This window comes from Xanthomonas sp. NCPPB 3761 (assembly GCF_041475705.2).
In the GTDB taxonomy this organism is placed as follows: Bacteria; Pseudomonadota; Gammaproteobacteria; order Xanthomonadales; family Xanthomonadaceae; genus Xanthomonas; species Xanthomonas phaseoli.
The window spans coordinates 3,220,121-3,681,493 of the sequence record NZ_CM191262.1 but is presented as its reverse complement, the minus strand read 5'-3'; the positions used below and the strand labels follow the sequence as shown (position 1 = coordinate 3,681,493).

Below are 461,373 nucleotides of genomic sequence, written 5' to 3'. Positions count from 1 at the left end.
CATGTAAAGGTTATCCATCGACCCGACCAGCCCCAACCACATCAGCGGCAGAGTCAACTGGTCCGGCAGTAGCTTGTGACGCAGGTCGATGCCCGACATCGCCACCAGGAAGCAACTCAACACGATCGCGCCGAAGCCCTGCCAGCCGAAGCCGAAGCGCCACACGCTGGCGACGCACAGGATGGAGGTGAGCAACTCGACCAACGGATACTGAATCGAGATCGGCTTGCCGCTGTAGCGCGACTTGCCGCGCAGCATCGCCCAGCTCAGGACCGGAATGTTTTCCCACCACTTGAGCTTGTCGCCTGTCACCGGGTCGTGCGAGGGCTCCACCACGATCCCCGGCGGCGGCGGCTCGTAGATATCGGGCAGCTCCAAAATCTCGCGCGCATCCCGCCGCCACTGCCATTCCATGCGCTTGGGTAAGCGCAGGATCACCACGTTCAGGAAGCTGCCGATCAGCAGTCCCAGTCCGGCCGCGGCGGGAAAGCCGAGGCCGGGATGCTGGTCGAGAAATGCCATTACGTCTTATCCAACCACCGAGGCGAGCTTGAAGATGGGCAGGTACATGCCGATGACCATGCCGCCGACGATGGTACCAATGAACACCATGATCAGGGGTTCGATCAGGCTGCTGAGCGCATCGACCGCGTTGTTGACTTCCTGCTCGAAATACTCAGCCACCTTGAACAACATGGCATCCAGCGCGCCCGCTTCTTCGCCGATGGCGGTCATCTGCACCACCATGTGCGGAAACAGGTTGACCTGTTTCATCGCTACGTTGACCGGGTAGCCCACCGAGACGTCTTCGCGCATGCGCAGTACTGCTTTTTCGTAGACCGAGTTGCCTGTAGCACCGGCCACGATGCCCAGCGCCTCGACTAGCGGTACGCCGGCCTTGAATGTAACCGCCGTTGTCCGGGCGAATCTTGCAATTGAGCTGTTATGCATGATCTGGCCAATGATTGGCGCTTTTAGCACTAAACGGTCCATGCCATGTTGCATTGCTGGTGAACGTTTGTACGCGAAAACAGAACCGATTGCAGCGCCAATAAGTGCGAACAGCATCAGCCACCACCAAGACACCATAAAGCGAGACAGGTTGACGATCATCTGTGTGAAAGCAGGCAGCTCAGCGCCAAAGCCTTTGAAGACATCTTCAAATTGGGGGACCACCCAAACAAGCAGGATTGCACTGACCAACATCGCCACCGCCATTACCATGGCAGGGTAGAACAGGGCCTTCTTGATCTTGCCTTTTAGGGCTTCAAGGTTCTCTTTGTAAGTGGCGACGGTGTCGAGCACAGTTTCCAGTACGCCTGCGCCTTCGCCTGCTTTGACCAAATTCCGATAGAGCTCATCAAATTGCACCGGGTGCTTGCTTACGGCTTCGTAAAGCGATGCCCCGCCTTCGATATCTGTCCTGATCTGGCCAACCATTGTGCGCATGCGCGGATTTTTCTGGCCGCTACCAATGATCTCTAGCGCGCCGACAATCGGCACGCCCGATTTCATCATGGTTGCCATCTGTCGGCTGAAAAATGAAATGTCTTTTGCGGAGACCTTCTTTCCTGCAGCGCCGAATAGTGGCTTCGGCTTAACTTTCACAACGAGGGGGGTAATGCCCTGGCGTCGCAGCTCGGCACGCAGCAGATTTGCATTGCGGGCCGTTTGTTCGCCTTTCATCTTGACGCCGCGCTTGTCTGTTCCCTCCCAGATAAACGGGCTCATCTGCTCCGCCGGTGCGGCGGTCTTCGTCTTGACTGCGTTACGTACTGCTGACATGTGAATTCCCCATCCACCATCCCCAGGCGGATACCTGAAGGATGGTAACCCGTTACTGGATCGCTGGCACCTAATTTTCAGGTAGCAGATAGCTCCCCAACCGCCAGCCTGGACCTGACGTTCTGCGTCACCTAGTGACCCGCGAGGGCTCGGCAAGAAGTGGGTCGCAGTTCGCGTTTCTGCCTCTGTGCACCGCTGCGGTACTGCTGCATCATCTGATCCGGGAGCACTTTGACGGCGTGCAGAAAACTGGCACGCTTTCTGCTACAGGTACTCTGCACGTGGCACCTCGCTACGCGGCGCCCAAAGGGAGTGCTCCGTGGGCGAAGACATTAATTACTCTAGGGGATATTTATGAAGAAGCAACACGGTTTCACTCTGATCGAACTCATGATCGTCATCGCGATCATTGCAATCTTGGCCGCCATTGCACTGCCGCAGTACCAGAACTATGTCGCAAAGTCGCAGGTCACTGCTGGTCTGGCCGAGCTGAGCCCGGGCAAGACGCAGTACGAAACTCTTTTGAACGAAGGCAAGGGCTCGACGCTGACGACTGCTGATGCAGTTGGTCTGCAGGCCTCGTCGACCACCAATCGCTGTTCGACGATTACGGTGTTGGCTCCGGATGCTACAACCGGTGCGCAGACTAACGCTTTGAGCTGCACGCTGGCCGGTAGCCCGCGTATTGTTGGTAAGAAGATCACTTGGGCTCGTGATACCAACGGTGTTTGGACCTGCTCGACTGATATCGCGACTGGTGATAAGGCAAAGTTCGCTCCAGCTACCTGTCAGTAATATTTGAACCTCTCATTAAAAACCCCGACTTAGGTCGGGGTTTTTTTTGATCATTTCGCCGACTTTATCGTAACGGGTCCTAGTGAATTCGCAGCTGAGGGGAGCTGATATGCGGATTGAGTTCTTCGCCAATAAGGAGATTAAAGGCTTCACACTGATCGAATTGATGATTGTAATCGCTATAATCGCCCTGCTTGCTTCCATAGCGATCCCGCAATATCAGACCTACGTTGCCAAATCGCAGGTGGCAGCCGGCTTGGCCGAAGTCAGCCCCGGGAAGACGCGCTACGAGATTTTGGTCAATGACAGCGAGGGCAGCACACTAACTTCAGCCTCCGCAATTGGTTTGACTGCGACTGCTACCAGTCGATGCAGTGGCATTAGTGTGCTTGCACCTGATGCTAGTGGTGCTCAAGCACACGCTATAGATTGCACGTTGCGCGGCAATCCACGTGTCAATGGCGCCAAGCTCACGTGGGCCCGGGATGCAAATGGTATTTGGACATGCAGCACGGATTTGCCCCCGGTAGACAAAGATCGCTTCGCTCCTGCATCATGCCGCTAGTTTGTCTCGTGTTAGAGCTTGGTGGCTGTATTTTTGGTCTGACATGGGCCACTCGGAAACAATGATGAATAGCGCCGTGACCGCAAATTTGGTGGGAATTACGGGCATCGCGCGCCGTCTGGTACAGGACGGCGCTGTCGAAGAGGCAGTTGCGCGATCTGCGATGGATCAGGCATCTGCGGCAAAAGTTCCTCTGCCGCAATGGTTTGCTGAGAAGAAGTTGGTCACTGCTTCCCAGCTCGCCGCTGCTAATGCGGTCGAGTTCGGTATGCCGCTGCTGGATGTGTCGGCGTTCGACGCCAGCCAAAACGCGGTCAAGCTGGTGAGTGAGGAACTACTCCAGAAGCACCAAGTCCTGCCGCTGTTCAAGCGCGGCAACCGGCTGTTCGTGGGGGTGAGCAATCCGACCCAGACCCGGGCGCTGGATGACATCAAGTTCCACACGAACTTGGTAGTTGAGCCCATCCTTGTGGATGAAGATCAGATCCGTCGCACCCTGGAGCAATGGCAGGCCAGCAATGCTGCACTGGGCTCCGCGCTCGGTGACGACGAGGAGGGCATGGGGGATCTCGACGTCTCGGCCGGCGACGAGGACATGGGCGCCGGCGGGGATTCCGGGGTCGATGCCAAGGGCGACGACACGCCGGTGGTGAAGTTCGTCAACAAGGTGCTGGTGGATGCGATCAGGCGGGGAGCCTCGGACATCCATTTCGAGCCGTATGAAGACGATTACCGGGTGCGCTTGCGCATCGACGGCTTGCTCAAGAACGTGGCCAAGGCGCCGGTGAAGCTGAATCAGCGCATCGCAGCGCGCCTGAAGGTGATGTCGCAGCTGGATATCGCCGAGAAGCGGGTGCCGCAGGATGGGCGCATCAAGCTCAACCTGTCCAAGACCAAGCAGATCGACTTCCGTGTCAGTACCTTGCCGACCCTGTTCGGTGAGAAGGTGGTGCTACGTATCCTGGACGGCAGCGCGGCCAAGCTGGGTATCGACAAGCTGGGCTATGAGGCGGACCAGCAGAAGTTGTTCCTGGAAGCGATCCACAAGCCGTACGGGATGGTACTGGTGACCGGGCCGACTGGCTCGGGCAAGACGGTCTCGCTGTACACGGCGCTGGGTATCCTCAATGACGAGACGCGCAATATCTCCACTGCGGAAGACCCGGTCGAAATCCGCTTGCCTGGTGTCAACCAGGTGCAGCAGAACAACAAGCGTGGCATGACCTTCGCCGCAGCCTTGCGCTCGTTCCTGCGACAGGATCCGGACATCATCATGGTCGGCGAAATCCGCGACCTGGAGACCGCCGAGATCGCGATCAAGGCGGCCCAGACCGGTCACATGGTGCTGTCGACGTTGCACACCAACGATGCGCCACAGACCATTGCGCGTCTGATGAACATGGGCATCGCGCCGTACAACATCACCTCGTCGGTGACCCTGGTCATCGCGCAGCGGCTGGCGCGGCGCTTGTGCAACAACTGCAAGCGCAAGTCGACGCTGCCTGATAACGCATTGCTGGCCGAAGGATTCACGCCTGCCCAGCTTGCCGCCGGGATCGAGCTGTATGAGGCGGTTGGCTGCGACGAGTGCACCGAAGGCTACAAGGGGCGGACCGGTATCTACCAGGTGATGCCGATGACCGACGAGATCAGTGCGATCGTGCTGGAAGGCGGCAATGCAATGCAGATCGCCGAGGCCGCGCAGGCGATCGGTATCCGAGATTTGCGTCAATCGGCGCTGATGAAGGCTGCGAATGGGGTCACCAGCCTGGCAGAGATCAACCGGGTCACCAAGGACTAAAAGGCCCTCATCCGCCCTCCGGGCATCTTCTCCCGCAAGCGGGAGAAGAGGGCTGCACTGCGATGCAGATCGCCGATGCAGCGCAGAAGATCGGTATCGGCGATTTGCGCCAGTCGGCGTTTGATGAGGGCTGCGCATTGGGTCACCAGCCTTGCCGAGATCAATCGTGTGACGAAGGACTAAGCGCCCTCATCCGCCCTCCGGGCACCTTCTCCCGCAAGCGGGAGAAGAGGGCTGCACTGCGATGCAGGTCGCCGATGCAGCACAGAAGATCGGTATCGGCGATTTGCGGCAGTGGGCGTTGATGACGGCTGCGCATTGGGTGACCAGCCTGGCCGAGATCAATCGTGTGACGAAAGACTAAGCGCCCTCATCCGCCCTTCGGGCACCTTCTCCCGTAAGCGGGAGAAGAGGTCTGTACTGCGATGCAGATCGCCGATGTAGCGCATAAGATCGGTATCGGCGATTTGCGCCAGTCGGCGTTGATGAGGGCTGCGCATTGGGCGACCGGCCTGGCGCAAATCAATCGAGTAACCAAGGACGAAGGGCTGGGAATCGGGATTAGGGATTAGGGATGAGGGAATTGGAACAGCTGGCGGACCCGTACGGTCCAGGCTGTTTTGTCTGGACAACAGCGTCGAGCATTGCAGCCGACGACCGGGAGCTGACGCATGAGCCGGTCCATCGCAGTGTCTCCCACACAGGCCATCGAGGCCGGCAACTGCGCTTTTACGATTCCCGATTCCCCACTCCCGATTCCCTGCTCTGCTACTCCATCCCCAGCTTCTTCAGCTTGTAACGCAGCGCCCGAAACGTGATGCCCAACTGCGCAGCAGTCTTGGTCTTGTTCCAGCGGTTTTCTTCCAGCGCCTTCTGGATCGCGGCGCGTTCCAGTTGCTCGATGTAGGACGGCAGCGCGGCCGAGGCGGGGTCGATGTCGACCACGGCTTCGCGCGGTTCGGCCGCGGCGCCTCCTGGGGGGGCGGCCAAACGGTGGCCGCCGTGCGCGGGCAGGCGCAGGTCGGTAGCGCTGATCTGGTCGTCTTCGGCCAGGGCCAGGGCGCGTTCGAGGATGTTTTCCAGTTCGCGCACGTTGCCGGGGAAGCCGTAGTGATTCAATGCGTCGAGCGCCGATTGGGTCAGCAGCGGAATGGGGCGGCCGTGGCTGTGTGCCAGCCGCGCGATGATGGCCGCGGCCAGCTGCGGCAGGTCGCCACCGCGTTCGCGCAGCGGCGGCACACGCAACTCGATCACGTTGATGCGGTAGTACAGGTCATGCCGAAAGCGGCCGTCGGAGACCAGGTCGCCCAGATCCTTGTGGGTGGCCGAGAGGATGCGCACATCCACCAGCGATTCGCTGGATGCGCCGACCGGTCGCACCGACTTTTCCTGGATGGCGCGCAGCAGCTTGACCTGCATTTGCAACGGCAATTCGGCCACTTCGTCCAGGAACAAGGTGCCGCCGTGCGCGGCCTGGAACAGCCCGGGCTTGTCGGCATGCGCGCCGGTGAAGCTGCCTTTCTTGTGGCCGAAGAATTCGCTTTCCATCAGCTCGGCGGGAATGGCGCCGCAGTTGACCGGCACGAACGGGCCGGCGGCGCGTGCGCCTTGTTCGTGGATGGTACGTGCGACCAGCTCCTTGCCCACGCCCGATTCGCCGACGATGTAGACCGGCGCCTGGCTGCGCGCCACCTTGCCGATGGTGGCGCGCAGGCTTTCCATGGCGCTGGAGTCGCCAAGCAGGCGGCTGGCCTGTTCCGGTGGCGGCGGTGGCGGAGCGGGGCGGTCGCGGTTGTTCAATTCCAGCGCGTGCTTGACCAGGCCGCGCAGCACGCCGATGTCGACCGGCTTGCTGACGAAATCGAAGGCGCCGGCTTTCAGCGCTTCCACGGCCAGGTCCATGCTGCCGAAGGCGGTGATCATCGCCACCGGCGTCTGCGGATAGTGTTTTGCGATTTCGGTGACCAGTTCGATGCCGTTGCCGTCTGGCAACCGCATGTCGGTCAGGCACAAATCGTAGGGATTGTTGGCCAGCAACTCGCGCGCCTCGGCCAGGTTGGCAGCGGTGCTGATGCGCAGGCCCATGCGGCCCAGGGTGAGAACAAGCAACTCGCGGATATCACGCTCGTCATCGACAACCAGGGCGCTTTTGGGTTCGTTCATGGGACGCACGATAGCCCAGCGTGATGATGGTCGACAATTGTCGAGCGGGTCGCCGCCCAACCGTTCACCTGCTGCGCGGGCGCATCGTTGCGGTTTTCAGCACGTTTGCAAGGCGCCGATGCCAGTCGGCGATGCGGGGCTGTAGATGTGCTGCGTCGCCAAACGCGTCTGCATACGAAAGCCTTGCTTGCGCAGGCCCGCAAGCCCTGCAAGCCAACTACCGCATGGCGTTTGCGTCTTCGCCAATTGCAACGGTCTGCTATCGATCACGCTGCTCGCTCTGCTCGTTATTGTCACATCAGGCATCCCGCTCGACCGATCGCCAGGTCCTTACTTGCCGAGCAATCCGTTGGGTCCTTGCAACGAAATCCGGAAGCACGCGCCGCCGCCGGGGACCGAGACGTAGTCCAGTTGCGCCTGGTTGGCGCGGCAGAGTTCCTGGGCGATGTACAGGCCCAGGCCGGTGCCATGCTCGGAGGTGGTATAGAACGGGCGGAACAGTTGTGCCGCCACCGCTTCCGGAATGCCTGGACCGCGGTCGATCACATCGATCACTGCCATGCGCTCGAGGCGCTCGACGTGCAGCTTGACCCGTGCCGGTTCGTCCATCACCCGGCCGTACTTGAGTGCGTTGTGCACCAGCGCGGTGAGGATCTGATGCAGGTGCTTGGGGTCGACCAACGCATGCACGGAGCTGCCCTGGATGCTGGCCTCCAGGATGTCGGTTTCCATCGACAAGGTCTGGCGGTATTCGACCACGAAGCGGCGTACAAATGCGGCCAGGTCTAGATTGTCCGGGGTGGCCCGTTCCCGGCGCGCCAGTGCGAGCACGCTCTCGACGATGCCGTTGGTGCGCTGGCATTGCTGGTGGATGATCTGCAGCAGGCGGCGGTCGGCATCGCCGATGTCCGGCGACTCCTCCAGCAACTGCGAGGCGTAGCTGATGGCGGCCAGCGGGTTGCGGATCTCGTGCGCCAGGCTGGCCGAGAAACGCCCCATGGCCGACAGGGTCAGCGACTCGGCGCGGCGCGATACCACGGTGGCATCGTCCAGAAACACCAGCACCAGATCGCTGTCGGCGAGCAGGCGCACGAAGCGCGGCTGCACTTCCGGGCGGTCGGCGCCGAGTTGCAGCGGGGCTTCTTCCTGGCGCCAGCCGCTACGCCAGCGCTGCAGCCGGCGCGCCAGTTCCGGGGTGAGCGCCACCAGCGACAGGTCGGTGGACGGGGGCCGTTGGTCGCCATCGCCCAGCAAGCTCAGCGCCGCTTCGTTGGCCAACGAGATGTGGTTGTGGGTATCCACCACCAGCACGCCGGTGCGCATGCGCCGGATGATCAGTTCGTTGATCTCGTACAGATTGGCGACCTGGGCGCCGCGTTCTTCGGCCAGCATCTGGTTGCGACGGGCGCGGGCGGCGATTTGTTCGCAGATGAAGGCCACCGCGACGTAGCTGGTGGCAAACATCGCAAGCTCGGCCACCGGCCGGGTGGCGCCGCCGCCTTCGAGCAGGGTCCACAGGTATTCCAGCAGGATGGCGGCGCTGGCGAGCACCGCGATGCTCATGCCGTAGCGCAGCCGCAGCAGGATCGAGGCGGCCGCCACGTTGAACAGCAGCATCATCGCGATCCCGGCGCTGGCACCGGGCAGGGCGTGCGTGGCCAGGGTAGCGGCAAGGATATCGGCCACTACCGCGCACAGCACGGTGGGGGTGAGGCGACGTTCGCCGCGGCCCCAGAACAGCAGCGGGATCGCCATGCTCAGGTAGCCGATCGCCACGCCGGCGGCCAGGCGCGGGTAGCGCGGCTCGGGGATGGCGTCGGACAAGGGGCTGAACACCAGTGCGGCGATCAGGCCGGCCACCAGCACCCGGTACAGCGAGAAAAAGTACAGCTCGCGCTGCGGCGCGGACTGGATCCGGGCGATGAGCGATGCGATGGATGCCAAGCCGATTCCCCGCTGGAGCGAGCCGCGAGTATAGGCAGGTGCGCGGTCTGCGCAGCGCTTGCGCACAGAGTCGGCCGGCGCGCAAGCGCTGCGATCGGGCGGCCAATCCCGTCGAATTTTGCGCCGCACGGCGTGGTCGGCCACAATAGGCGGCCCGTTCGCGTCCCATGACGTGCCGCCCCGGCGGTCTGCGTTGCACGCAGCGGTCGTTTCCTTTTCCCACGGTGACGCATGAATTTCCACGAATACCAGTCAAAACAGCTGCTTGCCGAGTACGGCATCCCCGTTCCGGCCGGCAAGGTCGCGGCGACCCCGGACGAAGCGGTTGAAGTCGCCAATTCCCTGGGCCAAGGCCCCTGGATGGTGAAGGCGCAGATCCACGCGGGCGGCCGCGGCAAGGCTGGCGGCGTCAAGTTCTGCAAGACCACCGACGACGTGAAGGCCGCAGCCGCCAAGATGCTCGGCACCAAGATGTCGACCTACCAGACCGCCGGCGTCGAGCTGCCAATCAACCTGGTGCTGGTGACCACCGCCGGCGAGATCGTCAAGGAGCTGTACCTGTCGATCCTGGTCGACCGCGGCACCAAGACCATCACATACATCGCCTCCAGCGAGGGCGGCGTGGAGATCGAGCAGGTCGCGGCCGAAACCCCTGAGCTGATCCACGCGCTCAATGTGGATTTCGTCGAAGGCGTGCAGGGCTACCACGGCCGCGATTTCGGCTTCAAGCTCGGCCTGAACGCCAAGCAGGCCGGCCAGTTCGCCAGCATCATGGTGAACCTGTATCGCCTGTTCAACGAAAAGGATCTGGCGCTGGTTGAAATCAACCCGCTGGCGATCCTGGACGACGGCAACCTGTACGCGCTGGACGGCAAGTTCGACAGCGACGACAACGCCGCGTTCCGTCAGAAGCAGCTGGTCGCCATGCGCGACAAGACGCAGGAAGACGAAACCGAAGTGACCGCGTCGGAGCTGGACATCAACTACGTCACCATGGACGGCAACATCGGTTGCATGGTCAATGGCGCAGGCCTGGCCATGGCCACCATGGACGTGATCAAGCTCAATGGCGGCGAGCCGGCGAACTTCCTGGACGTGGGCGGCGGTGCGAACAAGCAGCGCGTCATCGAGGCGTTCAAGCTGATCCTGTCCTCGGACAAGGTCGAAGGCATCTTCGTCAACATCTTCGGCGGCATCGTCCGCTGCGACATGATCGCCGAAGGCATCATCGCCGCGGTCAAGGAAGTGGGCGTCAAGGTTCCGGTCGTGGTGCGCCTGGAAGGCACCAACGTGGAAGAAGGCAAGCAGCTGCTGCGCGACAGCGGCATGGCCATCATCCCGGCCGACAACATCAACGACGGTGCCAAGAAAGTCGTTGAAGCTGTCAAGAACGCCGCCTGATCCACGACACCGAAGGAATTATCCATGTCCGTTTTGATTAACAAGAACACCAAGGTGATCGTGCAGGGCTTTACCGGCCAGCAGGGCACCTTCCACGCCACCCAGATGGTCGAGTACGGCACCCAGGTCGTCGGCGGCGTGACGCCCGGCAAGGGCGGCACCACCCATATCAACCTGCCGGTGTTCAACACCGTCGCCGATGCGGTCGAGGCCACCGGCGCCGACGCCTCGGTGATCTACGTGCCGCCGCCGTACGCGGCCGATGCGATCCTGGAAGCGGCTGCGGCCGGCATCAAGGTCATCGTCTGCATCACCGAAGGCATCCCGGTGCTGGACATGCTGCGCGTCAAGAACGTGCTAACCCGCTCGCATCCGGACACCGTGCTGATCGGGCCGAACTGCCCCGGCGTGATCACCCCGGGCGAATGCAAGATCGGCATCATGCCGGGCCACATCCACAAGCCGGGCAAGATCGGCATCGTGTCGCGCTCGGGCACGCTGACCTATGAAGCGGTCAAGCAGACCACCGAGGTCGGCCTGGGCCAGTCCACTTGCATCGGCATCGGCGGCGACCCGATCAACGGCCTGAACTTCGTCGACTGCCTCAAGCTGTTCAACGAAGACCCGCAGACCGAAGGCATCATCATGGTCGGCGAGATCGGCGGCGACGCCGAGGAGGCCGGTGCCGAGTACATCAAGAACCACGTCAAGAAGCCGGTCGTCGGCTTCATCGCCGGTGCCTCGGCGCCAGCCGGCAAGCGCATGGGCCACGCCGGTGCGATCGCGTCCGGTGGCAAGGGCACGGCCGAAGGCAAGTTCGCGGCGATGGAAGCCGCTGGCGTCAAGACCGTCCGTTCGCCGGGCGATCTGGGTGCGGCGATCGCAGCGCTGGTGAAGTAAGCACGCCCCGCGCGCAAGCGTGTGAGCGTCAGAGAGGCCGCCTTCGGGCGGCCTTTTTTGTTGTTGGTGCGCGGGAGCTTGCCCTCATCCGCCCTTCGGGCACCTTCTCCCGCAGGCGGGAGAAGGGAGTGACGAGCGCAGGTGTGAGCGTTGGGGCAATAAGAGCTGCAGCTTTGCAGTATCGGCACCGGCACCGGCACCGGCACAAACACCAGCAACACCACCACCACCACCACCACCACCAACACCAACACCAACACCAACACCAGCAGCATCAACACCAGCAGCATCAACACCAGCAGCATCAACACCAACACCAGCAGCATCACCAGCAGCATCACCAGCAGCATCACCAGCAGCATCACCAGCAGCATCACCAGCATCACCAGGGCCACCAGGGCCACCAGGGCCACCAGCAGCGCCACCAGCACTAGCACCACCAGCACTAGCACCACCAACACCAGCACCAGCAGCACCAGCAGCAGCAGCAGAAGCAGCAGAAGCAGCAGAAGCAGAAGCAGAAGCAGAAGCAGAAGCAGACCGATCCACCGCCTGCCTTTCGTCTTGGATTTCCCCTCTCCCGCTTGCGGGAGAGGGGCAGGGGTGAGGGCGGCTTTCCCCACACTCCCCGACGGCCGCAGCCGATAGCGATCCGTGGCGCTCCACACCAAGCTGTGAGCTCCCCAGACCTGGGAGCTTCTGATGCGCACCGGTGAGAAGATCCGCTTTGCAAAAACCTTGCGGCGCGAGATGACCGCTGCCGAGCATTTGCTTTGGTACCGCCTGCGCGATCGGCGGCTGTTGGGATTCAAGTTCCGCAGGCAGTGTCCGGTCGGCCCGTATGTCGCCGATTTCGCTTGCCTGGAACGGGCGCTGATCGTCGAACTTGACGGCAGCCAACACCTGGATGCGTCCTGCGATGCCGCGCGCGAGGCCTTCCTGCACCGAAAAGGCTTCCAGCTGCTGCGCTTCTGGAATAATGAAGTGCTGGTGCGCACCGACGCTGTCTGCGACGCGATTGCGCGACGGCTATGTGTTGCCCGCTTCTCTCTTCCTCCTTCCGGCGTTCGGTAGGAATCTGCAAAAGGCTGCCGATATGTCCCAGACCCTCCGCATCGCCATGGCCCAGTTCGACTTCCCGGTCGGCGGCGTGACGCAGAATACCGATCGCATCATCGAATACATCGCAGCGGCGCGCGACGAGTTCGAGGCCGACATCGTGCTGTTTCCCGAATTGGCGATCAGCGGGTATCCGCCGGAAGACTTGCTGTTACGGCCGGGATTCCTCGCTCATTGCGAACAGGCGTTGGCACGGATTGCGGCGGCCACGCGCGGCATCGTGGCGGTGGTCGGCTGGCCGCAAAGCGCCGGCAGCGTGGTCTACAACGCCGCCAGCGTGTTGCGCGACGGGCGGATCGAAGCCACCTACCGCAAGCGCGAACTGCCCAACTATGCGGTGTTCGACGAGCGTCGGTATTTCGACGTGGACCCGGATGGCGAGAACTGCGTGGTCACGGTCAAGGGCGTGCAGGTGGGCGTGGTGATCTGCGAAGACCTCTGGTTCGCCGAGCCGTTGGCCAACACGGTGCGGGCAGGCGCGGAGTTGGTGTTGGTGCCCAATGCCTCGCCCTACGAGCGTGGCAAGCATGCGCAACGCGATGCCTTGCTGGCCGAACGCACCCGCGAGAGCGGGGCCGCGATTGCCTATCTCAACGTCGTGGGTGGGCAGGATGCACTGGTGTTCGATGGCGCCTCGGTGGTTGCCGATGGCGACGGCACCGTGCATCCCGCCGCGGCAGCGTTCGTGGACCAGTGGCTGGTGGTGGACTACGCGGCCGGCGAGCGCAGCTTCACGCCGGTGGTATGGGTGGATGACGGCGACGAGAGCATGGACGCGCTGGCCTGGCGCGCGGTGGTGCGCGGGCTGCAGGACTATTGCCGCAAGAACGGCTTCAGCAAGGTCTGGCTGGGCCTGTCCGGCGGAATCGATTCGGCATTGGTGTTGGCGATGGCGGTGGATGCGCTGGGCGGCGACAACGTGACCGCCGTGCGGCTGCCGTCGCGCTATACCGCCAATCTGTCCAACGACCTGGCCGACGAGCAATGCCGTGCGCTGGGCGTGAAGCTGGAGACCATCGCGATCGAGCCGGCGTTCGAAGGCCTGCTCGGCGCGCTGGGGCCGATGTTCGAAGGTACCCAGCCGGACATCACCGAAGAAAACCTGCAGTCGCGCAGCCGTGGCGTGATCCTGATGGCGCTGTCGAACAAGTTCGGCGGGCTGGTGCTGACCACCGGCAACAAGAGCGAATACGCAGTGGGCTACGCCACCATCTATGGCGATATGTGCGGTGGCTATGCGCCGCTCAAGGACCTGTACAAGACGGAGGTGTTCGGCCTGGCGAAATGGCGCAACACCGTCGGCGGCGCACCGGTGATTCCGCCGGCGGTGATCGCGCGCCCGCCGTCGGCTGAGTTGCGCGACAACCAGACCGACCAGGATTCGCTGCCGCCGTACGATGTGCTCGACGGCATCCTGTATCGCTACGTCGATCAGGAGCAGTCGCGCGACGACATCGTTGCGGCCGGCTACGCGGCCGATACCGTCGAGCATGTGCTGCGCCTGGTGCGGCTCAATGAGTGGAAGCGCCATCAGTCCGCGCCCGGGCCCAAAGTGTCGCGGCGTGCATTCGGTCGCGAACGGCGCTATCCGATCACCAACGGGTATCGCGGGCAGTAATTCGAACGGCGAATCCGGTCACTCGGCTGACGCAGTGGTTGCCGCTGCGCTGGCTGGCGGCTGGGCGAACCGCGTGAGCAGATCCAGGGGCGGTTTTGGTCGGGCCAGGTCGTACATCAGGCCAAAGTGGCCTTCAGGCCCCTGGATGGTGGCCTGGTCCAGTAATTCGTAGACATTCACCTCGGCCACCACGTCGGCATAGTTGTCACGCACATTGCGCAACAGCTGCGCCAGGCTGTCGTAACAGCCACGGTCACCTGCGCTGCCGCCAGTGGTGCTGCCTGTATAGATCTCCGCACAGTTCAGCTCGTTGAAGAACACCGGGGTGTTGTAGGTGCGCGCGGCAGTGCGCAGCTGGCCCAGATACAGGTCCGTCCAATAGCCGGCATCCTGGTAGAAAGCGTAGTAGTGGAAGCTGATGTGGTCGAAGTTGAAGCCGGCCGCTTTGGCCTTTGCCAAAAACCACAGGGAGCCGTTGCGATCGCCCGGGCAGCGCGCGTTGGCGCTGCGATCGTCGCTATTGCAGGCGGTGATGTTGATGGTGAAGCGCAGGCCGGCGCCCAGTTCGTCGGACGCCTGGCGCATGCCCAGATACATCGTGGTCATTGCGGCGATGCGGGTATCGGCTTCGGCGCGCACCAGATCCTGTTCGTTGCCGATTTCCCAGACCTTGATGTCTGCCGCATAGTGGCGTGCCAGCTGGTAACCGATCTCGCGCGACATCGGGTAGACCATCGGGCGCAGGGTGATGCCGTACTTGCGCGCCAAGGGAACGAGCGCATCCAGCGTTGCGTAATCGCGCGGATCGATATCGAACCGGTAGCTGCGCAGGTTGCGCGCTGCCAGCAGTTTGAAGCGTGCCTCGGCCTGGGTCATGGCATAGCCGGGGCGGCTGTCGTGGGCGTTGACGCCATAGACGATGGGGGCTGCGGTGGCGCTGGCGGTCACGGCCGTCAGCCAGAGCATGAGCAGCAAAGCGATGAGGGCACGAGACATGCGGCTTCCTTGGCTGGCGCTCGCAGGCAGTCGGAACTGGTTCGGGATGAGTATAGACAGCAGGCCCGGGGGCATTAGGTGACCTGGGGCCGGTTCCAGGCAGATGCCGGCTCCGGCAAGGTTCCAGGATGCGCGCACAGGCTCCGGCAATGCGTTTGCGCGCAGGGCAAGCGACTGCACGCCGCAGGTGCGTTAGCGGCGGCAATCGCCGCCGTGTCGTCGTCGGTGTTGCACGTGCGGTGCTGCCGTCAGCATCGCCGCAACAAAAAAGAGGCCTTTCGGCCTCTTTTCGGTCATTCGCTGCGCCTGATATCTCAGTCGCGATTCATCTGCGAATTTTTTTGCCCGGTCGCGGCGGACTTTTCGCCGGCAAACGGGTTGAGCTTGCGGATGGCCCACGGGTATTTCGGCCAGTTGCCGGTCAGCCACGGGTGCTGCGGGTCGTTGAGCTCCAGCACGCGGCGTGCGTCGGCTGCCAAGGTCTTGTTGCCCAGGTGTGTGTAGGCCTCGGCCAGCACCGCGACCGCGTCGTACTGGAAGGCGCTCTGCGGATAGGTTTCGAGCAGGTAGTTGGCACGGCCGGCGGCCGACACCCAGGCATCGCGGCGCAGGTAGTACAGCGCGTTGTCCAATTCATGCTGGGCGAAGATGTCGCGCAGCTCGATCATCCGCTTGCGTGCGTCGGCGGCGTAACGGCTGTTCGGGTAGCGATCGGTGACGGTATTGAAATCGTTGTAGGCCTGCTGCGGCGAAGACAGGTCGCGGCGGCTCGGGTCCAGCGACCACACGCGGCGCAGGAACACCGTGTCGCGGTTGCTGTTGGCCAGCCCGCGCAGGTAGTACAGATACGAGATGTTGCGGTGCGTCGGGTAGGTCCGGATGAAGCGGTCGACGCTGGAGACGGCGTCGTCATGCTTACCGGCCTTGTATTGGGCGTAGGCGGTTTCGATCATCGCCTGCTCGGTGTACGGGCCATACGGGTACTGGGCGATCAGCCGCTTGTAGCTGGCTTCGGCGCCGGCCCAGTTGCCTTTCTCCATCAGGTTATGACCCTTGCCGTAGAGCTGCTCGACCGGCATGCCCTCGTCGGGATTCTTGTCCTTGGCGCCGCGGTGGCAGCCGGTGACGACGAACGCCATGACCAGCATGAGGGCAATCAGGCGCGCAGGCGCGGAAAACGTGGACCGTCGGATCATGGGTCTGGGCAGGACGCATCAGGAAAACGAAAGGGCGATGATAGCCTAGTGGCCTGTCCGGCGACTGACTCCTGCTGCCCGGACCCTCAAATTCCCGTTTTTGCCCGAGTACCCGTGTCCATGTCCGACCCTTCTGCCGACCCCGCCGACCCGTCCATTCGTCAGGCCGTCGTGCCCGACAGCGCCGCAGGACGGCGTTTCGACGCGGTGCTGGCCGAACTGTTCCCCGAATTCTCGCGCTCGCGGTTGTCGGAGTGGATCAAGTCCGGCGACGCGCTGCTGGACGGCGAAATGGCGCGCCCGCGCGACACCTTGCGCGGCGGCGAGAACGTGCAGCTGCAGGTGGTGCTGGAAACCCAGACCCACGCCGCGCCGCAGGACATCCCGCTGAGCGTGCTGTACGAAGACGAGCAGGTACTGGTGATCGACAAGCCGGCCGGCCTGGTGGTGCATCCGGGCGCCGGCAACCCGGACGGCACCCTGGTCAATGCGCTGCTGTTCCGCGACCCGGCGCTAGCCTCGGTGCCGCGCGCCGGGGTGGTGCATCGCCTGGACAAGGACACCAGCGGCGTCATGGTGGTGGCGCGCACCGTGCAGGCGCAGACCGCGCTGGTGGAGCAGCTGTCCGCGCGCGAGGTGCATCGCCAGTATCTGGCCGTGGTGGTGGGCGCGCTGGTCTCCGGCGGCACCGCCAATGCCCCGATCGACCGCCACCCGCGCGACCGGCTGAAGATGGCGGTGCGCGACGACGGCCGCGATGCGGTCACCCATTACCGCCTGCGCGAGCGCTTCCGTGCGCACACCGCGCTGGAATGCCGGCTCGAAACCGGGCGTACCCACCAGATCCGCGTGCACATGGCGCACCTGAAATCGCCGATCGTCGGCGATCCGCTGTACGGCGGCGCGCTCAAGCTGCCCAAGGGCGCCACCGATGAGCTGGTGCATGAACTGCGCACCTTCAAGCGCCAGGCGCTGCACGCCGAAACCCTGGAATTCCTGCATCCGGTCAGCGGCGAGCCGGTCCGCGCCAGCGCGCCGGTGCCGGCCGATCTGCAGCGCCTGATGACCGTGCTGCGCGAAGACAGCGCACGCGCCGCCCAGCTGGCACGCCGCTGAGATGTCCCAGGCTGCGCCTTTCATCCTGCCGGCCGACTGGCCGGCGCCACCGCGCATCCGTGCGCTGACCACGCTGTGTCACGGCCTGGGCGGCTCGCTGGCGCCGTTCGACACGCTCAACCTTGGCAACCGCAACAGCGCCGAAGGCGATGTGCCCGAGCAGGTGGAGCGCAACCGGGCACTGCTGGCCGCGGCACTGCAGCTGCCGAGCTCGCCGCAGTGGTTGCGGCAGGTGCACGGCGTGGACGTGGTGCGGCTGGATGCACCGCCCACGGCACCCGATTCCACCGACCGCGCGGCGGATCTGCCGCCAGGGGCGCACGAACCGGTTGCCGATGCTGCTGTGACTTCGGTGCCTGGCGTGGTACTGGCAATCCTCACGGCCGATTGCCTGCCGGTCGTGTTCGCTGCCGTCGATGGCAGCGAGGTCGCTGCTGCGCATGCCGGTTGGCGCGGGCTGGCCGACGGTGTGCTGGAGCGCAGCGTGGCGGCGATGCGGACGCCACCGCAACGTCTGGTGGCCTGGCTGGGTCCAGCCGCGGGGCCTCAGGCGTATGAAATCGGCGAGGACGTGTTCGGCGCCTTCGTTGCGCACGATGCACAGGCGCAACACGCGTTTGTCGCCACGCGTCCGGGGCACTGGCGGGTGGATCTGTATGCGTTGGCACGTCAGCGGCTGCAGCGGGCCGGTGTGCCGGCCGATGCGGTCCATGGCGGCGGGTTGTGCACCATTTCCGAGCCGCAGCGGTTCTTCTCGCATCGCCGCGATCGCCGCGATCGCCGCAGCGGACGCATGGCCACGTTGGCCTGGATCGCGCCCTGAGCGTGCCGTTGTTCGCACAGGTGCTGGGGCAGGCCGCGTTCGCGCAACTGCCTGCGCCGGTGCGCGCGCTGCATTCGGTGCAGCAGCGGCAGACCTTCGCCGGCCGGGCGAGGATTGAACGCGGCGCGCATGCGCTGGTCCCGCTACTGGCGTTGCTGAGCCGTTTGCCGCGCAGTGGCGAGGTGGCGGTGGAAGTGGATTTTCTGACCGACGCGCACGGCGAGCGCTGGCATCGGCGTTTTGACGGCATGCCGATGCATTCGCGGCTATGGCGCCATGGCGACCGCTTGCGCGAACACCTGGGCGCGGTGCGCTTTGAATTTTCGCTGCAGGCCGATGCGCAATCGTTGTATTGGCAAGCCACCGGCGTGTGGGCGTTCGGGATGATTCGGTTGCCTGCCCGCTGGTTCCGGCAGGTGCGCTGCCGCGAGCATGCCGACGGCGGCCGTTACGGGTTTCTGGTGGACGTGCAGTTGCCGCTGGTAGGACCGTTCATTCGTTATGAGGGCTGGCTTGAACCGCGCTGATCAATCGCCTGTCGCGCCGCCTGCGGCGCAGGCCACCATCGTCTTCGATGGCGTGTGCCTGCTCTGCAATGGCTGGGTCAAATTCCTGCTGCGCCACGATCGGCGTGGGCGCTATCGCTTTGCCGCCATGCAGGGGCAAGCCGGGCGCGCACTGTTGCAGCAGCACGGCCTGGACCCGGACGACCCTTTGTCGTTTCTCCTGGTGGACGCCACCGGTGCCTGGACCGATAGCGACGCGATCGTGCGCGTGCTTGCGGGATTGGGCGGGCTCTGGCGGCTGAGTGGGGCGCTGCGCCTGGTCCCGCGTCGCGTGCGCGATCTCGGCTACCGGCTGATCGCACGCAATCGTTACCGCTGGTTCGGTCGCAGCGATCACTGCCTGCTGCCCACGCCCGAGCAGCACGCGCGGTTTCTGGACTGACGCAGTGCGCCCGGCATCGGGGCACTGGCCTGAGGTGCGCTGCATCGCATTGCGATGCAATTCAATGCGAACCTACGCCGGGACGAGGCGATGCGGCGCATCGCTCGGCTGCCCTCAGCAGCGCAGCTGTTGATGGATGGCATTTCCGCCCAAACCCGGTCGCGCCCGGGTGCGCTCCTACGAATCGCTGCGCATGCCGGGCTTATGCCGCGTTGTGGAAGCTGGCGCGCGCGAGGTTGGAGGTGCCCGGGCGGGTGTCGGATTGCAGGCGGAAGATCGAGACCGCATCGGCCAGTTCCACCGCCTGTTCTTCCAGGCTGCGCGCGGCGGCGGTGGCTTCTTCCACCAGCGCGGCGTTGCGTTGGGTGACCTCGTCCAACTGCGCGACCGTGCGGTTGACCTGCTCGATGCCACTGGACTGCTCGGCGCTGGCCGAGGTGATCTCGCTCATGATGTCGGTGACGTGTTTGACCGAGCCGACGATCTCGCGCATGGTCGCGCCGGCGCGGTGCACCAGGCCCGAACCCAGCTCCACCTTGTCGGTGGAGTCGGCGATCAGCGTCTTGATTTCCTTGGCTGCATCGGCCGAGCGCCGCGCCAGGGCACGCACTTCCGAGGCGACCACCGCAAAACCGCGGCCCTGTTCGCCGGCACGTGCGGCTTCCACTGCGGCATTGAGTGCCAGGATGTTGGTCTGGAACGCGATGCCGTCGATCACCCCGATGATCTCGCCGATCTTGCGCGAGGCGGTGCTGATCTGGCCCATGGTGGCGACCACCTCGTCCATCACCTGGCCGCCGCTCTGCGCCACGTCGCCGGTGCCGACGACCAGGCGATTGGCCTGCAGCGCGCTCTCGGCGTTCTGCTTCACGGTGGAGGTGAGTTCTTCCATCGAGCTGGCGGTTTCTTCCAGATTGGCCGCCTGTTGCTCGGTGCGCTCGGAAAGATCCATGTTGCCGGCGGCGATTTCCACCGCGGCCTGGCGGATGGTGTCCGACGCGGTCTGGATGCCGCCGATGATCTCGGTCAGGCGGGTGACGGTCTGGTTGGTGTCGTCGCGCAAGCGCGCGAAGATACCGTGCGCATCGCCATCCACACGCTGGGTGAAGTCGCCCTCGGCCAGCGCACCGATCACGCGCGCCAGTGCGGCCAGGTGGGTTTCCACCGAGTCGTAGATGCGGTTGATGCCCTGTGCCAGGGTCAGCAGCACACCGTCCATGCCGTCGATCTGCATGCGGCGGCTGAAATCGCCGGCGGAGGCGGCGTCGATGATCTGGATCAGTCCCTGCTCGGCATTGACCTGCGCGGTGACGTCCATCCACTGCGCGATGGTGCCGAGCTTGGTGCCGTCGGCGGCGATGATCGGGCTGTACACGAAGTCGATCTGGCGGCCGAAGAACGGCGCACGCACGGCCTTGGAGGCATTCAACGCGCGCATGCGGTCGATCGCGGCCTGGCTGTCGGGATAGATGTCGCCGATGCTGCCGCCGACGAAGCCTTCGGCATGGAAGCTGGGACGGAAGCTCTGTACATCCGGCTCGATCAGCTTGAGCATGGCGAGCAGTTTGCGGTTGGCAAACAGCACCTGGCCATCGTCGTCGGCGATGCGGATCATGGTGTCCAGATCGTCCAGCGCCTTGATCACGAACTGGCCATGGCGCAGGCCTTGCTCCATCACGTCGATGCGGATGGCGAGCTTGTCCTGGGCATCCTGCAACGCATGCAGCAACGGCGCGAGGTCGCCGGAGGCGTTGCGCAGGTCCAGCCGCTGGGTGCGTCCTTCGCCGATCGCCACCGCCGCGCGCATTGCCTGCTGCAACTGGCCGTCGTGACGCCGGCGCGACCACCACCAGAGCCCGGCGCTTGCCGCGCCCAACACCAGCAGGGCGGGCAGCACGCGTCCGAGTCCGCTCAGGAAGCCGCCGGGTACCAGCGTGGCGGCATAGCAGGCCAGCAACGCCAGCAGCGCGATATGTGCAGCGGCGGGCAGCCATGCGGTCCAGGGGTAATCCCCCCGCCCATTAGCAGACGCCAGAAGTGGAATTTTCTCGTATCCTTTCTCGAGGAGGTTCCATGAAGAAGTCCCGCTTTACCGACAGCCAGATCATCGCCGTGCTCAAGCAGGCCCAGGCCGGTGCGCCCGTGCCGGAGCTGTGCCGCGAGCACGGCATCAGCTCGGCCACGTTCTACAAGTGGCGCAGCAAGTTCGGCGGCATGGACGTGTCCATGGTCGCGCGCATGAAGGAGCTGGAGGAGGAGAACCGCCGGCTCAAGAAGATGTACGCCGAGGCGCAGCTCAGTACCGACCTGCTGAAGGAAGCGCTCGCAAAAAAATGGTGAGGCCATCTCAGCGACGCGAGATGGCCCAATCGGCGGTCACGAGCGGGCGCACGAACATCCGCCACGCCTGCCAGGCCTTCGCGGTGAGCCAGACCTGCTTCCGCTACCAGGCCAAGGCCAGCGAGCAGAACGCCCGGATCGCCGACTGGCTGATCCGGTTGACGACCGCCCATCGCGACTGGGGCTTTGGCCTGTGCTACCTGTACCTGCGCAACGTGAAGGGCTTTGGCTGGAATCACAAGCGGGTCTACCGGATCTACCGCGAGCTGGAGTTGAACCTGCGGATCAAGCCGAGGAAGCGGCTGGTGCGTGAGCGGCCCGAGCCTCTGGCGGTGCCGGAGGCTATCAACCAGGTCTGGTCGATGGACTTCATGCACGACCAGTTGGCCGACGGCCGCAGCTTCCGGCTGTTCAATGTGCTCGACGACTTCAATCGCGAGGGGCCGGGGATCGAGGTGGATCTGTCGCTGCCGTCAGCCCGTGTGATCCGATCGCTGGAGCAGATCATCGAGTGGCGCGGCAAGCCCGCCGTGATCCGCTGCGACAACGGCCCTGAATACATCAGTGGCGCGTTGCTGTCCTGGGCGCAGCGGCATGGTATCCGGGTCGAGCACATCCAGCCGGGCAAGCCACAGCAGAACGCCTACGTTGAACGCTACAACCGCACCATCCGCTACGCCTGGCTCGCCCAAACCCTGTTCGACACCATCGACCAGGTGCAGGACAAAGCCACCCGCTGGCTATGGACGTACAACCACGAGCGTCCGAATATGGCGCTCGGCGGCATCACGCCTGCCATGAAGTTGGCGATGGCCGCTTAGCTCCACTTCTGGCGACCGCTAGAAGTGGGGGGATTACCCAGGTAGCGCGCGCAACGTGCCGACCGGCAGGCGGTTGGGCAACGGGGGCGGCATCGTGTGCAAGCGACATAGGCTGAGTCCAGCTGGGTGATCTGAGAAGGGGGAGCGGTATCGGCAGTCCATGGCCCGCAATGGTGGTATCGGCGGCTGAGTCCGAATCATGATGATGTGAAGGCGCCGTTCGTCGGAATGTGGCAACCAAGTCCCGAAATGGCGGGATATCATTGATATGGAAGCGATTTCAGTTCGCCAGGGTATGTGCGTCGGGTGCGATCAAATGCGCCCACGCGTCAATTTGATTGTAAATTCCGCGTGAAAAATCCCTGTGCGTGCCGAATGCCCGGCAATGTCGGCGAGCTGCGATTTGGGGTGGACAAACCCCTCCTGGGAATGGTGCTGGTTGGCTTGTCGACCTGCGCGGGCTCTGGATTGGCACCCACACAGGCCTTTGGCTGCTGCATGGGGGCGCCGGCCTCGGAGGTTGGCGTGGATCCGGACGTCCGCGACGCAGGTTTGACAGCCAACGCACGTCGGTCGCGCGTCTTGCGCTGGGCCGACAGCCTCGGCTTGGCCCCCACAAGCCTTGGCCGCACCTGGATGCGCGCGCACAAAAAAACCGGCCGCCTCGCGACGACCGGTTTGATTGATGCGTCCGTCGGCCCTGGGCCGACGGCAGGTTGCCTATGCGCCAGCACGCAGCCAGGCGGGTGAGGCGCAGCGGCCGATGCAGTGCAGACTGCATGCGCTGATGCGCCTCAGCGCACTGCCTGGCCGCATGGTGCGTGGAGCGCGGCCGTCACTTGGCAGGCGCGGCCTGCGCATCGTCCGGCAGGGCCCAGGCAATGACGCTGTCGCCCGACTTGGTTTCCATGCGGTCGTGTCCACCGACGGCAGCCACGATGTACTGCTTGCCGTTGATGGTGTAGCTCATCGGCGCTGCCTGCGTGCCGGCGGGGACGCGGGTCTCCCAGACCTGCTTGCCGGTGCGGGTGTCGAAGCCGCGCATAAAGTCGTCCAGGGTCGCGCCGATGAAGGTCACCCCGCCGGCGGTGGCCAGCGAGCCGCTGTTGTTGGGCGTGCCGATCTCGAACTTGGTCTTGGACGGGATGCCCATCGGGCCCTGGTCGTAGCCGGTGCCCAGCGGACGGCGCCAGATCACCTGCTGCGTACGCAGGTCCACGCCGGCGATGTAGCCCCACGGCGGGGCGACGCACGGGGTGTTGAGCGGCGACATCCACGGCTCCTTGCGGGCACCGTAGGCCAGACCCTTCTGCGCCATGTAGCCGGGGGTCTTGCTCTTGCCGTCGAACACCGACACCACGCCCAGCTCGTTCATCTTTTCGCGGGTATAGACCTGCAAGGTGTAGGGCAGGCGATTGCTGTTCATCACCATGATGCCGCGCTGCAGGTCCACCGAAACGCCACCCCAGTTGATGCCGCCGTGGTTGCCGGTGAAAGCCAGCGACCCCTGCAGGGTGGGTGGGGTGAACATGCCTTCGTAGCGCAGCTGCTTGAACTGGATACGGCACACCAATTGGTCGAACGGGGTCATGCCCCAGGCATCGGATTCGATGATTTTTTCGAACTCGCGGCTCGGCGCGCCCACGGTGTTGGGCATGCCCGGCGAGATCGGCTGCGTGGCAGCGGTCCAGTCACCGTGGTCGGTTCCCTGCGGTACCGGGATCTGCTTGACCGGCATGATCGGCTCGCCGGTGGCGCGGTCCAGCACGAACACCTGGCCGGACTTGGTCGCCTGGATCACCGCAGCACGCGTGCCGCCGCCAGCGACCGGCCAATCGACCAGGTTCGGCTGCGGGCCGATGTCGTAATCCCACAGGTCGTGATTGACGGTACGGAAATGCCAACGCTCCTTGCCGGTGGCGGCATCCACCGCAACCAGCGAGGCGGTGTATTCCTCGTCCTGCGGGGTGCGGCCCTTGCCGAAGAAGTCGCCGGACGCATTGCCGGTGGGCAGATAGACCAGACCCAGCTCATCGTCGGCGGCCATCAGCGACCACACGTTCGGGGTGGAGCGGGTATAGGTCTGGCCGGCCGGCGGCTCGGCGGTGATCGCCGGGTTGCCCAGGTCCCAGGCCCAGCGCAGCTGGCCGGTGAGCGCATCGAAGCCACGCACCACGCCGGACGGCGCATCGCCTTCCTGACCATCGCGGACCTGGCCGGTCGGCTGGATCACCACGCCGCGCATCACCACCGGCGGCGAGGTCGGGCCGACGAAGCCCGGCTTGGTGTTGCCGGTGCCCGCATTCAGATCGACATAACCGTTGTTGCCGAAGCTGGTGCACAGCTTGCCGGTCTGCGCGTCCAGCGCGCCGAGGCGGCCATCGACCATCGGCCAGAAGATCCGGGTCGGGCACTCGGCGGTGCCTTCGGGTGCCTGGTAATACGACACGCCACGGCAGGTGGTGGCAGCCACACCCGCCATCGCCTTCGGGTTGGTCTGCGGATCGAAGCGCCAGCGCTCCTTGCCGTTGGCTGCTTCCACCGCGATCACCTTCTGGGTGGGGGTGCAGATGTAGAGCAGGTCGCCGACCTTGAGCGGGGTGTTCTGGAAGGCGTAGCCCAGCTTGGAATCCTTGGGCTTGAGATCGCCGGTGTGGAATTCCCAGGCCACCTTGAGGTTCTTCACGTTGTCCGGGGTGATCTGCGCGCCGGGGGTGTAGTGGTTGGACAGGTTGGAGCCGGCATAGGAGGTCCAGTTGCTGGCGTCGTGGTTGGCCGCGACGTTGCCGTCGGGGCTGGGCACGGTGCCGCGGCTGAAGGCCGTTGCGTTGTCGGCCGGCAGCGTGGAGGCATCGGCCAGCTCGACATTGCGCGGCATCAGCAGCGGCCACAGGATCAGCGCCGCCCCCAGGATCGGCAGCACGCCAGTCACCAGCGCATAGCCCGGCCCGGATAGTGGCTGCATGCGACGACGCGCCACACCCCAGAACGGCAGCAGCACCAGGCCGAGCACCGACATCATGGCCAGGCGCGGCACCAAGCCCCAGCCATCCAGGCCCACTTCCCACAGCGCCCAGGCAATGGTGCCGGCCAGCGTGGCGCCAAACAGCCAAAGCCCGGCGCGCTTGCCCAGCGCGAGCAGGACGCCCGCCAGGAACAGGGCGATACCCGCGATCAGGTAATACCAGGAGCCGCCCACGGCCACCAGGCGGCCGCCTTGATAGGCGAGCACCGTGCCGAGCACGGCGATCACCACGGCATAGGCCACCAGCAACCAGGTGCCTAGCCCACGTTTTGAGGATTGATCAGTCATTTTGAGATGTCAGGAAGGACTCAGGCACCAGCGCGCGGTGGCGAGTCGTGGAGGGAGAGCGATCGCAGGCGCCAACACGCGGCCCCGGATCTAGATACGAACGTCGAACGCTATGAACGCGCAGCCCCTCCCAGGGTCCTCAGCGCTAATCATGCAAATATTTTAGACCCCCGAACGCCCTTTGTCCGTGACGGAATAGGAACCAGCGTTCCAACCTGCACGTTTGGCACCGGAAACATGCGGATCTTGAACGCCTTGCGAAGTGCGTGCGGTACTTGCACAGCCGTCGGCGACATGCGCTGCTGCTGAGCGCGACCACGATTGAAGAGCCGGGTGCAGGGGCGCACGTGGCGTTGCGTGTGACTGCCGCGTCGATCGCAGCTGCAGACTGTCGACGTGCGAGGTATTCACCCCTTGCGCGTCGGGGCAGCTTGGCCAGACGCCGCAGCCGCTCAATATGGCTGCGTCACGCATTGGCCAAACGCCGCAACTGCTCAATATGGCTGCGTCACGCAGCGCGTCTCTGGAAAATCAGAACTTCACTCTGATTGCGGTCGCACCCACGTCCGCATTTCGGGCACCGTCTCCTTTATCGAGGAGAACAATGGCTGGTGGGAAAAGGTTTGCCCTACACCTCAGACAGCGCTTGCAGATAGCGCTGGCGCCAGTGGTTGATATTGTTCTTGCGCAGGTGGTCCATCATTGCGTGCCAGCGTTCGATGCGGCTTGCCAGCGGCATGCTTGCCGCTGTGGCGATCGCGTCGGCCACGCCATCCAGATCGTGCGGGTTGACCAGCAGCGCTTCCTTCATTTCATCGGCTGCACCTGCAAACAGCGACAACACCAGCACGCCCGGATCTGCCGGGTCCTGCGCGGCCACGAATTCCTTGGCAACCAGATTCATGCCATCGCGCAGTGGCGTGACCAGGCATACCGACGCCGCGCGATAGAAGCCCGTCAGCGTGGCATGGCTGAAGTTCTGGTTGACGTAGCGCAGCGGCGTCCAGTCCGGCTCAGCATGTCCGCCATTGATGTGGCCGGCGATCTGTTCGAGCTGGCTGCGCAATTGACGGTATTCGGTGACATCGCCGCGCGAGACCGGCGCGATCTGCAGATAGGTCAGGCTGCCGGATTGATCCGGGTACCGCTCCAGGTAGCGCTCGAAACCCTGAAAGCGCTCCGGCAAGCCCTTGGAATAATCCAGGCGGTCCACACCGATGGCCAACTGACGGCCACGCAGGCTTTCGCGCAGATCGCGTACCGCCTGCTTGCCGGCAGACGCCTTGGCCTGGTGGGCAATCAGGTCGGTATCGATCCCGATCGGGAACGAAGAAGCGGTGAAGCGGCGCCCGCCCGGGCCTTCCACCAGATCGCCTTCCAGAATGCGGCCGCCGCCGAACAGGCGTACATAGGCCTTGAAACGTTCGGCATCGCGCTGGGTCTGGAAGCCGACCAGGTCGTATGCGTAGAAGGTACTGAACAGGCGCGCGTGATCGGGCATGGCCTGCACCAGATCGGCCGATGGCATCGGTACGTGCAGGAAGAAGCCCATCTTGCAGCCCACGCCCAGCTCGCGCAGCATCGCGCCGAGCGGGATCATGTGGTAATCGTGGATCCACAGCGTGTCGCTGTCTTTCAGCAGTGGCGCGAGTTTTTCGGCAAATAGCCGATTGACGCGCAGATAGCCTTCGCGGGTGGCGCGGTCGTAATCGACCAGGTCCAGGCGGAAGTGCAACAACGGCCACAGCGTGCGGTTGGCGAAGCCGTTGTAGTACGAATCGATGTCACGCTTGTTGAGGTCCATGGTGACGAAGGTGATGTCGCCTTCGGTCTGCTCGTGCATGCCACCGCTGTCGCCGCGCACGGTCTTGCCGCTCCAGCCAAACCACATGCCACCGCGCTCCTTGAGCGCTGCCAACAAGCCAACCGCCAGGCCGCCGGCGCGGTTTTCGCCAGGCACTGCAACACGGTTGGATACCACCACCAAACGACTCATGACGCCTCCTGCCAGCTCCGCGACAAGCGCATCGCTGCGATGATCAAGCCAACATGCGAATAGGTCTGAGGGAAGTTGCCCCAGGCTTCGCCGTCCTCGAACGATAGATCTTCCGACAGCAAGCCAAGGTGATTGCGGCGCGAAAGGATGCGCTCGAACAATTCACGCGCCTCGTCCTTGCGCCCGATCGCGGCCAGTGCGTCGATGTACCAGAAGGTGCAGATGGTGAAGCTGGTTTCCGGCTCACCGAAGTCATCCGGTGCGATGTAGCGGTATAGCGCATCGCCGTGCTTGAGCACGCGGCCGACCGCCTCGACCGTGCGCACGAAGCGAGTGTCGTCATTGGCCACGATCCCGATATCGGCCAGCAGCAACAGCGAGGCATCGAGCCGATGGCCGCCGAGGGTATCGGTGAAATGGCCGCGTTCCTCGCTCCAGGCCTCGTTCAATACGCGCTCGCGGATGCTGTCGGCACGTTCGCGCCAGTAGGTGCTGCGCTCGGGCAGCGCCAGCCGGTCGGCAATCTTGGACAGGCGATCGCATGCCGCCCAGCACATCGCGGCGGTGTAGGTATGCACTTCGGCGCGGCCGCGAAATTCCCACAGGCCGGCGTCGGGCACGTTATGCAATGCATAGGCGCGCTCGCCCAGCGGTTCAAGCCGGCGGAAGGTGTCCGCATCGCCTTGATCCTTCAGGCGCAGGTCGAAGAACAGCTGGGTGGACGCCAGCACCACGCTGCCATAGACATCGTGCTGCTGCTGGATCCATGCCAGGTTGCCGCGCCGCACCGGACCCATGCCGCGGTAACCGGCCATGGTGTCAACTTCGTGTTCTTCCAGCTGCGATTCGAAGCCGATGCCGTACAGCGGCTGCATGGTGCCGTCGGTGGTGGCGATATTGAAGATGTAGCCGATGAACTGCTCCATCGTGCGGGTTGCGCCAAGCCGGTTGAGCGCGCGCACCACGAAGGCGGCATCGCGCAGCCAGCAATAGCGGTAATCCCAGTTGCGCGGCGTATTGGGCGCTTCCGGAATCGAAGTGGTCATTGCCGCGATGATCGCGCCGCTGTCTTCGTACTGGCACAACTTGAGCGTGATCGCGCTACGAATCACCGCTTCCTGCCAGTCCAGCGGAATGGACAGGTAACGCACCCATTCGCGCCAGTATTCTTCGGTGCGTTCCTGCGCTTCCTGCACGTAACCGGTGAGCGAGCGGGTCAGCGATTCGTCCACGCCCAGCACCAGGCTCACCGGATGGCTGAGCACGAACGGCAGGCCGTCGCGTACGAAGCGCACCGGCACATCGGTGGTCAGGCGCAGGGTGAATTCCGGCAACACCCAACGGATGTGATTGCTGCCCCAGGTGGTGTCCGGCGTGCGGCCGCCCCAATCGGCCAGCGGGCGGGCGCGCACGATGATGCGCGGGTTGCCGCTCAGCGGACGGATCTGGCGAATGATGCTGACAGGCCGATAGAAGCGCCCGTTGTTGCGCCAGCGCGGCGCAAAATCAATGACTTCCACCTCGCCGCCCTTGCTGTCGCGCAACACTGTGCGCAGCACGGCGGTATTAGGCAGGTAGTGCTGCTCGCTGCTGGCGAAATCTTCCAGTTCCACGGCGAAGTCGCCGCCTTCGGTCTTGGGCGAGAGCAGCGTGCAAAAGGCCGGGTCGCCGTCGAATGCCGGCAGGCAGCTCCACACCACACGTGCCTGCCGATCGACCAGTGCACCGAAACTGCAGTTGCCGATGACGCCCAGATCCAGGTTTGGCTCGGTCATGGAGTGCAAACGATCCTGTTGAAGTGAAGGAGAGAAGGTGCGTTGTGCTCAGCGATTGCGTGCATTGCGCTGCAGCCACGCGTGGACTTCGGCGGTGCCATCGACGCGGAAGCGCGCGCTGGTCTGGGCGCGATCGCCCACCAGCACGCTCCAGCCGCCGAGCCGGTTGGCGGCGTCGAAGCCGAATTCGTCGGTGAGGTCGTCGCCGACGAACACCGGCGTGCGGCCGGCGAAGGTGCCGTGCTGCATCAGCTGTTCGACCGCCAGGCCCTTGTTGCTGCCCTCGGGAACGAATTCCACCACGTGGTCGCCGGGCTGCAGGCGATAGCCGGAAAGCCGTGCGATTTCCTGCTGCGCGAAGGCGAGCACCTCGGGGCCGGCCTGCGGCCGGGCGCGCCAATGCAGCGCCACGCTGGCGCCCTTGTCCTCGACCAGCACGCCCGGGTGTTGGTGGGTCAGCGCCGCGGCGCGTTGATGCAGGCCGTGCAGCCACTCGGAGCTGTCTTGCGGCATTGCCGCGCGTGCCGCCAGATCGCTGCGCAGTTCGTGCCCGTGCAGACCGGCGGCCGGCAGCAGCAAGGGGGCGAACAGGGCATCCAGCTGGGCAAGTGGCCGGCCGCTGACCAGCGCAACGGCGCCCTTGAGGCGCTTGCTCAGCAGGCCGATGGCCTCACGCACTTCGGGCAATAGCTGCACCGCCTCGGGGCGGTCGGCAAAGTCGATGAGGGTGCCGTCCACGTCCAGGAACAATGCACAGGCATCGTCCAGCAATGGCGGCGACGGTAGGGGGGAATGCGCGTCTGCCATCAGGGCAGTGTGCGCAAAGCGGTGTGAGATTCAGGTTATGGAACGGCGGGGATTGGGAAGTCGGGATTGGGGATTCGTGCAAAGCAGGGCGCGCCAATCCCGATCCCGAACCGCCTTTGATGGCGTGCGCCATGGCCCTGCCAGTCAGTTCCGCTACCGTCTTGGGCACCGGGTATGCATGGCAGGGCCACGCCTGCCAATCCCGAGTCTCCAATGCCAACGATTGCCGATTGCCTGGACGGTGTCGTAGTGGAGGCTAGGCCAATCTGGATTAGGGATTCGCAGCAATGCTGTTCTTGCCAATCCCGAATCCCGAATCCCGCATCAGAAGCTGTACCGCACCCGCCCATACCAGTACGCGCCGTTGCTGCCGATCGGCGAGAGCACGTCGTAAGGCAGGTTGCCGAAGTAAGCGATGTCGTCGATGGACCGGTCCGAGTAGTTGTCCAGGATGTTCTGCCCGCCGATGGCCAGCGTCCACTGCGTGCCCAGGTGGTATTCGGCTTCCAGGTCCAGTTGCCACTCGGCGCCGTAAGTCTGGCGCGGTACGAAGCCGCCGCCGAAATCGAACACGCGGGTGGCGCTGCCGTAGCGGTTGACGCGCGTCTGCAGGTTCCAGCGCTCGTTGCTCCAGTTCGCGGCAAGCGAGGCGCGGGTGCGCGGTGCGGCGTCGGTAAGCGTATTGCTTTCTTCCACGCCGAACAGCACGTACTCCGGGTTCAGTGCGAGCAGCTGGGCCGGGGTGGCGATGATGTTTTCCAACTCGGTCTTGGCGTAGCTGTAGGTGCCGGTCAGCAGCAGGTCGCCGCCAAAGGCGTACTGACGCCAGTTGGCAACCAGCTCGGCGCCGCGGGTGCGGGTGTCGGCGGCATTGAGGAAATAGCTGGCGCTCTGCACGCCGGTGACGCCGTAGTTCTGCTGCACGAAGCTGGTCAGCGCATCGCCGGTGATGTCTTCGGACAGCGCAATGCGGTCGTCGATATCGATCTGGAAAAAGTCCAGCGACACGTCGAAGTGATCGCCCAGCTTGCTGGTGAAGCCCAGGCTGTAATTGACCGACTTTTCCGGCTTCAGATCGGTGGCGCCCAGTCCGCGCGCGATGGGGTTGTTGACCGACAGCAGGCGCCCCTGGGTCAGGCGGCCGGCGGCGTCGTAACCGGTGGAGGTGGCTTCATACCCGATCTGGCTGAGCGAAGGCGCGCGCACGTTGTTGGAGATGGCACCACGCAGCGCAAAGGCCGGTGCGAACGCGTAGCGTGCGGCCAGCTTGCCGGTCCATTGGCTGCCGAAATCCTGGTAATGCTCGTAGCGGCCGGCCAGGTCGGTGGAAAACTTGTCGCCGAACTGGCTGGAGACGTTGGCGTAGGCGCTGGCCACGTTGCGCGACAGGTCGGCCTCGTCCTGCGGGGTGAGCCCGCCGCCGGCCTGCGAGCCGGTGGGACGATCGGTGAACGGGCCGGCCGCGTAGCTGGCGGGGTCGCCGGCGTGGGTGCGGTATTGCTCGCGGCGGAACTCGGCGCCGGTGCCGAAGGTATGGGTGGCGCCGGCGGCGTCGAACACGCGGGTCAGGTCGAGGTTGCCCACGGTCTGCGCGAAGGCGAAATCGCCGGTCTTGAAGCGTGTGGGACTGCCGGGCCCCAGCGATGCATTGAGCGAGTTGCGTAGCCGGTAGGTGAAGTCGTTGCGGCCGTAGTTGACGCTGGCGTCGTAATCCCAGTTGCCCCATTGCCCGCGCGCACCGGCCACGAGTTGCAGGTCGCGATTCTCGCCTTCGGAAATCGGGCGGTAGCCGTTGGGGTAGATCTCGCGCCAGTTGGCGCTGCTGTCCGGGTAACGGAAGTAATTGGCGCCTTCGGTATCGCGCTGGTTGTAGGTGCCGAAGGCGTAGAACTCGCCGCTGGCGCTGAACGGAACCTTGGTGTTGAGCCAGGCATTGAGGCCCTTGGTGGCGCCATCGCCGAGCACGTAATTGCGCTCGCCCCGCAGCGCCAGATTGGCCGGGGTCTGTTCTTCGAACGAGGGAATCTGGTCGAAGCCGGCGCGGTTGGTCGCCTCGCGGTTCTTCAGTTCCAGGCCGACCTTGAAGAAGCCGCCATCGTCGCCCAGCAGCGAGCCGACCTTGGCGCTGACGTAGCTGGTCTGGCCATCGGTGACACGACGGTCGATCGGCTTCACATCGGTGTTGTAGGCGCCGAAGCTGGCTTCCAGTTCGCCGCGCTCGGGGTTGTCGTCCAGGATCACGTTGATGACCCCGGCAATCGCATCCGAGCCGTATTGCGCCCCGGCCCCGTCGCGCAGCACTTCGATGCGCTTGATCGCGTTGATCGGGATCGAATTGAAATCCACCGGCGTGGTGCCCTTGCCGATCTTGCTGTCGGTGTTGACCAGCGCAGAGGTGTGGCGGCGTTTGCCGTTGACCAGCACCAGCACCTGGTCGGGTGAGAGCCCGCGCAGCTGCGCGGCGCGGATATGGTCGGCGCCGCCGGAGTTGGACTGACGCGGGAAGTTGAACGAGGGCAGCAGCGCCTGCAGTGCGCTGCCCAGCTCGCCGTTGACCACGCCGGCCTTGCGGATGTCTTCGGCGGTGAGCACGTCCACCGGCACGGTCGATTCCAGCACGGTGCGGTCGCTGGCACGGGTGCCGGTGACGATTACGGTGTCCAGGGTGGTGGCGCCGGCATCGGCCTGCTGGGCTTGCGCGTTGGCGCTGAGCACGGCGGCGATGGCCAGGCCAATCACCGAAAGGGTGGGGCGGGTCATGCTGTTCTCTCTCCTGCAACTGCAACGCGCCGCGCGGTCGGCATCCGGCCGGGCTGGGCGCAAAGGGGGGCGGATTGTCCACATTCATCCGGATGGAGAGATATTATCGCGTTGTTCAGGCCGGCGCGAGATGGCACAGTGCGTGCGCGCCGGCATGAGCTGATATCGGCCTTGCATGAGCCTGCCCCAAATCCTGCCCCCCGATCTGTTGTGGAGAAGTCGATGAAGTTGCTGCCGTCTTGCCTGCTTGCCGCCATGTTGGCGCTGACCGCATGCGCCACCACGCCCGGCACCGCGCCGACCGCGACCACTGCCAGCCTGCAGGGCGATGCAGCGCGGCCGGCGGCGGCACGGGGTTGGGTGCGCAGCGAGCTGTATTTCGGCGTCGGCGAGGAATCCGGCCCGGCCGACCGCCCGCAGACCCGCACCATCGACGAAACCCAATGGCGCGCGTTTCTGGACAAGGAAGTGACTCCGCGCTTCCCCGATGGTCTGACCGTGTTCGACGCCTACGGCCAATGGTTGTTCCGCGGCGCCAAGGAGCCGAACCGGCTGGGGACCAAGGTGCTGGTGATCCTGCACGAAGACACCCCGCAACGGCGCAGCGACATCGAGGCGATCCGGCTGGCCTGGAAGCAGGCCACCGGACACCAGTCGGTGCTGTGGTCGCGGCAGCCGGTCGAGGTCTCGTTCTGAGTCGGCGGCCTGGCTTGCGCACTGACAGGTCCGTACAGGTGCCGGCCGCCATGCTCGCCGGCGTTGGTGGTCGTATGCCGCGCGTCCTCCGGGGCTGGCGGGTATTGCATGCGCCGTCGGGGAGCGCGTATCTGCGCACCGTTTCTGGCCAGCTGCGCATGCGCCTTGGCGCGTTGCAGTTGCCGTCCATGCGCACCGCGTGCGCACTGTTGGTTGCGATGGCAGGCGGGCTGGCGTTCGGCGCTGCGGCAGACGACACAAGTCTTCGTTTAACGCTGGATGCGCACACCCATGCGACCGCCACCTTGGTCGGCCAGCGCCTGCATGTGGTGCTGTCTCCCGGCGATGCCGAACAATGGTTCGACGCGAATGTGGACGATGGCGAGGGCGGCGCGCAGCTGCGCAGCGACGACTACAACTTCGATGGGCGCCCGGATCTTGCGGTGTCGGCAATGCTGGGTCAGGTCAACGAGGCGGTGTGGGTCTTTGTGTTCGATCCTGCAAAGCGCCGCTTTCATGCGCTCGCTGCACCGACGCGGCCGACGGTGCAGTGCGAAGGATTCTTCAATCTGGTTGCGGATCAACAGCAACGCAGCCTGACCAGTTCCTGCCGCAGTGGGCCGATGTGGTACGCGGATGTCTACCGCTACGACGCTGGCGGGCGGTTGTACGTCTGGCGGACGCAGCAGCGGATCGAGTCGCCGCAGATCCAGACCTTGCTGGATTCGGGAAGCGAGGATGGCATGCCGTTATCGGTGTGGCCGATGTACGACCCGCGCGGCACCAAGGTGGCAAGCGAAATCGGCACCACGCTCGAAGAACCGATGCCGGTGCAACTGCACGTACAGGTGGCGCGTTTGCCGCTGTACGCCACGCCGACGGCCACCGCCACCAAGCGCTATCTGGTGCGCGGCGATCAGGCCGATGCGCTGGACGTCAGCGCCGATGGTAGGCGACTGCAGGTGCGTTATCGCAGTGCCGGCCGCAGCGACAGCGTGGGCTGGATCGATGTGGATGCAGCGATGCAGTAGCGGGCGATGGCGCCGGGCTGCCTGCTCACGGACAGCCCGATGGCCCCATGGCCGCGACACGCTCTGATCCACCGCGCCGCTGTCGCCCTTGCAATGCAGCGGCTACCATCGGCCGACCCCCACGCTTGTTTGGTTCTCATGTCGGCTCCCTCTTCGCGTCCTGCGGCTGCGCCGCGCTGGTTCGTCGCTGGCGATCTCAATGGCTTCTTCGGCCTGGTGGTCGACAACCTGTCCATCCTTGGCTTCATTGCGATGGCCTTGGTCGGTATTTTCCAGTTCCCGGCCGACGTCGTGTTCCAGCGCATGTTCCCCGGCACCGCATTCGGCGTGCTGGTGGGCAACCTGCTGTACACCTTGATGGCGCGGCGGCTGGCCGCACGCACCGGGCGCGACGACGTCACCGCCATGCCGCTGGGCCTGGATGCGCCCACCAGCATCGGCATGGCGCTGTTGGTGCTCGGCCCGGCGTTTGCCGGTTTCAAGGCGCAGGGGCTGGACCCGCAGGCCGCCGCGATCGCCACCTGGAAACTGGGCATGGCCGCGTTGGTGGTGATGGGGCTGCTCAAGCTGGTGCTGTCGTTCGCAGGCGAAGCGGTGACGCGCGCGCTGCCGCGGGCGGCCTTGCTCGGGTCCATCGCCGGGATCGCGCTGGTGCTGATGGGCTTGTTGCCATTGCTGGAAACGCTACGTTCGCCGGTGGCCGGCTTCGTCACCTTGGGCCTGCTGCTGTATGTGCTGCTCGCCAAGGGCCGCCTGCCGACCAAATTGCCCGGCGTGCTGGTGGCGTTCGTGATCGGCACCGCGTTGTATTACGGGCTTGGCCTGGCGGGATTGGGTGCCCCCGGCTTCGCCTTGCCGGCGTGGAATCCGCCGCAGATCGTGCTGCCGCTGCCGACGCTGGGCTTTATCGACGGCCTGCCGGCTACGGTGGCGTACCTGCCGTTGCTGTTGCCGTTCGGCTTGTTGATGGTGGTGGGCGGCATCAACGTCAGCGAGAGCGCACGCGCGGCCGGCGACGATTACCGCACCCGCGACATCCTGCTGGTGGAAGCCTTGGCCACGCTGGTGGCCGGCGTCTGCGGCGGCGTCGCGCAGACCACGCCCTACATCGGCCAGCCTGCGTACAAGCACATGGGCGCGCGCTGCGGCTACACGCTGCTGACCGGTGTGTTCATCGGGATCGGCGGCATGCTTGGCGTGATCAGCGGCCTGGTGCAGTGGCTGCCGCTGGCGGTACTGGCCCCGATCATCGTGTATGTCTCCATCGACATCACCACGCAAGCCTTCCAGGCCACGCCCAAGCAGCACGCTGGTGCGATGGTGCTGGGCTTTCTACCGTCGGTTGCGTACCTGCTGACCATCAAGGCGCCGGGCTGGATTGCACCGGAGCAGCTGGTCGCGCTGACCACCAAGGTCGATGGCCACGGGTTGCCTGAGCTGGCAGTGATCTTCGCCTTAGGCAATGGCTTCATCATCACCGCGATGCTGTGGATCGCCACGGTGGCGGCGATGATCGACGGCCGCTTGCGACGCGGCGCGGTGTTCCTGCTGGTGGCTGCCGGGCTGACCCTGTTCGGCCTGATCCACTCGGTGGACCCGCGCGGCGGCATCTATCTGCCGTGGTCGCTGCAAGGCCTGGCGCGGCTGATCAGCTGGCAGTTCGTCGGTGCCTATGTGGCGCTGGCGGCGACGCTGCTGTTGCTGTCGCTGCTGCCGGCGCGCAAGCAGGCGTTGCAGTGATGTATCGGATGCGGGTCGTGCAGGGCATCGTGGCTGGTGTGCTAATGCTGAGCGCCGGCGCCGCATGGACGGCGTCGTTCGACTGCAAGCAGGCGGGCACGCCGGTGGAAAAGCGGCTATGCGCGGTACCGGCGCTCGGTCAACTGGACGATCAACTGGATGAGGCGTACCGCGGCGTGCTGGACACCGCGCCGCGTACCTCGCTCACCGCGGTACGCGATCAGCAACGCGCCTGGTTGCGCCAGCGCAATGCCTGCGCGCAGGACGCCAAGATGGATGACTGCCTGCAACGTAGTTTGAAGGCCAGGGTCGATGCGCTGGGCAAGACGCGCGACGCCCAGCAGCAAGCGCTGGACCGCATCATCGCCAGCATCCCCAAAACGCCAGCAGACGCTGCACGCCAGTTGCAGGGCTACGACGCGCCGCTGGCCTCGGCGTGGCTGGCGTATCTGCATGACTTCGCGCCTGCCGCAGGCGTGGATGCCGCCCTGGCGCGCGCGCGTTTTGAAAGCGCACGCAAGGCGCTACGCAAGAGCGACGATTTCGCAGCGTCCTTGCTCGACGATGTGGAAGGCGCGCCTTCCATGCAACAGCAGCAGCGTGTGCTGACCCTGCTGCGCATGTGGATCGAGCGCGAAGATCGTGCGGAGCGGCCGTATGTGCATTGCTTCATCTTCGCTGCAGTGGGCGAGCCGGCGTATGAGGCGTTCGGTCCGCTCTATGGCTCGACACGCGACAGTTTCGCGCCGATCTGCGAGCTGCCCGGCGGGCTGTTCGCGCGGCCGAGCTGGAAACAGCTGGATGCCGGGTTCGCCGGGCTGATCGAGGCCTTGAGCAAGGACGCGGGTACCATCCGCTATGCCAGCTACGCCGAGTGGCAAATCATCGCGCTACGCGCTGCCGTGTCGCCGGCACTGTATCTGCAGCCGGAGTTGCGCAAGCGCTACGGCAACGATCCGGATCAGGCGATTGCAGCGTGGTCCGGCGACGACAGCGACTGGCCGGCAGCCGAGCGCAACGCCGTGCGCGCGCTGTTGCCAAAAGTGCGCGCAGAGACGGCCGCTTGGCTGGTGAGCGAAAAACGCATGCCGGCCAGGCAGGCCGAACAGGTTGCCGCTGCCATTGTCGCGGCCTGGGTGAATGCGCGATTGGATTTCGCCGGCTAAGTGACGTGGATCGCGCAGCGCAAGGCTCTGCCGGCTCGCGCAGGGTCCTTGCCCGCCGACCATCGCAGGACCAGCTGCGTAGGTCCCTGTAGCTCCTCGGTGGCATCCATGCGGCATCCGTTGCCGCGATAGCGGGTGGGCAAGGACCAGTTGAACTGCTTGATCGGTAGGACGTCCCACACACAGCCGGCGAGCTGGCCGCTAGCTTTTTCCGGGAGCCGCGAGCTATCGCGCTACGCCTCACTTCAAGCGGCTAAACGCGCGACACCGTCAATCGATGGAACCACCGCAGCATCCCACGGTCACACACTGGACGTTGTCGATGTCAGGAGTTCCACGATGCAAAACAAATCCTCGCGCTGGCCGTGGTTGTTGGCGGTCCCTTTGATCGCTGGCGCCGCGTGGTGGTTGTTCAGCGGCCCGCCCGACCCGCAGGGCACCTTGCCTGCACCCATCAGCCGCACCGCCAGTGCTGTGGCCGCCGCGGTCAGCCCACAGCCGACACCTGCCAGTAGCGAACCACGTCATCCGGTGCCGGCAGCGTCGGCCGACGCTGCCGATGCGGCGATTCCTGCGTTGGCGCAAAGCGACGATGCCGCGTGGCAAGCGCTGCGGGCGTTGGTGCAGGACGATGACGCATTGTCGATCGTGTTGCGCAAGCACCTGATCGAACGCGTGGTGCTCATGATCGACAACCTCACCCAACCCAGCATCAGCCGCCGCGCCTTGGTACTGCAGCCGGTGCCTGGCGAATTGCAGGTGGCAGGGGCGGGCGATCATCAGGTGCTCGATGAGCCCAATGCGGCGCGTTACGCACCGTACGTGGCCGCATTCACCCGTGTGGATGCGCAGGCCATGGCGCGCAGCTATGTGCGCTTCTATCCACTGTTTCAGCAGGCGTACGCGGACCTGGGCGCGCCGGATCGTTACTTCAATGACCGCCTCATCGACGTGATCGACCACTTGCTGCGCACGCCCGAGCCGAAGCAGCCGATCGGCGTGCAACGCGACGAGCGTGGCCGCTACCGCTTCGTCGAGCCATCGCTGGAATCGCTGTCGGTGGGGCAGAAGGCGCTGCTGCGGCTGGGGCCGACGCACGCGGCTGCAGTCAAAGCGCAACTGCAGCGGATTCGCGCGACCCTGCTGCAGGGGCGCTGAGGCCGCTGGTTTCCCACCCCGGGGTGAAGGCCGCATGCCGGGCGAGCGTGCGGCGTTCGCACCCGGGTGAGTGCGGATGTACATGACGTAACGCTGCACACCTCAGTCAGGATCAGGTGGCTTGGCTGGGTGATCGAGAGCAGCAATCAACGGCCTGCGCCGCGCCCGCATGCGGGTCAGTTTGTTGCGACTGGCCGCACCGACCCGTCGCCGCTGCCTATGCCGCGTCCAGCTCCGGGTAATGGCGGAAGATGCCATTGGTGTTGAAGGCCACCCGTCGTTCGGACGCCAGATAGCTCGCAACACGCGGCCGCCGTGCCACGTGCTGCTGCAGCGCCTTCAGCCCGCGCAAGTTATTTGCCAGCGTCGCCATTCGCCTGGGGAACATGTACTCCAGGCCGCTAACCAGCTGGAACAACGACAGGTCCACATACGAATGCGTGCCGAGCACATGCGTGCCGCCAGCCTGTTGCAGCACGTGTTCGAAATAGCCCAGGAACTTGGGCAGGCGGTTTTCACGCAAGTCCTGCCCACGCTTGGCCGCTTCGGCTTGCTGATCTTCGTAATACAGTCCGGTTGCGATCGGGTGGTGCGTGTCGTGCACCTCGGCCACCAGATCGGCGATGGTCAGCTGCAATTGCAGCGCCTGCAGGCGCTGTGGTTCCGAATCAGGCACCAATTGCAGCTGTGGCCCGATGAAGTGCAGGATCGCCGCGACCTGCGCGACCACGACGTCGCCGGCTTTGAGAAAGGGTGGTGCGAACGGCTGCGCGCCGACCTGCTCGCCTTGCAAAAACGCCGTCATGGCCTCGTCGCCCTGGATGCGGGCGACATCGGTATACGCCGCGCCAGCGTCTTCCAGTGCCAGTCGCACGAACTCGCCGCGGCCTTGCAGGCCGGTCCAGTAGTAGAGCTGATAATGCATGGTCGGCTTCGCCTGTAGGGCGCTGCAGCGTAGGAAAACGATGGCTAGATGGGCGTGATCGATGCGTCAGCAGGTCGTGACTCCGCATCGTTCGGTTGCGCCTGCAGCCAGGCGAGCTTGCGCGCACGTGGCTGGCGCTTGAGCGCGCATTCGGCGCGCGAAGCGCTGGCGCGGTCGGGATAACGGTGGCTGGCGAGCAGCTGCACGGGCGGGTTGGCGCGCGTGTAACGCGCACCGGTGCCACGCAGATGGGCCTGGAAGCGCCGCTCCAGATCGTTGGTAATGCCGGCGTAATAGCTGCCGTTGCGACAGAGCAGCAGGTAGAGGTGCCAGGGCTTGGGAGCGTCCATCGGCGCATTATCGCCACTCATGCGCGGTTGCGCAGCGCGTTCCAGGCGCGGGCGCTGTGGTGTCGGCTGATGGCGGCGCAAGTGCCGGAGCTGGGGGTGCTTGCAGGCCGGTGCGCGTGGATCCCGGCCTGTTGGGCGACCGTCCACGCGTCAGTCGCGGGCCATGCATCGCCGGACGTAGCCGGGCTATGCCCGGAGCGGCTGCCACTCGCTGCGGCGCTGCTGCACGCTACGCAGTTGCAACGCAAGTCCGCCTGCCCAGAAGCCTTCGCCCAGCCCGCCTGGGGCGGCAGCGGTCTGCCAGTGTCCATCTCCAGCACCGGCAAACCTTGAAACCTCGCTCGCCAACCGCATCTGCACGGTATCGCCGGCGCTGCCGGCCACCTGTTCAGAGGATCACCCCATGCGGATGGACAAGCTCACCTCGCGGTTCCAGCAGGCGCTGGCCGACGCGCAGTCGCTGGCCGTGGGCCGCGACCACAACATCATCGAGCCGGTGCATGTGCTGGCCGCGCTGCTCGACCAGAGCGGCGGCAGCACGCGCCCGCTGCTGTCGCAGGCCGGCGTCAACGTGCCGCTGCTGCGCGAGCGCCTGGGCGAGGCGCTGGACACGCTGCCCAAGGTGTCCGGGCAGGAAGGCAATCTGTCGATCGGCAACGATCTCAATCGCCTGCTCAACCAGACCGACAAGCTCGCCCAGCAACATGGCGACGCGTTCATCGCCAGCGAATGGTTCGTGTTGGCCGCTGCCGACGATGCCAGCCCGCTGGGCGTGGCGTTGCGCGCGGCCGGTGGCGACAAGAAGAAGATCGAAGCGGCCATCGACAAGCTGCGTGGCGGCGAAACCGTGCAGTCTGAAAACGCTGAGGAACAGCGCCAGGCGCTGGAGAAATACACCATCGACCTGACCGCGCGCGCCGAGAGCGGCAAGCTCGACCCGGTGATCGGCCGCGACGAAGAAATCCGCCGCACCATCCAGGTGCTGCAGCGGCGCACCAAGAACAACCCGGTGCTGATCGGCGAACCCGGCGTGGGCAAGACCGCCATTGTCGAAGGCCTGGCCCAGCGCATCATCAACGGCGAAGTGCCCGAAGGCCTGCGCGGCAAGCGCGTGCTGTCGCTGGACATGGGCGCGCTGATCGCCGGCGCCAAGTTCCGCGGCGAGTTCGAAGAGCGCCTGAAGGCGGTGCTCAGCGACCTGTCGAAAAATGAAGGCCAGATCATCCTGTTCATCGATGAGCTGCACACCATGGTCGGCGCGGGCAAGGCCGACGGCGCGATGGATGCCGGCAACATGCTCAAGCCCGCGCTGGCACGCGGCGAATTGCATTGCATCGGCGCCACCACGCTGGACGAATATCGCAAGTACATCGAAAAGGACGCCGCGCTGGAGCGGCGTTTCCAGAAGGTGTTCGTGGGCGAGCCGACGGTGGAAGACACCATCGCGATCCTGCGCGGTTTGAAGGAGCGCTATGCGGTGCATCATGGCGTGGAGATCACCGACCCGGCGATCGTTGCGGCGGCCACGCTGTCCAACCGCTACATCACCGATCGCCAGCTGCCGGATAAAGCCATCGACCTGATGGACGAAGCCGCCTCGCGCATCCGCATGGAGATCGACTCCAAGCCGGAGGAACTCGATCGCCTGGAGCGCCGCCTGATCCAGCTCAAGATCCAGCGCGAGATGCTCAAGAAGGAAAAGGACGAGGCCTCGCGGCAGCGCCTGGCCGATCTGGAAAGCGATATCGACAAGCTCGAACGCGAGTTCTCCGACCTCAACGAAGTATGGAAGTCCGAGAAGGCCGCGTTGCAGGGCACCACCAAGATCAAGGAGCAGATCGAGCACGCCAAGCTGGAACTGGAGGCCGCGCAGCGCCGCCAGGACTACGCCAAGATGAGCGAGATCCAGTACGGCGTGCTGCCGCAGCTGGAAAAGCAGATGCTGCTGGCCAACGAAGTGGAGCACCACGACTTCAAGCTGGTGCAGGACCGCGTGACCGCCGAGGAGATCGCCGAAGTGGTGTCGCGCTGGACCGGCATTCCGGTCAACAAGATGCTCGAAGGCGAGCGCGACAAGTTGTTGCGCATGGAAGAGGAGCTGCATCATCGCGTGGTCGGGCAGAACGAGGCGATCAAGGTCGTCTCCGACGCGGTGCGGCGTTCGCGCGCCGGGCTGTCCGATCCCAATCGTCCCAGCGGCTCGTTCCTGTTCCTGGGTCCCACCGGCGTGGGCAAGACCGAGCTGTGCAAGGCGCTGGCCGATTTCCTGTTCGACAGCACCGAGGCGATGATTCGCATCGACATGAGCGAGTTCATGGAGAAGCACTCGGTCGCGCGCCTGATCGGTGCGCCTCCGGGCTATGTGGGCTATGAAGAGGGCGGTTATCTCACCGAGGCCGTGCGTCGTCGTCCGTATTCGCTGATCCTGCTGGACGAAGTGGAAAAGGCGCATCCGGATGTGTTCAACATCCTGCTGCAGGTGCTCGACGATGGCCGCCTGACCGATGGCCAGGGCCGCACCGTGGACTTCCGCAACACCGTCATCGTGATGACCTCCAACCTGGGCTCGCACCAGATCCAGGAGCTGTCCGGCGACGATAGTGCCGAGGCCTATACGCAAATGAAGGCCGCGGTGATGGGCGTCGTGCAGGCGCATTTCCGCCCGGAGTTCATCAACCGGCTGGACGACATCGTGGTGTTCCATCCGCTGGACAAGGCGCAGATCAAGTCGATTGCGCGCATCCAGTTGCAAGGCCTGGAAAAACGCCTGGGCGAGCGTGGCCTCAAGCTGGACCTGGACGATGCCGCGCTGGAGGTGCTGGGCAGTGTCGGCTTCGACCCGGTGTACGGCGCGCGCCCACTCAAACGCGCGATCCAGTCGCAGGTGGAGAACCCGCTGGCGCAGCAGATCCTGTCCGGCCAGTATCTCAGCGGCGATAGCGTGCGTGTGCGTGCAGACGGCGGGCGGCTGGTGTTTACCAAGGACTGAGTACGCATGAGTGCAGATCGTTCCGCGGCATGTGGGGCGATCTGCGAGATGTCATGCAGTGCGGGTGACACCACGAGCGAAGTCATGACGACATCTGTTCCAACGCGACAAATTCGTGCGGTCTACGAAGACAAGACGATTCGGGTCTACCAGGCGTATTCGGACGTCATTGCCGATAGCGCGCTGAAGCATCAAAGGTTCGTCAGTCCGCCATTCAAGATGGAGCGGATGACGTGGGTCAAGCCGTCGTTCCTTTGGATGATGTACCGCGCCGGCTGGGGCTATAAGGACGAAGGCCAGAGGCGCATTCTCGCCATCGACATGACGCGCGAAGGCTTCGAGTGGGCGTTGGCGCACAGCTGCCCAAGCCATCCCGATCCCGGTATGCGTCATGAAGAATGGGAGCTACGCAAGAGCCGTTCCCCGGTGCGGATTCAGTGGGATCCTGAGCGCGATCTGTCGCTGCGGCCGCTGCCGCGTCGCGCCATCCAGATCGGACTCGGCCAGGAGGCCGTCCAGTTGTATGTGAGCGAGTGGATTTGGCGGATCACCGATGTGACGTCGCTGGCGCATCGCATTCACGCGCTTGTGTGTGCCGACGATTTTTCCGCAGCAAGCGCGTTGCTGCCGGACGAAGCGGTTTACGCAGTCGCGCTTCCGGCATAAGTGCGATGAGGGGCGCCGTGCCCGTTGCTGCCCGTCCCTTGCGCTACCGGAGCAGGCAGCGCGCATTTGCTACGCCCTTGCACGCATCCGCCGCTGCGCGCCAGCTTCTCTCCATGAAGGGGGCAATGTCCCGGTAGGAGAAAGCCAGTAGACGATGCGTCGCCGCTGAGGGCGCGTGGCGACGCGCCGGGTTTGGCCGGTTGTCGCAGACCTGGGAGGCGCCTGCTACCATGCGCGCCCCTGAGGTGACTGCCGGTTGGCCGGTGGTTTAAACGGGAATCCGGTGCGCGCGTCGCCTTGGGCCAGGCGCAATTCCGGAGCTGCCCCCGCAACGGTGGGCGAGGTCAGATGCCGCAATACGCCACTGTGCATTCGCATGGGAAGGCGCGGCATCGGAAGCGCCAGCTTCCACTCGCGAGCCCGGAGACCGGCCTGAGGGATTGACCCGGCACGCGGTGGGCGTGGCCTTGCTCGTCTGACGCTGCGCGCCGGACGCCTGGCCCGTTGCTGCCTGCCGCCCGATTGCCCACGCGCGGGTTGGCGCGGTTCCAGGAGCAGCAGTTGATGTCCCTTTCTTCCGTTTCGCCGCGTGGTGCCGTGCTCGCCGTGGGGCTGTCGTTGTGCGTTGCCAGTGCGGCCCAGGCCGAGGCCGCCATCGATCTGGACCAAGTCGTGGTCACCGCCTCGCGGACCGCCCAGACCCAGGACCAGACCCTGGCACCGGTCACGGTGATCGACCGCGCGCAGATCGAGCGTCGTCAGGTCAATTCGCTGCAGGACCTGTTGCGCGGCGAAGCGGGCGTGTCGCTGGCCAACAACGGCGGACCCGGCAAGGCGACCTCGCTGTTCCTGCGCGGTACCGAGGCCGACCAGGTGGTGGTGCTGATCGATGGCGTGCGCATCGGCTCGGCCACCGCTGGCGGTGCGGCGCTGCAGGATGTGCCGATCGAGCAGATCGAACGCATCGAAATCGTGCGTGGCCCGTTTTCCAGCCTGTATGGTTCCGAAGCGCTGGGCGGCGTGATCCAGATCTTCACCCGACGCCCGCAAGGCAGTTTCGTGCCGAGCTTGAGCGTGGCGGCTGGCAGCGACAACGCGCGTCGCTACGGCGCGGGCATTGCCGGGCGCAGCCCGGGCGATCTGAGCGATGCCGGCGGTTGGTATTCGGTGAACGCCGTGCACGACGAAACCGACGGGATCAACGCCTATCTGGATACCGGCTCCAGCGCCTATGACCCGGACCGCGACGGCTATCGCAACGATTCGTTGAGTGCGCAGGGCGGCTGGCGATTCAATCGCCAATGGGATGCCGATGTGAATGCAGTGCGCGCGCAGAGCCGCAACGAATACGACGGCTCGGCCTTCGGCGGCAATCTGAGCAAGGGCGTGCAGCAGGCCATCGGAGGCCGCGTGCGTTACGTGCCGAGCGAGGCGCTCAAGCTCACTGCCAGCGTGGGCAGCAGCGCCGATCTGAGCGATGCGTATTACCAAGGCGCCTACCTGTCGACCTACGACACCCGCCGCAAGCAGGGTGCGTTGCAGGCCGATCTCGATACCGGCGCCGGTCTGCTCACGGTCGGCTTCGATTGGCAGCGCGACGCCATCGCCAGCAGCGACAATTACGATGCCGACAGCCGCATCGACCGCGCCGCATTTGCGCAATGGCAGCAGACGTTTGGCCGCCAATCGCTGCAAGCCAGCCTGCGCCGCAACGACAACAGCCAGTTCGGCGGCAAGACCACTGGCAGCCTGCTGTGGAGATGGGATTTTGCCGAGCATCTGCGCCTGACGGCCAGCTACGGCACCGCGTTCAAGGCACCCACCTTCAACGAGTTGTATTACCCCGATTACGGAAACCCGCTGCTCGGGCCGGAAACCTCCAAGAGTGCCGAGCTCGGTCTGCGCGGTCGCTACGACTGGGGCACCTGGACGCTCAGCGCGTTCCAGACCCGTATCGACGACCTCATCGCCTACGACGCCTCGTTGGTGGATGCAACGCATCCGTTCGGGCAGCCGAACAATATCGATCGGGCGCGCATCCGTGGCGTGGAAGCGGGCTACGACACCGAACTGGCCGGCTGGACCGTGCGCAGCGCGTTGACCTGGCTTGCCCCGCAGGCCGATGGCGAGATCAATCATGGCAACTGGCTGCCGCGGCGTGCGCGCCAGAGCGGACGGATCGATGCCGACCGCAGCATCGGTGCATTCGGTATCGGCGCAAGCCTGTTCGGATCGGGTGCGCGCTACGACGATCTGGCCAATACCGATCGCCTGGCCGGCTACGGCTTGCTGGATCTGCGCGTGAGTTATGCAGTGAACGCGGACTGGAAGGTGCAATTTGCCGCCAACAATGTGTTCGACCGCCAATACGAAACCGCACGCTGGTACGCCCAGCCAGGCCGCAACTATCTGCTGACCTTCCGCTACCAACCGGCGCACTGAGGGCAGCCGACAATACGGCCGCGCAGCCACCGGTTGGTCGTGGGCGGTACCCGGGATCTGCATGGGCCAGGCGGAGACCGCATTTGCTCCCGCTGTCCGCATTTAGCTGGCGATTGCACGCACCATGTTGTTAGCCGGTCCAAGCGCGCCGCCGACCCCGGCGACGCGCAGCTTGGGCCGGGCAGTCGGCGCTTGCCGCTGAATGCAAGGATCGCTACGGTTTGCAGGGGCGATCATTTGCCAGATGTCTGTTGCGCCATCCGGGTGGCGATCGAAAATCTGAAGGAGACCATCGATGCCGCCGTTGTCCCGCTCTTCCGAACGCCTGGTGTTCATCGCTTTAATGCTGCTGATGACCGCGACCCGCTTCCATCATGTCAGTGACTGGCTGCACCTGCCGGATGCATCCATGGCCGTCTTCTTTCTCGGCGGCCTGGCATTGCGGCGGCACGGCTACTTCGTTGCCTTGCTGGGGTTGTCGGTGGCGATCGATTGGGCTGCGGTGCGCCTGGCCGGCGTCAGCGACTTCTGCATCACCGCGGCCTACGCGGCCTTGCCGGTGGCCTATGGCGTGCTGTGGTACGCCGGGCGCGCGTATCACGCACGTGCGCGCGCAAGTGCCGCGTCGCTGAGCATCGCCTGGGGTCTGGGCACCTTGGCCGCCGTGCTGTCGTTCTTGATCTCCAATGGCGCGTTCTACTGGTGGGGCGGGCGCTACACCGACCCGCACTGGGCGCAGTATCTGCAGCGCGCCTGGCAGTGGGGGCCGCTGTTCGTGCGCACGACAGCGCTGTATCTGGCGGTGGTGCTGGCAGCTGCATGGTGCGTGCTGCGCTGGCGTCATCTGCACGCCGCAACGCCGTTCGCCACGCCATCGGAAGTGTCGTGATGATGGCGCGGCGCGCTGCAGCGACACCGTTGCCGTTGCAAGGCGGTGCGGCCAGAGCATGCGGCATCGCACTTGCCGGCTTGATGGTCTGTGCGCGCGGCGAGCATTTTGCGCATGCGGATGCGTTGCCCACGGCCTCATGGGCGGTATTTTTTCTGGCCGGTGCACTGCTACGCCCGCTGTGGATGTTGCCCCTGCTGTTCGGGATCGTATCGCTGCTGGATCTGATCGGCCTGGCCTCGGGCAGCAGCAGCGACTGGTGCCTGTCGCCGGCGTACTGGGCTTTGGCGTTGGCGTACGCCGTGTTGTGGTGGGGCGGGCTACTGTTTGCATCGCAACTGCAGCGCCAGGCCTGGCGTCGTGTCACCCGGCCGCTGTTGGCGTTGCTGATCAGCGGCAGCGCCGCCTATCTGCTGTCCAAGGCCGGTTTCTATTTCCTGTCTGGTCGCTACCCGCATGCCACGCTGAGCGGGTTCATTGCGCACATGCCGGCGGACTATCCACACGCCCTCGCAACACTGGCCGGCTATGTCGGCCTGGCCTTCGCCCTGTTGGCTGCACACCGCGCCGCTGGTGCACGTCCACCCATGGGAGCACGCGCATGACCACCCCCGAGCATGATCAAGCGCATTACCGCGAACGTGCGCAGCGCAAGAAGGAACTGGTCGACCGGCGCATCGCACGTGCAGTGATCGACCGCGGTGTGCTGCTGGTCAATACCGGCAATGGCAAGGGCAAGAGCTCGTCCGGCTTCGGCATGCTGGCGCGCTCGCTTGGGCATGGCCTGTATTGCGGCGTGGTGCAATTCATCAAGGGCACGTTTTCGACCGGCGAAGAAGCGTTTTTCCGTCGCTTTCCGGATCTGATCGATTACCACGTCATGGGCGAAGGCTTCACCTGGGAAACCCAGGACCGCGCACGCGACATCGCCGCCGCGCAGGCGGCCTGGCAGCTCGCACGCAGCATGCTGGCCGATGCGCGCTACGACTTCGTGCTGCTGGACGAACTCAACATCGCCCTGGTGAAGGACTACATCGCGCTGGATGAGGTGCTCGCTGCGGTGGCCGCGCGGCCGCCCGGCCAGCATGTGGTGATCACCGGGCGCGGTGCGCCGGCCGGGTTGATCGAGGTCGCCGACACCGTGACCGAGATGCGCCTGGTCAAGCACGCCTTCAATGCCGGCATCAAGGCGCAACTCGGCATCGAGCTGTAGCCGTGAGCGAATGCGTGCAACGTCTTGTTTGGCTCGGCATGTGTGCTGGCATGCGCCGGGACTGCACGCCATGCTGCTGGTGACGGCCACTGCTGCGGTGCTCCTGGATTTGCTGCTTGGCGAGCCGCGGCGCGGCCATCCGCTGGTGCTGTTTGGCACCTGGGCGCAACGTGTCGAAGCGCGCTTGCACCGCGACCGTCGCAGCGCCGGCGTCCTGGCGTGGTGCGTGAGCGTGTTGCCGTTGACCTGCGTCGCTGCAGTGGTGCAATGGGGGCTGTGGTGCGTGTCGCCCTGGGCGGCTGCAGGGTTTGCCGCGATCGTGCTGTATCTGGCGCTGGGCCTGCGTAGCCTGGGCGAACACGCGCAAGCGGTGATCGATGCGCTGCGAGCGACCGATCTGTCTGCCGCCCGCGCTGCAGTGGGCCGTATCGTCAGCCGCGATACGGCCGCACTGGACGCGACACAGGTCGCCGCCGCAGCGACCGAGTCGGTCTTGGAAAACGGCAGCGATGCCGTGTTCGCCGCGCTGTTCTGGGGCATCGCGCTGGGCGCACCGGGAGCGGTGTTGTACCGGCTGTCCAATACGCTGGATGCCATGTGGGGCTATCGCACACCGCACTACGTCAACTTCGGCTGGGCTGCGGCGCGCATCGACGATGCATTGAACTGGCTGCCGGCGCGGCTGACCGCAGCGACCTACGCGGTGCTGGGTCGCACCCGCGCGGGCATGCGCTGCGCGTGGCGGCAGGGACGCGGCTGGAAGAGCCCCAATGCCGGGCCCGTGATGGCGGCGGGCGCAGGCGCGCTGCATGTCCAATTGGGCGGGCCTGCGCCGTACCACGGCCAGTGGCAGGCCCGCCCCGTACTGGGCGAGGGCACGGCAGCAAGCGCAAACAGCGTGCAACGCGCATTGCGGCTGGTGCGTGCCGGTGTCGCGTTCTGGCTGCTGCTGGGCGTGCTGGCCACCGCGCTGGCGATGCGATGATCGGCATGCGGATGGCCTGGCGCTTGACCAACACGCACCGGCGCGCCGTCTACGCCGGCGCAGATCGCGCCAATCCATCACCGGGGGCGCGTCATGCTTGAACATGGCGGGCGCCTGCGCCGCGCTGCGCAGGCTTACGACATTCCGCTCGCGCACTGGCTGGACCTGTCCACCGGCGTGAGCCCGTTCGCATGGCCGGTGCCCGCCATTCCGGAGCACGTGTGGCAGCGCTTGCCGGAAGACGACGATGGCCTGGCAGCGTGCGCGGCTGCCTATTACCGCGCGCCGCAGGCACTGCCGGTAGCCGGTTCGCAGGCGGCGATTCAGGCCTTGCCGCTGCTGCGTGCGCCCGGCCGCGTCGGCGTGCTCACGCCTGGCTACGCCGAGCATGCGCAGGCATGGCAGCGTGCCGGACATCAGGTCGTGCCGATGAGCGCCGCGCAATTGCTGCACGCAGGTGAGACGCTGGATGTGGCCGTGCTGATTCATCCCAATAATCCATGCGCCGACCGCTTCGATCCCGACACGCTGCTGCAGCTGCATGCGCGGCTTGCAGCACGCGGCGGGTGGCTGGTGATCGACGAGGCCTTCATGGACGCGACCCCGCAACACAGCGTCTGCGCCTTCACCCGGCGGCCCGGTCTGGTGGTGTTGCGCTCGGTGGGCAAGTTCTTCGGCATGGCAGGCGCACGTGCGGGCTTTGTCTGCGCAGATCGCACACTGCTGGAGGCCCTGCGCGAACGCCTGGGGCCATGGACGCTGAGCGGCCCGGCGCGGTGGGCCGTGCAGCAGGCATTGGCCGATACGCCATGGCAGGTGCAGGCACGTGCGCGCCTGCACGCGGCATCGCAGCGGCTTGCGCAGCTGTTGCATGCGCATTCGATCGTACCTACCGCAGGCACGGCGTTCTTTCAGTGGTGCCGGCGCGACGACGCAGCTGCACTGCACGTCGCGCTGGCGCAACGCGGCATCTTGACGCGGCTATTCGACACACCGTCCAGTCTGCGCTTCGGCCTTCCACCCGATGCCGCGGGCGAAGCGCGCCTGGATGTGGCACTGCGCCAGGTGCTAGCATGAGCGCGCGCGTGCTGATGGTGCAGGGCTGCACCTCCGATGCAGGCAAGAGCACGCTGGTGGCCGCGCTGTGCCGGTGGCTGCATCGTCAGGGCATTGCGGTGGCGCCATTCAAGCCGCAGAACATGGCGTTGAATTCGGCGGTGACGGTGGACGGTGGCGAAATCGGCCGCGCGCAGGCATTGCAGGCACAGGCATGCGGGCTGGAGCCGCAGACCGATTTCAACCCGGTGTTGCTCAAGCCCAACAGCGATACCGGTGCGCAGGTGATCGTGCATGGGCATCCGGTCGCCACGCTGGATGCGGTGGGGTATCACGCCTACAAGGCGACTGCATTCAACGCGGTGCTGACCTCGCACGCGCGCCTGGTCGAGCGCTTCGATGTGGTGCTGGTGGAAGGTGCCGGCAGCCCGGCCGAGATCAATCTGCGCGCCAACGACATCGCCAACATGGGCTACGCCGAAGCGGTGGACTGCGCCGTCATTCTGGTGGCCGACATCGACCGCGGCGGCGTGTTCGCCCATCTGGTCGGCACGTTGGCGTTGCTCTCGGCCAGCGAGCGCGCACGCGTTGCCGGTTTTGTGATCAACCGGTTTCGCGGCGATCTGGCGCTGCTGCAGCCCGGCCTGGCGTGGCTGGAGCGCGAAACGGGCAAGCCGGTGCTCGGCGTCCTTCCGTATCTGCACGGCCTGCAGCTGGATGCCGAAGATGCGGTGCCACGCAACGCGCCGCAGAAACCACAGTCGCAATTGCGCGTGGTGGTGCCGGTGCTGCCGCGCATCAGCAATCACACCGACATCCACGCCTTGCTGGCGCATCCGCAGGTGGATGTGCGCTTGATCGGTCCTGGGCAGATGCCGCCACCGTGCGATCTGATACTGCTGCCGGGCAGCAAATCCACCCGGCACGATCTGCAGTGGCTGCGCACGCACGGGTGGGACACCGCCATTGCCCGTCACCTGCGCTACGGCGGAAAACTGCTTGGCATCTGCGGTGGACTGCAGATGCTGGGCACCCATCTCCACGACCCGGATGGGATCGAGGGCGCAGCGGGCAGCAGTACCGGCCTTGGATGGCTGTCGCTGCAAACCACGCTGCAACCGTACAAGCAACTGCATCGCGTGCACGGGCGCCTGCTGCTGGGCGATGCCAGTGTCAGCGGTTACGAAATCCACTGCGGCATCAGCAGCGGCGCTGCGCTGGCTCGGCCATTGCTGCAGCTGGACGATGGGCGTACCGATGGCGCCATCTCCGACGATGGCCAGGTGCTGGGTACCTATGTGCATGGTGTGTTCGACCACCCGCAGGCGCTGGCTGCATTGCTGGCGTGGGCCGGTCTGGCGCAGGCTGCGCCACTGGATCTTGCCGCGCTGCGCGAAGCCAGCCTGGAGCGTCTGGCCGATGCGGTGCACACGCATCTGGATACCGTGGCACTGACACGCCTCATCAGCAGGGAACCGGCATGCGGCAACTGATTCTTGGTGGCGCCCGCTCGGGCAAGAGCGCGTTGGCCGAGCGCCTCGCGGTAGCGTCCGGGCGCGCAGTGACCTACCTGGCCACAGCGCAAGCCTTCGATGACGAAATGCATCGGCGCATTGCCCATCACCGCAGCCAACGCCCAGCGCATTGGCAGTGCGTGGAAGAGCCCATCGCGCTGGCGGCAAGCCTGCAGGCGCATGCCGCGCCGGATCGCTGCGTGCTGGTGGATTGCCTGACCCTGTGGCTGAGCAACCTGCTGGGTCACCCGGAGACGGGCGTGTTCGCGCGCGAGCGCGACGCGCTGCTGGCAACGCTGCCGCAGTTGCCGGGGCAGATCCTGCTGGTCAGCAACGAAGTGGGGCAGGGCATCGTGCCGATGGGCGAACTCACGCGTCGGTTTGTGGACGAGGCTGGCTGGCTGCATCAGGCATTGGCGCTACAGTGCGAGCGTGTGGTGTGGGTGGTGGCAGGGTTGCCGATGGTGTTGAAGGAGAGCGCGTGTGAGTAGCGATTGGATCTTTGGTGCCTGTGCAGTGCCGGATGCGCGCATGCGCTCCGCCGCGCTCGCCCGGCAGGAACAGCTGACCAAGCCGCCTGGCGCATTGGGCCGGCTGGAACACCTGGCAGTGCAGCTGGCGGCCTGGCAACGCACCGAACGGCCCGGCGCGCAGCGGGTCTGGATCGCGGTGTATGCCGCCGACCATGGCGTTGCGGCCGAAGGGGTGTCGGCGTTTCCGCAAGCGGTCACCGGCGAGATGGTGCGCAATTTCGCACGCGGTGGCGCCGCCATTGCGGTACTGGCGCGCGAGCTGGGCGCGCGGCTGGAAGTGGTGAATCTGGGCGTGGTCAACGACCCCGGCGACCTGCCGCGGGTGCGGCGTGCCTGGATCGCACCCAGCAGCGCCAATATCTGCGAGCAGCCGGCGATGACGGCCACCCAGCTGCGCGATGCGCTCGCCGCCGGTGCCGACAGCATCGCGCAGGCCAAGAGTTGCGATACCCAGCTGTTTGTCGGCGGCGAGATGGGCATCGGCAACACCACCGCCGCCGCGGCGCTGGGCTGCGCCTTGCTGTCGCAGTTCCCGCAGGCGATGGCCGGCGCAGGCACCGGCCTGGATGCCGAAGGCATCGCGCACAAGGCCACCGTGATCACGCGTGCGCTGGCCCTGCATGCCGATGCATCGAGCCCGCTGGAGCGTCTGCGCCGGCTGGGCGGATTCGAAATCGCTGCGCTGGTCGGCGCCTATATCGCCGCCGCGCAGGCCGGCATCCCGGTGCTGGTGGATGGCTTCATCACCACGGCGGCGGCACTGGTGGCCACTCGCCTGAATCCCGGCGTGCGCGAGTGGTTGTTGTTCGGGCATCGCTCGCAAGAGCGTGGACATGCAGCGCTGTTACGCGCAATGGATGCCGAGCCCCTGCTGCAACTGGACCTGCGTCTGGGCGAAGCCAGCGGCGCGGCGGTGGCGATTCCGCTGCTGCGCAGCGCCTGCGCCCTGCACAACGGCATGGCGACCTTCGCCGAAGCCGGGGTGTCGGACGCATGAGTGCGCAGATCACCTTGCTGCGGCATGGCGACACGGGGCAACGCAGCTATCGCGGCCAGCTCGACGACCCGCTCACCGAACTGGGCTGGCAGCAATTGCGTGCGGCCACAGCCGACGGCGCGTGGCATGCAGTCGTCGCCTCCACGCTGCAACGTTGCGCGTTGTTCGCTACCGAACTGGCCCAAGCGCGTGCCATTCCGCTGCAGCTGGAGCCGCGCCTGCGCGAATATCACTTCGGCCGCTGGCAGGGCGTGCCGGTGGCCGATATCGACCGCGACGAAGGACAAGCGCTGGGCCGCTTCTGGGCCGACCCGCTGCGCCACCCGCCACCGCAGGCCGAGCCGTTTGCCGATTTCTGCGCGCGCCTGTCGTCCGCGCTCGATGCCATCGTCGTCCGCTACCCGGCACAGCGCGTGCTGGTGGTCACCCACGGCGGCGCCATCCGCGCCTTGCAGTGCCTGGTCGCCGGGAGTGGTTTCGGTCGGATGACCGAACTGGCAGTGCCGCATGCGTCGCTGCATCCGCTGGCCTGGCCGCCGACCGACGCGGCTGGCGCCGTGGGGTCGCCGTTCTCATCCACCGCAGTGCCGCCGGCGCACGACACCGAATGATCGATGGGTTGCTGGCGGCGATTGGGTTCCTGACCCGCATCCCGGTGCCCGCCCGGGTGTTCACGCGCGCAGGCGCGCAGGCGCGCTCGCTGTGCTGGTACCCGCTGGTGGGCGTGTTGCTCGGTGGGGTGGTGTGCGGCTTGGCCTGGTGCCTGCGCGAGGTTGCGCCATTGCTCGGCGCAGCGCTGCTGTTGAGCGCCTGGGTGTGGCTGACTGGCGCGTTGCATCTGGATGGCCTGGCCGACACGACCGATGCCTGGGTTGGCGGCATGGGCGAGCGCGCACGCACACTGGCGATCATGAAGGACCCCACCAGCGGCCCTATGGCAGTCACCGCAGTGGTGCTGGTGTTGCTGCTCAAATGCGCCGCCTTGGCCAGCCTGCTGGCGCAGGCGCCGACCACGCTATGGCTGGCGCCGCTACTGGCGCGCAGCGCGCTGGTTGCCGCGTTCCTGAGCATGCCGTATGTGCGGGCAGGCGGGCTTGGAAGCGCGCTGTTGGGCGCCCCACGGGCAGGCCTGTGGCTGGCGCTGAGCGCCGGCACCGCGGTGTGCAGCGTTGCCGGGCTGGCGACCGCGGCGTTGTGCGTCGGCATCGCCGCACTGGTGTTCGCACTCTGGCGCCGCGCCTGCCTGCAGCGCCTGGGCGGCATGACCGGCGATACCTGCGGTGCATTGGTGGAACTGACCGAAACGGCCGTGCTGGTGACGCTGGCGCTGTGGTCGGCTTGACCAGGCAGGCGCTGCAGCTGACGCAATCGTCCTCCCGACTGATGACCCCAGCCCGCGCATCGTCTGCGTCTGCGTAGCGGCCGTGGGCGCTGCGACCAACCGCATCCGTCAGCGCGCGTCATCTGCTGACGTTATCTGCTGAGTTCCCCGGCGCAGGTGCAACGCCAGCGTCGCTCGTGGCTTCCCGGCACTCAGAGAAGCCCCTCGCTTGGTCTACAAGCCTAACGAGGGCGTTCCGCAACAAGGCTTAGCATTTCTGACCTCGCTGCAGCACAATCGACCTGGAAGCGGCTGGTTACGGCAGAAGCTTCAAAATTGCGTACTCAAATTTTGAGAACGTCTTGATATCAGTAACATACGTGCGCGGTAGAACGCGAGTTTGTAAAACGGGTAAGGAACGCTCATGACACGAAAAATCACAAAACTCGTAATCGGTGCGGGCATGATGGTCATCGCAACGCAAGTCGGGGCCAGCAAGTTTCTGATCGATATGCAAGGTGCAGCCGGAAATCGTGTCAACGTCTACGCCAGTGATGCAATTATGGACCACACGCCGATCGGTGATGATCTCGCAAATCCCGACTCAAGCCGGTTCATTCAGATTGATTTGACGATGGTCTATGAAGCGGTCGACCAGCCCCTATGGTTGGAATATCAACTTCAGTTCAAATGCCCCAAGTCGCTTCGGCGCGGCCGTGACGCATCCAAGCACAAGGCTGATTCGACCGGCATATTGGACACGCCAGATTCCGTGGAATTCCGGGTGGCCAGCGGCGCGAAGACCATGAAACAGGATCCGGCGATCATTGATCTCCAGCCCACCGATTGGCAAAGCACGACCAGCTACACGATGCGACAGGCATGGAATGTAGCCTGCAACAGTGCCAGCATTGGCGATGCCGAACGAGCTGCGGCGGTCGATCATGTGGTTAAGTCCGATACATTGCGAGCGAAACTGGTAGCCGTTGGCTTGAATGGACTGGAACCGGTCCCCGACGGACTGTCGATGAGTTCGCTTGCCGATTTTACCTGGGAAACGCTGTGGTCTGACGTGCCGAAGCCCGCGATCAATCGCGGCCGCAAGCTGACGCCAGCAGAATCGGCAGCGCTCACGGCAAAATTGACCCAAATGCAGCAACAAGTAACCGAAGCGCAGGGGAAGGTGCAGGGCGAGCTGGCGACGATGGACGCCAATCTGGATTTTATTCGGGCTGCCGCTGAATACCGTGGGAAAAGGCGTTTATCGCGTAGTGAATCGCTCCTGATCCAGGTGTGGCTGGGTAAGACTGAGCAAGAGGTCGTCGCCGCGAATGGCAACCCCGCTGTCCGTCAGGCCGGGATCGCGCGGACGCTCTCTTATGGGCAGGCCTTTGACAATCGCGTCATGTGGCAGAATCTTGTAACCGGCGCGACTTACACTGGCGGCGGTTATAAAAGTTGCAACGTCCGCTATGTGCTGATCCCGGACAGCGCCGGGATGCTGAGGGTTGCCGATGTGAATATCTTCGTTGACACAAGTGGCGACACAGGAGGGATGGGTCGCGCCTGCACCGACATCTTGAACGTGCCAAACGGCTGACATCATGGTCTATTTTCGAGCCGCGCTCATGCAAGCCGAAAGCTGGCGATACGCCAGCTGCAACTGGACAACTTTTGACCGGAACACCTCTTTCCCCTGAAGCTGGATGGCGAGCTCATTACTGTCCGGCTTTTCCTCCACCGATTTCTGCACGTCGATGGTCAGCAACAACGCTCCACTGCTCTGGCCAGGCATGCTCACATGGGCGGCCTGAACATTCTGCGTAGGGTGGTTGGTAGATGACAACGTGATCGGAGCGATCTCGGGCTTTGTTGTCGGGGGGATTGCCTTGCTGATGAACCAAAGACTGCCATGACCCTTTCTCGCCATCTCAGCGTCGGCGGGACCGCGAAACGACAAGGTGGAATCTGGCGTGATGAAATTAACCGAGCAGTGGTAACCGGTGTTGACGGGTTCGCGTACCAGCACCCAATTGCCCTCAGTCCCTTTGTAGAAGGATTCGCTAAACATCGGCTTGTCTGGATCCGCGCCCCCGAGCAACTCAGGGGCGATTTGAGCAACGCAGGGACTAGTCCATGCCATGGTGACGACTAAGCCGATCAGCCAATTCTTCATCTGAAATCGTTCTCCATTCGTTGGTCATTGACATACGGTTTCGTGCAATTCTCGTCGTGACCCTATGCAAGCGGCTACGGGCCATAGCTTAGCCTTCCAGGATTGCAGTGGAGGTTCTACCCGGTTTTCACGGACACTGACAAGAAGGCCGATCCAGACCATGATGCGTAGACATGTCAAAGCCTAGGGGATTCCGTGCCGAGTTCAAGCGCGGTGCGGTTGAGCAACGGTTCCGAGCGTGCAGCTTCCAGCATCCGCTGCCATTCCCTGCGCTTGGCAGGCGGTGAGCGACGGCCTGGCCAAATCTTCCGGGAGCAGCTCGCGGCCTTCCGGGAGTGATCAGGCGATCGCCGAGGAATTAGGACCGGACCGAGCGCCGGCCAGATCTCGAGTCGAACTCAATCATGCCGCGATCTCATCCTTGGCCGGGGTCTGAGGGCGCAGGCAAGAGCCGAGCCAGAAGCCAACTGATGGATGGTGCGCCGGCAATCGCTGCCGGCCGAGGGGGAATGCTGCCTGGCGGCAGCCAAAACCGCTAGAAATTTGCAGAAGTCGCACCAAACGCGGCATGTTGCTCGTCATTGGACATGTCTGGCGGGTCATTCAGACCATCCGCAGGAGAATTGCCACTGGGCAACGATCCGCTTGGCTAACTTCCACGAAATTTATGCACAGCTACTTCGAGTCAACGCAGGAAATTGCGGCAACAGCACATCTGCCTGTGAGCCTGCTGACGTAGGCCCAAGCGTTGTTCGTCCGCAATCGGTAAGTCAATGCCCCTCCGTTAGAAACACCTTCTGCGGCGGCGGGTGCATCAGGAACTGCTGGTGCGAAATATTCCACGCATACGCGCCCGCCAGCGGAAAGGCCAGGCAATCGCCGGGCGCCAGCGCGGCGACCTGCTGATCGCGTGCCAGCACATCCTTGGGCGTGCACAACTGGCCGACCAGGGTCACCCGGGTATCGCGCAACACGGGCGCGCGCTCACCGCGCACCACACGGAACGGATGATCGTGGCCTTGCGCGGCCGGGGTACGAAAGTGATGCGTGCCACCCCGGGCGATCGCAAACCAGGCGCCGTGACTGCGTTTGAGATCGAGCACCTCCATCAGGTACCAGCCGCAGCTGGCGCTGACGTAACGGCCCGGCTCCAGGCGCAGGTGCAGGTCTGTCCCGTGTTCCCGCAGCAGGGCAGGCAGCCCGGCACAGAAGCCGGCCCAGTCGAACGACGCTTCCGGTGCCAGGTAGTCCACACCGAAGCCACCACCGGCGTTGACCCGCAGTGGCCCAAGCGCATAGGTCTGCCGCCATTGCTGCACGGTGCGCAGGTAGGCGGCCACCAGATGCAACTGCGCGGTGGCGTTGCGTTGATGCGACATCAGATGGAAATGGAAGCCTTCCAGGCGCAGCGACGGGCTCGCCCGCAGCCGCTGCATTGCTGCATCCAGATCGCACGGATCCAGACCGAACGGCGAGGGTTGCCCGCCCATCATCAAGCGCGTGCTTTGCGCGCCGGGCACGGCGATATTCATGCGCAGGAACACCGGCACGCAGCGGCCGCCGTGCGTCGCGATCGCCGCCAGCCGTTCGAGTTCGCGCAGGCTTTCCACATGCACGGTGCAGTCGGGCAGGGCGGCTGCCTGGGCGAGCTCGGCGTCGAGTTTTCCCGGCCCGCCAAACAGCAACGGTGCCCGTGGTTGCTGCGCGTGCAGCCAGGCCAGCTCGCCACCGGAGGCGGCCTCGAAGCCGTCCACATGCGCTGCCAGCGTGCGCAGGACCGGTGGCTCTGCATTGGCCTTGGCCGCGTAGAACAGTTCGCACTGCGCCGGCAACTGCGCACGCATCCAGGCCGCATGCGTGTGCAGTGCCGCCAGATCGTAGACATACGCACAGACCGGGCCCTCGCAGCGTTCGCGCAGCTGCGGCAAGGCAGCAAGCATTGCGGCGGTATCGATCTGTAGACTCACGCCGCCACCTGCCGCTGCGCCGTGATGCGGGGGATGGGATTCGGCAGTGCGGTGTAGTCGGACTGGCGGTCGGCACGCTGCCAGAGACGGGTCCCCAGATTGTTCTTGCCCGGCAGTGCTACGCCGTCGACCAGACCCTGCAACGCCGCTTGTGCGCCATGGCGTTGCTGCCAGCGCAGCGCGATCTCGCCCACGCATTGCCACAGCTGCGCTTCGAGTGCGGCATCGCCTTGGCTGAGATGAAAGATCGCCTCGGCCAGGTTGTTGACCAGCGCGCAATACGCCACCCGGTTCCAGCCCTGCTCTGGCGTGTAGTACAGCGATTGGCGTGCGCGTTCGCCGACGCCGCGCAGGCGTGTTTCCGGCCAGTGGTGGGCGAGCAGCTTGGTGCCTTCCAAATCGCGGATCCATACCCGCGTCGGCCAGCCGTCGGCAAAACCGATCACGGTGTTTTGCAGGTGCGGCTCCAGGGCGATGCCGTGCTGGAACAGCGCGCTCCAAACTCCATCCAGCAACAGCCCGGCATAAGCGCCGAACCATTGCACGGTGCAACTGTGCCGATCCCTGCGTGCACTGGTCAGCGCCTGCAGGCGTGCGGCACAGACGCTGTTGCCCTGCGCATCGCAGGTGAACAGGGCGGCCGCGACCTGCGGCTGCCAGCGCGCGCGCTGCGCGGCGGGAATGGTCTTGCGGTACAGGATGCCGAAGCTCTCGGACAGTGCACGCGCCGCCAGCGGGTTGGCGTCATGCAGGGCGCGATCCACCTGCGCCACCTCCAGCGAGGTGGCTGCCGGTTCCAGCATCACATCGAACCCCGGCACCTGCGCCGCCAGCGTGCGCCAGCTCGGCGCCAGCAGCTCGGTCAGGGCGACTGCACTTTCCAGCTCGTACCAAGCGTTCTTGCGCACGCAGTTGGTCAGCCGTACATGCACAGAGCATTTGAGGAAATATTCCAGCTGCGGGTGATACAGCGTGCGCACCGAGGAGGTGGGCCAGAGCACTTCGCCGCGTGGCCCCACCGGCTCGATCAGCCCACGCGATTGAAGCGTGCGCAACAGCGGGTCGCCGAGCAGACGCTGCGCTTCCCACGGGTGGCAGGGATAGAGCGCGTCGCTGCCACTGAGCTGCCGCAGGCTGGCGCGGACGTCGGCACCCTGGGTCCGCAGCAGGCGCGGGTCGATGCGGAACCAGAACAGCTGGAACGACGCGCGCGCCTCCGGTGCGCAGGCCAGCACCTGATCCAGATCCACACCTTCGCGGCTCTTGGGCGTCGGGTGCAGTGCATGCCCCCACAGCATCGATTGTTCGGCGTCGATCATTGCCTCGCCGGTGGCGGCGGTGAGCTGCGCCTGGCGCAACAACGCAGCGGTGACGGCCACGCTATTGGCGCTTTGCGCCAACAGCTCGGGGTTGATGGCCTGCGTGCTGGCCAAGGCTTGTAGCAGGCAGCGTGCCAGCGCTTGCGCATCCAGGCTATGCCACGGTTTGCCTGCGCTCTTGAGAAACGGCGCGGAGGCGAAGCGGCAGCGGCCCAAGCGGTCGGCATAGGCAATGCGCACGCACAGTGCACCGCTCTGGCCCAGATCGATGCGCAGCCAGCGGTGTTCGGCCACGCGCGGGCCGGGGCGATCCAGCCCGCGATAGTCGAACTGCACTGCACGCTGCGGAATTGCGAATTCGCGCAGATAGCAGTTCAACCAGCAGCTGCAGGCCTGCGCGTCGGCCATGCTGTCGTACCAGGGGTCATGCATCGTGTGCGGCGACATCGGCAGTTCTCCTCGAAGGAAAGCGCACCACAACGGTGAGCGCAGCAGCGGCCGCGGCCAGCGCGGCAGCCAGGAAAGGGGTGGCGGGGCCGGACGCCTGTGCCAACGCGCCGGCAGCGGCACCGGCGAAAACGCCGGCCCATTTGCCGCATGCATCGAAGCGGCCGAACAGGCGCCCGGCGCCATGCCCGCTGGCAATGTGCGCCAGGCTGCGGTTGAGCCCACGCAGCGCGAACAACATGCCCAGGCCGAACAACAGCCGCGCCACCGCCAGTGCGAGGGCATCGTGCAATAGCGCCTGCCACACGCAGGCCACCGCGAACAACGCCAGGCCAGGTAGCAGCCATGCCTGGCCATCGCCGCGTCGCCACCACGGCAGCACCACCAGATACACCAGGTGCGGCAGGCTGTAGAGCAGGCCGGCGAGCGCATCGTGGCCGGCACCGCGCGCGAGCGCATACGGAATGAAATACGGAAACGTCACCACCATCGCGAAGCAGAACAAGAACTGTGCGAGCAGCAGCGCCGGCCACGACGGCGCGGCAGTGGTGCGCGGCGATGCGGCAGATGAAGCAGCGTGCCTGGAAGACGTGACCGCTTTGCCGGTAGGGTGGTCTCGCGCAGCCGGCTGGTCGGCCGGCAGTCGCCACGTCAACGCAAAGGCAATCAATGGCAGCAACGCCAGTGCGCGATACAGCGATTGCGCAGGACCCAGCGCCAGTGCCAGCCCCAGCAGTGCCGGTGCACTCACCATGGCAAGGCGGGCCGAATACTGTGTCCAGTCCAGCGCACGCGCCAACGGGCCGGCCTGCGGCTGGCTGGCCAGATACGCATTTGCCGCTGCCAGCGAACCGCCACAGGTGCCTTGGACGACCAGGCCGATCACCAGCCAGCTCAGCGACGGCGCGAAGCCGGCAATCGCAAAGCCCAGCGCCAGGCCCAGTTGTGCGCGCAGCAGCGAACGCTTGCGTCCATGACGGTCTGCCCAGCGCCCCCAGCTGCTTGCCGTCAGTGCGGTGCAGAGCGTGGGCAACACATACAGCACGCCGCTCCAGCCCACGGCGGCCGCCGGCGCAAGTTCGGCCAAGACCTGCGGCAGAAACAGCGGCATGCCCAACGCCGTGAATGCCGCCAGATAATGCGCAGCCAGCACCGGACCCAGGATGCGCCTCATCGCGGCACGCCCGCTTGCCTGCGCGGCGATTGGTGCGCATCGGCGAACGCGTCGCCGAATGGATTGGGCGCGCTGTCGCCGTAGAACTTGTTGATGTCGCTGGCGCCGGTGAGGTGCCTGCTGAGCAGGCTGCCGGCGCTGAGCAAGTATTTCACCGGCAGCCGTGGCGCGGCCAACAGGCGGCGTGCGGGGCCGATATCGATGCCATCGCCCTCCAGTTGCGCCAGCGTTGCAGCGAGCTGTGCCTGCAATTGCGCATACAGCGGCGCGCGGAGTGCGGGTTGCCATTCGGCCAGGCCTTCCAGCACCGCCTGCAGATCCAGCTGCAGCACGATCGTGCAGAACATCTGCGTCAACGCCTGCGGGTGGTCTACCGCAATCCGCGCATCCTGCAGCGGGCCCAATGCATCCACCTCCGGCAGCGCCGCGCGCAATTGCGGCAGCGCAATCCGCGCAGCGTCGTTGTCCTTCATCAACAGGCGCGTGGCTTGGCCATCGGCATACACCAGCACGCTGTTCTGCTGATTGGCTTCCAGCGCGATGCCGTAACCAAGCCACAGGCGCAGATGCACGGCAAGCAGCAGTTCGGTGTAGTCGCGCCACCAGCGCAGCACATCGCCATGCGCAAAACGCTCGGCAAGATGGATCGCCATCGGGCGGCCATCGGGCATGGGCGCACACAGCGCAGCGACCGGGACAAGCGTGGCATCGTCCAGCGCTGGGTAACGCCGCACCAGATAGGCCAGATGCCGCGTCTGGCCGACATGCCCGCCGTGCGACTCGTCGACGAACACGCAGCGGCCTTGCAGCGCAGGATCCAGCGCATCGATGCGCCGCAACGCGCGCTCCATCCAGTGCCCGTCGTACAGCGTGGAGGGTTTGATCAACCGCAGGTTGAGGGCGCCCAGGGTGCGCATCGGAATGGGCAGTTTGAGATGCAGCTGTGGGTGCTGCAGCGGCACCAGCGTGCGCACCGACAGCGACGGACGCACGTCCAGCCAGGCGTTCGGTGCTCGCAGCACGTCCTCGGGCAGCGCGAAGCCCTCCTGCTCCAAGCGCTCCCACACCAGCGGATGTACCGGCCAGGGCAGATGCGTGGCGGCCAACTCGGGTGGCAGTCCCAGGCTGGCGAAATCCGGCCATAGCTCGGCCGGCGCGGCGCTGGTGCATTGCGCCAACGCCTGCGGAATCGCCAGCCAGCGCAGCGCAAAGGTCGGCGCGAATTCCGGCGCGTAGTGGCGCAGCTCGGCCGCGTCCAGCCCGGCCTTGGCGCGCGCGGTGGGATAGAACGGATGGTCGCGGTAGCTGGCCAGCTGATCGCAGCGGTAGGCACGCTCGGCGGCATCGGGGTGATGCAGCGCAGTGCGCAACGCCGGCGCCTGCGCGTGGTAGGCCTGCCGCGCCAGCCTGCGGTGCGCGGCGGCGCAGTCGGCTTCGTCGGCGTAGGCGCGATGCAGCTGTTGCGTTTGGGTATCGAGTTCTGCGCTGATGCGGTGCAGCCAGGCGTGTGCGCCACGTTCGACATGCACGCCGTCGTCGCTGCGCACAATCCAGCTGTCGCCGCAGGCACCGATGTCCTGCAGCACGCCTTGACGATGGATCGGCAGCCACAGCGTGCCGCCGGGCAGGTGGGCGATGCACCACCAGCCATGCACCGGGCTGGGGTCGGTCCACTGCGCCAGCACCTGCGCATCCGGTACCGCCGCACTGCCGCGGGTCGCAATCCCGCGCACGTCTTCGCGCAGGCAGGCATCGATGATGCGGGTGGCGATGTAGCGTTGGTCGGCCGTGCTGCTCATGCGCGCAGTTCCGTGCCATCGATGCGCCACTGCAGGCCCGCTTCGGCCTGCACCACTGCCTGTTGCAGTGTCTGCGCATCGCGTGCCAATGCGCTCAGCACGCCCAGGTAATCCTTGTTGGAATGGCTCAGGCGGATGCGCTCGCCGGGTGCGCGCATCCGCCGGTACTGCACGTCGCTGTGCGCATCGCGCTGGCGGCGGTCTTCGCTGGCGGCGACCAATTCGCCGTCGTGTTCGGCCACGTAGTAGCGCAGCAAGGCATGTGCATGGGCACCGCGGAGCGGTGGCAACGGCAGGCCCAGATGCGGTGCCAGCGCCGCGTTGAACCATTGCTTGCCAAACATCTCGTCGAGCAGGAATTCGCGCCGATCGCCGATGCTGCGGTAATTGATCTCCACCAGCACCGGGCCATCGGCGGTGAGGATGAATTCGCTATGGCACAGCCCGAAGCCGACACCGAACGCGCGCAGCTGATGCAGCGCCTGCGCGATCACCGGCGTGTCCACGTCGGCATCCCATTGCGCTTCGCATTCGACGAAATGCGGCGGCGGCGACAAACGCACCTTGAAGCCGCCGAGGGCTTGCAGGTGCTTGCCATCGCCCAGCGTTTCCAGCGTAAACAACGCGCCTTCCAGCATGCCTTCCAACAGCACGGTGCGCTGCGGATGGCGCTCCCATCCATCGTCCAGATAGGCCTGCAATTGCGCTGCATCGGCGCAGCAGCGTACATCCAGGCTGGCCACGCCCTCGCGAGGCTTGGCCACCACCGGCCATGGGATCTGTGCAGGTAACCCGGCGCCCGGGCTCAGCGTGCAAAACCACGGGCAGGGTAGCCCCTGCGCACGCAAGCGTTGGCGCATCGCCGCCTTGTTCTTGGCGGCGTAGCACACCTGCCAGTCCTTGCCCGGCAGGCCGAGCGCTGCGGCGACCAGCGCGGTGCTGGTCTGCAGGTGGTCGCTATTGCTGAACACCGCGCGTGGGGCGATGTCTGCATCGTGCAATACATCGAGGACGCCGAGCGGATTGAACACATCGCATTCGATCACCCGCTGCGGTGCATGGGCGGGGTGCTCGCGGAAATAGGCCAGGTGATCGAGCCGGTGGTCGGTCAGCAACCACACCGGCAAGCCCAGCGCGTGCGCGGCGGGCAGGAATCCTTCGGTGATGGCCGGATGGCAGACATGGGTGAGGATCACCAACGGTGCAGCGGATGTCGCAGTCATGGCAGCTCTCGTTCGACAGGACGGTGGGGAAAACCGGTACTGAAACGGGGCTGCCTAGCGCCATGGCGGCGTTGGGTGGCCTGCGATACGTCGATCGCATGCCGCGTGCTGCGGCAATGATGCGTGCCTCATGCACGCCGTTGTCTTGGCGGCGGTCAGTACGACCGCCGTTGCTTCACGCGCACCCTACGCCGTGTGCGTCGGTCGTGTGCAGCGCTTGCCAGGTGATGCAGGTTTAGAACGTGTACTCCAGTCCGGCAGTGACGGTGCGCGCAGGCGCGGCCTGGCGCCCCCAGGGACTGGTGTCCACGCCACGGAACCAGTATTGCCGGTCGAACAGGTTGTTGATCGCCAACGATGCACTGAACTTCTGTCCATCGCGTTCGAACAAGGTATGGCTCACTTGCGTGTTCCACACCATGTAGGCCGGCAATTGGCCCACCGAAGCGATGGCATTTTCCTGCACGGTGTTGGCGGCGTCGCTGAAGGCCTTGCTGAAGTAATAGCCCGAAAGCGCGACAGTGGTGTGACCGAGCGCGTAAGTGCCGCCCAGCGTGAGTTGGTTGCGCGAGGTGTAAGGCACGCGCAAGCCGCGGAATGCGCCCGATTCCTGGCTGGCATCCAGATAGGCGTAACTGGCATTGAGGGTGAGCGCACGCAGTTGCGCAGGGCTCCACTGCAGTTCCAGCTCGCCACCTTGATGGCGGGTCTTGCCCAGGTTGCGGAACACGCGGGTGGTGTTGTCGAGTTGAATCTGTTGATCGAAATCGATGAGGTAGCCTCCCAGCTGGATCCGTGTCCGCTCGTTGGGCTGATAGCGCGCACCCGCCTCGTAATTCCATGCCAGCTCGGCATCCAGGTTGTTGCCGAAGATGATCTGGGTGACCTGCGGCGCACGCATCGAGCGCTGCCCGTCTGCATAGAAGAACCACTGCGCATTTGCCTGGAAGCCCAATGTCAGCCCGGGCAGGACATCGCGGGTCTGGTTGAGCGTGCTGACGCCAGTGGCGCGATTGAAATAGCGCGAATCCAGGCGCTCGTAGCGCAGGCCCGGCGTAATCGTCACGCGCTCGTCCGGCAGCGTGATGGCGTTGCTGATGTACGCGGCCAACGCGCGGTCTTCGAACTGCCAGTCGCGCACGGTGGTGAACAGCCCATCGCTCAGGCGCAGGTTGCCCACCAGAAAATCGATGTCCTCGTGCACTGCACGTACCCCGGCAGTCCACTGGTGACGCACGCCACCGCTATCGCCCATGCTCCAGCGCAAACGCGGCTCGCTGCCGAAGATGCGGAAGTCGCGCGGCGCGGTCTGACGCAGCTGCGGCGGCAAGTCCGAGCGCCAGGTTTCGGTGGAAGCCTGGCGCATGCCGACAATGAAATTGCGACTGCTGCGCGCGCTGAAGTTGCTCCAATCCAGGCGTACGTCCTGCATCGGGCCCCAATCGCCCAGCAGCTGTTCGTAGCTCAGCGACGCACGTGTGGTGCGGCCGTTGAAGCTGTCCAGCGGGCGTGTGGACTGGCGCGGGTCGCGCCGGTAATCGTCCGGACTGAGGGCGCCGGCCAGATCCATGTCGACCAGATAACGCTGCACGCTGGCCTTGAGCAGCTTGGTGTCGTCCAGCCACCATTCGGCACGTACGCGCAGATTGCTGATGTCGGTGTCGCTATGTGCGCGCCAGTACTCGCCATAGGTGCGATTGGCATCCACCTGCATGCCGAAATGGTCGGTGAGGTACCCACCGCTGCTGAGCGCACTGTCCTGCAGGAACTGGCCCTGGCCGCCGGCGGTGATTTTGTGCGCCAGCGTCGTGCTCCATGCGCTCGGGATCTCCTTGCTGACCAGGTTGATCACCCCGCCCACGTTGTTCGGCCCGTACTGCACCGCCGCGCCGCCGCGCACGATGTCGATGCGGTCGATCTGGTTCAACCCCACCGGGAACAATGACAGGCTGGTCTGCCCATACGGCGCCAATGCCAATGGAATGCCGTCTTCGAGTACCTGTACGCGACCGCTGCGGCTTTCGTACAGGCCACGCAGCATCAGCTGTGGCAGCGCGCCGGTGCCGGTTTCATCGAAGATCTTGATACCGGGCACGCGCTGCAATGCATCGTCCAACGAACGATTGCCGCCATTGCGCAACTGCTCACGGTCGATGACCTGGCGGCTGCCGGCGTAGCGCTGCACATCGTCGGGCTTGGAGCGCCCGAGCAGGCTGCCTTGCACCTGGATCGCGTCCAGCGCACGAATCGGTGTGCCGCCCACGGTGGCGTCAGGCGCCTCGGCCGCTGGCGTATCGCTTGCGCGCGCCAGTTGCGGCAGCGTCAGCGTGCTCGCCGCGATCGCGATGGCCAAGGCGTGGAAACGGAACGTCGACATCTACGGCGTGCTCCTGCAGGCGGGAAGTGATTGGGGAACGGCAAGGCCGGCCAAATGGCCGCGCAAGGCGCGCTGGATCAGCGCGCGGTCTTCGCCGGCCAGCAGCCAGCGCAGCTCCGGCTGCTGCAGCCAGTGCGCACGTTGCGCGTCAGTACGCGGGTTGGGGCAGAACGGGACGTTTGCAGCACGGCACTGCGCATGCAATTGCAGCAGCAATTCCCACACCTGCGGGTGGGTGGGCTGCGGACCCAGACCCAGATCCAGCGCAAGATCCAGCGCGCCTTCCATCACCAGGGCCACGCCGGGGATGGCAAGAATCTCCGGCAGGGCAGCCACGCCGGCGGCGCTTTCGATCATCGGCACGATACGGATGTTCGCATTGGCCTGCGCGACGTAGGTGGGCAGATCGACATTGCCGAAACCGGTCACACGGCCGCCGGTAAGACCGCGCCGGCCCAGCGGCGGGAAGCGTGCCGCGGCGATGGCATCGCCGATCTGCGTGGCAGACTCGGTACGCGGAATCACGACCCCGCGCGCACCGGCATCCAGCACCCGGCCGATCAGCTTTTCGTCTACTTCGGGCACGCGCACCCAGGCCTCGCAGCCGGACAACTCGCAGGCGCGGATGGCATGCTCCAGCGCGTCCGGCCCACGCAACACATGCTCCAGATCGAGTACCACAAAGCCATAGCCGATGCGGCCCAGCAACTCGCAGAGCTGCACGCTTGGCAATGCATTGAGGATGCCGACTGCAACCGCCATGGAAGAGGCCGCCGAAGAAACGGGCGCTCATCCTGCACTTGATGGGAATGATTATCAAGTGTGTTTTCTGGTCTTTTTGAGTAGCCAGGGAACTTGGCCCTGTTCGTTTCGACCAGGATGTGGAGAGACTCATTCCGGTACGGTCGGTGTCCTGCAGCCCGTACTCGGTTCGATCAGCAGCACCGGCCGCGCGCCAGGGCAATGTTGTCGTTGCCCCGGAAAGGACTTAGCCTCGCGGAAACAAGGCGTTATCGGCCAACTTAACCATGTATCGCACTTCAGCCACATTGCTATGCATCTCCCTGGCGACCTTGCTGTGCGCTTGCGGAGCAAAGGAGACCACCATGCAATCCAAGGACGTGCAGGCCCGCGACGCCGATGGCGATCCGATCTACCAGAAGAACCCGCATCCCAAGCAGGCTTATCGCGTCACCATGACCATCGAGGATGCGCCAGGACCGTTTGGGGTTGTGTCAGGTACGGCGTTTTATGACATGACAAATCGCGATGAATGTGCGCCTTTCGACCCTGCGTTGGGGATGTCCACAAAGCCGAAGGAAGACGCAATACCTGTTGCTTTTCATAGGGTCGACGATACAGCTTACATGGCGATGATTTATACGGATGGCATGATCGATGCTGACTACTATGGCAAGGGGATCTGCCACTGGGAATTTGGAGGTATTGGCGTTTCCCTAATGGCGACAGGTAGTAGTGGGGAAACAGCTTTTGCGCCTAGTCTAGAAAGGAAGTATTTTGATGGGCTCAGTCAAAAAACAACTTTTTTTTGGTTGGGCGGGTATCCAAAAAGTAAGCTTGAGGGGTACGTCGACTTCGGTGAGGAACTTGCTGAGAAATACGCAGAGCCGAACCGAAGTAACTTATTTCGTATAACTCTCAGTGCGGAGAGGGTTGCCCCATGAGTCTCACCAGCCAGCAGTATGCCGCGCTGACTCGCGATGGCTACGACAGACCCGAAGATACTGGAGAGCGAAGCGCCATTGTAGACATTGGCGGTTTGCCTGTCCGACGTTTGCGATATGTGGACAGGCCGTCAGGCTACCAAGGCGTGATATACGAGAGGGTTGATACCAGGGAAATAGTGGTTGTCCACCGAGGAAGCGAGTTCGATCGTCAGCCCATCCTGGACGGCGCACTGGCCGACGGTGGAATGGTTGCAACCCGCCACAACGCACAGGTAGCGGACGCCATCGCGTTTACGCAGGGTGCCTTGAAATATGCAGAGCAGAAGCATCTCGCTACCGGGCTGGAAATACCCGATGTGACGGTTGCAGGCCACTCGCTTGGTGGTAACTTGGCGCAAGTTACTGCACATCACTTCAAGCTCAAGGGACAGACCTTCGACGCCTACGGCGCGGTCAGTCTGGATCGGCGGATCCCGGAGGGCGGAGGCGACGTAATCAATCACGTCATGGCCGGCGATGCAGTCAGTGCCGCGAGCCGGCATTACGGACAAGTCAAGGTCTATGCCACACCGCACGAGATTGCTGTCTTAAAGGCCGCTGATTACGCCAACGACCCCGATGCCTTGGATGCGCGTGATCCGGTGTCTGCGGCTGTCAGGCTGAGTGAGTCGCATCGCATGCATAACTTCTTGCCAGTCGATGGAGCCGGCAAACTGGATACCTCCGTCTTGGAAGATCCTTCAACGCAGCAGCTCGCTAGGCAGTACGCGCCGATGATCGAGAAGTATCGCGATGACGTGGAAACGCTGCGGGCGGGCGTGACGCTGTATTCGCGCGGAATTCCCGGGCTGGCCCGTGACGGGATCGATCAGCTGCGTGGTCCGGTGGAGCCGGGGACCGGGCGTCGGGAAATGGATGCGCCCAGCTGGCAGCAGCAGATGCAGCAACTTCAGCAGGACCGCGAGCGCAGCCATGCGCCACAGACCTGGCAGGTGCCGCTCAAGCAGGATGCGCAGGAAGTGCGTGCGGCGTCGCCGACACACGGCGGCAAGCCGTCCTCACTGCAGGAGGACCCCAGCGCATTTCTGGACCGCATGTTGGCCGCCGCGCAGAACGGCGATCGTGATCAGTTCCGTCAGATGACACAGGCCCTGGCCAACGAGCCGCCTGGCCGCGCCTTGCGCGCCGAGGCTGTCGAGGCGGTAAACCATCAGGAACAACAGGTGGCTCAGCAGGCGATGCAAGCGCAGCGGCAACAGGCCGAGCTGCAACAGCAAGAAACCATGCGCGTCGGTGCGCGCAGTCTGTAGTGTTATCACAAGGAAGGCAGGACGCACGATGAACACACAAGACCCGATGGAACTGGTCAGCAAGACCGCTGCCTTGATGGAGCAGTTCGAGCGTCGCTGCGCCGAACTGGAACAACTGCAACGCCGGCTTGCACAGCAGTTGGAGCACGTGGCCCAGTCGCTGCCAACCGTGGTCACCCGTTCGGCCGAGCAGACACTCCAGCGCGTGCCCGACACCTTGATTCGAAGCATCCAGCAGGGAATGGACCAACCCGTCGCCGGCTTCGAGAAGCGGCTACAGCAAGCGGGCGGTTTGATCGGCGAGGGCGCGCAGTCGCTGGCTGATCAACTCAAGCGTATCGAACGTGGGCAGCGCCTGCTGCTATGGAAAGGCGCTGCGGTTGTCCTGGGAAGCTTGCTGCTGTTGCTGGGCGGTGGTGGATGGTTGTTGGGCCAGTACCGCCAGCAGATCCGCGACACTCAGTTGCGTGCGGAGTTGCTGCGCGCCTACAACGCTGCGGACGTGACGTTGTGTGGCGGGCAGTTATGCGCCAATGTGGACACCAAGGGCGCGGCCTTTGGCGACCGTCGGCAGTATCGGCTCGTCAAGCCACGCTGAGGTCGGCGGCAACTCGGTATGCATCGCCGCGGCAACCATGATGCGGCTACGACCCGGGGGAAATCACCCTGAAATGCGTAGAGCGGCATGCGTATGCGTCTTGCCACCGGGTGGTGGTGGCGTGGACGGTCACCGGCATCACGACGCCGGCACGTTCAACGCGCGGTACGGCGGAGTGGACATCACCATTTCGGCCAGCGAATAGGCCAGTTCGCGCTCGGCCAGAACCGCGCCGTCGGCGCCATGTTCGAGCAGGTGTTTGACCTCCGCGTCGCTGTGGGCGCGCGCCAGCAGTGTCAGCGAGGGATTGATGACGCGCAGCTTGGCCAGCGCTTCGCCGGCTTCCAGCGGCTGCGGAATGGCCAGGATGGCGATCTTGGCGTGCTCCGGACGCGCTTCGGCCAGCACACGATCGGCCGCTGCGCTGCCCCGGATGCCGGGAATACCAGCGGCATGCGCCTTGGCGACGTGGTCGCCGTTGTCGTCGATCACCAGTACCGGCACGCCGCGGCTGCGCAGCAATTGCGCCAGCGAACTGCCCACGCGGCCGTAGCCGATCACGATGGCATGCCCATCGGCCGGCAGCGGCGGGCCGGGCGGTAGTTCCGGTTCCACGGCGGCGGGCGCATCCTGCGCCTGCTTGGCCTGCCAGCGGTCCAGCCACGAGAACAGGAACGGGTTGGCCACGATCGACAGCAGCGCACCGGCCAGGATCAGGTCGCGCCCGGTTTCCGGCAGGATCGCCAGTTGCACGCCCAGGCCGGCCAGGATGAAGGAGAATTCGCCAATCTGCGCCAGGCTGGTGGAAATGGTGAGCGCCGTGCCGGTGGGGTGGCCGAACGCGCGCACGATCAAAAATGCCGCCAGCGACTTGCCCACGGTAATGGTCAGGAAGGTCGCCAGAACCTGCCACGGGTGCGCGATCATGATCATCGGGTCGAACAACATGCCCACCGAGACGAAGAACAACACCGCAAATGCGTCGCGCAGCGGCAGCGAATCGTTGGCGGCCTTATGGCTGAGTTCCGATTCCTTGAGCAGCATGCCGGCGAAGAACGCGCCGAGCGCGAAGGACACACCAAACAATGTGGCCGACACGAATGCCACGCCCAGCGCGATGCCGAGCACGGCCAGGGTGAACAATTCGCGCGATCCGGTGGCCGCCACTTTTTCCAACGACCAGGGAATCACGCGCCGGCCGATGACCAACATCGCCGCGACGAACGCCACCATCTTGAGCAATGTCACGCCAAGCGCGGCCAGCAGCGAGGGCGATTGCGCATCGTGCGCTGCAGCTGGCGTTCCGGTACCGAGCACATCCGCCAGTGCCGGGAGCAACACCAATGCCAGCACCATCACCAGGTCTTCGACAATCAGCCAGCCCACCGCGATGCGGCCGCGCTGGGTGTCCAGCAAACGGCGTTCTTCCAAGGCGCGCAACAGCACCACCGTACTGGCCACCGACAGCGCCAGGCCGAACACCAGGCCGTGAATCAGCGACCAGCCCATGCTCCACGCCAGCGCCCAGCCGAGCAGGGTGGCCACCACGATCTGCGCCAATGCGCCAGGCACCGCGATCCACTTCACTTCCATCAAATCGTCGAGCGAAAAATGCAGGCCCACGCCGAACATCAGCAACATCACACCGAGCTCGGACAGCTGATTGGCGATGGTCTGGTCGGCCACGAATCCCGGCGTAAACGGCCCCACGCACACGCCGGCCAGCAGATAGCCGACCAGCGGGGAGAGCTTCACCTTCTGCGCGAGCGTGCCAAGGATGAAGGCGACCGCGAGGCCGACGGCGATGATGTCGATGAGGCTGGTGTCGTGATGCATTCCAATCCGTTGTGAGAGTGTCCGGGAGATCGTCGAGGTCGACCAGCCAACGGCACTGCGCCGGGCGTCGCCTGCGGGCATTGCGTGGTCATGGCTGGAGTCCGGCAGGGGGAACTGGACCGCAAGACAGGTCCGGTTGGCCGGACGCCCATAGTACACAGCGCATGATTAACGCGATGCGACACGCGGCGCATGCGTGCAGACGGAGACATGCGTCAGGTGCCGCGCGTAAACCGCTGTGGCCTGTGCCTACTTCTGCGAGCTGAGACGAACGGCACAAGTCCGGCACACCGACTCGACATTGACGACACTGCTTCGCGCTTGCGCAAGGACGGCGCGCGGCACGTGCAGATAATCCTGGCATCCAGTGGAGCACCTGCGTCTCTTGGCAGGCGCACGCATGCATCGCCCCTGTTTCGGGGGTGATGCCAAACGAGCCAGGCCATGCATCTCCGCGATTTGACAACACCCCAGTTCCGCCATGATCCCTATCCGACCTACGCACGCCTGCGTGAGGAAGGCCCATTGGTGCAGGTGGCAGACGGGCGGCTGATGTCGGGCCGCTACGCCGTGGTCGATCGCCTGCTAGGCGACCGACGGGTCGGTCGCGACTATCTGCAAAGCATTCGTCTGCGCTACGGCGAGGCGGCGGTGCACATGCCGCTGTTTCAGGGCATGAGCCGTATGTTCCTGCTGCTCAATCCGCCGCTGCACACGCAGTTGCGCGCACTGATGACCCAGGCCTTCGGTGCGCGGCAGATGGAGTCCATGCGTGAGGTCGCCCGCGATACCGCCGCCGGCTTGATCGATGATTTCCAGGCCAACGGCCACTGCGATCTGCTGACCGAGTTCGCGTTCCCGCTGCCGATCGCCATCATCTGCCGGATGCTGGATATCGATGCAGCCGATGTCACCGCGCTGAGTCACGCGACCAGCGCGCTGGCAAACGTCTTCGATCCGATGATGACGGCGGAAGAACTGCAGGCCACCAGCGTTGCCTACGACCAGCTGGCACGGTATTTCCACGGCGTGATCGCGCAACGTCGCAGCGATGGCGGCGACGATCTGATTGCGCGCTTCATCCAGGCCGAGGACAACGGCCGCCGCTTGAACGATGAGGAGATCGTCTCCAACGTGATCCTGCTGTTCTTTGCCGGCCACGAAACCACCTCCAACATGATCTGCAATGCGCTGGTCGCGCTGCATCGGCATCCGCAGCATTGCGCCTGCTGCAGGAAACCCCGGGCATGCTGCCCAACGCGGTACTCGAATGCATGCGCTACGACAGCTCGGTGCAGATGGCCACGCGCACCGCCTTGCAGGAGTTCCAGATCGAGGGCGTTGCGGTTCCCCAGGGCGTCCTGCTGTATCTGATGCTGGGCGCGGCCAATCACGACACCCTGCAATTCACCGACCCGCAGGTGCTGGATATCCGCCGCCAGCAGGGCCGCGCGCTGTCGTTCGGTGGCGGCATCCACCACTGCCTGGGTAACCGGCTGGCACTGATCGAAATGGAAGCCGCGCTGGCCTGCCTGCTGGCGCGTCTGCCGACGCTTCGGCTGGAGCAGCTGTACACGCTGAGCTGGAACGATCGCGTCAACCTGCGCGGTGTCGACGCGCTGCTCGCCTCCTGGTGAGCGGCGGCCAGGCGGTGAAGTGATGTGCCGGGACGGCATCGCAGCGGCAATCACGGCGCTGGCAATCGCCGCGGCAGATGCATGGCCGCGGCACACGCATCGAGAGATCCACAACGACAGACACCGCCGATCACTCGGCGGTGTTTGCGTGTGCGCGTGCGTGGATCGGCAGGTTTGCTCGAGCCGGCCGATCAGAAGCGGTAGGTCACCCGGCCGTACCAGTAGCGGCCGTTGAAGCCGAACGGAGACAACGAGGAGTACTGCAGGCCGCTGGCGCGATCATCGTAGCCGGTGGTCAGCTGTGCCTTGGTCGGATACTGGTTGGTGACATTGTCCGCGCCCACGGTGAAGGTCAGCGCCTGCCAGGTGTAGTTGGCCGCCAGATTGAGGATCCAGCGCGCCGCATAGGTCTGGTCCTGGCTGCCGTCGGCCGGATCGCCGATGCGCTTGATCGCGCCATAGCGGGTGGCATTTCCGTTGAGCGAGAAGCCGCCCAAGGTCCAGTCCGCTGCCAGCATGTACTTGGTGCGTGGCGTGGATTCGGTCAACAAGCCCTGGCTGGCGCGTCCGAAGTTCGGATTGGACAGCTCCAGGATCTTGGTCTTGTTGTAGTTGGCGCTGGCGCTCAGGTTGAGGCTGCCGCCGGCACCGAGCTCGGCCCTGTAGCTGTTGACCCAGTCCACGCCGCGCGTGCGGCTGGTAGCGCCATTGACGAAGAATTGCACCGCACCCACCTGGCCGATCGGTTGGGCGAGCTGGATCTGGTCCGAATACAGGATCTGGTCCCAAATGCGGATCTGGTACACGTCCAGCGTCGAGGTGAAGTTGGCGGTCGGCTGCCAGACGCTGCCGATCCCGTAGTTGGTGGACTTTTCCGGACTCAGCGGACGCGCGCCCAGCTGCACGGCGATCGGGTCGGAAGTGCGATAGGTGCCGACCTGGATCAGCTGCCCGTCCTGCGGCAAGGTCACCACCGAGGCGTAGTTTTGCTGTGCCAGCGAGGGCGCACGGAAGCCGTTGGAGACCGTTGCGCGCATGGAGAACGTGTCGGTGAACGCATAGCGCGCCGACAGCTTGCCCGAGCGGGTGGAACCGGCATCGCTGTAGTTCTCGTAACGCCCGGCGATACCGCCGGACAGCTTGTCGGTCAGGTCCGCTTCCAGCGCTGCATAGGCCGCGTTGCTATGGCGCCCGAACTTGCCGGCCACCGAGGGCTCCAGGCCGGAGAACACCTGCGCACCGCCAGGGTAGGGGGCTCCGGTCTCCGGGTTGATGGTGTCGGGGTCGAAGAAATACGACGCCGGCGAGCCGGCGACGATCTCGTAGCGGTCCTGGCGGTGTTCCAGGCCGAAGGCCAGATTGACCGGATAGGCCAGGCCCCAATCGAAGGACTTGTTGAAGTCGGCGTTGAGCGTGCCTTGTTCGGTTTCGAAACCGCCGGAATTGAAGTCCGTCGGCGAGCTGCCCGTGCTCCAGTACAGATTGGTGTTGATGCTGTTGAGGATGTTGAAGGTCATGTCGTTCTTGCCGTAGGTGGCCGACACGTCCCAATGCCAGTCGCTGGCCGTGGTGCCCTTGACGCCGAGCACCGCCGAGCGGTCGTTGATCGGGTTGTAGATCTGCGGCAGGAAGCCGTTGGGATACACCGCCTGCACATTGCGGTCGCTGTTGTCGTAGGCGCGGTAGTAGCCGTTGGACGTCACTTCGCGGCGGCTCACGCTCAGATGGCCATACAGCTCGACGTTGGGCGTGAAGTCATAGCCGAACGCGACCAGGCCCTGGTAGAACCTTGCATCCGGATCGCCATGACGCTGGTAGGGCACGCCGCTGGGATTGGCGGCGCCGGCAAGCGTGGTGGCGCGATTGGTGTTTTCGCTGCGGTTGGTGTCCATCGAATTCTGGTAATTCCACGACAGCCGCACCCAGCCAGGCGCGGTATCGCCGCTGGTGGCGCCGAACGCCAGGCCGACCGAGCCGTCGACGCCGTTCTGTGCGCCGTCGCCCTTGTCCATGATGCCGCCATTGACCGAAATGCTGTTGCTGCCGGCCGCGGCGCCGTGCTTGAGCACGATGTTGACCACGCCTGCGATCGCATCGGAGCCGTATTGCGCCGATGCGCCATCGCGCAGCACCTCGATGCGGGCGATCGCCGACATCGGTAGCGAGTTGAGATCGGCCGGCGCCGAACCACGACCGACATAGGGGTTGTAGTTCACCAGCGAGGAGGTGTGATAGCGCTTGCCGTCGACCAGCACCAGCACGTTGTCCGGTGACAGCCCGCGCAACGTGGCCGGACGCGCGGCGTCGTTGCCGTCGGCGATGGCCGGGCGCGGGAAGTTCAGCGACGGCAACAGCTTGCCGAGCGCGGTGGCGACGTCGGTGGCGCCGGTGGCCTGCAGCGACTCCTCGGAGATGATGTCGATCGGCGATTCGGATTCGGCCACGGTCCGGTCGCTGACGCGCGTACCGGTGACGATCAGGGTGTCGAGGGTTTTCTGCGGCTGGGTCGATTGCGACTGCGCACTGGCAGCGAAGGAACAGACGGTGAGTGTGACTGAAATCGCCAGCGAAAGTGCGTTGGAGTTGTGCATGGGCGTCAAGGCTCAAGAGGGGTGATGGACGTAGCGACGAAGCGCGGTAATACCGGGGGAATGCAACTGCGTACGGGTAATCGGCCATGCCTGCGCGCTGCATGCGTCCGCAGTGCGGAGCAGTGCGCGCGAGATGGCAGCAACCGGCAACGCGCGGTGTGGCGCCTTGCGCGCTTGCTGCGTGCATCCTTGCTGAAGCGGTGTAGCGTGCAGCGAAGAGCGTCTAACCTGGCCGCCTCACGCGTGCGAGGGCGGCCAGGGACGGTGACGTCGGCGACACGTCAAACGTGCAGTGTCGCGCGACTCAAATGCCGGTCGTGACCGACCGGCATTTGGGGGTTACCACTTGTAGTTCACGTTCGCATAGACCAGCGCGCCGTTGAAACCGAACGGCGAGGCGCTGCTGTAGGGCAGGTAGGTGCGCGTGCCCAAACCGGCTTGCTGGCGGTCCGGATATTCGTTGAGCACGTTGTCGCCACCAACGGTGAAGTTCCAGGCACCCAACTTGTAGGACGCGGCCAGATCCAGCGTCCACTTGGCCGAGTAGGTCTGGTCGCTGCCGGCGTTGGTGCCGAACGTGCTGAACTCGCCCCAGCGCGTGGCGGTGCCGGTGAACGACCAATTGCCGGGCGACCAGGTACCGCCGAGGAAGAACTTGTCGCGCGGCGTACCTTCGGTGATACGGCCGATTTCGGCGCGCCCGATGCGCACCGCACTCGGGTCGATCGCCATCAGCGCTGCGGGGTTGTCGGCGATGCGTTTGATTTCGGTCTTGTTGTAGTTGTAGCCGGAGGTCAGCTCTACGCTGCCGCCATCCAGGTTCCAGCGATAGGTGCCGACCGCATCGACGCCTTGCGTCTTGGTATCGACCGCATTGGTGAAGTAGCGCCCGCCACCGATGCCCGGGAAGCCATTGGCCTGCAGGTAGTTGCGGACCGCATTGGAGGTGAGGTTTTCAGACAGCACGATGCGGTCGTCGATATCGATGCGATACGCATCCACCGTGATGTACAGATTCTCCACCGGCTGCAATACCACGCCCAGGCCGTAATTCTTCGACTCTTCGGCCTTGAGCGGTTCGGCACCGAGCGCGATCGCGGCAGGGTTATCGGTACGGAAGGTGCCGATCTCGAACGGGATCGCGGTCACTGAGCCGTCGGGTTGTGCCACGTTGAGGAACTGGGTGGCGATCGACTGGAAGTTCTGCTGCTGCAGCGACGGTGCGCGGAAGCCGGTGGATGCCGTCGCACGCACCGCCACCTTGTCGGTAAAGGCATAGCGCAGCGACAGCTTGCCGGTGGCGGTGTCGCCGAAGTCGCTGTATTTCTCGTAGCGCCCGGCCAGCCCGGCCGAGAACTTCTCGGTCAGATCGGTTTCCAGGTCGGCGTAGAACGAATGACTGTTGCGGTTGTAGTAACCGGCATCGGAGGGCTTGAAGCCCGGAAACACCTGCGCGCCGGGAATCAACGATCCGTTGGCCGAGGGAATACCGCCGTTGGCCGAGGAGGCCGCATCGCCAGGCGATTCGTTGAATTTCTCGCCGCGCCATTCGGCACCAAAGGCCAGCGTCACCGGGTAGGCCAGGCCCCAATCCAGCGTCTTGGTAAAGTCGGCATTGAGCACGTTCTGCGTCACTTCCAGCGTACCGGCGTGGAAGTCGGTCGGGCTGGCCAGCCCCAGGCTGTTGTTCAAGCTGTTGCGCACATCGAAGGTGAGATTGTTCTGGCCGTAGTTGTAGCTCAGGTCGATGTTCAAGCCGCCTTCGGTGGATGTCTTCAAGCCGCCCACCCACGAGACATCCTTGCTGACGTTGTAGATCTGCGGCAGGAAGCCGTCCGGATAGATTTCCGGGCGGTTGCGATTATCGCCGGCAAAGCGGAAATAGCCGTTGGACAGCACTTCGCGCCGACTGACCATGCCGAACGAATAGAAGGTGAGGTAATCGGTGGGGCTGTATTCGCCATTGAACGAGCGCGCGCCCTGGTCGATGTCGGGGTCGCCGTAACGCTGCTCCACACGGCCGCCGAACGGCAACGCGCGGTTGGTCTGATCCGAGTGCCCGGCCTGTGCGGCCAGGTGCACCTTGCCCGTGCCGGCGAAGCTGAAACCGGCGTCGCCGGACAACTGATACTGCTCGCCGTCGCCAGCACTGTACTTGCCATAGCGGCCATTGATGCTGCCGCCTTCGCCGCTGCCCTTGAGCACGACATTGATCACGCCGGCGATGGCGTCCGAGCCGTATTGCGCAGACGCGCCATCGCGCAGTACTTCGATGCGCTCCACCGCGGCGATCGGAATGGTGTTGAGGTCTGCCGGCGAAGAGCCACGCCCCTGCGTATCGTTGAGATTGATCAACGCCGTGCTGTGATAGCGCTTGCCGTTGACCAGCACCAGCACCTGATCGGGCGACAGGCCGCGCAGCTGTGCCGGGCGCACTGCGTCGGAGCCGTCGGAGATGGCCGGACGCGGAAAATTGAGCGAGGGAATCGCGCGTGAGAGCGCGGTCGCCAATTCCGTGGTGCCGGTCGATTCCAGTGCCTGCGGCGAGATGATGTCGATCGGCGATGCCGATTCGGCGACCGTGCGATCGGCCACGCGCGTGCCGGTCACGATCAGGGTGTCCAATGTTTTCTGGGTCGGCGCCTGCGACTGTGCAGATGCGGTTGAAGCGGAAAACGACAGTGCAAGAACAACGGCGACTGCGAGTGGACTGGTCTTGCAATTCATGCGGTGACAACTCCGAGTGGGGAACGGATGCATCGCAGGGGCCCCCTCCCGGGCCGCGTCCATCGCGGCAGCTGCGGTGCGTTCTCAACCATTAACCACGTGTAACCACATGTCAAATTTTGGTTACGTTGCGCAAGCAACTGTCATCTGTGATGTGCTACTGGCAACGTTGTCATCGTGCACCAAAGTGATGCGGCGCTTGCACCACAGCTGCTGGGGCAGGCGCTTGCTTGCACCATAGTGGACGGCAATACCAGTTATGAAACTTGTGCATCAGAATGTGATCTGCACCGCATCCGCACTGCGCTGCGCAGCACCATGGAAGACGGCTTCGATGTTGTTGCCGTCCGGATCGAGCACAAACGCGGCGTAGTAATGCGGGTGATAGGGGCGCAGGCCGGGCAGACCATTGTCGCGACCACCATGGGCGAGCGCGGCCTGATGGAAGGCATGCACCATTGCCACATCGCGTGCCTGGAATGCCAGGTGATGGCGGCCGGTCAGCACACCTTGTGCCACCGTGTTGCGGTCGGAGACGAACAGTTCGTCGGCCCAGAAAAAGCCATCGCCTTCGCCGCCGACCGGAATGCCCAGGACGTCCAGCACAGCCTGGTAGAAGCGCCGGCTTGCCGGCAGGTCCTGCACCACCAGGTGCAGATGGTCGATCAAGCGTCCGCGTGACAGCTGCGATGTTTCCATGGAGCGTGTTCCGGCGATGATGGGAGCACAGTTGATACCACCGCAGCTGCCGGCAGTTCTTCACCTCGCAGAGATGCGGTGCGCAACGTGGCGACCAATGCGTAGCGTGCAGTGGTCAGGCGCGCGCAGGCGGCGCACACCAACCGCGGTGCACGCATGGTCGAGCCCGCGTCCGCCTGGTGCCGGCAGCGCGTTGTGTGCTGTTCCACAGAAGACCGCAGGCAACGCCTGGCCCAAACGCACACGCCCCGGGCTGGCCGGGGCGCGTAGTCGACTCTCGGTGTCGAATTGCAATGGCGGCATGCCATGCCTGGGCAATGACGCCGCATGAGCCGATCACGGCAAATGCGGCGGATGCCTCGTGCTGATCGCGAGATGGCCGATCGCAGCGCCCAGCTCACGATCACCAAGACCACCTTGGCTGATCAAGCGCGGTGCTTACCAGCGGTAGTTGATGCGCCCATACACGTACGCACCATTGAAGCCGAACGGCGACAGGTTGCTATACGGGAATTGCCCGCTGGTGGAATTGGCGAAGTTGTTTTCGTCCGGATATTCGTCAAGCACATTGTCTGCGCCCAGCGTCAGCGTCCAGCGATCGACCTTGTAGCTGGCCGATGCATCCACCACCCACTTGGCGCCGAAGGTCTGGTCGTTGCTCGCGTCCGCCGGGCGGGTGCTGTACTTGCCGTAACGCGTGGCCCCCAGGGCCAGCGTCCAGTGCTCGGAGTTCCAGCTGCCGTTGATCAGGAACTTGTCGCGTGGAAAGCCTTCTTCGATGCGGCCACGCTCGGTGCGGTCGATGCGCTCCAGGCTCAGCCCGTTGGCCGACAACGCGGCCGGGTTGGCGGCCACGCTGCGCACTTCGGTTTCCGAGTAGTTGTAGCCGGCGGTCAGGTCCACGCTGCTGGCAGCCAGCTGCCAGCGGTAGCTGCCCACTACGTCCACGCCGCGCGTGCGCGTATCCACCGCATTGGTGAAGTAACGCCCGCCGTTGATGCCGAAGATGCCCTGCGACTCCAACAGGCTGCGCACGCCCGCGCCGGTCAGGTTGGACGACAGCACGATGCGGTCGTCCACATCGATCTGGTACGCATCCACGGTGAGGTAGAGCGCATCGGTGGGCTGCAGCACTAGGCCCAGGCTGTAGGACAGCGAGGTTTCCGCATCCAGCGGTTCGGCGCCGAGCGCGCGCGCCACGGTGCTGTCGGCGGGGAAGGTGCGGATCTCGAACGGGTTCGGGTTGCCGGCCAGGAAGGTGGTGCTGGTGGACTGGAAATACTGCTGCGCCAGCGATGGCGCGCGGAAGCCCGAGGCCACCGTGCCGCGCAACGCGATCTTGTCGGTGAACGCATAGCGCGCCGACACCTTGCCCGAGGCCTGGCTGCCGAAATCGCTGTAGTCCTCGTAACGCCCGGCCAGGCCAGCAGAGAACTTGTCGGTAAAGTCCGCTTCCAGATCTGCATACAGCGCATAACTATCGCGCGAGTACTGGCCCGACACGCTCGGAGCGAAGCCGCCAAATCCCTGCGCGCCACCAGACAGCGTGCCGGCCTGGAAATACGAGCCCACTTCGCCCGGCGACTGGTTCCACTTTTCGTTGCGGTATTCGGCGCCGAAGGCCACCGTCACCGGATAGGCCAGGCCCCAATCGAAACCGCGCTTGACGTCCAGGTTGACGATGTTCTGCGTGGTCTCCAGCGCGCCGTCGTAGAACGAGGTGGGCGAGGTCGGCCCCAGGCTGACGTTGAGCGTGTTGCGGGTGTGGAAATCGATGCGGTTGTAGCCGTAGTTGTAGCTGGCGTCCCAGTCCCAACCGCTGGCAGTGGAGCCGCGCACGCCGGTTACCAGCGAGCGGTCCTTGGCGTAGGTCTGGATTTCCGGCAGGAAGCCCTGCGGATACACCGACAGGATGTTCTGGCTGCTGCCTGGCGCGCGGAAAAACGCGAACGAGGTGATGTCGCGGTTGCTGGCGGTGGCAAACGCATAGCCGGTGATGCTGTCGCTGAAGGCGAACTCGGTATTGGCGGAGACCGCCTGGGCATTGACGTCCGGGTCACCGATCTTGAACGACTTCTGGCCCACGGCCGGCTGCGAGACGCTCGGCGCGCCGGCATAGCCGCGTGCGCGGTCGGTGGGGTCCTGCTGGTTGAGCTGGGCGGCCACGTGCAGCCAGCCGCGATCGCCGCCGTAGGCCACGCCGGTGTCGCCGGAGAGCTCGTAGTTGTTGCCGTCGCCAGCCGAATACTGGCCGAAGCCGGCTTGCAGGCTGCCGCCCTTTTCTGCGCCCTTGAGCACGATGTTGACCACGCCGGCAATGGCATCGGAGCCGTACTGCGCCGAGGCACCGTCGCGCAGTACTTCCACCCGTGCGATGGCCGCGACCGGGATGGTGTTCAGATCCACCGCCGCCGCACCGCGACCGATGGTGCCGTTGAGGTTGAGCAGCGAGGAGGTGTGGCGGCGCTTGCCGTTGACCAGCACCAGCACCTGGTCGGGCGAGAGGCCGCGCAGCTGCGCGGGGCGGATCGCGCTGGTGCCGTCGCTCAGCGCCGGGCGCGGGAAGTTCAGCGAGGGCAGGGCGCGCGCCAGCGCGGTGGCCAGTTCCGGGGTGCCGGTGGCCTGCAGCGATTCGGCGCTGATGATGTCGATCGGCGACTGCGATTCGGCCACGGTGCGGTCGGAGACGCGAGTACCGGTGACGATCACCGTATCCAGGGTGTTGGCCGGGGCGGTCGCCGGCGCGGCGGTCTGGGCCAGGGCGGGGGAGGCAAGCAGTGCAGCGACCACGGCGGTCGCAAGCGCGGAAACGGGGGCGTTCATGACAACTCCGAAAACGTGGGTCCAGGCAGGACCAGGCAAGGCTAGGCAGGCGGCGGTCGCGGAAGGGCGAAGAAGACGGCGGCCACGCTGAAGGCGCTAATTATTCGTTAACGCTAGAATGGCGTCGCAGGAATGCTGCTCATCTGCTCATTCCTTTTCGTTCTATCGGACTGTCCATCAATGATTTCCCTGCGTAACTTCTCCATGCGACGCGGCGAGCGTCTGCTGCTCTCCAACGTCGACCTGACCATGCACGCCGGCTACCGCGTCGGTGTGGTGGGCCGTAACGGCACCGGCAAGTCGAGCCTGTTCGCTGCGGTGAAGGGCGAGCTGGAGGCCGACAAGGGAGACGTCGATCTGCCCGGCAAGGTGCGCACGGCCAGCGTTTCGCAGGAAACTCCCTCGCTGCCGGACCCGGCACTGTCGTTCGTGCTCGGCGGGGACATCGAAGTCTCCGCGGTGCTGCAGGAAGAGGCCGATGCCACTGCCCGCGAAGACTGGGAGGCGGTCGCCAACGCGCACCAGAAAATGGCCGAGATCGGCGCCTACGACGCCGAAGCGCGCGCCGGCAAGTTGCTGCACGGCCTGGGCTTCCCGGCCGATACGCACCATCGCGCGGTGTCGTCGTTCTCCGGCGGCTGGCGGGTGCGGCTGAATCTGGCGCGCGCGCTGATGATGCCCAGCGACCTGCTGCTGCTCGACGAACCGACCAACCACCTGGACATGGACGCGGTGCTGTGGCTGGAGCAGTGGTTGCTCAAGTACCCGGGTACCTTGCTGCTGATTTCGCACGACCGCGAATTTCTCGACAACGTGGCCACCCACACCCTGCACCTGCACGGCGGTACCGCCAAGCTGTATGTCGGTGGCTATACCGATTTCGAACGCCAGCGCATCGAGCATTTGCGTCAACAGCAGATCGCGCACGACAAGGAACAGGCCGAGCGCGCGCATCTGCAGAGCTTCATCGACCGTTTCAAGGCGCAGGCCAGCAAGGCGACCCAGGCGCAGAGCCGCATGAAGCGGCTGGCCAAGATGGCCGGCACCGAGGCGGTGCGCGCCGAGCGCGAATTCCGCATCCAGTTCGCCCAGCCCAACCGGCTGCCGTTTTCGTTGATCCGCTTGAATCATGTACAGGCCGGCTATCCGGCTCCGACCTCCCTTCCCCCGCGTGCGGGGGAAGGTGCCCGAAGGGCGGATGGGGGAGACGCTGCCACGGTCATCCTGCACGATGTCGGTTTCGGCCTGGAAGCAGGCGACCGCATCGGGTTGTTGGGTCCCAATGGCGCGGGTAAGTCCACCCTGGTCAAGACCCTGGTGGGCGAGCTGGCGCCATTGGCGGGCGAGCGCAGTGCGCATCCGGATTTGCGCATCGGCTACTTCGCCCAGCACACGGTGGAGTCCCTGCACGAAGGCCAATCGCCGATGGACCATTTCCGCGAGTTGTCGCCGGACGGGTCCAACCAGGCGTTCCGCGATTTCCTGGGTAAATGGAATTTCGCCGGCGACCGCGCCTTCGAAGTGGTGGATGGTTTCTCCGGCGGCGAGCGCGCGCGCCTTGCACTGGCGCTGATCGCCTGGCAGCAGCCGAACGTGTTGCTGCTGGACGAACCGACCAACCACTTGGACCTGGAAATGCGCGAGGCGCTGGCCGAGGCGCTGAGCGATTTCGAGGGTGCCATCGTGATGGTCTCGCACGATCGCCACCTGATCGGCCTGGTCTGCGACAGTTTCTGGCGCGTGGCCGATGGCGTGGTCGAGCCGTTCGCTGGCGACCTGGACGAATATGCCGCCTGGTTGCGGAGCCGCCCGGCGGCGCAGGGCACCAAGCAGAAGATGGCCGAAGTGGCGCCGACCCCGCCGTCGCCAACCAAGCCGCTGCCGCCGAAAAAAGCCGTCAACCCGCACAAGCTGGCCAGCGCCGAAAAGCGCGTCGGCGAGCTGGAAGCGGCGCTTGCTGCGCTGGATCGCGAGCTGGCCAATCCCGGCAACTACGCCGACAGCGAAAAGATGGCCGTGCTCGGACGCGACCGAGAAGCAACCGCGCAGCAGCTGGCCGAAGCTGAGACGGCGTGGATGGAGTTGATCGACGGTGCGTAAGGGCGACTGACAAAAGCGCCTGCGCAACCGTCGGATGGCGGGTCGGATGGTCGTTGCCGGATGTAGAAGGCGCACATTGCGGTTCACGCGCCTTGTCTACACCTAGCTGCTGCTTTCGCGCTGCGGAGTGTTGTCCAGGATGAAAGCGCGTGGGTTACGCTGCGCGTTGAACCACACACGGATGTCGCCCGCATGATCAGCGTCACCATCAGTCTGGAAGACCATCTGGCCGCCCAGCGCTTGCATGCGCGTCACGATGCGAAACGCCTGCTCGTGTTTCTGGCAGTGCTGCTGTTGATCGGAGCGGGGCTGCTGCATCTGAGCGGCGCGCGCGCGATCATCGGCCCGGTGCTGATCGGCGGCGGTGGCGGCGGGTTGATCGGCCTGGCGCTATTGCACGTGTGGGGCCTGCCACGGCGGATCAAACGCCTGCACGCGCAGCAGGCCTCGCTGCGGCACACCTACACCTATGCATGGGACGAGAACGGACTGGAAATCACCTGGGCGGACGGCCATCTGCGTCGCCCCTGGTCCGATCACATGCGCATCCGCGAAAACGACCGGGTGTTGTTGCTGTACCACAACGACCGGCTGTTCGAGCTGTTCTGCCCGCACTGGTTTGCCGACAGGGCGCAGTTCGAGGCATTTCGCCAGTTGGCCTTGCGGGTGGGAAAGACGTCCAAGGCGCTCTAAGCGCGGCAGCGCTGCTCAGCTGCCGATGTGCTGTTGTGCCAGTAGCCAATCGCGCAACCGGCGCCCGGCATCGCTTTGCGGCCGCGACCGTAGCCGGGTCAGCCAGTAGCGCCCGGCATCGATGGCGATCGGGAACGGGCAGACCAGGCGCCCGGCATCCAGGTCCTGGCGAAACATCGGCAACGGCAGCAATGCCACCCCTGCGCCGGCTGCCGCTGCGCTGGCCAGGGTGAGCGACGAATCGAACATGGTGCCGCGTGCCGGCACCTCGGTCACACGTGCCGCGCGAAACCACTGCGGCCACTCATCCAGACGATACGAACGCAATAACGGCACGCGCGCCAGATCTTCCGGCACGCGCAAGCCGCGCGCCATTGCCGGCGCGCACACCGGCGCGAAGGGCGCTTCCATCACCGCTTCGGCAACCTGGCCCTGCCAATCGCCATCGCCGAAGCGGATGGCCAGATCTAGGCCTTCTCCGGCCAGATCGACGCGATTGTTGTGGGTGGACAGGCGCAGCTCGATATCCGCATGCGCCGCATGGAACGCTGCCAGCCGTGGCAACAGCCAGCCAGTGGCGAAGGTGCCGACCACGCCCACGCTGAGCACTTCGCGATAACGGCCATCGGCAAAGCGTTCCAAGGTGGCGGCGATGCGGTCGAAGGCCTCGCCGAGCACCGGTGCCAGCGCGGCGCCTTCGTCGGTCAGTGCCACCCCGCGCGGCAGGCGGTGGAACAGGCTGGTGCCCAGTTGCTGCTCCAGCGCCTTGATCTGGTGGCTCAGCGCGGCCTGGCTGACGCACAGCTCGTTGGCCGCACGGGTCAGATTCTGATGGCGCGCGGCGGCTTCGAACGCGCGCAGGGCATTGAGCGGCAGGCGGGGGCGGGGCATGGGCAGAGATTAGTTCAATTCATGGCTGAGATCGAAACATCGCTATGGTCGGCTGCGTCGTGCGCATCGATACTGCGGGCTCTCTCAAGGGGGCAACCGCATGTTGAATCGGCGACAGTTCCTGCACGCAACCGGCGCGGGCGTGCTGCTTGCAGCGTCCAGACCCGCATGGGCGCTCACCCCTGCGGTGAACGTGGACGCCATGCTGCGGGCGCAGTGGGCGCAGATCGAACGTGGCACCGGTGGCCGACTGGGCGTCTGCCTGCTCGACAGCGCCACCGGCAAGCGCCTCGGGCAGCGCGAGGACGAGCGCTTTCCGATGTGCAGCACCTTCAAATTTGTATTGGCTGCCGCGGTGCTGCAGCGAGTGGATCAGGGCAAGCTGACGCTGGCGCAGCAGGTCAGGATCCGTGCCTCCGACATGCTTGAGCATGCCCCGGTGACCGAACGCCATGTCGGCGGTTCGCTGAGTGTTGGCGAACTGTGTCGGGCCACGATGATTTATAGCGACAACCCGGCCGCCAATCTGCTGTTCCCGCTGGTCGGCGAACCAGCCGGCGTGACTGCGTTCCTGCGCGGCATCGGCGATGCCCAGACCCGCACCGACCGCTACGAGCCGCAGATGAACCGGTTCGCCGACGGCGACCCCCGCGACACCACCACGCCTGCGGCAATGGCCGCCACGCTGCGCACGCTGCTGCTTGGCGACGCGCTGCAGCCAGCCTCGCGCAAGCAGCTGACCCGCTGGATGATCGACAACCGCACCGGCGACGATTGTCTGCGTGCGGGGCTCGCGGCCGACTGGAAGATCGGCGACAAGACCGGCAGCAACGGTACCGACACGCGCAACGACATCGCCATCCTCTGGCCACCGAAGGGAAGGGCGCCCCTGTTGCTGACCACGTACTTGAATGGCGCCAAGGTCGACGACGCTGCACGCGATGCGGCGTTGAAAGCGGTGGCGGTTGCGGTGCGCGAGAGCAGTGCGGGTTGAGTGCAAGGTGTCGTACGCGTTTCATCCGCGCATGAGTTCACGACGTGCTTTCTGTTTCGCTCACCCCTTCGAGGTCCGATAGTGCAGATCAGGCTGAGTCATTGCTGGATGGCAGTTGCGCTGCTGCTTGTGCATGGGCTCGCACTGGCGCGTGCGTGGCAACCCGCGCCTGGTCAGGTGGAAATGCCGCTTTGGCTGCGCGCGGTGCCTGATGCGGTGCGTCACCCGAAGCCCGAATCGGTGGGCACCGGTGAGGGGCGCTACCCATGGACCAAGGTCAGCGATGTCAGTCGCCCGACGATGACAGTCTATGCCCCCAAAGGTCACAACACCGGTGCGGCCGTGCTGGTGTTCCCCGGCGGTGGCTATCAAGTCCTGGCGATGGATCTGGAAGGGACCGAAATCTGCGATTGGCTGACCGCACGCGGTATCACCTGCGTGCTGTTGAAGTACCGCGTACCGAATTCGGGGCCGACCTGGGTCAACGACCGCCGCTATTATCCGAAGGTGCAAACAGCCCTGCAGGATGCCCAACGTGCGTTGGGGATGGTGCGCGCGCAGGCGGACCGGTTGGCCGTGGACCCGCACAAGATCGGTGTGCTCGGCTTTTCTGCCGGTGGCCACCTGGTGGCCGCGATCAGTACGCATTTTGCAACGCGCACGTATCTGCCGGTGGATGCCGCCGATCGCGTGAGCTGTCGCCCGGATTTCGCCATCGCCGTGTATCCAGGCCATTTGTGGGCGCACGAAGACGAGGATGACGCCACCCGCGATCCCACCCATCTGAACCTGCGACCGGATATTCGCGTCGTCGCCGATACCCCGCCGACCTTCCTGTTGCAGGCGCAGGACGATCACGTGGACGGCGTTTCGCAGGTGCTGGCGTACTACGTCGCGCTCAACCATGCCGACGTGCCGGTGGAAATGCATGTGTACGCCCAGGGTGGCCATGCCTTCGGCCTGCGCGCCAAGGGGCTGCCGATCGCCCAATGGCCACAGTTGGTGGAGATCTGGTTGCACACGATCGGCGTGCTGCAGTGAGGGGCGACATCCCGCTGGCGTGACCGCTTGCTGCGCGTAAGCGGCGAGTGCGCCAGCGCTGCTGAAGCGACGACAGGTCGATCATTGCGGGTGATGCCGGGCTCGCACTTGTGGCGGCGCTGCTGGATCGGCCTATGCGGCACGTTCCTGGCGGCTGCCAGTGCCGCCGACGGCTTGCACTCGCTGCCCGCAGAACCGACACTGCGCGCCCGGCCGCCTTGCGCCTGATGGCCGGCGCCCACAGGAGCGCGACGCGTGACCCAGCAACCGACCCCCGACCGTGGCCTGTTACCGGCCCGGATCCTGCTGTGCTATTCGGCCATCGCGCTGTTGATCATGCTGGTCTTCAGCTGGTCGATGCCGCCCATCGATGCGTCCGGCTTCCGGCAGACGCAGACCGCCCTCTCGATCGACTGGATGTTGCGCGGCGGGCCTTTCCTGTCCTATCTCACGCCGGTGCTCGGCGCGCCGTGGTCGATCCCGTTCGAGCTGCCGCTGTTCCATTGGCTGGCTGCGTCGTTGTCCAAGGTCACCGGCATGAGTGCCGACAATAGCGGTCGTTTGCTGTCCACCCTGTTCCACGTGGGCTGCATCTGGATGAGCTATCGCATCACCCTGGCGCTGCGCCCGGACCGCGTGCTGGCGCTGTGCATTGCCGGTGCGTTCGCGGTGTCGCCGCTGGCCCAATTGTGGGGGCGCTCGGTGATGATGGAATCCACCGCGGTGTTCTTCGGCCTGGTGTTTGTCTGGGCGATGGCACGGCTGTACGTGCAGCCGCGGGCCTGGCACGGCGGTCTCGCCGTTGTCGCCGCGGTACTGGCAGCCCTGATCAAGATCACCACCTTTTTCGGTTTTGCGGTCTTCACCGTCCTGGCCCTGGCCTGGGTGGCGTTGCATGAGCATGGCTGGCGTCCACGGTGGCTGGTCGGTCACTGGAAGCTGCTGGGCTGGGGCGCGGTGGCGGCCGTGTCGGCGCTGGTGGCGCTGCTGCTCTGGCTGCAACATGCCGATGCCCTGAAGGCACAGTCGCTCCTGGGCCAGCAGGTCACATCCGCCAGCCTGTCGGGCTTCAATTACGGCACCCTGCAGCAGCGCCTGGATCCGGCCATCTGGTGGGGGACCATCTTCAAGAAGCGCTTCGCCGGACCGGTCGGTTCGAACTGGGTGTTCCTGATCATCCTCATCGCCGGTTTGTCGATCCGCCAGATCCGTGCGGCGGTGGTCTTGCTGTTGCTCGCCTACCTGGCGCCGATGCTGGCCTTCACCAATCTGCAGGTGGTGCATCCCTACTACCAGTTCGCGCAGGTGGTGTTCGCCACGTCGATCGTCGGCCTGGTGCTGTGGTGGGTGGTGCAGCGTGGCCAGGCGGTCGGTAAACCCGGCCGCGGCGTGGCATTGGCCGTGTTCCTGTGCCTGTTGTCACTGGGCTCTGGCCTGGTGAGTTCGCTGAAGAACATGAAGGAAGCGCGCGAGCCGACGCCGATCTCGCAGATCGCCGAACAGATCCGTGCCGCGACCCCCGAGCAGGGCGTGGTGGTGGCCTTCGGCGATGACTGGTCTTCCGAAATGCCCTATCGGTCCGGCCGCCGCGCGGTGATGATTGCCGACTGGGCGTCCGACCAGGCGTTGCAGTCGCTGGCCACCACCGACACTGCGCTGGGTGGCCTACCGCTGGCAGCGATGGTCGATTGCCCCAACAAGGTGGGCAGCACGCCGCAACGGGCGCAGTGGCATGCCGAGATCGTGCAGCGTTATTCCGCCGGCGCGCAGCCGCAGACGATCGGCGACTGCCGGTACTGGCTGCACCGGTAGTGCAAGCCGGCCGGCGACGCGGGGTGCGCGTCGGCTAGTGACCGTTGGAGTAGGCGCGTCGATGGCCGTTCTCGTCTGGCGGCCGCTGCTGCTAGGCATGGTGCGCGAGCGAGGCCGCAGACGGTGTTGCTGCCCGCTCTGAACAAGGCCGCTGTCGCCGCCGATCCGCACGGCATGGTGCCAATGTAGTGGGCCGATGACGGTGCGCGCCGGCCCGGTCGTTGCCGAATCTCCACGTCCCAATCCCGCGCGTCTCACCCAGGTCCTGGGCCGTCGATGCGTGGCGGATCGTCCTGATACAGCCGTGCCGGTCCGCCGAGTGCCGGATCGCTGATCCCGGGCTTGCCGGTTTCCACGCGTCCGGCCAGGCGTTGGCGCGCCCCGTCGTGGATTAGCCACAGGTCGTACCAGCCGCCGGTCGGCGTCGCGCTCCAGCGCTCACGGTGCTCGCCGCCGGCCGCGACGGTGATGCGCTTGCGCGGTTGCGCTTGCGGGTAGGCGCCAGGTTCCAGCGCGACTTGCAGTGGGCGGTTGCCGGGATTGCGCAACGTCAGGCACAGCGCCTTCGCATCGTCCGCGTCCTTGACGATTTCGGCCAACAGCAGCGCGGTATCGAGATCGCCGCGGTAATGGCGATGGAAGCCGTTGGGGCCGAGCAGCCACAGATCGTAGCGCCCGTCGTAGGTCGTCCACGTGCCGTCCACACCGGCGCCCTTTCCCACTGTGTAGCGGCGTGGAATCGCAGCCAGATCGAAGCGGTCGTAGACATGCAGCACCGCCGCCGCGCCCGCATTGGCCATGTGCAGTTTCACTTCGCCGCGCTCGGGCAGGTAGGCCAGCTCCACGCTGGGACGATACGGAAGCGCCCGCGAGCGGCGCACGCCGAACGCTTGTTCGGGCGGCTGCAACGTGGCCGGCAACGGCGGCAGTGCGTGCTCGCGCAAGGCGGCCGCGCGCGCAGCGGTTGCGCTGACATCCGGCAGCGCCGTGGCGAAGGGGCGCGTATCGGCAGCGCCGAAATCGAAGGCGTTGGTCAAGTCGCCGCACACTGCACGCCGCCAGGGCGTGATCTCCGGTGCGGGCACGCCGAAGCGGCGTTCGAGCAGACGCAGCACCGAGGTGTGGTCGTATACCTGCGAATCCACCCAGCCGCCACGGCTCCATGGCGAGACCACATACATCGGCACGCGCGGGCCAAGCCCATAGGGCCGCCCGCGGAGCTCGGGAAGATCCACTTTCTGTTCGCCCGGCGCCGGGTGGCGGTGATAGTCGTCGTCGCTGGTTATCGTCGATGCGCCGGCAAACCCGCCGGTTGCGCATGCATCCGGCGACGGTGGTGCCGGCGGCGGCATATGGTCGAAGAAGCCATCGTTCTCGTCGAACATCACCAGCAAGGCGGTGCGACTCCACACCGCCGGATCGGCAGTGAGTGCATCCAGCACGCGTGCGGTGTAGGCCGCGCCCTGGGCGGGGCTGGACGGATCGGGATGCTCGCTGCCGGCCGCATCGGCAATGATGTAGCTCACCGCAGGCAGGCGCCCGCCCAGTACGTCCTCGCGCAACTGCGCCAGGCCGCGCGTGCTCACGCCACGCGCGCGCAGTTGCGGATCATGTCCGGGCGCGGCGCTGTACGCCTGTCGAAATTCCGCAAAGCCGGCCAGCGGGTTGTCGGTGAAGTTGTCTGCCATGTCCTGATAGATCTGCCAGGACACACCGGCGTCCTGCAGCGCTTGGACGTAGGTGCCCCAACGATACGGCTCGGCAAAGCCGCCCAATTCCGCAAAGTTGTCGTGCGAATTGCCGATGACCGGGCCGCCTGCGCGCGCCTGCGGATCGTTGCCGCCGGTCCACAGGAACACGCGGTTGGAATTGGTGCCGGTCTGGATCGCGGCGTGGTACGCATCGCAGATGGTGAAGGCATCGGCCAGCGCGTACTGAAACGGAATGTCCGCGCGCGCGTAATAGCCCAGTGCATGATTGTGCTTGGCAGCTGCCCAGTGCCCGAGCCGGCCATGGTCCCAGGCCTGTTGTGCATCCGGCCAGCTATGCGGGGTGCCCTTGACGCGCATGAAGCCGAACTGCGCGGCGGTGTCCAGCGCGAATGGCGTCAGCCACTGTCGGCCGTCCTCGCTGGGTTGCAGCCACACCGTGCGCGCTGGCGCGCCCGGCAAGGGCGGCGCAGGGATCGGGAAGCGGTCGCCGAACCCGCGCACCCCAGGCAGCGCGCCGAAGTAATGATCGAACGCGCGGTTTTCCTGCATCAGGATCACCACATGCTGCAGGTCCTCCAGCGTGCCGTTGCGGCGGTCCGGCGCGATGGCTGCGGCGCGCGCGATGCTGGGCAGCAACGCGGCCGTGCCGCTGGTGAGGCCGGCTTGCAGCAGGCGACGTCGGGGCAGATCGATCATGTGGGCTCATCGCATCGGAAGGACTGCCCGCACCGGTGCCTGGTGCGGGCATCCCATAGCATGGCAGCTTGCCGTTACAGGTCCAGCGTCAGGGTCAGGCCCACGGTGCGCGGTGCGGCAATAAAGGCACTGTCGCTGCCGTCCACACCTTCCAGATAGCGCTTGTCGGTGAGGTTGCTGACGTTGAGCGCCAGCTGCAGGCCGTCGAGCTGCGAGGTCAGTTGCGAAAGTTCCACACCCAGATTGGCATCGAAGGTAGTCACGCCATCGAGTGCGGCGCGGTTGGATGCGTCCAGGTAGCGCTTGCCCAGGTAGCGTCCGGAAACACCGAAGCGCCATGCCTGACCGCGCCAATCGGCCGACACCACCAGCGTATTGCGCGGTTGGCCGATCACCTGCGCACCGGGTGTGATCTCCAAAGCGGTATCGCGCGCGGCATCGCCGCTGCCGAGATAATCGGCCTTGTTGTAGGTGTAGGCGCCATTGATGCGCCAGCCGTTGTCCCAGCCGTAGCCCAGCGCTGCTTCCACGCCGCGCGCATGCACACCGCCGAAGTTTTCGTACACGCCATCGGTCTCGCCCAGGTAGTCGATACCGCTGACGAAGTTGGCCGGCACATACACGATGCGGTTGTCGAAGCGGATGTCGTAGAGCGTGACGCTGCCGGTCAACGGCCAGCGGCTGACACGCAGGCCAAGTTCGATGTTGTCGGCGGTTTCCGGTTTCACCCGGCTCAGCGCCACCGGGTCGGTTTCGCCCAACACGCCGGAAGGAATCGCGGCGAAGTTCTGCGAGTAACCGGCAAAGGCTTCCAGGCCCTGCACCGGTGTGGTCCATGTCAGGCCGGCCGACAGCAGCGGATCGGAATGCGAATCCGATTCCACGTGCTGCGCCTGGCCAATACGGCGGTCGCGGGTCTGGTCGACGAAGAATTGCTTGACGCCCACGCGCCAGGCGAAGGCGCCATAGCGCATCACGTCTTCGAGGTAATACATCTGCTCGTCGGTCTGATAGTTATCCTTGAACTGCACCCAGTAGGGCTGATGATCGAAACTGATGTTGGTGCCAACGTTGAGCAGGCGGTGCCAATCGCGGGTGACGCTGCGCTCAACGCGCTCCAGCCAGGCACCGGCGCGCACGGTGTTGTCGATGGCGCCCAGATCGGTACGCCATTCCACATCGGCCATCGCGCCGGCACGATGATTGTCGTAGTGGCTATGTCGATACGATTGCACCGGCACCGAACCGGCCGGATAGCAGGCCGGATTGGATTCGGCCGGCACTGCGTCGCTGCCGACGCAACCGGCCAGCATGCTGGCCGCTGCGCCGCCGGGGGTGAGGTAATACAGCTTGCCCAGATCGCTGCCGCCGTACACGGTGTTGCCGCCACGCGCTTCGGATTCGGGTGCGCCGGCGCCGTCGTTTGTGACGTCCACCAGATACGGCGGAATCCAGTCGCCGCGCCCCTGCATGCGGTGCGCATAGCCGGTCAGCGTGGTCTTGACGCCGTTGCCGCCATCGAATTCACCACGCAAATAGCCAAACGTATTCTTGCGCAAGGCACGCGAGCCGGAGCGGTAATTCTGGTCCAGATACGGAATGCCGGTGAGCGTGCCGGTCAACAGGTCGTGCTCGGGGTCGCGCGCGAATTGCTCCGGGGTCACGCTGGTGTATTCGGATTCGTCGGCATCGTCGTAGGAGGCGTAGCCGCTGAGCGTCCACTGATTCAACACGCTGACGAACTTGCCGGCCAGGTGATCGCGGCTGGTGTGGCCACTGCCGTCGATCCAGTCGTCGTTGCGTGCCGACGAACCACTGACCCAGGCATGCGTATTGCCGCCGATCAGGCCGGTGTCGTAGCGCGCGTAGTACTTGCGCGCCTGGTTGTCGCCAATGCCGCCGATCACGCGGACACGTTGCGTTTCCAGCGGGTCGTTGGTGAGGTAATTCAAGGTGCCGCCCAGGGCCTCGTTGGAGCGCGAGGCGATGTCGGCGGTGCCCTGGCTCACTTCCACGGTTTCCAGATCCGGCATGTCGATAAAGCGGTTGGCCTTGGAGCCACCGCCATATGCCGAGCCACCATTGGGCACGCCGTCGATGGTGGTGCCGATCTGCTGGGTATCGCGATTGCTGACGAAGCCGCGCATGCTGATCTGCGTGCCCCAGTCCGACGAGCCGAAGGCATCGGCTTCGGTCACCACCACGCCGGGCAGTTCGTTGAGCGCATCGTTGACGCTGCCGAGCACAAACTGGCGGTCCAGCATCTCCTTGCTGACGGTGGTCTTGGAATAGGTCGTTGCCTGGCCGACCACCTGCACCTGATCCAGCGTCGATACCTGCTCGTCAGTGCTGGCCGCTACGGTTGCGGCCGGGTCGGGGGTTGCACCGTCGGGAACCTGCTGTGCGTAAGCCGGCAGGGAGAGCGGAACCAGCAGTAGCGCGAGCGTGGCAGGATGGCGCACGCGCAAGGAGGACATCGAATCCATTGAAATCCACAGCGGGGAAGGGGGTCCGGGAAGACTGCCGCGCTTGCGTTGCGTGCTCATGACCGCGCGACCGGTGTCGCCGGGATCACCGGATGTATCCACAGGTTCCTGGCGCCACGACGATTGCGATTTACCGCTGTTTGGATATCGCGAGTCGTTATGGACGGATGCCCACGCGGACCGATGACGTCAAGGCATGAGGGAGCCATGCCGTCGCGTCGCAACTCCGCTCCGATGCGCTTGAAAGCCTGGCGAGTCGAGTGCGCGGTGCCCTCACTACTTGCGGACACGCCGTGCATCCGTCCATGGAGGCTCCTTGGCGGCATCCATGCCGCCAGCGGTTCCGCAACCGGTAAGCACACCGCACCGGACAGTGAGGCGGTGGCCGCGTGGAAAGCCGCTTGTCGCACGTGTGTCGGGTTCGAGCGGCATACCAGTATCGCGCAGCGCGCATCATGCACTGCTTTTCACCATGCACACCGATCATCTCGACTGGTCATTGTCCACCCCCTGGCGCGAGTCCTTGCGCGGCATGGATGCCGCGTAAGGGCCTAGAAGGACGCACTTGCGGCGCCTCCGCGACGACCGGCGGGCAAGGGGGTCCTGCAGCAGCGCCGCAGATCACATGTACAGCAGCGCAGCGACTGACGACAGCCACATAGCTGCATCAGCCGCCCTTGGCGTGCGGCGGTGCTTCGGCCTGCTGGGTTTCCGGCATCAACTCCAGCGCCGACGGCGTGGTACGCAGCATCGGACGGAAGGCAATCGGATGGGTGCGGCGGCGGCTGAAGCGCAGCAGCCGCGACAACGTGAAGCCCGCCAGGGCCAACAACATCACCGCGAAGTACACCGGCAACGCGGCCGGGCCGAATTTCTGCATTGCGCCGCCGGCCAGTGCAGGGCCGACCGCTGCACCCACGCCATGCAGCAGCAACAAGCTGCTGCTGCCGGACAGCAGGTCTTCGCGCGGCAGGTAATCGAGCATGTGCGCCACCGCGAACGGGTACAGCGAAAACGCCAACCCGCCATAGACGAAGAACAGCACGAACAGCATGGTTGTCTGCGTCTGCACCATCGGCAATGCGGCAGCGATCGCGATGCCGGCGGCCAGCACGCTCACGGTCACCAGGCCGATGCGGCGGTCATGCCCGTCGCTGATACGCCCGATCGGCCACTGCAGCACCGCACCGCCCACGATGGCGGTGAGCATGAACATCGCCACGCCGTCGGAATCCAGCCCGATCCGGTTGGCATACACCGGCAGCAAGCCCCAGAATGCACCCATCGCCAGGCCGGAAAGGCCGGCGCCAATCGTGGCCACCGGCGCCAGGGCATACAGCGTGACCAACCGCAGTCGCGATACATGCGGCACCTCGGGCGGGATCAGTCGCGTGGTCATTACCGGCATCACCGCCGCACAGAACAGGATCGCCGTCAGCGTAAACATCGCCGGTGCGCCCGCATCGCCGATGGTGAGCAAAACCTGGCCCAGTGCCAGCGCCGATAGATTGATCGCCATGTAGACCGAAAACACCCGGCTGCGCCGGCGCGCGTCGGGCTCGGCGTTGAGCCAACTTTCGATCACCGTATACAGGCCGACCAGCGCCGCGCCGGTCACCAGGCGCAACACGCCCCAGCCCCAGGCGTTCAACCAGATCGGATGCAGCAACACCGCAATGGCTGCCAGCGCCGCATAAAAGGCAAACGCGCGGATATGTCCGATGCGCCGAATCAGCGGCGGTGCGAAGAAGGTGCCCAGAAAGAAGCCGGCGAAGTAGCCGGACATGATCAACCCCAACGCCCGCGCATCGAAGCCGGCCTGATCGCCACGCACGGCGAGCAGCGTGCCGAGCAACCCGCTACCGGTCAGTAGCAGGGCAACGCCAAGCAGTAAGGCAGTCAACCGCAACACGGATGCGGCCCTCGTGGGGGGAAAGGCGCGTCGATCACCTGCGCGAGTGTAACAGCCTGGTCGATGCGGCTCGATCGGCCCCGTTGGCGCATGCGCGTTTTTAGCGATGCGCGGGAGGATGTGATGCCGCAGCCTGCGGATTTTTGTGGTTGCCTGCGCGTCGCATTGCTCGGGTATGCAACCCTGCATGCGTGGCTCGTACGGCGCACGCAGGAGCGTCGTGCGCTGCGCTCGCCCCACGCTGCCGCCAGCCATGCCTGTGCAGGGAGTGCGGCATGGCGTCCACACGCGCAGCCCATCGGCATGGGTGGCTGTCGAAGCAGCCATCGCGCATTGCCGCTCTCGCCCGGCACCGGCCATGCGGGCGCATCGCCGGCAACCTGCTGCCCGTCGCGAGCGATGCGCTGCCCTTGCGAGCCCGCATGCGTCTAGAATTTGCGCCCCTTGCAACGTCTTCAGCTGATCCCTGCCATGCCCATCTACGGTTTTCAGTGCACTACCTGCGGCCACGCATTCGACCGTCTGCAGAAAATGGCCGACCCCGATCCGCAAACCTGCCCGGCCTGCGCCGCGGCCACGATCAAGCGCCAGGTCACCGCGCCGTCGTTCCGCCTGTCCGGCAGCGGCTGGTACGAGACCGACTTCAAATCGGCCGGCGAGAAAAAGAAGAACCTCACCGAAAGCAGCAGCGCCGGTGGCGATGCCAAACCAGCGGCAACCGCGGAGAGCAAGCCGGCCGCCAAGCCCGCGTCAGATCCGGCATGAGTGGCCGCGGCGCGCAGATTGCGCCGCCCCGCGCGGTGTTGCGCGCCGCAACGACTCCACGTCGAGCACCGTGCTGCCGGCTGTGTCAGGGCGCATCGCGTGGGTGCCTGCCGCCAGCCAGACGGCCGCGCCATGCCATCAGCGTCCGCCGCGGTCAGGACGACGTTCTCCGGTAGCGCGCGCCATGCGCGCTGAGCGGGCGCGGTGGACGATCTCGCTGGCCGGGCCGGTGTCGATACGCCCGCATGAGCCGGGCCCGGCGCAGTCCCGGCAAAACCTGTGGCGATGCTGGGCGCGTTGCCGCAAGGCTCCGACGCACGCGTCGCGCGTGCCGTTAGCCGCACTTCCGGGGATCGCCATGACTGCATCCGACGGCCGCGTCCGCCTGGAGGCGTGCCGTCGTCTAGAGCGCTGGCGCCGGTGTCTCGCCGAGGCGCGCCGGCCAGTCCTACGCAGCCAGCCTGCGCGGCCGGTGCATCAACGCGCCTCGAAACGCGCCCGGCAGCCATCGTTGACCCACACCGTGGCGCGACGATCGTCGTAGCCCCAGGTGCGGCCTTCCGCACAGCGCGTGTCCGATAACTGGCGGGTCAGCACCGGGCGGCCATAGCGGCCATCCCAGGCGCAGGTGCGCAGGCGCCGGTCGTCGCTGGCGCAGGTGATGGCGTAGCCGTTGCCGGGGCGGTCGTCGCGGCCGCCATAGCCGCCGTCCCAGCCACCGCCACCGCGGGCCTGCGCGAATTCGCCCCGGCAGCCGTCGTCCACCCAGATCCGGCCGCCTTCCTGGCGCCAGTTGCGGCCTTCCACGCAAGGCGTGTTGGAGAGTTGGCGCACCAACATGGCGCGACGCCAGCCGGTATCGCAGATTTTCTGGCGCTGGTCGTTGCTCTCGCAGCGCACCGTTCCAGCGACCCCGCCAACGCCGCCGGGGCCATTGCCGCCGCCCCAGCCGCCGCCGTTGCGGGCTTCGACGAAACGGCCGCGACAGCCGTTGTCCACCCAGATCCGGCCGCGCTCGCTGCCCCAATTGCGGCCTTCGATGCAGCGCGTGCCAGAGATGTTTTCCACCAGCACCGCGCGGCCGCGGAATGGCGTATCGCAGTCGCGGCGGCGGTTGTCGTTGCTGGAGCAGGTGATGCTGGGGCCATTCCAGCCACGCTCCTGGGCGCTGGCGGTGACGCTGGCAAATGCGCCGGTCAGGGTGATCAGGCCGAAGCCGGAGAGCAGCAGGGCAGTGCGCAGCATCGTGTCGTCCTTGGTGCAGGAGGGGCGTGGCGCCTATTCAGCCGGGCACTGACTTAAGCGCCCATGAGCGCCCGCGCATTTGCTCCTGTCGCCCGGCGGCCCCAGAATATCCGGCTTTCCGGCGCTGTCCTGCGTCGGTTTTTCAGCGGAGCTTTCGATGCGTACCCACTTCTGCGGCCTGGTCGACGAGACCTTGATCGGCCAAACCGTCACTCTCGCCGGCTGGACCGACGTGGCCCGCAACCTGGGCGGGGTGTGCTTCATCGACCTGCGCGACCACGAAGGCATCGTGCAGGTGACGGTGGAACCGGTGACCGGCGACGACGCCAGCGCAGAGCTGTTCAAGGTGGCCGCCAGCCTGGGCTACGAGGACGTGTTGCAGGTGGAAGGTGTGGTGCGCGCGCGTCATGCGGTCAACGACAAGCTGCGCAGCGGCAAGGTGGAAGTGATCGCCACGCGCATCAGCATCCTCAACAAGGCCGCGCCGCTGCCGTTCCACGCGCATGAGAATCCGGGCGAAGAAACCCGCCTGAAGTACCGCTATCTCGACCTGCGTCGCCCGGAAATGCAGCGCATGCAGCGCACCCGCATCAAGCTGGTGCAGGCGCTGCGCCGGCATCTGGATGCGCGCGACTTCCAGGACATCGAAACCCCGATTTTGACCAAGGCCACCCCGGAAGGCGCGCGCGACTTCCTGGTGCCGGCGCGCATGCATCCGGGCGAGTTCTACGCGTTGCCGCAGAGCCCGCAGCTGTTCAAGCAGATCCTGATGGTGGCCGGCTTCGACCGCTACTACCAGATCGCGCGCTGCTTCCGCGACGAAGCGCTGCGCGCCGACCGCCAGCTGGAATTCACCCAGCTCGACATGGAATTCGCCTTCGTGCGCGAGCGCGACGTGCAGGATTTCGTCGAAGACATGATCCGCGCCATCTTCAAGGAAGTGGTGGATGTGGAGCTGGCTGCGCAGTTCCCGCGCATGACCTGGGCCGAGGCGATGCGCCGCTTTGGGTCGGACAAGCCGGACCTGCGTATCGCGCTGGAACTGGTCGACGTGGCCGAGCTGGTCAAGGCCAGCGAATTCCCGGTGTTCACCGCCGCCGCCAACGATGCCGACGGCCGCGTCGCCGCGCTGCGCATCCCCGGCGGTGCCACGCTGTCGCGCAAGCAGATCGACGAATACGCAGCGCACGCCGCCAAGTACGGCGCCAAGGGCCTGGCCTACATCAAGCTGTCGGAGACCGGCGAGGTCAGCTCGCCGATCGCCAAGTTCTTCAGTGAAGAATCCTTCGCTGCGCTGCTCAAGCACGTCGGCGCCGGCAATGGCGACATCGTGTTCTTCGGTGCCGGCGGCTACACCAAGGTGTCCGACTTCATGGGCGCGCTGCGCCTGAAGGCCGGCAAGGACTTCAACCTGATTGCCGACGGCTGGGCGCCGCTGTGGGTCACCGACTTTCCGATGTTCGAATGGGACGATGAGGCGCAGCGTTACGTCGCATTGCATCACCCCTTCACCGCACCGGCGGTGGACGATATTGCCGACCTGCGCGCCAACGCGCGTACCGCGGTCTCGCGCGGCTACGACATGGTGCTCAACGGCAATGAAATCGGCGGCGGCTCGATCCGTATCCATCGCCCGGACATGCAGAGCGCAGTGTTCGAACTGCTGGGCATCGGCGCCGAAGAAGCGCGCGCCAAGTTCGGCTTCCTGCTGGATGCCTTGAACTACGGCGCACCGCCGCACGGCGGCATCGCCTTCGGTATCGACCGCATCGCCGCACTGATGGCCGGTACAGAGTCGATTCGCGACGTCATCCCGTTCCCCAAGACCACCGGTGCGCAGGATCTGATGACCGACGCCCCGTCGCCGATTGCTGCCGACCAGCTCGCCGAAGTGCACGTACAGGTGCGCCCGAAGCAGGTCTGACCTGGCATGAACACACGGCCACGCCATGGCGCGGCCGTGTGTCCATGCGCAGCGCGCAGCTTGCGCGCAAGGCGTTGTTGACCGATCCGCGCTGCACTCAAGGCGCGGATCGAACAGCTGCACGCGCAGGGGGGCGTGCGCAAGTAACTGCCAGGCAATCGCGCACCGCGACTTTCCGAAATCCTGAGTGCTTGCCCAGCAACTGCGCCCAAGCTCTAGCAGGTGACGCAGCGCGTTTTTTGCGTGCCGCTCCGATACGCGCGGCAATTCCAACGCACGCGGCAACCAGGCCTCTGGGTGCTAAGACCACCAGCCGGGCAGACGCATCTGATGCCCGACCGGCAGGGGCGCTCGAACGATTCCCGATTCCCCATTCCCGATTCCCCACTTGCAGCAACGCCGCAGCATGCGAGAAGCTGCCGCGTCGACTTGCCAGAGGGGCCCGCATGACCCGCATTCGCCGCGCCACGCCGGACGATGCCGAAGCGCTGTCGCTTCTGGCCGCGCAGACCTTTACCGAAACCTTCGGGCATCTGTATCCGGAAGAGGACTTGCGCGGTTTTCTGGAAGAGACCTATGCCGTGGAGCGCGCGCGCACCGTGCTGGCGCACCCGGATTACGCGATCTGGCTGCTGGAGATGGACAACCTGCTGGTCGGCCACGCGGCCGCCGGCCCCTGCGGGTTGCCGCATGATCAGGTGCGTCCCGGCGACGGAGAGCTGAAGCGGTTGTACCTGCTGAAGGACTATCAGAACAGCGGCTGGGGCAGCCGATTGTTCGAAACTGCGCTGCAATGGTTGGAGCGCGACGGCCCACGCACCTTGTGGATTGGCGTGTGGTCGGAAAATTTCGGCGCACAACGCTTTTACGCCCGCTACGGTTTCGAAAAGGTGGGCGAATACGACTTTCCGGTGGGCAAGATCGTCGACCGCGAATACATCCTGCGGCGCAGCCCGGTGCTGGCAGCGGACTAGTCGCACCAGTGCTGCCGCCCGTTGCCCTTGCACGTTCGCTCTGGCGTCCAGCGCGCAACGCACACGCCTCTGACGCCCTCTGCCGGTAACCATTTCAGTGTCCAGCGCATCACCCATCAGCCCGGCCGCGCCGCGGCGCAGTCAGCGCGAGGGAGCGCGCGCCGCGACTGCCGACGTGCTGCTGGTGCACGGCATCTGGAACACCGCGCACTGGCTGCTGCCCTTGGCGCGGCGGATGCGTGCCAACGGGCTGGCGCCTGCGCTGTTCGGGTACGCCAGCGTGCTCGGCGGCCCCGCGCATGCGGTGCCGCGTCTGATCGAACGCCTGCGCGCCAGCCGCGCGCAGCTGGTGGTCTGTCACAGCCTGGGAGGGCTGATGACCCTGCAGGCACTGCAGGATGCCCCCGACCTGGCGGTGCGTCGCGTGGTCTGCCTGGGCTCGCCGTTGTGCGGCAGTGCCGCTGCGCGCGGGTTGGCGCAACGTGGCGGGCTGTGGGCGATGGGCCGCAGCGCCGCGATCTTGCAACAGGGCTTTGTGCGCTGGGACGGCCAGGCCGAGATCGGCCAGGTGGCCGGCAACGTGGCGCGCGGGATCGGTCGCTGGCTCGCCCCCCTTGAAGGTGACTCGGACGGCACCGTGACGCTGGCCGAAACCCGCCTGCCCGGGCTGCGCGACCATTGCGTAGTGCGGGCAAGCCACAGCGGGCTGTTGCGCTCGCCCGAAGCCGCCGCACAGGCGCTGGCCTTTCTGCGCACCGGCCGCTTCCAGCCGTGAACATGCGCCGGCGGATGGCGCTGCCCCGGTGAAGGCAGGCAATCAGGTAAAATCCGCGCCCTGTCATTGAAGCCAGTCTGGAACCACCCATGGGTAGAGGTCCCTCGATCGAAGGCCGCAAGAACGCCTCCGACGCCAAACGCGGCAAGATGTTTACCAAGATCATCCGCGAGATCAGCGTGGCCGCCCGCGCCGGTGGCGGCGACCCGTCCAACAATCCGCGTCTGCGCACCGCCATGGACAAGGGCCTGTCGTCGAACATGTCCAAGGACGTGATGGAGCGCGCCATCAAGAAGTCCACCGGCGAGCTGGAAGGGGTGGAATACGAAGAAGTGCGCTACGAGGGCTACGCGCCCGGCGGCGTGGCGGTGATCGTGGACTGCCTGACCGACAACCGCGTGCGCACCGTGGCCGATGTGCGCCATGCCTTCAGCAAATGCGGCGGCAACATGGGCACCGAGGGCTCGGTGGCCTTCATGTTCAAGCGCCTGGGCGTGCTGAGCTTCGCTGCCGGCATCAATGAAGACACCCTCACCGATGCCGCCATCGAAGCCGGCGCCGACGATGTGGTGGTGTACCCGGAAGACGGAGCCATCGACGTGCTGACCGCCCCGGACGCCTTCGCCCAGGTCAGGGACGCCCTGGTCGCTGCAGGGCTGGAACCGGCACACGCCGAAATCACCTTCCGCGCCGACAACGACATCGCCGTGGACGGCGATACCGCCGTGCAGGTCCGCAAGCTACTGGACATGCTCGAAGACCTGGACGACGTGCAGGACGTGTATTCGAACGTCGATCAAGCGGCGCTTGGCGCCTAAGGCGCTGGGAATCGGGAATGGAGAATCGGGAATCGAAACGGCAGCATCCTGCATCGCTCGGCAATGTCGAGCACGCCAGTCGGCCGCTTTACCCATTCTCGATTCCCGACTCCCAATTCCCGGCTTCTAGATGACCCGCATCCTGGGCATCGATCCCGGTTCGCAGCGCACCGGCATCGGCATCATCGATATCGACGAGGGCGGTCGCAGCCGGCATGTGCACCACGCGCCGTTGATGCTGCTGGGCGAGGGCGACTTCTCCCAGCGGCTCAAGCGGCTGCTGCAGGGGCTGGGCGAGCTGATCGAGACCTACCGGCCGGATGAGGTGGCGATCGAAAAGGTGTTCATGGGCAAGAGCGCCGCTTCTGCGCTCAAGCTCGGCCACGCGCGCGGCGCGGCAATCTGCGCGGTGGTCATGCGCGACCTGCCGGTGCACGAGTACGCCGCCACCGAAGTCAAGCTGGCGCTGGTCGGCAAGGGCGGCGCGGACAAGGTGCAGGTGCAGCACATGGTCGGCATCATGCTCAACCTGAAAGGCAAGCTGCAGCCCGACGCCGCCGACGCATTGGCGGTTGCCATCACCCACGCCCACGTCCGCGCCACCGCGCAACGTCTGGGCGTCAATACCCAACAGGCCTGGAGCCGCAAAAGATGAGAATCGGGAATCGGGAATCGGGAATCGGGAATTGCAAGAGCAGGGTCCAGAGCAGCGCACGCTGTTTCGATTCCCCATTCCCGATTCCCCATTCCCGGCACCGCCAAGGCGGTGCCCAATGATCGGCCGTCTGCGCGGGATCCTGGCCTACAAGCAGCCGCCGTGGCTGGTGATCGACGTGGGCGGGGTGGGGTACGAGCTGGAGGCGCCGATGAGCACCTTCTACGACCTGCCCGATGTCGGTCGCGACGTGATCCTGTTTACCCATTACGCGCAGAAGGAAGACAGCGTGTCGCTGTACGGTTTCCTGCGCGAAGGCGAGCGGCGGTTGTTCCGCGATGTGCAGAAGGTCACCGGTATCGGCGCCAAGATCGCGCTGGCGGTGTTGTCAGGGGTCAGTGTCGACGAGTTTGCCCGCCTGATCACCAGTGGTGACATCACCGCGCTCACGCGCATTCCTGGCATCGGCAAGAAGACTGCTGAGCGCATGGTGGTGGAACTGCGCGACCGCGCGGCCGATTTCAGCAGTGGCGCACCGATCACCGGCCAACTGGGGCCCGACGCCGTTTCCGAGGCCACCGTGGCCTTGCAACAGCTGGGCTACAAGCCGGCCGAGGCCGCCCGCATGGCGCGCGACGCCGGTGCAGAAGGCGACGAGGTCGCGACGGTCATTCGCAAGGCGCTGCAAGCCGCGCTGCGCTAGGCGCGAGCGCGAACTATTGCCAGGCCGCAAAGCGGGCGCGGCCGGCACTCGGCATCGACAGGGGCGGCCCGTACACTGCGCATCCTTGCCCGCGGCCAGCCCGTATCTTGGGTGCCTGTGACCTCGGTGCAGGCACCTTCGACAGGTGCTGTCTCCCTCATCATCTTCACGCTGTCTGGCGAAAACTGCCCACCTCATGTCCCACACCCCCAAATCAGCAGGCTCCAGCCACGCGCCCGCCAATAGCCAGACCGCCCTGGTCATCGGCGCGATCGGCGTCGTCTTCGGCGATATCGGTACCAGCCCGCTGTATACGCTCAAGGAAGCGTTTTCGCCGCACTACGGGCTGAGCCCGGACCACGACACCGTGCTGGGCATCCTGTCGCTGGTGTTCTGGGCGCTGATGCTGGTGGTCACGCTCAAATATGTCACCGTGATCATGCGTGCCGACAACGACGGCGAGGGCGGCATCATGGCGCTGACCGCGCTGGCGCAACGCACGCTGCCGGGCGGTTCGCGCTCGATGTATGTGGTCGGCATCCTCGGGATCTTCGGTGCCTCGCTGTTCTTTGGCGACGGCGTCATCACCCCGGCGATTTCGGTGCTGTCGGCAGTGGAAGGCCTGGAGGTGGCCGCGCCCAAGCTGGAGCCGTTCGTGGTGCCGATTACCCTGGTGGTGCTGGGCATGCTGTTCCTGGCGCAGCGCTTCGGCACCGAACGTGTCGGCAAGGCATTCGGGCCGATCACCCTGCTCTGGTTCTTCGCGTTGGGCGCGATCGGCGTCTACAACATGGCCCGCGCACCGGAAGTGCTGCATGCGCTGAATCCGTGGTGGGGCGTGCGCTTCTTCGCGCAACACAACTGGCATGCGGTGTTCGTGCTGGGCGCGGTGGTGCTGGCGGTGACCGGTGGCGAAGCGCTGTACGCGGACATGGGCCATTTCGGCGCCAAGGCGATCCGTCGCTCGTGGCAGTTCGTGGTGTTGCCGATGCTGACCTTGACCTACCTGGGGCAGGGCGCGCTGGTGCTGCGCAATCCGGCCGCGGTCAGCAACCCGTTCTACGAGGCGGTGCCGGAGTGGGCGCTGTACCCGATGATCGTGCTGGCCACCGCCGCCACGGTGATCGCCTCCCAGGCGCTGATCACCGGCGCCTATTCGGTGGCCAGCCAGGCCATGCAGCTCGGCTACATCCCGCGCATGCACATTCGCCATACCTCGCACTCCACCATCGGACAAATCTATGTGCCGGCGGTGAATTGGTGCCTGCTGGCGCTGGTGGCGGTGGCAGTGATCGGTTTCGGCGACTCGGCCTCGCTGGCCACCGCCTACGGCGTCTCGGTGACCGGCACCATGCTGATCACCACCGTGTTGATGATCATCTACGCGCGCGCCAACCCACGCGTGCCGGCGCCGCTGCTGTGGTTGTTCGCGCTGGTGTTCCTGGCGGTGGATTGCGCGTTCTTCTACGCCAACATCATCAAGTTCCTGGACGGCGCCTGGTTCCCGTTGTTGCTGGGCCTGATCCTGTTCACCCTGATGCGCACCTGGCGCCGCGGCCGCAAGTTGCTGCACGACGAGATCCGCAAGGACGGTATCAAGCTGGACACCTTCCTGCCCGGGTTGATGCTGGCGCCGCCGGTGCGCGTGCCCGGCACGGCCGTGTTCCTGACCGCCGACCCGATGGTGGTGCCGCACGCGCTGATGCATAACCTCAAGCACAACAAGGTGCTGCACGAGCGCAATGTATTCCTGACCGTGGAGACCCTGCAGGTGCCGTACGCAGCCGCCGGGAAACGGCTGAAGATCGACGCGATCGGCGACGAGTTCTACCGCGTGCATGTGCGCTTCGGTTTCATGGAGACCCCAGACGTGCCGCTGGCGCTGATGCGCTCCTGCGACCAGGGCGGGATCTATTTCGACCCGATGGACACCACCTATTTCGCCAGCCGCGAGACCATCGTGGCCAGCGCCAACCGCGGCATGCCGATCTGGCGCGACAAGCTGTTCGCGCTGATGCATCGCAATGCCGCCCCGGCCACCGGATTCTTCCGCATCCCCGGCAACCGCCTGGTGGAGCTGGGCGCACAAGTCGAGATCTAGGCATGGCAGCGCTCAAGTGGATGATCTACGGGCGCTCCCCCAGCCTGGACACCTTCTGGGACGAACCACTCAACCTCGGGCGCATGCCGGCGACCGAGGCTGCGATCGCAGCGGCCCAGGCGCGGCTCGGCATCCGCCTGCCGGGCTGGCTGCTGGAGTTATACGCGCGCTATGACGGTGGCGCGGTGCAGATGGCATGCGGCCAGTCCCTTGAGGAGCCGGACAACTGGCTCAAGGCCGAGTGGCTGATCCCGCGTGCGCGCCTGCTCGGCTGTGCAGACCTGTTCTCCTTTGCCGAGGTGCGCGCCGGCCAGGACTATCGTGACGATGCCTATGACGGTTTGGCGGAAGGTGGCGACGACCGCCGCCTGATCGCCATCGCAGCCGATGATCGTTCGCCCAGCCGCGCGCTGTGCCTGGATTACTCCGCATCCGGCGTTGAGCCCGCCCTGGTCTATGTCGATGCGGGTAACAAGCGCCGTCTGGCCGTGTTCGCCAATGTGGACGATCTGCTGGCGCAACTGGTCGATGTCGTGTACTGGTCACCCGCTTTGCAGGCCAGGCACGATGGAGACGCTGTGCACTGGCAGCCGCAGCCACCGGCAGTGACCACGTTCTGGAGCGGCCCCGGCCACTGGAACGCACAGGCAGCCGCTGCGGACGACGAGGCCTTCGCCGCGGCCGAGGCACGGCTGGGCGTGCGACTGCCGGCGCTGCTCAAGCGGCTGTACGCCGTGCAGGACGGCGGCGACACCGGCTGGTGCTGGGTGCCGCGAACCCGCTTTCCGTCCGATCGCTACGTGGATTGGGAATGCGTGCTGGTGGATCGCGATCTGCCGCCGCTGGCGTACATCCGCAGCGTGTTGGATTTTGCCGATGCCTTCGAAGACCGGACTGACTTCAGTGCCGCAGCCTGCCTGCACGCCGGCCTGGATCGGGTGCTGGTGCTGGCCTGCCACAACGTCAATAGCCTGCTGTGCCTGGACTATCGTGCGCGCGGGCCGCAGCACGAGCCGGAGATTGTCTATTTCCAGACCTGGGATGGTCTGGTGCCGACCTGGCGCGCCGCGAGCTTCGATGCGTTCTTCGGCGTACTACGGCAAGCCGAGCTTGAGCTGTAGAGGTTGGGCCATCCGCGCGCGGCATGAGAAGATGGTCGGATGACCGAGCAGCGCATCATCGCCAGCAGCTCCACCCGCGAAGACGACGACGCCGATGCGAGCATTCGTCCCAAGCGCCTTGCCGATTATCTCGGCCAGCAGCCGGTGCGCGAGCAGATGGAGATTTACATCCAGGCGGCCAAGGCGCGTGGCGAGGCGATGGATCATGTGCTGATCTTCGGCCCGCCCGGGCTCGGCAAGACCACGCTGAGTCACGTCATCGCCAACGAGCTGGGCGTGAGCCTGCGCGTGACCTCCGGCCCGGTGATCGAAAAGGCTGGCGATCTGGCCGCGCTGCTGACCAACCTGCAGCCACACGATGTGTTGTTCATCGACGAAATCCATCGCCTCTCGCCGGTGGTGGAAGAAGTGCTGTATCCGGCGATGGAAGATTTCCAGATCGACATCATGATCGGCGACGGCCCGGCTGCGCGTTCGATCAAGATCGACCTGCCGCCGTTCACCCTGATCGGCGCCACCACGCGTGCCGGGTTGCTGACTGCACCGCTGCGCGACCGCTTCGGCATCGTGCAACGGCTGGAGTTCTATTCCCCGCAGGAACTGACCCGCATCGTGATCCGCTCGGCGGCGATCCTCGGCATCGACTGCACGCCCGAAGGCGCGGCGGAAATCGCACGCCGCGCGCGCGGTACCCCGCGTATCGCCAATCGCTTGCTGCGTCGCGTACGCGACTACGCACAGGTCAAGGCGGCCGGGCATATCGATCTGCCGGTGGCGCAGGCGGCCATGCAGATGCTCAAGGTCGACCCGGAAGGCTTTGACGAGCTCGACCGCCGCATGTTGCGCACCATCGTCGAGCACTTCGACGGCGGCCCGGTCGGCGTGGAATCGTTGGCCGCCTCGCTGTCGGAAGAGCGCGGCACGCTGGAAGATGTCATCGAGCCGTACCTGATCCAGCAGGGCTTTCTGGTCCGCACCGCGCGCGGCCGCATGGTCACGCCCAAGGCCTATCTGCATCTGGGCCTGAAACCGCCGCGCGACCGCGCCCCGGGCATCGGCGAACCGGGAGACCTGTTTTGAGAACGCTCTGTTGGTCGCCAACCTGGGCCGTCCCGAACGAAGCTCCGTGCCCATGACCATCGAATCACGATTCCCGAATCCCCAATCCCCGCCGGTATTCAGTTGGCCGACACGCGTCTACTGGGAAGATACCGACGCCGGCGGGGTGGTCTACCACGCGCGCTACGTTGCCTTCATGGAACGCGCGCGCACGGAGTGGATGCGCGCGCTCGGCTACGGGCAGGAGCGTATGCGCCAGGAGCACGACCTGGTGTTTGCGGTTCGCTCGATGCAACTGGATTTCCTCAAGCCGGCCCGGCTCGACGACGCGCTGTCAGTGTCGGCGGTGTTGCTGCGATGCAGACGGGCCAGCCTGCTGTTCGCGCAATCGGTCCGTCGCGAAGGCGAAGTGCTGCTGACCGCCGAGGTGCGCATTGCCGCGCTCGGTGCCAGCGACTTCCGTCCGCGTGGCATGGACGATGCGCTGTATGACGTGTTGAAAGCTCTAGAAACCCCAGAATCCGATTACTGAGGAACGAACGGATGTCGATTGCATTGCTCCTGGCCCTGCAGGACACGGTAGTGGAAGCACTACCGCAGGACGTCGCCGCTGCCGCGGCGCAGACCGCCAGCGTGGCGCACAACAGCAGCATCAACTATGTGGACCTGATCCTGCGCGCCAGTATCCCGGTCAAGATCATCGTGCTGCTGCTGCTGATCGGCTCGTTCATCAGCTGGGTGATCATTTTCCGCAAGGCGCGTGCGTTCAAGCTGGCCAATCGCGAGGCCGACGAGTTCGAGAACCGCTTCTGGTCCGGTGCGGACCTGGCCAAGCTGTATGCCTCGGCAACCGACCGCAACCGGACCGTCGGCGGTCTGGAGTCGATGTTCGAAAGCGGCTTCCGCGAGTTCTCGCGCCTGCGCGATCGGCGCCGTCTGGACGCGCGCGTGCAGTTGGAAGGCGCGCAGCGTGCCATGCGCACTGCCTTTACCCGTGAGGTCGACCAGCTCGAGCGCAATCTCGAATTGCTGGCCAACATCGGCTCCACCGCGCCGTACGTCGGCCTGGTCGGTACCGTGTTCGGCATCATGGTGACCATGCACGACATGGTCAGCAGCGGCGAGCAGGCCGGTATCGCGGCCGTGGCGCCGGGTATCTCCGAAGCGCTGTTCGCCACCGCCATCGGCCTGTTCGTGGCGATTCCGGCGGTGTGGGCCTACAACCGCTTCACCACCCGCGTGGAACGGCTGTCGGTGCGCTACGAGACCTTCGCCGACGAGTTCAGCTCCATCCTGCAGCGCCAGGCTGGCGCGGACGAGTGATGCGCGCTCCCGGCATGCACCCGCACGGTTTGATCGGGACGTGGCCGGGCGAGCCAGTCGCGTCGATGCACAGCGTGATGCGCGGCTGTCCCTCACCCGGGCGCCGCGCGACTCCGCTGCCGCCCGGCGCCGAGGATTAATTAGGAACGTTTCGCGATGATCTCCGGTATTTCCCGTCGTAAGAAGCGCAAGCTCAAATCCGACATCAACGTCGTGCCGTATATCGACGTGATGCTGGTGCTGCTGATCATCTTCATGGTCACTGCGCCGCTGCTGACCCTGAGCACCGATGTCAGTCTGCCCAGCTCGCGCGCCAAGGCGCTGGAGAGCAAGCAGGACCCGGTGGTGGTGGTGGTCGCTGCCGATGGCAAATTGGCGCTGCAACTGCCCAAGGGCAAGCCGCAGGCGATGGACGTGGCCGCGCTGCAGGCACAGTTGGCTGCCATCGTGGCGCAGGACAAGGACGCACGTGTGGTGGTGGCCGGCGATCGCGCCGCGCCGTACCAGAAGATCATGGACGCCATCGACGTGCTCAAGCAGGCCAAGGTCGAGAAGGTGGGCCTGATTTCCGACTCCGGCGGCAGCGCAGGCAGCGATGCACGCTGACGCGCTCCCCACGCAGACGGCGCGCGATGACGGCTGGTTTCGACCGGTCGTCCTGGCATTGGTCGTGCACGTCCTGGTCGCGCTGGTGTTCATCGCCGGCTGGCTGTGGTCGCCGGAACGCTCGGTGGAACCGGCGGCCGGCGACCCCAGCATGGAGGCCTCGCTGGACGTGTCGGCTGCCGAGGCGCGGGTTGCGCGCCAGGCATTGAAGGCCACGCCGGTCGAAACGCCGCCCCCGCCTGCGCCGTTGCCCGAACCCGCGCCGGAAGACAGCGTGCCACCGCCGCAGCCGATCCCCGAGCCGCACCCGCAGGATGCACCCACGCCGCAGCAGGCGCAGGCACAGGAGCGCGTCGCCCAGCCCGACAAGGTCGACCAGGAGCGCGTGGATGCATTGGCCATTTCCGCCGAAAAGGCCAAGCAGGAACAGGAAGCCAAGCGTCGCCAGGAGCAGATCGACCTGACCGAGCGCAAGCGCCAGGAAGAGGCCGAGCAGAAATTGCGCCTAGCCAAGCAGCAGGAAGAGGCCGACGCCAAGAAGAAACAGGCGGCCGCACAGCAGGCGGCGGAAGAAGCCGAACGCCAGAAGAAGATCGCCGAGATCCGTCGTCAGCGCGCGCAAGCCGATAAGGAAATGGCGCTGGCCGAGCAGAAGTTGCGCCAGGTCGCGGCCGCGCGTGCGCAGCAGGCCTCCGCGGCCGCGGCGACCAGCGCGCAGCCGACCGCAGGGCAGGGCGGTACCAGTACCGACCTGTCGGCCAAGTACGCTGCGGCGATCCAGCAGAAAGTGCTGGCGCAATGGGTGCGTCCGCCGTCGGTGCCGCCAGGCCAGAAATGCACCATCAACATCCGCCAGTTGCCGGGCGGCAGCGTGATGGAGGCCAAGGTGGCACCCGGCTGCCCCTACGACGAGGCTGGCCAGCGTTCGATCGAAGCCGCCGTGTTGAGCGCCCAGCCGTTGCCCTACCGCGGGTTCGAATCGGTGTTCCAGCGCAACCTGACCTTTGTGTTCACGGCGCAGGATCAGTGACCCTGGTCAGGCTGCGGCGACCACTGTCGCCGCAGCCTGATGCCACCCCGCGTTATCGTCCATGAGCTGTCCATGTCGCTACACCATCGCTCGCTCTGTTTTCACGTCACCTCATTCACGATTGCGAGTATGTTCACTCGTTGATTGCTATCCCTTGCACACTTTTCCTGCCCGATCCGAGCCGTCCATGAAAAAACCGCTGCGTTGGCTAGCCGCCTTGACCGCCCTGTTGTTGCCGCTGAGCGCACTCGCGCAGCAGCAAGGCCTCACCATCGATATCGTCGGCGGTAGCGCGTCTGCCACGCCGATCGCCGTCATTCCGATGCCCTATCAGGGCTCGGGCACCGCGCCGCAGACCGACGTATCCGCCGTGGTCGGCGCCGACCTGGATCGTTCCGGCCAGTTCCGCACGTTGCCGGCTGCGCAGATCGTCGAAAAGCCGACCCGTGGCACCGAGGTGCAGTTCCAGACCTGGCGCACCCTCAAGCAGAACTACATCGTGGTCGGCCGCATCATGGACGCCGGCGAAGGCGCATACCGGGTCGAATACGAGTTGTTCGACGTGGCCAAGGGCGAGCGCATGCTGGGCCTGGCGATGACCGCGCGTGCCAATGCAATGCGCGATGTTTCGCACCAGATGGCCGATGCCATCTACGAAAAAATCACTGGCGTGCGTGGTGCCTTCTGGACCCGCATTGCCTACGTGACCGCCAGCGGCAAGGGCGGCGCCATGCGTTATGCGCTGATGGTGGCCGACTCGGACGGCTACAACCCGCAGACCATCGTGCGTTCGGCCGAGCCGCTGCTGTCGCCGAACTGGAGCCCGGACGGCAAAAAGCTGGCGTATGTGAGCTTCGAGCGCGGCAACTCGTCGATCTATCTGCAGGACATCGCCACCGGCGCACGCGAGCTGGTCTCCAGCTTCCGCGGCATCAACGGCGCGCCGTCCTTCTCGCCGGACGGGCGTCGCCTGGCGCTGGCGCTGTCGCGCAGCGGTAACCCGGAAATCTATGTGATGGACCTGGGAAGCAAGCAGCTCACCCAGCTCACCAACCACTTCGGCATCGACACCGAGCCGACCTGGGCGCCGGATGGCGGCAGCATCTACTTCACCTCCGATCGTGGCGGTCGTCCGCAGATCTACCAGGTGGCAGCCAGCGGCGGCAGCGCCAACCGCGTGACCTTCCAGGGCAACTACAACGCCACCGCCAGCGTGTCGTTCGACGGCAAGAAGATTGCCGTGGCACAGGGCAGCGGCAACACCTACCGCATCGCGATGATGGACCGCAGCCTGGGTTCGCCCAGCTGGAGCACGCTGTCGCCGGGTTCGCTGGACGAATCGCCGAGCTTTGCGCCTAACGCCAGCATGGTGTTGTACGCCGCGCGCGAAGGTGGCCGTGGCGTGCTGTACGCGGTCTCTTCCGACGCTCGGGTCCGCCAGCGCCTGGTGCTGGCCGACGGCGATGTGAGAGAACCCGCATGGGGGCCTTACCGAACCGCGCATTAATGTTAATATTTCGCTGCGTTAAACCACTCATTGGCCCAGAGCCTCCATAGGTACCCCATGAACAAGTCCACCCGCGTCTTGCTTGTCTCCCTGCTGTCCGTTGCTGTGCTGGCTGGTTGCTCGAAGAAGGTGAAGGAAACTCCGCCTCCTGCGACCGATACCACCGCTGGTTCCTCGGTTCCCACCGGCCCGTCCACCTCTGGCCTGTACGGCCCGGGCGACCTGGATACCGATGCCTGCCTGCGTCAGCGCGTTGTTTACTTCGATCTGGATCAGGACTCCCTGAAGCCGGAATTCCAGGCCATCATGGCTTGCCACGCCAAGTACCTGCGTGACCGTCCTTCCTCGCGCATCACCCTGCAGGGCAATGCGGACGAGCGCGGTTCGCGTGAGTACAACATGGGTCTGGGCGAGCGTCGCGGCAATGCCGTGTCGTCCTCGCTGCAGGCTGCCGGCGGTTCGGCCAGCCAGCTGACCGTCGTCAGCTACGGCGAAGAGCGTCCGGTCTGCACCGAGTCGAACGAGTCCTGCTGGTCGCAGAACCGCCGCGTCGAAATCGTGTACACGGCTCAGTAAGAAGCGATGCGCTTTCGAGTGACATCCCTGTTCGTCGCGGCGGCCCTTGTGGTCGCCGCGCCGGCATACGCCCAGCGAGCCAGTCTCGCTGATCGTGTGGCCGTGCTCGAGCAGCAGCAGGCCAATAGCCAGGCCAACAACGATCTCCTCAATCAGCTGCAGCAGGCGCGTTCGGACCTGCAGGCGTTGCGGTCGACCGTCGAACAGCTGCAGCACGACAATGAGCAACTCAAGCAGCAATCCAAGGACCAGTACCTGGACCTGGATGGACGCTTGAACCGGTTGGAAGGCGCAGGTGGCGCAACACCGCCATTGCCCCCAGCGACCGGCAGCGTAACCCCGGCCCCGGCACCTGCCGCGCGGCCCGCCGTGGCGGCAACTTCCGAGAAGCCGCCCACCGTCCATGGCGACCCGGGCACCCTGGCCGTCAGCAACGACGAACGTACTGCCTACAATGTGGCGTTCGATGCGTTGAAGAACGGCAAGTACGACGATGCATCGCAGCTGTTCCTGAGCTTTCTGGAGCTCTATCCCAACGGCGTCTATACACCCAATGCCTTGTATTGGCTGGGCGAAAGCTATTACGCCACCCGCAATTTCCAGCTTGCCGAGACGCAGTTCCGCGATCTCGTCAGCCGTTATCCCACGCATGACAAGGCCGCCGGCGGCTTGTTGAAGCTTGGCCTGTCGCAATACGGCGAAGGCAAGAACAACGAGGCCCAGCAGACCTTGCAGCAGGTCGCTACGCAGTACCCTGGCTCCGACGCGGCACGCGTTGCGCAGGAGCGCCTGCAGTCCATCCGTCTCGGCCAGCAACTGCGCTGAGCCTGCGCGTCTGTGCCGGTCGGCACGGCGCATACTTTGCCCATGAACGCCGCCGTCCCTAGCGAGATCGTCCAGTCGCCATTGCCGCGATTGAAGATCACCGAAATCTTTTTGTCCCTGCAAGGCGAGGCCGATGCCGCCGGCTGGCCGACGGTGTTCGTGCGCCTGACCGGCTGCCCGTTGCGCTGCCTGTATTGCGACACTGCCTACGCGTTCCATGGCGGACAGTGGCATGACATCGACGCCATCGTTGCCGAAGTCGCCAGTCATGGCGTGCGCCATGTCTGCGTGACAGGCGGCGAGCCGTTGGCACAGAAGCGTTGTCTGGTACTGCTGGAGAAGCTTTGCGACGCCGGTTACGACGTCTCGTTGGAAACTTCCGGTGCGCTGGACGTGTCTGCCGTCGATCCGCGCGTCTCGCGCGTGGTCGACATCAAGACGCCCGCATCCGGCGAGCAGGCGCGCAATCGCTGGGAAAACCTGCCGCTACTGACCGCACGCGACCAGATCAAGTTCGTGATTTGCAGCCGCGCCGACTACGAATGGTCGCGCGAGATCGTTGCCGCGCATGCATTGGATCGGCGCTGCACGGTGTGGTTTTCGCCGAGCAAAAGCGAGGTAAGCGCGCGCCAGCTGGCCGACTGGATCGTGGCAGATCGCTTGCCGGTGCGCTTCCAGATGCAGCTGCACAAGCTGCTGTGGAACGACGAGCCTGGGCGCTGAGGATCAGGCAGGTAACGCAGCGCCTCGGGAGCCCGCCTTGCGCTGGCAAAAAGATCTGGGCGGTGAGTCGTCGGTCTGCTCCGGCAGCGGGCGATCCCACAAGGTGGCAAAGACCCGTTAGACGCATGGCGATGACGTCGCGGTGCACCGGTACCTGCAGGCTTGCAGGACGACCGAAGCTTGCAGGACGACCGAAGATTGCGGAATGGCGGATTGGGTGCCTTCTTGCGCAGCGATGAAGTTCGCTGAAGGCTTTGCTGGAGATGGTGGGCCGTGATGGATTCGAACCATCGACCAAAAGATTAAAAGTCTTCTGCTCTACCGACTGAGCTAACGGCCCACTGACCCCGACATTGCGTCGGGGTGCGCATTCTACCCTACGCGGGCGTCAAGACAAAATGGCGTAGTGCGTGGGGTCGGGAACGCCGGCATCGGCGAAGCCGGCTGCGCGCAGGCGGCAGGCGTCGCAGTGGCCGCAGGCGCGCCCATCCGCATCGGCGCGGTAGCAGGAGACGGTGAGGCCGAAGTCCACACCCAGGCGCACGCCTTCACGGACGATGTCGGCCTTGCTGAGGAACTGCAGCGGTGCGTGCACCCGCAGCCCTGCACCTTCCACGCCTGCCTTGGTGGCCAGGTTGGCCAGCACCTCGAAAGCGCGCACGAACTCGGGACGGCAATCGGGGTAGCCAGAGTAGTCCACCGCATTGACGCCACAAAACAGGTCGTTGGCGCCGATGACCTCGGCCCAGCCGAGCGCCAGCGACAGCATGATGGTGTTGCGTGCAGGGACGTACGTGACCGGGATGCCGTCGCCGCCAGCGTCGGGGACGTCGATGTCGTCGGTCAATGCCGAGCCGCCGATGCTGCGCAGGTCCACGTCGACCACCTTGTGCGCAATGACGCCCTGCGCGGCAGCAACGCGCGCTGCGGCGTCCAGTTCCGACGTATGGCGTTGGCCATAGCGCACGCTCAGCGCGTAGACGGCAAAGCCCTGCTCCTGCGCGAGTGCGATGACGGCGGCGGAATCCATGCCACCGGACAACAGAACAACGGCTTTTTTCATGACGAATCGGCGATTACTGCGGAATAAGCCCGAAGGCTATCAGGGACGGTGGTGCAGGGCGACCAGGAACCGGTCATCACTACGGCTTTGGCTGGCGCAGGGTTGGCCGGCGCAAATAGAAACAGTGGAATGCAGTTGCGTTATCGGTCGATTGCAACCGGTCTCTTCGGTGACGGCGCGCGTTTCCTGCGCTGGAATCGACGTCAAATACGCATGATCAGGCGTTCACGTAAGTGCATTTATCGTTCGCATCAATTTTGGAAGCATACGCAATGGCCGAGCATCAGGAAGAGGCAGCGAAATCGCGCATTTACGAGGCCCTGCTGCAGGCAACACCGGATCTTTTGTATGTGTTCGATATCCAGCATCGCTTCGTCTACGCCAATCAGGCGTTGTTGACGATGTGGGGCATGCGCTGGGAAGACGCCTGCGGCAAGACCTGCCTGGAACTGGGCTACGAGCCCTGGCATGCGGCCATGCACGATGAAGAGATCGAACAGGTGATTGCAACAGGCCAGCCGGTGCGCGGCGAGGTGCCATTCCCGCATACGACCAAGGGCCTGCGCATCTACGACTACATTTTTACCCCGGTGTTCGGACCCGATGGCAAGGTCGAGGCGATCGCTGGCGCCACGCGCGACATCACCGAGCACAAGCAGCACGAGCAGCATCTGCAGCTGTTGATCAACGAGCTCAACCACCGCGTCAAGAATTCGTTGGTAATGGTGCAATCGTTGGCGCGGCAGTCGTTCACCAATGCCGGCGGCCTGGCAGACGCACAGGAAAAGCTCGACGCGCGCCTGCTGGCGCTCTCGCGGGCACACGACACGCTGACGCGCGAAAACTGGGTCAGTGCCGACGTTCTGGAACTGACCCGCGACGCTGCCGCGCTGTATGAGTCGCACGACAGCCAGCGCTTCACGCTGCAGGGCGATTCTTGTCGGCTGGATCCGCGGCGGGCATTGGCGCTGTCGATGGCGCTGCATGAGCTGTGCACGAACGCGCTCAAGCACGGCGCATTATCCTTGCCAGCCGGGAATGTGCTTGTCTCGTGGGAGCGCAGCACACGCGGCGAGCAGGAGCGACTCGAATTGATCTGGCGCGAAAGCGGGGGGCCGCCCGTGCAGCCACCCACACGCAAGGGGTTCGGTACGCGTCTTCTGGAGCGTGGCTTGAAGCACGACCTCAAGGGCGAGGTTGAGCTGTCCTTCGACCCGGTTGGCGTGTGTTTCCGCGTTTCCATCCCGTTGCCGCCCGAGCATGCCGAGGTGCGGCCATGACCATGCGCGTGCTCCTGGTCGAAGACGAGTCGTTGGTGGCGATGCTCCTGGAGGATTGCCTGGCGGAACTGGGCTACGAGGTGGCGGCAACCGTGGCCGACGTGGACGCAGCGCTGCAAGCGGTACAGGAAGGCAACCTCGACCTGGCACTGCTGGACATCAATCTCGGCGGCACCTTGTCGTTTCCGATTGCAGAAGAACTGGACGCGCGCGGTGTTCCGTATATCTTCGTGACCGGCTATGCGCAGGGCGGGATTCCCGAGAAGTACCGGCACCGGCACGGTCTGCAGAAGCCTTTCCATTTTCGCGATCTAAAACATGCGCTCTCGCTGTTGCAGCAGCGCAGCGCCGAGTGATCGAGCGCGTGTCTTGCCGAAGTTGAACGACACGGGTAGCCGGCGAGAAGTGCGATAGCCCTGTCTGCCACAGTGCGCTGGCGCGCATGCCCCGCAAGCCGATGCATGGCAGCCCGGCGATGGGCAGGCAGTGAGAACGGTGGCTGTGGTGTCTATCTGCTGCCACGCAAGCTGGTGGCAGCGGCCTCGCGCAGTGCCTGGCTGAGTTGCTGCAAGGCGCTCGAGCGCACAGCGGCGTATTGCCAGTACAGCGGGACATCGAGCCAGCGGGTGGGGTCGATGATGACGACCTGCTGGTTGCGCACCGCAGGCAGCACCATCGCTTCGGGCGCCAGGCACCAGCCGAGTCCGCGTGCAGCGGCTTCGACGAAACCGGTGGAGGTGGGCAGGTAATGCGTGGGCGGGGCCAGCCGGGTGCGCGTGATGCGCCTGACGAAGCGCGCCTGCAACGTGTCCTTGCGATTGAATACCATCATCGGCGCCTGGTCCAGCGCGCTGGCCGTAAAGCCACCCTTGAAGTGCGCCGCGACGAACGCTGCCGATGCGACTGCGTGGTACCGCATCACGCCCAATGCGTGGACATTGCAGCCCTGCAGTGGCGCGCGCTCGGAGGTAACCGCGCCCAGTACGCTGCCAGTGCGCAACAATTCCAGGGTGTGATCCTGGTCGTCCACCTGCACATCGAACAGGAAGTTGTGCGTCTGGTGCAGCGACGACAACGCCTGCAGGAACCAGGTTTGTAGCGAGTCGTCATTGACCGCGATGGCGAGTGTACGCGGATGGCCGGCGACGCCATCGCCAGGCAGGAAGTCGGCAATCGCTTCGGCTTCGAGTACCTGCATGGGCTTAAGTCGGCGCAACAGCCGTTCGCCTGCCGGTGTTGGCCGGCAAGGCGCCTTACGCATGACCAATACCTGGCCCAGTCGATCTTCGAGCGCCTTGATGCGTTGCGAGATTGCCGAGGGCGTCACCGCCAGCCGCTGTGCAGCAGCGTCGAAGCTGCCTTCGTCCAATACGGCTGCGAATGCGGCCAGTTGAGGATGTAGGAGATCCATACTTTGAGCGCATTAGAAGATCTAAGCAGCATACAGATTATTTAGTTTTTCTAATGATCTGCAATGGCAGACGATGCACTCCTTACCCGGAGACAACACCGTGATCGCTCAAGCAATAATGGCCGGCTTCCTCGCCGGTGTCGGCCTCATCGTTGCGATCGGCGCGCAGAATGCGTTCGTGCTGCGGCAAGGACTCAAGCGCCAGCACGTGGGGCTAGTGGTGACGATCTGCGTACTAGGGGATATCGCGCTGATATTGCTCGGTGTCGCCGGAATCGGCGTATTGGCGCAGCAGTGGTCGGGCCTGCTGCAGCTGCTGCGTTACGCAGGTGGCGCATTTCTTGCAGTCTATGGCTGGATGGCCGCGCGACGTGCCTGGCGCGGCGAAGGCACAATGACCCCGGCGGAACAGGGCGAAGAACACTGGCAACGCGCAGTGCTCACCTGCCTGGCGTTTACCTTCCTCAATCCGCACGTCTATCTCGATACGATGCTCTTGCTCGGCAGCCTGGCCACGCATTATCCCGGTGCGTTGCGCTGGGCATTCGCGCTCGGTGCGTGTATCGCCAGCGTCAGTTGGTTCTCTGGCCTGGGCTATGGGGCCCGCTTGTTGCAGCCGGTGTTCCGGCATCCGCGTGCGTGGCGGATACTGGATGGGCTGATCGCGGTCTTCATGCTGCTGCTGTGTGTGCTGTTGCTGCTACCCGAGCACGTGGCGCTGCGCTAATCCCTCTGTCTGCAGCGTTATGCAGTCATTGCGCAGGTGTCGGAGCCGGAATTTCTGCTGGTCCATGGTGATCTATTGCAGTCCACCCGCCAGGCCGGGCCGTCGGATCGCCGCCGGTGCAGGGATTGCTCGACAATTCGATATGTTCGGCAGTTTATTTGACAGCGAACAGGCGGCGTTGGCGCAGATGGTGTCCCTGCAAGGTAGCTGCGCCGTTGCAACAGCCAAGCGCGCTCTCAGGGCGCGCTTGGGAGAACGTGAGTGGCTTGTTGCGATCGCCGCCGGCAAGCGCTGCGGTGCGCTCACGCCAGCTGCCCCTTTGAAAGGCAGCCGGCGGCAACGCCACTGCTCAGGCGTGGCGTACCTTGTCCAACAGATGCGCGACCGGTGCGGTAGCGCGCGCGTCTGCGCGGCGTGCCTGCCGTGCATCGATCTTGAAGATGGCGACCGCGTCGGTGAGTTGCACGGCTTGTTCTTCCATGGAGCGGGCGGCGGCAGTGGCCTCTTCCACAAGCGCCGCATTCTGTTGCGTGGTTTCGTCCATGTGCGTGATGGTTTGATTGACCTGTTCGATGCCGGCAGATTGCTCCTGCGAGGCCGCCGAAATTTCGCCCATGATGTCGGTGACGCGCTGGACGCTGGCCACGACCTCGCCCATGGTCTTGCCGGCGCTGTGCACCAGTGCCGAGCCTTCGGCCACGCGTTGGACGGAATCGTCGATCAGGTCCTTGATCTCCTTCGCTGCGCCGGAGGAGCGTTGCGCCAGCGTGCGCACTTCCGAGGCAACAACCGCAAAGCCACGACCCTGTTCGCCTGCCCGGGCAGCTTCCACCGCGGCGTTCAGCGCCAGGATGTTGGTCTGGAAGGCAATGCCGTCGATGACGGAGATGATGTCGGCGATCTTCTTGGACGAGACTTCGATACCACTCATGGTGTCCACGACCTTGCCGACCACACTGCCCCCTTCCGAGGCCACGCGTGCGGCACCGATCGCCAATTGATTGGCCTGGCGCGCACTCTCGGCATTCTGCTTGACGGTGGAGGTCAGCTCTTCCATTGAGGCGGCGGTCTCTTCCAGGTTGGCAGCCTGCTGCTCGGTCCGCTGCGACAGATCCTGGTTGCCGGCGGCGATCTCGCTGGCAGCCGCGTTGATCGACACCGCCGACTGCTGGATGTTGCCGACGATCTGCGCCAGCTGGCTTGCTGTTGCATTGGCGTCATCGCGCATCTGTGCGAATACGCCGCGGAAGTCGCCGCTCATGCGTGCGGTGAGGTCGCCCGCTGCGATCGACTGCAGCAGTGCCGATAGCGATTGCAGATTGCCGTCCGCGGTGGACATCAACTGGTTCAGGCTCTCCACCATGATGCGGAAGTCGAACTGGAAGCGTTCGACATCGCCACGGGCGCTGAAGTCGCCATTGGCGGCGGCCTGCGCAAGGTGCTTGATTTGGTGATTCATCGCAGACAGGTTGAGCTTGACCTGCGACATGGTGTCGCTGAAGGCAGCTTTTTCGCCCGGCAGGGGCTGCATGTCTTCGGAGAGTTCGCCGATGGCATAACGCCCCATGATGCGCGCCAGATCGTTTTGCACGGTCACGTGCGAGGCCACCAATGCGTTGGTGTCGTTGGCCATGCGGCCGTAGTCGCCCGGGAAAACGGTTGCGTCGATGCGGAAGCTGATCTGGCCGTTATCGTGATGCTTGGCCATGTCGGTCTGCGCCGCGATGAGGTTGCGCAGCTGCAGTTGCATCTTGTCCATGGCCTGCAACAGGCGGCCGGTTTCATCCGTTGCGGTGGTGTGCACATCGTTGCGCAGATTGCCTGCGGCAATGGCTTCGGCAGTGCGCGTGGCCTGGCTCAACGGCCTGGTCAGGCTGCGCGTAATCAACCATGCGAGCAGCGCGCTGATCACCAGCGCAGCGATGCCGCCGCTGGCCAGGATGATCTTGCCGTTATGCATCGATGCAACCGCTGCGGCGTACGCATCTTTGCTGAGGCGGCGCTCCAAGGCGGCATTTGCAGCAATCGCGGCTTGTTGCTGGTCCATCGCCGCAGCGGCAGCGCCTTGCAGCAAGGCCTGTGCCTGCTGATTCTGGTCGCGCATGCCGTAGTCGAGAATCTGGTTGTTGAACTTGACCGAAATGTCGCGCTTTTCCTGCACCAGTGCGAGCGCCTTTTTTTCGAGCTCGCTGCTTGGCATCGCAGCCAGGGCATCGTGGGCTTGCTTGTAGCGCGCACGACTCCTTTCGATGATGTCCAGTGCGCGCCGGTTGGCCGCATCGCCTGACACCATCACCACGTCGCGCAAGCCGATCGCCACATTGGTGTTGGCGTCGAGCATTTCGGAGGACAGCCGGATCCTTTCCATGTTGTTGTTGACGATGGTGTCCAGCTCGTAACGCGCATTGGCCATGGTGATCAGGCCGGTCGCCACCAGCAGGCCCGACAGTAGAATCAGAATACCGAAGGCCATTCCGAGGCGACGGCCGACATTGAGGCGTTGCAAATAGTCATTCATGACCGCTTCCAGGTAGTACAGCTGAGCAGCTCGGCGGATGCGGGGTGCATCGACTCAAGCGCCTTGGTAATCCCCCCACTTCTAGCGGTCGCCAGAAGTGGAGCTAAGCGGCCATCGCCAACTTCATGGCAGGCGTGATGCCGCCGAGCGCCATATTCGGACGCTCGTGGTTGTACGTCCATAGCCAGCGGGTGGCTTTGTCCTGCACCTGGTCGATGGTGTCGAACAGGGTTTGGGCGAGCCAGGCGTAGCGGATGGTGCGGTTGTAGCGTTCAACGTAGGCGTTCTGCTGTGGCTTGCCCGGCTGGATGTGCTCGACCCGGATGCCATGCCGCTGCGCCCAGGACAGCAACGCGCCACTGATGTATTCAGGGCCGTTGTCGCAGCGGATCACGGCGGGCTTGCCGCGCCACTCGATGATCTGCTCCAGCGATCGGATCACACGGGCTGACGGCAGCGACAGATCCACCTCGATCCCCAGCCCCTCGCGATTGAAGTCGTCGAGCACATTGAACAGCCGGAAGCTGCGGCCGTCGGCCAACTGGTCGTGCATGAAGTCCATCGACCAGACCTGGTTGATAGCCTCCGGCACCGCCAGAGGCTCGGGCCGCTCACGCACCAGCCGCTTCCTCGGCTTGATCCGCAGGTTCAACTCCAGCTCGCGGTAGATCCGGTAGACCCGCTTGTGATTCCAGCCAAAGCCCTTCACGTTGCGCAGGTACAGGTAGCACAGGCCAAAGCCCCAGTCGCGATGGGCGGTCGTCAGGCGGACCAGCCAGTCGGCGATCCGGGCGTTCTGCTCGCTGGCCTTGGCCTGGTAGCGGAAGCAGGTCTGGCTCACCGCGAAGGCCTGGCAGGCGTGGCGGATGTTCGTACGCCCGCTCGTGACTGCCGATTGGGCCATCTCGCGTCGCTGAGATGGCCTCACCATTTTTTTGCGAGCGCTTCCTTCAGCAGGTCGGTACTGAGCTGCGCCTCGGCGTACATCTTCTTGAGCCGGCGGTTCTCCTCCTCCAGCTCCTTCATGCGCGCGACCATGGACACGTCCATGCCGCCGAACTTGCTGCGCCACTTGTAGAACGTGGCCGAGCTGATGCCGTGCTCGCGGCACAGCTCCGGCACGGGCGCACCGGCCTGGGCCTGCTTGAGCACGGCGATGATCTGGCTGTCGGTAAAGAGGGACTTCTTCATGGAACCTCCTCGAGAAAGGATACGAGAAAATTCCACTTCTGGCGTCTGCTAATGGGCGGGGGGATTACCCCTTGCCCAGCTAGCGGCAGGATTTCAGGGAGCTAAAGACCGTCGATCGAAAATACTTACCGCTGATTCATTACAGATCGGAAGTTTCCTGACACTCGCTTCCGCTGTCCTGACATAGGTGCCCCAGCGCGCAGATTCAGATGCATTTGGCCGGATCGAAGTGTGCTGGTGATGCAGCGATTTTCCGACGTTTTGCCGACATTGGCGCGTGGCCGACAGACGCGTATGACTGGCTATTGGATGCATGCAGGCCAGTTCTGCATCGGGCGCCTGACAAGACAGACGCGAGCCCGGTAACGCATAGGCTGTGCGAGGTGTTCAGTGGAACGGGCCGCACGCTGCGTCGCGCGAATTTCCGCGCCGCAGCATGCACGCCAGGAACATCATGTGCTGCAGTTGGGGCCATCGCGTGCGCACCCAGCGCGCCGCGATGGCGATCACTCTTTGCTCAGGCTTCCAGCGCAGCGAGCACGTCTGCGTGCAGTTGCTTGGCGCCACTCTCGCTGTTGAAGCGCGCAAAGACTTCTTCGCCGGAGATCAGCCCGACCCGAACCGAGTGGCAGTACGACCCGAAGCTTTCGCCAGCGTTGAAGGGGTCGCTGATGACAGAGATATGGTTGAGGCGGACCCGGGCGGTGCCGAACTGGATAAACATCTGCGATCTCCTGTATGAGCTTCGAGTTTCCCACGTTGTCGTGCGGCGCAGAAGCGTTTGCCGGTGTCTGGGTGCACACGGAGTTTGCCATTGCGTCGATAGCGGGCAGTGCCGGCCTGCGCAGGCGCACCGTCCAATGCGTTGGGCCGCGACTCACGCGGGCAAGCAGCCAGCACGTACACTGCCGTCCCCTGATGCTGAGCTCGCCCGATGTCCGATCCGATCCGTCTCGATAAATGTGTGGCTGCTGCGTTCGGCTGCTCGCGTGGCGAGGCCCAGCACTACATCGAGGGCGGGTGGGTCAGCGTGGACGGCGTGGTGGTCGAAGAACCGCAGGCGCTAGCGACCGCGGCTCAGGTCACCCTGGCCGAAAATGCGGTGCCGGTGCCTGCCGAGCCCGCCACCTTGTTGCTGCACAAGCCGGCAGGCGTCTGCGTCGATGCCGCGCTGGCGCTTGCCACGCCGGCAACGCGCAGCGCGCTGGATCAGTCCGACGTACGTGTGCTGAAGCGGCACTTCCTACGCTTGCATGCACCGCTGCCGCTGGAAGAGGTGGCCAGCGGCCTGTTGATCCTGAGCCAGGATGGCCGTGTGCTGCGCCGGCTGAGCGCTGACGCCGGCACGATCGAGCAGGAATTCCTGGTGGAAGTGCGGGGTGAGTTGCGCCCTTACGGAATGGCGCGGCTGGCGCATGGCTTGGTCTACCAACAGCGCAGTCTCCCGCCTTGCAAGGTGAGCTGGCAGAGCGAAGATCGTCTGCGGTTTGCAATCAAGCACGTGCAGCCCGGCCAACTGCGCGACATGTGCGGCCAAGTGGGCCTGGAGGTCGTGAGCATTCGCCGCTTGCGCGTGGGCCGGGTGCCGCTGGGCAAGCTGGCGATCGGCGAATGGCGCTACCTGCCGGCAGGCGAGCGGTTCTGACTGCAGCACGGAGTGAGCGGCTGCAGCCGCTGGAAACACGTAGCGCTGGGTGCGCGTGTGCTCAGTCACGGCCAGCAGCGCATGCAGCGATTATTTCTTGTTGCGCTTTTTCTTGGCACGGGTGACCAGAAACAGCACCACGGCAATCACACCAATGACCAGGATGATGAAGGCCGGAGATAAAAACGAATTGTCGCCCATGCGGAACTCCTGACAGTCTTGCGCAGCACAGCGCTGCGATGACGTTAGCCTAGCGAGCAGCCTGCTTGATCGCGTGAAATGCATGGTGTGCTGCAGAAGCAGGCGGATGTTTCCGGCGCATCGATGACCCAGCGCATCTACGTGCGCGGCGCGGAGGCGGACGTTGCCTTGCATCGATCGCAGCAATAGTCACGTTGCACGGGTCGGAGTGTGCCTGTGCAGGTGATTCGGGAAGCATGGCCCCGTGCATCAGCGGGCGGCCAAGCAGGCGCTTGCACAGTGATGCGCGCATATCGGCATGGTGCGCGGAGTAAGTGCCGGGGAGCCGATGGGCGATTGCAATGACGGTTGCACTGCGGTCAATTGCAGGACGCGACTGGCCTTCCATGCATGGAACCGGGCGGCAATCGTTTCCTGCTAAACGACTGCACGGACGAACGCACGTGCAGATCGCGGGGGAAAGCGCGACCATTCTGTCGCGCCTTCGCGCCTTCGCGCCTTCGCGCCTCCGTGTTCCGGCAGGGGCGTGCTCTGCGCCCCGCGAGTTGAGCGGCCCAACAGGCCTCGCGTCCGGTAGCTGCAGTTTAAATGCGACATCTGTCGCGTAAATCGGGCGAGAGCCGACAAGCTGTCGGGACGTTTCCGACAGCCGTCGCGACGACTTTTGCATGACCGTGGCCCGTGCCCACAACTCACCGCTCACCGCATCACTGAAACGTGGAAGTGCAGCGGAAACCGGAACAATCGATCTGCACCGTGGTGCCGCTGCTGCAGACCGCGCTGAAGCGCGTGGCGCTGGTGGCCTGCACGGTGCCGCATTGCAGGCCATTGCTGATGCCCTGGGCGCGGCTGGCCGCCGAGTCGGTCGACATGGCTGGGCCTGCAGGCCCAGCGTTGCCTGCGGCAGCCGCAGGCATTGCCGTAACGGCTGCCCGTTCGGAGGCTACCGATTCGCTCGGCAATGGCAGGGTGACCGCCGACGCGTGCGTGGGGCTGCCGGAACTGGGATTGCGTGTCGCCACCACACCGTGCGCGTTCTCACCCTGCAGCGGCTGGCCCCGGTCTTCACGATGGCGGTCGAAGCTCAGTGTCTGCCCGAACACCAACTGGATCCAGCTCGGGTAGGTATAACCGGTGCCCTTGCTGTGATCGACGATGGCGCCGATCGCCCCGCCGATCAGAATGTTGCCCCAAATGCCCATGTTGGCGCGCGAGATGGAACGGCCCGCGGCATCACTTTGGCCGGGTAGCACGCAGGTCACCTCCAGATCGCGCGCGGAACGACGCACTTGTGCGGTCTGGCCGGACTTCACCGTGACCCGGCCCTTGTCGTTGCTGATGGCGCAGTCGGCGCCGGAAAGCAATTGCCCGTCGGCCGTCTTGGTGTCGATGCGAATTGGCTGGGTCGCGTCGTTCATGACCGTGGCGCAACCGCTTAGCGCAGCCATGGCAATGGCTGCGGTCACTAGATGTCTCATGTTTTCCCCTGGCGTTAAGACACGGTATTGCCAACCGGGCGGTGCGCCGCGTCTGTGGTACTACCGTGTCGTGGTCAATCCCCGTTGCCGCCGCATCGCGCGAGGGCCGGCATTTAATACCGGGATTGTGGGCAGCCGTCCAGTCGCGGCCGCTCGTGTTACGCGACCGGCGTGGCCAGCACGCGGTGCTTGGCCATCACGCTGCGGATCGCACTCAGCAGTTGCTCAGGGGTATAGGGCTTTTCCAGGAAGGCCACGCCGTCGGGCAGGATCTCTTCCACATATTCGACCGCCAGGCCGGAAGTCAGCAGCACCGGCAGGTTGTACGGCGCATGCGCGGTCTTGAGCGCCAGGTCCACACCGGTCAAGCCGCCGGGGAAATGGATATCGGAAAACAGCACATCCACGCGCGGGTCGCTTTCGATCAAGGCCAAGGCTTCTTCGACCGAGCCGGCGCTACGGCAAGTAAAACCATAGCTCTCCAGCACAAGGCAGCTGAGCTGTCGGGTTCCGTCGCCGTCTTCGACAACGAAGACAACCGGCCGTTCCTTGTTCTGTGGCATGAGCTGGTCTCGTAAGGCAGGCCACATTCTCAGCGATGCGGCAGTGAACCCTCTGTCAACGCACACCTTGCCGTATGGTTACCAGCCGAACGGGCCCGGACCATAGCCGCCAGGTGCATAGCGCGGGCCAAAAATGGAGCCTTCACCACGTCCGACACTGATGCTGACACCAATCTGGTGCGCCTTCCCGTCGTCGTCGTAATAGGTCTTGCACGAATTCAAATTCACCGCCTGCCAGTTGCTGTTGCCGCCGCGACTGGAATAGCCCAGGCCGGTCTCGACAGCACCATGCAGCTTGCCCTGGCATTGCTCGGCACGCTCGGCAGCGATGGAAGCGGCACTTGGCCGGGCCAGCGCCGGCTTGGGTCCGCTCTTGTCGCCGTAGAAGGTGCCCGGTGGGTCGTTGCTGTATTCCGGGTCGGAGCGGAGCTGCACCGGGGCTTGCGGAATGCTCAGGTCCAGCGAACGTGCGGTCGCCGTTTCGGGGCTGCCGTCGCTGGCTTGAGCCAACGCACTTCCAGCGGCGACGCTGCCGGCGGCAAACAGAGTGACCAGGACAAGCAGGCTGCGTTTCATCGGTTGGACTCTACGAAGAGGGGCTGGCAGCGCGTGCCAGCTCGCTCTGTGAAACTAGCAACGGCTGATTGAATGCGCGCTGTCGATCTTGCGGATTTTTGTGCCGTGCGCGGTGTTGTGTTGACACACGCTGCTGCATCAGCCCTGGTCGCGCACGATCTCGATCAATTGCGCGCCGTAGCGCGCCAGCTTGCCCCCGCCGATGCCGCCCACCCGCGACAGCGCATCGATGCTGGTTGGCCGTTGCTCGGCGATGTTGCGCAAGGTGCTGTCGTGGAAGATCACGAAGGCCGGCACGTTCTGTTCCTTGGCCAGATCCGCGCGCAAGCCACGCAAGGCGTTGAACAGCGCCAGATCCTGCGGCTGCACCGGCAGGCCGGTGCGCTGCGCGCTACGCTCGCGCCCGGCAGCCGGATTTTCGCGGCGCATCATGACCTGGCGCTCACCCTTGAGTACCTGACGGCTGGCATCGGTGAGGCGCAGGCCGCCGTGACCTTCGCTATCGACTTCCAGCAGGCTGGCGGCCACCAGCTGGCGAAACACGCCGCGCCAGGTGCGTTCGTCCAGATCGCGGCCGATGCCGTAGGTGCTCAACTGGTCGTGGCCCAGCTGTTTGATGCGCTCGTTTTCGCTGCCGCGCAGGATGTCGATCAAATGGCCCACGCCGAAACGCTGCCAGCTGCGGTAGACGCAACTGAGCGCTTTCTGCGAGGCCACCGTGGCGTCCCACGCGGCGGCCGGGGTCAGGCAGTTGTCGCAGTTGCCGCAGGGTTTGGGATAGGTCTCGCCGAAGCCTGCCAGCAGCACCTGGCGGCGGCATTGCATGGATTCGCAATAGCCAAGCAGGTGGTCGAGCTTGGCGCGCTCCAGGCGCTTGCGCTCTTCGGCCGCTTCGCCTTGTTCGATCATCTGCTTGAGCAGCACTACATCGCCCAAGCCGTAGCACAGCCAGGCCTCGGCCGGGTCGCCGTCGCGGCCGGCGCGGCCGGTTTCCTGGTAGTAGCCCTCCAGCGATTTGGGCAGATCCACGTGCGCCACAAAGCGCACGTCCGGCTTGTCGATGCCCATGCCGAAAGCGATCGTGGCGGCCATGATGATGCCGTCCTCGCGCAGGAAGCGGCGCTGGTTTTCTGCACGCACCTCTGCCGGCAGGCCGGCGTGATAGGGCAGTGCATTGAAGCCTTGCGCGCACAGTTGCTGTGCGGTTTCTTCCACCTTGCGCCGCGACATCGCATACACGATGCCGGCCGCGCCACGATGACGGCCCAGGAATTCCTGCAGCTGCTTGCGCGCGTTGTCCTTCTGCACCACCGTGTAGCGAATGTTGGGGCGGTCGAAGGAACTGACGAAGTGGCGCGCGTCCACCAGATCCAGGCGCTCTGCTATTTCGCGCTGGGTCGGCGGGTCGGCGGTGGCCGTCAGCGCCATGCGCGGAATATGCGGCCAGCGCTCGGGCAGTACGGTGAGCTGGCGGTATTCCGGACGGAAATCGTGGCCCCATTGCGAGACGCAATGGGCTTCGTCGATGGCGAACAGCGCAATGCGGCTGCGTTCCAGCAACGAGAGGAAGCGCTGGGTCAGCAAGCGCTCGGGCGCAACATAGAGCAGGTCCAGGTCGCCGGACAGCAGGGCGCGTTCCACGCGCTGGGCGTTTTCTGCATCCAGCGTGGAATTGAGGAATTCGGCGCGCACGCCTAGCTGGCGCAGGGCCTCTACCTGGTCCTGCATGAGCGCGATCAGCGGCGAGATCACGATGCCGATGCCGTCGCGTAGCAGCGCCGGCACTTGGTAGCACAGCGACTTGCCGCCACCGGTGGGCATGAGGACCAGGGCATCGTTGCCGGCAGCAACGTGTTCGACGATGGCCTGCTGCGGGCCGCGGAAGTCGTCGTAGCCGAAGACGCGGCTGAGCAGTTCGTGGGCGGGGGAAGACATCCGCCTAGGATACCGTGCGGGTCAAGCCCTGGCCGGGCGGATGCTGGGTGGGACGACGCGAAGAGGCATCAGGGATTGCCGTGATGCGGCTGGCGGATGGCCGGCAGTGTGTGAAGTCTTGTGCGCAGTCAGCGCCATGAGACTTCGCCCCGTACCCTCACCCCAACGCTTTCCCGATGGGATAGGGGCTTAATTTCCGGCAATCGATGCAGACGATCGTCGTGAACCTAACCACCCATAGCCCCCTGAGTCAGGGGGCGCGCCAAAGGCGCGGGGTGTGGAGATGCGTAGCGGGGCCCAACGTTTGCACTGCAAATGTTGGGGGACATGTCCGCGAAGCGGAGATGGCTGCGCCCCCTGAGTCAGGGGGCGCGCCGAAGGCGCGGGGTGTGGCAGGCGATTGAGCCGGGGCCCAAGGTTTCGCAACTGCAAAACCTTGGGCAAACCCGCAGGGGGCGAAGCCCAGAGGGTTTACTGCAGCAGCGAGCGCAGCATCCAGGCGTACTTTTCGTGGGTCTGCAGACGCTGGGTCAGCAGGTCCACGGTCGGATCGTCGCCGGCATCGTCGGCGGTGCCCAGCACCTTGCGGGCGGTGCGGCAGACCGCTTCATTGCCGCTGACCAGCTGGCGCACCATTTCGCGCCAGTCGGCGCTGTCGCTCAGGCCCGGCTCTTCCGGGATCGAGGTCAGCGCGACGAATTCGCGATACGAGCCCGGCGCGTTGTAGCCCAGGGCACGGATGCGCTCGGCCACTTCGTCCAGCGCCGCCCATTGTTCGGTGTACTGGGTTTCGAACATGGTGTGCAGCGAGTTGAACATCGACCCGGTGACATTCCAGTGGAAGTTGTGGGTCTTCAGATACAGGGTGAAGGCGTCAGCCATGTAGCGGGCCAGACCGTCGGAGATCTGCTTGCGATCGGCGTCCTTGATCCCGATATCGATATGCGGCGCCGAGGCGGCTGCAACCGGCAGGGCATCGTTGACGATGACGGGCTTGTTGGCGTTCTTTTTCTTGGACATGGAAGGGTCCTTCTGAGGGTTGATGTCTGACAGAACAGTTATGGCGTCACAATAGACAGGCTAAAGGATCAAACGTCATTCAATTTTTCACATTTTTCCATCAATGAGCGCTATCGACTCCACCCTTGCCGAGACCTTGCGTGAGCGCCGCCGTGCCGTGGATGGCGCGATGAGCCGCGACCGTGGCCGCTTGCTGGGCCTATGGTCGCGCTGGCAGGGCAAGCCGGGCAACCCGCAGGTGCGCGATGCGTTCGAGCAGGCGCTGGCGGCATCGCAGGCACAACGCCAGGCGCGGGCCGAGCAGCAGCCGGCGATCACGCTGGACCACCAGTTGCCCATCGCGCGCGAGGCCGAGCGCATCATCGCGCTGATCCGCGACCATCAGGTGGTGGTCATCGCCGGCGAAACCGGTTCGGGCAAGACCACCCAGCTGCCCAAACTGTGCCTGGCAGCCGGGCGCGGAGCCGCCGGGATGATCGGCTGTACCCAACCACGCCGGATCGCCGCGCGTGCAGTGGCCGCGCGCGTGGCCGACGAGCTGAAGACGCCATTGGGCACGACGGTGGGCTTCCAGGTGCGCTTCACCGATCGCGTCAGCGATCAGTCGCGCATCAAGTTCATGACCGACGGCATCCTGCTGGCGGAAATCGCCAGCGACCGTTGGCTGTCGTCCTACGACACCATCATCGTGGACGAGGCGCACGAGCGCAGCCTCAACATCGATTTCTTGCTCGGCTATCTCAAGCAGTTGCTGCACAAGCGCTCCGATCTGAAGTTGATCGTCACCTCGGCCACCATCGATACCGAGCGCTTTGCACAGCACTTCGACAATGCGCCGGTGATCAGCGTGGAAGGCCGCACCTTCCCGGTCGAGGTGCGTTATCGCCCGCTTGAAGGCGAGACGGGCGACAGCGACGACGGCGAACACGGCAGCGGCCGCGACGGCGAGCGCAGTGTCAACGATGCGATCGTGGCGGCCATCGACGAAATCACCCGCATCGACCCGCGCGGCGACGTGTTGATGTTCCTGCCGGGCGAGCGCGAGATTCGCGATGCGCACCAGTCGCTGGAACGGCGCAAATACCGCGAAACCGAAGTGGTGCCGCTGTACGCGCGGCTGTCGGCAGCCGATCAGGATCGCGTGTTCAATCCGGGCCCGCGGCGGCGCCTGGTACTGGCCACCAACGTGGCCGAAACCTCGCTGACGGTACCGCGCATCCGGTATGTGGTTGACCCGGGGCTTGCCCGCGTCAAGCGCTACAGCCCGCGCCAGAAGCTGGACCGTCTGCATATCGAGCCGATCTCGCAGGCCAGCGCCAACCAGCGCATGGGCCGTTGCGGGCGCATTGCCGAGGGCATCTGCTACCGGCTGTATGCCGAAGCGGACTTTGCCGCGCGCCCGGCGTTCACCGATCCGGAAATCCGACGCTCCTCGTTGTCCGGGGTGATCTTGCGCATGCTGCAGTTGGGGCTGGGCAGGATCGAAGACTTCCCGTTCCTGGAAGCGCCCGACGAACGTGCGGTGGCCGATGGCTGGCAGCAGCTGCTGGAGCTGGGTGCGATCGACGCGCAGCGGCGTCTGACCGCCACTGGGCGACAGATGGCGCGCCTGCCGGTGGACGTCAAGCTGGCGCGCATGCTGGTGGCCGCGCAGCAACATGGGTGCCTGCGCGAAATGATCATCATCGCCGCATTCCTGGGCATCCAGGATCCGCGCGAGCGCCCGCCGGAAGCGCGCGAGGCCGCCGATAACGCACACGCGCTGTTTGCCGATGCGCGCTCTGAATTCGTTGGCATCCTGCGCTTGTGGGATGCGTACCGGCAGGTGCATGAAGATCTGACCCAGTCCAAGCTGCGCGACTGGTGCAGCCGGCATTTCCTCGGTTTCTTGCGCATGCGCGAGTGGCGCGAGCTGCATCGGCAACTGCGCTTGCTGTGCGAAGAACTGGGTTGGAGCGAAGAGCCGGCCAATGTGATGCTGGCGCCGCTGCTGGCCGGTGCCGGCGCGCCCGTCCGCGAGGACGGCCACAACGCCAACCGGCCCACGCGTGGTCAGCTGCACCGTGCTGCGCGACTGGCGCGCGAAGGCAAGCCCGATCCCAACGCAGCGCCTGCAACACCCGCGCCGGCGGCGGCGAACAAGCAGGCCGAGCCCGCCGAAGCGTCGGCGCGCAGCAGCGAGCGCGAACGTGCGGCGGCGTATCAGGCGCTGCATCGCGCACTGTTGGCGGGGCTGCCGACGCAGATCGGCCATCGCACGGAAAAGGGCGACTACCTGGCCGCGCGGCAACGCCGTTTCGTGCCGTTCCCGGGTTCGGCGCTGGCGCGCAAACCGCCGCCGTGGATTCTGGCGGCCACGCTGCTGGACACGCAGAAAGTCTGGGGCATGACCAATGCCGCGATCGAGCCGGACTGGGCCATCGCCGAGCTGCCGCATCTGCTGGCGCGCAAGCATTTCGATGCGCATTGGTCGCGTGCGCAGGGGCAGGTGGTCGCTTCGGAACAGATCAGCCTGTTCGGGCTGGTGCTGGCGCCGAAAAAGCCCGTGCATTTCGGCAAGGTCGACCCGGCCGCAGCGCATGACCTGTTCGTGCGCCAAGGCTTGGTGACGGGCGAAATCAATACGCGCGCCGCATTCGTGGCCGACAATCTCAAGGTGCTCGAACAGGCGCGCGAAGAAGAGGCCAAGTTGCGTCGCGCCGGTATCGTTGCCGACGAAGGCTGGCAGGCGCGCTGGTATCTGGATCGCATTCCGGCCGAGTTGCATTCGGCCAGCGGTCTGGATGCGTGGTGGAAGACCTTGCCGCCGGACAAGCGCCGCAGCCTGCATTGGTCGTTGAACGACCTGCTGCCGGGCGAAGGCAGCGAAGCCGATCGCTTTCCGAAGTATTTCCCGCTCGGCGATGCGCGCCTGCCGTTGCATTACCGTTTCGAGCCGGGTGCCGTCGATGACGGCGTGACGCTGGAGGTGCCGCTGCACCTGCTCAATGCGCTGGATCCAGCGCGACTATCGTGGCTGGCCCCGGGCTTCGTTGCCGACAAGGCGTCTGCGTTGATTCGTAGCCTGCCGAAGGCGCAACGCCGCAACTACGTGCCGGCACCGGATTTCGGGCGCGCGTTCTACGAGGCCTATAGCGTGGCCTCGGCCGACGATCTGCGTGGCGAGCTGGCGCGCTTTCTGGCCAAGGCTACCGGGACGCAGGTGACGGCGCTGGATTTCGATGAGCAGGCGCTGGACACGCACCTGCTGATGAACCTGCGCCTGCGCGACGACGACGGCCGGGTGCTGGCCGAGTCGCGCGATCTGGACGGGCTGCGCGCGCGCTTCGGCGAACGTGCCGGGCAGGCGTTTGCCGCACGGGCCGGGCGCGCGCTGGCCGCCGAAGGATTGCGCGATTTTCCGGCTGCGCCGATTCCCGAACAGGTGGCCGGCGAGGCCGGCGTGCCGGCGTATCCGGCGCTGGTGGACCAGGGCGAAACTGCGGCGCTACGCATCTTCGCCGACCGTAACGAAGCGGTGCGGGCGCATCCGCGCGGCGTGCGGCGGATGCTGGAAATCGCCCTGGCCGACAAGATCAAGCAGGCACGCAAGCAATTGCCAGTGTCGCCCAAGACCGGGCTGCTGTATGCGGCGATCGAATCGCAGGAACGCCTGCGTGGCGATCTGGTCGATGCGGCGCTCAATGCCGTGCTGGCCGATGGCCTGGGCGCCATTCGCGACCCTGGCGCATTTGCGCAGCGTCGCGACGATGCGAGCAAGCGGCTGTTCGGCGAAGCGATGGAGCGCTTGAAGTTGGCCGAAAGCATCCTGGGCGCGGCGGCCGAACTCAAGCCACTGCTGGAAGCACCGTTGATGGGCTGGGCGCGCGGCAATCTGGATGACATGGAGCAGCAACTGCGCGCGCTGGTCCATGCAGGCTTCCTGCGCGACACGCCGGCCGACGCATTGGCCAATTATCCGCGCTACCTCAGGGCGATGATCCTGCGCACCGAGCGCGCAAAGCGCGATCCTGCGCGCGATCAGACGCGCATGCTCGAGCTCAAACCGTTCGTGGATGCAGTGGCAGAGGCCGCCGCGCGCGGTTTGCAAAACCGCCAAGAGTGGCAGGCGCTGCGCTGGGATCTGGAAGAACTGCGCGTGTCGGTGTTTGCGCAGGAGCTCGGTGCAAGATCCGGGGTCTCGGCGAAGAAACTGTCGCAACGGGTGGCTGCATTGCGCAGTTGAGCCTTCCTGTAGGGCATGCATCCGGACAAGGCCGCGTGCGCTTCTACAACGCACGCGGCGGCTGTCTTCGAGGCTGAAGGCGGCCAGCAAACCGTAGTGAGCAGTGGTCAGGTCGGCGGATGGCGCACTCATCGCCGGACGTACGCGTGGTATGCCCCGGCGATGAGTGCCGACCGCGCCCGCCTGGCGGTGAGCGCAGTCGGTGCTGGCTGCGCTAGAACTTCACGTGCAGGCTGGCCATGTAGCGGCGTCCGCTCTTGTAGCGGCCGGCCAGATGGTCCTTGTCGCCCAGATACTGCAGGTATTCCTCGTCCAGCAGGTTCTGCGCATCGACCTGCAGCGACCAGTTCGGGCTGAACGCATAGCCGATGCTGGCGCCGAGTTCGGCGTAATCGTCCACGCTGGCCGGTGCCGCACCGGCCACATAACCGCCGGCCAGGTAGCTGTCGCGCCAGTTGTAGGTCAGCCGCGCATTGAGCGGGCCTTTTTCGTAGTAAGGGCTGAAGGCAAGGCTGTTGCGCGACTGGTAGGGCAGTGCATCGCCAGTGTTGTTTTCGCCAGCGGCATAGGTGTAGTTGGCGGTCAGGCCGAAGCCGCTGTCGCCGAACGGTTGCTGGAAGGAGATGTTGAAGCCCTTGACCTTGCCATCGCCGGCATTGCGCGGCCGCTGAATGCTGTAGTCGCAATAGCCATCGGCGGTACAGCCGTTGCTGCCCACCAGCTGCGCCCAGCTCTGCGGTGCGGTATCGCGCAGTGCGTTGTACTGGCGCTCGACGCTGGCGCTGGTGTCGATATAGTTGTCGATCTTCTTGTAGAACACCGACCACGCCACCACTGCTTGCTGCGCGAAATAATATTCGGCAGAGAGATTGAAGTTCCAGGATTCGTACGGCGAAAGCTCAGCATTGCCGCCGCTGCCGGTCAACGTGGTGTCGTTGAGGAAGGTGTTGTTGACCATCTGGTTGTACGGTGCCCAGGCGATGACCTTGGCCGCGGCGAAGCGGAACACCCAGTCGTCGCTGGTGTCGTACGACAGCGTCAGCGAAGGCAGCAGAAAGTCTTCCTTGCGGGTGCGGGTCTGCCACAGGCTGCCGGCATCGGCAAGGGAGGGCGTGCCGCTGTAGACGAAGCCGCTGCCTTCTGTATTGGAATCCACGTAGCGCACGCCAAGATTGCCGCGCAGACCTCCGCTGGAAAAATTCAGCTGCGCATAGGCCGCCTTGTTGGTCTGCTCGAGCGCCCAGCTGTTATTGAGGTAGCTGGCCGGATCCGGCGCGCTGTAATCGACCGGGCTGTTGCGGATCCAGTTCAGCACGTTGTTGCGACCTGCCTGTAGATGTTGGCCATGATCGGGATAGAACCCCTGCAGATCGGTGAGTCCGATCGTGCCTACGTCGGCCAGGGTGCCCGGCGTGACACCGCCATAGACATTGAGCTCGAAGCGTTCGTCATGCTTGCCGTGGCGCACGCCCAGCAGCAATTGATTGAACACGCTGTCGAATTGCAGGTTGAGATCCAGCTGGCCGTACGTGTCCTTGCTTTCGGTAGAGAAGATGCCGTTGTTGCCGAACCAGCCGCCGGCCGAGCCCCAGTTGGCCGGGTCACGTGCCGCTGCCGAATCGTCGAAGCGGATGCCGCGGCGGGTGTCCCAGCTGAAGCCGCCGTTGTAGAACGGCTCGATGAAGTATTGCGACAGGTCGGTGTTCTCGGACTTGCTCTGGCCCACTTGTCCGTTCACGCCGGGCGTGTCCTAGATTTTGTGTAACCGGGCCACAGGCAGGAGACTGCCACCTAACCCGGAGACACCATGAGCCCACGCACACATGAGGTACCCGACGAGCTGCTTAGCAGCCTGTTGGTCAACTACACCAAACCCGAGGATCTGATCGGCGAGAACGGCCTGCTCAAGCAGCTGACCAAGCGGTTGGTGGAGCGGGCGCTGGACGCGGAGATGACCGAACACCTCGGTCATGACAAGCATGAGCCGGTCGCCAACGCGGCCGGCAACACGCGCAACGGACGCAGCCGCAAGACGCTCAAGGGCGAGTTCGGCGAGCTGCCGATCGAGATTCCGCGTGATCGCCACGGCAGCTTCGCGCCACAGCTGATCCCCAAGCACCAGACCCGCTGGGCCGGCTTCGATGACAAGATCTTGTCGTTGTACGCGCGCGGCATGACCGTGCGCGAGATCCAGTCGCACCTGGAGGAGATGTACGGCACCGAGGTGTCGCCGAGTCTGATTTCCTCAGTCACCGATGCGGTCGTCGAGGAGGTCAAGGCGTGGCAGGCGCGGCCACTGGATCCGGTCTATCCGATCGTCTATCTGGACTGCATCCACGTCAAAGTGCGCGAGGGCGCGGTGCGGGTCAAGGCGGTGTACCTGGCCATCGGCATCACCATGGGCGGCGAGAAGGAAGTGCTGGGCCTATGGCTGGCGCAGGCCGAGGGTGCCAAGTTTTGGCTGCAAGTCGTGACGGAGCTACGCAACCGCGGGGTGCAGGACATCTTCATTGCCTGCGTCGATGGCCTGAAGGGGTTTCCCGAGGCGATCGAGGCGGTGTTCCCGCAGACCACCGTGCAGCTGTGCATCGTGCACATGGTGCGGCACAGCCTGAACTACGTCTCGTGGAAACGCCGCGCCGAGGTTGCCGCCGATCTCAAGCGCATTTACGCCTGCGCCACCGTCGAGGAGGCCGAGCAGGCACTGACCGAGTTCGAGGCCAAGTGGGACGCCCAGTACCCGCCCATCAGCCAGTCATGGCGGCGCAATTGGTCACGACTGATCCCGTTCTTCGACTACCCACCGGAGATCCGCAAGGTGATCTATACGACCAACGCCATCGAGTCGGTCAACATGAGCCTGCGCAAGCTGACCAAGAACCGCGGCGCGTTCCCCAGCGACGAAGCCTTGATGAAACTGTTCTACCTGGCTCTGCGCAACATCACCAAGAAATGGACGCTGCCGATCCGCGACTGGAAGGCTGCGCTGAACCGCTTTACGATCCAGTTCGAGGGGCGACTTCCTCAGCGGTAACCCAAACCACGGTTACACAAAATTCTGCACACGCTCTTCACGCCCCAACCCTCGCCGCGGAAGGCGCCGCGCAGGTCCAGTCCTTTGGTCGTCACCTCCGATTCGCGCACGTTGTTGTCGTAGATCACCGTGCCGCCGAGCGGGATGGCATTGGTGCTGGAGTGGCCACTGTTGATCACGCCGTTACGGACGTCGCCAAGCTGGTCCACCGCCGCCACCGTGCCGGCATTCCAGGTCAAGAAGCTGTACATCGACTGGTTGTAGTTGTCGAAGTTCTCCTTGATGTACAGGCCGCTCAGATTGAACTCCAGCGCCTCGCTGGGCTTGAGTTGCAGGTTGACCACCGCGCTGTCGCGCTCGCGATCCTGCTGGAACCAGGCAGCGTTGATCGAGTTGGGCACATCCGCATCGGCAGGCACGTCCCCTGCGGCATTGGCGAAGGTGCTGGCCGGTACGTAGCCGAATACTTCCATGCCGCGGCGGTCCACGCGCTCTTCGTAATGCTGCGCCGACACCGCAATGCCGAAAGTCTGCGCCGCGTTCTTCCAGCTGTAGAGCAGTGCGGCGTTGGGTTTGCCCTGGCTGGCCTGGTCGCTGTAGCTGTAGCCGATGGACGCAGCCACTTCGTTGACCTTCAGGTCCAGCGGCTGCCGCGTGTGCATCAGCACCGTGCCGCCCAGGCTGCCTTCGGTCAGGCGCGCTTCGGAGGATTTGAGGATTTCCGCACGGCCCAGGATCTGCGGGGCCAGCAGGGTGTAATCGAACCCGCGGCTGGGCTGTTCGCCGTAGAGCCAGATCGCCTGCGCGACCGGATGCCCGTCCAGGAACGACAGATTGAGGCTGGGGTCGGTGCCGTCGATACTCACGCGCTCGCCTTGCCCGAAGCGTCTGTCCAACGTCACGCCAGGGATCTGCGAAAGCGCTTCGGCCACGTTGGTGCTTGGGAATTTGCCGATGTCTTCGGCAGTGATCGCCTCGGAGATGCCGGTGTTGTTGCGTTTGGTGTCGAGCGATTTTTCCAGGCTGGCGCGGATGCCGACCACCTGGACGGCATCCAGGTCGGTGGCTTGCGTGCCAACGCTGTCCTGGGCTTGCGCAGCGAATGCCAGCGACATTGCGATGGCGCTGGACAGCAGGGTGGTGCTGTATTTCATGATGTCTCTCCTCATCACGCACAGGGATGGACGGCGGGCTGCTGCTCGCCGGATGCGGGGTCTTGCAGACGCGCGCTCGGGGTAGAACGCGTGGTAGATCGCTTACGACAGGTCGGTGTGGTGCTGCAGATACCAGTTGGCCGCGCCGAGCACGCCCAGTTGCCCGTGCTCGACCAATTTGACCGGGATGCGTTCGAGCACCGCGCGCATGTTGCCCTTGTCCAGGAAGCGCTCGGCAAAGGTGCTGCCAGCCAGGAACTGGCCGATCGTCGGCAGGAAGCCCCCGGCCAGATAGATGCCGCCGGCAGCGCCATAGGCCAGCGCCATGTCGCCGACCGCGCTTCCCAGCAGGCCGCAAAACATCTGCAGGCACTCGCGCGCAAGCGCATCGTCTTCGTGCAGCGCTGCGTGTGTCACCGCAGCGGGCAGGCGATGACGCGGCGTTGCGTCATGCAGCTCGCACACCGCAGCGTAGAGATGCAGTAATCCCGGGCCGGAGAGCACGTGCTCCAGTGGCAGATAGTGCCGGTCACGCAACAGGCGTTGCAGCAAGGCATATTCGTGCGGGTGGGTGCTGGCCAGCGCGACCTGGCCGGCTTCGGTGGCCAGCACGATCGCGCGTGGCTTGGCATCGATCCACAGCGCTGCACCCAGGCCGGTGCCGGGGCCCACCACCAGAATCGGCCCGTTGGCACGCGCATGGCGCGGCGTCGGCCCGCTCAGTTGCAGCACGGCGCGTTGTTCCATCTGTGGCGCTGCGTAGGCCACCGCCTCGAAGTCGTTGACCAGGTGCACGTTGCGCACTGCCAGTGCGGCACCGATGCGGCTGGGCGAGATCGTCCAGGGCAGGTTGTTGCTGATGAAGCTGCCATCGTCCAGCGCCACGCCGGCACTGGCGATGACCACCGCATCGACGCCGCGCCGTTGTTGCAGGAAGTCCTCGAGGATGGCCTGGAGACTGGCGTATTCGGCGCAGCGATAGGTGCGGTAAAGCGACAGTTCGATGGCTGCATCGCGCGCCTGCAGCATGTGCCCGACACGCACATGCGTGCCACCGACATCGGCAGCGACGAAGCTGGTGGCAACGGGGACATCGGGCGAGGCAGAGGCGTAATCAGAACGCGAAATCGCAGCCACATTCAGTCCTTTGGTCCGTCTGAGCGGCCGATGCCGTCAGCGAGTAGGGGCCTGTGTAGGAGTTGGTGACAACGATGTCAATGGATCAGTCGGGTTGGATCGATCTTGGTGGCGTACTCAAGTGCCAAAATGTGCCGTTAGGCATTGTCTGTGCGGACTTCGTTGCGCAAAGTGGACAAATGCGTCCAACCGGGCGCAGTGGTTGCCGAAAAGCGGACTCGGCAAGCCGGCGCATGGCACCCAGCTGCCCACCAGGGGCTTCAGTCGGCTATTGCCCCATCCACCCTGCTTCAAGGCCTGCGTCAGCGCACGGCGGCACCGGCGATCGCGCCAGGCAACGTGCTGCAGGCCGCATGATCGGTGGGCGGTGCCTGGGTCGGGTAGCGCTGCTTGCCGAGCACATAGGTCTGGCTGGTGGCAACGAACCCGTCCGCGTAAGTGGCTTCGATGAAATATGCGCTCCAGCCGTCGTCCGGAATCTGCACCGGAACCGGGACCATGCCGCGGCCGGCAAGCGCAATGGGCGTGGCGCTGTAGCGTATGCCGCAGGCGTAGCGGAAATCGCGCGCCTGTGGATTATGTGCACTCCACAGCTGCAGCTGCGTGGGCCGCTCGGAGGAGCGGAAGCGAATCTGCGGCGCTTCGCCCATACGCAACACATCGCTTACCTGCGGTAGCGGGCGCTGCTGCTGCAGGCGCGTGATAAACGGCGCCAGGGTATCGACGACGGAGGCGCGGATGTTGTGCGCACTGTTGGGCAGGACGCGCAGCGCCTTTGCGCCGGGCAGCGCGTTGTAGAAGAACTGGGTGTTGTCCGGCATGAAGAAGTCGTCGCCGCTGGCATTGACGATGTACTTGGGCACCGTCAGCCGCGTGCGGTACGGCGTGTGCAAATAACTCAGCGGATCTTGCAGTTGCACCAACTGCGCGAAGGCCGGGGTCTGCAGTTGTGAGGTGATGCCCTGCTTTGCATAGGCATTGAAGGCGATCGGCCAGTTGCCGCCATAGGTGCGGAACATATGCTCCAGCACTGCCGGCATGTTGAGGATGTCGATCACCAATGGCGCCACCGCCTCTACGCGCCGGTCTGCGATGGTGGCGTGCCAGCTGGCCCATCCGCGTTTGGAGGCGCCGGCGAGGACGAAGCGATGGATGCGCAGCGGGGCCAGTTCACGCTCGGCCAGGCTCATGGTGCGCGCAATCGCGGCCGCCATCGGCACGTGCAGCGGCAGTGTCTTGCGCTGCTGCGATGCCTTGAGAAACAGCGACCAGCTATAGGCCACGCTGTCGTCTTCGCGGCGCGGGGTGGCATCGCCCTGGTAGGTCAGTGCCTGGTTGGGGATGTCGCTGAGCGCGATCACCACCGTGCGGGTGCGTTGCGCCAAGGCGGCCAGCGCCTCGGGCGCCAACTCGCTGGCCGGCTGCGCCGTACCGCCATCCACTGGATGACGCGTGCCGTTGGTTGAGATCAACACTGCGCGCGTGGGCAAGGCCTCTTTCGGCACGTAGATCGCCACGTCGTGCTGCCAGCGCGCTGGCGTGACCAGTCCCTCGGGCGACCAGTCCTGCGAGGTCAGCAGGTAGTCGCGCCGCTCGACACCGGCAACGCTGCTGGTGCCAACGCGCGTATAAGTCAGCGGTTGTTGTTCGATGGCATCGTGGTAACACACCAGGGCTTGCCCGAAGCCAACTTCCGGCGCATTGGCGCAGTGCTCCGCCGGCGACGCAGCAGCCGCGGCGGGGGCAGCGGGCGCGACGCCTGCAAAGAGTGTCAGGGACGATAACAGGGCGAGGCTGCAAGAGGTCTTCGAGCGCATGCGGGTTCTCCAGAAACCGTGCGTGGGGCCAGCAATTGCTACGACCAATCGCGTGGGAAAACGCAGTCAGCGGTCGCGTCAGCGGCGGGGGTGGCGCGGTGTGCACGAGTGTACGCGTGGTCCCTGACGGTAAGGACCACGGCACCTGTCGCGACCGGCAATGGGCTGCATCTGCACGATGCCGAGTTGCGATGATTCGGCGCGCCGCGTTGGCTGCGCCTGGGCGTGGCGGGTACGCACTGACGCTTGCGCTGCGTCTGCCGTCACCCACGCCGCCTTGCGCATGCGCTGTTCTGCAGCGAGCGACCTAAAGCGGCTGCGATTGATCTCGCATGCGCAACGCCCAGCGGCGGGATACGCGCCGCGCGTGCCGATGCCAGGCGCGGCGACCGTCTTCGGTAGCCGCGCAGGCTTGGCCGGTGCCTTTACTTGATCCGCCGCACCTTGGCCGGGGTGTTGTAACCCTCGATCTGCAGATACCACACGCCGACCAGACCCGGCTTGATCTTGACCTTGGGTGCGTCCTTGCGCACGCCGGACAGGCTGGCGGCGTCGGTCTGTTCCCACTCCTGACCGTTGGCCAGCGTGTAGACGCGACCCTTTGCAAAGCCCTTGAAGTCGCCCACCATCGTGCTCTCGATCGGCTCCTTGCTGCCGAAGTCGAAGAAGCCGCGGTTCTTGACGATCACTTCCTGGCGGCCGGCTTCCTTGGCCTGTTCGACCACCACGGCAGCCTCCTTGGCGACCTTGCCCTGCAGCCAATCGTTGAGCGCGGCCAATTCACTGGCATCGAGCTTGTCCAGGCCGGCGGCCTTGAACTGTTCGGCACTCATCTGCGACTGCAGGTCGCCTTGCACCGCGCGTTGCGCCAGGGCGGGGGCGGCATGCAGCGCCACGGTCAGGCAAACCAGCAAGGGAATGCGGCGCGCAAGCGACATGGAAGCCATCCAAAGAAGAAGAGGGGCCTAGTGTAGACGCTGTTGGCGCCGGCCGACGCGGCTTACTCCAGCGTGTCGGCGGTGGATGGTGCCGGGCGTTCTGGGCGGCGGTAGACGAAGGCAGGCGCCGGCGATGCCGACTCCAGCTCGGCGGTTGCGCGCACCTGCGCATGCATGGGCGAGCGTTCGCAGACCGGGTCCAGCGTGGCGGCATCGCCGCTGAGCGCCAGCGCTTGGCAGCGACAGCCACCCCAGTCGATCTCGCGCTTGGGGCAGCCCTGGCACACCTCCGGCATCCATGCGGTGCCGCGAAAGCGCACGAATGCCTCGCCGTTGTTCCAGATATCGGCCAGCGAGCGCTCGCGCAGATTGTCGAAGCGCATGCCCTCGATGGTTTCGGCGGCATGGCAGGGCAGCACGTCGCCGCGCGGGGAAATATTGACGAAGCGCTGGCCCCAGCCGCCCATGCAGGGTTTGGGCTGGCGCGCGTAGTAATCGGGCGTGACGAAATCGATCGCCAGGCGGTCGCCGAGCTGGCGACGCGCGGTTTCCACCGCGTCGATGGTGGCCAGCAGTTGCGCGCGGCTGGGCATCAACGCAGCGCGGTTGCGCAGGCCCCAGCCGTAGTACTGGGTGTGCGCCACTTCGATGCGCTCGGCCTGCCATTCCAGCGCCAGCGCGATCATGCCGGGCACACGTTCGGCGTTATGGCGGTGCAGTACCGCATTGATCGTCAGCGGCAGGCCGCGGGCGCGGACCGCGGCGGCGAATTCGCGCTTCTTGGACAAGCTATTGCGGTAGCCGGCGATGCGGTCGGCACCGGCCGCATCGACGTCCTGCACGCTCAACTGCACATGTTCCAGCCCGGCCGCCTGCAGTTGGTCCAGCATCGGCTCGCCGCCAGCGACGCCGGAGGTGATCAGGTTGCTGTACAGCCCGAGCCCGCGCGCATGGGCGACCAGCTCGGGCAGGTCTTTGCGCAGCATCGGTTCGCCGCCGGAAAAATGCGCCTGCAGCACGCCCATGTCGGCGGCCTGCTGCAACAGCGAGCGCCAGCCTGCGGTGTCCATCTCTTCGCGCAGCGCCGCCAGCGCGATCGGGTTGGAGCAATACGGGCACGCCAACGGGCAGCGGTGGGTCAATTCCAATAACACCGACAGCGGTGGCGGCGCGATGCTCATAGCCGCAGCAGGCGCTTCTGATGCAGGGTATCGGTGAGTTCGATCACGTCCGCTTCGATTTGCGCCGCGTCCGCATCGAATTGTGCAGCCAGCTCCTGCGCGATCTGCGCCAGCGAACGCGTGCCGTCATAACGTTGCGCGATCACCAAGGCAATGTCGTCCAGTTCGACCACGCGTTCGGGTGCCAGCAGCACCCATTGATCACGCGCGCGGTCGTGCTGCAAGCGCACGCCTGCACGCAAGGCTGGCTGGCTGTCGCGGGTAATGCCGCTCATGCCGCAACCCGGCCGGCGTCGCGGTCCGGCACGAAGGCATCCGGCCAGACGATGCCAGGCGCCACGTAGGCCACGTGCAGTGCATCCAGTTGTGCCCACAGCACCGAGCACTTGAAATGCAGCGCGGCCTTGACCAGCGCCTGCTTTTCCACCGTATCGGCATGCTGCCTGACGTAGTCCAGCGCAAAATCCGAATCGCGGGGCGCCTCGGTCAGGCGATGCTCGAAATAGGCCAGCGCTTCGGACGAGACGAAGTCGTAATGCTTGAGCATGCCGGCCACGCGCTGGCCGATGATGTTGGGCGCGAACAATTCGGTCAGCGACGAGGCGATTGCTTCGAGCAGGCTCTTTTCGCGCACGAACTGCAGGTACGCCTGCACCGCAAAGCGCGTGCCGGGCAGCAGCGCGCGTCCGGACTCCACCAGCGTGCGCTCCAGGCCCAGCGCATCGGTCAGGTGCAGCCAGCGCGCGATGCCGCCGTCGCTGGCGCTATTGCCGTCGTGGTCGAGGATGCGTTGCCGCCAGATCCGCCGCAGCGCCGGATCTTCCATGCGCGCCAGGATCGCCGCGTCCTTCAGCGGAATGCAGCGCTGGTATTCGAAGCGATTCAACGCCCAGGCCTGCACCTGGCCTCGGTCGAGCTTGCCGTGGTGCAACAGCGCATGGAACGGATGCTGGTCGTGATACAGGCGCGCGCCGATGGCACGCAGGTCCGCTTCCAGTTGGTCGGGGCTGAGCAGGGCGGTCACAGGGCGATCTCCAGGCCGTCATGTGCAACCTCCCAACCACTGGCGCGCGCGCTGGCGAACTCGGGCGAGAGGCTGTTGAGTACGGGGTTGGTGGTGTTGAGATGGATGAAGATCTTGCGCGCCACGTTCAACGGTGCGAATGCGGCGAAGGTGCCGTCGGGTCCGTCGATGCTCATGTGGCCCATGCGTTGGCCGGTCTTCTGGCTGATGCCCAGCTGCACCATCTCGTCATCGCGCCACAACGTGCCGTCGAAGAACACCAGTTCGGCCCCCTGCAGGCGCGCACGCAAGGCGTCGGTCATCGCAGCGCAGCCGGGAATGTAATGCATGCGGTGGCGGCCATCGTCGATGGTGAGTCCGAGGGTTTCTTCATCTGATCCAGCCAGGTCGCCGCCGCTGCGCGATTCCATGAACAAGGGCACCTTGCCGGGCACCGAAAACGGCGTGAGCGCTAATCCGCACAGCGCCAACGGTGTGTCCAGCGCAAAAGGTTGCCGGCTCACGTAGTGCGGATTGACGGCGTCGAAAATCGGATTCTGCGCGAGCAAGTCCAGCACGCGGCGGCTGGCATGCAACGAAAACCGCTGGCTTTCGCGCATCGAGAGCAGCCCGGCGATGTGGTCGATCTCGCCGCTGGTCAGCAGCACCGCCTCAATCGGCGAATGGCGCAGCCCTTGCTGCGGCCACAACGCCGGTGTTGCAAGAATCTGTTGGCGGAAATCGGGAGAGGCGTTGATCAGCACCCAGCGCTCGCCATCGGCGCTGACCGCGATACTGGCCTGGGTACGACGTTGGGCACCGTCTGTCTGCTGCCACGCCCGCAGGCTTGCGGGGGTATGGCAATTCCACTGCGGGTGCCCACCGCCGGCCGCCGATCCCAAAACAATGATGCGCATGGAGAACGGGACCTAATCTGCCGGCAATTGCCGGTCATGCATCAAAAGGAAGGGCGGCAAGGTAAGCGTGAAACGTGCAGGATCAAAACTCGCCGGACACGTAGCAGTTGATTTCGGCGCCACAATTGACTTCACGAACGAAAGGCTTCTTCCAGGTCTTCATACGGCTACCTCGCAGTTGGGAAAAACGTCGCTGGCTGCTGGATGCAACGCACGACGTGCCCCGAGCATAGGCAGGCGGTCTGGCGCAGTTGTAAAGGGCACGTAAAAAGGCGCAGAGGTTCCGATTTCCGTTTGCCGCGCCGTGCCGCTTTTCGCGGCAGCCGTTGACGAATCAAGACGTTGCGGGGTGAACCTGGCATAAGCACGCGCGTCGTCCTGCGCAGTGGGGGCCCCGGTAAAACGCGTTGTGGAGAAGGTGACGCGCACGTTACCGTAGTCATCAGCTCCCCGTTGTTGCCCGCCGCCGTGCCCACCGCTGTGACCAGTTCCTCATTTGATCGCCTGCAGGCGTTGCTGCAGCGTCCGGCCGTGGCCTCGATCGCACCGGCAGTACGCGACGCGCTGGCGCGGGCCTGGCAGGACCTGCCGCCCGCACAGACCGATAGCGTGCCGTGGGCATTGCTCGGCGACACCCTGGATGCCTTGGCGCTGCTGGCCGCCGACGAAGCCACCCTGATTGCAGCGCTGCTGTTCGATTTGCCTGCCTTGCGTGACGCGATCGCGAGCCTGCCGTGGCAGCCGGCGGAGCGACGGGTGGCGGTGGAAGGCCTGCTGGACGGCCTGGATGCGGCCGATCAGGTCTGGGCGCTGCACGCCGGACGCGAGGCCGGGCGCAACAGCGAAGGATTGCGGCGGTTGCTGCTTTCCATCATCCACGACCTGCGCGTGGTGCCGATCTTGCTGGCACGTCAGCTGGCACGCATGCGCGTTGCCGACCGCCTGAGCGAAGATGAGCGCCGCGCGCTGGCCCAGCTCACGCGCGACATCCACGCGCCGCTGGCGAACCGGCTGGGCATCTGGCAGGTGAAGTGGGAGTTGGAAGACCTGGCGTTCCGGCATCTGGAGCCGGAGACCTATCGCCGCATCGCCCGCGAAGTGGACGAAACCCGCGTGGCGCGCGAGCGCTACCTGGAAGCGGTCAAGCGCACCTTGTCGGCAGCGCTTGCCCAGCAGGGCCTGCGCGCAGAGGTGAGCGGGCGGCCGAAACACATCTACAGCATCTGGCGAAAGATGCAGAAGAAGCGGCTGTCGTTCGACCAGTTGTACGACATCCGCGCGGTGCGGGTCATGGTCGAGGACGTGGCGGCGTGTTATGCCGCGTTGGGCGCGGTGCATTCGCTGTGGGCGCCGGTGCCGAGCGAGTTCGACGATTACATCGCCCGGCCCAAGGCCAACGACTACCGCTCGTTGCATACCGCAGTGGTGGGCCCGGAAGGGCGCACGATCGAAATCCAGATTCGTACCTTCGAAATGCACGCCCAGGCCGAACTCGGCGTGGCCGCGCACTGGAAATACAAGGAAGGCGGCAAGGGCGGCGAAAAGGCGTTCGACCGCAAGATTTTGTGGATGCGCCAACTGCTGGAGCAGGTGCAGGAAGGCGAGCATGGCGAACTGGCCGGCGCGCTGGATGCCGAGCTGATCGAAGACCGCGTGTATGCGCTCACTCCCAAGGGCGAGGTGATCGATCTGCCGCAAGGTGCCACGCCGCTGGATTTTGCGTATCACGTGCACACCATGGTCGGGCATCGCTGCCGTGGCGCGCGCGTCAACGACCGCATCGTGCCGCTCACCTATCGGCTGCGCAGCGGCGACCGGGTGGAGATCATGACCGCCAAGGAAGCCGATCCGCGCCGCGATTGGCTGCTGGCCTCCAACGGCTTTCTGGCCAGCGGGCGCTCGCGCGACAAGGTGCGCGCCTGGTTCCACAAGCTGGACCGCGCACGCAACGTGCAGGCGGGCAAGGACTTGCTCGATCGCGAGCTCAAGCGCCTGGGCCTGCAGCATGCGGATCTGAGCGTGGCCGCGCGCAAGTTCCACGCCGAAAATATAGATGAGCTGTATATCCAGGTCGCCCTGGGCGATACCGGTCCGAACCAGGTCAGCCGTGCATTGCTGGAAGCCGAGCGTGCCGCGTCCCAGCCGGCAGTACCGGCGCCCCCGCGGCCGACCGCGCGGCGCGATGGATTGGGGAAATCCAAATTCACCGTCGAGGGGGTGGGCAATTTGCTGGTGCAGCTGGCGCGTTGCTGCCAGCCGGTGGCCGGCGAACCGATTGCCGGCTATCTCACCCGCGGTCGCGGCATCACCGTGCACCGCACCGACTGCGCGGCACTGGCGCGCCTGGCCGCCGCCCACCCGCAGCGGGTGTTGCCAGTGGAGTGGGGCAAGGCCGGCAGCGGCTACGAAGTGGATGTGCAGGTGCGGGCGGTGGACCGCCGCTGGCTGCTCAAGGACATCACCAACCTGATCGCCCAGGAAGACGCGCACGTGCTGGAAATCAACAGCGACAACGTGCGCGATACCGGCAGGGCGCAACTGCGGCTGCGCTTGAAGGTCAGCGACTATGACCAGCTGTCCGGTCTGCTCGGCAAGCTGGATGCGTTGCCCGGGGTGAGCGAGGTGCGGCGGCTGGGCTGAATGCTGAAGATCTTGCCAGCGCCTACCGATCCGAACACAGCACATAAGGGGGAGGGCGCCGTGCTTGCCTGACGATTCCCGATTCCCGATTCCCGATTCCCGATTCCCGAATCCCGAATCCCGAAGAGCCCACACCGCCTTCGCAACCTCCACCGCTACCATAAGGCGGTGAACGCGTCCCCGTCAGGTCGCGCCAAGGATGGACGCCACCGTATGTCTCCGCTCCCGCGCTGGGCCAGATCGCCCCGCCTCTGGGCGCCACTGCGCAGCCGTGCGCTTTGGCGCATGGTGTTGGCGCTGTGCGCCTGCCTCCTGCTCACTGTGGTCGTGCTGCGCAAGCCGCTGGCCGATTGGCTGTGGCCGGACACGCGCATCCAGCAATTGTTGCAGCGGGGCGATGCGGCCCTGGCGCGCGGTCAGCTCAGCGCCGCCAACGGCAGCGGTGCGCGGGAACTGTTCGCCGCCGCACTTGCACTGGACAGCGACCGTGGCGAAGCCCGGACCGGGCTGGCGCGCACCGGCGCTGCTGCGGTAGCGCAGGCACGGGCAGCGGTTGCAGCAGGCGATGTCGAAGCAGCGCAGCGTGCGCTGGCGCTGGCAGGCGCCCTGGAGGTGCCGCAGGCGCAGATCGCCCCGGTCGCGGCGCGGCTGCGCGCGCTGCAGGCGCGTCGGGTCGGGCTGGATGTCTTGCTGGCGCAGGCCGCGCTTGCCCAGCAGCAGGGCCGCCTGGACGGCACGCCGGAGAGTGCGTTGCCGCTCTATCAACGCATACTGACCCTGGCGCCCGACCGCACCGACGCACTGGAAGGCCGCGAAGACGCCTTGACCGACCTGTTGGCGCAGGCACGACACGCACTGGCGCGCGACGCGCTCGGCGAGGCGTCGGCGTTGCTGGCCGCGGCCAAGCGGTACGACGCCGGGCATGTCGACATGCCGCTGACCGAAGGCCAGTACCACCGCGTGCTGGAACAGCGGCGCCAGCGGGCGCAGGCCTTGCTGCGACGGGGTCGCCTGGCTCCGGCTGCGCGCGATTTCAACGCGGTGCTGGCTGCCGAACCTGGCGATGCAAGTGCCCAGCGGGGCCGCGACCAGGTGGCGGACGAGTACGCCGCACAGGCCGGCCGGCAGGCGGCGGATTTCCACTTCGACGATGCGTTGCAATCCTTGCGTCAGGCGCAGCTTCTGGTGCCCGGCGCCGCATCGATCGTGCAGGCCGAGCAAGCGATTGCGCGCGCGCGCGACGCCCAGCGCGGCCCGGACGCGAGCCTGTCGCGGAGCACGCGCGAGCGCCGTCTGCGGGCATTGCTGCAGCGCGTTGCCGATGCCGAAGCGCAGCAACACTGGATGACGCCGCCCGGCGCCAGCGCCTACGACGCCGTGCGTGCCGCGCAGGCGCTGGCACCGCGCGATCCGCGCGTGCTGCAGGCAGCGGCGCGCGTGGTACCGGCCAGCCAGCGTTGTTTCGAGGACGAACTGCGCAACAACCGCCTGCGTGCCGCGCGCGGGTGCCTGGATGCCTGGCAGGCGCTGACACCCATTGCCGATGCCTTGGCCGGTGCGCGCCGCCGCCTTGCACAACGCTGGGTGGCGGTCGGGAGCGAACGGCTGGGCCAGGAAGACGCAGCCTTCGCCCGCCGTGCACAGGATGAGGCACATCAGCTGGATCCGGGCTTGCCGGAACTGGCCGAATTCACGCGGCGGGTCAAGGCGGTGGCCGAGCAGCGGTGAGCGGTTGCCGGCGATACGGGCAACTTCTGAGCCAGCCGGGCGTGCGCAGTCCCACGGTCTAGGACCTGCGTTGCATCAAATGCAGGCACCGTCTCACGCTCCAAACCCCCCGCGTTTTGCATCAGATGCAACGCGTACTGCAGACGCATGGGAACCATGCGGTGCAGCCCCGCAACAAGCACGCCATGCGCGTTGCCACGCACACTCCCTTCTCCCACCAGGAGAAGATGTCCCGAAGGGGCGGATAAGGCTAAATGCGAAGCCTTCCGGTGCGGCGCAGGCGGATCAATCGCCAATCACGCTGCGGACTGCGGCGTTTGGCGATGCAGACGATCCAAGCAGTCGTTCCGAAACATCTGCTTACTCGGCAATAAACAACGCGCGCACCGTGTCACGCGCCGCCTCCAGCGAAAAATGTTCGGCCACGTTGCGCAAGCCGTTGTCGGCCAGACGTTGCCACAGTGCCGCATCCTGATACAGCCGCACGATCGCCGCGGCGAAGGCGTCGGCATCGTCGGCGACGCAGACATCCTCGCCGTCGCGCAGGTGCATGCCTTCCACCGCGCAGGTGGTGCCGACCACCGGCTGGCCGTGCGCCATGCTCAGATTGATCTTGCCTTTCACGCCAGCGCCAAAACGCAGCGGTGCCACCGCGATACGCGCACTGTCCATGAACGGCACCAGGTCCGGAACATGGCCATGCAGCTGCACGCCGGGGCATTCGTCGGCCAACAATGTCAGGGCGTCAGGCAGGTCGGCACCGATGCAGTGGAAGACCACGTCGGGCAGCTGCGCACGGACCTGCGGGAAGATGGCACTGATGAACCACTGCACCGCATCCACATTCGGCGGATGACGAAAGCCGCCGACAAAGACCAGGTCGCGGCGTTGCGCGAAGCGATGCCCGCTGCCGGCAACTTCATGCAGGTTGGACAGCAGGGCGGTGCGGATGTGTGGCGCATCGGCGCGCAGTTGCGCCTGTTCCGCGGCAGACACCAGCACGGTGACATCGGTGGCCGCCATGATCTCCAGCTCGCGCAGGCGGGTGCGTTCTGCGCTGCGCAGCAGGTTGGCATCGCCGGCCAGCTCGGCACCGCGGCGTTCGCGCAGGTAATGCAGGTCGACGGTGTCGAACAAGCTGCGCGCCTGAGGCGCGTATTGCCTGAGCAACGGCAGGCAGGCATGCGCCACGTGGTGGCGTACCAGCAGCACCACTGCAAATCGCGCGCCATGGCTGCGCAGCCAGCTGCCGATGCCTTCGAGAAACGGCGCGTACCAGACTTCGACACCGAGCTGCTGCAATGCCTGGGTGTGGCGCCCGGCGTGTTCGCGGCGTGTCGGCACGAAGACGACATGCGCGCCTTCCTCGCGCAGCAGGCGGATCAGGTTGAACTGCCGCAGCGAGCCTGAGTCGCGGTCCGGCTGCGGCACGCACTCGTCCAGGATCAACACCTGTCGCTGGTGGCGGTGCAGCAGTGCAGGTCCGGGCAGCACCGGTTGCTGAATTTGTTCGCTGAGTTGCAGTGACCATTTTTCGGCGAATTGCCTTTGATGCTCCGCAACCACTGATTCTGTCTTCGTATCATGGGTTTGATCATGCACCACTACGCTGGCCGGCTGCACCAGCACCTGATAGCCGGCCGCGCGGACTGCAAACGCCAGATCGGTGTCTTCGTAATACGCCGGCATGTAGCGCCGGTCCAGCCCGCCCAGTGTCTGCAACAGCGCACGCGGCAGCGCGATGGCCGCGCCCGAGCAGTAGTCCATCGCGCGGACATACGCATAGCGCGGGTCCTCGGACGATTCGAAGCGGCCGTAGCTCCAGGCGCTGCCATCGGCGAACACCACGCCGCCGGATTCCTGCAGGCGCCCGTCCGGGTACACCAGTTGCGCGCCGACCAGGCCGGCGGCCGGATACCGGGCAAAGGTGTCGATCAGCCGGTCCAGCCAGCCGGGCTGCGGAATGGTGTCGTTGTTGAGCAGCACCACGAACTCGCCGCGCGCCAGCGCGATGCCGTCGTTGCAGGCTGCGATGAAACCGCCATTGCTCGCACGCACGTGGTAATGCAGGCCGGCGATCTGCGGCAGCTGTTCAGCGGTGGCGTCGCTGCTGCCGTCGTCCACGACGATGATTTCCACGCTCAGCAGCGGCGGATGCGCCGCCAATGCGCGCAGGCAGGCCAAGGTGTGCGCGATGTGGTTGTAGACCGGGATCACCACCGTCACCCGCGGGGTAGCGCTGTGCGGCAGCGCGAACGCCGCAAACGGGGCGGCCTGCGGCAGCCACAGCGGCGTGCCCAGGGTGACTGGAGGCGCCTGCGTGTGCACGCGAATGCGTTGCCAGGTCGCGCGCCAGCCGCGCGTGCGCATGCTGGCCACGCTGCGGTGGATCAGGCCGAGGACGCGATTGAACAGATAGCGCGCATCGGCCAAAGACATCGACATTGCGTTGGAACTCCAGCGTGGTATGGCAGTGAACGGTGCGAGCAGCGCGCGGGTCGAGGCAATCGTTGCATCTGCCAGCGCAGTGTACGAACCATGCCTGCTGCCGCCGAGGACACGTCGTGCCCAGCGAAGCAGTATCGGTCGTTTTGTTAGCCGCTCTTAACGGCCGACGGGCTCGGCAGGTCACAGCCATGACAGCGCTGCTAGACTCGCCGGACTCTACATTCTCGCATTCCTGTGCCCCGACGCCACGACAACGACGCTCCCGACGATTTCGAGGACGACACCAACGCGCAAGGCTCCCGCTGGCAACGCAGACTCATCGTCTGGGGATTTGCCGCGTTCGCGCTGGCGCTCGGTTTCCTGATTCCCTACACGATGTATCTGAACAAGCAGGTCACCCAGCGCTTCGGCGAACTGCGTTGGCAGATCCCGACCCGCGTGTACGGCCGGCCGCTGGTGCTCGTGCCGGGCAACGCACTGGATGCGGCCACCCTGAAGACCGAACTGGACGCGGCGTCGTACCGCGACGACGGTCAGGCGACGCTGGCCGGCACCTACCAGCAGGACGGTAGCCGCTTCACCATCGCCAGCCGCGGCTACATCGATGTGGATGGACGCGTGCCGGCGCGCCGTATCGAAGTCAGCCTGGCCGGTGGGCGCGTGGCCAGCCTGCGCGACGCCGGCGACCGCAAGGCGCTCAAAAGCGCACGCCTGGACCCGGCGCGCATCGCCACCCTGTACGGCCAGAAGCAGGAAGAGCGCCGCCTGGTGCGCATGGAAGAGGTGCCCGAACTGCTGGTCACCGGCCTGCAGGCGGTGGAAGACCGCGACTTCAATAGCCACCACGGCATCGATCTCAGCGGCATGGTGCGTGCGGCCTGGATCATGGCGCGCTCCGGCGGCCAGGTCCGCCAGGGCGCCAGTACCCTGACCCAGCAGTTGGCCCGCAGCGGCCTGCTCGGCATCGGCAAGGAACAGACGCTCACGCGCAAGTTCAACGAGATTCTGTACGCGGTGATCATGGAGGCGCGCTACGACAAGCGCACCATCCTGGAGGCCTATCTCAACCAGGTGTATCTGGGCCAGCGCGGCGGCCAGGCGATCCACGGCGTGTCCTCGGGCGCAGAGCTGTGGTTCGGCCGCGACCTCAATTCGATGACCACCGAGCAGATCGCATTGTTGATCGGGCTGGTCAAGGGGCCGTCGTACTACGACCCGCGGCGCAACCCGGAACGCGCGCTGGACCGGCGCAATTTCGTGCTCGGCAAGTTGCACGAAAACAATCTGATCAACGACGCCGAATACAAGCGCGCGCTGGCTGCGCCGTTGGGCGTGCCGACCGAGCCCGGCCTGGTCGCCGCCAACCGCTTCCCGGCCTATGTGGACCTGGTGCGGCGCCAGCTGGCGCACGACTATCCGGAAGGCGTGCTGCAGGGCGCCGGCATGAGCGTGCTCACCGGCATGTCGCCGTCGGCGCAGGCGTATGCCGAAGGCGCAGTGACCGGCACCATCAAGCGGCTGGACAACAAGAAGCGTCCGCCGCTGCAGGCGGGATTGGTGCTCACCGACGTGCATAACGGCGATGTGCTGGCCGTGGTCGGCAGCCGCGATGTCGCCAAGCCGGGCTTCAATCGTGCGGTGGAAGCGCAGCGGCAGGTGGGCTCGTTGCTCAAGCCGTTCGTTTACATGCTGGCCTTGGCCTCGCCGGACCGCTGGGCGCTGTCCAGCTGGGTCGACGACTCGCCGGTCACGGTGCAGCTCAGCCGCGGCAAGACCTGGTCGCCGGGCAATTCGGACAGCCGCAGCCATGGCACGGTGCGGCTGGTGGATGCGCTGGCGCATTCCTACAACCAGGCCACGGTGCGGGTGGGCATGCAGGTCGGCGCCGATCGTATCGCCCAGTTGATCCAGGTGCTGGCCGGCATCAAGGCCGACTCGAATCCGTCGCTGATCCTGGGCGCGACCGACCAGAGCCCGTACGGCATGGCGCAGCTCTACCAGTTCCTGGCGGCCGGCGGCGAGATCCAGCCACTGCATGCGGTGCGCGGCGTGCTCGATCCGCAGGGCAAGCTGCTCAAGCGTTACGACAAGACCCCGGCACCGGCGCAGGAGGGCGATTCGGTGGCCGCCAACCTCATCAGCATCGGTCTGCAGCAGGTAGTCAGCAACGGCACCGCGCGACAGCTGCTGGGCGATGGCCTGGGTCGCCTGTCGCCGGCCGGCAAGACCGGTACCTCCAACGACGGTCGCGACAGCTGGTATGCCGGCTACACCGGCGACCATCTGGCGGTGATCTGGATGGGAAACGACCAGAACGCCGAAACCGGCCTGTATGGCGCCACCGGCGCGATGCGGGTGTGGTCGAGCATCTTCGCCCGCTTGCCGAGTGCGCCATTGAAGGTCAGCGGCAAAGGCCTGGATTGGCAGTGGGTGGACGCCAGCGGCACCGGCGTGACCGACCCGGGGTGCCCGGGCGCGCGCCAGTTCCCGTTCGTGGTCGGCTTCACGCCGGCCTACGCACCGTGCGCGGGCAACGCGCTGTCGATCGAGGCCGCGCCCGGCGAAGCGGCCGCACCTGCCGAACAATCCAGCGGCGGTGGCTGGCGCCGCTTCTTCGGTCTGGAAAAGAAGCCCGAAGACCCTGCCGCCGCACCTGCCGCGGCCCCACCCACGCGTTGATTGGAACGACCCCATGAACCGAATGCACCGTTTGCTCGCCCCGATCGGCGTCCTGGCCGCACTCACCGCCTGCGTCAGCGCACCACCCGCGCCGCCGCCGACCCCGGTGGACCCGACCACCCCGACCCAGCGGCTGTTGATGATCGAACGCGAAGCCGGCGCGGACGACACCGAACTGTCGGTGCAGCCGCTGCGCGACCCGCAGGTGGATGATTTGCGCGAGACCGCCAAGGGCAAACGCCAGGCCGGCGATCTGGCCGGCGCCGCTGCGGCACTGGATCAGGCGCTGGGCCTGGTGTCGGGCGACCCGGCGATTCTGCAGGAACGCGCGGAAGTGTCCGTGCTGCAGGCCGACTGGCCGGCGGCCGAACGCTTCGCCAAGCAGGCGATCGACCTGGGGTCCAAGACCGGGCCGTTGTGCCGTCGGCATTGGGCGACCATCGAGCAGTCGCGTCTGGCGCGTGGCGAAAAGGAAAACGCCGCCTCTGCCAAGGCGCAGATTGCCGGTTGCACCGTGCCGGGCGTGAAGCGGTACTGAGGCCGGCGATCGGAGCGACTGCGCACACCGCAAGGCAGGCGCGCTCGATGCCTGGTGTGGCCGTGTCCGTTGCGCGCTTTAGGATGCCTGAGCACGTCGCGGCCAAGCTGGCGAGGTGCGCCCAGATGTGTAGTGCGGCTTCAGCAAGCAGGGGCAGTGCACCCGACGGTTGCCGGTGCAGCAGCGGGGATATGCGCGATCCATCAAGCCCACCCCAGGCAGCGTCATCGCGCACGCGCTAGGCTGTCGTGCTTCCTGCCCGCTTTTCGTTCGGTCCCATGTCCCAACTTGCCACTGCCAGCATCCAAGCGCTCAGCGAGGGCGGGGCGCTTGCGCGCCAGCTCGACGCGTTCGCGCCACGCGCTGCGCAATTGCGGCTGACTGAAGCCATCGCCGAAGCGTTCGAGCAGCGCGATGTGCTGCTGGCAGAGGCCGGCACCGGCACCGGCAAGACCTACGCCTACCTGGTGCCGGCGTTGCTGTCCGGGCTCAAGACCATCGTCTCCACCGGCACACGCGCGCTGCAGGATCAGCTGTTCCATCGCGACCTGCCACGCGTGCGCGCAGCGCTGGGCGTGGGGCTGCGCAGTGCGTTGTTGAAGGGGCGCGCCAACTACCTGTGCAAGTACCGCACCCAGCAGGCGCGTGGCGAACCGCGCTTTGCCTCGCCCGAACAGGTCTCGCAGTTCCAGCGCATCGTGGCCTGGAGCGGGCGTACCCAGTTCGGCGACATGGCCGAGCTGGACGCCTTGCCGGACGACTCGCCGCTGCTGCCGATGGTGACCTCCACCGTCGACAACTGCCTGGGCACCGACTGCCCGTTCTACGGCGAATGCTTCGTGGTGCAGGCGCGCCAGCGCGCGCAGGCGGCCGATCTGGTGGTGGTCAACCATCACCTGCTGCTGGCCGACCTGGCGCTCAAGCAGGAAGGTTTCGGCGAAATCCTGCCCGGTGCGCAGGCCTTCGTCATCGATGAGGCGCATCAATTGCCGGAACTGGCGGCCAATTTCTTCGGCGAAAGTTTCGGCATGCGGCCGTGGCAGGAGCTGGCACGCGATTGCATGGTCGAAGCGCGCCTGGTTGCCGGCGCGCAGGCCAGTTTGCAGGCACCGATCCTGGAGCTGGATGAGGCCTTGCGCAGCCTGCGTGCCGGCATGGAAGGGCTGCCGCCGCGCGGCACGCAATGGCGTGCGCTGGCCAAGCCGCAGGTGCGCGAAGGGTTCGACGCCGTGCTGTCGTCGCTGGCACGGTTGGGCGAATCCCTGCTGCCGCTGCGTGAGGCCTCACCGGGTTTCGACGGCTGCACGGCACGTGCGCAGGAAGCATTGAACCGCCTGTCGCGCTGGCTGGGCGAAGACCTGCCGGTGGCCGATTTCGCGCTGGATCCGCCGGAACCGGTGGTCGACAACGATGTGCTCTGGTACGAACTGAGCCCGCGCGGCTTCCGTTGCCAGCGCACGCCGCTGGATGTCTCCGGCCCGCTACGCGAACACCGCGAAAAATCGCACGCGGCCTGGGTATTCACCTCGGCCACACTGGCGGTGGGGGGCGAGTTCGACCACATCGCGCAGCGGCTGGGCCTGAGCGATCCGGTGACCTTACTGCAACCCAGCCCCTTCGATTGGGCGCGCCAGGCCTTGTGCTACCTGCCGCCGAACCTGCCCGATCCGGCCGCACGCGGCTTCGGCACTGCCTTGATCGGCGCGCTGACGCCGGTGCTGGAAGCCTCCAACGGTCGTGCGTTCTTGCTGTTCGCCTCGCACCGCGCGCTGCGCGAAGCGGCCGAAGCCTTGCGCGGCGCGCCGTGGCCGTTGTTCGTGCAGGGCGAGGCGCCGCGCGCGACCTTGCTGCAGCGGTTCCGCGATTCCGGCAATGGCGTGCTGCTGGGCTCGGCCAGTTTCCGCGAGGGCGTGGACGTGGTGGGCGACGCCTTGAGCGTGGTCGTGATCGACAAGCTGCCCTTCGCCGCACCCGACGACCCGGTGTTCGAAGCGCGCCTGGATGCGATCCGCCGCGACGGTGGCAACCCGTTCCGCGACGAACAACTGCCGCAGGCGGTGATCGCGCTCAAGCAGGGGGTGGGTCGGTTGATTCGCAGCGAAACCGACCGTGGCGTGCTGGTGTTGTGCGACCCGCGGCTGGTGAACAAGAGCTACGGGCGCACCTTCATGACGTCGCTGCCGCCGTTCGCGCGCACGCGGGACCTCGCCGACGTGCAGGCGTTTTTTGAGGAGCCGGGACTGGGTGGCATGGACCAGAGAGCCGGGTAAGGGCGGGGCCGAGTGCTCAGGGCGCTCGTGTGTCGCGCTCGCATGCAATGGCAACGTTGCCGGTCGCACTGCCCTTCGGCCCGCACCAGCGCGTGCACGCAAGCACCCGCGTGCGCCGGGTGGCATATCCGGATGCCGCCTAGGCTCCTCGAATCGATCCGTTGAACGGCGCCTTCCCGGCTCCACCCAGTCCTGGGTACCCGGTCCCGTCCATCTGCCTTTCGGTCCGCACCAGCGCCTGCACCCAGGTACCCGCGTGCACCGGGTGGCACATCCCGGATGCCGCCTCGGCGGCTCGAATCGATCAGTTAAACTTTGCACCTTCCCGGCCAGTTCCGGGTCCTGGTCCCGGCTTTCTCCCATGAACATCCTCGCCTTCGAAACCTCCACCGAAGCCTGCTCCGTTGCGCTGCACGTGGATGGACGCGTGATCGAGCGCTTCGAGCTGGCACCGCGTCGCCACGCCGAACTGGCCTTGCCGTGGGCCGACGCGCTGCTGGCCGACGCCGGCATCACCCGGCGTCAGCTCGATGCGATCGCGGTCGGCCGCGGGCCTGGCGCCTTCACCGGCGTGCGGCTGGCGATCGGCATTGCGCAGGGCATCGCGCTGGCGCTGGATCTGCCGGTGCTGGCGGTGTCCACGCTGCAGGTGCTGGCCTTGCGCGCGCCGGTCGAGGCGAGCCAGGTGCTGGCCTGCATCGATGCGCGCATGGGCGAAGTCTATGCCGGGGTATTCGCGCGCAACGAGGAAGGGCTGCTGGAACTTGTCCCGGAGCGCGTGTGCACGCCCGACGCGGTGCTCATGCCCGAGACGGCGCAGCGCGTGGCCGGCGTGGGAACCGGATTTGCGGCCGCCGACGGACTGCTGCAGCAGCGCCTTGCCGCGCAGCTGAGCAGCGTCGATGCCAGTGCCTTGCCGCATGCCGCGGATCTGCTCTCGCTGGCGGTGCCCGCGCTGCAGCGGGGCGAGGGGCTGGCGCCGGAGCGCGTGGAGCCAGCGTACCTGCGCGACAACGTTGCACTGACACTGGTCGAGCAACAGGCCGCACGCGCAGCGAAGGCCGCCACCGCCGCGCCATGACACACGGCGATCTCGAACGCGCGCGGTTTCGCGGCTGCCTGCTCGGCCTGGCGGTCGGCGATGCGCTGGGTACCACGCTGGAATTCCAGGCGCCCGGCAGCTTCACGCCGATCGACGACATGCACGGCGGTGGTCCGTTCGCCCTGCGTGCAGGGCAGTGGACCGACGACACCTCGATGGCGCTGTGCCTGGCGCACAGCCTGCTGCACCGGCAAGGCTTCGATCCCGCCGACCAGATGAATCGCTATTGCAACTGGTATCAGCACGGCTACCTCAGCAGCACCGGCCGCTGTTTCGATATCGGCAACACCGTGCGCCAGGCGCTGGAGCGCTATCTCGATGGCGGCCCCGCCTTCAGCGGCAGCGCCGATCCGCGCGCGGCCGGCAATGGATCCCTGATGCGGTTGGCGCCGGTGGCGATGTACTACGCGCATCGCCCCGACGAGCTGGGCGAGCGTGCCGCCGACAGCTCGCGCACCACCCATGCCGCCGCCGAAGCGCTGGACGCCTGCCGGTTGTTCGCGGCCCAGGTGCGGGCCGCCTTGCTCGGCGCAACGCGCGAGCAGGTGCTGCGTACGTCGTGCGAAGGAATGGTCTCCCCGGCGGTGCATGCCCTGGCCGCGCGCGACCACGCCGCGGTGCCGGCAGCGCAGGTTCGCGGCACCGGCTACGTGGTCGACGCGCTGTCGGCCGCACTGTGGTGCTTCGCCACCACCGACACATTCGCCGATGCAGTGCTGCGCGCGGCCAACCTGGGCGACGATGCCGACACCACCGCGGCGATCTGCGGCCAGCTCGCTGGCGCGTTCTACGGTGTCCAGGGCATTCCCGCCGCCTGGCGCGAACGCGTGCAGGAGGCAGCCGAGATCATGGCCCTGTCCGACCGGTTGCACGCCGCGGCGCAGGTGGCCTGAGACACCGGTCACCGCGGAGCTGCCACGCCATCTGCTGCATGCGGCAAATGACGCAATCGGCCATGCGGTTGCGCGGTCTAGGTGGGTGTGCAAGCCGATCGCAGGTCTTGATCGCCGGCCTGCTGCTGCACGTCCGCGCCGCTATGGCACCTTGGCGCTGTGCAGGCGTACAAGGCGGTGAGCAGGCCGCGCAGGGCCGCCGGCCTGGCGTCCACCCTCAGGCCGGCGGCGTCACGGTACGAGGAGGGTGCGCCGCAGCGGCGCTGATCCTGCGCGTGTGTCTTCTGTCAGGCCGGTGCCGCTCGGCTGTGGTGCCTTGCATCGGGCGGTGAACGCCCGCGGGTGTCAGCGGTCGTCGTGCAGCTCGCCACCGGGCAGGAACAGCCAGGTGCGCGTGACCTGCAGGATGTCCACATCGTCCTTGGTCTTGGGCAGGGGCGGAAACGGCTGCGCCAGTTGCACCACGCGCAACGCGGCATCGTCCAGCAACGGAACCCCGCTGGAAACCAGCACGCGGCTGCTTTCCACGCTGCCGTCGCGGCGCACGCCCACGCTGATGACCACCTTGCCGCCCAGCCGGCGGCGGCGGGCATCGTCCGGGTAGTTCAGGTTGCCGACGCGCTCGGCGCGATCCACCCAGGCGCGCAGGTAGTTCGCGTATGCATATTCGCGGGTACTGGCCGAGACGAACTTGCGGTTCGGGCGCTTGGCGTATTGCTCCGAGCGCAGATGCACTTCGGCGGCGAGCCGGGCCATTTCGGCATCGCGCTGGATGCGCTGCGCCTCGGCCGGGGTGAGCGGATCGGTCTGCGGATTCGGCTGCGGCGTCGGCACGGCCTGTTCGCCACGCCGGCTGGTCACCACGCGGGTCTGGGTGGGCTCGGGCGCGTTCACGCTGGTGGCGCGTTGCGCCTGTGGCGCCAGCCCGGTGCGGTCCTGCGGCACCACGCCTGGCTGGCTGTCCCGGGGGCGCTGTGCGGTGTCGTGATCGCCGCCGCCCTGCTGGTTCGCCTGGGCCAGGAAGTCGGCCTGCTTGGGCGTCAACGGCGTGCTGGTCTGGCTGAAGATCACATCCAGCGTCGGCACCAGTGGCGCGTCCTCGCTGACCGCAAAGCCCACCCCCAGGATCAGCACGCCATGCAGCAGCAGCGAGATCACCAGCGTCATCATCAGCCGGCGACCGTCGTCCATCGGTGCCGGCAGGGCCGCGGCCGTGCTCATTGCGCGGCGCCGGCCTCGATTGCGTCGAACAGCAGCCCGGCGATGTTCAGGCCGAACTGCGCATCCAGCTCGCGCACGCAGGTGGGGCTGGTGACGTTGACCTCGGTCAGGTAATCGCCGATCACATCCAGGCCGACGAAGCGCATGCCGCGGCGGCGCATTTCCGGGCCCACCTGCGCGGCGATCCAGTGGTCGCGTTCGGACAATGGCCGGCCTTCGCCACGCCCGCCGGCGGCCAGGTTGCCGCGGAATTCATCGCCCTGCGGAATCCGCGCCAGGCAGTAATCGACCGGCTCGCCGTCCACCAACAGGATGCGCTTGTCGCCGGCAGTGATGTCGGGGATAAAGCGCTGCGCCAGGGTCAGCTTGCGGTTGCCGTCGGTCAGCGTTTCCAGGATCACGTTGAGGTTGGGGTCGCCGCTGCCGCTGCGGAAGATCGAGCGTCCGCCCATGCCGTCCAGCGGCTTGAGCACCGCCTGGCCATGTTCCAGCACGAAGGCCTTGAGCGCGGCCGCATCGCGGCTGACCAGGGTCGGCGGGCAGCATTGCGGGAACAGCAGTGCGGCCAGCTTCTCGTTGTAGTCGCGCAGGCCCTGCGGGTCGTTGACGATCTGCGCGCCGGCGCGTTGCGCCACGCTCAGCACCTGGGTGTCGTAGACGAACTCCGCATCCACCGGCGGGTCCTTGCGCATCAGCACCACCTGGCCGGGCCCGAACGCCAGGTCGGCGAACTCGCCCAGCGTGAACCAGCCGGTCTTGTCCTCTCGCACGCTCAGCGGCGCCACCTGCGCCACCGCGCGCCCTTCGCGCAGGCTGAGCCCGCCGGGGCGCACGTAGTGCAGGCGGTGACCACGGCGCTGGGCTTCCAGCAACATGGCAAACGTAGTGTCTTTGGCGATCTTGATGGAGGCGATGGCATCCATCACCACAACGACGTCGAGCGACATGGGGCTAAACCTTTCGAACAAGCTGCCGATGGTAACTTCAAGCGATGGGCGATGGCGCGCCCGGTGGGTCGTAGTGCGCGACTTGCCGGCCGGGACGCACCCAGACGTGGTCGGAACGTCCGCCTGGCGGGGCCCCGGCAATGCGCCCTTGACAGTCGATGCGGGTCTTGGGATATACATGCAGTTTCGTAGCGACGTCGGAAGGGATGAAGCGTCGCGCGCCCGGGGATATTTGCATGAGTGAAAACATTGCTGCGGGTGGGGAACTCGCAGGACTGAAGGTGATGGTGATCGATGATTCGAAAACCATTCGCCGCACCGCCGAAACGCTGCTGAAGCGGGAAGGTTGTGAAGTAGTGACAGCAACGGATGGTTTCGAGGCACTGGCCAAAATTGCGGACCAGCAACCTCAGATCATTTTCGTCGACATCATGATGCCGCGCCTGGATGGGTACCAGACGTGCGCGTTGATCAAGGGCAACCAGCTCTTCAAATCGACGCCGGTGATCATGTTGTCGTCCAAGGATGGCCTGTTCGACAAGGCACGCGGCCGCATCGTCGGTTCCGAGCAATATCTGACCAAGCCGTTCACCCGTGAAGAACTACTGAGCGCGATCCGCACGTACGTCCACGCCTGACCAGGGGGAAAGGCAACATGGCTCGAATTATATTGATCGAGGACTCGCCCACCGACAGGGCAGTCTTCAGTCAATGGCTGGAAAAAGCAGGCCATACGGTCGTCGCCACCGATAATGCAGAAGAGGGGCTTGAGCTGGTTCGCAGCCAGGCGCCCGATCTTGTGCTGATGGATGTGGTGTTGCCCGGCATGAGCGGCTTCCAGGCAACCCGTGCTCTCGCACGCGACCAGGCAACCAAGGACATTCCCGTGCTGCTGGTCAGCACCAAGGGCATGGAAACCGACAGGGCCTGGGGTCTGCGACAAGGTGCCAGCGACTACATCGTCAAGCCGCCGCGCGAAGACGATCTGATCGCGCGCATCAGACAATTGGTGCGTTGATGCGCTCTCCATTCGACATTCTCGAAGACTACGAGCGCCGTAGTCTTGCGCACGCCACGCCACTGCCGGAACGCCAGTTCTCGGCCGATATCTGGCGCGGCGTGGGGTATCGCGTCGGGACCCGGCGACTGGTCTCGGACTTCCGCGAAGTGGCGGAAATCGTGCCGATGCCGCCGGTCACTCCGGTGCCGGGCGCGCAGTCCTGGCTGCTGGGCGTGGGCAACCTGCGCGGCAATCTGTTCCCGGTGATCGACCTGAAGCAGTTCCTGGAGGGCCGTCGCACGGTGCTGCAGGAAGGCCAGCGCGTGCTGATCATGCGTCAGGCCGGCGGCGACGTCGCGCTGACCATCGATGAGCTGTACGGCCAACGCAGCTTCGAGCAGGTCCAGGCGGTGGAACCGGGCGAGTTGGCGCAAGGCCGCTACGCCCACTTCATCGACCGTGCCTTCCGCAACGAGACGCAGGACTGGGGTGTGTTTTCCCTGGCGTTGCTGTCGCGCACTCCTGAATTCCGGCAGGCCGCGGCCTAAGCCGCGACCCCGCCACGTCATACAGATCGAGGTCGAACCATGAGTACCGCCCCGGACGCCCGCAAGACCAACAAGCTCGGCAGCGTCAGCACCAGCTTCTGGCTTGGCTTGCTGGTGTTGTCGATGATCGTGTTTGGCGCCAACACCGGCGTTGCGACCTGGCAGGGCAGTCGTCTTGCCGGTGCCGGCACCGGTGCGGCCGACTTGCAGGTGCTCTCGCAGCAGCTGGCCAACCAGGGCCGCGAAGCGGTGTCCGGCGACGCCAAGGCCTTTGCCGCCTTCAAGGAAACCAAGGGCCGCATCGACAGCACGGTCAGCGAACTGGATGGCCGTTATGGCCAGGAAAGCTCGATCGCCAGCTCGATGGCGCAGCTCAAGGCGACCTGGGTGCCGCTGAGCAAAAACGCCGATCAGGTCATCGCCAGCGAGCCGGCGGTGCTGGGTCTGGCCGGCAACGCCGAACGCTTCTCCGGCAGCGTGCCGCAGTTGCAGGCGCAGTTGAACGAAGTGGTGCGCGCGATGACGGTCAGCGGCGCGCCCGCCTCGCAGATCTACAACACGCTGCAGCAGGTGGTTGTCGCCGGCACCATGGCACGCCGGGTCACTGAAATGCGCGCCGGTGGTGCCAATGCGGCCGCCTCGGGCGACGCGCTGGCACGCGACTCGGTGGTGTTCACGCAGATGCTCGAAGGCCTGCGCACGGGCAACGAAGAACTCGGCATCGCCGCGGTGCGCAACCCGGCCGCGTTGTCGGCGCTGGAGCAGTCGCAGGCGCAGTGGACGACGATGAAGAAAGACGTCGACGCCATCCTCGCCAGCTCGCGTAACCTGTTCGCCGCACAGTCCTCGGCCGCCGCACTGACGGCTGGCTCGGGCAAGATGCTCGACGACAGCAAGAAGCTGTTCGATGCCTTCTCGGCGTTCGGTTCGGTGCGCGACACGCGCCTGTTCCCGAACTTCTGGCTGGGTGTGGTGTCCGGCCTGGTCGCGCTGCTGGCGATCATCGGCTTCGTGTGGAGCTCGGTGCGCGTGCGGACCCGCGAGCAGGACGTGCGCTACCAGTCGCAGGTGGAATTCAACAGCCGCAACCAGCAGGCGATCATGCGGTTGCTGGACGAAATCAGCTCGCTCGGTGAGGGCGACCTGACCGTGAAAGCCTCGGTGACCGAGGACATGACCGGCGCGATCGCGGACGCGATCAACTACGCCGTGGACGAACTGCGCCACCTGGTGACCACGATCAACGACACCTCGGCCAAGGTCGCCGTGTCGACCCAGGAGACCCAGGCCACCGCGATGCAGCTGGCCGACGCCGCCGGCCAGCAGGCCAACCAGATCACCACCGCCTCCGAGCGCATCAGCGAAATCGCCGCCAGCATCGAACAGGTGTCGCGCAACTCCACCGAGTCGGCCGAAGTGGCGCAGCGCTCGGTGGTGATCGCCGCCGAAGGTGCCGGCGTGGTGCGCGAGACCATCCAGGGCATGGACCAGATCCGCGACCAGATCCAGGAAACCTCCAAGCGCATCAAGCGCCTGGGCGAATCCTCGCAGGAGATCGGCTCGATCGTGGAACTGATCAACGACATTTCCGAGCAGACCAACATCCTGGCGCTCAACGCCGCGGTGCAGGCCGCCTCGGCGGGCGAGGCCGGTCGCGGTTTCGCGGTGGTGGCCGACGAAGTGCAGCGCCTGGCCGAACGCACCTCCGGCGCGACCCGGCGGATCGAAGGCCTGGTGCAGACCATTCAGGCCGATACCAACGAGGCGGTCAGCTCGATGGAGCAGACCACCTCCGAAGTGGTGTCCGGTGCGCGCCTGGCCGAAGACGCCGGCACCGCGCTGACCGAAATCGAGCGCGTGTCCAACGCCTTGAACAACCTGATCAAGAACATCTCCATCGCCGCGCACCAGCAGTCGGCCGCAGCGACGGATATCACACAGACCATGGGCGTGATCCGTCAGATCACCAGCCAGACATCGCAGGGTGCGGAGCAGACGGCCGAGTCGATCGGCAACCTGGCTCAGCTCGCTGCCGATCTGCGCCGTTCGGTCGCCGACTTCAAGCTGCCGGCGTGACCACGACGCGGAACGGGAAAGGATCAGCAGATGGCGCGTAGTAGCGTTACGTCGATGCAGGAAGTGACCGGTTGCCGCGCTGGCGGCGAGTCGGTCGTAGTCAGGGGGCTGCAATGAGCGCGCTTCGCGATGCGATGAGTCACGCCGCACTGGGCTGGGTCAAGCCAGAGCTGGACGAGACGTTGCGCCAGGCGCGCAACGAGATCGAATACTTTGCCGAAGAACCGTCCGACACCAGTCGGATGCGGTTCTGCGCCGGCTACCTGCACCAGGTGCAGGGCACGCTGCGCATGGTCGAGTTGTATGCGCCGGCGATGGTGGCCGAAGAGCTCGAGCTGCTGGCCCAGGCCGTGCAGGCGGGCGAGGTCGCCGACCACGACGAAGCCTGCGCGATGCTGATGCGCGGCACCGTGCTGCTGCCCGATTACCTGGAGCGCTTGCAGAACGGTCACCGCGACATTCCGATCGTGCTGTTGCCGCTGCTCAATGAAATCCGTGCCACCCGTGGCCAGCCGGGTCTGAGCGAAAGCGTGCTGTTCGCGTTCGACCCGCAGGCCGGTGTTGCCACCGAGGCCGAGCTGGATCATGCGCGCGGCAGTCTGAGCGGGCGCAATCGCGAGTTGCTCGACACCGTCGGCAACGCGGTCAAGGAAGAATTGCTGCGCGTCAAAGACGCGCTGGACCTGCATTTGCGCACCGGCGGGGAGATCGGCGAGCTGCAGACCCAGGTCAACGACCTGGGCAGCGTTGCCGACACCCTCGGCATGATGGGCTTGGGCGTGGCGCGCAGCGTCGTCGTGCAGCAGCGCGATGCGTTGGCACGCGTGGTCGATGGTCAGACCCAGATGGACGAAAGCGTGCTGCTGGATATTGCCGGCGCGCTGCTGTACGTGGATGCGTCGCTGGACGATCAGGTCGCCAGCCTCGGCGCCGACCCGGGCGACGGCACCGAAGTCAGCAACAGTGCCAACTCCTCGGAAGTCCGCCGCACGGTGGATGTGCTGGCGCAAGAGGCGATCGCCAACTTCGGTGCGGCGCGCGAACATTTCGTCGCCTTCATCGAAACCAACTGGGACCACGCACGTCTGGCCGAGGTGCCGCACCTGCTCGGCGAAGTCGGCGGTGCGTTGCGCATTCTCGAGCTGCCGCAGGCTGCCGATTATCTGGAAGGCGTGCGTCGCTACGTCGATCTGGAATTGATCGGCAAGCAGCGCGTGCCTAGCGGACGCCAGCTCGATACCCTGGCCGATGCGATGGCCAGCCTGGAGTACTACCTGGAAGCCCTGCGCGAGCGCCGTCCCGGCCGCGAAGAGATTCTGGATATCACCCGCAACAGCCTGGAAACGCTGCGTTACTGGCCGCTGCCGTCGGGCCAGCCGTCCGATTTGCCGGTCGGCGCGGACCAGCCCGGCAGCGCGGCCGAGCCGCAGCCGGTGGCCGCCCCGCCGTTGCAGCACGCCGAGACGCCGCAGGCCGCCAACGATGCGGCGGCCTTGCCGTCGCTGGAATGGGCGAACGAAACCGTCGTCGAGACGCCGTTCGCTGCCAGCCTGGTGCACGACACCGGCGCTGCCGCGACCGATACGGTGTTCTCGTTCGACCCGGTCGCCGCCGAAGAAACCGTCTCCGGCCAGTCGCACGTGCCGTTCACCGTGGCGCCGCTGGATCTTTCGGGCGACGGCGCGCAGGCGCCCGGCGACTGGCATCTGGAAACCACGGAGCAGGCCGCGCCGATCGCCACCTCTGCGTTCGACCCGGTGTCGGCCGAGCAGGATGGCAACGAGGCCACGCAGGTCAGCTACACGGTGGATCTGAGCGCGCTGGAGCAGGCACACGCCGTCGAGCCGCAGGTTGCCGAGGACGCGCCGCTGCAGATCGAGCAGATCGACCTGCCGGGCGACGCCGATCAGACCGACGCACCGTTGGATTTCATCGCCGAGAACGCAACACAACGCGCGCAGACCAGCATCGAAGATGCTTTCTCGCCGCCGCCGAGCCCGCCGCAGGAATTGGACGACCCGTTCGTCGAGCCGGCACAGGAGCCGCAGAACGTTCCGTCCGAAGCAGCATCCGAGCCGGTCGCCCCGCGCGTGCAACAGGCGGTGGTCAGCGAGTTCGAGCTGGACGACGCCTCCGCTGCGTTCCTGGCCCAGCTCGATGCAGCGGCCGCGCAGTTCGACGTGGAGCGTCCGCAGGCACCGACAGTGGCAGCCGATGCGCAGATTGCGCAGGCAGGCTCTGAACCGGTGTCCAGCGAACCTGCGCAGGAAGCTGCCGACGCCGGCATTTTCGGCGGCTTCGGCGACAGCGATATCGACGACGATATCCGCGACGTGTTCCTGGAAGAATTCGACGAAGAGCTGGTCAACCTTGGGCAGCTGCTGCCGGTGTGGCGCGCCGCGCCCACCAACCCGGAAACCCTGCGCCCGATCCGCCGCGTCTTCCACACCTTGAAGGGCAGTGGGCGTCTGGTCGGCGCCAGCGTGCTCGGCGAGTTCAGCTGGAAGATCGAGAGCATGCTCAACCGCGTGCTCGATAATTCGCGGCCGGCCAGCCCGGCGGTCGTGTCAATGGTCGAACTGGCCTACGAGGTGTTGCCGCAATTCAACGCCGCGCTGCGCGACCAGGGCCGCATCAGCGCCGATCTGCCTGAAATCCAGGGCATTGCCGAGCGCGTCGCTGCCGGCGAAGAGGTCTACTACGTGCCCGCAGCCGCGGCGCCGGTGGCCGAGGCCGTGGCGACTCCGGCGGCAGCCGCAGGCGTGTTCGCCGCCAGCGGCGGAACCCCGGCTTCGGTGGACAGCGTGCTGCGCGAGATCCTGGAAGCCGAGGTCGCCACGCATCTGGACACGGTGAACGGGTGGCTGCAGGCCAGCCAGGCCGAGCCGCAGTTGGCGACCGAAGAAGTACTGCGCGCCGTGCACACGATGAGTGGCGCATTCGCGATGACCGACGTGCCGGAAATCACCTTGGTGACGACGCCGGCCGAAAGCTACGTCAAGCGCTTGCTGGCCGCCTCGGTCACGCCGTCGGCGGAGGGGCTCGAAGCACTCACCGCCACCGCTGCTGCGATTGCCGCCACGGTGACCGCGCTGCGTGCCGATGCGCCGTTGATTCCGTCGTTCGCACCGTTGACCGAGCGCTTGCGCGCGCTGGTGGACAGCTTGCCGGAAGCGCAGTGGCCGCCGCAGGTGTTCCTGGACGAGTTGGACGATGTCGATGCGCCGAGCGCCACGGTAGACGGCAGCGCTGCCCCGGTCGAACTGACCGGTGCGCAGGATCTGTCGCAGTACCTGGATGCCGGCGCACTACCGTCCGACACCCTTGTATCGGCGCACGATGCCGAAGACGCGCAGCTGCAGCCGGACGATGCGCCGATTGCCGTGGACGAGCTGGCCGAGGCCGAAGCCGAGCATGATTCGGCACTCGCACTGGATGCGCCTGCACCGCATGCGCTCGACGATGCCGGCCATGCCGCCGTGCACGAAGATGCCCACGCCGCTGCCGAGTCTGTGCCTGCATCGAGCGACGACGCGCTGGTACCGGTTGCCGAATCCGAGCAGCTTGCCGATGCGCTGCACGGCGATGCTGCGCCAGACGACGCGGCAGACCGGGCCGCATCGCAGGACATCGACGCACACGACCTGCCGGCCGACGAGCCGCTGGTCGAAGCCGAGGCCTGGGATGCCACCGAACTGCAGCATGCGCAGACCGCACCGCACGATCACGTACCGGGCGAGCACGCGGCAGAGGTGCCCAGTGAGGCATCTGCTGAGGTTGTGTCGGGCGAGCACGACGCCGATGCGACCAGCACGCACGCCGACAACATTGCGGTAGACGAGCTGGCCGATGCGGAAGCTGCCTTGGGCGATGCGCAAACGCTGGCTGCAGCCGATGCCGAGCAGGCAGTGGACGCGCACGCACAGCAGGTGCCTGTGCACGACGATCAGGTTGCAGCAGACGCTGACGAGGCGGTCGAGAGCATCGAAGCGTTAGAGGCCGTGCACGCCGACGCTGCGTTGGCTGATGACGCCAATGCAACGACCGCGGAAGACTGGACCCCGGAAACCGCAGCGCTGGACAGCGTGGCGTCCGATCAGCCTGGCCACGAACACGCCGACACGCAGGAACAGGCGGGCGAGCAGCTAGCAGACCAGGCGGCGCAGCACAGCGATGCAGCATTGCCGCATGCAGGCGAGCCGTACGCGGGCGAGCAGCAAGCGCTGGAAGACGCCGCGCAGATGGGCGAGCACGCAGAGGTGGAAGCGCACGCATATTCGAATCAGCAAATGGATTCGGGCGATGATGCGTCCGCCGATGCGCAGCAGCACGTCCATGAGCAGGTGCCGTCTGACCAGGACGTCAAGGCCGGCGAGCAGCAAACGCATGCGCATTCCGACGAACACGCGGGCGTTGTCGAGCACGCGACGGACCGCCAGGACGCCGAAACCGCGCATTCCGAAGCCGAGCACCTGGCAGCCGAGCAGAACGAAGCCGCGCATTCCGATGCAGAGTACGCAGGCGCCGACCATGTTGACGCCGCGCAGGCCGATGCGGATGTGCTGCCCGATCACACTGTCGAATCGGTGCAGGCATTCGAAATGGCGCATGCGGCCGATCAGGTGGAAGAGGCCGGCGATCGGCAATCGGACACTGCGCCGGCGCTATACGACACGCAGGCTGTCACCGCCGACGACGCGGCGCAGGCCGATGCTCAGGCCGCGGTTGGTGTTTCTGCCGGGGGCGATCACGCCGAGCGCGAAGAGCAGTTCGACGGCGCAGGACACGCAGCGCACGCCGAACCAACTGAAGCCAGCGACCACGCCGGTGCCGATCAGCAGCATGCCGACGACTCCGCAGATCAGCACGCAACCGACCGCAGCGCCGACGAGCCGGAAGACACCACCACCGCTGCGTTCAGCGCCCCGGTCGAAGATGCGGCGCGTGCCGGTGCGGCCAGCAACGATATCGGCGCGGCATTCGATGCCGGCCCGCTGAACTTCGATCAACTCGACGGCGAGCTGGTCGACATCTTCGTCGAAGAAGGTCGCGACCTGCTGGACCATTGCGATGGCCTGATCGCGCGCATGCGCGAAGTGCCGGGAGACCGCGATGTCCTCAACGGACTGCAGCGCGATCTGCACACGCTCAAGGGCGGTGCGCGCATGGCCGGCATCAACGCCATCGGCGATCTCGGTCACGCGATCGAATCGCTGCTCGAAGCCGTGGCGGCCAACCGCACCGACATCGATCGCGACGACGTGCGTCTGTTCGAGCGTGGTTTCGACCGCCTGCATCAATTGCTGACCCGCACCGGCATGCACCGTGCGGTGACGATGCCGACCGATTTGGTGGAAGCCTTCGAAACCCGTACCCGTGGCCGCAATGCCGCACCGCCCAGCGACGCCGATGTCCGCGCGATCGCCAAGGCGTCGGTGGAACCGGCGCCGCTGTCCGCCCCGGTTCCGGTGGAAGGCCAGGCCGAAGAAGACTTCCTGCCGCGCGTGCAGCAGGAACAGGTGCGCGTGCGCGCGGACCTGCTCGACCGCCTGGTCAACCACGCCGGCGAAGTGGCGATCTACCGCTCGCGCCTGGAGCAGCAGCTGGGCGCGTTCCGTGGCGCCATGGGCGAACTGGATCGCACCAACGCCCGTCTGCGCGATCAGTTGCGACGTCTGGATCTGGAAACCGAAGCGCAGATCGTGGCGCGTTATCAGCGTGAACAGGACCAGGGCGATCGCACCTTCGATCCGCTGGAACTGGACCGCTTCTCCACCCTGCAGCAGCTCAGCCGCGCGCTGAACGAATCGGCAGCCGACTTGGGCGGCTTGCAGGGTGTGCTGGAAGACCTCTCGCGCCAGTACGACGGCCTGCTGCAACAGCAGTCGCGCGTCAGTTCGGAGTTGCAGGACGGCTTGATGCGTGCGCGCATGGTGCCGTTCGATGGCCTGGTGCCACGTTTGCGTCGTGTGGTGCGTCAGGCGGCCAGCGACACGGGCAAGCAGGTGCACCTGGTGCTGGAAGGCACCCAGGGCGAACTGGATCGCAACGTGCTCGATCGCATGGTCGCGCCGCTGGAACACATGCTGCGCAACTCGGTGGCGCACGGGCTGGAAACCCCCGAGCAACGCCGCGACGCCGGCAAGCCGGAAGAAGGCAACATTGCGATCCGTCTGCGCCGCGAAGGCTCGGAAATCGTGCTGGAAGTGGCCGACGACGGCGCCGGGCTGGACCGCGAGGCGATCCGTCGCCGCGGCGAGGAGCGCGGCCTGATCGAACCGGGCCAGGAGCTGAGCGAGGCCGAACTCGACAACCTGATTTTCGCCTCCGGTTTCAGCACCTCCGAGCAGGTCAGCCAGTTGGCCGGCCGCGGCGTAGGCATGGACGTGGTGCGCAACGAAGTGCGTCAGCTCGGCGGCTCGGTGGATATCCACTCGGCACGCGGGCAGGGCGCCACCTTCACCTTGCGTCTGCCGCAAACGCTTGCGGTCACCCAGGCGGTATTTGTCCGCATCGGCGAAACGACGTTCGCGGTGCCGGTGGGTTCGGTCAGCGGTATCGGCCGCATCTCGCGCACCCGTTACGAGTCGGGCGAGGGCGGATATCACTACGCCGGCGAAGAGTACGTGTTGCACGACCTCGGTTCGTTGGTCGGCCAGGCCGCCGCGCGTGCCGATGGCCAGGCGCAGGTGCCGTTGCTGTTGGTGCGTGCGGGCGACCTGCGCGCGGCGGTGGCCATCGACCAGGTGCTGGGCAACCGCGAAGTCGTGGTCAAGCCGGTGGGCCTGCAGATCGCCTCGGTGCCAGGCATCTACGGCGCGACCATCACCGGCGATGGCCGCGTGGTGGTGATCCTGGACGTCGCCCCGCTGGTCCGTCGTTTCCTGGCCCAGCCGGCGCGTCCGTCGCTGGAAACACAGGCCGAAGCGCAGCGCCAGGTGCCGTTGGTGATGGTGGTCGACGATTCGCTGACCATGCGCAAGGTCACCAGCCGCGTGCTGGAACGCCACAACCTGGACGTCACGACCGCACGCGACGGTGTCGAGGCGCTGGAGCTGCTCGAAGAGCGCGTGCCCGACCTGATGCTGCTGGATATCGAAATGCCGCGCATGGACGGTTACGAGCTGGCGACCGCGATGCGGGCCGACCCGCGCTTCAAGGCGGTGCCGATCGTGATGATCACCTCGCGCAGTGGCGAGAAGCATCGCCAGCGTGCCTTCGAGATCGGCGTGCAGCGTTACCTGGGCAAGCCTTACCAAGAGTTGGATCTGATGCGAAACGTGTATGACCTGCTGGGGATCGCCCGTGTCCGAGACTAATGGCGCAATGGGAACTCCGGTTGCTTTGCTGGGTCGTCCCGGCCAGGCGCGCGAGCGCCTGCGCGAAGCGCTTGGCCTGGCCGGCGCGCAGGTGGTGCTGGAAGACGAGCCAGCGGCGGTCGACGTGCAGATGCTGCGCGACGCCGAGCCGGTGGCAGTGCTGGTCGCACTGGAACCGTCGATCGAAGACGCGCTCGAAGCGCTGGAGCCGGCCTTCAACATGCCGGGCGTCACCGTGATCTTCGACGAGGCCGAACTGACGGTGCGTCGCGAGGGCTGGGAAGCGCAGCGTTGGGTGCGCCATTTGGCCGCCAAACTGCATGGCCATGCCGATGTGCTGCCGCCGGGCACCGAAAGCGAGCCCTCGCTGCAGCCCGAGCCCGGCCTGACGCTGGCACCGCAGCAGCATTCGGACCTGCAACTGGATCAACACCTGGAAGCGGCCGCGCATGCGTTCGACAGCGTGCCTGGCGATGCCTTGTTCGCGCATGCCTCCGTGCAGGAGGCGGCACCGGTCGCTGTGGAAAAACCGGGCCTGACGCTGGGCGATTCCAGCACCTGGGGCCTGGTGGACGAGGTGGCCGTGGTGGTGCGCCCGCGCGCCGAACCCGATGTAGCGGCCTTGTCCACCGGCGGCTTGTCACTGGTGGATCTGGAGCACAGCGGCAGCGTCACCGGCGCTGTGCTGGTCGTCGCTGGCATTGGTGGGCCGGATGCGATCCGCCGCTTGCTGGCCGCATTGCCGCCGGAATTCCCGCGCGCGGTGCTGGTGCGCATGACCCTGGATGGCGGCCAGTACGGCAACCTGGTGCGGCAGATGGGACGCGTGTCTGCGTTGCCGGTCGAATTGGGCGAAGCGGGGCAGGTGGTCGCACCGGGCAAGGTGTATGTGCTCTCCGACGAGGTCGGCGTGCACCAGCATGCCGGCGCGCTGGCGTTCGTGGCACCGGCCGATCCGGCCGGGCTGATCGCCGCGCTGCCGCCAGCCGACAGTGCGGTGCTGATGCTCAGCGGTGCCAACGAGGCACTGGTGGAGGCATCGCTGGCACTGGCCGAGCAAGGTGGCTGGTTGGCCGGGCAATCCACCGACGGCTGTTACGACCCCGCCGCCGCCGCGCGTCTGGCGCGGCAAGGCATCCTGACCGGCGACCCTGCGCAGTTGGCGCAGGCGCTGGCGCAGCGTTGGCCGGCATAAGCCGGGCGCTCCTTTTCGAATCGGAATCATGCGATGAGCTACGCCAATAACGACGAAATCCGCGGCGTCCTGATCCAGGCCGGTAGCGAGCGCGTGCTGCTGCCGAACGCAACGGTGGCCGAGGTGATGTCGCGCGTGGCGGTCGAGCCGCTGCCCGACATGCCGCGCTGGGTGGTCGGACGCATCGACTGGTACGGCTGGAAGGTGCCGCTGCTGTCGTTCGCGCGCCTCAGTGGCATGGGCGATGAACCCACCGCAGTCAACAACAAGGTCATCGTGTTGAAGGCCCTGGGGGGCAACCCGGCGTTGCCGTATTTCGCGCTGCTGACTGCCTCGTTCCCGCAGCTGATTTCGGTGCCGCGCGATGGCCTGCTGGCCGATGCCTCGGAAGATGCGCTGCCGGACGGTGTGCACATGCGCGTGCTGCTGGGCGAGCAAAGCGCGCTGTTGCCGAACCTGGACGCCATTGAAGCGCAGGTCGGCCAGGCGCTTGCGGTCGCTGCCGCCTGAGAGCGGCGAATGCCTGCTGTGCTCGCCGTCGGGCGGGCGCAGTGGCGCCGTGCAGCGGAGACTGCCGGGCATTGAGTGATGCGCGGTTGAGGGTGTGGCTGACTGTTGGGCGTTCCATCTTACGCACTGGATGACGCCCTGCTTTGGAGACGGCTTGCGGAGCATGATCGGTATGTATCAGCCGGATGCACCTCGCAGCAAGCTGACACGCGGGGTTGAGGCGTGGACGTCATGAGCCATCCGCTCTTTGCGCCGATCCGCCGCGTCGACGGTGTGGTGCTGTGCGATCTGGCCGTGGTCGATCCGGCTGCAATGGCCGACTATCACACGCGTAACCGCGCTCATCTGGCCGATGCGATGCCGTTGCGGCCGCCCGCGTTCTACACCGTCGAAGGCTGGCGCCGCCTGTGCATGGCATACCGCGGCGCGATGCCTGGCGAGCGCGAGCTGCAACTGGTCTTGTTGCAGGGCGAGCACGTGATCGGCACCACCGGGTTCACCCAGATCCAGCGCGGCGCGTTTCAGGCGTGCCATATGGGCTACGGCGTGGACGCGGCGCAGCAGGGACGCGGCTTGATCCAGTGGGCAGCTACGCAAGGCATCGCTTTTGCCTTCGGCCAGCTCGGCCTGCACCGGGTGATGGCGCAATACGTGCCGGAGAATCTGCGCAGCGCGCGCGTGCTGCGGCGGCTGGGTTTCCAGATCGAAGGCTATGCGCGGCGCTATCTGCAGTTGAATGGCCACTGGCGCGATCATGTGCTGACCAGCAGATTGCGCGAGGACGGCATGCCTGGCGAAGGCGCTGTGGATGATGAGCCGGGTTAGGGCAAAGCGCCCGAGAGCTCCAGCCGTCATTCATCGGCGGCTAGCGGATTGCCTTGCGCAAGCTCGATCTGCGTTGGCCAGCCACGTCGTTTGAGGCGATTGCGCAACTGCGCCGCCCAGGCCTGCACCGACGCTGCATCCGGCGTGGCCGCCTTGATGCCGATCGTTATCGTGTCTGCGTGTTCCAGGAAGCACCACGGTCCGCCAGCCGATCGCTCGGTGATGCGGAAAGTTTCAGAAACACCGTGCGGTGCATCTGCTCGCGCGTGCCTGTCTTGCGCTGTTGCTGTGCCTGCTGTGTGGCAGTGCGGGTGGCCGAAGGTGGCGACCACATGTTGCGAGATGCTCCGGGCTGCGGCTTGCCGACCGGTAGTTCCCGTTTTCGTGCAGGTGCAGCTGGTGGCGCGGCATGCGAGGCGTTTGGCGATATCGCGATCTGGGTGGTCACAGGTGCGTTGGCCGTCCCGCGTTCGATACGCAACGATGGATCCTGCAACGGTGCCGGCAACATCGGTAGTGCCGGCGCGCCGCCGCAGGCGCTGGCTGACTGCGGGGGAGGTGCGCTGTTATCCGTGCCTGCCACGGGCGCGCCACCGGCCTGTAGAGCGTCGTTGTGCGCGCTGACGGGGGGCAGGCGGTGGGGGCGGCGTCATCGCCGCGTGCGCATCGTCTTGCGTCGACTCCTGCCCTGTTGATGGTTGGGTAAGCGCCCTTGCGGCCGCTGCGCGTTGCATCGCCCGTCGCTTGCCGCCAGCCAGATCCATGCATCGGACGCGCAGCGGCTGAGGCAGGGTTGGCCCAGCCATGCAACGGTTGTGCACGGATCCGCATGCGACAACGCCGCAAGAAGGTTTATCCGCACATCGTGCTGTCGCATGATGGAAGGCTGGTGCCGCACTGCGCGGCCGCTCGTTTCCGCCATGGAGTCATCCGCATGCTTCAACGTCGTCACTTCCTCAAGAGCGCCACGCTGGGCGCGATCGCGTCCGGGTTGGCCGGCTGGGGCGCCCGCGCGCACGCTGCGGCAGGCGCCACGCCAGGCGTGCGGCCGACGGCGCTGCCGCGTGGTGCGGCGCGGGTGATTTCCACCTGGGATTTCGGCGTCGCCGCCAATCAGGAAGCCTGGAAGATTCTCAGCAGCGGTGGTATTGCGCTGGATGCGGTAGAGGCCGGTGTGCGTGTGCCGGAGGCGGACCCGAGCAATCCCACCGTCGGCCTGGGCGGTTATCCGGACCGCGATGGCCGGGTCACGCTGGACGCCTGCATCATGGACCACCTGGGCAACTGCGGCGCGGTGGCATCGCTGGAAGACGTGGTGCACGCCATTTCGGTGGCGCGTGCGGTGATGGAGAAGACGCCGCACGTGATGTTGGTGGGCGATGGTGCGCGTCAATTCGCCTTCGAACAGGGGTTTCCGAAAACCAAGCTGCTGACCCCAAGCTCGGAAGCGGCCTGGAAAGAGTGGTTGAAGACCTCGAAGTATTCGCCCGAAGCCAATGTCGAAAATCGCGCCTGGCGCGATGCCAAGTTGCCCGGCGGCAAGGACAATCACGACACCATCGGGATGCTGGCGCTGGATACGCACGGCAATCTATCCGGTGCATGCACCACCAGCGGCATGGCGTGGAAAATGCATGGCCGCGTGGGCGATAGCCCGATCATCGGTGCGGGCCTGTACGTGGACAACGAAGTGGGCGGTGCGACCTCGACCGGTGTGGGCGAAGAGGTGATCCGGAACGTCGGCAGTTTTGCGGTGGTGGAAATGATGCGGCAGGGCAAGTCGCCGGCCGACGCCTGCCGCGAGGTGGTGATGCGGCTGATCCGCCGCAAGCCGGAATTGACGCGCACATTGCAGGTCGGCTTTCTGGCAATGAACAAGCGCGGCGAAGTGGGCGCGTTCGCGATCCAGAAAGGCTTCAGTTACGCGGTGTGCGACGCGCAGCGGCAGGATCTGCTGGTGCCTGGCGAGAGCCATTACACCCGCGAGCCGACGGCATGAGCGCGTCAGGGTTGGAAGTGGCTGCCGATTCGGTGGCCTCGGCGTTGGCCGCACAAGCAGGCGGTGCGATGCGCGTGGAGCTGTGCGGCGGGCTGGATGGCGGCGGGCTGACCCCGTCGTTCGGCACGTTGGCGGTGGTGCGCGAGCGCTTGCGGATTCCGCTGTATGTGCTGATTCGTCCGCGCGTGGGCGACTTCGTTTTCGATGCCTCGGAAGTGGAGGTGATGCGCCGCGATGTGGAGCAGTGCGTGCGGCTTGGATGCGATGGCGTGGTCCTCGGCGCGCTGGACCGGCATGGGCAGGTCGATCTGGCGACGATGCGCGTGTTGATGCAGGCAGCAGGGCCGTTGGGGGTGACGTTCCATCGTGCGATCGATGTCAGTGCCGATCCGTCGCGCGTGCTGGAAGATGCGATCGGGCTGGGCTGCGAGCGGGTGCTGACCTCGGGCGCGCGTGCGAGTGCGCTGGAGGGCATCGACACCATCGCCGCGTTGGTGCGCCAGGCAGCCGGGCGCATCGGCATCATGCCCGGTGCCGGGCTTTCCGAGCACAACATCCGCACCCTACGGCAGCACACCGGCGCCCACGAATTCCATGCGTCGGCGCGTGGCGTGATCGCCGCCCAGGTGCCGTCGCCGCACCCGTATGTCCACGATCTGGGCGGAGACTACCAGCGGACCGATACCGCGCGGGTACGCCGGATGGTGGGCGCGTTGCAGCAGGCGTGAAACGCGCACAACGGTGGCTTCGGCCAGCATAGGCGCGGCCTTGAGTTGCGCACGCACGCTGAGGGTGATGCTCGATGGGCTGCTACGCCTGTCGCGTTCGCCATCTACTGCTGGCCTGAAGCTTCCGGGCTTGCTTGCCGCTCGTCCTCAGCGTCGTCGCCGACCTGCTCGGGAATGTGCAACGTGAAAGCCGGAAAGCGCGCGCGGTCTTGCGGGTGTGCGTTGACGATCAGCTCCCGGGTCTTCCACATCTGGACCGCCTTGGCCAATGTCGCTGCGTCGAGCTGGCTGCCTGCGTGATAAACGAACTGCCCGAGATGATCGACGATGCCCAGGTGCGCGCTCTTCTGCGCCTTCCAGTTGCTGACATTGGTGTAGTGGCGGGCGAGGCCTTCCTCGCTCGGGTCTTCGACTCTGGGGGAAGGGCCTGCCATGTCGCTCACCCGCCTCAGGAAATGGGAATCCCTGCTTTCTTCCAGCATTTTCTGCAAGGCCGGAATCTGGCCGAAGGTGGTGGGAGCGCCGGGCAGGCGCTTTTCTGGAAGGTAGGAGGGGGCACCTTCCAGAAAGGGATTTCTTTCCTCATCAATGACCGTGCTCAGCATGGTCTGTGCGGTGTCTTCGATGCGTTCGAGCGCAACCGTGCGAGGCGGTTCGGTGGTGGCCGCCGAAGAGGTTGCCCTGGCTCGATTGCCGGGAACAGGGGGCGAGGGAACTGGGGCGGTTGGGCCAGCCCGCTCTGGTTGGGCGGGGCGCGCAACCGGGCGATGCTGGTCGAGTTGCGCCTGCAAATGCGGCGGCACCCGGATGATGCAGTTGGCAGGTAATCGGGCGATCAACGAGGGCAGTCTGGACAGACTGACGCAGCCTCGCAGATCGAGTTTTTCCAGCTGCGTCAGGCGGTGAATGTCCAGTGGCAGCGTGAGCAGGTTGCTGCAGTCTTTCAGAATCAGTCGCTTCAATGGCGCACTACCGCCGAAAATCGGCGGATAGTCGCGCAGCGCGGTGCAGCCCCGCAAATCAAGCTCCTCCAACTTTGGCAGTTGATGGATGGCCGGGCCAAGGGCGGACAGCGGCGAGTTGCGTATCTTTAGGCTTTTCAGATTTTGCAGGTTGGCGATGGACGCCGGAAGCGATCTGATCCCGGTCCGTTCCAGCCGTAGGCTCTGCAGGTTGACCAAGCCCTCGTGCTCGCCGGATGCATTGGTGCTTGCCAGGTGTTCGGGAAGTTCCGTCAGTTCCGGGCAGACGCGGATGGAGAGTTCGCGTAATTGGGTGAGGCTTGCAATGGATGCAGGCAGCGAGCGAAGCGGATTGTGTGCAAGCGTCAGTGTTTCCAGGCCCGCAAATTGCTGCATGGCGTCCGGAAGCTCCATCAACCCCGCCGCATCGATCGTCATGTGCTGCAGATGAGATAGACGGAATGCCTGGTCGGGAAATTGCGGAAGGGGAACCGAGCGCAGTTCCAGCGTTACCCGACCCGTTTGGCTTGCGTCTTCCAGCAAGTCGGCGGTCGCCTTCAGTGCCCGGTCTGTGCGTGTCTCGACCTGCGGGTTGTTGCGATTGGCATGGCGCCATGCGCTGTGCCAGCGATCGCGGTCTGCGTTGTAGTGTCGTTGCCATTGCGACAGCACGTCGCGATAAGGGCGAATCGCTGGGGAGCGCCGTAATGGTGACGCGCCCACGGTCGGTGGCATACGGGGGCGCACCGGCCGCAAGCGTTGCGAATCGGTGGTGACAGTGTGGAAGCGAGCGCGTTCTATGTCGCTGAGCTGTGGCAATTGCGGGCTCCGCAAAGAATGTCCAGCCGCCTCGTTCATCCGCGCGGCGCTGCCGGATCCGCGGTCGGGAAGAGTGCGAGCGGATGGGGTTGGCCGGCGAGAGGTCTCGGCAGCGGCAGGCGTTGCTGGCGGACGCCCGGAACGGTCGCCAGGCACATATCTGGTCAGGCCGCTAAGCATGCCGGTAGGGCGCTCGGGCGCGGGGTGTGCGGGTGGGACAGTGCGCGCGGGCGCATCTGCATCGGATGCATTCTGCTCCCGCAGTCCTACCGGCATGCCCGGCGGGCGGGGTTGATCGACGCGTCGCATCGCATTCCTCGTCTTGGCTGTCGCTCGATGACGATGATCGGCATGCAACGCGATGGGCGAATTCCGAGGGGCGAAGCCATCGTCATCATGACGAAGGATCAGCGGCGTGGCCGCATGCCGTTGTGCAGCGCTCAGACAGCGCTGCGGGAGCGGGCGCCTGGCAGGGACCGCACTTGCCGAACCGCGTGGGATCGAGCACCACATGCTTGATCCGTCGGCGCTTCCAGGTGTAGCTGACATGCACCAAGCCATCGCGGCTCTGGATCACGGCCGGATACGAAAATTCATCATGGGCGCTGTCTTCCAGCGTCAGCACGCGTTGCCAGTGCACGCCATCGTTGGAGACGGCAACGGCCAGGGTGCCGCGGCCGTCCCACCAGTCCTTGCCGGCGATGGCCGGGTTGTAGACCAGTAACGCACGACCGTCGCGCAGCACCACCGCGTCGGTGCCGGAGTTCGGGTTTTCCACCTCCAGCAAGTGCATGGGCTGCCAATGCAGGCCGCCATCGAGTGAGAACGTGCTGAAAAGCTTGTTTTGCTGGCTGCGGCCCAATGCCTGCAGTCGGCCATCCGGATACAGCAGCAGGCTGGGCTGGATCGCGCCGATCGCCTTCGCATCGTTGAGCGGCATGCCGCGTTGCCAGTGCACGCCGTCGTCGTCGCTCCATTCCAGATGCGCGCGCCAGCCGCGGTCTTCGCTGCTGCTGGGCGCCAGGATGCGACCGTTCGGTAATTGCACCGGCTTGTTTTTGATCGGCCCCAGAATGCCGTCGGCCAACCGCTGCGGTGGCGACCAGTGCGCGCCATCGTCAGTGGAGAGCAGACGCAGCCCCCACCATTGGCGCGGATTGGGTCCGAGCTTGTAGTACAGCTGCACCGGCCCGGTGGCCGATTGGAACAACACCGGATTCCATGCCGGCACTGCAGTGCCATCGACGCCTGCGTGCGCGCCATCGGCAAGACGGCGTGGTGGCTGCCATTGCTGCGGGCCGCGCTGAGCGAGCCAGATGCCGACATCGGCCGCACCTTCGTGCTCGCCGCCGAACCAGGCGGCCAGCAGGCGACCATCGCGCGTTTCCAGCAAGGTGGAGGCATGCGCTTGCGGCGTGGAGCCGGGTCGGCGATGAACTCGCTCAGCACGATCGGCGAGGGCGGCGACGCGGGCGATTGCGCCTGCGCGACGATCGCAGCCAGGCTTGCAGCAAGGCTCACGACGAGGCGGCTCAGCAGGCGTGGCGAATGCATCGTGGTCCAGTCCTGTGCGAGATTTAAAAGACCTCTTTATTATCTCTTAAATACCACGTGTTCCGTTCGTTGGGCGGATTGGTCGAACTGCATCGCCAGATGTACAGCAAGGGGCGCTCTGCTCCGGCTTCTACTCGTTGGTGTCAACTCGCCCGACCTGGGGGCGACGTGCACGCGGCCATCGTGCAGCTGCCCGCGGCACAGCCCTCACTGCAGCAGACTGCCCAGCAGCCTTGCACCCGCGTGCACGATCACACTGATGCTGCGACGTGCGCCGAAACCTGGCATTGCGAGGGTCGAGTTGCGCGCGCGCCGGCCGCTATCGGGATGGCACGGCGAGCGTGATGTGGCGGTTTGTCGGCGGTATTGCGGGGACATGACCGCGTTGCGGTCTTCGCCGATGGGCCGGCACGACGCAGACCGCCGTGCATCCCTTCACTCAGGAGTGCGTTGATGGCTTTTCCAACCGCAGTCAATCCGCAGATCACCGATGCCGTCACCCAGGCCAACGTCAAGGTCGTTGGCGAAGCCCCAGCGTTTGCGATCGGTTCGATTTACCAGAGCCTGGCCCATTCGGGCGGCATCCTGTTCCAGAATGCGGTCGCTGCACAACAGCAGCAAAACACCCTGGCACAGGCGGCCAACAACCAGGGCGTGATGCAGACCTACGGTGTCGATACCAGCGCTTGCACTGCAGAGGTCGAGAACGTTGCCCAAGGCGGTGCCGCAGACACTCTGAACAGTCTGCTCACCGCGCTCAACGCGTTCGACACTGCGGAGTAATCGTCGCTGGCGGCAGCGTCACGTCTGTCGCCATGCTTGCCCGCGAAAACGGCCCGCTCAGGCCGCGTTGTCGTCGCGCACTTGCGGCGGCAGCAGCGTTTGCGGCTTCTTGGCCGATTCGGTCTGGCACAGGAACGTCATCAGGTGTGCGGCTTCGGCACTGCCCATGGGCTTGCTGTGGATCTGCTCGGCGAAGGCGTTCTGGGTGTGCTCGGCAACGGCGGGGACGGACTCTTGTGCAACGGTAGACGACGACATGCAACGCTCCTGGAACCTGCAATCAAGCCGTCTACGTCGCAAGCAAGCGCATCCGTAACGGAGTCAGCCGGTGATATTGCCTGGAATCTGTGCCGTCCGATACCTCGACGGTATGCGGGCGGCGCAGCGGCACCGGACGTTCTGATAACGGCGGCTGCGGCCAGGTCTAAAGCGCCATCGGCAGAAATCTGCTCCGGCGGTGGTCTCTGATTGCGCAACAGGGCCCGAGGCGATGGGGGCCTCTTGCAGGACGCGGCGGCTGGGCAGCCGGGTCGCCATCTCGGCGCTTTGCGGCGCAGTGTTGGCTCCGCCAGGCCATCGGTACGGGGTCTTGCATCTTGCCGATCCTCCATGCAGGTCTCCCGCGGCCGGCTCTCTCGGGGATAAACCGCGCGGCGGGCGGTTGCGCCGGAGAGTTCGTTTACGCAATCGCGTGTTCGTCGCAGCAAGGCTAGCTGGAGAAGACAGGCGCACCATCGCTGCTTTGCACCGGTTGGAGTTTGCTCATGCGTGTCCAGCGATCCACTGCACCGCATCTTGTCTCACGCGATTGTGCAGACGTTGAAACGCCGCCCACAGCGGAATTGCCGCAAGATGGACAGGGTTGGCCAATGGGGTTGAAAGTGCTGCGGACGCGGCCAGTGCCCAAACGCACACACCGCGATGAGAGCGAGCGACAAGCGCACCACGGGGACGCCAACGCGCGAGTTGCCGAAGTGGAGACAGCCTACGACGTGCTCGTGGTCGCCAAGTACGTGGCCGACCCCTTGCACGGAACCGCGGACAAAACGGCCGAGTTGATCAACGACATTCCCCGCCGCGGCGAACCCGGGCAGTCCGCGGACGCTGGGGAGTCGGCGCATCCACCCGAGCACCCACCGGCCGACCATGCAGCGGCACCGGACGGCCACCACCCGCCGCATCCAGCGCAGGCCGCGCATCCCGTACAGCCGCACGCTGCAGATGCCCCGCATGCGCCGACGCCGGAGGGGCCGCACGCACCGGATGCCGGCGTCGGGCATCCGGCGGATCCGCAAGCGCTTGGGGATACGGCGAAGGACGGCGTCCTGCACGCTCTTGCCGAGGAAGGCGCGCCGGCAGGCGCATTCGATCTGGCGATGAGCCTGGGCATCAGCGGGACGATGCTGCCGTTGTCGAGTCTTGCGATCTATGCCGCGTACAAGGAAACCCGCGAAGTTGCCGAGCAGCGCACGCACTTGCGGCAGCAGGAGCGCCGCCTGCGCTTGGAGCAAGCGGCACTGCAATCTTCCTTGGGCACGGCAGCGCCCGCAGGCGCTGCAAATGCGCACGCGCATGCACTGAGCGAGGCGATCGAGACCAATGCCTACCTGCAGCGGCGAAATGCGCGGGACGGCGCCATTGCCGCGACCTCCATGGCCTCGGCCGGGGTGATCTTCACCAAGGCGGCGAGCGAACTCGGCATCCAGGGCGGGCTGGCCATCGCCAGCAAGAGCGCAAATGCGGCGGGCCTGGTGGGCCACAGCGCCGCTGCCGCAGGTGCTGCGTCCGCGGCGGGTATCGCCGGCAGCTTCGTGCTCGCGCCGTTGGCGAGCGTGGCGGCCACCGCATTGGGGGGTACCTTCCTGCACCAGTCGCGTCGGGAAAGAACGCGTGTTGCCGTGGATGTGGGCAGGGTTCAGCGCTTCCTGCACGACCTCGAACCTGGCGAACTCAGTCCTGGCGCACAGCGCTACCAGTACTTTGTGAGCACCAAGTTGGGCAAGTACGACCGCTTTGCGCATCGGTTCAACCAGTGGAACAAGGGCTTTGTCGTGGGTGGAATCACATACACCGCCAGTACGTTGACCAAGGTCGGCGTCAGCGCGGCCGTCGTTGCCGGCGCCACGGTGGCCGCACCGGTGGGCACCGGCCTGATCATCGGCGCAGGTCTGCTCGGTGCGGCCACGATGGGGGTCGGCAGCCATCAGTTCCTGCTGGCGCACGGCAAGCAGAAGCGCTATCGCAGGTACCAGACCGAGGACATGCCCGGCGTCGACCGCGCGCTACTGGCGGTGGCGGATCTATTGCCTGCACGCGAGGCGGAGAGTGCCGCAGCCCAGCAAGCGCCCAACTTCGCCGACCCGTTGCAGCCAACCGCGGTGGACGTTGCACTGACGTCAGTGGCGGAGGAAGCGGTGGGAAGCGATGAAGACGCGATCGTTGCAGACGCCGATCCCGGCCTGGAGCCGACGCATCGCCAAGGCGCCTCTGCTGCACGTGATGGGCAACCGGCACTGCCGGAACCCGCCGTTTCCACTGCCGACACCTCGAGCGTAAGCGCGGCAGAGAACGCGGTGCCCCACCATGGATTCGAGTTGCGCAGTGCGCTCTACGCCTGCATCGACGGGCAGGAAAACGCACTGGACGCGTTTGTGCAGAGCGGTGCCGACGACCTGCAGAAATTGCATCCGGCCAAGCCGCGCTCGACAGACCAGGGCAAGGGCTCGGGTCGAGCAGCAGCTGGGGCGCCGCTGGGTCGGCGCGTCAATGCAGCCCTGCGCGCAGCAGCCAATTACGGGCGCGCGGTCTTGACCGGTAAGCCGCAGCAGGCGCGCGGCAAGGCGATGCGCAGCCATGCCAAGCACAGCGCGGTGATGACCGAAACCGCGTTTGCGCAGTGGCTGCAAACGCCCGGCTCGGTGAAGTCGCAGATCGCCTACATGCAATGCTGCCTCGAACTGCAGAAGAAATATCTCGACGCCAAGCTCAGCGCGCAGGCGGACCTTCCGCAGCCCGACGTGCACGATGATCCGCATTCTCATGGCCAAACGCCGGCTGCGACGGTCGATCGGGCGCCGGAACGCTTACTGGCGCAATTGCACCAAGCGCGCATGCGCGACGACACCCAGCAGCGCACTATCAGCCTGATGCTGCAGGAACTGCAGATGGCCGAGCAGGAGCTGGCAAGCGCAGATGCGCGAAGCCAGGCGCGCGCCGCCGCCAGGATGCCCGGTTTGCAGCAACGCCTGATGCGGGTGCTGACCTCGAACGCGATCGTGCCGCAAGAAGGCGTTGCAGGCTTTGCCCGGTTCTGCATGAAACAGGCCCGTCAGCACACGACACATGTGCGCGGCACGCTGCTGGCCACCGAAATACAGGCAGCACGCATCCGCGAACAGGCGGCAGCCGCAGCGCCGGCGTCCACGACCTGATCGCGGCCGTGCGAGCGAACACGCGTCTGCAGCCGCCGCCGCGTAAGCCTCACTCCTTCGGCGTGAGCCAGACCTGCTGCTTCAGGCCGCGCACGCTGGGGGTGGCGACATCGTCCAGGTCGAAGACCACCACCGTGTTGTCACCCTTGCGCTGGAATGGCACAGGGAAATACAGCGCGGTCTGCGGGCCTATGTTCCAGTGGCGGCCCAGGTTGACGCCGTTGGCCCAGGCAAAGCCCTTGCCGAAGGCGCGCATGTCCAGATAGGTGTCGGTCGGCGTGCCGATGCGCAGGGTGCCGCGGTGGAACGCCGGGCCTTGCACGGCCTTGCCGGTCCAGCCGCGGATGCTGTCGGGCGTGCGCATCGGCAGCGGGAAGGCCTGCCAGCCGGTGAGCTGCTGGCTGTCCAGTAGCACCGGGTCGACCAGGCCGGCGCGGCCGTCGGCCATGCGCGTGCCGTAATTGATGCGGCCGCTGTTTTCGACCAGCACATCCAGGGTGTGCTGGCCTGCAGGAATCTCCACCTCCAGCGACACCTGCTGCAAGCGCCGCTCAACGCTACCGACCGGTCGTTGATCCACGTACACGCGCGCCACATCGCGCACATCGCCCAGATACAGCGGGCCCTTGCGCGGGCCGGTGATGGTGGTGCGGTAGAGGATGTAGCCGTAGTTCTGGCCGAAGTGTTCCATCGGCAGCGGGGTGTCGATGGCGATTGGTGCGGGCAGGTTGTCCCACAACGATGCCGATTCGCGCAGTTGGGTGTCCGGCAGTGCGGCCATCGCAATCGGCGCCGGCAATGCGGGCGGTTGCACGCCGGTCACGCGGGCGATGGCATCGCGCATCAACGCGAATTTGGGCGTGGGGTGGCCGGCTTCGTCGAGGATGGCGTCGTAGTCGTAACTGGTGGTCTGCGGCGCGTAGTGGTCGCTGGGATTGTTCTGGAAATTGGCACCATTCATGAAGCCGAAACTGGTGCCGCCGATGAACATGTAGAGATTGGCCGAGTGGCCCTGGCGCAGGATCCACTCGAACTCTTCGGCCTGTTGCCTGGCATCGGTGGCGGCATGCGGCTTGCCCCAATGGTCGAACCACCCGGCCCAGTATTCGCCGACCATGCGCGGTTGATCGGGGCGAAACTTGATCAGCTTGTCGAATGCGCTCTTGGCCTCGCCGGGCGCGAAGTTCACCACCGCCAGGGTGTCGGGCAAGGTGCCGTTGGCGAGCATGTCGGCGCCATCGGAGGTGAACAGCAAGGCCTTGTCGAAGCCAGCCTTGACGTACATGGCGCGGTTGTCGGCCATGTAGGCGTGATCGTCGGCGTAGGAGCCGTATTCGTTCTCGACCTGCACGGCGATGATCGGACCGCCATTGTGGTTGAGCAGCGGTTGCACCTGTTTGGCCAACGCATCCAGATACGCCTGGCTGGCGGCAAGAAAGCGCGGGTCGCGGCTACGGACGCGGATATTGCCCTTGCCGAACAACCAGGCCGGGTAGCCGCCGGCTTCCCATTCGGCGCAGGCGTAGGGGCCGGGGCGCAGTATCACGTTGAGGCCTTGCGCGGCGGCTTCCTTGACGAAGGCGGCGACGTCGTTGTTGCCGGAGAAATCGAACTGGCCTTGCTGCGGTTCCACCAGGTTCCAGAACACGTAGGTTTCTACGGTGTTCAAGCCCAGGGCGCGCGCTTTTTGCAGGCGGTCTTTCCAGTAGGCGCGTGGAATGCGCTGGAAATGGATGGCGCCGGACAGCAGCTGGTACGGCTTGCCGTCGCGCACGAATTGCGTGCCCTGGGTGCCGAAGGTGGGCCAGGACTCGGGCGTCGCGGCAGCGGCGGGCAGCGCGAGCGCCAGGGCCAGGACCAGGGGAGCAAGAGTGGTACGCAGCATGGAAGTCTCGAGGTAGGTGGGGCCGGTGGTGCGGGTGGATGGCAGGGGCCGGTGTTTGGGTGTTGCCCTCATCCGCCCTTCGGGCACCTTCTCCCGCTTGCGGGAGAAGGGAGGGGCAATCCCCCGCTTGCGGGAGAAGGGAAAGGCAATCCCCCGCTTGCGGGAGAAGGAGTAGCAATCCCCGCTTGCGGAAAAGAGAAAGCAAGTTCCACTGGCAAATGAAAAGCGATCCCTGTTTGCGTGAGCGGGGAAGGGCGTTCCCCATTTGGGCAGCAAGAACCGAACGCGCCGCTCGCGCAGGCGACGGACCGGCATTACGCGAACGACGGTGGCAGATCCTCCTTGTCTGCGCCGAAGGCCGGGTTCGGCTTGGGCCCCATCGCAAATTCCAGCGTGCCACCGGCAGCCAGCTCGGTGTGGCGGAGCCAGGCGCGGGTGAGCGATTTACCGTTGAAAGTCAGTGACTGCACATAGACGTTTTGCGCACTGTTGTCCTTGGCCACGATGTGCAGCGTGCGGCCGTTGCCCACCTCCAGCGTGGCGCGCTTGAACAAGGGGCTGCCCACGATGTAGTTGCCGCTGACCGGATCCACCGCATACAGCCCCAGTGCGCTGAGCACGAACCACGCACTCATCTGCCCGCAGTCTTCGTTGCCGGACAGGCCGTTGCGCGCGTCGTGATACTGCTCGCGCAGCAACCGGCGCACCATCGCCTGGGTCTTGTACGGCTGGCCGGCATAGGCGAACAGATACGCCACATGGTGGCTGGGCTCGTTGCCATGCGCGTACTGGCCGACCATGCCGTCGATATCCGGCGGTGCATCGGCGGGCAGTTCGGAGCTGGTGGAAAACAGCTCGTCCAGCTTGGCGACGAAACCCGCGCGGCCACCGTACAAGTCCATGTACCCGTACAGATCGTGCTGGTTGAGGAAGGTGGCTTGCCAGGCGTTGGATTCGGTGAAATCACGCCATTTGGCAATGTGGCCCATGCCGCGCGGGTCGAACGGTGTGGCCCAGCTGCCGTCGGCAAGCCGCGCCTGCACGAAGCCGCTATCGCGATTGAACACGTTGCGGTAATTGCGCGAGCGTTCGCGCAATGCGCGTGCATCGTCGCTGGCGCCGGCGGCCTGTGCCAGGTGTGCGCAGGCCCAGTCGTCGTAGGCATATTCGAGCGTGCGGCTGACCGCTTCGTCCACTTTGTCGGCGGGGATGTAACCGAGCTTGCGGTACTCGCCCAGGCCGTGGGTGGTGTCGTCCATTGCACGTTTGCGGTACGCCGGCCACGCGGCGGTGTAGTCGATCCCGGTGAAGCCCTTGGCATGCGCCTCGGCCAGCACCACGGCCGAGTGATAGCCGATCATGCAGCCGGTCTCCACGCCTTGCAGCGGCCAGATGCCCACGCCGTCCGGGCATTCGTTGGCGCCGCGCACCAGGCATTGCACCAGGTCGGGCACGCGTTCGGGCTGTACCAGCGTGAGCAGTGGATGCGCGGCGCGGTAGGTGTCCCACAACGAGTAGGTGCTGTAGTTGTTGTAGCCCTTCGGCGCAGTGTGGATCTGCAGGTCCATGCCGCGGTAGCGGCCATCCACGTCGGAGAACAGCGTGGGTGCCAGCAGGCTGTGATACAGGCCGGTGTAGAAGATGCGCCGTTGCGCGTCGTCATCGCTGTCGATGCGCACGCGGGCCAGTTCCTTTTCCCAGGCGGCCACCGCTTGCGCATGCACGCGCGCGAAGTCGAAGTCCGGCAATTCGGCGTCCAGGTTGGCCAGTGCGTTGTCGGCGCTGACGGCCGAGATGCCGACCTTGATCAGCAGCGGGGCGTCGGCAGCGTCGGGGTAATGCAACGCGGCCTTGAGGTGGGTGCCGTCGATGCTGCGCGTGCCGGCGGCCAGTGCTTGGTCCGCGTTGTACAACTGCACGTGCTTGAAGGGGCGCGAGAGGCGCATGGCGAAATAGATGTAGCGGCCCTTGGCCCATTGGTACACGCGGCGCCCACCGGTAAGCGTGCGTTCGTCGACCACGCGTAGCTGCGCATCGCTGACGCGGGTGGGAATGCCTGGCTTGTCCTGCATGCCGTGGCACAGGTCCAGCAACACATGTGCCGGCTTGCCCTTGGGGAAGTGATAGCGGTGCAGGCCAGCCCGCGCGGTGGCGGTGAGTTCGGCATGCACGCCGCTGTCCTTGAGCCGCACGCGGTAGTAACCCGGCGATGCGGCTTCATCGGCATGGTCGTAGCGCGAGCGGTAGCCGGCGTCCGGGTTGTCGAGCGGACCGGGCACCAGTTTGACCTCGCCGGTGGCCGGCACCAGCAGGAAATCCAGCATGTCGCCGATGCCGGTGCCTGAGAGATGCGTGTGCGAGAAGCCCATGATCGAGCCGTCGGACTCGTGGTATCCCGAGCACGAATCCCACACGGCGTTGTAGGTGTCGGGGCTGAGCTGCACCATGCCGAACGGCAACGTGGCGCCGGGGAAGGTGTGGCCATGGCCGCCGGTGCCGATGAACACATCCACATGCCGGGTGAGGTCGGCGCGGGCACGCGCATCGGCCGGTAGCGCGTAATTGCCGGCACGCGCGCGGGCCAGACCGGGCAGGCCGACGCTGCCGAACAGGGCTGCGGCGATGGCGCCTTGGAGAAAACCGCGTCGTGTTGTCATGTGTGTTTGCTCTCGTAAATCATGGGCCGGTGCGGGAGCGCCCTCATCCGCCCTTCGGGCACCTTCTCCCGCGTGCGGGAGAAGGGCTGAGAACAGGCGCTGCGCATGGATCAGGCGCTACGCAGCAGCTGGGGTTTGCGTTGATGCAGGTCGATGATCAGTTCGCCGAACAAGGTGTTGGCCCAGGCGAACCAGTCGCGGGTGAAGGTGTTCGGGTTGTCCTTGTGGAAAGCCTCGTGCATGAAGCCGGTGCCGGCATGCGTGGTTTTCAACCATTGCAGGCATTGGCGCAGTTGCGCGTCGTCGTCGCTGACCAGCGCGTATTGAATGATCGACATCGGCCAGATCGTGCCCATGCCGCTGTGTGGGCTGCCGACGCCTTCGGCGGCGGTGCCGCGCGAGAAATACGGGTTGCGCTCGCTCCAGGCCAGCTGGCGCGTGCGCAGGAACACCGGGTCGGTGCGATCACAGCAGCCCAGGTAGGCCAGGCTGAGCAGGCCGGGCGCGTTGGCGTCGTCGATGAACAGCTGGTTGCCGAAGCCGTCTACTTCGAACGCCCAGTACGCCTGCCCGTCGGCATCGCGTTGCTGGCCGAACTGGCGGGTGGCGGTTTCCACTTCGTCGGCCAGCGCGGTGCACTCGGCGGCGAAGGCAGCGTCGCGATGCAACGCGGTGCTCATCGTGGCCAGCTGCCGCAGCGAGGTCACCGCAAACAGGTTGGCCGGCACGAACAACGGAAACACGCAGGCATCGTCGGAGGGGCGGAACATCGAGTGGATCATGCCGTTGGGCTTGGTCGGCTGGCCGTAGCCTTCCAGCACCAGGGTTTCGGTGGCTAGCGGCGAGGGGCGCTGGAACACGTACGGGCCGCGGTTGTCCTTGCGCTGCTGCTCGCGGAAGGTCTTGACCACCACATGCATCGCCGCGCGCCAGTCGTCGTCGAACGGTGCGGCATCGCCGGTGGCGCGCCAGTATTCGTGCGCAATGCGGATGGGGTAGCACAGCGAATCGATTTCCCACTTGCGCTCGCCCACGCCGTGCTTCATGTCGGTGATGTCGTTGAGCGACCACTTCAGGCGCTGGGTCTGGCCATCGGGCAGGAACGCGTTGGCGTACGGGTCGAGCGTGATGCATGCGGCCTGGCGCTGGATCAGGCCATGGAACATGCGCCGCAACGCCGGGTCGTGCTTGGCCAGCGGCACGTACGGGTGCACCTGCGCGGAGGAATCGCGCAGCCACATCGCGTGGATGTCGCCGGTGATGACGAAGGTGTCCGGCTTGCCATTACGGGTGCCGGTTTCCACCGTGGTATCGAGGGTGTTGGGGTAGCAGTTCTCGAACAGCCAGGCCAGTTCGGGGTCGGCGATGCGCGCCTTGACCTGCGCGATTTGCTGCTCGACTGCCTTGCTGACAAAGCGGCGCTGCGCTTTGGGTGGACGCTTGCTGACAAAGCGGCCGGTTGTGCTAGACGTGCCGGCAGCGGGCGCGGCCGCAAGCGCGGGCAGGGCACCGGCGAGCAGGCCGGCACCGGCACTGGCGCCCAGCAGCTGAAGGATGTCGCGGCGGGTGTGCATGACCTGGAACTCCTTGGATTTCGACAGCGGGCCTGCACGCCAGTGCCGCTCCAGCGCCGCGCTACCTGCCGGCGAAGGATGAGACCTATGCATGACCAATTCCCGATGACCATACAACGTGTGCGCCGAACGTGCATAGTGCGGTCGCACAATTCTCCGCCTTATGCGTGGGAGTGCGCTGCGCGTCGAGCCTCGGTGCCGGCGGCGCGAAAGACCGCTAGCGCCAGCCTGCCGCCGCCGGGTGCGCGAGGCTCGCTCGGACCCTCGCCCCCCCAGCTTGTTGGCTGAAAGGACAGGCGGCGGATGGCGCTAAGCCGGTGCCACGCTGGCGCCCTCAATGGCAACACCAGCAGCACCTGCATCGGCATCGGCACACCGCATGCCCCTTCCATTGCGCTGGCCCCGTCAGTGACCAGCGGGCGCCGTTGCGAATTCCAGACAGGTGCGAGCGGGTGCTCAGATCAACGTGTGGCTACGCACCGGCGTGGCCTTCATCACGCGTCGACGCAACGGGCGCCGGCCCAGACAGCCGGCGCCTTTGTACCTCTCGCAATCAGAGAGTACGTCACGCAATCAGGGACATTACTTGGGCAACGGCGAACGTCCCTGGATCGAAAACGACGCCGCATTGCCAACGGCGCCGGTGCCCGGCTGCCCACCGCCGACGAACAACGTGTAGCTGCCGGCTTCCACCGCGCGCTGTCCGCTGCGGTCCACGTCGCTCAAGGCGCGCGCATCCAGCTCGAAGGTCAGCGTGCGTTGCTCGCCCGCCGCAAGATGCACGCGCTGAAAACCGACCAGGCTGCGCAACGGCGACTGCGGGCGGTCCGGATATTGCAGATACACCTGCGCCACTTCGTCGCCGGCACGTGCACCGGTGTTGCGCACGGTCGTGGTCACCTGCAACGTGTTGCCGGCTTGCAGCGTGGTGGTGGACAGCTGCGGCGCGTCGTAGGCAAAGCGGGTGTAGCTCAGGCCATAGCCAAACGAAAACAGCGGCTCGCCCTTGAAGTAGCGATAGGTGCGGCCCTTCATGTCGTAACTGACGTAGGCCGGCAGGTCCTTGGTGGAGCGGTAGAAGGTCACCGGCAGGCGGCCGCCGGGATTGTCGTCGCCGGCCAGCATGCGCGCGATCGCGGTGCCGCCGGACTGGCCCGGGTACCACGCGGCCACGATCGCATCGGCATGCGTCTTGGCCCAGTTCAAGGCCACCGCGCTGCCGCTCATCAGTACCACCACCAGCGGTTTGCCCGAGGCCTTTGCCCGCTCGAGCAACGCTTGCTGCGGGGCGGGCAGGGCGATGTCGTTGCGGTCGCCGCCGTCGAAGCCGGGGACATCGATCCGCAACTCTTCGCCTTCCACATCCGGCGACAGGCCAACGAAGGCGACCACCGCGTCTGCCTGTGCCACGGCCTGTTCGGCCTCGGCCAGTTGCGCGGCGGCAGGAGCCAGCCATTCCAGGCGCACGCCCTGATCCTGGCCGCGGTGCTCCATTTCCAGGCGAATCTTGCGTGGGCGGGTGTCGTCGAAATGCAGCACGGTTTCCACGCTGCGGCCGTCGGCGTTGTGCATGCCGGCCGGCACGTGCTTGTCTTCGGCGTTGCCGGCAACCACCAGCTTGTCGTCGATATACAGGCGCACCGGGTCGTGTCCGCTGCAATCGAAGCAACGCGCCACGCGCACTGCCAGGGTGTAATCGCCAGCGCTGGGCGGCAGCAGTTCGCCGCTCCAGCGCACCGCATACCGGTCGGCCGGCACGCCCTTGACCGGGGCGACCTGATCCCAGTTGAAGCTCACCGTGCGGTCCTGCCGCACCACGCGTGCAGCACCGCGCATGTCGACGTTGTCGAAATATTCGCCACGCAGCCCCGGCTTGCCATCGCTGCGCAGTGCGGTCTCCGGGATCATGCCGGGCACGCCGGCAGCCAGCGGTGCGCCTTGTGCGTAGCTCACCTGCTGCGCGCCGAAGCGCTGACGCAGGCCCAGCAATGGCGTTACCGGCGCAGACGAGGTGCCCTGGTAATTGGCCTCAAATGCAGCCAGTGCGTCGGCATTCGGGCCGATCACTGCCACACGTGTGCCGGCTTTGAGCGGCAAGGTGTCGGCATCGTTCTTCAGCAGCACGATCGACTCGGCGGCCGCCTGCAAGGCCAGCGCACGATGCGCTGCGTTGTCCACGTCCTTCGCGCCGAGCCGCGCGTACGGATCCTTGCGCGGAGCCTCCAGCTCGCCCAGGCGGTAGCGCGCTGCAAACAGGCGCACCAACGATTGGTCGAGCAAGGCTTCGTCCACTTCGCCGCGCGCGATCGCCGTGCCGAGTTCGCGATAGGCATGCCCGCAATTGAGATCATGCCCGGCCTTCAGTGCGGCGGCCGACGAGCCGGCGTTGTCCGGGCGGAAGTAATGGAACTGGGTCATGTCGTCTACGGCATCGCAGTCGGACACCACAAAGCCCTTGAAGCCCCAGTCGCCGCGCACGCGGCCGTTGAGCAGCCAGTCCGCTGCGCAGACCGGGGTGCCGTGCAACGAGTTGTAGGCGCACATCACCGAGCCGGCCTGGCCTTCGACCAGCGCGGCGCGAAACGCAGGCGTATAGGTCGCTTCCACATCGTGCGGCGACACATCCACATCGAAGCCATGCCGTCCCGGCTCGGGGCCGCTGTGCACCGCGATGTGCTTGGGCGTGGCGATCGTGCGTGGATGGTCGAGATCCTCGCCCTGCAGGCCGCGGATGAAGCCCACCGCCATTTGCCCGGTGAGAAACGGATCTTCGCCGTAGGTTTCCATGCCACGGCCCCAGCGCGGGTCGCGGAAGATGTTGATGTTGGGCGACCAGATGGTCAGGCCCGCGTAGCGTTTATGGTCCTTGCCCGGACCACCGGCCTGGTTGAACTTGGCGCGCGCTTCGGTGGACACCACCGTGCCCACTTGTTGCATCAGGCGGGTATTCCAGCTCGCCGCCAGGCCGATCGACTGCGGAAACACCGTGGCGTAGCCGTTGCGCGCGATGCCGTGCAGGCCTTCGCTCCACCACTCATAGGCGGGGATGCCCAGGCGCGGAATCGCCGGTGCATCGTTCATGGCCTGCGCCACTTTTTCTTCGCGGCTCATTTGCGCGACCAGGGCGGCGGCGCGCTGTTCGGGCGATCCGCCCCGTTCGGCAGGGGCGGCAAGGGCGAGGCAGGGCAGTGTCAGGCCAAGGCCCACTGCCATGGCAAGGCGCGATACAAACACGGACGACATGGATTTACTCCTGGGCGGCGGCCAAGGCCGCTGGGCATTGTTCTGGTAGTGCCGCAATGGCTGCGGCGAGGTGAAGGGTGAGGCGCGGCGGTGGCATGCGTGCCGTGGGTGACGGCTGGTGCTGGTCTTGCGGTGGGCCCTCATCCGCCCCTGCGGGGCACCTTCTCCCGCCAGCGGGAGAAGGGCATTCATGCGCGAAGGAAGATGTGCATCGCAAGAGATCGAGTCTCTCATCGCAAGAAATCAAGTCCTTCATTGCTAGAAACCAAGTCCTTCATTGCGAGAAATCCAGTCTTTCATTGCGAGAAATCCAGTCTCTCATTGCAATAAATCCAGTCCTTCATTGCAAGAAATCCAGTCTCTCATTGCAAGAAATCCAGTCTCTCATTGCAAGAAATCCAATCCTTCTCCCGCGTTGCGGGAGAAGGTGCCCGAAGGGCGGATGAGGGCCGCCCTGCTTCTTATTTCGCAGCCGCTGCCTCCTGCGGCTCGGCCGGTGCGCCAGCCAGGGTCGAGGCCAGATCGCGCACCTGCAGCGCCGCCTGCACCTGCGCGAGCGGAAGCTTGCTGGAGACATGCACGATCAGCGGCTCGCCCGGCAGCAGGTCGAAGGCATTGTCCGACAGCGTGGCATCCACATCGCCGAACGACAGCCAGACCTCGCGCGCCAGCGTGTTGCTGGTCAGTGTGAGTGCGTAGCCATCACCATCGGCACGCCACTGGCCGTCGATCTTCGCGGCCGGCAAGGCAAGCTGCTTGGCCGGCGCGAAGAACATCACCTCACGCGAGAGCAGCCTGTCGCCGTCCAACAGCTCGAACACTGCATAGGTGCGCTTGGGATCGGCGCTGCCCAGCAATTGCTTGTCGCTGAAGTTGCCCACCTGCAGGCTGCTCAGCGGTTTGACCGTGGCTTTTTCTTCGCGCTTGCTCAGCACCTTGCCATCCATGCCCATCACCCGCATGCGCCAGCGTGCTGCCAGCGGGGTGGTGCGGTCGGACACCAGCGACACCTCGGTCTGGCCCTTGTCGTTGCGCAACGCGGCAATCATTTCCGGCGCGTAGAATCGGCGTGCGTGGTAATGCAGCGCCTTCCAGCGGCCGTAGTAATCCACGCTGGACCACGACGCGCCCGGCCACACATCGTTGAGCTGCCAGTACAGCGACCCCATCGACTGCGGACGCGAGGCGCGCAGATGCGAAGCGGCGATGTTGATGCCTTCGGCCTGCATCAGCTGACTCAGGTAGACGAAGCTTTCGAAATCCTTGGGCTCGCCGAATTCGCGGCGGATGTACAGCATCAGCCGCTTGTTGCCGTTGCCCTTGTCGAACTTCTGATGCACGCGCATCACCGGCGATTCCGGATCCATGTCGCCGGGCTCGGCAAATGCACGCACGGTGCGCATGTCGGGGAACGACTGCAGGCCGTATTCGGACATGAAGCGTGGGGTGACGTTGAGGTATTCGGTGACCGGCAGGGCAGGGCCGCCCCACACCTTCCAGTAATGCATGTCGCCATCGTTGGTCTGGTCGGCCGCGCCATCGAAATCGGTGCCCGGCGAGGTAGCCCAGTACGGCACGTCGCTATCGTAGGTGGCCACCACTTCGCGGAACACGGTGCCGAACAGGGTCGTCATGCCGCGTTCGATGCGGGCGCGTTCTTCCGGGTCCACCGACTGCTTGAACTTGACCCGGTCGCCCCAGTTTTCCCAGCCGGTCTGCACCTCGTTGTTGCCGCACCACAACACGATGCTGGGGTGGTCGCGCAGCCGCTTGACCTGTTCGATCGCCTCCTGCCGGGTGTTCTCGCGGAACTCCACGTCGTACGGCGGTACCGCGCCGCCGAACATGAAGTCCTGCCAGATCATGATGCCCAGTTCGTCGGCGACCTCGTAAAAATAGTCGTCCTGGTAATGCCCGCCGCCCCACATGCGCAGCATGTTCATGTTGGCATCGCGCGCATCCTGCAAGGTGCTGCGCATGCGCTCGTGCGTGACACGTGCCGGGAAGGCATCCAGTGGAATCAGGTTGGCCCCCTTGGCGAAGATCGGGATGCCGTTGATCACGATCTCCATGCTCTTGCCGAACTGGTCTTTTTCGCGGCGCAGCTCCACCGAACGCAGGCCGGTGACGCGCTTGATCTGCTGGCTGTCGCCATCGGCATCGCGCACGTTGGCCACGAAGGTGTAGCGGTCCTGCGCGCCGTAACCGGCCGGAAACCAGCGCTTGGGATGGGCGATGCGCACCGCCAGATCGATGCGGTTCCGGCCGGGATCGACCACTGCGTCCTGGGTGAACTGGCCGACTTTCTGCCCATCCGGGCCCAGTACATCCAGCGTCACCTGCACCGGCCCGCTGCGGCCGGCCTGCAGGTCCAGCTGCGCCTGCAATTGCGCGCTATCGGCATCCACCCGTTGCTGGGCGATATGCAGCCCATCCACACGCACGGCGTCCCACGCTTCCACGCGCACATCCTTCCAGATGCCGGCGTTGACCATGCGCGGGCCCCAATCCCAACCGAAGTTGTACGGCGCCTTGCGCACATAGGTCGAGCTGTGGCGTGCTTCGGGCTCGTCGCCGAACGCCGAATCGTAGGCGCCCGGCAGCGCATACGGCTGCTTGGCCAGCCACGGCTGGATCTTCTTGATCGGCGAATACAGCTTGACCTCGAGCACGTTGTCGCCGCGCTTGAGCAGGGATTTTGCATCCACGCGCCACTGCCGGAACATGTTGTCGGCGCTGAGCAGCGTCTTGCCATTGAGGGTGACCTCGGCAAACGTGTCCAGGCCGTCGAACACCAGCTCGACATGTTCGCGCTTGAGCGTGGCCGCATCGACATTGAAGCGGGTCTGGTACTGCCAATCGCTTAAGCCCGCCCACTGGATCTTGCCTTCGTTGTCGCGATAGAACGGGTCGGGCACGATCTTGGCGGCGATCAGGTCGGTCTGCACCGCACCGGGCACCTGCGCCGGTAGCCACGCCGCTGCCTTCGGATACGTCTTGCCCTGCTCCTGACCCGGCACCAGCCGCACCTGCCAGCCGCTGTCCAGCGTCACTGCCGAAGGCGGCGCTGCCCAGGCCTGCGAGAGGGCCAAGGCCAGGGCAAGCCCGAGACGGGCGGGGGCGGGAACAAAACGATGACGGGACAGGGGCATGCGTGACTCTCCTAGGGTGGCTCAGCGCGTGGCGGCGGGGGGCGCCTGCGCAGTGGTTTCAATCAATTGGACGGCGCCGACGGCATACAGGGGGCCGCGGATCGGCGCGGTGAAGCGCAGGCACAGATCGTGGATGCCGGTGCGTGCAGGCAGTGCGGTTTCCAGGGTGAATTGTTCGCCCAGGGTGTCGCTGCGCGGCAGTTGCACGCTGGCGATCAGCTCGCCGTCGCAGCCCAGGCGCACTTCCAGCTCACCGCCGCGGGTCTTGGCCGGGTATTGCACGACCTTGGATTGCTCGTGCGCCAGGCCGAAGTTGTTGGGCAGGCGTGCCGCTTCGATGCGGATGGCGCCGATACCGTCCAGCCGTGCCTGCGGATACAGGCGGCAGGCATGGAACAGGTCGACGTTGTACACCGGCGTGTCGGCGCCGGTCATCTCCGGCAACAGCGGCAGGCGCAAGCCGAGCGCGCCGGTGTCGACGCAGTGCTGCAATCCCTGCGTATCCACCCGCAACAAGCTCGCGCGATCGAAGATACGGCTGCGCGTGGCCGCTAGCGGCGTGCCGCTCGCATCGAACGTGGCGGCCTTGACCGTGGTCGGCAATTGAATCGCGAACGGCGCGCTGTAGCGCGGCGATGCCGGCGTGGGCGCGCTGCCGTCGATGGTGTAGTGCAGCATGCCCGCGCCGGCTTGCGTGCTCAGCGCCACCTTGGCCGGCCCGCCGGCGAGCACCGGATTAGATCCGCCTTCCAACGCGATATCGGCAGCGAAGGCGCCGTCGCTATAGTCGATGCCCAGCGCCTTGTAGCGCTGCAGCTGCGCCGGCATGCGCGCCAGAAAGCTGTCCCAGTTGCGCGCTGCCGGCGGCGACCAGGTCACTTCCGCTACCGCAGCCAGCCGCGGAAACAGGGCGTGATCCACATGCCAGCGTGAGGGGATGTATTCGGACCACAGCGCGCCTTGTGCGCCCAGTACATGCCTGGCCTGTTCGGCGCCGAGCTTGGCCGGCACCGGATCGAATGCGTAGACCTTGGACAGCGGCAATACGGTCATGCGACCGTTCGGTTCATCGCTGCGCGTGGTCTGCAGGTTGTCCAGATAAAGCCAGTCGCCCGGCGCCAGCACCACATCGTGGCCCTGCTTTGCTGCGGTCACTGCACCTTCGATGCCGCGCCACGACATCACCGACGCACTGGCCGGCACGCCGCCTTCCAGAATTTCATCCCAGCCGATCATGCGGCGGCCGTGCTGGGTGAGGTAGGCCGCCAGCTGTTCGTTGAACCAGCCTTGCATCGCATGCGCGTCCTTGACCCCGAGCTTGCGCATCTGCGCGCGCACCGCCGGCGAGGCTTCCCACTGATCCTTCACCGCCTCATCGCCACCGATGTGGATGTAGGTCGACGGGAACAAGGTCAGCACTTCGTCCAGCACGTTGGTGATGAAGGTCAGGCTGCGTTCGCTGGTATTGAACAGGTAGGGGTTGACGCCCCAGTCCACGCCCACCTGCGTGCGTGCGCCGGGTACGCCCACTTCCTCGGGATAGGCAGCAACGGCCGCCTGCGCATGGCCGGGCATGTCCAGTTCGGGCAGCACGGTGATATGCAGGCGCGCCGCATAGGCGACGATCTCGCTGATCTGTTCCTGTGTGTAGAAGCCGCCATAACGCTGCGGCGTGCCATGCTGGCCGGCGCCGGGCGGTGTACGCCATGCGCCCACCTCGGTGAGCTTGGGATAGCGCTTGATCTCGATGCGCCAGCCCTGGTCATCGGTGAGATGCCAATGCAGCACGTTGAGCTTGTGCAGGGCCATCGTATCGAGCACATGCTTGACCGTGTCCACATCATGGAAATGCCGGGCCACATCCAGATGCTGGCCGCGCCAGCTGAAACGCGGCCAGTCGCGGATCGCCACCGCCGGTACCTGGACCTCGCCCTTGCGTGCATCCGGTGTCATCAATTGCCAGGCGCTGATTGCGCCATACAACAAGCCGGCACCATCGCGCGCGGTGATACGCACGCCCTCGGCATCTGCCTCCAGGCTGTAGCCTTCCTTGTGCGCCACCGGTGCCTGCGCGCTGCGCTCCAGGCGGATGCTGCCAGGCGATGCGCTGGTTTCGGCGCGCACTTCCAAGCGCAGCCCACGCGTGCGTTGCAGCAGGTCGGCCAGATGTTCGGCACTGCGCCGTGCATCGGCGTCGCCGGGCACGATCGAGATCACCGTGCCGGCGCCCACCGTGAAGCTGCCGCTACCGCGTTTGACCTCGACTGCTGCGGGAATCAGTGGCAACGGAGTACCCGCCGTGCTTGCGGTTGCCGCAGCAGAGGTGCCCGCCGTGGCAGCGGCCGGCGAGGTGCCTGGCGCACGTTGACCGCAGCCGGCCAGCGACATGGCTGCGAACGCAAGCGCAAGCAGGCGCGAGGAGAACGGCGCGACGGCTGTCGGGCGTGCGGTGGGTGCGGAGTTCGACATCATGCAATCACATCCCGGTATGGCGGCGGTACACGGCAGCCACGCACAGTAGCAAAGCCGTGTCGGAAGACGCAGTGACTGGCGCACGCTTCGTCCCGTTGCGCAGCGACGTACTGCGTGACCATGCGATCACGTCAGGGGGAGCGGTCGCTGCAAAGCGGGCGCGGGCAACGCTGGAACCGGACTGCAGCCACGCAGTCCAATTCCTTGCACCAACCGCGCCCGCCTGATCACTATGCCGTCGTCGCGCCGTCGCGTGGGCTGCGCTTAGCGCTGCGCAGTCGGTAGCTCGTCCCACACCTTCGGGTCTTCGGCGCCCAGCACCCAGCAGCTGAATCCTTCCAGGCCGTATTGCTTGGTCAGCTCGTAACGTGCCTTGAAGCTACGTGCGTCCGGGCGGAATACCCACTCGCGCATGTCGTCGCGATAGAAGTAGAACCACGATTCCTGCTCGACCGGATCCCACTGCACGGTGGCGTTCTGTTCCTGCGCCAGCGGGAACGACTCGTCCGCATCGATATACGTTGCGGAAATATTCGATGCCTCGGTGCCGTCTTCCTTCACCGGGTTGCCGGTGTACCAGCGGTAGCCGTAGGTGGCGATGCCCAGCGACAGCTTGTCTTTCGGTACCTGGGTGATGGCGTAATCCAGGTGCTTCTTCATCCACACCATGCCATCGACCGGGCCGGGCGTGGTCCAGCGCGTGTGCTGGTCGTAGGTCATCAGGCTGACCAGATCCACCGCCTGGCCCAGCGCCTTGAGGTCGTACGCACCGCGCCAGTATTCCCACATCCACTTGGAGAACTGGCCGCCTTCGGCATAACCCGGTGCATTCGGCACCACGGCGACCGACATCTTGAACCCGGCCTTGTGCAGCGCATCTGCGGTCTGCTTGACCATCAGCGTGTAGGCGTCGCGGTCGGTCCAGGCGATGTTTTCGAAATCGAACTGGAAGCCGTAGTACTTGTGCTGCTTGCCGTGGATGAGCAGCGACTCGATCATGCGCTTCTTGGCGGCTTCGTCGTGCATCAGCTTGTGGAAGCCTTCGCGACCGGTGGTCATCGACAGGATCGGCATGACCCGCAGCTTATGCTGCTTGGCGATGTCGTACAGATACATGTTGGGGGTGCCGTCGACCAGGCCGTTCTGGTCCACGCCATACCAGGTAGGCACCACCACATCGATCTTGTCGACGTTGGCGATGAAGGAGTTGGTCGATTTCTGCGTGTTCATCAGATAGAACAACGCCGTGGGGTTTTTGGCCAAGGCCGGAGCGCAGGTCAGTGCCAGCGCGAGCAACATCCAGGTCAATCGCTTACTCATGAAAGACAACATCCGTCAGGGAGTGGGGGAGGAAAGGTCGATGCGGAAGACGTAGGCACTCTCGCCAACCGGCTTGAGCGGCAGGCGCAGATGCAGGCCGTCGGCGCGTTGTTCGAACGGGATCTTCTTGCCGTTTGCCAGCAAGGTCACGGCGCGTACGCCGTCGGCGGCCTTGAGCGAGCCGATCACCGCTTCGTCATTGCTGGGCCAGCCGAGTTCGATCGCATACAGCGCGCCATCGCGCGTGGTGAAGCGGAAATCCTCGGCCGTGTACGGCTTGGTCTTGATGTCCTGGAAGGTGCCGCCCACCACTTCCGTGGGGCCTTCGCCATACACGCGCCACGGCTTGCTGTCGTAGATCGCGCCGCCGTTGGTCTTGAGCCACTTGCCGATCGCCAGCAGGATGCCGCGCTCGGTGTCCGGGATCGAACCATCGGCGCGCGGCCCGATGTTGAGCATCAGGTTGCCGTTCTTGGCCACCACGTCGGCCAGCATGTGGATGATGAAGGTGGGCGACTTGTAGGTGTCGTTTTCGATGTAGCCCCACGAGGCGTTGCTGACCGAGGTGTCGGTCTGCCAATGCGTGGGGTGGATGCCGGTGAGCTGGCCGCGCTCGATATCCAGCGTGCCTGCGCCTTCGGGGAAGGCGCCGAGCTTGTAGTTCACCACCACGCCGCGGTCGGCTTCGGTACGCGCCGCGCCCTGGTTGTAGTAATACGCCAGCATCGTGGGCAGGCTGCGGCGGAAGGTGGGGTGGGCAATCCACCAATCGAAATAGATCAGGTCCGGTTGATAGGTGTCGATCAACTCGGTGGTGCGCGCCAGCCAATCGTCCAGCCAGGCCTGCGAGACCGGCGTCCAGTCGTTGGCCACATCGGCATCGTCCTTGCCCGGCAGGCGCACCTGCGCCGGACCATACAGCGCCGCGTAACGCGGGTCGTTGACGTCCGAATCGAACTTTCGCCCGCCATCGAAGAACCAGTTGTGTTCGGCGCGGTGCGATGACAGCCCGAAATGTAGCCCCTGTGCGCGGATGGCCCTGGACAGTTCGCCCAGCAGGTCGCGCTTGGGCCCCATCTTCATCGCGGTCCAGTCGGACAACTTGGAATCGTACAGCGCAAAACCGTCGTGGTGTTCGGCCACCGGCACCACATAGCGCGCGCCGGATTGCCGGAACAGCTTGGCCCAGCCAGTCGGGTCGAACTTGGGGGCGGTGAACTTGGGAATCAGATCCTTGTAGCCGGAACGCGCCTGCGGCCCGTAGGTCGCCACATGATGGGCGAATTCCTTGGAGCCTTGCAGATACATGTTGCGCGAATACCACTCGCTGCCGAACGCCGGCACCGAGAACACACCCCAGTGGATGAAGATGCCGAACTTGGCGTTGTCGTACCACGCCGGCGATTGATAGGCCTTCAGTGCGGCCCAATCGGGACGGAACGGACCCTTGCGTGCGCCGGCTTCTGCTTCGCGCACCAGGCGCTCGCGCTCGGGCGCATAAGCGGCGGTGGCATCGAGCCACTGCTGGTCGATCGCGTCGGGGCTGAGCGTGGCGGCGGTGGCGGCAGTCGGCGATTGCGCCGCATTGACGTGCAGCGCGGGCAGCGCGAGCAAGAGAGCGAACGCGAGCATTCGGCTTCTGGGTGCAGCTCCGGCGTGGCGGCGGGATGGAGCCGCGAACTGGCGGCTATCGGTCATCATGGGAACTGCACTCCTGTAAGCGAAACGCGTCGGTCATGCCGCGGCCGCGCGTGGATGGCGAAAGCGGGCCTGGCCACGCCCCCTCGGCTGCGAAGGGGCGTGGCCAGTACCACTCCTTGGTGCGACATCGACCTGCCGCTGCGGACAGCGACAGGTCCAAAAAAAAGCGCGCCACCGTGGAGGGGCGGTGGCGCGCCGGGACTACGTCAGAACTTGAAGTTCAGCTGGGCCTGGTAGCCGCGTCCGTTCTTGTACATGCCGATCGGTGCGTACTTCACCTCGTTGTACCAGTAGTACGTCGAATCCAGCAGGTTGGTCGCGCTGAAGCTGATACCCATCCAGTCGTTGATCTGATAAGACGCGGTCAGGTCCAGCTGCTTGTATTCGTCGGTGAAGACCTTCGAATCCAGCCGGCCGATCTGGGTGAAGTACTTGGAGCGGTAGCTGTAGTTCACGCGCACCGTCCACGGGCCCTGTTCCCAGTAAGGAATGATGTTGTAGGTATTGCGCGACAGGTAGGGCAGGTTCAAGCCTTCACTGGCATCCGCTTCGGCATAGGTGTAGTTCGTCTGCAAGCCAAAACCGTAACCGAAGGCTTGCTGGTAATTGATCGATGCGCCCTTGACCTTTGCATTGGACACGTTGATCGGCGAACTGACCGTGTACAGCCCGGTGACCCCGCTGACCGGATCGGTCAGTTGTTGCTCGCTGGTGTCGGTCACGATGTAGGAGCCGATATCGCGGTAGAAGACTTCACCGGACAGCATGCTCGACGGAGCGAAATACCACTCCGCCGCGAGGTCGTAGTTGGTCGACTCGTAGGGCTTCAGATTGGGGTTGCCGCCGCTGGCGGTCAGGTTCTGGCTGTTGGTGCTGTTGAAGGTGAAGGCGCCGGCCAGATCACCATAGCGCGGACGTGCAATGACCTTGGCTGCCGAGAAGCGCAGCACGGAATCGTCGGTCATGTCATAGGCGATGTTGAAGCTCGGCAACGGCTTGAAGTAGTCGGTGTTCTGCGCGACACGGCTGTAGTTGTTGCCACCGCTGTTCTGCCAGTACAGCGACTTGTCCTTGGTGTCGACCAAGCGAACGCCAAGGTTGCCGCGCCACTTGCCGGACTCGAAGTTCAGCTGGGTGTAGAAGTTATGGGTGATTTCCTTGACATCGAACGATGAGCCGTAATGGTAATCCCCCCGCCCATTAGCAGACGCCAGAAGTGGAATTTTCTCGTCCCCTTTCCCGAGGAGGTTCCATGAAGAAGTCCCGCTTTACCGACAGCCAGATCATCGCCGTGCTCAAGCAGGCCCAGGCCGGTGCGCCCGTGCCGGAGCTGTGCCGCGAGCACGGCATCAGCTCGGCCACGTTCTACAAGTGGCGCAGCAAGTTCGGCGGCATGGACGTGTCCATGGTCGCGCGCATGAAGGAGCTGGAGGAGGAGAACCGCCGGCTCAAGAAGATGTACGCCGAGGCGCAGCTCAGTACCGACCTGCTGAAGGAAGCGCTCGCAAAAAAATGGTGAGGCCATCTCAGCGACGCGAGATGGCCCAATCGGCAGTCACGAGCGGGCGTACGAACATCCGCCACGCCTGCCAGGCCTTCGCGGTGAGCCAGACCTGCTTCCGCTACCAGGCCAAGGCCAGCGAGCAGAACGCCCGGATCGCCGACTGGCTGATCCGCCTGACGACCGCCCATCGCGACTGGGGCTTTGGCCTGTGCTACCTGTACCTGCGCAACGTGAAGGGCTTTGGCTGGAATCACAAGCGGGTCTACCGGATCTACCGCGAGCTGGAGTTGAACCTGCGGATCAAGCCGAGGAAGCGGCTGGTGCGTGAGCGGCCCGAGCCTCTGGCGGTGCCGGAGGCTATCAACCAGGTCTGGTCGATGGACTTCATGCACGACCAGTTGGCCGACGGCCGCAGCTTCCGGCTGTTCAATGTGCTCGACGACTTCAATCGCGAGGGGCTGGGGATCGAGGTGGATCTGTCGCTGCCGTCAGCCCGTGTGATCCGATCGCTGGAGCAGATCATCGAGTGGCGCGGCAAGCCCGCCGTGATCCGCTGCGACAACGGCCCTGAATACATCAGTGGCGCGTTGCTGTCCTGGGCGCAGCGGCATGGTATCCGGGTCGAGCACATCCAGCCGGGCAAGCCACAGCAGAACGCCTACGTTGAACGCTACAACCGCACCATCCGCTACGCCTGGCTCGCCCAAACCCTGTTCGACACCATCGACCAGGTGCAGGACAAAGCCACCCGCTGGCTATGGACGTACAACCACGAGCGTCCGAATATGGCGCTCGGCGGCATCACGCCTGCCATGAAGTTGGCGATGGCCGCTTAGCTCCACTTCTGGCGACCGCTAAAAGTGGGGGGATTACCTAATCGATGCTGTAGGGGCCTTGCGGCTGGCTGCGTAGGTAGCTGATCACCGAGTTCAGGTTGGCGGTGGACCAGTTGGTCAGGTCGCCGCTGGCGCCCAGACCGTCGTACAGGCCGCTCGGAGTCGTGCCGGGGCTGAACTGGGTCAGCGACACCGCATCGGTGGTATTGATGCGATTGCCGCGGGCATCGACGCCGTTATCGTGGTTGATGTACTTGTAGCCGAACTGCAGCTTGTTGAACGGGCCCCAGCTCAAGTCGCGCGCGGCATCCCACTGGAAGTACTTTTCCTGGTCCTCGCTCTTGGCGTAGTAGATGCCACCAGCCTGCATGGCGCCAGTGGCGGTCGAACCTGCCGGCAATCCTGCCGGGCTGCCCGGCAGGCCCCAGTTGGACGCAGCGCCGTTCTGGTAGTTCACGTCGGTATGGCTGCCGTCGTAGGCGAAGTCGTAGCCGCCGTCCTGCAGCAGGAACTTCATCAGATACTCGGGGTTCTTGCCGCCGGTGGCCTTGGTGTTGCCGACCTGGGTGGTGAACACCCAATTCTCGCCGTAGAAATCGTGGCGCAGGTTCAGGCTCTTGGTGGTGACGGTGCTTTCGCGATAGTTGGTGTCCAGCTGCGCATAGGGCTGGTTGCCATTGCCGGCGCCATCGGTGACCGTGGCCTGGGTGACATAGCCGTTCTGAACGGTCGCGCTGGTGATCTTGTCCTGGTCGCCGCAGCCTGGGCAAACGTAACGCGATTCGCTGAAGTTGTTGTACTTGCCCTTGATGTAGATGCCGGTCAGATTGAATTCGTTCTGCTCGTTCGGCTTCCACTGCAGCGCGCCCTGCAGGCCGTTGCGCTCGCGGGTCTGCTGGAAGAAGGCGCTGTTGATGCCGACCGGAATCTTGGCGGTCGCGACGCTGCCACCGTCGCCGGAAATGTTTGCGGTCGCCGGGATGCCTGCGCCGGTGTTGTAGCCGAAGAACTCGATACCAGCGCGCGCCAGGTCCTGCTTGTCGTGCGTGGCCGAAATCAACGCGCCGAAGGTCTCGTCGTCGTTTTTCCAGCTCCACAGCGCCGAACCGCGCGGATTGCCTTCTTCCGAACGATCGTTGTAGTTGTAGCCGACCGAGCCGCGGATGGTGTTCTTGGGCAGGTCCAGCGGCTTGCGGGTGTGCACGATCACGGTGCCGCCGATCGAGCCTTCGTCGATGCGCGCTTCAGGGGTCTTGTAGACCTCCATCAGGCCGATGATTTCCGGCGACAGCAGCGTGTAGTTGAAGGTACGGCCGCTGGTGTCGGTCGGGTTGCCGCCCCAATCGCCCGAGGCGATGGTCTGGCCATTGAGCAGCACGCGGTTCAACGCCGGGTCGGTGCCGTTGATGCTGACCTTTTCGCCTTCGCCGAACTGACGGTCGACGCTGATGCCGGGAAGATGTGCCAGCGATTCGGCCGCATTGGTGTCCGGGAACTTGCCGATGTCTTCGGCGCTGATCGCATCGACGATGGAATTTGCCGAGCGCTTGACCGCCTGGCTCTTTTCCAGCGACGCGCGGTAGCCGGTGACGGTGATGGTATCCAGCTCGGTGGTGCTCGACGGCGTGCTGGCCTGGGCTGGTTGTTCTTGTCCGGCAGCCATTGCAGAGCCGGAGCAGTACAGAGCGGCGGTGATACAGAGTGCTAACGTCGTGGTGCGGCTGTGCATGGCTAAACCTCATTGGTTAGTGCTGTGAGCGCGCTGCCCTGCAATAGGACGCAACGCGCTCGGCGTGGCCGGCAAAACAACACGCCCTGACCGATCGCGGTGATTGCGCTGGCACGCTTCTCTCGAAGCAGAGGGCAGGCGATTCGCGTGGTGAAGGAGGTGTCCCCCGTGTGGTGAAGCGGTGGAGCTAAACGCACATCAGCGAGCGGGAACGTCTGGCGACGCACGACTCGCGAATCTGGAATGCCAGGCGAGGGAATGCCCGTTCTTCAGTACCGAACAGTCCATGGCCCCTCCTGCCAGAACCCCGATTTGAATCGAGTCTCGCGTAGCGCTGACAGCGTTGTCAACACGTCGTCACAGATCTCTGATGTAGCTGCGATTGCGCTGCAATGCAGCATTTTCGGGCCGAGGCGGACGCTGCGCCGCAACATCTTGCGCAATGCGCTTTGCGAACGCGACTGCTACCATCGGCGCGTACGATCGTAAACACGGTAACGGCCACGGTGCGCTCGGGAGTTGTGCAGGAATCGCCGGCGCGGCTGCAGATTTTTGGCGAATGATGCGCGCCGTCCCATTTGGGCGGTGTCGCGGGTGCCACGGTTGCGTTACAAGACGATTGCTGACAACGTTGTCTACCCGTGTGCCGTTCGTCGGACAACGGGCGACGACGCCAGCCGCCGGCACTGATCAGGAGAATGCGTGAGCGCAAGCAGTCCAATGGAAGCGGTGGCCTTTCCGCGCCCCGAAACCTTCGTTGCCGCCGATGTGGGCGGGACGCACGTGCGCCTGGCGCTGGTATGCGAAAGCGATGACGCAGGCAAGCCGGTCACGATGCTGGACTACCGCAAATACCGCTGCGCCGACTATCCGGGTCTTGCCGACATCATGGCCACATTTTTTGCGGAACTGGGACGTGCACCGGTACGCCGGGGCGTGATTGCCAGCGCCGGCTATGCGCTGGAAGACGGCAGCGTGATCACCACCAATCTTCCCTGGGTGCTGGCGCCGGAGCAGATTCGCCGCCAGCTCGGCATGCAGGCCCTGCATCTGGTCAACGATTTCGAAGCGGTCGCCTACGCTGCCAATTACATGATCGGCAACCAGGTCATGCAATTGTCTGGCCCGGCGCAAGGTGCCGCAGGCCCGGCCTTGGTGCTTGGTCCGGGCACGGGCCTGGGCGCGGCGCTGTGGATCCCCAACGGTGCCCATCCGGTGGTGCTGCCCACCGAAGCCGGCCACGCTGCATTGGCGCCGGCCAGCGATCTGGAAATGGCGCTGCTGCAGGAACTGCGGCGCACGCGCACCCACGTGGGTACCGAAACGCTGTTGTCCGGCCCAGGCCTGTTGAATCTCTACACCGCGCTGGCTGCCTTGCGCGGCGACCCCGTGGTGCACGCCAGCCCGGCCGATATCACCGCGGCCGCAATGGCCGGCAACGATGGATTGGCGCACGACGCTCTGCAGGCGTTTTGCGGGTTTATGGGTAGCGTGGTTGGCGATCTGATGCTGCTGTATGGCGTGCGCAGTGGCGTCTATCTGGCCGGCGGGTTCCTGCCGCAAATCGCTACCTTCATTGCCGCTAGCGATTTTGTCGCGCGCCTGCTCGACAAGGGCGCCTTGCGTCCCGCGCTGGAACAGGTGCCGGTGAGCATCGTCGAGCACGGCCAGCTTGGCGTCATCGGCGCGGCCAACTGGTTCCTGCAGCACGGCCGCTGAGCGCTCGCACATCGGCAGGTGCAGCAATCCGGCTGGATCACCTCCGCATCCCGTAGGAGCGCACCCGGGCGCGATGAGGCCTTACCGATAAAAGCCCTGTCGCGCCCAGGTGCGCTCCTACGAGACAGCGCGGGTGTCAGGTCGGGACGCGGTGGACGGAGCCGTCAGCATGCAAGGGACGACGCCATGCCGAGCAAATCCCCGCATCCCCATAGAGCGCATCTGGGCCCGTAGGGGCGCACCCGGGCGCGATGCGGTCTTACCGATAAACGCCCGGCCGCGCCCCGGTGCGCTCCTACAGTGTCATGGCGCTACAGGTCGCCGAACCGCGACTGCAGCGCCGCAATCGCCGCCAGTCCTGCCGTTTCGGTGCGCAGAATGCGTGGCCCCAGCTGCAGGCCGCTGAAGCCCGCCTCGGCAAGCAGCGCGCGATCGCGCGGCGACCAGCCGCCTTCCGGCCCGATCGCCACGACGATGTGTTGCTGGACGCTCGATGCCAACGTGCCCAGACGATGCTCGCCCTGTGGGTCCAGCGTCAGCCGTAGCGCATGCGCATCGCTGGCCTGCGCCGCGTCCTGCAAGCCCTGCGGCGCGGCAACGCTAGGAAGACGTGCACGGCCGGATTGCTCGCAGGCCGACACCACCACGCTGCGCCAGTGCGCCACGCGTTTTTCGGTGCGCGCCGCATCGAGCTTGACCTCGGTGCGCTCGGCGATCACCGGCACGATCGCCGCAACGCCCAGCTCGGTGGCCTTCTGCAAAATCAGATCCATCTTCTCGCCGCGCGCGATGCCTTGCATCAAGGTGATGCGCAGCGGCGATTCGTTGGAGAGTGGCTCGACGCGTTCCACCAGCGCACGTGCATCGCGCTTGCCCGCCACGGTGATGCGTGCGTGGTAGTCGCTGCCGTCGCCGTTGAACAGGATGCAGGCATCGCCCTCGCGCAGCCGCAGCACCCGCAGCAGGTGATTGGCCGACTCTTCCGGCAATGCCACTTCCTGGTCGCAGTGCAGCGGCAGCGCGACATGCGAACGGGTCAGGCGCATGCCACCGCCTCGGTGATGGCATGCCGGGTGGTGTCGGCCAGCAACGCAAGCTGCGCCTCGTCCACGCAATACGGCGGCATCCAGTACAGCACGTCGCCGAGCGGGCGCAGCACCACGCCTTTTTCGAGCGCCGCGCGATACGCCTTCAGGCCGACGCGTGCGGCAGGCGCAAATGGCGTGCGCTTGTCGCCGCCCTGGGTCAGCTCGAACGCCACGATCATGCCGGCCTGGCGCACGTCCGCCACGGCCGGGTGTGCGCCGATCTGCGCAGCAAGCTCGCGCATGCGCGCGGCGATGGGTTGGTTGCGCGCAATCACGTCGTCGTCTGCGAAGATCTTCAAGGTCGCCAGCGCCGCCGCACATGCCAGCGGGTTGCCGGTGTAGCTGTGCGAATGCAGGAACGCACGCTCGCGCGAATCGTCCAGAAATCCGTCGTACAGCTGCTGCGTGGCCAGCACCGCCGACAGCGGCATGAAGCCGCCGGTCAGCCCCTTCGAGAGGCATAGCAGGTCGGGCATCACGCCGGCCTGTTCGCAGGCGAACAAGGTGCCGGTACGGCCGAAACCGGTGGCGATCTCGTCGGCGATCAAGAAGGCGCCATGGGCATCGCACAATTCGCGCGCGCGGCGCAGATACGCCGGGTGGTACATGCGCATCCCGCCCGCGCATTGCACGCGCGGCTCCAGGATCAGCGCGCAGATTTCGCCGGGCGAGCGTTCGAACATGGCCTGCAACGCATCGGCTGCCTGCAGCGCATGGTCTTCGGCGCTTTGCCCCGGCTCGGCCAGGTAGGCATCGGGCGAGGGTGTGAACATCGCCTCCAGCAACAGCGGCGCATACACGCGCCGGTACAGCGGAATATCGCCAACCGACAGCGCGCCGATGGTCTCGCCGTGGTAACCATTCTCCAGTGCGATGAACCGCGTCCGCCGGTGGTCGCCGCGATTGTGGAAGTAATGGAAGGCCATCTTCAGCGCCACCTCCACGCCCGCCGATCCGTTGTCGGCGTAGAACACCTTGGACAACGGTGCACGCCCGGCCTGGCGCGGCGCGATCGCCAGCAACTGCTCGGCCAGTTGCACGGCCGGCGGATGCGTGAAGCCGGCCAGCATCACCTGTTCCAGTTCACCGGCCTGGCGCGCGATGGCCGCGCCGATGCGCGGTTCGGTATGACCGAACAGGTTTGTCCACCAGCTGCTCACCGCGTCCAGGTAGCGGCGGCCGTCATGGCCGACCAGCCATGCGCCTTCGCCACGCGCGATCGGCACCAGCGGCAGCGTGTGCGGGTGCTCACGCATCTGCGTGCAGGGGTGCCACACCACCGCAAGATCGCGTTGCCGCCAATGTTCGGCAGTTTGCGCGGCTGCAGGGTCTGCTAGGATTTCGGGTTCATGGACATGTCGATGCATCCGCCTATTCTATCGGCCCGCGTTGCGGCTGCGTGCGACGCATGAGCTCGCGTCTGCCGATCATCCACAAGATCACCGATCTGGGCGACGGGCCGTTCCGTCGGCAGCAGCTGGATCTGGAATTTTCCAACGGGCAGCGCCGCATCTACGAACGCCAACTCAGCCAGGGCCACGGCGCCGTGGTGGTGGTGCCCATGCTCGATGCGCAAACCGTGCTGCTGGTGCGCGAATATGCCGCCGGCGTGCATCGCTACGAACTCGGTCTGGTCAAGGGCCGCATCGACGCCGGCGAAACGCCCGAGCAGGCCGCCGACCGCGAGCTCAAGGAAGAAGCCGGCTATGGCGCACGCCAGGTACAGGTGCTGCGCGCGATGACGCTCGCTCCTACTTATATGAGTCACCAATCCTGGTTGGTGCTGGCACGCGACCTCTACCCCGAGCGCCTGGTTGGCGACGAGCCGGAAGAGATGGACGTGGTGCCGTGGCCGATCGCACGTCTGGACGAATTGATGCTGCGCGAAGATTTCTCCGAAGGCCGCTCGCTGGCCGCCTTGTTCATTGCGCGCGAATGGCTGGAGCGCAATCCATGATCCGCATCCCGATGGAGCTGCGCGAAACCGTGATCGCCATCGCGCGCGATGCCGGCGCGGCCATCATGGAGGTCTATGCCCAGAACTTTTCGGTGGAGATCAAGGACGACGCCAGCCCGCTGACCCAAGCCGACCTGGCGGCCAACCGCGTCATCGTCGAAGGCTTGCGCCGTGTCACCCCGGATGTGCCGGTGCTGTCGGAAGAGTCTGCGCACGTGGCCTGGGAACAGCGCCAGTACTGGACCAGTTACTGGTTGGTCGATCCGCTCGATGGCACCCGCGAATTCGTCAAGCGCAATGGCGAGTTCAGCGTCAACATCGCACTCATCCATATGGGCGCACCGGTGCTGGGAGTGGTGCAGGCGCCGGTCGACGGGCGGGTCTGGTACGCCGCGCGCGGCGAGAACGCCTTCCGCCGTGATGGCGACCGCGATGAGATGCTGCACACGCGCACCCCGGCCGCCACGCCGTTGCGGGTGGCGGCCAGCCGCTCGCATCGCGACGCGCGTACCGCCGCCGCGCTGGAGCGGATGGGCGAGATCGACGTGGTCGCGCAAGGGTCGTCGTTGAAGTTCTGCCGCATCGCCGAGGGCGATCTGGACGTGTATCCGCGCTTCGGTCCCACTTCCGAGTGGGACACCGCCGCCGGCCAGTGCGTGTTGCATGCGGCCGGTGGCGTGTTGCTGGCCGGCGCCAGCGGCAAACCGTTCCGCTACAACCGCCGCGACACCTTGCTCAACGGCGACTTCATCGCACTGGGCGACCCCAATCTGCCCTGGCGCGATTGGCTGGCCTGAGCGGCATGCGCGCCGTCCTGGCGACGGCATGGCTGCGCAAAGCCCTGACGCACTGAAAGGTACACTCCGGTATCCCCGCACGCGCTTGCGTGCGGCGCGTTGTTGCGGTGTGCAACGGCCGCGTACATCGCTTGCGTCGTGGCACATGCGCAGGCGGCGCACTCACTCAGGTTCCAGGAAGACACGATGTCTCAGACCCCATCCACCGGCGATATCCAGCAGCTGTTGCACTTGATGGCGCGCCTGCGCGATCGCGAAAATGGCTGTCCCTGGGATGTGCAGCAGACCTTCGCCAGCATCGCGCCGTACACCATCGAAGAAGCCTACGAGGTGGCCGATGCGATCGACCGCAACGACCTGGCTGGCCTGCGCGACGAGTTGGGCGACCTGTTGCTGCAGGTGGTCTTCCATTCGCAAATGGCGGCCGAGCAGGGGGCGTTTACATTCGCCGACGTGCTCGCCACGCTCAGCGACAAGCTCATACGTCGCCATCCGCATGTGTTCGCCGCGCAACCGGCGCCCGATGCGCAGGCGTTAAGCGCCAGCTGGGAGCAGATCAAGCGCGACGAGCGCCACGCCGCAGGCAATCAGGACGGCTCCGCACTCGCCGGCATCGCGCGCGGGCTGCCGGAATGGCAGCGCTCCACCAAGCTGCAGGCGCGTGCGGCGCGGGTGGGTTTCGATTGGCCCGGCCCGATGCCGGTGCTGGAAAAACTGCAGGAAGAAATCCAAGAGCTGCGCGTGGAATTCGCCCGCGGCCCGGTGGCCGACAATCAAACCCGGCTGGAAGACGAATTGGGCGATGTGTTGTTCGTCTGCGCCAATCTGGCGCGCCATGCCAAGGTGGATGTCGGCGCCGCGTTGCGGCACGCCAACCTGAAATTCGAACGTCGCTTTCGTGCAATGGAGGCGCAGGCGCGTACTGCCGGCACGTCGTTGGACGCGTTGTCGCTGGACGCGCAGGAAGCGTTATGGCAACAGGTCAAGCGGGAGGAGCGCCGCGGCGATGTGCCGGCCGTCGACAGTTCCGCAGGCGACGCATCGGCCTCGCGCGCCCCGCTTTCCCACGCCCCGCCTGTGGACAGCCCTGCCAGCCGTCACCCGTCCGTCGGCGGTGAGGCTTCCCGCAGTGCAGTGCGGTATCAAACCGGCCACGATGCCACCGCCACCGCCACCGCCACCGCCACCGCCACCGATACCGATACCGATACCGATACCGATACCGATACCGATACGCCGCGCCCCGTATGACGATCCCGCCGACCACGCTGCTGCTGTTCGCCGCGACGGCGCTCGCCGAGTTGGTCGGTTGCTACCTTCCTTATCTCTGGCTGCGCAAAGGGGGCAGCGCGTGGTTGCTGCTGCCCACTGCGCTGAGCCTTGCCGTCTTCGTCTGGCTGTTGAGCTTGCATCCGGAAGCGAGCGGTCGCGTGTACGCGGCCTATGGCGGGGTCTATATCGCCAGCGCGCTGCTATGGTTGTGGTGGGTGGACGGCGTGACGCCGACGCGCTGGGATCTGCTCGGCGCCGCCTGTTGCCTGCTCGGCATGGCGGTCATCATGTTCTCGCCGCGTAGCGCCTGACTGCGTTTGCATGCACGCGCGTACGTTGCCTGTCGTGCGGCAGCGGCCGGCTGCAGCGGTTGTGCCCGGGCCCGCCCTGCACGTGGCCGGCATTGGTCGCCGGGAGCGCTGAGGCATACTCACGCAAGGATAGATCCACGACTTGCAAGGGGCTGCACATGTTTCCGACTTCGTTTCTCGCCATCGCCGTGTTGGTTGCCGGCGTCGTTGTCCTGTTCAAAACCGTGCGCATGGTGCCGCAGGGCTACCAATGGACGGTGGAGCGCTTCGGCCGCTACACCCACACCATGAGCCCTGGGCTGCACTTCCTGGTGCCGGTGGTCTACGGCGTGGGGCGCAAGATCAACATGATGGAGCAGGTGCTGGATGTCCCCAGCCAGGACGTCATCACCAAGGACAACGCGGTGGTGCGTGTGGACGGAGTGGTGTTCTTCCAGGTGCTGGATGCGGCCAAGGCCGCATACGAAGTGTCCAATCTGGAGATCGCCTCGATCGCGCTGGTGCAAACCAATATCCGCACCGTGATCGGATCGATGGATCTGGACGAGTCGCTCAGCCAGCGCGAAACCATCAATGCGCAACTGCTCAGCGTGGTCGACCAGGCCACCAATCCATGGGGCATCAAGGTCACCCGCATCGAGATTCGCGACATCCAGCCGCCGCGCGACCTGATCGATTCGATGGCGCGGCAGATGAAAGCCGAGCGCGAAAAGCGTGCCCAGATCCTCGAAGCCGAAGGCTCGCGTCAATCGGAAATCCTGCGCGCCGATGGCGAGAAGCAGGCCGCCGTGCTCGAGGCCGAAGGCCGCAAGGAAGCCGCCTTCCGCGATGCCGAAGCGCGCGAACGCCTGGCCGAGGCCGAGGCACGCGCGACGCAGATGGTGTCCGACGCCATCGCCAACGGCAGCGTGCAGGCGATCAACTATTTCGTCGCACAGAAGTATGTGGAAGCGTTCAAGGCGCTGGCCACCGCACCCAACCAGAAATTCGTGCTGATGCCGATGGAATGCAGCGGCATCATCGGCTCCATCGCCGGTATCGCCGAGCTGGCCAAGGAGGCGGCCGGCAAGAATGACGCGCCCGTGCGCGTACCGCCGATGCCGCCGCGCGCGGGAGCCTGAGCCATGCGCTGGGACGTGGCGGTCTGGGCAGTGCTGGCGCTGCTGCTGATTGCGGCCGAGACCCTGGTGCCGGGTGCCTTCCTGTTGTGGATGGGGATCGCCGCCGCAGCGGTGTGCTTATTGGTGCTGGTGTTGCCGGACATCGCGTTGCTGTGGCAGATCGTGGCATTCGTGCTGCTCAGCTTCGTCTCGGTGCAGGTGTATCGCACCTGGTTCCGCGGCAAGGGCCGACAGAGCGATCGCCCGCTGCTCAATCGGCGTGCCGAGCAGTTGATCGGCCGTTGCGTGCCGCTCGATCAGGCCATCCACGATGGTCGCGGCCGGGCCAAGGTCGATGATGCGTTCTGGGTGGTGGCCGGCCCGGATCTGCCGGCCGGCACGCCGGTGCGCATCGTCGGCGTCGATGGCATGACCTTGCTGGTGCAGCCGGCCGGTTGATGTACGCGGGCAGGGCTTGGCACTGCGGTGCCGACCTCGGCCTTGTTGCAGCGCGGCGTAGCATCGCGTTGCTTCAGCGCTTGCAGGCAGCGCAACCACGCAGGGGCGTGTACGCCGTTCCCCAAGCGTGACAGGACGGCGATAATGGCCGTCTTTCCCTTGGAACGGCGCACATGACCCAGAAGACCATCCTCAACGACACCCATCGTGCGCTTGGCGCCAAGATGGTCGACTTCGGCGGCTGGGACATGCCGATCCATTACGGCTCGCAACTGGACGAGCACCACCAGGTGCGCCGCGACGCCGGCATGTTCGATGTCAGCCACATGACGGTGATCGATCTGCACGGCGCGCGCGTGCGTGAGTTCCTGCGCTACCTGCTCGCCAACTCGGTGGACAAGCTCAAGGTCTCGGGCAAGGCGCTGTACACCTGCATGCTCAATCCGCAGGGTGGGGTGATCGACGACCTCATCGTCTACTACATGACGGAAGACTTCTTCCGTCTGGTGGTCAACGCCGCCACCCGCGAAAAGGACCTGCAGTGGATCGGCGAGCAGGCTGCACGCTTCGACGTGCGGGTGGAAGAGCGCAGCGACTTCGCGATGATTGCCGTGCAAGGTCCCAGCGCGCGCACCAAGGTCATCGACCTGCTCGACCCGGCCGACACCGCAGCGGCGAGCAAGCTCGGCCGTTTCGCCGCGCTGCAGACGCGTTCGCGCGATGGCATTGATTTGTTCCTCGCGCGCACCGGCTACACCGGCGAAGACGGTTTCGAGATCGTGTTGCCGCAGCAGGCCGCCGTCGCATTCTGGAATGCGTTGCTCGCGCAGGGCGTCAAGCCCGCAGGCCTGGGTGCACGCGACACCCTGCGTCTGGAAGCAGGCATGAATCTCTATGGGCAGGACATGGACGATGGCGTCACCCCTTACGAGGCCGGGCTGGCCTGGACGATCGCCCTGGACGAAGGACGCGACTTCATCGGTCGCAGCGTGCTCGAATCGCAAAAGGCGCAGGGCGCACCGCGTCAGCTGATCGGTGTGGTGATGGACGAGAAGGGCGTGTTGCGGCATGGCCAGACCGTGCTCACCGCCAGTGGCGAAGGCGAGATCCTGTCCGGCACGTTCTCGCCCACGCTGGGCAAGGCGATCGCCTTCGCGCGCGTGCCGGCCGGCAGCATCGAGCAGCTGCGGGTGGACATCCGCGGCAAGCAGGTGCCGCTGCGCGCAGTGAAGTTTCCGTTCGTGCGCGATGGCCAGGCACAGCCCGGCGTGCTCGGCGACTGACTCGTGCAGCGCCGCGTATTGCGCGCGGCGCTGCGTCCGGGTCCGTATCCGTATCGCCATCGCCACACCGCCGTGCGTGCACCTGTCTTGTCGCGCGGTCTAAACTAGCCACCTGTCCCCAACCATCATCTTTCCCGGAGCACACCCATGAGCGAGATCCCTGGCGACCTCAAGTTCCTCAAATCCCACGAGTGGGCCCGCGTCGAAAGCAACGGTCGCGTGACCGTCGGCATTTCCGACCACGCGCAGGGCTTGCTGGGTGACCTGGTTTACGTCGAACTGCCGGGCGTCGGCGACACCGTGCAGGTCGGCAACGGCGCTGCGGTGGTGGAATCGGTCAAGGCCGCCTCCGACGTCTACAGCCCGGTCAGCGGCACCGTTGTCGAGGTCAACAGCGCGTTGAGCGACAAGCCGGAAACCATCAACGAGGACGCCTATGGCGAAGGCTGGATCTTCGTCGTCGAGATCGACGACAAGGAACAGCTCAACGACCTGCTGGACCCGGACGACTATGCCGAGCTGCTCGAAGACGACGATCACTGATCAGGTATCGTTGCCGCCGGTATCCGATGGCCGCTCCTGGAGCGGCCATTTTTTTTGCGCGGCTGCGTCGGTGATGCGTGCCTCGGTGCAGCGATGCGGCGCGAGCCGGCGCGCAATCGGCGAGAGGGACGCGTCGGCCGCCCCCGACCGCGATGCCGTTGGTGGCATGTCGATGCGTTGGATCGGCAGCAACGATCCAACGTGCATCCACTGCTCGCCCGCCTGCACTGCGCCGGATTTCTGACGTGAGTCGTTCGTGAGGGTTTGGCGTGCGCCCGGTGAAAAAAATTTGCGCCATGCCGCCTCGCTCGATCATCGGTCGGTGCACGCGATGGATGCGGTAGTCGGTGCGCGCGGGTGCGTGCATGACGCTCTAGGCACTCGATAAGTTTGCGCATTTCTGCTCATGCGACGTCGGAAGTGCAGCCGTTGGATAAAAAATTTTCAGCTGGCGGACAGGCGGCAAGCAATGCCGCGGCATCGGCTTCGCCACCGCGTCGTCCAAGCGCCCAGGCAGCCACGCAAGCACACGGCATAAAAAAAACAGCGGAAAAGAAGTGCTTTTTTGAAAACGCTGTTGGGCCAACGCGCTTTTGGCTTGGACGAGGATGTGCACGCGCGGGGTGATTCGATGGCGTGGCCGTGGCGCGCAGCGATGGTGGGTAAAAAAAAATTGCAAAAGAGTGTTGACAGTAAAAAAAAGCGTGATTAGGTTTCGCCCAGCAGACATTGCTGCAGAAGAGAGTGAGCAGAATCGACATCGCGCCGACAAGCTTGTTCCGGATGTCCACCGAAGCGCTAACCACGGTGGAGTCGGGTCCGCTTCTCTCCAAGAAAGCAGTTGTCGTTCCGACTACGCACCCGTGTCGCTGTTCGATGCGGGTGTTTCTGTATCCGTTCCGTCGCGCATCATCTGCGGACGGTTCCCGACGACGGCATGCCGTCGCGGGGTTTGGTTCAACTGGGCGTTTCACCTCCATAGTTCACTGACGAGGAGCCAATTACATGGCCACTGCAAAAGCTGCGAAAAAGAAACCCACTGCCAAAAAGGCAGTGAAGAAGACTGCCGCCAAGAAGGCAGTCAAGAAGGTCGCCAAAAAGGCAACCGCCAAGAAGGCAGTGAAGAAGACTGCTGCCAAGAAGGCCGTCAAGAAGACTGCAAAGAAGGCAACCGCCAAGAAGGCGGTGAAGAAGACTGCGAAGAAGGCAACCAAGAAGACTGCCGCCAAGAAGGCAGTGAAGAAGACCGCAAAGAAGGCGACCAAGAAGACCGCCGCCAAGAAGACCGCCAAGAAGACCGCCAAGAAGGCAGTAGCGAAGAAGGCGACCAAGAAGTCCGCCACCAAGAAGACCGCTGCCAAGAAGCCCGCCGTGAAGAAGGTCGCCAAGAAGAAGCCGGCCGTTCGCAAGAAGAAGGCCGCTCCGGTCGCGCTGCCCGCAACCCCGGCACCGCTGATCTGATCTTGTAATACCCGATCGCCGTAAACATCGAGCTCTCTCCCCGACGCCCAGCGGGGAGGGAGCTTTTTTATGCCTGGCACTGGCGTGCTGGGTGTGAGGTTGGGTAATCCCCCCACTTCTAGCGGTCGCCAGAAGTGGAGCTAAGCGGCCATCGCCAACTTCATGGCAGGCGTGATGCCGCCGAGCGCCATATTCGGACGCTCGTGGTTGTACGTCCATAGCCAGCGGGTGGCTTTGTCCTGCACCTGGTCGATGGTGTCGAACAGGGTTTGGGCGAGCCAGGCGTAGCGGATGGTGCGGTTGTAGCGTTCAACGTAGGCGTTCTGCTGTGGCTTGCCCGGCTGGATGTGCTCGACCCGGATACCATGCCGCTGCGCCCAGGACAGCAACGCGCCACTGATGTATTCAGGGCCGTTGTCGCAGCGGATCACGGCGGGCTTGCCGCGCCACTCGATGATCTGCTCCAGCGATCGGATCACACGGGCTGACGGCAGCGACAGATCCACCTCGATCCCCAGCCCCTCGCGATTGAAGTCGTCGAGCACATTGAACAGCCGGAAGCTGCGGCCGTCGGCCAACTGGTCGTGCATGAAGTCCATCGACCAGACCTGGTTGATAGCCTCCGGCACCGCCAGAGGCTCGGGCCGCTCACGCACCAGCCGCTTCCTCGGCTTGATCCGCAGGTTCAACTCCAGCTCGCGGTAGATCCGGTAGACCCGCTTGTGATTCCAGCCAAAGCCCTTCACGTTGCGCAGGTACAGGTAGCACAGGCCAAAGCCCCAGTCGCGATGGGCGGTCGTCAGGCGGACCAGCCAGTCGGCGATCCGGGCGTTGAGCGTGTGCAGAATTTTGTGTAACCGTGGTTTGGGTTACCGCTGAGGAAGTCGCCCCTCGAACTGGATCGTAAAGCGGTTCAGCGCAGCCTTCCAGTCGCGGATCGGCAGCGTCCATTTCTTGGTGATGTTGCGCAGAGCCAGGTAGAACAGTTTCATCAAGGCTTCGTCGCTGGGGAACGCGCCGCGGTTCTTGGTCAGCTTGCGCAGGCTCATGTTGACCGACTCGATGGCGTTGGTCGTATAGATCACCTTGCGGATCTCCGGTGGGTAGTCGAAGAACGGGATCAGTCGTGACCAATTGCGCCGCCATGACTGGCTGATGGGCGGGTACTGGGCGTCCCACTTGGCCTCGAACTCGGTCAGTGCCTGCTCGGCCTCCTCGACGGTGGCGCAGGCGTAAATGCGCTTGAGATCGGCGGCAACCTCGGCGCGGCGTTTCCACGAGACGTAGTTCAGGCTGTGCCGCACCATGTGCACGATGCACAGCTGCACGGTGGTCTGCGGGAACACCGCCTCGATCGCCTCGGGAAACCCCTTCAGGCCATCGACGCAGGCAATGAAGATGTCCTGCACCCCGCGGTTGCGTAGCTCCGTCACGACTTGCAGCCAAAACTTGGCACCCTCGGCCTGCGCCAGCCATAGGCCCAGCACTTCCTTCTCGCCGCCCATGGTGATGCCGATGGCCAGGTACACCGCCTTGACCCGCACCGCGCCCTCGCGCACTTTGACGTGGATGCAGTCCAGATAGACGATCGGATAGACCGGATCCAGTGGCCGCGCCTGCCACGCCTTGACCTCCTCGACGACCGCATCGGTGACTGAGGAAATCAGACTCGGCGACACCTCGGTGCCGTACATCTCCTCCAGGTGCGACTGGATCTCGCGCACGGTCATGCCGCGCGCGTACAACGACAAGATCTTGTCATCGAAGCCGGCCCAGCGGGTCTGGTGCTTGGGGATCAGCTGTGGCGCGAAGCTGCCGTGGCGATCACGCGGAATCTCGATCGGCAGCTCGCCGAACTCGCCCTTGAGCGTCTTGCGGCTGCGTCCGTTGCGCGTGTTGCCGGCCGCGTTGGCGACCGGCTCATGCTTGTCATGACCGAGGTGTTCGGTCATCTCCGCGTCCAGCGCCCGCTCCACCAACCGCTTGGTCAGCTGCTTGAGCAGGCCGTTCTCGCCGATCAGATCCTCGGGTTTGGTGTAGTTGACCAACAGGCTGCTAAGCAGCTCGTCGGGTACCTCATGTGTGCGTGGGCTCATGGTGTCTCCGGGTTAGGTGGCAGTCTCCTGCCTGTGGCCCGGTTACACAAAATCTAGGACACGCCCCGGGCGTTCTGCTCGCTGGCCTTGGCCTGGTAGCGGAAGCAGGTCTCGCTCACCGCGAAGGCCTGGCAGGCGTGGCGGATGTTCGTACGCCCGCTCGTGACTGCCGATTGGGCCATCTCGCGTCGCTGAGATGGCCTCACCATTTTTTTGCGAGCGCTTCCTTCAGCAGGTCGGTACTGAGCTGCGCCTCGGCGTACATCTTCTTGAGCCGGCGGTTCTCCTCCTCCAGCTCCTTCATGCGCGCGACCATGGACACGTCCATGCCGCCGAACTTGCTGCGCCACTTGTAGAACGTGGCCGAGCTGATGCCGTGCTCGCGGCACAGCTCCGGCACGGGCGCACCGGCCTGGGCCTGCTTGAGCACGGCGATGATCTGGCTGTCGGTAAAGCGGGACTTCTTCATGGAACCTCCTCGAGAAAGGATACGAGAAAATTCCACTTCTGGCGTCTGCTAATGGGCGGGGGGATTACCGAGGGATCGAGGGATCGAGGGCTCGAGGGGTCGAGGGCACGACAGCACGCGGCCGCTGCCTGATTTGATGGCGTGCCGGCAATGCAGCAGGTCGCAGAGCAAGATCATGCGGTGGACCACGCCGTGAGATTCCAGAGCCAACCGTTCGGGCGCGCCACGTCGGTCCGCGAACAGACCGGCTCAGTCTCGGCGTTGGGGGCAATGAGTGTTAGCGGCAGCCAAGGATGTTAGTCGCATCGCACATCCACGGCTTTGCTCCTGCGCGCCCGGCAGGCATGCCATCGGCGAGCCGCCCAACGCGCAATGAAGACACAGAAACAACAAAGGCGGCCGAAGCCGCCTTTGCCTACGCTACCGACACCAGGTCAGTGCACGAGGTCCACTTAGCGTGGCGACGCCACCGACTTGCCGGAAGACACGCCCTTGCCAGCCGGGTCGGGCTTCTCTGCCAGCATATTCTCGCTGCCGAAGTCGCCGTCCACGTCGATGTCCAGCCAGCGTTTGGCCGGCAGGCCGAGCGCGCGGTCCAGGATGGTCGGCAGCATGCCCGAGGGCAGGCCGCTTTCGCCGTTCCACAGGATCGCAACACCCAGGTCGCGCTCTGGCAGCAGTGCGACCAAGCCGCGATACCCCTGCACCGCGCCCGCATGGAACACCACTTGATGGCCGGCGTAATCGAAGACGCGCCAGCCCAGCGCATAGCTGGCTGCATCCACACGCTCATGGCGCCAGCCCGAACGCATTTCGCCCGGCGTGGAGATCAGCGGCGCGTGCAGCGTCGCCAGCAGCGGCGCAGGCAGCACGTCGGTGCGATGGCCGGTGTGCGCGAGCAGCCACTGCGCCATGTCGCTGGCGCTGGCGTTGACGCCCGCAGCGGGCGCCAGGCGGTAGTAGGTGGGCTTGGGCGTCAGCGACACCCAGCCATTGCGGCTGCGCACATGCGGGCGCGCCCAGTGCGGGCTGGCCTGGATACCGGCCAGACCCATGCTGGCGTCGTTCATGCCCAGCGGCTTGAAGATGCGGCGCTCTACCGATTGCTCGTAGAAGCTGCCCGATGCGGCGAACACCACATCGCCAACCAGGCTGAAGGCGACGTTCTGATACGCGTAGCAATCGCCTGGTGCGCAACGCAGCGGCGCAGCGGCCAGCTTATGGCTGAGCGAGTAGTAGTCGACGTTGGATTCGATATCGCGGTCGTAGGCGTTGCGGGTCAGGCCCACGCGATGGCTGAGTACTTCGGCCACGGTGAGTTGACGGGTGGCCGCGTTGTCGCTGAGCTGGAAGCCCGGCACATAGTCGACCACCTTGCTGTCCCAGCGCAGCACGCCATCGTTGACCAGTAGCCCGGCCATGGTGCCGGCGAAGGCTTTGGACAGCGAGGCCAGGCGAAACACGGTGTGGCCATCGACCGGCTGCGGATGATTGACATCGGTGACGCCATAGCCGCGCGCGCTGAGCACCTTGCCGCCCTGCACGATGGCCATCGCCATGCCGGGCACCCGGTTGCCGTAGGTCAGCTGGTCCGCCATCGATTCGAATGCCGCCACATCGAAACCGGCAGCCGGTGCCAACACCTGATTGGCCGGCAGCGCGCTGCGATAGGGCAGCGGTGCGGTGGGCGACTGCGCCACAGTGGCCGCCTGCAATGCAGCGGCGGTGGGCGCGGGTGTCTGCGCGGTGGAGGAGAGGGCCAGAGGCAATAACGCCCCGAACAGCCCGATGGCCAACGGTCGGAACCGTCGGCGCGTGCGCATTTCTGTCATGGTGGTCCCGCCTGTTCCGCTGCCTCCGGCGATTCTAGCGCCGCGCTTTGCAATAGCACAAACTGCCGGAAGATGAATGGACATCGCATTGATCCTATTGATGATTTTAGATTCAGGAATCGAGGATTCTGGGGCCGCCGAGGCGTTGCCACGCGCTGGTGCACTAGGCGCTGCAAGCAGCGTGCCGGCACGAAGCGCAGCCCCGGCCGCAGTGTCCTGCGACTGTCGCTGGTGGCGCTGCCTCGCATCGGCTAACTTGCGCGCTTCTTTCGCAGGTGCTGCCGTTGCCATGTTTTTTCTGTCGGGCCCGCCTGTGCGAGCGGCCGTGACCCCATGACCAGCCCTTCTGCGCCGCGATCTGCGGCTGGCCGTTTGAGCGCGGCACTGCGTAGCTCGCCATCACTGGCATGGTCGTTCCTCTACTTCTTTTGTCTGCTCAGCGGTTACTACGTGTTGCGTCCGGTGCGCGAGGCGATGGGCGCCTCGGCCGATGTAGAGGCACTTTTTCCCACCGGCATGATCGCGTTCTTCGCCGCGCACGGTGTGCCGCTGAAGGACTTCACGCTGCAGGTGCTGTTTACCTGCACCTTCCTGATCATGGTGCTGCTGCAACCGGTCTACGGCGCCCTGGTCAGCCGCTATCCGCGGCGGGTGTTCCTGCCGGGGGTGTATGGCTTCTTCATCGCCACGCTGCTGCTGTTCTACGTGTTGTTCGACAGCGGCGTGCCGGGCCGTGGCATGGCGTTCTTTTTGTGGGTGACCGTCTTCAACCTCTTCGCGGTAGCGGTGTTCTGGAGTTTCATGGCCGATGTCTTCAGCAATGCCCAAGCGCGCAGCTACTACGGCTATATCGGCGCGGCAGGCACGCTGGGTGCGTTTCTCGGCCCGGTCCTGACCCGCGTCCTGGTCGAGCGTATCGGCATCGCGCATCTGATGCTGGTGTCGGCCGGGTTTCTGGCGGTCTGCGTGGTCTGCGTGCTGCGCCTGCGGCTGTGGGCCGTTGCGCGCGAACAGGAGGGCCAGCTGAGCTCCGGGGAAGTGCCGATGGGCGGCGATGTGCTCGGCGGCCTCAAGCTGATCGTGCGCGAACCGCTGTTGCGCTGGCTGGCCTTCATGGTGTTGTTCGGCGTGGGCGTGGGGACCTTGCTCTACAACGAGCAGGCGGCGCTGGTGCGGCGGCTTTACACCGATGCAGCGGCGGCCACCGCCTATTACTCCAGCATCGACCTGGCGATCAATGCGCTGGCGCTGGTGCTGCAGCTGCTGGTGACGCGCGCCTTGCTGTCGCGCTTCGGCATCGCGCCGGCGTTGTTGATCCCTGGCGTGGCAATCATGCTGGGCTATGCGGCTTTGGCGGCTTTGGCGGCTTTGCCGTTGCCGATGATGATTGCGATTGTGCAGGTGATTACCCGCTCCAGCGAATTCGCACTGGCCAAGCCCGCGCGCGAAACGCTGTACACGCGGGTGAATCGCGAGTGGCGCTACAAGGCGGGCGCCGCAATCGACACGGTGGTCTATCGCGGTGGCGATCTCACCTTCGTTTGGGTGCACAAGCTGGTCTCTGCGTTCGGCTCCAGCGCGGTGTTCGGCGTCGGCCTGGCCGTGGCGACCGGCATGACGGTCGGCGCGTTCGGCCTGTTGCGCCAAGCGCGCAAGCTACCTGCCGAGCGCGACGTGGAGACGGACAAGCGCGTTTCCGAGTAAGCACGGTCACAGCACATTCGGCACAGAGGTGCACATACGCCACTTGTCGCCTCGGCATCGACCACGCCAACGGTTTGCTTCTCACACCGGCCGCGCCAGAAGCGCACGCACCAGCTCGGCAGTGCAGGTGTGCCGAACGGCGCGACCGTAATCGCGGCTATGCTGGCGGCACCATTTGCCGAGGCGGTCTGCCATGTCCCTGTTCGCCATCATTGCCGGCCTGTGCATCGCACTGTTGCACGTCTACATCCTGGTATTGGAAATGGTGCTGTGGACGCACCCGCTGGGCTTGAAGACCTTCCGCAATAGCCTCGAGAAGGCGCAGGCCACCCGCGTGCTCGCGGCCAACCAGGGGCTCTACAACGGCTTCCTGGCCGCTGGCCTGTTGTGGGGCGCAGTGGCCGCCCGCGCCGACGTGCTGAGCTTCTTCCTGGTCTGCGTGGTTGTGGCAGGTTGCTACGGCGCCTACAGCGTCAACCGCCGCATCTTCTTCGTACAGGCGCTGCCGGCGTTGATCGCCTTGGCGCTGGTATGGCTGCCGTTCTGATCCAGCTGCAGTAGTTGTTCGCAGTGTGCATGGCTGCGAAGAGCGCTCGTCCTTAGCCTCAACGCCAGGCTGCTTGCAGCGTGTGAGGTGCGCGACTCTGGCAAGCGTCCGGCCGCTATGCGCGCTCATTCGATCGTCGGGCAAGTGCGTCGCGTCGCCGACGGATGCGGTCTGTCGCGAGCCTGCAGCCGATGGGGGCCGCAGCCGCGTGGTGGTGACAAGACCCATCTGCACAAACAACGACGGCGGGCCGAAGCCCGCCGTCGTCTATTCTCGCCCCAGTTTTACGCCTTACGCAGCTTCGCGTGGCTGTTGCACCTGCGGCTTGTCGTAGAAGCTGGCCGCACGCAACTCATGCGGATCGAAGTCGTCCACGGTGATGGTGTCCATCATGATCTCCCGCAGCTCCTCCAGCAGCTTGCGCTCTTCCATGCTGATCACGCCTTCGGCCACGGCTTCGTCCAGCTGCGCCGGGAAATCCAGCGCTTCGATGCCCTTGGTCTTGAGCGCCTTCAGGAACTTGCGCTCCACCGGCTCGGCCATCACCGCCTTGGTCAGGTAGCTGGCGATACGGCCGCCCGGATTGTTGGCGCACGGTGTCAGGAACACGCCGTTGGCCAGACGGTCGCGCGCCTCGTTGGGCGTCATCAACAGCGACGCCACACGATGGCCCAGGCGGTCACCCGGCGCTTCGGCGCGACGGCCCAGCGGGAAGATCAGCACCCACATCAACCAGCCCACCGGGCGGATCGGGAAGTTGCGCAGCGCCGCCGACAGCGCGGTTTCGATCTTGTGCACGCTGTCGTGGAAGGCCCAGGCCAGCAGCGGCTGGTCGCTCGCCGGTGCGCCCTCGTCGTGATAACGCTTGAGGATCGCGCTGGTCATGTAGATATGGCTCAGCACATCGCCCAGGCGACCGGACAGCGACTCCTTGAACTTCAGCTTGCCGCCCAGCATCAGCATCGACACGTCGGCCATCAAGGCCAGGTTGGCCGAATAGCGATCCAGCTTGCGGAAGAACCGACGGGTATATGCATCGCCCGGCGCCGCGCCGATGCGCGCACCGGTCAGGCCGAACCAGAACGAGCGCACCGCATTGGAAATACCGAAGCGGATATGACCGAACAGGCTCTGGTCGAATTGCTCCAGACCGCGACGAGTATCGGCATCCTGTGCGGCCTGCATCTCCTTCAACACCCACGGATGGCACAGGATGGCGCCCTGGCCGAAGATCAGCAGGCTGCGGGTCATGATGTTGGCGCCTTCGACGGTCACGCCGATCGGCGCGGCCTGCCAGGCACGGCCGGCAAAGTTGCGCGGCCCCAGAATGATGCCCTTGCCGCCGATCACGTCCATCATGTCGCTGACGACTTCGCGGCCCATGGTGGTGCAGTGGTACTTGGCGATCGCCGACGGCACCGACGGCACATCGCCGCGATCCACCGCTGCAGCCGTGGCCTGCGACAGCGCACTGATCGCATAGGCCTTGCCGCCGATACGGGCCAGCGCTTCTTCCACGCCCTCGAAACGGCCCACAGACAGGCCGAACTGCTTGCGGATGCGCGCATACGCACCGGTCACCACCGCGGCGGCCTTGCTGCCGCCACTGGCGGTGGAGGGCAGGGTGATCGAACGGCCGACCGCCAGGCACTCGTTGAGCATGTTCCAGCCCTTGCCGACCATCTCCACGCCACCGATCAGCTGGCTCAGCGGAATGAACACCTCTTCGCCATGGATCGGGCCGTTCTGGAACGGCGAATTCAACGGGAAGTGGCGGCGGCCGATTTCCACCCCAGGGGTGTCGCGCGGCAACAGCGCCAGGGTGATACCGATGTCCTTCTTGTCGCCGATCAGGCCGTCCGGGTCGTAGGCGCGGAACGCCAGGCCGATCAGCGAGGCGACCGGTGCCAGGGTGATGTAGCGCTTGTCGAAGGTCAGCTTGACGCCCAGCACATTGGCGCCATTCCACTCGCCCTTGCAGACGATGCCGTAGTCCGGAATCGAGGTGGCATCGGAGCCGGCGAACGGACCGGTCAGGCCGAAGCATGGTACTTCCGCACCGACCGCCAGCCGCGGCAGATAGTAGTCCTTCTGTTCCGGGGTACCGTAGTGCAGCAGCAGCTCACCGGGGCCGAGCGAATTGGGCACGCCCACGGTGGAGCTGACCACGCTGGAGATCGAGGACAGCTTCTGGATCACCTTGTGGTGTGCCAGCGCGCTGAAACCCAGGCCGCCGTACTGCTTGGGAATGATCATGCCGAAGAACTTGTTCTTCTTGATGAAGTCCCATAGCTCCGGCGGCAGGTCGGCGTGGACGTGGGTGATTTCCCAGTCGTTGATCATCTTGCACAGCTCTTCCACCGGGCCATCCAGGAAGGCCTGTTCTTCGGCGGTGAGTTGCGGCTTGGGATAGTTCAGCAGCTTCTGCCAATCCGGATCACCGGTGAACAGTTCGCCTTCGAAACCGACCGAGCCGGTCTCCAATGCGATGCGCTCGGTCTGCGACAGCGGCGGCAGCACCTTGCGGAAGAAGCCCATCAGCGGCGTGGTCAGCAGCGGCTTGCGCAGGAACGGCAGCAGCACCGGTGCGGAGACCAGCACCACCAGCGCGGCGGCCACGATGGTGGCGGTGAGATTGGCACCCAGCAGCCAGCACGCCACCAGCACACAGGCGCTGATCGCAACCCACGTGGCAAGGCGCATCCGGTGATAGGCAGCGATACCCGCCGCCAGGATGACGAGGAGGAACGGTGCAATGATGCTCATGGTCTTGCTCCAGTGACATGCTCGGTAGTGTTGGACGCTGCGATGGTGCAAGCCGCCGGCAGTGCGTCCAGATAATGCAACACGGTGGCGGTAAACGTGGTGTTGTCGTCGCCTGCCAGCATGTGCGTGGCATCGGGTAGATGCACATGCTGCGCATGCGGCGCGATGGAGAGGAATTCGGCGATGTTGGCTGGCGTCACCAGGTCGCTGCGCCCGCCGCTGATGAGCAGCATTGGGCAACGTACCTGTGCTGCCGCCTCCAGCAACGCATGCTGCTGGAGCTGGGCATCCTGGCCGGCCAGCTCGTCGACCAGGCGTGGATCCCAGTGCCAGTGCCAGCGCCCATCGGCACGCTGCCGCAGCAATGCCTGCAGTTGGCCCGGCGTCTTGCGCGGCCGATGCGGCAGGTAGGCAGCAATCGCATCGGCAGCCGCATCCAGCGATGCAAAACCGTCCGGATGCGCGGTCATGAAGCGCAGGATGCGCTCCACGCCCGTGGTGTCCCAGCGTGGTGTGATGTCGACCAGCACGATGGCACGAAACAGGCCCGGCCACCGCGCTTCGGCCAGCAGCCCGAACAAGCCCCCCATCGATGCAGCAACCAGCACCGGTGGCTCGGGCTGCTCGCCGGCCAGCACGATCAGGTCGTCGGTGAACTGCGTTGCCGAGTAGGGCTGGTCTGCCGCATTGGAGCTGGAATCGCCATGCCCACGCGCGTCGTACGCCAGGGTGCGGTAGCCCTTGTTTGCCAGCGTCATGGCGGTGGCTTCCCACGCATGTCGGGTTTGTCCAAAGCCATGCGCGAACAACACCGTCGGCGCATGTTCTGCACCCCGCATCGACACCGCGAGCACTGCATCGCCAGCGTTGACGCTGGACAAGCGTGCAGTGGAGGCGAGGCTAGAGGGTGAGATGACCATACTTAATGGTATGGATGGGCGATGGCGACTGTCAATACTCAATCGTATGGACGGTTAAGCCACTGAATCATGGCGCTGATATGTCAATTTCGTGATGCATACTGCAACTGACACAAGCGTATGGTTAAATCGCGGCATGAACGACACCATCGACTCCAGCCTCACCACGCCCCGCGCCAGTTCCGGTCGCGGCAATCGCCTCAGCGCGGACGATTGGGCACAGGCCGCGCTCGACCTGATCGCCGAACAAGGGGTGGGCGCGGTTGCAGTCGAGCCGCTGGCGCGCCGGCTTGGCGTGACCAAGGGCAGCTTCTACTGGCACTTCCCCTCGCGCGACGCGCTGCTGCAGGCGGCCCTTGAGCGCTGGGAAATCTTCGAGCAAAAAGAAGTGTTCGGCAGCCTGGAAGACGTGCCCGACCCGAGCGCCCGCCTGCGCGCGCTGTTTCAGCTGGTTGCCCACGAAGTCAAACCGCACGTCATCTATAGCGAACTGCTCAAGGCACTCGACCACCCGGCCGTGCGCCCGGTCATCGACCGCGTCTCGCAACGTCGCCTCGATTACCTCATCGCCTCGTTCCGCCAGGCCGGCCTGTCCCGCACCGACGCCCAGCACCGCGCCCGCCTGGCCTACGCCGCCTACGTCGGCTTCCTGCAACTCTCACTGCAATTGCAACAGCCCAAGCCGGCCCGCGAAGATTTCGAAGCCTACGTCGAGCATGTGATCCAGACGTTGATTCCGGGGTGAGCTATTCGCCGTGCGTCACAGCGCCGGCGGGATATCTGAGAATGAGAACAACGAAAAGGCCGCGATTCTTTCGAATCGCGGCCTTTTGATTACTGACTTTTCTAAACCGATTATCAGAACTTCTGGGTATAGCGCATGTAATAGAAGCGACCCGGAATTTCGTACTGCGGATCGAAGCTATTTGCAAAAGCCGTAGCAGATTGCCGCGGATCCCGATCGAACGCGTTGTTGACGCCGACCGTTACACGCGCATTCCATGGCGCCTTCCAGTACGCACTGATATCGGTATAGGTAACGCTCGGGATGTGGTTGCGAGGTGCTGCACCTGCACTGGTGACGCGATTCGGATCCGAGCAGAGCAGGCCAATGTTCACCGGGTTGCTGAAGTTGGCGCCGATGCAGTTCTCGACCTGAGAGCTGTAGTAACGCATCGCCACAGAGCTGCCGATGTCGCCCAATTCCCAGTTTGCCATCAGGTTGGAGCGGATGCGCCAGTTGTTGTCCTGAGCCGAGCCGCCCCGATACAGGCCAACGCGGGTTTCCGGATCCTGAAGCGGCTTCTCAACCACGAACTTGCTGAGGTAGGTCGAATCCCACACGAAGCTGAAATTGCCCCAGGCCGTATCGGGCAGGCGGTAGCCAATCGTCAGGTCATAGCCTTCTGCTTCGATCCTGGCGATGTTGTTCGGGACCGCCAGCAGATTCGAAATTTCGCCGGTGGGTTCGCGCTGGATGAGAGAGCAGGCGTTCGCCACGCCAGCCAAGTAGCAGCTGTTGAGCGTTTCCTGCACGGTCTGAGTATCGATCGCATCTTCGATCTGAATGTTCCACCAATCGAGCGAAACATCCAGACCGGTCACCCAGCCCGGGCTGAAAACAAAGCCCAACGTCTTGGAGGTGGACGTTTCAGGCTTCAAACGCTGATTGCCACCCGTCGCGGTACGGACCTGCGGGTTCGCCTGCGCGTAGGCCGGCACCGAACCGCAAGAGCCAGGACGCGAGGTATTCGCTACGCCAGTATCGTACGAGCCTGCGCAAGGATCGCGGACGTCCTCGAACGTATCGCTGACACCCTGGAACAATTCGCTGATCGAAGGTGCACGGAAGCCTTGCGACCAGTTACCGCGAATCATCAAGTCAGTAATCGGCTTCCAGCGGAAACCGAACTTGCTGTTGGTGGTGTCGCCGAAGTTGCTGTAGTCCGAATAACGGGTAGCCAAGCTGAAGTCGAGCAACTGAGCGCCCGGCAGATCGGCAAGCAGCGGCACGGCCAATTCCAGATAGGCTTCGTCAAGCTTGTAGCCACCACTGGTGGCGGTGCGCGCGTTGCCGGTGGTATCGCCGGAATTGATCAGCGCATCCGGATCGTCGAAACCGGATTCTTCACGGTGCTCGACACCCAGCGAGAAAGCGAACGCGCCTCCCTGCATATCGAAGAGTTCGCCGCCGACGTTGCCGTAGTAGGTCTTCTGCTCATAGCCATAAAGGTCATGGGCGTTGAAACCGGCATACCGCAGCATTTCCGGAGTAAGCGACCCGGGCCCATGGAGCATGTCCATCGGAACGCAGCCATCGATGGTGTTTGCTGCAGTGCCGCAGCGCGCCGTACCGGAGGCGTCAACGAACGACGGACCGAGGGCGTTACGCAGCGCAGAAATGTTGAACAGGCCGGTGGTGCGCTCGGTCTGGTCGTTCTTGCCGTAGAACATGCCTGCTTCCCAACTGAAGAAGCGCTGGCCAACTTCGAAGTCACCTTCAAATGCACCGTTGAAGCCGAACGTTTTCACGTTCTGGGTGAAAATACGGCCGCCGGTTTCCTCAGCGCGATACTGGATGTAGTCGATATCGCGGCCCGTGTTGTTGTAGATGTTTGCAGCGGAAATGACGATATCAGCACCGTTGGTGCCGGGCGCCGAACGACCGAGGACGATCGGCATCGGTGCAAGCACCTGCGTCGATTCGCGTTCGTTATAAGTGACCGTCGTCTTAAAGCGAACGTTGTCGGTGATCGACAGGCCAGCATCAGCAAATACCGACTTGCGCTCCTGCGGCGTCACCAAGTAGTTCGCGGGTGCGAAGTTGTAGCTGTCGGCAGCGGTGTAATTGCGCGAGGTGGTGCCGCCGTCGTTGGTGATCGAGAAGCCGGGCGTGCCATTGAAGCGGGTTGCGCCGAACGTCTGTGCACCCGTGGTCGCATTGGTAGCGGTCACTCCGTAGATGCCGAAGCGTCCACCCGGAATGGTGGTGCTATTGCCAGTGCCGGGAACTGCGCCAAACACTGGGACGGAGGAGATCTCGCGATCGCCTGCCCAGACCGGCTCTTCCTTGACGTAACCCACGCCCAGGGTGGCGTGCCAGCGGTCGCCGGTCGAGCCGATCGTGAAGTCGTAGGATTCGCGGCTGCCATCGCCCTTGTCGTACTGACCAAAGTAGGCGTTTGCTTCTGCGCCATCGAAATTCTGGCGCAGGATGATGTTGACGACGCCGGCGATGGCATCCGAACCATAAATGGTGGAGGCGCCGTCCTTCAGGACTTCGATGCGCTCGACGGCAGCAGTCGGAATCGTGTTGAGGTCGACTGCGCCGCCCAGGCCCGTGCCACCAACCCAGCGGCGACCATTGACCAGCACCAGGGTGCGGTTGGAGCCGAGGTTACGCAGGTTGACGCGGGTTTCGCCGTTGCCACCGTTGTTGACGTTAGTGTTGAGCGCGGAACCATTGGTTGAGATGTTCTGGATCACATCGCCGATCGAGGTCAAGCCCTGCGACTCGATCTGCTGACGGCTCATGCTGAAGACCGGCTGCGATGTTTCGACGTCGGCGCGCTTAATACGCGAACCGGTCACTTCGATCTTGTCGAGGTTGGTGGTGCCGGCTTCCTGGGCCATGGCGGTGCCGGTACCGCCCACACTCACGACGAGCGCGAGGACAACTGCATCGCGCAGTTTGTTGGACTTGCAATTCATTAGCTCTCTCTCCAAGTGATCTTGGGTACTGCCAAGGGTTGTTTTGCCTGCCGGGGGTTCCGAAAAAGCGGATCCAAAACGTCAGGGTGAACCGATGGTATATGCGTTGCGAGAGAAATTAAAGTCCCGTTAACGAAAAAGAAGAAGGTTGTGAAAGTGGCCGCCTGGCGTTCGATCCGCAACGAAAAACGCCACCGGCTGCGGGCCGATGGCGTCTTGAGAAATGCTTCGGAATCAGTGGGTTACAGGTCTTGCTCGTATCTGACGTACGGAACCGTCCCGTCGCTGTTGCTCTCGTTACTTGGCGCGAACGGGTTCTTGCCGCGGGAGATGACGTTCTCGGCGCCCACGGTGAGCTGGCCGCTCCAGGGAGTGCGCCAGGTCAGGCCCACGCCCAGGCCTTCCCACTTTTCGGGTTGGCCGGGGACGTCGACGACGCGACCAATGACATTTGCGCTGAAGGCTCCGTAGCCGCCGCCAACGCTCAAGGTCTTGCTGTCCCACTGGTCGGCAATGGCCGGAGACACATCGGCCAGCGGTACCAGACGTGCCCGAGCATAGGTGCCGCCAATCGAAACAAAACCTTCGCGGCCGATGTTCTTCTGTCCGAACACCGTCAGGTCGTTTTGCTCGACACGCGTCAACGGGGCCTTGCCTGCACCGATCAGCCAGGCAGGCAGGGTGTCGCGGCCAGCGCCGGCAGTGACGCCGACCCGGGCGCTACCGCGATTGAAACCCAGCGTGCCGGACACACGGCGCGAGGCAGCCGCGCTGTCTTCTTCATCATCGCCGATGCCTGCAAGCAGGCAGTGACTGGCAAGACCACTGATATTGGTGCCACGGCTGCTGTTGCAGAGCAGGCCAAGCGAGTCGCCGGAGCTCAGACCAAACGCGGCATCGAGCGAGTTGCGACCGAAATGCCAGCGCGCGCCGGCTTTCTGCTCGCCGGTCGGCTCCAGGTACAGAAAGGCTTCCACCTTGCCGCTGCCCTTGTTCCACACCGGCAGGATCGTACTTTCGCGCAACTGCTGCGCCGACTGCGCGTGCACGCCTGTGGCCGCCGCAAGGGCAACCATCAAAGCTAGCGGGAGGCGCAGTAGGTATCGCATACCAGAGGTCAGACCCAGGGGCAGTTGTTAAGTTCCCGAGAGCGGGCAAGTAGGATGCTAGGGTGTTTATGATTATTTAACAAGTGGTCGCGTCCCCCCAGAACACCACCGTCATCCTATCTATTGCAACCTTTCTGGCGCTTCCTGCGAGGGCTGCGCCGCGTTGAAAATTACGTCCAGCGCGGTCAACGGAAAGTGATACTCACGGCCGCAGAATTCGCAACGCACCTCGACTTCGCCCGTTGCCTCGGCGGCCGCGCGCGCCTCCTCCTCGCCTAGCGATTGCAGCATCGAGGCGACTCGCTCGCGCGAACAGGAGCAGCCGAAGCTGAGCGGCTTGCTGCCGAGCAACTGCGGCTCTTCCTCGTGGAACAGACGGTGCAGCAGGTCCTGGCCGGCAACCGAGAGCAGCTCCGGTGCGCCCAGAGTGTCGAACAGGGCGCCAATCCGGGTCCAGCCATCGGTGTCGCCCTCGTCGCCGGGGAGCTTCTGCAACAGCAGGCCGGCGGCCTGATCCGGGCCAGCGGCCAGCAGCAAGCGCGTCGGCAACTGTTCGGACTGCTGAAAATAGGTTTCGAAGGCTTCAGCCAGGTCCGGTGCCTGCATGCCGACCAGACTCTGGTAGCGCTGCGGCTCGCGCGGGTCCAGGCCGGGGTTCTCGATGGTGATCGCCAGCAGCGCGGCCTCGCCCAGTTCGCGCAGGTCGGTCGGCGCATCCGCGCCCTCGGCCAACTGCACGATGCCGCGCAAGGTGCCGGCGGCGGTGCATTCGGCAAACAGGGTGCGCAAGATGTCGTTGCCGCGCAGTTGCACCGACAGGCGCCCGTCGACCTTGGTGTGGCCGGTGAACAGTGCAGCGGCCACCGCAGCTTCGCCGAGCAGTTGGCGCGCGGCGGGCGGATACTCGGCGGCCCCCTGGATGTCGTGCCAGGCCTTGGTCAGGCGCACATGGACGCCGCGCACGCCAGCGGCTGGCAGCAGGAAACGGGAAAGCTGATCGTGATCGGTCATGGAAACATCGGGCGTAAGGGACGCTGGTTGCCGGATAATGCGGCAGGCATCGGGATTGAAGGTCGTATCGAACAATGGGGACGGATGCATGGGATGGCAAGCAGGCGGCGCCACCGCGGCGCGCGCGGCGGTGGGTGGGCTGGCTGATGGCGGCCCCGCTCCTGTTTGCAGCGGCGAGCGTGCTGCAGGTGCTGGTCTTGCGGGTGGTCGATCCGCCGATCAGCAGCATGATGGTGGGGCGTTACCTGGAAGCATGGGGCGAAGGCGACTGGCGTTTTTCGCTGCATCAGCAGTGGCGTGATTACGACAAGATCGCCGCAAGCCTGCCGATTTCGGTAGTGGCTGCCGAAGATCAGCAGTTTCCGATGCACCACGGGTTTGATTTGCAGGCGATCGAGAAGGCGCGTGATCACAATGCCCGCGGTGGACGCGTGCGCGGCGCCAGCACCATCAGTCAGCAGGTCGCCAAGAATGTGTTCCTGTGGCAGGGCCGCAGCTGGGTGCGCAAGGGCCTGGAAGCCTGGTACACGGTGTTGATCGAGCTGTTCTGGCCGAAGCAACGCATCCTGGAGATGTATCTCAACGTGGCCGAGTTCGGCGACGGGGTGTACGGCGCGCAAGCGGCTGCGCAGCAGTTCTGGAGCAAGGATGCGGCAGGCCTGTCGCCAAGTGAATCGGCACGCCTGGCAGCGGTGTTGCCATCGCCACGGCGCTATGACGCGCGTCGTCCGGGTGCATTCGTGCAGCGGCGTGCGACGTGGATCCAGCGGCAGACGCGCCAGTTGGGCGGCCCTGCCTATCTGCAGGCGCCATCGCGGTGAACATGATCGAGACTGCCCAACCGCCGTCCGCACCCGAACGCCTGACGGTACTCATCGCGGCCTTCAATGAAGAAACCAGCATCCCCCTGCTGCATCCGCGCCTGTGCGCGGTGTTGGCGCAATTGCCCGGCCTGCAGACGCACGTGCTGTATGTCGACGACGGCAGCACCGATGGCACCTGGGAGGTGTTGCACGCGCTGACCGAAACCGATGCGCAGGTGAGTGCGGTGCGGTTGTCGCGCAATTTCGGCAAGGAAGTGGCGATTTCTGCCGGACTGGACCACGTGCTGCCGGGTGCGGTGGTGTTGCTCGATGCCGATGGCCAGGATCCGCCGGAGTTGATCCCGGAATTCGTTGCGCTGTGGCGGGGTGGCTACGACAACATTTTCGGTACGCGGGTTATTCGCGAGGGCGAGAGTTGGCTCAAGCGTAGCGCTGCGCACGCGTTTTATCGGGTGATTCGGCGCTTGTCGCGCACCCCGATTCCTGCCGATACCGGCGATTTCCGCTTGTTGTCGCCACGCGTGGTGCAGGCCTTGCAGCAGCTGCGCGAGCGCCACCGTTTCATGAAGGGGCTCTTCGGCTGGGTCGGGTTTCGCCAGGTGGCACTGCCGTATCGGCGTGAGCCGCGGCTTTCCGGGCACAGCAAGTTCACGGTATGGCGGCTGTGGAATTTCGCAATCGATGGAATCACCAGTTTTTCCACGGTGCCGCTGCGTGCGGCCACGTATCTGGGCCTGCTGACTGCGGCGCTGGCGTTCCTGTTCGGCGCCTGGGTCGTCATCAAGGCCGCGCTGATGGGCGACCCAGTGGCTGGGTGGCCGACGCTGATGTCGGTGATCCTGTTTCTGGGGGGCGTTCAGCTGATTGCCCTGGGCCTGATTGGCGAATACCTGGGTCGCTTGTACGACGAGGCCAAGCAGCGCCCCCTGTATCTGGTTGATACCCGGCGCGGCGCGGTGGGAGTAGGCTGCGATCACCAGACCAAGCGCGGAGCGGGCCATGCAGACCGTACGACAGCTGTTGGGGACCAAGCAGGTTGAGGTATTTGCGGTTGCCGCCGATGCCGCGGTGATCGAGGCGATTCGCCTGATGGCCGAGAAGGCCATCGGCGCGGTCCTGGTGATGGACGGGTCGCGCTTGGTCGGCATCGTTTCCGAGCGCGATTACGCGCGCAAGGTGGTACTGCGCGATCGCTCCTCTTCCACGACCAGTGTCGCCGAGATCATGAGCGCGCAGGTCGTGACAGTGTCGCCATCGGACACGGTGGAGCGCTGCATGCAACTGATGACCGATCGACGCTTTCGCCATCTGCCGGTGGTCGAAAACGGCCGCGTGCAAGGCGTGATTTCGATCGGCGACCTGGTCAAGGCGGTGATCGAAGCGCAGCGGCAGGATATCGATCAGCTGCAGCGCTACATCGCCAGTTGACGCTGCGCTGCCTTACTGCGCGTACTTGCCGCCGCAATTGCTGTCCTTGCCCGGGCCTGGTTCGAAGGTCGCAAGCAGGGCGGCCGGCGGTGCGATGCTGCCGAGCGCAACCGCGATCGCGCCGCGCACGCCGAGCGCCTTGAAGTCGGGGCGGAAGCTTGGGTCCTTGAAGGTGCCGCCTATCCGCAGCGGCGAGCGCAGGCTGAGGATGCTGCGATCTTTCGGGCGCGGGCGCAGCAGCAGATCGAGCGTTTCGTTCTTGAGGCTGATGTTGCCTTCGCCGACGATGATGGTGTCGGTGCTATCGAAGGCCAGTGCCCGCGACTGCATCAGCCCATCCTGCACGCCGAAGTCGCCGAAAATGCAGCGCACGGGAATCTGCCGGTCCTTGGTGAGCAGGTATTTCAGCGATTCGGCGATGTCCAGGCCGGCCAGCTCCATGATCAGGTTGCCGACATGGCCGCGGCCCATGCCGACGCCGATGCTGCCATCGGCGCTGCCGAGCATTGCGGCGATGGAGTTGCCGCGGCCACGCAGATCCAGCTCGCCGCCGATCGCACCCGAGGCCTGCTTGGCGAGCGCGGCATCGGGGAACAGCTGATCCAGACGAATGCCGCGAATGCTGGCCTTCAGTTGGGTGGTGATGACTGCACTGCGCGCATCCATGCCGATGGTGGAGCGGATGTCGCCGCCGGCGACGCCGAAGTTCAATGGATCCAGCCGCAGCAGGCCGTCCTTCAACGTCAGCGAGGCGTCCATATCGTCCAGGGGCCACGACGGTGCATTGATGCGCTGTGCGCGCCAACGTACCTGCGCGTCCATTGCACGCAATTTGGATAGGTCGTACGGCGTGGTCGGCAGAACGCGCGCGCTGGCGGCGAGCTGCGCGGCCTGTTTCTTATGCTCGGCGTTTGCCGATTCGTTGGCTCCGGTTTTGGGCGGCGCGCCGACGAAGCCGGCCAGGTCGTCGAAATCCAGCCGTTTGGAAGCCAGGTCTGCGCGCAGGAACGGCCGCTTGTTGCGCAGGTCGATCTCTGCAGTACCGGAAAGATCGCTGTCGCCGGCAGTGCCGGCGAACTTTTCATAGCGCCAGACACCGCCATCACGGCGCAGGCGGCCGTCCAGCGTGTAAGGCGGCGTGGAGGGCATCGCGACACCGATCAGCGGGTACAGGTCTTCCATATCCTGGCCGCTCAGTGCCATCTGCAGGTCGAACACCCGGAACTGGAAAGGATTGGTCAAGGTGCCGCGCACATGCGTCCGCGTGGCGCCGGCGCTGCCGCGCAGATCGATGCGAAAGGGGTGTTCGCTTTGGCTCAATTCCAGCGGCGAAGCGGTATTGCCCTTGAGCGAGAATGGGTAGCCTTTCCAGCGACCCTTGCCGTCGATTCCGATCGGCGCAGCGCGCTGGTCGCTGCTGGGCGGTGCCAGGCTGTTGATCGCCACATCCACGTCAGAGCGGCTGGCATCGTCGATATATTGCAGCCGCCCGTCATTCACCAACAGGCGCCCCAAGCGCGGCATGCTGCCGTCGCCATCGCTCTGGTCGAAAACCCAGTTACCCGGATGACTGTCGTTGCCAGCTTCCAGCAACAGGGTGGGGTGCTCAAGCCGGATCTCCGGCAACCGCAGGCTGCCGCGCAGCAATGGCCAGAATTCGACATCGATCTCGGCCGCGTTCATTTCTGCCATGGCGCCGCGCTTGGACCACGCGGCATTGCCCAGGCTCAATCGCTCGCCGCGTACGGTGGTAATGCGGCCCAGATCGACATCCAGATGACCCAGATGAACTGCGCGCCCGGTCTTCGCACTGACCGCGCGTTCGACCGGCCCGCGCAACCAGTTCCAGTCGAACAGCAGGACGAAGATCGCCACGAGGACAGCAACGATGCCGAGCCACATCCACCAACGGCGACGTCGCGATAGGCGGGCGGGCGAATGAGCGGGCGAGGAGGGCACGTTGTTCACGTGCGCAATGGTTGGCAATGGCTCGTGCACGGCGCGCGAACGCGCTGTGGGTCACAGATCACATCACCTGCGCAATCACCGCAACGAAGTGGCAAGCGCTACCGGCGAGCACGAACAGATGCCAGATGGCGTGGAAGTAACGCTGGGTGTCGCGTTGATAGAAATACGTGCCCAAGGTGTAGAAGAGCCCGCCAGCCAACAGCCAGCACAGCGACCAGGTGTCGACAGAGCGCAGCAGCGGCTCGATGGCCACGATGATCAGCCAGCCCATCGCCAGATACAGCACCGTCGAGAGCAATCGAAAGCGACCGGTAAAGAACAGCTTGAAAATCACCCCGGCGGCGGCAATCGTCCAGATGGCGGCGAACAATCCCCAGCCCCACGGGCCGCGCAGATTGATCAACGTAAACGGTGTGTAGGTGCCGGCGATCAGCAGATAGATCGCGCAATGATCGAGCACCTGCAGGCGCGCCTTGGCGCCCGGATGCGGAATGGCATGGAACAGCGTGGAGGCGACGTAGAGCAATACCAGCGTGGCACTGAACACGATGGCGGTGGCCAGTTGCCAGCCATCGCCATAGATGGCGGCCAGCGTAATCAGCACCGAACCACCGGCCAGTGCGGCAATCGCACCCAGGCCGTGTGTGACGGCACTGGCGATTTCGTCGCGCAGGTCGGTCGAGGGGGAGGCGTCTGCGTTCATGCCAAAAAGGTACCGCAATTGCGAGCAATTCGCATCGCCAGCGGTACCGCACGCTTGCTCCAGGTCATGCGCAGGTCAATCGATCGCCCTGGCATGCGCATGTTCGCGGGTGGCCGAGAAGCGCACATCCGGCGCGCGTTCCTGTGCCAGCTGCAGATTCACGCGGGTCGGTGCCAGGTAAACCAGTTCGCCGGCCGCGTCGATGCCCAGGTTGCCGGCATTTTTCTCGCGAAATTCCTCCAGCTTCTTGGGATTGTCGCAGTGCACCCAGCGTGCGGTGGTGACGCTCACCGGCTCGAAGATCGCATCCACGCCGTATTCGTCCTTGAGCCGGTACGCGACCACGTCGAACTGCAGTACGCCGACCGCGCCCAGGATCAGGTCGTTGCTCATCAACGGGCGGAAGAATTGCGTGGCGCCTTCTTCGGACAGCTGCGCCAGACCCTTCTGCAATTGCTTGAGCTTGAGCGGATCGCGCAGGCGCGCGCGGCGGAACAGTTCCGGGGCGAAGTTGGGAATGCCGGTGAACGACAGCGATTCGCCCTCGGTGAAGGTATCGCCGATGGAAATGGTGCCGTGGTTATGGATGCCGATCACATCGCCCGGCCACGCTTCGGCGGCGATCTCGCGATCGGACGCCATGAAGGTCAGCGCGTTGGCCAATTTGACGTCCTTGCCGCTGCGCACATGCAGCGTCTTCATGCCGGCAGTGAACTTGCCAGAGCACACGCGCATGAAGGCCACGCGGTCGCGATGCTGCGGATCCATGTTGGCCTGGATCTTGAACACGAAGCCGCTCAGCTTGGCTTCGGTCGGCTCCACGCGGCGGCCGGTTGTCTCGCGCGTCTGCGGCGGCGGTGCGTGTTCGACGAAGAAATCCAGCAACGGCTGCACGCCGAAATTGTTGACGCCCGAACCGAAGAACACCGGTGTCTGCTGGCCGGCGCGGTACGCGTCAAGATCGAACGGGTTGCTTGCGCCTTGCACCAGCTCCAGCTCCTCGCGCAGCTCGGCCAGCATTTGCTCGCCGATCTTTTCGACCAGGCCGGGAGCCTCCAGCGAGGGGAAGATGGTGGAATCCTGACGGGTGAAATTGCGTCCCTGTTCGTACAGATGCACTTCGCCGGAGATCAGGTGCACCACGCCCTTGAGGCGCTGCCCCATGCCGATCGGCCAGGTGACCGGTGCACACTGGATGCCGAGCACGGTTTCCACTTCATCCAGCAGATCGATCGGGTTCCTGCCTTCGCGATCGAGCTTGTTGATGAAGGTCATGATGGGCGTGTCGCGCAGCCGGCAGACTTCCATCAGCTTGATGGTGCGTTCTTCCACGCCCTTGGCCACGTCGATGACCATCAGTGCCGAGTCCACCGCGGTGAGCACGCGATAGGTGTCCTCGCCGAAGTCGGCGTGGCCGGGCGTGTCCAGCAGGTTGACGATCTTGCCCTCGTACGGGAACTGCATCACCGAGGAGGTCACCGAGATGCCGCGCTCTTTTTCCAGGGCCATCCAGTCCGAGGTGGCATGGCGAGCGGCCTTGCGGCCCTTCACCGAGCCGGCCATCTGGATCGCCCCACCGAACAGCAACAGCTTTTCGGTCAGCGTGGTCTTGCCGGCGTCGGGGTGGGAAATGATGGCGAAGGTGCGGCGGCGCGCGGCTTCGTTGGAGACTTCGGACATGGGCGGGGCGCGCCCGGTTGGACGCCTGCGGAAACTGAGGAAGCCGACGATTATAGCGGCTTCGCTGCGGCACGCTTTTGCGGCAGGGGTGGGGCTCGGCGATCTGGGCGCCGGACCTCGGTCGGGCCGGCGGCGGTCAGGGCGCCGGCGAGGGAAACTGCAGCTCGCCCTGCGGGCCGAGCATGCGGAACGGTAGCGAGAGCAACTGCATGTCGGCATTGCGCTGGATTGCAAAGTGCAGGTGCGGCGCGGTGCTGAAGCCGGTATTGCCTGAGGCGCCAAGCCGCTCGCCGGTGCGCACCGCCTGGCCAGGTCGCACGGCCACGCCGTCGGGCGCCAAGTGGGCGTACAGGGCCATGCTGCCGTCGGCATGCAGGACGCGCACCAGGTTGCCGCCGCCAGCGGCAGGGTTGGTCGGGGCGCTGTCGAGGACATCGCGCTGCACTTCCATGACCACGCCCTCGCGCGCTGCCAGCACCGGCGTGCCCTGCGGCATGGCGAAGTCCACCGCATACCAGTTGGGCGGATCGGCGTGGCTGAATTGCCCGCCAAAGCCCTGCGCCACCTGCACCGGCACGTTGTGGAATGGCAATTGATAGCGCACTGGCTGCGGGGTGGCGCTTGGATCGCCCGGCACCACCTCGAGCGTGAGCCCGAAACCGCCCAGGGTGCGCTGGTTGCTGGCCGGATACAGCCGGGTGACAAGGCGGCGCTCGTGTGCGGCCAACTCGAGCGTCAGCGGTAATTGCGGCACGGCGCGGTAATCCTCGCTAGGCGGTGCGCTCAGGCGCAGTTGCGCAGGCCCGGCCAGCGGATTGGCGACCCAGGCCAGATACACCGGCGCCTGCCATTCCAGCTGCAGCGAGGCGCCAGTGCCTGTGACCGCAGTCGCGGGTTGTGCGTTGCGTGCCTGGGGCGAGTGCTGCGCAGCGCCTGGCCAATGCCAAGGCGGTTGTGCGCATGCCGCGGGTGCCCAGGCCGGCAGCAAGACGCATGCCGCGATCAAGGCGGGCAGGGCAGTGCGAGACACGTGATAGGGCACGCCATCGACTCGAGCAAGGGGGCGCAAGTATGCGGCCCAGCGTCGAGAGGAGTGGTATCGGATGAAAATATATCTTTCCATCCGCATGAAAAGATTGACATCGTAAAATTCCGGTGGCATCTTAGCCTCACCATCGAGACCGGCGGAGGGACAGGCCCTTTGATGCCGGGGCAGCCAGCGGAACGCGCAAGCGTCCGCGTTTGGTGCCAAATCCTGCGGGGACCTCCGCGTCCGCCGAAAGATGGTTCGAATCGTGCCTTGCGCACGTCGAACGCGAGCTCCGCGAAGCTCGATGGCCGATCCACCCTGGATACCGCCATGAGCCTCGTGAATACAGCATCGCCGTCTACCAACGATTTCGTCGAAACCCCCGCCAGCAGCGACGACGGCTTCACTGCCGTGCGCGGCGAACTCGTCATCGCCCTGCCGATGCGCCATGCCGGCATGCGCGAGCTGCGGCTGCGCTATGAGCTGATCGGCGCGGCCACTGCGCCGGTGGTGTTCGTGGCCGGTGGCATCTCCGCACACCGCCATCTGGCCGCCAGCAACATGTTCCCCGAAAAGGGCTGGGTGGATGGGCTGGTCGGCAGTGGCCGCGCGCTGGATCCTGCCGCGCGCCGCCTGCTGGCATTCGATTTTCTCGGTGCCGACGGCAACCTGGACGCGCCCATCGATACCGCCGACCAGGCCGATGCGATTGCCGCCTTGCTGGACGCGCTGGGCATCGGGCGCTTGCACGGCTTTGTCGGCTATTCCTACGGTGCGCTGGTGGGCTTGCAATTCGCAATTAGCCACGCGGCCCGTGTTGGCACCCTGGTCGCGGTGAGCGGCGCGCACCGCGCGCACCCATACGCCGCGGCCTGGCGTGCCCTGCAACGCCGCGCGGTGGCGCTGGGCCAGCTGCAGTGCGCAGAGCAGCATGGCCTGGCGTTGGCGCGGCAGTTCGCCATGCTCAGCTACCGCACGCCGGAAGAATTCAGCGAGCGCTTCGATGCGCCGCCGGAAGTGATCAATGGCCGCGTGCGGGTGGCGGCCGAGGACTATCTGGACGCCGCCGGGGCGCAGTACGTGGCGCGCACGCCGGTAAATGCGTATCTGCGCCTGTCCGAATCCATCGACCTGCATCGCATCGACCCCGCGCATGTGCGCGTGCCTACCGTCGTGGTGGCGGTGGAGGGCGACCGCCTGGTGCCGCTGGCCGACATGGTCAGCCTGGTCGAAGGCCTTGGCCCGCGCGGCAGCCTGCGCGTGTTGCGCTCGCCGTACGGGCACGACGCCTTCCTGAAAGAAATCGATCGCATCGACGCCATCCTCACTACCGCCCTTCGCAGCACCGGAGAAACCGCATGAGCTTTCGTGACCCCACCGACGCCCCCTGTACTGCCGCCACCGCCGCCGTGCGTGCCGGTATCGATCGCGACACCGCCTACGGCGCAGTGACCCCGCCGATCGTGCTGTCGTCGAACTTTTCTTTCGATGGTTTCGGCAACAAGCGCCAGTACGACTACACCCGCAGCGGTAATCCGACCCGCGACCTGTTGGGCGAAGCACTGGCCGAACTGGAAGGCGGCGCGGGCGGGGTGATCACCTCCACCGGCATGGGCGCGATCAATCTGGTGCTCAACGCGGTGCTGCAACCCGGCGATACGCTGGTGGTGCCGCACGATGCGTACGGCGGCAGCTGGCGCCTGTTCAATGCGTTGGCCAAGAAGGGCCACTTCGCGCTGATCACCGCTGATCTGACCGATCCGCGTTCGCTGGCCGATGCCTTGGCGCAGTCGCCCAAGCTGGTGTTGATCGAAACCCCGTCCAACCCGCTGCTGCGCATCACCGATCTGCGCTTCGTCATCGAAGCGGCAAAGAAGGTCGGTGCATTGACCGTGGTGGACAACACCTTCCTGTCGCCGGCGCTGCAGAAGCCGCTGGATTTCGGCGCCGATCTGGTGCTGCATTCCACCACCAAGTACATCAACGGCCATAGCGATGTGGTGGGCGGTGCAGTGGTAGCGCGTGATGCCCAGCTGCATCAGCAATTGGTGTGGTGGGCCAATGCATTGGGCCTGACCGGCTCGCCATTCGATGCCTTCCTCACTTTGCGCGGTCTGCGCACGCTGGATGCGCGGCTGCGCGTGCATCAGGAAAACGCCGACGCCATCGCCGCGCTGCTGGACGGGCATGCGGCGGTGAATCGGGTGTATTTCCCGGGGCTAGCGGCGCATCCGGGCCATGCACTGGCCGCGCGCCAGCAGAAGGGCTTCGGGGCGATGATGAGTTTCGAACTGGAAGGCGGCGAAGCGGCCGTGCGTGCGTTCGTCGATGGCTTGCGTTACTTCACCCTGGCCGAGTCGTTGGGCGGTGTGGAAAGCCTGATCGCGCATCCGGCCTCGATGACGCACGCGGCAATGACCGCCGAAGCGCGTGCGGCAGCCGGCATTTCCGATGGCTTGCTGCGCTTGTCGATCGGGATCGAATCGGCCGACGATCTGCTGATCGATCTGCGTGCCGGTCTGGCCCGTGCCGAAGCGACCCTGACCACCACCAGCCGCAAACAGGTCGACGCGTGAGCAATGTCCTGCCCGTTTCGCGCCGTGCGCAGGTCGCTGCAGTGACGCCTACGCCGCGGCTGGCGTTGCTGGGGACCGGCACCGTGGGGCGCGCTTTCGTGACGCGCTACACCGCGCTGCAGCAACGCCAACTGCGCTTGCCGCGCTTCGATTGGCTGGCCAATTCGCGTGTTGCGCAGGATTGTGGCGTCAGCGCCGAGCAGGCCCTGCAGCACGCCAATGCGGTGCCGCGCGGGCAGGCGGTTTTGCAGCCGTGGGCAGAAACCACCGCACTGCGTGCCGGCGATGTACTGGTGGATGCCACTGCCAGCGATATCGTGGCCGATTGGCATGCCGAATGGTTGCAGCGCGGTGTGCATGTGGTCACCGCCAACAAACTGGGCCAGGGCACCGCGTTGTCGCGTGCGCAGGCGCTGCATGCGGCTCGTCATGCCAGCGGCGCGTCTTATGGCGACAGCGCCACTGTGGGCGCCGGGCTACCGGTGCTGAGCAGCGTGCGTGCGCTGGTGGCCGGCGGCGACCAGATTCATTCGATCGAAGGCGTGTTGTCCGGATCGTTGGCCTGGCTGTTTCATCGCTACGACGGCAGCGGCGCGTTTTCCGCCTGCGTGCGCGAGGCAGTGGCGGCTGGCTATACCGAGCCGGATCCACGCATCGATCTGTCCGGCGAGGATGTGCGGCGCAAGCTGCTGATCCTGGCGCGTGCCGCCGGATGGCAGCTGGAGGCCGAGCAGGTACATGTGGAATCGCTGGTGCCAGCAGGCATTGCGCGGTTGCCGCTTGACGCCTTGGATGCGCAGCTTGGCGCGCTGGATGCGGTGATTGTGGCGCGCTGGCAACAGGCGCGTGCTGCAGGGCGTTGCCTGCGCTTTGTCGGTCGCGTGGACGCGCATGGAGCGAGCGTGGGTTTGCGCGAACTGGCGCTCGATCACCCGTTGGCGGGCGGTGCCGGGACCGATAACCGGGTGGCGATCAGCAGTGACCGCTATCGCGCGCAGCCGCTGTTGATCCAGGGACCGGGTGCAGGCGCCGAGGTGACCGCGGCCGCGTTGCTGGATGACGTGCTGCGGATTGTGGCCGGCTGATGACGGCGCAGTGGCGCCACCTTCACGGTTGCGACACGGGCTAGCGATTGACAGGCTGCAGTGCGTGCAGTGAAGTCGATGCCGGCGCATGGCCGGCATCGTGATGCTCGCAGGGGCGGTTCGGGCCAGCGGCGATTGCGTTACTTCAGACCCTTGCCAATGGTCCGCAGCAACTCGCCCTGATAGTCGCCGCTGAACTCCCAGAAGAAGGCGCCGCCAAGGCCGCGTTCCTTGACGTAGCGCATCTTCTCGCCCACCAGTGCCGGGGTGTCGTAGCTCCAGAAGGTGGCACCGTCGTAGAGCCAGTGCGCACGCGCCAAGGGATCGACAGCGTGGGTGCCGGGCAGGCCGCGCAGCACCTTGTAGTCCTCCACGCCGTTCTCGTACGTTCCCGGCGCAGGACTGCCGCTCTGGTACAGGCCGCCGTTGGCGTTGCCGACCTTGGTCCAGCCGCGGCCGTAGAAGCCTAGTCCGAGATTGAGCTTGGCGGCCGGTACGCCACGATCGAGCAGGGCCTGCATGGCGTCGTTGCTGTTGTAGCGGCGTTGGTCGCCGGTAGACGGATCTGCGGGCGAACCGAACAGCGCAGAATGGTGATTGGTGCGCGACTCCCAGGCGCCGTGGAAGTCGTAGGTCATCACGTTGATGTAGTCCACGAAACGGGCGTACTGGCCGGGGTCGGTGACGCGGATCTTGTCGATGCTGGCGCCGACGGCCACGGTCAGCAGCAGCCCGGGACGCACGTGGTCGAGCTGACGGCGGAACTCGGCCAGCAACGCGGTGAAGTTCTCCCGGTCCTCCGGGCTGCCGCAGGTCAGCCCGCAGGCCACCGGATATTCCCAGTCGATGTCGATGCCATCGAATACGCCTGCCGCCGCGGCGGTGCCGCCGGCGCCGTCGGTGACTGGCAGATTCCCGCTCAGGTAGGCGTCGATGCAGGAGGCGACGAAGGCCTTGCGGTTCTCGGGGCGGGCGGCACTGGAGAAGCCGCCCGACCAGCTCCAGCCGCCCAGCGAGATCAGGACCTTGAGCCTGGGATTGGCGGCCTTGAGCTTCTTCAACTGGTTCCAGTTGCCACGCAAGGGCTGGTTCCAGGTGTCGGCCACGCCGTCTACGCTTTGTTCGGCGGAAAACGCCTTGGTGTAGTCCGCATACGCGTCGCCGCCGGCTCCGGTATTCGGGTCGGACGGGGCGATGACGCCGACCTCGCAGCGATTGTTGCGCACGTTGCCGAAGGCGTAGTTGATGTGGGTCAGATAGCCGGCTGCGCCACTGGCCTGGATGTCCTTGACGACATAATTGCGGCCGTAGATGCCCCATTGGGTGAAGTAGCCGATCACGCGCTTGTCGGCGGACCGTGGCCGGTGGCGGGTGTCGGTTGACGCATTGCTCGCATCGGCGGACGGGGGACTGGGCAATGCCATCGCATGACCCGGCAGCACGACGGACAGAACGGTGAGGCAGCACGACAACGCCCCCGATACAGCGCAGTTCACTTTCATGGTGAATCCCCCGATTGTGTGTCGCGATTTCGGAACTGGCTGATGGCCGGCGTGTCGTTGTTAACGAAGCGCCGACCTGGATCGTCGATGAACAGGCAAACGGGCAGTGGCGCGATTTGCGCGGTCATTTGCCGATTTGCGAACCTTCGGTCCGGTGCGTGCGGGCGTTCGCTCCCGCCTGGCGAGAATGCCGAGACACGTCACAGATCGCCATGGCGGCAGGTGTTCAGCAGGTGTCGTCGTTACGCTGCCGCGAGACTGCCGACGCCGTGGTCAGTGCCGCGGGGGCGTGCGTGGCGTCATAAGCGCTGCTCAGCATTCGATGACGTTCACCGCCAGCCCGCCGCGGCTGGTTTCCTTGTACTTGTCCTGCATGTCGCGGCCGGTGTCGCGCATGGTCTTGATGACCTTGTCCAGCGACACCTTGTGCTTGCCGTCGCCGCGCATCGCCATGCGGCTGGCGTTGATGGCCTTCACCGCGCCCATGGCGTTGCGTTCGATGCACGGAATCTGCACCAGCCCGCCGATCGGATCGCAGGTCAGGCCCAGGTTGTGTTCCATGCCGATTTCCGCGGCGTTTTCGATCTGCCCCGGGTTGCCGCCAAGCGCGGCGACCAGGCCGCCGGCGGCCATCGAGCAGGCCACCCCCACTTCGCCCTGGCAGCCGACTTCTGCACCGGAAATCGAGGCGTTTTCCTTATAGAGAATGCCGATGGCCGCTGCGGTGAGCAGGAAGTCGAAGATGCGTTGTTCGCAGGCACCCGCGCAGAACCGGTCGAAATAATGCAGCACCGCCGGAATGATGCCGGCCGCGCCGTTGGTGGGCGCGGTGACCACGCGGCCGCCGGCGGCGTTTTCTTCGTTGACTGCCAGCGCATACAGGTTGACCCAGTCCAGCGTGGTCAACGGGTCGCGCATGGCCGCTTCCGGCTTGGAGGACAATTCGCGGTACAGCGCTGGCGCGCGGCGCGAGACATTCAGGCCGCCCGGTAGCGTGCCTTCTTCGCGGATGCCGCGCGTTACGCAGGACTGCATCGCATTCCACAGTTCGCGCAGGCCAGCACGGATCTCGTCTTCGCTGCGCCAGCTCTTCTCGTTTTCGAACATCAGCGCGGCAATGCTCAAACCACTGCGCGCGCATTGCGCCAGCAGTTCGTCTCCACTGAGGAACGGGTAGGGCAGCGGCGTTTCGTCGGCCACGATGCGATCGTCGGCAGCGTCGTCCTGGTTGACGACAAAGCCACCGCCGACCGAATAGTAATCGCGTGTGGCGATGACGGCTTCGTCGGCGTCGTAGGCCGTAAAGCGCATGCCGTTGGTGTGGTAGGGCAGCTTCTGCCGCTTGTTCATCGGCAAGTCGCGCTTTTCGTCGAAGACGATGGCGTGCTGGCCCATCAAGGTGATGCGCTTGCTGGTGCGAATGCGCTCCAGCGTGGCAGGGATGATGTCCGGGTCGATCAGGTTCGGGCGATGGCCCTCCAGCCCCAGCAACACCGCCTTGTCGGTGCCATGGCCGCGGCCGGTCAGGGCGAGCGAACCGAACACTTCGGCGCGGATGCGCACCACGTCCTGCAGGCGCCCGGCATCGAGCAGCCAGCGATGCACAAAGCGCTCGGCGGCGCGCATCGGCCCCACGGTGTGGGAAGAACTGGGACCGATACCGATCTTGAACAGGTCGAACGTGCTGACAGCCATGCGTGCCGGAGAGGTGAGCGTAAAGGCGGCTATTCTAGTCGTTCGGCGCTTGCGGCACGGCTGCAGCGCAGCATGAGAGCCCGGCCGATGCCCCTGACCCTGTACCAGCGCGACGATTGCCATCTGTGCGACCAGGCCGTGGAAGTGCTGGCGCGGGCGCGTGCAGGCGATTTCGAGAGCGTGTTCATCGACGACGACGCGACGCTTGAGGCCGTTTATGGCGCGCGTGTGCCGGTGCTGCGCGATGCGCGTGGACGCGAGCTGGATTGGCCGTTCGATCGCGTGCGCTTGCGCGCATGGCTGGACGAAAATGGCGCCGAGAGATAGTCGCGGCGCGACAACGTGCCGAGGCCGCAATCCGTGTCGCAGCCGGTGAGCATCGGCTGGCTGTCCCACCCCGTGCGGGCATAAAAAAGCGGCGGACCCGACGAGTAGTCCGCCGCTCAGTGGCTGCGTCCGGTGCGGCCTGTGGCGTTACTTCGCCTTCAACACGACCTTGGTGCTGATCGCGGTTTCGTTGGGAATGGTCTTGGTGTCGGCCCAGTCGCCACCGCCCACGCCAAAGTCCAGTCGCTTGACGACAGCCTTGCCCGCCAGCACCGGCTGCGCGCCGGGTGTCCAGGTAAAGGTCAGCGTGACCGGCTTGCTGACGCCGCGTAGTTCCAGGGTGCCATCGGCGGCGTATTGGTTGCCGCCCAGGGCGCGGAACTTGTCGGCGCGGTAGCGCGCGGTGGCGAACTTGGCGACGTTGAAGAAATCCGGGCCCTGCAGGGTGGAATCGCGGTCGTTGTTGCCGCTGACCGCGCTGGCCAGCGGGATGCGCACGTCGAGTTTGGCCCCGGCCAGGTTGGCCGGATCGAAGCTCAGCGTTGTGTCGAAGCCGGGGAACTTGCCGGTGAACACCTCGCCGTCGTACTTGCTGGCAAAAACCAGGCTGGAGCCCGGCGCCTGCACGTAGTCGGCGGCCAGCACCGGTGCGGCGGCGAACGTGGCAACCAGCGAGGCTGCGACCAGCATCGGAGAGACAAACAACTTGGACGACATGGGAAATCCTTATGGTTTGGGAGCCAGCCAGCCACGCGGCAACATCCGCGCCAGGGTGGCGTCGCGCTGGAACAGGTGGTGGTAAAACGCAGCGCCGGCATGCGCCAGTACCACGGCAATCAGCAGCCAGAAACCCCATTCGTGGATGAAGTGCGCAATGGCGCGCAATTGTTCGTCCGGGGGGCTGAGCTTGGGCACATTGAACAGGCCGAACCAACGGAACGGCCGCAGTCCGCTGGTGGAGTCGTACAGCCAGCCCGACAGCGGCATGGCGAAGATCATGGCGTACAACAGCCAGTGGGTGAACCCGGCAATGCGCTCCTGCCAGCGCGGCGTACCGGCCACCGGCGGCGGTGCACCGGCGTAGATGCGCCAGCCAAGCCGCACGATCACCAAGGCCAGGACAGTCAGCCCCACCGACTTGTGTGCGGTGTATACCCAGAAGTATTTCGGGGTCTTGGGCAGTTCGCCCATGGTCAGGCCGACGATGCCCAACACCAGGATCAGCAGGGCGATCAGCCAGTGCAGGGTCTGGCTGACGCCGCCCCAGCGTTCGACGTTCTTCAGGCTCATGTTCCCGATTCCTGGTTGGCGGCGGTGTCCGGCGTGGTGGGTGCGGCCTGCGGCTCGGGCGTCTCGTCGTCGGCGCGCCCTTCGCGCACGGCTTCGGCTTCGATGCGCAACTCCACGCTGTCGCCGATCATCGATTTCCACGCATCAATCCCGAACGCGGAACGGCTCAGCGTGGCGGTGGCGGAGAAACCGGCGGTGCGGCGGAACGGCGGCAGCGGGTGACGCTTGAGCGCGTTGAGGGTGACGTCCAGGGTGACCGGGCGGGTGACCCCGTGCAGGGTCAGGTTACCGGTGACCTTGGCATGGTTTTCGCCGCTGGCCTCGACGTGCGTGGAGACGAAATGCGCGTCGGGAAAGCGCTCGGCGTCGAGTAGGTTGCGTGCCAGGGTGGCCTGGTTCCACTTGGCATCGCCCAGGTCGGCGCGGTGCAGCGGCACGGTGACATCCAGACGGGCGGCGGCCCAGTCGTCCGGGTCGAAGACCAGGGTGCCGCTACTTCCGGAAACGGTGCCCAATGCCTTGGAAAAGCCGGCATGTTCCACCGCGAACAGCACCCGGGTATGCACCGGATCCAGCGCATACCGCGCTGGCGCAGCGGTGGCGGCGAGACTGGTTGCGACCAGGGCAGAGGACACCACTAAGCGGGCGAGGATTGTCATGGGCGGATTCTAGACATATCCCGGCAACGCGCGCTTGGCTTGCGCTCGCAACGATCCGTTGCGAGCATGCCGGCTGGACGAGGAAAGGATTCCCCCATGCGTGTACTCATCGTGGTGCTGGCCGTGTTGTTGGCCATCTGGCCGTGCGCGGCAAAGATTCCGGAAGTGCCACGCTTTCGGATCGTGGGACCCAGCGAAGGATTGCCTTCGACGATGGTGGTCGCCATCAGCCAGGATCGCGCCGGCTATTTATGGCTTGGAACGCTCGACGGTCTGGTGCGTTACGACGGCGCCGGCTTCAGGACCTGGCGTCACGATCCGGCCGACCCTGGCTCGTTGCCCTGCAACGCGGTGCAGGCATTGCATATCGATGCGCTGGACCGGGTCTGGGTGGGGTGCGGCAAGACGCTGAGCGTGCTGGATGCCGGCCGTAGGCGCTTTGTTCACTATCGCGCTGCAGACTATCCATTGTTGAAGGACGGCGAGATCTTCAGCATCGCCGCGTTCGATGGCGGCATCTGGGCCGGCACCACCACCGGTGCGCTGGTGCGCATCGATGCCAGCGGAGGGATGTCGTCGGTGAATCTGGGCGGGATCGAAGGCGCGCTGGATCACGCCATGGTCATGAACCTGGCGGTGGACAACCAGCACCGCCTGTGGATCGGCACCAGCAATGGCCTGGCCTATTACGACGGCAAGCAACTGCACCGCCAGTACATCGCGGACGAGCCGAACCGGGAAGCGGCCGTCTTCGGTTTGCAGTGGACCGGGGACCGTTTGTGGCTGGGAAGCGAATCGGGATTGCATGTGCTGCGCGCCGACGGTCGCTGGCAGCCGCTTGCCTGGTCAACGATGTTCGGCAATGGCAATGAATTCTGGGGCGCAGTCGCAACGCCGGATGGCGAATTCTGGCTGGGCAGCGGGCGTGGGTTGTGGCGCACGCGCGGAGAGCGTCCACCGGTGCCCGCCTTGAGCGGGGAGGGGCCGTTGTCGCGGCGTAACGTGATCGGCTTGATGGGGGCGGCCGATGGCGGCCTGTGGGTGCCCATGCATGGCACCGGGCTTGGGTATCTGCCGGCCGACTGGAAGCGCAGTGCCGTGCTCAAGCCCGCGGTGCCGATGGGCGATGCGATTTATTGCAACCTGGCGCCTGCCAAGCGCTCAGGCGGCTTGTGGCAGGTCGATGCGCAGGGGCGTCTGTTGCGCGTGGATCCGAGCACCGGCGATTCGTTCCAGACAGGCCTGCAGTCGCCGCAGCTCAAAGGGATGGAGTTGGTGTCGGCATTGGAAGATCGCCTGCAACGGGTGTGGCTGGGGAATCTGACCTTTGGCCTTTCGCGGATGGACCTGCGTACCGGTGACTTCGTGCACTGGCCGTCCGATGGGCCCGAACCGTCATCGGCGTTGTCGGCGCCGGAATGGATCATGGAGCATGGCGACACCGTCTGGATGGCCTTCATCGACATGGTGCAGCAGCGCGACCTGCGCACCGGCAAGGTCTTGCAGCGGATGACCCAACAAGACCTGCGTGGCCTACGCGCGATCGACATCCAACAGCTGGATCAGGGACCCGACGGGCGCGTCTGGGTGGCCGGCGAGGGCGGCATGTTCGCATGGGACGAGGCGACAGGCCGCTTCGTGCCGGTGGCAGGGCTCGAGGGGACGCCGATCCAGGCATTTGCCAGCCAGTCTGCGGACACGCTTTGGGTGTATCGCGCCTCCGGTGCAGAGCAGTGGCAAAAGCGCGCAGCCGGCTGGAAGCGCGTCCGTCAGGTCGGCGAAGCGGATGGACTGAACGGGTTCGATGCCTCTGCCATGCAGATCGACCCGCGTGGCCGTGTCTGGATTTCCAGTCTGCGCGGGCTTTGGCGGATCGATCCCTCGGTGCATCCGGCGCGGGTGCGCAATATCGGCACGCGCGATGGCCTCACCAGTCAGGAGTTCATCCAGCATTGCCTGTTGACCTCGGGCGATACCTTGATCGGCGCAACCAGCGATGGCTCAACCGTGCTGCTGGATACCGCGATGCCGGATGTTGCACCGTTCGTGCCGGCACTGCAGCTGGAACATGTCAGCGTGCTGCGCAATGGCGCACGCATCGCCTTGCCCATGGACCGCCCGTTCCAGCTGGGCCCCGAGGACCGTCAGCTGCAGATCGTCAGCCGCCTGCTGTCGTACAGCGACCCGCTGTCCAATCGGTATCGCAGCTTCCTGAAAGGCTTCGATACGGACTGGCAGACCATAGGCAACACCGGCATCCGCGAATTCGCCAGCCTGCCTGCCGGCAACTATGAGCTTGCGCTGCAGGGCATCGACCCGCTGGGCAATCGCTCGCAGGTGCGTTCGCTGCAATTTTCGGTGAGGCCGCCCTGGTGGCGTAGCGAGATCGGGATTGCGCTGATTGGTTTTTCCGGATTGCTGTTGAGCGCCTTGCTGGCCGCCGCATATCGGCGACGTATCCGCATGCGCGCGCAGTGGCAGCTGGCGCAGCACAAACGTGAGTTGGCCCAGCAGGCATCGCTGGCCAAGACGCGCTTTCTGGCAACGTTGGGTCACGAGGTACGTACGCCGATGACCGGTGTGCTGGGCATGAGCGAGTTGCTGCTGCAGACCCCATTGGATGGCCGCCAGCAAGGCTATGCAAGCGCGATCCAGCTGGCCGGCAAGCACTTGCTGCGTCTGGTCAACGATGCACTGGATCTGGCCCGGATCGAAGCGGGCAAATTGCCGCTGGATTATCGCGATTTCGACCTGCGTCAGTTGGTCGGGCACGTGGTGGAACTGGTACGCCCGAGTGCCGAGCAGAAGCAGCTGGCCTTCCATTGCGAGCTCGACGATGCATTGCCGCCGGCATTGCACGGTGATGCCAGCCGCGTGCAGCAGATCCTGTTGAATCTGCTGTTCAATGCGGTGAAGTTCACCGAGCGCGGGAGCGTGCACCTGCGCGTCACCACGTTGCCGCTGCATACCGGGCAGGGTCTGCGCGTGGAAGTGCGCGACACCGGGCCGGGTATGAGCGCCGAGCAGCGCGGACGCCTATTTCAGCGCTTTGAACAGGCCGAAGGCGCGGTCACGCTGGCACGGCACGGTGGCAGTGGGCTGGGGCTGGCGATCTGCCGCGAACTTGCGGCGGCGATGGGCGGGGCGGTGACGGTCACCAGTGCGCTGGGGCAGGGCGCGTGTTTTGTGGTCGAGCTGCCGTTGCACTGGGTGTCCACGTTACCTGCGGTCATGGCGCCTGCGGTGCGCGCCCCGTCGCTGCGTGAGCAAGCGCCGTTGCAGTTGCTCCTGGTCGAGGACGATGCGACCGTGGCGCAGGTGATCGTGGGCCTGCTGCAGACGCGCGGGCATCACGTCACGCATGTACTGCATGGTCTTGCCGCGCTGGCAGAGGTAAGTACGCGCAGTTTCGATGCTGGATTGTGCGATCTGGATCTGCCCGGCCTCGACGGCGCGGCGCTGGTGGCGCAGCTGCGCGCGCGCGGGGTGCGCTTCCCGATCGTGGCGGTGACCGCACGTGCCGACACCGATGCCGAACCGCAGGCGATGGCCGCCGGCTGCAATGGCTTCCTGCGCAAACCGGTCACGGGCGACTTGCTGGCACAGGCATTGGCGCGGGTGCTTGCCGATGCCGATGATGGCCAGCGCGATCGCGAGGCCGGCGACGCGTAGGTCCAGGGGCAAGCCCGCCGAGGACGCGACAGCAGCCTGGCGCTGTCTTGGTTCCGCATGGCAGACGGCAAACCGGCACTGCGTACCCCGCAATCAGTGGCGTGCACGCAGGTAGCTGCCGCATTGGCCGGCCAGGCCGTGGTCGCATGCCGGCCCGGTCGTAGCGATCAGCAGACCGGCAACTTCGCCAAGGGGCGAGCCACTTTGCGCAACCAAGAACTGCCGCGTAGCGGGTAAAGTGCAGTCCCAACAAGGAGCGCCTGGGTGCACACGCGGCGATGGGGGCAGGGATGACGATGAAGGACGTGCTGTTGTCGATGCTGGCCGTGCTCTTGCTGTTGAGCAGCGTGGATGCGGCGGCGGTGAATCAGATCGAGACTCCGCGCATGCGCCGCTTCGGTGGTGCCGAAGGCCTGCCTTCGCGCATGGTGCTGGCCTTGGCCCAGGATCGGCAAGGCTATGTCTGGGCGGCGACCAGCGATGGCCTGGCGCGCTATGACGGCATCGGTTTGCAGGTATGGCAGCACGATCCGCATGTCGCCAGTTCGATCCCGGGCAACGAAGTGGAAACGCTGTTGGTCGATGATCGCGACCGGATATGGGTTGGCATCAACGGCTCGCCACCGAGCATGCTGGATGCGGCGCGCTCGGCATTTAGGACATTTCCCGATGTTGGCACCGCATGCGATGGACAGGTCTGGGCGCTGGCCCAGGCCCAGGATGCGATCTGGATAGGAACCAGCAGCGCCGGGCTCTGCCGGCGCGAAGAGAATGGTCGGGTGACGGCGTTCCGTGCCACGCCGGATGCGGCGGACGGACTGCCCAGCAACACCATCATGAGCCTGGTGACCGATGCGCGCGGCCGGCTATGGATCGGCACCGATAGCGGGTTGGTGATGCGCGACGGCGAGCGCTTCGTGCGCATCGCGCCAGACCGACTAAGCGCGACGGTTTTCAAGCTCAGCAAGGATACCGACGGTACGGTGTGGGTCGGGACCAGCAAGGGCGTGTACAGGGTGACGCCTGCCGGTGCGCTGGAACGCGCGCCCTGGAGCGGGGCCGATGCCCTACGTGCCGCTACCGTGGTACACGATGTGCACGGCGGCTACTGGGTTGGTGCGGCCGACGGATTTTTCCGGGTGGCGCCGGGAGACACCGCGCTGCGCCTGATGGAAGGCGATCGCGGCAGCGGCTTCCTCACCGCGCATAGCGGTGTACTCGATGCGATGCAGGATCGCCAGGGCGGGCTATGGCTCGGACTGATTTCGCAGGGCGTGGCGTATTCGCCGCCGGATTGGCGGCGGTTTTCCACCATTTTCCAGACCCAGGGCAAGCCGCTGGAGAGCTTGTACCTGGTCAACGCTGCGGCCGATGGCGACAGCTTTCTGGTGACGACCGGCGAAGGCGTCTACCGGCTCGGCAATGACGGTGAACTGGTGCCGGTCCTGCACAGCGATGCCTTGGGCGGCGGCACCGTGCAGTCGGTGCTGCCGGCCGGGGGCGGCAGTTTGTGGATCGCGCTGCGCGATGGCGTGACGCGCTATGACCCGGCGACCGGCCAGCAGCAGAAGCTCGCGATGCAGATCGGTGTTTCCGCAACGCATCGGGTGGAACTGATGACACCCGGCATCGATGGCGAGTTCTGGGTGTCGATCGTGGAAGGTGGCGTGCAACGACGTGCCGCCGATGGGCGGCTGCTGGGCACGTTCCGCTTCGGCACCGATCTCAGTGAGGTCGGTGGCATGGTGCAGCAACTGACGGTGCGGCCGGATGGCACGGCCTGGGTCGCAGCCGGTGACGGTGTGTGGGTCTGGCAGGGCGAACGATTTCGCGCAGTGGTCAAGGACGCCAATCATGAAGCCTACGCGCTGGCCTTCGTTTCGCCGCGCGAGTTCTGGGTAGGGCGTTCCGGTGCGCTGGAGCGCTACGGCTGGGACGGGCAGCAGGCGCGCCTGCTGGAGCGGGTCGGGCAGGAACATGGCCTGCCTTCTACCGAGATACGCGGCCTGGCGCTGGGCGGCGACGACACGGTCTGGGCCACCACCTCGCGGGGCCTGTTCGCCTACAAGCGCGGCCAGCCGCAGGTACGTCGGTTCGGTCCACGCGACGGCCTGCCAGACAGCGAGTTCTCGATGCGTCCGCCGGCCATTGGCCCCAACGGGCAGGTGCTGGCGCTGACGACCAGCGGCATCGTGTTGTTCGATCCGTCACGGCCTTTTGCGCCTGCGCCGCTGGCCCGCCTGGTGATCGAATCGGTGCAGGTGCGGCGCAACGATGCGGAGCGCCCGCAGACGGTTGCCCACAACGCGCCGGTGGTCTTGCAAGCGCGCGATCGCGATCTGCGCATCAGTGCACGGCTGTTGTCGTTTGTCGATCCGGCCTCTGCGCACTATCGCTACCGTGTCAATGGCTACGACGAACGTTGGGTGGAGCAGGGTGCCAGCGGCGAGCGCGTGATCTCGCGATTGCCGCCTGGCGACTACCGCATCGAGGTCCAGGCGCGTGCAGGCGATGGCGACTGGGTCACCGCACCGGTGTTGCAACTGAAGGTACGGCCGCCGTGGTGGTTGAGCACGGCCGCGCAATTGGTGGCGGCAGCGCTCTGCATGCTGCTGCTGTACCTGGGTATGTGGGCCTGGCGAAAGCGCGTGCGGCGGCAGCAGGCGTGGGTGCTGGCACGGCAACGGCAACAGCTCGCCGAGCAGGCATCGATCGCCAAATCGCATTTCCTGTCGACGCTTGGCCACGAAGTGCGTACACCCATGACCGGCGTGCTGGGCATGAGCGAGTTGCTGCTGGCCACGCCGCTCAATGCCACGCAGCGCAGGTATGTCGATGCGATCCGCAAGGCCGGCACGCATCTGCTGCGCTTGGTCAACGATGCGCTGGATCTGGCACGCATCGAAGCCGGCAAGCTGGAGCTGGTACAGCAGCCCTTCGATCCCGCGCAGCTCGCCCAGGAACTGGCTGATTTCATGCATCCCATCGCTGAGGCACGCGGCCTGTGCTTCAAGTACCGCAATCGGCTTTCCACGCATGTGATGGTCGTGGGCGATGCGACGCGCGTGCATCAGATCCTGATCAACCTGCTGGGCAATGCCATCAAGTTTGCCGAACGCGGCGAGGTGTCGCTCACCGTCAGCCAGCACGGCGACGCCCTGCGCTTCAAGGTGCGCGATACGGGTCCTGGCATCGGGTCGGAACAGCAGAAGCGATTGTTCCAGCGCTTCGAACAGGGCGAGGGTGCGCGCACCAGTTCGCGCTACGGCGGCAGCGGGCTCGGGCTGGCGATCTGCCAGGAACTCACCGTGGCGATGAAGGGCCGAATCCGCGTGCGCAGCCGGCTTGGCGTCGGCACCCAGTTCACCGTGGATCTGCCCTTGCCGCTCGACCGCTCCGGCACGCGCATCGCTGCCGGTCAGGTCCAGCCGCTTGCAGGCGAGCCGCTGCGCATCCTGCTGGTGGAAGACGACCCCACCGTGGCGGAGGTGATCAGCGGCTTGCTGACCAACCGAGGCCACCGCGTCGTGCATGCCGCACATGGGCTGGCTGCATTGTCGGAAACGGTGGATGGCGGGTTCGACATCGCGCTGCTGGATCTGGATCTTCCCGGGCTGGACGGCTTTGCCCTGGCATCGCAGCTGCGCCAGCTTGGCCACCGCTTCCCGCTGCTGGCAGTCACGGCACGGGCCGACAGCGCCGCGCAGACCCAGGCGAAGGCCGCAGGCTTCGACGGATTTCTGCGCAAACCGGTCACTGCCGATCTGCTGGTGGAAGCGATGACGGCTGCGCGCGCGGGCGTCGGCATGCAGGCGACGGCCTAGCGTGCATGTAAGGGTCCGATGCGTTGACGATCCCGATGCTCGTTCGCATCGAATCATTTAAAGTCCCCCGTACCCGCCTAGCTGCTGCAACCGATCACCATTGGCGCGCCTATGTGTGTTGCCAGTATCAGGCAAGGTCCGCACTATGCGTGCAAAGGACACCGAGCGCATGCTGCTATCACCACAACACCCCAGTCGTCGCATGCCGCTGCAAGCCTTGATTACGCGGGTTCTATTCCTGCTTTGCCTGGCCGTCGTGTCAGGCTGGCCGAGCCTTGCGCTGGCCGGCGTGCCGGTCTTGCCGCAGCCGCGGCAGCTGACCGTGGCCGACGGACTGCCATCCAACGTGGTGTATGGCTTCGATGAGGATGCCAATGGGTATTTGTGGCTGGCCAGCAGCGATGGGTTAGCGCGTTACGACGGGCGAAACTTCCGTATCTGGCGCATCGAAGACGGTTTGCGCGACAACCAGATCTGGGCGGTTCACGTCGACAAGCGCAACCGGGTCTGGATCGGAACCGGCATGGCAGGCCTTGCGATGCTGGACCCCGCACGCCATCAGTTCACCTTCTATGATGGTGCGCGCTATCCGGAACTTCGCGGCGCTGCGATCTGGAACATCAAGTCCACCGACGACGGCAGCATATGGTTCGGCACTGAAATGAGTGGGCTATACCGGCTGCGGTCGGATGGTTCGCTCGACCATTTCGTACATCGGACCGACGACCCGCGCAGCCTGCCCGACAATGCGATCTATCGGCTCGATGTCGATACCCGCGGCACACTTTGGATCGGTACCGCCGATGGTGCTGCGCATTGGACGGGCAAGGATTTCGAGCGACAGGCATTTCCGGATGGCACCGCACAGATCATCACCCGGCTAACTGCCGATGCCGATGGCAGCATCTGGATCGGCACCAGCGACGACAAGCTGTTTCGACGCGATCCAACTGGTCATCTCAGTCCGCACCGTTGGCAGGCGCCTGCAGAATATCCGGTGTTGGGCGTGTTGTTGCGCGACCAGGATGGCAGCTATTGGCTGGATACCCTGGCCGGCCTAGGTCATACGACTGGTGCGGAGGTGCGCAACGTCCCCCTGTACAGTCTGTCTGCGCACGGGCGCATTCGTCCCAACTGGGAATCGGCATATCAGGATCGCGAGGGCGGTGTATGGTTTGCCAGCCCCAACGGCGGGCTCTGGCATCTCCCCTCGAACTGGCGTCGTTTCGCGGTAGTTTTCAACTACATGGACGACGGCGGCCAAGGTGGCAACCTGGCGATCCAGGGCACCGCAAAATCGTACGATGGCCGGATGTGGTTGGTGGGGACCTCCGGCGTGCTCGAACGCGTAGATCCTGCCACTGGCAAAATCGAGCGTGTATTGCCCACCCTGGGGTCCGCTAGCTGGTCCAATAGCGTGCTGGAGGATCGCAAGGGGAACGTCTGGATCGGGCAGTTTGCCGAGCTGGTGCGCTTTGATTCCGCCACTGGCCAGGTGCAGCGCTGGAAGGCTGCCGCAAGCGGCTCGGGCGCCGCTGCACAGGACGCGGCATTGGACGCTTCCCTGGAATCGCTCCAGCAGACCGCCGATGGTCACATCTGGGTCCATGCCACGCTGGGGCTACAAGAGCGGGACGAACAAGGTCGCTTGCTGCGCACCATGCTGCGCGGAACGCATGGCCTTGCAGCAGATCTGGTGGCGTACGACCTGCAGGCTGGGCCGGACGGAACGCTTTGGCTGGCGAGTAATCGTGGTCTGCAGCGCTGGAACGCGTCGGTTGCGCGCTTCGAGCGCATCGCCGGCGCGCCCGACGAATCGATTTTCGCGTTTCGCTTCAGCGACAATGAGATCGCCTGGTTCGCCGGGCTAGGGAAGCTACATCGCTATTTGTGGAAGAACGGCACCCTCCAACATCTAGATACAGTGGGGCCCGAGCAGAACTTCCCTGCGCTTGCGCCACAGGGACTGGTGGTCGACCACGACGGTGTTGCCTGGTTGTCCAGTATGCGTGGCCTGATTCGCGTTGACCCGGCCACGCGGGGCGTGCGTGTGTTCGGGGTTCATGACGGCCTGCCCAATCCGCAATTCGTTGCGCGTTCTTTGGTGCAATCGTCCAAGGGCATGATCGTCGGCGCGACGCCGGATGGGCTGGTGATCTTCGATCCTGCCGAACTCAAGCCGAATGATCATCGGGTGCCGTTGGTGATCGAACGTGTGGGGCTACGCCGCGGCGAGAGTGGGCTGGATCTGAGTCATCTCACGCCTTTGGTCATGCAGGACGGCGACCGCGACTTGCATATCGTCGCCCGCCTGCTCAGCTTCGCCGACTCCGAATCCAACAGCTACCGCTTCCGCCTGAGCGGCTACGACCCGGACTGGATCGATGTCGGGCCCAGTGGCGAGCGCCTGTTTTCGCGTCTGCCTTCGGGCCGTTACACGCTGGAAGTGCAGGGGCGCACCGCAGACGGTATCTGGTCGGCGAGCCAGACATTACGTTTTCAGGTGTTGCCGCCATGGTGGCTGTCGCCGTGGGGTTTAAGCCTGCTGGCCTTGCTGACGGTGTGCGTGATCGCCGCCGCCATCTTGTTGTACCGCCGTCGGTTGCGTCGCTTGAATGCGTGGCAGCTCGCGATGCACAAGCAGGAAGTGGCCGAGCAGGCGTCTCTGGCCAAGACGCGTTTTCTGGCGACCCTGGGCCACGAAGTGCGTACGCCGATGACGGGGGTCTTGGGCATGAGTGAGCTGCTGCTCAAGACCTCGCTGGATATCAAGCAGCGCAGTTACACCGAGTCCATCCGCCGTGCGGGCGCGCATTTGTTGCGGCTGGTCAACGATGCGCTGGATCTTGCGCGCATCGAATCCGGACGGCTGGAGCTGGATGTGGAGCCGTTTTCGGTGCGTCAGCTCGTGGCCGAGGTCGAGGCGTTGATGGCGCCATTGGCGCAGGAGCGTGGCCTGCGCTTCAGCCTGGAAATCGGGCTGCTCGGCGACATCACTGCCAGCGGCGATTGCACCCGTATCCGGCAGATCCTGCTCAATCTGCTCAATAACGCGATCAAATTCACCGAGCGCGGCGTGGTCGGTTTGAAGTTGACCACGCTCGGTTCCTATCAAGGCCTGCGCTTCGAAGTGGCCGACACCGGGCCCGGCATCAACGCCGAGCAGAAAGCGCGCCTGTTCCAACGCTTCGAGCAAGGCGATGGTGCCAGGACCACTTCGCGCTACGGCGGCAGCGGCTTAGGTCTGGCGATCTGCCAGGAGCTGGCGATCGCCATGGGCGGGCAGATCGAGGTGATCAGCCGGCTGGGTGCGGGGACGCGCTTTGTGGTGGAGTTGCCGCTGCGCTGGGTGGCTTCCAACGCCGCACTCGGTGGCCAGACCGCGCATGCCGAGACGGCTGTCGAACCGCAGCGCATCCTGCTGGTGGAAGACGACCCGACCATCGCCGAGGTCATCGTCGGCCTGCTGCAAGCGCAGGGACACTCGGTCGTGCATGCCCCGCATGGCCTGGCGGCGTTGACCGAAGCGGCCGACAACACGTTTGATCTGGCGCTACTGGACCTGGATCTGCCCGGGCTGGATGGCTTTGCGTTGGCACGGCAACTGCGGGTATTCGGCTACGACATGCCGTTGATCGCCGTGACTGCACGCGCCGATGAGGTCGCCGAACCAAGTGCGCAGGAAGCGGGCTTCGACGCCTTCCTGCGCAAGCCGCTCACTGGCGACATGCTGGCCGACAGCATTGCCGAAGCGTTACGTCGCAAACGCTAACAAGCCGTGCGGATGTGCTGTCACCGGAGCAAACGCTCAGGTGTCATGCGGCGCGTTCGCCCGCATTGGGCTGCTCGAACAGCGATGCGGGTCGCGATGGTCTCGGCAGGCGAAAGGGCGTTGCAGGTGTCCTGCCAACCAGAGCGCGGCGGGCGGTCGTATCGCATGCAGGCTTCGGCGGATGCATTGTTGGGTCCGCTTCCCGCAAACCCTGTAGCGTGCAGTGGACTGACCAATGACCCTGCCGCACATGCGTCTTGCGGCCTGAGCGCACGCGCAGAACGCGCGCAGCGTGCTTGCCCGCATCGCGCGTGGCCCGCACTATGCGCCGACTTGTCGTGAAGTTGATCCGGTGCGCTTTCTATCCTGCTTGCCCCATCGGCTGCTCGCTGTGCTCTGGGTGTGCCTGTGTCTGGCAGTGCTTCCGGTGCAGGCGCGTACGCCCGCAACACCGGTGCCCATCCAGCTGACGATCGCCGACGGGCTGCCGTCGGACACGATCAATCAGTTGGCCGAGGACAAACAGGGATATCTGTGGCTTGCCAGCGATGACGGCTTGGCCAGATTCGATGGCCGCAACTACCGGATCTGGCGGATGGAAGATGGCCTGACCAGCAACGTGGTCTGGACCATCTGTGTCGATGCCGACGATCGGGTGTGGATGGGTTTCGAGGACGGCGGCGTCGGCTATCTGGAAGCGAACACACGCACGTTCAAACGACTGGAAGATCCGCAGTTCCCGGAATTGCGCGACGCCACCCTGTGGTCATTGGCGCAAACGCCCAACGGCGATATCTGGATCGGCACCGCCAAGCAAGGCCTCTATCGTTACCGGCCCGACGGTCGCATGCAGCACTTTTCTGCAAAGGCCGGCGATGCCGCCAGCTTGCCGTCCGACAATATCGTTGGTCTGGAAGTTGCGCCCGACGGCGGCCTGTGGATCGGCACCTGGGGCGGGCTTGTGCACTGGGATGGTCGACGCCTGGAGCGCGTGCCGCTTCCGGGCCCGTCCCAGTCGGTCAACAGAATGTACAAGGAGCCCGATGGCAAGGTGCTCTGGATTGCCGATTTCGACGGCAACCCCGTCCGGTTCAACACCGTCGGGCGGCCCACGGCCCGCCCCTGGCAAGGCGGAAAGGACACCGCGCAGGTCAGGGGTGTCCTGCTGCGGGACCGGCTCGGGCGCTACTGGCTGGATACCGCCACCGGCCTGGGGATGAGTACCGGCGATGGTGGCGTCGAACGCGTGCCGGTCTACAGTTTTTCAGCGCACGGTCTTGTCAACCGGAACTGGATCACCGCCTACCAGGACCGCGAAGGGGGTCTGTGGTTTGCCAGCCTGGAGGGCGGGCTGTGGCACCTGCCTCCGCGCTGGGATACCTTCGCGCTGTTTTCGCATCGCGCAGACGATCCGCAATCGCTCGCCAACCCCTCGGTCGTTGCGACGGCGCCCTCGGTCACGGGCGGGATCTGGCTGGTCGGCACCCGTGGAACCCTTGAGCATTTCGATCCCGTCACCGGCCGCGTCGAGTCACGCCTGGCCTCGGTCGATCCAGAACGCATTCCCGATACCGTCATCGAAAGCAGGCGGGGAACGGTCTGGATTGGCGTGCAGGAAAGGCTGGTTCGATATAACCCGCAGACAGGCGAGGTCAGGCGTTGGCCACTGCTCGGGCACAAGGAGTCCGCAGCCGATTTCGAAGATGTCGGCAGGCCTGGCAGGATGGCCGAAGATGCGCAAGGCCGCATCTGGGTGGCGCTGCTCACGCACGGGGTGCAGCTGTGGAGCAGCGAGGGCCAGCTGCTCAGGACGCTCGACTATGGAAGCCATGGGCTGAAGGCGTTGACTGTTCTGGACATGCGGATCGGGCCGGATGGGCAGATCTGGCTGAGCAACAATGCCGGGCTGTGGCGATGGGATCCGCATGCCGACCAGTTCGTTCCGGTCCGCGGCGCGCCTTCCCTGCCGACCTATGTGTTTCGCCAGGGAGATGGCGGCATCGTCTGGATCGGATTGGCCGGACAATTGCGGCGCTATCTCTGGGACGGCAAGCAGCTCACGCATCTGGATACGGTGGGAAAGGAGCAGGAGTTCCCGATGGTCTCGCCGACCGGCCTGGTGATCGATGCCGGTGGCGTGGCCTGGGTCTCCAGTCATCGTGGGCTGATTCGGGTCGACCCCGGCAGCAAGCTGGTGCGTGTGTACGACGTGCACGACGGACTTCCCAGTTCGCCCCTGCAGGTGGCCACGCTGGTGCAGGCAAGCACGGGGCAGATCCTGGGCGGCACATCCGACGGCATCGTGGTGTTCGATCCGGCCACGATGCGTCCGAATCTGCGCCGACCGCAGCTGTTGATCGAACGTGTCAGCCTGCGACGCGGCGAGCGCGAACTGGATGTCACCGGCAAGGCGCCGCTGCAAGTGCAGGACGGCGATCGCGACCTGCATATCGTGGCGCGGATGCCCACGTTTACCAATCCCGAATCCACCAGTTACCGCTTCCGCCTCAGTGGCTACGATCCGGACTGGATCGACGTGGGCTCCACCGGCGAACGGTTGTTTTCGCGCCTGCCCTCCGGGCATTACACGCTGGAAGTGCAGGGGCGTACCGCAGATGGCATCTGGTCGGCCAGCCAGACATTACGTTTTCAGGTGTTGCCGCCATGGTGGCTGTCGCCGTGGGGTTTAAGCCTGCTGGCCCTGCTGACGGTGTGCGTGATCGCCGCCGCCATCTTGTTGTACCGCCGTCGGTTGCGTCGCCTGAATGCCTGGCAGCTGGCCGTGCACAAACAGGAGCTGGCCGAACAGGCGTCTTTGGCCAAAACGCGTTTTCTGGCGACGCTGGGTCATGAGGTGCGTACGCCGATGACTGGTGTGTTGGGCATGAGCGAATTGCTGCTCAAGACCACGCAGGACCCCACGCAGCGCAGCTACACCGAGTCGATCCGTCGTGCGGGGGCGCATCTGTTGCGGCTGGTCAACGATGCGCTGGATCTGGCGCGCATCGAATCGGGCCGGCTGGAACTGGATTTCCAGCCATTTTCGGTGCGTCAACTCGTGGCCGAGGTCGAAGCGCTGATGGCGCCGTTGGCGCAGGAGCGCGGGCTGCGTTTCAGCCTGGAAATCGGGCTGCTCGGCGATATCACCGCCAGCGGCGATTCCACCCGCATTCGGCAGATCCTGCTCAACCTGCTCAATAACGCGATCAAATTCACCGAGCGCGGGGTGGTCGCGCTGAAGCTGACCACGCTCGGTTCCTATCAAGGCCTGCGCTTCGAAGTTGCCGACACAGGCCCGGGCATCAATGCCGAACAGAAGGCGCGATTGTTCCAGCGCTTCGAGCAGGGCGACGGTGCCAAGACCACTTCACGCTATGGGGGCAGTGGTCTGGGCCTGGCGATCTGTCAGGAGCTGGCGATGGCGATGGGCGGGCATATCGAGGTGATCAGCCGGCTCGGCGCCGGGACGCGCTTTGTGGTGGATCTGCCGCTGCGCTGGGTGGCGTCGAATGCGACGCTGGACGGCGAGGTGGCGCATGCCGCCAGCCCTGTCGATCCGCAGCGCATCCTGCTGGTGGAAGACGACCCGACCATCGCCGAGGTCATCATCGGCCTGCTGCGCGCGCAGGGGCATTCGGTGGTGCATGCGCCGCATGGTTTGGCAGCGCTGACCGAAGCGGCCGACAACACGTTCGATCTGGCATTGCTGGATCTGGATCTGCCCGGGCTGGATGGCTTTGCGTTGGCGCGGCAGTTGCGCGTCTTCGGCTACGAGATGCCGTTGATCGCGGTGACCGCACGCTCCGATGAAGCCGCCGAACCGAACGCGCAGGAAGCGGGCTTCGACCGTTTCCTGCGCAAGCCGCTCACCGGCGAGATGTTGGCCAACACCATTGCCGAGGCGTTGCGGCATGCCCGCGCACGTGATGGGGCGTAGCCGCGGCGGAAGTGACAGCGCGCCAGCGCAGCACCTACTCGGCAACCGCTTCCACTTCCTTGGGGTGCGGCCGCGTCTCGGCCAGCTGCCAGAAGATCAACGTCGACGACAAGGTGATGCCGCCCACGCACAGGAAGGTGGCATGCAAGGCGGCGGTAGCCCCATGCGTATCGCCCAGATGCGTATTGAATGCAGCCAACAGACTGCCCGCTGCCGCAGCGCCGAAACCGGTGGCCAGCATCATCACCATCGACAGCAGACTGTTGCCGGGGCTGGCCTGGTCGCGGTCCAGATCGCGCAGGGTCACGGTGTTCATGACCGTAAATTGCAGTGAATTGACCGCTCCAAAGCAGGCCAGTTGCACCAGGCGCAGCCACAGCGGCTGGCCGATATCGATCAGCGCAAAGCTGGCCATGGCCACGCCCACCAACACGGTGTTGAGCATCAGCACACGCCGATAGCCGAAGCGTCCCACCAGCTTGACCGCCGCGCGTTTGGCGGCCATGCCCGCCAGCGCCACCGGCACCATCATCAGCCCGGCATTCATCGGGCTCATGCCCAGGCCCACCTGCAACAGCAACGGAATCAAGAACGGCATCGAGCCGCTGCCCACGCGTGCGAACAGGTTGCCCAGAATGCCGATGCGGTAGCTCGCTACTTTGAACAGCGCCAGGGGAAACAGCGCGTTGGGGGTGTTGCCCGCATGCAGCCAGTAGCCGGCCAGTGCAGCCAGTCCGCCGATGGCCAGCAACATCACGAACGCATGGCGCAGGCCGAGTTCCGAGATGCCATCCAGCGCCAGCGACAAGGCCACCATGCCGAACGCCAGCATCAGGTAGCCGACCAGGTCGAAGCGCTTGCGTGCATCGCCATAGTGGTCGGGCATGATCTTCAGCGCGGCAATAAACCCGAGTACCCCGATCGGCAGGTTGATCAGGAACACCCAGTGCCACGAGGCGACTTCGACCAGCCAGCCGCCCAGGGTCGGGCCGATCAGCGGGCCGATCAAGGCAGGAATCGCGATGAAGCTCATCGCGCGCAGGAAGTCTGCGCGCGCTACCGTCTTGAGCACCGCCAGTCGCCCGACCGGCAGCAGCATCGCGCCGCCGATGCCTTGCACCACGCGTGCGGCCACCAATTGCGGCAGGTGCTGCGCGGCTGCGCACAGCAGCGAGCCCAAGGTGAACACGATGATCGCGGCGAGGAAGGTGCGCCGGGTCCCGAAGCGGTCCGCGATCCAGCCGGAGGCGGGGATGAACATCGCCACCGCCAGCGCATAACTGAAGACCACCGACTGCATCTGCAGCGGGCTTTCGCGCAGGCTGCGCGCCATCGACGGCAACGCCGTGTTGACGATGGTCGCATCCAGCATCTGCATGAAGATCGCCAGCGACACCAGCCACAGCAGCGGCTTGATGCTGGCGTAGGCGCGCAAGGCGGGGACGGGCTGAGACATGGGGGCTTGGCCGGGGGAACGCTGCATTATCGCTTCCCTGCTGTGCACGGCGCGGAACGCTGTGTGCGACGCCCTGCATGCGTGTGTTGCCGGCGAGCGCTGTGATGAAGCCGGGCCCGCCGCGCGCGCTCAACGAGGTCGCGTTATCGCACTGGCTGCTTGGGCGCAGGTGTGAAGCGCGCGACGCGCTTCATGGCCCAGCGCCTCCAGCACCGGTAATCCGGCAGGCGAAGTGAATCTGCAGATCCGGCGGATCGATTCAGTAGCGCAGGACAGGACGCAGCAATGCCAAGGTGCGCACAGGCACAGGCGCGAGCACAGGCCGGGTCTGTGTAACCCGGCTCGCTCGACGCGGCGGCTTAGCGCTTGCTCAGGCTCTGCACCGCGTCCACCAACACGCCCACATGCTCTGGATTCATATCCGGCGACATGCCATGGCCGAGGTTGAAGACGTGGCCTTCGCGTGAGCCACCGTTGCCTTGCGCGTAGCTGTCCAGGGTCTTGGCGACCTCGCTCCGGATCGCTTCGGGCGAGCCGTACAGGGTGGCCGGGTCGAGATTGCCCTGCAGGGCTACGCGGCCGCCCGCCCGTTGGGCGGCGTCAGCCAGCGAGATGGTCCAGTCCACGCCCACGGCTTCGGCGCCGCTGGCGGCGAGATCCGCCACGTAGGCGCCGTTGCCCTTGCCGAACAGCACCAGCGGGGTGCGCTCGGCCCCGGTGCCGCGTTCCAGTTCACGCGCGATGCGGGTGAGGTAGGGCAGCGAGAATTCGCGGTACATCGCCGGCGAGAGCACACCGCCCCAGGTATCGAACACTTGCAGCGCCTGTGCGCCTGCAGCGCGTTGTGCCGCCAGGTAGGCGATCACCGCGTCGGTGACGGTGCCAAGCAGGTGATGCAGCAGCTCTGGCGCATTGAAGGCCATGGCCTTGATGCGCGCGTATTCCTTGCTGCCGCCGCCTTCGATCATGTAGCAGGCCAGCGTCCACGGGCTGCCGGAGAAGCCGATCAAGGGCACGGAACCATCCAGTTCGCGGCGAATCACCCGCACCGCATCCATCACGTAGCGCAGCTCGGTCTCCATGTCCGGCACGCCCAGGCGGTGGATTGCCGCGGCATCGCGCACCGGGTGGCGGAACTTGGGGCCTTCGCCTTCGACGAAATACAGCTCCAGGCCCATCGCATCGGGAATGGTCAGGATGTCGGAGAACAGGATGGCGGCATCCAGCGGAAAGCGCTGCAGCGGCTGCAGGGTCACTTCGCAGGCGATGTCCGGATTCTTGGCCATGCCGAGGAAGCTGCCGGCGCGTGCGCGGGTAGCGCGGTATTCCGGCAAATAGCGGCCGGCCTGGCGCATCAACCACACAGGGGTGCGGTCCACGGGCTGACGGTTGAGCGCGCGCAGCAGGCGATCGTTCTTGAGCATGGGAAAGTGTGTCCTCAGCGCGGCGCGTCGTCGGCGCCGCCGGTGATGAGTTGGAAACCGCGTTTGAGTTGGGTGTCGCGCGCCTTGTCGAAGGCGCGGTCCGCTTCATCCTGTTGCAGGTACTGGTCACGTCGCAGCTGCGTGCGTCCGCCGATCTCGCCGGTTTCGCGCAGCAATTCCCAGCCACCGAACAGATCCGGTTGCAGGGTCAGCTGGACGTAGCGGAGCGGCGCGTTACCGCCGGGATCGTGTTGTAGAAGGATGCGCATGCGGCCGATTGTAGCCGGGCGCTGCTGAAGGCTGAGAGCAGTGGCGCGTCCGGGTGTTCTGGTTGCGAAGGGAGCCTCGTTGGGCATCCACGCTTGCCGGTGCGCTTCCGAGCGAGTTTTCGACCGCTGGAGCAGACGGTGGCAGGCAGTGCGTAGGAGCGCACCTGGGCGCGATAGGGATTTATCGGGAAGGCCCCATCGCGTCCGGGGCGCTCCCACAAAATAGTGAGCGTCGTGGCGATCGACGGCAGCTGGGTGCGGGCGTCCAGCGTGCCGTGCCTTATCGGCCGGGTGGCCTTATCCCGCCAGGATCTCCAGCACCGCGGCCTCTTCCACATCCGGAACCACCTCGGCCTTGCCGATACCGCGCCACAACACCAGGCGCAGGCGGCCGGCGATGTTCTTCTTGTCCAGGCGCATGCGTGCGAGCAGGGCCTGAGGGGCCAGGCCGGGCGGGATCTCGGTGGGCAGGTCGAAGTCGTGCAGCAGCGCGCGCAAGGCCTCGGTGTCCTGTGGATCGCTCATTCCCAGCGCGGCCGACAGGCGCGCCGCCAGCACCATGCCCACTGCCACGGCCTCGCCATGGTTGAGGTTGTCGTTGCCGGGCGCGCCGTAGCCTTGCTCGGTTTCGATCGCGTGACCGAAGGTGTGGCCCAGGTTGAGCAGCGCGCGCTCGCCTTTTTCCAGCGGGTCGCGCGCCACGATCTCGGCCTTGTGCTCGCAGCTGCGGGCAATGGCCTGCGCCAATGCCGCCGGGTCGCTGTCCAGCAATGCGTGACGCTCGGCATGCAGCCACTGGAAGAACAGCGGGTCGCGGATGGCGCCGTACTTGATCACCTCGGCCAGGCCGGCGCGCAGTTCGCGTGGGGGCAGGGTGCGCAAGGTGTCGAGGTCGGCGATCACCGCGCGCGGCGGATGGAAGGCGCCGACCAGGTTCTTGCCCTGCGGGATGTCCACCGCGGTCTTGCCGCCGACCGACGAATCCACCATCGCCAGCAGGCTGGTAGGAAGCTGCACGCAGTCCACGCCGCGCATCCAGCATGCCGCCGCAAAGCCGGCCAGGTCGCCGACCACGCCGCCGCCCAGTGCGAACACGCAGGCGTCGCGGGTGGCACCGAGTTCGGCCAGTGCGGTGATCGCAGAGCCAAAGGTCTCCAGGGTTTTGGAGGCTTCGCCGGCGGCAATGACCAATTCGCCGACCTGCAGGTCCGGCCGCGCGTTCAACAAGGCGGCGCGTACGCCGGCCGCGTAATGCGGAGCCACCTGCGAGTCGCTGAGCAGCAGCGCGTGGCGGCCGCGCACGTGGCTGGCCAGGCGCGCACCGTCGGCCAGCAGGCCCGGGGCGATGGTGATGGTGTAAGGCTGCGCGCCGTCGACATCGACGCTGCGCGAGGAACGGGGAAGTGTCATGCGGGGTTACTCGACATGCGCCATTGCGCGGCCAGGCGCAGCACCAGCTGCGCGGTGGCCTCGGCGGGGGAAAGATGATCGGTTTCCAGGCTGAGATCGGCGACCTGGCGGTAGAGCGGCGTGCGGTGCTCCGCCATCGCGTGCAGCACCTGCTCGCGGTCGGCGCGTTGCAGCAGCGGGCGATTGCGGTCGCGCGCCAGCCGCGTCAGCTGCGCCGGCACGCTGACATGCAGGTACACCACGAACCCACGCGCGCAGATGCGCTCGCGGTTGCGTGGATCCAGCACCGCGCCGCCGCCGGTGGAGATCAGTTTGTTGTCCTGTTCCAGCAGCGCCTGCAGGGTCTCGGTCTCGTGCTGTCGAAACCTGGCTTCGCCATGCTGCTCGAAGATGGCCGGGATGCTGCTGCCCACCTGTTCGACGATGGCCTGGTCCACATCGACGAATTCCAGCCCGAAGCGCTCGGCCAGGCGGCGGCCGATGCAGCTTTTTCCGGCGCCCATCGGGCCGACCATCACGAGATTGGGTGCGGGGTTCATGCGCAGGGATCGTAGCATTCACGCAATCGGGCCGGGCCGATGGCACGGTGCACTGGCTGTCTCCAGCCACACCAAGCCCGCGCCGTTTCGGCAATTCGATCGCGGTGCATAGGCGAAGCGCGGGCGATGCGCCCACAATAGGCGTCCATCTGGCTGCCACGCACCGTCATGACCGATCTGTACGCAGAAGCCCTTGCCACCTTCGCCGCGCTGTATGCCGAGGCGCAGAACAGCGCCGAACCCGAAGCCAGCGCTATGACCGTGGCCACCGCCAACGTGGATGGCCGGCCGAGCGCGCGCACCGTGTTGCTCAAGGCCTTCGATGCGCGCGGGTTCGTGTTCTACACCCATCTGGACAGCGCAAAGGGCCGCGACCTGCAGACCCACCCGCAGGCGGCGCTGCTATTCCTGTGGCGCAGCCTGCGCGAAGCCGGCATCCAGGTGCGCATCGAAGGCGGCGTGCAGCTGGTGAGCGCAGACGAATCCGATGCCTACTTCGCCTCGCGACCGCGCATGAGCCAGATCGGCGCATGGGCCTCGCGGCAGTCGCAGACGCTGGGTTCGCGCGAAGAGTTCGATGCGGCCATTGCCAAGGTCGAAGCGACGTTCGAAGGGCGCCAGGTGCCGCGCCCGGATGGTTGGGGCGGATTCCGGGTGGTGCCGCAGGCGTTCGAGTTCTGGTACGGCGCCAAGTTCCGCCTGCACGAGCGCTGGCGCTACGAGGCCGACGCGGCCAGCCATTGGAGCAAGCGGATGCTGTATCCGTGAGGCAGCTGGCCGGCGTGGGCGACAAGCCAGCTGAACGGGCGGTTTGCGCGCCTGCCGCGCGCCTGACCGGCTGACTTTCGGCCCTTTCTGCCGGTCATGGGCAGTCTGTAGTATGTCCGGTCGCTGCAGGACATTCGCTGCATCACCACCACGGCATGACCAAAGGACAGGACATCGTATGACGCAGTACACCACCGTCGAATTGCACGGCCTGCTGGCCGAGCGCTACCGTGGCCAGCCAATCCAGGTCGAACTGATCGACGGCCTGGAGCCGGCCATCAATCTCACCCTGGCCGACCACGGCGACATGCAGATCCAGGTTGCCGCTTCCGGCTCGCAGGTTTTCGTGTCCACGCTGCTGGCCCATGCCGAGCACGTCAACGACCGTGCCGCCTTCAACGACGCCTGCCTGCGCCTGAATCCGCTCAACCCCTTGTCCAACCTGGGCCTGGTCCAGGTCGACGGCAAGGACCGTTACGTGGTGTTTGGCGAGCTGTCGGCCTCTTCGACGCTCGACCAGATCGACGAAGAAATCCAGACCCTGGCGGCCAATACGTTGGATGCCGCCGAATCTCTCAAGCCGTTCTTTTCCTAAAGGCGTGTTGTCATGAGTATCTTTTCCAAGCTGATCACGCTGCTGCGTGGTACCGCACACGAAACCGGCCAGAAGGCCGTCGACGCCAATGCGCTGCGCATCCTGGACCAGGAAATGCGCGATGCCGGCGCCCAGCTCACGCGCTCGCGCGAAGAGCTCACCAAGCTGATGGCGCAGAGCAAGCTGGCCCAGCAGAAGATCGACGCACGCGCCGGCAAGATGGCCGAATACACGCGCTACATCGAAGGCGCGCTGGCCAAGAACGACGAAGCGCTGGCGCACGACGTGGCGGTCAAGCTGGCCGCGCTGGAAAGCGAGGATGCCGGCGACAAGGCCTCCAAGGCTGCGCTGGACCAGTCGGTGGTGACGCTCAAGGCCACCATCCAGAAGACCGAGAACCAGCTGCGTGGCATGCGCCAGCAGATCGATACGGTCAAGGCCACAGACGCGGTGCAGAAGGCGCAGGCCGCCATCGCCGCGCGCCATTCCGGTGCCAGCAGCAAGATGGGCTCGGCGCTGGAATCGCTGGAGCGCATCAAGGCGCGTCAGGCCGAAACCTCCGCGCGCATCGAATCGGCCGAAGAACTCGAAGCGTCCAGCGGCGATGGCGATCTCAATCGGCGCCTGGCTGCCGCTGGCCTGATGGAAGGCGAATCCAACGCCGCTGCGGTGCTGGCACGCTTCAAGAAGCCGGCCGCGCAGCTGGGTCACGAGAATGCCGGCGGCAGCGCGCCGCTGATCGGCCAGGTACGCGACGTGCAGCAGGTTCCGCGCAGCGACAGCTGATCCATCGCACGGCACAGGATGCGCCATGATCATCGTTGGACGGCTGTTGCAGGTATTGCGGCGCCACGTGCGCCGCGTCAGCTGGGGCACGGTGGCGCTGGCACTGCTGGCGCACATGGGGCTGAGCTGGTTGCTGCTGCTGTGGGCTGGCGAGCACAAGCTCGTCGGCCTGGACGCATTTCCGTACTACTACATGACCACGGCCACCACCATCGGCTACGGCGACCTGTCGCCGGGTTCGGTGGCCGGGCGCTATATCGCCGCGTTCGTGTTGATGCCGGGTGCGGTGGCGTTGTTCGCCACGGTGCTGGCCAAGACCAGCGGCGTGCTCATCACTTTCTGGAGGCGCCACCACATGGGCAAGATGGCCTATGCAGACCTGCGCGGGCACACCATTCTGATCGGCTGGCAGGGCGCGGTCTCCACGCGCCTGCTGGAATTGCTGCTGTCAGACACCGCCACCGATGACGAAGGCGTGGTGCTGATCGCCGAGGGCGTGGCGGAAAATCCGATGCCCGACCACATGCGCTTCATTGCTGCCGAGTCGTACACGCATACCGAGGTGTACCTGCGGGCCGGCATTGCCGGCGCGGCGCGGGTGATCGTCAACCCGCCCTCCGACGACCAGACCCTGGCGGCGGTGTTCGCGTTGATGGCGCATGCGCCGGCCGCGCATATCGTGGCGCACTTCGATTCGGCCAGCGCGGCGCGCTTGGTCAACTGCCATTACCCCGCCATCGAGTGCACGCGTCCGATGATGGCCGAGATCCTGGCACGTGCGGCGCAGGATCCGGGCAGCGCGGCGATCACCGCCGAGTTGCTGTCGGTCGACGATGGCCCCACCCAGTTCAGTCTTGCAGTGCCTGCGAATGTGCAACCGCTGGAATACAGCCGGCTTGCGGCCGATTTCGGTCAGCGCGGCGCATTGCTGCTGGGCCTGCGTGCGCCCGATGGCGCGTTGCGCTTGAACCCGCCAGCACGTACCGCTGTCGCCGCCGGTGCCATGCTGTATTACCTGGCCGAGCAGCGCGTGCCGGCGCACGCCATCGCCTGGCAGGCCATGCGCAGCGAGGCAGCTCCCATTTCCCCATCGCCACAAGGTGCATGACGATGAGTTTTTTCAGCAAGTTGTTCGGTCAACCGCAACCGCCGCCGCTACCCGCTTCCGGAAGTGGCGCGATCGGTCACACGCTGCCCCTGGGGCTGCGTGTCGGTGGCCAGGTGGAGATCGACACCACCCTGTACCGCATGGCGCCGGAGGCCATGACCGCCGAGTTGCCGGGCGGGCACCAGGGCATTCCCTGCTACGGTCACGTCAATCTGGGCGATGGCTATGCGCTGCATCGCTTTTACCTGGACGACGATGCGTTCCTGCAGGTCACCACCGTGGGCGGCGATCTGGAAGCGATGAAGGCCTTCGTGTATTGCGAGACGGTGAACCCGCCCAGCAAGCAGGCGTTTCAGGAGTTCGTGATGCAGCACCCGCACCTGGGCGCGGCGCAGATCGAGTACGCCGGCAAACAATGGCAGCGCGCCACCCAGTCCACCGATGACGCGTCGCGGATTCCGCCGATCGCCTACGACGAGGTGTTGTACCGCTACCAGCCGCCACGCCGCGATGGCGATTTGACCCATTACGCCATGCTCTACAGCCGCGATGTGCCGGAGCTGCAGCGCGAAGAATTCCTGCTGGTGACCGGCGAGGATTCCGGCCCCAACGAATTCTGCGTCACCTATGCGGTCGGTATCGATGTCACCGTTGCCGACCTGGATATCACCTGAGCGCGCACGCGCGTCTTCCACCCACCTTGGTCCTGTCATGAATCCGATCAGCCTGCAGAGTTTTCTCGCGTTTCTTTCCTATTTCGGTACCGGCCTGGGTGTGTTGGTCGTCTCGGTGGTGCTGGTGACCCTGGTCACCCCGCACAAGGATTTCACCTTGCTGCGGCAAGGCAATGTGGCGGCGGCCACTGCGCTGGCCGGCAACCTGATCGGCGTGGCGCTGCCGCTGCATTCGGCCATCACCCATTCGGTGAGCCTGATCGATGCCCTGATCTGGGGCCTGGTGGCCTGCGGCATCCAGGTGGTGGCCTATCTGCTGGCCAATCTGGTGGCTGGGCGCATCTCGCGGCAGATCACCGACAACATCACCGCCGCCGGTATTTTTTCGGCCGGCGTGTCGATCGCGGTGGGGCTGATCAATGCCGCCGCGATCACGCCGTAACGGAGCGCAGGCATGAAGCGATCACGCAATCTCAAACTCACCTTGATGGCTGCGCTGCCGGCCGCCTTCGTCACCGGCTGCGGCTCGGAGCCGGAGACCGGCGTGGTGCTGCAGTCGGCGTCGGACTGTTACCAGATCAAGCAGGAACAGTCCGATATCCAGCAATGCCTCAAGGCCTACGACGAGGCGGTGGCCAAGCATCAGCAGGCCGCGCCGCGCTTCACCACGCGCTACGAGTGCGATGAACAGTTCGGCAGCTGCACGGCGATCACCAACCCGCAGGGGCAGCAGAGCTGGATCCCGCCGATGGGCGGGTTTCTGTTGGGGTATGCGCTGGGCAACATGAGCGGCGGCGGGTATCGCTATGGCGGCTCGATTCCGCTGTACCGCGACTACCGCAGCGGCGGTTACTACAAGCCCAATGGCGATCTGGCCAGCAACCGCATCGGCACCGTGCGTGGGCGCAGCGGCGCCATCGACATGCCCACGCGCGCCATCACCGTGTCGCGTTCGGGCTTCGGTTCCAGCGCGGCGGCGCGCAGTTCGTTCGGCAGCGGCGGGCGCAGCTCGGGCTTCGGCGGCTGACATGCAACGCATCCTGACCCCCGAACGCGCGGACTGGCGCACGCAGGCCGAATCGCTGGGCTTCCACTTCCACACCATCGACGGCGAGCCGTATTGGGACGAAAGCGCCTACTACGCGTTTTCGCTGCGTCAGATCGAAGACGACATCGAAGCGCCCACGCAAGAGCTGCACGACATGGCGATGCAGCTGGTGGACGAGGTGGTGAACTCGGAAGCGCTGCTGACCCGGCTGGCCATCCCGCCGTTCTACTGGGACTGGATCGCCAACTCCTGGAAAGAACGCGACCCGCATCTGTATGGCCGCATGGACCTGGCATATTCGGGCGATGGCCCGGCCAAGTTGTACGAACTCAATTACGACACGCCGACATCGCTCTACGAATCGGCGTATTTCCAATGGCTGTGGCTGGAACAGCAGATCGCCAGCGGTGCGCTGCCCAAGGGCGCCGATCAGTACAACCTGATCCAGGACCTGCTGTGCGAAACCCTGGGTGCGTTGGCGGTGGATGGCGCGATCGGCGCGCAGATGCATTTTGCGGCAGTGAGCGATTCGCTGGAAGATCGCGCCACGGTGCGCTACCTGCGCGACTGTGCGCATCAGGTGGGCATCAGCACCGAGGAAGTGGCCATCGAAGATATCGGCCTGAGTGCCGAAGGCTGGTTCACCGACGAACAGGATCGGGTGATCCACACGCTGTTCAAGCTCTATCCGCTGGAATTCATGATGGAAGAGCGCTTCGGGCCGGCATTGATTGCCGACCGGGTGCGCCTGATCGAGCCGGCATGGAAATCGGTGTTGAGCAACAAGGGCATCCTGCCGTTGCTGTGGGACCGCCATCAGGGGCACCCGAATCTGCTGCCTGCCCGCTTTGCGCAAGCCGGCGAGGCACCAACCGCAGGCTGGGTACGCAAGCCGCTGCTCTCGCGCGAGGGCGCCAACATCGCGCTGGTGACGGCGCAAGGCGAGGCCGCGCACACCGATGGCCCGTACGTGGACGACCCGGCGATTTTGCAGGCGCATCACCCGCTGCCGGTGTTCGACGGGCGCCATGCATTGGTGGGCAGCTGGGTCGTCGCCGATCGCCCTGCCGGCCTTGGCATGCGCGACGACGATGGCCCGATCACCCGCGACACCTCGCGCTTCGTGCCGCACGTCATCACTGATTGAGGTGTAGCGAGGAGTGCATCGCCATTGCGAGGTGGCGGTGCCGCCGCTCGGCGCCTGGCGTCCTTTGCGGCACAGCTGCAGGCGGGTGGGGGAGCGATGCCCAGCTGGTGCCGGCGGCGACAATGGCAGTACGCTGGCCTCGCGTGTCGCGCATGACATATGCGCCAGCGCCGCGCAAGGCCCCAGTCGCATGCAAGGCGACGCATCTTTTCCACACCCCCTGTGGATGGAAGTTTCACAAGGCTGTGGACAAGTGCGCGCAGGCCCCGGCCTGCAATGCTGTCAAGATGGGTGGCGAAAAAATGACCACCCGTTTGCGGAGAACTTTTTTCGTGTGTGGGTCCATGCGATCCCGGCAGAATCGGCAAAGTGGTCGCGCTGGCATCGCCGTGGTACCAGGCCGGCATCGAGCGACGCCTCGACATGTGGTGAACCTGGCGATCACGTCGGTAGTTCCGACCAGCTGAGCCTTAGACCTCATTCGCGTGCTGTCATCGACCGGCCACGTTGCCCGGCAATCGCGGTGCGGCCTCACGTCGCTGCCGCGGACGCATCACACCCGTCGCGCTACAAAAAAGCTCGCCACCGCCAGCAACCACGCCAACGCGAACACGCTCAGGTAGGCGGCACGCGTGGCCGATGTCAGCAGCGCAGCGAACAAGGCGCCCGCGAGCGCCAGCATGGCCGCCACCGCGATGGCTTCGCTCAGTTGCAAGGCAGAGCTGTTGGCGCCTTGCTGCGCCGGTGGCGAGAGCGACAGCAGCACCACCGACAGGCTGGGATACAGCAGGCCCATGCCCAGGCCGGTCAGCGCCCACCCGGCAATGGCCCACGGCACGGGAATCGCCGGCCACACCGCACCCGCGCTGATCGCAATGCCCAACGTCATCAATAGCGCGCCGCTCTTGAGCAGGCGGGGGCGCGACCAACCGGCGCGGCTGTGGCCCTGGTACCACGAACCACCAAACCAGCCCAATGCACCCACGCTCAGTGCCACGCCGGCCAGCAGCGGCGAAAGTCCGCGTTCGCGCGACAGCAGCAGCGGCAAAAACGCCTCAAAGCCAAAGAAGGCGGCCGCCGCAATGCCGCGCAGCGCGATCACGCTCGGCAACCCGCGCGCCAGCCGCAGCGTGCCAGCCGGCAGCAGGCGCCACGTACAATACGCGGTGAGCAACAAGGCCGGCAGCATGGCGCCCGGCGCCAGCCTGCCGTGCAGTTGCCCGCCCAGATACACGCCAAGCACGCCCACCGCCGCGCCGATCGCCCACCCCATCGAGGCGGTGGGTGCGTCGGAACTGCCGCGTGTCCAGCTCTGTCCGCGCAGCGCCGGCCACAGCATCGAACCAGCCGGAATCGCCAGGAGCGGCACCGACAAAAATACCCAGCGCCAGCCCAGCTGCTGCACGATCAATCCGCTGATGCCCGGGCCGATCAACGACGGCACCACCCAGCCGGCCGAAAACGCGGCAAACACGCGCGGACGCAAGACCTCCGGATACAGCCGCCCCACGATGACGTACAAGGCCACCGAATAGGCGCCAGCCCCCAAGCCCTGCAGCAAGCGACCGGCGATCAACATCGGCATGCTCGGTGCCAGGCCGGCGACCAGCAGGCCGACCACAAAGCACAGCAAGCCGGCCGCCAATGCACCGCCAGGGCCGGCGCGGTCGCTCCAGCGCCCGGCCGCCGTCATTCCGATCACGCTGGTGGCCAGCATGCCGCCGAATGCCAACGCGTACAGCGGCAGGCCGTTCAACTCGCGCGCCACCGTCGGCATGGCGGCGGCAACCGCCAACGACTCGAACGCGTTGAGCGACACCAGCGCCACCATGCCCAGCGTCGCCGCGCGGTAGGGCGCGGCCAGGATGGAGATGGGCTGCGTTTGGGTGGACAGCGCTGCGGCAGTGATCGGTCTTTCGGTCGGCATCGAACATCCAGGAACGAAACGTGTGTAGAGGCGTGACCGGTACTTGCACCGGTGAAGGCCGCGCAGCATCCTGCCTCAACCTAGGTTGAGGTTAAGGCAATGCAACGTGAGTTGTCCGTGGGCGAGGTCGCCAAGCGCAGTGGTGTTGCGGTGTCGGCGCTGCACTTCTACGAGCGCAAAGGGTTGATCAGCAGCCTGCGCACCGCCGGCAACCAGCGTCGTTATGCGCGCGATGTGCTGCGGCGCATCGCGGTGATTCGCGTGGCGCAGCGACTGGGCGTGCCGCTGCAGCAGGTGCTCGATGCCTTCTCGGTGTTGCCGGATCAACGCACGCCCACGCGTGCGGAGTGGGCGCGCATGTCGGCGCGTTGGCGGGGCCAGCTGGACGCGCGCATCGACGAACTACAGGCCTTGCGCGATCAGCTCACCGATTGCATCGGCTGCGGCTGCCTGTCGCTGCGCCGCTGCCGCCTGAGCAATCCGGACGATGCCCTCGGCCACGGTGGCGAGGGGGCGTTGCGGTTGGGTGGTCTGATGGCGGAGTAAGTCGGCCTGGCCAGCCGTTCCGTCGCACCGCGCTGTGCAGGGGCAGGGCCGGCGGAGCGCGGGCGATCTGCGCGTGCGGTGCGTGGCCGGCGCTCCACCAGGGCAGCTAGTGGCGGCCACCTCCGAAACCTCAGGCAGCCGCAACCGGGACCAATGGCATTGCCGCGCGCGACACTCTGCGTCGTAGGATGGGAATCCCCTCCGCCGCAGGATTTCGCATGACCCCCGCCGTGCGCCGATCACTCACCGTTGCATTGTCGCTGGCCTGCGTCACTGCGCCGGCGCTTGCCGCAGCCGCGCCCGCCAGCGCCGCCACGGCCGCCACGCCTGCTCCGGCCAGCGTGTTCGATCCGCTGGCCTTGTTCGCGCCCCTGCAATTGCCCGACGCTCCCAATGCCTATCGCAGCGGCAGCGGCGTACCTGGCCCGGCGTTCTGGCAAAACCGCGCCGACTACGACCTCAGCGCCAGCATCGACCCGGCAACGCACTCCCTCAGCGGCGAGGCCGCCATCACCTACACCAACCACAGCCCCGACACGCTGGACGTGCTGTGGCTGCAACTGGACCAGAACATCTACCGCGCCGACGCGCGCTCTGCCGCCAGCCGGCCGCTCAGGCGCAAGGAGTTCACCGATGGCATGCAGATAGCCAGCGTCGAGATCGATCAAGGCGGGCGCCGCCAGTCAGCGCACTTCATCGTCGACGACACCCGCATGCGGGTGGATCTGCCGCAACCGCTGGCCGGGCAGGGCAAGGCGCTCACCGTGCATATTCGCTATCGCTACACGATCCCCGGCACCTGGGGCGGGCGCACCGCAGTGAGTGCCAGCAAGCAAGGCGAGATCTACGAGATTGCGCAGTGGTACCCGCGCATGGCGGTGTACGACGATCTGCGTGGCTGGGACACGCAACCGTACCTGGGATCGGAGTTCTACCTGGAGTACGGCAATTTCGACTACGCAGTGACCGTGCCGGAGGGCTTTCTGGTCGCCGGCTCCGGTGCGCTGACCAATCCGCAGGACGTACTCAGTCGCACCGAACAGCAACGCCTGGAGCAAGCCCGCAGCAGCGACCGCACCGTGTTGATCCGCACGCCTGCCGAGGTAACCGCACGTGCGGCCAAGCCGGCGGGCAAGGGCGCGCAGACCTGGCGCTTCCACATGGACCACACCCGCGATGTCGCATTTGCCGCATCGCCGGCGTTCGTCTGGGACGCGGCGCGCATCAATTTGCCGGGCGGCAAGCACGCGCTTGCGATGTCGGTGTACCCGGTGGAAGGTGTGGGCGCAGACAAGTGGAACCGCTCGACCGAATACGTCAAAGGCGCCATCGAGCATTTTTCGCAGTGGTATCCGTACCCATGGCCAGCCGCGATCAACCTGGGCGGCTATGGAGCCGGCATGGAATATCCGGGCATCGTCTTCGATGGTTTCGAAGACGGCGGCAAGGACCTGTTCTGGATCACCGCGCACGAAATCGGCCACACCTGGTTCCCGATGATCGTCGGCTCCAACGAGCGCCGGCATGCGTTCATGGATGAAGGTTTCAATACCTTCATCGACGTGTATGCATCGGATGCGTTCAACAGGGGCGAATACGCGCCCAAGCGCGATTCGGAATACGCGCCCAAAGGCGGCAACCCGGTCGACGAAATCCTGCCGCTGCTGGCCGACACCCGTGCGCCGACGTTGATGGACAACGCCGATTCCACCAGCGAGACCTATCGCCATCCGCTGACCTACTTCAAGGGCGCACTGGGCCTGGTGCTGCTGCGCGAGCAGATCCTGGGTCCGGCGCGTTTCGATCCTGCGTTTCGCAAATACATCGCCACCTGGGCCTACAAGCATCCCACGCCGTCGGACTTTTTCCGGCTGATGGAAAGCGAAAGCGGGGAGGACCTGTCCTGGTGGTGGCGCGGCTGGTATCTCAACAATTGGCAGCTGGACATGGGCATCGCCGACGCGCATTACGTCGACCACGACCCGGCCAAGGGGGTGCAAGTCACATTGCGCAGCCGGCAGAAGCTGGTGATGCCGGCGACCCTGCGTGTGGATCTGGCCGATGGCAGCCACCTGGACCGGCGCGTGCCGGTGGAAACCTGGCTACAGACCGCCACGCCCACGCTGACCCTGCCGACCACCCAGAAAGTGCTGCACGTCACCCTGGACCCGGACCATGTGCTGCCAGATGCCGACCGCAGCGACGCGCGCGTGGACGTGATCGGCTAAGCATCGCGCCAGGCGTGGGCGCCGACGTGGCCGCAGCGCGATCGCGTCGGTCGCTGCGTGCAGCAACCGCCGACGAAAACGGAAAACAAGCGCCTGCGCTGATCACCGGGCGAGCGCAGCAGCTGCCCGGCATCGATCGGCAACACGCAGACGCCACGGTTCCTGTGCGGTGTCGAGTGGTCACCCGACGACGACTGACTGCGTATGTCAGCTGCCCAAAGCCGCGCAATCGATTGCGAAGAGGGTCGGCAGGGATTCGTGTAAAAAAAAAACAGCCAAAAGTGAGCTAACCCGCTGTCAGCAAAGGGCATTTACACGAATCCCTGCCGACGCTCAGCATGGTCACACACTGAACTGCTATCTGGCGCGGTATTGAGTAGCCATGTCGGCCGCTACGTCTTTCCGATAGCAAAGGGGGCGCGTAACCGCCGCCACGGCTATATGCGCTCCTGCCGCCACAGCTGCTTCCATCACGCGCTGTGTTATAGCGGCAAGGACAGTTGCCTGGATACGAGCTGATGGATACGCGAATCAGCGCCGTCTTGACGCCCTGCCGAACCTCAACTTCCGCGGCAATGCCTTCGTCGTCCCAGCCAGGACTTCGGTGAGGCCAAGCGAATCGGAGAACTACTCACCAAACTTGCGTTCTACAGTCACTGCAGGAGATCACCATGGGACTATGCAATTCAAAGAGCGTGGCAGGCTCGGTTGCAGGCTCGCCTATAGCGACTTTACCTGAGCATTATCCAAATAGCGCCACAGCGCAGACCACCTCTTCTAGGCCTTCGTCTCCCGAGGCGTCCATGTCACCCAGCCTGCATGACTTGGCGGCACTCGGCTCTCCCCGAGCGAGGCGGGCCCGCTCGGGGACATCCGCCGGTCCCTCCGGCACCGGCATCCTTGCAGGGCAAGTGTCCTCTCCTTATTCGTCGTCCGGACCTACGCTCGCGGCTCAATTGCAGGACTTCATTGACGCGCTGGAGCACGCCGAGCGTCAAGGAAAACAATATCCGGCGGCCGAACTCGATCAGAAGTTCCAGCCACAGGTGGTGGCGGCCCAGAATCTCATCCAGCCCAATCTCGAGGTGAAGGTCTTCGATGCGTCGGCATCCGAGCCAAATGCCTTGCGGCAAGCTATTGTCGATACCAGGCGGGGTCAGCGGTGGCGCGCCGTCGTTAACGTGGAGCGAATCCATGGAAAGGGAGCGCCAAGCCATGGCATCGCGGTGGACGTGTCGGGAGGTCGTGGCAAGGTGTCCGTCTTGGCGGTCGACAGCGTATGGGGATGCACCGACACGCTGTCCGTCATGACCGCCGCGTTGAAGGGCGTGAAGAACGCGACGCTCACCATCCTCAACACGGGCACGCAGAAGGATGTCATCAACTGCAAGACCTTCGCCCTGGCGAATGCGAAGGCGATGGCGGCGAACGATGACTTGATTGTGGATCTCCACAAGAAGAATCTTAAAGGGAAGATCGTCGGGACCAGCGATACCATCAATAACGTGGACGTCACGATCGCGCGCGGCTCCGATGTGCTCGATGCGAGCTTCTTCCAGCATACGACGTCGAAGGATGTCTTCGACAATCTTCCCGGGCATATCCGGGAACCACTGGAGGAGAGCTTCGTCCAGAACTTCCGGGAGATCGAGGCGGGAGGCAAGCGCAGGGCGTACAACGCCTCCATCCAGCAAGAGAGGCTGAAGTACCTGCGGGATGCGCTGCTTTTCGCCGACTCCGAGTACCGGAGCTAAGCGCTCCAGGAGCCCGCGAGGTGCCCCTGAGATAATTGAGGGTCGGCAGGATTCGTGCAAACATCTTTTTACTTACAGTATTTAGAGTGGCTAACAAAACATAGCAAGCGGCCGTGAGTGGACGCGGACGGCGCGCTCAGAACCGCAGCGTACGAGTGGTGCATGCCGATCCGAGCACCGGCCGCGCCCGACTGGCGGCTGCGGAGTAGTTTTGCTAGCTGTTCGTAGCTAACTTTTGGCTTTTTTTACACGAATCCCTGCCGACCCTCGCGAAGCGTGCACCTTCTTCTTCGCGCAATGCTCGTTGCTGCGCCGATACACAGGCGGCGTGCAATCGGCAGGCGCAGGCAGCGCTGCCGCGTCCGGTGCAGCGCCGACTTCGACACGCAATCCAGCCGCGCGGCGCGGGCCGTGACCCGAGGTTTGCGCAATCGCCGCATCCGACCCCATTGCGACACGTTCATTATGCAAATTTCACCGTTCGACCCGACGGTTTTTGCGTAATGCCGTGATAACGCTTACAGCCCCGCCAGCATTGAAAACTGCATGCGGGCTCAAGCGACTGCGGTATCGGCTGTAACAGTGCATAGCCATCACTATGCTGCAACGCACGGTGACAAGCGCTTTATGCCCTGACTAGGCTGCGCGGCATGTTAGCGCTATCACTGGCCGGCATGCCGTGCAAAGGACCTGCAACAAACGCAGCAGTGGCGAGCAGCGCCGTCGCTGCGGCGGGACGTGCATGCACACCGCAGGTCGACGGTCGAAGGGGCGATCGGCAGCCTGCGTGCTAGGGGACAGATCGAGGGCAACTGAAGCAGCGTCAAGCGGTTGTTGTGTGGTGCGTGCGGCGCGGTGAAGGGACGGAGATGCCGGCAGAGCATGTCGATCCAGACGCCGGCTGCGCCCCGCACGACACATGCATGGCGTTGGATTGGTGGCTCCAGCAGTTGCAGCAGCGTTGGCCACGGCCTGTCGGGCAGTGGCCGCGATTCCGCCGTATCGCATGCCGCGATATCGGCCGTTGGCGGTTGGACTCCACTCCCGAGGACACATCGATGCGTCGTACGTTGAACAGCTTCAAGTCGAAGGCCATGTTCACCTTCGTTGGCGGCTTGTTGGTCATCAATCCCGCCTTTGCGCAGGATGTCGCGTCGCCGCCTGCGCCGGCGCCGCAATCCAGCAGCGATTCGGCCACCACCCTGGATGCGGTCAACGTGACCGGTATCCGCAACAGCCTCAACCAATCGATGGGCATCAAGCGCGATGCCGCCGGCGTGGTGGATGCGATCAGCGCCGAAGACATCGGCAAGTTCCCGGACACCAACCTGGCCGAATCGCTCCAACGCATCACCGGTATTTCCATCGAACGCCGTGATGGCGAGGGCGCGCAGGTCACCGCACGCGGCTTCGGCCCGCAGTTCAACACCGTCACCCTCAACGGCCGTCTGATCCCCGGTGCCGATGCCTTCGGCGCGCCCGGCCAGACGCCGATCGGCGGCGTGGATGTCGGCACGCGCGCGTTCAATTTCGCCCAGCTCGCCTCCGAAGCCATCACCGGCATCGAGGTGTTCAAGACCAGCCGCGCGACCGCGCCCAGCGGCGGCATCGGTGCCACGATCAACATCCAGACCGACAAGCCGTTCAATCACGACGGCGTGGTGGCCAATGCCGGTGCCAAGATGGTGTCCGATCGCTCCGAGCCCTTCGGTGATTCGCTTACCCCGGAAGTGTCGGGCATCTTCAGCTATACCAACCCGGACAAGACCTTCGGCATCGGCCTGAGCGCCAGCTACCAGAAGCGCCATGGCGGTTCGGTCCAAGCCACAGAAAATACCTGGAACATCCAGCGTTGGACCGGTACCGACCCGGCGCTGCGCCCGGACGCGGTGGTGACCAATGCCCCGGCGATCGGCCAGTTGTACGGCATGCCCAACGATCTGCGCTATGCGTTCGCCGATTTCCAGCGCGAGCGCATGAATGGCCAGGCGGTGATGCAGTTCGCACCGACCGACAGCCTGACCCTGACCCTGGATTACACGTATTCGGCCAACGAGATTCGCGAAGAGCGCGGTGAGCAGGGTATCTGGCTGCAACGTGCCAACAGCTTTACCGATCTGACCTTCGATACCGGCCAGGCCGTGGCCACGCCGGTCTATCTGCGCGATGTGCCGAACGGGGCGAAGGACTTCGGCATGGAACAACAGCGCAACGAGCAGAAGTACACGCTCGGCTCGCTGGGTTTCAATGCCGATTGGCAGGTGAGCGACCGCTTCCAGTTGAGCTTCGATGCGCACAATTCCAAGACGCAAAGCCTGCCCAACGACCCGACCACGGGCGGCAGCGCGACCTATTTCAGTTTTGCCGGCACCAACAACTGCACCAATGGGCCGTACTGCGGCGGCCAATGGGGGCAGGAACTGTGGTTCAACAATTCCTTGCCGATCGGCGCACGCACCTGGTATCCCACTGCGGCCGATTCGCTGGCAAACACCAATGGCGTGGTCAATCCCGCCTTCACGCCCGCCGAGCTCGGCTCGCAGGTGCTGCGCATCTTCTATCAGAAGCAGGTGACCGAAACCAAGGAAGGACGCCTGGACGGAAAGTTCGACTTCGACGACGGGCGCTTCCAGTTTGGCGTGAGTTCGACCAACACCACCATGCAACGCCGAGTCAGCGAGACCAACTCGCCGCTGGGCGATTGGGGCGTGGCCAATGCGGGCAACGAGCCGGGAATGGTCGCATTGCTGCAGCCGGTGAGCATCACCGGCATGTTCAAGGACTTCAACCCCACCGGCGCGGCGTCCAGTGCATGGCGCGGCGATGCCGATCAGCTGGCGCTGTGGGGCGGAAGCCAGTACGGCGCAACCACGCGTTACAACCCGCAATACACCGCAGACAACCGGGTCGAAGAAAAGACCCGCGCGGCCTACGTGCAGTTGGAAATTGCCGGTGCCATCGCCGGAATGACCACCAATACGCGGCTGGGTCTGCGCTACGAGCGCACCGACGTGGAGTCCACCTCGCAGGTGGCCACGCCCACCGCGCTGCTGTGGCTGTCCAACAACGACTTCCAGCTGATCCGCTCCACCGACCAACAGCCTTTCAGCGAGAAGACCAGCTACAACTACATCCTCCCCAACATGGACTTCAGCATCGATTTCACCGATGCGCTGAAAGGCCGTGCCTCGTTCGGCCAGACCATCGCGCGCGCGCCGTACAACAATCTCATCGCCGGTCCCACGCCCAACACTCCCAATGGCTCGATCCTGATCAATCCGTCCAACCGCGCCGGTGGCGATTCGCAGACGCCCACGCTCGATCCGTTGGAATCGGACAACCTCGATCTGGCACTGGAGTGGTATTTCGCCGACGCCAGCTACGTCTCAGCCACGTTCTGGAACAAGCGCGTGAGCAATTTCATCGGCAATACCGTCACGCGTGAATCGCTGTACGGACTGACCGACCCCACCTCGGGGCCGGATGCCCAGGCCGCGCTGGCGTTCCTGCAAAGCGGGGCCTGCGCCGCTCAGGTGGGCGCGGCCGGCAACGATGTCGCGGGCGCGTGTTCGGCCAACGACACCTCGCTGTTTGCGGCCATGGCGCTGCTGCGCAATGCTGCTGCCACCGGCGGGCTGAGCGCCTACAACGGCAGTTCGGCGCAGAGCCTTGCGCTGGAGAATGCCTACGATATCGCCGGCAATGCCTCCGACCCGCTGTATCAGTTCGATGTGTCACGGCCGATCAACCAGAACAAGGCCAACATCCATGGCTGGGAACTCGGCGGCCAGTACTTCTTCGGCAGCACCGGTTTCGGCATCTACGCCAACTACACCATCGTGGAAGGGGATGTGGCGTTCGATAACACGGTCATCGATCGCGATCAGTTTGCGTTGCTCGGTCTGAGCGACACCGCCAACGTCATGCTGATGTACGAGAAGTATGGCTGGAGCGCACGCCTGGCCTGGAACTGGCGTGACGAATACCTGATCGCTGCCAACCAGGACAATGCCAACCGTAACCCGTACTACGTCGAGCCGTATCAGCAGTTCGACCTCAGCGTCAGCTACGCATTCAACAAGCAGCTGTCGGTGGGCTTCGAGGCGATCAACCTGACCGGTGAGGACGTACGTTGGCACGGCCGCTCGGAGAAACAGATCATCCGCCTGATCGACCAGCAGCCGCGTTACACGCTGGGCGTGCGGTACGCGTTCTGAACCATCACGCGCTGTTCTAGCCGTAATGCTGCGGCCGCCATCGTGCGATGGCGGCCGCAACCGGTTATAGCGCCGTTGCTCGCGTGCAGTCCGCAGCCGGGTATTGCCGCAGCGCCCGCGCCGTCGGGGTATGGGCAGTCGGCCTTGCAGTGCGTGTGTCACTTGCTGGCTTTCGCAGTGACGCAGCATGTTGCTGCCCTGCGGCTTGCCGGCGCACGCTTTTTTGGCAATGCTCAGCATCGATATGCGCGCGGGGAATGCGTGCGACCGGATTCCTTCATGACTGCAGTCCTCCGCGACGGACGGCTGCTGGAGTTTCAGATGACGCGATACGCAGTGCTCAACAACGTGGCGCATCACGACCTGCGCGTGATCCTGCGCTTTGGTGCGGAATTCGGCGATGCGGTGGGCGTGGTGCCGGCCTTCGTCACCGAATATGCCGAGCTGCAACGCGAGTACCCGCTGTTCTTCCGCAAGGATCCGGCCGGAAGTGGTTACCAGCCGGTGGCGCTGCTGGGCTTCGCACAGGATGAAAACCTGTTTCTGCAGGACGGGCGCTGGAATGCCAGCTACCTGCCGGGCATCGTTGCCAAGGGACCGTTCCTGATCGGTTTCCAGGAGCAACACGTCGACGGGGCCTTGGTGCAGGAGCCGGTGATCCATGTCGACCTGGAACATCCGCGCATCAGCCGCAGCGAGGGCGAGGCGGTGTTCCTGCCGCAAGGCGGCCACAGCCCGTATCTGGAACACATCATCGGCGTGTTGCGCGGCATCCGCGATGGCCTGGACGCGGGGCAAGCGATGGCGGCCGCCTTCGACGCGCTCGGCCTGATCCAGCCGGTGCGGCTGGACGTTGCGCTGGATGCCAGCCATGCCACGCAGTTGCAGGGCTTGTTCGCCATCGACCGCGAGCGGCTTGCCGCCCTGGATGCGCAAGCGCTGCAGCAGTTGCATCAGGCCGGCTATCTGGAAGGCGCCTTCCTGATGCTGGCATCGCTGCACAATGTGCGCCGGCTGATGGCCGAGAAACAGCGCCGTCTGCAGCAGTCGCACAGCGACCCCGTTGCCGCGTACGCCTGAGCGTATGGCCGCACCTGCAACCGAGCTGTCTGTCGCGGCAGGCGCCGCCATCGCCGAGCGCAGCGACTGCAGCCCCGATGCATTGCCGCTCGCCGCACTCTGTGAGGCCGCAGAGCCGGTGGTGCTGCGCGGCGTTGCGCGCAACTGGTCGCTGGTGCAGGCCGGGCTGCGCAGCGCCGATGAGGCCATGGCGCTGTTGCGCGCACACGACACCGGCCGCCCCCTGCAGTATTCCTATGGCGGCCCGGAGATCGGCAGCCGCCCGTTCTATCGCGACGATTGCAGCGCGCTCAACTTCCAGGTGCAGCGCGGCAGCGTGAGCACCTTGCTGGATGCCATTGCGGCACATCGTGACGACCCGCAGCTGCCCACCTATTACCTGGCCTCGTTGCCGGTGGACGCCAATCTGCCAGGGTTGCGCGCGCACAACGATCTGGATGTCGCCGCCAACGGTGGCCCAGTGCAGCCCAGCATCTGGATCGGTAACCGCGTGATCGCCTCGTGCCACTACGATGCGCTGGATAACCTGGCGTGCTGTGCGGTTGGGCAACGGCGCTTTACGCTGTTTCCGCCGGAGCAGGTCGCCAATCTGTATCCGGGTCCGCTCGATCCCACGCCGGGCGGGCAGGTGGTGAGCATGGTCGATGTCGCCCATCCGGACCTGCAACGCTTTCCGCGTTTTGCCGATGCCTTGCCGCATGCGCGCAGCGTGGTGCTGGAGCCGGGCGATGCGTTGTTCATTCCCAGCATGTGGTGGCACCACGTCCAATCGCTGCACCCGTTCAACGTGCTGATCAATTACTGGTGGAGCCGTGCGCCAGCGCACCTGCCTGCCGCGATGCCGGCGCTGTATCACGCGCTGTGGGCGATTCGCGACCGCCCCACAGCGGAGAAACAGGCATGGCGCGCGTTGTTCGATTATTACGTGTTCGGCCCTGCCGAGCAGGCCGGCGAACATCTGCCCGAAACGGCGCGTCATGCGCTCGGCCCGATCGACCCCATGCTGTCGCGGCAGCTGCGCGCCATGCTGATCGGCAAGTTGAACCGCTGATGTGCGGCATCGCCCTCAACCCATTTCAGAGGAGTGCGCAGTGACTCAGGCTCAGATTCGCAAGGTGGTGATCGCCGGTGGTGGAACGGCCGGCTGGATCGCTGCCTGTGCGCTTTCGCATCAATTCCGCAATTTGCTGGACATCACCCTGGTCGAGTCCGAGCAGATTGGCACCGTCGGTGTGGGCGAATCCACGGTGCCGCCCATTCGCACCTTCCACCGGTTCCTGCAGATCGACGAGCAGGAATTCCTGCGTGCGGTGGCGGGTACCTTCAAGCTATCGATCTCGTTCGAGCATTGGCGCCGCCAGGGCGAGCGCTACATCCATCCATTCGGCATCACCGGCCAGAGCACCCTGGTGTGCGCGTTTCACCATCTGTGGCTGGAAAGCCAGCGCCGCGGCATGCCGGGCAGCTTCGGCGATTACTGCCTGGAAACGGTGGCCTCGCGCGTGGACCGCTTTGCGCTGCACGGCGAGCCGGCAGTCAATTACGCCTATCATCTGGATGCGGCGCTGTATGCCAGGTTCCTGCGTGCGCGCAGCGAGGCCTGCGGCGTCAAGCGTGTCGAAGGCAGGATTCAGCAGGTGACCGTGCAGCCGCACAGCGGCGATGTCGCCAGCCTGGTGCTGGAAGACGGGCAAACGATCGAAGGCGATTTGTTCATCGATTGCAGCGGCTTCCGGGGTCTGCTGATCGAACAGACGCTGCACACCGGCTACGAAGACTGGAGCCATTGGCTGCCGTGCGACCGTGCGGTGGCGGTGCAGACCCAAGCCCTCGGCCCACCGGTGCCCTACACCCGCGCCATCGCGCACGAAGCCGGTTGGCGCTGGCATATTCCGTTGCAGCATCGCGTCGGCAACGGCCTGGTGTTTTCGAGCAAGCACCTGTCCGATGACGAGGCGCATGCGAAGCTGCTGCGCGATGTGGCCGCGCCTGCAGTGAAGGATCCCTGGATGGTGCCGTTCCGCACCGGCCGCCGCCTCAAGGCCTGGAACAAGAATGTGGTCTCGCTCGGTCTGGCCAGCGGTTTTATCGAGCCGCTGGAATCCACCAGCATCCATCTCACCATCTCTGCAGTGGTGCGGCTGCTGGCGCTGTTTCCGGCCGAAGGTATTGCATCCTCGCAGGTGCAACTGTTCAACGACGTCAGCCGCGCTGAAATGGAGCACGTGCGCGACTTCGTCACCTTGCACTACCACGCCACCCAGCGCGACGAACCGCTCTGGCAGCAATGCCGGCAGATGGAACTGCCCGAGTCGCTGGCGCTGCGCCTGCGTGCCTGGCGCGAACGCGCGCACGCCTGGCAGGGCGCCGATGAACTGTTCCGTATCGATTCCTGGACCCACGTGCTGATGGGGCAGGGTATTGCACCCGATCAGCACCACCCGCTGACGCGCGCATTTTCCGACCACGACCTGCGCCGCCTGCTCGACGGTATCGCCCAGCCGATCCAGCACGCCGTGCGGCAGATGCCGTCGCAGCAGGACTTCATCGAGCACTACTGCAAGGCAGGCGAACAGGTGTGGGGGATGCGCAGCCCGGTGCCTGCCTAGGGCCGGCATTGGCTCGCTGCGCGCGGGCGCAGTGCGCGCCCGCGCTACAGCCGCATCAGATCCTTGCCCACTACGATCGGCCCGGCGTAATGCTTGCGCGCGCCTTCGCTCCACATTGCGTCGGTGATGGATGCATCGCCACCGGGGACGAAGTGACTGAGCACCAGCATCTTCGCGTTGGCTGCAGCCGCAATCATGCCGACCTCTTCGCTGGTGGAGTGGCTCTTGAGCAGATGGTCGAGCAGTGTGGGGGCGTTGTCGTTGGCCTTCAGCATCGTTTGTAGCGCCGCCAGATACATCACCTCGTGCACCAGGACATCTGTGTTCTTCGCGAACTCGGCCAGCGCGGGCAGGTAGCGCGTATCGCCGGAGAACACCACGCTGCGGTCGGGCGCTTCGAACCGATAGGCAAAGGCCGGCTTGAGCGTGTAATGGTCCACCAAGGTAGCAGTGACGGTGACCTGATCGTTCTTCAAAACGGTGCCGGGCTGGTCGAACTCATGCACATGAATCAGTGCTTCGAACGGCGGGCGGCCTTCCTCACGGATGCGTGCCTGGATGTCGATGGCATTCATCGCGACAAACGCTTCCACCATCCTGGCGATGCCGGGCGGGCCATACAGATGCACCGGCGTCTGCAGGCCACTGGCCCAGGCCAGCCACACCACGTTGAGCAGATCGGCATTGTGGTCGGAATGGTGGTGGGTCAGAAAGATATCGCGCAGCATGGGCAGTCGAATGCCGGCCTTGACCAGTTGCTGCGCCACGCCGTTGCCGCAATCGATGAGATACGGTTGCCCGTCGATGACCAGGGCATTGGCGGCCGCCGCCCGCAAGGGCGAGGGTGTCGGACCACCCTTGGTGCCCAGCAGCACCAGAACGCTGCCTTTGGCCGGAAAGGGGGCAGGTGGCGCAGAGTCGGGCTTGGCGGATGTGTGTCGCACCGCCGGACGCGCAGCGGCATCGAGCTGCCCCACTGCGGTCAGCGCACTCGCCACGAATGCAGTGCGTAGCAGCGCGCGACGGGAGCGGGATGGCTGTAAGGTGGTCATTGTGGCTCGTGTCGATGTGCGTGGGTTGCGTGCCGATGCAAGGCTGCGTGTTGTCCATACAATACGGCAGGCGTCGCTGACAGCGATCGGAAAGCAGCCGTCCAGGCGCTATTTTTTCGCTACCCACGCCGCCACGCTCAAAATTCGCGTGCAATGAATTGATGCAAGGCCGGCGAACGATAGAACGCCATGCATTGGGCGAAGATGCGATTGAATGGGCCGCGGCGCGCTTCGTCCTTCATCGGGACTTCGCGCTTGTCCAAACCCGCCGTGCTGGCGTCGACAAACCGATGCAGGCGGTCGGTGGCGCCGGCCTTGGCGTTGTCCATCGCATAGGTCGTCAACAGATACGAGCGGTCGCGCAACTGGTCGGGCGCATACTTGCCGCTACGCGTGTAGTTGTTGTCCAGGCAGCGCTGCAGCGCGTAGGCCTTGATGTCCTCGCGATCGGCCGGCTTGCCGGCTGCCATGGCAGGGGTTTGCAGCGTCATCGCAGCAAGGGTGATAACGAACAGAGCGGTACGTAGGCGAACCATGAGCGGCTGCTGGTGAACGAGACCCGATCAGTCTGCCTTATCGCGCTACGTGCCGCCTAGGTTTGCACGGGTGGAGCGGGGCAAATGCAACGGCGACCGTGTCCCCGATGCTGTGGACGTTGGCAGTGGTGACGTGGATCTGGCCGGTGGTCATGCCCGGCGCACCATGGTGTTATCGCAAGAGGCTCATTGTTGCCTCTTCAAGACTGTCGTGCAGTCGAGGCTAATCAGATGCTGCCTGGCCGCAGAGCTGGAGTCTGCACACGCATGGCGCGCGCAACAGTGCGTCCGCTAGCTGGTTGCGCCATGCTGCGAAAAGCAACGATGGAGCGAAACCTTAGGCAAGCGAGTCACGGCGTTGCCATGGGCAGTGGTAACAAGCTGCAGTCTTCAGGCGACGCAGTGCGCACGTTGCAATGCGCCGATCAATGCAAGCGCCGATTCGCCAAGCAAGAAGCGCCTCGCCGGGCAAGCGCAATGCCGGGCGAAGCAAGATCAGGCGTGGCAGGCGCAACATCGCCTGCCACGTGGCTTGGCTGCTTATTGGCCGAAGTAGGTGGAAATGGTGGGATACACGTCCGAGAAACGCGAGTAGTAATCCGGCGACGTCTGCGCGCTGCAATACGACGTACCGCCGTACAGGCCGCCACGCAGTTGGTAGGCGCCATCGCTGGCGACGGTGAACAGGCCCGAGCCGGACGAGCCGCCTTCGGTCACGCCGTCGCTCCACACCACCCGATAGAGCGGGCTCTTGCCATCGATGGAGCTGTTCAATGCATTCACCGCACCCAGCGAATACTTCTTCACGTCGCCTGATGGGTGGTGGATGCCGACAATCGAAGTGCCGGTGGAACCGATCGCTGCGCTATTCCACGCTGCATAGAACGCGCCGCTTGGCGGTGCGGTCTTCAGCTCCAGCAATGCGGTGTCGCGCGTCGTGTTGGCGTGCCGCAGGAACGCACCGCCCGTCAATGTGGTTGCCTGCGAGCTGACCGTGCTGCCATTGCAGCTGGCCGCATCGTAGAACCAGTATGTCTGCAGCGTGTTGGCCACGGTCTGCGTGCTGATGCAATGTGCTGCGGTCCAGAACAGGTTGCGTTTGGGCGAGTTGGTGTTGTTCAGCAGCGTGCCGGTGCACAGGAACGAGCCCTGGCTGGTGGTGAACACCATGCGCGCCACTGCCTTTGCGGCGCTGGTGAAGCCGGTCGTGGGATTGGCACGGCAGACGATGTCGTTCTCACACGAATCGCTCTCGCCGATGGCAATGGTCATCATGTCGCGCGGGCTGGCAGTGGGGCTGATATCCAGATGCGACAGCTGCGGAATGCTGAGGCTGAAGTTCTCCGGATACAACCCTGCCGGCAGCGACAGCTCGACCAGCAGGTCCTCGCCACTCACCGTCGGCGACCAGCCGATGTCGTTGCCGCTGGCAGCAAAGCTGGCGCCGGATTGCTCGAACACGCGACCATCGTTGCCGGCAAAGCGCAGCGTCACCTTGGACGGGTCGCCAGGCGTTGCACCGGCGCCACGCAGTATCAACGATGCACGCAGCGATGCCGCCTGTGCGGAGCTGACCTTGAGGCTGGCCACGCGCGAGCCATCGGGAGCCATCTGCTAATCGAGCTTGGACAGATTCACCGTTGGCTGTGCGACTGCACGCGAGAAACCGATCTGCAACGGCTGTCCATGCTTGACCTGCGCAATGCGACGCTCGCGCACACGGCCGATCTCGGCGCTGGTAGGTGCGGTGAGTTGCACCACGTGCGTGGGCAGAACGCCGCCGCGCAAGCTTGCCGATTGCAACGTGGCCGCACCAAGCTTGGCCGCCTGCGGCGCGGCGGTGACCGGCGCTGCATCCATCTCGGTTGGCGGTGCGGCCGCTGCGGTGCCGGAAATAGCGGAAAACAACGCCAGATACATCGCGTTCTTGCGATTCATGGGTAGTCCTTCTCGTCAGGGATCGTCAGGCTGCAGCGGGGGCTGCAACAAGCGGGCGCCATCGTTGGCGCCGGACGAGACTAGCGAAACTTCAAGGCTGAATATGTGCTGAAAATCTCGTTCGTGGATAAATGGTTGCCATAAATACAATCTACTTTTCGCGTATCGATGTGCTGCGTCTTGCGTGCGGGTCGTCGGTCTTGCGAGTGCGCCGGCGCACGCAGTGGCGATGGACAAGTTGCTTGCACCAGCGCCTTGCAACGCGCGCGAAGCGGCCCGGCACCTTGCGCATGCGCCATGCGGCCATCGTTGTGTTGATCGGGTCATCTGCAGCATCGCGCTTCTCGCTTCTGATCACGTGTGCAGGCCGGCACGATGCAGATGCGACGACTCGCGGCGCGTGGCTGGCCGCACGGAATACGGCGGCGCAACAGACAGCGCGGCTGTCGCGGCTATTCCAGCGCGTCGCTGGCGCGCAATTCGGTGGAGCGTCCGCTGAGTTTCAGAAACGCCAGGACCGTCAGCCCCACCGCCATCCATGCAGCGCCACCCAGTTGTGCATGCAGGTCCGCATTGATCAGCACGTAGGCCAGGATGACGATTCCGATCAAGGGCACCACGCCATGCAGCACACGCCGGCCGTGGGTGCGGAAGTGCCACAGCACTGCGATATGCAACAACACGAAGGCGGTCAGTGCGCCGACGTTGCACAACGACGACAGCAGCGCGATCTGCCCGACGAAGACTTCGCCCAGTACCAGGCTCAGGCCCGCCACCAGCAGGATCGCACGCTGCGGTACGCCGGTGCGCGGGTGGATGTAGCGCAGGAAGCCCGGCAACTGCCGGTCGCGCGCCATGGCGAACAACAGCCGCGACGTGGCCGCCTGTGCGACCAATGAATTGGCGATTGCCGCGCTGATCGCCACAGTGAGCGCAATGACGATCTGCAGCCATGGCCCGGCGATCAATCGGCCGATCTCGAAGAACGCATCGTTGGATGCCTGCGCGCTTGGGTAGCGCTGCAGGTTGGGCTGCAGCAATGCCGCCAGCCAGGTTTGCAGGACGAACAGCCCGGCCACGATCAGCAAGGCCAGCAAGGTCGCGCGCCCCACCACGCGATTACCGCCGCGCGCTTCCTCGGACATGGTGGAGATGGCATCGAAGCCGAGGAACGACACCACCGCCACCGACAACGCGCTGAAGATCAGCTGCGGCGAAAACGCCTGTGGGTTATACAGTGGGCGCCAGCTCCAGTGCGCCCCATTGACGCCGCGCTGGATCGCCAGTGTCGCCAGCACCACGAACACCGCCAGTACCAGCAACTGCGCGAGCAGAAAAAGCCGATTGGCGCGTGCGGTGGTTTCGATGCCACGCAGGTTCACCACCGTGTTGAGCACCACGAAGAACCCAATCCACCCCGGCTGCGGTATTGCCGGCAGTACGGTCTGCATCGCATTGGCGCCGACCACATACAGCAGGGTTGGCACCAGCAGGTAGTCGAGCAGAATCGCCCAGCCGGCCAGAAATCCCATGCCGTTGCTCAGCCCGCGTCCGACATAGGCATACACCGAACCGGCCACCGGAAATGCCTGTGACATCTGCTGGTAGCTCAGTGCGGTGAACAGCATCGCCACGAAGCCGACCAGGTAGGTCAGCGGCACCATCCCGGCACTAATGTCGAAGACGCCGCCGAAGATCGAGAACGGCGCCGTGGGCACCATGCACACCAGCCCGTAGATCAGCAGATCCTTGAGCGTGAGCTGCCGCTTGAGCTCCTGTGCGTAGCCGAAGCGTTCCAGCGTGGCCGCATCGTCGCGGCGGGGCGTGTCGGTCATGCAGGTGTCCGTTGAAAGGAATGCCGGCACGCAACACGAGCGCCTGGACGAGCTGAACGCCCGTTTCGTGCTGCCGCCATGTGACCGGCATTGTGACGATAATGTGGCCGGCAAGCCCATCCATTGGCAAAAGTGCTAGGTTTTCCATGCTGGATGTCATCTGCTGGCAACCACCGGTACCGAAGGATCATCATGTTCGACATTCTGACCAGCCTGGGCCGCGATCTGCAGGCGTTGCAGACGCTCGATAGCTGTCTGGACCGGGTATTTCGCGATGTCTGCGCGCTCGGTTTCCAATCGCTGGTGTACGACTACGCGCCGGTGCCCCTGAGTCTGGAGGGGGCGCTGATCACGCCAACGGTGTTCATGCAGCGCAATGCGCCGGGCGATATGCAGCATGTGTGGTGCGAGTACGGGTACTACCAACATGACCCCGTTCAGCAGCGTGCAACGCGACGTACCACGCCGTTCGTATGGTCGTACCGCACCGACGGCCACGGCGCGGGCGTGGAATATGTGGGGGGCCAGCACCGGCAAGTGACCCGCTATCTCTGCGATAGCGGCATGTGCACCGGTGTCACCGTGCCGCTGCATTTGCCTGGTGGCGCATTTGCCACCTTCAGCGGCGCGATCGATGCCGCCGCCGCCCAGGCGCCGCGCTTGGCCGAAGCGCAGTTGCTGCCCTTCCTGTTGCTGGCGCATGCCTTCCAGGCGCGCGCGCAGGAATTGCTGGACCCGCAGGAACGCCGCTGCCACCACATCGCGCTGACCCGTCGTGAGCGCGAATGCCTGCAGTATTCGGCAAAGGGCCTGACGTCCAAGCGGATTGCCGCGGCACTCAACCGTTCAACCGCCACGGTGAACCTGCATCTGAATTCGGCCGCCCGCAAGCTGGGCGCCCGCAATCGCGTGGAAGCAGTGGTGCGTGGTATGCACTATCGGTTGCTGGAGCCATAAGTATTCTTCGAGCGTGCCTGTGTCGGCTGCGGCGCGCGCAGCTTCGGCGGTTTCGGAGCGGCAGAGCGCACATGCACTGCCGTTTCCCTGGCGCGGCCACCTGTGTTCTGAACGCCGATCCGTTCGTGGGCCAAATGGAGTCCAGTGGCGTTCGCAGCGGCAATAGATGCGCTGATTGGAAGCCGGCATTTCGATCCAAAAGCGCTGCTGAGTCACGTGATAGACGTTGCTTTCGGCGACGCAACGCGTTCGCTCCAACCGGCTATCGGCCAGCGCCAACCGCGCATCCGGGCGCGCCCAAACCTGTGAAATTTGCCAGTTAACCCCGCTCGGCGTGCTCGCTAGGCTCGGGGTTCATCATTGCCGTAGGCAGGCGCAGGTCATGCAGTGCACCGAGGGTTACGTCGAATTCCGCGGCTACCGCACCTGGTACCGCATCACCGGCGACCTGTGCGCAGATGCCTGCCCGCTGCTGGTGCTGCACGGCGGCCCCGGATGCACGCACGACTACGTGGACAGCTTCAAGGACCTGGCGGCCAACGGCCGCGCGGTGATCCACTACGACCAGCTGGGCAACGGCAACTCCACCCATCTGCGCAATGCCGAGCCAGGCTTCTGGACAGTGGGGCTGTTTCTGGACGAGCTGCAAGCGCTGATCGCGCATCTGGGGCTGTCGCAGTACGCATTGCTGGGCCAGTCCTGGGGCGGAATGCTGGCCGCCGAACATGCGGTGCGCCGTCCGTCCGGCCTGCGAGCGCTGGTCATCGCCAATTCGCCCGCCTCGATGGGATTGTGGCGCGCGGCTGCGCTGCGCCTGCGCGCGCGCCTGCCTGACGATATCCAGGCCGCACTGGACGAGCACGAAGCCGCCGGTACGCTGGACCATCCGGCCTACCGCGCTGCCAGCCAGGTGTTCTACGCGCAGCACGTGTGTCGCGTGCTGCCGTGGCCTGCCGAGGTGGCGCGAACGTTTGCCGCCATCGACGCCGACCCAACCGTGTATCACGCCATGAACGGCCCGACCGAATTCCACGTGGTGGGCAGCTTGCGCAACTGGAGCATCATCGAGCGCCTACACCGCATCACCGCGCCCACGTTGGTGCTCTCTGGCAAGTATGACGAAGCCACGCCGGAAACGGTGGAGCCCTATGCGCGCTTGATCCCGGATGCGCGCTGGCACGTGTTCGCCAACTCCAGCCACATGCCGCACGTGGAAGAACGTGCGGCGTGCATGCGCCTGGTCGGCAATTTTCTGGACGATCAGACACCGTGGCCCGGTGGGCAAATGCTGCGCTCGTCAACACTGGCCAATCGCGCTGTTTGAGCGTGCAGGGTGTGCTGGGGCGATCGCCAGCGGGCCGATCAACGGCGCTACGTTTCGCTGCCTGCCGCGATGATGTCGCTGTGGGCAGGCACCATCCATCCGTGCCTGCGATGCAGTCCCTGCAGCGTGGGTGTGCTTCCATCGCTGCACGCAGTCCGGGCAGCTGTGTCGATGGAGGTTCGAGCATCGACGCAAGCCCGTTTCCGGCCGCCGGCGCGCGTTGATGTGCGAGCGCCGCAGCGCACAGGCCGCGGGGTGGAAGGCAACGCAGGCGATCGGTAGCCAGGCACGTATTCGCTCTGGTGCGCCGCGCCGGCGCTAGCGCGCGACAGCTTGTATGCGCCTGTTCATGCTGATGTGGACGCAGCGCTGCAATGCATGACTGCAGCGCAATCGGCCAGCTGCGATCGCCAGGCGTGCACCGAGTGCGCCGATGCCTGTCGCTGCGCCGGCATGTAGATCGTGACGGTTTGCAGGTGCAATCGCGCTGCACATTCCAACGCCTGCATCGCCTACGCATCGCCGGCGTCTACAGGCGCACGCACGCATGCATCGATCCACACATGGCGACCGCCTGGCATTGGCGTGTCCTGTCCCGGCTGTCCTTCGCTGTCTCTTTTGCATGTCCCGGAAAGAGAACGCCGCGGTGTGTCTAAGTTTCGAAGATGAATAATTGTTTTATGCTTTAAATCGCGTGAAGAATGCAGCCCCCCCACGCATCGCCTTGCTGTTGTCGTCGCCACTGCGCAGACGGCTCGGCAGTGCTTGTCGACTTCATTGGGAGAGGCTACATGATCATCAAGACGCTCCAGGGCGCACTCGCGCTTGCACTGTCCGCTTGCGCCGCCGGCGCGATTGCCGGGCCGGTTGGCTACGGTGCGGCGACTACCGGCGGCGGCAACAAGTCGCCAGTCAACGTGGCGACGTTCGAAGCGGTGCAGGCCGCCATCGACAACTATTCCGGTAGCGGCGGGCTGGTGCTCAACTACACCGGCCAGTTCGACTTCGGCACCATCAAGGACGTGTGCGCGCAATGGAAGCTGCCGGCCAAGACCGTGCAGATCAAGAACAAAAGCGATATCACCATCAAGGGTGCCAATGGTTCGTCGGCGAACTTCGGCGTGCGTGTGGTAGGCAATGCGCACAACGTGATCATCCAGAACATGACCATCGGCTTGCTGCAAGGCCGACGTCCCCCCGCCCTGAGTAGCGGCCAGGTTTAGAGTCCGGGGTTGATGATAGCGGCGTTGGCCAACTGTTGGGCATACGCGGAGGGCGTCATGCCGCCAATTGCTTTCTTGGGTCGCTCCTCGTTGTATTCGCGGCGCCAGCGCTCGATCTCGGTGCGTGCATGCAGCAGTGTCGGGAACCAGTGTTCGTTGAGGCATTCGTCGCGCAGGCGGCCGTTAAACGATTCAACGTAGGCGTTCTGATTCGGCTTGCCGGGTTGGATGAGTCGCAACTGCACGCCACGCGCATGCGCCCAGGCCACCATCGCCTTGCCGCAAAACTCCTTGCCGTTGTCCGTGCGGATCACCTGCGGCAAGCCGCGGCGGATGGCGAGCCGATTCAGCACACGCGTCACGCCATGGCCCGCTATTGCGCGCTCCACCTCGATGGCGACCGCTTCGTGCGTGGCGTCGTCCACGATCACCAGACACTTGATCACCCGACCGTCGGCAGTGCGGTCGAACACGAAGTCCATCGACCATACCTGGTTGGCCTGCGATGGCCGCAGCAGCGGCTGACGCTCGCCTACCGGGACTTTCTTGCGCTTGCGGCGGCGGACTTGCAGCTGCTGCTCGCGGTACAACCGCTCCACACGCTTGTAGTTCACGATGCGGCCTTCCTGTCGCAGTTTGAGATAGATCATGCCCACGCCATAACGGCGATGGCGATGCGCCAACGCACCGATGCGCTCGCGCAGCTCAACGTTGCGATCTTCGCGTGGGCAGTAGCGCAGCGCGCTGGCGCTCATGCCGATCGCTGCCAAGGCGCGGCGCTCGCTGGCACCGCACCCCATCCACTCGCGCACCAGCGCACGACGCGCCGGCGCGCTCACCACTTTTTTCGCAGCGCATCCTTGATCAGATCGTTCTCAAACAGCTGCTCGGCCAGCAACTTCTTCAGCCGCGCGTTCTCCGTTTCAAGGTCTTTGAGCCGCTTGGCATCGGGCACGCTCATCCCGCCGAACTTGCTGCGCCACAGGTAGTAAGAGGCCTCGCTGAAGCCATGGCGCCGGCACAGGTCCTTGATCGCCACGCCCGCTTCGGCTTCGCGCAGGAAGCCAATGATCTGTTCTTCGGAAAAGCGCTTCTTCACGTCCAATCTCCTCGGGGTAGGGAATTGGACTCCAAACTGCGGTGCTACTCAAAATCGGGGGGACGTCGAGGCGGCGAAGATGCCGATTCGATCTCGCTGGAAGGCAACTCCAGCGGCGAGCCGTCCAAGATCTGGATCGATCACAACACCATCTTCGCCTCGCTCACCAAGTGCTCCGGTGCAGGCGATGCCTCCTTCGACGGCGGCATCGACATGAAGAAGGGCGTGCACCACGTCACCGTGTCCTACAACTATGTCTACAACTATCAAAAGGTCGCGCTCAACGGCTACAGCGACAGCGACACCAAGAACGCGGCTGCGCGCACCACGTATCACCACAACCGCTTCGAGAACGTGGAATCGCGCTTGCCATTGCAGCGCCGCGGCTTGAGCCACATCTACAACAACTATTTCAACAATGTGTTCACCTCGGGCATCAACGTGCGCATGGGTGGGGTGGCCAAGATCCAGTCCAACTACTTCGAGAACATCAAGAACCCGGTGACCTCGCGCGACAGCAGCGAGATCGGCTACTGGGACCTGATCAACAACTACGTTGGCAGCGGCATCACCTGGAGCACGCCGGACGGCAGCAAGCCCTACGCCAATGCCACCAACTGGGTGAGCTCCAAGGTGTTCCCGGAGTCGCTGGGCTACATCTACACCGTGACCCCGGCAGCACAGGTCAAGGCCAAGGTGATCGCCACCGCGGGTGCGGGCAAGAACCTGGCGGAGTGACCGGTAGCGCTCGGAGTCGCGCACCAGCCGTAGCGAGCACCGGTCAGGTGGGCGGGGGCGGCGCATGGGAAGCGCAGCGTTTTTGCGGGACAGGCCCATGACCGGTCGCGGCCTTCCGTCTGGAGGTGCGCGCACGATTGCCGGTTGCTCCTGGCGGCATCACGGCACGTCCCCGGCTCGTTCGGGGATGTGCTTTGCCCGGTTCTCGAAGACGACGGCGCACATGCGCGCGCTGCACCGGCCGTCAGGGGGCAGCGGGCCCCGGCAGGTTGCCGCGCGTTGTCTACTGCAAACCCGAGCGCAAGGCGCGATCGCGCAAGGTCGCCACTCCTTCCCCGGGCTGGCGTCAAGAGGCGCGGCAGGCGCTGCGACGCGGTATCGTGTCGCGATTCCATCCATGCAAGCCTATCCATGCCGCTTCCGACCGATTCCGTTGCTGAGACCGCTGCGCCCGCCGCGCCTGCATTGCGCCATGCGCTGAAGCCGCGGCAATTGATGATGATGGGCCTGGGCACGGCGATCGGCGCCGGGCTGTTTCTGGGTTCCGGCGTGGGCATCCACGCGGCCGGGCCGGCGGTGCTGATCTCGTATCTGATTGCCGGGGCGTTGGTGATCATCGTGATGAACGCGCTGGGCGAAATGGCCGCCGCCAAGCCGGCCAGCGGGGCATTCTCGGTGTACGCGGCCGATGCGATGGGCCCGACGGCCGGCGCCACCGTGGGTTGGCTGTGGTGGTTTCAGGTGGTGGTGGTGATTGCAGCCGAAGCGGTAGGCGCCGCCGGGCTGCTGGCCACGGTCTGGCCGGCGTTGCCGGTGCCGTTGCTGGCGTTGCTGTTCATGGCCACGTTCACTGCGATCAATCTGCTTGGCGTGCGCAACTTTGGCGAGTTCGAATTCTGGTTCGCCATTCTGAAAGTGCTGGCGATCGTGGTGTTCCTGCTGATCGGCGTGGCCTTGCTGGCGGGCTGGTTGCCCGGCGTGGCGTCGCCCGGGCTATCCAACTTCACGCAGAACGGCGGCTTTGCGCCGAAGGGTCTGGCTGGTATCGGCTCGGCCTTGCTGGTGGTGGTGTTTGCCTTCGGCGGCACCGAAATCGTGGCGGTGGCCGCAGCGGAAACCGCCGACCCGGGACGTAGCCTGGCACGCACCATCCGCACCGTTGCCTGGCGCATTCTGGTGTTCTATATCGGGTCGATCAGCGTGATCGTGGCGGTGGTGCCGTGGACCAGCGCCGCGCTCAGCTCGCCGTTCGCGGCCGTGCTGGACGTGGCGCGCATTCCCGGTGCCGCCACGGCGATCACCCTGGTGGCGGTGGTGGCGCTGCTGTCGGCGCTCAACGCCAATCTGTACGGCGCCTCGCGGATGATCTTCTCGCTGGCCCAGCGTGGCGAAGCGCCGCGGCTGCTGGCCAGGACCAGCGGCGAGCAGGTGCCGCTGGTGGCGGTGATCGCCAGCGTGTTGTTCGGCTTCGCCGCCGCAGCGCTGGAGTTGCTGTATCCGAACAAGGTGTTGCCCATGCTGCTCAACATCGTCGGCGCCACCTGCCTGCTGGTGTGGACGATCTCGCTGGTGTCGCAACTGATCTTGCGCGCCCGCGCGGACCGTGCCGGCCTTGCGTTGCCGTTCCGCATGCGCGGCTATCCGTTTCTGACGGTGTTGGCGCTGGTCATCCTGGCCGTGATCTTCGTGTTGTTGGCCTCTTCGGCCGATACGCGCGCGCAATTCCTCTCGATGGTCGCGCTGACCGCAGTCATCGCAGCGGTCAGCGAAGTTGCGCGGCGCCTGCGTGCACGCATGTGAGGGATGGTGAGCGTGCCAGTGCGCTGGTGCGTTGCATGCGGTGGCGGGCTTGTCAGCTGTCACCAGCGGCCAGCGCGCATGACGCAAGTGCAACCAGGAATTGCGCCCGTCGTTGCGAGCGAAGTTCATGTGTCCCGGTGCCGGCCTGGCCACGGATCACGGCATCGGGGTAGTGCGTCCGCAATCGCGCACGCGCGCTAATCCGCCTGTCCAGGAACCGCTGCGGTTGCACACGCAGGACTTAACCGATATCGGCAGGCTTCTCGTCGCGGCATGCGGCATCGTCGCCAGAGGTTTCCAGGACTCTTCTGCCCTGGCTGGATGACGACGGGTCAAACAAAAAACCGCCGCACCGATTGCAGTGCCAAGCGAAACGAGAAATGCGTCAGCAGTCCTGCGTTTTCCTCTCGGGCCGGGCACTCGCCTTGCGGATTTAATGGTCCAGTTCGGTTACTCTCATCTGAACGCACATGCTCGACCCATCAGGGCGCTCGAACAATAGCGGCAGGATATTCAATGCAGTAACGCGCTCTTATGGGTGACTTCTTCAGACGTCATTGCCGGGGTTCGCCCATGCATGCAGTTTCCTCCGACAACCTGGCTGACTTGGCTCCGCCGCTCACGCTGGACGCAGTGCATGCATTGGCGTGTCCGGTCGATACGCATCTGGATTCGCTGTATCTGTCGCGGCTGGGCGGCTTCGATTTCTGGAAGGGCGATTGGAAAGCGCATCGGCGTTCTGCGATCCTCTGGTTGATGTCCAAGACCTCGCCGAGAGGTCGCAACCAACCGCTGATGTACCACGTGAGCGGTCCAGACTTTCTCGCCGGCGGCTATGGCGGTGCCTGTTTCAGCGCCCACGCACTGTGGGAAAACCTCATCGGTGTGCCTTTTCTCGACCCCTGGAAGCACTGGGTGGCGCATCGGCGCTATGTCCAGAAGATGGTGGCGGCGAGCGATGGGCGGATGCGGCTGGCACGCAGCGCCGCCGAGCTACGCGCGATTCGCGCAGCGGGTCTGTGCTGCGCCATCCTGTCGTTGGAGGGTGCGCACATGCTTGGACCACGCGGTGTCCGCAGCCAGGCGCTGCGGCTGGCGCGTCTGGACAGTGCGGCCAAGGCCGGCGCCGCCTATCTGACGCTCAACCATTTCAGCCATACCGACATCTCCCAGGCCGGCTATGCATCGCTGAATCCGTGGCGCGAGAAGAAGGGTGCGGGGCTGACGGCGTTTGGCCGGCAGGTGGTGGAGCGCTGCATCGATGCCGGGCTTCTGGTGGATCTTTCGCATACCTCGAGCCCGGGGATCCTTGACGCCTGCGGCATCTGCATCCGTCGCAACGTGCCGGCCTTCGTCTCGCATGGCGCATCGCGCAGCGTCACGCGTGGTGTGGAAACGCGGCCCTCGCGTCACCTGGACCGGGCGCTCGACGATGCGGCGATCCGTGCCATCGTGCAGACCGGTGGCTGCATCAGCGTCATCCTGGCGCCGTACTTCTTGCAACACGCCTATCTGGCCGATGGCACGCCGGACATGGATGCCGATCTTGCCTTTGTCGTTGCGTATTACGAAGCGTTTGCCCGGCAGATTGCCGCCATGGGGATCGTCGAAGATCCATGGAAACACCTGAGTTTCGGCAGCGATTTCGATGGCGGCATTTCCAGCCTGCCGACCGGGATGCGCAGCGGGGCGGATCTGCCCAAGCTCACGCAGGCGATGCTGGATGCCGGCTGGCCCACCCAACGCATCGTGGATGTGTATAGCGGCAACTTCCTGCGCATCTGGGAGCGGGTACGGCCATAGCGTTCCGGCGACCTGGTTGGACGGCACCGGCATGGCCGGTTGCGCCGCCTGTCGACGTGCAATGACCGGCGCCCGGCGTATCGCAGTGACAGCGTTCGCGCGATTGGGCCGCCTCGGTGCACTGCACTGCATGGCGTGTGATGCGGCGCTCTGCAGTACAAGGGCGTCAATTTGTCGCAGATGCGACGCCGTGTCGCATCGGGAACGGGCCCGACCGTCCCTATCATGATCGCGTAGCGCAGCAGCGTGCGCGCGATCGCCCAATGCAGTGCATCCCGGCGATCGCCCTGCGACCTGCACGCCGACGATCACTTTTTCCTGGAGGGTTCTCCATGGACGCACTGCTGTTATCGCGGATCCAGTTCGGATTCGTCATCGCGTTCCACGTCTTGTTTCCGGCATTCACCATCGGGCTTTCCAGCCTGCTGGCGTTTCTGGAATGGCGCTGGCTGCGCACCCGCCTGCCGGTCTGGCGCGAGCTGTATTTTTTCTGGCAGAAGATCTTTGCGGTGTCCTTCGGCATGGGCGTGGTCAGCGGCATCGTGATGGCCTTCCAGTTCGGGGCCAACTGGCCGGAATTGAGCCGCGTGGCCGGTGGCGTGATCGGGCCACTGCTGAGCTATGAAGTACTCACCGCGTTCTTTCTGGAAGCCAGTTTCCTGGGCGTGATAATGTTCGGCTGGGGTCGCATTTCCGAGCGCCTGCATTTCCTGGCCACCTGCATGGTGGCGCTGGGCACGCTGTTTTCCACGTTCTGGATCCTGTCGTCCAACAGCTGGTTGCAGACCCCGGCCGGTTATGAGGTCAGCGGCGGCGTGGTGCATCCGGTGGACTGGTTGCAGATCATCTTCAACCCCTCGTTCCCGTATCGGCTTGCGCACATGGCGCTGGGCTCGTTCATCACCACCTGCTTCGTGGTGGGTGCCGTGGGCGCGTGGTATCTGCATCGTGGCGTGCACCGCCAGGCAGGGCTGCGCATGCTCAGGCTGGCCGTGGTGTTTGCCGCAATCGCCGTACCGCTGCAGATCGTCGTCGGCGACATGCACGGCTTGAACACGCTCAAGCATCAGCCGATGAAGATCGCGGCGATGGAAGCGCACTGGCATGCCGAAAAGCCGGGCGAGGGGTTCCCGCTGGTGGTGTTTGCGTTGCCCAACGCGCAGGCCGAGCGTAACGACTATGAGGTGGCGATTCCGCGCCTGGGCAGCCTGATCCTGACCCATCGCCCGGATGGCAGCATTGCGCCGCTGACGTCGGTGCCTGCAAGCGAGCGCCCACCGGTGACGCCGGTGTTCTTCGCCTTCCGCATCATGGTGGGGATCGGCTCAATGATGCTGCTCGTGGCCTGGGTGTCTGCGTTCGCGTTGTGGCGCGGCAAGCTGGTGCAGTGGCGCTGGTTGCTGGCGGTGTGGCGCTGGATGTTGCCGAGCGGCTTCATCGCGCTGGTTTCGGGCTGGGTCGTCACCGAAATCGGCCGTCAGCCCTATGTGGTCTACGGCTTGTTGCGCACCGCCGACGCGGTGGGCCCGCAGTCTGCGCTGATGACCGCCATCTCGCTGGCGGTGTATGTCGCCGGCTATGCGTTCGTGTTCGGCTGGGGCATCTGGTATCTGGTCAAGATCGGCAAGATCGGACCGACACCGCATGATGCGCCGCAGCTGGATCATGGGGTAATCCCCCCGCCCATTAGCAGACGCCAGAAGTGGAATTTTCTCGTCCCCTTTCCCGAGGAGGTTCCATGAAGAAGTCCCGCTTTACCGACAGCCAGATCATCGCCGTGCTCAAGCAGGCCCAGGCCGGTGCGCCCGTGCCGGAGCTGTGCCGCGAGCACGGCATCAGCTCGGCCACGTTCTACAAGTGGCGCAGCAAGTTCGGCGGCATGGACGTGTCCATGGTCGCGCGCATGAAGGAGCTGGAGGAGGAGAACCGCCGGCTCAAGAAGATGTACGCCGAGGCGCAGCTCAGTACCGACCTGCTGAAGGAAGCGCTCGCAAAAAAATGGTGAGGCCATCTCAGCGACGCGAGATGGCCCAATCGGCGGTCACGAGCGGGCGCACGAACATCCGCCACGCCTGCCAGACCTTCGCGGTGAGCCAGACCTGCTTCCGCTACCAGGCCAAGGCCAGCGAGGAGAACGCCCGGATCGCCGACTGGCTGATCCGCCTGACGACCGCCCATCGCGACTGGGGCTTTGGCCTGTGCTACCTGTACCTGCGCAACGTGAAGGGCTTTGGCTGGAATCACAAGCGGGTCTACCGGATCTACCGCGAGCTGGAGTTGAACCTGCGGATCAAGCCGAGGAAGCGGCTGGTGCGTGAGCGGCCCGAGCCTCTGGTGGTGCCGGAGGCTATCAACCAGGTCTGGTCGATGGACTTCATGCACGACCAGTTGGCCGACGGCCGCAGCTTCCGGCTGTTCAATGTGCTCGACGACTTCAATCGCGAGGGGCTGGGGATCGAGGTCGACCTGTCGCTGCCGTCAGCCCGGGTGATCCGATCGCTGGAGCAGATCATCGAGTGGCGCGGCAAGCCCGCCGTGATCCGCTGCGACAACGGCCCTGAATACATCAGTGGCGCGTTGCTGTCCTGGGCGCAGCGGCATGGCATCCGGGTCGAGCACATCCAGCCGGGCAAGCCACAGCAGAACGCCTACGTTGAACGCTACAACCGCACCATCCGCTACGCTTGGCTCGCCCAAACCCTGTTCGACACCATCGACCAGGTGCAGGACAAAGCCACCCGCTGGCTATGGACGTACAACCACGAGCGTCCGAATATGGCGCTCGGCGGCATCACGCCTGCCATGAAGTTGGCGATGGCCGCTTAGCTCCACTTCTGGCGACCGCTAGAAGTGGGGGGATTACCATGGCGAGCACACGCCCGCACGCCCGCTGTCGGCGGCCGACGAATCGATCGACGGAGCTGCATGATGGAGATGACGAGCATATTGCCGGTGGCGTGGTTTGCGGTGATCGGCTTCGGGGTGCTGATGTACGTCGTGCTGGACGGCTTCGTGCTTGGCATCGGCATCCTGGCGCCGTTCCGCAAGGACGAAGCGCAGCTGGATCTGATGATGAATACCGCCGCGCCGATCTGGGACGGTAACGAAACCTGGCTGGTGCTCGGCGGGGCAGGGCTGCTGGCCGCATTTCCCAAGGCGTATGCGGTGATCCTGTCGGCGCTGTATCTGCCGGTGCTGTTGATGGTGATGGCCTTGGTGTTCCGCGGCGTGGCGTTCGAATTCCGTTTCAAGGCGCATCGATCGCGGCGCTTGTGGAGTAATGCGTTTGCCGCCGGTTCGATCCTGGCCACCTTCGCGCAGGGCGTGATCCTGGGCGCCCTGGTGCAGGGTCTGCAGATCGAGAACGACCGCTATGTCGGCGGCATCTGGGCCTCGTTCAGCCCGTTCGCGATGCTGACGGGCGCCGCCTTGGTGTTCGGCTATGCGCTGCTCGGCAGTACCTGGCTGATTCTCAAGACAGAAGGCCATGTGCAGCAGTTGGCGCGGCAGTTGAGCCGACCGTTGACCATCAGTGTGTTGATCTTCATCGGCCTGGTCAGTGCCTGGCTGCCTTCGCTGCAGTCGCATGTGATGGAGCGCTGGTTCAGTGGCACGCACTACCTGTGGCTGATGCCGGTGCCGCTGCTGGTGGCCATCGTGGGGGTTGCGCTGTGGCGTGCGAGCGAGGCCGCGCGCTCGGATGCGCTGCCATTCCTGCTGGCGATGGGCCTGTTCGTGCTGGGCTTCGTGGGCCTGGTGCTGGGCATGTGGCCGTATCTGGTGCCGCCGGTCTACACCCTCTGGCAGGCTGCCGCACCGCCGTCTTCGCAGCTGTTCGCGATGGTCGGTCTGGTCGCCTTGCTGCCGCTGATCCTGGGCTACACGGTGTGGTCGTACCGCGTGTTTCGCGGCAAGGTCACTGCGGACAATGGGTATCACCACTGATGGCAGATGCGGCGTCATGGCGCTGCATCGCCCGTCAGCGCAGGCGCTGCCTGAACATCCATTCCCACATCGCCGGGTCCGCATAGGTCGCGTCCCAGGCGTTGTGGTTGCCTTCCGGGTATTCGCTGTAACGCACATTGGCGCCCACGCCTTTCGCAGCGCGGTACAACGCGCGGTCGTCGTGCGGCGGTACCGAGTCGTCCTTGGCGCCATGGAACATCCAGATCGGCACGTGCTTGAGTTGTGTCACTGCCGCGGTGTACGGGTCCGCTTCCTTCGCCACCAGGCTCACGTACAAGGTGCGGCGCTCATCGCGCGGTGCCTTGAGCGCGCCGCAGATCGGCACGATCGCCGCAAACCGGCGCGGCTGCATCAGCCCGATTTCCCAGGCGCCATAGCCGCCCATCGAAATACCGGTGAGGTAGGTGCGCTGCGGGTCGGCACCGAACTCGGCGCTGGCCGCATCCAGCGCCGCGATCGCCATGCGCGCATTGATGCCCATCCACTCCTCGTCCTCGGGCACTTGCGGCAGCACGACAAGTGCGGGGAAGTCGGCAGTGTGTTCGCTCAAGTACGGGCCCACGCCGACTTCGGCCTGGTCGCGCCCGTTATCGCCGCGCTCGCCCGAGCCATGCAGGAACAGCACGATGGGCCACGGCTGCGGCACCTTGGACGCCGGCACGAACACTTGATAGCGGTACAGGCGCCCGTCCAGTTTCAACGTGCGGGTGACGAAGTGGCCGCGGCGTTCGTCATGGTGGCGCTCAGCCATGCTGGAACAGCCGGCCAGCAATAGCGCAAAGGCAATGACAACAAGACAACGACGAATCACGCAGCTCTCCCGACCGATCACATGGGTGCAGTATTACCGCATGCCGGTGCGCTGGCGTGTCGAGGCGCGGCGATTCCTGTCGAATATTCATCTGCTTGTCGTCATCGCGTGCATCACACGCGCTAGGCCAGGTACCGCAGGTCAGGGCAGCAGTATCAACGTGGCCAGGCCCAGGAAGCTCAAAAAGCCCATCACGTCGGTCAAGGTGGTCAGGATTACGCCACCGGCCAATGCCGGATCGAAGCCCAACCGTTTCAGCGTCACCGGCACCAGCACTCCGCCGAAGGCGGCAGTGAGCATGTTCACCGTCAACGCGGTGCCGATCACCAGCGACAGCATCGGTTGCCGGAACCAGGCCAGCACGATCAAGCCAAGCCCGATGCCCAGGCACAGCCCGTTGATCAGCGCGACAGTGAGCTCTTTCTTGAGCAAGGTCATCACGTTGGACGAGCCGATCTGGCCCAGTGCCAGACCGCGCACCATTAGTGCCAGCACCTGGGTGCCGGCATTGCCGCCCATGCCGGCAACGATCGGCATCAGCGCCGCAAGCGCCACCAGTTTTTCGATGGTGCCTTCGAACCTGCTGACCACGCTGGACGCCAGAAACGCGGTGCACAGATTGATGCTCAGCCAGATCAGGCGGCGCCGGAATGCGCGCCGTGCCGGGCTGAACATGTCTTCGTCTTCGTCCAGACCGGCCGCGCTCATGGCCTGGTGCTCGGCCTGCTCGCGGATGATGTCGACCACGTCGTCGATGGTGATGCGGCCGAGCAGGATGTTGTTGTCGTCCACCACCGGCGCGGAGATCCAGTCGTGGTCGGAGAAGCGCCGCGCCACTTCGTCCGAACCGTCGCCGACATCGATGGCCGGTTGCTCGTCGTCGATCAGCCGGTTGACCGGCGTACTGTCTTCGTGGGTGACCAGCGCCGCCAGCGACACACGGCCCAGGTATTGGTGGCGCCGGCTCACCACGTACAGGTGATCGGTGTGGTCGGGCAGCTCGCCGCGCAGGCGCAGATAGCGCAGCACCACATCCACGTTGACGTCGGCGCGCACGGTGACCACGTCCGGGTTCATCAGACGCCCGGCGGTGTCTTCCGGATACGACAGCACCTGCTCGAGCCGCTCGCGGTTTTCGCGGTCCATCGACTTGAGCACTTCATCGATGACGGTATCGGGCAGGTCTTCGACCAGGTTGGCCAGATCGTCGATGTCCAGGTCTTCGACCGCAGCCACGATCTCGTCCGGGTCCATGTCGGCCAGCAGGCTTTCGCGCACTTCGTCGCCGACGTGCAGCAGCACCTCGCCATCGTCTTCCGGATCGACCAGCCCCCACACCACTTCGCGCTTGCCGGGCGGCAGCGATTCGAGCAGGTTGCCGATTTCCGCCGGCGCCAGCGTATTGACCAACCGGCGTACCGGCCCGAGGCGTCCGCTATCCAGCGCGTCGGACAGCAGGCGTAGCTGGCGCGCGGTTTTGTCGTGGCGGACGGCTTCGGCCATGCGCGGCTTCCCGGAAGAGTGGACGCGCCATCAGTCAAGGACGCGGTGCTGGGTCAGCAAGGCATTATCGCTTGCGCATGGTGACGAAACATACAGGGGCGTGCCGGATGCGTGCGGATTGCCGAAGTGATGCCGAATGCGACTTGAATTGGTGCGTCTATTGCGCGGGAGTCCGCCGCATCGGACCAACGACGTGAGGCGTGCGCAAGCTGCTACGCGTGGCCAACCCTTCGTATCGCTGCGTGCGCGGGGGCGAAGTTGCCTGAAGTACGCCGACACGCACAGCGGTTCCGGCTTGAATGGACTGTTAGGGCTTACCTCAGCAGCACGTATCGCAACAGCATCACAGCCGTAATCAGCATCACGCGGTCAACCCTTTGGGCAGTCTGTTGCCGTCGCAATGGGGTAAAGAGGATGTCTTGTCGCCGCTCGATGCGGCATGAGCGAAAATGGACTTGGTTGACGGTTGCCATGATGCGCTGATCATCGGTACAGCCATCCTCGGGTGGCACCCCACTGTCGCTTTTGAGCTTGAGCTTGTACTCGATCTCGTTGAGCTCGGCCCACTGGTCCCATGGTGATTTTTGAGTTGTCATGAGGTCTCTGTGAGACCTAACCGTCGCCTGTGGCGTTAACGCAACACGGTCTGCGCATGGCCGGCCAGCCATTTCTCGATGCCCTTGCGATCGCGGGCGCGCAGCAATTTTTCGCCGTGCACGCGCAACTCGCCCAGGTGGGCGTCGCGCACCGCGCGGCGCACTTCCAGCAGTGTGGCCGGATGCAGGCTGAACTCGGTGAGCCCCAATGCCAGCAGCATCGGTACGAAGCGCGGATCGCCGGCGATTTCGCCGCACACCGCGACCGGCTTGCCACAGGTGCGTCCGGTGGCGATGACATGGGCGATCAGTCGGAGGACGGCGGGATGCAGGGGGGAATACAGCTCGCCCAACGCCTCGTTGTTGCGATCCACCGCCAGCAGGTACTGCACCAGGTCGTTGGTGCCGATGGACAGGAAATCGATATCGTCGATGAAGCAGTCCAGCGCCAATGCCGCCGCCGGTACCTCGATCATCGCGCCCAGCGGAATGTGCTCGGCGATCTCGTGGCCTTCGGCGCGCAGCTGCGCGGTGAGCTTCCTCAACTGCTTGCGCAGCTGCAGGATTTCTTCGCGGCCGCTGACCATCGGCACCAGGATGCGCACCGGCCCATAGCCGGACGCACGCAGGATCGCGCGCAATTGCGCCTGTGCCACCGCCGGCCGCGCCAGCGACAGGCGCACCCCGCGCAGGCCCAGCGCCGGGTTGTCCTCATCGCTCAAGGTCAGGCCGGTGCGGTCGGCCTTGTCGGCGCCAAGGTCCAGGGTGCGGATGGTGACCGGGCGGCCGCTCATGCCCAGCACGGTGTCGCGGTAGGTGTGGAACTGTTCGTCTTCGTCCGGCAGTTCGTTGCGCTGCAGGAACAGGAATTCGGTGCGGTACAAGCCCAGGCCGCTGGCGCCGAGCGCATGCGCGTTGGCTACGTCTTCCAGCGATTCGGCGTTGGCCAGCAGGGTGATGTCGACGTTGTCGCGCGTACGGGTAGGCTTGGAGCGCAGCCGGCCCAGCTCGCGTTGTTCCTTGGCCAGCGCACGCAGGCGCTCGCGGTAGTCGCGCAGATGTTCGGGCTTGGGGTCGACGATCACCTGGCCCGAGCCGGCATCGACAATCAACACATCGCCATCTTCGATGCGCTGCAGCGCGTCGCCGACGCCCACCACCAACGGTAGGTGCAGGCTGCGCGCCAGGATCGCGCTGTGCGACAGCGTGCTGCCGGCGGTGGTGACGATGCCGACCACGCCTTGTGCCTGCAACTGCGCCAGCTCGGAAGGTGCCACGTTGTCGCACACCAGGATCTCGCCCGCCACACCCTTGAGGTCGGGGGCGCGCTTGTGCAAGAACGCATGGATGCGACCGATCACGTGATCCAGATCGTCCATGCGGCTCTTGAGATATGCATCCTCCATCCCGTCGAACACTGCCGCCAGACGGTCGCGCTGCACACGCAAGGCATAGTCGGCGCTGTAGCGGTGGGTGCGGATCAGCTCATCCAGGCCTTTCAGCAGCTCGGGGTCATCGAGCAGCAATGCATGCAGCTCGAGAAATTCGCCAACCTCGCGCGCCAGTGCGCCGTGCAGGCGATCGCGCAGCTGCTGCATCTCGACCCGTGCCGAGGCGATGGCTGCATGCAGGCGCTGCAGCTGCGTTTCCACCTGATTGGCGGGCACGCGTTGTTCGGCCACTTCCAGGGTATGGCTCTGGCGTACGCGTGCGCGGCCAAGCGCGTTGCCGCGTGCAGCGCCATGTCCGCGCAGGCGCAGGCTCATGCGCGTCCCTGGCGCAGCGGCGCCGTGTCGGTCGCAACGGCACCGACGCCGCGCATGCTCAGCTGTCCTCGTCGAAACGGCGCTCGAACAGGTCCACCAGCGCCTGCAAGGCCTCGGCTTCGTCTTCGCCATCCAGCCGCACCACCACGCTGGTGCCTTGGCCTGCGGCCAGCAACATCACGCCCATGATGCTTTTGGCATTCACCTCGCGTCCCTTGGCCGCCAGGGTGGCGTTGCTGCGATACGACGACAACGTCTGCACCAGCTTGGCGGTGGCCCGCGCATGCAGTCCGAGTCGGTTGGAAACTATGAGTTCGCGTTCAAGCATCGTCGATGATCGCTCCGTTGCGGGTACCGGCCGCCGCAGTGGCGGGCAGCTCCTGCAATCCTTGTTCGGGGTAGTTCATCACGCGCAGCAGCATCGGCAGGCTCAGTGCGGACACCCGGCGAACCGGTGTGCCCAGCTTGGCCAGACGGTTGGCCAGATTGCTGGGGCTGGCGCCGTACAGGTCGGTCATGACCAGCACGCCGTCGCCGCTGTCGACCCGGCGCATCGCCGACGATGCCTGGGGCAGCAACGCGTCCAGGTCTGCATCGAAGGGCACCTCGAATGCTTCGGTCTTCAACGGCAATTGCCGCAACAGCCCCGTCGCCACGTTCAACAACGCCGCGCCGATGCCGGGATGAGTAATGAGGAGAATGCCACAGGCCATGTCGAAACGTTAACAGGTCAGCATGACTGCGCGATAGCGTCTGCCTGCACAGATGCGTTGCGAACTGAATAGCCGTTTAGGACCGCGGCAGCGACGCGGCGGCAGCATGTGTCGCCATCGTGCGCTGCGTGCGTGGCGCCGATCCATGGCTTATGCGGCGTCGGCAGTGCGCCCGCATCGTAAGCGAGCGCTGCTGTTTCCCTGCGGCGAGCAGGGGCATATAGCCATGCGTGACGGAATACCACGACGCATTGGTGGTGACGGCGACAGCGTGTTGGCCGTGGAGCGTTGCATGGCGCGTCGACCGAGAACGCCAAGCGGCTTTCGGGGACGTCGGCGAGCCAGTTGCACCAGCTACAGCGTCGTCGGCCTGCGCAGCGTCCGCCACACGCCAGCCAGCGCGCAAGCACTTCAACCTAAGAATAAGGCCAGCGAGCGTCTCGTCCTCAACGTAGGTACAGCACGCTCACCTCGCAGGATGCCGCTGCAACGATTCCCGATTCCCCAATCCCCAATCCCCAATCCCCAATCCCCAATCCCCAATCCCCAATCCCCAATCCCAGCCCTTCAGTCCTGCTCGCGATGAAATGTCGCCACTTCCGGCCAGCCTTGTTCGCGCGCATGTCGGGCCATGCGTTCGGCCATATACACCGAGCGGTGCTTGCCGCCTGTGCAACCGAAGGCGATGGTCACGTAGCTGCGGGTGTCGTTGCGCAGCCGCGGCAGCCAGGTGTCGAGCAGGTCCACGATCTGCGCGCTGTAACGCTGCACGTCGGCCTCGTTGTCCAGATAGTCGCGCACGCCGGCATCGCGGCCGGTCAGCGGACGCAGCTCCGGATCCCAGTGCGGATTGGGCAGCACACGCGCATCGAACACGAAGTCGGCTTCGGCCGGCACGCCGCGCTTGTAGGCAAACGATTCGAACAGCAGCGACAGCCGATCATGGGAACCAAGCGCGAACTCGGTGACCACGCGGCGGCGCAATTGATGCACGTTGAGGGTGCTGGTGTCGATGACGGCATCGGCCTGCGTGCGCAAGGGTTCGGTCAACTGGCGCTCGCGGGTGATCGCTTCCGGCAATGCCAGGCCAAGATGGCTGAGCGGGTGGCGGCGACGGGTATCGGCATACCGCTTGATCAACGCCTCGTCGCTGGCCTCGAAAAACAGCAGCCGCGCCTCGATGCCGTATTCCTGCGCGGCCTGGCGCCACTGCGCCAACTGGGTCAGGTCGCTGCGGCTGCGCACATCGATGCCCACCGCCAGGCGCTGGTCGCCGATCGGGTTGCCACGCAGGCGGCTTTTGACGAAGTCCGGCAGCAGTTCCACCGGCAGGTTGTCCGAGCAGTAGTAATCCAGGTCTTCGAAGGTCTTCAGCGCGACCGATTTGCCCGAGCCGGACAGCCCGCTCACGATCATCAGCGTGGAGGGCGCGATACTCATGGCGTGCGTCGCTCCAGCAGGTTGCTATGGCGGGCGATGAACATCGCGGCCGGGTCGATGCCCTTGGTGCGCAGGATATGCAGCCGGGTCGCCGCTTCGGTCAGCACGGCCAGGTTGCGGCCGGGCATCACCGGCAGGGTGATCAGCGGCACATCCAGGTCCAGCACATGGCGGCTGCCGGAGTCGCCGGTCAGACGCTCGTAGCCGGACGGCGTGGGCTCGGTCATCGGCCGGGTCAGGTGCACGATCAGGCGCAGGTACTTGTTCTTTTTTACCGCGGTGTCGCCGAACATGTCGCGCACGTTCAACACGCCGAGGCCGCGCACTTCCAGCAAATCCTGGAGCAATTCGGGGCAGGTACCGTCGAGCACGTCGGGAGCGATCTGGGTGAACTCGGGCGCATCGTCGGCCACCAGCCGGTGGCCGCGGCTGAGCAGTTCCAGGGCCAGCTCGCTCTTGCCCGAGCCGGCTTCGCCGGTGATCAGCACGCCGATCGAGTAGATCTCCATGAACACGCCATGCAGCGTGACCCGTGGCGCCAGCGTGCGCGCCAGATGGTAGGAAAGGTGGTTGAGCAGTTCGTGGCCGCGCTTGGACGAGATCCACAGCGGCGTATTGGATTCGTCGGCCGCCGCACGCAGATCTTCCGGGCATGACTGGTTCTTGCTGATCGCCAGCGCCAGCGGTTGCACCTGGATGATCTTTTCGATGGTTTCCCAGCGCTGGCGCGCATCCAGCGAGTCCAGCCAGGCCAGTTCCTCGGTGCCCAGGATCTGCACCTTGTTGGGATAGATCACATTGAGGTAGCCGGCCAGCGACGGGCGCCGCGCGTTGTTGCTGCCGGCCTGGATCTCGCGATGCTCGCCCTTGGGACCGGCAACCCAGCGCAGGGCCAGCTTGTCGCGCTGCTGGTCGAACAGTTCGCGTGCGGTGATGCTGGTATTCATGCCGCGCTCGCCTGCGTGGGCGGCACGTCGGCGAGCAGCGCCATCAGGGCATCGGCATTGGGTGCAGCGCGCAGGTTGCGACGGAAGTCGGCATCGGAGAATCGTTCGGCCAGCTCGGACAGCAGCATCAGGTGCTGGTGGGTGTAGTGCGCCGGTACGGCCATGGCAAAGACCAGGTCCACCGGCTCGTCGCCGCCGAAGGAGACCGGCGTGGCCAGCCGCAGCAAGGCCCCGCGTGGCTCGGTGAGGTTGGGGCAGCGTCCATGCGGAATGGCGATACCATGGCCAATGGCGGTACTGCCCAGGGCCTCGCGCTCGCACAGGTTGGCGTAGAGCTCGTCGGCGCCGGCCTGACGACAGGAGAGCAGGTCGGCGGCGGCATGCAGGACGGTGTCGCGATCGGCGGCCGGCGACACCAGGGTGCGCACGGCCGCCATCAGATCGGTTAAGGGCATGAGGGCATCAAGCGGGAAGCGTCACGCAGGATTGTCGCGCACCTCGCGGGCGTGGTGGTTACATTTCTTCTCTTTGTGCTTCAGGACCAGGCGGTCGAGCTTGTCGACCAGCAGGTCGATGGCCGCATACATGGTGGAGCCGCTGGCATCTGCGTGCAGGGTGCGACCGGGCAGGTTGACGGTGGCGACCACGTGGTGGTCCGGCTTGCGGACGGCCAGCTGCGTTCGGACTTCGCAGTGCTGGTCGAAATGGCGCTGCAGTCGCTGCAGCTTGCTTGCCACGTACTCCCGCAGAGCGGGGGTCACTTCAAGCTGGTGGCCATACGTCTCGATACGCATCGGATACCTCCATTGGTCGGTGGGCCAATGAACCGTTCCGGTGATCCGACAAACCCGGCACAGGCCGGCGTTGCGGTGGTTGCAACGTCAGGCGATGCGCACGCGTTCGTGGGAGGCGGAAATGTTCATGGCCTCACGATACTTCGCAACGGTGCGCCGCGCCACTGGTACGCCGGATGTTTTCAGCAGGTCGGCCAGTTTGGCGTCGGAGAGCGGTTTGCGCGGGTTTTCCGCATCGATCAGGCGCCGGATCATGGCCTGGATGGCGGTGCTGGAGGCCTCGCCGCCGCTGTCGGTGTCGATGCCGGAGGCGAAGAACGCGCGCAGCGCGATGGTCCCGCGCGGGGTGCGCACGTATTTGCGGGCGATCGCGCGGGAAATGGTGGATTCGTGCAGCCCGAGCTCGCCTGCGATTTCGCGCAGCGTCAACGGGCGCAAGGCCTGCGCGCCGAACTCCAGGAACCCGGCCTGGTGTTCCAGCAGGCAGCGCACCACCCGCAGCAGGGTCTCGCCGCGCGCCTCCAGGCTCTTGAGCAACCAGCGTGCCTCCTGCAACTGGCCGCGCAGGTAGCCGGCGTCGGACTCGCCGCAACTGCGGATCAGGTTCTCGTAGCCGCGGTGGATGGTGACCTTGGGCTGCGCGCGGCCGGCCAGCGCGGTCCGCCAGACCCCGCGCTGGCGCCAGATCACGCAGTCGGGCACGACATAGGTGTCCTGTGACAGGTCGCCGACCTGTTTGCCTGGGCGCGGGTCCAGCGAGCGCACCAGCTGCACCGCCTGTTCCACATCGGCAGTGGAGCGCTTGAGCTCGTGCGCCAGCCCGGTCACGCCGCTGCGCGGCAGCCGTTCCAGCGGGCCGGCAACGATCTGCAGCGCCAGCTCCCGGCCAGGCGTGTCCGCATCGAGCACCCCCAGCTGCAACGCCAGGCATTCGCCCAGGGAGCGCGCGCCCACGCCCACCGGGTCGAAGCGTTGGATCTGATGCAGGACGGTGAGCACATCGGCCTCGTCGACCGCTGCGCCCAGCGCCAGGGTTTCGAGAATGGCCGACAGCGGTTCGCGCAGGTAGCCGTCTTCGTCGAGCGCGTCGATCAGCATCGCGCCGATCTGGCGGTCGCGCGGCGACAGCGGCGACAGATGCAGCTGCCACAAGAGGTGGTCGGCCAGTGTTTCGGATTCGGCCACGCGCTCTGCGGCATCGCCGGACTCGTCGTCGTCGAAGCTGCCGCCGCTGCCCGAGCCGGTCCACTGCAGTTCGTCCTGCGCCCAATCCTCGTCGCGCTCGGCAGGCGCGACTTCTTCGCGCTGAGGTGCTTCGGCGGACGCGGACGGCGAGGCGTCCACCGCGATGTCGCTGGCCGCATGCGCGGCTTCGTCGGCCCACTCCAGCAGCGGATTGGTTTCAACGGCCTCGGCGATTTCCACTTCCAGCTCGGTGGTGGACATCTGCAATAGCTTGATCGCCTGACGCAGTTGCGGCGTCATGACCAACTGCTGTCCTAGCGATGTCTGGAGCCGGGCTTTCATGCGGGCACTGACTGGAAAAAGCGTTGGCGCGGCGACGCGCTCAAAGGCGGAAAGTTTCCCCCAGATACACGCGACGGACGTCGGGATTGGCTAGCAGCGTGTCCGGTGCCCCCTGCGCCAGCACGCCCCCCTCGGCGAGGATATACGCGCGGTCGCAGATTCCCAAGGTCTCGCGCACGTTGTGGTCGGTGATCAGGACACCGATGCCGCGCTCCTTGAGGTGGATGATGATGCGCTGGATCTCGCCGACCGAAATCGGGTCCACGCCGGCGAAGGGTTCGTCCAGCAGCATCATGCGCGGCTTGGCCGCCAGCGCACGTGCGATCTCGCAACGGCGTCGCTCGCCGCCGGAGAGGCTGGCGCCGAGTTGATCGGCCACGTGGGTGATCTGCAACTCTTCCAGCAGCGAGACCAGTTCTTTCTCACGGCCGGCGTTGTCGAGTTCCTCGCGCAGCTCCAGCACCAGGCGGATGTTGTCGGCCACGGTGAGCTTGCGGAAGATCGAGGGTTCCTGCGGCAGGTAGCCGACGCCCAGCTTGGCGCGTGCGTACATCGGCTCGGCAGTGAGGTCGCGGCCGTCCAATTCGATCCGGCCGGCATCGGCTTCGACCAGACCCACGATCATGTAGAAGCACGTCGTCTTGCCGGCACCGTTGGGGCCGAGCAGGCCCACCACCTCGCCGGCCTCGAGCGTGAGGCCGAACTCCTTGACCACTTCGCGTTGCTTGTACTTCTTGCGCAGACCGGTGGCGACCAGCATTACTTCTTCCCCTGCGGCTTGGCAGCGGGCTTGGCGGCTGCCGGGGCGGGGTTGGTCGCCGGTGCGGCAGCAGGCGCCGCTGCTCCCGGAGCTGCGGTCTTGGGCTGGATGATGGTGCGCACGCGGCTACCGTCGCCGCCGCTCTGCATGTTGCCGGTCTTGGTGTTGTAGACCATGCGCTGGCCGGCGTTGGTGCCCTTGGGCGAATCGACCTTGTAATTGCCGGTGAGGATGATGATTTCGTCGGCGACCTTGTATTCGATGTTGTCGGCCTGGCCGTGCATCATCGCGCCGTCGTCCATCTCCTGCTTGAGCGTGGCCTGTTTGCCGTTGAGCACCACGCGATCGGTCTGGCCGTTCTTCTGGAAGATATCGGCGGTGTCGGCGTGGATTTCAAGCGTGCCCTGGGTGATCACCACATTGCCGCTGAAACGGCACTTGCCGCTGTCGTCGAGCATGTTGCAATCGTTGGCATTGGAGTCGATCGCCATCGGCTGGTTGCGATCGCTGGTCTTGGCCATTGCCATCGCAGGCAGCAGCAGTGCGGCAAACGCCAGTTTAGCGGGCAGCATTCGGTTCATAGCGGGTCTTGACCTGAGAGAGGAGCTTGTACTGGCGTGATTTGAGGTCGGCTTCGAAGCCGACGCCGCTCTGCATGATACCCGGGCGGGTCATGGTCACTGGCGCGTCGGTCTTGGCGATGTTCTGCTGCGGGAACACGTCCAGGCTTTGGGTGCGGAACGTGGTTGGCGGAGTGGCGCCGCCGGTGGGGCTATCGCCCTCGACATCGCCGCGCAGGCGCAGCTGGGTGCCGTCCGGGTTGACCCACCCGGTCTTGGAGCGCAGGGTCCACGGCAGGTTGGCGTTGTCGGGCATCAGGAACACCGGCGTGGTGATGTCGGCGGTCTGGTCGGCCCGGTTGCGATGCATCTCCGGTGCGCGCAGCGTCATCGATTCCTTGCCGCTCTGCTTGTCCAGGGCGATCAACTCGAAGTCGCGCAGGATGTAGTCGGCGCCGGACTCCTGCACGGCCGCGGCGGCCGGGCGCGCGCGCTGCTTCCAGGCCGACCAGCCGGAGACGACGGCGGCGACGAACAGCACCACGCCCAGGGTGGTGCGCCAGTTCCAATTCATGCCGAGAACCCTTCGATGATGCGTTCGACCTGGCCTTGTGCGGCCAGCACCACATCGCAGACTTCGCGCGCGGCGCCTTCGCCGCCACGGGCGCGGGTATGCCACTGCACGCGCTCGGCGATCCAAGGGTGCGCGTTGGCCGGCGCCACCGGCAGGCCGACTGCGAGCAGGGCGGGCAGGTCGGGGAGGTCATCGCCCATGAACAGCACCTGGTCCAGCGACAGGCCGTGCTCCTGGCACAGTGCCAGCACCGCCAGGCGCTTGTTCTTGACCCCGATCTGCACATGCAGGCCCAGATCCTGGCCGCGCTTTTCCGCCGACAGGCTGGCGCGCGCAGTGATCAGCGCGACATGGATGCCAGCGTGATCGAGCTGCTTGAGACCCTGGCCATCGAGCACATTGAACGCCTTGCTCTCGTGACCGGCGTGGTCGTAGTACAGGCGGCCGTCGGTCAGCGTGCCGTCGACGTCGAAACAGGCCAGGCGGACGCGCGCGGCGCGCTCGATCAGCTCGGCGGGAAGGTGCTGCAAAGGGGAATAGGGCATCGGCACGAATCGGTGAGAACGGGGTCCGGCGGTTGAAAACTGAACCTGTTAAACCACCTTGGCGCGCAACAGGTCGTGAATGTTCAATGCACCCACCGCGCGGTGCTGCGCATCCACCACGATCAGACCGTTGATCTTGTAGTCCTCCATCAGCCGCGCGGCCTCGGCGGCCAGCTGGTCGGCGCCGATGGTGCGCGGGTTGCGCGTCATCACCTGCGCGATGCCGGCGCTGCGCACGTCGATGTCGCTGTCCAGCGCACGGCGCAGGTCGCCGTCGGTGAACAGGCCGATCAGACGGTCGTCGGCGTCCACCACAGCGGTCATGCCCAGCCGCTTGCGGCTCATTTCCATCAACGCCTCGCTCAGGCTGGCGTCTTCGCGCACACGCGGCAGGTCCTCGCCGGCGTGCATCACATCGGTGATGTGCAGCAGCAAGCGCCGGCCCAGGCTGCCGGCCGGGTGCGAGCGGGCGAAGTCGTCGGCGGTAAAGCCGCGCGCATCCAGCAGCGCAACCGCCAGCGCGTCGCCCATCGCCAGCGAGGCGGTGGTGCTGGAGGTGGGGGCCAGGTGCAGCGGGCAGGCCTCGGCGGAGACGCTGACGTCCAGGTGCACGTCGGCGGCCTGGGCCAGGGTGGAACTTGCGCGCCCGGTCATGGCGATGATCGGGTTGCCCTGGCGCTTGAGCACCGGCAGCAGCATGCGCACTTCGTCCGATTCCCCGGAGTACGACAGCGCCAGCACGATGTCGGCCTCGGTGATCATGCCCAGGTCGCCGTGTCCGGCTTCGCCCGGGTGCACGAAGAAGGCCGGAGTGCCGGTCGAGGCGAGGGTGGCGGCGATCTTGCGCGCCACATGGCCGGACTTGCCCATGCCGGTGGCGACCACCCGTCCGCGCGAGGCCAGCACCAGCCGGCAGGCCGCGGCGAACTCGCTGCCGATGCGTGCGCCCACGCTGGCCAGCGCCTCGCGCTCGATCTCCAGCACGCGCTGGCCGCTGGCGACCAGGCTGGCGTCGCTGACGGTGGCGGAGGGCAAGTGCGAGACAGCCATGCAGGACTCGGGTGAAGAGTAGAATGTGCGCTCATTTTATGAGGAAACGCCCTTTGGACGCCGAAACCATCCGTAAACTCATCGAATCCGGCTTGCCCGAAGCCCGCGTCGACGTGCACGGCGACGACGGCGTGCACTTCGAGGCCACCGTGGTCAGCCCGGCCTTTGCCGGCAAGGCCCCGCTGGCGCGGCATCGTATGGTTTACGCCACCCTGGGCGATCTGATGGGCGGGGCGATCCATGCGCTGCAGCTGAAGACCCTGACGCCCGACGAAGGCTGAGCGCCGCCGCCGCGCTCGCCATCAGGCGGGCTGGGCCGAATGCGGTGCAGGGCAGGGGCGGTAAGCGGTATGCACCTGCATCCCTCGGCTGGTGTCGTCCACGCTCACGCAGTCACGGTATCCAGCGCGTCCCGGGCCGTACCCGGCGCCGCTTGCCCCCGATTCCACCGCGTGCCGCGTGTACCACGGTCGACACGTCCCTCTCCTCATTCCCACGACATCCCTTTTACTTTCGGATTTCTCAGATTCCCATGGCAAAAATCGTAGTGACCGGCGGCCAAGCGCTGCATGGCGAAGTCAATATTTCCGGTGCCAAGAACGCAGTGCTGCCGATCCTGTGCGCCACCCTGCTGGCCGATGCGCCGGTGGAAATCAGCAACGTGCCGCACCTGCACGACGTGATCACCACGGTGAAGCTGCTCAGCGAGCTGGGTGCCGAGGTCACCATCGACGAAGGCACGCTGGCCAAGGGCCGCTCGATCCTGGTCGACCCGCGCTCGGTCACGCACCAGGTCGCGCCCTATGAGTTGGTCAAGACCATGCGCGCCTCGATCCTGGTGCTTGGCCCCCTGCTGGCGCGCTACGGCACTGCCGAAGTGTCGCTGCCCGGCGGCTGCGCGATCGGCTCGCGCCCGGTGGACCAGCACATCAAGGGCCTGCAGGCGCTGGGCGCCGAGATCAGCGTGGAGAACGGCTACATCAAGGCCACCAGCAACGGGCGCCTGAAGGGCGGCCGCTACGTGTTCGACATGGTCAGCGTCACCGGCACCGAGAACGTGCTGATGGCCGCCGTGCTCGCCGAGGGCACCACGGTGCTGGAAAATGCGGCGATGGAGCCGGAAGTCACCGACCTGGCCGACTGCCTGATCGCACTCGGTGCGCAGATCGAAGGCGCCGGCACCCCACGCATCGTGGTGCAGGGCGTCGAGCGCCTGGGCGGCGGGCACCACGCGGTGTTGCCCGACCGCATCGAAACCGGCACCTTCCTGGTCGCCGCGGCGATGACCGGCGGCAGCGTCACCGTGCGCCGCGCGCGTCCGGAAACGCTCGATGCGGTGCTGGACAAGCTGACCGAGGCTGGCGCCACCATCACCACCACCGCCGACAGCATCACGCTGGACATGCAGGGCAAGCGTCCGCGCGCAGTCAGCCTGACCACCGCGCCGTACCCGGCGTTTCCCACCGACATGCAGGCGCAATTCATGGCGCTCAACTGCGTAGCCGATGGCGTGGGCGTGATCAACGAAACCATCTTCGAAAACCGCTTCATGCACGTCAACGAGCTGCTGCGCCTGGGCGCGGATATCCAGGTCGAAGGCCATACCGCCATCGTGCGCGGTGCCGAGCGCCTGAGTGGCGCGCCGGTGATGGCGACCGACCTGCGCGCGTCGGCATCGCTGATCCTGGCGGGCCTGGTCGCCGATGGCGACACCACCATCGATCGCATCTACCACCTGGACCGTGGCTACGAAAACATCGAGGAGAAGCTGCGGGCGCTGGGCGCGACCATCCAGCGCACCGCATGATCCTGCGCGGCCGTTTCACCACCCGGCGCAAGATCCTGCTCGGCGTGATCGTGCTGATCCTGGCGTGGCTGGCCTATGCCTGGAGCGTGGGCATGGCCATCACCCAGGGCGTGGAGTTCAAGGACATGGACTGGAACAACGACGGCACTGCCAGTCGCGAAGAGATCGCGCAGTCGTTCTATGCAGTGGCGGTGAAGAAGACCGTCGAAGGCAAGCGCCATTGCGACCTGTTCTATTGGCGCAAGAACGACCAGCAGATTCGCGTGGATTGCCGCACGGTGTTCATGACCGGCGATGACAAGGCGGCTGGCAAGCCCTGAGAGGTCGTCGCTCGGTTTGGCGCTCCGATCGGTGTGTGGAGAGCGGCTGAGCTGCGGCTTGGCTGCAGGGTGCGCCCGCCCACCATCACGGGACACGCTGCAAGTACGTACATGTCAGCGCTCTGGCGGCATCCATGCCGCCAAAGGTCCCGCGACGGTGAGCGGGCAAGGACCAGTCGCGACGGTCGGCGTGCAGAGTTTCGACCGAGCAACATTCAGTGCTCTGGCGTGGCTTCTTGGTTCTTCAATCCAGGCACGTAAGGTGGTTGACGTGGTGTCCTCACCCTGCCTTTAAACCGCCGTTGCTGCTCCCGCTTTCAACAAAGCGGCCCGCGAACTGCCTGGTGCGGTGTCCTCGCTGCTTGCGGGACCGTGTGGCGGCATGGATGCCGCCACCGAGCCTCCACGGACGGATTCACGGCGTGTCCCGCGAGCGGTGAGGGCACCGCGCACTCAGTTCACCACGCTTTGAACCGCGATTGGCAGATTGCCTGTCCAATAGCGGTACCCAGCAGTGCACCGCAGCGCATGCTGGGCACGCTCGGTCAGGCACAAAACGCTCAGCGCAGCGACTTGATGGTCAGATCCAGCGCGTCCTGGCCCTTTTCCTTTTGCAACAGGCGCGCCGGGACCGGCAGGTCCTTGACCACCCACGCAATCAATTCCTTGTCGCCATCCACGCGCGAGACCTTGGTGGCCTGCTCCTGCTTGCCGTTGACGGTGATGGTTTCCTTGCCGACCACCTTGTAGCTCATCGGCTTGATACGGCCTTCGTCCACCATGCGGTAGTTCAGCGGCTTGCCGGCGGCCAGGTCACGGGTGATCGCCAGGTTGATCAGCAGCGCATCCATGTCGCCGGGCTGCAGTTTCACCGGGCCGCGGCGGTCCGGCTTGATGTCGCCGCCCCAGGTCGCCTGACTGGTCTTCCAGTCGTAGTTGGCGGTGACGTTACGGCGCTTGACCATCATCGACGAGGTGTCGTTGCTGCTGACCGGGCGCAGTTGGCCATTGGCTTCTTCGAACACCGTGCTCTGGGTCAGGTTGGCCAGCTGGTTCTGGATGGTCAGCGTATAGCGCCACTGGTTGGCGCCGGCAGCGGCCAGGGTCATAGTGCCGTTGGCCTGCATGCCCATGTAGTTGGCCGAGTAGTCGGCCTGGAACGGTTGCATGGCAAATGCGGGCACGCTGGACATCGCCAATGCGGCGGCAGCGATCACGGCGCTGGTACGGGAGAAGATTTTCATCGCTTAGGCTCCTTGGTATTCGACCAGGCGCAGATCGATCTGATCCTCACCTTTGTCACGTTGCAGGATGCGCACCGGAGTGGGGACCCCGTTGGCGATCCAGAGGATGGTTTCGTTGTCGCCGCTGTTGACGCGGTATACGCGCAACGCGTCGTAGCTCAGATCGCCCACCTGCACCACTTCGGTGGCATCGGCAGCGCGGTAGTCGTATTTGCGCACCTTGCCCACGTCGACGTAGCGATAGCTGAGGCTGCGCCCGGGCTGCGCGTCGCGCATCAGCGACAGGTTCAGCGACAACGCGCTCTGGTCGCCGTGCTGCAGGGGAATCGGCTGCTGGCGATCTTCCTTCAGATCGCCGTTCCATTGCGCTGTGCCGGCCTGCCAGTTGTAGACGCCAGTGACCTTCTTGCCGAAGAACACCGCCTTGCGCACGGTGCTCTGGCTCAGCGGCACATACGTGTCGCCATCCACGCGGAACACCGTGCTCTGCTCCAGGTTCAGGCCCAGGATGCTGGCGAAGCCCTTGCGGCCACGCACCGACATGTCGATGCGCCACTGGCTACCCTCGCCGTGACTGACCTGCATGGTGGCATCGCCCGCTTCCTTGCCACGATAGAAAGCTTGATAGGTCGCCACGAACGGCTCCAACGGCGGCGGCGTCCAGGTGCTGGCGGGCAGGGCAACGGGCGGCGTCGGCGCGGTGACCGGAGTCGTGACCGGGGCGGGCGCCGCTGGCACAGGCGCGGCGGGCGCTTGTTGCGCACGGCCGGGGCCGGCCTCGGCAAGCAAGGCAACAGTTAACAGCGCGGCGGCGATCGGGATGACGTTCATGCGCTGGTCGCGGGCACGGAGGCCGCAAGGATGTCCGGAACGGGATGAGGGGAATGTCTTCCGCATTCAGGCGAGCGCGGTGTTTGCGGACTCTAGTCGCAGTGGCGTAAACAGGCACTGACCGTCGATAAGCACACTGTCGCCGTGCACCGCGACGCGGCCACTGGCAAGCAGCTCCAGCGTGGCCAGGAGCAGCGGGTGCTCGCGCGCCAGCACCCGTGCGGCCAGCTGCTCGGCGCTGTCGCCGGGCAGGACCGGCACACGCGCCTGCGCGATCACGGCGCCGGCATCCAGCTCCGGCACCACCAGGTGCACGCTGGCACCATGCTCCGCATCACCGGCTTCCAACGCGCGTGCATGGGTGTGGAGTCCGCGGTATTTGGGCAGCAGCGACGGGTGGATGTTGAGCATGCGCCCGGCGAAACGGCGCACCAGCGGCTCGCCCAGGATGCGCATGTAGCCGGCGCAGATCACCCAGTCCGGCTGCACGGCGGCGATAGCATCGCCCAGCGCGGCATCGAAGGCAGCGCGGTCGGCGAAATCGCGCGGGCTGGCGCTCCAGCGCAGCGCTTGCTCGACCTTGTGCAGGGCCGGCGCCTGCGGCCGATCGGAGAACACCCCGACCACCTCGGCATGCAGGCGCCCGCTGGCGATCGCATCCAGGATGGCCTGCAGGTTGCTGCCGCGCCCGGATGCCAGCACGGCCAGGCGCAATGGGGCGTCAGGTGCGTGCATTGGATAACGTCCTCACAACGGGGTAGGCCGCCAGGCTGCCAAGGGTGGCCAGCAGCATGTCGGTATGCGCATCCCAGAGGTCGCCCTGCTGGCCGTTGTAGGCTTCGGCCGCCTGCGGCGACAGCAGCAGCGCGATGCCCCATTCGAACCATTCGTAGACCAGGCTGACGCACATGATGGTCATCGCCGTCAGCACGAACGCTTGCCGAAGCGTCAGGCGTGGCCACCGCTGCATCGCCAGCTGCGCAATGGCTGGTGTGAAGCACAGCCCGAACAGCAGATGGATCAGCCGATCGAAATGATTGCGTGTCCAGCCGAACGTGGCGCTGGGCGACCAGTGCAGCAGCTGCAGGCTCCATTGCTCATAGGGCACGTTGGAATACAGCCAGCGTGCGCCAATGCAGTGCATGGCGATGAACGCGCAGATGGCCACGAATGCACCCGTGCCCAGCGGCCAGCGACGGTCGGCCCACACCAGCGCAAGCAGCCCCAGCACCGTCAACGAACTGTGCAGTGCCTGTTCCACCGGCCACAGCGGCGAGATCCAGCTCACCGAAAAGACCGCAACCGTGATGAGCAATGCCGCCAGCTTGGGACGGCGCAACGCCGATGTGCTCACGTCGATCTCAGGTGGCGGGTGCGGCGATGCCGAACAACGCCTTGACCTGCGGACGCAGCAGCACCACCAGCGTAAACACACCGACGACGGTGCCGAACGGCATGAACGAGCAGGAGATGCCGGCCACGATCAGGCACAACAGATGCCGCCTGCGCTGGGCGATGCAACGGCCGGCATAGGCCATGAAGCCGGCCATGCTGAGTCCACCCAGGATGAGCATCGCTGCAATGATCACGAAGACCCAGCCGAACAGCTGTATCTCCTGGGGCGCCGCCTGCCCGGTGCTGTCCTTCATGGGCAGCCGCCCGGTCACGATGGCCAGCCCCATGAACAGGTGGATCAGCGGAATCAGCGAAAACAGCCCGGTGATGCCGGCCAGCACGTAGTGGAAGATCGACAGCAGCTTGAGATGCTGAAGATCGTCGGTGCTGGCCGATGCGGTCGTGGCGACTGGGGAAGCGTCCATGCAGATACCCTGATTGATCAGCCGATCCGCACGCGTTCGTCGCCGTGCGCACTGACCACCTGGCCGATACGCCAGTGCGCCAGCGACTGCGCATCCAGCGCCTGCTCGAGCGTGGCGGCTTGCTCGGGCGAGGCGATCAGCACGAAGCCGATGCCGCAGTTGAAGGTGCGCCACATTTCGGCATCGGCCACCACACCTTCGCGTTGCAGCCAGGCGAAGACCGGCGGCAGCGTCCAGGCGGTGGCATCGATGTCCAGGCCCAGCCCGTCCGGAACGACGCGGATGATATTTTCGGTCAACCCGCCGCCGGTGATGTGGGCCATGGCATGGATCGCCTCGCCATGCGCTTTGAGCAGCGCCAGCACCGGCTTGACGTATAGCGCAGTCGGCGCCATCAGCGCATCGATCAGCTTGGTGCCATCGTCCAGCACGTGTTCGGCCGGGGCGCCGGCACGCTCGTAGATCTTGCGGATCAACGAATAGCCATTGGAATGCGGGCCAGAGGAGGCGATGCCGATCAGCATGTCGCCGGCGCGCACCTGCGCGCCATCCAGCAGCTGCGATTTTTCCACCGCACCCACGGTGAAGCCGGCCAGGTCGTATTCGCCCGGCGGGTACATGTCCGGCATTTCGGCAGTTTCGCCGCCGATCAGTGCGCAACCGGAGAGCTCGCAGCCACGCGCGATGCCGCCCACCACCGCCGCGGCGGTGTCCACATCCAGCTTGCCGGTGGCGAAGTAATCCAGGAAGAACAGCGGCTCGGCACCCTGCACCAGCACGTCGTTGACGCACATGCCGACCAGATCGATGCCGATGGTGTCGTGCCGGCCCAGCTGCTGGGCCAGCTTGAGCTTGGTGCCCACGCCGTCGGTGCCCGAGACCAACACCGGCTCCTTGTACTTGCCCGACAGGTCGAACAGCGCGCCGAAGCCACCCAGGCCGCCCATGACCTCCGGGCGGAAGCTGCGCTTGACCAGCGGTTTGATGCGTTCGACCAATGCATTGCCGGCGTCGATGTCGACACCCGCGTCGCGGTAGGTCATGGGCGAGGGGCTGGAAGGCGTTTGGCTGGTCACGGGCGGGGGTGGCTCGGCGGTAAAGGCGGCGATTTTAGCAGCCACGTTGGCGCTAGCGCCCCATTCGGGCAACAATTCACCCGGATACGCTTATGTCATGGAACCGTCGATGCGCCGCAGTCTCGCTTTCTTTCTCGCCCTCGTGGTCGCCATGCCCGTCGCCCCGGCCTTTGCGCAAGCAGACTTGCGCACCGAAGGCGACGTTGCCAAGGCGCAAAGTGCCTACGACGCCGAAGTGCCGGTCAATAGCCAGAGCGAATCCGATCGCCCCGGCGCACTGGCGCGCGCGCTGGGTGCAGTGCTGGGCAAGGTCTCCGGCGACCGCGGCGTGATGAGCCGCCCCGGCGTGCCGCAGGCGCTGCGCAACGCGCCCAACTACGTCGACCACTACGACTACCGCCAGGATCAGGGCACTTCGCGCACCGGCGCGCCGACCTTCCGTACGACCCTGGTGGCACGGTTCCGGCAATCGGATGTGGATGGCCTGATCGCCGCGCTGGGCCTGCCGGTGTGGCCGTTGCCGCGCCCCAAGCCGGTGCTGTGGTTGGCCATCGACGATGGCAGCGGCCCACGTCTGGTTGGCGTGGCCCAGGCCAATGCCGCGCGCAGCGTGCTGGACCGTGCGATCGAACGCGGCTACCGACTCGGGTTGCCGAGCGGCGCCGCCGCCGAGCAGGCACTGGCTGGCGCGATCTGGCGCAAGGACACCGCCGCGGTGTCGCGCGCCTCGGCCAAGTACAGCCCGCCGATGCAGCTGATCGGCAAGCTCTACCGCAGTGACGCCGGCTGGACCGCCGATTGGGTGTTCGTGGACAACGGCAATGTGCTGTCCAGCTGGACCAGCAGCGACGGCGACGCACGCCGCGCCATGGCGGCGGGTGCCGATGGCGCCGCCGATGCGCTGGTCAAGCGCTACGCCAAGCGGGTGGATTCGGGCGTGCCCGGTGTCTACCGCGTGGTGATCACCGGCATCAGCAGCGCCGACGACTACCTGCGCGTGTCGGCCGCGCTGCAGGGCGTTTCGGTGGTCCGCAGCATTCGCCCGGTCAGCGCCAATGGCGACCGGATGGAATTGGACCTGGAATTGCTCACGGGTATTTCCGGCCTCAACCGTATGCTCGGCGACAACAGCCCGCTGGTCTCGGTCTCGGTACCGACCGAAGGCCGGATCATTCTCGAAAACGAGCACGCCGAGTACCGCCTGAAATGACTTTGACTCCCGAAGCCGAAATTGCCCTGTTCCTGCGTCGCCTCAAATGGGCGGCGGTGATTGTCGGTGTGTTGTGGGTGGTCTCGCTGCTGGCGCCGATCCTGACCCCGTTCGTGCTGGCGCTGTTGCTGGCATGGCTGGGCGACCCGCTGGTGGATCGCATCGAACGTGCCGGACGCTCGCGTAATGTCGCAGTGATGCTGGTCTTCGTGCTGGCGACGCTGCTGTTCGTGCTGGCGCTGATGATTCTGGTGCCGATGATCGAGCGCCAGATCATGACCTTGATCGATGCGCTGCCGCAGATGCGCAACTGGGCCATCGGGACCGCCATTCCGTGGCTGGAAGCCAAGACCGGCATGCAGCTGATGGCCTGGTTGGACCCGGAGCGCTTGATCGACTGGATCCGCAGCCACTGGGAACAGGCCGGTGGCGCCGCCAAGACGCTCTTCGGCTACGTGTCGCGCTCGGGCTTTGCGATGGTCACCTGGGTGATCAACCTGGCGCTGCTGCCAATCCTGGCGTTCTACTTCCTGCGCGACTGGGACCGGTTGGTCGAACGTGTGGCTGCCGTCATCCCGCGTGCCTACATCGGTACCGTGAGTCGCCTGGCACAGGAATCCAACGACGTGCTCGGTGGCTTTATCCGCGGCCAGTTCCTGGTGATGCTGGCGCTGGGGGCGATCTACGCCACCGGCATGTCCATCATCGGGCTCAACCTGGGCCTGTTGATCGGCATCATCGCCGGCTTGATCAGCTTCATCCCGTACCTGGGCGCGACCACAGGCATCGTGCTCGCATTGCTGGCAGCCATCGTGCAGGCGCAAGGGCTGGATCTGAAATTGCTGATCGGTGTGGGTGTCGTGTTCACGGTGGGCCAGTTGCTGGAAAGCTATGTGCTCACGCCGCGCATCGTCGGCGACAAGATCGGCCTGCATCCGGTGGCGGTGATCTTCGCGGTGATGGCCGGCGGCCAGTTGTTCGGCTTCCTCGGTATGTTGTTGGCGTTGCCGGTGGCGGCGGTGGCCAACGTGTTGTTGCGCTATGCGCATGAGCAGTACACGCGCAGCGATCTGTATGCGGGCGAGCGTGCCGGCATCGTGCTGCAGTCCACGCCCGAGCGCAGCGTGATCATCGACCCCAGCAAGGACGCGGACCGGTTGTGAGTGTTCCGCAGTTGCCGCTGGCGTTGCGCGCGCCGCCCGATCAGCGCTTCGACAGCTACATCGCCGCGCCCGACGGCCTGCTCGCGCAGTTGCAGGCGCTGGCTGCCGGGCAGGTGAGCGATTGGTTGTACCTTTCCGGCCCCGCCGGCACCGGCAAGACGCATCTGGCGCTGTCCCTGTGCGCCGCCGCCGAGCAGGCAGGGCGCACGCCGGCGTATCTGCCGCTGCAGGCGGCCGCCGGCCGCTTGCGCGATGCGCTCGAAGCGCTGGAAGGCCGCAGCCTGGTCGCCCTGGATGGCGTGGAAAGCATCGCCGGCCAGCGCGACGACGAAGTGGCGTTGTTCGATTTCCACAATCGCGCGCGCGCGGCTGGCATCACGCTGTTGTACACCGCGCGACAAATGCCCGATGGGCTGGCGTTGGTGTTGCCAGACCTGCGTTCGCGGTTGTCGCAATGCATCCGGATCGGGTTACCGGTGCTCGACGATGCGTCACGCGCGGCGGTGCTGCGCGACCGCGCGCAGCGTCGCGGCATGGCGCTGGACGAAGCGGCGATCGACTGGCTACTGACCCACAGCGAGCGCGAACTGGCGGGGCTGGTGGCCTTGCTGGATCGTCTGGATCGCGAATCGTTGGCTGCAAAACGCCGCATCACCGTGCCATTTCTGCGGCGTGTGGTTGAGGATCGTGGGTCTTAGAGCAGCTGACAGAGTTACCACGATCACCGCTACGCAGGCCCGAGCTGCTTCGCGATTCCCATCAGCACATCTATGGCAGGTCCAGGCGCTCGAGGCACATCGCCTAGAGCTTGCAGAGCAGGCGGTCTGTGGCTCTGCTGCAAGGACCCGTCGGGATGGCCGGTGCGCATGGTGCACGCAATGCCGATGCACACCGGGCGATGCGGCGTTGTGGCCACGATCAGCCGCCGTCGTGCAGCAACTGCGCATCCAGCGCCGCCAGCCGCTGCGGCGTGCCGACATCGGTCCAGCGCCCGGAATGGTGAATGCCATCGATCAAGCCTGCTGCCATCTGCGCGCGCAGGATCGGCGCCAGCGCAAACCGCGGCGCCGTGCTGCCCTGTGCGGGCAGCGGGCCCATCACCGATGGCCAATCGCGTAGCAATGCTGGCCGATAGATACCGATGCCGGCATAAGTATGCGTAGCAGGGAGATCGGCACGTACCTTGCCATCGGCGTCCATCGCGAAATCCGCACGCGCTGCATATGCAGGTTGGTCGACCAGCACCAGTTGCGCCAATCCCTGCGGCGCACGCGACAGTCGGGAAAAATCGAAATCGGTCCAGATGTCGCCGTTGATCAGCAAAAAGGGCGCATCGCCCAACAGCGGAAGCGCATGCAACATGCCGCCGCCAGTTTCCAGCGGTGTGGTCCCTTCGTAGGAATAGGTCAGCCGCAGGCCGTACGCGCTGCCGTCTCCCAACATCTGCGGGAACTGCTCGGCCAGCCACGAGGTGTTGATCACCGCCTCGTCCACCCCCAGCGCCGCCAACTTGCGCAGATGCCACACGATCAACGGCGCGCCGCCGACGGACAGTAACGGCTTGGGCGTGTGTTCGGTCAGCGGGCGCATGCGCTCGCCGAATCCTGCGGCGAAGATCAGCGCCTTCATGCCGTGGCCTGCTGCGCACGCGCAGCCAGCGCGGGTTTGATCACCTCTTCCAGCAGGCCGATGAGCGGCGCAAGCTCGGCGTAGCGCGGCAGTACTTCGTCCAGATACGCAATGAAGCGCGGCACATTGTCCAGATACCAATGCTTGCCATCGCGATGACTCAGGCGCGAGAAAATCCCCAGGTTTTTCAGATGGCGCTGCACGCCCATCCAGTCCGCATCGCGCAGGAAGTGCGCCAGCGGCGGAACCGGCAACCCGGCCGCCGTTGCCCGGGCGTGATAGCGCTGCAGCCAGCCGTCTACCCGAACGATCGGCCAGCTCACCGACGTGTCCTTGAACAGGCTGATCGGGTCGTAGGCGATCGGGCCGATCACGCAATCCTGGAAATCCAGCACCGCCGGGCCATCGGGTACCGGCATCAGATTGCGCGGCATGAAATCGCGGTGGGTGAACACGCGCGGCTGGGCCAGCGCGTTGTCCATCAGACGGCGCTGCACCAGTTGCAATTGCTCGGCATGGGCGCAGTCCAGCTGCACGCCCAGGTGGCGGCCCAAAAACCATTCTTCGAACAAACCGGCATCGCGTTGGAGCAGTGCTTCGCCAAACACGCCGCTATCGGCAGGTGGGGGGATTTTTTGTAGCAACAACAGTTGAGCAATCGCGCCATCCAGCAAGTCGTCGGCGTTGGCGTCGGTGAGGACCTGTGCCAGCGTCGGAACGCCCAGGTCCTCCAGCAGTAGAAAGCCGGTGTCCAGATCCTGTGCAAGCACCTGCGGCACGCGTACCCCATGGGCGCCCAGGAGCGCATGCATGCGCAGCCACGGCGCCACGTTTTCCAGCTGCGGTGGCGCATCCATCAAGATGCGATCCACGCCACGCCCGCGTGTGCGCCAATAACTGCGAAACCCCGCATCGACCGATGCGCGCTGCAGCGAGGCGTGTGGATCGTCGAGCGCTTGTTGCGCCCAGTGCAGGCGACGCGCATCGCGCGCAGGATCCGGATGAAGTGACGTCATGGAGAGAGAAGGTGTAGTGGAGTGATGGATAGACGCAGCAGAGACGCGTCGAAACGCTCAGCGCTTGTTGCCACTGAAAAACCGCAACAACGCCAGGATGGCAATCGCTCCGAGCAGCGCGCCAAGGAAACCGGCCGGCTCGCCTGCGTGGTACCACCCCATGTAGCGGCCAAACCAGCTGGCGACCACGGCACCGGCAATGCCCAGCACGATCGTCAGCAGGCAGCCCAGACGTTGCGTACCCGGCGTAATGAAGCGCGCCAGCAGCCCAACCACAAAACCGACCAGCAGAATGTAGAGCCAGCTGTCGCTACCAAACAGATGATTCATCGCAGCACCGAAGGTGGACGGGATCGGCAGACTAGCATTTCGGATGTCGCTGCCTGGCGCAGTGGGCGCAGGAGCGATCGCGCCGATGCATCGACTTCTCAGAGCGTAGTGATCGGCTTCTGCCGCTGTGCGCTTTTGATTTCATGCGAAGCCATCCATCTCTCCGGCCAGCCGCTTCCCAGGAGACATGTCCGCAGGAAAATGTCGGGGGATGAGGTTTGCAAAAAGCAAAAGCATCGCAGGCGAGGCTTCAGGGGAAAAACGGCTCTGCATCGGCAAGCAACTTCCAAATCCTTGCCCGAAGAGGAGCAGATCCTGAGCCCCTCTCCCGTCGGGAGAGGGGTTGGGGTCAGGGTACGGGGCCAGGCAACGCGTGAAGTCAGGCGGCCAAGGCGCACCAGGAGCCTGATCGCCAACCAGGCAGCCAGACCACCAACCACCAACCACCAACCCACGCAAGCACCCGCACAAACCGCTACTAAGCTTTCGCAGCAGCTGATTCAAGCCAACCGGATGCATCGGTTCAACCGCTAACTCAACAGCAACCATGCCCGCCATGACGGGTGCCGCTATCGGCCGCCACCGGCGAGCCGCTGGTTTCCCCGCGCAGGCAGGCAGCATGATGGTCGGCAATCACCTTCGAGACGCACGCGGTCACGCGCTTGCCCATCGGGATGTGCAGGAACTCGTTGGGGCCATGCGCATTGGAATGCGGGCCGAGCACGCCGGTGATCATGAACTGCGCGCCGGGAAACTTCTCGCCAAGCATGCCCATGAACGGGATCGAGCCGCCTTCGCCCATGTACATCGCCGGCTTGTCGAAAAAAGCCCGGCTGGCGTCATCGATCGCCTTTTCCAGCCATGGTGCCATCGCCGGTGCATTCCAGCCGGAGGAGGCCTTTTCCAGCTCGAGCGTCACCCGCGCACCATTGGGCGGGTCGCGCAACAGCGCTGCCTTGAGCAACTCGCCGCAGGCCTTGCCATCGGCCGTTGGCGGCAGTCGCAGCGACAGTTTCACCGCGGTCTGCGGACGCAGCACGTTGCCGGCTGAGGCCAGCGGCGGCATGCCATCCACCCCGGTAATCGACAGCGCCGGGCGCCAGGTGCGGTTCAACACCAATTCGGCTAGGTCTTCGTGCATCGGCACCAGGCCATCGACCATCGGGAACTTGTCGAAAATAGCGGTATCCAGCGTGGCAGCTGCGGCCCTCGCTTGGGTCAGCCGTTCGGCGGGCACCTCCACATGCAGGCCGTCGAGCAGGATGCGGCCGGTGGTTCCGTCCTCGATGCGCGACAGCAGCTGGCGCAGCAGGCGGAAGCTGGACGGCACCACGCCCGAGGCATCGCCCGAGTGCACGCCTTCTTCCAGCACCTTGACCGTCAGGTTGCCGCCGGTCAGCCCGCGCAGCGAGGTGGTGCACCACAGCTGTTCGTAATTGCCGCAACCCGAATCCAGGCACACCACCAGCGACGGCTTGCCGATGCGCTCGGCCAGATGGTCCACATAGGCCGGCAAATCGTAGCTGCCGGACTCTTCGCAGGCCTCGATCAGCACCACGCAACGCGCATGCGGCAGGCCCTGGGTACGCAGCGCCAGGATTGCGGCCAACGAACCGAAGATGGCATAGCCGTCGTCGGCGCCACCGCGCCCATACAACTTGTCCTCGCGCAGCACCGGCTCCCAGGGCCCCAGGTCCGCGTCCCAGCCGGTCATCTCCGGCTGCTTGTCCAGGTGCCCGTACAACAGCACGGTGTCGTCGCCCGATTCGGCGCCGGTGGCCGGGATCTCGATGAAGATCAATGGGGTGCGGCCTTCCAGGCGCACTACCTCGACCTGCATGCCGTCGATGGCCTGCGCGCGCGCCCAGGTTTCCATCAGGGTCACGGCCTGCTCCATGTAGCCATTGGCCACCCAGTCGGCGTCGAACATCGGCGACTTGTTGGGGATACGGATGTAATCGACCAGTTGCGGGACGATCTCGCGGTCCCAGGTGTCGCTGATGAATTGGTCGATCTTGGCGCTGTCCATGAAGGCTCCGAATGCGTGACGTAGCAGCACATTCTACGCCGGTGACATGGGGTAGGGATTTCCCTACAAGGCGGCGCGCAGTTCACCGGCTGTGTGAAAAGTTCGTTGGCGATAGGATTGCTGCATGTGGCGCGGGACACTGGCTCCGCCGGCAGGAATGCTGGCTAGGACCATCACCCAAGCCACAAGGAGCGTTGCAATGAAGTCATTTACCGTAGTCCTGAAGTCCCTGCTACTGGCGTTGTTGTTGTCCTCGAATGCGTATGCGCTCGACAAGGTCGATATCAACACCGCGTCTGCTGAGGAATTGGACAAGGTGCTGACGAATGTCGGGCGATCAAAAGCCGAGGCAATCGTCGAGCACCGTCAGGCAAACGGTCCCTTCAAAAGTGCCGAGGAACTGGCACTGGTCAAGGGCATCGGACTCAAGACGGTCGAACGGAATCGCGACCTGATCGAAGTAGGAGCCACGATGGCTCCTGCCAAGAAGGCTGCCAAGGGGGCGGCGGTGAAACCGGTGGGACGGCGTTAAGGGGAAGGGATCCGAGATACGGTTCGACGCGAGGATGCGTGGCCGCAACCTAACTGGACAGGATGTCTGGGGGATGGCTGGAAGCCGACAAGGATGTGGAATCGCCCGGTGTTGCACTTGGATGTGCAGCCGGGCGTTTTTCGTTTTGGGCCCGTGAAGATCTTGGGATCGCGCACCGCAAGGTGTGCTGAAGTGGGCAGCAAAAACGTGGCGGGAACCTTCTCCCGAGATGGACTGCGCTGCAAAGCCTCAAAGCGTTCGAGTGACGCATGCATACGAGCATCGGTAGAGCCCGCCTTACGATGGTCGTGTCGTAGCCCGCCGCTAGATGTTCAGGTCACTGGCTATGCGTCTTGCCGATAAAGGCAGGCGACGCGGCAACATACGGCCTGATCTCGAGGCGCGAGCTTGAGGCACAATGCGCCGATGCAGCTGACAGACCTGAGCAGCCGGGTGATTCCGGCCAATGAGTACCGCCGTGAGCGGTGGCGCAATCAGTTGGGTTGGACTCGGGAGATCCTGCGCCTGGGCGATACGGCGCAGTGGGCATTGCGGTTGTCGATTGCCGAAATCGAGCAGGATGCAGCGTTTTCGGCATTCGCAGGCATCGATCGTGAGTTGGTGCTGCTTCGGGGTAACGGCATGCGCTTGATGTTCGGCAGTGGCGATGCTGATGCCGACACCGACACCGACACCGACACCGACACCCACACCCACACCCACACCCACACCCACACCCACACCCACACCGGTGCTCGCACGAGTGGCAGTGCTAGCGCTCACGCGAATGGCAGCGCCGCAACTGCTGGAATCCAAACCGCTGCGGATGCCCGGAAGGGTGCTGGTCCGGACACTAGTGGCGCAGGGAGTGCTGACGAGCATGCTGCTGGCGATGGCTCGTTGGGCGCGGGTGAGCGCCTGGGTGCAACTGCTTCGCGTAGCAGGTGTGTTGACTTAGTGCCGCCCTATCAGCGCGTGCGATTTGCTGGCGAAGAGGCGGTTGAGGCGGTGTTGCTGGACGGTCCTACCCAGGATTTCAACCTGATGTGGCGGCGCGACTTGCTGCAGACCGAGCTGCTGCATCGTCCGCTGGTCGGCACCATGTTGTTCTTTGCCGACCCGGGTAGCGCCTGGGCGATTCATCTGCTTGCCGGCCAGGCGAGTTTCGGGCGCGACAGCGGTTTGCCGCCGTTGGCGGCTGGCGACACCGCGTGGCTGAGCGCAGCGACGCGCACCCGTTACATGCTCGACGGTGGCGGCGAATTGTTGGCGATCCGGGTGAGTCCGTTGCCGGAACATTGAACCTGACGACGGCGCTACGCAGCCCTGCCTGCGGCGACTCGGTCGGCGGCCACGCGCCCCTACTGCTCGTGTGCAGTCCGGATATCTTGGATGTACGTTTGCCCGCGGTTTGCGTCCGGCGCATTGTGGGGCGAGCGGGCAGGTGTCCTGTGTCGAAGGCGTGCTGGATGAAATGCGGACCGGGGCGTCGACGCGTGTCTGGCCGATTATTGGCGTGAAGGTTTGCCGGCGCGGTGACGCGGATCAGTACACATCGCGTCGGTAGCGGCCGTCGTGTAGCAGTTGCTGCCTGACCGATGCACCCAGGATATTGTCTAGCGCCTGGTCTACCTCCGGTGCCATGCCGCGGAGGCTGCCGCACACGTAGAGGCAGGCGCCCTGTTCGACCCATAAGCGCACGTCGGCGGCCGCTGCAGCCAGCGCGTGTTGCACATAGCGTGCAGATTGATCCTGATCGCGCGAATACACGCGGTCCAGACGTTCGAGCCAGCCGGCGTGTTGCCATTGCTGCAGTTCGTCGGCGTAGAGCGCGTCGTGCGCAGCGTTGCGTTCGCCGAACACCAACCAGTTGCGCCGCGCTCCGGCAGCGATACGTGCGCGCAGATGCGCGCGCAGGCCGGCGATGCCAGTGCCGTTGCCGATCAGCAGCATCGGCCGATCGGGAGCCGGCGGGTGGAAGCCGGGGTTGCTGCGTAGGCGCAATGCAATCGGTGCGCCGATCGGTGCATGCACGCACAGCCAGCCGCTGCCCAGGCCCGGGCTGCCGTCGCCGTGGCGGTGCTGGCGTATCAGCAGTTCGATATGACCTTCCTCGGGGAGAGAGGCGAGCGAGTAGTCGCGATGAGGGAGGGCCACCAGATTGCGCACCAGCGTTTCCATCTCCAGTGGCGATGCGGTGCCGATCCCGGAAGCTGTCTGCGGGAGTGCAGTCGCCTGTGCTTTCGTCTCTTCGTTTGCGTTGCCTGCGATTGGCGCTAGATCCACCGGAGCAACGATTTTTGCGTCAAGCCTTGCAGCTGCTCGTTCCGCTGCTTTTCGGGATGAAGCTGCATGTTTCTCCCTGTGGGCAGCCAGTCCGGCGGGAAGCTGCGCGCCGCTGAGCCAGTCGCGCAGCATGCGGTTGTCGATAGACTGCGCGCCATCGTAGCGATGCCGCTGCAACCAGGCGTCCACCGTGGCGGCTGGATGGCGTGGCGCGATCTCGGCGATGTCGCCTGCTTTCCATGTGGGTAACTGGCCGTCGCACGGCGTCAGCCGCAGCCGATAGATCGGCGCGCCGGCACTGCCGGGATTAACGTGGATGCGCTCGCGCAGTTGCCAGGCTGCGTAGGTCGGTATGCTCCAATCCGGCTGCGTCGCGAGTGCGGGGGCCAGTTTCGCCAGTTGTCGCTGCCATTGTTGCAGCGCCTGTGGGTCGGCGTTGTCGACCTCGATACGCGCGAACAAGGGTGCGGCACCGCGTGCCTGCAGGCGATCGTCCAGGCGCCGACCGAATGCGCAGAACTGCGTGTAGCGCCGGTCGCCTAGCGCCAGCACGGCGTAGCGAAGTGCGGCCAGATCCTGGCCGTCACCAGTCAACCAGCGACGCTCGGCGGCCTGCAGATGGTCGGGTGCATCGCCTTCGCCGGTGGTGCTGACAATGCACAACAGCCGCGGCACGCGCGCGAGTTGGCTGGCATCCACGGCATCCAACGGCAGCGCCACTGCGCCTATCCCAGCCGACTGCAAAGCGGCGGCGCTGCGTTCGGCCAGTTCGCGCGCGAACCCGGTCTGGCTCGCCCAGGCGATCAACACACCGCTGGCGTCGCCGCGTTGCGCGCTAGCGCCGATGGATGAGCGCCATACGACGAGCGCGCACAGTGCCGAGTACGCCACCACGCCCAATGCCGCCAGTTGCCAGCGGTGCGGCGTCGGTGGGCTCCACCACGCGCCGTCATGCAGGCTGCCGAACCATCCGAGCAGCGCCGCCAATGCAAGCAACACCAGGCTGTTGCCAAGCCGGGCGCGTGGTCGTGCAAGACTCATGACGCAGCCAGATGCTGTTCGAAGGCAGGGCTCATCGATTCGTGCAGCGCGCCGTCGTTACGCGACAGGAAGCGCACCGCAAGATGCGCAGTGCGCGCATGGGCGAGTCCGTCATCCACGCCGAGCACGGTCATTGACGTGGCCCACGCATCTGCGTGCATCGCATCGTTTGCGAGCACGGTGACCGCGGCAGGCGCATGCGGCACCGGTACGCCGGTGCGCGGGTCGAACGTGTGCGCGTAGCGGACGCCGTCGGCGTCGAAGCGGTGCCAGCGATCCCCAGAGGTAGCCACTGCCAGCCCATCCAGCGCGAGTACGCGTGCCGGCAATGCCGCGCCTGCATCTTCGTCGGGTGCCGATTCCACCAGCACGCGCCACGCGCTGCCATCGGGTTTGCGACCGTATCCGAACAATTCGCCGCCGACTTCGATCAACGCGCTCGCGATGCCGGCCTGCATGAGCGCGTGGTGTACGCAGTCCACGCCAAATCCCTTGGCAATGCCCGAAAGATCCAGCGCCACTGCGCCAGGCTGCAGCACGCGCATGCCGTCCAGATCCAGGCGCTGCCAGCCGCAACGCAAGCCGGCCAGCCCGATCTGCTCGCGCGAAGGCACCCGTCGTCGGCCGCCGGAGGCGCCGAAGCCCCACAGCTCGACCATCGGGCCGATGGTGGGATCGAAGGCGCCGCCACTGGCCTGGGCGATGTCCAGGGCGGCGCGTAGTACCGCGTGGAACTCTGCAGGCAGCGTCTGCCAATGACCCGCGCTCGCACGGTTGTAGCGACTGATGTCCGAGTCGGGCTCCCAGGTGCTCATCTGCCGGACGACACGATCCAGTGCGGCCTGGATGCAGGCATGCAGCGGATGCAGGTCGCGCCCGCGCGGCGCCACCAGCTTCACGCTCCAGGTGGTGCCCATGCTGCGGCCGCCCAGGGTGGCGATTTCGTGGTTGGAAGGCGCTGCGGGCATGGCGTGACAGGGTGGGTGCGGGAAGCAGCAGCATGCCGCAAAGGTGCCCTTGCTGCCGTGCCTGACCGCTGGAGGCCAAGAACGTCGCGATCGGTCGTCAGTGGCTGGACAGCACGCAGAAACCGGTAAGAGCGTGTGCAGAATTTTGTGTAACCGTGGTTTGGGTTACCGCTGAGGAAGTCGCCCCTCGAACTGGATCGTAAAGCGGTTCAGCGCAGCCTTCCAGTCGCGGATCGGCAGCGTCCATTTCTTGGTGATGTTGCGCAGAGCCAGGTAGAACAGTTTCATCAAGGCTTCGTCGCTGGGGAACGCGCCGCGGTTCTTGGTCAGCTTGCGCAGGCTCATGTTGACCGACTCGATGGCGTTGGTCGTATAGATCACCTTGCGGATCTCCGGTGGGTAGTCGAAGAACGGGATCAGTCGTGACCAATTGCGCCGCCATGACTGGCTGATGGGCGGGTACTGGGCGTCCCACTTGGCCTCGAACTCGGTCAGTGCCTGCTCGGCCTCCTCGACGGTGGCGCAGGCGTAAATGCGCTTGAGATCGGCGGCAACCTCGGCGCGGCGTTTCCACGAGACGTAGTTCAGGCTGTGCCGCACCATGTGCACGATGCACAGCTGCACGGTGGTCTGCGGGAACACCGCCTCGATCGCCTCGGGAAACCCCTTCAGGCCATCGACGCAGGCAATGAAGATGTCCTGCACCCCGCGGTTGCGTAGCTCCGTCACGACTTGCAGCCAAAACTTGGCACCCTCGGCCTGCGCCAGCCATAGGCCCAGCACTTCCTTCTCGCCGCCCATGGTGATGCCGATGGCCAGGTACACCGCCTTGACCCGCACCGCGCCCTCGCGCACTTTGACGTGGATGCAGTCCAGATAGACGATCGGATAGACCGGATCCAGTGGCCGCGCCTGCCACGCCTTGACCTCCTCGACGACCGCATCGGTGACTGAGGAAATCAGACTCGGCGACACCTCGGTGCCGTACATCTCCTCCAGGTGCGACTGGATCTCGCGCACGGTCATGCCGCGCGCGTACAACGACAAGATCTTGTCATCGAAGCCGGCCCAGCGGGTCTGGTGCTTGGGGATCAGCTGTGGCGCGAAGCTGCCGTGGCGATCACGCGGAATCTCGATCGGCAGCTCGCCGAACTCGCCCTTGAGCGTCTTGCGGCTGCGTCCGTTGCGCGTGTTGCCGGCCGCGTTGGCGACCGGCTCATGCTTGTCATGACCGAGGTGTTCGGTCATCTCCGCGTCCAGCGCCCGCTCCACCAACCGCTTGGTCAGCTGCTTGAGCAGGCCGTTCTCGCCGATCAGATCCTCGGGTTTGGTGTAGTTGACCAACAGGCTGCTAAGCAGCTCGTCGGGTACCTCATGTGTGCGTGGGCTCATGGTGTCTCCGGGTTAGGTGGCAGTCTCCTGCCTGTGGCCCGGTTACACAAAATCTAGGACACGCCCACCGGTAAGCGCGAAGGGTATTCACCGCAGCATGCGACGGCCGCGCCCGCCTGGCGGCGAGCGCTGTGGTTTGTCGTGCCGCTCTTATTGCGGCAGCACTTCCAGCGTGGCGACATAGCCCAGGCGACGTTGCTTGGCCTGCGGCAGCGAGGTCTTTGTGTCTTCGCTGGTGGTTTCCAGCCAGTACATTCCGGCTTCCGGCCAGGTCACGCTGAAGCCACCCTTGGCATCGGTCTTGAGCTTGATCTCGTTTTGCGCATTGCGGTACCGGGTGCCACCGCGCACGATGTCGATCTCCAGCCCGGCGGCCGGTTTGCCGTCCAGCTGCAGGGTGAATTGCGCCGCTTCGCCAGCGACCAGATCGTTGGGGTGCGTTACCGGAATCAGCTCGATGCCCTTGCCGCTGGGCTTGAACACGATGGTCGTCGGTGCACCGCGGGTGACGAAGGTTTCCACGCGGTTGAGCGATTGCGAGACCTGCAATTCCTTGGCGTTTTTCGGGACTTCGGTGGCGAAGCTGGCTTCGTTGCCGCGCCAGCGTTTAGGTTTGCCGTCTTCCTTCCAGCTGGCGAACAGGCCTGCGTTGACGATGGCGAGCTTGTAGGTGCCGGGCTGGGTGAGCTGCAGGTCGAACACGCTGCGGTATTTGCCGGTCGCCGGGTTTTCCGGCGTGAGCGCACTGCCATCGGGGGCGGTGATGCTCAGGTTATCCAGTCGCAGCGGCAAGTGGTTGAAGTAGAACAGATCGTTGGACACTGCGGCATCCACGGTGATCCATGGCGTATCGCCAGCGACGACGGTCTGCGACGGCAACAACCAGGCCTTGTGGGCGAGTGCGCTGACCGGCAGTGCGGCAAGCAGGACGACCAGGACGAGCGAGCGTTTCATGACGACTCCTTGAAAGACGATGACGACGATGGGACGCATGTGGGATCAGCGCGAGACTGCAACGCTGTCCGGGTGCGTGGAAAGCGCCAGGTGTGAAGCGACACGCGTTGCCGCCATGCGCGAGGTATGCACTGTGGAAAAATCGACATGCTGGAGAGCACGGCGAACGCCAACGCGGTGTTCAGGGCTTTGCCACCAGGCTGATTGCACCGAGCTCGCTGCTACCGCTGGCTTTGGCTGTTTGCGCGGACGTCGCCGGCCAGGTGAAAGGCAGCTTGACCAGCTCGCGGCCGCCAACTTCGCGGGCGGCTTCCACCACCAGCGTGTATTGCCCCGCCGGCAGCGACTTCAATGCGCCCTTGGTGTCGGAGAACGACAGCGCATGCGCGCCGGCCGGCCGGGTGGGGCCGGTGACGCCATCGACCGGCACGCTCAGGGTGCGGCCGCTCTTGCGCCACCACTGGCGCAGATCCGGCAGCCATTTGGTGCCGTGGCCTTCGGCGGTGTCCCTGGATTGATACCAGACCGCCAGATTGGCGGCGACCTTCTGATCTGCGCCTTCCAGCCAGATCGCGACATACGGGCGGTGGTATTCGGCGACGGTGAGCTTGGGAATTTCGACATTGATGTCGAGCGTGGCCGCATATGCGGGCATGGCGAGCAGGCCGCTCAAGGCGATGGTCAACGTGACGCGCATGATCGTCTCCGGTAGAAAGGTTCAGTGAATCAACAGCAGGGCAAGCAGCAGCGGAATCAGCAGGCCCAGGCCGACCAGCGGCCAGGTCATGCGCCGCTGCCGTGCATGCAGGTGTAGAAGGAACAGGCCGGTGATGCAGAACACCAGGCAGGCGATGGCGAACGCGTCGATGAACCAGCCCCAGGCCGGCCCGGCATTGCGGCCTTTGTGCAGATCGTTGAGATAGGCCACCCAGCCACGCGAGGTGCGATCGTATTCGATTGCACCGGTCGTGCGATTCAGGCTCAGCCACGCGTCGCCGCCTGGGCGGGGCAGTGCGACATACACCTCGTCGGCCGACCATTCGCCGGTGCGCGCGCCGATGCCGATGTCGAGCTGGCGTCCCAACCATTGCGCCACACGCGGCGGCAACGGTGCATTGCCTTCCTGCCGGTTGCCCAGCGTGTGCAGCAGTGCAGGCGGCAGCGTCAGCGAGCGTTGCTCGGTCGATGGGCTGGCTTCGATGCGTGCGGCGTGGTTCAGGGTCAGTCCGGTGACCGTAAACAGCAGCATGCCGATCAGGCACAGCGCCGAGCTGATCCAGTGCCACTGATGCAGCATGCGCAGCCAGAAACCGCGACGTTGCTGTGCGCTGGCGAGGTAAGCGTGGTCTGAGGTCGACATGCTGCGCTCAGGCCACCTCTTCGGAAACGCAGGGCTGCAGTTGCCGCTGCCGTGCAGCCACCTCGTGCAGCAAGGCGCGCAGGCGCGGATGGCGCGCGCCGGCCAGCAGTGGTGCGAGCTGTTGCAGAAAGCCGGCGTGGCCACCTGCGATGGCGCGGCGCATCCATGTCTCGGCCTGATCCAGCTCGCCGCTGTCGGCAAGCAGGGTGGCGTAGCCGGCCTGGCCGCGGAAATCGCCCGCTTCGGCAGAGCGGCGGTACCACACGCATGCGGCCAGAGGGTCTGCAGCGCAGGCCAGGCCCTGGTCGAGATAGCGCGCCAGGAAGTTCATCGACTTGGCATGCCCGGCTTCGGCCGCGCGGCGGTACAGCGCCAATGCCTGCGCGTGGTCCTGCGCCACGCCGCGCCCGGAGGCGTACATGTGCGCCAGGTTGTACATGCCCCACGCCAGGCCATGGTCGGCGGCGCGGCGATACCACAGCACGGCCAGCACCTCGTTGATGGCCGTGCCGAACCCGAGCTCATGGCAGCGGCCAAGCTGGTTCATCGCCTCCGCACACCCCGCATTGGCGGCCACTTCGTACCACAGCATCGCGGCAGCCGGATCTGCGGCAATGCCGCGTCCTTCGGCATACATCTGTGCGAGCAGCAGCTGTGCGCCTACGTCATGGTTCGCAGCGGCGTTGTGCAAGAGCGCACGCGCCTGTTCCGGCTGCGCGCGCAGCAATGCGCTCAGCTGCGCGATGTCCAGCGCCGGCTCAGACATCGGCCCATTGCCGCAACAGGTTGTGGTACACGCCGGTGAGCTGGATCAATGAGGGATGCCCGGGCGTGTCCTGGGTGAGGCGGCGGATCGAGACATCCAGTTCGAACAACAGGCGGCGCTGCGCAGCGTCGCGCAGCATGCTTTGTGTCCAGAAGAAACACGCCACACGCGCGCCACGCGTGACCGGCATGACCCTGTGCAGACTCGTGCCCGGATAGATCACCAGGTGCCCGGCCGGCAGCTTGACCGACTGCGTGCCGTAGGTGTCCTCGATGACCAGCTCGCCACCGTCGTAGCTGTCCGGGTCGCTGAGAAACAGCGTGGCGGAGACATCGGTGCGCACCGCTTCGGCACCGCCGCGACTGCGGTCGTAGCGCACCGCGTTGTCCACGTGATAGCCGAACGACTGCCCGCCGCTGTAGCGATTGAACAGCGGCGGGTAGATCCTGCGCGGCAACACTGCCGAGAAGAACGTGCTGCTGCGCGCCAGCGCCTCCAGCACCAGCGCGCCGGCCTCGCGTGCGACGGCGCTGTCTTCGGGCAACTGTGCGTTGTCCTTGACCTGTGCCGATTGGGGGCCGGCGGTGATGCGGCCGTCTGCCCAGTCGGCCACGTCCAGCTGCGCGCGCAACTGGCCGAGCTGCGCGTGGCTGAGCACATCGGGGATGGGCAACAACATGCGGTGGTCTCCACGCCGCCCGCGCTGCGCGGACGGCATGCCTGAGGGTTAGAAGCTGAAGGTGGCGTTCAACACTGCCGAACGGCCATCACCCGGCAATGCCCAACCGCTGCCCGCCGTGACGGTTCCTGCGGCGTTGACAGTGAGGTTGTTGCGGATGCTGGTGTAGTACTCCTTGTCGAACAGGTTGTTGACGTTCAATTGCAGGCTGAGCCACTCGTTGACGCGCAGACCGACCATGGCGCGGTGCACCCAATAGGCGTCGGTCTTGCGATACACCGCGGTCGAGGTGTTGTTCGGGTAGAAGCTGCCCTGATAGTTGACGCCGTACCCGAAGGTCCACTGGTTGAGCTGGTAGGTGGTCCAGAGGTTGCCGGCATTACGCGGGGTCTGCACCAGCTCGCGCCCGGCGATGGGGTCGCCTGTGAGGCTGGCGGTGCGATTGGACACGCTCTGCAGCACTTCGCTGTCCAGGAAAGTGTAGTTGGCGAAGATGGACCAGCGCTCGGTCAGGTAGCCGGCCGCGCCCAGCGCAATGCCGTCCACGCGCGCCTTGCCGTCCAGCACCTGCTCGGGGACCAGCGGATCGCCGCTGTTGACCTTGTAGTTCTCGCGTTCGTTGCGGAACACTGCGGCGGTCAGCGCCAGGCGCTCGTCCAACGCATCCCACTTGCCGCCCAGTTCGATATTGACCGCGGTTTCCGGTTCGACATTGCAGTTGGCACCCACCGTGGAGGTGGCAATCGGCGTGCACGAGCCGTTGACCGAGGCCTTGGAGGGCGTCTTCGCATTTGCATAGGACAGATACAGGCTGGCGTTGTCGACCGGCTTGAATACCAGTCCGGCGCGATACGAAAACAGGTCGTCCTTGCTGCCGGCCGGGAAGCCTGCGGCCACGCCGGTGACGCCGCCGGTGGCGTTGACGGTATAGGTGGTGGTGTCGCCTTCGTTGTGCTCGTAGCGGCCGCCCAGGTTGAGCATCCACTGCTCGTTGAACTGCAAGGTGTCGAACAGGTACACCGCCTGGTTGGTCAGGCTGCCCTTGCTGCGGCCGGTGCGGAAATAGTTCTGCGGTCCGGTCCAGATGTTGTACGGGTTGTCGAACGACTGCAGCGGGTAGGTGATGCCGGTGGTGGAGCCGTCGGCATTGCGGAACAGCGAACCGCTATCCAGTTCGAAATCTTCCTTGCTGAAGGCGACACCGGCGACGAGGCGATGTTCGATGGCGCCGGTGTGCAATGTGGCGGTCAGGTCGGTCTGGCTGTGCGCGATGAAGTTTTCGGTGTCGCGCACCAGTCCGCGTGGCCCGCTGTTGGGGTTCCAGGTCGACGGCGGCTGGCCTACGCAGGCACGGCCGGTGTAGGCGTTGGTGTTGTCGGGCAGGCACCAGGTGCCCTCGGGCGCAGTGGCGATGGTGCGCTGATCCACACGCTGCAAGCGCGCCAGGCTGCGCAGTTTGACGTTGTCGTCGAAGTCCATTTCCAGCACGCCGGTGAGCATGTCCACGTCGATGTCCTGGCGCGACACATTGCGATAGCCGTAATAGGTTTCGCGGTCCACGCCCGGCAACGGGCCATCGTTGAACGGGCTGAGCGCGAACGGCACGCCGTACTGCGGCAGGTTGTTGTCGTGCTGGTGCAGGTAGCTCAGCGTAAAGCGCGTGTCCGAACCCAGGCCGAACGCCACCGACGGCGCAAAACCCCAACGGTGACGGAATTCTTCGTCGCGGCCCGGCACGTCCTGGGTGTGGCCCATCGCATTCAAGCGCACGGCAATGCCGTTTTCGAAATCGTAGTTGCTGTCGGCAGTGAGGCGGCCGTAACGGTCGCTGCCGCCGCCGATCATGACGTTGGTGAAGTCGCCCTGGCCGGCAGTCTTGGTGACCAGGTTGATGTTGCCACCGACCGAGCCTGCGCCGGACATGGCCGAGTTGGCACCGTTGATGAGCTCGACGGATTCGAGGTTGAAGGTGTCGCTGCGGCTGTACTGTGCGCTGTCGCGCACGCCGTCGGTGGTGATGTCGCTGCTGGCGGTGAAGCCGCGCAAATTGATGCTGTCGCCATAGCCGCCGCCGCCTTCGCCCGCGCCGAAGGTGATCCCGGGCAGGGTGCTGAGCACATCGCGCAGCGACAGCAGATTCTGCTGGTCCATGGTCTGCTTGGTGACCACGGTAATGGTCTGCGGCGTGTCGCGCAGCGCTTCTGTGTACTTGGGCGAAGACGGCTTTTGCGCACGTTCCTGCTGCACCCGGATCGCATCCAGATCCACCGCCCCTGGAGGCGCCGCCACATCGTCGGGCTGGGCGAAAGCGGGGGCGGACAGCGTCAGCAACACGGCCGAAGCGAGCGGGGAAATGCGAGGCGTCATGGAAGGTCTCAAAGAGGAGTCGAGGCTCCCACCTGGCGATGGCTCGGCGGATGCGGGATGGAATGCGTGGACGTTGCGCCGGCTAACCCGAAGCGCTGCGCCGACAGTCGCCCGAACCAGGCAAGCTGAAGCGCTGCGCGAGGGCGCGCAGGCGGAGCGAACGAGCGGGGCGGGTGTCGAGCAGGGCTGGTTGCATGGGATCGCAGACAGGCCAGTTGTTAAGAAGGCCTTAAGGATGTGATCTTAAATGCAAATCATTCTTCTTTGCAATATTTGTGAGGCGATGGCAGGCGCTGTCACGTGGCGCCGTCGGGCGGAACGGCCTGCGCATCGCATCGCATCGCGTCAGTCAGCGGTCGTCGCGGGTCCAGATGCCGTCGTGTTCGCGCTTGACCGGGAACTTGGGCACGGCCGTGTAGGCAGGTGCGCACAAAGGGCGGCCGTCGCGAATATCGAAGCGCGCGCCATGTAGTTGGCATTCGATGGTGCCGGCAACCGGATCGAAGCTGCCGGGCGACAGCTCGTAGTCTTCGTGGCTGCAGCGGTCTTCCAGCGCATACAAGGCGCCATCGAGGTTGAACACCACGATCGGCGTGTCGGTGACCTCGTCCCAGACGGTCTGCATTTCACCGGGCAGCAGCGCATCGCTGGCACAGACGAAGGTCCAGGTGTCGCTCACGGGGTTGGCCCGCTCAACTGCTTTTCCAGCACCTCAAAACGCAGATCCTGGCGCAGCGGAATGCCGAAGCGCTCGTCGCCATACGGGAAGGGTTTGACGATGCCGGTGCGGCGATACCCGCGGCGTTCGTAGAAGGCGATGAGTTCATCGCGCACATCGATGACGCTCATGCGCATCACCGGCACCTGCCATTGGCGATGTGCAAGGCGCTCGGCTTCGGCCAACAGCGTCTTGCCGAGCCCGCTGCCCTGCAACGAAGGATCCACCGCAAACATCCCGAAGTACCCGGCGCCGTGGTCGTCGGCGATATGCGCACAGGCCACCGGACGCCCATCCTGTTCGACCACCAGCACCAGGCTGCGTTCGCGCAGGATATCGTCGCGCAGCACGGCCGGATCGATACGCGCACCCTCGAGAATATCGGCCTCGGTGGTCCAGCCCACGCGGCTGCTGTCGCCGCGATAGGCCGAGGTCACCAGCAGGACAAGGGCGTCGATGTCAGCGACGGTGGCGGTGCGGAAAGTGGTGGTCTGCATGGAGGCAGTTTAATCGGGAATGGGGAATGGGGATTCGGAATGTGGGAGTCGTTGGAGCTTGGCCGGTTTCATTATCTATGCACGCCGGTTAGCTAGGTGCGCGCATGATCCGTTGAGCAAGCCCTCGCCCCTCGGGAGAGGGTACGAAGCGAAGCGCTCGCGCAGTCGAGCAACGCCGGGTGTCGCACGTACCCTCATCCGCCCCTTCGGGGCACCTTCTCCCCCATAAAGGAGGACAATGTCCCGGCGGGAGAAGGAACTGCAACGGCGCAGAGAACTGAGGGGTCTACTCCTTACCCGAGCAGCGTCCGCACCTTCTTCAGCGCAGCAACAAACCGTTCGATCTCGTCGTGGGTGTTGTAGAACGCCAGCGACGCGCGGCAGGTGGCGGCGACACCGAAGTACTGTAGCAGCGGATGCGCACAGTGCTGGCCCGAGCGCACCGCGACGCCTTCCAGGTCGAGCAGGGTGGCCAGGTCGTGCGAATGCGCACCTTCGATCAGGAACGACACCACCGCGGCCTTGTCGGGCGTGGTGCCGAAGATGCGCAGACCATCGATGCGTTGCAGCTCTTCGGTGAAATGGGCGAGCAGCTCGGCTTCGCGTGCTTCCACGTGCGCCAGCCCGAGCGATCCCAGGTAATCGACTGCCGCGCCCAGGCCGACGAAACCGGCGATGTTGGGCGTGCCGGCTTCGAACTTGTGCGGCGCATCGTTGAAGACGGTGTTCTCGAAGCTGACTTCCTTGATCATCTCGCCGCCGCCCAGAAACGGCGGCATCGCCTGCAGGTGCTCGCGACGTGCCCACAGTGCGCCGGTACCGGTAGGGCCGCACATCTTGTGCCCGGTGATGGCGTAGAAATCGCAGCCGATGCTGGCCACGTCGATGCGCCGATGCGGTGCCGCCTGCGAGCCGTCCACCAGGGTGACGATGCCGCGCTTGCGCGCTTCGCGGCAGATCTCGCGTACCGGGTTGACCGTGCCCAGCACGTTGGACACGTGGGTGATCGCCAGCAGTTTGACGTCCGGGGTCATCGCCTTGCGCAAGGCATCCAGATCCAGCGCGCCGTCGGGCGTGATTTCGGCCACGCGAATGGTGGCGCCGGTACGCTGGGCCACCAACTGCCACGGCACGATGTTGGCATGGTGCTCCATGCGCGAAATCAGGATCACATCGCCGGCGCCTAGCCGCGGCAATGCCCACGAATACGCCACCAGATTGATCGCGAAGGTGGTGCCGCTGCACAGCACCAGCTCATCGGCGCGGACGTTGAGAAAACGCGCCAGTTTGTTGCGCGCGCCCTCGAACGCGTCGGTCGCCTCGCTGCCGAGCGCATGCACGGCACGGCTTACGTTGGCGTTCTGGCGCCGGTAGAACTCGTCGGTGGCGGCAATCACCTGCAGCGCCTTCTGCCCCGTGTTCGCGTTGTCGAAATAGATCAGCGGCTTGCCATGCACCTGCCGCATCAGCAGCGGGAAATCCAGGCGCACGCGGTCCCAGTCGGGCGTTGCGCTGGGCGGAACGGCGGACACGTTCATGCCACGCCCGCCGAATTCAATGCACGGTCCAGTTGCAGCGCCAGTACGGCGCTCAAGGCGGCCGGCAGCACGCGCAAGGGTTCGTGACAGAACGCGGCACTCAGCAGGCGCTGCGCCTGTTCCTGCGGCAAGCCGCGCGAGCGCAGGTAGAACAAGGCGTTGTCGTCGAGCTGGCCCACCGTGGCACCATGCGCGGCCTGTACTTCGTCGGCATCGATCACCAGCACCGGCTGGGTGTCGATTTCGGCGTTGGACGACAGCAGCAGATTCTTGTTGGACAACCGTGCATCGGTGCCGTCGGCACCTGTGCGGATGCGGATGCCCCCATGGAACACCACGCGGCTGCGGTCTGCGCCCACGCCGCGCCATACCAGTTCGCAGGCGGTGTCGCGCGCGATGTGCTCGATGCCCAGGCGCGTGTCCACATGCCGGCGGCCGTTGCCGAGCAGCACGCCATTGGCGGTCAGCCGGGCGTTGTTGCCTTCCAGGCGCACGTTGAGCTCGTGCCGCGACAGGCCGGCACCCAGCTCCAGGTCCACACGCTGGTAGCGCGCCTCGCCCGCCAGCACCGCGTCGGTGCGCAGCAGCGACGTCGCATGTGCGCTGCCGGCCTGCACGCGCGCGTGCGACAACGCCGCGCCCTGTGCCAGATGCACATGCATCACGCTGTTGTCCAGATGCGCCGCATCGCCGACATGCAGGTGATGCTCGACGACCTGCAATGCGGCGCCGGCACGCAATTCGATCAGGTGGCGGTGATGCCACGACAGATCCTGTTCGCCGGCCACGCCGACGAACACCAACTGCAGCGGCAGTGCGATCTGCGCGCCGGCATGCACGCGCACCAGCACGCCTTCGTCGGCAAGCGCGGCATTCAGGCGCGCAAAGACTTCATCGCTGCCGTCGAAACGGCGGCCCAGCAACTGCTGCGCCTCGTCGCTCGCAGCCAGCGATGCAGACAGGGTGTCCAGCTGCACGCCTTCCGGCAACGTGGACAGATCGCTGAGCGCTTCGGACGGGCGGCCGTTGACGAAGACCAGGCGCGGCGACGGGATGTCGTCCAGCGCGGCCGCATCCACCAGCGTCGGCACCAACGGGGCAGGCTGGAAGCTGCGCCGTTCCAGCTGCCGCAACGAGGTGTATTTCCAGGCCTCGGCACGCGGGCCGGGCAGGCCGGTCTGCAGGGCGGCATCGAGCTCGGCGCGGCGTGCGTCACCACCGCAGAAACCGCGCGCCAGGGAATCGAGCAGGGCGCTCATCAGGCGGCAACCTCAGGCACCACGCGGTCCTTCAGGAAGTGGTAGCCATGCTTTTCCAGCTCCAGCGCCAGTTCCGGGCCGCCGCTCTGCACGATGCGGCCCTCGGCCAGCACATGCACCACGTCCGGTTTGATGTAGTCGAGCAGGCGCTGATAGTGGGTGATGACCAGGAACGAACGCTCGGGCGAACGCAACGCGTTGACGCCGTCGGCCACGCTCTTGAGCGCATCGATGTCCAGGCCGGAATCGGTCTCGTCCAGGATGGCGAGCTTGGGCTCGAGCACCGCCAGCTGGAAGATCTCGTTACGCTTCTTTTCGCCGCCGGAGAAGCCTTCGTTGACGCCGCGATGCAGCAGCTCGTCCTTCAGGTGCAGCACGGCCAGCTTCTGCCGCACCAGCTTGAGGAACTGCATCGAATCCAGCTCGTCTTCGCCGCGCGCCTTGCGCTGCGCATTGAGCGCGGCGCGCAGGAAATAGGTGTTGTTGACGCCGGGGATTTCCATCGGGTACTGGAAGGCCAGGAACAGGCCGGCTGCGGCGCGTTCTTCCGGCGGCAGGTCGAGAAGATCCTTGCCGTCGAACTGCACGCTGCCTGCGCTGACCTCATAGCCATCGCGACCGGCCAGTACATTGCCCAGCGTGGATTTACCCGCGCCGTTGGGGCCCATGATGGCGTGCACCTGGCCGGGCTGGATGTCCAGCGACAGGCCCTTGAGGATGTCTTTGCCGGCGATGCTGGCGTGGAGGTTGGTGATCTTGAGCATGGGATTGGGGATTCGAAATTTGGGATTGGTAAACGCGAGTCAGCCGGTCGGCATCGGTGTGGGGTTCTGCGAATCCCCAATCCCCAATGCCGAATCTCTAAGGCAGCGTCAGCCGACGCTGCCTTCCAGCGAGACTTCCAGCAGCTTCTTGGCTTCCACCGCGAACTCCATCGGCAGTTCGCGGAACACCTGCTTGCAGAAGCCGTCGACGATCAACGACACCGCGTCTTCCTGGCTGATGCCACGCGCGCGGCAATAGAAGAGTTGGTCGTCGCTGATCTTGGAGGTGGTGGCCTCGTGTTCGACGGTGGCGCCCGGGTTCTTCACCTCGATATAGGGAAAGGTGTGGGCGCCGCATTGCTTGCCGATCAACAGCGAATCGCACTGCGTGTAGTTGCGTGCACCGTCGGCATTGCGGTCCACCTTGACCTGGCCGCGATAGGTGTTCTGACCACGTCCAGCACTGATGCCCTTGCTGACGATCTTGCTCTTGGTGCGCTTGCCGATGTGGATCATCTTGGTGCCGGTGTCGGCCTGCTGACGGTGGTGGGTCAGCGCGACCGAATGGAATTCGCCCACCGAATCGTCGCCAATCAGCACGCAGGACGGATACTTCCAGGTGATCGCCGAGCCGGTTTCGACCTGGGTCCAGGTCACCTTGCTGCGCGCGCCACGGCATTCGGCACGCTTGGTAACGAAGTTGTAGATGCCGCCACGGCCTTCCTCGTCGCCCGGGTACCAGTTCTGCACGGTCGAGTACTTGATTTCTGCATCTTCCAGCGTCACCAGCTCGACCACCGCCGCGTGCAGCTGGTTCTCGTCGCGCATCGGCGCCGTGCAGCCTTCCAGATACGAGACGTAGGCCTTGTCTTCGCACACGATCAGGGTGCGCTCGAACTGGCCGGTATGGCCGGCGTTGATGCGGAAGTAAGTGCTCAATTCCATCGGGCAACGCACGCCCTTGGGGATGAACACGAAACTGCCATCGGAGAACACGGCCGAGTTGAGCGCGGCAAAGTAGTTGTCGCCCACCGGTACCACGCTGCCCAGGTACTGCCTGACGATCTCCGGGTGCTCCTTGATGGCCTCGGACATCGAACAGAAGATCACGCCCTTTTCGGCCAGCTCCTTGCGGAATGTGGTGCCGACCGAGACCGAATCGAATACCGCATCCACGGCGACCCCGGCCAGCTTGGCGCGCTCGTGCAGCGGCACACCCAGCTTGTCGTAGGTGTCCAGCAATTCCTTGGGCACCTCGTCCAACGAGGCGTATTTCGGGCCCTTGGGTGCGGAGTAATAGCTCAGCGCCTGGAAGTCGATCGGCGCGATCTGCAATTTCGCCCACTCCGGCATCGGCATCTTCAGCCAGTGGCGATAGGCCTCAAGACGCCAGTCGGTCATCCATTGCGGCTCGTCCTTCTTGGCCGACAACGCACGGATGATGTCTTCGTCCAGGCCGGGCGGGAGTGAGTCCGATTCGATCTCGGTGATGAAGCCGGCGTCGTAACGTCGACCCAGCCGTTCGAGGATCTGCGCATTCTGCGGAGGAGCAAGTTCGGTGGCCATTGGGCTGCCTACAGGTCAGGTGGTCGCGACGCGTGCGGCGATGGAACGCCGACGGGTGTCGCCAGGGAGAGAGAGGGGCTGCAACATCTGCGCGAGCGTGACGCGACGCAAGGCATCGCCGACCACGTCGTTGATCAGGCGCCAGTTCGATCGCACGCCGCAGCGCTGCGCAATACCGCACTGGCTGTGGTCCTGGCTGCATTCGGTGATCGCCAACGGACCTTCCATCGCTTCGACGATCTCCACCAGGGTGATGTCGCTGGCGGCGCGCGCGAGCCGGTAACCGCCGTGCACGCCGCGCAGGCCTTCAACCAGGCCTGCCTGCGACAATGGCTTGAGAATCTTGCTGACAGTCGGTGCTTCCAGGCCAGCCTGTTCGGCCAATTCGCTTGCGCTGAGCACCTGATCGCAGCGTGCCGCCAGGACGGTCAGCACCACGGTGGCGTAATCGGTGAGTTTGGTGACGCGCAGCATGGGGAAGGCGGAATTCTAAAGCGGACCGAAATTGTACTCTTTCCAGCAGGGCGGGGCCAACGGCGTGGTTCAGCCGCCGGCAAGCGTGGCCCGTTGCGGCGCATGCTGCGCTTGTGCTTGGCGCATTGGCGCGCTGCGGTCACAATGAGCGGCCCCATCACTGGACCCCTACATGTCGCGCAAAGTTGCCGCCCGCAAGTCTCGTATCCACGGCAATGGCATGTTCGCCCTCGCCCCGCTCCGCAAGGGCGAGCGCATCATTCAATACAAGGGGCGGCTGCGCACGCATGCCGAGGTGGATGCCGACGACACGGGCGATGTGGAGAGCGGACATACCTTTTTATTCACGCTCAGCGACGACTACGTGCTGGACGCCAATTACGAAGGCAATGTCGCGCGCTGGATCAACCATAGCTGCGATCCCAATTGCGAGGCGGTGATCGAAGAAGCCGAGGGCGACGACCGCCGCAAGGACAAGATCTTCATCGAGGCCAAGCGCGACATCAAACCCGGCGAAGAGCTCACCTACAACTACGGCATCACCCTCGCCGAGCGTCATACGCCGCGCCTGAAGAAGATTTGGGAATGCCGGTGCGGCTCGAAGAATTGCACCGGAACGATGTTGCAACCCAAGCGCTGAGCACGTGGAGCGTGGCGCGCACTGACGCCACGCACACATCGGTTCACAACTGCGCAACGGCGTAATTCCTAGGGTTTGGGCTTCTTTTCGAGGAGCCCCTCATGTCTTATTCGCTCTCTGGCAAGACCGTCGCCGTGCTGGCTACCGATGGCTTCGAGCAATCCGAACTGACCGAACCCAAGCGCCTGCTGGAAAGCTGGGGCGCCAAGGTCGAGGTGATCGCGCCCGGAGATGGCGCGCAGATTCGCGGCTGGAATCACACGGACTGGGGCGATTCGGTAACGGTCGATCGGCAGCTTGCTCAGGCAACGGCCCAATCCTACGACGCATTGGTGTTGCCTGGCGGTGTGCTCAATCCCGACACGCTGCGGACCGACGAACAGGCAATCGCGTTCATTCGTGCGTTTTCGACCGCGCAAAAACCGGTGGCAGCGATCTGCCATGGACCGTGGTTGTTGCTCGAAAGCGATTTGGTCCGCGACCGCAAGGTCACCTCATGGCCGTCGGTCAGGACGGACCTGATCAACGCCGGTGCGCGCTGGCAGGATGCCGAAGTGGTGGTCGATGGCCAATTGATCACCAGCCGCAAGCCGGACGACATTCCTGCGTTCGCCGCAGCCGTGGCCAAGGCCCTGGCTGCATAGGTTCCTCACGGGCCCGTATCAGCTTGAGACAAGAAAGACCCGGCGCGGATGCGTCGGGTCTTCCAGTGTGGAGCATTGCACGGATAGCGTCACCGACGCGAATACCAAGCAGGCCTACTTCCCGGACAGCGCTGCCGCGGGCACCAGCTGCTCGATGTTCTGGTTGAAGTTGACCGCAACCCGCCCGTTCTGGATGCCGACCGATTCCACCTGCACCGCACCCATCATCGACGCAATGGCCGGATCGATCCGGTAGATCGGCTCCTTGCGCGCGTAGTCGGCCAGCCAGGTATTGAGCAGCTGCCGCGTGCTGTGGTCGAGCTTTGCGCCGGCGTAAGCGGGGCGGAAGTCGTCGATGCTGGGTTGGTCGAGATAAAAGCCCTGCTTGGCCACGTCATAGCGCAGTGCGCTAGTCAAGGTCACGTTGCCGACCGGTGCGGGAGCGCCGCCTGCGGTCGCTACGGCGAGATCGAACGCCATCTTCAGCCGATTGCCTGGCGGCAACGACAGCGCCGGGTTGCTGACCGTCATGGCGATCAGCCCGCCCAGCGTGTCGTGTGTCTGCGGGAAGCGGCCACCCAGATACTGCTGCAGGTCGCTGGCCTGCACGCTGATCTGTTTTCCCTGGATCTGCGGCGCAGCCCAGGCGCCGGTGATGGGCATTGCCAAGGCGAGGGCGAGCATGGATCCGGCAAGCGAACGCAGTTTCATCGAGTGACTCCGGCAACAGGTGACATCACCTTAGTCGGCGCCGGTGAACCACGGGTTAGCGCAATACCGGCTGCAGCGTGGCCGAATAGATTTCCCAGCCATCGCTGCCGGCCCGAGGTTGCAGCCGGTATGCGCCGACCAGGCGTTGGGTGCCGGTGGTGGTGCGTACCGTCAATTGCACCGGCACTTCGATACGCTGTGGTGGCTGCGCCTGATCCAGTGCAAAGGGCGGGTCGTTGTTGATGCGCATTGACTGGATATTGGCGATGGCACGCAAGGCCGCATCGTCCGGCACCGGGGGAGGGCGACCGCCGGTCCATAAGGCATCGGCCTGCGCGCGCGCCGCTCCCGGCAATGCGCCGAGGTAGCGTTGAACGGTGGCGCTTGCTTGCGCGTAGTTGGCCAGCGTCATGGGATCGGTGGGATCAGGTGCAGGGTTAGGTGATGCGGCGGTGGTGTCGGCAGCGGCGTCATCGCGCGGGCGCGGTGCGCTCGCAACGTGCGTCGCCGACGCGTCATTTGCCTGCGGATCGCCAGTGCGATGACAGCTGCAACCGGAAAGTGCGGCTGCGACAACGAGCATTCCCATCAAGCGCATGGCGCCCCGAGGTGCGCAGTGTAGCGGGTACGTGCGGCGATGCGTCTTCAGGCGCCGGTGGCGGGGTGCACGCGCTGCAGGCGTTCCAGCAGCAGCTGCAGTTTGGGACGCAATGCGTCCAGCGCATCGCTGGGCTGGGCGCGTGGGCGGGCCGCCAGGTCTTCCAGCAACTGCGAGCCTACGGTCAATGCCGCGCATTCGTCGCTGCTCAGGTCGCGGCGCAGGTGCAGTTCTTCCAGTAGCCGCATCCAATCGGCGCGCGAACGTTGTTCGAATTCGATGGTGCAGCGGTCGTCACAAGGGCGGCCGTCGTTTTCGATCGGCGTGACCGTGATGCGATAGCGTTTGCGGGACATATGGGTCGCGTCGTTCTGGGCTGTGCTCACCATAGGCGTAGGACGCAATCGTCTCGATAGGGCGGCCCATGACGCAGTGTTCCAACGTGCTCAGTTTGCTGGCCGAGCGGCAGGTTTGCGCAGGAGTGGCAGCGGATCGTACGCACCGTTGCGTCCATAGACACCATAGTGCAGGTGCGGCGGCGTGCCGCGCGCATTGCCGGTGGTGCCGACCTTGCCGAGCAGGGTGCCGGGCTCGACCACATCGCCTACTGCTAGGCCGGCAGCCCAATCGTCAAGATGCGCGTAGTAATGCCGTTCCATCGCCGGACCCAGCAGCCAGACCTGCTTTCCGCCCAGGCCCTGGTCGCGGATGGCGCTGACCACGCCGCGCGTCGCGGCCACCACAGGCGTACCGCGTGGCGCGAAGATATCCACGCCCGCATGCGTGCGGTCGCGGCCGCGGGGTGCGCCAAAGGTGTCGGCAATCTGTCGCGCACGCACGCCTTCCACCGGCACATGCAACTGCGCAGGCGGCGGCATTTGCGACAGCTCCCAACTGGTACGGAGCTCATGGGCGATTGGCAGCTGCCAGGCCCAACGCGCGGCCACCGCCAGCACGCACAACAGCGCAATGGAGACAACAATGCTGCGCAGCCGACGCGCGGGGCTAGGTGTGGACGCTCGGCGTGGCGACGATGGCAGGGTGTTCGACGGACCGCTCACGGGCACCTGCAGATGGCGAATCAGCATGCAGGGTAGGGCAGTGCCGATGAGCGGTATGTGCTGCACTCTGCGGAGCGAGCGCAAAAAAAGACGGCCCGCAGGCCGTCTTCGTGATACAGGATGCGTGCTCGATTAGAGCGCCGCGTCCTTCAACTTCTTCAGTGGACGTGACTTGAGCTTGGTGGTCGCAGGCTTGGCGGCGAAGATCTGCTCTTCCTTGGTGAACGGGTTGATGCCCTTGCGCTTCGGCTTGGCCGGCACGTGCACGGTGGTCAGCTTGAGCATGCCCGGGATGGTGAAGCTGCCGACGCCCTTCTTGCTCAGCGAGGCGTGTGCGGTGGCTTCCAGCGACGCCAGCACGGAGCGGACGTCCTTCGGAGCCAACTGGGTGCTTTCGGCAATGTGCGCGACCAGGCCGGTCTTGCTCAGTGCTTCCTTGATCGGCTTGGGCGCAGCGGACTTGGCAGCAGCGGCCTTGGCCGGCTTTGCGGTCTTGGTCGCGGCGACCTTTTTCACTGCCTTCTTGGGGGCAGCCTTCTTAGCGGCGGTTTTTGCCATGAGTGATGTGTTCCGTATTCGTTGGTGGTGTTGGGTCTGCCGACCCAGTCGGCAACGCGAAATGTAGGGCAACTGCTGCGCGCCGCCAATAGGCAAACGATGAAACAGCACGAAAAAAGCATCTTTCGACGGGGATTCGTTCACCAGCGGCAGAAAAAGCGGACAAAACGCATCGGCTTGCCCGTGCCATGCGCACGTTCGCTGCAGGTCTGACGCACAGCAGCAGATCGTTTGCGCGAGCAAAGGCCGCAACGCGCATCCGTGAGGACGATGCAGCCAGCCGATAAGGCCAGCCTTGTTGGAGGATGCACGTAACGGGGCCCACGCGCCGACGAGATGGCTGCCATCGATTGCACACCTGGACGCGCGTTGCAGGTCCGGCAAATGGAGCGGTTTTTGGGCGCGACGCAGCCCTCGGTGCCGTATCGCCCTGCATCCACCTTCCGGCGATCCAGGCGCTGGCGCGGCGCTTTGCGCAGATGTTCGAATCGTTTTCGTCTTGCCGTGCGCGCCGCGCGAAGGTGCCGCGCGACATGCAGACGCCGCCGCGTTTCAATCAGTCATTGGCAGCGGACAAACTGCGGCCGCGTTCGGTCGCTGCGGCAATGGCCTGGGCGGTGAGGGCTTCAAAGCCGCCGGCCCGGAACGTCTCGATGGCGGCGTGGGTCGTGCCGTTGGGCGAGGTCACGCGGCGACGCAGGGCCTCCGGTGGTTCGCCCGATTCGGTGAGCATGCGTGCGGCGCCGAGCAGCGTTTGCAGCACCAGGGTGCGCGCGGTTGCGGCGGGCAGGCCGTGTGCTTGCGCGGCAGCTTCCATCGCTTCTGCCAACAGGAAGACATAGGCCGGTCCGCTGCCGGAAACCGCGGTCACCGCATCCATCTGCGCTTCGTCGTCGATCCAGACGGTGACGCCGGCGCTACCCAGCAGTTGGGTGGCCTGTTGCCGTTGCGCCGCGGACACGCGCGCGTTGGCGTACAGCCCGGTGACACCGGCGCCGAGCAGGGCGGGTGTGTTGGGCATCGCACGAACCACCGCGATGTCGCCGCCCGACCAGCGCTGCAGCTGCGTGGCGGTGATGCCGGCCGCGATGGAAACCAGCAGCGGTTGTTGTGCCTGCGCAAGGTCGGCCAGTTGCGCGCACACCATTGGCAAGACCTGCGGCTTGACCGCCAAGACCCAGGTCGTGGCCGCATCGACAGCGGCGCGCGCATCCTCGACGACCTGCACGCCGAAGTCGCGCGCCAAGGCGTTGCGCAGATCGGCCACCGGCTCGGCCACGCGGATGCTGGCAGCCGGCGTGCCTTGCCGGATCAGCCCGGCAATCAGGCTGCGCGCCATATTGCCGCCGCCGACGAAGGCGATGGACGTCGCAGCGGAAGACGAGGACGAAGACGAAGCAGGTGTGTTCATTGCGGCACCTTGATAAGACGAATCGATGTAGGAGGCGATGCGATCAGGCAGAGGCGGCCGGCGCCTGATCGCGCGCACCGAACAACGCCGTACCCACCCGCACCATGGTGGCGCCGGCCGCGATCGCTTCGGCGAAATCCGCGCTCATGCCCATCGACAAGGTGTCCACCTGCCGATAACGGACTTGCAGCTGCTGGAACAGCGACTGCATGCGCATGAACGCGGCCTGGCGTCGTGCCTGATCGGGGAACGGGGCAGGGATCGCCATCAGTCCGCGTAGCTGCAGACGCGGTTGCAGGGCGATCGCGTCGGCCAGGCTGTCGATCGCTTCGGGTGCGCAGCCATGCTTGCTGTCCTCGTCGTCGATGTTGACCTGGATCAACACATTCAACGGCGCGCGGTCGTCCGGGCGGTGGCGCGCCAGCAGTGGAATCAATTTGGCGCGATCCACCGTCTGTACCCAATCGAAGCACTGGCTCGCCAGTTCGGCCTTGTTGGATTGCAGGTGGCCGATCAAATGCCATTCCAAACCCAACGCACGCAACTGGGCAATCTTGGCATCGGCTTCCTGCACGTAGTTTTCGCCGAAGGCGCGCTGGCCCTGCGCGGCCAGGGCGGCGACGGCGTCAGCCGGCTTGGTCTTGGAGACTGCCAGCAGCCGCACGTCGGCCCGCGCGTGTGCGGCCGCTGCGGCGTGGATGGCATCGAGAATCTGCTGCAGCGACGAAGCCGGCACGTGGCATTCCGGAGAAAGGCGGGAGCGCTATAGTGCCGCCCGCGGACGCTTCCATCCAGTTGGGGGCTGCCGCGCGCCTGTATCGAGGCGCCGGCGCTGCGCGTATTTAGAGGAGTGTTTGAAAGCAAGGTGGGCGACCGTCCCCACGTCCGGCCGGGGCCCGGCGCGACACGCACTGACGGCAGCGCGACCGGCGACGCTCGGGCCAGCGCTGCGCTCGGCCAGCATTCGTTGATGCCACCGCGCACCAGCCGTTCGGCCTTGGGCAGTTCCGCAGCCGGGCGAAAGGCAAAGGTTTCAGTCAGGCGCGTCGCGGCCGACCTGAACCGGCGACGGGGCTGCTTCCCGCCGGCAGCCAGAACGCTATACTGCCGGCCGGGGAGTACCTTCCAATCGCAGCCTAGGGGAAAAGCAGCGCATGGATATCGCTGAACTATTGGCGTTTTCTGTCAAGAACAAGGCATCGGACCTGCACCTGTCTGCAGGGCTGCCGCCGATGATCCGTGTCGATGGCGATGTCCGTCGCATCAATATTCCGGCGCTGGACCATAAGCAGGTGCACGCGCTGGTGTACGACATCATGTCGGACAAGCAGCGGCGCGATTACGAGGAATTCCTCGAGGTCGACTTTTCGTTCGAGATTCCGTCGCTGGCGCGTTTTCGCGTCAACGCGTTCAACCAGAACCGCGGTGCCGGTGCGGTGTTCCGTACCATTCCCTCCGAAGTGTTGACGCTGGAAGACCTGGGCTGCCCGCCGATCTTCCGCCAGCTGATCGACCAGCCGCAGGGCCTGATCCTGGTGACCGGCCCGACCGGTTCGGGCAAGTCGACCACGCTGGCCGGCATGATCGACTACATCAACAAGAATGAGTACGGGCATATCCTCACCGTCGAGGACCCGATCGAATTCGTCCACACCTCGCAGAAGTGCCTGATCAACCAGCGCGAGGTGCACCGCGACACCCACGGTTTCAACGAGGCGCTGCGCGAAGACCCGGACATCATCCTGGTCGGCGAATTGCGCGACCTGGAAACCATCCGCCTGGCGCTCACCGCGGCGGAAACCGGCCACCTGGTGTTCGGCACCCTGCACACCAGCTCGGCGGCCAAGACCATCGACCGCATCATCGACGTGTTCCCGGCCGGCGAAAAGCCGATGGTGCGCTCGATGCTGTCCGAATCGCTGCGCGCAGTGATTTCGCAGGCGCTGTTGAAGAAGGTCGGCGGCGGCCGTACGGCGGCGTGGGAAATCATGGTCGGCACCCCGGCCATCCGCAACCTGATCCGCGAGGACAAGGTGGCGCAGATGTATTCCTCGATCCAGACCGGCCAGCAATACGGCATGCAGACGCTGGACCAGCATCTGCAGGACCTGGTCAAGCGCAGCCTGATCACGCGCAACCAGGCCCGCGAGTACGCCAAGGACAAGCGGATATTCGAGTGATTCGGGAATAGGGAATCGGGAATGGGGAATCGCAAAAGCGCGTTCCCGTCACCGAGTCCGTTGCCCGGCTTCTCCAATTCCCGTTTCTCGATTCCCCATTCCCGGCTCCGAGGGAGCACGCCATGAGCACCATCGACTTCACCTCCTTCCTCAAGCTGATGGCGCATCAGAAGGCGTCGGATCTGTTCATCACCTCGGGGATGCCGCCGGCGATCAAGGTGCACGGCAAGATCAGCCCGATCACGCAGACGCCGTTGACCGCGCAGCAGAGCCGCGACCTGGTGTTGAACGTGATGACGCCGTCGCAGCGCGAGGAATTCGAAAAGACCCACGAGTGCAATTTCGCCATCGGCGTGTCCGGGGTCGGGCGTTTTCGTGTGAGCTGTTTCTACCAGCGTAACCAGGTGGGCATGGTGTTGCGCCGGATCGAAACGCGCATCCCCACCGTGGACGAGCTGAGCTTGCCTCCGGTGATCAAGACACTGTCGATGACCAAGCGCGGCATCATCATCTTCGTCGGCGCCACCGGGACCGGTAAGTCGACCTCGCTGGCGGCGATGATCGGGTACCGCAACCAGAACTCGACCGGGCACATCATCACCATCGAAGACCCGATCGAATTCGTGCACAAGCACGAGGGCTGCATCATTACCCAGCGCGAGGTCGGCATCGATACCGACAGCTGGGAAAACGCGCTGAAGAACACCCTGCGCCAGGCGCCGGACGTGATCATGATCGGCGAGGTGCGCACCCGCGAAGGCATGGACCATGCAATCGCCTTCGCCGAAACCGGCCACCTGGTGCTGTGCACGCTGCACGCCAACAACGCCAACCAGGCGATGGACCGCATCATCAACTTCTTCCCCGAGGATCGGCGCAACCAGCTGTTGATGGACCTGTCGCTCAACCTCAATGGCGTGGTCGCGCAGCAGCTGATTCCGACCCCGGACGGCCGCGGCCGCCGCGTGGCGATGGAAATCATGCTGGGCACGCCGCTGGTGCAGGACTACATCCGCGACGGCGAGATCCACAAGCTCAAGGAGATCATGAAGGAGTCCACCAACCTGGGCATGCGCACCTTCGACCAGAGCCTGTTCGAGCTCTACCAGGCCGGCGAAATCAGCTACGAAGACGCGTTGCGCTACGCCGACTCGCAGAACGAAGTGCGTCTGCGCATCAAACTCTCGCAGGGCGGCGATGCCAAGACCTTGTCGCAGGGCCTGGACGGAGTGGAAATTTCCGAAGTGCGCTGAGTGCTGCGCGCCTCGGCGTCCGCGTGCACGGAGTGCCTGTGCCGAAGGGTCGCAAGCGCGGGGATCTGACCAGACATGCACGGCGCTGACCTGCTGGCCCCACGGCGGCGCCAGCGCGTCTGCGCGTGGCTGCCAATTCATGCCCGGCGTGGCCGCCAGCGTTGCGCCAGGATCGCACCGACCACGCGGCCCTGTCCGCCGAGCGGAGGGAGCGCCTGGGCGCACCGAGGAAAATGACGGTCCGGCTCGCGTCGTGCGCGCATCTGCCGACGATCGAGGAGCCCGGCCCTACCTTTGCCGCGCCGCCCCGGCATGCCCGGTTGCTGCGGAGGAGGGCGGCGGTCGACCGCCGGCCCAGGTGCCCCGGTCACGCAGCGAGCCTGCGAGGCGTCGGCCCGGTTTCAGATGTAACCGGATGGGTCGATAGTGTCTAATATCGCACCCCACTGCAGTGCCCAAGCCCGTGAGCCTTCCCGATTCCGATCTGCGACCGGAGCAAGAACCCTTGCCCGACGGTGGTGCCGTGGTCACCGCCGGCCCGCTCACGCCTCCGCCGGATTCGGCCGGGACTGCCGCCGACGATCACGCCTTCCATCATTCGGTGGCTGAGGATGCGCAAGGCATGGTGTTGGCGACCCTGGTGGCATCGCTCGGTCTGGCCATCTTCGCCAAGGGGGGGCTGATGATCGGCGGCATGGCCGGCGTGGCCTTCCTGTTGCACTACGCGCTGCACTGGAATTTCGGCCTGGTGTTCGTGCTGGTCAATCTGCCGTTCTACTGGCTCAGCGTGCGCCGGATGGGGTGGGAATTCACCCTGAAGACCTTCGCGGCAGTCGGCGCGTGCGGCGTGCTGACCAACCTGCTGCCGCGCTGGGCCGACTATGCGCACATGAGCACGGCCTTTTCGGCGATCGTCGGCGGCGCGCTGTCTGGCCTGGGGATCTTGTTCTTCATTCGCCACCGCGGCAGCCTGGGCGGCATCGGCATCCTGGCGGTGTACCTGCAGCGCGAGCGTGGCTGGAGCGCGGGCAAGGTGCAAATGAGCTTCGATGCGATGCTCATGCTGGTCGCCTTCTTCGTGCTGACCCCGGACAAGGTGCTGTATTCGGCCATCGGTGCCCTGATGCTGAGTCTGGTGCTGATGTTCAATCACCGCCCGCACCGGTATATGGGTGTGTGACGCGGGCCGAAGATCGCTGGCATGGCACGTCCGGGAGCGGCGAAGACGATGTCGCGGCCAGCTGTCAGCGGGATCGGCTGACTTCCCCCGCAAGCGCAGCGTTCCAGCGATGCATGCCGCTTTCCGCGCGCCGGCCAGGCCCGCCTGGCGCCACGCGCCGTCGTTTGTCAGCGGTTCTCGATGTTTTCGCGTGCCGGGCAATCGGTAGGCAACTGCAGGCGTTGCATCAATCCGCGCGCATCGAACGGCGCGTGCACCTTCATGTCGTTGTCGAAATAACAGTACACATCGCGCATTGCGCGTTTGCGGGCGCGTGCACCGACACGGGCTGCATCGTGCGGTTCGGCTCCGTCGGCCCACGCGGCGATGCGTGCTGCCCAGCGATCCAGTGCGGTGTCGCTGTAGCCGCTGGCGTACAACTGCGCATCGCCATGCAGGCGCACATAGACGAAATCGGCGCTGATGTCCTCCAGGTACGGGAATTTCCCTGCGGTGTCGGCGACCACCACCGCGACATTGTGACGCCGCAGCAGGCGCATGCAGGCTGGATCGCAGAAGCTGTCGTGACGCACTTCCAATGCGTGACGGATCGGCCGCTGGCGATCGATCGCCAGGGCGCTGCGCCCCTGCATCAGCGCGGTATCGCGCTGGCGCGCCCGCGCCAACGCGGCCTCGCTATCGCGCGGCAGGCTGCCTAGAAATGCGTCCAGCAGCGCGGCATCGAACCGGAGTGTCGGCGGTAGCTGCCACAGGATCGGGCCCATTTTGGCGCCCAGCCGCAATATTCCGGAAGCGAAGAAGTTGGCCAGCGCCTGCTCGCAATCGCGCAGGCGCTTCATATGGGTGATGAAGCGCGGGCCCTTGACCGAAAACACGAAGTCCTCGGGCGTTTCGTCATGCCAGCGCTGGAAGCTGTCTGGGCGCTGCAGCGAATAAAAGGAGCCATTGATTTCCACGCTGGGAAAGCAGCCCGCGGCGTATTCGAGCTCGCGCCGCTGGGCCAGGCCAACCGGATAGAACGTGCCGCGCCAGCGTGCATAACGCCAACCGGAAATGCCGATGCGAATAGCCATACGCACGAGCATTTCGCGTACGCCGTGCAAGAGGTGTCTAGCCGCGCTGGACCGTGCGCGTTTTCGCCGGCTTTTGCGCCTGCAGCCAGGGCGGCGCCAGTGCCCGGATCTGCGCAAACACCGGGCACCGGGCGTGATGTGCGCCGGGCAGGTAGCCCAGGCTCATCAGGAACTCGCCGGTGATTTCGCCGCCGGTGAAACGGAAGGTCTTCTTGAACAGCTTGACCCAGGCCGCTTTGTCGAGCGGGTGGTGGGCGTCCAGCCACTGCGCGAAGCCGCCGTGCGTGGCGCGTAGCGCCTGGATGACCTGTGCGTTGTGGATGGCCGCCAGCACCTTGAGACGGTTGCGGATGATGCCGGCATCGCCCATCAACCTGCTGATGTCCTGGTCGGCATATGCCGCAACAGTGTCCACGTCGAAGCCGTCGTAGGCCTTCTGGAAATTGACGCGCTTGCGCAGGATGGTTTCCCAGCTCAGTCCGGCCTGGTTGATCTCCAGCACCAGCCGCTCGAACAACTCGCGTTCGTCGCGCTGCGGAAAGCCGTACTCGTGATCGTGGTAGTGGCCATGGACCGGATGGCCTGGGGCGATGCTGCAATAGCTGCTCATGGCAACGGATCTACCTGATGCCTTCTTCTGTCGGTTTGATGCTGATGCGGCGGTCGCCCGGAAGCACCAGGTCCGGCCAGCGGGGTGGCTGTGTCTGGATCTGGCCGTTGCGCAGGGCCTCGCGCAATGCATTCTGGGCGTTGACGCTGCCGGAATAGAGCCGGGTCGTGCCTGCCTGGTACCAGCCCTGCTGGTTGCGTGCATGCAGCACGCAGTCGATCGCATACTCGCCTTTGACATTGCACAACAGCACGTCGGGTTTGCCATCGCCGTCGAGGTCGTCGCTGCTGACCACGCAGTTGCTGTCGTTCTGCGTGCACTCCCCGCGATCCTGCAGGCGCGGTGTCGAGGTCATCAGATAGTTCCACCAATCCGCAGGCGGCTCTGCCTTGCCCGCCGCCACGGTCACATGCGTACGGACCTGGGCCAGGTCGGTCAGTTCTTTGGTCTGCGGATGCTCGGGGTCCTCATCGTCGCTCCAGCGTGTGGTGCGTGCCAGCAGCCGCTCCAGCTTCTGTTTGCGCACCGCGTCGCCGGAAAAGGTGGGGTCCTGGCGTAGCGACTGCACCGCTAGATAGCCGCGGCGGCCGTTCTCGAAGCGCAGAAACTCCAGGTTCGTGTTCACGGCGTCGGGCGTGGCGTTGGCCAGCCGCTGCATCTGGCTACGCACAGTGATGCGGTACGGGTCCAGCAACGGGGTGTTGACCAGGATCGCCAGGCCGATCACCACCCACGACAGCGTCTTGTTGCCGCTGGCCAGATGCGGCAGCCAACGGTGGGCGCGTGGCCGCAGCACCGCAAACGCGTAGGCCAGGGCGTATCCCAGCGCCAGCACGGCCAGCAACGCGGCGCAGAGACGCTCGCTGGTCCAGCCGTGCTGCGCAATACGCAACGCCACCGCATAGGCCGCCAGCCCCGCATGCAGCGGCAGGCTGACCAGGCCGGCCTCGACCACCCGACGCAGCCAGCGCAGATACGGCGGCTGCACACTGCCATCGCGGTACACCGCATTGGTGAACAGCACCAGCCCGAACACCAGGCTCAGCAGGATCGACGCCGCCGAACGGGTCTGCCACAGCGCCTGCAACCCAGTGAACGGCAGCACCAGCAGGAACAGCAGCGCGATGCCTGCTAGCAACGGCAGCAGGCCAGTGCACAGCGAGAACAGGATCTGCCGCATCACCTGCACCGCGCGGTGCTGGGTGCGCCCGATCAGGATGCCCAGCCCCGCGATGATGCCGGTCGCCAGATAGATGAAGGCCTGTTCGCGGAACAGTTCCCGGAAAACCATGATCTTGACCAGTGCAAACAGGCTGGCCCACAACCACAGCACCATCCAGCACACCCAGACGAACAGCAGCGCCAGTGCCAGGGTCAGCGCGTTCTGCCAGGCAAATTCAAACAGATCGTGGTAGCCGGCCCGCCAATGGCCGTGCCGTTGCCGGTGCTGCAGCCAGGGCAGGGCGACGAACCACCCGACCGTGACGGTAAAAGTGAACGACCACAGCACCTCGCCAGTCTGCAGGGCTGGCGCGCCTGTGGCGCTCCACGCCGCCCAGCTGGCCAGGGCGGCCAGCACCAGGGTGCTGACGGCCACGTGCTGCCACAGGCGCCAATCGCGCAGATGCTGCAGACTCAGCAGCACCAGGCTGGGTACGGTCAACACCAGGGTGTACCAGCAGATCCGAACCCCCAGTTCGTTGAACGGCCGCACGCCCTGTTGTTCACCCCATGCGGCCAGATACAGCAGGCAGCCCTGCAGCAGCGCGACAAGTACGATGCAGGCGCGGGTCTGGCGGGGCAGTGGCGTATCGGCAAGTGCGGCGGCGGGTGTGGTCGGCATCGTCGGTCCTTGGCGGCGTCAGGCGCCAAGTATGGCAGCGGCTCTGCGCGCGGCGAAGCGAACGGCTAGAATGCGGCCATGTCCGTTTTGCCCATGCCTCTGGCCAACCAACTGCTGATTGCGCTTCCGGCGCTGTCCGACCCCACCTTTTCGCGCAGCGTCGCGCTGATCTGTCAGCACGACGAGAACGGCGCCATGGGCGTGCTGGTCAACCGGCCCTCCGAATACACCCTGGGCGAAGTGTTGTCGCAGATGGGCATCGACACCGACGACGAGCCGCTGCGCGAGCAGGTCGTGCTCAGCGGCGGGCCGGTGCATCCCGAGCGCGGTTTCGTGATCCATGACGATGCGCGCGAATGGGATTCCAGCCTGGAAGTGGGGCAGGGCGTGTTCCTGACCACCTCGCGCGACATCCTCGAAGCGATGGCGGCCGGCAACGGCCCGCGTAATGCGCTGGTCGCCTTGGGTTGCGCGGGTTGGGGCGCCGGCCAGCTGGAATTCGAGCTGGGCGAGAACAGCTGGCTCACCGCGCCGTCGGATGCCAATGTGCTGTTTGCGACCGCGCTGGAAGATCGCTGGCAGACCGCTGCCGGGCGCATCGGCGTGGACCTGTTCCGGCTCACGGATTATTCCGGGCATGCCTGAGGCGGGCGCGATTCGCCCCGATGGCACGGTGCTGGGCTTCGACGTGGGGTCGCGCCGGATCGGCGTGGCAGTCGGAACCGCGCTCGGTGCCGGCGCGCGCGCGGTGGCCGTGATCAATGTGCATGCCAACGGCCCGGACTGGGTTGCGCTGGACCGCGTCTACAAGCAATGGCAACCGGATGGCCTGGTGGTCGGCGACCCGCTCACGCTGGACGACAAGGACCAACCCGCCCGCAAACGCGCACACGCGTTCGCCCGCCAGCTGCGCGAGCGCTACGCGCGACCGGTTGTGCTGATCGACGAGCGCTCCAGTTCGGTTGAGGCTGCGCAGCGTTTCGCGCGCGAGCGTGCCGATGGGCGCAAGCGCCGCCGCGATGCCGAAGCGCTCGATGCGATGGCCGCGGCGGTGATCGTCGAACGCTGGTTGGCCGCGCCCGACCAGGCCACCCTTCTTCCTTGACTCCCGACCTGCGATGACCACCATGCAACTCGATTCGGACGGACGCCTGCGCCACCTGCTCACCCTGGAAGGACTGCCGCGCACCACCCTGCTGCAATTGCTCGACCGCGCCGGCCAGATCCGCGATGCGGCGGTCGGGCGTGTGGGCAAGCGCAGCGTGCTGGCGGGCACGGCGGTGTGCACGCTGTTCTTCGAACCCTCCACGCGCACGCGCAGCTCCTTCCATCTGGCGGCGCAGCGGCTGGGCGCGGACGTGCTCAATTTCGATGCATCCACCTCGTCCACCCGCAAGGGCGAAACCGCACGCGACACCTTGAAGAATCTCGAAGCGATGGGCGTGCGCGGCTTCGTGGTGCGTCACCCCGACGACGGCGCGGTGGAAGCGCTGGCCGCAGCCGCGGGCGAGGGCACCGCGTTGATCAATGCCGGCGACGGGCGTAGTGCGCATCCCACCCAGGGCCTGCTCGACATGCTCACCCTGCGCCAGGCCAAGGGCACCGATTTTTCCAAGCTCAAGGTCGTCATCGTCGGCGACGTCAAGCACTCGCGCGTGGCACGCTCGGACCTGCATGCCTTGCGCACGCTGGGCGCCGGCGAGATCCGCGTCTGCGGCCCGGCCAGCCTGCTGCCCGATGACGGCATACTGGAGGGCTGCCTAGTCGGCCAGGATTTCGATGCGATGCTCGAAGGCGCCGATGCGCTGATGATGCTGCGCCTGCAGCGCGAGCGCATGGAAGAAGGCCTGGTTCCCTCGCTGGAGCAGTACCACGCCGAATACGGTCTGACCCGCGAGCGCTTGGCGCGTGCCGGCCGCGACGCCGCGGTGCTGCACCCGGGTCCGATCAACCGCGGCGTGGAAATCACCGATGAAGTGGCCGACGGCGCGCAATCCTGCGTGCTACGGCAGGTCGCCAACGGCGTCGCCGTGCGCATGGCCGTGCTGGAAACCCTGCTCGGCTGAGCACGGCTGCGCATGCCTCTTGTTAGCCGCTCCACGAGCGGCAACGCCACCTCGCAACAACGCGCGGTGGCCTTTGATCCATGCATCGGCGATTGCGACGAGACAGCCGCTTATCCCCGAACATACATCGTGGTCCGTCGCGCGGTGACGTTCGATGCGCAACGTCACGCGTGCAGACAAACAGTCGCTCGCTGCCTGACATGCCCGGCGATCTGCTCTTGCGATTCCCGATTCCCGATTCCCCATTCCCCATTCCCCATTCCCCATTCCCAGCACCACCAGCTAACACCCACTCACCTATCGTGAGCGCTCCTTTCAGCGCAGGAGATTGCAATGGGTATTTCACGTCACGCCACCGCCCACTGGGAAGGCGATCTCAAGACCGGCAAGGGCCAGCTCAGCACGCCACAGAGCGGCCTGATGGACAACACCCGTTATGCCTTCAGCAGCCGCTTCGGCGACGAGAAGGGCACCAATCCGGAAGAGCTCATCGCCGCTGCGCATGCCGGCTGTTTCACCATGGCGTTGTCTGCGCAGTTGACCGAAGCCGGTTTTCCGCCGGCCTCCCTGGATACGCGCGCCGATGTGGATCTATCGATGGAAGGCGGCCCGCAGTTGTCGCAGATTCGCCTCAAGCTCAAGGCCGTGGTGCCGGGCATCGACGAGGCCAAGTTCCGCGAGCTGGCCGACAGCGCCAAGAAAAATTGCCCGGTGTCCAAGGCGCTGAGCGCCGTGCCGGTCAGCCTGGAAAGCGAGTTTTCCAACTAGTGCCGATACCGCTGCGACGCGTCGGCGCAGACGCCCGGCGCGCGCAGCTGGCGGCAACCTGAATAGGGCTTTTCGCGGCCGGGTTGGTTCAGTGCGGTTTCACTGGCGCAGGCCGAGCATCGGCAGCGTGTCCTCCCTATGAAGCTGCCGCAATGAAAACTCTCGTGCTTGGTGCTCTGGTGATGGGTCTGGTCGTGGCGGGCAATGCCACGGCACAGCGCTATGACAGCGGCTACGAGGATGGCCGTTACGAATACGCGCGCGTCGTGCGCGTGGATCCGATCATCGTTGCCGACTCGTACAACGAACGCACCAGCGAACGTTGCTACGATCGTCCCGCCGACGGTTACTACACCAGCAATGACGGGTACTACCGCGATGGTGGCTATGCTCAGGCCGGTGTGTCCAATCGCGGCGTCGCCAGCGTCATCGGCGGCATTGCGGGCGCCGTGCTCGGCAGCCAGGTCGGCGGCGGCAATGGTCGTCTGGTCGGCACCGCCGTGGGCACCATGGCGGGCGTCGCGGCGGGACGCTCGATCTACGAGGCCAATCACCGCACGTATCAGGGCAATGTGAGGGTGTGCGAGCCGGTGTCCTACCGCCGCGAACGCGACCGCGTGGATGGATACGACGTCACCTACGAATACGCCGGCCGCACTTACCACACGCGTAGCGATTACAACCCGGGCGACCGTATCCGGGTGCGCGTGGACGTTCGCCCTGACTGATCGGTGCCGGATGCATGCGGTGCCGCTGGTTCCGGCATCTGGCTGAAAAGAACGCTGCGGGCAACCGCAGCGTTCTTGTGTTTTGCGAGGTGATTGCAGCCTGCAATGCCTCAACAATGCTTCGGCGCTGATCGATGCCAGGCGCCTTGCTGTTTCACGCAAGCGCTGATGTGCGGTGCACGAGCCGTGATCAGAAATTGGCTGCACCTGCAGGCCACCTCGCTGCGTTGGATCCTGCGCAGCAGCGTTGCTACCGCCCTAGAACGTGTGATGCACGTTCAGATGAGATGCGTTGGCCGCTGACGGCCAACCCGCCGGGAAGCGCCCCGTGGCGCGCCGACTAAGCCCAGTCCAACGTGCCGCGAATCACCGTCTGCACCTGGCCACCCGACCACACGTCACCATCGGCGTCGATGTGCAGTTCCAACAGGGCATCGAAGCCGATTTCGCGGCCCTGGCTGACGACATAACGACGGTCGGTGCCGGGCAATGCGTCACGGCTGTCCAGCCATGCGGCGAGGACCGCATTGGCCGCGCCGGACGCCGCATCCTCGAAACGCCGGCCATTGCCGACGAAGGCACGTACCGCCAGATCGTAGGTGCCCGGCGCGTTGGCGCGTGCATACGCAAACACGCCCATGCTGCCGGTGGATTCTGCCAATCCAGCGATCGCGTCCCAGTCCGGCTGCAGGCCGCGCAACGCCGCTTCGCTGGCGAGTTCGACCACCCACCAGGTGCGGCCGCCGTCCATCAGCGCAGGCGCTAGCGTGCCCAGCGGCCAGCCCTGCAAGGCATCGCGCAGGCGCGGGTCGTCGGCATTCACCTGCTCGGCCACGCGCGCGCGTGGCGTGCGGATCGCGATGCTGCGGTGGCTGCCGCGCTGCTCGACGCGCAGCGGCAACCGACCCGCGATGCCGTCCTGCACCAGGACGCCGTCCTGTGGTGCGGCCAGGCCGGCTTCGAGCACGGCATGTGCAGTGCCCACGCTGGGATGGCCGGCAAACGGCACCTCTTTTTGCGGCGAAAACATGCGCAGCCGGTAGCTGCTGTGTGCGCTTTCGGCGGGAAAGACGAAGGTGGTTTCCGGCAGCTTGGTCCAGCGTGCGATGGCCTGCATCGCCGCGTCGTCCAGACCCTGCGCATCCAGTACCACCGCCAGCGGATTGCCGCTGCCGGGGCGTGCGGAGAACACATCCAATTGCAGGAAACGGCGAGTGGTCATGAGCGTCGATCCGCGGTGAGGGCGCGGCAGCTTACCAATCGATGCGGCCGTCGATCACCTGCTGCGTCGCTCCGCCAATCCAGACTTCGCCTTGCGCGTCCACCTCCACATGGACACGGCCGTCGCGGCCAACCTCGCGGCCCTGGCTGGCGAGGTAGCGCGATCCCGCCCCGGGCAGGCGGCCTTCGCCGTGCAAGCGTGCGGCAATACAGGCATTGGCGCTGCCGGTGACCGGGTCTTCCGCAATGCCATCGCCCGGGCAGAACGCGCGGACGACCAGGTCGGCATCGCCATCGTGCACAGGCGCGTAGATGGCCAGGCCAACGGCGGCGCTGGCCCGGGTCAGGCGCGCGATGGCGGCAAGGTCCGGGGCTGCCTGCCGTACCGCCTGCGCGTCGGCCAATTCCTGAAGCCACCAGTTCGGGCCGTTGTTCCAGAGCGCGGCAGGCTGCGCACTCGCGCGCAGGCCAGTGCAGGCGGCACGCAGCGCCTGGGCGTACGTGTCGCCCGTGTCGATGGTGCGTGCGTGCGGTGCGCGCAGTCGTACCAGCAAGGCGCCGTGCCGGTCGAATACCTCGACCGGCAGCACGCCGGCCGCACATTGCTGGCGCAGCCGGCCGTCGGGCTTGTACGCGGTCACGCCGTGGGTCACCGCCGCCCACGCTGCGCCGACGCTGGGGTGTCCGGCAAATGGCAGCTCGGCACGCGGGGTGAAGATGCGGATGTGGTAGTCGGCATCGGGCACGCTGACCGGCAGGAAGAAGATGGTCTCGGACAGATCCAGCCACGCGGCGATCTGCTGCATCTGCGCAGACGACAACGTCTCTGCATTGAAGACCACGCCCAGCGGGTTGCCGCTGCCGGCCCGGGCGGCGAAAACATCCAGTTGCAGATAGCGGTGCTTGCTCATGCTGGGAAAATCTCGATCGAAAGGGGGGCGCGGCGATGGTTGCAGTGCAAACCGATACGGCAGTGGATGTGCGACGGAACGCTGTGATCGCACGCGGGGTCATGCGAGCGGCATTGGCAGTAGAATCGGAGGTTCCGCTCGGCATCCCGGGCATCTTCCCCCCCATCCTAAACGCCTATCTCAATGTCAGCTCCCCACTCTACCGATCGTTGGATCGTCCTCAAGTTCGGCGGCACTTCGGTGTCGCGTCGTCATCGCTGGGACACGATTGGAAAACTGGCGAGCAAACGGGCGAACGAGACCGGCGGTCGCGTGCTGGTGGTGGTGTCCGCATTGTCGGGCGTGACCAACGAGCTCACCGCCATTGCCGACGGTGCCGCAGATAGCGCACAGCGCGTGGCGGCACTGGACCAACGACATCGCGACTTCCTGGCCGAGCTCGAACTGGACGCCGATGCGGTGCTGGGCGAACGACTGGCCGCGCTGCATGCTTTGCTGGGCGACGCGCGCGCTGCAACGCGCACGCTGGAGTGGCAGGCCGAGGTGTTGGGGCAGGGCGAGTTGCTGTCCTCCACCATCGGTGCGGCGTATCTGCATGCCAGCGGCCTGGACATGGGCTGGCTGGATGCGCGCCAGTGGCTGTCGGCGCTGCCGCCGCAGCCCAATCAGAGCGAATGGTCCAAGCGCCTGTCGGTGTCGTGCCAGTGGCAGTCCGATGCGGAGTGGCGCACGCGTTTCGCCGCGCAGCCGACACGCTTGCTGATCACGCAAGGTTTCATTTCGCGGCATGCCGATGGCGGCACCGCGATTCTGGGACGTGGCGGTTCGGATACCTCGGCGGCGTACTTCGGTGCGCTGCTCGGCGCCAGCCGGGTGGAAATCTGGACCGACGTGCCTGGCATGTTCAGCGCCAACCCGAAGGAAGTGCCCGACGCACGCCTGCTGACCCGGCTGGATTACTACGAAGCGCAGGAGATCGCCACCACCGGCGCCAAGGTGCTGCATCCGCGTTCGATCAAGCCGTGCCGCGATTCCGGCGTGCCGATGGCGATCCTGGACACCGAACGCCCGGATCTGCCGGGCACCAGCATCGATGGCAATGCCGAGCCGGTGTTGGGCGTCAAGGCGATCAGCCGCCGCAACGGCATCGTGCTGGTGTCGATGGAAGGTATCGGCATGTGGCAGCAGGTCGGCTTCCTGGCCGATGTGTTCACGCTGTTCAAGAAGCATGGCCTGTCGGTGGATCTGATCGGTTCGGCCGAGACCAACGTCACCGTGTCGCTGGATCCTTCGGAAAACCTGGTCAACACCGATGTGCTGGCGGCGTTGTCGGCGGATCTGTCGCAGATCTGCAAGGTCAAGATCATCGTGCCGTGCGCGGCCATCACGCTGGTGGGGCGCGGCATGCGTTCGCTGCTGCACAAGCTCTCCGATGTGTGGGCCACGTTCGGGCAGGAACGCGTGCACATGATTTCGCAGTCGTCCAACGACTTGAACCTGACCTTCGTCATCGACGAAGCCGATGCCGACGGTTTGCTGCCGATCCTGCACGCGGAACTGATCGACAGCGGCGCGATGCCGGTCAGCGAGGGCGAGGTATTCGGCCCGCGCTGGCGGCAGATCATCGGCTCGGTACGTCCGCGTCCCACGCCGTGGTGGCATGCCGAGCGCGCGCATCTGCTGTCGCTGTCCAAGGCCGGCACGCCGCGTTACGCGTACCACCTGCCCACGGTGCGCGCGCGGGCGCATGCGCTGGCGCAGATTGCCGCGGTGGATCAGCGCTATTACGCGATCAAGGCCAATGCGCATCCGGCCATCTTGATGGCGCTGGAACAGGCCGGCTTCGGGTTGGAATGCGTCTCGCACGGCGAATTGCGCCGCGTATTCCAGGCGCTGCCGGAACTGTCGCCACGGCGCGTGCTGTTCACGCCGAGCTTTGCGCCCAAGGCCGAATACGAAGCGGCCTTCGCGCTGGGCGTGACGGTGACCGTGGACAACGTCGAAGCGCTGCGCAACTGGCCCGAGGTGTTCCGTGGCCGCAGTATCTGGCTGCGCATCGATCTGGGGCACGGCGACGGGCACCACGAGAAGGTCAACACCGGCGGCAAGGCGTCCAAGTTCGGCCTGTCGTCCACGCGCGTGGATGAATTTGTCGAGGTGGCGCGCACGCTCGAGCTCACCATCACCGGCGTGCATGCGCATCTGGGCAGTGGCGTGGAGACCGGCGAGCACTGGCGGATGATGTACGACGAGTTGGCCGGCTTCGCGCGCCGCATCGGCACGGTGGAAACCATCGATATCGGTGGCGGCCTGCCGATTCCGTACAGCGCCGAAGACGAGCCGTTCGATCTGGAGGTGTGGGCCAAGGGCCTGGCCGAGGTCAAGGCCGTGCATCCGGGCTACCGCCTGGCGATCGAGCCGGGCCGCTATCTGGTGGCCGAAGCCGGCGTATTGCTGGCCAGCGTCACCCAGGTGATCGAGAAGGACGGCGTGCACCGCGTGGGCCTGGATGCGGGCATGAACACTTTGATCCGCCCGGCGTTGTACGACGCCTGGCACGACATCGAAAACCTCAGCCAACTCGACACGCCGGCCGATGGCACGTTCGATATCGTCGGGCCGATCTGCGAATCGTCGGACGTGTTCGGCAAGCGTCGCCGGCTGCCTGCGACCACCGCGCCGGGCGATGTGGTGCTGGTCGCCGATGCCGGTGCCTACGGCTACTCGATGGCCAGCACCTACAATCAGCGCGGATTGCCGCGCGAAGAGGTGATCGATGCGTCCACTGGCTGAGTTCGTCGCACTCAGCACGTTGGCCGGTGGCGTGGCGATGGTGTTTTCCACCGCCATCGACATCGCCGGGCAACCGGCCCCGTGGACCGATAGCTTGAAGTGGGCAATCCCCGCGCTGGTCGCTGCCGGCATCGGCGCGTGGAGCGCAGCGCTCTGGCAGCGTCGGCGTGCCAAGCGTGCACGAGCGCAGCACGCCGGCGGCATGGCATTGCGCACCGTGGTGCTGGGTGCGCTTGGCTATCTGCCGGCGCTGCTGCTGTATCTGCTGGTCGCGTTGGCCATCACCGGCGACGCAACGGTGATTCGCTCGGACGTGATGCTGCTGTTGTTCGTGATCGGTTGCCTGCCGCTGCTATGGGCGGCGGTGCCGTTTTCCATGATTGAATATGTCCTGTGCCGACGTTATCTGCGTCGTGTACGTGTTTCTGCAGGTAGTCCATGAGCGCTTTCGACAAACATCAGATGTCCACCTTCCGCTTCGTGCGTTGCGCACTCGACGCGCAGACCGGCGTGGCCACGCTGGTGTATGCCTTCGATCAAGGCCCGGAGCTGGTCGAGACCGTGGCAGTGCCGGGCGCCCCTTTCGTGCTGGAAGGCGCGCAGGCGACTGCCGTGCAACAGGCGTTGCGGTTGCTGCATCTCATTGCAGGGGTCAGTTATTTCAAGGCTGCGGTGCCGCCGAACATCGCCATCGACAGCTACGCCATCGATGCCGAGACGGCCGCGCTGGTGGAAAGCGTGTATCTGCACGGCCTGGGCGAATTTGCCTACCGCAATGGCTTGCATCTGCACGGCAAGATCCACTTCCCGGTGGCGGCGCAGGCCGCCGCCGCCGCGCCGGCAGTGGGGTTGCGCGAGCATGCGCTGGTGGCGATCGGGGGCGGCAAGGATTCGCTGGTCAGCATCGAGGCGCTGCGCCAGGCCGGCGTGGCGCAGACCGTCAGCTGGATCGGCGGTTCGCAACTGATCCGTGCCTGTGCAGAACGCACCGGTTTGCCGGTCCTCAACATCGGCCGCGTGCTGGCACCGGAATTATTCGAACTCAATCGCCAGGGCGCGTGGAACGGGCATATCCCGGTGACCGCGGTGAACTCGGCCATCCTGGTGCTGGCGGCGCTGCTCAACGGGGTGGACCAGGTGGTGTTCTCCAACGAACGTTCGGCCAGCTACGGCAGCCAGATTCCCGGCACCGGCGAGGTCAATCACCAGTGGTCCAAAGGCTGGGCGTTCGAGCAGGCATTCGGCGATTACGTGCAGCGGCATGTGGCGGCCGATCTGCGCTATTACTCGTTGCTGCGGCCGCTGTCCGAGTTGGCGGTGGCGCGGCAATTCGCCAAGACCGATCACTACGACGCGCACTTTTCCAGCTGCAACCGCAACTTCCACATCATGGGCGAGCGCCCGGTGCATCGCTGGTGCGGCGTGTGCCCGAAATGCCATTTCGTGTTCCTGGCGCTGGCGCCGTTCATGCCCAAGACGCGGTTGGTCAACATCTTCGGACGTAATCTGCTCGACGATGCGACCCAGGCCGGCGGCTACGACGCGCTGCTGGAATTCCAGGACCACAAGCCGTTCGAATGCGTGGGCGAAGGCCGCGAATCGCGCGCGGCGATGGCGGTGCTGGCCAGCCGCGCCGAGTGGAAGGAGGACGCGTTGGTGAAGCGCTTCATCCGCGACATCCAGCCGCAGCTCGACCCAGATGATCTGCAGGTCGAGCCACTCATGGCCATCGATGGCGAGCACCGGGTTCCGTCGACGCTGTGGGAGCGCGTGCGTGCGAATTTCGCAGCTTGAAGGCAAGACCGTTGCGTTGTGGGGCTGGGGGCGCGAAGGACGCGCAGCGTATCGTGCGCTGCGCGCGCAGCTGCCGACGCAAGCGCTGACGGTGTTCTGCAACGCCGAAGAGGCGCGCGAGATCGAGGCGCTGGCAGATGCAGCCTTGCAGGTGGAAACCGATGCCAGCGCGCAGGCGCTTGGGCGATTCGAGATCGTCGTGAAGTCGCCCGGCATCAGCCCGTATCGCCCCGAGGCATTGGCCGCTGCCGCGCAGGGTACGCGCTTCATCGGCGGCACCGCGTTGTGGTTTGCCGAACACGCGCAGGCGGACGGCAGCGTGCCTGGCGTCATTTGCGTGACCGGCACCAAGGGCAAGAGCACCACCACCGCGTTGCTGGCGCACCTGTTGCGCGCGGCCGGGCATCGCACGGCATTGGTCGGCAATATCGGCCAGCCCTTGCTGGAAGTGCTGGCACCGCAGCCGCCACCGGCGTATTGGGCGATCGAGTTGTCCAGCTATCAGACCGGCGATGTCGGGCGCAGCGGCGCGCGCCCCGAGCTGGCGCTGGTGTTGAATCTGTTTCCCGAGCATCTGGACTGGCATGGCGACGAAGCGCGCTATGTGCGCGACAAGCTGTCGCTGGTAACCGAAGGCCGGCCGCGCATCGCCTTGCTCAACGCTGCCGACCCGCTGCTCGCCGGGTTGCAGTTGCCCGATAGCCAGGTGCGTTGGTTCAATCATTCCGCCGGCTGGCATCTGCGTGGCGACGTGGTGTACCGCGGCGAGCAGGCCATTTTCGATACCGCCGATGTGCCACTGCCGGGCGAGCACAATCGCCGCAACCTGTGCGCGGTGCTGGCGGCGATGGAGGCCTTGGGCCTGGATGCGGCGGCACTTGCGCCGGCGGCAGCGAGCTTTCGTCCATTGCCGAACCGCTTGCAGTGGCTGGGAAGCGTGGATGGCATCGGCTACGTCAACGATTCCATCAGCACCACGCCGCATGCCTCGCTGGCGGCACTGGCGTGCTTTGCGCAGCGACGCGTGGCGCTACTGGTTGGTGGCCATGATCGCGGGCTGGATTGGCACGATTTCGCCCAACAGATGGCGCAGCAGGCGCCGCTGGAAATCGTGACCATGGGCGCCAACGGTCCCCGCATCCATGCCTTGCTGGCGCCGCTGGCCGAGGCGGGGCGCTTCGGCTTACATGCGGCCAACGATCTCGAACACGCCATGGGACTGGCGCGCGCTGCGCTGGGCGAGCAGGGCGGCGTGGTGCTGCTCTCGCCGGGGGCGCCCAGCTTCGGCGCCTACAGCGACTACGTAGCCCGCGGCCGGCATTTCGCCCAGCTGGCAGGGTTCGATCCGGCAGCGATCAGCGCGATTGACGGATTGGGTATCCACTAGAAGCGGCCGGCAGGAACCGACGCGGTTCACCGCCAGGCAGGCGCGGCCGTGATGTCTCAACCCGATAGCGCGGCTCCTGCGCGCTGTCCAAGGTTCACCTGAGAGCTGGCCGCTACGTGTTGCTGCCCGGCCCAGTTCCGAGGTCACGGCATTGCCCGGGTCGCCACGAAAACCGTAGCTCGCCACGGATGCGGATATGCCCGGTGCGCTTGGCCCAGCCAACTGGCCGCGCCGCTGCCGGCAGCGCCGATGATGACCCCTCCTGCACGGTGCCAGCGCCTACACTCGCCACACCATCCTGGGAGCAAGCACATGTACAAGCAACGGACATGGCGTGGCGTTGGGTTGATCGGTGTCCTGGCTTCGCTGGCCTTCCCCGCAGCAGCGGCGATGCAGGCCAAGCCGCTGGAATGGAAGATCGGCAAGGACACCTACAGCGGCGTGCTGGTGTACGACGATGCAGGCGATGCCAAGCGCCCGGGCCTGGTGATGGTGCCCAACTGGCGCGGTGTCAACGACTCGGCGGTGACCAAGGCCAAGCAGCTGGCCGGCGACGATTACGTGGTGCTGGTGGCCGACGTGTACGGCAAGGGCAAGCGCCCGGCCAACGACAGCGAGGCTGGGCAATTCGCCGGCGCCCTGAAGAAGGATTCGCCGGAGCTGCGCGCACGCGCGCTCAAAGCGGTAGAGGTGCTCAAGGCGCAGGCCGGCAAGGCGCCGCTGGACGCAGCGCGCATCGGTGCGGTGGGCTTCTGTTTCGGCGGTACCACGGTGCTGGAGCTGGTGCGCTCAGGCGCGCAGCTGGCCGGTGTGGTCAGCCTGCATGGCGGCATCGCGACTCCCAGCCCGGCCGCCGCCGGCTCGGCTAGGACGCCGCTGCTGGTGCTCAACGGTGCCGACGACAAGAGCGTGAGCAAGGCGGATATCGCCGCGTTCGAAACCGAAATGAATGCCGCCGGCGCGGATTGGCAATTCGTCAATTTCAGCGGCGCAGTGCATTGCTTTGCCGAGGCCGATGCCAACAGCCCGCCGGGCTGCCTGTACAACCCGCGCGCGGCCAAGCGGGCGTATCGCATGCTGGGCGATTTCTTCGAAGAGCGGTTTGGGCGATAAGCCGGGAGTGGGGATTGGGGAGTCGGGATTCGCAACAGCGTGGTCCCGTCCTCCAATGCATCAATCCCGGGTTGTGCTCAGCGGTCTGCGCCTAACAATCGTTTGGCGATCACATGTCGGGATTCGTAAGGTGCGACCAATCGCTTTTGCGAATCCCTAATCCCCAATCACAAATCCCGTCCGGCGCGCCTAGCGCGCCGGATCAGTGCGTGCGCTCGACCGCGTAGCGCGCCAGGCCGCGCAGTGCCGCCACGGCAGGGCTGTGCGGTAGGGTTTCCAGCGCCTGTTCGGCGGCAGCGGCGTATTCGGCCGCGCGTTGACGGCTGTAGTCCAGCCCGCCGGTGGCATGGATGGCTGCCAGCACTTCCGGCATCGCCGCTGCATCGCCTTGCTCGACGATCTGTCGCAGGCGCTCTCGGGTGCTCGCATCCGAATGCGCCATCGCGTGGATCAGCGGCAGGGTTGCCTTGCCTTCGGCCAGGTCGTCGCCCAGGTTCTTGCCCAGGTCCGCAGCCTCGGCGGCATAGTCGAGCACGTCGTCGGCGATCTGGAAGGCAAAGCCCAGCTGCATGCCGTAGTCATACAGGTGCTGCTGCACCTGCGCACTTGCGCCGGAGGCAAGCGCACCCAGACGCGTGCCGGCGGCGAACAGCACCGCGGTCTTGCGCTCGATCACGCGCAGGTAGGCGGCTTCGTCGGTGTCCGGGTTGTGCACGTGCAACAGCTGCAGCACCTCGCCTTCGGCGATGCGGTTGGTGGTGTCGGCCAGGATCTGCATGACTTGCATGCGGTCCAGTTCGACCATCAGCTGGAAGCTGCGCGAATAGAGGAAATCGCCGACCAGCACGCTGGGCGCGTTGCCCCACAGCGCATTGGCGGTGCTACGTCCGCGGCGCAGGTCCGATTCGTCCACCACGTCGTCGTGCAGCAGCGTGGAGGTATGGATGAATTCGATGATCGCCGCCAGTTGGTGATGCTCCGGGCCGGAGCCGCCAGCGGCGTGGCCGGCCAGCATCACCAGCATCGGGCGCAGGCGTTTGCCGCCGGCAGAGATGATGTGGTCGGCAATCTGGTTGATCAGCACGACGTCCGAGGCCAGACGGCGGCGGATCAGTGCATCGACCGCGGCCATGTCGGGCGCGGCGAGGGACTGGATCTGGGGCAGGCCCAGCACGGTGGGGAGGTCTTCGGCGATGGTCATGCGCAGGCGTTCGTGATGTGGGCCGATTATAGGTGCCCCGGCCGGATCCGTCCCGCCAGGCACGCCCGGCATCTTCACATTTGCCGCCCTGCGCAGCTGGGACGTCACCCGCAAAGGTCTGTGCGGGCTGGATTTCCGACCCTTGGCAGGGCACTTGCCGGGCAGCGCCGCGCGGCAACCTGCCAGGACCGCCGAGCGGCAGGTGCGGTAACATTGCCGCACAGACATTCATCGTTGCGCGCTCCCGGCGCCAGCGCATCATCTCGGAAGCACCTATGGCCCGCGGCATCAACAAAGTCATCCTCGTCGGCAACCTCGGCAACGATCCCGATACCAAATACACCCAGGCCGGCATGGCAATCACGCGCGTGAGCCTGGCCACCACCAGCATGCGCAAGGACCGCGACGGCAATAACCAGGAACGTACCGAGTGGCACCGCGTGGTGTTTTTCGGAAAGCTGGGCGAAATTGCCGGCGAATACCTGCGCAAGGGGTCGCAGGTCTATGTCGAAGGCGAACTGCGCTACGACAAGTACACCGGCCAGGACGGCGTGGAGAAGTACAGCACCGACATCGTCGCCAACGAGATGCAGATGCTCGGCGGCCGTGGTGAAGGCGGCGGGGGCGGGATGGGCGGCGATCGCCCGCAGCGCTCGGCATCGCGTCAGCAGGGCGGCGGCGGTGGGCAGGGCGGTGGATACGGTGGCGGTGGGCAGGACTATGCGCCGCGCCGTCAGCAGCCGGCCCAGCAACAGTCGGCACCGCCGATGGACGATTTCGCCGACGACGATATCCCGTTCTGATTACCGTTCGTCGTTGCGTCATCCAGGAAGGCCCGCATTGCGCGGGCCTTCTGCGTGATGGGAAGTCCGCGCAGACAGCGGCCGGTTGCGGCAGGATGTTGGCAAGAGCCTGGCGGGTGTCGCGCGTGCTCGGAGGCGCGCGCGGCGTGCGTGCAGCGCCCATCCATCGCAGGCTTGCGCGCAACGCACGCGTTGGGTGCGCCGTCGATGCGTTGCTCGAGCTCGCGACATCCACCTCGCGACAGCCGCCTGATCTCTACGGCAGGTTCGGCGTCCCTGCAGGTCTAGGCCGATGTGCGATTGCGTCCCTTCTGCTTGGCGCGGTACAGCGCCGAATCGGCGTCGTGCACGATGCCGTTGGGGCTCAGCGGCGCTTCGCCCGGTTCGAACGTGGCTGCGCCGATGCTGACGGTGACGTGCGCGCTGGTGGGGCTGGACAGGTGCATCAGGCCGAGCTCGGCGACCGCATTGCGCACGGCGTCGGCCAGGCGCAGCGCGCCGGCGGCATCGGTGTGCGGCAGGATCATGCCGAACTCTTCGCCGCCGTAACGCGCGGCGAGGTCTTCGCTGCGGCGCGAGCAGCCGGCAATGGCGCCCGCGATCAGGCGTAGGCAGGCATCGCCGTTCACGTGGCCATAGGTGTCGTTGTAGAGCTTGAAGTGATCGACATCGATCATCAGCACCGACAATGGCGCCTCCAGGCGAACCGCGTCCTGCAATGCACGCGATAACCGGTGGTCGAAGGCGCGACGATTGGCGATGCCCGTCAGTGCGTCTACCCAGGCTTCGGTGCTCAGCTTGGCCTCGTTGCGATGCATGCGGCGCAGTTGCAGATCCAGCCAGATCCCCACGCCCAGCAGCAGGGTGCAGCCCAGTGCGGCCACCACGATGCGCTGGCGCGCGGCTTGCCGCCAGTTCGCCAACGCATCGTCCACCGAAACGCCGGTCAGCACGGTCAGCGGATAGGGTCGCGCAGGCGCAAAGCTGGAGATGCGCTCCACGCCGTCGATCGGCGAGCGATAGGTGGCGGTGCCGTGCCTGCGTGCGCGCATGGTCACGTAGATCGACGTCCCCGCGATCGAGGTGCCGATCACGCCCTGTTTGTCGGGCCGGCGCACCATCACGATGCCATCGTCGTTGGTCATGCCGATGGTGCCGTGCGGGCCGACTTCGAAGGTGCTGTAGTAGTTCTGGAAATACTTCAGCTGCAGGGTGACCAGCACCACGCCGGCGAACTCGCCACGGGGGGTATTGAGACGGCGGCTCAAGGTCAGCACCCAGGAGCCGTCCGAGCGGCTTTGCACGGGCGGGCCGACCAGCGACAAGGCGTCGCGATGGTCGCGGTGGTATTTGAAATAGGCGCGGTCGGCGTTGTTGTGCGTCCTGGGGGTGCTGTCCAGCGACGAGCTCACCCAACTGCCGTCCGCGGCATAGATGAAGATGCCATGCAGGCGGTCGGAGCGGCGCGCTTCGCGCACCAGAAATTCATGCGTTGCAGAACGCGCGGCGCTGGAGCCCTGGTCGTGTTCGACCCGCGACACCAGCCCGGACAGCACTGCGTCGGCGATGGACAGGGTGTCGCTGGCATGCTGCGCCAGCGAATTGGCCAGATTCAACGACTGCGCCTGGGCGCTGCGCAGCGCGGTCGCGCGCTCTTCATGGATGGACCAGTATTCCGAACCGAGCAGTAGCATCCACGAGGCAGTCAGCACGAAATGCAGCGCGATGCGCTGAGCACGTTGCCGCCGCCGCTTGCTTGTTGAGGTCACTGTGGCTACCTGTCTGGATACCAGGGCGGTGCAACCGCCGTGCCAGCCTACGCGTGGCGGCACCCGCGCCTCGATGCATCAACACGTGCAATGACAGATCTGTGATTGCTGCCTCGCGTTGCATGCAACAGCCCGCTTCCCGCGTCGCCACGCGCGGCAGCCGCTGCAGCAGCGCTCGCTGCATCGCATCACCGCACACGGCGGCAGATGTCGGAGCCAGCTCGACTGCGTTTGCGTAACGGGCAGCATGCTATTCCAGGCACTGAATCACGCTCAGGAGTTGCCCATGCAAGCCATTCGTCTTCGCCATCCGGCCGCCATCGCATCGCTGCAGTCGGTTGCATTGCCCGATCCGGGGCAGCCTGCACGCGGTCAGATCCGCGTGCGCCTGCATGCCAGTTCGCTCAATTTTCATGATCTGGGCGTTGTGCTTGGGCAGATGCCGACCGCAGACGGGCGTATTCCGATGTCCGATGGCGCAGGTGTGGTGGAAGCGGTGGGGCCGGAGGTGGACGAGTTCGCGGTGGGCGATCATGTGGTCTCCACCTTCTTCCAGCAGTGGCTGGACGGCGAGCCGTTGCATGCCGGTTTTGCCACCACCCCGGGCGATGGCGTCGACGGCTATGCGCGCTCGGCGGTCGTCGCCGATGCGCAGGCATTCACCCATGCACCCCGCGGTTACAGCCACGCCGAGGCTGCGACGCTGACCACTGCCGGCGTCACCGCATGGCGCGCGCTTGCGGTCAATGGCCGGCTCAAGGCCGGCGACAGCGTGCTGGTTCTGGGCACCGGCGGCGTGTCGATCTTCGCGCTGCAACTTGCCAAGGCGATGGGCGCGCGCGTGATCGCCACATCCTCATCCGACGAGAAACTGGAGAAGGTGCGAGCGCTCGGTGCCGACCATCTCATCAACTATCGGCAGCATCCCGAATGGTCGGCGCGGGTCCTGGACATCACCGATGGGCGCGGGGTGGACCATGTGGTCGAGGTCGGCGGTCCGGGCACGCTGACGCAATCGATCCGTGCAGCGCGCGTGGGCGGGCACATCGCCTTGATAGGCGTTTTGACCGGTGCCGCTGGGCCGGTTCCGACTGCCGAAATGATGGGGCGCCAGCAACGCTTGCAGGGACTGGTCGTTGGCAGCCGCAGGCATCAACAGGACCTGGTGCGTGCACTCGACAGCTTGCCGCTGCGGCCGGTGATCGATCGCAGTTTTGCGCTGGATGAGATCGGTGACGCCTTCGCACTGCAGAAGGCCGGTAGGCATCTGGGCAAGATCACGCTGGAGTTCTGATCCAGCCTGCTGCATCGCGCGTCGGCGATGCATTCGCACCGCCGGCGCGCCACTTCACTCATCGACGTGGGCAAGGGCTGCCGCCTGCATGACGCTGCTGGCGAGCACAACCAATGCTCCTCGGGTTCGTTCGCTGCTCACGGTGGCCAGTACGCGTGCTGCACGCGCACTATTCCAGGAAACTGCTTGGCTGGCCCGTCCGACTCCAACGTCATCGGCGCATGGGTCGGTCCTCGCCGTGTTCATAGGCGCACGCAGCAACCATCGCCAATGCCGTAAAAGCGAGCATCAGGATCGGGCCATACGCCGCTTCACGCCCGCCGCCGCCGCGCACTCACGCGCTTGTGACCGGCAGCGCTGCACATTTGTTGAGAACTGTAAAAGCCAGCATTGTTGGAGATGCCAGCCATGAGAGACATCAAGATGACCCGTCGCGAGGTATTGATCGCAGGAACGGCATCCGCAGCCAGCGTTGCCGCAACCCAATCGATGGCGGCCACTGCGGCCACTGCGATGTCGCAGCGGCCGCCAGCCGAGCCTGCCAATGCATCCAGCCAGGTTGCTTTCGAGGTGAACGGCAAGCCGGTCACGCTGACATTGGATAACCGCACCACCTTGCTGGATGCGCTGCGCGAACATCTGCATCTCACCGGCACCAAGAAGGGCTGCGATCATGGCCAGTGCGGCGCCTGTACCGTCATCGTCGACGGCCAACGCATGAACGCGTGCCTGTCGCTGGCAGTGATGCACGAGGGCGCCAAGGTCACCACCATCGAAGGGTTGGGCACGCCGGACAAGCTGCATCCGATGCAGGCGGCGTTCGTCAAGCACGATGGCTACCAATGCGGGTATTGCACGCCCGGGCAGATCTGTTCGGCAGTGGCGGTGCTGGACGAGGTGAAGCGTGGCATCCCCAGCCATGTCACCGAAGACCTCACCGGCAAGGCCAGACTCACCACGCCCGAGTTGCAGGAGCGCATGAGCGGCAATATTTGCCGCTGCGGTGCCTATTCCAACATCGTTGAAGCCATCAACGATGTTGCCGGAGGCCGCGCATGAAGGCCTTTAGCTACGAGCGCGCCACCTCGCCAGCCGATACTGCAGCCAAGGCCGCGCGTCAGCCCGGTGCCAAATTCATCGCAGGCGGGACCAACTTGCTCGATCTGATGAAGCTGCAGATCGAAACGCCGTCGCATCTGATCGATGTCAACGGCCTGCGCCTGGATACCATCGAGGCCACGCCCGACGGCGGCCTGCGCATCGGCGCACTGGTGCGCAACACCGACCTCGCGGCCGACCAACGCGTGCGCCGCGATTACGCCGTGCTGTCGCGCGCATTGTTGGCCGGTGCCTCGGGACAGCTGCGCAATCGCGCCACCACGGCAGGTAATCTGCTGCAACGGACGCGTTGTCCCTATTTCTACGACACCAACCAGCCGTGCAACAAGCGACTGCCTGGTAGCGGCTGCGCGGCCATCGGCGGATATAACCGGCAGCTGGCAGTGATCGGTGCCAGCGAGGCGTGCATCGCCACCCATCCCAGCGATATGGCCATCGCCATGCGCCTGCTCGATGCCGTGGTGGAGACGGTACGCCCGGATGGGCAGACGCGCGCGGTGGCCTTGTCCGAGTTCTATCGGGCACCGGGAACGACGCCGCATCTGGAAACCGTGCTGGAGCGCGGCGAATTGATCACCGCCGTTACCTTGCCCAAGCCGCTCGGTGGCACGCATGTGTATCGCAAGGTGCGCGACCGTGCCTCGTATGCGTTCGCCCTGGTGTCAGTGGCCGCCGTCGTGCAGCGCGATGGCAGTGCACGCGTCGCAGTCGGCGGCGTCGCGCACAAGCCATGGCGCAGCGAAGCGGCCGAAGCCCGATCGAAAGAGGGTGCCCGCGCCATTGCGTCCGTGCTGCTCGACGGCGCCCAGCCCACCGAACACAACGCATTCAAGCTGCCGCTGGTCGAGCGCACCTTGGCCGCGATCCTGGCCGACACGAGGGCCTGATATGAAATTCGATACTCCCGCCGGCACCAATCCCATCGATCAGCTCACTGTCGTCGGCAAGCCCGTCGACCGTATCGATGGGCCACTCAAGACCACCGGGCAGGCCCCGTATGCGTACGAACATCACGACTTGCCGGGCCAACCCGCCTACGGGCACGTGGTGGGTGCAGGCATCGCCAAGGGCACCATCCGCAGCATCGATCTGAGCGCGGCGCGCAAGGCGCCCGGCGTGCTGGGCATCGTGACTGCGCAGAACGCAGGCAAGCTGCAAAAGGGCAAGTTCAACACCGCCAAGTTGTTGGGCGGCCCCGAGATCGCGCATTACCACCAGGCCATTGCCGTGGTGGTGGCGGAAACCTTCGAGCAAGCACGTGCGGCCGGCCAGTTGATCAAGGTCGATTACGGTCGTCACGTTGGCGCCTACAATCTGGAAAAGGCCCGTGCCGGCGCCAAGGTGACCAAGAAGGGCGACGCGCCCAACAGCAATGTCGGCGACTTCGACGCTGCCTTCGCGTCGGCGCCAGTGCAGCTGGATGCCGAATACACCACACCCGATCATTCCCACGCGATGATGGAGCCGCACGCATCGATCGCCATGTGGGAGGGCGACAAGCTCAGCGTGTGGACCTCCAATCAGATGATCAACTGGGGTGCCGGCGATCTGGCCAGGACGCTGGGCATCCCGCGCGAAAACGTGCGGATCATGTCGCCGTACGTCGGCGGTGGTTTCGGCGGCAAGCTGTTCCTGCGTGCCGATGCAGTGCTGGCATCGCTGGCGGCCCGTCAGGTCGGACGTCCGGTCAAGGTCATGCTGCCGCGGCCGCTGATCGCCAATAACACCACCCATCGCCCGGCCACGGTGCAACGTATCCGGCTTGGTGCCGGGCGCGACGGCAAGCTGACCGCGATTGCACATGAGAGCTGGTCGGGCGACCTGCCCGACGGCAGCCCGGAAATTGCCGCGGCACAGACGCAGTTGCTGTACGCCGGTGCCAACCGCCTGATTACCACGCGCCTGGCCGTGCTCGATCTGCCCGAAGGCAACGCGATGCGCGCGCCGGGCGAGGCGCCGGGATTGATGGCGCTGGAGATCGCGATGGACGAGATGGCCGAAAAGCTGGACATGGATCCGGTCAAGTTCCGCATCGTCAACGACACCCAGGTGGACCCGGAAAATCCGCAGCGGCCGTTCTCGCAGCGTCAGTTGGTCAAGTGCCTGGAAGATGGTGCAAAGCGATTCGAATGGTCCAAGCGCAAGGCCAAGCCGGCCAGCACGCGCGACGGTCGTTGGCTAGTCGGCATGGGCGTTGCCACGGCGTTTCGCAATGCGCCGGTCATGACTTCCGGCGCACGCATGCGGCTGGAGCAGGGCGGGCGCGTGGTGGTGGAAACCGACATGACCGATATCGGAACCGGCTCCTACACCATCATTGCGCAGACCGCTGCGGAAATGCTCGGCGTCCCGCTCAACTGGGTGGACGTGCGCCTGGGCGATTCGAGCTTCCCGGCCTCTGCGGGCTCCGGTGGGCAATGGGGCGCGAACAGCTCCACCGCAGGCGTCTATGCAGCCGCAGTCAAATTGCGCGAAGCGGTAGCCAAGCAACTGGGCCTGGATCCGGCCGCTGCCGAATTTGCCGATGGCCATGTGCGTGCCGGCGGCAAGCGCGTCGCGCTCGGCGATGCCGCGGCTAACGGCGCGCTGGTGGTGGAAGACAAGATCGAATTCGGCGACCTCAGCAAGACGCATCAACTCTCCACCTTCGGCGCGCATTTCGTCGAGGTGGGCGTGGATGTGGCCACCGCCGAAGTGCGCATCCGGCGCATGCTTGCCGTGTGCGCCGCGGGGCGCATCCTCAATCCCAAATCTGCGCGCAGCCAGGTCATCGGCGGCATGACCATGGGCGCCGGCGCGGCACTCATGGAAGAGCTGGCAGTGGACAAGCGCCTGGGCTTCTTCGTCAACCACGACCTGGCCGGTTATGAAGTGCCGGTGCATGCGGACATCCCGCATCAGGAGGTGGTGTTCCTGGAAGAAAGCGACCCATTGTCGTCGCCGATGAAGGCCAAGGGCGTGGGTGAGCTGGGCATCTGCGGCGTGGCAGCGGCGATCGCCAACGCGGTCTACAACGCAACCGGCGTGCGGGTGCGCGACTACCCGGTGACCCTGGACAAACTGCTGCCGCACCTGCCCGAGATGCTGCGCGCGTGAGCGCGGTGGTTGCCCCGGTCACGCATGTGCCGTCGGCATGGCCGGCATGGCCGGGCTACGCGTTGCTCGACGATTTGTTGCCAACGCTGAGCGCCTGGCACCGTGCGGGGCAGCGCGTGGCGATGGCGACCTTGATCGATGTGCAAGGCTCCTCCCCGCGCCCGCTGGGGAGCGAAATGGCCATCTGCGCCGATGGGAGCGTGGCAGGCTACGTCTCAGGCGGCTGCGTCGAGGCGGCGGTGGCGCATGAGGCCATGGAAGCGCTGCGCGATGGTCAGCCGCGTTGGCTGGATTATGGCGAAGGCAGCCAAGTGCTGGACATCCAGCTCAGCTGCGGCGGGCGTATCGGCGTGCTGGTATGGCCGGTGCCGGATCTGGGCGAACACCTCGCACGTTGGCGTAACGCGCGCCAGCACCGGCGCGCATTTCATGTGGCCTTGGATCGTGCGTCCGGGACGGTGCGTTACCTGGCAAATGCACAGGACGCACATGCGGGCGAATTCGTGCGCACCCATCGTCCGCCGTTACGGCTGGTGCTGGTGGGGGCCGACCCATCACTACTGGCGTTGGTGTCGTTGTCCAGCCAGATGGGCATCGAAGTGCGCGTGTTGCGGCCGCATGGCCCTGGCGAACCCCCGCCGGGCTTGGCGTCCGAGCACTACGACCGGCGCGCGTTGGGCGATGCGCTGCAGGACCTGCATCTGGATGCCGATACTGCGCTGTATAGCCTGGCCCACGATGCCGAGATCGATCTGCAGGTTGCGCGGCGCGGCTTGGCATCTCCTGTCGCCTGCATCGGCATCCTCGGCAGCCGGCAGAAGCGCGAAGGTCGTTTACAGGCGTTGCGCGCGCTTGGATACAGCGACGCCTCGCTCGCACGTCTGCGTTTGCCGGCGGGCTGGCGCATGGGGCGCTCGGCGCCACACACCATCGCGCTCGGCATCATCGCCGAAGCCACGCAGGCGGTGGCGGATGTGCAGGTCGTCACGGCAAGCCGCTAAGTCGCGGGCTGCTGCTTCCGCGGGCGTGAGTCATCAAGGCGCATTGCAGCCGGTCGAGTGATAGACGGCTACCTTCGAGCAGTATCGTGACTGGCTTCCGACAGCACGCAGCAATCTTCATCGCAATTGGCAAGACTTCGCTTCTACAACGGTGGCACGCGCAAGGTGTGGTCACCTCGCACGCACAGCCCGCGCTCTAGGCTGCAGCTGTCTTCCAATCAAGTAGCACGTCGCCATGACCCTTGTTCCGGATCGCCACGTCGACGTCTCGCGTGATGCCGTTCGCGTCAGTTCTCTCGCCGCCATTCGTTTCGCGCATGGAGAGGTCGGCGAAAATCGCGGAGCTCTCGCCGTCTCGCAAGCGACACCTTCCTTGGTCGCCGCCGCGCCAGCAGCGTGCTGCCCATGAGTGGCGATCACGCGGCACTGGTGCTGGGCGCCGGGGCAGGGCGCCGGCTTGGCCGCTCGAAGCAATTGTTGATGCGCGACGGCGAGCCGCTGCTGCGCCGCGCCGCACGCATTGCATTACTGACTGCGCCGCGCCGCTGCGTGGTCGCGCTGGGTGCCGATGCCGATACGTTGAGCGAGCTGTTGCAGGATCTGGATGTCGAAATACTCCGGCATCCCGACTGGGCCGAGGGCATGGGTTCCAGCCTGGCCGCGTTGCGCCGGCATGTGCAGGGCGACCAGGCGTTGCGACGCAGCCTGATCCTGGGGTGCGATCAGCCTGCGCTGGATGCCCCGCATTTGCGCTCCCTGCTGGAAGAAGCCGATCGCGCCGTCTCCGGGTGTGCAACCAGTGGCTACAGCGGCGTGCGCGGCATTCCCGCGGTGGTCACGCATGCGGCCTGGGCGGATGTTCCGTTGCGGGCCGATAGCGGCCTGCGCGGCCTGTTCGCCAGCCTCGACCTGCAGAGCCTGGGGTGCGTCAGCGCCCCGGCGTTGGCGCTGGATATCGATACCCCTGCCGATCTGGCCGCCGCGCAGCAGCGCGGCTGGGTCGATGCGGACTGAGACGCCATGACGGGTACGCACCCAGATCTCTGGCAGCCTGTGCCCTGACACGACAGGCGCGGCGGCCGCGCGTAAACGGTAGGCACTGTCGCTACACGCACGAACGCTGGCACGACCGGTGCCGATCCCCGACACCGGTCCAGGTGCGTTACCTAGTCTTTGCGCCCACCAACTGACGTGCCCGGCCGACGCGTTCAACCATGCATCAGCCTTACGACCACAGCACGACCGCTTCCCTGATCACCAACACATAGCCAATCACCATGGCGGTCTTGACCGAAAACTGGAATTTCCTAAGCAGATGCATGCAACCCCTCCCCAGAGGCAGTCTTCAAGAGCGACTGATCACCCACTGCGCACCGTCCGCGCTCGTCTGACGGTTGCTGATGACGCGGCGTTCACCAGTCCTGACCGAATGTAGCGCTGGACGTGATGTGTGTCACGTAAGAATTTTCCTACCGCCCTGCCAGTGTCAGCCCGACGGCATCGGCATGCGTAAAAGAACATCCTGGCTATGCCGGACGCGGGGCCATTGGCTACTCTCCCGCGGCCCCTTGAGTAAGGGCGCGCCGGCATACCGGACGGGAGAAGGCATTCCCATTCCTCGCGCATTGCGGCCCTACGCCCCGTGCGCCTCGCTCGACCGCTATACGCACTGGCCGGAGGCCTGATGGACGAGTCTCGTTATGTCGTACGTATCCACCCCGCACAGGGCGGCTGGTGGGTAACCCGCCCGCACTGGTCGCCGTTGCGGTATCTGCGCGAACAGGGCGCGCTGGACTTTGCCGAACTGATGGCGAAGCTGCACTGCCTGACCACCGGCCAGCCCAGCGGCGTGGTGGTCAACACCGGCGGCGGCGATCGGGTGGTGCGGCGCTACGGCTGAGGCCGTGAAGAACCGGACCGCTTGCTGCAGGTAAGTCCTTGCCAACGGTGGCGGTTATCCGCAGCCGTGCCGGGTTTGCGCAGACGTCCGGGTCGGCTAGATTCGAGGGATCGGCCACCTTGGTCCGGTCCGCACTCTGGCGGCTACTCTTCTGGATGTCCGCCTGTCGTGAATGCTGCCGGTGCTGCGCTGATTCAAAACGATATTGTCGTGTTCGGCCTGATCGCCGCCACCCTGGGCGCGGTGTTCTGGACGTCCGCGCGTGAGCGAGGGTTCTGGCGGCGCTTCTACGCATTGGTGCCGGCCTTGTTGCTGTGTTATCTGCTGCCCGGCATCTACAACACGGCCGGTTTGATCGACGGTGCCAACACACGGTTGTACAACCCGATCGCCCGCGACGTGCTGCTGCCTGCCGCGTTGATCCTGCTGACCTTGAGCATCGACCTGCGCGCGATCCTGCGGCTCGGTCCCAAGCTGGTGGCCATGTATCTGGGCGCATCGCTGAGCATCATGCTGGGTGCGGTGGTGGCGTTCTGGGTGATGGGCTGGCTGCATCCGGCCACCGTGGCCGGGGACACCTGGGCCGGCATGGCAGCGCTGGCGGGCAGCTGGATCGGCGGGGGCGCCAACATGCTGGCGATGCGCGAAGTGTTCGATGTGGACGCAACCACGTTCGGGCAGTTCGCCGTAGTCGATGTCGGGGTGGGCTATGTGTGGATGGCGGCGCTGATCTTCCTGGCCGGCCGCGCGCGCAAGATCGACGCACGCAGCGGTGCTGACACCCAGGCGCTGGACGCCTTGCAGGAGCGCATGGCGCGCTTCCAGGCCGAGCATGCGCGCATTCCCAGCTTGGCCGACCTGATGGTGATCGTGGCGGTGGCGTTCGGCGGCGTCGGCCTTGCGCATGCCCTGGCCAATCCTCTTGCCGCGTGGTGCAAGGCGCAGTTGCATTGGGCCAGCCAGTTCAGTCTGGACACGCCGTTCGTGTGGGTGGTGGTGCTGGCGACCAGCCTGGGCCTGCTGCTGAGCTTCACCCGTGCGCGCACGCTGGAGGGCGCGGGCGCGTCCAAGATCGGCACCGTGCTGCTGTATTTCCTGATCGCCTGCATCGGCATGCAGATGGATCTGCTGGCGCTGCTGGACCGGCCATGGTTGTTCCTGCTCGGCCTGATCTGGATTGCCGTGCACATCGCGGTGTTATGGGGGCTTGGCCGGTTGTTGCGGGTGCCGTTCTTCTATTTTGCGATCGGCTCGCAATCGAATATCGGTGGCCCCGCCTCCGCGCCGGTGGTGGCCGCGGCGTTTCACCCGGCATTGGCGCCGGTCGGTGTGTTGCTGGGCACGATGGGCTATGCCACGGGCACCTATCTGGCCTATCTGGTCGGCATCACCTTGCGGACGATGGCGGGCGCTGGGTAACGCGCGCTGCAACCTGCAACGCCACGACTCCGCGACTGGGTGCGGGTATTACGCTGTCGTGCAATCGCCAGGGCGGCCGGGCGATGCTGGGCCTTGCGCCATGTGGCGCGCCAGCATGGCGCCTCTGCGCACCGTGCGCGATTGGCTGACGACTCCTGTGACACGGCATCAGTTGCGTCGCGCCAGGTTCGAAGACGCGCGCGATTCTCAAAGACACGCTCCACTGCGCGAAGCCGACAGCGATTGCGCCCGACCTGGACGCGCTGCTGCCAGCCATGGGCAAGGCAAAGAGTCGCCCGCACATTGCGCGGGCCACCGGAGCCTTACTGCTGAATCACCCGGCGCTGTTCTTCCTGCTGTTGCGGCGGCTGTTGGGTGTGTTGCTGATTGTGCTGTTGCAACTGGCTGACGTTGGTCTGGGCCGGCTCGTTGGCCGCGGACGCCGTCTGCACATGGCTGCGCAGATGGGCCGGGTCGTCCATGCGCCCCTGTACCGCAATCAGGCTGTCGCCGTCACGGTTGGGCACCAGGTGATCGATGCGCTGCAAGCCATCGTTGCCTGCACGCGCGGCCACGCTGGCGGCGGTATTGAGAAACGCGGTGTCGTCGCGCAGCCCCAGGCGGTCGCGTTGTCCATCCAACTTCACGACCGCGTCGTTGAATAGCTGGCTGCCGGGCTGCAATGCATTGCCGCGTGCCTGGTCCTGCAACTGCATGTCCTGCGCCTTCATCACCGAATCGATGCCGTGCAGATCCAGCCGATGCTTGAGCATCATGCCCGGCACCAGGCGCTGGCCGAACGACAACGGGTCCGGCTCGGGCAGCTCGATCTGATGACCGGCCGCATCGGGCATGGCCCATTTGAGCGGAATGCTGTCTTCCTGCAGATGGGTCAGGATTTCGTTCTTGACGTGATAGCCGCGGATCAATTCGCTGTTGGCGTAGTCCTTGGCTGCCGAGGCATCCAGACCTTGCCGCTCCAGCGTGCGGTCGTTGACGCCGGCGGCGTTATAGGTCACTGCCGGAATGTCGTTGACCATTGCCGATGCCGCGGCCAGACCGCCGCCCAGCGAATGCCCGCTGATCACCACCTGGTCGCCGAACGCCTGTTTGGCCTGGCTGCCAAGCTGGATCGCCGACGCGTATTGGGCATCGTCAAAGCCCAGGCCCTGGCCGATATTGTGCTTCCAGTCCTTGCCTTCGTCGGTGCCGCAGAAGCCCAATGCCACCTGCCCCTGATCATTGCGATAGAACGCGGCATCGAAGCCGCTCTTGGCGTCATGCAGCAGGGCAGGGTCGATGCCTGCCTGCTGCAGCGCGCGATCGTCCATGCGCGACCAGCCATTGGGCAGGGCGGCAAATGTTTCGGCGCCGCCGTCGCGTCGTTGGGCGGCAGTGGCGTAAAGGTCTTGCAGCATCGCGGGAAACTGGTGGTCTTCCGGATGCGGTTGTTGCCCGCGCATCGATTCTGCGAACGGGGTGGAAGAGGATTCTGACGGGCTCATGCGCGGCTCCTTGCGTTCGTCATGCGAAAAGCGCGCTTAGCGGCTGCTTTCCACGGGAATGTTGTGGGCGTTCAACCATGCGCGCACCTCCGACCTCACCTGCTGGCCGCTGGCATTGAGCAGGCGGTCCGGCGTGGTGAAGAAATACGCCTGGAAAGTCTTCTGCTGGGCATTGCGCACGGTGGGATCGACACCGGCCTTGAGCAGGGCGAGCACTGCAGGGCTAGCTGCACCACTTTGCGCTGCAAGGTGCAGCAGGCTGTTGCCGGTGTGGTCGACGCGCTGTACATCCGCACCGGCCTTGATCAGCAAATCGATCTGCGCATCGCGCTTGCTCTGCACCGCGCGGAACAGCGGTGTCCAGCCCGCACGCTTGCTCACCACATCGATCGGCGCCTTGTGCTGCAACAAGATCTGCAGATACTCCGGGTCTTGCGCCATGGCGGCCATGTGCACGACCGTTTCCTGGTCCATGCCAGGCAACGACGGATCGGCGCCTGCATCGAGCAATGCGGCCAAGGAACGCGGTTGTTCGTTCCAGATTGCCCATTCGAGCAAGGTGACGTTTTGGTCGCCATGCGCGGCGAGATCGACAGTGGGGGCGAGTGCCTTGATCTGGGCAACATCACCGTGCGCAATGGCCTTGGCGATATCGGTCAGGGCGGGGTCGCGGAAGGCGACGGTGTGGTCCTGCAGCGTAGCTGACATGGTGGTTTGCTCCTTGGCACCGGCTGAGGCGGTGCATGAGACCGCGAAAAACGAGGTCGCAAGAACGAGCAGGGCGGGGAATCGCGGTTGCATCGAAATCTCCTTCTCCTGATCGCATTCCTGATGACGCTGCGGCAAGTCCCGCCGCAGCGGGGCAGATCCTAGCAGCTGCAAAAAACGCTTGCGGTAAGATTTCGTGACATGGCTTTTGTGGCATGACGGTGTGGCGGGCCGCATGCTCGGGGCCGCCTGTCCTGGTAGCGCGCATGCTGCAAACGGTGCAGGTGTTCAGTACGCCAACCTGCTGCCCCACAGCCGACGGTCACACCCAGGCCGGCATAATGGCGCTTTGCGAGCAGATGGGTGCAATGGCGTACGAGCTACTGATCAGTGACTGTGATGGCGTTCTTGTCGACAGCGAGATACTGGCCGACCGGGTAATGCGTGAGGCCCTTGGGTCTTTCGTGCCGAGCGAGCCGCTGGAACAGCTACTGGAAACCACCTTCGGGCAGACCACACGCGAGGTGTTGCGGCGGGTGGAAGAGCGCTTTGCGCTGCAGTTGCCGCAGACTCTGCTCGCGCAGATCCAGGCGCGCAGCGAGGCCTTGATCCAGGCGCAGGTGCAGCCGATCGCGGGCGTACGCGAGGCGTTGGAGCAGATTCCGCTGCCGTTGGCGGTGGCCTCCAATAGCCGGCGCCACAATGTGCTTGCCTCGGTGGAACGGGCCGGGCTCACCGCGCGTGCGGCGGGACGTATTTTCAGCGCCGACATGGTGGAGCGGCCCAAGCCGGCGCCAGACGTGTATCTGCTGGCGGCACGCACCGCCGGCGTAGCGCCGGAGCGTTGCCTGGTCATCGAAGACAGCCCCACCGGTGCAACGGCGGCCGTGACGGCCGGCATGCAGGTGCTCGGGTTTACCGGAGCAAGCCACATTCCACCGGGGCATGGCGACACCTTGCGCCGCATCGGTGTGCTCGAGGTGTTCGACGATATGCGGGATTTGCCTGCGTTGTTTGCGCGGCTGACGCAAAAGCGGGCTGGTTAAGACGGCAGCTTGGTGAGGGGCGTGCGGTGTTCGCGACACGCAGTGAGCCCGTCCCGCAAGCGGCGAGGACACCGCACCGGAGACTTGTTCGGCTGTCTTGTCGAAATACGCTACAGACCAACGTGAGAAGGCCGCGCAGCCAACGCGCGGGCAGTGATTCTGCAGTTGATCGATGGACTTCCCGATCAGTTCGAGTGGTCGCGATTCGAGTCCTAGCCCGATGTGGATGCAGTCAAAAGCCTGGGTCGTCGAGTGCGCGGTGCCCTCACCGCTGGCGGGACACGCCGTGAATCCGTCCATGGAGGCTCGTTGGCGGCATCCATGCCGCCAACGGTCCCGCAAGCGGCGAGGACACCGCACTGGACAGTCGACTGGCGGCTGACGAAGGCAGCGCACTGCCGCGAACAGGTTCCTACACGTGTCGATGGGGTTTTTTGCTGCGGATTGATTGGCCATGACACCCGACAGGCATCGCGACGAAAGCGCATGAGCCAATACGCGATTCGTTTTATCGAGTCTCACAATGCGCTGCTCGTAACGCGCACACCGACCAGCTCGACTGGTTCTTGCCCGCCCACCGTCGCGGGATCTTAGGCGGCATAGGTGCCGCGCAAGAGCTTCCATGGATGGCTTCACGGCGTGTCTCGCGATGGCGGGCGGGCAAGGGCCCTGCAGCACGCCCAGGTCAGCTCCTCTGCAACTGATCTATCGCAGTGCTTGATCACGGCAAGACACGTTTTCATCAGTCGCTCCTAGCCCTTCCAGTGCGCTCGGTCGAGCCAACGCAACAGGGCGCGATTCGCATCGCGCCCTGTTGCGGGTCTACCGCTTGATCCGCCGACTACTTATTCACCAGCCGGCCACATCAACAACACCGAAACCCACTCTTGCCGCCATAGCGCGCATCCTGGCGTTCGCGGAAGAAGGCGGGGTAGTCCATCACCGGTTTGTCGGGATGCTTTTCCAGCATGTGGCGCACGTAGTTGTCGTAGTCGGGAATGCCGCAGCACAGCCGTGCAGTCTGGATCAGGCGCCGCCAGATGCGGCGATGCGCCTGATAGTGACTGGCCAGGACGAGTTGCGTGCCCATTACAGGTCTGCCATCTGGTGCGGCTGCAACGCCACGTACGGGGTTTCGCGGTCGGTGCGTTGCGGGTTGCGGCGTGCCGCCACGATGGTCTTGATCGAATAGATCAGGATCGAGCCGACCACGAACAGGAACAGCACCGTCAGCCCGGTGTTGACGTAGGCATTGGTGACGATCTGCTGCATCTGCGGCACCGTCTTGGCTGGCGCGGTGATGGTATTGCTGGCGATGGCGGCCTGGAACTTGTGCGCTTGCGCCAGGAAGCCCTGCGCCGGGTTGCTGTCGAAGATCTTGATCAGACCCGCGTAGGTCGTGCACAGCAGCAGCCACAGCGCCGGCACGATGGTGACCCAGGCATAACGGTCGCGCTTCATCTTGAACAGCACCACCGTGCCCAGCATCAACGCGATCCCGGCCAGCATCTGGTTGGAGATGCCGAACAACGGCCACAAGGTCTGGATGCCGCCGAACGGATCGATCACGCCGGTGTAGAGCAGGTAGCCCCACAGCGCCACGCAACCGGCGGTGGCGATGATGTTGGCGGTCCACGACTCGGTCTTCTTCAACGCCGGGATGAAGTTGCCCAGCAGGTCCTGCAGCATGAAGCGGCCGGCGCGCGTACCGGCATCCACTGCGGTCAGGATGAACAGTGCTTCGAACAGGATGGCGAAGTGGTACCAGAACGCCATGGTGTCTTCGCCCGGCAGCAACTGGTGCAGGATCTGCGCGATGCCCACCGCCAGCGTCGGTGCACCGCCGGCGCGCGCCAGGATGCTGTGCTCGCCGATATCGCGTGCGGTGGCCTCGAGCACCTGCGGGGTGATCGAAAAGCCCCACTCGCTGATCTTGGCGGCCACCGCCACGGTGTCGGTGCCGACCAGCGAAGCCGGGCTGTTCATGGCGAAATAGATGCCAGGCTCGATGATCGACGCGGCCACCAGCGCCATGATCGCCACGAACGATTCCATCAGCATGCCGCCGTAGCCGATGTAGCGCATGTGGCCTTCGTTGGCGAGCAGCTTGGGCGTGGTGCCGGAGGCGATCAGTGCATGGAAACCGGAGACCGCGCCGCAGGCAATGGTGATGAACAGGAACGGGAAGATGCCGCCCTTCCACACCGGGCCGTCGCCGGTGGAGGCAAATTGCGTGAGCGCCGGCATCTTCAGGTCCGGCATCACGACCAGGATGCCGATCGCCAGCGCCAGGATGGTGCCGATCTTGAGGAAGGTGGACAGGTAGTCGCGCGGTGCCAGCAGCAGCCACACCGGCAGCACCGAGGCGACGAAGCCATAGCCGATCAGCATCCAGGTGATCTGCTTGGCGGTGAAGGTGAAGGCCGGGCCCCAGGTCGGGTCCGCCGCCACCTTGCCGCCCAGCCAGATCGCGCCCAGCAGCAGGATCAACCCCACCACCGAGATCTCGCCGATCTTGCCGACGCGGATGTAGCGCATGTACACGCCCATCATGATCGCGATGGGCATGGTGGCGATGACGGTGAACATGCCCCACGGGCTTTCCGCCAGCGCCTTGACCACCACCATCGCCAGCACCGCCAGGATGATGATCATGATCAGGAAGGCGCCGAACAGGGCGATGGTGCCGGGCACCTGGCCCATTTCCTCGCGCACCAGATCGCCCAGCGAGCGGCCGTTGCGACGGCTGGACAGGAACAGCACCACGAAGTCCTGCACCGCACCGGCGAACACCACGCCGACCACCAGCCACAGCAGCCCGGGCAGGTAGCCCATCTGCGCGGCGAGCACCGGGCCGACCAGGGGCCCGGCGCCGGCGATGGCAGCAAAGTGATGGCCGAACAGCACGTGCTTGTTGGTGGGCACGTAATCCAGGCCGTCGTTGTTGGCGACCGCCGGGGTGGCGCGGGTGATGTCCAGCTGCATCACCTTGTCGGCGATGAACAGGCTGTAGAACCGGTAGGCGATCAGGTAGATCGACACCGCCGCCACCACGATCCATAACGCGTTGATATGCTCGCCACGCCGCAGCGCGACGGTGCCCAGGCAGAACGCGGCCAGCAGCGCCAGCGCGCCCCAGGCCAGCTTCGAGAACCCTTTCATGCATGCCCCTCAGGAACGATTCGTTCAAGGGTCCACCCACGCCCGGCCGCGGTCAATGCCAGGCGGGCGCAACGGGTTAGAACTTTGGTCGTAGAGTGCTGCGGTCACGGATCGGTTAGGGGCGCTGGCGCTGGCGGCGTTTGGAACGATCGGTTGCAATGGTCGCGGTTGGGCGGCGGCCCGCGCGCACCCATCATTGGCGCTTCGCCACAGGGCACAGGGACAAGCGATGAGCACCACGACCACCACAGCAGCGCATGTACTGCGCACCATTCGCGGCATGCCGACTTCCGACGGGGCCGGGGTCAAGCTGACCCGCGTCATCGGTACGCAGCAGCTGCCGGAGCTGGACCCGTTCCTGATGCTGGATGAATTCGGCACCGACAAGGCCGAAGACTACCTGGCCGGTTTCCCCAGCCACCCGCATCGCGGTTTCGAGACCGTGACCTACATGCTCGACGGACGCATGCGCCACAAGGACAACCACGGCAACGAAGGCCTGCTGACCCCGGGCAGCGTGCAGTGGATGACTGCCGGGCGCGGGCTGATCCATTCGGAAATGCCGGAGCAGGAATCCGGGCGCATGCGCGGCTTTCAGTTGTGGGTGAACCTGCCGGCGCGCGACAAGATGACCGACCCCAAGTACCAGGAGTACGCACCCGACCATATTCCGGTGGCGCACCCGGCGCCCGGCGTGACGGTCAAGGTGATTGCCGGTGCGGTGGGCGAGGTGGTCGGGCCGATCGTGCAGCTCGCCACCAGCCCGGTGTACCTGGATATCGCACTGGAACCGAACGTGGAATGGGAGTACCAGCTGCCCAGCGGGCATAACGCGTTCGCGTATGCCTTCGAAGGCGCGCTGACGGTGGGCGAGAGCGACACCGCGCGCGCGTTGCCGGCGCAGCAGCTGGCCGTGTTGGGCGGTGGACAGCGCCTGCGCCTGCACGCCGGTGCCGACGGTGCGCAACTGATCCTGGTCGCCGGCCGCCCGCTCAACGAGCCGGTAATGCGGCACGGCCCGTTCGTGATGAATACCAAGCAGGAGCTGATGCAGGCGTTCGTCGATTTCCAGGAAGGCCGGTTTTGAACCGGCCCGCGTGCAAGAGCGGGAGCCGGCGATGAGTGACCGCCCCGTCAGCGTGCGCACCGGCACGGTGCCGTACACGGTCAGCATCCACGACGGGCTGCACACCTGGAGCGGCGATACGCAGCTGGCCAATGGTGGCAGCGACGCCGGGCCGGATCCCGAATCGCAGGTATTGGGCGCACTGGGCGCGTGCACTGCCATCACGGTGTCGATGGTGGCCGCGCGCAAGCAGTGGCCGCTGACGGCGGTGCACGTGCATCTGCATTACACGCAGCGCGGCGCTGCCGGCACGGCGATCGCCCGCGAGGTGGTGCTCGACGGGGCGCTCGACGACGAGCAACGCGCACGGTTGATGGAGGTGGCCGACAAGTGCCCGATCCATCGCCTGCTTACCGGCGAGGTGCGCATCGACAGTCAGTTGCAGGCCGCTGGCGGCGGTGGAGACACGGCGATTCAATGCGACTGACAGACGCTTGCCGGCGGTCTTCGGGTTCGGTGAATGCGAGATCGGAATCGGAACGGGCGATCTGTCCACGCCGCTTCCGGGCGTACCCCGACCTGCGCTACTGCTCCAACATTCGCAACCGTGGGCGATCTCCAACGGGTCGCCGCACGTGGTGGCCGGCGGATTCGAAATCGTTGAGCGGCTGCACGCATCCGGCGCGCCTGGTGCATCTGCACGCCGCTTTGAACGTGGCCTCACGCGCGTCGGCGCGACACGCCTGAGGCACCAGCATCCGCGCGCAATGGCGATCTGCGGCCACACGCTAGCGGCAGATATCGTTAGACAATGTGTGCAGCGCGCCGGCAAGCCCGCGCGCTGCAAGGCCGTTACAGCAGCGGCGCGCAGCGCTGTAACGTGCGTTGCGTCAGCGCTGCAGCGCCAGGCTGGCCGGTTGCAGATCCATGTTCTGCACCATCGACTGCATCGAGGCGAGTTCTTCGGTGCTGGCACCATCGATCCACAGCTGCGCGTAGCGCTTCTTGCCCAGTTCGACCACGGTGACGCGGCGCGATTCCATGCCCGGCACGTTGCTGCCGCCGAGGTCGAGCTTGTACCAGTAGAAATCTTCCTGCTGGATCTGGCCCTTTTCGGCGCGGCGGTCGCGTGACAGTGTCATCGCCGGGTCGCGGGTGGTGAGCATCACGCCGACCACCTGCCGACCATCGGCAGTCATGGCCTTGCAGACCAGGTAATCGGCACCGGCGAGCTCGTTCCACTGCAGGCCGGAGGCCGGTGGCAACGGCGGGCAGACCGGCGAGGTCTGGGCATGGGCGGTGGCAGCGGCCAGCAGCAAGCTCAGGCCAACAAGGCAGGATGCAGACTTCATACACGATTCCCCGGCATTGGATGACGATACGGGCGCGCCGATTTCGTGCCGTTGCAGTGCCTCGAACTCCCCGCTCGAGGACTGCCGTCTACGCAGCGCGCTCCGTCTACAAAGCAATCACTACCACAGTTTTGCGAATCGGCTCAAGTGGTGTCGCACATGCGCCTGGCATCGCATGCGCAGCGCGGCACTTCCGTTCCGAGACCTGGTGATTGCGCGTGCCGGTCCACGCGCGCAGCGCACGGTTTCAAGGGTAATTAACCGGTTTTGGGGCCGGTGTTTCGGGCAGCGGAATGAACTCCTTGTCGTCGCCGGGAATGCTGCCGAAGCGGCCTGCCTGCCAGTCGTCCTTGGCCTGCTCGATGCGCTCCTTGGAGCTGGACACGAAGTTCCACCACAGATGACGCGGCCCATCCAGCGGCTCGCCGCCGAGCAGCATCGCCTTGAGCGGGGTCTTGGCGCGCAAGCGGCCGCGGGCGCCGGGCGAGGGCACGATCAGGTGGCGGGCTGGCACGTCCGCGCCATCCAGCTGCGCCTCGCCTTCCAGGATGTACAGAGCGCGCTCGGCGTGCCCGGTGTCCAGATCGAGTTCGGCGTCGGGCGCCAAGTCCAGCGCCACGTTCAGCGTGCCGCTGAACACCTGTACCGGCGATTCCTCGCCATATGCGCGGCCGGCGATCACGCGCAGCCACACGCCGTCGCGGCGCTGCTGCGGCAAGCTTGCCGCCGCGTGGTGATGGAACGCGGGCGCGGTTTCTTCGGCCGAGCGCGGCAAGGCGATCCAGGTCTGCATGCCGTGCAAGGCGTGTTCGCGTGCGCGCTCCGGGCCGGGCGTGCGCTCGGAATGGGCGATGCCGCGGCCGGCGGTCATCCAGTTGACGTCGCCCGGGCGGATCACCTGGTCCGAGCCGAGCGTATCGCGGTGGCCGATTTCGCCGGCCCACAGGAACGTGACCGTGGCCAGGCCGATGTGCGGATGTGGGCGTACATCGATGCCGTGATCCGGCTCCAGCACGGCTGGGCCCATGTGGTCGACGAACACGAACGGGCCGACGCTGCGCGCTTGCAGGGTGGGCACGGCGCGGCGCACCTCCAGTCCGCCGATGTTGTGGACGCGTGGAGCGATCAGGGTGGTCATGCGCGATCTCGCGGAGTTGATGACGTGGGCACGAGCTTCGCATGCGCGGTGGCCGAGGCGGGCGCGTGGCGTAAAACGCAGTGTCCGAGTCATGGCGCTTCATGCGCATCGGAAGAATGCGTCATCGGCGCAGCGACTGGCGCCGCATCGCGAACGCCATGCGGACGCGGCGCGACAGCAGTTCATGGCGACAAAGCCCCTGGTCCTTTGCGGGCAGATGCGTTGCCAATGTGGACATCGTTGGCCGCGCAGACGGCTCATCCAACGCTGCGCCCCGCGACGATGCAGGCCGCAACGTCGAGGCGTAGGCGCGGGCGCCGTTTCCGTCCGCATGTCTGCAAGCGGTAAGGCCTGGGGCGCTTGCGGCCACCATGGCTGACCTGATCTTCCAACGCGAGCGGCCGTCTCCAGAGGTCGCCGTTGCGCTGCCGAGCATCGGTCGACGAGGCGCTGGCAGCGGCGAAGTTGCAATACGAACGAAGTTGCGTTGCGGGAAACGTACCGGCGCACCCGAGCTGCGTTTTGCCGGGCTACGTGGGTCATTGCGCCATGAATAATGGCGGCGTTGCACGATCTGCGAGCGCCTTGGCCTTCATTGCGTGTTTCAGGTGCCAGATCGGCAACGGTCGCTTGCCGTGCATCGTCTGCGCTGCACACGTGGCGGCAACTCGCTCGCGCTTTAGCGTTTTACTCGATGCGTTTCAGATTCCTACTCCCAATCCGAGGAATACGTTATGTCGTTATCGATCTCAGGAAGGAAGACAACATCGCTGCTCTTCTTGGTGATGGCAGCGCTGGCGCCCTGCCTTGGTAGTGCGCAGAGCGCCCGGGCTGTCCCCAGTCGCATCATCAGTGCGTCCGCCAATGTCCGCTCGCTGGCATTTTTGATCAATGGAAGCGCGGCCGCCTGCTATGCGGTCTACTCCGGCAGGAGTGTTGCAGGGCCCACGCTCAGTACTGCGACCACCTATCAGGTCGTCTCGTCTGCCTCCTCGTGTGGCGATCAGCCCTATGCAGTGGGGTCTTCGGTGAATTACCGGCCTCCGTTGGACAAGCAAATGATTTTCTTCCGGATCGATGCTTCCGGTCGCATCGTCATCACTTACAGCTGATGGGGTGCCCCAGCGCCGTGCCTGTGCGGCCGGCGCTGGACCTGTGGCACGTGGCCCCTGATGCGACACCTGCTCACAGCAGCTGAGCGGGGTAGGCTGCCGGTACCGTCACTTCGCCGCGGCGCGAGGCCAGCCGGTCGGCCAGGCGTGTGGGCTCGGGCAGGCGATAGGCGCGCAAGGTGCGCAGGGTCCAGTCGAGTGCGCCTTGCATCGACACACGGTGGCCGGGCGAGACAATCAAGGGATTGCAACGCGGTTTGCTGCGCAGTGCCCAGCCGATCTGCGCACCACCCAGCAGGATCGGCGTGTGGTCGCCGCGTGCGGGCCCAGGCTCGGCGAAGTGGCCGGCCAGGCGTTGCTTGGCGATACCGATACACGGCAGGCCGGTGACCACGCCGAAGTGCGCCGCGATTCCAAGCCTGCGCGGGTGTGCGATGCCCTGGCCATCGATGAACACCAGATCGGGTGTGCGCGACAGCAGCGCCAGGGCCTGCAGCAAGGTTGGCAATTCGCGAAAACTGAGCAGGCCGGGGACATAGGGCATCGAGGTCGGCACGCGTGCGACGTGCGTTTCCAGCGGCAGCAGCGTCTGCGCATCCAGCAGCACGGCGGCCGCACGGGTGGTCTGGCCATCGTCTTCGAAGCCGACATCGAACCCTGCAAGCAACTGCGGAGTTGCGCCCACCGCGTCGTCGAGCACCACGCGCCGTGCCAGTTGCTGCTGCAACTGTCGCGCCTGAATCACGCTGCCGTCCCAACCGGCGAAGACGGGGTCGTTGGTCTGCATCGCCACAGCATCGCGCGCTGCATGTGGCGATTTCGTGCACGCCTGCGATGCACGCGCTGCCGCTACAATCGCAGGCTGATCGGCCCCAATCGGAGAACCGTAGTGACCCGCAAACTCGTACTGCTGCGCCATGGCCAGAGCCAATGGAATCTGGACAACCGTTTCACCGGCTGGGTGGATGTGGACCTCACCGAGCAGGGCCGCCAGGAAGCGGCGGCGGCCGGCAAGCTGATGAAGGACGAAGGGCTGCAGTTCGATGTCGCCCACACCTCGGTGCTCAAGCGCGCCATCCACACGCTGCAGGGCGCGTTGAAGGAACTTGACCAGGACTGGCTGCCGGTGTCCAAGAGCTGGCGCCTCAACGAGCGCCATTATGGTGGCCTGCAGGGCCTGGACAAGGCCGAGACTGCGGCCAAGCACGGCGAGGAGCAGGTCAAGATCTGGCGCCGTTCGTACGACATCCCGCCGCCGGCGATGGACGTCGACGACCCGGGCCACCCGTGCCACGATCGTCGCTACGCCACCCTGGACCGCAATGCGCTGCCGGGGACCGAATCGCTGGCAACCACGCTGGTGCGCGTGTTGCCGTACTGGCACGACGCGATCGCGCCGCAGTTGAAGGCCGGGCAGACGGTGCTGGTGACTGCGCACGGCAATTCGCTGCGCGCGCTGTACAAGTACCTCAACGATGTCTCCAACGAGCAGATTCTCGAGCTCAATATCCCCACCGGCATTCCGTTGTTGTTCGAGCTGGACGAAGCCTTGCAGGTGCAGAGCTACCGCTATCTTGGCGACCCGGAAGCGGCCAAGCGCGCGGCCGAAGCGGTGGCCAACCAGGGCAAGGCGAAGTAGTCGCCGTTGGCGGTCGCAGCGCTGCGCGCGGTGCGTGCAGCGGGTGTTCTTGTGCGTACGCGGCTGCAAAGCAGGCTGCGTACGGTGGTGAATGGAAGCGGTGCGACGGGGCGATGCGCGCTCCGCACCGGTGCAGGCGAAACACGATGTCCGGCAAACGCAAAACCCGGCAGATGACTGCCGTTTACTGCCGCGCGTATCTGGTGACGCTCGGCATGCTGGTGGCCGGGGGCGCGGCCTTTGTTGCCTTGGCTGCTGGCGACATCTCCGGCGCGGGGCTGGTGCTGGCACTGCTGATCTGCGCAATGGGAGTGCTGCTGCTGGGGTTCGGCGTCGCTGGGCCGGCGCGACAGATGGAAGCGTGGGCCGATGCGACGTCCGGGCACGAGGTTGCCCTGGTGCTGATGGTGGTGGCGTATCCGGTGTATCTGTTGATGGCGCCGTTTTACGCGCGGCGTTGAGCGCATGCGATGGCGCAAGGTGCGCCGCGTGCAGGTGGGTGGAAATAGCGCGTCGCGTGCCGATCAAGGACGCGCACGTGCTGTACAGATGCAATGGACTTTCATACCGCACGGCATCGGACCTGATGTGGCGGTGCGCTGCACCGATGTGGTCTGGCCGGTTGCCGAGCGACGGACGAAGAGGCAAGCGCCTGCGCTGCGCGGTCCTTCGCCCGCGCTTGCCGAGCGGATGTCGACTTTTTTCGATCGCGCCTGCGCGGTCATGCCCTGGAGAATTCAATGAAGTTGCGCAAGTTAGCCCCGTTATCGCTCGCGGTCGCCATGGTGGTCGCGCTGACTGCGTGCGGCGCCTCCGACGACGCTGCCAAGGTGGCGCCTGCCGCGCCGCAGGCGGTACCGACCAAGGTGGACGTGTCCAAACTCGATGCGCCGATCGTGGCGTTCAGCAGCGGCGATCTGGACCCGAGCATCGCTGCATGTCAGGACCTCAACGGGTTCGTCAACGCCAAGTGGCTCAAGGCCAACCCAGTGCCCTCCGATCGCACCAGCTGGGGCAGTTTTGAAGTGCTGGCCGAGCGTTCGCTGACCATCCAGCACGCGTTGGTGGAGCAACTGGCGCGCGGCAATCTGTCGGCCGGGTCGGTGGATGCCAAGATCGCCGACCTATGGCGGACCGGTTCGGATGAAGCGGCAATCGACAAAGCCGGCATCACGCCGCTGCAGCCGCAGCTGAAGGACATCGATGCGTTGACCGATGCGCCGGCCATCGCCGCCTGGTTGCGCGACAGGTATGCGCAAGGTCAGGGCTTGGTGTTTTCATTCGGTGCCAATGCCGACTACAAGAATTCCGAGCAGATGATCGCCTACGCAGGGCAGGGCGGTCTGGGCTTGCCCGAAAAGGGCTATTACACCGATCCGGCGCAGGCAAAGATCCGCGAGCAGTACGTGGCCTACATCGCGCGGATGCTGGAGCTGTCGGGTCTCCCGGCACCGCAGGCGGCCGCACAGGCCAAGGCGGTGATGGCGTTCGAGACGCGCCTGGCCAATGCGTCGTTGTCGCGTATCGAACTGCGCGACCCTGCCAAGCGCTACAACCCGGTCGATGTGGCCGCCGCCAACGCCATCACGCCGCACTTCGACTGGAAGGCGTTCTTCGCCGCGCTCAAGGTGCCGGCCGGCACCTTCTCGCTGAGCCAGCCGGGCTATTTCGCCGAGCTCGATGCGATGCTGGCCGATACGCCGGTCGATACCTGGAAGGCGTACTTGCGCTTCCATACGGTGGACGAAGCGGCGCCGTATCTGGCCAAGCCGTTCGAGCAGGCCAATTTCGATTTCTACGCAAAGACCCTGCGCGGGCAGCAGGACATGCTGCCGCGCTGGAAGCGCACCTTGAACGCGGTCAACGAGGCGATGGGCGAGGCCCTGGGCCAGCTGTACGTGCAATCTGCATTCCCGGCCGACTCGAAGGAGCAGATGCAGCAACTGGTGCAGAACCTGTCGGCGGCGCTCAAGGCGCGGCTGGAAAAGCTCGACTGGATGAGCGCGGATACCAAACAGCGGGCATTGGAAAAATGGGCCAGCTTCACTCCCAAGATCGGTTACCCGGATCAGTGGCGCGATTGGTCGGGCCTCCAGACGCGTGGCGATGGCTTCCTTGCCAACATGCAGGCCGCGCAGGCATTCAACTACCGCTACATGCTGGACAAGATCGGCAAGCCGGTCGACAAGCGCGAATGGCACATGACCCCGCAGACGGTGAATGCGTACTACAACGCCACGCGCAACGAGATCGTGTTTCCGGCCGCGATCCTGCAGCCGCCGTTCTTCGACCCCAAGGCCGATCCGGCCTTGAACTACGGTGGCATCGGTGCGGTGATCGGGCACGAAATGATGCATGGCTACGACGACTTCGGCAGCCAGTTCGATGCCAAGGGCAACTTCGATAGCTGGTGGACCGATGCAGACCGCAAGCTGTTCACCGAGCGCACCGACCAGCTGGTGGCGCAGTTCGATGGCTATGAAGCGATCAAGGGCGTGCACGTCAAAGGCAAGCTGACGCTGGGCGAGAACATCGGCGATCTGGGCGGCCTGACCGTGGCGTACGATGCCTTGCAAATGGCGTTGCAGGAGCAGCCGGCCGCCAACACGCAGATCGACGGCTATTCGCAGGACCAGCGGTTCTTCATGAACTGGGCCACGGTCTGGCGCCGCAACTTCACCGATGGCGAATTGCGCGTGCGCCTGAACACCGACCCGCACGCACCGGCGAATTTCCGTGCCAACGGTGCACCGTCGAACATGCCGGCGTTTGCGCAGGCGTTCCAGTGCAAGCCCGGCGATGCGATGGTGCGTGGCGACCAGGAGCGGGTGACCATCTGGTAAGCGACGTGGGCGCGCACTGGTGCTTCGGCAACTCGCGCGCCACACCGCTGATGTCGCGTAAACCACCGCGTTGGCCCCGTGCCGCACGCGGTGCTGCGAGTCCTCGTGTCCTCGTGTCCACGACACCCGTCCGTTTTTGCTGCAATTGTCGAGGTTGCTTGTGGCAGCGTCTGCACACCGGCCTGCCCGCGTGGGCTCTACACTGCCGCGCTGCGAATCGCGGAATCGGCAGTGACGAAGCGGAAATTCTTCAAATGGTTCGGCATTGCGCTGCTGGTGCTGGTGCTGGCCAGCGCGTTATCGCTCTACGGCTACGGGCGCTTTGCCGACCGCCAACGCGGGCCGGTCAGTCACGTGCTGCCTGCCGCGGCGGTGGCGACGCCCATCGACAAGGTGGTGGCGCATTGCAACAGGCGCACGCCGACCAGACCGGCATGGTGATCCTGCCGGACAACGTCGATGCGTTTGCGGTACGTGCGCTCACCGCGCGTGCGGCCGGGCGCAGCCTGGATCTGCAGTACTACATCTGGCATGCCGATTTCACCGGCAACCTGCTGCATAACGAATTGCTGCGCGCGGCCGATCGCGGGGTACGCGTGCGCTTGCTGCTGGACGACATGAATATCCATGGCAGCGATTCGGTACTGGCTGCCCTGGATAGCCATCCGCTGATCGAGATTCGCCTGTTCAACCCCACGCGCGCGCGCGAAGGCACCTTGATGCGCGGCGTGGAGATGGTGCTGCGCATGTTCAGCATCAATCGCCGCATGCACAACAAGGCCTGGATCGCCGACGGCCGCATCGCAGTGGTGGGCGGGCGCAACGTGGGCGACGAATACTTCGACGCGGCGCGCGACACCAATTTCATGGATATGGATGCGGCGCTGATGGGGCCGGCGGTGGGCCAGGCCGAGCGGGTATTCGATGCGTACTGGAATAGTCCCAATGCCTTACCGCTGTCTGCGCTGGTCACCGCAAAGCCGCAGGCGCTGGAGGCCTTGCGTGGCAGCCTGGACGCGGGCATGGCATCGGCGCGCGCGCATCCGTATGTGGAGCGGCTCAAGCGCTCGCCAAGCGTGCGCGAACTGATGCAGGGCGACCGCCCGGTGCACTGGGTGTCGCAGGCGCGCATCGTTTCCGATCCGCCGGAAAAAGCCGAAGGTGCGCCGCCACAAGCCGACTGGATGACGCCGGTGCTGATCGGCGAAATGGCGCACGCCCGGCGCGAGCTGAAAGTGATTTCGCCGTATTTCGTGCCGGGCGAGGAGGGCATGCGCTGGATCGGCAATCTGCGCCAGCGCAATGTGCGCGTGAGCATCCTGACCAATTCGCTGGCCGCCAACGACGTGGTGGCAGTGCACAGCGGCTACGCCGGCTATCGGGTGCCGCTCCTGCAGCAGGGTGTGCGCCTGCATGAGCTCAAGCCGATGGGCAAGCCGGACGGCAGCCTGTTCGGTTCCAGCGGTGCGAGCCTGCATACCAAGGCATTTGTCGTGGACGACAGCAGCGGTTTCATCGGCTCGTTCAATCTGGACCCGCGCTCGATGAACCTCAATACCGAAATGGGCCTGCTGTTCAATGACCGCGTGGTCACCGCAGAACTGGAGCGGCTCTACAACCACAAGGTCAGTGCGCCGGTGAGTTACCGCGTGACCCTGGAGCAGGGCGAACTGCGTTGGCACGACGATGCCGCGCAGCCGCCCGAGGTGTGGTCGCGCGAGCCGGCTGCGAGCGTGTGGCGGCGCGGTGCAGCCGCGGTGATGGGCTGGTTGCCGCTGGAGTCGCAGCTGTAGCTGGCTGGTTAGCGTGTTGCCCTCATCCGCCCTTCGGGCACCTTCTCCCGCCAGCGGGAGAAGGGAAGATGGCGGTTTTTCATGGAGGGGAGAATGCGCGCTTCGGTGCTGCGAAGAGGCAGTGGCTGCTTTGGAGCAGACGCAATGGCTGCATTGGAGCAGGGGCAATGGCTGTGTCCAGCAGATGCGCAGGCTCTGTGAGCAGTGCAGCGGGTGTGTTGCGCGGAAGACGCATAAGAGGGGGTAGACGCGCCGGTTCTGTCGGATTTATTTGGCGCGCGGCGTTAACGTCGGTCGCGTTATTGCAGCTGCGTCACGATTTCGCGTGCCATCGCGCCCAGCGGGAGGATACGGTCTGCGCCGCCGCGCTTGATCGCTTCCTTGGGCATGCCGAACACGATGCTGGTGTGTTCGTCCTGCGCCACCGTGCGTGCGCCGGCCTGGCGCATTTCCAGCAGGCCGGCGGCGCCGTCGTCGCCCATGCCGGTCATGATGATGCCCAGCGCATTGCTGCCGGCCGCGCGCGCGGCCGAGCGGAACAGCACATCGACCGACGGGCGATGCCGGTTGACCGGTGGGCCTTCCAGTACTTCGACGAAATACTGCGCGCCACTGCGACGCAGCAGCAGATGTTTGCCGCCGGGTGCGATCAATGCACGGCCAGGCATCACGCGGTCGTTGTTGGCGGCTTCCTTGACCGCGATCTGGCACAGGCCGTTCAGACGGGCGGCGAAGGCAGCGGTGAATTTCTCCGGCATGTGCTGCACGATCACGATGCCCGGGCAGACGCGCGGCAGCGCCGTAAGCACTTCTTCCAGGGCCTGGGTGCCGCCGGTGGAGGTGCCGATGGCGACGATGCGTTCGGTGGTCTGCGCCAGCGCACGGCCGCTTTGCGCCGGCAGGATGACATCGGCGGTGTGCTTGACCTCCGCTTCCAGCGGCGCGGCAGTCACGCGTGCGGCCAGCCGTTTGACGTTGGCGCGCGCGGCGCTGCGCACGGTCGCCACCAGTTCGTCGGCAGAGTCGGTGAGAAATTGCTTCAGACCCAGGCGGGGTTTGGTCACCACCGCCACCGCGCCGGCGGCCAGCGCATCCATGGTGACGCGCGCGCCTTTTTCGGTGAGCGTGGAGCAGATCACCACCGGCGTGGGCCGTTCGCTCATGATCTTGCGCAGAAAGGTGATGCCGTCCATGCGCGGCATTTCCACGTCCAGCACGATGACATCCGGCCAGTGCTGGCGCATTTTTTCGATCGCCAGCAGCGGGTCGGCGGCAGTGGCGATGACGTCGATGCCGGGCGCATCGTTGAGCACGCCTACCAGCACCTGGCGCACCACTGCCGAATCGTCGACCACCATGGCCTTGATGGTCGTGGGGCTGGTGGCCGGGCGATGGAGCGCTGTGGACACGGTAAATCCTTGGGTCATGCCTTGCGGAAAATCGAGGGTGCCACCTGGACCAGATCGATGTCGAGTTCGCTCAGGCTTTCCGAATGGCCGATGCAGAAGTGCCCGCCCGACTTGAGGTTGGACAGCACGCGCAGGATCACTTCGCGCTTGGTCTGGCCATTGAAATAGATCATGACATTGCGCAGGAAGATCGCATCGAAGCTGCCCAGCGCCGGCAACGCGGCATTGAGGTTGGCGTGCACGAACTGCACGCGTTCGCGCAGCCGCCGCTCCACCAGCAAAGTGCCGTCGTACTCGCCCTGGCCACGCAGGCAGTAGCGTTTGAGATAGGCCTGCGGGATCCCGTCGATACGTTGCAGCGCGTAATGGCCGGTGCGTGCCTTGGCCAGGACGCGGGTGCTGATGTCGCTGCCCACCACTTCGAACGGGCGGCCCTGCAAGGTGTCGGCCAGCACCATCGCCATGCTGTAGGCTTCTTCGCCGCTGGAGCTGGCAGCGCTCCAGCAGCGGAACGGCAGCCCGCCACGGTGTTCGCCGGCCAGCTTGCGCAGCAGCTCGAAATGCTTGGGCTCGCGGAAGAAATAGGTTTCGTTGGTGGTGAGCAGGTCGATCGCAGTCTGGATTTCCCGGCGGTCCTGCCGGCTTTCCAACAGCTGCAGGTACTGCGTGTAGCTGCTGAACTGATGTTCGCGCAGGCGCTTGCCCAGGCGGCCGCACAGCATCGCCTTCTTGCCGGAGGAAATGGTGATGCCGGCCGCTTCGAAGATGAAGCGCTGGAAGCGGCCGAACTCCTGTTCGGTGATGGCGGTCGCGGTGCTCATCGGCTCAGGCCACGTCCGCATCGCTGTGGAACGTGCTGTCGCTCAGGCGCGCGATGCGCCCGGCGTGTTCGCGCCACCACTCCGACAGCATCGGCCCGGGCATCGGCGAGGCCATCAGATAGCCTTGGGCCAGGTCGCAGCCAAGTTCGCGCAGCAGCCGCCAGTCGTCGGGCGTTTCCACGCCTTCCGCCACGGCGGTGAGTTCGAGCCGATGCGCCAGTTCCAGCGTGGATTCGAGCACGGTGCGCTGGCTGCGGCTGCGATGCGCCGCATGCACGAAGCTGCGATCGAGCTTGAGTTCGGTGAAAGGAATGCTGGCCAGGCGCTGCAGCGAGGAGAAGCCGGTGCCGTAGTCGTCGATGGACAGACCGAACCCGTGCAGGCGCAAACGCGCCAGCATGCTCAGCGCATTGGCCGGCTCCACGATGGCGCTTTCGGTGAGCTCCAGCACCAGGTCGGCCGCGCTCAAGCCGTTCTCTCCCAGCTTGGCGCACAGCTCTTCGAGAAAATGGTCTTCGCCCAACAGCCGGGGCGACAGGTTCAAGGCCAGGCTCAGGTCGAAGCCTTCGGCGCGCCAGTCCACCAATTGCGCGATGGCCTTGTCGATGACCTGCTGCGTCAACGCGTGGATCAAGCCTTCGCGTTCGGCCAGCGGAATGAACCGGTCCGGGCCGATCATGTCGCCTTGCGGGCGGCGCCAACGCGCGAGCGCTTCCACGCCCCGCAGGTGGCCGTCCTTCAGATCGAGCTTGGGTTGGTAGGCCACGCGGATCTCGCCGCGCCGCATGGCACGGTCCAGCCGCGAGGCGGCGGCGCCACCGCTGGACATCAGCGGCGAAATCGCCACCGGCGCAAACGCCGGTGCGTCGGCGGCCGGTTCCGGTTCGCAATCCAGCACGGTGGCCAGATCTTGCAGGTTCATCGGCTTTTCGATGCCGCCGAGCACGCGCACGCCGGCACTGCGGCTGAGTTGCATCACCGCATCGATCAAGGCACCGCCGCGTTGCGATACCACCACCACCGGCACGCTGTATTTGCCGCGCGCCAGGGCGTCGAGCAACTGCACCCCGTCCATGCCCGGCATTTCCAGGTCCACCAGCAACAACGATGGCGCCTGGGCGCGCGTCAGCCACTCCAGGGCCGCGTTTCCGTCGACGGCACCGTCGACCACGCTTGCGCCGAGCTGGCGACACAGCGCCATGGCGTGTTCGCGCTGGACCACGCTGTCGTCCACGACCAGGACCGGGCCGGCCAGCGTGCAGTTGCAGGAGAGAAGGGCGGGGCGCATGGGAGTCCTTGAGTGCATGCGTGAGGTCAGGCCGCCAGCTCGGCGGCCGGCAGCCGGGCGAGCGTGTCGTGGCCCAGCACGGCATCGGCATCGAGCAGGATCACAAAGCGCTCGCCGATCTTGCCCATGGCGTGGATGAAATCGCGCGCGATGCCGGCGCCGAAGCTGGGCGTGTCGACGATGTCGGCCGGCGCGATTTCCAGCACTTCGCTGACCGCATCCACCAAGAGCCCGAGCACCTGATGCAGCCCACCATGCGCGATCTCCACGATCACGATGCAGCTGCGCTTGGTGATCGCGCTGGCGTTGCGGCCGAAGCGTTGCTGCAGATCCACCACCGGCACCACGGCACCGCGCAGGTTGATCACCCCGCGCAGCGCCGGCGGCATCATCGGCACATCGGTCGGCACGCGGTATTCGATGATTTCCTTGATGCCCAGGATGCCCAGGCCGAACATCTCCCGGCCCAGCAGGAAGGTCAGGTATTGCTGCGGTGCCGTCGAGGACGGCGCCTGGTGGTCGGTTGCAGGAAGCGCTTGCATCGTCGGCTCCTCAGAAGCTGGCGAATTGCGATTCGTCGATCGCATCGGCGGTGGCGGCCACCGCACTGAGCTGGCGCACGTTGGTGCGTCGCGGCTGCGCGCTGCTCACCGTGGCAGGCGCATGCGCTGCGATCCTGCGCGGCCCCTGCCTGTTGCTGCCCGACGCGGCGCCGCGGCCGCCATTGCCCAGCCGGAAGAAGCCCATCAGCTGCTGCAGCTGTTCGGCCTGCGCGCTCATTTCTTCCGAGGTGGCGGCCAGTTCTTCGGCATTGGCGGCGGCCGATTGGGTGGTCTGGTTCAACTGGCCCACGGCGGTATTGATCTGGCTGACACCGGCGGTCTGTTCTTCGGAGGCGGCGGCGATTTCCTGCACCAGGTCGGAGGTGCGGCGGATCGAAGGCACCATCTCGCCGAGCACGCGGCCGGCGCTTTCGGCCAGTTCCACGCTGGAGCCGGCCACTTCGCCGATTTCCTGCGCAGCGATCTGGCTGCGCTCGGCCAGCTTGCGCACTTCGGCGGCGACCACCGCAAAGCCCTTGCCGTGTTCGCCGGCGCGCGCGGCTTCGATGGCGGCATTGAGCGCCAGCAGATTGGTCTGATACGCGATGTCGTCGATGATGCCGATCTTCTTGGCGATGTCCTTCATTGCCACCACGGTGGCGCGCACGGTGTCGCCACCGTCGGCCGCTTCGCTGGCCGCCTTGGCCGCCATGCTGTCGGTGACACGCGCGTTCTCGGTGTTCTGCGCGATGGAGGCGGTCATCTGCTCCAGCGAGGCGCTGGTTTCTTCCACGCCGGCCGCCTGTTCGCTGGCGGCCTGCGCAAGCGCCTGCGCGGTGGCGCTGACTTCTTCCGATGCACTGGCCAGGTTTTCGGCGTTGCGATTGACCTCATCGACGATCTCGGTGAGGCGGCTCATGGTGGTGTTGACGTAGCGCTGCATGTCGGCGAAGGCGCCTTCGTAGCGGCCTTCCACGGTATGGGTGAGGTCGCCTTCGGCCATCGCGCCCATGACCTGGATCACTTCGGAAATGCTGCGCAGGTTGCCGCGCGCGCGCTCCACGGTGTCGTTGATGAAGGCCTTCTTGCCCGGCAGCTGCGCCAGCGGCGCATCGAAGTTGCCACGGCCGAATTCGGCCACCACGCCCATCGCCAATTTCTTGACCGCGATATGCGCGCCCACCATCTGGTTGATGCCCAGCGCCATGCTGCGGAAGTCGCCGTCGAAGCGGGTGCTGTCGATGACCACGTCGATATCGCCGGCTTCATGTTCGGCCGACATGTGGTTGATCTCGGCGATCAGGCCGGTAAGGTTGCCGCGCACCTGTTCGATGGTGTCGTTGATGAAGCGCTTCTTGCCCGGCAGCAACGGCAGCTGTGCGGTGAAGTTGCCGCGGCCGAATTCGCTCACGCAGGCAATGGCTTGCTTCTTGACGGCGATATGGCTGGCCACCATCGCGTTGATGCTTTCGGCCATGCGACGGAAATCGCCGGTGAAGCGCTGGGTATCGATGACCACGTCGATATCGCCGGCATCGTGCTCGGCGGACATGCGATTGACCTCGGCGACCATGCCGATGAGGTTGCCGCGGATCTGGTCCACTACCTCGTTGATGAAGGCTTTCTTGCCCGGCAGGCGCTCGAGTTCGGCGGAAAAATTGCCGCGGCCGAACTCGGCCACGCACGCCATCGCCTGCTTTTTCACCGCGATATGGCTGGCCACCAGGCGGTTGATGCCATCGCCCATGGTGCGGAAATCGCCGTCGCAGCGCGCCACATCGATGCGCGCGTCGATCTCGCCGGCATCGTGTTCGCGGCAAACGCGATCGATTTCCTCGTTGACGTGGCGGATGCCGCTCTGCACCTTGCGCAGCCCGCGCAGGACATCGCTGGCCTGGTCGTCGCGCGTTTGCGGCAGCGCCACGTCGAAGTTACCGCGCGAGAACGCGTCCAGCGTGGTGGTGGCCATCTCCAGCGACGCGCTGGCGATACGGATTGACCAGGTCAGCAAGACGCCGCTGATCAATGCTGCAACGATGCTGGTGCCCAGCAAGGCCGCATGCGAGAGCGTCAGCGCCACGCCGGCGACGACCACGACAACGGGCAGGGCGATGGCAAGCGCGGCGGTGAACCACAACTGCTTGGCGATCGGGAGACGGTGTGACATGACGGTAGCTTCCTGGAGTCAGGTAACGACAAACGACGGTTCGGACCGGAGATGGCGCGGGCGTTCAGGCCGCCAACGCGTCCTGGTTGGGATGCAACTGCTGAATCAGGCTGGGCACATCCAGAATCAGTGCGACATCGCCGCTTCCCAAAATGCTCGAGCCGCTGATGCCTTTGACCTGCGCGAACACCTTGGACAGCGGCTTGATCACCGTCTGCCATTCGCCGAGCAGGGTGTCCACCACCAGGCCGAAGCGCTGCGCGCCCTGGCGGATCACCACGATGCTTTCGCGCGCCGGCGTCTTGCCGCCCAGCGCGAACAGTTCGCGCAGGCGCACGTACGGCAACACGCTGCCGCGCAGGTCGATGTAGTCGCTGGCGTAGTCGGGGGTGAACTCCACGCACTCTTCGACCACATCCAGCGGCACCACGAAGACCGATTTGCCCACGCCGACCTGGAAGCCGTTGATGATGGCCAGCGTCAGCGGCAGCCGCACCGAGATGGTGGTGCCCACGCCGGCGGCGCTGTCGATCTCGACCGTGCCGCGCAGTGCGGTGATGTTGCGCTTGACCACATCCATTCCTACGCCGCGCCCGGACAGATTGGTGACCTTTTCCGCCGTGGAAAACCCCGGTTCGAAGATCATCGCGAAAACGTCGCGGTCGCTGAGTTGGCGGCCCGGTTCGATCAGGCCACGTTCGAGCGCCTTGGCCAGGATGCGGTCGCGGTTCAAGCCGCCACCGTCGTCGGTGATCTGGATGACGATGCTGCCGGAGTCGTGATATGCGTTGAGCCCGACGGTGCCGCGTGCGGGCTTGCCGCGCGCCACGCGCACGTCTGCCGGCTCGATGCCGTGGTCCATCGCATTGCGCACCAGATGGGTGAGCGGGTCGCCGATCTTTTCCACCACCGACTTGTCCAGTTCGGTGTCTTCGCCGGCCACCACCAGCGCGATGTCCTTGCCCAGTTCGCGGGCCACGTCGTGCACCACGCGCTGGAAGCGGCTGAAGGTGCCGCCGATCTTGACCATGCGCAGCTGCAACGCGCTTTCGCGCACGTCTTCGACCAGGCCAGCCAGGATCGAGGCCGATTCCAGCAATTGCGCATCGCCGGTGCGTTGCGCATTGGCACTGGTGCTGGACACGGCGATGATGAGTTCGCCGACCAGATCGATCATGCGATCGAGCTTGTCGGCATCCACGCGGATGGAACGCGCGTCGGCGCTGCGCGCGGCAGCGTCGGGCGCGGCACGGCCTGGGGCCGGAGCGGCGCTGGGGACTGCAGCAAGCGGCTTGGCTGGCGCAGGGCTGGCTGCCAGCTCGGCGGTGAGCAATTCAGCGGCATCGGATGGCGCCGGAACCGACACGATTTCCAGCTCGCAATCTTCGCGGACGAATTCGAACACCTCCTCGATGGCGGCGCGGTCGGCATCGCTGCGTAGCAGGATCTGGAAGCCCAGGTAATTGGCTTCCGGATCGAGGTCGTCGAATGCCGGCAGCTGGCTGATGTCGGTGTTGATCGATTCGACCGAGCCCAGGCTGCGCAGGTTGCGAATCAGCTTGAGCGGCGAATTGCCGAAGCGCAGTGCGTCCGCAAACAGTTTCAGGGTGATGCGCCAGTAACCGCTCTGCTTTTCCGGTGCGCCTTGCGCAGCGGCGGCCGCGGTGACGCCGCTGCCGCTGCGTTGCAGATACGTCTGCAGTTGCGCCAGCAGCGGCTCGGCTTCGGCGGCCAGCGCGACCGGGTCGGCGTGGCTCGGGTCTGCGGCGGTTTCCACCAAGGCATGGATATGGTCGCAGCACACCAGCAGCAGCCCGATCAGTTCCGAACTCAAGCTCAGCGCTTCGTCGCGGACCAGATCCAGCACGCTTTCCACCACATGGGTGAAGCCGACCAGCTGCGGCAGGTCGAACAGGCCGCCGGAGCCCTTGATGGTGTGCGCGGCGCGGAAGATGGCATTGACCGCATCCGGCGACGGTTCGCCGCGCTCGGCTTCGAGCAGATGCCGTTCCATGTCTTCGAGCAGGTCCCGGCTCTCGGCCAGGAAGGTCTGCATCAGCTGGTTCATGTCCATGCGCGCGTCACCAGTCCGTTAGTGAATTCGTTCGCCCAGGCCTGCCACCGCATGCGGGTACAGGGCCTCGAGCAGGCCAAGCAGCTCGATGACATCGACCACCGCACGGCTGGAATCGGTCAGCGAAAACGGCCGGCCATCGGCCTGGATCGCCTGCTTGGTGGCCAGCAACAATTGCAGGCCGGTGGTATCGATCTCGCTGACGGCGGCCAGGTCCAGATGCAGTCCACCCGGATGCAGCAAGGCCGGCTGCAGCAACGGCTTGAGCTCGGCTGCGCGACGAATGGTCATCTCGCCCTCCAGGGCAAGGGTCAGCGGCGCGGGTAGATCGGACGGTGGCGTGTTCATCGGTGCCTCAAGCGGTGCGATGGCGCACGGGTGCGTGCCATGGCCTGGGAAGGTCGCAACGGCCTGGACGGGTGTGAGCAGCGCTGCACACGGACCATGCCGGTCTATGCAGGTATCGGCGCCTTTTGGAAATATTTAGGCAAAATTCAGTGCGATGACGGATTTGCGAAATCCGTCACCGCCTGTGGATTAATTGCTCAGCTTTGTCGCAAGCAGGCTCAGGGGGACTATCCGGGCCTGTCCTGTTGGACAGTTCGCCCCCGTTCCGGCACGGCGTGGCGGGCGACGCCTGGCCTGCTCGCGCCCGTAAAGCACCGGCAGGCGCTTCATCCACACAGGATGCGCGGCGCGTTAGGTGCGGCCGTCCTGACGGGCGAATGCGATCAGGCCGGGGCTTGTTCCCCGGCCTGGTCGCTCGTCACGCGTGGTGGTCGGGCTGGGTGCGGTCGTCGCTTGCCGGCGCCGCAGTGCTTCAGCCCGGCGACAACGCCGCCAACAGGCCGCGTGCCGCATTGAAACGGTCGGCGCCTTCGGGCATCGGCAGCTTGATGCGCAATTTGTCCGGGCCATCCATCGTGTAGATCTTCGGCTGTTTCTGGATCATCTGGATGATGGTCATCGGGTCGATCGCCGGCTTGGCCTCGAACACCAGCCGCCCGCCGTTCTCGCCCAGATCCAGCTTGCGCACGCCCAGCGCATTGGCCTGCAGCTTGAGCTCGGCAATGGCGAACAGGTGCTTGACCGGGTCCGGCAGCAGGCCGAAGCGGTCGATCATCTCCACCTGCAGTTCGCGCAGCGCATCGGCATCGCGGGCGCTGGAAATACGCTTGTACAAGGTCAGCCGCGTATGCACGTCGGGCAGATAATCCTCGGGAATCAGCGAGGCCACGTGCAGTTCGACGTCGGCGCCGCGCACTTCCTCGCCGGCATCCAGGTCGGGCAGCTTGCCCTGGCGGATGCTGCGCACCGCGCGCTCGAGCAGTTCGGTATACAGGCTGAAGCCGACCTCGGCCATCTGGCCGCTTTGGTCTTCGCCGAGCAACTCACCGGCGCCGCGGATTTCCAGGTCGTGCGTGGCCAGGGTGAAGCCGGCACCGAGCTCGTCCATCGAGGCAATCGCTTCCAGGCGCTTTTCTGCATCGGAAGTCATCGAGCGGCGATCCGGCACCACCAGGTACGCGTAGGCGCGGTGGTGCGAGCGACCCACGCGGCCGCGCAGCTGATGCAACTGTGCGAGGCCGAAACGGTCGGCGCGGTTGATGATGATGGTGTTGGCATTGGGAATGTCGATGCCCGATTCGATGATCGTGGTCGACAGCAACACGTTGAAGCGCTGCTTCTGGAAATCCAGCATCACCCGTTCCAGCTCACGCTCGGGCATCTGCCCATGCGCGATACCGATGCGCGCCTCCGGCACCAGTTCGGACAGATCGCGCTGCATGCGCACGATGCTTTCCACGTCGTTATGCAGGAAATACAGCTGACCACCGCGACTGAGTTCGCGCTGGAAGGCTTCGCGCAGCAGCGTGTTGTCCCAGGCGGTGATGAAGGTCTGCACTGCCAGGCGGTTCGGCGGCGGGGTGGCGATGATCGACAGGTCGCGCAGGCCGGCCATGGCCATGTTGAGCGTGCGCGGGATGGGCGTGGCGGTGAGCGTGAGCAGATGCACGTTGGCACGCATCGCCTTGAGCGCTTCTTTCTGCCGCACGCCGAAGCGCTGTTCTTCGTCGACCACGACCAGGCCGAGATCCTTGAATTTCACATCCGGCTGCAACAAGCGGTGCGTGCCGATGATGACGTCGATCTCGCCGCTGGCGACCTTTTCCAGTTCGGCCTTGATTTCCTTGGTGCTCTTGAAGCGCGACAGCACTTCCACCTTCATCGGGTAATCGGCGAAGCGGTCGCGGAAATTGCGGTAGTGCTGTTCGGCCAGCAATGTGGTCGGTACCAGCACGGCGACCTGCTTGCCGGCGCTGGCGGCGGCGAATGCCGCACGTACCGCGACTTCGGTCTTGCCGAAGCCCACGTCGCCGCAGACCACGCGGTCCATCGGTTGGCTGCTGCCCAGATCGCGCAGCGTCGCATCGATGGCGGCCAACTGGTCGCCGGTTTCCTCGAACGGAAATCCAGCCGCGAACGGCTCGTACATCGCGCGGTCCACCTGCAACGCCAGGCCGGCGCGTGCGCGGCGGCGTGCCTGGATTTCCAGCAGTTCGGCAGCGACATCGCGGACCTTTTCGGCGGCCTTGCGCTTGGCCTTGGTCCATTGCTCGCCGCCCAGCGAATGCAGCGGCGCGGTTTCCGCCGAGGCGCCGGAGTAGCGGCTGATCAGGTGCAGCTGCGCCACCGGCACATACAGCCGGTCGCCCTTGGCGTATTCGATTTCCAGGAATTCGCCAGGCATGCCACCGGCATCGAGCACGATCAGGCCGCGGTAGCGGCCCACGCCGTGATCCTCGTGCACGATCGGCGCGCCTTCGGACAGCTCGCCCAGATCGCGGATGATCGCTTCCGGCTCGCGTCCGACCCGGCGCGCGCGGCGCGGCTGGTTGGCCCGTTCCGGGAACAGCTGGCGTTCGGTCAGCAGCGCAACCTGCGGCTGATCCAGCGCAAAGCCGTCTTCCAGCGGCGCCACGGTGATGCCAAAACGCAGCGTGCCCGCCAGGAACGCCGGCACATCGGCGACCAGCTCCGGCTTCAACTGCGCGGCGGCCAGCACTTCCATCAAGGCTTCGCGGCGGCCGGCCGAATCTGCAGCGACCAGCACGCGGCCCGGATAATGGCTCAGGAACGTCGCCAGCGCCTGACCGGCCGGCGCGTCCTTTGCGGCCACCGGCAGCGGCGGCAACGGTTGGTCGCCGAGCGGGGCGGCCTCATCGATGCGCGCATGATCGCCGGCCCATACTTCGATACGCGCCAGCTTGTTGAGCCGCTCGCGCAGCGCATCCGGCGATTGGTACAGCTCGTCCGGCGGCAACAGCGGGCGTTCCACATCGTGTCGGCGCTGTTCGTAGCGGTTCTGCGCCTGCGTCCAGAATGCGTCGGCGGCATTGGACACGCCGGTGGCAATCACCGGCAGCACGCGCTTGTCCAGGTAATCGAACAGCGTTGCGGTCTTGGCGAAGAACATCGGCAGGTAATACTCGATGCCCGATGGCGCCAGCCCGGATTTCAGGTCCTGGTACAGCGCGCTGCGCCGGGTATCCACGTCGAAGCGTTCGCGCAGGCAGGCCAGCACGCGCTCCACGCTGGCATCGTCCATCGGCACTTCGCGGCCCGGCAGCATCTTGACCGCGTCCACCTTGTCCAGCGAGCGCTGCGATTCCGGGTCGAACACGCGGATCGAATCGATGTCCTCATCCAGCAATTCGACGCGCAATGGCGTGTCCGCGCCCATCGGAAACACGTCCAGCAGGCCGCCGCGGACCGCGAAATCGCCCGGGTCCATCACCTGCGGCACGTTGCGGTAGCCGGCGCTTTCCAGGCGGCGCTTTTCCGCATCCAGATCCAGGCGCTGGCCAACGGTGAGATCGAAGCTGCCGCCGACGATGTAGCTCAGCGGCGCCAACTGCTGCAGCAAGGTCTGCACCGGCACGATCACCACGCCGCGGGCCAGGCCCGGCAGGCGGTGCAGGGCGGCCAGCCGCTGGCTGATGATTTCCGGGTGCGGGCTGAACTGGTCGTAGGGCAGGGTTTCCCAATCGGGAAACGGCACCACCGGCAGCGCCGCATGCTCGCCGAGCAAGGCATGCAGATCGGCTTCGATCTGATGCGCGCTCTGGTTATCGCGGGCGATCACCAGCAGGGGGCCGGCATGCGCTTCGGCTGCCCGCGCAATCGACCACGCCAGCGCAGTCGGAGAGGACGGGGCGCGCCAGTAGGCGCGGAGCTGGCCGGACTTGGGCAGCGGCGGGAAGGGGAAGGTAGGCGACGGCATCAGCCGGCGATTTTATCAGAGCCCCCGCAGTGCCCGGTCCATCTGGCGTGAAAGCTGGCGGTGGGCTACCTGCCCGGATGTGAACGGCGGGGGTCATGGCATTGGGTACGCGGGTGCAACTCATGCGCACGCTCGCGAGGCAAAGACCCCACTCGCTCAAGTGCGCGCTACCCTCATCGCTTGCGGCACACGCCATGAATCCGTCCCTGCAGGCTCTGTGGAGGCATCCATGCCGCCGCAGGTTCCGCGCGCGGCGAGGACACCACAGCAGTCGGTTTTGCGTGGCGCCTGGGGATGAGCCGGACACAGCGCTCCCGTCATCACGGCAACACTCTCGACGGTTGTGAGCTCTCCGTGGCGAAACGTCGGGCTGTCTCCCTCCAGGGAGCGGCGTGCGCGGATGAAGCGTGGCATCCATGCCACCCCAGGATCCTGCGAGCGGCGAGGGGAAGGACCCGTAGGTGGCCTTAGGTGTCAGCCAGCGTGCCGATCCTTTCGGGGGGCTTGCGGCTTACCGTCGAGGAACATCAGGCCGCCGCGCAACGCGGGCTCTCCGTGATGAAGCAAGCCCCAAGCCCCGATCACGCAAAGCAGCCGCGATCTGCTCTGACGAATCACAAATCCCGCATCCCGAATCCCGGCAACTCAAGCATCCAGCTCCAACACCATCCGCACCAGTTCCGGCGACTCCGGGTGCGCCTGCGGCTTGAAGCCCAGCGATTCCGCCAACTGCAGCATCGGCACATTGCTTTGCAGCACATCGCCGAACAGGCAGTCCAGGTATTTGCGCCGTGCCCACTTGACCAGCTTGCGCATCAGCTGCCGTCCCAGCCCCTGGCCGGCGACAAAGCTGCTGACCAGGATGGTGTATTCGGCCTGGCGTGTGCCCGGTACCAACGCGGCGCGCGCGACCGCGCCCACCAGTGCTTCGCCGGGCGGCAATTGCTCGGCGGCAACCAGCACGATCTCGCTCTTGGGGTTGGGATGGGTCAGGCGCTGCACCATCTCCGGGGTGATTTCGGTGGAGGAGCGCACAAAGCGCGCGCGAATTTCCTCCGGTCCCAACAGGCTGAAAGCTCCCTGCAGCGGCGGACCATCCTCGGGACGGATCGGGCGAAGCAGAAGAGTGCGGCCATTGGGCAGGCTGAAGTTTTCATGCCAGGGAGGCATGCGATTGCGAATGGCCATGACCGGTGTTCCTTAAAGATCGGAAGATTCTGGCACCAGCCCGGCGCGCAACCGTGAATGAATCCGGTGTGCCGCCGGGGGCCGACAGGAGGTGGCAGTGCTTCTCACACAACTGTAACGAGCGGAGCCGTGAGCCGGTCGTGAGCGTGATGGGGCGCGCACTGTGGCAGCCGAATGGACGCAACAGGGCCGCCGGAAGGCGGTTGTCACCCGGCCTGGCCTTCCTGGGACAGGTGTATCCGGTGCAGCAGCCGCTCGTCTGCGCTGCGCTGAGGTGTTTGCGGCAACTGCTGTGTCGCCGAGGACAGCAAGCCCATGGCAACGCCCATCCCGGTGCCCGGCAGCATGCACGCGATCTGCGGGCCGCGCAGCGGGCATTACACGCGGCGCGCCTGGTGCCGGCCATTGCAGCGGTGCAACGACAATGCCTGCATACCCACCGCGCTGGGCAGGCGCACGCGCCTGCCGGCTCAGCCGTCCTGGCGCAGCCACTCCAGCCGGGTCGAGGCGCCGGGCTCGCCGAGATGCTGCTTGAGCACCGGCAACGCTGGCGCCAGCAGCTGGTCGAACTGCCAGGGCGCGTTGACGATCAACAGCCCGCTGCCGGTCAGGCGCAGCGGCGAGTCGTCCGGGCGCACCTGCAGCTCGGCGACCAGCACCGACTTGGCCGGCAGCGCGGCGGCCTTGCGCATGAACGGCTGCAGGCTGCGGCGCAGCTTGATCGGGTACCACACCATGCAGATCGCCTGCGGCCAGCGCGCCAGCGCCTCGCGCACGCTGTGGATGATCTGCGGGTATTCGGCGTCCTGCGCTTCGTAGGGCGGGTCGATCAGCACCAGCCCGCGGCCGATCTTGGTGTTGCCAGCCCGCGGCGGCAGGAAGGCGCGGATCGCCGCATAGCCGTCGCCGGCGTGCACGCGTACCCGGCTGTCCCTGGCGAACAGGGCCTTGAGCGCCTCGGCTTCGTCGGGCTGCAGTTCGCAGAAGGCCATGCGGTCCTGCTCGCGCAGTGCTTGCGCAGCCAGCAGCGGCGAACCGGGGTAGTAATTGAGCTGGATGCCGGCGGTCGGGCGGGTGGGCTTCTGGCCGGGCATGGCCGGGCGGGCAACGGATTGGTTGTCGGCCTGCACCGCGCGCAGATAGCGCTCGACCACCTCGGGCAAGCTGGCCTCTGCCATCAGCCGCATCACGCCGGCATCGGCCTCGTTGGTCTTGCGGCTCTCTTCGCTCCCGAGTTGGTAGCGGCCGCGCCCGGCGTGCGTGTCGAGCACGAAGAACGGAGTGTCCTTGCGCTTGAGGGTGTCGATCAGGGCAAGCAGGGCGATGTGCTTGAGCACGTCGGCATGGTTGCCGGCATGGAAGGCGTGGCGATAGTTCATCGCGGCAGTGTAGAGGCTGCGGCGCGATTTGTTGCCGCCCATTGCGGCCGACGCGGTGCAAGCGCGGTGTGGCGACCTCCAGAGGCTGCGCGATGCCGCAAGCAGCATGGGGATATGCGTCCTGTCCTGCCACGCCATGCGTGGACCGCCTCCACCTGTAGGCCGTGCCCGCGTGCCGGTATGCTGCGCGGCATGTCCGAGTCTGCCGCCCGTGTGCTCGTCGTCGAAGACGAAGCCGCCATTGCCGATACCGTGCTCTATGCGCTGCGCAGCGAGGGCTATGCGCCCGAGCATTGCCTGCTGGGCCGCGATGCGCTGACGCGCCTGCGCGCCGATCCGGCCGATGTGGTGGTCCTCGACGTGGGCCTGCCGGACATCAACGGGTTCGAGGTGTGCCGCACATTGCGCAGTTTCAGCGAGGTGCCGGTGATCTTCCTGACCGCGCGCAACGACGAGATCGACCGCGTGCTCGGCCTGGAGCTGGGCGCCGACGATTACATGGCCAAGCCGTTCTCGCCGCGCGAGCTGGTGGCGCGCGTGCGTGCGCGCCTGCGCCGACGCCATGCCGGCGCGGCGGCCGAATCGGGCTGGCAGCCGCACGGCGCGTTTGCGATCGACCGCGAGGGCAGCCGCATCCGCTACGGCCAGACCCTGCTGCCGCTGACGCGCTACGAATACGCGCTGCTGGCAGCGTTGCTGCAGCGCCCCGGTGCGATCCTGAGCCGTGCGCAGCTGATGGACCGTGGCTGGGATGCCAGCGCCGACAGTGCGGACCGCACCGTCGACACCCACATCAAGACGCTGCGCGGCAAGCTGCGCCTGGCCGGCGTGCCGGCCGACCCGATCCGCACCCACCGTGGCCTTGGCTACGCGCTGGAAGTGTAGGCATGCGCCGGCACGCATGTTGCGACCTGAGCGAGGCTGCGCGCTGACATGCGGCTCGGTCTCAAGCTGTTTCTGGGTTTCTTCCTGATCGTGGGCCTGGCCGCGTTCTTCGTGATGCGGGTGTTCGTCAACGAGGTCAAGCCGGGCGTGCGCCAGGCGATGGAATCCACGCTGGTGGATGCGGCCAATGTGCTGGCGGAAATCGCCGGCAGCGAACTGGCCGCCGGCACGCTTGCCGATGGCAGTTTCGCGCGCAACGTGGCCAGGGCGCAGCAGCGCGATCCCAAGGCATGGGTATGGCGCTTTCGCAAGAACACGGTGGATTACCGCGTGACCGTCACCGATGCGCGCGGCGTGGTGGTGTTCGATTCGCTGGGCCGCGCGTGGGCCGCGACAACTCGCGCTGGAACGATGTCTACCGCACCTTGCGCGGCGAATACGGCGCGCGTTCCAGCCCGGAGATCGATGGCGACCCCACCGCCACGGTGATGCATGTGGCCGCGCCGATCTATGCACCGGACGACCGCGGCAAACTGATCGGCGTGCTGACCCTGGCGCAGCCCAATCGCAGCATCGACCCGTTCATCGAAGCCAGCCAGCGCAACATCCTGCAGCGCGGCGCCTGGTTGATCGGCATTTCCGCGTTGATCGGCATCTTGATGACCTGGTGGTTGATGCGCGGCATCGGCCGGCTCAATCGCTATGCGCAGGCGGTGAGCGCCGGCATCCCGGTACCGCCACCCAAACCGCGTGGCGATGAAATCGGCGATCTGGGCCAGGCGCTGGAGAGCATGCGCCGCAAGCTGGAAGGCAAGGCGTACGTGGAGCAGTACGTGCAGTCGCTGACGCACGAGATGAAAAGCCCGCTGGCGGCGATTCGCGGTGCTTCGGAGCTGTTGACCGAGCCACTGCCGGAAGCCGACCGCCAGCATTTCGTTGCCACCATCCGCGCGCAGGAACACCGGCTCACCGAAACCATCGACAAGCTGCTGGCACTGGCCGAAGTGGAGCAGCACGGCTGGCTGCAGAAGCGCGAGCGCATCGGTATCGATGGGCTGCTGCAGGCTGCGGCGGACGCGGTGGCGCTGCGCGCGGCGGCCGCTGGCGTCACCGTGCAAGTGGATGCAGGGGCCGGGGCGCCAGGCGATCACCACGTACTGGGCGATGGTTTTCTGCTGAGACAGGCACTGATCAATCTGCTCGAAAACGCCATCGCGTTTTCGAAGCAAGACAGCCATGTGCGCCTGCATGCGCGGCTGCACGATGGGCGCTGGGAGTTGGTGGTCGAAGACCGTGGCAGCGGCGTGCCCGATTACGCGCTCGAGCGCGTCTTCGAGCGGTTCTATTCGTTGGCACGTCCGCAGACCGGCCAGCGCAGTTCCGGGCTTGGCTTGCCGTTCGTGCGCGAGGTTGCGCGCCTGCATGGCGGGGACGTGATGCTGGGCAATCGCCACGGTGGCGGTGCGCGTGCGGTGTTGCGCCTGCCGATCGGTTGAGTCGCTGCAGGCAGTTGTCGCGGTGGGCCGGCGCCGGTGGCAGCTGTGCGTTCAAGGCGACGGCATGCGCCAGAGCACATGCCGCGCCTGCGTCGATCAGCCGTACGGCGCGTGGCCGTGCTGAACCAGTTCGCCCGCCATCCCTCGCAGCTCTGTGAAGCTGCGCTGGAAGCAGTGGTGATGTTCGTGCCGTGCTAGTACGCCACGTCGGCGACGATCACATCCTTGGCGACCACCGACCAGGACAGCTTGCCGAAGCCCTTGTTGCCCCATGCGGTGCCCCAGCTGTTTTCCACGATCAGTCCTTCGCTGTCGTAACCCAGCGCGATGACCGCATGCCCGCCCAGGATCGGCGTTGTGATGTCGTAATCGACCTGATTCCTGGCTGTCAGGTCTTCAAAGCCCTGGCGCACGTAGAAGCCGATCGCCACCGGTGTGGAAGAGGCAAGGGCGAGCTTGATCTGTTGGATCAGGGCGCTTCCCCCATTCCCCCTGCCCGAATACAGCACGGTGTAGTGGCGATACGGCGTCGGGTTCTTCGCAGCGTTGGCCTTGTCGGCGGCAGTGGGTTGGTGTTTCCAGTCGTAGTTGCCCCACGAATAGTGCTGCTCGGTGTCGATGCCCTGCGCAAGCGCGATCTGCAGCGGCGCTTCCAGGGTGGAGCCTTCGTCCACGCCGCCGTTGACCTGGCTGTACAGGTACATCGGGGCAAAGCGCGTCTGGGCCTGTTTGTTGGCATTGGCATACCAACCGGTCAGGGTATGAGCGGTCGCCCATGACGCGCAGGCATCGACCTGCCCTTGGTCGCCCGGCGTGATCGCCCATGCAGTCAGGTCGACACTGGCAGGCAGCGGTGTGCTCACGCTCTCGGTACCGAACAGCGGAGTGACAGGCTGCATCAACGACGAAGGCTTCAGGCCCATGCCGTGCACTGCCGCCTGCGCGGTGGCAGCGGTCAGGCTCAGGGCGGCGAGCAGGCAAAGGGCGAGCGAACGGTGCGAGTTCATGGAAGACGGCTCCAGGTTGAGGGATGAATGCAGTCGTGCGCAGTTGCCGAATCACTGCCGAGTGGGCGTGCGGCCGTGGCAGCGCTGATGCAGCGCATGCGGCTCAGGACCGCATCGAACAACAGCGAACTGGAAGCCGCGACCAAACAAGAACGAGGGATTGGAGGCTGCGCACCTGCCCGTGCATCGTTACGCGTGAAGGCGAGGCGTGCGGCGGCAAGGCGAAGTGCTGCCGATCAAACAGAAGCCTGTGTTGGGTACGGGTGGCACTTTGCCGCGGTGAAAACCGTATTTCGTCAATGCGTCACAGTGCCGGTCGCCAACTGTCCGGGGCGCCCACTTCACATTCGCTTCAAATTCGCCTCAAACCGCCAACACCGGCGTCGCGCACCCTGGCCGCCTCCCAAGCTGAGGACGGCTGATGAAATCCCTGAAACTGTTGTTGCGGTTCGCCACCATCGGCGGGCTGATCCTGCTGTTGTTGGTTCCGCTGCTGCTGATCCGTGGCGCGGTGCAGGACCGCGCGCGCTATCGCGACGAGGCGGTGGAGCGAGTGGCGCAAAGCAAGGCCGGCGAGCAGCAGTTCATCGCGCCGGTGCGGGTGCTGCCGTATACCGAAGACGTGCAGGTCACCGAGCCGGACGAGCAGGGCAACCAGCGCAAGGTTTGGCGCAAGCGCGAAGGTACGCTGCTGCAAACGCCGCGTCGCCTGAAACTCGGCGGCGAAATGCTGCCCTCGGTGCGCGAGGTGGGCTTGTACCGCGTGCAGGTGTATTCCTGGAAGGCCACCTTGCATGCCGAATACGACCCCTTCGACTATGCGGCTGCGCCGACCCGTGTGTATGGCCAGCCGTATCTGGCAATCGGGATTTCCGACGTGCGTGGGTTGGTCGGCACGCCGCGCCTGCAGGTCGATGGCCGCACGCTGGCGCTGGAGAGCGGCGCAGGCGCACTGGCCGACCGTTCGGCGGGCATCCATGCCCAACTGGGTCCGCTGGCCGACCCGCTCGCCGGCCGGCTGCAGGACGGCAACGTGGTGGACATGCAGTTCGTGCTGGACGGCACGCGCCGGCTGGCCATCGCGCCGATCGCCGACAACAACGACATCGCCCTGCGCTCGGACTGGCAGCACCCGTCCTTCGGTGGCCGCTTCCTGCCGAATGCGCCGAGCATCGGGCCGAAGGGCTTCGATGCGAGCTGGTCGCTGTCGTCGCTGGCCACCGGTGCGCAGACGCAGTTGCAGTCCAGCCATGCGGCGCTGGATATGCTGGAAGTGCGCCTGGTCGATCCGGTGGACGTGTATACCCAGGCCGACCGCGCCAGCAAGTACGGCATCCTGTTCGTGGTGCTGACCTTCGTGGCCTTCGTGCTGTTCGAACTGATCAAGCGCTTGCCCATCCATCCGTTGCAATACCTGCTGGTGGGCCTGGCGCTGGCGATCTTCTTCCTGCTGCTGCTCAGCCTTTCCGAACACATCGCGTTCTGGCAGGCCTACCTGGTGTCGGCGGCGGCGTGTATCGGCCTGCAGTTCTTCTACCTGTCCGGCGTGTTGCGCAGTTGGGTCCGTGCGGCTGGTTTCTCGGTGATGCTCACCGCCTTGTATGCGGTGCTCTACAGCCTGTTGATCTCCGAGGACAACGCGCTGCTGATGGGGTCGTTGCTGCTGTTCGGCATCCTGGCCAGCATCATGTGGGTCACCCGCAAGCTCGATTGGTACGAGCTTGGCAACAGCCTGCGGTGAGGCCGGCATGCTGGCGCAGGCACGATTGCACCGGCGCGCGCAGCGTTTGCTGCCCGCCGGCATCGAGACGGTGGCGCTGCTTCCCGCAGCGTTGCCGGGCTCTTGGGAAAGTTCGGCGCTGTCGGCCCTGCCACTGAACCGCGACAGGCGCCGCGGGGTGGTGGGCCTGCAGCTGCACGCACGCACCGCGCAGCAATTGCGCATGGGCGGGCATGCGTTCTTGCAGGCGGCAGCGCAGCAGCACCCCCGCGCCGGCAACCCACGGACACGCAGCTATGGACCGTGGCAACGGCTGGGCAATGGCAGCTACTGGGCACGCAGCACCGATGCGCTGCTCGGGGTACTGCTGGCCACCGACGAAGCGGCGGTGTGGTTGCTGTGGCAACAGCCGCAGACCCGCGTTTGGAACCACGGTCATTGGCTGCGTTGAAGCATGGCATTGCGGCCACGCCTGGCTGGCTTACCATGGCCGGCATGACTGGCTCCTCGTTGATGGTGGAAACGGTGCGCGGCGCGCAGGTGCTGCCGCATCTGGATGCGGTGGCGCAGCTGCGCATCAGCGTGTTCGGCGCCTGGCCGTATCTGTACCAAGGCGATGCCGCGTACGAGCGCGACTATCTGGCGGCCTATGCGGCATCGCCAGACAGCGTCTTCGTGCTGGCGCGCGATGCCGATGCGGTGATCGGTGCATCGACCGGCTTGCCGCTGCTCGACGACAGCGACGCGTTCCACGCACCGTTCCGTGCGGCAGGCATCGATCCGGCCGGCGTGTTCTATTTCGGCGAATCGGTGCTGCTGCCGGCGTATCGCGGGCAGGGGATCGGCCATGCATTTTTCGACCGGCGCGAAGCGCATGCACGTGCGCTGGGCCGCTTTGCATTGACCGCGTTCTGCTCGGTGGAACGGGCGCCCGACGACCCGCGCCAACCAGCCGATTACCGCCCCAACGATGCGTTCTGGCGCAAGCGCGGTTACGCCCCGCAGCCGGGCATGCGGGTGCACCTGCACTGGGCGGAGTTGCAACATGGCGAGATCGACCACAGCTTGTCTGTGTGGACACGTGCGTTGCCGCAGTGAGCGGCTACCGCCCTACAGCGACCGACAAGCGTCGCCGGCGGTGTGCAAGGTCGCTGCACGCTGCCTCGCCATGCGCTCTGATTGCTTCGCCGCGTCGATCCAACAACCCAAAGGCCACCAGATGAAAATTGCCGTTGCCAAATACTCCATCGGCAAGCCTGTCGATTTCGCTGCGTTTGCGGCGCGCCAGTCGGCCCTGATCGCCGAAGCCGCCAACGCCGGTGCGCGGGTGGTGGTGCTGCCCGAATATCTGTCGCTGGAGCTGGGCGCAACGTTCGACACGCAGATTTCTGCCGGCCTGCCCGAATCGCTGGTGGCGATCCAGGCGCTGCGTGGGCCATGGCTGGAACTGTTTGCGCGGTTGGCGCGGGAACATCGGCTGCATCTGATTGCCGGCAGTTTCCTGCTCGATCTGGGCCACGGCCGCTACCGCAATCGCAGCGACTGGTTTACGCCGGAGGGCCTGCACGGCTGGCAGGACAAGCTGCAGCTCACCGGCTTCGAAAAGGCTACCGGGCTGATCGAGCCGGGCGACGAACTGAAGGTGTTCGAACTGGACGGCATGCGCGCCGCGATTGCGATCTGCTACGACAGCGAGTTCCCGCTGCCGGTACGTGCGCAATACGAGGCCGGTGCGCGCTTGTTGATCGTGCCCAGCTGCACCGACACCGCTGCCGGCGCCATGCGCGTGCGCATCGGATGCCTGGCGCGCGCGCTGGAAAATCGCGTGTTCGTCGCGCAGTCGGTGACCGCAGGCCAAGCGCCGTGGAGCCCGGCGTTGGACATCAATACCGGCGAGGCGGCGGTGTTTGCGCCGATGGATGTCGGCTTCCCCGCCGATGGCGTGCTGGCGCAGACCCAGGGCCAGGCCGTGTGGGCACTGGCCGAGTTGGACTTCGCCGCCTTCGAGGCCAGCCGCACGCAGGCGCAGGTGGCCAACGACCGCGATTGGCCGGGGCAGTTGGCGCCCGATGTGACGCGTGCCAAGCTGGCTGCGTTCGGTTGATCCCTTGCCGCAGGTGCCCATGGCCAAGAAAACTTTGATTCCGCATAGCGTCCGGCTCGAGTTCGCGCCCGGTGCGCTGGTGCACAGCAATCTGTCCGGCGCCGCCTTCACCGACGATTGGCTGTGGGTGGCCGGCGACGAAGCCTGCGCGGTGGACCGGCTGCGCAAGCTCGACCCCGCACAGCGGCAGACGCTGCGCTTCGGCGAAGGGCAGAGCTTCCCACTGGCGGAGCTGCTGGATCTGCCGGGCGAAGACGGCGAGGAGGCCGACCTGGAAGGCATGGGGCTGTCGGACGGATTCTTGTGGGTCGTCGGCTCGCACGGCAGCAAACGCAAGAACGCCAAGCGCGGCCGCGACGACGCCGAAAACGCCAAACGCCTGACCAAGTTGAAGCTCGATGCCAATCGCCGCCTGCTGGCCTGCCTGCCGATCGAGTATGCGCAAGACGGTACCCCGCAGCTGGTGCGCGAAGCGGCCGACGGCCGCCGGGCGCTGCGGCTCAAGGGCGATGCCAAGCACAACCAGCTCACCGACCTGCTTGCCGACGACCCGCATTTCGGTCCGTTCCTGAAGATTCCCGGCAAGGACAACGGCTTCGATATCGAAGGCATCGTGGTCGATGGCCAGCGTTTGCTGCTGGGCCTGCGCGGGCCGGTGCTGCGTGGCTGGACGGCATTGCTGGAGATCCAGGTGGAAGCCCACGGCGACCACCTGCGCCTGGCCCCGCTGGACGAAGACGGCACCCTGCTGCGCAAGCATTTCCTGCAGTTGGGTGGGCTGGGCATCCGCGACCTGCATTATTCCGCCGACGATCTATATCTGCTGGCCGGGCCGACGATGGTCTTGAACGGCGAAATCCGCCTGTTCAAATGGCCGGATGCGCGCAGCGTGCTGGCCGCCAACCGCGCACCGGTGCGCTTCCAGCACGACCTGCTGGAATCGGCAGTGCTGCCGCATGGCAAGGACTGCGACCGCGCCGAGGCCATCTGCAACCTGCCCAGGCAACTGGCGGGCAAGATTCCCACCTGGCTGGTGCTGTACGACGCGCCGGGCACGGCCCGCAGCGACGGCGAGTGCGTGGTGTACGGCGACCTGCTGCGCAACCGCTGAGCCAGGGGCCGGGCAGGGCCACGCTGCGCAAGGTAAAATCGGGCGACTCCCGTTTTGCCGAGCGCTCCATGACCTGCCGCACCCGTTTCGCTCCCAGCCCCACCGGTTACCTGCACATCGGCGGCGCCCGCACCGCCCTGTATTGCTGGCTGGAGGCACGCCACCGCGGCGGGCAGTTCGTGCTGCGCATCGAAGACACCGACCGCGAGCGCAGCACGCAGGCGGCCATCGACGCCATCCTGGAAGCGATGGAATGGCTGGGCCTGGGTTACGACGAAGGTCCGATCTACCAGACCCAGCGCATTGCGCGCTATCAAGAGGTTGCCGAGCAGTTGCTCGCGCAGGGCAAGGCGTATTACGCCTACGAAACCCGCGAAGAACTCGACGCCATGCGCGAGGCCGCCATGGCCAGGCAGGAAAAGCCGCGCTACAACGGCGCCGCCCGCGAGCAGAACCTGCCGTATCGCGACGACCCCAATCGCGTCATCCGTTTCAAGAATCCCGTCGGCGGCACGGTGGTGTTCGACGACCTGATCAAGGGCCGCATCGAGATCGCCAACAGCGAGCTCGACGACATGGTGATCTTCCGCCCGGACGGATTTCCCACCTACAACTTCGCAGTGGTGGTGGACGACTGGGACATGGGCATCACCGAGGTCATCCGCGGCGACGACCACATCAACAACACTCCGCGCCAGATCAATATCTATGAGGCACTGGGCGCACCGGTACCCAAGTTCGCGCACATGCCGATGATCCTGGACGAGCAGGGCGCCAAGCTGTCCAAGCGCACCGGCGCGGCCGACGTCATGCAGTACAAGGACGCCGGCTATCTGCCGCATGCATTGATCAATTATCTGGCGCGCCTGGGCTGGTCGCATGGCGACCAGGAGCTGTTCACCCAGCAGGAATTGCTGGACCTGTTCGACGTCAAGGACGTCAATTCCAAGGCCGCGCGCCTGGACATGGCCAAGCTCGGCTGGGTCAATCAGCATTATCTGAAGACCGACGACCCGGCCAGCATCGCCCCGCAGTTGGAGTACCAGCTTGCCAAGCTCGGGGTGGACATCGCTGCCGGCCCGGCCGCCGCCGATGTGGTGGTGGCGTTGCGCGAGCGCGTGCAGACCTTGAAGGAAATGGCCGAAAAAGCCGTGGTCTGGTACCGGCCGCTGGAAACCTATGACGAAGCGGCGGTGATGAAACACCTCAAGCTGGGCGCCGAGGTGCCGCTGGGCAAGGCGCGCGAGTTGCTGGCTGCGGTGGAGACGTGGAGCGTGGAGAGCGTCTCGGCTGCGCTGCACGACGCTGCTGCCGCGTTGGAACTGGGCATGGGCAAGATCGCCCAGCCGCTGCGCGTGGCCATCACCGGCACCCAGGTCAGCCCGGACATTTCGCAAACGGTGTACCTGGCCGGACGCGAGGGTGCCTTGAAACGCATCGATGCGGCACTCATCAAGATTGGAGCGGCCTGACGCCGGAGCCTGTATGACCAAGCACACCCACGCCCAAGACCTCGCCTGTACCGCACCGCATCACCACGTCGACGACGCCAACGGTTTCGTGCGCGCGGTGGAGCGTGCCTGCAGCGAACGCGGCCTGCGGCTGACGCCGATCCGCGCCAACGTGCTGCGGCTGATCGCCGACGCCGGCAAGCCGGTCAAGGCCTACGAACTGCTGGACTGGGTGCGCGAAGGCAAGGGCGTGGGCGCCGACGCCCCGCCCACGGTGTACCGCGCGCTGGATTTCCTGATGGCCAACGGCTTCGTGCACAAGCTCGAATCGGTCAATGCGTTCGTCGCCTGCCACCACCCCAACAGCGCCCAACACTCGGTGCCGTTCCTGATCTGCGATCGCTGCCACGGCGCGGTGGAGCTGGAAGATCGCGACGTGGTGTCGCAACTGGAAGCCCGCGCCAAGGCGCTCGGGTTCCAGCCGCAGGCACAGACGCTGGAAGTGCACGGCCTGTGCGCGAAATGCGCAGTGGCCGAGTGATCAGCGCCTAGGTCGCGCGTACACGCGGCCTGTTCCAAGGCGCTGGTGGCGCGATGCCCCAGTGGTAGCCTGCTTGCGATGGCAACGTGTTGAAGCGCAATCGCAATACCGTCAATCGCAGCCCCGCTCAATCGCCGCAGCGGCATGCTTGCGCCGACAATGCAGCATCGCTGCCTGGTCGAGTCATGCGGTGATGACGACGCTGCCTTCTAGCCAGCGGGCGGCGGCGTGGGTTAGACGCCTGAGTGGATTGCAGGCTTGGCGCCTGTACGCGCACTGCGCGTCGTCGCGCAGTGCAATGCAGTGACCTCGCTAAGGGCGTTACGCCGCTTTGCCGGCCTTGCCGCCATACGCGGCCAGAAACGTCTGCACCGCACGTCGCGTCGCGTCGCGCAGGAACTCGGGCGCGGGGTCCTTGAGTGCGCCAAACAGGCACGGCATCAAGGTTTCCGATTCCAGCAAGGCAGCGTACTGGTGGGCGGCAAGCAGCGTGTCTTCGCACTGGAGCAGGCCGCACTCCACCTGTGCCTGCAGGTATTCGGCAAAGCGCTGGATGCCTTCCTCCTGCCCTGCGCTGAAATACAGCGCGCCGACCGCCGATCTGCCGGATACCCCGATGATGGTCTGCCAACTGGTGATGTTGGGCGGGGCGCACAGGAACCGCAGCACATCCTCGCCGAAGCGCTGCAGTGCCTCATCGACCGGGCCGCTGCTTTGCGAAAGCGCATGCAGCAACGGATCGAAATAGCGGTCCGACATGTCCTTGGCAACGGCCACGAACAGCTCTTCCTTTGACGGAAAGTAGCCGTACAGCGTGCGCTTGGAGCCGCCCACGCGGGCGGCGATCTGCGACATCGACGCGCCTTCGAAGCCCAGCTCGAGGAAGACCTCGCTGGCTGCCTGGACGATGGTCTCGCGTTTTTCTTCGGTTCTGACCCGCATCGGGTTCTCCCAATAATTCATAAGTATACCGACTGGGCAGGAATGCTTGACGGCTACGGATGCGCTTATTAGGATACCGAACCGTACCGTTTAGATTTAATCATCACACCTCCGTCGGAGACCTGCCCGTGCGTGCCCATGCCTCGTTTCGCCCGTCGTTGCTTGCTGTTGCCGTCGCCGTCACCGCCCTGCTGAGCGCCTGCGGCAGCCCGCCGGGAGGCCCGCCGCCGCAGGAAGGCACCCCGGAAATGGGTGTGCTGACCGTCAAGCAGCAACCGGTGACCCTGACCACCGAATTGCCGGGGCGCACCGTTCCGTACCTGATCTCCGAAATTCGCCCGCAAGTGGGGGGCATCATTCAATCGCGCCAGTTCACCGAAGGCGGCGACGTCAAGGCTGGCCAGACCCTGTACCAGATCGACCCGGCCCAGTACCGCGCCAGCTATGCCAGCGCGCAGGCGTCGCTGGCCAAGGCCGAGGCGACCCTGCGCACCGCGCAGCTCAAGGCCGAGCGCTACAAGGAACTGGCGCAGATCAAGGCGATCAGCCAGCAGGAAGGTGACGACACCGATGCCGCGCTAGGTCAGGCCAAGGCCGACGTGGCAGCCGGCAAGGCCAGCGTGGAGACCGCGCGTATCAACCTGGCGTTTGCCCGGCTCGATGCACCGATCTCCGGACGCATCGGCCGCTCTAGCGTGACCCCGGGTGCGCTGGTGACCGCCAACCAGGCCACTGCGCTGACCACCATCCAGCAGTTGGACCCGATCTACATCGACGTCACCCAGCCCAGCAGTGCGGTGTTGCGTCTCCGGCAGGCGATGGCACGCGGCGATCTGGAACAGGCCGGCGACGGCGCGGCCAAGGTGTCGCTGCTGCTGGAAGACGGCAGCACCTACCCGCTGCAGGGGCACCTGGCGTTCTCGGACGTGACCGTCGACCAGAACACCGGCTCGATCACCCTGCGCGCAGTGTTCCCCAACCCGAACGCCGAGCTGTTGCCGGGCATGTACGTGCGCGCGGTGTTGCAGGAAGGCGTCAAGGAGCAGGGCATGCTGGTGCCGCAACAGGCGGTCTCGCGCAACGGCGCCGGTAAACCCACCGCCTTCGTCGTCGGCGCCGACCACAAGCTGCAGTTGCGCGTGCTGGAAACCGATCGCGCGGTGGGCGACCAGTGGCTGGTGCGCAGCGGCCTGAAGCCCGGCGAGCAGGTGGTCGTCGAAGGCGCGTCGCGCGCGCGCGATGGCATCGTGGTCAAGACCGTGCCGTGGCAGCCCAAGGCCACGCCCGCCGCCGGCAATGCTGCCGGTCCTGCTGCCCCGACCGCACCGCGTGCGGCCAACTGAAGGCGGGATCACACGTCATGGCACGTTTCTTTATCGATCGTCCGATCTTCGCCTGGGTGTTGGCCATCATCGTGATGCTGGCCGGCATCCTCTCCATCGCCACCTTGCCGATTGCGCAATATCCCAGCATCGCACCGCCGGCTGTCGCCATCACCGCCAACTACCCGGGCGCCTCGGCGCAGACGCTGGAAGACACCGTCACCCAGGTCATCGAGCAGAAGATGAAGGGGCTGGATCATCTCAGCTACATGGCGTCCACCAGCGAATCCAGCGGTGCGGTGACCATCACCCTGACCTTCGAAAACGGCACCGATCCGGACACCGCGCAGGTGCAGGTGCAGAACAAGTTGTCGCTGGCCACGCCGTTGTTGCCGCAGGAAGTGCAGCAGCAGGGCGTGACGGTGACCAAATCGGCCACCAACTTCCTCAACGTGCTGGCGTTTACGTCCGAAGACGGCAGCATGAGCGATTCGGACCTGTCCGATTACGTGGCCGCCAATGTGCAGGAAACCATCAGCCGCGTCGAAGGCGTGGGTGACACCACCTTGTTCGGTTCGCAGTACGCGATGCGGGTGTGGATGGACCCCAACAAGCTGAGCAATTTCAACCTCACGCCCGTGGATGTGCGCAACGCGATCCAGGCGCAGAACGCGCAGATTTCCGCCGGCCAGTTGGGCGCGTTGCCGGCGGTGGCCAACCAGCAGCTCAATGCCACCATCACTGCGCAGACCCGGCTGAAGACCGCCGAGCAATTCGAAAACATCCTGCTGCGCACCCAGTCCGATGGCGCGCAGGTGCGCTTGCGCGATGTGGCCCGCATCGAGCTGGGCAGCGAAAGCTACAACACGGTGGGCCGTTACAACGGCAAGCCGGCTGCCGGTCTGGCGATCAAGCTGGCCACCGGTGCCAATGCGCTGGATACGGTGCGCGCGATCGATAAAAGCCTGGAAGAGCAGGAAAAGTTCTTCCCGCCCGGCATGAAGGTGCAAAAGCCGTACGACACCACCCCGTTCGTGCGCATCTCCATCGAGCAGGTGGTGCACACGCTGGTGGAAGCGGTGGTGCTGGTGTTCCTGGTGATGTACCTGTTCCTGCAGAACTTCCGTGCCACGTTGATTCCGACCATTGCGGTGCCGGTGGTGCTGCTGGGCACTTTCGGTGTGCTTGCGGCGTTCGGTTTCACCATCAATACCTTGACCATGTTCGCGATGGTGCTGGCGATCGGTTTGCTGGTGGACGATGCGATCGTGGTGGTGGAAAACGTCGAGCGCGTGATGAGCGAGGAGCAGTTGTCGCCCAAGGACGCCACGCGTAAATCGATGGACCAGATTTCCGGGGCATTGATCGGCGTGGCGCTGGTGCTGGCGGCGGTGTTCGTGCCGATGGCGTTTTTCAGCGGATCAACCGGCGTGATCTACCGGCAGTTCTCGATCACGATTGTCTCGGCGATGACCTTGTCGGTACTGGTGGCGATGATCCTGACCCCGGCCTTGTGCGCCACCTTGCTCAAGCCGGTGCACAAGGGTCATGGCCTGGCCACCACCGGGTTCTTCGGTTGGTTCAACCGCCTGTTCGATCGCGGCAACACCGGCTACCAGGGCGTGGTTCGGCACATGCTCGGCAAGGGCTGGCGCTACATGCTCGCCTACGCGGCGTTGCTGGCCTTGGTGGTGTTCGGATTCATGAAGTTGCCGGTGGGATTCCTGCCGGACGAAGACCAGGGCACCTTGTTCGTGCTGGTGCAGTTGCCGCCCGGTGCCACCAATGCGCGCACCAGCGATGTGCTCAAGCAGGTGGAGCATCATTTCCTGGTCGACCAGAAGGATTCGGTTGCCGGTGTCTTCGCGGTGACCGGTTTCAGTTTTGCCGGTAGCGGCCAGAACGTGGGCTTTGCCTTCGTCAAGTTGCGGCCGTGGGACGAGCGCACCGGCAAGGGCCAGAGCGTCACCGACGTGGCGGCCAAGGCCGGGGCATTTTTTGCCGGTATCCGCGATGCCAAGGTGTTTGCGTTCGCACCGCCTGCGGTGTCGGAGTTGGGTAATGCCACCGGCTTCGATCTGATGCTGCAGGACCGCGCCAATCTGGGTCATGCGGCGTTGATGCAGGCACGTAATCAATTGCTGGCAGAGCTGTCGCAAGACAAGCGCCTGGTGGCGGTGCGCCCCAATGGCCAGGAAGACACGCCCGAGTTCAAGCTGGAAATCGACCCGCATAAAGCGCAGGCGATGGGCGTGTCGATCTCCGACATCAACGACACCTTCTCCAGCGCGTGGGGCAGCACCTACGTCAACGACTTCATCGACAAGGGCCGGGTCAAGAAGGTGATGCTGCAGGCCGATGCGCCATATCGCATGAACCCGCAGGACATCGACCACTGGTTCGTGCGCAACAGCGGCGGCACCATGGTGCCGTTCAACGCCTTCGCCACGGCAAGCTGGCAATCCGGGTCGCCGCGGCTGGAGCGTTACAACAGCGTGCCGTCGATGGAGATCCTGGGCATGGCGTTGCCGGGTGCGGCCTCCAGCGGCGAGGCAATGCAGATCGTCGAAGCCGCAGCCGCCAAGCTGCCACCGGGCATCGGTTTCGAGTGGACCGGGTTGTCGCGTCAGGAAAAAGCCTCTTCCGGTCAGACCGGCCTGTTGTACAGCGTCTCGATCCTGATCGTGTTCCTGTGCCTGGCCGCGTTGTACGAAAGCTGGGCGATTCCATTCTCGGTGATTCTGGTGGTGCCGCTGGGCGTGTTCGGCACACTGCTGGCGGCCATGCTGACCTGGAAAATGAACGATGTGTACTTCCAGGTGGGCTTGCTCACCACCATTGGCCTGGCATCGAAGAACGCGATCTTGATCGTGGAGTTCGCAAGGGAATTGCACGAGGGCGGCAAGAGCCTGGTGGCCGCAGCACTGGAAGCGGCGCGCATGCGCTTGCGGCCGATCCTGATGACCTCGTTGGCCTTCATCCTCGGCGTGGTGCCGCTGGTGTTGACCAGCGGTGCCGGCGCCGGCGCGCAGCACGCGCTGGGCACGGCCGTGATCGGCGGCATGGTCTCCGGCACGGTGCTGGCGATCCTCTTCGTGCCGTTGTTCTTCGTGCTGGTGTGCGGCCTGTTCCAGCGCCGTGCACAACCTGCCTCGCCCGCACCGCAACCCACAGGACACTGACATGACCGCGATTCGCATGACTCTTTGCGCGCTTGGCGTGGCCAGCGTGCTTTCCGGTTGCACGCTGATGCCGCGCTACACGCGGCCCGACGCACCGGTGCCCGCGCAATTTGCCGGCACCGATGTGTCGGCAGCCCCTCCGGCTGCCGCGGCCGATACCGGCAGCACCACCGACACGGCGTACATCGCCGACATCGGCTGGCGTGAGGTCTTCACCGATCCGGCGCTGCAGCAGGTGATTGCGCTGGCACTGGACAATAATCGCGACCTGCGCGTGGCCGCGCTCAATATCGAGGTCGCCCGCGCGCAATACCGGGTGGATCGCGCCGCACTGCTGCCCGCCATCGAGGGCACCGGCACCGCCAACAATGCGCGCACGCCCTCGGAGCTTGCCATTCCCGGCCAGCCGCAGGTGTTCCGCACCTACAGCGCCAACATCGGCATCAGTGCCTATGAGCTGGACCTGTTCGGGCGCGTGCGCAGCCTGAAGGAACAGGCGTTGCAGCAATTCCTGGCCACCGCCGAGGCGCGCCGTAGTACGCATATCAGCCTGGTGGCAGAAGTGGCCACCGCCTACCTGACCTTGGCGGCCGACCAGCAGTTGCTGCAGCTGGCGCAATCCACCCTGACCAGCCAGAGCGACAGTTATCGCCTGCAGCAGCGCAGCTTCGAGCTGGGTGCGGCTTCGCAACTGACCTTGCGCCAGGCGCAGACCACGGTGGAAACCGCACGCGTGGATGTGGAGCGCTACACCGCGCAGGTGGCGCAGGATCGCAATGCCCTGGTGCTGCTGGTCGGCACGTCGGTGCCGGTGGAATTGCTGCCACATGCACTGCCCGACAACGCGAGCGTGGAAGGCAATGTGTTGGCCAGCGTGCCGGCCGGCCTGCCATCGCAGTTGCTGCAACGTCGCCCGGACATCCTGGAAGCCGAGCGCAACTTGCGTGCGGCCAACGCCAATATCGGTGCGGCGCGGGCAGCGTTCTTCCCCAGCATCAGCCTGACCGCATCTACCGGTTCGTCCAGCAGCAGCCTGTCCAGGCTGTTCGATGCCGGCACGCGTGCCTGGAGTTTCGTGCCCACGCTGACCTTGCCGATCTTCAATGCCGGGCGCAATCGCGCCAATCTGGACATGGCCAAGGCCAACCGCGATATCGAAGTGGCGCGCTACGAAAAATCGATCCAGAGCGCGTTCCGCGAGGTTTCCGACGCGTTGGCGCAGCGCGACACGCTGGGCAGGCAACTGCAGGCCCAGCAAGCGCTGGTGGATGCCACAGCCGATAGCTACAAGCTGTCGCAAGCGCGTTTCGAACGGGGCATCGACAGCTATCTGCAGGCGCTGGATGCGCAGCGCGCGCTGTACAGCGCGCAGCAGACCTTGATCAACACCCAGCTGTCGCGCTTCACCAACCTGGTAACGTTCTACAAGGCCATGGGCGGAGGCTGGCTGCAAACCGCTGCGCCCACTGCCGCCGCGACCCCGCCAGCGGAGCCGTCGCGTGGATGACGACGCGCCACCCGTTGCGCCCAGGCGTGCGCCACACGACAAGCGTGGCGCCATCCTGGCGGCGGCAGGCGTGCTGTTTCAGCAGCACGGTTTCGACCGGACCAGCATGGACACCATCGCCGAGCGCGCGATGGTGTCCAAGGCCACGGTGTATGCGCATTTCGCGTCCAAGGAGGTGCTGTTCCGCACTACCCTGGAAGCGCTGGCGCAGGCCTCGCCCAATCGCTGGACGGCCTTGCTGGAGCTGCAGGGCCCGTTGGAGCGGCGCCTGGCTGCGGTGGCCGATGCGGTGCTGCGGGTGTCTGCCAGCAGCATGCGCGATGATGCCGCCTATGGCCTGGTGCGCCCGCCACTGCTGCCTGGCCAGATGCGCGAGGAAATGTGGACGCTGTGCTTCGAGCGCTACGACACCATGATGCGCACGCTGTTGGCGCGCGAGGTGCAACGCGGCGCATTGGTGATCGACAACGTGCCCGATGCATCGGTGCATTTCTTCGGATTGATGACCGGGCGGCCAGCCACCGCTGCCGCGCGCGACGATGCGACAGACGCGCAATCGGTACAGCTGGATGCGTATGTCAGCGGTGCGGTGGCGTTGTTCCTGCGGGCGTATCGACCGGGCGCGGTGGTGCCGGAGGCTGACGGCCAGCGCGAGGTGCCCAGCGGATTTTAGGCCGCCCGGGGTGCGATGAAGCGTGCGTGCCCAGGTCATGCCAGTGGACGAGCGCGCTACAGTGCGCAGACTCAAATGAAGGAGCACTGCAATGCATCTGTTCGCGACCGCGATGTCTGTCTCCATGATGGCCGCCGTGACACCGGATGAGGCCGCGCAGCCGATCAAGGTGAGCAAGGCGGGCGGGGCGCCGTCGGCAGTGGGGTCGGCCGCGTATTTCACCGGCAAGGTGCGCATCGACGCACCGTTCCAGGCCGAGGCACCGGCACGCGTCGGCGGCGCCACCGTCACCTTCGAGCCAGGCGCGCGCACCGCATGGCATACCCATCCGCTGGGCCAGACGCTGATCGTGACCGCTGGCGCGGGGCGCGTGCAGGAGTGGGGCAAGCCGGCGCAGCAAATTCGCCCGGGCGATATCGTGTGGATTCCGCCTGGCGTCAAGCATTGGCACGGCGCCAATGCCAACGTGGCGATGACGCATATCGCCATTGCCGAATCGCAGGACGGCGCTCCTGTTACCTGGCTGGAGCAGGTGAGCGAGGCGCAGTACGCGCAGGAGTAGACGGATGCGGATGCCAATGCTGGCGCGGTGATGGTGCCGCCTTGGCGTAAGCGAACGCTGCGGCGGGTGGCCGGGGCCGCGGTGCGGCCCGCGCCGAGTACAGCAGCGCTTACGCCGCTTCGGTGGCGTCCTGCGCGTTGGCACGCAGCCGTTGCGCATCGCGCGCAGGCGAGATGCCGAGAATGCGTGCGTAGTCGCGACTGAACTGCGATGCGCTCTCATAGCCAACCCGGAAGCCGGCATCGGCGGCGGTCAGGGCCTCGGCCACCATCAGGCGGCGTGCTTCGTGCACGCGCAGCTGCGAGCGGTATTCCAGTGGCGTCAGCGTGGTCACCGCCTTGAAGTGCGCATGGAAGGTGGAGCGGCTCATTGCCGAGAGATCGGCGATCTGCTCGATGCTGAAGCGCTGCGCATAGTGCTCGCGCAACCACACGATGGCCCTGGAGATCTGGTTGAGCCGGCTGTCGGCGATGGCCATCTGGCGCACCGCCGCATTGGCCGGGTCGGCCATCAGGCGGTACAACAGTTCGCGCACGATCAGTGGAGCGAGCGCGGCAATTTCATGCGGTTGATCGAGCAGGCGCGCCAGCCGTAGCGCAGCGTCCTGCAACTGCGGCGTGCTGCGATTGAGCAGCAACCCGGCCGATGCCGCATCGCGCTGGGTGTCCACCAGTTCCGGATGATTGATTGCAAGCTCGCTGAGCACCGCGGTGTCCAGGTCCAGGCAGAAACACAGATACGGTTGCGCGCTGCTGGCTTCGATGACCGAGCCGACGATGGGCAGATCCACCGACGCCACCAGGTACATCTGCGGGTGATAGACGTACGCCTGCGCGCCCAGCATTGCCTGCTTGCGGCCTTGCGCCACCAGGCACAGCATGGGTGTATAGACAGTGGGCATGGCCACTGTCGGCGATGCGCTGCGCATGATCTGCAATCCGGCGATCGGCGTGGAATGCATGCCGTCGCCAGGCGCATGACGCAGCAATATCGTGCTCAACTCGGTCAGCGAAGACATGCGAAAACCCGTCGACGATGCAATGCGGCCCAGCCGCGAGGGCGCCGATCGTACAAGAGTGCAGGTGGTGTGGGCGGCAAGGTCCATTGCGCGGGTTGTGGGCGTGCGCCCGCCGCAAAGCGCTGCCGCAGTCGTGGCCGCCTTCGCTCTAACTGCGCGTTGGCCCTGATAGGGCGATCACGGGCCGGCCGTATCATGGCGAGGTCTCTTGCATCCACCTGCTGCCATGCCCGCAAAACGTTCCAGCTTTCCAACGCCGACCAGCCCTGCCGAGTGGAAGCGGCTCCAAGCCGCTGCCGCCGCCGAATTGGCGCGGCGTACCGCACAGGCGCATCTGCAGATCCTGGGGCTGTTGCGAACGCACGGACATCTGTTGAGCGATGCGCAGCGGCGTCGCCTGCACACGCGCCTGCTGCGCGGCGGGCGTTGATCTGCCGGAGCGATTGCCGCAGCGGGTGCGCACGCCGCCGGCCTCGGCGTGCGGACGTGCACGGTCATGCTGACTGCAGGGTCGGCAGCTTGCCAGTCCCGTCATGCGGCCGATCGCTGCGCGTTCGGGCAGCCAGTCACTCATGCGGTCGGCGCGCGTGGGACGCAGCGTAGAACCCATCGATGCCGTCGTTTCCGACGGTGACTGGCATGCCGCAGACGACGCCATCCGCCGGCTCGCGGTCGCGGCGCTCGGGTTTCGCTACCGCGCCATCCGCACGGCAAGCGCCGATGCCGGCCGGCCCCATTGCGCGCGGCGGCGCTATGTCGACAGCTCCCAAGGCGGCTGCTCGCCCAGCCGCTCCAGCAGGAACTCCACGAACGCACGCACGCGCGGCGGTTGCAGCTGGCGCGCCGGCATCACTGCGCTGATCTGCGAGGTGGGCGGGGGGTAGTCGCGCATCACTTCGACCAGGCGGCCGCTGCGCAATTCGTCGGCGATGTGCCAATACGAATGCACCGCGATGCCCTGGCCGGCCACCACGGCGTCGCGTATCAGCTCGCCGAAGTTGCTTTCGAAGCGGCTCTGCATGCGCACGCGCACCAGCCCACCGTCTGGCGTTTGCAGTGTCCACACATCCTGGCGGCCGTCACGGCCCATCAGCAACACGCCGGCGTGCTGTGCAAGTTCGTCCGGCGTGCGTGGCGTGCCGTGACGCTGCAGGTAGGCGGGCGAGGCCGCCAGGGTTCGGCGGTTGTCGGCAATCCGCCGGGCCACCAGCCCGGAGTCCTCCAGTGGTCCGATCCGGATCGCCAGATCGAAACCCTGTTTGACCAGGTCCACCAAGTCGTCGCTCAGGTGCGCGCTGATGCGCAGGCGCGGATGGCGGGCCTGGAATTCCGGCAGCAGCGGCGACACGTATTGTCGCCCGAATGAGGCGGACAGGGTCATGCGCAGCACGCCACCCACATCGTGTGCGCTTTCGCGCAGGTCCTCGGCCAGTGCGTCCAGGTCTTCCACCAGCACGCGGCCGCGTTCGGCCAGCCGCTGGCCTTCGGCAGTGGGATGCAGGCGGCGCGTGGTCCGGTGCAGCAGGCGCACGCCCAGCTCGCGTTCCAGGCGCTTGAGACGCTGGCTGGCGACCGCCACCGACAGATCCAGGCTGCGCGCGCCTGCGGTGATCGAGCCCAGGTCGAGCACGCGCAGGAACAGGGCAATGTCGCCAAGACGGTCCATGCGATTGTCAATGATTGATTGAAAGTGAATCAGGATAGCAGGGGTTTTTGCAAGTAAACGCAGCGCGCAGGCTGTGCGCAGTCTCCCTTGGCCCATGCCCATGTCCAACCTTACCTCTGCGCGTTCGCCGCGCTTTCCGCCGGCGTTGCTGGCCCTGACCATCGGGGCCTTCGGCATTGGCACGACCGAGTTCGTGATCATGGGGCTGCTGCAGCAGGTGGCCGCAGATCTGGGCGTTTCGCTCAGCGCGGCGGGCCTGTTGATCAGCGGTTATGCGCTGGGCGTGTTCGTCGGTGCGCCGGTGCTGACCCTGGCCAGCGCACGCCTGCCGCGCAAGGCGGTGCTGGTCGGGCTGATGCTGATCTTCACCGTCGGCAACGTGGCCTGCGCGCTGGCGCCGGACTACACCAGCCTGATGGTTGCGCGGATGCTGACATCGCTGGCCCACGGCACGTTTTTCGGCGTCGGCGCGGTGGTGGCGACATCGCTGGTGCCGGCCGAACGCCGTGCGTCGGCCATCTCGCTGATGTTTGCCGGGCTGACCGTGGCCACCTTGCTCGGGGTGCCGGCCGGTGCCTGGCTGGGCCTGCAACTGGGCTGGCGCGCGACCTTCTGGGCGGTGGCGGCGATCGGCGTGCTGGCCACTGCCGCGGTCGCGGTGTGGGTGCCGGCCGCGGCGGGTGCTGCCACGCCGGTGTCATGGCGGCAGGAAGTGGCGGTGTTGCAGCGGGGGCAGGTGCTGCTGGCGCTGGCGATCACGGTGGTGGGCTATGCCGGCGTGTTCGCAGTGTTCACCTACATCCAGCCGCTGCTGCTGCAGGTCACCGGCTTTGCGCAAGCGGCAGTGTCGCCTGTGCTGCTGGTGTTCGGCGTCGGCATGATCGTCGGCAATCTGTTGGGCGGGCGGTTGGCGGACCGTCGCCCCACTGCGGCGTTGCTGGGCAGTCTGGCGGCATTGGTGGTGGTGCTGGGCGCACTGGGGTTTGCGCTGCACAGCAAGGTCGCGATGGTGGCTGTTGTGGGGCTGCTGGGCGTGGCCGCCTTCGCCACCGTGGCGCCGCTGCAGTTGCGGGTGCTGGAACATGCGCGCGGCGCCGGCCAGAACCTGGCGTCCAGCCTCAACATCGCCGCCTTCAACCTGGGCAATGCGCTTGGCGCGTGGCTGGGTGGCGTGGTGATCGCCACGCAGGCCGGTCTGGTCGCAACGCCCTGGGTGGCCGCGCTGTTGAGTGCCATCGGGCTGGGCCTGGCGCGATGGAGCGTGCAGTTGCAACGCCGCCGCGCGACTGCGCCACTGGCCTGTACGCAGATGGGTTGAGCTGGTTGCCCGCTGGTCATTGGCCACGTTGGCGCACTGCGCGCCAGGCGGCGTTCGAGGCGCATAGACACTGGTTTGGCGCCCAACACTCCACAAGCGCAAACGCCCAGCGGTCACCCAGCGCATCTCTCATTCAACGTGACCAAGGAATTCTCAATGGAAACCCGTCTACTCGGCCGGTCCGGTTTCAAGGTGCCCGTGCTTGGCCTGGGTGCCGGCACGTTCGGCGGCAAGGGGCCGCTGTTTTCTGCATGGGGCGACACCGATGTGGCGCAGGCGCGGCGCATGGTCGAGGTGTGTTTGGAAGCAGGGCTCAACCTGTTCGATACCGCCGATGTGTATTCCGATGGCGCGTCCGAAGACATCCTTGGCCAGGCGCTGCAAGGCCGCCGCGATCAGGTGATTGTTTCGACCAAGACCGGCCTGCGCCTGGGCGATGGCCCCAATGATGCCGGCGCGTCGCGCTTCCGTTTGCTGCGTGCGGTGGAGGCATCGTTGCGACGCTTGCGCACCGACTACATCGATCTGCTGCAGCTGCATGCGTTCGATGCCATGACGCCGATGGAAGAAACCCTGTCCACGCTGGATGGCCTGGTGCGCGCGGGCAAGGTGCGCTATCTGGGCGCGTCCAATTATTCCGGGTGGCAGTTGATGAAGTCGCAGGCGGTCGCCGATGCGCACGGCTGGAGCCGCTTTGTCGCCAACCAGACGTATTATTCGCTGGCCGGGCGCGACTACGAGTGGGAGCTGATGCCGCTGGGTATCGACCAAGGCATCGGGGCGGTGGTGTGGAGCCCGCTCGGTTGGGGGCGGCTGACCGGCAAGCTGCGGCGTGGCCAGCCATTGCCGCAACACAGCCGTCTGCATGCCACCGCCGCGGCCGGCCCGGCGATCGACGATGCGCGCTTGTTCGACATCGTCGATGCACTCGATGCCGTTGCCGCAGAGACCGGCCGCAGCGTGCCGCAGATCGCCATCAACTGGCTGCTGCAGCGGCCGACCGTGAGCACGGTGCTGATTGGCGCACGCAACGAAGCGCAACTGCGCGAAAACCTCGGTGCGGTGGGTTGGTCGTTGACTCACGACCAGCGTGCCCGCCTGGATCAGGCCAGCGCAGTGGAGCCGCCGTACCCGTACTACCCCTATTGGCGCGGGCAGTTCGCAGAGCGCAGCCCGCTGCCGCTGTAAGGCGGGCTGCGCCAAACGCGCCACGCGGCAAGCCAATGCAGGTTGGCGCGCATGATTGCCGCGGTGCTAATGCAGTTGCATCACAATGGCCGTGCCGCCGGAACGATCACTTCCGGCTTGATCGCTCCCACGCCGTTGCTGCCTTGCAGCTGGCGGCAATTGTCCAATGCCGTCATCGCCGAGGCGTAGCCGATCATCGCGCTGCCGTCGGTCGCGGAGGCATAGAGCAGCCTGCCGCCCGTACGCGCGGCCAGTGCGCGCGCGATGGCTGGCGTGGTATCGAACAATTTGATCGAAGCACCGAGCAATGCCGGCTGGCCGCTACGCGTTTCCAGCGCGGCAACGACGCTCCCCGATGCTGCGCTGCGCGTGGTGCGCGCAACCGCGTTCGCGGCGCCGTTGGTGTCGAGGTAGATCGCGTAGCGATCGACGCGGGCAACCGGTGCGTGCGCGCTGGGTTGCGTGCTTCTTGGCGATTGCGTGGCCGCAGTGCCGCGCGTGGCGTCGGCCAGCTGTACCACCGCTGCTGGAATCAGGCGGAAACTGGCGCGGTCCACCACAACGGCTTGCCCGGTTGCGGCAGCACGCAGGCGGGCGCGATCGAACACCTGTGCCGAGGCGGGTGCAGACATGCTGGCGGCAACGACCCACAACAGTGCGATCAGAGAAGTTTTCATGTCAGTGGCCCACCACGCGCATTTCGAATTCCTGCAGTTGTTCCTTGCCGTTGTCGGCGAGCATGTCGTCCACCTCCAATGTCCAGCGACCGGCTGACGCTTCGTCCAGGAACGCATTGCTGGAGGTCAGGAAGACCACGAAGCCATCGCCCGGATCGAGCGTGGAAAACGGCGTCATCACGGTGCTGCGGGTGCCGCTGGGCGAGACCAGCACGGCGCGCAGCTGACGAGGATTCTTGTGCGTCCCTGCGAAGTACAGCTGGACGCCTTCCACCTTGAAGGACTGCTTGATGTCGATCGCCAATCGCGCTGGCGCGCCGATACCGCCGATAGTGCTGCTTTTTCCGTCATAGACGCTCCACTCGGTGTCTTGCATTGCAGGCAGCGGAGTGAAATGCACCGCACGCTCCACCGCCGCGGCTGCATCCACCAAGCCGAAGCCATACCAATTGCTGAAATGGTGGCCGGCCGCATTGGTGATCCAGGCGGGCTCGATCACGGCGTCCTTGTAGAACGCCTTGGCTTGATGAGGATCGACCTGTACCGCCGTCGTTGCCAGGATGTATTTGACATCGCGCAGTGTCAGCTGCGGGTTGGCGCTCAGCATCAGCGCCGCGACGCCTGCAACTGTCGGCGCGGAGGCAGAGGTGCCATTCATGCGTGCGCTGTAGTTGCACGAGGCATCGATCTTCGCGTGGCTGGTGTCCAGCGCGTTCTGCGGCGCGCGCGTGCGGTCGCGGTTATTGCCTGCCGCGCAACCGCTCAGATCGGTGGTGACGATCGCCGGGGAGAAGAATGGCTGCGGACCCTGCGCAGCGAGCAGCGTATAGAGCGGGCTGAACGTCTCCGGGTGCGGATCGAAGCGACGCTGGAAGCCAAATTCGCCGGACAGCCCGGACACCCACAATGCCGATCCGGGCGATGAGTAACTCGCGCGTACGCCGTTGGCATTGACTGCACCCACCACAATCATGGTGGTCAGGCTGTTGAGGTTGTCGATATTGGCGCTGCTGCAGGCGACACCGAGCTGCCGGGTTTGGTCGCTGCAGCGATCGATCAGCTTGCCCTGTGCATCCACATCGAGCAGCGTATTGAAATCATTGCCAGCTGCCTTGACGTAGATGCCGCCCTTGCCGCCACGCTGGGCACGCATCATTTTTTCCAGGGAGCGCTGCTCGTCGAGATCGCTGAATGGATAGACCGCTGTCGAGATGCCGAAGCTGTTGTTGAACACGTCCATCGCACGGGCTTCCGGGCCATCGCCCCAGGAGTAGCGCATGTCGACGTACTGCTTGCTGCCATCGAGGACGGAAATTGCGTTGAAGCCAGCCACCTTTGCCTCCGGCGCGACGCCACGTCCACCCAGGCCATTCCATCCACGTGCCGCGATGATGCCGGCGACCGCGGTGCCGTGGTCATTGTCGATTTCATCCGCAGGCGGCGTCGGGTCGTTGGAACCGTTCAAGAAGTTGTGCGAGCCGCCGGCAACGATGTTGTCGACCAAATCCTCGTGCGCAATCTCAAGCCCGCCATCGATGACCGCCACCTTGACTCCGGCGCCACGGATGCCGAGCGTGTGCAAGATGTCCACATCCAGATCGACGCCTGGCCGTGGCCGTTGGTCGCCGAACACCGGCTGGCCTTGGTTGAGCAGATGCCATTGGTAGCGGAACAACGGGTCGCCGGTTTGCTTTGCGTTCTGCGTTGTCCTGGTCGGCGCATCGACACCGTTTGCCGCAGCAGCGGCTGTCAGAGAGAAAGGGCCCAGCGCCAGCAGGCAGGCGCAAAACAGCGGCAATCGCCGCAGGGAAGACGTTGTCATGGCATGGTATCGGTCATGGTGGTGGACGCAGATGCAGGTGTCGGCCAGACCGGCCGGCCTGCTGCCCGACGTGGAACGGCCGCAGGGGTCAGCCTGCGGCCGGTGTCGTTACATCGGTTGCATGACCGCCTGCATGACCACCAGCGCCGCCTGCGCGACACCGCTGCTGCGCTGCAGGCCGGGTAGTGCACGCTGGGCGCGTTCCACCGATGCATAGGTGATCACCGCGCTGCCGTCTACCGTCGAGGTGTACGCAATGGTCCCGCCGGTGCTGGCCGCCAGCGCTGTCGCCGTGGCCGGCGTCGTGCCGGTGAGTTTCACCTGCGGGTTGACCAGCACGACACGACCGTTGCGCTCATTCACCGCAGCGGCGATGGGGCGTTCGGTGTTGGTGGCGAGACTGCGCGCAGCACCTGCAGGCGCATCCAGTACCACCGCATACGGCCCGATGCGCGCGGCGACCTTGGCGTTGGGGGCCACTGCACCTGTACTGGCGACTTTGGCTGCCGATCGCTGTGCTGATATCGCGTTCCGTGGCGGCATGTGCTCGCTCACCACCGTGCCCGGCAGCATGCGGAAGGTGTCCGCTCCGGAGGTGAAACGTACGCCGGTCGCTGCCGTACGCAGGGCATTGGCGTCCATGTATTGCACTGCCTGCGCAGCACCGGTTGCGGCCATGGTCAGCGTCAAGACGCAAGCAAGAATGATCGGTTTCATATCAGTGCCCCACGATGCGAAGTTTGAAAGCGTTGAGTGCGACAGTGCTCCTGGGGTCGCTCATGTCGGTGACTTCCAGGGTCCAGATGCCGCGCGATTTCTCGTCCAAAAACGCATTGCTGGAGGTCAGGTCGATGTAGAACCCCGTCTGCGCATAAGCAGCCGGATCCAGGACGGTAAACGGCGTGGCAACCACGCTGCGTGTCCCGCTCGGCGACACCAGCACCACACGCAGGTTGGACGGCGTCTTGTGCGCCGACTGCAGCGACAGCTGCACCGCTTCCACCTTCATGGCCTGCTGCACCCGGATGCGCAGCTTGCCCGGTCGCGCCGGGCCACCGATCTGGCTGGCCGCGTCGGTAGAGCTGATCCACTGGGTGTCGCGCATGGGCGGCAGCGGCGTGAAATAGCGCGCCTTGTAGACCGCGGCCGCGGCATCGGCCAGGCCGAAGCCATACCAGTTGCTGAAACGGTGCCCGGCTGCATTGGTGAACCAGCCCGGATCGATCACGCTGCCCTGGTAGACCACCCGCGGCTGGTACGGATCGATCTGGCGCGCGGTGGTCGCGAGAATATATTTGACGTCGCGTGCGCTCAGGCTCGTATTGGCACTGAGGATCAACGCAGCCACGCCAGACACGGTGGGCGCTGCAGCCGAGGTGCCGTTCATGATCGCGTTGTAGTTGCACGACGCATCGATCTTCGACTTGCTGCCGTCCAGTGCGTTGTAGACCACGCCGGGAGCTTCGACGTTGTCGCCAGCTGCGCAGCCGCTGAGATCGGTCGTGACAATCGCCGGATCGTAGGCATAGGGGACGGCGTCCGGGTAGAAAGTGGACGCTGCGTTGGGATAGAACTTGCGTTGACGGCCGAACTCGCCACCAAGGCCGGATACCCACAACGCAGAGCCTGTGGACGAATACGAGGCACGGGTGCCCTTGGCATTCAGGCTGGCCACGACGATGGTCCCGGGCAGATTTGCCAACGGGTCGATGTTGGCCAGCAAGCAGCCGACTTTCAATGCCAGCGATTGTTCGCTGCAGATATTGACGGGGTCTCCGTTCTCGTCGGGCACAATGAATCGCAGGAAGCTATTGCCAGCAGATTTGACATAAATACCGCCAAGGCCGCCACGTGTCGAAGCCATCAATGCTTCCCAGTCGCGCTGGTCTTCCAGAGGAAAA

General features: G+C 65.3%; 366 protein-coding genes, 1 tRNA gene, 1 other RNA gene, 15 pseudogenes and 2 riboswitches (2 of these 385 only partly in view). Of the genes and pseudogenes, 194 read left to right on the top strand and 189 right to left on the bottom strand.

Annotation, left to right across the window (positions count from 1 at the left end):
* Together ACCQ00_RS15995 and ACCQ00_RS15990 are read right to left on the bottom strand one after the other, a co-directional pair.
* Positions 1-522, bottom strand: partial view of a prepilin peptidase gene (locus ACCQ00_RS15995; protein WP_039573976.1) — the 5' portion only. The gene continues 342 nt to the left of window position 1, outside the view; only the first 522 of its 864 coding nucleotides appear in the window; it begins with the start codon at positions 520-522; the stop codon falls past the left edge of the window.
* A gap of 6 nt (positions 523-528) precedes the next feature.
* A complete protein-coding gene (locus ACCQ00_RS15990) occupies positions 529-1,785 on the bottom strand; it encodes a type II secretion system F family protein (protein ID WP_039573972.1) in 1,257 nt (418 codons plus the stop codon).
* Positions 1,786-2,139: 354 nt separating this feature from the next.
* On the opposite strand from ACCQ00_RS15990, the gene ACCQ00_RS15985 reads away from it, so the two are divergent.
* From ACCQ00_RS15985 to ACCQ00_RS15965, 5 genes are all read left to right on the top strand, one after another.
* Positions 2,140-2,580, top strand: coding sequence for a pilin (locus ACCQ00_RS15985; protein WP_039568292.1), 441 nt, complete (start codon positions 2,140-2,142; stop codon positions 2,578-2,580).
* 109 nt (positions 2,581-2,689) lie between these two features.
* Entirely contained in the window at positions 2,690-3,145 is a 456-nt protein-coding gene (locus ACCQ00_RS15980; RefSeq protein ID WP_039568290.1) for a pilin, read from the top strand.
* Positions 3,146-3,209: 64 nt separating this feature from the next.
* A complete protein-coding gene (gene pilB, locus ACCQ00_RS15975) occupies positions 3,210-4,946 on the top strand; it encodes a type IV-A pilus assembly ATPase PilB (protein ID WP_039568294.1) in 1,737 nt (578 codons plus the stop codon).
* A gap of 244 nt (positions 4,947-5,190) precedes the next feature.
* Entirely contained in the window at positions 5,191-5,310 is a 120-nt protein-coding gene (locus ACCQ00_RS15970; RefSeq protein ID WP_039568289.1) for a hypothetical protein, read from the top strand.
* A gap of 61 nt (positions 5,311-5,371) precedes the next feature.
* Positions 5,372-5,518 (top strand): serine/threonine protein kinase, encoded by a 147-nt coding sequence (locus tag ACCQ00_RS15965; RefSeq protein ID WP_080948799.1) that lies wholly within the window; start codon positions 5,372-5,374, stop codon positions 5,516-5,518.
* Between the two features lie 196 nt (positions 5,519-5,714).
* On the opposite strand, the gene ACCQ00_RS15960 is transcribed toward ACCQ00_RS15965, so the two are convergent.
* Positions 5,715-7,169, bottom strand: a complete 1,455-nt coding sequence (locus tag ACCQ00_RS15960) for a sigma-54-dependent transcriptional regulator (protein WP_039568287.1) — start codon at positions 7,167-7,169, stop codon at positions 5,715-5,717.
* A 270-nt stretch (positions 7,170-7,439) separates the two neighbouring features.
* A complete protein-coding gene (locus ACCQ00_RS15955; RefSeq protein ID WP_039568284.1) occupies positions 7,440-9,053 on the bottom strand; it encodes a sensor histidine kinase in 1,614 nt (537 codons plus the stop codon).
* Positions 9,054-9,284: 231 nt separating this feature from the next.
* Between ACCQ00_RS15955 and sucC the strand changes: the two genes are divergently transcribed.
* From sucC to ACCQ00_RS15930, 5 genes and pseudogenes are all read left to right on the top strand, one after another.
* Positions 9,285-10,454, top strand: coding sequence for an ADP-forming succinate--CoA ligase subunit beta (sucC, locus tag ACCQ00_RS15950; protein ID WP_039568282.1), 1,170 nt, complete (start codon positions 9,285-9,287; stop codon positions 10,452-10,454).
* Between the two features lie 24 nt (positions 10,455-10,478).
* Positions 10,479-11,354, top strand: a complete 876-nt coding sequence (gene sucD, locus ACCQ00_RS15945; RefSeq protein ID WP_005921370.1) for a succinate--CoA ligase subunit alpha — start codon at positions 10,479-10,481, stop codon at positions 11,352-11,354.
* A gap of 410 nt (positions 11,355-11,764) precedes the next feature.
* Positions 11,765-11,992: pseudogene (locus ACCQ00_RS15940) on the top strand (hypothetical protein); the annotation flags it as partial.
* Positions 11,993-12,056: 64 nt separating this feature from the next.
* Positions 12,057-12,428, top strand: a complete 372-nt coding sequence (locus tag ACCQ00_RS15935; RefSeq protein WP_039571753.1) for an endonuclease domain-containing protein — start codon at positions 12,057-12,059, stop codon at positions 12,426-12,428.
* A gap of 22 nt (positions 12,429-12,450) precedes the next feature.
* Positions 12,451-14,091, top strand: coding sequence for an NAD+ synthase (locus ACCQ00_RS15930; protein ID WP_039571756.1), 1,641 nt, complete (start codon positions 12,451-12,453; stop codon positions 14,089-14,091).
* A gap of 18 nt (positions 14,092-14,109) precedes the next feature.
* Here ACCQ00_RS15930 and ACCQ00_RS15925 read toward each other — a convergent pair whose 3' ends face one another.
* Both ACCQ00_RS15925 and ACCQ00_RS15920 read right to left on the bottom strand, forming a co-directional pair.
* Positions 14,110-15,087 (bottom strand): glycoside hydrolase family protein, encoded by a 978-nt coding sequence (locus ACCQ00_RS15925; protein WP_039571758.1) that lies wholly within the window; start codon positions 15,085-15,087, stop codon positions 14,110-14,112.
* 314 nt (positions 15,088-15,401) lie between these two features.
* Positions 15,402-16,283, bottom strand: coding sequence for an outer membrane protein assembly factor BamD (locus tag ACCQ00_RS15920; protein ID WP_039571762.1), 882 nt, complete (start codon positions 16,281-16,283; stop codon positions 15,402-15,404).
* 120 nt (positions 16,284-16,403) lie between these two features.
* On the opposite strand from ACCQ00_RS15920, the gene rluD reads away from it, so the two are divergent.
* Genes rluD through ACCQ00_RS15900 form a run of 4 tightly spaced genes read left to right on the top strand, consistent with a single transcriptional unit; the run spans position 16,404 to position 19,170 of the window.
* Entirely contained in the window at positions 16,404-17,399 is a 996-nt protein-coding gene (gene rluD / locus ACCQ00_RS15915) for a 23S rRNA pseudouridine(1911/1915/1917) synthase RluD (protein WP_039571765.1), read from the top strand.
* 1 nt (position 17,400) lies between these two features.
* A complete protein-coding gene (gene pgeF / locus ACCQ00_RS15910; protein ID WP_372353980.1) occupies positions 17,401-18,222 on the top strand; it encodes a peptidoglycan editing factor PgeF in 822 nt (273 codons plus the stop codon).
* Between the two features lie 2 nt (positions 18,223-18,224).
* Entirely contained in the window at positions 18,225-18,749 is a 525-nt protein-coding gene (locus ACCQ00_RS15905) for a DUF4166 domain-containing protein (RefSeq protein ID WP_039571770.1), read from the top strand.
* Positions 18,736-19,170, top strand: coding sequence for a thiol-disulfide oxidoreductase DCC family protein (locus ACCQ00_RS15900; protein ID WP_039571773.1), 435 nt, complete (start codon positions 18,736-18,738; stop codon positions 19,168-19,170). Before ACCQ00_RS15905 ends, ACCQ00_RS15900 begins: the two co-directional genes overlap by 14 nt.
* Before the next feature lie 202 nt (positions 19,171-19,372).
* Here ACCQ00_RS15900 and ACCQ00_RS15895 read toward each other — a convergent pair whose 3' ends face one another.
* Complete coding sequence (locus ACCQ00_RS15895; RefSeq protein ID WP_369908171.1) at positions 19,373-20,977, bottom strand: methyl-accepting chemotaxis protein; 1,605 nt, start codon at positions 20,975-20,977, stop codon at positions 19,373-19,375.
* Between the two features lie 266 nt (positions 20,978-21,243).
* Here ACCQ00_RS15895 and ACCQ00_RS15890 point away from each other — a divergent pair.
* A protein-coding gene (locus ACCQ00_RS15890) for an IS3 family transposase (RefSeq protein ID WP_099770632.1) occupies positions 21,244-22,331 on the top strand; the annotation gives its coding sequence in 2 pieces (ribosomal slippage) (positions 21,244-21,496 and positions 21,496-22,331; 1,089 coding nt in all).
* On the opposite strand, the gene ACCQ00_RS15885 is transcribed toward ACCQ00_RS15890, so the two are convergent.
* From ACCQ00_RS15885 to ACCQ00_RS15860, 6 genes are all read right to left on the bottom strand, one after another.
* Positions 22,297-22,482, bottom strand: a complete 186-nt coding sequence (locus ACCQ00_RS15885) for a hypothetical protein (protein ID WP_369908170.1) — start codon at positions 22,480-22,482, stop codon at positions 22,297-22,299. The two genes, ACCQ00_RS15890 and ACCQ00_RS15885, sit on opposite strands and share 35 nt — an antisense overlap.
* 684 nt (positions 22,483-23,166) lie before the next feature.
* The gene (locus ACCQ00_RS15880) at positions 23,167-25,605 is read right to left on the bottom strand and encodes a glucose/quinate/shikimate family membrane-bound PQQ-dependent dehydrogenase (protein WP_180301653.1); all 2,439 of its coding nucleotides are present in this window, start codon (positions 25,603-25,605) and stop codon (positions 23,167-23,169) included.
* A gap of 667 nt (positions 25,606-26,272) precedes the next feature.
* A complete protein-coding gene (gene otsA / locus ACCQ00_RS15875; RefSeq protein ID WP_039568127.1) occupies positions 26,273-27,640 on the bottom strand; it encodes an alpha,alpha-trehalose-phosphate synthase (UDP-forming) in 1,368 nt (455 codons plus the stop codon).
* Positions 27,637-29,415: a glycoside hydrolase family 15 protein gene (locus ACCQ00_RS15870; RefSeq protein WP_017156979.1), complete on the bottom strand. Its 1,779-nt coding sequence runs from the start codon at positions 29,413-29,415 to the stop codon at positions 27,637-27,639. The genes otsA and ACCQ00_RS15870 overlap by 4 nt, the downstream gene beginning before the upstream one ends.
* 48 nt (positions 29,416-29,463) lie before the next feature.
* Positions 29,464-30,222, bottom strand: a complete 759-nt coding sequence (gene otsB, locus ACCQ00_RS15865; RefSeq protein ID WP_039568130.1) for a trehalose-phosphatase — start codon at positions 30,220-30,222, stop codon at positions 29,464-29,466.
* Positions 30,223-30,546: 324 nt separating this feature from the next.
* Positions 30,547-32,982, bottom strand: a complete 2,436-nt coding sequence (locus ACCQ00_RS15860; RefSeq protein WP_039568132.1) for a TonB-dependent receptor plug domain-containing protein — start codon at positions 32,980-32,982, stop codon at positions 30,547-30,549.
* Between the two features lie 222 nt (positions 32,983-33,204).
* Between ACCQ00_RS15860 and ACCQ00_RS15855 the strand changes: the two genes are divergently transcribed.
* The 5 genes from ACCQ00_RS15855 (at position 33,205) to ACCQ00_RS15835 (ending at position 38,773) form a co-directional block, all read left to right on the top strand.
* On the top strand, positions 33,205-33,678 hold the full coding sequence (locus ACCQ00_RS15855; protein ID WP_017156981.1) for a DUF3574 domain-containing protein: 474 nt from the start codon (positions 33,205-33,207) through the stop codon (positions 33,676-33,678).
* Positions 33,645-34,709, top strand: a complete 1,065-nt coding sequence (locus ACCQ00_RS15850) for an XAC2610-related protein (RefSeq protein ID WP_039568135.1) — start codon at positions 33,645-33,647, stop codon at positions 34,707-34,709. The genes ACCQ00_RS15855 and ACCQ00_RS15850 overlap by 34 nt, the downstream gene beginning before the upstream one ends.
* Positions 34,710-34,847: 138 nt before the next feature.
* Positions 34,848-36,449 carry a SulP family inorganic anion transporter gene (locus ACCQ00_RS15845; RefSeq protein ID WP_017156983.1) on the top strand — a complete coding sequence of 534 codons (1,602 nt, stop codon included), beginning with the start codon at positions 34,848-34,850 and terminating at the stop codon, positions 36,447-36,449.
* Positions 36,449-37,615: a lysozyme inhibitor LprI family protein gene (locus ACCQ00_RS15840; RefSeq protein WP_039568137.1), complete on the top strand. Its 1,167-nt coding sequence runs from the start codon at positions 36,449-36,451 to the stop codon at positions 37,613-37,615. Before ACCQ00_RS15845 ends, ACCQ00_RS15840 begins: the two co-directional genes overlap by 1 nt.
* Positions 37,616-37,954: 339 nt before the next feature.
* Positions 37,955-38,773 (top strand): DUF3014 domain-containing protein, encoded by an 819-nt coding sequence (locus ACCQ00_RS15835; protein ID WP_039584135.1) that lies wholly within the window; start codon positions 37,955-37,957, stop codon positions 38,771-38,773.
* Between the two features lie 217 nt (positions 38,774-38,990).
* Here the strand turns inward: ACCQ00_RS15835 and ACCQ00_RS15830 are convergent, their stop codons facing one another.
* Together ACCQ00_RS15830 and ACCQ00_RS15825 are read right to left on the bottom strand one after the other, a co-directional pair.
* Positions 38,991-39,698, bottom strand: coding sequence for a glutathione S-transferase (locus ACCQ00_RS15830; RefSeq protein WP_039568141.1), 708 nt, complete (start codon positions 39,696-39,698; stop codon positions 38,991-38,993).
* Positions 39,699-39,742: 44 nt separating this feature from the next.
* Positions 39,743-40,069: a GIY-YIG nuclease family protein gene (locus ACCQ00_RS15825; protein ID WP_017156987.1), complete on the bottom strand. Its 327-nt coding sequence runs from the start codon at positions 40,067-40,069 to the stop codon at positions 39,743-39,745.
* A 382-nt stretch (positions 40,070-40,451) separates the two neighbouring features.
* Between ACCQ00_RS15825 and clpB the strand changes: the two genes are divergently transcribed.
* The 3 genes from clpB (at position 40,452) to btuB (ending at position 46,145) form a co-directional block, all read left to right on the top strand.
* Entirely contained in the window at positions 40,452-43,037 is a 2,586-nt protein-coding gene (clpB, locus tag ACCQ00_RS15820) for an ATP-dependent chaperone ClpB (RefSeq protein ID WP_039568147.1), read from the top strand.
* 84 nt (positions 43,038-43,121) lie between these two features.
* Entirely contained in the window at positions 43,122-43,703 is a 582-nt protein-coding gene (locus tag ACCQ00_RS15815; RefSeq protein ID WP_039568149.1) for a DUF4291 domain-containing protein, read from the top strand.
* A gap of 226 nt (positions 43,704-43,929) precedes the next feature.
* Positions 43,930-44,153, top strand: a riboswitch (cobalamin riboswitch).
* A 114-nt stretch (positions 44,154-44,267) separates the two neighbouring features.
* Complete coding sequence (btuB, locus tag ACCQ00_RS15810) at positions 44,268-46,145, top strand: TonB-dependent vitamin B12 receptor (RefSeq protein WP_046736118.1); 1,878 nt, start codon at positions 44,268-44,270, stop codon at positions 46,143-46,145.
* A gap of 102 nt (positions 46,146-46,247) precedes the next feature.
* On the opposite strand, the gene ACCQ00_RS15805 is transcribed toward btuB, so the two are convergent.
* Positions 46,248-46,481, bottom strand: coding sequence for a hypothetical protein (locus ACCQ00_RS15805; protein WP_017163127.1), 234 nt, complete (start codon positions 46,479-46,481; stop codon positions 46,248-46,250).
* On the opposite strand from ACCQ00_RS15805, the gene ACCQ00_RS15800 reads away from it, so the two are divergent.
* The 11 genes from ACCQ00_RS15800 (at position 46,441) to ACCQ00_RS15750 (ending at position 56,253) form a co-directional block, all read left to right on the top strand.
* Positions 46,441-47,034: a hypothetical protein gene (locus ACCQ00_RS15800; protein ID WP_039568154.1), complete on the top strand. Its 594-nt coding sequence runs from the start codon at positions 46,441-46,443 to the stop codon at positions 47,032-47,034. The two genes, ACCQ00_RS15805 and ACCQ00_RS15800, sit on opposite strands and share 41 nt — an antisense overlap.
* Positions 47,034-47,639, top strand: a complete 606-nt coding sequence (locus tag ACCQ00_RS15795; RefSeq protein ID WP_039568157.1) for a hypothetical protein — start codon at positions 47,034-47,036, stop codon at positions 47,637-47,639. Before ACCQ00_RS15800 ends, ACCQ00_RS15795 begins: the two co-directional genes overlap by 1 nt.
* On the top strand, positions 47,636-48,247 hold the full coding sequence (gene cobO, locus ACCQ00_RS15790) for a cob(I)yrinic acid a,c-diamide adenosyltransferase (RefSeq protein ID WP_039568159.1): 612 nt from the start codon (positions 47,636-47,638) through the stop codon (positions 48,245-48,247). The genes ACCQ00_RS15795 and cobO overlap by 4 nt, the downstream gene beginning before the upstream one ends.
* Positions 48,248-48,317: 70 nt before the next feature.
* A complete protein-coding gene (gene cbiB / locus ACCQ00_RS15785; protein WP_039584136.1) occupies positions 48,318-49,232 on the top strand; it encodes an adenosylcobinamide-phosphate synthase CbiB in 915 nt (304 codons plus the stop codon).
* Positions 49,233-49,325: 93 nt separating this feature from the next.
* The gene (gene cobD, locus ACCQ00_RS15780; protein WP_039568164.1) at positions 49,326-50,309 is read left to right on the top strand and encodes a threonine-phosphate decarboxylase CobD; all 984 of its coding nucleotides are present in this window, start codon (positions 49,326-49,328) and stop codon (positions 50,307-50,309) included.
* On the top strand, positions 50,306-51,781 hold the full coding sequence (locus ACCQ00_RS15775) for a cobyric acid synthase (RefSeq protein ID WP_039568166.1): 1,476 nt from the start codon (positions 50,306-50,308) through the stop codon (positions 51,779-51,781). Before cobD ends, ACCQ00_RS15775 begins: the two co-directional genes overlap by 4 nt.
* Positions 51,769-52,293: a bifunctional adenosylcobinamide kinase/adenosylcobinamide-phosphate guanylyltransferase gene (cobU, locus tag ACCQ00_RS15770; protein WP_039568169.1), complete on the top strand. Its 525-nt coding sequence runs from the start codon at positions 51,769-51,771 to the stop codon at positions 52,291-52,293. The genes ACCQ00_RS15775 and cobU overlap by 13 nt, the downstream gene beginning before the upstream one ends.
* Positions 52,286-53,332: a nicotinate-nucleotide--dimethylbenzimidazole phosphoribosyltransferase gene (cobT, locus tag ACCQ00_RS15765; RefSeq protein WP_039568170.1), complete on the top strand. Its 1,047-nt coding sequence runs from the start codon at positions 52,286-52,288 to the stop codon at positions 53,330-53,332. Before cobU ends, cobT begins: the two co-directional genes overlap by 8 nt.
* Complete coding sequence (locus tag ACCQ00_RS15760; RefSeq protein WP_039568173.1) at positions 53,329-53,943, top strand: histidine phosphatase family protein; 615 nt, start codon at positions 53,329-53,331, stop codon at positions 53,941-53,943. The genes cobT and ACCQ00_RS15760 overlap by 4 nt, the downstream gene beginning before the upstream one ends.
* A complete protein-coding gene (locus ACCQ00_RS15755) occupies positions 53,940-54,674 on the top strand; it encodes an adenosylcobinamide-GDP ribazoletransferase (RefSeq protein WP_017157000.1) in 735 nt (244 codons plus the stop codon). Before ACCQ00_RS15760 ends, ACCQ00_RS15755 begins: the two co-directional genes overlap by 4 nt.
* A 442-nt stretch (positions 54,675-55,116) precedes the next feature.
* Entirely contained in the window at positions 55,117-56,253 is a 1,137-nt protein-coding gene (locus tag ACCQ00_RS15750; protein ID WP_039568175.1) for a hypothetical protein, read from the top strand.
* A 9-nt stretch (positions 56,254-56,262) separates the two neighbouring features.
* On the opposite strand, the gene ACCQ00_RS15745 is transcribed toward ACCQ00_RS15750, so the two are convergent.
* From ACCQ00_RS15745 to ACCQ00_RS15710, 8 genes are all read right to left on the bottom strand, one after another.
* Positions 56,263-56,829, bottom strand: a complete 567-nt coding sequence (locus tag ACCQ00_RS15745) for a hypothetical protein (protein WP_039584138.1) — start codon at positions 56,827-56,829, stop codon at positions 56,263-56,265.
* A 770-nt stretch (positions 56,830-57,599) separates the two neighbouring features.
* Complete coding sequence (locus tag ACCQ00_RS15740) at positions 57,600-58,796, bottom strand: type III PLP-dependent enzyme (protein ID WP_039568178.1); 1,197 nt, start codon at positions 58,794-58,796, stop codon at positions 57,600-57,602.
* On the bottom strand, positions 58,793-60,562 hold the full coding sequence (locus ACCQ00_RS15735) for an IucA/IucC family protein (RefSeq protein WP_039568181.1): 1,770 nt from the start codon (positions 60,560-60,562) through the stop codon (positions 58,793-58,795). Before ACCQ00_RS15735 ends, ACCQ00_RS15740 begins: the two co-directional genes overlap by 4 nt.
* A complete protein-coding gene (locus tag ACCQ00_RS15730) occupies positions 60,540-61,736 on the bottom strand; it encodes an MFS transporter (RefSeq protein WP_039568183.1) in 1,197 nt (398 codons plus the stop codon). The genes ACCQ00_RS15735 and ACCQ00_RS15730 overlap by 23 nt, the downstream gene beginning before the upstream one ends.
* Positions 61,733-63,535 carry an IucA/IucC family protein gene (locus ACCQ00_RS15725; protein WP_039568185.1) on the bottom strand — a complete coding sequence of 601 codons (1,803 nt, stop codon included), beginning with the start codon at positions 63,533-63,535 and terminating at the stop codon, positions 61,733-61,735. Before ACCQ00_RS15725 ends, ACCQ00_RS15730 begins: the two co-directional genes overlap by 4 nt.
* Positions 63,532-64,758 carry an ATP-grasp domain-containing protein gene (locus ACCQ00_RS15720; RefSeq protein WP_039568187.1) on the bottom strand — a complete coding sequence of 409 codons (1,227 nt, stop codon included), beginning with the start codon at positions 64,756-64,758 and terminating at the stop codon, positions 63,532-63,534. Before ACCQ00_RS15720 ends, ACCQ00_RS15725 begins: the two co-directional genes overlap by 4 nt.
* 235 nt (positions 64,759-64,993) lie before the next feature.
* Positions 64,994-67,135 carry a TonB-dependent receptor family protein gene (locus ACCQ00_RS15715; RefSeq protein ID WP_039568190.1) on the bottom strand — a complete coding sequence of 714 codons (2,142 nt, stop codon included), beginning with the start codon at positions 67,133-67,135 and terminating at the stop codon, positions 64,994-64,996.
* Positions 67,136-67,897 carry an HpcH/HpaI aldolase family protein gene (locus ACCQ00_RS15710; protein WP_039568193.1) on the bottom strand — a complete coding sequence of 254 codons (762 nt, stop codon included), beginning with the start codon at positions 67,895-67,897 and terminating at the stop codon, positions 67,136-67,138.
* A 344-nt stretch (positions 67,898-68,241) separates the two neighbouring features.
* On the opposite strand from ACCQ00_RS15710, the gene ACCQ00_RS15705 reads away from it, so the two are divergent.
* Genes ACCQ00_RS15705 through ACCQ00_RS15695 form a run of 3 tightly spaced genes read left to right on the top strand, consistent with a single transcriptional unit; the run spans position 68,242 to position 70,731 of the window.
* Positions 68,242-68,820 carry a hypothetical protein gene (locus ACCQ00_RS15705; protein ID WP_039568196.1) on the top strand — a complete coding sequence of 193 codons (579 nt, stop codon included), beginning with the start codon at positions 68,242-68,244 and terminating at the stop codon, positions 68,818-68,820.
* Positions 68,817-70,133: a DUF6792 domain-containing protein gene (locus ACCQ00_RS15700; protein WP_039587935.1), complete on the top strand. Its 1,317-nt coding sequence runs from the start codon at positions 68,817-68,819 to the stop codon at positions 70,131-70,133. The genes ACCQ00_RS15705 and ACCQ00_RS15700 overlap by 4 nt, the downstream gene beginning before the upstream one ends.
* A 28-nt stretch (positions 70,134-70,161) precedes the next feature.
* Positions 70,162-70,731 (top strand): hypothetical protein, encoded by a 570-nt coding sequence (locus ACCQ00_RS15695; RefSeq protein ID WP_017156675.1) that lies wholly within the window; start codon positions 70,162-70,164, stop codon positions 70,729-70,731.
* Positions 70,732-70,869: 138 nt separating this feature from the next.
* Here ACCQ00_RS15695 and ybaL read toward each other — a convergent pair whose 3' ends face one another.
* Entirely contained in the window at positions 70,870-72,567 is a 1,698-nt protein-coding gene (gene ybaL / locus ACCQ00_RS15690; protein WP_039568199.1) for a YbaL family putative K(+) efflux transporter, read from the bottom strand.
* Between the two features lie 444 nt (positions 72,568-73,011).
* On the opposite strand from ybaL, the pseudogene ACCQ00_RS15685 reads away from it, so the two are divergent.
* Positions 73,012-74,204 (top strand): annotated as a pseudogene (locus ACCQ00_RS15685) (cytochrome P450).
* Between the two features lie 191 nt (positions 74,205-74,395).
* Here ACCQ00_RS15685 and ACCQ00_RS15680 read toward each other — a convergent pair.
* The 4 genes from ACCQ00_RS15680 to ACCQ00_RS15665 all read right to left on the bottom strand — a co-directional run bounded on the left by ACCQ00_RS15680 (position 74,396) and on the right by ACCQ00_RS15665 (position 83,044).
* Positions 74,396-76,795 carry a TonB-dependent receptor plug domain-containing protein gene (locus tag ACCQ00_RS15680; protein ID WP_039583671.1) on the bottom strand — a complete coding sequence of 800 codons (2,400 nt, stop codon included), beginning with the start codon at positions 76,793-76,795 and terminating at the stop codon, positions 74,396-74,398.
* Between the two features lie 339 nt (positions 76,796-77,134).
* Positions 77,135-79,522 (bottom strand): TonB-dependent receptor plug domain-containing protein, encoded by a 2,388-nt coding sequence (locus tag ACCQ00_RS15675; protein WP_039568201.1) that lies wholly within the window; start codon positions 79,520-79,522, stop codon positions 77,135-77,137.
* Between the two features lie 273 nt (positions 79,523-79,795).
* Positions 79,796-80,221 (bottom strand): VOC family protein, encoded by a 426-nt coding sequence (locus ACCQ00_RS15670; protein ID WP_039568204.1) that lies wholly within the window; start codon positions 80,219-80,221, stop codon positions 79,796-79,798.
* Between the two features lie 438 nt (positions 80,222-80,659).
* Positions 80,660-83,044, bottom strand: a complete 2,385-nt coding sequence (locus tag ACCQ00_RS15665) for a TonB-dependent receptor plug domain-containing protein (protein WP_017156670.1) — start codon at positions 83,042-83,044, stop codon at positions 80,660-80,662.
* A gap of 180 nt (positions 83,045-83,224) precedes the next feature.
* Here ACCQ00_RS15665 and ACCQ00_RS15660 point away from each other — a divergent pair, with 180 nt between their 5' ends.
* Positions 83,225-85,144, top strand: coding sequence for an ABC-F family ATP-binding cassette domain-containing protein (locus ACCQ00_RS15660; RefSeq protein ID WP_039568207.1), 1,920 nt, complete (start codon positions 83,225-83,227; stop codon positions 85,142-85,144).
* Positions 85,145-85,336: 192 nt separating this feature from the next.
* The gene (locus tag ACCQ00_RS15655; protein ID WP_372353979.1) at positions 85,337-85,837 is read left to right on the top strand and encodes a YcxB family protein; all 501 of its coding nucleotides are present in this window, start codon (positions 85,337-85,339) and stop codon (positions 85,835-85,837) included.
* Between the two features lie 15 nt (positions 85,838-85,852).
* Here the strand turns inward: ACCQ00_RS15655 and ampR are convergent, their stop codons facing one another.
* Entirely contained in the window at positions 85,853-86,728 is an 876-nt protein-coding gene (ampR, locus tag ACCQ00_RS15650; RefSeq protein ID WP_017156667.1) for a LysR family transcriptional regulator AmpR, read from the bottom strand.
* Positions 86,729-86,828: 100 nt separating this feature from the next.
* On the opposite strand from ampR, the gene bla reads away from it, so the two are divergent.
* The 3 genes from bla to ACCQ00_RS15635 all read left to right on the top strand — a co-directional run bounded on the left by bla (position 86,829) and on the right by ACCQ00_RS15635 (position 90,575).
* Positions 86,829-87,722: a class A beta-lactamase gene (bla, locus tag ACCQ00_RS15645; protein WP_017156666.1), complete on the top strand. Its 894-nt coding sequence runs from the start codon at positions 86,829-86,831 to the stop codon at positions 87,720-87,722.
* 108 nt (positions 87,723-87,830) lie between these two features.
* On the top strand, positions 87,831-88,763 hold the full coding sequence (locus ACCQ00_RS15640) for an alpha/beta hydrolase (RefSeq protein WP_017156665.1): 933 nt from the start codon (positions 87,831-87,833) through the stop codon (positions 88,761-88,763).
* A 255-nt stretch (positions 88,764-89,018) separates the two neighbouring features.
* The gene (locus ACCQ00_RS15635) at positions 89,019-90,575 is read left to right on the top strand and encodes an ArnT family glycosyltransferase (protein ID WP_039568212.1); all 1,557 of its coding nucleotides are present in this window, start codon (positions 89,019-89,021) and stop codon (positions 90,573-90,575) included.
* A gap of 254 nt (positions 90,576-90,829) precedes the next feature.
* Here ACCQ00_RS15635 and ACCQ00_RS15630 read toward each other — a convergent pair whose 3' ends face one another.
* From ACCQ00_RS15630 to ACCQ00_RS15620, 3 genes are all read right to left on the bottom strand, one after another.
* Complete coding sequence (locus ACCQ00_RS15630; RefSeq protein WP_039568215.1) at positions 90,830-92,983, bottom strand: phosphocholine-specific phospholipase C; 2,154 nt, start codon at positions 92,981-92,983, stop codon at positions 90,830-90,832.
* 74 nt (positions 92,984-93,057) lie between these two features.
* Complete coding sequence (locus tag ACCQ00_RS15625; protein ID WP_039568220.1) at positions 93,058-95,529, bottom strand: TonB-dependent receptor domain-containing protein; 2,472 nt, start codon at positions 95,527-95,529, stop codon at positions 93,058-93,060.
* A gap of 607 nt (positions 95,530-96,136) precedes the next feature.
* Positions 96,137-97,381, bottom strand: coding sequence for an MFS transporter (locus ACCQ00_RS15620; RefSeq protein WP_017159326.1), 1,245 nt, complete (start codon positions 97,379-97,381; stop codon positions 96,137-96,139).
* 471 nt (positions 97,382-97,852) lie between these two features.
* Between ACCQ00_RS15620 and ACCQ00_RS15615 the strand changes: the two genes are divergently transcribed.
* On the top strand, positions 97,853-98,146 hold the full coding sequence (locus ACCQ00_RS15615; RefSeq protein WP_008578079.1) for an FmdB family zinc ribbon protein: 294 nt from the start codon (positions 97,853-97,855) through the stop codon (positions 98,144-98,146).
* Positions 98,147-98,623: 477 nt separating this feature from the next.
* On the opposite strand, the gene ACCQ00_RS15610 is transcribed toward ACCQ00_RS15615, so the two are convergent.
* Positions 98,624-99,391, bottom strand: coding sequence for a DUF3011 domain-containing protein (locus ACCQ00_RS15610; RefSeq protein ID WP_039583669.1), 768 nt, complete (start codon positions 99,389-99,391; stop codon positions 98,624-98,626).
* Between the two features lie 157 nt (positions 99,392-99,548).
* On the opposite strand from ACCQ00_RS15610, the gene aspS reads away from it, so the two are divergent.
* From aspS to queE, 17 genes are all read left to right on the top strand, one after another.
* The gene (aspS, locus tag ACCQ00_RS15605; RefSeq protein WP_039568226.1) at positions 99,549-101,315 is read left to right on the top strand and encodes an aspartate--tRNA ligase; all 1,767 of its coding nucleotides are present in this window, start codon (positions 99,549-99,551) and stop codon (positions 101,313-101,315) included.
* A gap of 446 nt (positions 101,316-101,761) precedes the next feature.
* Positions 101,762-102,289: a GNAT family N-acetyltransferase gene (locus ACCQ00_RS15600; protein WP_039568229.1), complete on the top strand. Its 528-nt coding sequence runs from the start codon at positions 101,762-101,764 to the stop codon at positions 102,287-102,289.
* A gap of 97 nt (positions 102,290-102,386) precedes the next feature.
* Complete coding sequence (locus ACCQ00_RS15595; RefSeq protein WP_039568232.1) at positions 102,387-103,064, top strand: alpha/beta fold hydrolase; 678 nt, start codon at positions 102,387-102,389, stop codon at positions 103,062-103,064.
* A gap of 89 nt (positions 103,065-103,153) precedes the next feature.
* Positions 103,154-103,882: a YebC/PmpR family DNA-binding transcriptional regulator gene (locus ACCQ00_RS15590; protein ID WP_039568235.1), complete on the top strand. Its 729-nt coding sequence runs from the start codon at positions 103,154-103,156 to the stop codon at positions 103,880-103,882.
* Positions 103,883-104,012: 130 nt separating this feature from the next.
* Positions 104,013-104,537 carry a crossover junction endodeoxyribonuclease RuvC gene (ruvC, locus tag ACCQ00_RS15585; RefSeq protein ID WP_017156655.1) on the top strand — a complete coding sequence of 175 codons (525 nt, stop codon included), beginning with the start codon at positions 104,013-104,015 and terminating at the stop codon, positions 104,535-104,537.
* A 118-nt stretch (positions 104,538-104,655) separates the two neighbouring features.
* On the top strand, positions 104,656-105,240 hold the full coding sequence (gene ruvA, locus ACCQ00_RS15580) for a Holliday junction branch migration protein RuvA (protein ID WP_003482577.1): 585 nt from the start codon (positions 104,656-104,658) through the stop codon (positions 105,238-105,240).
* Positions 105,241-105,436: 196 nt separating this feature from the next.
* Entirely contained in the window at positions 105,437-107,341 is a 1,905-nt protein-coding gene (locus ACCQ00_RS15575; protein ID WP_039568242.1) for a potassium transporter Kup, read from the top strand.
* Positions 107,342-107,343: 2 nt separating this feature from the next.
* Positions 107,344-108,462, top strand: coding sequence for an SMI1/KNR4 family protein (locus ACCQ00_RS15570; protein ID WP_039568243.1), 1,119 nt, complete (start codon positions 107,344-107,346; stop codon positions 108,460-108,462).
* A 39-nt stretch (positions 108,463-108,501) separates the two neighbouring features.
* Positions 108,502-109,542, top strand: a complete 1,041-nt coding sequence (gene ruvB, locus ACCQ00_RS15565) for a Holliday junction branch migration DNA helicase RuvB (protein ID WP_017156652.1) — start codon at positions 108,502-108,504, stop codon at positions 109,540-109,542.
* 52 nt (positions 109,543-109,594) lie between these two features.
* Positions 109,595-110,053, top strand: a complete 459-nt coding sequence (ybgC, locus tag ACCQ00_RS15560) for a tol-pal system-associated acyl-CoA thioesterase (RefSeq protein ID WP_017169053.1) — start codon at positions 109,595-109,597, stop codon at positions 110,051-110,053.
* Between the two features lie 11 nt (positions 110,054-110,064).
* Positions 110,065-110,844 (top strand): protein TolQ, encoded by a 780-nt coding sequence (tolQ, locus tag ACCQ00_RS15555; protein ID WP_008578063.1) that lies wholly within the window; start codon positions 110,065-110,067, stop codon positions 110,842-110,844.
* Positions 110,845-111,000: 156 nt separating this feature from the next.
* Entirely contained in the window at positions 111,001-111,450 is a 450-nt protein-coding gene (gene tolR, locus ACCQ00_RS15550) for a protein TolR (protein ID WP_017156650.1), read from the top strand.
* Positions 111,440-112,480: a cell envelope integrity protein TolA gene (tolA, locus tag ACCQ00_RS15545; RefSeq protein ID WP_039568245.1), complete on the top strand. Its 1,041-nt coding sequence runs from the start codon at positions 111,440-111,442 to the stop codon at positions 112,478-112,480. Before tolR ends, tolA (ACCQ00_RS15545) begins: the two co-directional genes overlap by 11 nt.
* A gap of 187 nt (positions 112,481-112,667) precedes the next feature.
* Positions 112,668-113,987 carry a Tol-Pal system beta propeller repeat protein TolB gene (tolB, locus tag ACCQ00_RS15540; RefSeq protein WP_039568248.1) on the top strand — a complete coding sequence of 440 codons (1,320 nt, stop codon included), beginning with the start codon at positions 112,668-112,670 and terminating at the stop codon, positions 113,985-113,987.
* Positions 113,988-114,044: 57 nt separating this feature from the next.
* Positions 114,045-114,563, top strand: a complete 519-nt coding sequence (pal, locus tag ACCQ00_RS15535) for a peptidoglycan-associated lipoprotein Pal (RefSeq protein ID WP_003482562.1) — start codon at positions 114,045-114,047, stop codon at positions 114,561-114,563.
* Between the two features lie 6 nt (positions 114,564-114,569).
* A complete protein-coding gene (ybgF, locus tag ACCQ00_RS15530; RefSeq protein WP_017156647.1) occupies positions 114,570-115,388 on the top strand; it encodes a tol-pal system protein YbgF in 819 nt (272 codons plus the stop codon).
* A 42-nt stretch (positions 115,389-115,430) separates the two neighbouring features.
* Positions 115,431-116,111: a 7-carboxy-7-deazaguanine synthase QueE gene (gene queE, locus ACCQ00_RS15525; RefSeq protein WP_017156646.1), complete on the top strand. Its 681-nt coding sequence runs from the start codon at positions 115,431-115,433 to the stop codon at positions 116,109-116,111.
* 264 nt (positions 116,112-116,375) lie between these two features.
* On the opposite strand, the gene ACCQ00_RS15520 is transcribed toward queE, so the two are convergent.
* Positions 116,376-116,451, bottom strand: a tRNA-Lys gene (locus tag ACCQ00_RS15520).
* A 48-nt stretch (positions 116,452-116,499) separates the two neighbouring features.
* Positions 116,500-117,174, bottom strand: a complete 675-nt coding sequence (gene queC / locus ACCQ00_RS15515) for a 7-cyano-7-deazaguanine synthase QueC (RefSeq protein ID WP_039568250.1) — start codon at positions 117,172-117,174, stop codon at positions 116,500-116,502.
* Between the two features lie 272 nt (positions 117,175-117,446).
* Here queC and ACCQ00_RS15510 point away from each other — a divergent pair, with 272 nt between their 5' ends.
* A complete protein-coding gene (locus ACCQ00_RS15510; RefSeq protein ID WP_039583667.1) occupies positions 117,447-118,454 on the top strand; it encodes a sensor histidine kinase in 1,008 nt (335 codons plus the stop codon).
* Positions 118,451-118,810, top strand: a complete 360-nt coding sequence (locus ACCQ00_RS15505) for a response regulator (RefSeq protein WP_017156643.1) — start codon at positions 118,451-118,453, stop codon at positions 118,808-118,810. The genes ACCQ00_RS15510 and ACCQ00_RS15505 overlap by 4 nt, the downstream gene beginning before the upstream one ends.
* A 152-nt stretch (positions 118,811-118,962) precedes the next feature.
* On the opposite strand, the gene ACCQ00_RS15500 is transcribed toward ACCQ00_RS15505, so the two are convergent.
* The gene (locus ACCQ00_RS15500) at positions 118,963-119,865 is read right to left on the bottom strand and encodes a LysR family transcriptional regulator ArgP (RefSeq protein WP_039568255.1); all 903 of its coding nucleotides are present in this window, start codon (positions 119,863-119,865) and stop codon (positions 118,963-118,965) included.
* A 100-nt stretch (positions 119,866-119,965) separates the two neighbouring features.
* Between ACCQ00_RS15500 and ACCQ00_RS15495 the strand changes: the two genes are divergently transcribed.
* Positions 119,966-120,592, top strand: coding sequence for a LysE/ArgO family amino acid transporter (locus ACCQ00_RS15495; protein ID WP_039568258.1), 627 nt, complete (start codon positions 119,966-119,968; stop codon positions 120,590-120,592).
* 349 nt (positions 120,593-120,941) lie between these two features.
* Here ACCQ00_RS15495 and ACCQ00_RS15490 read toward each other — a convergent pair whose 3' ends face one another.
* From ACCQ00_RS15490 to ACCQ00_RS15480, 3 genes are all read right to left on the bottom strand, one after another.
* Entirely contained in the window at positions 120,942-123,110 is a 2,169-nt protein-coding gene (locus tag ACCQ00_RS15490) for a methyl-accepting chemotaxis protein (protein WP_039568261.1), read from the bottom strand.
* 103 nt (positions 123,111-123,213) lie between these two features.
* Positions 123,214-124,301, bottom strand: a protein-coding gene (locus ACCQ00_RS15485; RefSeq protein WP_372353978.1) for an IS3-like element ISXac2 family transposase whose coding sequence is annotated in 2 segments (ribosomal slippage) — positions 123,214-124,049 and positions 124,049-124,301 — 1,089 coding nt in all. Because the reading frame shifts where the segments join, the coding sequence is not laid out codon by codon here.
* Positions 124,302-124,818: 517 nt separating this feature from the next.
* A complete protein-coding gene (locus tag ACCQ00_RS15480) occupies positions 124,819-125,025 on the bottom strand; it encodes a hypothetical protein (protein ID WP_017155535.1) in 207 nt (68 codons plus the stop codon).
* Between the two features lie 210 nt (positions 125,026-125,235).
* Here ACCQ00_RS15480 and ACCQ00_RS15475 point away from each other — a divergent pair, with 210 nt between their 5' ends.
* The gene (locus tag ACCQ00_RS15475) at positions 125,236-125,946 is read left to right on the top strand and encodes an rRNA pseudouridine synthase (RefSeq protein WP_017155536.1); all 711 of its coding nucleotides are present in this window, start codon (positions 125,236-125,238) and stop codon (positions 125,944-125,946) included.
* Between the two features lie 908 nt (positions 125,947-126,854).
* Here ACCQ00_RS15475 and ACCQ00_RS15470 read toward each other — a convergent pair.
* The 5 genes from ACCQ00_RS15470 to ACCQ00_RS15450 all read right to left on the bottom strand — a co-directional run bounded on the left by ACCQ00_RS15470 (position 126,855) and on the right by ACCQ00_RS15450 (position 131,719).
* The gene (locus ACCQ00_RS15470) at positions 126,855-127,565 is read right to left on the bottom strand and encodes a hypothetical protein (protein WP_236493323.1); all 711 of its coding nucleotides are present in this window, start codon (positions 127,563-127,565) and stop codon (positions 126,855-126,857) included.
* Positions 127,566-127,783: 218 nt separating this feature from the next.
* Complete coding sequence (locus tag ACCQ00_RS15465) at positions 127,784-128,188, bottom strand: response regulator (protein ID WP_008578047.1); 405 nt, start codon at positions 128,186-128,188, stop codon at positions 127,784-127,786.
* A gap of 78 nt (positions 128,189-128,266) precedes the next feature.
* Positions 128,267-128,764 carry a hypothetical protein gene (locus ACCQ00_RS15460; protein ID WP_017155539.1) on the bottom strand — a complete coding sequence of 166 codons (498 nt, stop codon included), beginning with the start codon at positions 128,762-128,764 and terminating at the stop codon, positions 128,267-128,269.
* Between the two features lie 138 nt (positions 128,765-128,902).
* The gene (gene recQ / locus ACCQ00_RS15455; RefSeq protein WP_372353977.1) at positions 128,903-130,699 is read right to left on the bottom strand and encodes a DNA helicase RecQ; all 1,797 of its coding nucleotides are present in this window, start codon (positions 130,697-130,699) and stop codon (positions 128,903-128,905) included.
* Positions 130,700-131,170: 471 nt separating this feature from the next.
* A complete protein-coding gene (locus ACCQ00_RS15450; protein WP_017155541.1) occupies positions 131,171-131,719 on the bottom strand; it encodes a Dps family protein in 549 nt (182 codons plus the stop codon).
* 103 nt (positions 131,720-131,822) lie between these two features.
* Between ACCQ00_RS15450 and hrpA the strand changes: the two genes are divergently transcribed.
* Entirely contained in the window at positions 131,823-135,944 is a 4,122-nt protein-coding gene (gene hrpA, locus ACCQ00_RS15445; RefSeq protein WP_372353976.1) for an ATP-dependent RNA helicase HrpA, read from the top strand.
* A 214-nt stretch (positions 135,945-136,158) separates the two neighbouring features.
* Here hrpA and ACCQ00_RS15440 read toward each other — a convergent pair.
* A pseudogene (locus ACCQ00_RS15440) lies at positions 136,159-137,685 on the bottom strand (TonB-dependent receptor domain-containing protein); the annotation flags it as partial.
* Between the two features lie 66 nt (positions 137,686-137,751).
* Between ACCQ00_RS15440 and ACCQ00_RS15435 the strand changes: the two are divergent.
* Positions 137,752-138,978 (top strand): IS256-like element ISXax1 family transposase, encoded by a 1,227-nt coding sequence (locus tag ACCQ00_RS15435; protein ID WP_011345585.1) that lies wholly within the window; start codon positions 137,752-137,754, stop codon positions 138,976-138,978.
* 35 nt (positions 138,979-139,013) lie between these two features.
* Here the strand turns inward: ACCQ00_RS15435 and ACCQ00_RS15430 are convergent.
* The 9 genes and pseudogenes from ACCQ00_RS15430 to pqqA form a co-directional block, all read right to left on the bottom strand.
* A pseudogene (locus ACCQ00_RS15430) lies at positions 139,014-140,132 on the bottom strand (TonB-dependent receptor plug domain-containing protein); the annotation flags it as partial.
* 102 nt (positions 140,133-140,234) lie between these two features.
* On the bottom strand, positions 140,235-141,269 hold the full coding sequence (locus ACCQ00_RS15425) for a glucokinase family protein (RefSeq protein WP_039568007.1): 1,035 nt from the start codon (positions 141,267-141,269) through the stop codon (positions 140,235-140,237).
* Between the two features lie 302 nt (positions 141,270-141,571).
* The gene (locus tag ACCQ00_RS15420; protein WP_039568006.1) at positions 141,572-143,086 is read right to left on the bottom strand and encodes a PhoPQ-activated pathogenicity-related family protein; all 1,515 of its coding nucleotides are present in this window, start codon (positions 143,084-143,086) and stop codon (positions 141,572-141,574) included.
* A 425-nt stretch (positions 143,087-143,511) separates the two neighbouring features.
* A complete protein-coding gene (locus ACCQ00_RS15415; RefSeq protein ID WP_017155546.1) occupies positions 143,512-144,024 on the bottom strand; it encodes a hypothetical protein in 513 nt (170 codons plus the stop codon).
* A 62-nt stretch (positions 144,025-144,086) separates the two neighbouring features.
* The gene (gene pqqE / locus ACCQ00_RS15410) at positions 144,087-145,205 is read right to left on the bottom strand and encodes a pyrroloquinoline quinone biosynthesis protein PqqE (RefSeq protein WP_039568005.1); all 1,119 of its coding nucleotides are present in this window, start codon (positions 145,203-145,205) and stop codon (positions 144,087-144,089) included.
* Positions 145,202-145,480 carry a pyrroloquinoline quinone biosynthesis peptide chaperone PqqD gene (pqqD, locus tag ACCQ00_RS15405; protein WP_017155548.1) on the bottom strand — a complete coding sequence of 93 codons (279 nt, stop codon included), beginning with the start codon at positions 145,478-145,480 and terminating at the stop codon, positions 145,202-145,204. Before pqqD ends, pqqE begins: the two co-directional genes overlap by 4 nt.
* Entirely contained in the window at positions 145,477-146,229 is a 753-nt protein-coding gene (gene pqqC, locus ACCQ00_RS15400; RefSeq protein ID WP_039568004.1) for a pyrroloquinoline-quinone synthase PqqC, read from the bottom strand. The genes pqqD and pqqC overlap by 4 nt, the downstream gene beginning before the upstream one ends.
* A complete protein-coding gene (gene pqqB, locus ACCQ00_RS15395; RefSeq protein WP_039568003.1) occupies positions 146,226-147,125 on the bottom strand; it encodes a pyrroloquinoline quinone biosynthesis protein PqqB in 900 nt (299 codons plus the stop codon). The genes pqqC and pqqB overlap by 4 nt, the downstream gene beginning before the upstream one ends.
* Before the next feature lie 82 nt (positions 147,126-147,207).
* Positions 147,208-147,288, bottom strand: coding sequence for a pyrroloquinoline quinone precursor peptide PqqA (pqqA, locus tag ACCQ00_RS15390; RefSeq protein ID WP_078585717.1), 81 nt, complete (start codon positions 147,286-147,288; stop codon positions 147,208-147,210).
* A 290-nt stretch (positions 147,289-147,578) separates the two neighbouring features.
* Between pqqA and ACCQ00_RS15385 the strand changes: the two genes are divergently transcribed.
* The gene (locus ACCQ00_RS15385) at positions 147,579-149,765 is read left to right on the top strand and encodes a RelA/SpoT family protein (RefSeq protein WP_039568002.1); all 2,187 of its coding nucleotides are present in this window, start codon (positions 147,579-147,581) and stop codon (positions 149,763-149,765) included.
* A gap of 285 nt (positions 149,766-150,050) precedes the next feature.
* Positions 150,051-151,493 (top strand): hypothetical protein, encoded by a 1,443-nt coding sequence (locus ACCQ00_RS15380; RefSeq protein ID WP_039568001.1) that lies wholly within the window; start codon positions 150,051-150,053, stop codon positions 151,491-151,493.
* Positions 151,494-151,853: 360 nt separating this feature from the next.
* Here the strand turns inward: ACCQ00_RS15380 and ACCQ00_RS15375 are convergent, their stop codons facing one another.
* A complete protein-coding gene (locus ACCQ00_RS15375; protein ID WP_039568000.1) occupies positions 151,854-153,938 on the bottom strand; it encodes a glycosyltransferase in 2,085 nt (694 codons plus the stop codon).
* A gap of 237 nt (positions 153,939-154,175) precedes the next feature.
* On the opposite strand from ACCQ00_RS15375, the gene mrcB reads away from it, so the two are divergent.
* From mrcB to ACCQ00_RS15350, 5 genes are all read left to right on the top strand, one after another.
* Entirely contained in the window at positions 154,176-156,620 is a 2,445-nt protein-coding gene (gene mrcB, locus ACCQ00_RS15370) for a penicillin-binding protein 1B (protein WP_039567999.1), read from the top strand.
* 13 nt (positions 156,621-156,633) lie between these two features.
* Positions 156,634-157,158 (top strand): hypothetical protein, encoded by a 525-nt coding sequence (locus ACCQ00_RS15365; protein ID WP_039567998.1) that lies wholly within the window; start codon positions 156,634-156,636, stop codon positions 157,156-157,158.
* A 278-nt stretch (positions 157,159-157,436) separates the two neighbouring features.
* Complete coding sequence (gene yoaA / locus ACCQ00_RS15360) at positions 157,437-159,428, top strand: DNA repair helicase YoaA (protein WP_039584090.1); 1,992 nt, start codon at positions 157,437-157,439, stop codon at positions 159,426-159,428.
* A gap of 361 nt (positions 159,429-159,789) precedes the next feature.
* The gene (gene tsaB, locus ACCQ00_RS15355) at positions 159,790-160,509 is read left to right on the top strand and encodes a tRNA (adenosine(37)-N6)-threonylcarbamoyltransferase complex dimerization subunit type 1 TsaB (protein ID WP_017155557.1); all 720 of its coding nucleotides are present in this window, start codon (positions 159,790-159,792) and stop codon (positions 160,507-160,509) included.
* Complete coding sequence (locus tag ACCQ00_RS15350; RefSeq protein ID WP_039567991.1) at positions 160,506-161,423, top strand: ADP-ribosylglycohydrolase family protein; 918 nt, start codon at positions 160,506-160,508, stop codon at positions 161,421-161,423. The genes tsaB and ACCQ00_RS15350 overlap by 4 nt, the downstream gene beginning before the upstream one ends.
* A gap of 345 nt (positions 161,424-161,768) precedes the next feature.
* Here ACCQ00_RS15350 and tolA (ACCQ00_RS15345) read toward each other — a convergent pair whose 3' ends face one another.
* Complete coding sequence (gene tolA / locus ACCQ00_RS15345) at positions 161,769-162,644, bottom strand: cell envelope integrity protein TolA (protein WP_039567989.1); 876 nt, start codon at positions 162,642-162,644, stop codon at positions 161,769-161,771.
* The gene (gshB, locus tag ACCQ00_RS15340; protein WP_039567988.1) at positions 162,641-163,591 is read right to left on the bottom strand and encodes a glutathione synthase; all 951 of its coding nucleotides are present in this window, start codon (positions 163,589-163,591) and stop codon (positions 162,641-162,643) included. The genes tolA (ACCQ00_RS15345) and gshB overlap by 4 nt, the downstream gene beginning before the upstream one ends.
* Before the next feature lie 236 nt (positions 163,592-163,827).
* On the opposite strand from gshB, the gene pilG reads away from it, so the two are divergent.
* The 8 genes from pilG to ACCQ00_RS15300 all read left to right on the top strand — a co-directional run bounded on the left by pilG (position 163,828) and on the right by ACCQ00_RS15300 (position 177,064).
* On the top strand, positions 163,828-164,229 hold the full coding sequence (gene pilG / locus ACCQ00_RS15335) for a twitching motility response regulator PilG (RefSeq protein WP_005913706.1): 402 nt from the start codon (positions 163,828-163,830) through the stop codon (positions 164,227-164,229).
* A 17-nt stretch (positions 164,230-164,246) separates the two neighbouring features.
* A complete protein-coding gene (locus ACCQ00_RS15330) occupies positions 164,247-164,609 on the top strand; it encodes a response regulator (protein WP_005913708.1) in 363 nt (120 codons plus the stop codon).
* Positions 164,609-165,139 (top strand): chemotaxis protein CheW, encoded by a 531-nt coding sequence (locus tag ACCQ00_RS15325; RefSeq protein ID WP_039567986.1) that lies wholly within the window; start codon positions 164,609-164,611, stop codon positions 165,137-165,139. Before ACCQ00_RS15330 ends, ACCQ00_RS15325 begins: the two co-directional genes overlap by 1 nt.
* Positions 165,140-165,178: 39 nt before the next feature.
* The gene (locus tag ACCQ00_RS15320) at positions 165,179-167,215 is read left to right on the top strand and encodes a methyl-accepting chemotaxis protein (RefSeq protein WP_039567984.1); all 2,037 of its coding nucleotides are present in this window, start codon (positions 165,179-165,181) and stop codon (positions 167,213-167,215) included.
* A gap of 113 nt (positions 167,216-167,328) precedes the next feature.
* Entirely contained in the window at positions 167,329-174,534 is a 7,206-nt protein-coding gene (locus ACCQ00_RS15315) for an Hpt domain-containing protein (protein ID WP_039567982.1), read from the top strand.
* Between the two features lie 7 nt (positions 174,535-174,541).
* The gene (locus ACCQ00_RS15310) at positions 174,542-175,729 is read left to right on the top strand and encodes a chemotaxis protein CheB (RefSeq protein WP_039567980.1); all 1,188 of its coding nucleotides are present in this window, start codon (positions 174,542-174,544) and stop codon (positions 175,727-175,729) included.
* Between the two features lie 33 nt (positions 175,730-175,762).
* Positions 175,763-176,239, top strand: a complete 477-nt coding sequence (locus ACCQ00_RS15305) for a chemotaxis protein CheW (RefSeq protein ID WP_008575177.1) — start codon at positions 175,763-175,765, stop codon at positions 176,237-176,239.
* Between the two features lie 231 nt (positions 176,240-176,470).
* Positions 176,471-177,064 (top strand): GNAT family N-acetyltransferase, encoded by a 594-nt coding sequence (locus ACCQ00_RS15300; RefSeq protein ID WP_025981768.1) that lies wholly within the window; start codon positions 176,471-176,473, stop codon positions 177,062-177,064.
* Between the two features lie 26 nt (positions 177,065-177,090).
* On the opposite strand, the gene ACCQ00_RS15295 is transcribed toward ACCQ00_RS15300, so the two are convergent.
* Positions 177,091-177,288 (bottom strand): hypothetical protein, encoded by a 198-nt coding sequence (locus tag ACCQ00_RS15295; RefSeq protein WP_039568009.1) that lies wholly within the window; start codon positions 177,286-177,288, stop codon positions 177,091-177,093.
* 710 nt (positions 177,289-177,998) lie between these two features.
* Here ACCQ00_RS15295 and ACCQ00_RS15290 point away from each other — a divergent pair.
* The gene (locus ACCQ00_RS15290) at positions 177,999-179,063 is read left to right on the top strand and encodes a glycosylasparaginase (protein ID WP_039584092.1); all 1,065 of its coding nucleotides are present in this window, start codon (positions 177,999-178,001) and stop codon (positions 179,061-179,063) included.
* Complete coding sequence (locus ACCQ00_RS15285; protein ID WP_039567976.1) at positions 179,060-179,791, top strand: copper homeostasis protein CutC; 732 nt, start codon at positions 179,060-179,062, stop codon at positions 179,789-179,791. The genes ACCQ00_RS15290 and ACCQ00_RS15285 overlap by 4 nt, the downstream gene beginning before the upstream one ends.
* Positions 179,792-179,895: 104 nt before the next feature.
* Here ACCQ00_RS15285 and xopL read toward each other — a convergent pair whose 3' ends face one another.
* Both xopL and ACCQ00_RS15275 read right to left on the bottom strand, forming a co-directional pair.
* The gene (gene xopL / locus ACCQ00_RS15280) at positions 179,896-181,611 is read right to left on the bottom strand and encodes a type III secretion system leucine-rich repeat domain-containing effector XopL (RefSeq protein WP_039567974.1); all 1,716 of its coding nucleotides are present in this window, start codon (positions 181,609-181,611) and stop codon (positions 179,896-179,898) included.
* Positions 181,612-181,966: 355 nt separating this feature from the next.
* A pseudogene (locus tag ACCQ00_RS15275) lies at positions 181,967-183,126 on the bottom strand (sialidase family protein).
* 453 nt (positions 183,127-183,579) lie between these two features.
* On the opposite strand from ACCQ00_RS15275, the gene ACCQ00_RS15270 reads away from it, so the two are divergent.
* On the top strand, positions 183,580-183,909 hold the full coding sequence (locus ACCQ00_RS15270) for a RebB family R body protein (protein WP_039567972.1): 330 nt from the start codon (positions 183,580-183,582) through the stop codon (positions 183,907-183,909).
* Between the two features lie 57 nt (positions 183,910-183,966).
* Here ACCQ00_RS15270 and ACCQ00_RS15265 read toward each other — a convergent pair whose 3' ends face one another.
* Complete coding sequence (locus ACCQ00_RS15265) at positions 183,967-184,167, bottom strand: hypothetical protein (RefSeq protein WP_017155569.1); 201 nt, start codon at positions 184,165-184,167, stop codon at positions 183,967-183,969.
* 506 nt (positions 184,168-184,673) lie between these two features.
* On the opposite strand from ACCQ00_RS15265, the gene xopK reads away from it, so the two are divergent.
* Positions 184,674-187,340, top strand: a complete 2,667-nt coding sequence (gene xopK / locus ACCQ00_RS15260; protein WP_268738288.1) for a type III secretion system effector XopK — start codon at positions 184,674-184,676, stop codon at positions 187,338-187,340.
* Between the two features lie 49 nt (positions 187,341-187,389).
* Here xopK and ACCQ00_RS15255 read toward each other — a convergent pair whose 3' ends face one another.
* From ACCQ00_RS15255 to ACCQ00_RS15215, 9 genes and pseudogenes are all read right to left on the bottom strand, one after another.
* The gene (locus ACCQ00_RS15255; RefSeq protein ID WP_039567964.1) at positions 187,390-189,225 is read right to left on the bottom strand and encodes a glycoside hydrolase family 35 protein; all 1,836 of its coding nucleotides are present in this window, start codon (positions 189,223-189,225) and stop codon (positions 187,390-187,392) included.
* A 314-nt stretch (positions 189,226-189,539) separates the two neighbouring features.
* Entirely contained in the window at positions 189,540-191,882 is a 2,343-nt protein-coding gene (locus tag ACCQ00_RS15250) for a GH92 family glycosyl hydrolase (RefSeq protein ID WP_039567963.1), read from the bottom strand.
* Positions 191,883-191,992: 110 nt separating this feature from the next.
* Positions 191,993-193,456: a glycoside hydrolase family 125 protein gene (locus ACCQ00_RS15245; protein ID WP_039567961.1), complete on the bottom strand. Its 1,464-nt coding sequence runs from the start codon at positions 193,454-193,456 to the stop codon at positions 191,993-191,995.
* A 582-nt stretch (positions 193,457-194,038) separates the two neighbouring features.
* Positions 194,039-196,699, bottom strand: a complete 2,661-nt coding sequence (locus ACCQ00_RS15240) for a glycoside hydrolase family 3 C-terminal domain-containing protein (protein ID WP_039567960.1) — start codon at positions 196,697-196,699, stop codon at positions 194,039-194,041.
* Between the two features lie 461 nt (positions 196,700-197,160).
* A complete protein-coding gene (locus ACCQ00_RS15235) occupies positions 197,161-199,851 on the bottom strand; it encodes a beta-mannosidase (RefSeq protein WP_039567959.1) in 2,691 nt (896 codons plus the stop codon).
* A gap of 21 nt (positions 199,852-199,872) precedes the next feature.
* The gene (locus ACCQ00_RS15230) at positions 199,873-202,323 is read right to left on the bottom strand and encodes a family 20 glycosylhydrolase (RefSeq protein ID WP_039567956.1); all 2,451 of its coding nucleotides are present in this window, start codon (positions 202,321-202,323) and stop codon (positions 199,873-199,875) included.
* A 264-nt stretch (positions 202,324-202,587) separates the two neighbouring features.
* The gene (locus tag ACCQ00_RS15225) at positions 202,588-203,655 is read right to left on the bottom strand and encodes a glycosyl hydrolase family 18 protein (protein WP_039567953.1); all 1,068 of its coding nucleotides are present in this window, start codon (positions 203,653-203,655) and stop codon (positions 202,588-202,590) included.
* Positions 203,656-203,658: 3 nt separating this feature from the next.
* Complete coding sequence (locus ACCQ00_RS15220; RefSeq protein ID WP_372353975.1) at positions 203,659-205,344, bottom strand: alpha-L-fucosidase; 1,686 nt, start codon at positions 205,342-205,344, stop codon at positions 203,659-203,661.
* A 206-nt stretch (positions 205,345-205,550) separates the two neighbouring features.
* Positions 205,551-206,546: pseudogene (locus tag ACCQ00_RS15215) on the bottom strand (TonB-dependent receptor); the annotation flags it as partial.
* 50 nt (positions 206,547-206,596) lie between these two features.
* Between ACCQ00_RS15215 and ACCQ00_RS15210 the strand changes: the two are divergent.
* Positions 206,597-207,684, top strand: a protein-coding gene (locus ACCQ00_RS15210; RefSeq protein WP_099770620.1) for an IS3-like element ISXac2 family transposase whose coding sequence is annotated in 2 segments (ribosomal slippage) — positions 206,597-206,849 and positions 206,849-207,684 — 1,089 coding nt in all. Because the reading frame shifts where the segments join, the coding sequence is not laid out codon by codon here.
* A gap of 40 nt (positions 207,685-207,724) precedes the next feature.
* On the opposite strand, the pseudogene ACCQ00_RS15205 reads toward ACCQ00_RS15210, so the two are convergent.
* Positions 207,725-209,413, bottom strand: a pseudogene (locus tag ACCQ00_RS15205) (TonB-dependent receptor); the annotation flags it as partial.
* 720 nt (positions 209,414-210,133) lie between these two features.
* On the opposite strand from ACCQ00_RS15205, the gene ACCQ00_RS15200 reads away from it, so the two are divergent.
* Complete coding sequence (locus ACCQ00_RS15200; RefSeq protein ID WP_180301657.1) at positions 210,134-211,132, top strand: glucokinase family protein; 999 nt, start codon at positions 210,134-210,136, stop codon at positions 211,130-211,132.
* 311 nt (positions 211,133-211,443) lie between these two features.
* On the opposite strand, the gene ACCQ00_RS15195 is transcribed toward ACCQ00_RS15200, so the two are convergent.
* Both ACCQ00_RS15195 and bioA read right to left on the bottom strand, forming a co-directional pair.
* Entirely contained in the window at positions 211,444-212,178 is a 735-nt protein-coding gene (locus ACCQ00_RS15195; protein WP_017157881.1) for a 16S rRNA (uracil(1498)-N(3))-methyltransferase, read from the bottom strand.
* Positions 212,169-213,587 carry an adenosylmethionine--8-amino-7-oxononanoate transaminase gene (gene bioA, locus ACCQ00_RS15190; RefSeq protein ID WP_039573460.1) on the bottom strand — a complete coding sequence of 473 codons (1,419 nt, stop codon included), beginning with the start codon at positions 213,585-213,587 and terminating at the stop codon, positions 212,169-212,171. The genes ACCQ00_RS15195 and bioA overlap by 10 nt, the downstream gene beginning before the upstream one ends.
* 41 nt (positions 213,588-213,628) lie before the next feature.
* Between bioA and nudE the strand changes: the two genes are divergently transcribed.
* The 8 genes from nudE to gcvH all read left to right on the top strand — a co-directional run bounded on the left by nudE (position 213,629) and on the right by gcvH (position 219,942).
* Positions 213,629-214,177: an ADP compounds hydrolase NudE gene (gene nudE, locus ACCQ00_RS15185; RefSeq protein ID WP_003482427.1), complete on the top strand. Its 549-nt coding sequence runs from the start codon at positions 213,629-213,631 to the stop codon at positions 214,175-214,177.
* Positions 214,174-214,974, top strand: coding sequence for a 3'(2'),5'-bisphosphate nucleotidase CysQ (cysQ, locus tag ACCQ00_RS15180; protein ID WP_039573463.1), 801 nt, complete (start codon positions 214,174-214,176; stop codon positions 214,972-214,974). Before nudE ends, cysQ begins: the two co-directional genes overlap by 4 nt.
* A 186-nt stretch (positions 214,975-215,160) precedes the next feature.
* The gene (mazG, locus tag ACCQ00_RS15175; RefSeq protein ID WP_101918747.1) at positions 215,161-216,225 is read left to right on the top strand and encodes a nucleoside triphosphate pyrophosphohydrolase; all 1,065 of its coding nucleotides are present in this window, start codon (positions 215,161-215,163) and stop codon (positions 216,223-216,225) included.
* Complete coding sequence (locus ACCQ00_RS15170) at positions 216,222-216,557, top strand: YnfA family protein (RefSeq protein ID WP_039572002.1); 336 nt, start codon at positions 216,222-216,224, stop codon at positions 216,555-216,557. The genes mazG and ACCQ00_RS15170 overlap by 4 nt, the downstream gene beginning before the upstream one ends.
* A gap of 158 nt (positions 216,558-216,715) precedes the next feature.
* A complete protein-coding gene (locus tag ACCQ00_RS15165) occupies positions 216,716-217,678 on the top strand; it encodes an SPFH domain-containing protein (RefSeq protein WP_039572000.1) in 963 nt (320 codons plus the stop codon).
* A gap of 3 nt (positions 217,679-217,681) precedes the next feature.
* The gene (locus ACCQ00_RS15160) at positions 217,682-218,116 is read left to right on the top strand and encodes an NfeD family protein (RefSeq protein ID WP_039571997.1); all 435 of its coding nucleotides are present in this window, start codon (positions 217,682-217,684) and stop codon (positions 218,114-218,116) included.
* A gap of 173 nt (positions 218,117-218,289) precedes the next feature.
* Entirely contained in the window at positions 218,290-219,399 is a 1,110-nt protein-coding gene (gene gcvT / locus ACCQ00_RS15155; RefSeq protein ID WP_039571994.1) for a glycine cleavage system aminomethyltransferase GcvT, read from the top strand.
* Positions 219,400-219,546: 147 nt separating this feature from the next.
* Entirely contained in the window at positions 219,547-219,942 is a 396-nt protein-coding gene (gene gcvH / locus ACCQ00_RS15150; protein ID WP_003482419.1) for a glycine cleavage system protein GcvH, read from the top strand.
* Here the strand turns inward: gcvH and ACCQ00_RS15145 are convergent, their stop codons facing one another.
* Together ACCQ00_RS15145 and ACCQ00_RS15140 are read right to left on the bottom strand one after the other, a co-directional pair.
* Positions 219,943-220,170: a hypothetical protein gene (locus tag ACCQ00_RS15145; RefSeq protein WP_039571992.1), complete on the bottom strand. Its 228-nt coding sequence runs from the start codon at positions 220,168-220,170 to the stop codon at positions 219,943-219,945.
* A gap of 176 nt (positions 220,171-220,346) precedes the next feature.
* Positions 220,347-220,703, bottom strand: a complete 357-nt coding sequence (locus ACCQ00_RS15140; RefSeq protein ID WP_157926371.1) for a hypothetical protein — start codon at positions 220,701-220,703, stop codon at positions 220,347-220,349.
* A gap of 244 nt (positions 220,704-220,947) precedes the next feature.
* On the opposite strand from ACCQ00_RS15140, the gene ACCQ00_RS15135 reads away from it, so the two are divergent.
* Positions 220,948-221,403: a hypothetical protein gene (locus ACCQ00_RS15135; protein ID WP_039571989.1), complete on the top strand. Its 456-nt coding sequence runs from the start codon at positions 220,948-220,950 to the stop codon at positions 221,401-221,403.
* A 140-nt stretch (positions 221,404-221,543) separates the two neighbouring features.
* Here the strand turns inward: ACCQ00_RS15135 and ACCQ00_RS15130 are convergent.
* From ACCQ00_RS15130 to ACCQ00_RS15115, 4 genes and pseudogenes are all read right to left on the bottom strand, one after another.
* Positions 221,544-222,236: pseudogene (locus tag ACCQ00_RS15130) on the bottom strand (IS3-like element ISXac2 family transposase); the annotation flags it as partial.
* A 36-nt stretch (positions 222,237-222,272) separates the two neighbouring features.
* On the bottom strand, positions 222,273-223,499 hold the full coding sequence (locus ACCQ00_RS15125; protein ID WP_011345585.1) for an IS256-like element ISXax1 family transposase: 1,227 nt from the start codon (positions 223,497-223,499) through the stop codon (positions 222,273-222,275).
* A 68-nt stretch (positions 223,500-223,567) separates the two neighbouring features.
* A pseudogene (locus ACCQ00_RS15120) lies at positions 223,568-223,968 on the bottom strand (transposase); the annotation flags it as partial.
* A gap of 452 nt (positions 223,969-224,420) precedes the next feature.
* On the bottom strand, positions 224,421-225,800 hold the full coding sequence (locus ACCQ00_RS15115) for a serine hydrolase domain-containing protein (RefSeq protein ID WP_039572307.1): 1,380 nt from the start codon (positions 225,798-225,800) through the stop codon (positions 224,421-224,423).
* A 333-nt stretch (positions 225,801-226,133) separates the two neighbouring features.
* On the opposite strand from ACCQ00_RS15115, the gene ACCQ00_RS15110 reads away from it, so the two are divergent.
* Complete coding sequence (locus tag ACCQ00_RS15110) at positions 226,134-227,504, top strand: NTP/NDP exchange transporter (RefSeq protein ID WP_372353974.1); 1,371 nt, start codon at positions 226,134-226,136, stop codon at positions 227,502-227,504.
* Between the two features lie 193 nt (positions 227,505-227,697).
* Complete coding sequence (locus ACCQ00_RS15105) at positions 227,698-228,051, top strand: DUF1304 domain-containing protein (protein WP_039572303.1); 354 nt, start codon at positions 227,698-227,700, stop codon at positions 228,049-228,051.
* Positions 228,052-228,342: 291 nt separating this feature from the next.
* On the opposite strand, the gene ACCQ00_RS15100 is transcribed toward ACCQ00_RS15105, so the two are convergent.
* Both ACCQ00_RS15100 and ACCQ00_RS15095 read right to left on the bottom strand, forming a co-directional pair.
* A complete protein-coding gene (locus ACCQ00_RS15100) occupies positions 228,343-230,817 on the bottom strand; it encodes an acyl-CoA dehydrogenase (RefSeq protein ID WP_017157870.1) in 2,475 nt (824 codons plus the stop codon).
* On the bottom strand, positions 230,814-231,737 hold the full coding sequence (locus ACCQ00_RS15095) for an alpha/beta fold hydrolase (protein WP_039572300.1): 924 nt from the start codon (positions 231,735-231,737) through the stop codon (positions 230,814-230,816). Before ACCQ00_RS15095 ends, ACCQ00_RS15100 begins: the two co-directional genes overlap by 4 nt.
* A gap of 136 nt (positions 231,738-231,873) precedes the next feature.
* Here ACCQ00_RS15095 and ACCQ00_RS15090 point away from each other — a divergent pair, with 136 nt between their 5' ends.
* A complete protein-coding gene (locus ACCQ00_RS15090; protein ID WP_017157868.1) occupies positions 231,874-232,482 on the top strand; it encodes a TetR/AcrR family transcriptional regulator in 609 nt (202 codons plus the stop codon).
* Between the two features lie 113 nt (positions 232,483-232,595).
* Here ACCQ00_RS15090 and ACCQ00_RS15085 read toward each other — a convergent pair whose 3' ends face one another.
* From ACCQ00_RS15085 to hslO, 3 genes are all read right to left on the bottom strand, one after another.
* The gene (locus tag ACCQ00_RS15085) at positions 232,596-235,448 is read right to left on the bottom strand and encodes a TonB-dependent receptor domain-containing protein (protein WP_372353973.1); all 2,853 of its coding nucleotides are present in this window, start codon (positions 235,446-235,448) and stop codon (positions 232,596-232,598) included.
* Positions 235,449-235,690: 242 nt separating this feature from the next.
* Positions 235,691-236,524 carry an XOO1806 family protein gene (locus tag ACCQ00_RS15080; protein ID WP_039583694.1) on the bottom strand — a complete coding sequence of 278 codons (834 nt, stop codon included), beginning with the start codon at positions 236,522-236,524 and terminating at the stop codon, positions 235,691-235,693.
* A 153-nt stretch (positions 236,525-236,677) separates the two neighbouring features.
* A complete protein-coding gene (hslO, locus tag ACCQ00_RS15075) occupies positions 236,678-237,568 on the bottom strand; it encodes an Hsp33 family molecular chaperone HslO (protein WP_022558784.1) in 891 nt (296 codons plus the stop codon).
* Between the two features lie 74 nt (positions 237,569-237,642).
* Between hslO and mtgA the strand changes: the two genes are divergently transcribed.
* From mtgA to ACCQ00_RS15060, 3 genes are read left to right on the top strand one after another with little or no spacing between them, the layout of a single operon-like run.
* Positions 237,643-238,389 carry a monofunctional biosynthetic peptidoglycan transglycosylase gene (mtgA, locus tag ACCQ00_RS15070; RefSeq protein ID WP_039572290.1) on the top strand — a complete coding sequence of 249 codons (747 nt, stop codon included), beginning with the start codon at positions 237,643-237,645 and terminating at the stop codon, positions 238,387-238,389.
* Positions 238,386-239,432 (top strand): glycosyltransferase family 2 protein, encoded by a 1,047-nt coding sequence (locus ACCQ00_RS15065; RefSeq protein WP_039572287.1) that lies wholly within the window; start codon positions 238,386-238,388, stop codon positions 239,430-239,432. Before mtgA ends, ACCQ00_RS15065 begins: the two co-directional genes overlap by 4 nt.
* Entirely contained in the window at positions 239,392-239,820 is a 429-nt protein-coding gene (locus ACCQ00_RS15060; RefSeq protein WP_039572284.1) for a CBS domain-containing protein, read from the top strand. Before ACCQ00_RS15065 ends, ACCQ00_RS15060 begins: the two co-directional genes overlap by 41 nt.
* A gap of 12 nt (positions 239,821-239,832) precedes the next feature.
* Here the strand turns inward: ACCQ00_RS15060 and ACCQ00_RS15055 are convergent, their stop codons facing one another.
* The 4 genes from ACCQ00_RS15055 to ACCQ00_RS15040 form a co-directional block, all read right to left on the bottom strand.
* Positions 239,833-241,788, bottom strand: coding sequence for an AsmA family protein (locus tag ACCQ00_RS15055; protein WP_372353972.1), 1,956 nt, complete (start codon positions 241,786-241,788; stop codon positions 239,833-239,835).
* A gap of 58 nt (positions 241,789-241,846) precedes the next feature.
* Positions 241,847-242,491: a PAQR family membrane homeostasis protein TrhA gene (gene trhA / locus ACCQ00_RS15050; protein WP_003482378.1), complete on the bottom strand. Its 645-nt coding sequence runs from the start codon at positions 242,489-242,491 to the stop codon at positions 241,847-241,849.
* A 75-nt stretch (positions 242,492-242,566) separates the two neighbouring features.
* Positions 242,567-244,171: a peptide chain release factor 3 gene (locus ACCQ00_RS15045; RefSeq protein ID WP_039572277.1), complete on the bottom strand. Its 1,605-nt coding sequence runs from the start codon at positions 244,169-244,171 to the stop codon at positions 242,567-242,569.
* 136 nt (positions 244,172-244,307) lie between these two features.
* The gene (locus ACCQ00_RS15040) at positions 244,308-245,213 is read right to left on the bottom strand and encodes a M23 family metallopeptidase (protein ID WP_039572274.1); all 906 of its coding nucleotides are present in this window, start codon (positions 245,211-245,213) and stop codon (positions 244,308-244,310) included.
* A 127-nt stretch (positions 245,214-245,340) separates the two neighbouring features.
* A riboswitch (SAM riboswitch) is annotated at positions 245,341-245,461 on the top strand.
* A 70-nt stretch (positions 245,462-245,531) separates the two neighbouring features.
* Here ACCQ00_RS15040 and metX point away from each other — a divergent pair.
* From metX to ACCQ00_RS15025, 3 genes are read left to right on the top strand one after another with little or no spacing between them, the layout of a single operon-like run.
* Entirely contained in the window at positions 245,532-246,563 is a 1,032-nt protein-coding gene (metX, locus tag ACCQ00_RS15035) for a homoserine O-succinyltransferase MetX (protein WP_039572271.1), read from the top strand.
* On the top strand, positions 246,560-247,777 hold the full coding sequence (locus ACCQ00_RS15030) for an O-succinylhomoserine (thiol)-lyase (RefSeq protein WP_039572269.1): 1,218 nt from the start codon (positions 246,560-246,562) through the stop codon (positions 247,775-247,777). The genes metX and ACCQ00_RS15030 overlap by 4 nt, the downstream gene beginning before the upstream one ends.
* Entirely contained in the window at positions 247,774-248,862 is a 1,089-nt protein-coding gene (locus ACCQ00_RS15025; protein WP_372353971.1) for a homoserine dehydrogenase family protein, read from the top strand. Before ACCQ00_RS15030 ends, ACCQ00_RS15025 begins: the two co-directional genes overlap by 4 nt.
* A 140-nt stretch (positions 248,863-249,002) precedes the next feature.
* Here the strand turns inward: ACCQ00_RS15025 and ACCQ00_RS15020 are convergent, their stop codons facing one another.
* Together ACCQ00_RS15020 and ACCQ00_RS15015 are read right to left on the bottom strand one after the other, a co-directional pair.
* Complete coding sequence (locus ACCQ00_RS15020; RefSeq protein ID WP_039572264.1) at positions 249,003-250,286, bottom strand: glycoside hydrolase family 18 protein; 1,284 nt, start codon at positions 250,284-250,286, stop codon at positions 249,003-249,005.
* A gap of 390 nt (positions 250,287-250,676) precedes the next feature.
* Entirely contained in the window at positions 250,677-252,059 is a 1,383-nt protein-coding gene (locus ACCQ00_RS15015) for an L-serine ammonia-lyase (protein ID WP_017157853.1), read from the bottom strand.
* A gap of 87 nt (positions 252,060-252,146) precedes the next feature.
* Here ACCQ00_RS15015 and ACCQ00_RS15010 point away from each other — a divergent pair, with 87 nt between their 5' ends.
* A complete protein-coding gene (locus ACCQ00_RS15010) occupies positions 252,147-252,386 on the top strand; it encodes a glutaredoxin family protein (protein WP_017157852.1) in 240 nt (79 codons plus the stop codon).
* Positions 252,387-252,533: 147 nt separating this feature from the next.
* Here the strand turns inward: ACCQ00_RS15010 and ACCQ00_RS15005 are convergent, their stop codons facing one another.
* Genes ACCQ00_RS15005 through ACCQ00_RS14995 form a run of 3 tightly spaced genes read right to left on the bottom strand, consistent with a single transcriptional unit; the run spans position 252,534 to position 254,335 of the window.
* Positions 252,534-253,103 (bottom strand): YceI family protein, encoded by a 570-nt coding sequence (locus ACCQ00_RS15005; protein WP_003490276.1) that lies wholly within the window; start codon positions 253,101-253,103, stop codon positions 252,534-252,536.
* 9 nt (positions 253,104-253,112) lie between these two features.
* Positions 253,113-253,676 carry a cytochrome b gene (locus ACCQ00_RS15000; RefSeq protein WP_039572261.1) on the bottom strand — a complete coding sequence of 188 codons (564 nt, stop codon included), beginning with the start codon at positions 253,674-253,676 and terminating at the stop codon, positions 253,113-253,115.
* The gene (locus tag ACCQ00_RS14995; RefSeq protein ID WP_017157850.1) at positions 253,673-254,335 is read right to left on the bottom strand and encodes a YceI family protein; all 663 of its coding nucleotides are present in this window, start codon (positions 254,333-254,335) and stop codon (positions 253,673-253,675) included. The genes ACCQ00_RS15000 and ACCQ00_RS14995 overlap by 4 nt, the downstream gene beginning before the upstream one ends.
* A gap of 96 nt (positions 254,336-254,431) precedes the next feature.
* Here ACCQ00_RS14995 and ACCQ00_RS14990 point away from each other — a divergent pair, with 96 nt between their 5' ends.
* The 5 genes from ACCQ00_RS14990 (at position 254,432) to ACCQ00_RS14970 (ending at position 269,540) form a co-directional block, all read left to right on the top strand.
* Positions 254,432-258,007: a hybrid sensor histidine kinase/response regulator gene (locus ACCQ00_RS14990; protein ID WP_372353970.1), complete on the top strand. Its 3,576-nt coding sequence runs from the start codon at positions 254,432-254,434 to the stop codon at positions 258,005-258,007.
* 57 nt (positions 258,008-258,064) lie between these two features.
* Positions 258,065-258,244: a hypothetical protein gene (locus tag ACCQ00_RS14985; RefSeq protein ID WP_039572254.1), complete on the top strand. Its 180-nt coding sequence runs from the start codon at positions 258,065-258,067 to the stop codon at positions 258,242-258,244.
* Positions 258,245-258,303: 59 nt separating this feature from the next.
* Positions 258,304-261,831, top strand: coding sequence for a sensor histidine kinase (locus tag ACCQ00_RS14980; RefSeq protein WP_039572251.1), 3,528 nt, complete (start codon positions 258,304-258,306; stop codon positions 261,829-261,831).
* Between the two features lie 202 nt (positions 261,832-262,033).
* Complete coding sequence (locus ACCQ00_RS14975; RefSeq protein ID WP_039572249.1) at positions 262,034-265,603, top strand: hybrid sensor histidine kinase/response regulator; 3,570 nt, start codon at positions 262,034-262,036, stop codon at positions 265,601-265,603.
* Positions 265,604-265,994: 391 nt separating this feature from the next.
* Positions 265,995-269,540, top strand: a complete 3,546-nt coding sequence (locus ACCQ00_RS14970) for a hybrid sensor histidine kinase/response regulator (protein WP_039572246.1) — start codon at positions 265,995-265,997, stop codon at positions 269,538-269,540.
* Positions 269,541-269,574: 34 nt separating this feature from the next.
* Here ACCQ00_RS14970 and mdtD read toward each other — a convergent pair whose 3' ends face one another.
* From mdtD to ACCQ00_RS14945, 5 genes are all read right to left on the bottom strand, one after another.
* Positions 269,575-270,996, bottom strand: coding sequence for a multidrug transporter subunit MdtD (gene mdtD, locus ACCQ00_RS14965; protein ID WP_039583691.1), 1,422 nt, complete (start codon positions 270,994-270,996; stop codon positions 269,575-269,577).
* Positions 270,997-271,355: 359 nt separating this feature from the next.
* On the bottom strand, positions 271,356-272,420 hold the full coding sequence (gene hemE / locus ACCQ00_RS14960) for a uroporphyrinogen decarboxylase (protein WP_017157843.1): 1,065 nt from the start codon (positions 272,418-272,420) through the stop codon (positions 271,356-271,358).
* A 14-nt stretch (positions 272,421-272,434) separates the two neighbouring features.
* Entirely contained in the window at positions 272,435-272,689 is a 255-nt protein-coding gene (locus ACCQ00_RS14955) for a WGR domain-containing protein (RefSeq protein ID WP_005928169.1), read from the bottom strand.
* A gap of 297 nt (positions 272,690-272,986) precedes the next feature.
* Positions 272,987-274,099, bottom strand: coding sequence for a 3-dehydroquinate synthase (gene aroB / locus ACCQ00_RS14950; RefSeq protein ID WP_039572240.1), 1,113 nt, complete (start codon positions 274,097-274,099; stop codon positions 272,987-272,989).
* Positions 274,096-274,638 (bottom strand): shikimate kinase, encoded by a 543-nt coding sequence (locus ACCQ00_RS14945; RefSeq protein ID WP_017157841.1) that lies wholly within the window; start codon positions 274,636-274,638, stop codon positions 274,096-274,098. The genes aroB and ACCQ00_RS14945 overlap by 4 nt, the downstream gene beginning before the upstream one ends.
* A gap of 168 nt (positions 274,639-274,806) precedes the next feature.
* Here ACCQ00_RS14945 and pdxH point away from each other — a divergent pair, with 168 nt between their 5' ends.
* From pdxH to ACCQ00_RS14905, 8 genes are all read left to right on the top strand, one after another.
* Complete coding sequence (gene pdxH, locus ACCQ00_RS14940; protein WP_017157840.1) at positions 274,807-275,406, top strand: pyridoxamine 5'-phosphate oxidase; 600 nt, start codon at positions 274,807-274,809, stop codon at positions 275,404-275,406.
* Positions 275,407-275,584: 178 nt separating this feature from the next.
* Positions 275,585-276,001, top strand: a complete 417-nt coding sequence (locus tag ACCQ00_RS14935; protein WP_007965635.1) for a YjfI family protein — start codon at positions 275,585-275,587, stop codon at positions 275,999-276,001.
* A 12-nt stretch (positions 276,002-276,013) separates the two neighbouring features.
* Positions 276,014-276,787, top strand: a complete 774-nt coding sequence (locus tag ACCQ00_RS14930) for a PspA/IM30 family protein (protein WP_017158982.1) — start codon at positions 276,014-276,016, stop codon at positions 276,785-276,787.
* Positions 276,788-276,812: 25 nt separating this feature from the next.
* The gene (locus ACCQ00_RS14925) at positions 276,813-277,895 is read left to right on the top strand and encodes a potassium channel family protein (protein ID WP_372353969.1); all 1,083 of its coding nucleotides are present in this window, start codon (positions 276,813-276,815) and stop codon (positions 277,893-277,895) included.
* Positions 277,892-278,569 (top strand): YjfK family protein, encoded by a 678-nt coding sequence (locus tag ACCQ00_RS14920; RefSeq protein WP_039572232.1) that lies wholly within the window; start codon positions 277,892-277,894, stop codon positions 278,567-278,569. Before ACCQ00_RS14925 ends, ACCQ00_RS14920 begins: the two co-directional genes overlap by 4 nt.
* A gap of 37 nt (positions 278,570-278,606) precedes the next feature.
* Positions 278,607-279,011, top strand: coding sequence for a DUF350 domain-containing protein (locus ACCQ00_RS14915; protein ID WP_017157835.1), 405 nt, complete (start codon positions 278,607-278,609; stop codon positions 279,009-279,011).
* A gap of 12 nt (positions 279,012-279,023) precedes the next feature.
* Positions 279,024-279,596 (top strand): DUF1190 domain-containing protein, encoded by a 573-nt coding sequence (locus ACCQ00_RS14910; RefSeq protein WP_008573065.1) that lies wholly within the window; start codon positions 279,024-279,026, stop codon positions 279,594-279,596.
* A gap of 1 nt (position 279,597) precedes the next feature.
* Complete coding sequence (locus tag ACCQ00_RS14905) at positions 279,598-280,764, top strand: glutathionylspermidine synthase family protein (protein WP_039572229.1); 1,167 nt, start codon at positions 279,598-279,600, stop codon at positions 280,762-280,764.
* Between the two features lie 553 nt (positions 280,765-281,317).
* Here ACCQ00_RS14905 and ACCQ00_RS14900 read toward each other — a convergent pair.
* Entirely contained in the window at positions 281,318-282,691 is a 1,374-nt protein-coding gene (locus ACCQ00_RS14900; RefSeq protein ID WP_039572228.1) for an MFS transporter, read from the bottom strand.
* Between the two features lie 99 nt (positions 282,692-282,790).
* On the opposite strand from ACCQ00_RS14900, the gene soxR reads away from it, so the two are divergent.
* From soxR to ACCQ00_RS14885, 3 genes are all read left to right on the top strand, one after another.
* The gene (gene soxR, locus ACCQ00_RS14895) at positions 282,791-283,237 is read left to right on the top strand and encodes a redox-sensitive transcriptional activator SoxR (protein ID WP_017157831.1); all 447 of its coding nucleotides are present in this window, start codon (positions 282,791-282,793) and stop codon (positions 283,235-283,237) included.
* 218 nt (positions 283,238-283,455) lie between these two features.
* Positions 283,456-285,465 (top strand): M1 family metallopeptidase, encoded by a 2,010-nt coding sequence (locus ACCQ00_RS14890; RefSeq protein WP_039572227.1) that lies wholly within the window; start codon positions 283,456-283,458, stop codon positions 285,463-285,465.
* A 956-nt stretch (positions 285,466-286,421) separates the two neighbouring features.
* Entirely contained in the window at positions 286,422-287,219 is a 798-nt protein-coding gene (locus tag ACCQ00_RS14885) for a YopJ family acetyltransferase (RefSeq protein ID WP_033481275.1), read from the top strand.
* Between the two features lie 88 nt (positions 287,220-287,307).
* On the opposite strand, the gene ACCQ00_RS14880 is transcribed toward ACCQ00_RS14885, so the two are convergent.
* Positions 287,308-287,383: non-coding RNA, sX9 sRNA (locus ACCQ00_RS14880), on the bottom strand.
* Positions 287,384-288,277: 894 nt separating this feature from the next.
* Here ACCQ00_RS14880 and ACCQ00_RS14875 point away from each other — a divergent pair.
* The 4 genes from ACCQ00_RS14875 (at position 288,278) to ACCQ00_RS14860 (ending at position 295,125) form a co-directional block, all read left to right on the top strand.
* Positions 288,278-291,436: a TonB-dependent receptor gene (locus tag ACCQ00_RS14875; protein WP_039572319.1), complete on the top strand. Its 3,159-nt coding sequence runs from the start codon at positions 288,278-288,280 to the stop codon at positions 291,434-291,436.
* A gap of 321 nt (positions 291,437-291,757) precedes the next feature.
* Complete coding sequence (locus ACCQ00_RS14870) at positions 291,758-292,516, top strand: SapC family protein (RefSeq protein WP_033481278.1); 759 nt, start codon at positions 291,758-291,760, stop codon at positions 292,514-292,516.
* Positions 292,517-292,520: 4 nt separating this feature from the next.
* On the top strand, positions 292,521-293,567 hold the full coding sequence (locus ACCQ00_RS14865; protein ID WP_022558815.1) for a cupin-like domain-containing protein: 1,047 nt from the start codon (positions 292,521-292,523) through the stop codon (positions 293,565-293,567).
* A 40-nt stretch (positions 293,568-293,607) separates the two neighbouring features.
* Positions 293,608-295,125, top strand: coding sequence for a tryptophan halogenase family protein (locus tag ACCQ00_RS14860; RefSeq protein ID WP_039572224.1), 1,518 nt, complete (start codon positions 293,608-293,610; stop codon positions 295,123-295,125).
* A 44-nt stretch (positions 295,126-295,169) separates the two neighbouring features.
* On the opposite strand, the gene ACCQ00_RS14855 is transcribed toward ACCQ00_RS14860, so the two are convergent.
* The 5 genes and pseudogenes from ACCQ00_RS14855 to ACCQ00_RS14835 form a co-directional block, all read right to left on the bottom strand.
* Positions 295,170-296,177, bottom strand: a complete 1,008-nt coding sequence (locus ACCQ00_RS14855) for an MBL fold metallo-hydrolase (protein ID WP_039572214.1) — start codon at positions 296,175-296,177, stop codon at positions 295,170-295,172.
* Positions 296,178-296,314: 137 nt separating this feature from the next.
* Positions 296,315-296,713: a hypothetical protein gene (locus ACCQ00_RS14850; RefSeq protein ID WP_039572212.1), complete on the bottom strand. Its 399-nt coding sequence runs from the start codon at positions 296,711-296,713 to the stop codon at positions 296,315-296,317.
* Positions 296,714-297,253: 540 nt separating this feature from the next.
* Positions 297,254-298,651, bottom strand: a pseudogene (locus ACCQ00_RS14845) (trypsin-like serine peptidase).
* Between the two features lie 151 nt (positions 298,652-298,802).
* Entirely contained in the window at positions 298,803-299,009 is a 207-nt protein-coding gene (locus ACCQ00_RS14840) for a hypothetical protein (protein WP_039572209.1), read from the bottom strand.
* Between the two features lie 94 nt (positions 299,010-299,103).
* Positions 299,104-300,486: an APC family permease gene (locus ACCQ00_RS14835; RefSeq protein WP_039572207.1), complete on the bottom strand. Its 1,383-nt coding sequence runs from the start codon at positions 300,484-300,486 to the stop codon at positions 299,104-299,106.
* A gap of 192 nt (positions 300,487-300,678) precedes the next feature.
* On the opposite strand from ACCQ00_RS14835, the gene ACCQ00_RS14830 reads away from it, so the two are divergent.
* The 3 genes and pseudogenes from ACCQ00_RS14830 to ACCQ00_RS14820 all read left to right on the top strand — a co-directional run.
* A complete protein-coding gene (locus tag ACCQ00_RS14830; protein WP_039572206.1) occupies positions 300,679-301,443 on the top strand; it encodes a LuxR family transcriptional regulator in 765 nt (254 codons plus the stop codon).
* 382 nt (positions 301,444-301,825) lie between these two features.
* Positions 301,826-302,767 carry a proline iminopeptidase-family hydrolase gene (locus ACCQ00_RS14825; RefSeq protein ID WP_017157820.1) on the top strand — a complete coding sequence of 314 codons (942 nt, stop codon included), beginning with the start codon at positions 301,826-301,828 and terminating at the stop codon, positions 302,765-302,767.
* Between the two features lie 791 nt (positions 302,768-303,558).
* Positions 303,559-303,954, top strand: a pseudogene (locus ACCQ00_RS14820) (pectate lyase family protein); the annotation flags it as partial.
* A 32-nt stretch (positions 303,955-303,986) separates the two neighbouring features.
* On the opposite strand, the gene ACCQ00_RS14815 reads toward ACCQ00_RS14820, so the two are convergent.
* Positions 303,987-305,089 (bottom strand): IS3 family transposase gene (locus tag ACCQ00_RS14815; RefSeq protein ID WP_099770619.1). Its coding sequence is split into 2 segments (ribosomal slippage): positions 303,987-304,831 and positions 304,831-305,089, totalling 1,104 coding nucleotides; the frame shifts between segments, so codons are not numbered across the junction.
* Between the two features lie 66 nt (positions 305,090-305,155).
* On the opposite strand from ACCQ00_RS14815, the pseudogene ACCQ00_RS14810 reads away from it, so the two are divergent.
* The 6 genes and pseudogenes from ACCQ00_RS14810 to cydB all read left to right on the top strand — a co-directional run.
* A pseudogene (locus tag ACCQ00_RS14810) lies at positions 305,156-305,827 on the top strand (pectate lyase family protein); the annotation flags it as partial.
* A 411-nt stretch (positions 305,828-306,238) separates the two neighbouring features.
* Positions 306,239-307,627 (top strand): amino acid permease, encoded by a 1,389-nt coding sequence (locus ACCQ00_RS14805; protein WP_039574018.1) that lies wholly within the window; start codon positions 306,239-306,241, stop codon positions 307,625-307,627.
* 573 nt (positions 307,628-308,200) lie between these two features.
* Positions 308,201-309,430, top strand: a complete 1,230-nt coding sequence (locus ACCQ00_RS14800; protein ID WP_039574021.1) for a dipeptidase — start codon at positions 308,201-308,203, stop codon at positions 309,428-309,430.
* Positions 309,431-309,762: 332 nt separating this feature from the next.
* Positions 309,763-311,172, top strand: coding sequence for a cytochrome ubiquinol oxidase subunit I (locus tag ACCQ00_RS14795; RefSeq protein WP_046831165.1), 1,410 nt, complete (start codon positions 309,763-309,765; stop codon positions 311,170-311,172).
* A protein-coding gene (locus tag ACCQ00_RS14790; protein WP_503290372.1) for an IS3 family transposase occupies positions 311,169-312,256 on the top strand; the annotation gives its coding sequence in 2 pieces (ribosomal slippage) (positions 311,169-311,421 and positions 311,421-312,256; 1,089 coding nt in all). Before ACCQ00_RS14795 ends, ACCQ00_RS14790 begins: the two co-directional genes overlap by 4 nt.
* A 102-nt stretch (positions 312,257-312,358) precedes the next feature.
* Positions 312,359-313,375, top strand: coding sequence for a cytochrome d ubiquinol oxidase subunit II (cydB, locus tag ACCQ00_RS14785; protein WP_039572808.1), 1,017 nt, complete (start codon positions 312,359-312,361; stop codon positions 313,373-313,375).
* Between the two features lie 34 nt (positions 313,376-313,409).
* Here the strand turns inward: cydB and ACCQ00_RS14780 are convergent, their stop codons facing one another.
* The 16 genes from ACCQ00_RS14780 to ACCQ00_RS14705 form a co-directional block, all read right to left on the bottom strand.
* Entirely contained in the window at positions 313,410-314,147 is a 738-nt protein-coding gene (locus tag ACCQ00_RS14780; RefSeq protein WP_007964325.1) for a carboxylesterase family protein, read from the bottom strand.
* A 201-nt stretch (positions 314,148-314,348) separates the two neighbouring features.
* Entirely contained in the window at positions 314,349-315,710 is a 1,362-nt protein-coding gene (gene mgtE / locus ACCQ00_RS14775) for a magnesium transporter (protein ID WP_039584287.1), read from the bottom strand.
* Between the two features lie 314 nt (positions 315,711-316,024).
* Positions 316,025-316,378 (bottom strand): hypothetical protein, encoded by a 354-nt coding sequence (locus tag ACCQ00_RS14770; RefSeq protein ID WP_046736080.1) that lies wholly within the window; start codon positions 316,376-316,378, stop codon positions 316,025-316,027.
* A complete protein-coding gene (ptsP, locus tag ACCQ00_RS14765; protein WP_039584286.1) occupies positions 316,342-318,072 on the bottom strand; it encodes a phosphoenolpyruvate--protein phosphotransferase in 1,731 nt (576 codons plus the stop codon). Before ptsP ends, ACCQ00_RS14770 begins: the two co-directional genes overlap by 37 nt.
* A 58-nt stretch (positions 318,073-318,130) precedes the next feature.
* Positions 318,131-318,400, bottom strand: coding sequence for an HPr family phosphocarrier protein (locus ACCQ00_RS14760; protein WP_005913389.1), 270 nt, complete (start codon positions 318,398-318,400; stop codon positions 318,131-318,133).
* Complete coding sequence (locus tag ACCQ00_RS14755; RefSeq protein ID WP_017154797.1) at positions 318,393-318,785, bottom strand: PTS sugar transporter subunit IIA; 393 nt, start codon at positions 318,783-318,785, stop codon at positions 318,393-318,395. Before ACCQ00_RS14755 ends, ACCQ00_RS14760 begins: the two co-directional genes overlap by 8 nt.
* 567 nt (positions 318,786-319,352) lie before the next feature.
* Positions 319,353-320,225, bottom strand: coding sequence for an RNase adapter RapZ (gene rapZ / locus ACCQ00_RS14750; protein ID WP_017157715.1), 873 nt, complete (start codon positions 320,223-320,225; stop codon positions 319,353-319,355).
* Entirely contained in the window at positions 320,222-321,172 is a 951-nt protein-coding gene (gene hprK / locus ACCQ00_RS14745) for an HPr(Ser) kinase/phosphatase (RefSeq protein ID WP_003487845.1), read from the bottom strand. The genes rapZ and hprK overlap by 4 nt, the downstream gene beginning before the upstream one ends.
* A complete protein-coding gene (locus ACCQ00_RS14740) occupies positions 321,169-321,627 on the bottom strand; it encodes a PTS sugar transporter subunit IIA (protein ID WP_017157714.1) in 459 nt (152 codons plus the stop codon). Before ACCQ00_RS14740 ends, hprK begins: the two co-directional genes overlap by 4 nt.
* 21 nt (positions 321,628-321,648) lie before the next feature.
* Positions 321,649-321,966 (bottom strand): ribosome hibernation-promoting factor, HPF/YfiA family, encoded by a 318-nt coding sequence (gene hpf / locus ACCQ00_RS14735; RefSeq protein WP_005913379.1) that lies wholly within the window; start codon positions 321,964-321,966, stop codon positions 321,649-321,651.
* Positions 321,967-322,053: 87 nt separating this feature from the next.
* Entirely contained in the window at positions 322,054-323,493 is a 1,440-nt protein-coding gene (locus tag ACCQ00_RS14730; protein ID WP_039583616.1) for an RNA polymerase factor sigma-54, read from the bottom strand.
* A gap of 40 nt (positions 323,494-323,533) precedes the next feature.
* On the bottom strand, positions 323,534-324,253 hold the full coding sequence (gene lptB / locus ACCQ00_RS14725; protein ID WP_008572666.1) for an LPS export ABC transporter ATP-binding protein: 720 nt from the start codon (positions 324,251-324,253) through the stop codon (positions 323,534-323,536).
* A complete protein-coding gene (gene lptA, locus ACCQ00_RS14720; RefSeq protein WP_080948769.1) occupies positions 324,253-324,834 on the bottom strand; it encodes a lipopolysaccharide transport periplasmic protein LptA in 582 nt (193 codons plus the stop codon). The genes lptB and lptA overlap by 1 nt, the downstream gene beginning before the upstream one ends.
* A complete protein-coding gene (lptC, locus tag ACCQ00_RS14715) occupies positions 324,812-325,387 on the bottom strand; it encodes an LPS export ABC transporter periplasmic protein LptC (RefSeq protein WP_017157711.1) in 576 nt (191 codons plus the stop codon). The genes lptA and lptC overlap by 23 nt, the downstream gene beginning before the upstream one ends.
* The gene (locus ACCQ00_RS14710) at positions 325,384-325,932 is read right to left on the bottom strand and encodes a KdsC family phosphatase (protein WP_007964352.1); all 549 of its coding nucleotides are present in this window, start codon (positions 325,930-325,932) and stop codon (positions 325,384-325,386) included. The genes lptC and ACCQ00_RS14710 overlap by 4 nt, the downstream gene beginning before the upstream one ends.
* 48 nt (positions 325,933-325,980) lie before the next feature.
* On the bottom strand, positions 325,981-326,982 hold the full coding sequence (locus tag ACCQ00_RS14705) for a KpsF/GutQ family sugar-phosphate isomerase (protein WP_039572763.1): 1,002 nt from the start codon (positions 326,980-326,982) through the stop codon (positions 325,981-325,983).
* A 53-nt stretch (positions 326,983-327,035) separates the two neighbouring features.
* Here ACCQ00_RS14705 and ACCQ00_RS14700 point away from each other — a divergent pair, with 53 nt between their 5' ends.
* From ACCQ00_RS14700 to ACCQ00_RS14690, 3 genes are all read left to right on the top strand, one after another.
* The gene (locus ACCQ00_RS14700) at positions 327,036-327,263 is read left to right on the top strand and encodes a BolA family protein (protein WP_017157709.1); all 228 of its coding nucleotides are present in this window, start codon (positions 327,036-327,038) and stop codon (positions 327,261-327,263) included.
* A gap of 251 nt (positions 327,264-327,514) precedes the next feature.
* A complete protein-coding gene (murA, locus tag ACCQ00_RS14695; protein WP_039583618.1) occupies positions 327,515-328,789 on the top strand; it encodes a UDP-N-acetylglucosamine 1-carboxyvinyltransferase in 1,275 nt (424 codons plus the stop codon).
* Entirely contained in the window at positions 328,786-329,109 is a 324-nt protein-coding gene (locus ACCQ00_RS14690) for a hypothetical protein (protein WP_017157707.1), read from the top strand. Before murA ends, ACCQ00_RS14690 begins: the two co-directional genes overlap by 4 nt.
* A gap of 560 nt (positions 329,110-329,669) precedes the next feature.
* Here the strand turns inward: ACCQ00_RS14690 and ACCQ00_RS14685 are convergent.
* The 6 genes from ACCQ00_RS14685 to purM form a co-directional block, all read right to left on the bottom strand.
* On the bottom strand, positions 329,670-330,353 hold the full coding sequence (locus ACCQ00_RS14685) for a DUF3108 domain-containing protein (protein ID WP_039572766.1): 684 nt from the start codon (positions 330,351-330,353) through the stop codon (positions 329,670-329,672).
* 3 nt (positions 330,354-330,356) lie between these two features.
* A complete protein-coding gene (locus ACCQ00_RS14680) occupies positions 330,357-331,184 on the bottom strand; it encodes a DUF3108 domain-containing protein (RefSeq protein ID WP_039572769.1) in 828 nt (275 codons plus the stop codon).
* 66 nt (positions 331,185-331,250) lie between these two features.
* Entirely contained in the window at positions 331,251-331,919 is a 669-nt protein-coding gene (purN, locus tag ACCQ00_RS14675; RefSeq protein ID WP_039572771.1) for a phosphoribosylglycinamide formyltransferase, read from the bottom strand.
* Entirely contained in the window at positions 331,906-332,523 is a 618-nt protein-coding gene (locus ACCQ00_RS14670) for a DUF2238 domain-containing protein (protein ID WP_039572812.1), read from the bottom strand. Before ACCQ00_RS14670 ends, purN begins: the two co-directional genes overlap by 14 nt.
* Before the next feature lie 22 nt (positions 332,524-332,545).
* Positions 332,546-333,004 carry a hypothetical protein gene (locus ACCQ00_RS14665; RefSeq protein WP_039572774.1) on the bottom strand — a complete coding sequence of 153 codons (459 nt, stop codon included), beginning with the start codon at positions 333,002-333,004 and terminating at the stop codon, positions 332,546-332,548.
* A gap of 17 nt (positions 333,005-333,021) precedes the next feature.
* Entirely contained in the window at positions 333,022-334,155 is a 1,134-nt protein-coding gene (gene purM / locus ACCQ00_RS14660; protein ID WP_180301661.1) for a phosphoribosylformylglycinamidine cyclo-ligase, read from the bottom strand.
* Positions 334,156-334,177: 22 nt separating this feature from the next.
* Between purM and ACCQ00_RS14655 the strand changes: the two genes are divergently transcribed.
* The 3 genes from ACCQ00_RS14655 to hda are packed head-to-tail and all read left to right on the top strand — an operon-like array spanning position 334,178 to position 337,151.
* Entirely contained in the window at positions 334,178-335,290 is a 1,113-nt protein-coding gene (locus ACCQ00_RS14655; protein ID WP_039572780.1) for a DUF2066 domain-containing protein, read from the top strand.
* Positions 335,287-336,453, top strand: a complete 1,167-nt coding sequence (locus tag ACCQ00_RS14650; protein ID WP_017157699.1) for an AI-2E family transporter — start codon at positions 335,287-335,289, stop codon at positions 336,451-336,453. The genes ACCQ00_RS14655 and ACCQ00_RS14650 overlap by 4 nt, the downstream gene beginning before the upstream one ends.
* Positions 336,450-337,151: a DnaA regulatory inactivator Hda gene (hda, locus tag ACCQ00_RS14645; RefSeq protein ID WP_039572784.1), complete on the top strand. Its 702-nt coding sequence runs from the start codon at positions 336,450-336,452 to the stop codon at positions 337,149-337,151. The genes ACCQ00_RS14650 and hda overlap by 4 nt, the downstream gene beginning before the upstream one ends.
* Positions 337,152-337,371: 220 nt before the next feature.
* Here the strand turns inward: hda and murU are convergent, their stop codons facing one another.
* The 4 genes from murU to ACCQ00_RS14625 form a co-directional block, all read right to left on the bottom strand.
* The gene (gene murU / locus ACCQ00_RS14640; RefSeq protein WP_039572787.1) at positions 337,372-338,082 is read right to left on the bottom strand and encodes an N-acetylmuramate alpha-1-phosphate uridylyltransferase MurU; all 711 of its coding nucleotides are present in this window, start codon (positions 338,080-338,082) and stop codon (positions 337,372-337,374) included.
* Positions 338,079-339,098 (bottom strand): aminoglycoside phosphotransferase family protein, encoded by a 1,020-nt coding sequence (locus ACCQ00_RS14635; protein ID WP_039583622.1) that lies wholly within the window; start codon positions 339,096-339,098, stop codon positions 338,079-338,081. Before ACCQ00_RS14635 ends, murU begins: the two co-directional genes overlap by 4 nt.
* Before the next feature lie 57 nt (positions 339,099-339,155).
* Positions 339,156-339,428 carry a GlsB/YeaQ/YmgE family stress response membrane protein gene (locus tag ACCQ00_RS14630; RefSeq protein WP_039572794.1) on the bottom strand — a complete coding sequence of 91 codons (273 nt, stop codon included), beginning with the start codon at positions 339,426-339,428 and terminating at the stop codon, positions 339,156-339,158.
* A gap of 535 nt (positions 339,429-339,963) precedes the next feature.
* Positions 339,964-341,457, bottom strand: coding sequence for a M20 family metallopeptidase (locus ACCQ00_RS14625; RefSeq protein ID WP_039572796.1), 1,494 nt, complete (start codon positions 341,455-341,457; stop codon positions 339,964-339,966).
* 157 nt (positions 341,458-341,614) lie between these two features.
* Between ACCQ00_RS14625 and ACCQ00_RS14620 the strand changes: the two genes are divergently transcribed.
* On the top strand, positions 341,615-341,989 hold the full coding sequence (locus ACCQ00_RS14620) for a ComEA family DNA-binding protein (RefSeq protein WP_006452365.1): 375 nt from the start codon (positions 341,615-341,617) through the stop codon (positions 341,987-341,989).
* A gap of 426 nt (positions 341,990-342,415) precedes the next feature.
* Positions 342,416-343,291, top strand: coding sequence for a HutD/Ves family protein (locus ACCQ00_RS14615; RefSeq protein ID WP_372353968.1), 876 nt, complete (start codon positions 342,416-342,418; stop codon positions 343,289-343,291).
* 243 nt (positions 343,292-343,534) lie between these two features.
* Here ACCQ00_RS14615 and ACCQ00_RS14610 read toward each other — a convergent pair whose 3' ends face one another.
* From ACCQ00_RS14610 to ACCQ00_RS14535, 16 genes are all read right to left on the bottom strand, one after another.
* Positions 343,535-345,316 (bottom strand): flavodoxin domain-containing protein, encoded by a 1,782-nt coding sequence (locus ACCQ00_RS14610; protein ID WP_039572802.1) that lies wholly within the window; start codon positions 345,314-345,316, stop codon positions 343,535-343,537.
* A complete protein-coding gene (locus ACCQ00_RS14605; protein WP_039572805.1) occupies positions 345,313-346,284 on the bottom strand; it encodes an FAD:protein FMN transferase in 972 nt (323 codons plus the stop codon). The genes ACCQ00_RS14610 and ACCQ00_RS14605 overlap by 4 nt, the downstream gene beginning before the upstream one ends.
* 165 nt (positions 346,285-346,449) lie before the next feature.
* Positions 346,450-347,676 (bottom strand): IS256-like element ISXax1 family transposase, encoded by a 1,227-nt coding sequence (locus ACCQ00_RS14600; RefSeq protein ID WP_011345585.1) that lies wholly within the window; start codon positions 347,674-347,676, stop codon positions 346,450-346,452.
* A 150-nt stretch (positions 347,677-347,826) separates the two neighbouring features.
* Positions 347,827-348,630, bottom strand: a complete 804-nt coding sequence (locus ACCQ00_RS14595; RefSeq protein ID WP_039573782.1) for a DUF4198 domain-containing protein — start codon at positions 348,628-348,630, stop codon at positions 347,827-347,829.
* A 181-nt stretch (positions 348,631-348,811) separates the two neighbouring features.
* Positions 348,812-349,327, bottom strand: a complete 516-nt coding sequence (locus ACCQ00_RS14590; RefSeq protein WP_039573786.1) for a DUF2271 domain-containing protein — start codon at positions 349,325-349,327, stop codon at positions 348,812-348,814.
* Positions 349,328-349,348: 21 nt separating this feature from the next.
* Positions 349,349-349,990, bottom strand: a complete 642-nt coding sequence (locus ACCQ00_RS14585; RefSeq protein ID WP_039573789.1) for a PepSY-associated TM helix domain-containing protein — start codon at positions 349,988-349,990, stop codon at positions 349,349-349,351.
* A 7-nt stretch (positions 349,991-349,997) separates the two neighbouring features.
* A complete protein-coding gene (locus ACCQ00_RS14580; protein ID WP_039573793.1) occupies positions 349,998-350,756 on the bottom strand; it encodes a tetratricopeptide repeat protein in 759 nt (252 codons plus the stop codon).
* Positions 350,749-351,435 carry a Fe2+-dependent dioxygenase gene (locus ACCQ00_RS14575; protein WP_017157686.1) on the bottom strand — a complete coding sequence of 229 codons (687 nt, stop codon included), beginning with the start codon at positions 351,433-351,435 and terminating at the stop codon, positions 350,749-350,751. The genes ACCQ00_RS14580 and ACCQ00_RS14575 overlap by 8 nt, the downstream gene beginning before the upstream one ends.
* Before the next feature lie 48 nt (positions 351,436-351,483).
* Positions 351,484-353,802 (bottom strand): TonB-dependent receptor, encoded by a 2,319-nt coding sequence (locus tag ACCQ00_RS14570; RefSeq protein WP_039573797.1) that lies wholly within the window; start codon positions 353,800-353,802, stop codon positions 351,484-351,486.
* A gap of 349 nt (positions 353,803-354,151) precedes the next feature.
* Positions 354,152-354,481 (bottom strand): non-heme iron oxygenase ferredoxin subunit, encoded by a 330-nt coding sequence (locus ACCQ00_RS14565; RefSeq protein ID WP_039573800.1) that lies wholly within the window; start codon positions 354,479-354,481, stop codon positions 354,152-354,154.
* A complete protein-coding gene (locus tag ACCQ00_RS14560) occupies positions 354,478-355,017 on the bottom strand; it encodes a GNAT family N-acetyltransferase (RefSeq protein ID WP_039573804.1) in 540 nt (179 codons plus the stop codon). Before ACCQ00_RS14560 ends, ACCQ00_RS14565 begins: the two co-directional genes overlap by 4 nt.
* A gap of 293 nt (positions 355,018-355,310) precedes the next feature.
* Positions 355,311-356,555: a cysteine desulfurase gene (locus ACCQ00_RS14555; RefSeq protein WP_039573807.1), complete on the bottom strand. Its 1,245-nt coding sequence runs from the start codon at positions 356,553-356,555 to the stop codon at positions 355,311-355,313.
* Positions 356,552-357,814, bottom strand: coding sequence for a Fe-S cluster assembly protein SufD (sufD, locus tag ACCQ00_RS14550; RefSeq protein WP_039573809.1), 1,263 nt, complete (start codon positions 357,812-357,814; stop codon positions 356,552-356,554). The genes ACCQ00_RS14555 and sufD overlap by 4 nt, the downstream gene beginning before the upstream one ends.
* Positions 357,814-358,578: a Fe-S cluster assembly ATPase SufC gene (sufC, locus tag ACCQ00_RS14545; protein ID WP_039573811.1), complete on the bottom strand. Its 765-nt coding sequence runs from the start codon at positions 358,576-358,578 to the stop codon at positions 357,814-357,816. Before sufC ends, sufD begins: the two co-directional genes overlap by 1 nt.
* A gap of 108 nt (positions 358,579-358,686) precedes the next feature.
* Positions 358,687-360,144, bottom strand: a complete 1,458-nt coding sequence (gene sufB, locus ACCQ00_RS14540) for a Fe-S cluster assembly protein SufB (protein WP_017157679.1) — start codon at positions 360,142-360,144, stop codon at positions 358,687-358,689.
* Between the two features lie 15 nt (positions 360,145-360,159).
* Positions 360,160-360,618 (bottom strand): SUF system Fe-S cluster assembly regulator, encoded by a 459-nt coding sequence (locus tag ACCQ00_RS14535; protein WP_003487759.1) that lies wholly within the window; start codon positions 360,616-360,618, stop codon positions 360,160-360,162.
* Between the two features lie 172 nt (positions 360,619-360,790).
* On the opposite strand from ACCQ00_RS14535, the gene ACCQ00_RS14530 reads away from it, so the two are divergent.
* The gene (locus ACCQ00_RS14530; RefSeq protein ID WP_003487757.1) at positions 360,791-361,258 is read left to right on the top strand and encodes an SET domain-containing protein; all 468 of its coding nucleotides are present in this window, start codon (positions 360,791-360,793) and stop codon (positions 361,256-361,258) included.
* 101 nt (positions 361,259-361,359) lie between these two features.
* Entirely contained in the window at positions 361,360-361,902 is a 543-nt protein-coding gene (locus tag ACCQ00_RS14525; protein WP_039573814.1) for a type 1 glutamine amidotransferase domain-containing protein, read from the top strand.
* A gap of 114 nt (positions 361,903-362,016) precedes the next feature.
* On the opposite strand, the gene ACCQ00_RS14520 is transcribed toward ACCQ00_RS14525, so the two are convergent.
* The 7 genes from ACCQ00_RS14520 to ACCQ00_RS14490 all read right to left on the bottom strand — a co-directional run bounded on the left by ACCQ00_RS14520 (position 362,017) and on the right by ACCQ00_RS14490 (position 366,977).
* Positions 362,017-362,613 carry a YceB family lipoprotein gene (locus ACCQ00_RS14520; RefSeq protein ID WP_372353967.1) on the bottom strand — a complete coding sequence of 199 codons (597 nt, stop codon included), beginning with the start codon at positions 362,611-362,613 and terminating at the stop codon, positions 362,017-362,019.
* Positions 362,614-362,668: 55 nt separating this feature from the next.
* Positions 362,669-363,211, bottom strand: a complete 543-nt coding sequence (locus tag ACCQ00_RS14515) for a hypothetical protein (protein ID WP_039573820.1) — start codon at positions 363,209-363,211, stop codon at positions 362,669-362,671.
* 47 nt (positions 363,212-363,258) lie between these two features.
* Positions 363,259-363,600, bottom strand: a complete 342-nt coding sequence (locus ACCQ00_RS14510; RefSeq protein ID WP_003489901.1) for a DUF3861 family protein — start codon at positions 363,598-363,600, stop codon at positions 363,259-363,261.
* A 57-nt stretch (positions 363,601-363,657) separates the two neighbouring features.
* Positions 363,658-364,299, bottom strand: coding sequence for a M23 family metallopeptidase (locus tag ACCQ00_RS14505; RefSeq protein WP_017157674.1), 642 nt, complete (start codon positions 364,297-364,299; stop codon positions 363,658-363,660).
* Positions 364,300-364,404: 105 nt separating this feature from the next.
* Positions 364,405-364,830: an HU family DNA-binding protein gene (locus ACCQ00_RS14500; RefSeq protein WP_017159922.1), complete on the bottom strand. Its 426-nt coding sequence runs from the start codon at positions 364,828-364,830 to the stop codon at positions 364,405-364,407.
* Positions 364,831-365,386: 556 nt separating this feature from the next.
* Positions 365,387-366,241, bottom strand: coding sequence for a pyrroline-5-carboxylate reductase (proC, locus tag ACCQ00_RS14495; protein WP_039573824.1), 855 nt, complete (start codon positions 366,239-366,241; stop codon positions 365,387-365,389).
* Positions 366,242-366,284: 43 nt separating this feature from the next.
* Positions 366,285-366,977: a YggS family pyridoxal phosphate-dependent enzyme gene (locus ACCQ00_RS14490; protein WP_039573827.1), complete on the bottom strand. Its 693-nt coding sequence runs from the start codon at positions 366,975-366,977 to the stop codon at positions 366,285-366,287.
* Positions 366,978-367,395: 418 nt separating this feature from the next.
* Here ACCQ00_RS14490 and ACCQ00_RS14485 point away from each other — a divergent pair, with 418 nt between their 5' ends.
* From ACCQ00_RS14485 to ACCQ00_RS14475, 3 genes are all read left to right on the top strand, one after another.
* A complete protein-coding gene (locus ACCQ00_RS14485) occupies positions 367,396-368,421 on the top strand; it encodes a type IV pilus twitching motility protein PilT (protein WP_167763933.1) in 1,026 nt (341 codons plus the stop codon).
* A gap of 122 nt (positions 368,422-368,543) precedes the next feature.
* The gene (locus ACCQ00_RS14480; RefSeq protein ID WP_372353966.1) at positions 368,544-369,674 is read left to right on the top strand and encodes a PilT/PilU family type 4a pilus ATPase; all 1,131 of its coding nucleotides are present in this window, start codon (positions 368,544-368,546) and stop codon (positions 369,672-369,674) included.
* Between the two features lie 505 nt (positions 369,675-370,179).
* Positions 370,180-370,854, top strand: a complete 675-nt coding sequence (locus ACCQ00_RS14475; protein ID WP_039573830.1) for a YitT family protein — start codon at positions 370,180-370,182, stop codon at positions 370,852-370,854.
* A gap of 167 nt (positions 370,855-371,021) precedes the next feature.
* Here the strand turns inward: ACCQ00_RS14475 and ACCQ00_RS14470 are convergent, their stop codons facing one another.
* From ACCQ00_RS14470 to ACCQ00_RS14460, 3 genes are read right to left on the bottom strand one after another with little or no spacing between them, the layout of a single operon-like run.
* Complete coding sequence (locus tag ACCQ00_RS14470) at positions 371,022-371,957, bottom strand: DUF72 domain-containing protein (protein WP_017157670.1); 936 nt, start codon at positions 371,955-371,957, stop codon at positions 371,022-371,024.
* A gap of 7 nt (positions 371,958-371,964) precedes the next feature.
* On the bottom strand, positions 371,965-372,537 hold the full coding sequence (locus tag ACCQ00_RS14465; protein WP_017157669.1) for a DNA-3-methyladenine glycosylase I: 573 nt from the start codon (positions 372,535-372,537) through the stop codon (positions 371,965-371,967).
* 10 nt (positions 372,538-372,547) lie between these two features.
* The gene (locus ACCQ00_RS14460) at positions 372,548-374,380 is read right to left on the bottom strand and encodes a DUF4153 domain-containing protein (protein ID WP_039573832.1); all 1,833 of its coding nucleotides are present in this window, start codon (positions 374,378-374,380) and stop codon (positions 372,548-372,550) included.
* A gap of 78 nt (positions 374,381-374,458) precedes the next feature.
* Here ACCQ00_RS14460 and ACCQ00_RS14455 point away from each other — a divergent pair, with 78 nt between their 5' ends.
* The 5 genes from ACCQ00_RS14455 (at position 374,459) to ACCQ00_RS14435 (ending at position 377,942) form a co-directional block, all read left to right on the top strand.
* The gene (locus ACCQ00_RS14455; protein WP_017158999.1) at positions 374,459-375,025 is read left to right on the top strand and encodes a YqgE/AlgH family protein; all 567 of its coding nucleotides are present in this window, start codon (positions 374,459-374,461) and stop codon (positions 375,023-375,025) included.
* The gene (gene ruvX / locus ACCQ00_RS14450) at positions 375,018-375,485 is read left to right on the top strand and encodes a Holliday junction resolvase RuvX (RefSeq protein WP_039573835.1); all 468 of its coding nucleotides are present in this window, start codon (positions 375,018-375,020) and stop codon (positions 375,483-375,485) included. The genes ACCQ00_RS14455 and ruvX overlap by 8 nt, the downstream gene beginning before the upstream one ends.
* A 13-nt stretch (positions 375,486-375,498) precedes the next feature.
* Positions 375,499-376,446, top strand: coding sequence for an aspartate carbamoyltransferase catalytic subunit (locus ACCQ00_RS14445; protein WP_039573837.1), 948 nt, complete (start codon positions 375,499-375,501; stop codon positions 376,444-376,446).
* 333 nt (positions 376,447-376,779) lie between these two features.
* Positions 376,780-377,214 (top strand): OsmC family protein, encoded by a 435-nt coding sequence (locus ACCQ00_RS14440; protein ID WP_039583535.1) that lies wholly within the window; start codon positions 376,780-376,782, stop codon positions 377,212-377,214.
* A gap of 152 nt (positions 377,215-377,366) precedes the next feature.
* Positions 377,367-377,942 (top strand): glycine zipper 2TM domain-containing protein, encoded by a 576-nt coding sequence (locus ACCQ00_RS14435; RefSeq protein WP_017157223.1) that lies wholly within the window; start codon positions 377,367-377,369, stop codon positions 377,940-377,942.
* A gap of 340 nt (positions 377,943-378,282) precedes the next feature.
* Here ACCQ00_RS14435 and ACCQ00_RS14430 read toward each other — a convergent pair whose 3' ends face one another.
* Together ACCQ00_RS14430 and ACCQ00_RS14425 are read right to left on the bottom strand one after the other, a co-directional pair.
* Positions 378,283-379,164 (bottom strand): PhzF family phenazine biosynthesis protein, encoded by an 882-nt coding sequence (locus ACCQ00_RS14430; protein ID WP_039573843.1) that lies wholly within the window; start codon positions 379,162-379,164, stop codon positions 378,283-378,285.
* Between the two features lie 31 nt (positions 379,165-379,195).
* Positions 379,196-380,074 (bottom strand): PhzF family phenazine biosynthesis protein, encoded by an 879-nt coding sequence (locus ACCQ00_RS14425; protein WP_039573847.1) that lies wholly within the window; start codon positions 380,072-380,074, stop codon positions 379,196-379,198.
* Positions 380,075-380,257: 183 nt separating this feature from the next.
* On the opposite strand from ACCQ00_RS14425, the gene ACCQ00_RS14420 reads away from it, so the two are divergent.
* The 5 genes from ACCQ00_RS14420 (at position 380,258) to ACCQ00_RS14400 (ending at position 387,161) form a co-directional block, all read left to right on the top strand.
* A complete protein-coding gene (locus tag ACCQ00_RS14420; protein WP_372353965.1) occupies positions 380,258-382,867 on the top strand; it encodes a bifunctional aspartate kinase/diaminopimelate decarboxylase in 2,610 nt (869 codons plus the stop codon).
* On the top strand, positions 382,851-383,309 hold the full coding sequence (locus tag ACCQ00_RS14415; protein ID WP_039573853.1) for a hypothetical protein: 459 nt from the start codon (positions 382,851-382,853) through the stop codon (positions 383,307-383,309). Before ACCQ00_RS14420 ends, ACCQ00_RS14415 begins: the two co-directional genes overlap by 17 nt.
* Positions 383,306-384,661: a UDP-N-acetyl-alpha-D-muramoyl-L-alanyl-L-glutamate epimerase gene (murL, locus tag ACCQ00_RS14410; RefSeq protein WP_039573856.1), complete on the top strand. Its 1,356-nt coding sequence runs from the start codon at positions 383,306-383,308 to the stop codon at positions 384,659-384,661. Before ACCQ00_RS14415 ends, murL begins: the two co-directional genes overlap by 4 nt.
* Positions 384,642-386,048 (top strand): UDP-N-acetylmuramoyl-L-alanine--D-glutamate ligase, encoded by a 1,407-nt coding sequence (gene murD, locus ACCQ00_RS14405; RefSeq protein ID WP_039573857.1) that lies wholly within the window; start codon positions 384,642-384,644, stop codon positions 386,046-386,048. Before murL ends, murD begins: the two co-directional genes overlap by 20 nt.
* A gap of 312 nt (positions 386,049-386,360) precedes the next feature.
* On the top strand, positions 386,361-387,161 hold the full coding sequence (locus ACCQ00_RS14400) for a dienelactone hydrolase family protein (protein ID WP_039573859.1): 801 nt from the start codon (positions 386,361-386,363) through the stop codon (positions 387,159-387,161).
* Between the two features lie 202 nt (positions 387,162-387,363).
* Here ACCQ00_RS14400 and ACCQ00_RS14395 read toward each other — a convergent pair whose 3' ends face one another.
* On the bottom strand, positions 387,364-388,362 hold the full coding sequence (locus ACCQ00_RS14395) for a polyprenyl synthetase family protein (RefSeq protein WP_017157215.1): 999 nt from the start codon (positions 388,360-388,362) through the stop codon (positions 387,364-387,366).
* Between the two features lie 275 nt (positions 388,363-388,637).
* On the opposite strand from ACCQ00_RS14395, the gene ACCQ00_RS14390 reads away from it, so the two are divergent.
* Positions 388,638-389,165 carry a single-stranded DNA-binding protein gene (locus ACCQ00_RS14390; RefSeq protein WP_099770622.1) on the top strand — a complete coding sequence of 176 codons (528 nt, stop codon included), beginning with the start codon at positions 388,638-388,640 and terminating at the stop codon, positions 389,163-389,165.
* A 284-nt stretch (positions 389,166-389,449) separates the two neighbouring features.
* On the opposite strand, the gene ACCQ00_RS14385 is transcribed toward ACCQ00_RS14390, so the two are convergent.
* Entirely contained in the window at positions 389,450-390,997 is a 1,548-nt protein-coding gene (locus ACCQ00_RS14385; RefSeq protein WP_180301663.1) for a sensor domain-containing diguanylate cyclase, read from the bottom strand.
* Between the two features lie 223 nt (positions 390,998-391,220).
* On the opposite strand from ACCQ00_RS14385, the gene ACCQ00_RS14380 reads away from it, so the two are divergent.
* The 8 genes from ACCQ00_RS14380 to ACCQ00_RS14345 all read left to right on the top strand — a co-directional run bounded on the left by ACCQ00_RS14380 (position 391,221) and on the right by ACCQ00_RS14345 (position 400,763).
* Complete coding sequence (locus ACCQ00_RS14380; protein WP_372353964.1) at positions 391,221-392,228, top strand: zinc-dependent alcohol dehydrogenase family protein; 1,008 nt, start codon at positions 391,221-391,223, stop codon at positions 392,226-392,228.
* Between the two features lie 408 nt (positions 392,229-392,636).
* Positions 392,637-393,287, top strand: coding sequence for an aldehyde dehydrogenase iron-sulfur subunit PaoA (gene paoA, locus ACCQ00_RS14375; protein WP_039570484.1), 651 nt, complete (start codon positions 392,637-392,639; stop codon positions 393,285-393,287).
* Positions 393,284-394,234: an FAD binding domain-containing protein gene (locus ACCQ00_RS14370; RefSeq protein WP_039570487.1), complete on the top strand. Its 951-nt coding sequence runs from the start codon at positions 393,284-393,286 to the stop codon at positions 394,232-394,234. The genes paoA and ACCQ00_RS14370 overlap by 4 nt, the downstream gene beginning before the upstream one ends.
* Before the next feature lies 1 nt (position 394,235).
* Positions 394,236-396,443, top strand: a complete 2,208-nt coding sequence (paoC, locus tag ACCQ00_RS14365) for an aldehyde oxidoreductase molybdenum-binding subunit PaoC (protein ID WP_039570490.1) — start codon at positions 394,236-394,238, stop codon at positions 396,441-396,443.
* A complete protein-coding gene (locus ACCQ00_RS14360; protein ID WP_039570493.1) occupies positions 396,440-397,444 on the top strand; it encodes an XdhC family protein in 1,005 nt (334 codons plus the stop codon). The genes paoC and ACCQ00_RS14360 overlap by 4 nt, the downstream gene beginning before the upstream one ends.
* 405 nt (positions 397,445-397,849) lie before the next feature.
* Positions 397,850-398,458 (top strand): nucleotidyltransferase family protein, encoded by a 609-nt coding sequence (locus tag ACCQ00_RS14355; RefSeq protein WP_039570498.1) that lies wholly within the window; start codon positions 397,850-397,852, stop codon positions 398,456-398,458.
* Positions 398,459-399,128: 670 nt separating this feature from the next.
* Positions 399,129-399,344 (top strand): hypothetical protein, encoded by a 216-nt coding sequence (locus tag ACCQ00_RS14350; RefSeq protein ID WP_003488147.1) that lies wholly within the window; start codon positions 399,129-399,131, stop codon positions 399,342-399,344.
* A gap of 168 nt (positions 399,345-399,512) precedes the next feature.
* Positions 399,513-400,763, top strand: coding sequence for a DUF819 family protein (locus ACCQ00_RS14345; protein WP_039583780.1), 1,251 nt, complete (start codon positions 399,513-399,515; stop codon positions 400,761-400,763).
* Between the two features lie 323 nt (positions 400,764-401,086).
* On the opposite strand, the gene ACCQ00_RS14340 is transcribed toward ACCQ00_RS14345, so the two are convergent.
* Both ACCQ00_RS14340 and ACCQ00_RS14335 read right to left on the bottom strand, forming a co-directional pair.
* Positions 401,087-402,268 carry a Tle-like phospholipase domain-containing protein gene (locus ACCQ00_RS14340; protein ID WP_039570504.1) on the bottom strand — a complete coding sequence of 394 codons (1,182 nt, stop codon included), beginning with the start codon at positions 402,266-402,268 and terminating at the stop codon, positions 401,087-401,089.
* A gap of 36 nt (positions 402,269-402,304) precedes the next feature.
* Positions 402,305-403,114, bottom strand: a complete 810-nt coding sequence (locus ACCQ00_RS14335) for an ankyrin repeat domain-containing protein (protein ID WP_039570507.1) — start codon at positions 403,112-403,114, stop codon at positions 402,305-402,307.
* A gap of 203 nt (positions 403,115-403,317) precedes the next feature.
* Here ACCQ00_RS14335 and ACCQ00_RS14330 point away from each other — a divergent pair, with 203 nt between their 5' ends.
* Positions 403,318-404,022 carry an HAD family hydrolase gene (locus tag ACCQ00_RS14330; RefSeq protein ID WP_017161261.1) on the top strand — a complete coding sequence of 235 codons (705 nt, stop codon included), beginning with the start codon at positions 403,318-403,320 and terminating at the stop codon, positions 404,020-404,022.
* 865 nt (positions 404,023-404,887) lie between these two features.
* On the opposite strand, the gene ACCQ00_RS14325 is transcribed toward ACCQ00_RS14330, so the two are convergent.
* Both ACCQ00_RS14325 and ACCQ00_RS14320 read right to left on the bottom strand, forming a co-directional pair.
* Complete coding sequence (locus tag ACCQ00_RS14325; RefSeq protein WP_003488133.1) at positions 404,888-405,112, bottom strand: YbdD/YjiX family protein; 225 nt, start codon at positions 405,110-405,112, stop codon at positions 404,888-404,890.
* Positions 405,112-407,184 (bottom strand): carbon starvation CstA family protein, encoded by a 2,073-nt coding sequence (locus tag ACCQ00_RS14320; protein ID WP_008572442.1) that lies wholly within the window; start codon positions 407,182-407,184, stop codon positions 405,112-405,114. The genes ACCQ00_RS14325 and ACCQ00_RS14320 overlap by 1 nt, the downstream gene beginning before the upstream one ends.
* Before the next feature lie 229 nt (positions 407,185-407,413).
* Here ACCQ00_RS14320 and ACCQ00_RS14315 point away from each other — a divergent pair, with 229 nt between their 5' ends.
* A complete protein-coding gene (locus ACCQ00_RS14315; protein WP_039570513.1) occupies positions 407,414-408,271 on the top strand; it encodes a pirin family protein in 858 nt (285 codons plus the stop codon).
* Between the two features lie 31 nt (positions 408,272-408,302).
* Entirely contained in the window at positions 408,303-408,737 is a 435-nt protein-coding gene (locus ACCQ00_RS14310; protein ID WP_039570516.1) for an OsmC family protein, read from the top strand.
* Between the two features lie 403 nt (positions 408,738-409,140).
* Here the strand turns inward: ACCQ00_RS14310 and ACCQ00_RS14305 are convergent, their stop codons facing one another.
* Both ACCQ00_RS14305 and ACCQ00_RS14300 read right to left on the bottom strand, forming a co-directional pair.
* Positions 409,141-409,602 carry a hypothetical protein gene (locus ACCQ00_RS14305; RefSeq protein ID WP_039570517.1) on the bottom strand — a complete coding sequence of 154 codons (462 nt, stop codon included), beginning with the start codon at positions 409,600-409,602 and terminating at the stop codon, positions 409,141-409,143.
* Positions 409,603-409,849: 247 nt separating this feature from the next.
* Entirely contained in the window at positions 409,850-410,740 is an 891-nt protein-coding gene (locus tag ACCQ00_RS14300; protein ID WP_039570520.1) for a pirin family protein, read from the bottom strand.
* Between the two features lie 734 nt (positions 410,741-411,474).
* Here ACCQ00_RS14300 and ACCQ00_RS14295 point away from each other — a divergent pair.
* The gene (locus tag ACCQ00_RS14295) at positions 411,475-411,852 is read left to right on the top strand and encodes a hypothetical protein (RefSeq protein WP_039570526.1); all 378 of its coding nucleotides are present in this window, start codon (positions 411,475-411,477) and stop codon (positions 411,850-411,852) included.
* A 73-nt stretch (positions 411,853-411,925) separates the two neighbouring features.
* On the opposite strand, the gene nfi is transcribed toward ACCQ00_RS14295, so the two are convergent.
* On the bottom strand, positions 411,926-412,639 hold the full coding sequence (nfi, locus tag ACCQ00_RS14290) for a deoxyribonuclease V (RefSeq protein ID WP_039570601.1): 714 nt from the start codon (positions 412,637-412,639) through the stop codon (positions 411,926-411,928).
* 102 nt (positions 412,640-412,741) lie between these two features.
* Here nfi and gpmA point away from each other — a divergent pair, with 102 nt between their 5' ends.
* The 4 genes and pseudogenes from gpmA to ACCQ00_RS14270 all read left to right on the top strand — a co-directional run bounded on the left by gpmA (position 412,742) and on the right by ACCQ00_RS14270 (position 418,127).
* A complete protein-coding gene (gene gpmA, locus ACCQ00_RS14285) occupies positions 412,742-413,491 on the top strand; it encodes a 2,3-diphosphoglycerate-dependent phosphoglycerate mutase (RefSeq protein ID WP_039570529.1) in 750 nt (249 codons plus the stop codon).
* 146 nt (positions 413,492-413,637) lie between these two features.
* A complete protein-coding gene (locus ACCQ00_RS14280) occupies positions 413,638-413,952 on the top strand; it encodes a hypothetical protein (RefSeq protein WP_017157192.1) in 315 nt (104 codons plus the stop codon).
* A 279-nt stretch (positions 413,953-414,231) separates the two neighbouring features.
* Positions 414,232-416,334 carry a M13 family metallopeptidase gene (locus ACCQ00_RS14275; protein WP_372353963.1) on the top strand — a complete coding sequence of 701 codons (2,103 nt, stop codon included), beginning with the start codon at positions 414,232-414,234 and terminating at the stop codon, positions 416,332-416,334.
* Between the two features lie 231 nt (positions 416,335-416,565).
* Positions 416,566-418,127, top strand: a pseudogene (locus ACCQ00_RS14270) (phospholipase D family protein).
* Positions 418,128-418,426: 299 nt separating this feature from the next.
* On the opposite strand, the gene ACCQ00_RS14265 reads toward ACCQ00_RS14270, so the two are convergent.
* From ACCQ00_RS14265 to ACCQ00_RS14215, 11 genes are all read right to left on the bottom strand, one after another.
* Positions 418,427-419,554 carry a protein-glutamate methylesterase/protein-glutamine glutaminase gene (locus tag ACCQ00_RS14265; RefSeq protein WP_017157189.1) on the bottom strand — a complete coding sequence of 376 codons (1,128 nt, stop codon included), beginning with the start codon at positions 419,552-419,554 and terminating at the stop codon, positions 418,427-418,429.
* On the bottom strand, positions 419,551-420,357 hold the full coding sequence (locus ACCQ00_RS14260) for a CheR family methyltransferase (RefSeq protein ID WP_039570535.1): 807 nt from the start codon (positions 420,355-420,357) through the stop codon (positions 419,551-419,553). The genes ACCQ00_RS14265 and ACCQ00_RS14260 overlap by 4 nt, the downstream gene beginning before the upstream one ends.
* Positions 420,358-420,361: 4 nt before the next feature.
* Positions 420,362-421,645, bottom strand: a complete 1,284-nt coding sequence (locus ACCQ00_RS14255; protein ID WP_039570538.1) for an EAL domain-containing response regulator — start codon at positions 421,643-421,645, stop codon at positions 420,362-420,364.
* Between the two features lie 26 nt (positions 421,646-421,671).
* The gene (locus tag ACCQ00_RS14250; RefSeq protein ID WP_039570540.1) at positions 421,672-422,187 is read right to left on the bottom strand and encodes a chemotaxis protein CheW; all 516 of its coding nucleotides are present in this window, start codon (positions 422,185-422,187) and stop codon (positions 421,672-421,674) included.
* 10 nt (positions 422,188-422,197) lie between these two features.
* The gene (locus ACCQ00_RS14245) at positions 422,198-424,354 is read right to left on the bottom strand and encodes a methyl-accepting chemotaxis protein (protein ID WP_017157185.1); all 2,157 of its coding nucleotides are present in this window, start codon (positions 424,352-424,354) and stop codon (positions 422,198-422,200) included.
* Between the two features lie 64 nt (positions 424,355-424,418).
* Positions 424,419-426,428 (bottom strand): chemotaxis protein CheA, encoded by a 2,010-nt coding sequence (locus ACCQ00_RS14240; RefSeq protein WP_017157184.1) that lies wholly within the window; start codon positions 426,426-426,428, stop codon positions 424,419-424,421.
* An 18-nt stretch (positions 426,429-426,446) separates the two neighbouring features.
* Complete coding sequence (locus tag ACCQ00_RS14235; protein WP_039570544.1) at positions 426,447-426,776, bottom strand: STAS domain-containing protein; 330 nt, start codon at positions 426,774-426,776, stop codon at positions 426,447-426,449.
* Positions 426,777-427,248: 472 nt separating this feature from the next.
* Entirely contained in the window at positions 427,249-430,713 is a 3,465-nt protein-coding gene (gene mfd, locus ACCQ00_RS14230) for a transcription-repair coupling factor (protein ID WP_039570546.1), read from the bottom strand.
* Between the two features lie 645 nt (positions 430,714-431,358).
* Complete coding sequence (locus tag ACCQ00_RS14225; RefSeq protein ID WP_003488532.1) at positions 431,359-431,901, bottom strand: GNAT family N-acetyltransferase; 543 nt, start codon at positions 431,899-431,901, stop codon at positions 431,359-431,361.
* Positions 431,902-432,107: 206 nt separating this feature from the next.
* Positions 432,108-432,248: a hypothetical protein gene (locus tag ACCQ00_RS14220; RefSeq protein WP_039570548.1), complete on the bottom strand. Its 141-nt coding sequence runs from the start codon at positions 432,246-432,248 to the stop codon at positions 432,108-432,110.
* A 123-nt stretch (positions 432,249-432,371) separates the two neighbouring features.
* Positions 432,372-433,280 (bottom strand): 23S rRNA (adenine(2030)-N(6))-methyltransferase RlmJ, encoded by a 909-nt coding sequence (locus ACCQ00_RS14215; protein WP_039570603.1) that lies wholly within the window; start codon positions 433,278-433,280, stop codon positions 432,372-432,374.
* Between the two features lie 180 nt (positions 433,281-433,460).
* Between ACCQ00_RS14215 and creB the strand changes: the two genes are divergently transcribed.
* The 3 genes and pseudogenes from creB (at position 433,461) to ACCQ00_RS14200 (ending at position 435,859) form a co-directional block, all read left to right on the top strand.
* Complete coding sequence (gene creB / locus ACCQ00_RS14210; RefSeq protein ID WP_180301666.1) at positions 433,461-434,165, top strand: two-component system response regulator CreB; 705 nt, start codon at positions 433,461-433,463, stop codon at positions 434,163-434,165.
* A 48-nt stretch (positions 434,166-434,213) separates the two neighbouring features.
* Positions 434,214-435,661 (top strand): annotated as a pseudogene (gene creC, locus ACCQ00_RS14205) (two-component system sensor histidine kinase CreC).
* Positions 435,662-435,675: 14 nt separating this feature from the next.
* A pseudogene (locus tag ACCQ00_RS14200) lies at positions 435,676-435,859 on the top strand (hypothetical protein).
* Here ACCQ00_RS14200 and ACCQ00_RS14195 read toward each other — a convergent pair.
* Positions 435,856-436,668: a C1 family peptidase gene (locus tag ACCQ00_RS14195; protein ID WP_039570550.1), complete on the bottom strand. Its 813-nt coding sequence runs from the start codon at positions 436,666-436,668 to the stop codon at positions 435,856-435,858. The pseudogene ACCQ00_RS14200 and the gene ACCQ00_RS14195 sit on opposite strands and share 4 nt — an antisense overlap.
* Before the next feature lie 421 nt (positions 436,669-437,089).
* On the opposite strand from ACCQ00_RS14195, the gene creD reads away from it, so the two are divergent.
* The 7 genes from creD (at position 437,090) to ACCQ00_RS14160 (ending at position 443,595) form a co-directional block, all read left to right on the top strand.
* The gene (creD, locus tag ACCQ00_RS14190) at positions 437,090-438,409 is read left to right on the top strand and encodes a cell envelope integrity protein CreD (protein WP_039570552.1); all 1,320 of its coding nucleotides are present in this window, start codon (positions 437,090-437,092) and stop codon (positions 438,407-438,409) included.
* A 7-nt stretch (positions 438,410-438,416) separates the two neighbouring features.
* Entirely contained in the window at positions 438,417-438,839 is a 423-nt protein-coding gene (locus tag ACCQ00_RS14185; RefSeq protein WP_039570554.1) for a hypothetical protein, read from the top strand.
* Complete coding sequence (locus ACCQ00_RS14180; protein ID WP_039570556.1) at positions 438,836-439,486, top strand: GNAT family N-acetyltransferase; 651 nt, start codon at positions 438,836-438,838, stop codon at positions 439,484-439,486. The genes ACCQ00_RS14185 and ACCQ00_RS14180 overlap by 4 nt, the downstream gene beginning before the upstream one ends.
* A gap of 121 nt (positions 439,487-439,607) precedes the next feature.
* Positions 439,608-440,492, top strand: coding sequence for a carbon-nitrogen hydrolase family protein (locus tag ACCQ00_RS14175; RefSeq protein WP_039570558.1), 885 nt, complete (start codon positions 439,608-439,610; stop codon positions 440,490-440,492).
* Between the two features lie 19 nt (positions 440,493-440,511).
* Positions 440,512-441,603: a DUF3616 domain-containing protein gene (locus ACCQ00_RS14170; RefSeq protein WP_039570610.1), complete on the top strand. Its 1,092-nt coding sequence runs from the start codon at positions 440,512-440,514 to the stop codon at positions 441,601-441,603.
* Between the two features lie 68 nt (positions 441,604-441,671).
* Positions 441,672-443,075 (top strand): glutamate--tRNA ligase, encoded by a 1,404-nt coding sequence (gltX, locus tag ACCQ00_RS14165; RefSeq protein ID WP_017157170.1) that lies wholly within the window; start codon positions 441,672-441,674, stop codon positions 443,073-443,075.
* A gap of 13 nt (positions 443,076-443,088) precedes the next feature.
* Positions 443,089-443,595, top strand: coding sequence for a transcriptional repressor (locus tag ACCQ00_RS14160; RefSeq protein ID WP_039570561.1), 507 nt, complete (start codon positions 443,089-443,091; stop codon positions 443,593-443,595).
* A 321-nt stretch (positions 443,596-443,916) separates the two neighbouring features.
* Here ACCQ00_RS14160 and ACCQ00_RS14155 read toward each other — a convergent pair whose 3' ends face one another.
* On the bottom strand, positions 443,917-444,558 hold the full coding sequence (locus ACCQ00_RS14155; protein ID WP_017157168.1) for a TetR/AcrR family transcriptional regulator: 642 nt from the start codon (positions 444,556-444,558) through the stop codon (positions 443,917-443,919).
* A 107-nt stretch (positions 444,559-444,665) separates the two neighbouring features.
* Here ACCQ00_RS14155 and ACCQ00_RS14150 point away from each other — a divergent pair, with 107 nt between their 5' ends.
* The 5 genes from ACCQ00_RS14150 (at position 444,666) to ACCQ00_RS14130 (ending at position 451,783) form a co-directional block, all read left to right on the top strand.
* Positions 444,666-445,880 carry an efflux RND transporter periplasmic adaptor subunit gene (locus tag ACCQ00_RS14150; RefSeq protein ID WP_039570564.1) on the top strand — a complete coding sequence of 405 codons (1,215 nt, stop codon included), beginning with the start codon at positions 444,666-444,668 and terminating at the stop codon, positions 445,878-445,880.
* Positions 445,881-445,897: 17 nt separating this feature from the next.
* Positions 445,898-449,041 carry an efflux RND transporter permease subunit gene (locus ACCQ00_RS14145; protein WP_039583965.1) on the top strand — a complete coding sequence of 1,048 codons (3,144 nt, stop codon included), beginning with the start codon at positions 445,898-445,900 and terminating at the stop codon, positions 449,039-449,041.
* Between the two features lies 1 nt (position 449,042).
* Positions 449,043-450,548 carry an efflux transporter outer membrane subunit gene (locus ACCQ00_RS14140; RefSeq protein ID WP_046736034.1) on the top strand — a complete coding sequence of 502 codons (1,506 nt, stop codon included), beginning with the start codon at positions 449,043-449,045 and terminating at the stop codon, positions 450,546-450,548.
* Entirely contained in the window at positions 450,541-451,221 is a 681-nt protein-coding gene (locus tag ACCQ00_RS14135; protein ID WP_039570570.1) for a TetR/AcrR family transcriptional regulator, read from the top strand. The genes ACCQ00_RS14140 and ACCQ00_RS14135 overlap by 8 nt, the downstream gene beginning before the upstream one ends.
* A 91-nt stretch (positions 451,222-451,312) precedes the next feature.
* Entirely contained in the window at positions 451,313-451,783 is a 471-nt protein-coding gene (locus ACCQ00_RS14130) for a (R)-mandelonitrile lyase (RefSeq protein ID WP_039570573.1), read from the top strand.
* A 109-nt stretch (positions 451,784-451,892) separates the two neighbouring features.
* On the opposite strand, the gene ACCQ00_RS14125 is transcribed toward ACCQ00_RS14130, so the two are convergent.
* Positions 451,893-452,801 (bottom strand): AraC family transcriptional regulator, encoded by a 909-nt coding sequence (locus tag ACCQ00_RS14125; RefSeq protein ID WP_039570576.1) that lies wholly within the window; start codon positions 452,799-452,801, stop codon positions 451,893-451,895.
* Positions 452,802-453,027: 226 nt separating this feature from the next.
* Between ACCQ00_RS14125 and ACCQ00_RS14120 the strand changes: the two genes are divergently transcribed.
* Positions 453,028-453,231: a hypothetical protein gene (locus ACCQ00_RS14120; RefSeq protein WP_039570579.1), complete on the top strand. Its 204-nt coding sequence runs from the start codon at positions 453,028-453,030 to the stop codon at positions 453,229-453,231.
* A gap of 321 nt (positions 453,232-453,552) precedes the next feature.
* Here ACCQ00_RS14120 and ACCQ00_RS14115 read toward each other — a convergent pair whose 3' ends face one another.
* Positions 453,553-454,467 carry a LysR family transcriptional regulator gene (locus ACCQ00_RS14115; RefSeq protein ID WP_017157161.1) on the bottom strand — a complete coding sequence of 305 codons (915 nt, stop codon included), beginning with the start codon at positions 454,465-454,467 and terminating at the stop codon, positions 453,553-453,555.
* A 100-nt stretch (positions 454,468-454,567) separates the two neighbouring features.
* Between ACCQ00_RS14115 and ACCQ00_RS14110 the strand changes: the two genes are divergently transcribed.
* Both ACCQ00_RS14110 and ACCQ00_RS14105 read left to right on the top strand, forming a co-directional pair.
* Positions 454,568-455,785: an MFS transporter gene (locus tag ACCQ00_RS14110; RefSeq protein ID WP_039570582.1), complete on the top strand. Its 1,218-nt coding sequence runs from the start codon at positions 454,568-454,570 to the stop codon at positions 455,783-455,785.
* 156 nt (positions 455,786-455,941) lie between these two features.
* Positions 455,942-456,973, top strand: a complete 1,032-nt coding sequence (locus ACCQ00_RS14105) for an aldo/keto reductase (RefSeq protein ID WP_039570585.1) — start codon at positions 455,942-455,944, stop codon at positions 456,971-456,973.
* A gap of 80 nt (positions 456,974-457,053) precedes the next feature.
* Here the strand turns inward: ACCQ00_RS14105 and ACCQ00_RS14100 are convergent, their stop codons facing one another.
* The 4 genes from ACCQ00_RS14100 to ACCQ00_RS14085 all read right to left on the bottom strand — a co-directional run.
* Positions 457,054-457,650 (bottom strand): hypothetical protein, encoded by a 597-nt coding sequence (locus ACCQ00_RS14100; RefSeq protein ID WP_039570588.1) that lies wholly within the window; start codon positions 457,648-457,650, stop codon positions 457,054-457,056.
* A gap of 1 nt (position 457,651) precedes the next feature.
* Positions 457,652-459,472 carry a S8 family serine peptidase gene (locus ACCQ00_RS14095; protein WP_039570592.1) on the bottom strand — a complete coding sequence of 607 codons (1,821 nt, stop codon included), beginning with the start codon at positions 459,470-459,472 and terminating at the stop codon, positions 457,652-457,654.
* A gap of 108 nt (positions 459,473-459,580) precedes the next feature.
* Complete coding sequence (locus ACCQ00_RS14090; RefSeq protein WP_039570596.1) at positions 459,581-460,189, bottom strand: hypothetical protein; 609 nt, start codon at positions 460,187-460,189, stop codon at positions 459,581-459,583.
* A 1-nt stretch (position 460,190) separates the two neighbouring features.
* Positions 460,191-461,373: the 3' portion of a S8 family peptidase gene (locus ACCQ00_RS14085; protein WP_039570599.1), read on the bottom strand. It continues 596 nt past the right edge of the window; the window shows 1,183 of its 1,779 coding nt (coding positions 597-1,779); its start codon lies beyond the right edge, outside the window; its stop codon occupies positions 460,191-460,193.

Excerpts from the sequence above, each read along its gene's own strand:
- ACCQ00_RS15990 (WP_039573972.1), bottom strand. The coding sequence starts at position 1,785 with ATGTCAGCAGTACGTAACGCAGTCAAGACGAAGACCGCCGCACCGGCG.
- ACCQ00_RS15985 (WP_039568292.1), top strand. The coding sequence starts at position 2,140 with ATGAAGAAGCAACACGGTTTCACTCTGATCGAACTCATGATCGTCATC.
- ACCQ00_RS15980 (WP_039568290.1), top strand. The coding sequence starts at position 2,690 with ATGCGGATTGAGTTCTTCGCCAATAAGGAGATTAAAGGCTTCACACTG.
- pilB (WP_039568294.1), top strand. The coding sequence starts at position 3,210 with ATGAATAGCGCCGTGACCGCAAATTTGGTGGGAATTACGGGCATCGCG.
- ACCQ00_RS15970 (WP_039568289.1), top strand. The coding sequence starts at position 5,191 with ATGCAGGTCGCCGATGCAGCACAGAAGATCGGTATCGGCGATTTGCGG.
- ACCQ00_RS15965 (WP_080948799.1), top strand. The coding sequence starts at position 5,372 with ATGCAGATCGCCGATGTAGCGCATAAGATCGGTATCGGCGATTTGCGC.
- sucC (WP_039568282.1), top strand. The coding sequence starts at position 9,285 with ATGAATTTCCACGAATACCAGTCAAAACAGCTGCTTGCCGAGTACGGC.
- sucD (WP_005921370.1), top strand. The coding sequence starts at position 10,479 with ATGTCCGTTTTGATTAACAAGAACACCAAGGTGATCGTGCAGGGCTTT.
- ACCQ00_RS15935 (WP_039571753.1), top strand. The coding sequence starts at position 12,057 with ATGCGCACCGGTGAGAAGATCCGCTTTGCAAAAACCTTGCGGCGCGAG.
- ACCQ00_RS15930 (WP_039571756.1), top strand. The coding sequence starts at position 12,451 with ATGTCCCAGACCCTCCGCATCGCCATGGCCCAGTTCGACTTCCCGGTC.
- ACCQ00_RS15925 (WP_039571758.1), bottom strand. The coding sequence starts at position 15,087 with ATGTCTCGTGCCCTCATCGCTTTGCTGCTCATGCTCTGGCTGACGGCC.
- ACCQ00_RS15920 (WP_039571762.1), bottom strand. The coding sequence starts at position 16,283 with ATGATCCGACGGTCCACGTTTTCCGCGCCTGCGCGCCTGATTGCCCTC.
- rluD (WP_039571765.1), top strand. The coding sequence starts at position 16,404 with ATGTCCGACCCTTCTGCCGACCCCGCCGACCCGTCCATTCGTCAGGCC.
- pgeF (WP_372353980.1), top strand. The coding sequence starts at position 17,401 with ATGTCCCAGGCTGCGCCTTTCATCCTGCCGGCCGACTGGCCGGCGCCA.
- ACCQ00_RS15895 (WP_369908171.1), bottom strand. The coding sequence starts at position 20,977 with ATGCGCGCGGCGGTGGCGATCGGCGAAGGACGCACCCAGCGGCTGGAC.
- otsA (WP_039568127.1), bottom strand. The coding sequence starts at position 27,640 with ATGAGTCGTTTGGTGGTGGTATCCAACCGTGTTGCAGTGCCTGGCGAA.
- ACCQ00_RS15870 (WP_017156979.1), bottom strand. The coding sequence starts at position 29,415 with ATGACCGAGCCAAACCTGGATCTGGGCGTCATCGGCAACTGCAGTTTC.
- otsB (WP_039568130.1), bottom strand. The coding sequence starts at position 30,222 with ATGGCAGACGCGCATTCCCCCCTACCGTCGCCGCCATTGCTGGACGAT.
- ACCQ00_RS15860 (WP_039568132.1), bottom strand. The coding sequence starts at position 32,982 with ATGACCCGCCCCACCCTTTCGGTGATTGGCCTGGCCATCGCCGCCGTG.
- ACCQ00_RS15855 (WP_017156981.1), top strand. The coding sequence starts at position 33,205 with ATGAAGTTGCTGCCGTCTTGCCTGCTTGCCGCCATGTTGGCGCTGACC.
- ACCQ00_RS15845 (WP_017156983.1), top strand. The coding sequence starts at position 34,848 with ATGTCGGCTCCCTCTTCGCGTCCTGCGGCTGCGCCGCGCTGGTTCGTC.
- ACCQ00_RS15840 (WP_039568137.1), top strand. The coding sequence starts at position 36,449 with ATGTATCGGATGCGGGTCGTGCAGGGCATCGTGGCTGGTGTGCTAATG.
- ACCQ00_RS15835 (WP_039584135.1), top strand. The coding sequence starts at position 37,955 with ATGCAAAACAAATCCTCGCGCTGGCCGTGGTTGTTGGCGGTCCCTTTG.
- ACCQ00_RS15830 (WP_039568141.1), bottom strand. The coding sequence starts at position 39,698 with ATGCATTATCAGCTCTACTACTGGACCGGCCTGCAAGGCCGCGGCGAG.
- ACCQ00_RS15825 (WP_017156987.1), bottom strand. The coding sequence starts at position 40,069 with ATGAGTGGCGATAATGCGCCGATGGACGCTCCCAAGCCCTGGCACCTC.
- clpB (WP_039568147.1), top strand. The coding sequence starts at position 40,452 with ATGCGGATGGACAAGCTCACCTCGCGGTTCCAGCAGGCGCTGGCCGAC.
- ACCQ00_RS15815 (WP_039568149.1), top strand. The coding sequence starts at position 43,122 with ATGACGACATCTGTTCCAACGCGACAAATTCGTGCGGTCTACGAAGAC.
- btuB (WP_046736118.1), top strand. The coding sequence starts at position 44,268 with ATGTCCCTTTCTTCCGTTTCGCCGCGTGGTGCCGTGCTCGCCGTGGGG.
- ACCQ00_RS15800 (WP_039568154.1), top strand. The coding sequence starts at position 46,441 with ATGCCGCCGTTGTCCCGCTCTTCCGAACGCCTGGTGTTCATCGCTTTA.
- ACCQ00_RS15805 (WP_017163127.1), bottom strand. The coding sequence starts at position 46,481 with ATGAACACCAGGCGTTCGGAAGAGCGGGACAACGGCGGCATCGATGGT.
- ACCQ00_RS15795 (WP_039568157.1), top strand. The coding sequence starts at position 47,034 with ATGATGGCGCGGCGCGCTGCAGCGACACCGTTGCCGTTGCAAGGCGGT.
- cobO (WP_039568159.1), top strand. The coding sequence starts at position 47,636 with ATGACCACCCCCGAGCATGATCAAGCGCATTACCGCGAACGTGCGCAG.
- cbiB (WP_039584136.1), top strand. The coding sequence starts at position 48,318 with ATGCTGCTGGTGACGGCCACTGCTGCGGTGCTCCTGGATTTGCTGCTT.
- cobD (WP_039568164.1), top strand. The coding sequence starts at position 49,326 with ATGCTTGAACATGGCGGGCGCCTGCGCCGCGCTGCGCAGGCTTACGAC.
- ACCQ00_RS15775 (WP_039568166.1), top strand. The coding sequence starts at position 50,306 with ATGAGCGCGCGCGTGCTGATGGTGCAGGGCTGCACCTCCGATGCAGGC.
- cobU (WP_039568169.1), top strand. The coding sequence starts at position 51,769 with ATGCGGCAACTGATTCTTGGTGGCGCCCGCTCGGGCAAGAGCGCGTTG.
- ACCQ00_RS15760 (WP_039568173.1), top strand. The coding sequence starts at position 53,329 with ATGAGTGCGCAGATCACCTTGCTGCGGCATGGCGACACGGGGCAACGC.
- ACCQ00_RS15755 (WP_017157000.1), top strand. The coding sequence starts at position 53,940 with ATGATCGATGGGTTGCTGGCGGCGATTGGGTTCCTGACCCGCATCCCG.
- ACCQ00_RS15750 (WP_039568175.1), top strand. The coding sequence starts at position 55,117 with ATGATGGTCATCGCAACGCAAGTCGGGGCCAGCAAGTTTCTGATCGAT.
- ACCQ00_RS15745 (WP_039584138.1), bottom strand. The coding sequence starts at position 56,829 with ATGAAGAATTGGCTGATCGGCTTAGTCGTCACCATGGCATGGACTAGT.
- ACCQ00_RS15735 (WP_039568181.1), bottom strand. The coding sequence starts at position 60,562 with ATGTCGCCGCACACGATGCATGACCCCTGGTACGACAGCATGGCCGAC.
- ACCQ00_RS15730 (WP_039568183.1), bottom strand. The coding sequence starts at position 61,736 with ATGAGGCGCATCCTGGGTCCGGTGCTGGCTGCGCATTATCTGGCGGCA.
- ACCQ00_RS15725 (WP_039568185.1), bottom strand. The coding sequence starts at position 63,535 with ATGAGCAGCACGGCCGACCAACGCTACATCGCCACCCGCATCATCGAT.
- ACCQ00_RS15720 (WP_039568187.1), bottom strand. The coding sequence starts at position 64,758 with ATGACTGCGACATCCGCTGCACCGTTGGTGATCCTCACCCATGTCTGC.
- ACCQ00_RS15715 (WP_039568190.1), bottom strand. The coding sequence starts at position 67,135 with ATGTCGACGTTCCGTTTCCACGCCTTGGCCATCGCGATCGCGGCGAGC.
- ACCQ00_RS15710 (WP_039568193.1), bottom strand. The coding sequence starts at position 67,897 with ATGGCGGTTGCAGTCGGCATCCTCAATGCATTGCCAAGCGTGCAGCTC.
- ACCQ00_RS15705 (WP_039568196.1), top strand. The coding sequence starts at position 68,242 with ATGCAATCCAAGGACGTGCAGGCCCGCGACGCCGATGGCGATCCGATC.
- ACCQ00_RS15700 (WP_039587935.1), top strand. The coding sequence starts at position 68,817 with ATGAGTCTCACCAGCCAGCAGTATGCCGCGCTGACTCGCGATGGCTAC.
- ACCQ00_RS15695 (WP_017156675.1), top strand. The coding sequence starts at position 70,162 with ATGAACACACAAGACCCGATGGAACTGGTCAGCAAGACCGCTGCCTTG.
- ybaL (WP_039568199.1), bottom strand. The coding sequence starts at position 72,567 with ATGCATCACGACACCAGCCTCATCGACATCATCGCCGTCGGCCTCGCG.
- ACCQ00_RS15680 (WP_039583671.1), bottom strand. The coding sequence starts at position 76,795 with ATGCACAACTCCAACGCACTTTCGCTGGCGATTTCAGTCACACTCACC.
- ACCQ00_RS15675 (WP_039568201.1), bottom strand. The coding sequence starts at position 79,522 with ATGAATTGCAAGACCAGTCCACTCGCAGTCGCCGTTGTTCTTGCACTG.
- ACCQ00_RS15670 (WP_039568204.1), bottom strand. The coding sequence starts at position 80,221 with ATGGAAACATCGCAGCTGTCACGCGGACGCTTGATCGACCATCTGCAC.
- ACCQ00_RS15665 (WP_017156670.1), bottom strand. The coding sequence starts at position 83,044 with ATGAACGCCCCCGTTTCCGCGCTTGCGACCGCCGTGGTCGCTGCACTG.
- ACCQ00_RS15660 (WP_039568207.1), top strand. The coding sequence starts at position 83,225 with ATGATTTCCCTGCGTAACTTCTCCATGCGACGCGGCGAGCGTCTGCTG.
- ACCQ00_RS15655 (WP_372353979.1), top strand. The coding sequence starts at position 85,337 with ATGATCAGCGTCACCATCAGTCTGGAAGACCATCTGGCCGCCCAGCGC.
- ampR (WP_017156667.1), bottom strand. The coding sequence starts at position 86,728 with ATGCCCCGCCCCCGCCTGCCGCTCAATGCCCTGCGCGCGTTCGAAGCC.
- bla (WP_017156666.1), top strand. The coding sequence starts at position 86,829 with ATGTTGAATCGGCGACAGTTCCTGCACGCAACCGGCGCGGGCGTGCTG.
- ACCQ00_RS15640 (WP_017156665.1), top strand. The coding sequence starts at position 87,831 with ATGGCAGTTGCGCTGCTGCTTGTGCATGGGCTCGCACTGGCGCGTGCG.
- ACCQ00_RS15630 (WP_039568215.1), bottom strand. The coding sequence starts at position 92,983 with ATGATCGATCTGCCCCGACGTCGCCTGCTGCAAGCCGGCCTCACCAGC.
- ACCQ00_RS15625 (WP_039568220.1), bottom strand. The coding sequence starts at position 95,529 with ATGAGCACGCAACGCAAGCGCGGCAGTCTTCCCGGACCCCCTTCCCCG.
- ACCQ00_RS15615 (WP_008578079.1), top strand. The coding sequence starts at position 97,853 with ATGCCCATCTACGGTTTTCAGTGCACTACCTGCGGCCACGCATTCGAC.
- ACCQ00_RS15610 (WP_039583669.1), bottom strand. The coding sequence starts at position 99,391 with ATGCTGCGCACTGCCCTGCTGCTCTCCGGCTTCGGCCTGATCACCCTG.
- aspS (WP_039568226.1), top strand. The coding sequence starts at position 99,549 with ATGCGTACCCACTTCTGCGGCCTGGTCGACGAGACCTTGATCGGCCAA.
- ACCQ00_RS15600 (WP_039568229.1), top strand. The coding sequence starts at position 101,762 with ATGACCCGCATTCGCCGCGCCACGCCGGACGATGCCGAAGCGCTGTCG.
- ACCQ00_RS15590 (WP_039568235.1), top strand. The coding sequence starts at position 103,154 with ATGGGTAGAGGTCCCTCGATCGAAGGCCGCAAGAACGCCTCCGACGCC.
- ruvC (WP_017156655.1), top strand. The coding sequence starts at position 104,013 with ATGACCCGCATCCTGGGCATCGATCCCGGTTCGCAGCGCACCGGCATC.
- ruvA (WP_003482577.1), top strand. The coding sequence starts at position 104,656 with ATGATCGGCCGTCTGCGCGGGATCCTGGCCTACAAGCAGCCGCCGTGG.
- ACCQ00_RS15575 (WP_039568242.1), top strand. The coding sequence starts at position 105,437 with ATGTCCCACACCCCCAAATCAGCAGGCTCCAGCCACGCGCCCGCCAAT.
- ACCQ00_RS15570 (WP_039568243.1), top strand. The coding sequence starts at position 107,344 with ATGGCAGCGCTCAAGTGGATGATCTACGGGCGCTCCCCCAGCCTGGAC.
- ruvB (WP_017156652.1), top strand. The coding sequence starts at position 108,502 with ATGACCGAGCAGCGCATCATCGCCAGCAGCTCCACCCGCGAAGACGAC.
- ybgC (WP_017169053.1), top strand. The coding sequence starts at position 109,595 with ATGACCATCGAATCACGATTCCCGAATCCCCAATCCCCGCCGGTATTC.
- tolQ (WP_008578063.1), top strand. The coding sequence starts at position 110,065 with ATGTCGATTGCATTGCTCCTGGCCCTGCAGGACACGGTAGTGGAAGCA.
- tolR (WP_017156650.1), top strand. The coding sequence starts at position 111,001 with ATGATCTCCGGTATTTCCCGTCGTAAGAAGCGCAAGCTCAAATCCGAC.
- tolA (WP_039568245.1), top strand. The coding sequence starts at position 111,440 with ATGCACGCTGACGCGCTCCCCACGCAGACGGCGCGCGATGACGGCTGG.
- tolB (WP_039568248.1), top strand. The coding sequence starts at position 112,668 with ATGAAAAAACCGCTGCGTTGGCTAGCCGCCTTGACCGCCCTGTTGTTG.
- pal (WP_003482562.1), top strand. The coding sequence starts at position 114,045 with ATGAACAAGTCCACCCGCGTCTTGCTTGTCTCCCTGCTGTCCGTTGCT.
- ybgF (WP_017156647.1), top strand. The coding sequence starts at position 114,570 with ATGCGCTTTCGAGTGACATCCCTGTTCGTCGCGGCGGCCCTTGTGGTC.
- queE (WP_017156646.1), top strand. The coding sequence starts at position 115,431 with ATGAACGCCGCCGTCCCTAGCGAGATCGTCCAGTCGCCATTGCCGCGA.
- queC (WP_039568250.1), bottom strand. The coding sequence starts at position 117,174 with ATGAAAAAAGCCGTTGTTCTGTTGTCCGGTGGCATGGATTCCGCCGCC.
- ACCQ00_RS15510 (WP_039583667.1), top strand. The coding sequence starts at position 117,447 with ATGGCCGAGCATCAGGAAGAGGCAGCGAAATCGCGCATTTACGAGGCC.
- ACCQ00_RS15505 (WP_017156643.1), top strand. The coding sequence starts at position 118,451 with ATGACCATGCGCGTGCTCCTGGTCGAAGACGAGTCGTTGGTGGCGATG.
- ACCQ00_RS15500 (WP_039568255.1), bottom strand. The coding sequence starts at position 119,865 with ATGGATCTCCTACATCCTCAACTGGCCGCATTCGCAGCCGTATTGGAC.
- ACCQ00_RS15490 (WP_039568261.1), bottom strand. The coding sequence starts at position 123,110 with ATGAATGACTATTTGCAACGCCTCAATGTCGGCCGTCGCCTCGGAATG.
- ACCQ00_RS15480 (WP_017155535.1), bottom strand. The coding sequence starts at position 125,025 with ATGTTTATCCAGTTCGGCACCGCCCGGGTCCGCCTCAACCATATCTCT.
- ACCQ00_RS15475 (WP_017155536.1), top strand. The coding sequence starts at position 125,236 with ATGTCCGATCCGATCCGTCTCGATAAATGTGTGGCTGCTGCGTTCGGC.
- ACCQ00_RS15470 (WP_236493323.1), bottom strand. The coding sequence starts at position 127,565 with ATGAACGACGCGACCCAGCCAATTCGCATCGACACCAAGACGGCCGAC.
- ACCQ00_RS15465 (WP_008578047.1), bottom strand. The coding sequence starts at position 128,188 with ATGCCACAGAACAAGGAACGGCCGGTTGTCTTCGTTGTCGAAGACGGC.
- ACCQ00_RS15460 (WP_017155539.1), bottom strand. The coding sequence starts at position 128,764 with ATGAAACGCAGCCTGCTTGTCCTGGTCACTCTGTTTGCCGCCGGCAGC.
- recQ (WP_372353977.1), bottom strand. The coding sequence starts at position 130,699 with ATGTCTTCCCCCGCCCACGAACTGCTCAGCCGCGTCTTCGGCTACGAC.
- ACCQ00_RS15450 (WP_017155541.1), bottom strand. The coding sequence starts at position 131,719 with ATGTCCAAGAAAAAGAACGCCAACAAGCCCGTCATCGTCAACGATGCC.
- hrpA (WP_372353976.1), top strand. The coding sequence starts at position 131,823 with ATGAGCGCTATCGACTCCACCCTTGCCGAGACCTTGCGTGAGCGCCGC.
- ACCQ00_RS15435 (WP_011345585.1), top strand. The coding sequence starts at position 137,752 with ATGAGCCCACGCACACATGAGGTACCCGACGAGCTGCTTAGCAGCCTG.
- ACCQ00_RS15420 (WP_039568006.1), bottom strand. The coding sequence starts at position 143,086 with ATGCGCTCGAAGACCTCTTGCAGCCTCGCCCTGTTATCGTCCCTGACA.
- ACCQ00_RS15415 (WP_017155546.1), bottom strand. The coding sequence starts at position 144,024 with ATGTCGCTTGCGCGCCGCATTCCCTTGCTGGTTTGCCTGACCGTGGCG.
- pqqE (WP_039568005.1), bottom strand. The coding sequence starts at position 145,205 with ATGAGCATCGCGCCGCCACCGCTGTCGGTGTTATTGGAATTGACCCAC.
- pqqD (WP_017155548.1), bottom strand. The coding sequence starts at position 145,480 with ATGAGCGGCATTACCCGCGACAGCCAGCCAGCCTTGCGTGCAGGCGTG.
- pqqB (WP_039568003.1), bottom strand. The coding sequence starts at position 147,125 with ATGCGCATCATTGTTTTGGGATCGGCGGCCGGCGGTGGGCACCCGCAG.
- pqqA (WP_078585717.1), bottom strand. The coding sequence starts at position 147,288 with ATGAAGACCTGGAAGAAGCCTTTCGTTCGTGAAGTCAATTGTGGCGCC.
- ACCQ00_RS15380 (WP_039568001.1), top strand. The coding sequence starts at position 150,051 with ATGGTGTTGGCGCTGTGCGCCTGCCTCCTGCTCACTGTGGTCGTGCTG.
- ACCQ00_RS15375 (WP_039568000.1), bottom strand. The coding sequence starts at position 153,938 with ATGTCGATGTCTTTGGCCGATGCGCGCTATCTGTTCAATCGCGTCCTC.
- ACCQ00_RS15365 (WP_039567998.1), top strand. The coding sequence starts at position 156,634 with ATGAACCGAATGCACCGTTTGCTCGCCCCGATCGGCGTCCTGGCCGCA.
- yoaA (WP_039584090.1), top strand. The coding sequence starts at position 157,437 with ATGTCCCAACTTGCCACTGCCAGCATCCAAGCGCTCAGCGAGGGCGGG.
- tsaB (WP_017155557.1), top strand. The coding sequence starts at position 159,790 with ATGAACATCCTCGCCTTCGAAACCTCCACCGAAGCCTGCTCCGTTGCG.
- ACCQ00_RS15350 (WP_039567991.1), top strand. The coding sequence starts at position 160,506 with ATGACACACGGCGATCTCGAACGCGCGCGGTTTCGCGGCTGCCTGCTC.
- tolA (WP_039567989.1), bottom strand. The coding sequence starts at position 162,644 with ATGAGCACGGCCGCGGCCCTGCCGGCACCGATGGACGACGGTCGCCGG.
- gshB (WP_039567988.1), bottom strand. The coding sequence starts at position 163,591 with ATGTCGCTCGACGTCGTTGTGGTGATGGATGCCATCGCCTCCATCAAG.
- pilG (WP_005913706.1), top strand. The coding sequence starts at position 163,828 with ATGAGTGAAAACATTGCTGCGGGTGGGGAACTCGCAGGACTGAAGGTG.
- ACCQ00_RS15330 (WP_005913708.1), top strand. The coding sequence starts at position 164,247 with ATGGCTCGAATTATATTGATCGAGGACTCGCCCACCGACAGGGCAGTC.
- ACCQ00_RS15325 (WP_039567986.1), top strand. The coding sequence starts at position 164,609 with ATGCGCTCTCCATTCGACATTCTCGAAGACTACGAGCGCCGTAGTCTT.
- ACCQ00_RS15320 (WP_039567984.1), top strand. The coding sequence starts at position 165,179 with ATGAGTACCGCCCCGGACGCCCGCAAGACCAACAAGCTCGGCAGCGTC.
- ACCQ00_RS15315 (WP_039567982.1), top strand. The coding sequence starts at position 167,329 with ATGAGCGCGCTTCGCGATGCGATGAGTCACGCCGCACTGGGCTGGGTC.
- ACCQ00_RS15310 (WP_039567980.1), top strand. The coding sequence starts at position 174,542 with ATGGGAACTCCGGTTGCTTTGCTGGGTCGTCCCGGCCAGGCGCGCGAG.
- ACCQ00_RS15305 (WP_008575177.1), top strand. The coding sequence starts at position 175,763 with ATGAGCTACGCCAATAACGACGAAATCCGCGGCGTCCTGATCCAGGCC.
- ACCQ00_RS15300 (WP_025981768.1), top strand. The coding sequence starts at position 176,471 with ATGAGCCATCCGCTCTTTGCGCCGATCCGCCGCGTCGACGGTGTGGTG.
- ACCQ00_RS15290 (WP_039584092.1), top strand. The coding sequence starts at position 177,999 with ATGCTTCAACGTCGTCACTTCCTCAAGAGCGCCACGCTGGGCGCGATC.
- ACCQ00_RS15285 (WP_039567976.1), top strand. The coding sequence starts at position 179,060 with ATGAGCGCGTCAGGGTTGGAAGTGGCTGCCGATTCGGTGGCCTCGGCG.
- xopL (WP_039567974.1), bottom strand. The coding sequence starts at position 181,611 with ATGAACGAGGCGGCTGGACATTCTTTGCGGAGCCCGCAATTGCCACAG.
- ACCQ00_RS15270 (WP_039567972.1), top strand. The coding sequence starts at position 183,580 with ATGGCTTTTCCAACCGCAGTCAATCCGCAGATCACCGATGCCGTCACC.
- ACCQ00_RS15265 (WP_017155569.1), bottom strand. The coding sequence starts at position 184,167 with ATGTCGTCGTCTACCGTTGCACAAGAGTCCGTCCCCGCCGTTGCCGAG.
- xopK (WP_268738288.1), top strand. The coding sequence starts at position 184,674 with ATGCGTGTCCAGCGATCCACTGCACCGCATCTTGTCTCACGCGATTGT.
- ACCQ00_RS15255 (WP_039567964.1), bottom strand. The coding sequence starts at position 189,225 with ATGCTGCGTACCACTCTTGCTCCCCTGGTCCTGGCCCTGGCGCTCGCG.
- ACCQ00_RS15250 (WP_039567963.1), bottom strand. The coding sequence starts at position 191,882 with ATGACAACACGACGCGGTTTTCTCCAAGGCGCCATCGCCGCAGCCCTG.
- ACCQ00_RS15245 (WP_039567961.1), bottom strand. The coding sequence starts at position 193,456 with ATGCACACCCGCCGCGACATCCTTCAGCTGCTGGGCGCCAGTGCCGGT.
- ACCQ00_RS15240 (WP_039567960.1), bottom strand. The coding sequence starts at position 196,699 with ATGTCGTCCGTGTTTGTATCGCGCCTTGCCATGGCAGTGGGCCTTGGC.
- ACCQ00_RS15235 (WP_039567959.1), bottom strand. The coding sequence starts at position 199,851 with ATGCCCCTGTCCCGTCATCGTTTTGTTCCCGCCCCCGCCCGTCTCGGG.
- ACCQ00_RS15230 (WP_039567956.1), bottom strand. The coding sequence starts at position 202,323 with ATGATGTCGAACTCCGCACCCACCGCACGCCCGACAGCCGTCGCGCCG.
- ACCQ00_RS15225 (WP_039567953.1), bottom strand. The coding sequence starts at position 203,655 with ATGTTGTCTTTCATGAGTAAGCGATTGACCTGGATGTTGCTCGCGCTG.
- ACCQ00_RS15220 (WP_372353975.1), bottom strand. The coding sequence starts at position 205,344 with ATGATGACCGATAGCCGCCAGTTCGCGGCTCCATCCCGCCGCCACGCC.
- ACCQ00_RS15200 (WP_180301657.1), top strand. The coding sequence starts at position 210,134 with ATGGAAGCGGTGGCCTTTCCGCGCCCCGAAACCTTCGTTGCCGCCGAT.
- ACCQ00_RS15195 (WP_017157881.1), bottom strand. The coding sequence starts at position 212,178 with ATGCGCCTGACCCGTTCGCATGTCGCGCTGCCGCTGCACTGCGACCAG.
- bioA (WP_039573460.1), bottom strand. The coding sequence starts at position 213,587 with ATGCATCGACATGTCCATGAACCCGAAATCCTAGCAGACCCTGCAGCC.
- nudE (WP_003482427.1), top strand. The coding sequence starts at position 213,629 with ATGAGCTCGCGTCTGCCGATCATCCACAAGATCACCGATCTGGGCGAC.
- cysQ (WP_039573463.1), top strand. The coding sequence starts at position 214,174 with ATGATCCGCATCCCGATGGAGCTGCGCGAAACCGTGATCGCCATCGCG.
- mazG (WP_101918747.1), top strand. The coding sequence starts at position 215,161 with ATGTCTCAGACCCCATCCACCGGCGATATCCAGCAGCTGTTGCACTTG.
- ACCQ00_RS15170 (WP_039572002.1), top strand. The coding sequence starts at position 216,222 with ATGACGATCCCGCCGACCACGCTGCTGCTGTTCGCCGCGACGGCGCTC.
- ACCQ00_RS15165 (WP_039572000.1), top strand. The coding sequence starts at position 216,716 with ATGTTTCCGACTTCGTTTCTCGCCATCGCCGTGTTGGTTGCCGGCGTC.
- ACCQ00_RS15160 (WP_039571997.1), top strand. The coding sequence starts at position 217,682 with ATGCGCTGGGACGTGGCGGTCTGGGCAGTGCTGGCGCTGCTGCTGATT.
- gcvT (WP_039571994.1), top strand. The coding sequence starts at position 218,290 with ATGACCCAGAAGACCATCCTCAACGACACCCATCGTGCGCTTGGCGCC.
- gcvH (WP_003482419.1), top strand. The coding sequence starts at position 219,547 with ATGAGCGAGATCCCTGGCGACCTCAAGTTCCTCAAATCCCACGAGTGG.
- ACCQ00_RS15140 (WP_157926371.1), bottom strand. The coding sequence starts at position 220,703 with ATGTCGATTCTGCTCACTCTCTTCTGCAGCAATGTCTGCTGGGCGAAA.
- ACCQ00_RS15135 (WP_039571989.1), top strand. The coding sequence starts at position 220,948 with ATGGCCACTGCAAAAGCTGCGAAAAAGAAACCCACTGCCAAAAAGGCA.
- ACCQ00_RS15125 (WP_011345585.1), bottom strand. The coding sequence starts at position 223,499 with ATGAGCCCACGCACACATGAGGTACCCGACGAGCTGCTTAGCAGCCTG.
- ACCQ00_RS15115 (WP_039572307.1), bottom strand. The coding sequence starts at position 225,800 with ATGACAGAAATGCGCACGCGCCGACGGTTCCGACCGTTGGCCATCGGG.
- ACCQ00_RS15110 (WP_372353974.1), top strand. The coding sequence starts at position 226,134 with ATGACCAGCCCTTCTGCGCCGCGATCTGCGGCTGGCCGTTTGAGCGCG.
- ACCQ00_RS15105 (WP_039572303.1), top strand. The coding sequence starts at position 227,698 with ATGTCCCTGTTCGCCATCATTGCCGGCCTGTGCATCGCACTGTTGCAC.
- ACCQ00_RS15100 (WP_017157870.1), bottom strand. The coding sequence starts at position 230,817 with ATGAGCATCATTGCACCGTTCCTCCTCGTCATCCTGGCGGCGGGTATC.
- ACCQ00_RS15095 (WP_039572300.1), bottom strand. The coding sequence starts at position 231,737 with ATGGTCATCTCACCCTCTAGCCTCGCCTCCACTGCACGCTTGTCCAGC.
- ACCQ00_RS15090 (WP_017157868.1), top strand. The coding sequence starts at position 231,874 with ATGAACGACACCATCGACTCCAGCCTCACCACGCCCCGCGCCAGTTCC.
- ACCQ00_RS15085 (WP_372353973.1), bottom strand. The coding sequence starts at position 235,448 with ATGAATTGCAAGTCCAACAAACTGCGCGATGCAGTTGTCCTCGCGCTC.
- ACCQ00_RS15080 (WP_039583694.1), bottom strand. The coding sequence starts at position 236,524 with ATGGTTGCCCTTGCGGCGGCCACAGGCGTGCACGCGCAGTCGGCGCAG.
- hslO (WP_022558784.1), bottom strand. The coding sequence starts at position 237,568 with ATGACCGATCACGATCAGCTTTCCCGTTTCCTGCTGCCAGCCGCTGGC.
- mtgA (WP_039572290.1), top strand. The coding sequence starts at position 237,643 with ATGGGGACGGATGCATGGGATGGCAAGCAGGCGGCGCCACCGCGGCGC.
- ACCQ00_RS15060 (WP_039572284.1), top strand. The coding sequence starts at position 239,392 with ATGCAGACCGTACGACAGCTGTTGGGGACCAAGCAGGTTGAGGTATTT.
- trhA (WP_003482378.1), bottom strand. The coding sequence starts at position 242,491 with ATGAACGCAGACGCCTCCCCCTCGACCGACCTGCGCGACGAAATCGCC.
- ACCQ00_RS15045 (WP_039572277.1), bottom strand. The coding sequence starts at position 244,171 with ATGTCCGAAGTCTCCAACGAAGCCGCGCGCCGCCGCACCTTCGCCATC.
- metX (WP_039572271.1), top strand. The coding sequence starts at position 245,532 with ATGAGCCTCGTGAATACAGCATCGCCGTCTACCAACGATTTCGTCGAA.
- ACCQ00_RS15030 (WP_039572269.1), top strand. The coding sequence starts at position 246,560 with ATGAGCTTTCGTGACCCCACCGACGCCCCCTGTACTGCCGCCACCGCC.
- ACCQ00_RS15020 (WP_039572264.1), bottom strand. The coding sequence starts at position 250,286 with ATGGCATTGCCCAGTCCCCCGTCCGCCGATGCGAGCAATGCGTCAACC.
- ACCQ00_RS15015 (WP_017157853.1), bottom strand. The coding sequence starts at position 252,059 with ATGGCTGTCAGCACGTTCGACCTGTTCAAGATCGGTATCGGTCCCAGT.
- ACCQ00_RS15010 (WP_017157852.1), top strand. The coding sequence starts at position 252,147 with ATGCCCCTGACCCTGTACCAGCGCGACGATTGCCATCTGTGCGACCAG.
- ACCQ00_RS15005 (WP_003490276.1), bottom strand. The coding sequence starts at position 253,103 with ATGTCGTCCAAGTTGTTTGTCTCTCCGATGCTGGTCGCAGCCTCGCTG.
- ACCQ00_RS15000 (WP_039572261.1), bottom strand. The coding sequence starts at position 253,676 with ATGAGCCTGAAGAACGTCGAACGCTGGGGCGGCGTCAGCCAGACCCTG.
- ACCQ00_RS14995 (WP_017157850.1), bottom strand. The coding sequence starts at position 254,335 with ATGACAATCCTCGCCCGCTTAGTGGTGTCCTCTGCCCTGGTCGCAACC.
- ACCQ00_RS14990 (WP_372353970.1), top strand. The coding sequence starts at position 254,432 with ATGCGTGTACTCATCGTGGTGCTGGCCGTGTTGTTGGCCATCTGGCCG.
- ACCQ00_RS14985 (WP_039572254.1), top strand. The coding sequence starts at position 258,065 with ATGGCAGACGGCAAACCGGCACTGCGTACCCCGCAATCAGTGGCGTGC.
- ACCQ00_RS14980 (WP_039572251.1), top strand. The coding sequence starts at position 258,304 with ATGAAGGACGTGCTGTTGTCGATGCTGGCCGTGCTCTTGCTGTTGAGC.
- ACCQ00_RS14975 (WP_039572249.1), top strand. The coding sequence starts at position 262,034 with ATGCCGCTGCAAGCCTTGATTACGCGGGTTCTATTCCTGCTTTGCCTG.
- mdtD (WP_039583691.1), bottom strand. The coding sequence starts at position 270,996 with ATGTCTCAGCCCGTCCCCGCCTTGCGCGCCTACGCCAGCATCAAGCCG.
- hemE (WP_017157843.1), bottom strand. The coding sequence starts at position 272,420 with ATGCTCAAGAACGATCGCCTGCTGCGCGCGCTCAACCGTCAGCCCGTG.
- ACCQ00_RS14955 (WP_005928169.1), bottom strand. The coding sequence starts at position 272,689 with ATGCGCATCCTTCTACAACACGATCCCGGCGGTAACGCGCCGCTCCGC.
- aroB (WP_039572240.1), bottom strand. The coding sequence starts at position 274,099 with ATGACACTTCCCCGTTCCTCGCGCAGCGTCGATGTCGACGGCGCGCAG.
- ACCQ00_RS14945 (WP_017157841.1), bottom strand. The coding sequence starts at position 274,638 with ATGAACCCCGCACCCAATCTCGTGATGGTCGGCCCGATGGGCGCCGGA.
- pdxH (WP_017157840.1), top strand. The coding sequence starts at position 274,807 with ATGACCGATCTGTACGCAGAAGCCCTTGCCACCTTCGCCGCGCTGTAT.
- ACCQ00_RS14935 (WP_007965635.1), top strand. The coding sequence starts at position 275,585 with ATGACGCAGTACACCACCGTCGAATTGCACGGCCTGCTGGCCGAGCGC.
- ACCQ00_RS14930 (WP_017158982.1), top strand. The coding sequence starts at position 276,014 with ATGAGTATCTTTTCCAAGCTGATCACGCTGCTGCGTGGTACCGCACAC.
- ACCQ00_RS14925 (WP_372353969.1), top strand. The coding sequence starts at position 276,813 with ATGATCATCGTTGGACGGCTGTTGCAGGTATTGCGGCGCCACGTGCGC.
- ACCQ00_RS14920 (WP_039572232.1), top strand. The coding sequence starts at position 277,892 with ATGACGATGAGTTTTTTCAGCAAGTTGTTCGGTCAACCGCAACCGCCG.
- ACCQ00_RS14915 (WP_017157835.1), top strand. The coding sequence starts at position 278,607 with ATGAATCCGATCAGCCTGCAGAGTTTTCTCGCGTTTCTTTCCTATTTC.
- ACCQ00_RS14910 (WP_008573065.1), top strand. The coding sequence starts at position 279,024 with ATGAAGCGATCACGCAATCTCAAACTCACCTTGATGGCTGCGCTGCCG.
- ACCQ00_RS14905 (WP_039572229.1), top strand. The coding sequence starts at position 279,598 with ATGCAACGCATCCTGACCCCCGAACGCGCGGACTGGCGCACGCAGGCC.
- ACCQ00_RS14900 (WP_039572228.1), bottom strand. The coding sequence starts at position 282,691 with ATGCCGACCGAAAGACCGATCACTGCCGCAGCGCTGTCCACCCAAACG.
- soxR (WP_017157831.1), top strand. The coding sequence starts at position 282,791 with ATGCAACGTGAGTTGTCCGTGGGCGAGGTCGCCAAGCGCAGTGGTGTT.
- ACCQ00_RS14890 (WP_039572227.1), top strand. The coding sequence starts at position 283,456 with ATGACCCCCGCCGTGCGCCGATCACTCACCGTTGCATTGTCGCTGGCC.
- ACCQ00_RS14875 (WP_039572319.1), top strand. The coding sequence starts at position 288,278 with ATGCGTCGTACGTTGAACAGCTTCAAGTCGAAGGCCATGTTCACCTTC.
- ACCQ00_RS14870 (WP_033481278.1), top strand. The coding sequence starts at position 291,758 with ATGACGCGATACGCAGTGCTCAACAACGTGGCGCATCACGACCTGCGC.
- ACCQ00_RS14865 (WP_022558815.1), top strand. The coding sequence starts at position 292,521 with ATGGCCGCACCTGCAACCGAGCTGTCTGTCGCGGCAGGCGCCGCCATC.
- ACCQ00_RS14855 (WP_039572214.1), bottom strand. The coding sequence starts at position 296,177 with ATGACCACCTTACAGCCATCCCGCTCCCGTCGCGCGCTGCTACGCACT.
- ACCQ00_RS14850 (WP_039572212.1), bottom strand. The coding sequence starts at position 296,713 with ATGGTTCGCCTACGTACCGCTCTGTTCGTTATCACCCTTGCTGCGATG.
- ACCQ00_RS14835 (WP_039572207.1), bottom strand. The coding sequence starts at position 300,486 with ATGACCGACACGCCCCGCCGCGACGATGCGGCCACGCTGGAACGCTTC.
- ACCQ00_RS14830 (WP_039572206.1), top strand. The coding sequence starts at position 300,679 with ATGTTCGACATTCTGACCAGCCTGGGCCGCGATCTGCAGGCGTTGCAG.
- ACCQ00_RS14825 (WP_017157820.1), top strand. The coding sequence starts at position 301,826 with ATGCAGTGCACCGAGGGTTACGTCGAATTCCGCGGCTACCGCACCTGG.
- ACCQ00_RS14805 (WP_039574018.1), top strand. The coding sequence starts at position 306,239 with ATGCCGCTTCCGACCGATTCCGTTGCTGAGACCGCTGCGCCCGCCGCG.
- ACCQ00_RS14800 (WP_039574021.1), top strand. The coding sequence starts at position 308,201 with ATGCATGCAGTTTCCTCCGACAACCTGGCTGACTTGGCTCCGCCGCTC.
- ACCQ00_RS14795 (WP_046831165.1), top strand. The coding sequence starts at position 309,763 with ATGGACGCACTGCTGTTATCGCGGATCCAGTTCGGATTCGTCATCGCG.
- cydB (WP_039572808.1), top strand. The coding sequence starts at position 312,359 with ATGGAGATGACGAGCATATTGCCGGTGGCGTGGTTTGCGGTGATCGGC.
- ACCQ00_RS14780 (WP_007964325.1), bottom strand. The coding sequence starts at position 314,147 with ATGGCTGAGCGCCACCATGACGAACGCCGCGGCCACTTCGTCACCCGC.
- mgtE (WP_039584287.1), bottom strand. The coding sequence starts at position 315,710 with ATGGCCGAAGCCGTCCGCCACGACAAAACCGCGCGCCAGCTACGCCTG.
- ACCQ00_RS14770 (WP_046736080.1), bottom strand. The coding sequence starts at position 316,378 with ATGGCTGGCCGGCCATGCGCAGACCGTGTTGCGTTAACGCCACAGGCG.
- ptsP (WP_039584286.1), bottom strand. The coding sequence starts at position 318,072 with ATGAGCCTGCGCCTGCGCGGACATGGCGCTGCACGCGGCAACGCGCTT.
- ACCQ00_RS14760 (WP_005913389.1), bottom strand. The coding sequence starts at position 318,400 with ATGCTTGAACGCGAACTCATAGTTTCCAACCGACTCGGACTGCATGCG.
- ACCQ00_RS14755 (WP_017154797.1), bottom strand. The coding sequence starts at position 318,785 with ATGGCCTGTGGCATTCTCCTCATTACTCATCCCGGCATCGGCGCGGCG.
- rapZ (WP_017157715.1), bottom strand. The coding sequence starts at position 320,225 with ATGAGTATCGCGCCCTCCACGCTGATGATCGTGAGCGGGCTGTCCGGC.
- hprK (WP_003487845.1), bottom strand. The coding sequence starts at position 321,172 with ATGAATACCAGCATCACCGCACGCGAACTGTTCGACCAGCAGCGCGAC.
- ACCQ00_RS14740 (WP_017157714.1), bottom strand. The coding sequence starts at position 321,627 with ATGCCCTTAACCGATCTGATGGCGGCCGTGCGCACCCTGGTGTCGCCG.
- hpf (WP_005913379.1), bottom strand. The coding sequence starts at position 321,966 with ATGCGTATCGAGACGTATGGCCACCAGCTTGAAGTGACCCCCGCTCTG.
- ACCQ00_RS14730 (WP_039583616.1), bottom strand. The coding sequence starts at position 323,493 with ATGAAAGCCCGGCTCCAGACATCGCTAGGACAGCAGTTGGTCATGACG.
- lptB (WP_008572666.1), bottom strand. The coding sequence starts at position 324,253 with ATGCTGGTCGCCACCGGTCTGCGCAAGAAGTACAAGCAACGCGAAGTG.
- lptA (WP_080948769.1), bottom strand. The coding sequence starts at position 324,834 with ATGAACCGAATGCTGCCCGCTAAACTGGCGTTTGCCGCACTGCTGCTG.
- lptC (WP_017157711.1), bottom strand. The coding sequence starts at position 325,387 with ATGAATTGGAACTGGCGCACCACCCTGGGCGTGGTGCTGTTCGTCGCC.
- ACCQ00_RS14710 (WP_007964352.1), bottom strand. The coding sequence starts at position 325,932 with ATGCCCTATTCCCCTTTGCAGCACCTTCCCGCCGAGCTGATCGAGCGC.
- ACCQ00_RS14705 (WP_039572763.1), bottom strand. The coding sequence starts at position 326,982 with ATGGCTGTCTCGCACTTGCCCTCCGCCACCGTCAGCGACGCCAGCCTG.
- murA (WP_039583618.1), top strand. The coding sequence starts at position 327,515 with ATGGCAAAAATCGTAGTGACCGGCGGCCAAGCGCTGCATGGCGAAGTC.
- ACCQ00_RS14690 (WP_017157707.1), top strand. The coding sequence starts at position 328,786 with ATGATCCTGCGCGGCCGTTTCACCACCCGGCGCAAGATCCTGCTCGGC.
- ACCQ00_RS14685 (WP_039572766.1), bottom strand. The coding sequence starts at position 330,353 with ATGAAAATCTTCTCCCGTACCAGCGCCGTGATCGCTGCCGCCGCATTG.
- ACCQ00_RS14680 (WP_039572769.1), bottom strand. The coding sequence starts at position 331,184 with ATGAACGTCATCCCGATCGCCGCCGCGCTGTTAACTGTTGCCTTGCTT.
- purN (WP_039572771.1), bottom strand. The coding sequence starts at position 331,919 with ATGCACGCACCTGACGCCCCATTGCGCCTGGCCGTGCTGGCATCCGGG.
- ACCQ00_RS14665 (WP_039572774.1), bottom strand. The coding sequence starts at position 333,004 with ATGGACGCTTCCCCAGTCGCCACGACCGCATCGGCCAGCACCGACGAT.
- ACCQ00_RS14655 (WP_039572780.1), top strand. The coding sequence starts at position 334,178 with ATGGAACCGTCGATGCGCCGCAGTCTCGCTTTCTTTCTCGCCCTCGTG.
- ACCQ00_RS14650 (WP_017157699.1), top strand. The coding sequence starts at position 335,287 with ATGACTTTGACTCCCGAAGCCGAAATTGCCCTGTTCCTGCGTCGCCTC.
- murU (WP_039572787.1), bottom strand. The coding sequence starts at position 338,082 with ATGAAGGCGCTGATCTTCGCCGCAGGATTCGGCGAGCGCATGCGCCCG.
- ACCQ00_RS14635 (WP_039583622.1), bottom strand. The coding sequence starts at position 339,098 with ATGACGTCACTTCATCCGGATCCTGCGCGCGATGCGCGTCGCCTGCAC.
- ACCQ00_RS14630 (WP_039572794.1), bottom strand. The coding sequence starts at position 339,428 with ATGAATCATCTGTTTGGTAGCGACAGCTGGCTCTACATTCTGCTGGTC.
- ACCQ00_RS14625 (WP_039572796.1), bottom strand. The coding sequence starts at position 341,457 with ATGGACAGCGCCAAGATCGACCAATTCATCAGCGACACCTGGGACCGC.
- ACCQ00_RS14620 (WP_006452365.1), top strand. The coding sequence starts at position 341,615 with ATGCTGGCTAGGACCATCACCCAAGCCACAAGGAGCGTTGCAATGAAG.
- ACCQ00_RS14615 (WP_372353968.1), top strand. The coding sequence starts at position 342,416 with ATGCAGCTGACAGACCTGAGCAGCCGGGTGATTCCGGCCAATGAGTAC.
- ACCQ00_RS14610 (WP_039572802.1), bottom strand. The coding sequence starts at position 345,316 with ATGAGTCTTGCACGACCACGCGCCCGGCTTGGCAACAGCCTGGTGTTG.
- ACCQ00_RS14605 (WP_039572805.1), bottom strand. The coding sequence starts at position 346,284 with ATGCCCGCAGCGCCTTCCAACCACGAAATCGCCACCCTGGGCGGCCGC.
- ACCQ00_RS14600 (WP_011345585.1), bottom strand. The coding sequence starts at position 347,676 with ATGAGCCCACGCACACATGAGGTACCCGACGAGCTGCTTAGCAGCCTG.
- ACCQ00_RS14595 (WP_039573782.1), bottom strand. The coding sequence starts at position 348,630 with ATGAAACGCTCGCTCGTCCTGGTCGTCCTGCTTGCCGCACTGCCGGTC.
- ACCQ00_RS14590 (WP_039573786.1), bottom strand. The coding sequence starts at position 349,327 with ATGCGCGTCACGTTGACCATCGCCTTGAGCGGCCTGCTCGCCATGCCC.
- ACCQ00_RS14585 (WP_039573789.1), bottom strand. The coding sequence starts at position 349,990 with ATGTCGACCTCAGACCACGCTTACCTCGCCAGCGCACAGCAACGTCGC.
- ACCQ00_RS14580 (WP_039573793.1), bottom strand. The coding sequence starts at position 350,756 with ATGTCTGAGCCGGCGCTGGACATCGCGCAGCTGAGCGCATTGCTGCGC.
- ACCQ00_RS14575 (WP_017157686.1), bottom strand. The coding sequence starts at position 351,435 with ATGTTGTTGCCCATCCCCGATGTGCTCAGCCACGCGCAGCTCGGCCAG.
- ACCQ00_RS14570 (WP_039573797.1), bottom strand. The coding sequence starts at position 353,802 with ATGACGCCTCGCATTTCCCCGCTCGCTTCGGCCGTGTTGCTGACGCTG.
- ACCQ00_RS14560 (WP_039573804.1), bottom strand. The coding sequence starts at position 355,017 with ATGCAGACCACCACTTTCCGCACCGCCACCGTCGCTGACATCGACGCC.
- ACCQ00_RS14555 (WP_039573807.1), bottom strand. The coding sequence starts at position 356,555 with ATGAACGTGTCCGCCGTTCCGCCCAGCGCAACGCCCGACTGGGACCGC.
- sufD (WP_039573809.1), bottom strand. The coding sequence starts at position 357,814 with ATGAGCGCCCTGCTCGATTCCCTGGCGCGCGGTTTCTGCGGTGGTGAC.
- sufC (WP_039573811.1), bottom strand. The coding sequence starts at position 358,578 with ATGCTCAAGATCACCAACCTCCACGCCAGCATCGCCGGCAAAGACATC.
- sufB (WP_017157679.1), bottom strand. The coding sequence starts at position 360,144 with ATGGCCACCGAACTTGCTCCTCCGCAGAATGCGCAGATCCTCGAACGG.
- ACCQ00_RS14535 (WP_003487759.1), bottom strand. The coding sequence starts at position 360,618 with ATGCTGCGCGTCACCAAACTCACCGATTACGCCACCGTGGTGCTGACC.
- ACCQ00_RS14530 (WP_003487757.1), top strand. The coding sequence starts at position 360,791 with ATGTCGCGCAAAGTTGCCGCCCGCAAGTCTCGTATCCACGGCAATGGC.
- ACCQ00_RS14525 (WP_039573814.1), top strand. The coding sequence starts at position 361,360 with ATGTCTTATTCGCTCTCTGGCAAGACCGTCGCCGTGCTGGCTACCGAT.
- ACCQ00_RS14520 (WP_372353967.1), bottom strand. The coding sequence starts at position 362,613 with ATGAAACTGCGTTCGCTTGCCGGATCCATGCTCGCCCTCGCCTTGGCA.
- ACCQ00_RS14515 (WP_039573820.1), bottom strand. The coding sequence starts at position 363,211 with ATGCGCTTGATGGGAATGCTCGTTGTCGCAGCCGCACTTTCCGGTTGC.
- ACCQ00_RS14510 (WP_003489901.1), bottom strand. The coding sequence starts at position 363,600 with ATGGTGAGCACAGCCCAGAACGACGCGACCCATATGTCCCGCAAACGC.
- ACCQ00_RS14505 (WP_017157674.1), bottom strand. The coding sequence starts at position 364,299 with ATGCTGATTCGCCATCTGCAGGTGCCCGTGAGCGGTCCGTCGAACACC.
- ACCQ00_RS14500 (WP_017159922.1), bottom strand. The coding sequence starts at position 364,830 with ATGGCAAAAACCGCCGCTAAGAAGGCTGCCCCCAAGAAGGCAGTGAAA.
- proC (WP_039573824.1), bottom strand. The coding sequence starts at position 366,241 with ATGAACACACCTGCTTCGTCTTCGTCCTCGTCTTCCGCTGCGACGTCC.
- ACCQ00_RS14485 (WP_167763933.1), top strand. The coding sequence starts at position 367,396 with ATGGATATCGCTGAACTATTGGCGTTTTCTGTCAAGAACAAGGCATCG.
- ACCQ00_RS14480 (WP_372353966.1), top strand. The coding sequence starts at position 368,544 with ATGAGCACCATCGACTTCACCTCCTTCCTCAAGCTGATGGCGCATCAG.
- ACCQ00_RS14465 (WP_017157669.1), bottom strand. The coding sequence starts at position 372,537 with ATGAGCAGCTATTGCAGCATCGCCCCAGGCCATCCGGTCCATGGCCAC.
- ACCQ00_RS14460 (WP_039573832.1), bottom strand. The coding sequence starts at position 374,380 with ATGCCGACCACACCCGCCGCCGCACTTGCCGATACGCCACTGCCCCGC.
- ACCQ00_RS14455 (WP_017158999.1), top strand. The coding sequence starts at position 374,459 with ATGTCCGTTTTGCCCATGCCTCTGGCCAACCAACTGCTGATTGCGCTT.
- ruvX (WP_039573835.1), top strand. The coding sequence starts at position 375,018 with ATGCCTGAGGCGGGCGCGATTCGCCCCGATGGCACGGTGCTGGGCTTC.
- ACCQ00_RS14445 (WP_039573837.1), top strand. The coding sequence starts at position 375,499 with ATGACCACCATGCAACTCGATTCGGACGGACGCCTGCGCCACCTGCTC.
- ACCQ00_RS14440 (WP_039583535.1), top strand. The coding sequence starts at position 376,780 with ATGGGTATTTCACGTCACGCCACCGCCCACTGGGAAGGCGATCTCAAG.
- ACCQ00_RS14435 (WP_017157223.1), top strand. The coding sequence starts at position 377,367 with ATGAAAACTCTCGTGCTTGGTGCTCTGGTGATGGGTCTGGTCGTGGCG.
- ACCQ00_RS14430 (WP_039573843.1), bottom strand. The coding sequence starts at position 379,164 with ATGACCACTCGCCGTTTCCTGCAATTGGATGTGTTCTCCGCACGCCCC.
- ACCQ00_RS14425 (WP_039573847.1), bottom strand. The coding sequence starts at position 380,074 with ATGAGCAAGCACCGCTATCTGCAACTGGATGTTTTCGCCGCCCGGGCC.
- ACCQ00_RS14420 (WP_372353965.1), top strand. The coding sequence starts at position 380,258 with ATGTCAGCTCCCCACTCTACCGATCGTTGGATCGTCCTCAAGTTCGGC.
- ACCQ00_RS14415 (WP_039573853.1), top strand. The coding sequence starts at position 382,851 with ATGCGTCCACTGGCTGAGTTCGTCGCACTCAGCACGTTGGCCGGTGGC.
- murL (WP_039573856.1), top strand. The coding sequence starts at position 383,306 with ATGAGCGCTTTCGACAAACATCAGATGTCCACCTTCCGCTTCGTGCGT.
- ACCQ00_RS14400 (WP_039573859.1), top strand. The coding sequence starts at position 386,361 with ATGTACAAGCAACGGACATGGCGTGGCGTTGGGTTGATCGGTGTCCTG.
- ACCQ00_RS14395 (WP_017157215.1), bottom strand. The coding sequence starts at position 388,362 with ATGACCATCGCCGAAGACCTCCCCACCGTGCTGGGCCTGCCCCAGATC.
- ACCQ00_RS14390 (WP_099770622.1), top strand. The coding sequence starts at position 388,638 with ATGGCCCGCGGCATCAACAAAGTCATCCTCGTCGGCAACCTCGGCAAC.
- ACCQ00_RS14380 (WP_372353964.1), top strand. The coding sequence starts at position 391,221 with ATGCAAGCCATTCGTCTTCGCCATCCGGCCGCCATCGCATCGCTGCAG.
- paoA (WP_039570484.1), top strand. The coding sequence starts at position 392,637 with ATGAGAGACATCAAGATGACCCGTCGCGAGGTATTGATCGCAGGAACG.
- ACCQ00_RS14370 (WP_039570487.1), top strand. The coding sequence starts at position 393,284 with ATGAAGGCCTTTAGCTACGAGCGCGCCACCTCGCCAGCCGATACTGCA.
- paoC (WP_039570490.1), top strand. The coding sequence starts at position 394,236 with ATGAAATTCGATACTCCCGCCGGCACCAATCCCATCGATCAGCTCACT.
- ACCQ00_RS14355 (WP_039570498.1), top strand. The coding sequence starts at position 397,850 with ATGAGTGGCGATCACGCGGCACTGGTGCTGGGCGCCGGGGCAGGGCGC.
- ACCQ00_RS14350 (WP_003488147.1), top strand. The coding sequence starts at position 399,129 with ATGGACGAGTCTCGTTATGTCGTACGTATCCACCCCGCACAGGGCGGC.
- ACCQ00_RS14340 (WP_039570504.1), bottom strand. The coding sequence starts at position 402,268 with ATGAGCCCGTCAGAATCCTCTTCCACCCCGTTCGCAGAATCGATGCGC.
- ACCQ00_RS14330 (WP_017161261.1), top strand. The coding sequence starts at position 403,318 with ATGGCGCTTTGCGAGCAGATGGGTGCAATGGCGTACGAGCTACTGATC.
- ACCQ00_RS14325 (WP_003488133.1), bottom strand. The coding sequence starts at position 405,112 with ATGGGCACGCAACTCGTCCTGGCCAGTCACTATCAGGCGCATCGCCGC.
- ACCQ00_RS14320 (WP_008572442.1), bottom strand. The coding sequence starts at position 407,184 with ATGAAAGGGTTCTCGAAGCTGGCCTGGGGCGCGCTGGCGCTGCTGGCC.
- ACCQ00_RS14315 (WP_039570513.1), top strand. The coding sequence starts at position 407,414 with ATGAGCACCACGACCACCACAGCAGCGCATGTACTGCGCACCATTCGC.
- ACCQ00_RS14310 (WP_039570516.1), top strand. The coding sequence starts at position 408,303 with ATGAGTGACCGCCCCGTCAGCGTGCGCACCGGCACGGTGCCGTACACG.
- ACCQ00_RS14305 (WP_039570517.1), bottom strand. The coding sequence starts at position 409,602 with ATGAAGTCTGCATCCTGCCTTGTTGGCCTGAGCTTGCTGCTGGCCGCT.
- ACCQ00_RS14300 (WP_039570520.1), bottom strand. The coding sequence starts at position 410,740 with ATGACCACCCTGATCGCTCCACGCGTCCACAACATCGGCGGACTGGAG.
- ACCQ00_RS14295 (WP_039570526.1), top strand. The coding sequence starts at position 411,475 with ATGTCGTTATCGATCTCAGGAAGGAAGACAACATCGCTGCTCTTCTTG.
- nfi (WP_039570601.1), bottom strand. The coding sequence starts at position 412,639 with ATGCAGACCAACGACCCCGTCTTCGCCGGTTGGGACGGCAGCGTGATT.
- ACCQ00_RS14280 (WP_017157192.1), top strand. The coding sequence starts at position 413,638 with ATGTCCGGCAAACGCAAAACCCGGCAGATGACTGCCGTTTACTGCCGC.
- ACCQ00_RS14275 (WP_372353963.1), top strand. The coding sequence starts at position 414,232 with ATGAAGTTGCGCAAGTTAGCCCCGTTATCGCTCGCGGTCGCCATGGTG.
- ACCQ00_RS14265 (WP_017157189.1), bottom strand. The coding sequence starts at position 419,554 with ATGACCCAAGGATTTACCGTGTCCACAGCGCTCCATCGCCCGGCCACC.
- ACCQ00_RS14260 (WP_039570535.1), bottom strand. The coding sequence starts at position 420,357 with ATGAGCACCGCGACCGCCATCACCGAACAGGAGTTCGGCCGCTTCCAG.
- ACCQ00_RS14255 (WP_039570538.1), bottom strand. The coding sequence starts at position 421,645 with ATGCGCCCCGCCCTTCTCTCCTGCAACTGCACGCTGGCCGGCCCGGTC.
- ACCQ00_RS14250 (WP_039570540.1), bottom strand. The coding sequence starts at position 422,187 with ATGCAAGCGCTTCCTGCAACCGACCACCAGGCGCCGTCCTCGACGGCA.
- ACCQ00_RS14245 (WP_017157185.1), bottom strand. The coding sequence starts at position 424,354 with ATGTCACACCGTCTCCCGATCGCCAAGCAGTTGTGGTTCACCGCCGCG.
- ACCQ00_RS14240 (WP_017157184.1), bottom strand. The coding sequence starts at position 426,428 with ATGGACATGAACCAGCTGATGCAGACCTTCCTGGCCGAGAGCCGGGAC.
- ACCQ00_RS14235 (WP_039570544.1), bottom strand. The coding sequence starts at position 426,776 with ATGAACACGCCACCGTCCGATCTACCCGCGCCGCTGACCCTTGCCCTG.
- mfd (WP_039570546.1), bottom strand. The coding sequence starts at position 430,713 with ATGCCGTCGCCTACCTTCCCCTTCCCGCCGCTGCCCAAGTCCGGCCAG.
- ACCQ00_RS14225 (WP_003488532.1), bottom strand. The coding sequence starts at position 431,901 with ATGGCCATTCGCAATCGCATGCCTCCCTGGCATGAAAACTTCAGCCTG.
- ACCQ00_RS14220 (WP_039570548.1), bottom strand. The coding sequence starts at position 432,248 with ATGCTGCCGGGCACCGGGATGGGCGTTGCCATGGGCTTGCTGTCCTCG.
- ACCQ00_RS14215 (WP_039570603.1), bottom strand. The coding sequence starts at position 433,280 with ATGAACTATCGCCACGCCTTCCATGCCGGCAACCATGCCGACGTGCTC.
- creB (WP_180301666.1), top strand. The coding sequence starts at position 433,461 with ATGCTGCGCGGCATGTCCGAGTCTGCCGCCCGTGTGCTCGTCGTCGAA.
- ACCQ00_RS14195 (WP_039570550.1), bottom strand. The coding sequence starts at position 436,668 with ATGAACTCGCACCGTTCGCTCGCCCTTTGCCTGCTCGCCGCCCTGAGC.
- creD (WP_039570552.1), top strand. The coding sequence starts at position 437,090 with ATGAAATCCCTGAAACTGTTGTTGCGGTTCGCCACCATCGGCGGGCTG.
- ACCQ00_RS14185 (WP_039570554.1), top strand. The coding sequence starts at position 438,417 with ATGCTGGCGCAGGCACGATTGCACCGGCGCGCGCAGCGTTTGCTGCCC.
- ACCQ00_RS14175 (WP_039570558.1), top strand. The coding sequence starts at position 439,608 with ATGAAAATTGCCGTTGCCAAATACTCCATCGGCAAGCCTGTCGATTTC.
- ACCQ00_RS14170 (WP_039570610.1), top strand. The coding sequence starts at position 440,512 with ATGGCCAAGAAAACTTTGATTCCGCATAGCGTCCGGCTCGAGTTCGCG.
- gltX (WP_017157170.1), top strand. The coding sequence starts at position 441,672 with ATGACCTGCCGCACCCGTTTCGCTCCCAGCCCCACCGGTTACCTGCAC.
- ACCQ00_RS14160 (WP_039570561.1), top strand. The coding sequence starts at position 443,089 with ATGACCAAGCACACCCACGCCCAAGACCTCGCCTGTACCGCACCGCAT.
- ACCQ00_RS14155 (WP_017157168.1), bottom strand. The coding sequence starts at position 444,558 with ATGAATTATTGGGAGAACCCGATGCGGGTCAGAACCGAAGAAAAACGC.
- ACCQ00_RS14145 (WP_039583965.1), top strand. The coding sequence starts at position 445,898 with ATGGCACGTTTCTTTATCGATCGTCCGATCTTCGCCTGGGTGTTGGCC.
- ACCQ00_RS14140 (WP_046736034.1), top strand. The coding sequence starts at position 449,043 with ATGACCGCGATTCGCATGACTCTTTGCGCGCTTGGCGTGGCCAGCGTG.
- ACCQ00_RS14130 (WP_039570573.1), top strand. The coding sequence starts at position 451,313 with ATGCATCTGTTCGCGACCGCGATGTCTGTCTCCATGATGGCCGCCGTG.
- ACCQ00_RS14125 (WP_039570576.1), bottom strand. The coding sequence starts at position 452,801 with ATGTCTTCGCTGACCGAGTTGAGCACGATATTGCTGCGTCATGCGCCT.
- ACCQ00_RS14120 (WP_039570579.1), top strand. The coding sequence starts at position 453,028 with ATGCCCGCAAAACGTTCCAGCTTTCCAACGCCGACCAGCCCTGCCGAG.
- ACCQ00_RS14115 (WP_017157161.1), bottom strand. The coding sequence starts at position 454,467 with ATGGACCGTCTTGGCGACATTGCCCTGTTCCTGCGCGTGCTCGACCTG.
- ACCQ00_RS14110 (WP_039570582.1), top strand. The coding sequence starts at position 454,568 with ATGTCCAACCTTACCTCTGCGCGTTCGCCGCGCTTTCCGCCGGCGTTG.
- ACCQ00_RS14105 (WP_039570585.1), top strand. The coding sequence starts at position 455,942 with ATGGAAACCCGTCTACTCGGCCGGTCCGGTTTCAAGGTGCCCGTGCTT.
- ACCQ00_RS14100 (WP_039570588.1), bottom strand. The coding sequence starts at position 457,650 with ATGAAAACTTCTCTGATCGCACTGTTGTGGGTCGTTGCCGCCAGCATG.
- ACCQ00_RS14095 (WP_039570592.1), bottom strand. The coding sequence starts at position 459,472 with ATGACAACGTCTTCCCTGCGGCGATTGCCGCTGTTTTGCGCCTGCCTG.
- ACCQ00_RS14090 (WP_039570596.1), bottom strand. The coding sequence starts at position 460,189 with ATGAAACCGATCATTCTTGCTTGCGTCTTGACGCTGACCATGGCCGCA.